General features: G+C 73.8%; 398 protein-coding genes, 3 rRNA genes, 4 pseudogenes and 2 riboswitches (2 of these 407 only partly in view). Of the genes and pseudogenes, 195 read left to right on the top strand and 210 right to left on the bottom strand.

The genetic code is table 11. The features are described from left to right. From CP968_RS27185 to CP968_RS27195, 3 genes are all read left to right on the top strand, one after another. Positions 1 to 189, top strand: partial view of a guanyl-specific ribonuclease gene (locus tag CP968_RS27185; RefSeq protein ID WP_150520500.1) — the 3' end only. 288 nt of this gene lie to the left of the window's left edge; the window shows 189 of its 477 coding nt (coding positions 289-477); the start codon falls outside the window, past its left edge; it ends in the stop codon at positions 187 to 189. Continuing rightward, a complete protein-coding gene (locus tag CP968_RS27190) occupies positions 186 to 602 on the top strand; it encodes a barstar family protein (RefSeq protein WP_150520501.1) in 417 nt (138 codons plus the stop codon). The genes CP968_RS27185 and CP968_RS27190 overlap by 4 nt, the downstream gene beginning before the upstream one ends. Positions 603 to 829: 227 nt before the next feature. Further along, complete coding sequence (locus CP968_RS27195; RefSeq protein WP_189829007.1) at positions 830 to 2272, top strand: GuaB1 family IMP dehydrogenase-related protein; 1443 nt, start codon at positions 830 to 832, stop codon at positions 2270 to 2272. Positions 2273 to 2373: 101 nt separating this feature from the next. Here the strand turns inward: CP968_RS27195 and CP968_RS27200 are convergent, their stop codons facing one another. The 5 genes from CP968_RS27200 to CP968_RS27220 all read right to left on the bottom strand — a co-directional run bounded on the left by CP968_RS27200 (position 2374) and on the right by CP968_RS27220 (position 8035). After that, positions 2374 to 3606 (bottom strand): sensor histidine kinase, encoded by a 1233-nt coding sequence (locus CP968_RS27200; RefSeq protein ID WP_150520503.1) that lies wholly within the window; start codon positions 3604 to 3606, stop codon positions 2374 to 2376. After that, positions 3603 to 5333, bottom strand: coding sequence for a sodium/solute symporter (locus CP968_RS27205; RefSeq protein WP_150520504.1), 1731 nt, complete (start codon positions 5331 to 5333; stop codon positions 3603 to 3605). The genes CP968_RS27200 and CP968_RS27205 overlap by 4 nt, the downstream gene beginning before the upstream one ends. Positions 5334 to 5473: 140 nt before the next feature. Next, the gene (locus CP968_RS27210) at positions 5474 to 5800 is read right to left on the bottom strand and encodes a hypothetical protein (RefSeq protein WP_150520505.1); all 327 of its coding nucleotides are present in this window, start codon (positions 5798 to 5800) and stop codon (positions 5474 to 5476) included. Between the two features lie 229 nt (positions 5801 to 6029). Further along, on the bottom strand, positions 6030 to 6872 hold the full coding sequence (locus tag CP968_RS27215) for a LytR/AlgR family response regulator transcription factor (protein ID WP_150520506.1): 843 nt from the start codon (positions 6870 to 6872) through the stop codon (positions 6030 to 6032). Positions 6873 to 7021: 149 nt separating this feature from the next. Further along, positions 7022 to 8035 (bottom strand): GDSL-type esterase/lipase family protein, encoded by a 1014-nt coding sequence (locus tag CP968_RS27220; RefSeq protein ID WP_150520507.1) that lies wholly within the window; start codon positions 8033 to 8035, stop codon positions 7022 to 7024. 468 nt (positions 8036 to 8503) lie between these two features. Here CP968_RS27220 and CP968_RS27225 point away from each other — a divergent pair, with 468 nt between their 5' ends. Together CP968_RS27225 and CP968_RS27230 are read left to right on the top strand one after the other, a co-directional pair. Next, positions 8504 to 9994 (top strand): amino acid permease, encoded by a 1491-nt coding sequence (locus CP968_RS27225; RefSeq protein ID WP_229886809.1) that lies wholly within the window; start codon positions 8504 to 8506, stop codon positions 9992 to 9994. A gap of 10 nt (positions 9995 to 10004) precedes the next feature. Beyond that, positions 10005 to 10460 (top strand): Lrp/AsnC family transcriptional regulator, encoded by a 456-nt coding sequence (locus CP968_RS27230; protein ID WP_007262967.1) that lies wholly within the window; start codon positions 10005 to 10007, stop codon positions 10458 to 10460. 93 nt (positions 10461 to 10553) lie between these two features. Here the strand turns inward: CP968_RS27230 and CP968_RS27235 are convergent, their stop codons facing one another. Together CP968_RS27235 and CP968_RS27240 are read right to left on the bottom strand one after the other, a co-directional pair. Then, positions 10554 to 10853, bottom strand: a complete 300-nt coding sequence (locus CP968_RS27235; RefSeq protein ID WP_150520509.1) for a WhiB family transcriptional regulator — start codon at positions 10851 to 10853, stop codon at positions 10554 to 10556. An 80-nt stretch (positions 10854 to 10933) separates the two neighbouring features. Further along, positions 10934 to 11638 carry a GNAT family N-acetyltransferase gene (locus tag CP968_RS27240; RefSeq protein ID WP_150520510.1) on the bottom strand — a complete coding sequence of 235 codons (705 nt, stop codon included), beginning with the start codon at positions 11636 to 11638 and terminating at the stop codon, positions 10934 to 10936. A 171-nt stretch (positions 11639 to 11809) separates the two neighbouring features. Between CP968_RS27240 and CP968_RS27245 the strand changes: the two genes are divergently transcribed. The 5 genes from CP968_RS27245 (at position 11810) to CP968_RS27265 (ending at position 16222) form a co-directional block, all read left to right on the top strand. Beyond that, positions 11810 to 12034, top strand: coding sequence for a hypothetical protein (locus CP968_RS27245; RefSeq protein WP_150520511.1), 225 nt, complete (start codon positions 11810 to 11812; stop codon positions 12032 to 12034). Between the two features lie 357 nt (positions 12035 to 12391). Further along, positions 12392 to 12829, top strand: a complete 438-nt coding sequence (locus tag CP968_RS27250) for a glutathione S-transferase family protein (protein WP_150520512.1) — start codon at positions 12392 to 12394, stop codon at positions 12827 to 12829. 188 nt (positions 12830 to 13017) lie between these two features. Beyond that, a complete protein-coding gene (locus tag CP968_RS27255) occupies positions 13018 to 13818 on the top strand; it encodes a carbon-nitrogen hydrolase family protein (protein ID WP_150520513.1) in 801 nt (266 codons plus the stop codon). Positions 13819 to 13867: 49 nt separating this feature from the next. Then, entirely contained in the window at positions 13868 to 15565 is a 1698-nt protein-coding gene (locus CP968_RS27260) for a flavin monoamine oxidase family protein (RefSeq protein ID WP_150520514.1), read from the top strand. 159 nt (positions 15566 to 15724) lie between these two features. Further along, complete coding sequence (locus tag CP968_RS27265; RefSeq protein WP_150522152.1) at positions 15725 to 16222, top strand: VOC family protein; 498 nt, start codon at positions 15725 to 15727, stop codon at positions 16220 to 16222. 28 nt (positions 16223 to 16250) lie between these two features. Here the strand turns inward: CP968_RS27265 and CP968_RS27270 are convergent, their stop codons facing one another. From CP968_RS27270 to CP968_RS27280, 3 genes are all read right to left on the bottom strand, one after another. Further along, the gene (locus CP968_RS27270; protein ID WP_229886810.1) at positions 16251 to 16952 is read right to left on the bottom strand and encodes a DUF5995 family protein; all 702 of its coding nucleotides are present in this window, start codon (positions 16950 to 16952) and stop codon (positions 16251 to 16253) included. 138 nt (positions 16953 to 17090) lie between these two features. Beyond that, positions 17091 to 18503: a uracil-xanthine permease family protein gene (locus tag CP968_RS27275; protein WP_150520515.1), complete on the bottom strand. Its 1413-nt coding sequence runs from the start codon at positions 18501 to 18503 to the stop codon at positions 17091 to 17093. A 62-nt stretch (positions 18504 to 18565) separates the two neighbouring features. Then, the gene (locus CP968_RS27280; protein ID WP_150520516.1) at positions 18566 to 19780 is read right to left on the bottom strand and encodes an MFS transporter; all 1215 of its coding nucleotides are present in this window, start codon (positions 19778 to 19780) and stop codon (positions 18566 to 18568) included. 63 nt (positions 19781 to 19843) lie between these two features. Here CP968_RS27280 and CP968_RS27285 point away from each other — a divergent pair, with 63 nt between their 5' ends. Further along, positions 19844 to 20986 (top strand): ROK family transcriptional regulator, encoded by a 1143-nt coding sequence (locus tag CP968_RS27285; RefSeq protein ID WP_373304118.1) that lies wholly within the window; start codon positions 19844 to 19846, stop codon positions 20984 to 20986. Positions 20987 to 20999: 13 nt separating this feature from the next. Here CP968_RS27285 and CP968_RS27290 read toward each other — a convergent pair whose 3' ends face one another. From CP968_RS27290 to CP968_RS27300, 3 genes are all read right to left on the bottom strand, one after another. Next, a complete protein-coding gene (locus tag CP968_RS27290) occupies positions 21000 to 21740 on the bottom strand; it encodes an SDR family oxidoreductase (RefSeq protein ID WP_150520518.1) in 741 nt (246 codons plus the stop codon). Positions 21741 to 21843: 103 nt separating this feature from the next. Beyond that, positions 21844 to 22755 (bottom strand): RNA polymerase sigma-70 factor, encoded by a 912-nt coding sequence (locus CP968_RS27295; protein ID WP_306419944.1) that lies wholly within the window; start codon positions 22753 to 22755, stop codon positions 21844 to 21846. A gap of 187 nt (positions 22756 to 22942) precedes the next feature. Further along, positions 22943 to 25324 (bottom strand): chitinase C-terminal domain-containing protein, encoded by a 2382-nt coding sequence (locus tag CP968_RS27300; protein ID WP_150520519.1) that lies wholly within the window; start codon positions 25322 to 25324, stop codon positions 22943 to 22945. A 353-nt stretch (positions 25325 to 25677) separates the two neighbouring features. Further along, a riboswitch (FMN riboswitch) is annotated at positions 25678 to 25808 on the top strand. A gap of 150 nt (positions 25809 to 25958) precedes the next feature. On the opposite strand from CP968_RS27300, the gene ribD reads away from it, so the two are divergent. The 10 genes from ribD to CP968_RS27350 all read left to right on the top strand — a co-directional run bounded on the left by ribD (position 25959) and on the right by CP968_RS27350 (position 34748). Continuing rightward, positions 25959 to 27086 carry a bifunctional diaminohydroxyphosphoribosylaminopyrimidine deaminase/5-amino-6-(5-phosphoribosylamino)uracil reductase RibD gene (gene ribD / locus CP968_RS27305; protein ID WP_150520520.1) on the top strand — a complete coding sequence of 376 codons (1128 nt, stop codon included), beginning with the start codon at positions 25959 to 25961 and terminating at the stop codon, positions 27084 to 27086. Continuing rightward, the gene (locus tag CP968_RS27310; protein WP_150520521.1) at positions 27087 to 27710 is read left to right on the top strand and encodes a riboflavin synthase; all 624 of its coding nucleotides are present in this window, start codon (positions 27087 to 27089) and stop codon (positions 27708 to 27710) included. Next, positions 27707 to 28360 carry a nicotinamide mononucleotide transporter family protein gene (locus tag CP968_RS27315; RefSeq protein WP_150520522.1) on the top strand — a complete coding sequence of 218 codons (654 nt, stop codon included), beginning with the start codon at positions 27707 to 27709 and terminating at the stop codon, positions 28358 to 28360. The genes CP968_RS27310 and CP968_RS27315 overlap by 4 nt, the downstream gene beginning before the upstream one ends. Continuing rightward, positions 28357 to 29670, top strand: a complete 1314-nt coding sequence (locus CP968_RS27320; protein WP_229886811.1) for a bifunctional 3,4-dihydroxy-2-butanone-4-phosphate synthase/GTP cyclohydrolase II — start codon at positions 28357 to 28359, stop codon at positions 29668 to 29670. The genes CP968_RS27315 and CP968_RS27320 overlap by 4 nt, the downstream gene beginning before the upstream one ends. A gap of 97 nt (positions 29671 to 29767) precedes the next feature. Next, entirely contained in the window at positions 29768 to 30256 is a 489-nt protein-coding gene (gene ribH / locus CP968_RS27325) for a 6,7-dimethyl-8-ribityllumazine synthase (RefSeq protein ID WP_150520523.1), read from the top strand. A gap of 32 nt (positions 30257 to 30288) precedes the next feature. Further along, on the top strand, positions 30289 to 30570 hold the full coding sequence (locus CP968_RS27330; RefSeq protein WP_150520524.1) for a phosphoribosyl-ATP diphosphatase: 282 nt from the start codon (positions 30289 to 30291) through the stop codon (positions 30568 to 30570). 74 nt (positions 30571 to 30644) lie between these two features. Next, positions 30645 to 31493, top strand: a complete 849-nt coding sequence (gene hisG, locus CP968_RS27335; protein WP_150520525.1) for an ATP phosphoribosyltransferase — start codon at positions 30645 to 30647, stop codon at positions 31491 to 31493. A gap of 59 nt (positions 31494 to 31552) precedes the next feature. Continuing rightward, a complete protein-coding gene (locus CP968_RS27340; protein WP_150520526.1) occupies positions 31553 to 32017 on the top strand; it encodes a PH domain-containing protein in 465 nt (154 codons plus the stop codon). A gap of 200 nt (positions 32018 to 32217) precedes the next feature. Continuing rightward, complete coding sequence (locus CP968_RS27345; RefSeq protein ID WP_167536855.1) at positions 32218 to 33708, top strand: hemolysin family protein; 1491 nt, start codon at positions 32218 to 32220, stop codon at positions 33706 to 33708. After that, complete coding sequence (locus CP968_RS27350; protein ID WP_150520527.1) at positions 33705 to 34748, top strand: hemolysin family protein; 1044 nt, start codon at positions 33705 to 33707, stop codon at positions 34746 to 34748. Before CP968_RS27345 ends, CP968_RS27350 begins: the two co-directional genes overlap by 4 nt. 58 nt (positions 34749 to 34806) lie before the next feature. Here CP968_RS27350 and CP968_RS27355 read toward each other — a convergent pair whose 3' ends face one another. Then, positions 34807 to 36717, bottom strand: coding sequence for an AAA family ATPase (locus CP968_RS27355; protein WP_150520528.1), 1911 nt, complete (start codon positions 36715 to 36717; stop codon positions 34807 to 34809). A 380-nt stretch (positions 36718 to 37097) separates the two neighbouring features. Continuing rightward, the gene (locus tag CP968_RS27360) at positions 37098 to 37733 is read right to left on the bottom strand and encodes a uridine kinase family protein (protein WP_150520529.1); all 636 of its coding nucleotides are present in this window, start codon (positions 37731 to 37733) and stop codon (positions 37098 to 37100) included. A 153-nt stretch (positions 37734 to 37886) separates the two neighbouring features. On the opposite strand from CP968_RS27360, the gene CP968_RS27365 reads away from it, so the two are divergent. From CP968_RS27365 to CP968_RS27395, 7 genes are all read left to right on the top strand, one after another. Further along, positions 37887 to 39248 carry a peptidase C39 family protein gene (locus CP968_RS27365; RefSeq protein ID WP_150520530.1) on the top strand — a complete coding sequence of 454 codons (1362 nt, stop codon included), beginning with the start codon at positions 37887 to 37889 and terminating at the stop codon, positions 39246 to 39248. 92 nt (positions 39249 to 39340) lie between these two features. Continuing rightward, a complete protein-coding gene (locus CP968_RS27370; RefSeq protein WP_150520531.1) occupies positions 39341 to 39784 on the top strand; it encodes an SPW repeat protein in 444 nt (147 codons plus the stop codon). 158 nt (positions 39785 to 39942) lie between these two features. Continuing rightward, a complete protein-coding gene (locus CP968_RS27375; RefSeq protein ID WP_150520532.1) occupies positions 39943 to 40119 on the top strand; it encodes an SCO1431 family membrane protein in 177 nt (58 codons plus the stop codon). Positions 40120 to 40397: 278 nt separating this feature from the next. After that, positions 40398 to 40823, top strand: a complete 426-nt coding sequence (locus CP968_RS27380) for a GntR family transcriptional regulator (protein WP_150520533.1) — start codon at positions 40398 to 40400, stop codon at positions 40821 to 40823. Continuing rightward, on the top strand, positions 40816 to 41733 hold the full coding sequence (locus tag CP968_RS27385; protein WP_150520534.1) for an ABC transporter ATP-binding protein: 918 nt from the start codon (positions 40816 to 40818) through the stop codon (positions 41731 to 41733). The genes CP968_RS27380 and CP968_RS27385 overlap by 8 nt, the downstream gene beginning before the upstream one ends. Further along, positions 41730 to 42752 carry a transporter gene (locus CP968_RS27390; protein ID WP_150520535.1) on the top strand — a complete coding sequence of 341 codons (1023 nt, stop codon included), beginning with the start codon at positions 41730 to 41732 and terminating at the stop codon, positions 42750 to 42752. Before CP968_RS27385 ends, CP968_RS27390 begins: the two co-directional genes overlap by 4 nt. A 111-nt stretch (positions 42753 to 42863) precedes the next feature. Then, positions 42864 to 43640 carry a class I SAM-dependent methyltransferase gene (locus CP968_RS27395; protein WP_150520536.1) on the top strand — a complete coding sequence of 259 codons (777 nt, stop codon included), beginning with the start codon at positions 42864 to 42866 and terminating at the stop codon, positions 43638 to 43640. A 37-nt stretch (positions 43641 to 43677) separates the two neighbouring features. On the opposite strand, the gene CP968_RS27400 is transcribed toward CP968_RS27395, so the two are convergent. Together CP968_RS27400 and CP968_RS27405 are read right to left on the bottom strand one after the other, a co-directional pair. After that, positions 43678 to 44634, bottom strand: coding sequence for a DUF6114 domain-containing protein (locus tag CP968_RS27400; RefSeq protein ID WP_229886812.1), 957 nt, complete (start codon positions 44632 to 44634; stop codon positions 43678 to 43680). Continuing rightward, on the bottom strand, positions 44625 to 45245 hold the full coding sequence (locus tag CP968_RS27405; RefSeq protein ID WP_229886813.1) for a DUF6230 family protein: 621 nt from the start codon (positions 45243 to 45245) through the stop codon (positions 44625 to 44627). Before CP968_RS27405 ends, CP968_RS27400 begins: the two co-directional genes overlap by 10 nt. Before the next feature lie 108 nt (positions 45246 to 45353). Here CP968_RS27405 and CP968_RS27410 point away from each other — a divergent pair, with 108 nt between their 5' ends. Then, the gene (locus tag CP968_RS27410) at positions 45354 to 46049 is read left to right on the top strand and encodes a TetR/AcrR family transcriptional regulator (protein WP_150520537.1); all 696 of its coding nucleotides are present in this window, start codon (positions 45354 to 45356) and stop codon (positions 46047 to 46049) included. Between the two features lie 145 nt (positions 46050 to 46194). Then, positions 46195 to 47367, top strand: a complete 1173-nt coding sequence (locus CP968_RS27415) for an acyl-CoA dehydrogenase family protein (protein ID WP_150520538.1) — start codon at positions 46195 to 46197, stop codon at positions 47365 to 47367. A gap of 41 nt (positions 47368 to 47408) precedes the next feature. On the opposite strand, the gene CP968_RS34215 is transcribed toward CP968_RS27415, so the two are convergent. Then, on the bottom strand, positions 47409 to 47552 hold the full coding sequence (locus tag CP968_RS34215; protein ID WP_167536856.1) for a hypothetical protein: 144 nt from the start codon (positions 47550 to 47552) through the stop codon (positions 47409 to 47411). Between the two features lie 663 nt (positions 47553 to 48215). Between CP968_RS34215 and CP968_RS27420 the strand changes: the two genes are divergently transcribed. Further along, complete coding sequence (locus tag CP968_RS27420) at positions 48216 to 49349, top strand: Rv3169 family protein (protein ID WP_150520539.1); 1134 nt, start codon at positions 48216 to 48218, stop codon at positions 49347 to 49349. A 128-nt stretch (positions 49350 to 49477) separates the two neighbouring features. Next, a complete protein-coding gene (locus tag CP968_RS27425) occupies positions 49478 to 50569 on the top strand; it encodes a phosphotransferase family protein (RefSeq protein WP_150520540.1) in 1092 nt (363 codons plus the stop codon). Positions 50570 to 50624: 55 nt separating this feature from the next. On the opposite strand, the gene CP968_RS27430 is transcribed toward CP968_RS27425, so the two are convergent. Continuing rightward, a complete protein-coding gene (locus CP968_RS27430) occupies positions 50625 to 51080 on the bottom strand; it encodes a hypothetical protein (RefSeq protein ID WP_150520541.1) in 456 nt (151 codons plus the stop codon). Positions 51081 to 51298: 218 nt separating this feature from the next. On the opposite strand from CP968_RS27430, the gene CP968_RS27435 reads away from it, so the two are divergent. The 4 genes and pseudogenes from CP968_RS27435 to fxsA all read left to right on the top strand — a co-directional run bounded on the left by CP968_RS27435 (position 51299) and on the right by fxsA (position 55401). Next, positions 51299 to 51739 carry an Lrp/AsnC family transcriptional regulator gene (locus CP968_RS27435; RefSeq protein WP_030011705.1) on the top strand — a complete coding sequence of 147 codons (441 nt, stop codon included), beginning with the start codon at positions 51299 to 51301 and terminating at the stop codon, positions 51737 to 51739. 92 nt (positions 51740 to 51831) lie between these two features. Then, complete coding sequence (locus CP968_RS27440; protein ID WP_150520542.1) at positions 51832 to 53460, top strand: amidohydrolase; 1629 nt, start codon at positions 51832 to 51834, stop codon at positions 53458 to 53460. A 304-nt stretch (positions 53461 to 53764) separates the two neighbouring features. Then, a pseudogene (locus tag CP968_RS27445) lies at positions 53765 to 54511 on the top strand (polyprenol monophosphomannose synthase); the annotation flags it as partial. Between the two features lie 317 nt (positions 54512 to 54828). Then, positions 54829 to 55401, top strand: coding sequence for an FxsA family membrane protein (fxsA, locus tag CP968_RS27450; protein ID WP_150520543.1), 573 nt, complete (start codon positions 54829 to 54831; stop codon positions 55399 to 55401). Positions 55402 to 55570: 169 nt separating this feature from the next. Here fxsA and CP968_RS27455 read toward each other — a convergent pair whose 3' ends face one another. The 3 genes from CP968_RS27455 to CP968_RS27465 all read right to left on the bottom strand — a co-directional run bounded on the left by CP968_RS27455 (position 55571) and on the right by CP968_RS27465 (position 58473). Further along, on the bottom strand, positions 55571 to 55945 hold the full coding sequence (locus CP968_RS27455; RefSeq protein ID WP_007262928.1) for an RNA polymerase-binding protein RbpA: 375 nt from the start codon (positions 55943 to 55945) through the stop codon (positions 55571 to 55573). A 314-nt stretch (positions 55946 to 56259) separates the two neighbouring features. Further along, entirely contained in the window at positions 56260 to 57636 is a 1377-nt protein-coding gene (locus CP968_RS27460; RefSeq protein ID WP_150520544.1) for an MFS transporter, read from the bottom strand. A 66-nt stretch (positions 57637 to 57702) separates the two neighbouring features. Continuing rightward, a complete protein-coding gene (locus CP968_RS27465; RefSeq protein WP_150520545.1) occupies positions 57703 to 58473 on the bottom strand; it encodes a glycerophosphodiester phosphodiesterase family protein in 771 nt (256 codons plus the stop codon). Between the two features lie 197 nt (positions 58474 to 58670). Here CP968_RS27465 and CP968_RS27470 point away from each other — a divergent pair, with 197 nt between their 5' ends. Continuing rightward, positions 58671 to 60173: an SCO1417 family PLP biosynthesis transcription factor gene (locus CP968_RS27470; protein ID WP_150520546.1), complete on the top strand. Its 1503-nt coding sequence runs from the start codon at positions 58671 to 58673 to the stop codon at positions 60171 to 60173. Positions 60174 to 60209: 36 nt separating this feature from the next. Here CP968_RS27470 and CP968_RS27475 read toward each other — a convergent pair whose 3' ends face one another. Together CP968_RS27475 and CP968_RS27480 are read right to left on the bottom strand one after the other, a co-directional pair. Beyond that, complete coding sequence (locus tag CP968_RS27475) at positions 60210 to 61868, bottom strand: hypothetical protein (RefSeq protein WP_150520547.1); 1659 nt, start codon at positions 61866 to 61868, stop codon at positions 60210 to 60212. Between the two features lie 74 nt (positions 61869 to 61942). Beyond that, positions 61943 to 62137, bottom strand: coding sequence for a hypothetical protein (locus CP968_RS27480; protein ID WP_030706611.1), 195 nt, complete (start codon positions 62135 to 62137; stop codon positions 61943 to 61945). A 318-nt stretch (positions 62138 to 62455) separates the two neighbouring features. Between CP968_RS27480 and CP968_RS27485 the strand changes: the two genes are divergently transcribed. Together CP968_RS27485 and CP968_RS27490 are read left to right on the top strand one after the other, a co-directional pair. After that, on the top strand, positions 62456 to 62878 hold the full coding sequence (locus CP968_RS27485) for an ankyrin repeat domain-containing protein (protein ID WP_150520548.1): 423 nt from the start codon (positions 62456 to 62458) through the stop codon (positions 62876 to 62878). Positions 62879 to 63209: 331 nt separating this feature from the next. Next, positions 63210 to 64607, top strand: a complete 1398-nt coding sequence (locus tag CP968_RS27490; protein ID WP_150520549.1) for a HEAT repeat domain-containing protein — start codon at positions 63210 to 63212, stop codon at positions 64605 to 64607. Between the two features lie 69 nt (positions 64608 to 64676). Here the strand turns inward: CP968_RS27490 and CP968_RS27495 are convergent, their stop codons facing one another. The 3 genes from CP968_RS27495 to CP968_RS27505 are packed head-to-tail and all read right to left on the bottom strand — an operon-like array spanning position 64677 to position 66933. Beyond that, positions 64677 to 65543, bottom strand: a complete 867-nt coding sequence (locus CP968_RS27495; RefSeq protein ID WP_167536857.1) for a 5-oxoprolinase subunit C family protein — start codon at positions 65541 to 65543, stop codon at positions 64677 to 64679. Further along, the gene (locus tag CP968_RS27500) at positions 65540 to 66157 is read right to left on the bottom strand and encodes a 5-oxoprolinase subunit B family protein (protein WP_150520550.1); all 618 of its coding nucleotides are present in this window, start codon (positions 66155 to 66157) and stop codon (positions 65540 to 65542) included. The genes CP968_RS27495 and CP968_RS27500 overlap by 4 nt, the downstream gene beginning before the upstream one ends. Continuing rightward, positions 66154 to 66933, bottom strand: coding sequence for a LamB/YcsF family protein (locus tag CP968_RS27505; protein ID WP_150522158.1), 780 nt, complete (start codon positions 66931 to 66933; stop codon positions 66154 to 66156). Before CP968_RS27505 ends, CP968_RS27500 begins: the two co-directional genes overlap by 4 nt. Before the next feature lie 237 nt (positions 66934 to 67170). Between CP968_RS27505 and CP968_RS27510 the strand changes: the two genes are divergently transcribed. The 3 genes from CP968_RS27510 to CP968_RS27520 all read left to right on the top strand — a co-directional run bounded on the left by CP968_RS27510 (position 67171) and on the right by CP968_RS27520 (position 74713). Next, positions 67171 to 68676, top strand: coding sequence for a hypothetical protein (locus tag CP968_RS27510; protein ID WP_229886815.1), 1506 nt, complete (start codon positions 67171 to 67173; stop codon positions 68674 to 68676). Positions 68677 to 68962: 286 nt separating this feature from the next. Further along, positions 68963 to 69874 carry a hypothetical protein gene (locus CP968_RS27515; RefSeq protein ID WP_150520552.1) on the top strand — a complete coding sequence of 304 codons (912 nt, stop codon included), beginning with the start codon at positions 68963 to 68965 and terminating at the stop codon, positions 69872 to 69874. A 111-nt stretch (positions 69875 to 69985) separates the two neighbouring features. Next, the gene (locus CP968_RS27520) at positions 69986 to 74713 is read left to right on the top strand and encodes a hypothetical protein (RefSeq protein ID WP_150520553.1); all 4728 of its coding nucleotides are present in this window, start codon (positions 69986 to 69988) and stop codon (positions 74711 to 74713) included. Positions 74714 to 74934: 221 nt separating this feature from the next. Here CP968_RS27520 and CP968_RS27525 read toward each other — a convergent pair whose 3' ends face one another. Beyond that, positions 74935 to 75459, bottom strand: coding sequence for a hypothetical protein (locus CP968_RS27525; protein WP_229886816.1), 525 nt, complete (start codon positions 75457 to 75459; stop codon positions 74935 to 74937). Between the two features lie 401 nt (positions 75460 to 75860). Here CP968_RS27525 and CP968_RS27535 point away from each other — a divergent pair, with 401 nt between their 5' ends. From CP968_RS27535 to CP968_RS27550, 4 genes are read left to right on the top strand one after another with little or no spacing between them, the layout of a single operon-like run. Then, on the top strand, positions 75861 to 78737 hold the full coding sequence (locus CP968_RS27535; RefSeq protein ID WP_150520554.1) for a sensor histidine kinase: 2877 nt from the start codon (positions 75861 to 75863) through the stop codon (positions 78735 to 78737). Further along, entirely contained in the window at positions 78734 to 79171 is a 438-nt protein-coding gene (locus CP968_RS27540; protein ID WP_150520555.1) for a roadblock/LC7 domain-containing protein, read from the top strand. The genes CP968_RS27535 and CP968_RS27540 overlap by 4 nt, the downstream gene beginning before the upstream one ends. A 10-nt stretch (positions 79172 to 79181) precedes the next feature. Continuing rightward, entirely contained in the window at positions 79182 to 79622 is a 441-nt protein-coding gene (locus CP968_RS27545) for a DUF742 domain-containing protein (RefSeq protein WP_150520556.1), read from the top strand. Beyond that, positions 79603 to 80229 (top strand): GTP-binding protein, encoded by a 627-nt coding sequence (locus CP968_RS27550; RefSeq protein ID WP_150520557.1) that lies wholly within the window; start codon positions 79603 to 79605, stop codon positions 80227 to 80229. The genes CP968_RS27545 and CP968_RS27550 overlap by 20 nt, the downstream gene beginning before the upstream one ends. Positions 80230 to 80431: 202 nt before the next feature. On the opposite strand, the gene CP968_RS27555 is transcribed toward CP968_RS27550, so the two are convergent. The 4 genes from CP968_RS27555 to CP968_RS27570 all read right to left on the bottom strand — a co-directional run bounded on the left by CP968_RS27555 (position 80432) and on the right by CP968_RS27570 (position 83326). Continuing rightward, positions 80432 to 81634 carry a lipid-transfer protein gene (locus tag CP968_RS27555; protein WP_150520558.1) on the bottom strand — a complete coding sequence of 401 codons (1203 nt, stop codon included), beginning with the start codon at positions 81632 to 81634 and terminating at the stop codon, positions 80432 to 80434. Beyond that, complete coding sequence (locus CP968_RS27560; protein WP_229886817.1) at positions 81631 to 82155, bottom strand: Zn-ribbon domain-containing OB-fold protein; 525 nt, start codon at positions 82153 to 82155, stop codon at positions 81631 to 81633. The genes CP968_RS27555 and CP968_RS27560 overlap by 4 nt, the downstream gene beginning before the upstream one ends. Positions 82156 to 82218: 63 nt before the next feature. Next, the gene (locus CP968_RS27565) at positions 82219 to 82557 is read right to left on the bottom strand and encodes an Mpo1-like protein (protein WP_150520559.1); all 339 of its coding nucleotides are present in this window, start codon (positions 82555 to 82557) and stop codon (positions 82219 to 82221) included. A 13-nt stretch (positions 82558 to 82570) separates the two neighbouring features. Beyond that, entirely contained in the window at positions 82571 to 83326 is a 756-nt protein-coding gene (locus CP968_RS27570) for a M15 family metallopeptidase (RefSeq protein WP_150520560.1), read from the bottom strand. Between the two features lie 29 nt (positions 83327 to 83355). Between CP968_RS27570 and CP968_RS27575 the strand changes: the two genes are divergently transcribed. Further along, the gene (locus tag CP968_RS27575; RefSeq protein WP_150520561.1) at positions 83356 to 83865 is read left to right on the top strand and encodes an NUDIX domain-containing protein; all 510 of its coding nucleotides are present in this window, start codon (positions 83356 to 83358) and stop codon (positions 83863 to 83865) included. Positions 83866 to 83965: 100 nt separating this feature from the next. Here CP968_RS27575 and CP968_RS27580 read toward each other — a convergent pair whose 3' ends face one another. After that, positions 83966 to 86323 carry a glycoside hydrolase family 31 protein gene (locus CP968_RS27580; RefSeq protein WP_150520562.1) on the bottom strand — a complete coding sequence of 786 codons (2358 nt, stop codon included), beginning with the start codon at positions 86321 to 86323 and terminating at the stop codon, positions 83966 to 83968. A 211-nt stretch (positions 86324 to 86534) separates the two neighbouring features. On the opposite strand from CP968_RS27580, the gene CP968_RS27585 reads away from it, so the two are divergent. Then, complete coding sequence (locus tag CP968_RS27585; protein WP_150520563.1) at positions 86535 to 88523, top strand: acetoacetate--CoA ligase; 1989 nt, start codon at positions 86535 to 86537, stop codon at positions 88521 to 88523. A gap of 63 nt (positions 88524 to 88586) precedes the next feature. Next, positions 88587 to 89570, top strand: coding sequence for a hypothetical protein (locus CP968_RS27590; RefSeq protein WP_229886818.1), 984 nt, complete (start codon positions 88587 to 88589; stop codon positions 89568 to 89570). Positions 89571 to 89660: 90 nt separating this feature from the next. On the opposite strand, the gene ptsP is transcribed toward CP968_RS27590, so the two are convergent. Together ptsP and CP968_RS27600 are read right to left on the bottom strand one after the other, a co-directional pair. Then, the gene (gene ptsP / locus CP968_RS27595; protein WP_150520564.1) at positions 89661 to 91331 is read right to left on the bottom strand and encodes a phosphoenolpyruvate--protein phosphotransferase; all 1671 of its coding nucleotides are present in this window, start codon (positions 91329 to 91331) and stop codon (positions 89661 to 89663) included. A gap of 74 nt (positions 91332 to 91405) precedes the next feature. Further along, a complete protein-coding gene (locus tag CP968_RS27600; RefSeq protein WP_150520565.1) occupies positions 91406 to 91855 on the bottom strand; it encodes a PTS sugar transporter subunit IIA in 450 nt (149 codons plus the stop codon). Positions 91856 to 92624: 769 nt separating this feature from the next. Between CP968_RS27600 and CP968_RS27610 the strand changes: the two genes are divergently transcribed. The 13 genes from CP968_RS27610 (at position 92625) to CP968_RS27670 (ending at position 108060) form a co-directional block, all read left to right on the top strand. Next, positions 92625 to 94149 (top strand): 16S ribosomal RNA (locus tag CP968_RS27610). A gap of 282 nt (positions 94150 to 94431) precedes the next feature. Beyond that, positions 94432 to 97556 (top strand): 23S ribosomal RNA (locus CP968_RS27615). Between the two features lie 76 nt (positions 97557 to 97632). Then, positions 97633 to 97749 (top strand): 5S ribosomal RNA (gene rrf, locus CP968_RS27620). Together the 16S, 23S and 5S rRNA genes form the textbook arrangement of a ribosomal RNA operon. Before the next feature lie 127 nt (positions 97750 to 97876). Next, positions 97877 to 98467, top strand: coding sequence for a cardiolipin synthase ClsA (gene clsA, locus CP968_RS27625; protein ID WP_150520566.1), 591 nt, complete (start codon positions 97877 to 97879; stop codon positions 98465 to 98467). 100 nt (positions 98468 to 98567) lie between these two features. Beyond that, positions 98568 to 101063, top strand: coding sequence for a mannose-1-phosphate guanyltransferase (locus CP968_RS27630; protein ID WP_150520567.1), 2496 nt, complete (start codon positions 98568 to 98570; stop codon positions 101061 to 101063). A 122-nt stretch (positions 101064 to 101185) separates the two neighbouring features. After that, complete coding sequence (locus CP968_RS27635) at positions 101186 to 102088, top strand: DUF881 domain-containing protein (RefSeq protein WP_150520568.1); 903 nt, start codon at positions 101186 to 101188, stop codon at positions 102086 to 102088. Beyond that, a complete protein-coding gene (locus CP968_RS27640; protein ID WP_030158423.1) occupies positions 102085 to 102417 on the top strand; it encodes a small basic family protein in 333 nt (110 codons plus the stop codon). Before CP968_RS27635 ends, CP968_RS27640 begins: the two co-directional genes overlap by 4 nt. 5 nt (positions 102418 to 102422) lie before the next feature. Next, positions 102423 to 103250 carry a DUF881 domain-containing protein gene (locus tag CP968_RS27645; protein WP_229886890.1) on the top strand — a complete coding sequence of 276 codons (828 nt, stop codon included), beginning with the start codon at positions 102423 to 102425 and terminating at the stop codon, positions 103248 to 103250. 82 nt (positions 103251 to 103332) lie between these two features. After that, entirely contained in the window at positions 103333 to 104277 is a 945-nt protein-coding gene (locus CP968_RS27650) for an FHA domain-containing protein (RefSeq protein WP_150522161.1), read from the top strand. A gap of 47 nt (positions 104278 to 104324) precedes the next feature. Next, entirely contained in the window at positions 104325 to 105092 is a 768-nt protein-coding gene (ftsR, locus tag CP968_RS27655; protein ID WP_150520569.1) for a transcriptional regulator FtsR, read from the top strand. Between the two features lie 55 nt (positions 105093 to 105147). Then, the gene (locus CP968_RS27660; protein ID WP_150520570.1) at positions 105148 to 105621 is read left to right on the top strand and encodes a bifunctional nuclease family protein; all 474 of its coding nucleotides are present in this window, start codon (positions 105148 to 105150) and stop codon (positions 105619 to 105621) included. A 191-nt stretch (positions 105622 to 105812) separates the two neighbouring features. Next, entirely contained in the window at positions 105813 to 106451 is a 639-nt protein-coding gene (locus tag CP968_RS27665; protein ID WP_150520571.1) for a MerR family transcriptional regulator, read from the top strand. 91 nt (positions 106452 to 106542) lie between these two features. Beyond that, positions 106543 to 108060: a DNA polymerase IV gene (locus tag CP968_RS27670; RefSeq protein ID WP_150520572.1), complete on the top strand. Its 1518-nt coding sequence runs from the start codon at positions 106543 to 106545 to the stop codon at positions 108058 to 108060. Positions 108061 to 108252: 192 nt separating this feature from the next. Here the strand turns inward: CP968_RS27670 and CP968_RS27675 are convergent, their stop codons facing one another. Then, a complete protein-coding gene (locus tag CP968_RS27675; protein WP_150520573.1) occupies positions 108253 to 108639 on the bottom strand; it encodes a PRC-barrel domain-containing protein in 387 nt (128 codons plus the stop codon). 116 nt (positions 108640 to 108755) lie between these two features. Continuing rightward, a riboswitch (glycine riboswitch) is annotated at positions 108756 to 108854 on the top strand. Positions 108855 to 109050: 196 nt separating this feature from the next. On the opposite strand from CP968_RS27675, the gene gcvP reads away from it, so the two are divergent. Beyond that, entirely contained in the window at positions 109051 to 111936 is a 2886-nt protein-coding gene (gene gcvP / locus CP968_RS27680; protein ID WP_150520574.1) for an aminomethyl-transferring glycine dehydrogenase, read from the top strand. A gap of 65 nt (positions 111937 to 112001) precedes the next feature. On the opposite strand, the gene CP968_RS27685 is transcribed toward gcvP, so the two are convergent. Both CP968_RS27685 and CP968_RS27690 read right to left on the bottom strand, forming a co-directional pair. Further along, on the bottom strand, positions 112002 to 112196 hold the full coding sequence (locus CP968_RS27685) for a DUF5999 family protein (protein ID WP_280116701.1): 195 nt from the start codon (positions 112194 to 112196) through the stop codon (positions 112002 to 112004). 262 nt (positions 112197 to 112458) lie between these two features. After that, entirely contained in the window at positions 112459 to 113079 is a 621-nt protein-coding gene (locus tag CP968_RS27690; RefSeq protein ID WP_150520576.1) for a hypothetical protein, read from the bottom strand. Positions 113080 to 113572: 493 nt separating this feature from the next. On the opposite strand from CP968_RS27690, the gene CP968_RS27695 reads away from it, so the two are divergent. Beyond that, positions 113573 to 115108 carry a glutamate-cysteine ligase family protein gene (locus tag CP968_RS27695; protein WP_150520577.1) on the top strand — a complete coding sequence of 512 codons (1536 nt, stop codon included), beginning with the start codon at positions 113573 to 113575 and terminating at the stop codon, positions 115106 to 115108. Positions 115109 to 115196: 88 nt separating this feature from the next. Beyond that, entirely contained in the window at positions 115197 to 116018 is an 822-nt protein-coding gene (locus CP968_RS27700) for a CPBP family intramembrane glutamic endopeptidase (RefSeq protein WP_229886885.1), read from the top strand. A gap of 48 nt (positions 116019 to 116066) precedes the next feature. Here CP968_RS27700 and CP968_RS27705 read toward each other — a convergent pair whose 3' ends face one another. From CP968_RS27705 to CP968_RS27715, 3 genes are all read right to left on the bottom strand, one after another. Then, positions 116067 to 116888 (bottom strand): PhzF family phenazine biosynthesis protein, encoded by an 822-nt coding sequence (locus CP968_RS27705; RefSeq protein ID WP_150520578.1) that lies wholly within the window; start codon positions 116886 to 116888, stop codon positions 116067 to 116069. Between the two features lie 330 nt (positions 116889 to 117218). Continuing rightward, the gene (locus tag CP968_RS27710; RefSeq protein ID WP_150520579.1) at positions 117219 to 117911 is read right to left on the bottom strand and encodes an XRE family transcriptional regulator; all 693 of its coding nucleotides are present in this window, start codon (positions 117909 to 117911) and stop codon (positions 117219 to 117221) included. 157 nt (positions 117912 to 118068) lie between these two features. Beyond that, positions 118069 to 119046 carry a hypothetical protein gene (locus CP968_RS27715; RefSeq protein ID WP_150520580.1) on the bottom strand — a complete coding sequence of 326 codons (978 nt, stop codon included), beginning with the start codon at positions 119044 to 119046 and terminating at the stop codon, positions 118069 to 118071. A 334-nt stretch (positions 119047 to 119380) separates the two neighbouring features. Between CP968_RS27715 and CP968_RS27720 the strand changes: the two genes are divergently transcribed. After that, positions 119381 to 120001, top strand: coding sequence for a PadR family transcriptional regulator (locus tag CP968_RS27720; protein ID WP_150520581.1), 621 nt, complete (start codon positions 119381 to 119383; stop codon positions 119999 to 120001). A gap of 107 nt (positions 120002 to 120108) precedes the next feature. On the opposite strand, the gene CP968_RS27725 is transcribed toward CP968_RS27720, so the two are convergent. Further along, positions 120109 to 120537, bottom strand: a complete 429-nt coding sequence (locus tag CP968_RS27725) for a type II toxin-antitoxin system Rv0910 family toxin (RefSeq protein ID WP_150520582.1) — start codon at positions 120535 to 120537, stop codon at positions 120109 to 120111. A gap of 171 nt (positions 120538 to 120708) precedes the next feature. Here CP968_RS27725 and CP968_RS27730 point away from each other — a divergent pair, with 171 nt between their 5' ends. Together CP968_RS27730 and CP968_RS27735 are read left to right on the top strand one after the other, a co-directional pair. Then, on the top strand, positions 120709 to 121665 hold the full coding sequence (locus tag CP968_RS27730) for an EamA family transporter (RefSeq protein WP_150520583.1): 957 nt from the start codon (positions 120709 to 120711) through the stop codon (positions 121663 to 121665). Positions 121666 to 121827: 162 nt separating this feature from the next. Further along, the gene (locus CP968_RS27735; RefSeq protein WP_229886886.1) at positions 121828 to 122874 is read left to right on the top strand and encodes a DMT family transporter; all 1047 of its coding nucleotides are present in this window, start codon (positions 121828 to 121830) and stop codon (positions 122872 to 122874) included. Here CP968_RS27735 and CP968_RS27740 read toward each other — a convergent pair. Next, positions 122856 to 123545 (bottom strand): pyridoxamine 5'-phosphate oxidase family protein, encoded by a 690-nt coding sequence (locus tag CP968_RS27740; RefSeq protein WP_150520584.1) that lies wholly within the window; start codon positions 123543 to 123545, stop codon positions 122856 to 122858. The two genes, CP968_RS27735 and CP968_RS27740, sit on opposite strands and share 19 nt — an antisense overlap. A 35-nt stretch (positions 123546 to 123580) precedes the next feature. Here CP968_RS27740 and CP968_RS27745 point away from each other — a divergent pair, with 35 nt between their 5' ends. After that, entirely contained in the window at positions 123581 to 124915 is a 1335-nt protein-coding gene (locus CP968_RS27745; RefSeq protein ID WP_150520585.1) for an aminotransferase class I/II-fold pyridoxal phosphate-dependent enzyme, read from the top strand. Between the two features lie 22 nt (positions 124916 to 124937). On the opposite strand, the gene CP968_RS27750 is transcribed toward CP968_RS27745, so the two are convergent. Continuing rightward, positions 124938 to 125999 carry a DMT family transporter gene (locus tag CP968_RS27750; RefSeq protein WP_189829105.1) on the bottom strand — a complete coding sequence of 354 codons (1062 nt, stop codon included), beginning with the start codon at positions 125997 to 125999 and terminating at the stop codon, positions 124938 to 124940. 74 nt (positions 126000 to 126073) lie between these two features. On the opposite strand from CP968_RS27750, the gene CP968_RS27755 reads away from it, so the two are divergent. Continuing rightward, positions 126074 to 126991: a LysR family transcriptional regulator gene (locus CP968_RS27755; protein WP_150520587.1), complete on the top strand. Its 918-nt coding sequence runs from the start codon at positions 126074 to 126076 to the stop codon at positions 126989 to 126991. Positions 126992 to 127270: 279 nt separating this feature from the next. Here CP968_RS27755 and CP968_RS27760 read toward each other — a convergent pair whose 3' ends face one another. Then, complete coding sequence (locus tag CP968_RS27760; protein ID WP_150520588.1) at positions 127271 to 127744, bottom strand: pyridoxamine 5'-phosphate oxidase family protein; 474 nt, start codon at positions 127742 to 127744, stop codon at positions 127271 to 127273. Positions 127745 to 127820: 76 nt separating this feature from the next. Between CP968_RS27760 and CP968_RS27765 the strand changes: the two genes are divergently transcribed. Further along, the gene (locus CP968_RS27765) at positions 127821 to 128435 is read left to right on the top strand and encodes a cysteine hydrolase family protein (RefSeq protein ID WP_150520589.1); all 615 of its coding nucleotides are present in this window, start codon (positions 127821 to 127823) and stop codon (positions 128433 to 128435) included. 76 nt (positions 128436 to 128511) lie between these two features. Here the strand turns inward: CP968_RS27765 and CP968_RS27770 are convergent, their stop codons facing one another. The 3 genes from CP968_RS27770 to CP968_RS27780 form a co-directional block, all read right to left on the bottom strand. Continuing rightward, positions 128512 to 128700, bottom strand: a complete 189-nt coding sequence (locus CP968_RS27770) for a hypothetical protein (protein WP_150520590.1) — start codon at positions 128698 to 128700, stop codon at positions 128512 to 128514. Between the two features lie 241 nt (positions 128701 to 128941). Then, positions 128942 to 129541 carry a hypothetical protein gene (locus CP968_RS27775; RefSeq protein ID WP_150520591.1) on the bottom strand — a complete coding sequence of 200 codons (600 nt, stop codon included), beginning with the start codon at positions 129539 to 129541 and terminating at the stop codon, positions 128942 to 128944. 106 nt (positions 129542 to 129647) lie between these two features. Next, positions 129648 to 130325 carry a hypothetical protein gene (locus CP968_RS27780; RefSeq protein ID WP_150520592.1) on the bottom strand — a complete coding sequence of 226 codons (678 nt, stop codon included), beginning with the start codon at positions 130323 to 130325 and terminating at the stop codon, positions 129648 to 129650. A gap of 168 nt (positions 130326 to 130493) precedes the next feature. On the opposite strand from CP968_RS27780, the gene CP968_RS27785 reads away from it, so the two are divergent. The 7 genes from CP968_RS27785 (at position 130494) to CP968_RS27815 (ending at position 136678) form a co-directional block, all read left to right on the top strand. Continuing rightward, positions 130494 to 131339 carry a HipA family kinase gene (locus tag CP968_RS27785; RefSeq protein ID WP_189829106.1) on the top strand — a complete coding sequence of 282 codons (846 nt, stop codon included), beginning with the start codon at positions 130494 to 130496 and terminating at the stop codon, positions 131337 to 131339. Next, positions 131336 to 131719, top strand: a complete 384-nt coding sequence (locus CP968_RS27790; RefSeq protein ID WP_150520594.1) for a DUF3037 domain-containing protein — start codon at positions 131336 to 131338, stop codon at positions 131717 to 131719. Before CP968_RS27785 ends, CP968_RS27790 begins: the two co-directional genes overlap by 4 nt. A gap of 257 nt (positions 131720 to 131976) precedes the next feature. Then, positions 131977 to 132738, top strand: a complete 762-nt coding sequence (gene fabG, locus CP968_RS27795; RefSeq protein ID WP_150520595.1) for a 3-oxoacyl-ACP reductase FabG — start codon at positions 131977 to 131979, stop codon at positions 132736 to 132738. A 20-nt stretch (positions 132739 to 132758) separates the two neighbouring features. Beyond that, positions 132759 to 133520 carry an SDR family oxidoreductase gene (locus tag CP968_RS27800; RefSeq protein ID WP_150520596.1) on the top strand — a complete coding sequence of 254 codons (762 nt, stop codon included), beginning with the start codon at positions 132759 to 132761 and terminating at the stop codon, positions 133518 to 133520. Positions 133521 to 133672: 152 nt separating this feature from the next. Further along, positions 133673 to 135256, top strand: coding sequence for an ABC transporter substrate-binding protein (locus tag CP968_RS27805; protein WP_150520597.1), 1584 nt, complete (start codon positions 133673 to 133675; stop codon positions 135254 to 135256). A gap of 109 nt (positions 135257 to 135365) precedes the next feature. Then, positions 135366 to 136034: a uracil-DNA glycosylase gene (locus CP968_RS27810; RefSeq protein WP_150522164.1), complete on the top strand. Its 669-nt coding sequence runs from the start codon at positions 135366 to 135368 to the stop codon at positions 136032 to 136034. Between the two features lie 134 nt (positions 136035 to 136168). Beyond that, the gene (locus CP968_RS27815) at positions 136169 to 136678 is read left to right on the top strand and encodes a hypothetical protein (protein ID WP_150522165.1); all 510 of its coding nucleotides are present in this window, start codon (positions 136169 to 136171) and stop codon (positions 136676 to 136678) included. A gap of 30 nt (positions 136679 to 136708) precedes the next feature. Here the strand turns inward: CP968_RS27815 and CP968_RS27820 are convergent, their stop codons facing one another. Next, positions 136709 to 137239: a hypothetical protein gene (locus CP968_RS27820; protein WP_229886887.1), complete on the bottom strand. Its 531-nt coding sequence runs from the start codon at positions 137237 to 137239 to the stop codon at positions 136709 to 136711. A gap of 139 nt (positions 137240 to 137378) precedes the next feature. Continuing rightward, a complete protein-coding gene (locus CP968_RS27825) occupies positions 137379 to 137900 on the bottom strand; it encodes a DinB family protein (protein ID WP_150520599.1) in 522 nt (173 codons plus the stop codon). 84 nt (positions 137901 to 137984) lie between these two features. Here CP968_RS27825 and CP968_RS27830 point away from each other — a divergent pair, with 84 nt between their 5' ends. Then, positions 137985 to 138890, top strand: a complete 906-nt coding sequence (locus CP968_RS27830) for a Gfo/Idh/MocA family protein (RefSeq protein ID WP_150520600.1) — start codon at positions 137985 to 137987, stop codon at positions 138888 to 138890. Here CP968_RS27830 and lnt read toward each other — a convergent pair. The 4 genes from lnt to CP968_RS27845 all read right to left on the bottom strand — a co-directional run bounded on the left by lnt (position 138835) and on the right by CP968_RS27845 (position 142151). Next, positions 138835 to 140523, bottom strand: a complete 1689-nt coding sequence (gene lnt, locus CP968_RS27835; RefSeq protein ID WP_229886888.1) for an apolipoprotein N-acyltransferase — start codon at positions 140521 to 140523, stop codon at positions 138835 to 138837. The genes CP968_RS27830 and lnt overlap by 56 nt on opposite strands. Positions 140524 to 140595: 72 nt before the next feature. Continuing rightward, complete coding sequence (locus CP968_RS27840; RefSeq protein ID WP_150520601.1) at positions 140596 to 141063, bottom strand: nuclear transport factor 2 family protein; 468 nt, start codon at positions 141061 to 141063, stop codon at positions 140596 to 140598. 69 nt (positions 141064 to 141132) lie between these two features. Then, positions 141133 to 141309, bottom strand: coding sequence for a hypothetical protein (locus tag CP968_RS34220; RefSeq protein ID WP_167536858.1), 177 nt, complete (start codon positions 141307 to 141309; stop codon positions 141133 to 141135). Between the two features lie 194 nt (positions 141310 to 141503). Beyond that, positions 141504 to 142151 carry a TetR/AcrR family transcriptional regulator gene (locus CP968_RS27845; RefSeq protein WP_150520602.1) on the bottom strand — a complete coding sequence of 216 codons (648 nt, stop codon included), beginning with the start codon at positions 142149 to 142151 and terminating at the stop codon, positions 141504 to 141506. 92 nt (positions 142152 to 142243) lie between these two features. On the opposite strand from CP968_RS27845, the gene CP968_RS27850 reads away from it, so the two are divergent. Together CP968_RS27850 and CP968_RS27855 are read left to right on the top strand one after the other, a co-directional pair. Next, positions 142244 to 143677, top strand: coding sequence for an aldehyde dehydrogenase family protein (locus tag CP968_RS27850; RefSeq protein WP_150520603.1), 1434 nt, complete (start codon positions 142244 to 142246; stop codon positions 143675 to 143677). 316 nt (positions 143678 to 143993) lie between these two features. Continuing rightward, complete coding sequence (locus CP968_RS27855; RefSeq protein WP_150520604.1) at positions 143994 to 145025, top strand: hypothetical protein; 1032 nt, start codon at positions 143994 to 143996, stop codon at positions 145023 to 145025. 347 nt (positions 145026 to 145372) lie between these two features. Here the strand turns inward: CP968_RS27855 and CP968_RS27860 are convergent, their stop codons facing one another. Both CP968_RS27860 and CP968_RS27865 read right to left on the bottom strand, forming a co-directional pair. Beyond that, positions 145373 to 146863: a carboxylesterase/lipase family protein gene (locus tag CP968_RS27860; RefSeq protein WP_150520605.1), complete on the bottom strand. Its 1491-nt coding sequence runs from the start codon at positions 146861 to 146863 to the stop codon at positions 145373 to 145375. Between the two features lie 46 nt (positions 146864 to 146909). After that, positions 146910 to 147827, bottom strand: coding sequence for an MBL fold metallo-hydrolase (locus CP968_RS27865; RefSeq protein ID WP_150520606.1), 918 nt, complete (start codon positions 147825 to 147827; stop codon positions 146910 to 146912). Between the two features lie 137 nt (positions 147828 to 147964). Here CP968_RS27865 and CP968_RS27870 point away from each other — a divergent pair, with 137 nt between their 5' ends. The 3 genes from CP968_RS27870 to CP968_RS27880 all read left to right on the top strand — a co-directional run bounded on the left by CP968_RS27870 (position 147965) and on the right by CP968_RS27880 (position 151834). Beyond that, positions 147965 to 148900, top strand: a complete 936-nt coding sequence (locus CP968_RS27870) for a helix-turn-helix domain-containing protein (protein WP_150520607.1) — start codon at positions 147965 to 147967, stop codon at positions 148898 to 148900. Positions 148901 to 149612: 712 nt separating this feature from the next. Continuing rightward, positions 149613 to 150743 (top strand): MFS transporter, encoded by a 1131-nt coding sequence (locus CP968_RS27875; protein WP_150520608.1) that lies wholly within the window; start codon positions 149613 to 149615, stop codon positions 150741 to 150743. Next, complete coding sequence (locus CP968_RS27880; RefSeq protein WP_150520609.1) at positions 150740 to 151834, top strand: sugar ABC transporter permease; 1095 nt, start codon at positions 150740 to 150742, stop codon at positions 151832 to 151834. The genes CP968_RS27875 and CP968_RS27880 overlap by 4 nt, the downstream gene beginning before the upstream one ends. On the opposite strand, the gene CP968_RS27885 is transcribed toward CP968_RS27880, so the two are convergent. Then, positions 151821 to 153035, bottom strand: coding sequence for an acyl-CoA dehydrogenase family protein (locus tag CP968_RS27885; RefSeq protein WP_150520610.1), 1215 nt, complete (start codon positions 153033 to 153035; stop codon positions 151821 to 151823). The two genes, CP968_RS27880 and CP968_RS27885, sit on opposite strands and share 14 nt — an antisense overlap. Before the next feature lie 143 nt (positions 153036 to 153178). Between CP968_RS27885 and CP968_RS27890 the strand changes: the two genes are divergently transcribed. Together CP968_RS27890 and CP968_RS27895 are read left to right on the top strand one after the other, a co-directional pair. Beyond that, positions 153179 to 154963: a CoA transferase gene (locus CP968_RS27890; RefSeq protein WP_150520611.1), complete on the top strand. Its 1785-nt coding sequence runs from the start codon at positions 153179 to 153181 to the stop codon at positions 154961 to 154963. After that, entirely contained in the window at positions 154960 to 156648 is a 1689-nt protein-coding gene (locus CP968_RS27895) for a class I adenylate-forming enzyme family protein (protein ID WP_150520612.1), read from the top strand. Before CP968_RS27890 ends, CP968_RS27895 begins: the two co-directional genes overlap by 4 nt. Positions 156649 to 156803: 155 nt before the next feature. Here CP968_RS27895 and CP968_RS27900 read toward each other — a convergent pair whose 3' ends face one another. The 3 genes from CP968_RS27900 to CP968_RS27910 are packed head-to-tail and all read right to left on the bottom strand — an operon-like array spanning position 156804 to position 159093. Then, positions 156804 to 157628 carry a metal ABC transporter solute-binding protein, Zn/Mn family gene (locus tag CP968_RS27900; protein ID WP_150520613.1) on the bottom strand — a complete coding sequence of 275 codons (825 nt, stop codon included), beginning with the start codon at positions 157626 to 157628 and terminating at the stop codon, positions 156804 to 156806. Continuing rightward, the gene (locus tag CP968_RS27905; RefSeq protein ID WP_373304132.1) at positions 157586 to 158461 is read right to left on the bottom strand and encodes a metal ABC transporter permease; all 876 of its coding nucleotides are present in this window, start codon (positions 158459 to 158461) and stop codon (positions 157586 to 157588) included. Before CP968_RS27905 ends, CP968_RS27900 begins: the two co-directional genes overlap by 43 nt. After that, the gene (locus CP968_RS27910) at positions 158458 to 159093 is read right to left on the bottom strand and encodes a metal ABC transporter ATP-binding protein (protein WP_150520614.1); all 636 of its coding nucleotides are present in this window, start codon (positions 159091 to 159093) and stop codon (positions 158458 to 158460) included. The genes CP968_RS27905 and CP968_RS27910 overlap by 4 nt, the downstream gene beginning before the upstream one ends. Before the next feature lie 667 nt (positions 159094 to 159760). Here CP968_RS27910 and CP968_RS27915 point away from each other — a divergent pair. The 5 genes and pseudogenes from CP968_RS27915 to CP968_RS35035 all read left to right on the top strand — a co-directional run. Further along, a complete protein-coding gene (locus CP968_RS27915; RefSeq protein WP_150520615.1) occupies positions 159761 to 160342 on the top strand; it encodes a fasciclin domain-containing protein in 582 nt (193 codons plus the stop codon). 182 nt (positions 160343 to 160524) lie between these two features. Beyond that, on the top strand, positions 160525 to 162117 hold the full coding sequence (locus tag CP968_RS27920) for a molybdopterin-dependent oxidoreductase (RefSeq protein WP_229886889.1): 1593 nt from the start codon (positions 160525 to 160527) through the stop codon (positions 162115 to 162117). 812 nt (positions 162118 to 162929) lie between these two features. Next, positions 162930 to 163268, top strand: coding sequence for a MerR family transcriptional regulator (locus CP968_RS27925; protein ID WP_150516251.1), 339 nt, complete (start codon positions 162930 to 162932; stop codon positions 163266 to 163268). A gap of 223 nt (positions 163269 to 163491) precedes the next feature. Beyond that, positions 163492 to 164922: an MFS transporter gene (locus tag CP968_RS27930; RefSeq protein ID WP_150520616.1), complete on the top strand. Its 1431-nt coding sequence runs from the start codon at positions 163492 to 163494 to the stop codon at positions 164920 to 164922. A gap of 13 nt (positions 164923 to 164935) precedes the next feature. Next, a pseudogene (locus tag CP968_RS35035) lies at positions 164936 to 165210 on the top strand (response regulator transcription factor); the annotation flags it as partial. 92 nt (positions 165211 to 165302) lie between these two features. On the opposite strand, the gene CP968_RS27940 reads toward CP968_RS35035, so the two are convergent. From CP968_RS27940 to CP968_RS27990, 11 genes are all read right to left on the bottom strand, one after another. Beyond that, positions 165303 to 166742, bottom strand: a complete 1440-nt coding sequence (locus CP968_RS27940) for an amino acid permease (RefSeq protein WP_150520617.1) — start codon at positions 166740 to 166742, stop codon at positions 165303 to 165305. Positions 166743 to 166840: 98 nt separating this feature from the next. Further along, positions 166841 to 168610, bottom strand: coding sequence for an LVIVD repeat-containing protein (locus CP968_RS27945; RefSeq protein ID WP_150520618.1), 1770 nt, complete (start codon positions 168608 to 168610; stop codon positions 166841 to 166843). A 113-nt stretch (positions 168611 to 168723) separates the two neighbouring features. Beyond that, the gene (gene kynU, locus CP968_RS27950) at positions 168724 to 169959 is read right to left on the bottom strand and encodes a kynureninase (protein WP_150520619.1); all 1236 of its coding nucleotides are present in this window, start codon (positions 169957 to 169959) and stop codon (positions 168724 to 168726) included. Continuing rightward, entirely contained in the window at positions 169953 to 171008 is a 1056-nt protein-coding gene (gene dmpG, locus CP968_RS27955) for a 4-hydroxy-2-oxovalerate aldolase (RefSeq protein WP_150520620.1), read from the bottom strand. The genes kynU and dmpG overlap by 7 nt, the downstream gene beginning before the upstream one ends. Beyond that, positions 171005 to 171919, bottom strand: a complete 915-nt coding sequence (locus CP968_RS27960) for an acetaldehyde dehydrogenase (acetylating) (RefSeq protein WP_150520621.1) — start codon at positions 171917 to 171919, stop codon at positions 171005 to 171007. Before CP968_RS27960 ends, dmpG begins: the two co-directional genes overlap by 4 nt. After that, on the bottom strand, positions 171916 to 172938 hold the full coding sequence (locus CP968_RS27965) for an amidohydrolase family protein (protein ID WP_150520622.1): 1023 nt from the start codon (positions 172936 to 172938) through the stop codon (positions 171916 to 171918). The genes CP968_RS27960 and CP968_RS27965 overlap by 4 nt, the downstream gene beginning before the upstream one ends. Next, positions 172935 to 173504, bottom strand: a complete 570-nt coding sequence (locus CP968_RS27970) for a 3-hydroxyanthranilate 3,4-dioxygenase (RefSeq protein ID WP_150520623.1) — start codon at positions 173502 to 173504, stop codon at positions 172935 to 172937. Before CP968_RS27970 ends, CP968_RS27965 begins: the two co-directional genes overlap by 4 nt. Further along, on the bottom strand, positions 173501 to 173956 hold the full coding sequence (locus CP968_RS27975) for a RidA family protein (protein ID WP_150520624.1): 456 nt from the start codon (positions 173954 to 173956) through the stop codon (positions 173501 to 173503). The genes CP968_RS27970 and CP968_RS27975 overlap by 4 nt, the downstream gene beginning before the upstream one ends. Then, positions 173953 to 174756, bottom strand: a complete 804-nt coding sequence (locus tag CP968_RS27980) for a 2-keto-4-pentenoate hydratase (protein WP_150520625.1) — start codon at positions 174754 to 174756, stop codon at positions 173953 to 173955. The genes CP968_RS27975 and CP968_RS27980 overlap by 4 nt, the downstream gene beginning before the upstream one ends. Further along, the gene (locus CP968_RS27985) at positions 174753 to 175601 is read right to left on the bottom strand and encodes a 2-keto-4-pentenoate hydratase (RefSeq protein WP_150520626.1); all 849 of its coding nucleotides are present in this window, start codon (positions 175599 to 175601) and stop codon (positions 174753 to 174755) included. The genes CP968_RS27980 and CP968_RS27985 overlap by 4 nt, the downstream gene beginning before the upstream one ends. After that, the gene (locus tag CP968_RS27990) at positions 175586 to 177013 is read right to left on the bottom strand and encodes a 2-hydroxymuconic semialdehyde dehydrogenase (RefSeq protein ID WP_150520627.1); all 1428 of its coding nucleotides are present in this window, start codon (positions 177011 to 177013) and stop codon (positions 175586 to 175588) included. The genes CP968_RS27985 and CP968_RS27990 overlap by 16 nt, the downstream gene beginning before the upstream one ends. A gap of 423 nt (positions 177014 to 177436) precedes the next feature. Here CP968_RS27990 and CP968_RS27995 point away from each other — a divergent pair, with 423 nt between their 5' ends. Then, on the top strand, positions 177437 to 178396 hold the full coding sequence (locus CP968_RS27995) for a LysR substrate-binding domain-containing protein (RefSeq protein ID WP_150520628.1): 960 nt from the start codon (positions 177437 to 177439) through the stop codon (positions 178394 to 178396). Positions 178397 to 178500: 104 nt separating this feature from the next. Here the strand turns inward: CP968_RS27995 and CP968_RS28000 are convergent, their stop codons facing one another. Further along, positions 178501 to 178935, bottom strand: coding sequence for a winged helix-turn-helix transcriptional regulator (locus CP968_RS28000; RefSeq protein ID WP_229886697.1), 435 nt, complete (start codon positions 178933 to 178935; stop codon positions 178501 to 178503). Positions 178936 to 179521: 586 nt separating this feature from the next. Here CP968_RS28000 and CP968_RS28005 point away from each other — a divergent pair. Together CP968_RS28005 and CP968_RS35730 are read left to right on the top strand one after the other, a co-directional pair. Further along, on the top strand, positions 179522 to 183280 hold the full coding sequence (locus CP968_RS28005; protein WP_150520629.1) for a DEAD/DEAH box helicase: 3759 nt from the start codon (positions 179522 to 179524) through the stop codon (positions 183278 to 183280). Between the two features lie 152 nt (positions 183281 to 183432). Then, positions 183433 to 183675 carry a helix-turn-helix domain-containing protein gene (locus CP968_RS35730; RefSeq protein WP_167536859.1) on the top strand — a complete coding sequence of 81 codons (243 nt, stop codon included), beginning with the start codon at positions 183433 to 183435 and terminating at the stop codon, positions 183673 to 183675. 180 nt (positions 183676 to 183855) lie between these two features. Here the strand turns inward: CP968_RS35730 and CP968_RS28015 are convergent, their stop codons facing one another. After that, entirely contained in the window at positions 183856 to 184698 is an 843-nt protein-coding gene (locus CP968_RS28015) for a MerR family transcriptional regulator (RefSeq protein WP_150520631.1), read from the bottom strand. A gap of 200 nt (positions 184699 to 184898) precedes the next feature. Then, a complete protein-coding gene (locus CP968_RS28020) occupies positions 184899 to 185732 on the bottom strand; it encodes an enoyl-CoA hydratase/isomerase family protein (RefSeq protein WP_150520632.1) in 834 nt (277 codons plus the stop codon). 121 nt (positions 185733 to 185853) lie between these two features. Here CP968_RS28020 and CP968_RS28025 point away from each other — a divergent pair, with 121 nt between their 5' ends. Next, a complete protein-coding gene (locus tag CP968_RS28025) occupies positions 185854 to 186237 on the top strand; it encodes a winged helix-turn-helix transcriptional regulator (RefSeq protein WP_150520633.1) in 384 nt (127 codons plus the stop codon). A 525-nt stretch (positions 186238 to 186762) separates the two neighbouring features. Here CP968_RS28025 and CP968_RS28030 read toward each other — a convergent pair. After that, positions 186763 to 187641, bottom strand: coding sequence for an undecaprenyl-diphosphate phosphatase (locus tag CP968_RS28030; protein ID WP_150520634.1), 879 nt, complete (start codon positions 187639 to 187641; stop codon positions 186763 to 186765). 48 nt (positions 187642 to 187689) lie between these two features. Further along, the gene (locus CP968_RS28035; RefSeq protein ID WP_150520635.1) at positions 187690 to 188418 is read right to left on the bottom strand and encodes a TVP38/TMEM64 family protein; all 729 of its coding nucleotides are present in this window, start codon (positions 188416 to 188418) and stop codon (positions 187690 to 187692) included. Positions 188419 to 188731: 313 nt separating this feature from the next. On the opposite strand from CP968_RS28035, the gene CP968_RS28040 reads away from it, so the two are divergent. Both CP968_RS28040 and CP968_RS28045 read left to right on the top strand, forming a co-directional pair. Continuing rightward, positions 188732 to 189577, top strand: coding sequence for a patatin-like phospholipase family protein (locus CP968_RS28040; protein ID WP_150520636.1), 846 nt, complete (start codon positions 188732 to 188734; stop codon positions 189575 to 189577). A 78-nt stretch (positions 189578 to 189655) separates the two neighbouring features. Beyond that, positions 189656 to 190447, top strand: a complete 792-nt coding sequence (locus tag CP968_RS28045) for a spermidine synthase (RefSeq protein WP_150522169.1) — start codon at positions 189656 to 189658, stop codon at positions 190445 to 190447. A gap of 22 nt (positions 190448 to 190469) precedes the next feature. Here CP968_RS28045 and CP968_RS28050 read toward each other — a convergent pair whose 3' ends face one another. Further along, positions 190470 to 191810 carry an MFS transporter gene (locus CP968_RS28050; protein ID WP_150520637.1) on the bottom strand — a complete coding sequence of 447 codons (1341 nt, stop codon included), beginning with the start codon at positions 191808 to 191810 and terminating at the stop codon, positions 190470 to 190472. Between the two features lie 75 nt (positions 191811 to 191885). Further along, positions 191886 to 192908 (bottom strand): DUF8017 domain-containing protein, encoded by a 1023-nt coding sequence (locus CP968_RS28055; RefSeq protein WP_150520638.1) that lies wholly within the window; start codon positions 192906 to 192908, stop codon positions 191886 to 191888. Between the two features lie 96 nt (positions 192909 to 193004). Here CP968_RS28055 and CP968_RS28060 point away from each other — a divergent pair, with 96 nt between their 5' ends. The 3 genes from CP968_RS28060 (at position 193005) to CP968_RS28070 (ending at position 196866) form a co-directional block, all read left to right on the top strand. Then, the gene (locus CP968_RS28060) at positions 193005 to 193463 is read left to right on the top strand and encodes a DUF4442 domain-containing protein (RefSeq protein ID WP_150520639.1); all 459 of its coding nucleotides are present in this window, start codon (positions 193005 to 193007) and stop codon (positions 193461 to 193463) included. A gap of 162 nt (positions 193464 to 193625) precedes the next feature. Further along, a complete protein-coding gene (locus tag CP968_RS28065; RefSeq protein ID WP_150520640.1) occupies positions 193626 to 196142 on the top strand; it encodes a beta-glucosidase family protein in 2517 nt (838 codons plus the stop codon). A gap of 58 nt (positions 196143 to 196200) precedes the next feature. Then, positions 196201 to 196866 (top strand): DedA family protein, encoded by a 666-nt coding sequence (locus CP968_RS28070; protein ID WP_150520641.1) that lies wholly within the window; start codon positions 196201 to 196203, stop codon positions 196864 to 196866. A gap of 27 nt (positions 196867 to 196893) precedes the next feature. Here the strand turns inward: CP968_RS28070 and CP968_RS28075 are convergent, their stop codons facing one another. Further along, a complete protein-coding gene (locus CP968_RS28075; protein ID WP_150520642.1) occupies positions 196894 to 197439 on the bottom strand; it encodes a gamma carbonic anhydrase family protein in 546 nt (181 codons plus the stop codon). A 186-nt stretch (positions 197440 to 197625) separates the two neighbouring features. On the opposite strand from CP968_RS28075, the gene CP968_RS28080 reads away from it, so the two are divergent. Beyond that, positions 197626 to 198396, top strand: coding sequence for an acyltransferase (locus tag CP968_RS28080; RefSeq protein WP_150520643.1), 771 nt, complete (start codon positions 197626 to 197628; stop codon positions 198394 to 198396). Positions 198397 to 198454: 58 nt separating this feature from the next. Here CP968_RS28080 and CP968_RS28085 read toward each other — a convergent pair whose 3' ends face one another. Next, a complete protein-coding gene (locus CP968_RS28085; RefSeq protein WP_150522170.1) occupies positions 198455 to 198859 on the bottom strand; it encodes a CoA-binding protein in 405 nt (134 codons plus the stop codon). Between the two features lie 96 nt (positions 198860 to 198955). On the opposite strand from CP968_RS28085, the gene CP968_RS28090 reads away from it, so the two are divergent. The 3 genes from CP968_RS28090 (at position 198956) to CP968_RS28100 (ending at position 203853) form a co-directional block, all read left to right on the top strand. Continuing rightward, complete coding sequence (locus CP968_RS28090) at positions 198956 to 199582, top strand: YigZ family protein (RefSeq protein ID WP_150520644.1); 627 nt, start codon at positions 198956 to 198958, stop codon at positions 199580 to 199582. 93 nt (positions 199583 to 199675) lie between these two features. After that, a complete protein-coding gene (locus CP968_RS28095; RefSeq protein ID WP_150520645.1) occupies positions 199676 to 200845 on the top strand; it encodes an exonuclease SbcCD subunit D in 1170 nt (389 codons plus the stop codon). Beyond that, positions 200842 to 203853: an AAA family ATPase gene (locus CP968_RS28100; RefSeq protein WP_150520646.1), complete on the top strand. Its 3012-nt coding sequence runs from the start codon at positions 200842 to 200844 to the stop codon at positions 203851 to 203853. Before CP968_RS28095 ends, CP968_RS28100 begins: the two co-directional genes overlap by 4 nt. Here the strand turns inward: CP968_RS28100 and CP968_RS28105 are convergent. Continuing rightward, entirely contained in the window at positions 203843 to 204289 is a 447-nt protein-coding gene (locus CP968_RS28105; protein ID WP_150520647.1) for an Lrp/AsnC family transcriptional regulator, read from the bottom strand. The two genes, CP968_RS28100 and CP968_RS28105, sit on opposite strands and share 11 nt — an antisense overlap. Before the next feature lie 117 nt (positions 204290 to 204406). Between CP968_RS28105 and CP968_RS28110 the strand changes: the two genes are divergently transcribed. Next, the gene (locus CP968_RS28110) at positions 204407 to 204970 is read left to right on the top strand and encodes a rhodanese-like domain-containing protein (protein WP_150522171.1); all 564 of its coding nucleotides are present in this window, start codon (positions 204407 to 204409) and stop codon (positions 204968 to 204970) included. 101 nt (positions 204971 to 205071) lie between these two features. Here the strand turns inward: CP968_RS28110 and CP968_RS28115 are convergent, their stop codons facing one another. The 4 genes from CP968_RS28115 to CP968_RS28130 form a co-directional block, all read right to left on the bottom strand. Then, positions 205072 to 206775: a DUF885 domain-containing protein gene (locus CP968_RS28115; RefSeq protein ID WP_150520648.1), complete on the bottom strand. Its 1704-nt coding sequence runs from the start codon at positions 206773 to 206775 to the stop codon at positions 205072 to 205074. A 92-nt stretch (positions 206776 to 206867) separates the two neighbouring features. After that, positions 206868 to 208379 (bottom strand): GNAT family N-acetyltransferase, encoded by a 1512-nt coding sequence (locus CP968_RS28120; RefSeq protein WP_150520649.1) that lies wholly within the window; start codon positions 208377 to 208379, stop codon positions 206868 to 206870. Positions 208380 to 208561: 182 nt separating this feature from the next. Continuing rightward, positions 208562 to 210145, bottom strand: coding sequence for an alkaline phosphatase D family protein (locus CP968_RS28125; RefSeq protein ID WP_150520650.1), 1584 nt, complete (start codon positions 210143 to 210145; stop codon positions 208562 to 208564). Between the two features lie 253 nt (positions 210146 to 210398). Beyond that, on the bottom strand, positions 210399 to 211250 hold the full coding sequence (locus tag CP968_RS28130; RefSeq protein WP_150520651.1) for an alpha/beta fold hydrolase: 852 nt from the start codon (positions 211248 to 211250) through the stop codon (positions 210399 to 210401). Positions 211251 to 211538: 288 nt separating this feature from the next. Here CP968_RS28130 and CP968_RS28135 point away from each other — a divergent pair, with 288 nt between their 5' ends. Next, complete coding sequence (locus tag CP968_RS28135) at positions 211539 to 212339, top strand: GntR family transcriptional regulator (protein WP_150520652.1); 801 nt, start codon at positions 211539 to 211541, stop codon at positions 212337 to 212339. A 478-nt stretch (positions 212340 to 212817) separates the two neighbouring features. On the opposite strand, the gene CP968_RS28140 is transcribed toward CP968_RS28135, so the two are convergent. From CP968_RS28140 to CP968_RS28150, 3 genes are all read right to left on the bottom strand, one after another. Beyond that, positions 212818 to 213975, bottom strand: a complete 1158-nt coding sequence (locus CP968_RS28140; protein ID WP_150520653.1) for an ROK family transcriptional regulator — start codon at positions 213973 to 213975, stop codon at positions 212818 to 212820. Positions 213976 to 214239: 264 nt separating this feature from the next. Then, the gene (locus CP968_RS28145; protein WP_150520654.1) at positions 214240 to 214890 is read right to left on the bottom strand and encodes a response regulator; all 651 of its coding nucleotides are present in this window, start codon (positions 214888 to 214890) and stop codon (positions 214240 to 214242) included. 4 nt (positions 214891 to 214894) lie between these two features. After that, positions 214895 to 216070, bottom strand: coding sequence for a sensor histidine kinase (locus tag CP968_RS28150; RefSeq protein ID WP_150520655.1), 1176 nt, complete (start codon positions 216068 to 216070; stop codon positions 214895 to 214897). 107 nt (positions 216071 to 216177) lie between these two features. Between CP968_RS28150 and CP968_RS28155 the strand changes: the two genes are divergently transcribed. The 3 genes from CP968_RS28155 to CP968_RS28165 all read left to right on the top strand — a co-directional run bounded on the left by CP968_RS28155 (position 216178) and on the right by CP968_RS28165 (position 218404). After that, positions 216178 to 217092, top strand: a complete 915-nt coding sequence (locus CP968_RS28155) for an ATP-binding cassette domain-containing protein (RefSeq protein ID WP_150520656.1) — start codon at positions 216178 to 216180, stop codon at positions 217090 to 217092. An 84-nt stretch (positions 217093 to 217176) separates the two neighbouring features. Next, entirely contained in the window at positions 217177 to 217929 is a 753-nt protein-coding gene (locus tag CP968_RS28160) for an ABC transporter permease (RefSeq protein WP_150520657.1), read from the top strand. A 40-nt stretch (positions 217930 to 217969) separates the two neighbouring features. Continuing rightward, complete coding sequence (locus CP968_RS28165; protein WP_150520658.1) at positions 217970 to 218404, top strand: hypothetical protein; 435 nt, start codon at positions 217970 to 217972, stop codon at positions 218402 to 218404. Between the two features lie 73 nt (positions 218405 to 218477). Here the strand turns inward: CP968_RS28165 and mug are convergent, their stop codons facing one another. The 5 genes from mug to CP968_RS28190 all read right to left on the bottom strand — a co-directional run bounded on the left by mug (position 218478) and on the right by CP968_RS28190 (position 223796). Next, positions 218478 to 219035 (bottom strand): G/U mismatch-specific DNA glycosylase, encoded by a 558-nt coding sequence (gene mug, locus CP968_RS28170; RefSeq protein WP_150522172.1) that lies wholly within the window; start codon positions 219033 to 219035, stop codon positions 218478 to 218480. Then, on the bottom strand, positions 219032 to 220465 hold the full coding sequence (gene purB / locus CP968_RS28175) for an adenylosuccinate lyase (protein WP_150520659.1): 1434 nt from the start codon (positions 220463 to 220465) through the stop codon (positions 219032 to 219034). Before purB ends, mug begins: the two co-directional genes overlap by 4 nt. Positions 220466 to 220536: 71 nt before the next feature. Continuing rightward, a complete protein-coding gene (locus tag CP968_RS28180; protein WP_150520660.1) occupies positions 220537 to 221319 on the bottom strand; it encodes an SGNH/GDSL hydrolase family protein in 783 nt (260 codons plus the stop codon). 105 nt (positions 221320 to 221424) lie between these two features. Continuing rightward, a complete protein-coding gene (locus CP968_RS28185; RefSeq protein ID WP_150520661.1) occupies positions 221425 to 222453 on the bottom strand; it encodes a hemolysin family protein in 1029 nt (342 codons plus the stop codon). Next, positions 222450 to 223796: a hemolysin family protein gene (locus tag CP968_RS28190; protein WP_150520662.1), complete on the bottom strand. Its 1347-nt coding sequence runs from the start codon at positions 223794 to 223796 to the stop codon at positions 222450 to 222452. Before CP968_RS28190 ends, CP968_RS28185 begins: the two co-directional genes overlap by 4 nt. Positions 223797 to 224145: 349 nt before the next feature. On the opposite strand from CP968_RS28190, the gene CP968_RS28195 reads away from it, so the two are divergent. Further along, on the top strand, positions 224146 to 224586 hold the full coding sequence (locus CP968_RS28195) for a GNAT family N-acetyltransferase (protein ID WP_150520663.1): 441 nt from the start codon (positions 224146 to 224148) through the stop codon (positions 224584 to 224586). Positions 224587 to 224878: 292 nt separating this feature from the next. On the opposite strand, the gene CP968_RS28200 is transcribed toward CP968_RS28195, so the two are convergent. The 4 genes from CP968_RS28200 to bioB form a co-directional block, all read right to left on the bottom strand. Next, the gene (locus tag CP968_RS28200; protein ID WP_150520664.1) at positions 224879 to 225574 is read right to left on the bottom strand and encodes a class I SAM-dependent methyltransferase; all 696 of its coding nucleotides are present in this window, start codon (positions 225572 to 225574) and stop codon (positions 224879 to 224881) included. Positions 225575 to 225950: 376 nt separating this feature from the next. Continuing rightward, positions 225951 to 226679 carry a dethiobiotin synthase gene (gene bioD / locus CP968_RS28205; protein WP_150520665.1) on the bottom strand — a complete coding sequence of 243 codons (729 nt, stop codon included), beginning with the start codon at positions 226677 to 226679 and terminating at the stop codon, positions 225951 to 225953. 1 nt (position 226680) lies between these two features. Continuing rightward, positions 226681 to 228003: an adenosylmethionine--8-amino-7-oxononanoate transaminase gene (locus CP968_RS28210; RefSeq protein WP_150520666.1), complete on the bottom strand. Its 1323-nt coding sequence runs from the start codon at positions 228001 to 228003 to the stop codon at positions 226681 to 226683. Continuing rightward, complete coding sequence (bioB, locus tag CP968_RS28215; protein ID WP_150520667.1) at positions 227996 to 229243, bottom strand: biotin synthase BioB; 1248 nt, start codon at positions 229241 to 229243, stop codon at positions 227996 to 227998. Before bioB ends, CP968_RS28210 begins: the two co-directional genes overlap by 8 nt. Positions 229244 to 229398: 155 nt before the next feature. Here bioB and CP968_RS28220 point away from each other — a divergent pair, with 155 nt between their 5' ends. Then, on the top strand, positions 229399 to 230583 hold the full coding sequence (locus CP968_RS28220; RefSeq protein WP_150520668.1) for an 8-amino-7-oxononanoate synthase: 1185 nt from the start codon (positions 229399 to 229401) through the stop codon (positions 230581 to 230583). A gap of 67 nt (positions 230584 to 230650) precedes the next feature. Here the strand turns inward: CP968_RS28220 and CP968_RS28225 are convergent, their stop codons facing one another. Together CP968_RS28225 and CP968_RS28230 are read right to left on the bottom strand one after the other, a co-directional pair. Next, positions 230651 to 230872 carry a DUF397 domain-containing protein gene (locus tag CP968_RS28225; protein WP_150520669.1) on the bottom strand — a complete coding sequence of 74 codons (222 nt, stop codon included), beginning with the start codon at positions 230870 to 230872 and terminating at the stop codon, positions 230651 to 230653. 12 nt (positions 230873 to 230884) lie between these two features. Next, the gene (locus CP968_RS28230; protein WP_150520670.1) at positions 230885 to 231769 is read right to left on the bottom strand and encodes a helix-turn-helix domain-containing protein; all 885 of its coding nucleotides are present in this window, start codon (positions 231767 to 231769) and stop codon (positions 230885 to 230887) included. Between the two features lie 198 nt (positions 231770 to 231967). Between CP968_RS28230 and CP968_RS28235 the strand changes: the two genes are divergently transcribed. The 8 genes from CP968_RS28235 (at position 231968) to CP968_RS28270 (ending at position 239152) form a co-directional block, all read left to right on the top strand. Beyond that, positions 231968 to 232417: an ATP-binding protein gene (locus tag CP968_RS28235; protein ID WP_150520671.1), complete on the top strand. Its 450-nt coding sequence runs from the start codon at positions 231968 to 231970 to the stop codon at positions 232415 to 232417. A 359-nt stretch (positions 232418 to 232776) separates the two neighbouring features. Further along, the gene (locus CP968_RS28240; RefSeq protein ID WP_150520672.1) at positions 232777 to 233079 is read left to right on the top strand and encodes an urease subunit gamma; all 303 of its coding nucleotides are present in this window, start codon (positions 232777 to 232779) and stop codon (positions 233077 to 233079) included. 11 nt (positions 233080 to 233090) lie between these two features. Beyond that, entirely contained in the window at positions 233091 to 233402 is a 312-nt protein-coding gene (locus CP968_RS28245; RefSeq protein WP_150520673.1) for an urease subunit beta, read from the top strand. Continuing rightward, a complete protein-coding gene (locus CP968_RS28250) occupies positions 233395 to 235116 on the top strand; it encodes an urease subunit alpha (protein WP_150520674.1) in 1722 nt (573 codons plus the stop codon). The genes CP968_RS28245 and CP968_RS28250 overlap by 8 nt, the downstream gene beginning before the upstream one ends. Further along, positions 235116 to 235790, top strand: coding sequence for an urease accessory protein UreF (locus tag CP968_RS28255; RefSeq protein ID WP_150520675.1), 675 nt, complete (start codon positions 235116 to 235118; stop codon positions 235788 to 235790). Before CP968_RS28250 ends, CP968_RS28255 begins: the two co-directional genes overlap by 1 nt. 39 nt (positions 235791 to 235829) lie before the next feature. Further along, positions 235830 to 236522 (top strand): urease accessory protein UreG, encoded by a 693-nt coding sequence (gene ureG, locus CP968_RS28260; protein ID WP_150520676.1) that lies wholly within the window; start codon positions 235830 to 235832, stop codon positions 236520 to 236522. Further along, positions 236519 to 237304, top strand: coding sequence for an urease accessory protein UreD (locus CP968_RS28265; protein ID WP_229886692.1), 786 nt, complete (start codon positions 236519 to 236521; stop codon positions 237302 to 237304). The genes ureG and CP968_RS28265 overlap by 4 nt, the downstream gene beginning before the upstream one ends. A gap of 183 nt (positions 237305 to 237487) precedes the next feature. Then, positions 237488 to 239152: an alpha/beta hydrolase gene (locus CP968_RS28270; protein ID WP_229886690.1), complete on the top strand. Its 1665-nt coding sequence runs from the start codon at positions 237488 to 237490 to the stop codon at positions 239150 to 239152. 28 nt (positions 239153 to 239180) lie between these two features. Here the strand turns inward: CP968_RS28270 and CP968_RS28275 are convergent, their stop codons facing one another. From CP968_RS28275 to CP968_RS28295, 6 genes are all read right to left on the bottom strand, one after another. Continuing rightward, complete coding sequence (locus CP968_RS28275) at positions 239181 to 239891, bottom strand: lysophospholipid acyltransferase family protein (protein ID WP_150520677.1); 711 nt, start codon at positions 239889 to 239891, stop codon at positions 239181 to 239183. Between the two features lie 247 nt (positions 239892 to 240138). Further along, on the bottom strand, positions 240139 to 240297 hold the full coding sequence (locus CP968_RS34230) for a hypothetical protein (RefSeq protein ID WP_167536860.1): 159 nt from the start codon (positions 240295 to 240297) through the stop codon (positions 240139 to 240141). A 32-nt stretch (positions 240298 to 240329) separates the two neighbouring features. Then, positions 240330 to 241286, bottom strand: coding sequence for a cytochrome c oxidase assembly protein (locus CP968_RS28280; protein ID WP_150520678.1), 957 nt, complete (start codon positions 241284 to 241286; stop codon positions 240330 to 240332). A gap of 90 nt (positions 241287 to 241376) precedes the next feature. Further along, positions 241377 to 242402, bottom strand: coding sequence for a 6-phosphofructokinase (locus CP968_RS28285; RefSeq protein WP_150520679.1), 1026 nt, complete (start codon positions 242400 to 242402; stop codon positions 241377 to 241379). A 191-nt stretch (positions 242403 to 242593) separates the two neighbouring features. Continuing rightward, complete coding sequence (locus CP968_RS28290; RefSeq protein ID WP_150520680.1) at positions 242594 to 243322, bottom strand: type 1 glutamine amidotransferase; 729 nt, start codon at positions 243320 to 243322, stop codon at positions 242594 to 242596. Positions 243323 to 243352: 30 nt separating this feature from the next. Beyond that, positions 243353 to 244591, bottom strand: a complete 1239-nt coding sequence (locus tag CP968_RS28295) for a MurT ligase domain-containing protein (protein WP_150520681.1) — start codon at positions 244589 to 244591, stop codon at positions 243353 to 243355. A 123-nt stretch (positions 244592 to 244714) separates the two neighbouring features. Here CP968_RS28295 and def point away from each other — a divergent pair, with 123 nt between their 5' ends. Beyond that, on the top strand, positions 244715 to 245263 hold the full coding sequence (def, locus tag CP968_RS28300; protein ID WP_150520682.1) for a peptide deformylase: 549 nt from the start codon (positions 244715 to 244717) through the stop codon (positions 245261 to 245263). A 74-nt stretch (positions 245264 to 245337) separates the two neighbouring features. On the opposite strand, the gene CP968_RS28305 is transcribed toward def, so the two are convergent. Next, a complete protein-coding gene (locus CP968_RS28305; protein ID WP_150520683.1) occupies positions 245338 to 245982 on the bottom strand; it encodes a TetR/AcrR family transcriptional regulator in 645 nt (214 codons plus the stop codon). 219 nt (positions 245983 to 246201) lie between these two features. Here CP968_RS28305 and CP968_RS28310 point away from each other — a divergent pair, with 219 nt between their 5' ends. Next, positions 246202 to 247431, top strand: a complete 1230-nt coding sequence (locus CP968_RS28310) for an acyl-CoA dehydrogenase family protein (RefSeq protein WP_150520684.1) — start codon at positions 246202 to 246204, stop codon at positions 247429 to 247431. Positions 247432 to 247578: 147 nt separating this feature from the next. On the opposite strand, the gene CP968_RS28315 is transcribed toward CP968_RS28310, so the two are convergent. Beyond that, the gene (locus CP968_RS28315) at positions 247579 to 248016 is read right to left on the bottom strand and encodes an SRPBCC family protein (protein ID WP_150520685.1); all 438 of its coding nucleotides are present in this window, start codon (positions 248014 to 248016) and stop codon (positions 247579 to 247581) included. 155 nt (positions 248017 to 248171) lie between these two features. Between CP968_RS28315 and CP968_RS28320 the strand changes: the two genes are divergently transcribed. Beyond that, the gene (locus CP968_RS28320) at positions 248172 to 248357 is read left to right on the top strand and encodes a DUF5999 family protein (protein ID WP_150520686.1); all 186 of its coding nucleotides are present in this window, start codon (positions 248172 to 248174) and stop codon (positions 248355 to 248357) included. A gap of 143 nt (positions 248358 to 248500) precedes the next feature. On the opposite strand, the gene CP968_RS28325 is transcribed toward CP968_RS28320, so the two are convergent. Continuing rightward, a complete protein-coding gene (locus tag CP968_RS28325) occupies positions 248501 to 250525 on the bottom strand; it encodes an ATP-binding protein (protein WP_150520687.1) in 2025 nt (674 codons plus the stop codon). 136 nt (positions 250526 to 250661) lie between these two features. Further along, on the bottom strand, positions 250662 to 251609 hold the full coding sequence (locus CP968_RS28330) for a fibronectin type III domain-containing protein (RefSeq protein ID WP_229886688.1): 948 nt from the start codon (positions 251607 to 251609) through the stop codon (positions 250662 to 250664). Between the two features lie 206 nt (positions 251610 to 251815). Here CP968_RS28330 and CP968_RS28335 point away from each other — a divergent pair, with 206 nt between their 5' ends. From CP968_RS28335 to CP968_RS28370, 8 genes are all read left to right on the top strand, one after another. Next, positions 251816 to 253591 carry a putative Ig domain-containing protein gene (locus tag CP968_RS28335; protein ID WP_150520689.1) on the top strand — a complete coding sequence of 592 codons (1776 nt, stop codon included), beginning with the start codon at positions 251816 to 251818 and terminating at the stop codon, positions 253589 to 253591. A gap of 65 nt (positions 253592 to 253656) precedes the next feature. Continuing rightward, positions 253657 to 255270: an ABC transporter substrate-binding protein gene (locus CP968_RS28340; RefSeq protein WP_150520690.1), complete on the top strand. Its 1614-nt coding sequence runs from the start codon at positions 253657 to 253659 to the stop codon at positions 255268 to 255270. Positions 255271 to 255316: 46 nt separating this feature from the next. Further along, positions 255317 to 256282 carry an ABC transporter permease gene (locus CP968_RS28345; protein WP_150522176.1) on the top strand — a complete coding sequence of 322 codons (966 nt, stop codon included), beginning with the start codon at positions 255317 to 255319 and terminating at the stop codon, positions 256280 to 256282. Next, positions 256275 to 257141: an ABC transporter permease gene (locus CP968_RS28350; RefSeq protein ID WP_150520691.1), complete on the top strand. Its 867-nt coding sequence runs from the start codon at positions 256275 to 256277 to the stop codon at positions 257139 to 257141. The genes CP968_RS28345 and CP968_RS28350 overlap by 8 nt, the downstream gene beginning before the upstream one ends. Before the next feature lie 98 nt (positions 257142 to 257239). Continuing rightward, complete coding sequence (locus CP968_RS28355) at positions 257240 to 258151, top strand: oligopeptide/dipeptide ABC transporter ATP-binding protein (protein WP_150522175.1); 912 nt, start codon at positions 257240 to 257242, stop codon at positions 258149 to 258151. Next, positions 258144 to 258803, top strand: coding sequence for an ABC transporter ATP-binding protein (locus CP968_RS28360; protein ID WP_150520692.1), 660 nt, complete (start codon positions 258144 to 258146; stop codon positions 258801 to 258803). The genes CP968_RS28355 and CP968_RS28360 overlap by 8 nt, the downstream gene beginning before the upstream one ends. Before the next feature lie 98 nt (positions 258804 to 258901). Then, positions 258902 to 259096, top strand: a complete 195-nt coding sequence (locus CP968_RS28365) for a hypothetical protein (protein ID WP_150520693.1) — start codon at positions 258902 to 258904, stop codon at positions 259094 to 259096. 127 nt (positions 259097 to 259223) lie between these two features. Continuing rightward, positions 259224 to 260792: a hypothetical protein gene (locus CP968_RS28370; protein ID WP_150520694.1), complete on the top strand. Its 1569-nt coding sequence runs from the start codon at positions 259224 to 259226 to the stop codon at positions 260790 to 260792. Positions 260793 to 260845: 53 nt separating this feature from the next. On the opposite strand, the gene CP968_RS28375 is transcribed toward CP968_RS28370, so the two are convergent. The 14 genes and pseudogenes from CP968_RS28375 to CP968_RS28440 all read right to left on the bottom strand — a co-directional run bounded on the left by CP968_RS28375 (position 260846) and on the right by CP968_RS28440 (position 275018). Beyond that, a complete protein-coding gene (locus CP968_RS28375) occupies positions 260846 to 261463 on the bottom strand; it encodes a cytochrome b/b6 domain-containing protein (protein ID WP_150520695.1) in 618 nt (205 codons plus the stop codon). Next, a complete protein-coding gene (locus tag CP968_RS28380) occupies positions 261447 to 262100 on the bottom strand; it encodes a molybdopterin-dependent oxidoreductase (protein ID WP_150522177.1) in 654 nt (217 codons plus the stop codon). Before CP968_RS28380 ends, CP968_RS28375 begins: the two co-directional genes overlap by 17 nt. 170 nt (positions 262101 to 262270) lie before the next feature. After that, positions 262271 to 263398, bottom strand: coding sequence for an LLM class flavin-dependent oxidoreductase (locus CP968_RS28385; protein ID WP_150520696.1), 1128 nt, complete (start codon positions 263396 to 263398; stop codon positions 262271 to 262273). An 11-nt stretch (positions 263399 to 263409) separates the two neighbouring features. After that, positions 263410 to 264492: an LLM class flavin-dependent oxidoreductase gene (locus CP968_RS28390; protein ID WP_150520697.1), complete on the bottom strand. Its 1083-nt coding sequence runs from the start codon at positions 264490 to 264492 to the stop codon at positions 263410 to 263412. Further along, positions 264489 to 265874 (bottom strand): NtaA/DmoA family FMN-dependent monooxygenase, encoded by a 1386-nt coding sequence (locus CP968_RS28395; RefSeq protein ID WP_150520698.1) that lies wholly within the window; start codon positions 265872 to 265874, stop codon positions 264489 to 264491. Before CP968_RS28395 ends, CP968_RS28390 begins: the two co-directional genes overlap by 4 nt. A gap of 25 nt (positions 265875 to 265899) precedes the next feature. Next, the gene (locus CP968_RS28400) at positions 265900 to 267123 is read right to left on the bottom strand and encodes an LLM class flavin-dependent oxidoreductase (RefSeq protein WP_229886685.1); all 1224 of its coding nucleotides are present in this window, start codon (positions 267121 to 267123) and stop codon (positions 265900 to 265902) included. A 129-nt stretch (positions 267124 to 267252) separates the two neighbouring features. After that, positions 267253 to 267992 (bottom strand): annotated as a pseudogene (locus CP968_RS28405) (GNAT family N-acetyltransferase). Positions 267993 to 268062: 70 nt separating this feature from the next. Beyond that, positions 268063 to 269082: an ABC transporter substrate-binding protein gene (locus CP968_RS28410; protein ID WP_150520700.1), complete on the bottom strand. Its 1020-nt coding sequence runs from the start codon at positions 269080 to 269082 to the stop codon at positions 268063 to 268065. A 126-nt stretch (positions 269083 to 269208) separates the two neighbouring features. Continuing rightward, positions 269209 to 270027, bottom strand: a complete 819-nt coding sequence (locus CP968_RS28415) for an amino acid ABC transporter ATP-binding protein (protein WP_150520701.1) — start codon at positions 270025 to 270027, stop codon at positions 269209 to 269211. Continuing rightward, positions 270024 to 270983 (bottom strand): amino acid ABC transporter permease, encoded by a 960-nt coding sequence (locus CP968_RS28420; protein WP_229886699.1) that lies wholly within the window; start codon positions 270981 to 270983, stop codon positions 270024 to 270026. The genes CP968_RS28415 and CP968_RS28420 overlap by 4 nt, the downstream gene beginning before the upstream one ends. 221 nt (positions 270984 to 271204) lie before the next feature. Next, the gene (locus tag CP968_RS28425) at positions 271205 to 272314 is read right to left on the bottom strand and encodes an aryl-sulfate sulfotransferase (RefSeq protein ID WP_150520703.1); all 1110 of its coding nucleotides are present in this window, start codon (positions 272312 to 272314) and stop codon (positions 271205 to 271207) included. Between the two features lie 50 nt (positions 272315 to 272364). Continuing rightward, complete coding sequence (locus CP968_RS28430) at positions 272365 to 273396, bottom strand: ABC transporter substrate-binding protein (RefSeq protein ID WP_150520704.1); 1032 nt, start codon at positions 273394 to 273396, stop codon at positions 272365 to 272367. 129 nt (positions 273397 to 273525) lie between these two features. Further along, positions 273526 to 274242: an ABC transporter ATP-binding protein gene (locus CP968_RS28435; protein WP_150520705.1), complete on the bottom strand. Its 717-nt coding sequence runs from the start codon at positions 274240 to 274242 to the stop codon at positions 273526 to 273528. Next, positions 274239 to 275018 (bottom strand): ABC transporter permease, encoded by a 780-nt coding sequence (locus tag CP968_RS28440; protein ID WP_150520706.1) that lies wholly within the window; start codon positions 275016 to 275018, stop codon positions 274239 to 274241. Before CP968_RS28440 ends, CP968_RS28435 begins: the two co-directional genes overlap by 4 nt. A gap of 127 nt (positions 275019 to 275145) precedes the next feature. Between CP968_RS28440 and CP968_RS28445 the strand changes: the two genes are divergently transcribed. Next, positions 275146 to 275715 carry a helix-turn-helix domain-containing protein gene (locus CP968_RS28445; protein WP_150520707.1) on the top strand — a complete coding sequence of 190 codons (570 nt, stop codon included), beginning with the start codon at positions 275146 to 275148 and terminating at the stop codon, positions 275713 to 275715. A 141-nt stretch (positions 275716 to 275856) separates the two neighbouring features. Here the strand turns inward: CP968_RS28445 and CP968_RS28450 are convergent, their stop codons facing one another. The 3 genes from CP968_RS28450 to CP968_RS28460 all read right to left on the bottom strand — a co-directional run bounded on the left by CP968_RS28450 (position 275857) and on the right by CP968_RS28460 (position 280729). Next, positions 275857 to 279798 (bottom strand): nSTAND1 domain-containing NTPase, encoded by a 3942-nt coding sequence (locus CP968_RS28450; RefSeq protein ID WP_150520708.1) that lies wholly within the window; start codon positions 279796 to 279798, stop codon positions 275857 to 275859. 152 nt (positions 279799 to 279950) lie between these two features. Then, on the bottom strand, positions 279951 to 280313 hold the full coding sequence (locus CP968_RS28455) for a hypothetical protein (protein ID WP_150520709.1): 363 nt from the start codon (positions 280311 to 280313) through the stop codon (positions 279951 to 279953). 158 nt (positions 280314 to 280471) lie between these two features. Continuing rightward, positions 280472 to 280729: an acyl carrier protein gene (locus CP968_RS28460; RefSeq protein ID WP_150520710.1), complete on the bottom strand. Its 258-nt coding sequence runs from the start codon at positions 280727 to 280729 to the stop codon at positions 280472 to 280474. Between the two features lie 327 nt (positions 280730 to 281056). On the opposite strand from CP968_RS28460, the gene CP968_RS28465 reads away from it, so the two are divergent. The 3 genes from CP968_RS28465 (at position 281057) to CP968_RS28475 (ending at position 285909) form a co-directional block, all read left to right on the top strand. Beyond that, positions 281057 to 282610: an aldehyde dehydrogenase family protein gene (locus CP968_RS28465; RefSeq protein ID WP_150520711.1), complete on the top strand. Its 1554-nt coding sequence runs from the start codon at positions 281057 to 281059 to the stop codon at positions 282608 to 282610. An 85-nt stretch (positions 282611 to 282695) separates the two neighbouring features. Next, entirely contained in the window at positions 282696 to 283022 is a 327-nt protein-coding gene (locus tag CP968_RS28470) for a putative quinol monooxygenase (RefSeq protein ID WP_150520712.1), read from the top strand. A 151-nt stretch (positions 283023 to 283173) separates the two neighbouring features. Beyond that, complete coding sequence (locus tag CP968_RS28475; protein ID WP_229886683.1) at positions 283174 to 285909, top strand: AAA family ATPase; 2736 nt, start codon at positions 283174 to 283176, stop codon at positions 285907 to 285909. 164 nt (positions 285910 to 286073) lie between these two features. Here CP968_RS28475 and CP968_RS28480 read toward each other — a convergent pair whose 3' ends face one another. After that, the gene (locus tag CP968_RS28480) at positions 286074 to 287318 is read right to left on the bottom strand and encodes a serine hydrolase domain-containing protein (protein ID WP_150520713.1); all 1245 of its coding nucleotides are present in this window, start codon (positions 287316 to 287318) and stop codon (positions 286074 to 286076) included. 391 nt (positions 287319 to 287709) lie between these two features. Here CP968_RS28480 and CP968_RS28485 point away from each other — a divergent pair, with 391 nt between their 5' ends. Together CP968_RS28485 and CP968_RS28490 are read left to right on the top strand one after the other, a co-directional pair. Then, a complete protein-coding gene (locus CP968_RS28485; RefSeq protein WP_150520714.1) occupies positions 287710 to 289050 on the top strand; it encodes a phytase in 1341 nt (446 codons plus the stop codon). Between the two features lie 309 nt (positions 289051 to 289359). After that, positions 289360 to 290637 carry a glycoside hydrolase family 16 protein gene (locus CP968_RS28490; protein ID WP_150520715.1) on the top strand — a complete coding sequence of 426 codons (1278 nt, stop codon included), beginning with the start codon at positions 289360 to 289362 and terminating at the stop codon, positions 290635 to 290637. Between the two features lie 112 nt (positions 290638 to 290749). Here CP968_RS28490 and CP968_RS35410 read toward each other — a convergent pair whose 3' ends face one another. Next, positions 290750 to 291460 carry a phosphatase PAP2 family protein gene (locus CP968_RS35410; RefSeq protein WP_268253294.1) on the bottom strand — a complete coding sequence of 237 codons (711 nt, stop codon included), beginning with the start codon at positions 291458 to 291460 and terminating at the stop codon, positions 290750 to 290752. Further along, positions 291457 to 292416, bottom strand: coding sequence for an alpha/beta hydrolase (locus CP968_RS28500; protein WP_150520716.1), 960 nt, complete (start codon positions 292414 to 292416; stop codon positions 291457 to 291459). Before CP968_RS28500 ends, CP968_RS35410 begins: the two co-directional genes overlap by 4 nt. Before the next feature lie 297 nt (positions 292417 to 292713). On the opposite strand from CP968_RS28500, the gene CP968_RS28505 reads away from it, so the two are divergent. Together CP968_RS28505 and CP968_RS28510 are read left to right on the top strand one after the other, a co-directional pair. Further along, entirely contained in the window at positions 292714 to 293217 is a 504-nt protein-coding gene (locus CP968_RS28505) for a hypothetical protein (protein WP_150520717.1), read from the top strand. Positions 293218 to 293331: 114 nt separating this feature from the next. Continuing rightward, positions 293332 to 293781 carry a DUF7144 family membrane protein gene (locus CP968_RS28510; protein ID WP_150520718.1) on the top strand — a complete coding sequence of 150 codons (450 nt, stop codon included), beginning with the start codon at positions 293332 to 293334 and terminating at the stop codon, positions 293779 to 293781. Between the two features lie 143 nt (positions 293782 to 293924). Here CP968_RS28510 and katG read toward each other — a convergent pair whose 3' ends face one another. After that, positions 293925 to 296159 (bottom strand): catalase/peroxidase HPI, encoded by a 2235-nt coding sequence (gene katG / locus CP968_RS28515; RefSeq protein WP_150520719.1) that lies wholly within the window; start codon positions 296157 to 296159, stop codon positions 293925 to 293927. Then, positions 296152 to 296325, bottom strand: a complete 174-nt coding sequence (locus CP968_RS34235; RefSeq protein ID WP_167536861.1) for a hypothetical protein — start codon at positions 296323 to 296325, stop codon at positions 296152 to 296154. Before CP968_RS34235 ends, katG begins: the two co-directional genes overlap by 8 nt. A gap of 215 nt (positions 296326 to 296540) precedes the next feature. Between CP968_RS34235 and CP968_RS28520 the strand changes: the two genes are divergently transcribed. Beyond that, positions 296541 to 296951, top strand: coding sequence for a Fur family transcriptional regulator (locus CP968_RS28520; protein WP_150520720.1), 411 nt, complete (start codon positions 296541 to 296543; stop codon positions 296949 to 296951). Here the strand turns inward: CP968_RS28520 and CP968_RS28525 are convergent. After that, the gene (locus CP968_RS28525) at positions 296917 to 297762 is read right to left on the bottom strand and encodes an AraC family transcriptional regulator (protein WP_150520721.1); all 846 of its coding nucleotides are present in this window, start codon (positions 297760 to 297762) and stop codon (positions 296917 to 296919) included. The genes CP968_RS28520 and CP968_RS28525 overlap by 35 nt on opposite strands. Positions 297763 to 297811: 49 nt before the next feature. Between CP968_RS28525 and CP968_RS28530 the strand changes: the two genes are divergently transcribed. Next, positions 297812 to 298303, top strand: coding sequence for a DUF2000 domain-containing protein (locus CP968_RS28530; protein WP_229886682.1), 492 nt, complete (start codon positions 297812 to 297814; stop codon positions 298301 to 298303). A 21-nt stretch (positions 298304 to 298324) separates the two neighbouring features. On the opposite strand, the gene CP968_RS28535 is transcribed toward CP968_RS28530, so the two are convergent. The 4 genes from CP968_RS28535 to CP968_RS28550 form a co-directional block, all read right to left on the bottom strand. Beyond that, the gene (locus tag CP968_RS28535; RefSeq protein WP_150520723.1) at positions 298325 to 298909 is read right to left on the bottom strand and encodes an Asp23/Gls24 family envelope stress response protein; all 585 of its coding nucleotides are present in this window, start codon (positions 298907 to 298909) and stop codon (positions 298325 to 298327) included. Continuing rightward, the gene (locus tag CP968_RS28540) at positions 298893 to 299957 is read right to left on the bottom strand and encodes a DUF6286 domain-containing protein (RefSeq protein WP_150520724.1); all 1065 of its coding nucleotides are present in this window, start codon (positions 299955 to 299957) and stop codon (positions 298893 to 298895) included. Before CP968_RS28540 ends, CP968_RS28535 begins: the two co-directional genes overlap by 17 nt. Continuing rightward, positions 299954 to 300139, bottom strand: coding sequence for a hypothetical protein (locus CP968_RS28545; RefSeq protein WP_150520725.1), 186 nt, complete (start codon positions 300137 to 300139; stop codon positions 299954 to 299956). Before CP968_RS28545 ends, CP968_RS28540 begins: the two co-directional genes overlap by 4 nt. A gap of 63 nt (positions 300140 to 300202) precedes the next feature. Next, entirely contained in the window at positions 300203 to 300715 is a 513-nt protein-coding gene (locus tag CP968_RS28550) for an Asp23/Gls24 family envelope stress response protein (RefSeq protein WP_150520726.1), read from the bottom strand. A gap of 246 nt (positions 300716 to 300961) precedes the next feature. On the opposite strand from CP968_RS28550, the gene CP968_RS28555 reads away from it, so the two are divergent. The 3 genes from CP968_RS28555 to CP968_RS28565 are packed head-to-tail and all read left to right on the top strand — an operon-like array spanning position 300962 to position 302501. Continuing rightward, a complete protein-coding gene (locus CP968_RS28555; RefSeq protein WP_373304095.1) occupies positions 300962 to 301483 on the top strand; it encodes an RNA polymerase sigma factor in 522 nt (173 codons plus the stop codon). Further along, positions 301474 to 302154, top strand: a complete 681-nt coding sequence (locus CP968_RS28560) for an Asp23/Gls24 family envelope stress response protein (RefSeq protein WP_229886680.1) — start codon at positions 301474 to 301476, stop codon at positions 302152 to 302154. The genes CP968_RS28555 and CP968_RS28560 overlap by 10 nt, the downstream gene beginning before the upstream one ends. Continuing rightward, positions 302151 to 302501 (top strand): Asp23/Gls24 family envelope stress response protein, encoded by a 351-nt coding sequence (locus CP968_RS28565; RefSeq protein ID WP_150520728.1) that lies wholly within the window; start codon positions 302151 to 302153, stop codon positions 302499 to 302501. The genes CP968_RS28560 and CP968_RS28565 overlap by 4 nt, the downstream gene beginning before the upstream one ends. Positions 302502 to 302504: 3 nt before the next feature. Here the strand turns inward: CP968_RS28565 and CP968_RS35055 are convergent, their stop codons facing one another. Together CP968_RS35055 and CP968_RS35060 are read right to left on the bottom strand one after the other, a co-directional pair. Continuing rightward, on the bottom strand, positions 302505 to 302741 hold the full coding sequence (locus CP968_RS35055; RefSeq protein WP_244330610.1) for a hypothetical protein: 237 nt from the start codon (positions 302739 to 302741) through the stop codon (positions 302505 to 302507). Positions 302742 to 303044: 303 nt separating this feature from the next. Continuing rightward, positions 303045 to 303263, bottom strand: a pseudogene (locus CP968_RS35060) (helix-turn-helix domain-containing protein); the annotation flags it as partial. A gap of 160 nt (positions 303264 to 303423) precedes the next feature. Here CP968_RS35060 and CP968_RS28575 point away from each other — a divergent pair. Together CP968_RS28575 and CP968_RS28580 are read left to right on the top strand one after the other, a co-directional pair. Further along, positions 303424 to 304413: a GlxA family transcriptional regulator gene (locus CP968_RS28575; protein WP_150520730.1), complete on the top strand. Its 990-nt coding sequence runs from the start codon at positions 303424 to 303426 to the stop codon at positions 304411 to 304413. A 187-nt stretch (positions 304414 to 304600) separates the two neighbouring features. Beyond that, positions 304601 to 305209: an isochorismatase family protein gene (locus CP968_RS28580; RefSeq protein ID WP_150520731.1), complete on the top strand. Its 609-nt coding sequence runs from the start codon at positions 304601 to 304603 to the stop codon at positions 305207 to 305209. 111 nt (positions 305210 to 305320) lie between these two features. Here the strand turns inward: CP968_RS28580 and CP968_RS28585 are convergent, their stop codons facing one another. After that, a complete protein-coding gene (locus CP968_RS28585; RefSeq protein WP_150520732.1) occupies positions 305321 to 310240 on the bottom strand; it encodes an FG-GAP-like repeat-containing protein in 4920 nt (1639 codons plus the stop codon). A gap of 328 nt (positions 310241 to 310568) precedes the next feature. On the opposite strand from CP968_RS28585, the gene CP968_RS28590 reads away from it, so the two are divergent. The 3 genes from CP968_RS28590 (at position 310569) to recQ (ending at position 320195) form a co-directional block, all read left to right on the top strand. After that, a complete protein-coding gene (locus tag CP968_RS28590; RefSeq protein ID WP_150520733.1) occupies positions 310569 to 317735 on the top strand; it encodes an RHS repeat-associated core domain-containing protein in 7167 nt (2388 codons plus the stop codon). After that, on the top strand, positions 317726 to 317998 hold the full coding sequence (locus CP968_RS28595; protein WP_150520734.1) for a hypothetical protein: 273 nt from the start codon (positions 317726 to 317728) through the stop codon (positions 317996 to 317998). Before CP968_RS28590 ends, CP968_RS28595 begins: the two co-directional genes overlap by 10 nt. A 145-nt stretch (positions 317999 to 318143) precedes the next feature. Beyond that, positions 318144 to 320195, top strand: coding sequence for a DNA helicase RecQ (gene recQ / locus CP968_RS28600; RefSeq protein WP_150520735.1), 2052 nt, complete (start codon positions 318144 to 318146; stop codon positions 320193 to 320195). 55 nt (positions 320196 to 320250) lie between these two features. Here recQ and CP968_RS28605 read toward each other — a convergent pair whose 3' ends face one another. Together CP968_RS28605 and CP968_RS28610 are read right to left on the bottom strand one after the other, a co-directional pair. Continuing rightward, positions 320251 to 321219, bottom strand: a complete 969-nt coding sequence (locus tag CP968_RS28605; protein WP_167536862.1) for a methylglyoxal synthase — start codon at positions 321217 to 321219, stop codon at positions 320251 to 320253. Positions 321220 to 321846: 627 nt separating this feature from the next. Beyond that, on the bottom strand, positions 321847 to 322404 hold the full coding sequence (locus tag CP968_RS28610; RefSeq protein WP_229886882.1) for an EF-hand domain-containing protein: 558 nt from the start codon (positions 322402 to 322404) through the stop codon (positions 321847 to 321849). 143 nt (positions 322405 to 322547) lie between these two features. Here CP968_RS28610 and cqsA point away from each other — a divergent pair, with 143 nt between their 5' ends. The 3 genes from cqsA (at position 322548) to CP968_RS28625 (ending at position 325467) form a co-directional block, all read left to right on the top strand. Continuing rightward, on the top strand, positions 322548 to 323735 hold the full coding sequence (cqsA, locus tag CP968_RS28615) for an alpha-hydroxyketone-type quorum-sensing autoinducer synthase (RefSeq protein WP_150520737.1): 1188 nt from the start codon (positions 322548 to 322550) through the stop codon (positions 323733 to 323735). A gap of 71 nt (positions 323736 to 323806) precedes the next feature. Next, complete coding sequence (locus tag CP968_RS28620) at positions 323807 to 324442, top strand: DJ-1/PfpI family protein (RefSeq protein ID WP_150520738.1); 636 nt, start codon at positions 323807 to 323809, stop codon at positions 324440 to 324442. A 173-nt stretch (positions 324443 to 324615) separates the two neighbouring features. Beyond that, positions 324616 to 325467, top strand: a complete 852-nt coding sequence (locus tag CP968_RS28625) for an APH(3'') family aminoglycoside O-phosphotransferase (protein ID WP_229886881.1) — start codon at positions 324616 to 324618, stop codon at positions 325465 to 325467. 112 nt (positions 325468 to 325579) lie between these two features. On the opposite strand, the gene CP968_RS28630 is transcribed toward CP968_RS28625, so the two are convergent. Beyond that, complete coding sequence (locus CP968_RS28630; RefSeq protein WP_150520739.1) at positions 325580 to 326452, bottom strand: metalloregulator ArsR/SmtB family transcription factor; 873 nt, start codon at positions 326450 to 326452, stop codon at positions 325580 to 325582. Positions 326453 to 326531: 79 nt separating this feature from the next. Here CP968_RS28630 and CP968_RS28635 point away from each other — a divergent pair, with 79 nt between their 5' ends. Next, a complete protein-coding gene (locus CP968_RS28635; protein WP_150520740.1) occupies positions 326532 to 327644 on the top strand; it encodes a helix-turn-helix transcriptional regulator in 1113 nt (370 codons plus the stop codon). Here the strand turns inward: CP968_RS28635 and CP968_RS28640 are convergent. The 4 genes from CP968_RS28640 to CP968_RS28655 all read right to left on the bottom strand — a co-directional run bounded on the left by CP968_RS28640 (position 327635) and on the right by CP968_RS28655 (position 330131). Continuing rightward, the gene (locus CP968_RS28640; RefSeq protein ID WP_150520741.1) at positions 327635 to 328630 is read right to left on the bottom strand and encodes an SDR family oxidoreductase; all 996 of its coding nucleotides are present in this window, start codon (positions 328628 to 328630) and stop codon (positions 327635 to 327637) included. The genes CP968_RS28635 and CP968_RS28640 overlap by 10 nt on opposite strands. A gap of 145 nt (positions 328631 to 328775) precedes the next feature. Further along, complete coding sequence (locus CP968_RS28645) at positions 328776 to 329261, bottom strand: DUF4232 domain-containing protein (RefSeq protein WP_167536863.1); 486 nt, start codon at positions 329259 to 329261, stop codon at positions 328776 to 328778. Positions 329262 to 329329: 68 nt separating this feature from the next. Further along, a complete protein-coding gene (locus CP968_RS28650; protein WP_189829103.1) occupies positions 329330 to 329617 on the bottom strand; it encodes a hypothetical protein in 288 nt (95 codons plus the stop codon). A gap of 163 nt (positions 329618 to 329780) precedes the next feature. Next, a complete protein-coding gene (locus CP968_RS28655) occupies positions 329781 to 330131 on the bottom strand; it encodes a beta/gamma crystallin domain-containing protein (RefSeq protein ID WP_189829102.1) in 351 nt (116 codons plus the stop codon). Between the two features lie 541 nt (positions 330132 to 330672). Here CP968_RS28655 and CP968_RS28660 point away from each other — a divergent pair. Beyond that, complete coding sequence (locus CP968_RS28660) at positions 330673 to 331683, top strand: glutathione S-transferase family protein (protein ID WP_150520744.1); 1011 nt, start codon at positions 330673 to 330675, stop codon at positions 331681 to 331683. Between the two features lie 63 nt (positions 331684 to 331746). On the opposite strand, the gene CP968_RS28665 is transcribed toward CP968_RS28660, so the two are convergent. From CP968_RS28665 to CP968_RS28690, 6 genes are all read right to left on the bottom strand, one after another. Beyond that, a complete protein-coding gene (locus CP968_RS28665; protein WP_150520745.1) occupies positions 331747 to 332490 on the bottom strand; it encodes an amino acid ABC transporter ATP-binding protein in 744 nt (247 codons plus the stop codon). Further along, positions 332487 to 333386: an amino acid ABC transporter permease gene (locus CP968_RS28670; RefSeq protein WP_150520746.1), complete on the bottom strand. Its 900-nt coding sequence runs from the start codon at positions 333384 to 333386 to the stop codon at positions 332487 to 332489. Before CP968_RS28670 ends, CP968_RS28665 begins: the two co-directional genes overlap by 4 nt. A gap of 10 nt (positions 333387 to 333396) precedes the next feature. Beyond that, positions 333397 to 334266, bottom strand: a complete 870-nt coding sequence (locus tag CP968_RS28675; RefSeq protein WP_150520747.1) for an ABC transporter substrate-binding protein — start codon at positions 334264 to 334266, stop codon at positions 333397 to 333399. A 205-nt stretch (positions 334267 to 334471) separates the two neighbouring features. Continuing rightward, the gene (locus CP968_RS28680) at positions 334472 to 335308 is read right to left on the bottom strand and encodes an SAM hydroxide adenosyltransferase (RefSeq protein ID WP_150520748.1); all 837 of its coding nucleotides are present in this window, start codon (positions 335306 to 335308) and stop codon (positions 334472 to 334474) included. 282 nt (positions 335309 to 335590) lie between these two features. Continuing rightward, positions 335591 to 336805, bottom strand: a complete 1215-nt coding sequence (locus CP968_RS28685; RefSeq protein WP_150520749.1) for a M20 family metallopeptidase — start codon at positions 336803 to 336805, stop codon at positions 335591 to 335593. Beyond that, the gene (locus tag CP968_RS28690) at positions 336802 to 338274 is read right to left on the bottom strand and encodes an MFS transporter (RefSeq protein ID WP_167536864.1); all 1473 of its coding nucleotides are present in this window, start codon (positions 338272 to 338274) and stop codon (positions 336802 to 336804) included. Before CP968_RS28690 ends, CP968_RS28685 begins: the two co-directional genes overlap by 4 nt. Positions 338275 to 338648: 374 nt before the next feature. Between CP968_RS28690 and CP968_RS28695 the strand changes: the two genes are divergently transcribed. Continuing rightward, positions 338649 to 339689: an Lrp/AsnC family transcriptional regulator gene (locus CP968_RS28695; protein ID WP_150520751.1), complete on the top strand. Its 1041-nt coding sequence runs from the start codon at positions 338649 to 338651 to the stop codon at positions 339687 to 339689. Positions 339690 to 339772: 83 nt separating this feature from the next. On the opposite strand, the gene CP968_RS28700 is transcribed toward CP968_RS28695, so the two are convergent. From CP968_RS28700 to CP968_RS28745, 10 genes are all read right to left on the bottom strand, one after another. Beyond that, positions 339773 to 340438 carry a hypothetical protein gene (locus tag CP968_RS28700; RefSeq protein ID WP_150520752.1) on the bottom strand — a complete coding sequence of 222 codons (666 nt, stop codon included), beginning with the start codon at positions 340436 to 340438 and terminating at the stop codon, positions 339773 to 339775. Between the two features lie 29 nt (positions 340439 to 340467). Continuing rightward, positions 340468 to 341712: a 2-isopropylmalate synthase gene (locus CP968_RS28705; protein ID WP_229886880.1), complete on the bottom strand. Its 1245-nt coding sequence runs from the start codon at positions 341710 to 341712 to the stop codon at positions 340468 to 340470. A gap of 204 nt (positions 341713 to 341916) precedes the next feature. Next, the gene (locus CP968_RS28710; RefSeq protein WP_150520753.1) at positions 341917 to 342285 is read right to left on the bottom strand and encodes a MerR family transcriptional regulator; all 369 of its coding nucleotides are present in this window, start codon (positions 342283 to 342285) and stop codon (positions 341917 to 341919) included. Positions 342286 to 342356: 71 nt separating this feature from the next. After that, positions 342357 to 343382, bottom strand: coding sequence for an MDR family NADP-dependent oxidoreductase (locus CP968_RS28715; RefSeq protein WP_150520754.1), 1026 nt, complete (start codon positions 343380 to 343382; stop codon positions 342357 to 342359). Positions 343383 to 343557: 175 nt separating this feature from the next. Next, positions 343558 to 344553 carry a dihydroxyacetone kinase subunit DhaK gene (dhaK, locus tag CP968_RS28720; RefSeq protein WP_150520755.1) on the bottom strand — a complete coding sequence of 332 codons (996 nt, stop codon included), beginning with the start codon at positions 344551 to 344553 and terminating at the stop codon, positions 343558 to 343560. A 67-nt stretch (positions 344554 to 344620) separates the two neighbouring features. Continuing rightward, the gene (dhaL, locus tag CP968_RS28725; protein ID WP_150520756.1) at positions 344621 to 345277 is read right to left on the bottom strand and encodes a dihydroxyacetone kinase subunit DhaL; all 657 of its coding nucleotides are present in this window, start codon (positions 345275 to 345277) and stop codon (positions 344621 to 344623) included. Positions 345278 to 345294: 17 nt separating this feature from the next. Beyond that, positions 345295 to 346107, bottom strand: coding sequence for an HAD-IA family hydrolase (locus CP968_RS28730; protein WP_150520757.1), 813 nt, complete (start codon positions 346105 to 346107; stop codon positions 345295 to 345297). Between the two features lie 4 nt (positions 346108 to 346111). Beyond that, complete coding sequence (locus CP968_RS28735; protein ID WP_150520758.1) at positions 346112 to 346972, bottom strand: class II fructose-bisphosphate aldolase; 861 nt, start codon at positions 346970 to 346972, stop codon at positions 346112 to 346114. A gap of 165 nt (positions 346973 to 347137) precedes the next feature. After that, on the bottom strand, positions 347138 to 350437 hold the full coding sequence (locus CP968_RS28740; RefSeq protein ID WP_150522184.1) for a S8 family peptidase: 3300 nt from the start codon (positions 350435 to 350437) through the stop codon (positions 347138 to 347140). A gap of 675 nt (positions 350438 to 351112) precedes the next feature. Beyond that, the gene (locus tag CP968_RS28745) at positions 351113 to 351304 is read right to left on the bottom strand and encodes a hypothetical protein (protein ID WP_150520759.1); all 192 of its coding nucleotides are present in this window, start codon (positions 351302 to 351304) and stop codon (positions 351113 to 351115) included. A 327-nt stretch (positions 351305 to 351631) separates the two neighbouring features. Here CP968_RS28745 and CP968_RS28750 point away from each other — a divergent pair, with 327 nt between their 5' ends. The 5 genes from CP968_RS28750 to CP968_RS28770 all read left to right on the top strand — a co-directional run bounded on the left by CP968_RS28750 (position 351632) and on the right by CP968_RS28770 (position 355887). After that, positions 351632 to 352186: an RNA polymerase sigma factor gene (locus CP968_RS28750; RefSeq protein WP_150520760.1), complete on the top strand. Its 555-nt coding sequence runs from the start codon at positions 351632 to 351634 to the stop codon at positions 352184 to 352186. Next, on the top strand, positions 352183 to 353001 hold the full coding sequence (locus tag CP968_RS28755; RefSeq protein ID WP_150520761.1) for a zf-HC2 domain-containing protein: 819 nt from the start codon (positions 352183 to 352185) through the stop codon (positions 352999 to 353001). The genes CP968_RS28750 and CP968_RS28755 overlap by 4 nt, the downstream gene beginning before the upstream one ends. A 110-nt stretch (positions 353002 to 353111) precedes the next feature. Then, the gene (locus CP968_RS28760; RefSeq protein WP_150520762.1) at positions 353112 to 353918 is read left to right on the top strand and encodes an ABC transporter ATP-binding protein; all 807 of its coding nucleotides are present in this window, start codon (positions 353112 to 353114) and stop codon (positions 353916 to 353918) included. Then, a complete protein-coding gene (locus tag CP968_RS28765; RefSeq protein ID WP_150520763.1) occupies positions 353915 to 355306 on the top strand; it encodes a hypothetical protein in 1392 nt (463 codons plus the stop codon). Before CP968_RS28760 ends, CP968_RS28765 begins: the two co-directional genes overlap by 4 nt. Continuing rightward, positions 355303 to 355887, top strand: coding sequence for a hypothetical protein (locus tag CP968_RS28770; RefSeq protein WP_150520764.1), 585 nt, complete (start codon positions 355303 to 355305; stop codon positions 355885 to 355887). The genes CP968_RS28765 and CP968_RS28770 overlap by 4 nt, the downstream gene beginning before the upstream one ends. 47 nt (positions 355888 to 355934) lie before the next feature. Here CP968_RS28770 and CP968_RS28775 read toward each other — a convergent pair whose 3' ends face one another. From CP968_RS28775 to CP968_RS28800, 6 genes are all read right to left on the bottom strand, one after another. Further along, entirely contained in the window at positions 355935 to 357047 is a 1113-nt protein-coding gene (locus CP968_RS28775; protein ID WP_280116703.1) for a type IV pilus twitching motility protein PilT, read from the bottom strand. Further along, positions 357044 to 360868 (bottom strand): hypothetical protein, encoded by a 3825-nt coding sequence (locus CP968_RS28780; RefSeq protein WP_150520765.1) that lies wholly within the window; start codon positions 360866 to 360868, stop codon positions 357044 to 357046. Before CP968_RS28780 ends, CP968_RS28775 begins: the two co-directional genes overlap by 4 nt. Then, positions 360865 to 361389, bottom strand: a complete 525-nt coding sequence (locus tag CP968_RS28785) for a type II secretion system protein (protein WP_150520766.1) — start codon at positions 361387 to 361389, stop codon at positions 360865 to 360867. Before CP968_RS28785 ends, CP968_RS28780 begins: the two co-directional genes overlap by 4 nt. Next, complete coding sequence (locus tag CP968_RS28790) at positions 361386 to 361820, bottom strand: type IV pilus modification PilV family protein (protein ID WP_150520767.1); 435 nt, start codon at positions 361818 to 361820, stop codon at positions 361386 to 361388. Before CP968_RS28790 ends, CP968_RS28785 begins: the two co-directional genes overlap by 4 nt. Continuing rightward, entirely contained in the window at positions 361817 to 363028 is a 1212-nt protein-coding gene (locus CP968_RS28795; RefSeq protein WP_150520768.1) for a type II secretion system F family protein, read from the bottom strand. The genes CP968_RS28790 and CP968_RS28795 overlap by 4 nt, the downstream gene beginning before the upstream one ends. 87 nt (positions 363029 to 363115) lie before the next feature. Then, positions 363116 to 364777: a GspE/PulE family protein gene (locus CP968_RS28800; protein WP_229886878.1), complete on the bottom strand. Its 1662-nt coding sequence runs from the start codon at positions 364775 to 364777 to the stop codon at positions 363116 to 363118. A 458-nt stretch (positions 364778 to 365235) separates the two neighbouring features. On the opposite strand from CP968_RS28800, the gene CP968_RS28805 reads away from it, so the two are divergent. The 3 genes from CP968_RS28805 (at position 365236) to CP968_RS28815 (ending at position 367235) form a co-directional block, all read left to right on the top strand. Further along, positions 365236 to 365586, top strand: coding sequence for a type IV pilin protein (locus CP968_RS28805; RefSeq protein ID WP_229886877.1), 351 nt, complete (start codon positions 365236 to 365238; stop codon positions 365584 to 365586). A gap of 111 nt (positions 365587 to 365697) precedes the next feature. Further along, positions 365698 to 366522: a prepilin peptidase gene (locus CP968_RS28810; protein ID WP_150520770.1), complete on the top strand. Its 825-nt coding sequence runs from the start codon at positions 365698 to 365700 to the stop codon at positions 366520 to 366522. 92 nt (positions 366523 to 366614) lie between these two features. Further along, complete coding sequence (locus CP968_RS28815; RefSeq protein ID WP_229886876.1) at positions 366615 to 367235, top strand: PadR family transcriptional regulator; 621 nt, start codon at positions 366615 to 366617, stop codon at positions 367233 to 367235. A gap of 284 nt (positions 367236 to 367519) precedes the next feature. On the opposite strand, the gene CP968_RS28820 is transcribed toward CP968_RS28815, so the two are convergent. Both CP968_RS28820 and CP968_RS28825 read right to left on the bottom strand, forming a co-directional pair. After that, positions 367520 to 369508, bottom strand: coding sequence for an FG-GAP-like repeat-containing protein (locus tag CP968_RS28820; RefSeq protein ID WP_150520771.1), 1989 nt, complete (start codon positions 369506 to 369508; stop codon positions 367520 to 367522). 256 nt (positions 369509 to 369764) lie between these two features. After that, positions 369765 to 370994, bottom strand: a complete 1230-nt coding sequence (locus CP968_RS28825) for a type 2 periplasmic-binding domain-containing protein (protein ID WP_150520772.1) — start codon at positions 370992 to 370994, stop codon at positions 369765 to 369767. A gap of 267 nt (positions 370995 to 371261) precedes the next feature. On the opposite strand from CP968_RS28825, the gene CP968_RS28830 reads away from it, so the two are divergent. The 3 genes from CP968_RS28830 (at position 371262) to CP968_RS28840 (ending at position 373930) form a co-directional block, all read left to right on the top strand. Next, complete coding sequence (locus CP968_RS28830) at positions 371262 to 371894, top strand: hypothetical protein (RefSeq protein WP_150520773.1); 633 nt, start codon at positions 371262 to 371264, stop codon at positions 371892 to 371894. 68 nt (positions 371895 to 371962) lie between these two features. After that, on the top strand, positions 371963 to 373540 hold the full coding sequence (locus tag CP968_RS28835) for a prepilin-type N-terminal cleavage/methylation domain-containing protein (RefSeq protein WP_150520774.1): 1578 nt from the start codon (positions 371963 to 371965) through the stop codon (positions 373538 to 373540). A gap of 3 nt (positions 373541 to 373543) precedes the next feature. Then, the gene (locus tag CP968_RS28840) at positions 373544 to 373930 is read left to right on the top strand and encodes an excalibur calcium-binding domain-containing protein (protein WP_150520775.1); all 387 of its coding nucleotides are present in this window, start codon (positions 373544 to 373546) and stop codon (positions 373928 to 373930) included. 63 nt (positions 373931 to 373993) lie between these two features. Here CP968_RS28840 and exaC read toward each other — a convergent pair whose 3' ends face one another. The 4 genes from exaC to CP968_RS28860 all read right to left on the bottom strand — a co-directional run bounded on the left by exaC (position 373994) and on the right by CP968_RS28860 (position 381684). Next, positions 373994 to 375517, bottom strand: coding sequence for an acetaldehyde dehydrogenase ExaC (gene exaC, locus CP968_RS28845; RefSeq protein WP_150520776.1), 1524 nt, complete (start codon positions 375515 to 375517; stop codon positions 373994 to 373996). Between the two features lie 51 nt (positions 375518 to 375568). Next, positions 375569 to 376927 carry a GAF domain-containing protein gene (locus CP968_RS28850; RefSeq protein WP_150520777.1) on the bottom strand — a complete coding sequence of 453 codons (1359 nt, stop codon included), beginning with the start codon at positions 376925 to 376927 and terminating at the stop codon, positions 375569 to 375571. Positions 376928 to 377218: 291 nt separating this feature from the next. Continuing rightward, a complete protein-coding gene (locus tag CP968_RS28855; protein ID WP_229886875.1) occupies positions 377219 to 378559 on the bottom strand; it encodes an SWIM zinc finger family protein in 1341 nt (446 codons plus the stop codon). Beyond that, positions 378556 to 381684 (bottom strand): DEAD/DEAH box helicase, encoded by a 3129-nt coding sequence (locus CP968_RS28860; protein ID WP_150520778.1) that lies wholly within the window; start codon positions 381682 to 381684, stop codon positions 378556 to 378558. The genes CP968_RS28855 and CP968_RS28860 overlap by 4 nt, the downstream gene beginning before the upstream one ends. 182 nt (positions 381685 to 381866) lie before the next feature. On the opposite strand from CP968_RS28860, the gene CP968_RS28865 reads away from it, so the two are divergent. Continuing rightward, on the top strand, positions 381867 to 382049 hold the full coding sequence (locus tag CP968_RS28865) for a hypothetical protein (protein WP_150520779.1): 183 nt from the start codon (positions 381867 to 381869) through the stop codon (positions 382047 to 382049). A 107-nt stretch (positions 382050 to 382156) separates the two neighbouring features. Here the strand turns inward: CP968_RS28865 and CP968_RS28870 are convergent, their stop codons facing one another. After that, complete coding sequence (locus tag CP968_RS28870; protein WP_150520780.1) at positions 382157 to 382945, bottom strand: hypothetical protein; 789 nt, start codon at positions 382943 to 382945, stop codon at positions 382157 to 382159. Between the two features lie 135 nt (positions 382946 to 383080). On the opposite strand from CP968_RS28870, the gene CP968_RS28875 reads away from it, so the two are divergent. Beyond that, the gene (locus tag CP968_RS28875; RefSeq protein ID WP_150520781.1) at positions 383081 to 383995 is read left to right on the top strand and encodes an oxygenase MpaB family protein; all 915 of its coding nucleotides are present in this window, start codon (positions 383081 to 383083) and stop codon (positions 383993 to 383995) included. A 150-nt stretch (positions 383996 to 384145) separates the two neighbouring features. Here CP968_RS28875 and CP968_RS28880 read toward each other — a convergent pair whose 3' ends face one another. Next, entirely contained in the window at positions 384146 to 384745 is a 600-nt protein-coding gene (locus tag CP968_RS28880) for a class I SAM-dependent methyltransferase (RefSeq protein WP_150520782.1), read from the bottom strand. Positions 384746 to 385214: 469 nt separating this feature from the next. On the opposite strand from CP968_RS28880, the gene CP968_RS28885 reads away from it, so the two are divergent. Beyond that, positions 385215 to 385787, top strand: a complete 573-nt coding sequence (locus tag CP968_RS28885) for a GTP-binding protein (protein ID WP_229886847.1) — start codon at positions 385215 to 385217, stop codon at positions 385785 to 385787. Positions 385788 to 385853: 66 nt separating this feature from the next. On the opposite strand, the gene CP968_RS28890 is transcribed toward CP968_RS28885, so the two are convergent. Beyond that, positions 385854 to 386291, bottom strand: coding sequence for a PPOX class F420-dependent oxidoreductase (locus CP968_RS28890; RefSeq protein ID WP_150520783.1), 438 nt, complete (start codon positions 386289 to 386291; stop codon positions 385854 to 385856). 106 nt (positions 386292 to 386397) lie between these two features. On the opposite strand from CP968_RS28890, the gene CP968_RS28895 reads away from it, so the two are divergent. Together CP968_RS28895 and CP968_RS28900 are read left to right on the top strand one after the other, a co-directional pair. Further along, on the top strand, positions 386398 to 386796 hold the full coding sequence (locus CP968_RS28895) for a roadblock/LC7 domain-containing protein (protein WP_150520784.1): 399 nt from the start codon (positions 386398 to 386400) through the stop codon (positions 386794 to 386796). Positions 386797 to 386948: 152 nt separating this feature from the next. Further along, complete coding sequence (locus CP968_RS28900; RefSeq protein WP_167536865.1) at positions 386949 to 387923, top strand: DUF6397 family protein; 975 nt, start codon at positions 386949 to 386951, stop codon at positions 387921 to 387923. Here CP968_RS28900 and CP968_RS28905 read toward each other — a convergent pair. The 3 genes from CP968_RS28905 to CP968_RS28915 form a co-directional block, all read right to left on the bottom strand. After that, positions 387887 to 388288 (bottom strand): YchJ family protein, encoded by a 402-nt coding sequence (locus tag CP968_RS28905; protein WP_150520786.1) that lies wholly within the window; start codon positions 388286 to 388288, stop codon positions 387887 to 387889. The genes CP968_RS28900 and CP968_RS28905 overlap by 37 nt on opposite strands. 8 nt (positions 388289 to 388296) lie before the next feature. Continuing rightward, the gene (locus tag CP968_RS28910) at positions 388297 to 389205 is read right to left on the bottom strand and encodes an acyl-CoA thioesterase (RefSeq protein ID WP_150520787.1); all 909 of its coding nucleotides are present in this window, start codon (positions 389203 to 389205) and stop codon (positions 388297 to 388299) included. Between the two features lie 67 nt (positions 389206 to 389272). Then, complete coding sequence (locus CP968_RS28915; protein WP_150520788.1) at positions 389273 to 391795, bottom strand: DEAD/DEAH box helicase; 2523 nt, start codon at positions 391793 to 391795, stop codon at positions 389273 to 389275. Between the two features lie 145 nt (positions 391796 to 391940). Between CP968_RS28915 and CP968_RS28920 the strand changes: the two genes are divergently transcribed. Next, on the top strand, positions 391941 to 392732 hold the full coding sequence (locus CP968_RS28920; protein WP_150520789.1) for a metal-dependent hydrolase: 792 nt from the start codon (positions 391941 to 391943) through the stop codon (positions 392730 to 392732). Positions 392733 to 392845: 113 nt separating this feature from the next. Here CP968_RS28920 and CP968_RS28925 read toward each other — a convergent pair whose 3' ends face one another. The 4 genes from CP968_RS28925 to CP968_RS28940 all read right to left on the bottom strand — a co-directional run bounded on the left by CP968_RS28925 (position 392846) and on the right by CP968_RS28940 (position 400031). Continuing rightward, positions 392846 to 394627 carry an ABC transporter ATP-binding protein gene (locus CP968_RS28925; RefSeq protein ID WP_150520790.1) on the bottom strand — a complete coding sequence of 594 codons (1782 nt, stop codon included), beginning with the start codon at positions 394625 to 394627 and terminating at the stop codon, positions 392846 to 392848. Beyond that, positions 394624 to 396474 carry an ABC transporter transmembrane domain-containing protein gene (locus CP968_RS28930; RefSeq protein ID WP_150520791.1) on the bottom strand — a complete coding sequence of 617 codons (1851 nt, stop codon included), beginning with the start codon at positions 396472 to 396474 and terminating at the stop codon, positions 394624 to 394626. Before CP968_RS28930 ends, CP968_RS28925 begins: the two co-directional genes overlap by 4 nt. 112 nt (positions 396475 to 396586) lie before the next feature. After that, on the bottom strand, positions 396587 to 399529 hold the full coding sequence (locus tag CP968_RS28935) for an FAD-binding and (Fe-S)-binding domain-containing protein (RefSeq protein WP_150520792.1): 2943 nt from the start codon (positions 399527 to 399529) through the stop codon (positions 396587 to 396589). A 40-nt stretch (positions 399530 to 399569) separates the two neighbouring features. Next, a complete protein-coding gene (locus CP968_RS28940) occupies positions 399570 to 400031 on the bottom strand; it encodes a MarR family winged helix-turn-helix transcriptional regulator (RefSeq protein ID WP_150520793.1) in 462 nt (153 codons plus the stop codon). 85 nt (positions 400032 to 400116) lie between these two features. Here CP968_RS28940 and CP968_RS28945 point away from each other — a divergent pair, with 85 nt between their 5' ends. After that, a complete protein-coding gene (locus CP968_RS28945) occupies positions 400117 to 401997 on the top strand; it encodes an ABC transporter ATP-binding protein (protein ID WP_150520794.1) in 1881 nt (626 codons plus the stop codon). Positions 401998 to 402060: 63 nt separating this feature from the next. Continuing rightward, positions 402061 to 402918 carry an endolytic transglycosylase MltG gene (mltG, locus tag CP968_RS28950; protein ID WP_150520795.1) on the top strand — a complete coding sequence of 286 codons (858 nt, stop codon included), beginning with the start codon at positions 402061 to 402063 and terminating at the stop codon, positions 402916 to 402918. Positions 402919 to 402972: 54 nt separating this feature from the next. On the opposite strand, the gene CP968_RS28955 is transcribed toward mltG, so the two are convergent. From CP968_RS28955 to CP968_RS29020, 15 genes are all read right to left on the bottom strand, one after another. Continuing rightward, complete coding sequence (locus CP968_RS28955) at positions 402973 to 404076, bottom strand: FAD-dependent oxidoreductase (protein WP_150520796.1); 1104 nt, start codon at positions 404074 to 404076, stop codon at positions 402973 to 402975. A gap of 47 nt (positions 404077 to 404123) precedes the next feature. Next, positions 404124 to 405218 carry an LLM class flavin-dependent oxidoreductase gene (locus CP968_RS28960; protein WP_150520797.1) on the bottom strand — a complete coding sequence of 365 codons (1095 nt, stop codon included), beginning with the start codon at positions 405216 to 405218 and terminating at the stop codon, positions 404124 to 404126. Beyond that, positions 405218 to 406267 (bottom strand): ABC transporter substrate-binding protein, encoded by a 1050-nt coding sequence (locus tag CP968_RS28965; RefSeq protein WP_150520798.1) that lies wholly within the window; start codon positions 406265 to 406267, stop codon positions 405218 to 405220. Before CP968_RS28965 ends, CP968_RS28960 begins: the two co-directional genes overlap by 1 nt. A gap of 101 nt (positions 406268 to 406368) precedes the next feature. Continuing rightward, entirely contained in the window at positions 406369 to 407124 is a 756-nt protein-coding gene (locus tag CP968_RS28970; protein ID WP_150520799.1) for an ABC transporter ATP-binding protein, read from the bottom strand. Next, positions 407097 to 407963: an ABC transporter permease gene (locus CP968_RS28975; RefSeq protein ID WP_150520800.1), complete on the bottom strand. Its 867-nt coding sequence runs from the start codon at positions 407961 to 407963 to the stop codon at positions 407097 to 407099. The genes CP968_RS28970 and CP968_RS28975 overlap by 28 nt, the downstream gene beginning before the upstream one ends. Positions 407964 to 408171: 208 nt before the next feature. Continuing rightward, a complete protein-coding gene (locus CP968_RS35735) occupies positions 408172 to 408255 on the bottom strand; it encodes a putative leader peptide (RefSeq protein WP_351276907.1) in 84 nt (27 codons plus the stop codon). Between the two features lie 320 nt (positions 408256 to 408575). Further along, a complete protein-coding gene (locus CP968_RS28980; protein ID WP_150520801.1) occupies positions 408576 to 409049 on the bottom strand; it encodes a hypothetical protein in 474 nt (157 codons plus the stop codon). A gap of 16 nt (positions 409050 to 409065) precedes the next feature. Next, entirely contained in the window at positions 409066 to 409317 is a 252-nt protein-coding gene (locus tag CP968_RS28985; RefSeq protein WP_150520802.1) for a hypothetical protein, read from the bottom strand. Between the two features lie 186 nt (positions 409318 to 409503). Then, positions 409504 to 410181, bottom strand: coding sequence for an HAD family hydrolase (locus tag CP968_RS28990; protein ID WP_150520803.1), 678 nt, complete (start codon positions 410179 to 410181; stop codon positions 409504 to 409506). Positions 410182 to 410236: 55 nt separating this feature from the next. After that, positions 410237 to 410716: an Lrp/AsnC family transcriptional regulator gene (locus CP968_RS28995; RefSeq protein WP_150520804.1), complete on the bottom strand. Its 480-nt coding sequence runs from the start codon at positions 410714 to 410716 to the stop codon at positions 410237 to 410239. Positions 410717 to 410794: 78 nt separating this feature from the next. Next, complete coding sequence (locus CP968_RS29000; protein WP_150522189.1) at positions 410795 to 411538, bottom strand: DUF1295 domain-containing protein; 744 nt, start codon at positions 411536 to 411538, stop codon at positions 410795 to 410797. Between the two features lie 56 nt (positions 411539 to 411594). Then, on the bottom strand, positions 411595 to 412812 hold the full coding sequence (locus tag CP968_RS29005; protein WP_373304123.1) for an SAM-dependent methyltransferase: 1218 nt from the start codon (positions 412810 to 412812) through the stop codon (positions 411595 to 411597). Beyond that, positions 412809 to 413543 carry a DUF1365 domain-containing protein gene (locus CP968_RS29010; RefSeq protein ID WP_229886844.1) on the bottom strand — a complete coding sequence of 245 codons (735 nt, stop codon included), beginning with the start codon at positions 413541 to 413543 and terminating at the stop codon, positions 412809 to 412811. Before CP968_RS29010 ends, CP968_RS29005 begins: the two co-directional genes overlap by 4 nt. After that, positions 413540 to 414823 (bottom strand): NAD(P)/FAD-dependent oxidoreductase, encoded by a 1284-nt coding sequence (locus tag CP968_RS29015; RefSeq protein ID WP_150520806.1) that lies wholly within the window; start codon positions 414821 to 414823, stop codon positions 413540 to 413542. Before CP968_RS29015 ends, CP968_RS29010 begins: the two co-directional genes overlap by 4 nt. After that, positions 414820 to 416913 (bottom strand): MMPL family transporter, encoded by a 2094-nt coding sequence (locus CP968_RS29020; RefSeq protein ID WP_150520807.1) that lies wholly within the window; start codon positions 416911 to 416913, stop codon positions 414820 to 414822. Before CP968_RS29020 ends, CP968_RS29015 begins: the two co-directional genes overlap by 4 nt. 310 nt (positions 416914 to 417223) lie before the next feature. Here CP968_RS29020 and CP968_RS29025 point away from each other — a divergent pair, with 310 nt between their 5' ends. From CP968_RS29025 to CP968_RS29035, 3 genes are read left to right on the top strand one after another with little or no spacing between them, the layout of a single operon-like run. Continuing rightward, the gene (locus tag CP968_RS29025) at positions 417224 to 418894 is read left to right on the top strand and encodes an SDR family oxidoreductase (RefSeq protein WP_150520808.1); all 1671 of its coding nucleotides are present in this window, start codon (positions 417224 to 417226) and stop codon (positions 418892 to 418894) included. 16 nt (positions 418895 to 418910) lie between these two features. After that, entirely contained in the window at positions 418911 to 420287 is a 1377-nt protein-coding gene (locus CP968_RS29030; RefSeq protein WP_150520809.1) for a cryptochrome/photolyase family protein, read from the top strand. Between the two features lie 35 nt (positions 420288 to 420322). After that, positions 420323 to 421354 (top strand): MerR family transcriptional regulator, encoded by a 1032-nt coding sequence (locus tag CP968_RS29035; protein ID WP_373304124.1) that lies wholly within the window; start codon positions 420323 to 420325, stop codon positions 421352 to 421354. 173 nt (positions 421355 to 421527) lie between these two features. On the opposite strand, the gene CP968_RS29040 is transcribed toward CP968_RS29035, so the two are convergent. Further along, entirely contained in the window at positions 421528 to 422154 is a 627-nt protein-coding gene (locus CP968_RS29040) for an RNA polymerase sigma factor (protein ID WP_150520810.1), read from the bottom strand. Between the two features lie 188 nt (positions 422155 to 422342). Between CP968_RS29040 and CP968_RS29045 the strand changes: the two genes are divergently transcribed. From CP968_RS29045 to CP968_RS29075, 7 genes are all read left to right on the top strand, one after another. After that, the gene (locus CP968_RS29045) at positions 422343 to 422936 is read left to right on the top strand and encodes a histidine phosphatase family protein (RefSeq protein ID WP_150520811.1); all 594 of its coding nucleotides are present in this window, start codon (positions 422343 to 422345) and stop codon (positions 422934 to 422936) included. Positions 422937 to 423020: 84 nt separating this feature from the next. Continuing rightward, positions 423021 to 424556 carry an APC family permease gene (locus CP968_RS29050; RefSeq protein ID WP_150520812.1) on the top strand — a complete coding sequence of 512 codons (1536 nt, stop codon included), beginning with the start codon at positions 423021 to 423023 and terminating at the stop codon, positions 424554 to 424556. Between the two features lie 36 nt (positions 424557 to 424592). Continuing rightward, the gene (locus CP968_RS29055) at positions 424593 to 425033 is read left to right on the top strand and encodes a universal stress protein (protein WP_150520813.1); all 441 of its coding nucleotides are present in this window, start codon (positions 424593 to 424595) and stop codon (positions 425031 to 425033) included. Positions 425034 to 425175: 142 nt separating this feature from the next. Then, on the top strand, positions 425176 to 427884 hold the full coding sequence (gene lanKC / locus CP968_RS29060) for a class III lanthionine synthetase LanKC (protein ID WP_150520814.1): 2709 nt from the start codon (positions 425176 to 425178) through the stop codon (positions 427882 to 427884). Further along, a complete protein-coding gene (locus tag CP968_RS29065; protein ID WP_150520815.1) occupies positions 427881 to 428018 on the top strand; it encodes a SapB/AmfS family lanthipeptide in 138 nt (45 codons plus the stop codon). The genes lanKC and CP968_RS29065 overlap by 4 nt, the downstream gene beginning before the upstream one ends. A gap of 67 nt (positions 428019 to 428085) precedes the next feature. Next, positions 428086 to 429903, top strand: a complete 1818-nt coding sequence (locus tag CP968_RS29070) for an ABC transporter ATP-binding protein (RefSeq protein ID WP_150520816.1) — start codon at positions 428086 to 428088, stop codon at positions 429901 to 429903. Beyond that, positions 429900 to 431687, top strand: a complete 1788-nt coding sequence (locus tag CP968_RS29075) for an ATP-binding cassette domain-containing protein (protein ID WP_150520817.1) — start codon at positions 429900 to 429902, stop codon at positions 431685 to 431687. Before CP968_RS29070 ends, CP968_RS29075 begins: the two co-directional genes overlap by 4 nt. Positions 431688 to 431742: 55 nt before the next feature. Here CP968_RS29075 and CP968_RS29080 read toward each other — a convergent pair whose 3' ends face one another. Further along, positions 431743 to 432351: a response regulator transcription factor gene (locus CP968_RS29080; protein ID WP_150520818.1), complete on the bottom strand. Its 609-nt coding sequence runs from the start codon at positions 432349 to 432351 to the stop codon at positions 431743 to 431745. A 556-nt stretch (positions 432352 to 432907) separates the two neighbouring features. On the opposite strand from CP968_RS29080, the gene CP968_RS29085 reads away from it, so the two are divergent. Beyond that, the gene (locus CP968_RS29085; RefSeq protein WP_150520819.1) at positions 432908 to 434395 is read left to right on the top strand and encodes an FUSC family protein; all 1488 of its coding nucleotides are present in this window, start codon (positions 432908 to 432910) and stop codon (positions 434393 to 434395) included. Between the two features lie 56 nt (positions 434396 to 434451). Here CP968_RS29085 and CP968_RS29090 read toward each other — a convergent pair whose 3' ends face one another. Beyond that, on the bottom strand, positions 434452 to 436752 hold the full coding sequence (locus tag CP968_RS29090; protein ID WP_150520820.1) for a HelD family protein: 2301 nt from the start codon (positions 436750 to 436752) through the stop codon (positions 434452 to 434454). 154 nt (positions 436753 to 436906) lie between these two features. Between CP968_RS29090 and CP968_RS29095 the strand changes: the two genes are divergently transcribed. From CP968_RS29095 to CP968_RS29105, 3 genes are all read left to right on the top strand, one after another. Continuing rightward, positions 436907 to 437485, top strand: coding sequence for a GNAT family N-acetyltransferase (locus CP968_RS29095; protein ID WP_150520821.1), 579 nt, complete (start codon positions 436907 to 436909; stop codon positions 437483 to 437485). A gap of 223 nt (positions 437486 to 437708) precedes the next feature. Continuing rightward, positions 437709 to 438845 (top strand): nitric oxide synthase oxygenase, encoded by a 1137-nt coding sequence (locus CP968_RS29100; protein ID WP_150520822.1) that lies wholly within the window; start codon positions 437709 to 437711, stop codon positions 438843 to 438845. Between the two features lie 60 nt (positions 438846 to 438905). Next, positions 438906 to 440000: a lactonase family protein gene (locus CP968_RS29105; RefSeq protein ID WP_373304125.1), complete on the top strand. Its 1095-nt coding sequence runs from the start codon at positions 438906 to 438908 to the stop codon at positions 439998 to 440000. Positions 440001 to 440093: 93 nt separating this feature from the next. Here CP968_RS29105 and CP968_RS29110 read toward each other — a convergent pair whose 3' ends face one another. Together CP968_RS29110 and CP968_RS29115 are read right to left on the bottom strand one after the other, a co-directional pair. Further along, on the bottom strand, positions 440094 to 441005 hold the full coding sequence (locus tag CP968_RS29110; protein ID WP_150520823.1) for a sirohydrochlorin chelatase: 912 nt from the start codon (positions 441003 to 441005) through the stop codon (positions 440094 to 440096). Positions 441006 to 441101: 96 nt separating this feature from the next. After that, a complete protein-coding gene (locus CP968_RS29115) occupies positions 441102 to 441788 on the bottom strand; it encodes a uracil-DNA glycosylase (RefSeq protein ID WP_150520824.1) in 687 nt (228 codons plus the stop codon). Positions 441789 to 441941: 153 nt separating this feature from the next. Here CP968_RS29115 and CP968_RS29120 point away from each other — a divergent pair, with 153 nt between their 5' ends. Continuing rightward, positions 441942 to 443042 carry an NADH:flavin oxidoreductase/NADH oxidase gene (locus CP968_RS29120; RefSeq protein WP_150520825.1) on the top strand — a complete coding sequence of 367 codons (1101 nt, stop codon included), beginning with the start codon at positions 441942 to 441944 and terminating at the stop codon, positions 443040 to 443042. A 108-nt stretch (positions 443043 to 443150) separates the two neighbouring features. Continuing rightward, positions 443151 to 443513, top strand: coding sequence for an ArsR/SmtB family transcription factor (locus CP968_RS29125; RefSeq protein WP_150520826.1), 363 nt, complete (start codon positions 443151 to 443153; stop codon positions 443511 to 443513). 352 nt (positions 443514 to 443865) lie between these two features. Here CP968_RS29125 and CP968_RS29130 read toward each other — a convergent pair whose 3' ends face one another. Then, complete coding sequence (locus CP968_RS29130) at positions 443866 to 444522, bottom strand: DUF305 domain-containing protein (protein ID WP_150520827.1); 657 nt, start codon at positions 444520 to 444522, stop codon at positions 443866 to 443868. A gap of 78 nt (positions 444523 to 444600) precedes the next feature. Here CP968_RS29130 and CP968_RS29135 point away from each other — a divergent pair, with 78 nt between their 5' ends. Continuing rightward, entirely contained in the window at positions 444601 to 446085 is a 1485-nt protein-coding gene (locus tag CP968_RS29135) for an LVIVD repeat-containing protein (protein ID WP_150520828.1), read from the top strand. An 11-nt stretch (positions 446086 to 446096) separates the two neighbouring features. Here the strand turns inward: CP968_RS29135 and CP968_RS29140 are convergent, their stop codons facing one another. The 4 genes from CP968_RS29140 to CP968_RS29155 all read right to left on the bottom strand — a co-directional run bounded on the left by CP968_RS29140 (position 446097) and on the right by CP968_RS29155 (position 449212). Beyond that, complete coding sequence (locus CP968_RS29140; RefSeq protein ID WP_150520829.1) at positions 446097 to 446750, bottom strand: TetR/AcrR family transcriptional regulator; 654 nt, start codon at positions 446748 to 446750, stop codon at positions 446097 to 446099. Positions 446751 to 446790: 40 nt separating this feature from the next. Beyond that, a complete protein-coding gene (locus CP968_RS29145) occupies positions 446791 to 447471 on the bottom strand; it encodes a phosphatase PAP2 family protein (protein WP_150520830.1) in 681 nt (226 codons plus the stop codon). Positions 447472 to 447526: 55 nt separating this feature from the next. Next, positions 447527 to 448465, bottom strand: coding sequence for a M56 family metallopeptidase (locus CP968_RS29150; protein ID WP_150520831.1), 939 nt, complete (start codon positions 448463 to 448465; stop codon positions 447527 to 447529). A 126-nt stretch (positions 448466 to 448591) separates the two neighbouring features. Then, a complete protein-coding gene (locus tag CP968_RS29155) occupies positions 448592 to 449212 on the bottom strand; it encodes a DUF5134 domain-containing protein (RefSeq protein WP_150520832.1) in 621 nt (206 codons plus the stop codon). Positions 449213 to 449358: 146 nt separating this feature from the next. Here CP968_RS29155 and CP968_RS29160 point away from each other — a divergent pair, with 146 nt between their 5' ends. After that, positions 449359 to 449898, top strand: a complete 540-nt coding sequence (locus CP968_RS29160) for a GNAT family N-acetyltransferase (RefSeq protein WP_150520833.1) — start codon at positions 449359 to 449361, stop codon at positions 449896 to 449898. A gap of 52 nt (positions 449899 to 449950) precedes the next feature. On the opposite strand, the gene CP968_RS29165 is transcribed toward CP968_RS29160, so the two are convergent. Beyond that, positions 449951 to 450631: a PadR family transcriptional regulator gene (locus CP968_RS29165; protein ID WP_150520834.1), complete on the bottom strand. Its 681-nt coding sequence runs from the start codon at positions 450629 to 450631 to the stop codon at positions 449951 to 449953. A 49-nt stretch (positions 450632 to 450680) separates the two neighbouring features. On the opposite strand from CP968_RS29165, the gene CP968_RS29170 reads away from it, so the two are divergent. From CP968_RS29170 to CP968_RS29185, 4 genes are all read left to right on the top strand, one after another. Then, positions 450681 to 451817 carry an LLM class flavin-dependent oxidoreductase gene (locus tag CP968_RS29170; protein ID WP_150520835.1) on the top strand — a complete coding sequence of 379 codons (1137 nt, stop codon included), beginning with the start codon at positions 450681 to 450683 and terminating at the stop codon, positions 451815 to 451817. 71 nt (positions 451818 to 451888) lie between these two features. Beyond that, positions 451889 to 452926: an alpha/beta hydrolase gene (locus CP968_RS29175; RefSeq protein WP_229886845.1), complete on the top strand. Its 1038-nt coding sequence runs from the start codon at positions 451889 to 451891 to the stop codon at positions 452924 to 452926. Positions 452927 to 453007: 81 nt separating this feature from the next. Further along, entirely contained in the window at positions 453008 to 454414 is a 1407-nt protein-coding gene (locus CP968_RS29180; protein ID WP_150520836.1) for a DUF6421 family protein, read from the top strand. Between the two features lie 26 nt (positions 454415 to 454440). Then, positions 454441 to 454817, top strand: partial view of an SDR family NAD(P)-dependent oxidoreductase gene (locus tag CP968_RS29185; protein WP_150520837.1) — the start only. 391 nt of this gene lie beyond the right edge of the window; 377 of the gene's 768 nt are visible here — the first part of the coding sequence; it begins with the start codon at positions 454441 to 454443; its stop codon lies beyond the right edge, outside the window.

Consider the following 454817-nt stretch of genomic DNA (forward strand, 5'->3'; position numbering starts at 1 on the left):
CAGGACGGCACGGTCTTCGGGAACTTCGAGAAGGTCCTGCCGAAGCAGAAGCGCGGCTATTACCACGAGTTCACCGTGCGCACCCCGGGGGAGCGGGACCGCGGGGCCCGGCGGATCGTGACGGGTGAGGGCGGGGAGTTCTACTACACGGACGACCACTACGACACCTTCAAGGCGGTTCTCCGATGACCCTGGACCCGGGGCCGCTGGCCCCCGCGCTCGCCGCCGCCGAGGAGGCGGGCTGGACGACCGCACGGCTGGACCTGGGCGGCGTACGGACCAGGGCCGGGCTGATGCGGCGGGCCGCGGACGCGCTGGACCTGCCGGAGTGGTTCGGCGGGAACTGGGACGCGCTGGCCGACGTGCTGCGGGACCTGTCCTGGCTGCCGCGGGCGCCGGGACGGCTGGTGGCGGTGGTGTCGTGGCAGGAGTACGCCGCCGCGCGGCCGGACGACTGGGAGACGCTGCGGGAGGTCCTGGAAGAGGCCGTCGACTTCTGGCGGGAGGACCCCGCCGGGCCGCCGCTGACCGTGCTGCTGGCCGGGCCGGCCCCCGACGGCGGCCGCGCGGCACCACCGCACTCCGCCCGCGGACGGGACTGAGCGCGCGGACGGAGCCGGCCCGCGGAGGCTGCGGGTGTGCGGTGTCCGCCGGCGCCGCCGCACGCGGTCCCCCGGGGCGAGGGTCCCGTAGGAAACGACCACGCGGCCCGGCGCGTCCTGGACGATCGGCCGGGGCGGTGTGAACCCCGGGACATGGGAGAATGAAGTACGTGCGTTTCCTCGGCTGCCCTGTCGAGGCACCTCCGATCGACTGGGATGTTCTGCACGTGCGTTTCCTCAATGACCTGAAGCCGCCGTACGACCTGACGTACGACGATGTGTTCATGGTGCCGAGCCGCTCCGCGGTCGGTTCCCGGCAGGCCGTCGACCTGTCCTCTCCCGACGGCACCGGCACCACGATTCCGCTGGTCGTGGCCAACATGACCGCCATCGCGGGCCGCCGGATGGCCGAGACGGTCGCCCGGCGCGGCGGAATCGTCGTCATCCCGCAGGACATCCCGATCGAGATCGTCACCGACGTCATCTCCTGGGTGAAGACCCGCCACCACGTGCTCGACACCCCGATCACGCTGGCGCCCACCCAGACCGTCGCCGACGCGCTGTCCCTGCTCCCCAAGCGCGCCCACGGCGCCGGCGTCGTCGTCGACGCCGAGAACCGCCCGGTCGGCGTCGTCACCGACCACGACCTGACCGGCGTGGACCGCTTCACCCAGCTCTCCGAGGTCATGTCGAAGGAGCTGCTGCTCGTCGACGCCGACATCGATCCCCGCGAGGCCTTCAACAAGCTCGACGCCGGCCACCGCAAGCTGGCCCCGGCCGTCGACCGGGACGGCCGCCTCGTCGGCATCCTCACCCGCAAGGCCGCCCTGCGCGCCACCCTCTACACCCCGGCCACCGACGCCGACGGCAAGCTGCGCATCGCGGCCGCAGTCGGCATCAACGGCGACTTCGCGGCCAAGGCCAAGCAGCTGCTCGACGCGGGCGTCGACACGCTCGTCATCGACACGGCGCACGGCCACCAGGAGTCGATGATCAGCGCGATCAAGGCCGTCCGCGCGCTCGACCCGCAGGTCCCGATCGTGGCGGGCAACATCGTCGCCGCCGAGGGCGTCAAGGACCTCATCGAGGCCGGCGCCGACATCATCAAGGTCGGCGTGGGTCCCGGTGCCATGTGCACCACCCGCATGATGACCGGCGTCGGCCGCCCGCAGTTCTCCGCGGTGCTGGAGTGCGCGGCCGAGGCGAAGAAGTACGGCAAGCACGTGTGGGCCGACGGCGGTGTCCGCCACCCGCGCGACGTCGCGATGGCGCTGGCCGCCGGCGCCTCGAACGTCATGATCGGCTCCTGGTTCGCCGGGACCTACGAGTCCCCGGGCGACCTCCAGCAGTCCGCCGACGGACGCTTCTACAAGGAGTCCTTCGGCATGGCCTCCGCCCGCGCGGTGCGCAACCGCACCTCCGAGGAGTCCGCCTACGACCGCGCCCGCAAGGCGCTCTTCGAGGAGGGCATCTCCACCTCGCGGATGTTCCTCGACCCGGCCCGCCCGGGCGTCGAGGACCTGATCGACTCGATCATCGCGGGCGTCCGCTCCTCCTGCACCTACGCCGGTGCGGGCTCCCTCGCGGAGTTCGAGGAGAACGCGGTCGTCGGCATCCAGTCCGCCGCCGGCTACGCCGAGGGCAAGCCGCTGCACGCCAGCTGGAGCTAGGCGGGCGCGGGCGCGGCTCCGCCGCCGTCCGTCCGCGGCCCCGCCGTCCCCCGTGGACGGCCGGGGCCGCGGACGTCTCCGGACGCGCGCGGTCCGGCCGGTCAGGCCCGGGGCGGGGGGTCGGCGGGCGGCGGGCCGTGCACGCCCGCGCGGTACTTGGGTATCCGCACCGTCACCTTCGTGCCCGCGCCGATCCCCGTCTCGACCACCAGGCCGTACGCGTCCCCGTACACCTGCCGGAGCCGCTCGTCCACGTTCGGCAGCCCGATCCCGCCGGACCCGCCCCGCTCACCGGCCAGGATGCGGCGCAGCAGCCCCGGATCCATCCCGACCCCGTTGTCCTCCACCGTGATCACCGCTTCCGCGCCCGCGTCGCGCGCCGCGATCGTGATCCGGCACTCCGCCGTCGAATCCTCCAGCCCGTGCTTCACCGCGTTCTCCACCAGCGGCTGCAGGCACAGGAACGGCAGCGCCACCGGCAGCACCTCGGGGGCCACCCGCAACGTCACCTTCAGCCGGTCCCCGAACCGGGCCCCGGCCAGCGCCAGGTACTGCTCGACCGAGCGCAACTCGTCGGCCAGCGCGGTGAAGTCCCCGTGCCGGCGGAAGGAGTACCGGGTGAAGTCCGCGAACTCCAGCAGCAGCTCCCGGGCCCGCTCCGGATCGGTCCGTACGAACGAGGCGATCGCCGCAAGGGAGTTGAAGATGAAGTGCGGGGAGATCTGCGCCCGCAGCGCCTTGATCTCCGCCTCCATCAAGCGGGTCCGCGAACGGTCCAGCTCCGACAGCTCCAACTGCACCGACACCCACCGCGCGACCTCCGTCGCCGCCCGCACCAGCACCGCCGACTCCCGCGGCCCGTACGCCACCAACGCCCCCAGCAGCCCGTCCTCCCCGGTCAGCGGCGCCACCACCGCCCACTTCAACGGGCAGTCGGGCCGCGGGCAGTCGGTCCGCACGCTCTGACTGCGCCCCGACTCCAGCACCTCGGCCACCCGGGCCATCGCCCGCCGCTGGTGGTGGTCGGCGCCCGGGCCGTCCCACGCCAGCACCGACTCCCGGTCCGTGAGGGCCAGGGCATCGGTGCCCAGCAGCGACCGCAGCCGGCGCGCCGCCTTGCGGGCCGCGTCGCCGGTCAGCCCCGCCCGCAGCGGGGGAGCCGCCAGCGAGGCCGTGTGCAGGGTGTGGAACGTGGCCCGCTCCACCGGGGTCCCCAGGTCCACCGCCGCCCCGCCCCCGCCGCGCCGGGCGTGCCACCGGCCCGCCGCCCACCCCGCACCCAGCAGCAGCACCGCCGCGGCCGCCGCAGGCACCGCCAGGGCCGCCGCGCTCACGGCGCGCCCCCGACCCGTTCCCCGGCCACGTCCTCCGGCAGGTGCAGCCGGGCCAGGGTGGCCGCCGTACCGGCCGGGACCCGCGCGGGGGTGGCCAGCGACACCAGCGCCATGGTCAGGAACCCCAGCGGCACCGACCACACCGCCGGCCACGCCAGCAGCGTGTGCCCCCAGCCCGCCGGGGCCAGCCCCGCCCGCGTCGCCAGCACCGCGCTCAGCGCCGCCCCGCCCCCCGTCACCAGCCCGGCCACCGCACCCGGCGGGGTCAGCCCGCGCCACCAGATCCCCAGGACCAGCAGCGGGCAGAACGACGACGCCGAGACCGCGAACGCCAGCCCCACCGCGTCCGCCACCGGCACGTCCCGCGCCGCCACGCTCCCCGCCAGCGGCACCAGCATCGCCACGAGCACCGCCCAGCGGAAACTGCGCACCCCGCGCGCCGGCAGCACGTCCTGGTGCAGCACCCCCGCCACCGCCATCGTCAGCCCCGAGGCCGTCGACAGGAACGCCGCGAAGGCCCCGCCGGCCAGCAGCGCCCCCAGCAGCTCCCCGAGCAGCCCGCCCACCAGCCGCTCCGGCAGCACCAGCACCGCCGCGTCCGCGTCACCCGTCAGGGCCAGTTCGGGAGCGTAGATGCGGCCCAGCGCCCCGTACACCGGCGGCAGCAGGTAGAAGACGCCGACCAGCCCGAGCACGACCAGCGTGGTGCGGCGCGCGGCCCGCCCGTTGGGGCTGGTGTAGAACCGCACCGCCACGTGCGGCAGGCCCATCGTGCCGAGGAAGGTGGCCAGGACCAGCCCGTACGTCGCGTAGAGCCGGTCGTGCCCCCGCCCCCCGGACAGCGGCTCCGACCAGCTCGACCCGCCGGGCCCGGCCACCACCCGGGTGTCCGGGACGGGGCTGCCGGGGGTGAACTCCAGCCGGGCGCCGGCCCGTACGTCGTGCCGCCCCGCGGCCAGGGCCACCGGGACCCCCGCGTACGCGTGCCCGTCCACCCGGCCCGTCACGGTCACGGTCAGCGGCGCCGCCACCGACAGGCGCACGTCCTCGGCGACCGTGACCGCGGCGTGCTCGCGGAAGACGGCGGGGGCGTCGAACGTGGCGCGCGGAGCGCCGTCCCCGACCCAGGCGGCGACCAGGAAGAACGCCGGGACCAGCAGCGCGGTGAGCTTGAGCCAGTACTGGAAGGCCTGTACGAAGGTGATGCTGCGCATGCCGCCCGCGGCCACCGCGGCGCTCACCACGACGGCCACGACCACCCCGCCCGCCCAGTGCGGGGCCCCCGTGAGGATCTCCAGGGTCAGCCCGGCGCCCTGCAACTGCGGCAGCAGGTACAGCCAGCCGATCCCGACGACGAAGAGCACCGCGATCCGCCGCACCGCCCGCGACTCCAGCCGGGCCTCGGCGAAGTCGGGCAGCGTGTACGCGCCGGAGCGCCGCAGCGGCGCCGCCACCAGCACGAGCAGCACCAGGTAGCCCGCCGTGTACCCGACCGGGTACCAGAGCATCTCGGGCCCCTGCAGCAGGACCAGCCCGGCGATCCCGAGGAAGGAGGCGGCGGAGAGGTACTCCCCGCTGATGGCCGCCGCGTTGAGGCGGGGCCCGACCGTGCGCGAGGCGACGTAGAAGTCGGAGGTGGTCCGGGAGATCCGCAGGCCCAGCGCGCCGACCAGCACCGTGACCAGGACGACGACGGCGACGGCGGTCAGCGCGTACGTCTGGTTCACCGGTCGGTCCTTCGGCTGGAAGAGGTGCACCGGAGTCTATGCACGGCCCCGCGGCCCACAACAGGCCCGATCCGGCCCGTACCGGGCGCCCCGGTCCGCACGCGCCGGCCCGTCGCCGCGGCCCCCGGGCGGCCGGGCGGTCAGCGCGCCGGGCCGTGGTGGTCCGTGCAGTCGCGCAGCGCGATCTCCAGCTCCACGTACGACTCCTCCGCGCGCCGGAAGGCCAGCGTCAGCGCCGCCTGCGCGCGCGGCGGCAGCTGGCCGCGGGCCCCCTCGCCGGCCTCGTACAGCAGGTCGGCCCAGCGGGCGGCCGCGCTGCGCAGCCCGGCCAGCAGCACCTCGGCCTCGGCGGGGCCGGCCGGCCTGCTGCGCAGCCCGGCCAGCAGCACCTCGGCCTCGGCGGGGCCGGCCGGCCGGGTGCGGGGGAGGCCGGTCAGCGCGTCGAGCAGCGGGTGGACCTCGGACATCGCGCTCCTCCCGCGCCGGGCGGCCCACGCTACGCGCGCCGCCCGCCCCCGCCGTCGGCCGCGCGTGCGCGGTGCGGCCGACGGCGCCGACGGGTCGCCGGACGCGGGCCCGCGCGCGACGAACGGCGTCCCCGGCCGCGCCGGGAGTCCGGGGACGGCCGGTACGCGGGTACCTGGGTACGTGGGCAGGGCGGCCGGGGGTCCGTGGCGGGCCCGGTCGGGCGGCGGGTCAGCCCGTCGCCCGGCGCATCAGCAGGTCGCGCAGTTCCCTCGCGTGCCGGCGGCTGACCTGGAGTTCCGCGGACCCGACCCGGACCGTGGTCGAGCCGGCCTCCAGCCGGAGTTCGTCGATCCGGGACAGGGCCACCAGGTGGCGCCGGTGGATGCGGACGAAGCCGCGGGCCGCCCACCGCTCCTCCAGGGTGGACAGCGGGATGCGGACCAGGTGGCTGCCCCCGCCGGTGTGCAGCCGGACGTAGTCGCCCTGGGCCTCCACGTAGGCGATGTCGGCGACGGGCACGAACCGGGTGACCCCGCCCAGCTCCACCGCGATCTGCTCCGGCGCCCGGTCGCCGGCGCCCTCGGCGGCCGGACCGCGCGCCCCCGGCCCACCGGGCGCGCGGGGCGGGGCGGACGGCGGACCTGCCGCGGGCCGCGTGTCCGGACCGGCCGGGGCCAGCAGGGCGCAGGCCCGGCGGACGGCTTCGGCGAGCCGCTCGGGTCGGACCGGCTTCAGCACGTAGTCCACTGCCTTGAGGTCGAAGGCCTGGACGGCGAAGCCCTCGTGGGCGGTGACGAAGACGATCAGCGGCGGACTGGCGAAGCCGGTCAGCAGCCGGGCGATGTCCAGGCCGGTCAGGCCGGCCATGTGGATGTCGAGGAAGACCACGTCGATGCCGTCGGGGCCGTCCGGGCCGTCCGGACCGGCCTCCAGGGCTCGGGTGATCCGGCGCAGGGCCCCGGTGGCGTCGGAGGCGCCCTCGGCGCTGCGCACGCGCGGGTCGGCGCGCAGCAGGAAGAGGAGCTCCTCCAGGAGCGGCATCTCGTCGTCGACGGCCAGTACGCGCAGCATGCGGCCGAGTGTAGGCAGCGGCCCGCCGGGGCGGAACGTCCCGGAACGGGTGCGTCCTCGGGGGCCGGGGAGGGGCGGCTCCGGGGGGACGGGCGGCGGAGCGGTCCGTTCCGCGGTGCGCGTGTGGGTGCGGGTGAGGGCTCCTTCGCTCACCGGGCGCCGAATCCGGCCCGCCGCAGGGCGGTGGCCACGGCGAGGCCCAGGACCCGGTGCCCCGCGTCGTTGGGGTGCAGCCCGTCCGCGAGGTGCTCGGGCCCGAGGAGCTCCCGCCCCGGCAGCAGGGCCAGGTGGCCGTCCCCGGCGGCGACGCGGTCCCGGGTGGCGCGCTCCATGGCGTCGCGCAGGGCGCCCAGGGTGGCGCCGAGCCGGTTGGGGGTGCGTTCGGCGTCGGGTCGCAGCAGGGGGGAGACCAGCAGCAGCGGGGTCCGCGGGTGGCCCTGGCGGACCAGGTCGAGGAAGGCCCGCGTGGTCTCGTACAGCAGCGGCGCCGAGAACGGCACCGGCGACCAGCAGTTGGTGCCGAAGGCGAGGGTGAGGTAGTCCGCGGGCAGGCGGGCGAGTTGTTCGGCGGTGGCCAGTTCGCCGCGCGCGGCGCCCGCGTAGCCGAGGTTGACGGTGTCCCAGCCCATCGCCCGGCCGGTGACCGCGGGCCAGCCGTGGGCGGGCCGGGTGGACCACCAGCCCTCGGTGATCGAGTCGCCGTGCACCACCCAGCGGGGCGCCGGGGGAGCCGGGGCGAGGGAGCCGCCGATCCCGCGCAGCCCGAGGATCACGGGGGACTGCGTCTCGGGCGGGTGGACGGTGAACGGGCCCTGGCCGCCGCGCAGTTCGATGCGCACGACGGATTGCGCGGCCGGCTCGGTGAACACCTCGCGGACCAGCCCGCGCCGGTCCCAGACGGCGAACCCGTGCGCGAGGTCGCGCAGGGCGTCGGTGGGGCCGGGCACGGAGGCCCGGTAGCGGATCTCCACCGCCCGCGCCCGCGCGGTGGTGAACTCCAGCCGCACCCCGATGGGCAGGGTGGCGCGCTCGCCGGTGTCCCACGACAGCCGCATGGTGTCCGCCGGGTCGGCGCGCACGGGCCGCCCCCGGTCCCGCCACGCGACCCCGCGCAGGAAGGGTTCCGGGTCCTGCCACGGCTGGTCAGGGCTCTGCGGTGTCACTCTGCGCCTCCGATCGTCCGGTACGGGACGGCGCCGCGGCGCCGCCGGCCGCCCCGGCGTCACACCCGTACCCCGGACGGGCGGCTTCCACCGCCGCCGGGCACACCGGCGCCGCAGGTCCGGTCGCCCGGCCGGCCCCGGGGCCCCGGGGCGGCCCGTGTCAGGTCGGCACGCTGCGCCATATCTGACGAGGTGTCAAGAAAGCGGCCCGCGGACGTCCGCGCAGCGATCGAACATCCACGCGCAACAAAGGACCATCCAGGACAGATCCGCGCAACGATCGTGCGCCTATGTGCAAGGATGGTGCATTACGGGCGGTATCACTCTGCTCGTAGGCTCACTCGCTGTACGTGGAGTGGCGTGGACCGCCTGCTCGGCGGTCCCCCATGCCCAGGCTCTGCCTGCTCCTGCTCCGGACCGCTGCGGTCGATGCCTGAAACCCCCACCCGCAGTCAAAGGAGTCCCCTCGTGCTGGACCACGGCCAGGCGCCACCGCTCACGTCCGAGCCCCGCAGGCCCGCCCACCCGCTGCTGCGCCGCAAGCCCGTCGAGCAGCTCGTCGCCGAGGGCGGCCAGGGTGAGGGCGGCGCCCTCAAGCGCTCGCTCACCATGTGGCAGCTGACCACGATCAGCATCGGCGCCACCCTGGGCACCGGCATCTTCGTCGTCCTCGGCGAGGCCACCCCGATCGCCGGGCCGGCCGTCTTCCTCGCGTTCGTCATCGCGGGCCTGACCGCCCTGTTCTCGGCCCTCTCCTATGCCGAGCTCGCGGGCTCCATACCGGTCTCGGGCTCCTCGTACTCCTACGCCTACGCCACCATGGGCGAGCTCGTCGCCTGGGTCTGCGGCTGGTGCCTCGTCCTGGAGTACGGCGTCTCGGTCGCGGCCGTCGCCGTCGGCTGGGGCCAGTACCTCAACGAGCTGCTCGACGGCACCCTCGGCATCACCATCCCCGAGGGCTTCTCCGCCCCGCTCGGCGAGGGCGGCTACGTCAACCTGCCCGCGCTGGTCGTCGTCCTGCTGTGCATGGTCTTCCTGCTCCGCGGGGCCAAGGAGAGCGCCCGGGTCAACTCGATCATGGTCGGCGTCAAGATCGTCACGCTGGTGCTCTTCTGCGTGATCGGCTTCATGGGCGTCAAGGCCGGCAACTACACCCCGCTCGCCCCGCTGGGCGTCACCGCCATCAGCACCGCCGCCTCGATGCTCTTCTTCTCGTACATCGGCTTCGACGCCGCCTCCACCGCGGGCGAGGAGGCCAAGAACCCGAAGAAGGACCTGCCCAGGGCGATCATGCTCTCGCTCGGCATCGTGACCGCCCTGTACTGCCTGGTCGCGCTCGTCGCGGTCGGTGCCATGCCGTGGCAGGAGTTCGAGGGCAGCGAGGCCGCCCTGGCCAAGATCATGGAGAACGTCACCGGACACGCCTTCTGGAGCGTCGTCCTGGCCGCCGGCGCGGTCGTCGCCATCGCCAGCGTCGTCTTCGCCGTCCTCTACGGCCAGACCCGCATCCTCTTCGCGATGTCCCGCGACGGCCTGATGCCCAAGGCGTTCGCCAAGGTCGACCCGAAGACCGGCACCCCGCGCGTCAACACGATCATCGTCTGCCTCTTCTGCGGGATCCTGGCCGCCACGATCCCCCTCGGCGAACTGGCCAACGCCACCAGCATCGGCACCCTCTTCGCCTTCGGCCTCGTCAACATCGCCGTCGTCATCCTGCGCCACACCCGCCCCGAGATGAACCGCACCTTCAAGGTGATGCTCTTCCCCGTCACCCCGATCCTCGGCTTCCTCTGCTGCGCCTACCTGATGACGGAGCTGCCCGGAATCACCTGGGCGGTCTTCGGTGGCTGGATGGCGGTCGGGCTCGTGCTCTACTTCTTCTACGGCATGCGCCGCTCCAGCCTGGCCACCGCTGCCGCCCCGGCCCCCACGGCCGAGGGGGCCGCTGAAAAGAAGTGATCCACCCCCCGTGCGACTGAACGATCTCGACGAACGCATCGTGCACGCCCTCGCCGAGGACGCCCGCCGCTCCTACGCGGACATCGGCTCCGAGGTCGGGCTCTCCGCCCCCGCCGTGAAACGACGCGTGGACCGGCTCCGCGCCGAAGGCGCCATCACCGGCTTCACCGTCCGCGTGGACCCGGCGGCCATGGGCTGGGAGACCGAGGGCTTCATCGAGATCTACTGCCGCCACAACACCTCGCCGGACGACATCCGGCGGGGCCTGGAGCGCTACCCCGAGGTGGTGTCCGCGTCGACCGTCACCGGCGACGCGGACGCCCTGGTCCAGGTCTTCGCCTCCGACATGCGGCACTTCGAACGGGTGCTGGAGCGGATCGCCGGAGAACCCTTCGTCGAGCGCACCAAATCCGTCCTGGTGCTCTCCCCGCTGCTGCGCCGCTTCACCTCGGGCGCGCCGGCCTGACCCGGTCGGCGGCCCGGGCCGGCTCCGGCGGGCTCGCCGCGGGTCTTCTCGCCCCGGCCGGCCGAGCGGGTCCGGCCGGCCGCGCCGATCCCGTCACGAGCGGCCCGCCAGGGCCCGCGCCCGCCGCTTCGGCAGCGCGCGGCGCTCCTCCTCCGTCAGGCCGCCCCAGACCCCGAACGGCTCGCGGGTGCGCAGGGCGTGTTCCAGGCAAGCGGTCCGCACCGGGCAGCCCGCGCAGACCTTCTTGGCGGCCGCGTCCCGCTCCTCGCGGTCCTCGCCCCGCTCCCCGGCGGGGTGGAAGAACCGGCCGGACCCCAGGTTCCGGCAGGCGGCACGGGTCTGCCACTGCCAGGAGTCGTGCGGGGCGGCGGGCAGATGTGCGACGTCGGTCATGGCAGTTCCTTTCCGTGGGTTGCCACGCGTCTGACCGCTGCGCCGCCCGCGAAACCCCGCCGTCGCCAACCGGCTTCGGATCAGCCCTCCTTGACGGGCGTGCGCAGCCCCAGGAAGTCCGGCCGGCGCCGCAGCGCGAACCCCATCGACTCGTACAGCCGCACCGCGCCGGTGTTCTGCGCCGCCGCGTGCAGGAACGGACCCTCCCCGCGCTCGCGCACCTCCGCCGCCACCGCCCGTATCAGCCGGGCGGCCAGGCCCCGGCCGCGGTGGTCCGGGTGCGTGCACACCGCGCTCAGCTCCGACCAGCCCGCCGGGCGCATCCGCTCCCCGGCCATCGCGACGAGCCGGCCCCCCTGCCGTACGCCGAGGTACGTGCCCAGCTCGACGGTCCGGTCCAGGAACGGGCCCGGCCGGGTCAGCGCGACCAGCTCCAGCATCTCCGGCACGTCCGCCGGACCCAGCCGCACCGCGTCCGGCGCCGGCTCGGCCCGGACGGCCCGGCCGTCCAGCTGCACGCCCGGCAGGGCCACGGTCGTCTCCCACCCCGGCGGCGGGGTCAGCAGCCCGGTCACCCAGACGCTCCGGCCGGGCCCCACCAGCTCTGCCAGATCGGCCCAGGCCCGCGGGTCCCGCGGGTCCGCGAGCCCGGCGAAGGGAGTGGTGTCCGTGCTGTAGCGGGCGGCCAGGCCCGCGGGCCCGAACTCGGCGACGTCGCGGTGCGCGCCGTGCAGCGCGGACCAGACCGGGTTGTCGAGCGCGCGGGCGCCGGTCTCCGTGGACATGGGGGCGGACTCCTTCTCTCGGCGCGGCGGTGAAACCGGACGCGACCGCCTTCTTGACGGGCTCCGGGCACCGCCACGAGACTGCGGGGGACGGCCACCATGGCCGGCGGCCCCGCGGGAAGCCTAGCCACCGCCCAACGGCCCGCCGCGGACGGGACGGGGGTACGACCGGTGCGCACCACTTCCACCACCGCCCGCACCCCGCACCCCGTGCCCCACGGTCGGCCGCGCCCCGTCACGGGCGCCCCACCGCCCACGGCCCCCGGCCGGGCAGCGGCCCCCGGCCCGGCCCGCGCCTCCGGGCCCCTCACCGCGCAGACCCTGCGCCGGTGGTGGCTGACCCGGCGGCTCCACATCGACCTCCTGCGCATCTGCAGCGCATTCGGTCCCGCCTAGGCCGTCCCCCACGGATCCGCCCGCACCCGGGCCACCGGGTGCGCCGCCGCGCCGTGCCCGCACCCGCGCGGGCACCCGGGGCCGCCGCGCGCGACGAGCCCGCCGCGCCGCCCGGGCGGCGCGCGATCCCACGGCACGGCACCTCGCGGAACGGCACGCCGCGGCCGGGCCCCGGTCCGAAGCCGTACCCGCCACCCGTACCCGGCCGGGCGTACCCGCCGCCCCACCCGGCAGGCCCGTACCCGCCCCACCCGTACCCGGCACGCCGCGGACACCGGCGCCCCGGCCGCGCGCGCCCGCGCGCCGCCGGTCGCGCCGCGCTGCCCCGGCCGCCCCGCGCCACGTACCTGGAGAGCCATGTCCTCGACCGTCCTGCCCCGTACCGGCCCGGCCCCCGCCCTGCGCGGCCGCCTCGGCGCCGGCTTCTCGCCGGTCCCGCACCGCTACCACCTCTACCTCGCCGCCGGCTGTCCCCGCTCGGAACAGGTCGCCGAGGCCCTGAGCCGCCTGGGCCTGGCGGACTCGGTGGCCACCACCGTCCTCGGCGCGGACCCCGAGGACCCGGACGGCGCCGAGAGCCCCGGCCACAGCGCCCTGCGCCTCGCCTACGAAGCCGCCGGCCACCACTTCGACGGACCCCTGGCCGTCCCCGCCCTCTGCGACACCTGGAGCGGCCGCGTCGTCTCGAACCACACCCCCGGCATCCTCGACGACCTCCGCCTGCTGGCCGCCCACCCGGCCTTCCGCACCGACCGCCCCACGCCCCCGCGGCAGGCACCGGAGCAGACCCCCTAGCCCGGCCCCGGACACCGCCCACCGGCAGTCTCCGGGGGTCGCAAGGGGCTCCGCGCAACGAATCGCCGGACAGGCCGAGCAATGCGCAACGAATCGATGCGCCCAGCGCAACGGTCACGGCTTGTCCGCGTCGAACGCGTGAACGTACCGTTTCATGACCCCCACCCCTCCTGCCCCAGAGGTAGTCCATGCCCCCGCTGCGCACCGCCCTCCTCCAGAGCTCCGGACGGCTCGGCGACACCGCCGAGAACCTGAAGGCGCTCGACGGGGCCGCGGCGCGCGCCGCACAGGGCGGGGCCGGACTCCTCGTGACCTCGGAGATGTTCCTCACCGGCTACGCGCTGGAGACCGAGGACGTCGCCGCGCTCGCCGAACCGGCCGACGGCCCGTCCGCCGCCGCCATCGGCGAGATCGCCCGCCGCCACGGGGTCGCCGTCCTGTACGGCTACCCCGAGCGCGCGGGCGACGCGGTCTTCAACGCGGCTCGGCTCATCGGCCCCGACGGCGCCGCCCTGGCGAACTACCGCAAGACGCACCTCTTCGGCTGCTTCGAGCAGGACGCCTTCACCCCCGGCGACACCCCCGTCGTCCAGGCCGACCTCGCCGGCCTGCGCATCGGCATCATGATCTGCTACGACGTGGAGTTCCCCGAGAACGTCCGGGCCCACGCGCTCGCCGGCACCGACCTCCTCCTGGTGCCCACCGCGCAGATGCACCCCTTCCAGTTCGTCGCCGAACAACTCGTCCCGGTACGGGCCTTCGAGAACCAGATGTACATCGCGTACGTCAACCGCACCGGTCCCGAAGGCGAGTTCGAGTTCGTCGGACTCAGCTGCCTGGCGAGCCCCGACGGGGTCACCCGCACCCGGGCCGGACGCGGCGAGGAGCTGGTCATCGGCGAGGCCGACCCCGAGCTGCTGAGCGCCTCGCGCACGACCAACCCGTACCTGCGCGACCGGCGCCCCGGGCTCTACGCCTCCCTCGTCTGACCCGCCCTCCCCCCAGCCCCGCCCTGCCGCCCGCAAGGAGCCGTACCCCATGACGTCCACGCTGCCCACCACCGCCGTCCCGCACAGCGACGGACAGCCGCCGATCACCATGTTCGGCCCGGACTTCCCCTACGCGTACGACGACTTCCTCGCCCACCCGGCCGGCCTGGGCCAGATACCGGCCACCGAGCACGGCACCGAGGTCGCCGTCATCGGCGGCGGGCTGTCCGGCATCATCTCCGCCTACGAGCTGATGAAGATGGGCCTCAGGCCCGTCGTCTACGAGGCCGACCAGATCGGCGGCCGGCTGCGGACCGTCGGCTTCGAGGGCGCCGGCACCGAGGGCCTGACGGCCGAGATGGGCGCCATGCGCTTCCCGCCGTCCTCCACCGCCCTCCAGCACTACATCGACCTCGTCGGCCTGGTCACCGAGCCCTTCCCGAACCCGCTCGCCGAGGCCACCCCCTCCACGGTCGTCGACCTCAAGGGCGAGACGCACTACGCCGAGACCATCGCCGACCTCCCGCAGGTCTACCGCGACGTCGCCGCCGCGTGGAACGCCTGCCTCGACGAGGGCGCCGACTTCTCCGACATGAACACCGCGATGCGCGAACGCGACGTCCCGCGCATCCGCGAGATCTGGGCGAAGCTCGTCGAGAAGCTCGACGACGAGACCTTCTACGGCTTCCTCTGCAAGTCCGAGTCCTTCCGGTCCTTCCGCAAGCGCGAGATCTTCGGCCAGGTCGGCTTCGGCACCGGCGGCTGGGACACCGACTTCCCCAACTCCATCCTGGAGATCCTGCGCGTCGTCTACACCGAGGCCGACGACCACCACCGCGGCATCGTGGGCGGTTCGCAGCAGCTGCCGCTGCGCCTGTGGGAGCGCGAGCCCGGCAAGACCGTCCACTGGGCCCCGGGCACCTCGCTGTCCTCCCTGCACGACGGCAGCCCGCGCCCGGCGGTCACCCGCCTGCACCGCACGGCCGGCAACCGCATCACCGTCACCGACTCCTCCGGCGACATCCGCACCTACCGGGCCGCGGTCTTCACGGCCCAGTCCTGGATGCTGCTGTCGAAGATCGAGTGCGACGACACGCTGTTCCCGATCGACCACTGGACGGCGATCGAGCGCACCCACTACATGGAGTCCTCGAAGCTCTTCGTTCCCGTGGACCGGCCGTTCTGGCTGGACAAGGACGAGCGGACCGGCCGGGACGCCATGTCGATGACGCTCACCGACCGGATGACCCGCGGCACCTACCTCCTGGACAACGGCCCGGACAAGCCCGCCGTCATCTGCCTCTCCTACACCTGGTGCGACGACAGCCTCAAGTGGCTGCCGCTGTCCGCGAACGAGCGGATGGAGGTCATGCTGAAGTCCCTCGGCGAGATCTACCCGAACGTCGACATCCGCCGCCACGTCATCGGGAACCCCGTCACCGTGTCCTGGGAGAACGAGCCCTACTTCATGGGCGCCTTCAAGGCCAACCTGCCGGGCCACTACCGCTACCAGCGGCGCCTGTTCACCCACTTCATGCAGGACCGCCTCCCCGAGGACAAGCGGGGCATCTTCCTCGCGGGCGACGACATCTCCTGGACGGCCGGCTGGGCCGAGGGCGCGGTCCAGACCGCGCTGAACGCGGTCTGGGGCGTCATGCACCACCTCGGCGGCTCCACGGACGCCACCAACCCCGGCCCCGGCGACCGCTACGACGACATCGCCCCGGTCGAACTCCCCGAGGACTGACCCCTCCCGGAACCCCCCGGCCACGGGCCGCCGTCCGCGCACGAACGCGGACGGCGGCCCGTTCCCGTGCCCGATCCAGGACAGGATCCGACCTATGGGGCCGCTAGCGTCGTCCCCGTGAAGGAGAAGCGCTCCCTCACTCCTACAGGAGGCACGCCGATGTCGGTCGAACCGGTTCCCCAGGGGTACGCCACCGTGACGCCGTGGATCATCTCCCGCGACACCCCGCGGCTCATCGCCTTCCTGAAGGAGGCGTTCGGCGCGCAGGAGATCGCCTGCCTCACCGGGGAGGACGGCGCCGTCGCGCACGCCGAGGTGCGGATCGGCGACTCGGTGGTGATGATGTTCGACGCACGGCCGGACTGGCCGGCGACCCCGGGATTCCTGCGGCTGTACGTCGAGGACGCCGACGCCGTGCACCGGCGGGCCGTGGCGGCGGGCGGGACGTCCGTCACGGAGGTCACCCACCTCGCCTTCGGCGACCGGGTCGGCCGGGTCCGGGATCCGCTGGGCAACCTGTACTGGATCCAGACCCGGGTGGAGGACGTGGACGCGCAGGAGCTGGAACGCCGCTTCGGGGACCCGGGGTTCACCGCGGCGATGGAGTACGTGCAGGGCGCCGACTTCTTCCCCGGCCGGGACCGCGCGCACGGCTGAGCGCGGCCGGCCGGGGCCGGGGGCGTCGTCACAGGAGGTGCAGGCCGCCGGAACGGACCGCGCGGCCGATGCGGCCGGCGTCCCCGGCCGCGGGGAGCGGGGTCAGCAGGCAGCGGCCGATCAGGCCGACGCTCGCGTCCAGGGACTCGCGGAACTCCTCCGCCACCTCGGGGGAGCGGCGCAGGGTCCACAGCAGCCGGGCCGACGCCCAGGCACCCGCGCGGGCGCGGTCCAGGCTCCAGGAGCCGACCAGGTGGGTCAGCGGATCGGCGACCTCCAGCAGGTCCGGCCCCGGCATCAGCTCCTCCCGGATGTGTTCCTCCAGGGCCACCAGGGTGTCGCCTACCCGGTCGAAGTCCGCTTCCAGCGCAGCCGGTTCGCAGTCCAGGGTGCGGCAGGCCGACACCACCGCCAGCGCCAGGTCGTGCCCGATGTGCGCGTTGATCCCGGCCAGGGCGTACTGGAGGGGGCGGACGCCGGGGTGGCGCCGGTACTGCAGCAGCGGCCGCCAGCAGGCCGGCGGCCGCTCCGCCGCCACCGCCGCCAGGTACCGCTCGGCGAACCGGACGCCGAGCGTCTCGGCCCGCCTCGGCGCGGGGAACCCGCCGCGCTCGATGCGCCGGTGCAGGGTCTCCGTGACCGTCAGGTAGACCCGGTTGAAGACGGCGACGCCGTCCCGCGGCGGCAGCCGCTCGTCCAGGGCGCGCATCCGCGCCAGCACCGCTTCCATGGGAGGCAGGTTCGCAGGCGCCGGGCCGCACGGGGGGAACTTGGCCGCAGGCTTCGCCGGTTCGGGCGAAGCGCCGTCACCACGCGTCCGGTGCGCCGTCGACGCGCCGCCAACGCGGACGCCGCCCCCGGCGCGGCGTCACCGCGCCGCCGGCGGTGCGTCCGGCGCGTCCGGGCCGCCCCGGTCGTCGTAGGCGGAGGTGCCCGCGTCGAGCAGCGGCTCCTGCCGCTTGAGGTGCTCGGGCGCGAAGTAGCGCAGCGTGTGGTAGCCCGTGATCACCACGATCGTGCCCAGCGCGATGCCGCCCAGCTCGAAGCTGTCGGTGATCTGCAGCGTGACCCCGCCGATGCCGATGATGATGCCCGCCGCGGCCGGTACCAGGTTCAGCGGATTGCGCAGGTCCACCCGGCCGTTGAGCCAGATCTGCGCGCCGAGCAGGCCGATCATGCCGTACAGGATGACGGTGATGCCGCCGAGCACCCCGCCCGGGATCGCCGCGACGACCGCGCCGAACTTGGGGCACAGGCCGAACAGCAGCGCGAAGCCCGCCGCCGCCCAGTACGCCGCGGTCGAGTAGACGCGGGTGGCGGCCATGACGCCGATGTTCTCGGAGTAGGTGGTGTTCGGCGGCCCGCCGACCGCCGTCGACAGCATGGACGCCGCGCCGTCGGCGGCGATGGCGGTGCCGAGCTCGTCGTCGAGCGGATCGCCGGTCATCTCGCCGACCGCCTTGATGTGCCCGGCGTTCTCGGCGATGAGCGCGATCACCACGGGCAGCGCGATCAGGATGGCCGACCACTCGAACTGCGGGGCGTGGAAGCCCGGCAGGCCGAACCAGTCCGCCTTCGCGACCCCGGACAGGTCCAGCCGCCAATGGTCCACGGCCTCGGTGCCGCCCGCCGGCGAGTGGATCCTGCCGAAGACCAGGTCGAAGATCCAGGAGATCGCGTACCCGAAGAGCAGCCCGAGGAAGATCGCGATCCGCGACCAGAAGCCGCGCAGGCAGACCACGGCCAGACCCGTGAACAGCATCGTCAGCAGGGCCGTCCACTGGTCCTGCGGCCAGTACGTCGAGGCCGTCACCGGCGCCAGGTTGAAGCCGATCAGCATCACGACCGCGCCCGTCACCACGGGCGGCATCGCCGCGTGGATGATCCGCGCGCCGAACCGCCGCACCGCGAGACCGGCCAGGAACAGGGCCGCACCGACCACGAACACCGCGCCCGTGACCACGGCGCTGCTCCCGCCGCCGGCCCGGATCGCCGCGGCGACCCCCACGAAGGAGAGGGAACAGCCCAGGTAGGAGGGGACCCGGCCGCGCGTGGCGAGCAGGAAGACGGCCGTCGCGACACCGGACATCATGATCGCGAGGTTCGGGTCCAGGCCCATCAGGACCGGTGCGACGAAGCTCGCACCGAACATGGCCACCACGTGCTGCGCGCCCAGTCCGGCGGTCCTCGGCCACGACAGCCGCTCGTCCGGCCGGACCACGGCCCCGGGGGCGGGGGTCCGCCCGTCTCCGTGCAGCGTCCAGCGCACGCCGAGGCCCATGTTCCACCACTTCCGTTCGGCCGACGATCAGGCATCCAGGCCGCGAGGCGGCCAGCCATATATTACGGCCGGATACCTGCTGGTTCGTCCCGATTGGGCTCCGCGGCTCCGCCGACGGCAGTCTTCGGCCGCAGGACGGCGGCCCCCGCGATCAGCGCGAAGGCCAGCAGGGTGACCAGACCGAAGGAGACCACGAGGGAGGTCGCGTCCGCCACCGCACCGATGGCGGACGGTGCGATCAGACCCGAGGTGTACGTGATCGTCGCGACGCCGGCGATGGCCTGTGCCGGGGCCGGCCCGCTGCGCGCCGCCGCCGCGAACGCCAGCGGCACCACCACCGCGATGCCCAGCCCGATCAGCCCGAACCCGGCCATGGCCCCCGCCGGATGCCGCACGGTCACCACCAGCAGGCCGCCCACGGTGGCCAGCGCGCCGCCCGCGCGGACCGTGCGCACCGGACCGAACCGGTCCACCACCCGGTCGCCGACCAGCCGCGCCACGGTCATGGTCAGCGCGAAGGCCGTGGTGGAGGCCGCCGCCAGTCCCGCGTCCGTGTGCAGCACGTCCCGCAGGTACACCGCGGACCAGTCCAGGCTCGCGCCCTCCGCGAAGACCGCGCAGAAACCGACGGCGCCGATCAGCAGCGCGGACTTCGGCGGCAGCGCGAAGTGCGGCGGAGCCTCGGCCCCCTGATCGCTCCTCAGGTCCAGCACGCCCCGCACCGCGACCAGCCCGGCCACGGTGAGGGCCAGTGCCGCGATCAGGTGGTGCAGCCGGGCCGAGGCCCCGACGTGCGCGGCGACCGTACCGGCAGCCGAACCGAGCAGGGCGCCCAGGCTCCACATGCCGTGCAACGAGGCCATGATCGAGCGGCCCAGCCGGTTCTCGGTCTCCACGCCCAGGGCGTTCATGGCCACGTCCGACATGCCGGAGGTGGCCCCGTAGACGAAGAGCGCCACGCAGAGGGTCGGCAGGTTCGGGGCGAGGCTCGGCAGGATCAGGGACAGGGTCCACAGCGCCAGCAGCGCCCGCAGCGCGGCGCGCGCGCCGAACCGGTGGTTGATCCGCCCCGCCAGCGGCATCGCGACCGCCGCGCCGAGGGCGGGGAACGCGAGGGCCAGGCCCAGGGTGCCGGCGGTGAGCCCGGCGTGGTCCTGGATCCAGGGGATGCGGGTGGCGAAGGAGCCGGTGACGGCGCCGTGCGCGCAGAACACGGCGGCGATGGCGAAGCGGGCATGGCGCAGTCGCGCCGGGCTGAGGTCGGTTTCCCCGGTCATGCGGGCTAAACTATCAGGGACCCTGCCTGATAGATATCCTCCGGACTCCCTAGGATGAGCGCCGTGACTCCTGCCCTCACCCCGGCCCCGTCCCCCGCCTCACCCAGCACCGCCCGCGCCATCAACGACCGCCTCGCCCTGCAACTCCTCCAGGAGGCGGGACCGCTGACGGCCACCCAGCTCAAGACCAGGACCGGCCTCTCCCGCCCCTCGGTCGCCGACCTCGTCGAACGCCTCACCGAAGCCGGACTCGTCGAGGTCGTCGGAGAATCCGGCGAACAGCGCCGCGGCCCCAACGCCAAGCTGTACGGGATCGTCGCCCACCGCGCCCACCTCGCCGCCCTCGACGTGCGCACCGACAGCGTCACCGCCGTCGTCACCGACCTCCTCGGCCATCCCCTGGCCGAAGCCGCCCTCCCCGTCGGAGCCCCCGAGGACGCGGTGGCCGCCCTGCTGCGCACCGCCCGCGCCGCCGGCGCCGGGGACCTCCACACCGTCGCCGTCGGAGCCCCCGGCCTGGTCGCCCCCGGCAGCCGCGAACTGCGCGGCACCCAGGGCCTGCCCGTCTGGCACCGGGACCTGGTGGACGCCCTCCGGCGCAGCCTGCCCGCCACCGTGCTCGTCGAGAACGAGACCAACCTGGCCGCCCTCGCCGAGCAACGCCTCGGCACCGCCCGCGACCTCGACTCCTTCGTCCTGCTCTGGCTGGGCGGGGGCGTCGGCGCGGCCGTCGTCCTGGACGGCCGGCTGCGCCGCGGTGCCTCCGGCGGGGCGGGCGAGATCGGCTTCCTCCCCGTCCCCGGCACCGGCGCCTTGCCCTCCGCGACCGACTGCGGCGGCGGCTTCCACGCCCTGGCCGGCCGGGAGGCCGTCACCGCCCTGGCCCGCCGACACGGCTTTGACGGCCCGGCCGAGGAAGCGGTGGCCGGAGCGGCCGGCGAGCCCTTCCTCGACGTCCTGGCCGAACGCCTCGCGCTGGGCGCGGCCGCCGTCGCCGCCGTCCTGGACCCCGGCTGCGTGGTCCTGGGCGGCGAACTGGGCCTCGCGGGCGGGCCTCCCCTGGCAACCCGCGTGGCCCGCCGCCTGGCGACCCTGACCCCCCTCCCGACACAGGTCCGCGCCACCTCCCTGGGCGGCACGGCGGTCCTGGCGGGGGCGAGGCTGGCGGCGAGGGAAGCGGCGCAGGAGGTGCTGTTCGGGGGGTAGGGGCGGAGCCTTGCTACCGACCCCGTCCCGCCATGAACTCCGCGAACGTGCCCCGGCCCACCGCGTGGGACGGGGTCAGGTTGGCGCCTTGGCGGAGGGCCGCGTGGATCCTGCCCGTCAGGGGGAGGGGGACGATCCGGCGGGTGCGGGAGGTCGCGGCGAGGTAGGTGCGGGCCAGGTCCGGGAGGGTGCGGATCTCGGGGCCGCCCATGTCCGGGACGCGGCCGGCGGGGGTGGGGACGGCGAGGTCGGCCAGGCGGTCGGCGACCTCTCCGACCGCGATCGGCTGCACCCGTACGTCCTTCGGCAGCGGCATCACGGGCAGCCTGGCCGCGGCCCCCACGATGCGCGCCACCAGGTCGTGGAACTGGGTGGCGCGCAGCACCGTGACGCCCAGCCCGGACTCCTCCAGAAGCCGTTCGACCCGCAGTTTCGTGCGGTAGTAGCCGAGCGGGACCACGTCGACGCCGACGATGGAGACGTAGACGAGGTTGCCGACCGTCCCGGCGCGCCGGGCGGCCGCGACGAGGTGCCGGGCGGCGGTGTCGTCCCCGCCGCGCGGGCTGCTCGCACAGTGCACGACCACCTCCGCGCCGGCCAGCGCCGCGTCGAGCCCGGTGCCGTCGCGCAGGTCGACCGGGTACCGCGGCGCGCGCCGGCTCAGCACCCGGACCTCGTGGCCCCGGTCGCGCAGGCGTGCGGCGACGAGCGCGCCGAGGTTTCCGGTGCCTCCGGTGACGAGGATGGTGCTCATGGTGTCCCTCCGCCCTTCCCGGCCGTACCGGCCGGCTCCCGGCCCTCGCGCGGGTCGTCGAGCGCGCCGCGCCGACCCCGTCTGCCCGGGGACGGTGTCCGTGTCAGCGGGGACCGGACAGGGTGCGGGAATGTGACAGCTGCCGTCGCAGATAGGCCAGCTTCTCCGGGTTGACCACCGCGCCCATGTCGCTGACCCGTCCGTTCCGGAATGCGACGAGCAGCACCGCCACCTCGCCGAACAGCAGCGCCGGCGCGCCGTTGACCTCGGCGACGGTGACGGGGACGCCGGCCACGTACTTCCGCAGCGCGCCGAGCACGAAGCGGGCCACCTTGTCCCGTCCCACGATCGGCCGCCGGGCCGCGCCGACCACGCCGCCGCCGTCCGCCACGTAGCGCACGTCGGCCGTCAGCAGCTCTTCCAGGCGGGCCAGGTCGCCGTCGCGGGCCGCCGTCAGGAAGGTGTCGACCAGACCCTGCCACCGCTCGGGGTCGGGCGCGGGGCGCGGCGCGGGGGAGGCTTCGGCCAGCCGTCCGGCGGCCCGGTGGTAGAGCTGGCGGCAGTGGGGCTCGGTGAGGTCGAGCAGCTGGGCGATCTCGCGGTGGGCGTAGGCGAAGGCCTCGCGCAGGACGTAGACCGCGCGTTCGGCGGGGGTGAGCCGCTCCAGCAGCACCAGCAGGGCCATGGACACGCCCTCGCGCTGCTCGGCCGATTCGAGCGGGCCGAGCGCTCCGGTGGCGGTGAGCACCGGCTCGGGCAGCCACGGCCCGGCGTACTCCTCGCGCCGGACCCGCGCGGAGGCGAGGTGGTTGAGGCACAGACGGGTGACGGTCTTGGCCAGCCAGGCCCCGGGGTGGGCGACGTCGCGGCGGTCGGCGGAGCTCCAGCGCAGGTACGCGTCCTGCACGACGTCCTCGGCCTCGACGGCCGAGCCGAGCATGCGGTAGGCGACGGCGAACATCCGGGGCCGGTGTTCCTGGAAGGCCGCGGCGGCCGCGGCGCCTTGGGTGCTCACGTCCCGAAGCCTACGAGGGCGGGGCACGGGCCGCGGGGACCGGCCGGGCCGGGCGGCCGCACGGCCGGGACGTGCGAGGACCCGGTGGCCGCCGGGCCACCGGGTCCTCACGTGTTCCAGGGGACGTCACGCCCGATCAGGAGAGATCAGGAAGGATCAAGCGTGATCGGGGGGAGGTCGAGGGAGGTCAGCAGGCTCCCTGGTCCTTCCAGACGCCCCACTCACCCGTGGTGCCGGGTGCCTGGTTCTGCGTCCACCACTGGGCCTTCCACGTGCGGCCCTGGTGGGAGACGAGGTTCCCGCTGTTGTAGACCTGGCCGGCCACGTACGCCGGGGCGGTGCAGGTGCCGCCCGGAGGCGTCGTCGGCGGGGTCGTGGGGGGCGTGGTCGGGGGAGTGGTGGGCGGGGTGGTCGGGGGCGTCGTCGGCGGGGTGGTCGGCGGCGCCGTGGTGCCGGGCTGGACCAGGGTGGTGCCGCGGCCCAGGTCGCCGGCGAGGGCGTAGGTGGTGCCGGAGATGTTCACCGTCCAGTTGGAGGGCGTGGTCACCGGGAGGTAGTAGTTGAAGGCGAGGTCGACCGAGGCGCCCGGGGCCAGTGTCTGCCAGGCCGGGAGCTTCAGGGAGACCCGGTGGAAGTCGCCCTTGAGACCGCCGACGTTGCTGCCGGTGTGGTCGCTGCTGATCACCTTGGTGCCGAAGCCGGACTGGTCCGAGGCGTTGCCCGGGGCCGAGGTGCCGTAGTCGAACTGGAACTCCGTGCCGCCCGGCAGGGTGGCCTGGGTGTTGTTGGTGATCTTGACCTTCGGGGTGATCGGGTAGTTGGAGTCGCCCAGCTTGAACTCGGTGAACTCCGTCTTGATGTCCACGGCCTGGGTCGGCAGCGCCTTGTTGGACTTCTTCGCGCCGTACGGGGCGGCCGCCTTGAACTTGTCGTACATCAGCGAGGTGAGCGTGTCGCCCATCTCGTACTGGCCCTTGGCGGCGTTCCAGCCGTAGTCGCCGGCCATTTCCCAGACCATGGTGCCGCCGATGCCGCGGTTGACCACGTAGTCGGCCTTGGCGGCGACGGACTGCTCGTCCTCGGTGGAGAGGAAGACCTTCTTCTGCGCGTTCCACAGCCACGGGGCGACCAGGGTCGCGTCGTACTTGCGGACGTAGGTGCCGGTCAGCGTGGTGTTCGCGGGGAAGCCGTACTTGGTGACGTAGTCGCCGACGATCCCCTTCTCCAGGTTCTTGGCGTGCCACATCGGGTTGGAGCCCGCCGGCGACTCGACGCCGTTGGTGTCCTTGTCGTGCCACAGGTTGTCGATGCCGACCGCGCCGTCACCGCACTTGGTCAGGCCCGCGCCGGCCGGGCAGGTGGCCGCGGAGGCCTTGCCCCACAGGCCGTCGGTGCCGCCCTGGACGTTCTTGTGGCCGCGGGTGTAGTACGGCAGGCCGATGTTGATGCGGCCGGCCGGCATGGAGCCGCGGAAGTAGTGGTAGGCCCAGTCGGTGTTGAGGTAGCCGACACCGCCGTACTGGGAGCTGCCGTAGACGTTGGCGGCGGCCAGCTCGGCGTCCTTGCCGTCGTCGAAGAGCGAGGCGTTCGGGCCGACGTACTCGTTCCAGGCGCCGTGCAGGTCGTAGGACATGATGTTGACGTAGTCCAGATACTTCTGCATCTGGAAGGTCTCCATGCCGCGCAGCAGGTAGCCGGAGGAGGGGGCGGCGACGGTGAGCAGGTAGTGCTTGCCGTCCGCGGCGCCCGCGCGGTCGAGCTTCTCGCGCAGCGACTTCATGAGGGCGTCGTAGCCCTTGACGAGGCCCGCGCGGCGGGCGTTGGCCAGCTGCCAGTCGAGCGGGTTGCCGGCGTCCTTCATCGTGGTCGGGTACTCGTAGTCGATGTCGACGCCGTTGAACCCGTACTTGCGGATGAACTCGACGGAGGAGTTCGCGAAGGTGTCGATGCCGGCCTGGTTCACCGAGCCGTCGGCGTTGGTGGCCATGGAGTAGAAGCCGCCGGAGTTGACCCGGTTGCCGTCGTCGCCGAAGTAGCCGCCGGTCTCGGCCCAGCCGCCCACCGAGATGAGCGTCTTGACGTTCGGGTACTGCTTCTTGAACTTCGTCAGCTGGTTGAAGTGGCCCTTGTAGGGCAGCGAGGGGTCCATTTCGGCGCCGGCGACGCCCGGCCAGGTCATCCCGGTGGCGGCGTTGTTGGCGTTGTCGGTGCCGACGGAGATCTTGTTGTCGGAACCGACGTGCGCGAAGGCGTAGTTGATGTGGGTGATCTTCGACCACGGGATGTTGTTGGCGAGGTAGGCGGGGGTGCCGTCCTTGCCGGTGCGCCAGCCGGTGAAGTAGCCGATGACGCGGCGCTGGTGGTCGGCGCCCATCTTCTCGCGGCCCTCGGAGTCGTAGACCGAGCAGTACGGCACGTCGACGCCGGCGGTCTTGTACAGCCCGTCCGGGCGACAGGTCTCGTTGTCGGCGGCGTGGGAGACGCCGGTCGAGAGCCCGGCGACCAGCAGTCCGGCGATGGTGGCGCCGGATGCCAGGAGCATCGCTCTCGTGCGTGTGGGGGACGGCATGGTGCCTCCTGGGGAGGGGAGGATGGCAGGACACGGATCGACACAACATGCGGAAATGTGAAGCGTGTTGGCCCGTGACGTGCGCACATCTGACGGGCTGTTCCCGGGGAAGATGAAGGGAACGTTAAGAGGACTAGACCAACCCGTCAATAGGTCTGGACCAACCCCGACCCCAGCGGAGGCCCTTCGTCCGCTCACCGGACGCCGTCCGCCCTCCGCGTCCGCCCTCCGCGTCCGCCCCCGCGTCCGCCCTCGCACTCGGGGCCGCCCCCACTCCCTGTGTGACCCAGGCCACACACCGTCACCCGCATGGCCGCCGATCACCCGTGGCAGACTGGCTTCAGTACCAGTAGCAGCGCACTCCGGGGTCGGTGTAATTCCGAACCGGCGGTTATAGTCCGCGACCCGTCCGCAGCCAGCGGCCGGTTGACCAGGTGAGATTCCTGGACCGACGGTTAAAGTCCGGATGGGAGGCAGTGCGCGGCGGGCCAGTCACCGGTACGCCGCCGTCGGCGGTTCGTCGTCGCATCCCCGTGGATGCGTGCGACCGGACCGTTCTTCCGGCCTCGGCGTCCCCGCGTGTGCCGGACCGCTCCATCTGTCGTTTCCCGACAGGCCCCGGAGTCCGTGCCCGATGTGGCAGGAGGACCCGGTGGCGACACACGCCGCGCACACAGCACCCGACGCGGACACCCGCGCCATGCGCCGAGCCGTCGAGCTCGCCGCCCGCGGCCTCGGCTCCACCAGCCCCAACCCCGTCGTCGGCTGCGTCCTCACCGACCCCGCCGGCACCGTCGTCGGCGAAGGCTGGCACGAGCGGGCCGGCGGCCCGCACGCCGAGGTGCACGCCCTGCGCGCCGCGGCCGGCGCCGCCCGCGGCGGCACCGCCTACGTCACCCTCGAACCCTGCGACCACACCGGCCGCACCGGCCCCTGCTCCCGCGCCCTCGTCGACGCCGGCGTCGCCCGGGTCGTCTACGCCGTCCCCGACCCCACCCCGCAGGCCCGCGGCGGCGCCGACACCCTGCGCGAGGCCGGGATCGCCACCGAGTGCGGGCTGCTCGCGGCGGAGGCCGAGGCCGGCAACGCCGCCTGGCTGACCTCCGTACGCCGCGGCCGGCCGTACGTCCTGTGGAAGTACGCCGCCACCCTCGACGGCCGCGTCGCCGCCGCCGACGGCACCAGCCGCTGGATCAGCTCCGCCGAGTCCCGCGCCGACGTCCACCGGCTGCGCGCCGAGGCCGACGCCGTCCTCGTCGGCTCCGGAACCCTGCGCGCCGACGACCCGCACCTCGCGGTCCGCGGCGCCGAGGACGCCCGCCAGCCGCTGCGCGTCGTCCTCGACACCCGTGCCACGGTCCGCCCCGGCGCCCGCGTCCTGGACGGGGCCGCGCCGACCCTCGTCGCCGTCGCCGAGGACGCCGACACCGGCCACCTCGCCGGTGTGGACGTGGTCCGCCTCCCGTACGACGGGGACGGCCTCTCCGTGGCCGCGCTCCTCGGCGAACTGCACCGGCGCGCGATCCGCTCCGTGCTCCTCGAAGGCGGCCCCACCCTGGCCGGCGCCTTCGTCGCCGCGGGCGCCATCGACGAGGTCGTCGGCTACCTCGCCCCCGTCCTCCTCGGCGCGGGCCCCGCCGCCCTCGCCGACGCCGGCATCGGCACCCTCTCCGAGGCGCTCCGGCTGCGGATCACCCGCACCGACCGCATCGGCACCGACCTGCGCATCACCGCCGTCCCCACAGCCCCCAAGGAGCACTGAGTGTTCACCGGAATCGTCGAAGAACTGGGCGAGGTCAGCGCCGTCGAGCAGCTCACGGAGGCCTCCCGCTTCCGCCTGCGCGGCCCCCTCGTCACCGAAGGCGCCCGGCACGGCGACTCCATCGCCGTCAACGGCGTCTGCCTGACCGTCGTGGAGAGCGCCGACGGCGAGTTCACCGCCGACGTCATGCGGGAGACCCTCGACCGCTCCAGCCTCGGCGCCCTCACCGCGGGCTCCAAGGTCAACCTGGAGCGCCCGATGGCCCTCGGCGGACGGCTCGGCGGCCACCTGGTCCAGGGGCACGTGGACGGCACCGGGACGATCCTCTCCCGCACCCCCTCCGAGCACTGGGAGCTCGTCAAGGTCGCCCTCCCCGGCACGCTCTCCCGCTACGTCGTCGAGAAGGGCTCCATCACGGTGGACGGGGTCAGCCTCACCGTGGTCGAGGCGGCCGCCGACTGGTTCACCATCAGCCTCATCCCCACCACCCTCGCCCTCACCACCCTCGGCATCAAGCAGCCCGGAGACCCGGTCAACCTGGAGGTGGACGTCCTGGCGAAGTACGTCGAACGCCTGCTGGCCGCCGGCGTCGACCCGCTGACCGCGAAGGGAGCCGACCGGTGAGCGCCCTGGACTGGCTCAACGCCCAGGCCTTCGAGGTCGTCGGCCAGAAGGTCATCTGGTCCGACATGATCGGCAACCTGATCGGCCTGGCCGCCCTCGCCCTCGGCTGGCGCCGCTCGATCTGGACCTGGCCCGCCCAGCTCCTCTCCGGCCTGATCCTCATCGCCGCCTACGCCTCCGCCCACCTCGCCGGCGGCGTCGGCAAGCAGCTGCTGGTCATCGGCGTCGCGGTGTGGGGCTGGCGCGCCTGGCAGCGCGGCCGCCGGCAGGCCCAGGACGGCTCCATCGCCGTCCGCACCGCCACCTGGAAGGAGCGCGGACTCCTCCTCGCCGGCGCCGTGCTCGGCACCCTCGCCGTCGGCGGCCTCTTCACGCTCTTCCCGGACCTCTCCTGGAGCCCGTGGGCGGACGCGTACATCTTCGTCGGCACCATCGTCGCGATGGTCGCCCAGGCCCGCGGCCTCGTCGAGTTCTGGTTCGCCTGGCTCCTCGTGGACCTGGTCGGCGTCCCCCTCGCCTTCACCAACGGACTCGCCTTCTCCGGGCTCGTCTACGTCGTCTACTTCGCCCTCGTGCTGTGGGGCGCCCACGACTGGTACCAGCGCGCTCGCCACACCCCCGCCCCGGCCATGGAAGGAGTAACGGCATGAACGCCCTCAAGACCCCCGGCAAGACCCCCCTCACGCCCGTGCCCGACGTCCCGGAAGAGCCCTTCCGTCTCGACCCGGTCGAGCAGGCCGTCCGCGACATCGCCGCCGGCCGGCCCGTCGTCGTCGTCGACGACGAGGACCGGGAGAACGAGGGCGACCTCGTCATCGCCGCCGAGAAGGCCACCCCCGAGATCATCGCCTTCATGATGAGCGAGTGCCGCGGCCTGATCTGCGCCCCCATGGAGGGGCCCGAGCTGGACCGCCTCGCCCTGCCCCAGATGGTCCAGCACAACACCGAGTCGATGCAGACCGCCTTCACCGTCTCCGTCGACGCGAGCGGGGCCCACGGCGTCACCACCGGCATCTCCGCCGCCGACCGGGCCACCACCCTGCGGCTGCTCGCCGACGGCGCCGGCGAGGCCTCGGACTTCGTCCGCCCCGGCCACGTCTTCCCGCTGCGCGCCAAGCCCGGCGGCGTCCTGGTCCGCAACGGCCACACCGAGGCCGCCGTCGACCTCGCCCGCCTCGCGGGCCTGCGGCCGGCCGGCGCCATCGTGGAGATCGCCGGCGAGGACGGCGTCATGCTGCGCCTGCCCGAGCTGATCCCCTTCGCCCGCAAGCACGGTCTGACGATCATCTCCATCGAGGACCTCATCGCCTACCGCCGCTCCGCCGAGCCGACCGTCCGCCGCGAGGCCGAGGTCAGCCTGCCGACCGCCTTCGGCGACTTCACCGCGTACGGCTACCGCTCCGCCGTCGACGGCGTCGAGCACATCGCCCTCGTCCACGGCGAGGTCGGCGACGGCGAGGACGTGCTGGTGCGCATGCACTCCGAGTGCCTCACCGGCGACATCTTCCAGTCCCAGCGCTGCGACTGCGGGCCCCAGCTGCACGCCTCGATGGAGCGCATCCAGGCCGCCGGCCGCGGCGTCGTCGTCTACCTGCGCGGCCACGAGGGCCGCGGCATCGGACTGCTGTCCAAGCTGCGCGCGTACGAGCTCCAGGAGCGCGGCCGCGACACCCTCGACGCCAACCTCGAACTGGGCCTGCCCGCCGACGCCCGCGACTACGCGGCCGGCGCGCAGATCCTCGGCGACCTCGGCGTGCGCAGCGTGCGCCTGCTGACCAACAACCCCGAGAAGTCCGCGGCCCTCGTGCGCCACGGCGTCGAGGTCTCCGCGCGGGAACCGATGCCCGCCGAGGCGGGCGAGCACAATCTGCGGTACCTGCGCACCAAGCGCGACCGGATGGGGCACGACCTGCCCTGGCTGGACGGGGCGGCGGCCACCTCCGCCTGCGCCAACCAGTGACCTCCCGCATCCCGTAGACCGCACGACCCGTACACCCCGTATCCCTACCCGTACACCCCGTACACCCGTACCCCACGAACCACCGAGGAGCAGAGCCGTGAGCGGCAAGGGCGCACCCGAACTGAGCGTGAAGAACTGCGGAGACCTGCGCGTCGCCGTGATCGCGGCCCAGTGGCACGAGAAGGTCATGGACGGACTGGTCGACGGCGCCCTGCGCGCCCTGCACGAGCTGGGCATCGACGAGCCCACCCTGCTCCGCGTCCCCGGCAGCTTCGAGCTCCCGGTCGTGGCGAAGGTACTCGCCGGTCGCGGCTACGATGCCATCGTCGCCCTCGGAGTGGTCATCCGCGGCGGCACCCCGCACTTCGACTACGTCTGCCAGGGCGTCACCCAAGGCCTGGTACAGGTGTCGATCGACACCGGAGTCCCCGTCGGCTTCGGCGTCCTGACCTGCGACAACGACGAGCAGGCACTGGACCGTGCCGGGCTTGAGGGGTCGAACGAGGACAAGGGGCACGAAGCGGTCACCGCCGCCGTCTCCACCGCCATGACCCTGCGCACCGTCAGCGAACCCTGGCGCCAGTAGACGGCGCGCCACCCCGTATTCTGAGGACCATCATGGCGAACAAACCCTCCAAGAGCTTCGAAGAGCTCTTCACCGAGCTCCAGCTCAAGGCCGCCAACGGCGACCCCGGCTCCTCCCGTACCGCCGAGCTCGTGGGCAAGGGCGTCCATGCCATCGGCAAGAAGGTCGTCGAGGAGGCCGCCGAGGTCTGGATGGCCGCCGAGTACGAGAGCAAGGACGCCGCCGCCGAGGAGATCTCCCAGCTGCTCTACCACGTCCAGGTGATGATGGTGGCCCGCGGGATCTCCCTCGACGACGTCTACGCGCACCTCTAGGCCGGAGCCCGGCGCGGCCACCGCGCGCACCGCCCCCGCACACCCTTTCGCACCTACGCACCAAAGGAAGCCCCATGCTGCGCATCGCCGTCCCCAACAAGGGTTCACTCTCCGGACCGGCGTCGGCGATGCTCCATGAGGCCGGCTACCGCCAGCGCAAGGAGTCCAAGGAACTCGTCACGGTCGACCCCGACAACGACGTCGAGTTCTTCTACCTCCGCCCGAAGGACATCGCGATCTACGTCGCGTCGGGCAAGCTCGACATCGGCATCACCGGCCGCGACCTGCTGCTCGACTCGGGGGCCAACGCCGAGGAGATCCTGCCGCTGAACTTCGGCCGGTCCACCTTCCGCTACGCCACCAAGCCCGGCACCGCGAACGGCCCCGAGGACTTCGGCGGCATGACGATCGCCACCTCCTACGAGGGGATCGTCGCCAAGCACCTCGCCGAACTCGGCGTCGACGCCTCCGTCGTCCACCTGGACGGCGCGGTCGAGACCGCCATCGAGCTCGGCGTCGCCCAGATCATCGCGGACGTCGTCGAGACCGGCACCAGCCTGCGCAACGCCGGCCTGGAGGTCATCGGCGAGCCGATCCTCCAGTCCGAGGCGGCCGTCATCCGCCGCACCGGAGCGGCCTCCGACGACCCCAAGGTCGCCCAGTTCCTGCGCCGCCTCCAGGGCGTCCTGGTGGCCCGCAGCTACGTGATGATGGACTACGACTGCCGCGCCGAACACCTGGAGCGCGCCGTGGCCCTCACCCCGGGCCTGGAGTCGCCGACCATCTCCCCGCTGCACAACGAGGGCTGGGTCGCGGTCCGCGCGATGGTCCCGGCCAAGGAGGCCCAGCGGATCATGGACGACCTGTACGAGCTCGGCGCGCGCGCGATCCTCACCACCTCGATCCACGCCTGCCGCCTCTGACGGAGCCGTCCCCGGCGCCGCCGTCCCGACCCCTTCTCGCAGAACCGAGCAGCCCCACCATGGCCGAGTCCGCCGCCCCGTCCGCCCCGCCCGCCCTGCCGGTCACCTTCCGGCCGAACCGCACCCGCGCGGTCCTGCTGGGCGTCGGGCTCGCCATGTTCGTCACCATCACGGCCGTCGCCGTCCTCCTGGACAGCCTCAGCCCCGGCGAGCGGGTCAGCTTCGTCTTCATCGCCGTCCTGCTGAGCTCCGTACTGGTCCTGCTCAGCCGGCCCAAGGTCGTCGCCGACGAGGCCGGGGTCACGGTGGTCAACCTCACCAGCACCCGCCGCCTGGCATGGGCGCAGATCCTGCGCGTCAACCTCCGCCCCGGCGACCCGTGGGTGTTCCTGGACCTCTCCGACGGCACCAGCCTGCCGGCCCTCGGCATCCAGCCCGGCGTCGCGAAGGCCCGGGCGATCGGCGACGCACGCGCCCTGCGCGCCCTCGCCGAGGCCCGCGGAACGGGCGCGGCCGACCACTGAGCCGCACCATCCCCCCGGCTGCGTACCGTTGCGGCCGGGGGCTCAATGACTACCCTGGTGGCGGGGCGCGGCAGCGCGCCCTCCCACCGGCCCCGGGACCCCGCGGCCCGTGGGCACCTGCGACTTGAGGAGTGACTCCCTCCAGCAATGGACGGATCGTCCGGTAGTACACGCGCCGCCCTCCCCCCGGAGGCGGCGGCATGACCATCCCGCTACTCCTGCTCGTGGCGGCCTTCGTTCTGATCCTCGCCAACGGTTTCTTCGTGGCGGCCGAGTTCGGCCTCGTCACGGTGGAGCGACCGGAGGCAGAACGCGCCGCGGCCGACGGTGACCGCCGTGCCCGTACGGTGGTCAAGGCCCTGCGGGAGCTGTCCTTCCAGCTCTCCGGCACCCAGCTCGGCATCACCATCACCTCCCTCGTGGTCGGCATGCTCGCCGAGCCCGCCCTCGCCGCACTGCTGGCCGGGCCGCTCGCCGCGACGGGCCTGCCCCGGGGAGCCGTCTCCGGCGTGGCCGTCGTCATCGGCATGCTGCTCGCCTCCGCCGTCCAGATGGTCGTCGGCGAGCTCGTACCGAAGAACTGGGCGGTCTCCCGGCCGCTCCAGGTGGCCCGCTTCGTCGCCGGCCCGCAGCACGCCTTCTCCCGGGTCTTCCGGCCGGTCATCGCCGGCCTCAACGCCGTCGCCAACCGGCTCGTCCGGGCGCTCGGCGTGGAGCCCACCGACGAGATGGCCTCGGCCCGCACCCCCGGCGAACTGGTCTCCCTGGTCCGCCATTCGGCCCGGGCCGGCGCCCTCGAACAGGACACCGCCGACCTCTTCGTGCGGACCCTGTCGCTGGGCGAGCTCACCGCCCAGCACGTCATGACCCCCCGGGTGAAGGTCAGCGCCCTCCAGCACACGGCCACCGCGGCCGACGTGCTCAACCTGACCCGCGCCACCGGCCTGTCCCGCTTCCCGGTGTACCGCGACCGCATCGACGAGATCACCGGCGTGGTCCACCTCAAGGACGCCCTCGCCGTGCCCGAGCCGGAGCGGGGCCGCACCACCGTGAGCCGGATCTGCGTCGCCCCGCTGCTGGTGCCCGGCTCCCTGCCGGTGCAGCCGCTGCTGGAACGGTTGCGCAGCGAACAGCCCATGGCCGTGGTCGTCGACGAGTACGGCGGCACGGCCGGAGTGGTCACCCTGGAGGACATCGTGGAGGAACTCGTCGGCGAGGTCCGCGACGAGCACGACCTCGCCGAGGACGACAGCCCCGAACTGGCCGCCGTGCCCGCCGAGGACGGCCGCCCCTCCTGGGAGGCCGACGGCAGCTGCCGGGTGCAGACCCTGCGCCGCATAGGCCTGGAGGTGCCGGAGGGCCCGTACGAGACCGTCGCCGGGCTCGTCGCGGACCTGCTGGGCCGCATCCCCGCCCCCGGCGACCGGGCCGAGCTGCCCGGCTGGAGGCTGTCCGTGCGCCGGGTGGGCCGCAACCGTGCCGAGCGGGTGCGACTGGTCCGGCTGACGGCCGTCCCCGCGGCCGGCGCTCCCGGGCTGCCGTCCGGGAGCCGCTCCGACGCCCGGTGCCCGGCCGCCGCCGGCTCCGGCCATGACGGCGGTCCCGGTGCCGACACCGGCCGGGGCTCCGCCGGCGGCCGGCACGTCGATCCGGCCGCGCGGCCGGCCGAGCTGGAAGGCGCCACCCGGTGAACGCCCTCCAGCTCCTCTTCGCGCTGCTCCTGGTCCTCGCGAACGGCTTCTTCGTCGGCGCCGAGTTCGCGCTCGTCTCCGTACGCCGCAGCCAGATCGAGCCCCTGGCGGCCGGCTCCAAGCGGGCCCGCCAGGTGCTCCACGGCCTGGAGAACCTGCCGCGCATGATGGCCGCCGCACAGTTCGGCATCACCATGTGCTCGCTGACCCTCGGCGCGGTCGCCGAACCGACCGTGGCCCGGCTGCTGGAGCCCGTCTTCCACGCCGTCCGGGTGCCCGAGGGCCTGATCCATCCGCTCGGCTACGCCCTGGCGCTCGCCGCCGTGGTCTTCCTCCACCTGGTCATCGGCGAGATGGTCCCCAAGAACCTCGCCATGGCCGCCCCCGAGAAGACCGCCCTGTGGTTCAGCCCGGGCCTGGTCGCCTTCGCCCGCCTGTGCGGGCCGGTCACCAGCGCGCTCGGAGCCTGCGCCACGCTGGTCCTGCGGCTCTTCAAGGTCGAGCCCAAGGACGAGGTCGAGGCCGTCTACACCAGCGCCCAGCTCGGCCGGCTCGTCGAGGACTCCCGGCAGGCCGGACTCCTGGACCCCGGCGAGCAGGAGCGGCTGGAGGACGCCCTGGAACTGGGCAGCCGCCCGGTCACCGACGTCCTGCTGCCGCGCGAGGGGATCGTGACGGTCGCCCCCTCGGTCACTCCGCGCCAGATCGAGCAGCTCACCGTCCGCACCGGGTACTCCCGGTTCCCGGTCCGCTCCGACAGCGGCGCCTTCATGGGCTACCTGCACGTCAAGGACGTGCTGGACCTGGAGGACCGGGAGCGGGCCGTGCCCCAGCGGGTGTGGCGGCGGATGACCACCCTGTCCGCGACCCTCCCGCTCGACGACGCGCTCACCGTCATGCGCCGGGACGCCACCCACCTGGCCCAGGTCGCCGACCCGGCCGGCCGGGTCCTGGGCCTGGTCGCCCTGGAGGACGTCCTGGAGATGCTGGTCGGCGAGGTCCGCGACCCGGCGCACCGCGTCTACGCACGCAGCGCCTAGCGCGCCGCGCTCTCCCCCCGCCGCCGTCGCTCCCGGCGGCGGCGGGGGAGACGCGGGGCTACAGCGGCGGGTCCGGCCGCTCCTGGGGGCCCCGGCCCGACAGGACCTCCCCGTAGGCCTGCATCAGGTCCGGCAGCCGCAGCGTCGCCAGGTCGTCCCGCGAGGGGTCGCCCGCGAAGCCCGCGAGCCGCAGATCGCGGTAGGCGCAGCTCTTCTCGTACAGGGTGCGCAGGAACCGTCCGTTGCCGAGCTCGTCGATCCAGCCCTGCTCCACCACGTGTCCGCTGATGCTGCGCAGCTCCTCCAGTGCCTCCGCGTCCCAGCGGTCCCCGTTCGCGTCCGCCAGCACCCCGCCGATCGCGGTCAGTTCCGGCGGCCGGTAGCTCGGGAAGTCCACGCGGGTAGTGAACCGCGACGACAGCCCCGGATTGACCGACAGCAGGCGGTCCATCCCGGCCGGATAGCCGGCCAGGATCACCACCAGGTGGTCGCGGTTGTCCTCGGCCCGCTTCAACAGCACCTGGAGGGCCTCGTCGCCGTACGCGTCGCCCTTGCTGTAGCCCGAGTTGGACAGGCTGTACGCCTCGTCCACGAACAGCACCCCGCCGATCGCCGAATCGATCAGCTCGTTGGCCTTCACGGCGGTCTGCCCGAGGAACTCGCCCACCAGATCGGCCCGCTGGGCCTCCACGAGGTGGTCCCCGCCGAGCAGCCCCAGCGCGTAGAAGACGCGGCCCAGGATGCGCGCCACGGTCGTCTTGCCCGTACCGGACGGGCCGGAGAAGACGAAGTGCCGCTTGGGCGGCTGGACCGGGAGGCCCTGGCCGGCCCGCAGCCGGGCCATGTGCAGCTGCGCGGAGAGCGCCTTCACCTGCCGTTTAACGGGCTCCAGGCCCACCATCCGCTCCAGCTCCGCCAGGGCCTCGGCGAGCGCCGCCGGATCGGCGGGCCCGGCCGGCAGCCCCCCGGACGCGCCCTGCGGCGGGACCGGCGCCTTGCGGCGCACGCCCTCGGCCCGGCCCGGCGGCGGCACCGGCGGCAGCAGCGCCTCCGGTTCCACCTGGCCGTCGGCCGCGATGTCCTGTACGGGCCCGCCGCCGCCCAGCGCCACCGCCGCGAAGTCACCGCCGGCCGGGGAGGGTCCGTGGCCGACCTGGACCCCGTATCCGGAGTACCCGGCGAGGCCCGCCATGTCGTCGGCGTCGTCCCCGTCGGCGATGGCCGTCAACCGGGCCGCCGTGTCCATGAACGAGGGGTCCACCCGGTGCACCGCCCGGTACAGCGGCAGCGCCGCCGCGCTCCGCCCGGTGCCCTCGTGCGCCCGCGCCAGCCAGTAGCGCAGCTCCTTGCGCTGGGGCTGCTCGCTGCGGCAGCGCATCAGGGCCGCCGACAGCATCGGCTCCGCCTGCCCGTACATCTCCAGCCGGACCCGGGCCATCCCGCCGAACAGGCCCGCCTCGATGCCCAGCAGCGGGTCGTCCACCAGCGGTTCGGTGTGCCGCACCAGCTCCTCCCAGTCCTTGACCAGGTAGGCGCGGCAGCCGTGCAGGAAGCGGACCTGGGGGTCGGCGTCGACCGGTGGCAGCGCGGCGAGCGCCTGGTCCAGCTCGGGCACGTGGCGGCCGTCCAGCCAGTGCGAGGCGTGGGCCAGCAGGAGGTCCCGGCGGCTCTCCAGGACCGGTTGCACCCACCAGCCCAGCCAGTACCAGGAGTTCAGCGTCCGCCGGTGCCGGGCCCGCTGCTCGCCGAACCGGTCCCGGTGCGCGTACATGCGCAATAACGCGTTGGTCGTGTCGACCCGGAGCGCGTGCAGGCCCAGCCAGGCGTCGGCCATCGCGGGATCGAGCCGTACGGCCGCCCGGAACTCCTCCTCGGCCTGCGGATACGCGCCCATGGTGCAGGCGTCGACCCCGCGCAGCCAGGCGAGTTCGGCCGGGGCGTGCGAGCTGCCCGGAGTGCCGAAATCCATCACTTCCCCCACAAGCCTGCCCCCGTGGTGCGCGGCAACCCCCGCGTCGAGCACGCGCGTTGCCCCGAGCGCCGATGAAATCAGGGCTGCATCGTACCTGCGGTCCCGCACCTTACCCAGGGCGCGACCAGCCGGGTTCCGGCGGACCTCCAGGGCCTCGATGGTGACCCAGGGTGATGATCGGGGCGGGTACGCCGCGCACGGCGGCGCGGCGCGGGTCCGCGCGGGGCGGAGCGAAGCCCCCGGTCACGGGGGAACGACCGGGGGCTCCGTGTCCGCGGTGGCCGGTGAAGGCCCCGCGCTGAGAACGTAAGGCCGCCGCGGGCCCCGGGTCAAGGTGGCCGCCGGCGCCTCGGCGGGAGCGGGGATCAGGGGGCGCCTCAGGCCCGGGGGAGGTCGTCACCCTCGGTGAGGGAACCCGTCGTTCCTGCGGTCGCACCCGCCCCGGAAGTCCACTCGTATCCCGTACCGCTCTGGTGTACCAGGGTGTCGGCGTAGGGGCGCGAAGGGTCGTGGGAGAAGTGCGCGCGCTCCGCGCGCTCCCACCCGTCCCAGAAGGCGGAGAGTTCACCCCCGTCACGGAGCCTGCCGCGCCCCCAGGACGCGGCACGCGGCGTCTCCATCCACAGCAGCCGCGCCAGACACGGGCGCAGCGCCCGCCGCCCCGCTCCGACCCCCTCCACCAGGACCACCGGTGCGGGCTCCAGCACGCGCGGCGGGCCGAACTCCCGCGCGACCCAGTCGTACGGGGTCCACCGCGCCGCCCGGCCCGCCGCGAGCGGCTCCAGCACCTGCGCGCGCAGCCGGTCCTGCCACGCGAACAGCTCCTCGTGGGTGGCGACATCGTCCAGGTGGAGCACCGGCGCTCCGCCCAGCGCCGCGGCCAGCAGCCCGGCGAAGGTGCTCTTGCCGGAGCCGGCGTGCCCGTCGACCGCCACGAGCCGCACCGGGCCGAGGGAGGGCGGCGCCGCGGCGAGCTCCCGCGCGAGTGACTCAAGTGACCGGTGTGGCTCCACACCGCCAGCCTACGGTCGCCCCCGGCCGGGGCGGTTCCCGGGTGGGGCCGGACCGGTCGTCCTCCCCGACACGGGACGCGGCTTCGCGGCGCCGGCACCGGGAACTGGAAGGGTGGAGCCACCGCAGACCGACCACCCCTGGGGGAACCCGCGATGACCGCACCCACACCGCGCCGGGCCGTACTCGTCGCCGCACTCGCGGTCGCCACCGCGGCCACCACCGCCGGCGCCTACGGCGGCGGGTCCCCGGCCTCCGCCGCTCCGGCCCCCAGGGGGCCGGGCCGCACCGCCGACAACCGGTTCTGGTACGCCCACGAGCACTGGCTGGCCGGCATCCACCAGGGCACCACCGCCGTCCGCGGCGCCCGCCCCGGCCTGGAGATCGCCGTCCCGGCCGGCCGCACCGAGTACGCCGACCCGCACACCGGGCGCACGTCCGTCTGGGAGTACGCCACCTGGACCTCCCCGGTGCACCGCTCGACCGTGCCCGCCACCGAGGCCATCGCCTCCTGGAACGCCCGTACCCCCGCAGGCACCTGGATCAGGATCGAGCTGCGCGGCACCTACACCGACGGCACCTCCACCCCCTGGTACACCATGGGCAACTGGGCCTCCGGCGACCGGGACATCCGCCGCACCTCGGTGGACGGCCAGACCGACGGGCGCTCCACGGTCTGGACCGACACCCTGGCCGTCGACGCCCCCGCCGGCGGGCTGCGCATCGCCGAGTGGCGGCTGCGGCTGACCCTGCACCGCAGGCCCGGCAGCGACGGCGGCCCCACCGTCTGGCTGGCCGGCGCCATGGCCTCCGACGTCCCGGACCGCTTCACCGTGCCCGCCTGCGCGCCCTCGGGCGCGGCGCACGAGCTGAAGGTCCCGCGCTACTCGCAGGAGACCCACTCCGGCCAGTACCCCGAGTACGACAACGGCGGCGAGGCCTGGTGCAGCCCCACCTCCTCCCAGATGACCGTGGAGTTCTGGGGCGGCCGGGCGAGCGCCTCCGCGCTCTCCTGGGTGGACCCGGCCTACGCGGACCCCCAGGTCTGCCACGCCGCCCGCTCCACCTACGACGCCGCGTACAAGGGTTGCGGGAACTGGCCGTTCAACGCGGCCTACGCCGCCACCTACCGCGGGCTCGCGGGCGTGGTCACCCGCCTGGGGTCCCTCGCCGACCTGGAGACCCTGGTCCGGGCCGGCCTCCCGGTGATCACCTCCCAGTCCTTCCTGCCCGGCGAGCTGACCGGGGCGGGGTACGGCACCGCCGGCCACCTGATGACCGTCGTCGGGTTCACGGCGGCCGGGGACGTGGTCGCCAACGACCCGCACTCGCCCGACAACCCGTCCGTGCGCCGCGTGTACCGGCGCCGGGAGTGGGAGAACGTCTGGCTGCGGACCAAGCGTCACAACGCCGCGGGCAAGGTCGTGTCGGGCACCGGGGGCATCGCGTACGTCTACGGTCCGGCCGCGCCCGGTCCGGCGCGGACCGCGGCCCTCCGGGCGGTCGGAATCCTCTGACCCCTCCCTTGACCGGGGGCACGGATAAGCGCAGCATAATGGAGTAAATGGCACATAAAGGCTAAAGGCTTCGCGTAGGAGGCGGACCGGCCATGACCACCCACCCCAACATCGAGCACCACCCCGACCTCGCCGAAATGCGCACGCGCTTCGAGCGGGTGACCAGTACGCCCGCCGCGCAGGCGGTCGAGGCCCTCGCCCTGATCACGGGCCTGTACCTGGCGGCCTCGCCGTGGATCGCCGGGTTCAGCGTCCTCACCCCGCTCGCGGTCAACAACCTGATCACCGGCGTGGCCTTCTGCCTGTGCATGGGCGGCCTGGGCTCCGCGTACGAGCGCACCCACGCGATGGCGTGGACGGCGGTCGTCCTCGGCGCCTGGACGATCGTCGCCCCGTGGGTCATCGCCGGGCCGATGGACTTCCCGCGCACGGTGCTGAACAACGTCATCACCGGAGCCGTCGCCCTGTGCCTCGGCCTCGCGATGGCGATGATGGCCGGCCGCGACAACCGCACCGTCCGCGAGCCGCGCCGCTGACCGCTCCGGCCGCCCGCTCGTCGGCGCCGCTCCGACCCGGCCGGCGGAGCCCCGCCGGACCCCGGCCGCGCAGACCGGGGCCCGGCGGGGCGTGACGCGCTCCACCCGTGACGATCGTCTCTTCCGCAAATACCGCGAACGCTGGCACAGGGGACGGCATGACCGCCACCAGTGCCTCCGCCCCGCCGACCGCCCGGTCCGCGGACCGCGTCCGAGCCGGCGGCGCCGTCGGCACCGACGGCCCCGGTGAGGGTTCGACCTGGCTGGAGCACGTGGCCGGCTGGACACTCGTGGTGGTCGTCGCCATGTTCGTGACCCAGGTCGGCTGGATGTGACCCCGGCCGGCCGACCCTGACGGCCGGCCGACCCGCACCCCCGACCACCCGCCCGTACGTGCGCACCCGCACACTCGACCTGCGTGACCACGCCTCCGCCAGGGGCGGACGCGCTCCCGCACCGTCCCCCGCCAACCCCCTCCCCGCAGCCCGTACCGAACGGCCGGCCGCACTCCCGCGTCCGGCCGTTCCGCATGCCCCGCGACGGGGCCCGTTTGACGTCGGGTGATCGAATCTGCACTATTCCACTAACCAGTTAGTGGAATGAGGTGGAGGACATGGAGTTCCGCGTCGACCGGCGCAGCGGCGTCGCCACCTACCTGCAGCTCGTCACCCAGGTGAAGCAGGCCCTGCGCCTGGGCGTCCTGGAACCGGGAGACCGGCTGCCCACGGCCCGGGAAGTGGTCGCGGCCACCGCGATCAACCCCAACACCGTGCTCAAGGCCTACCGCGAACTGGAGCGGGAGGGGCTCGTCGAACCGCGCCCGGGCGCCGGCACCTTCGTACGCCGCTCCCTCTCCCGGCCCGAGGCCGCCGCCGACTCGCCCCTGGGCCTCGCCCTGGCGGACTGGATGGCACAGGCGCGCGCGGCGGGACTGGAACGCGAGGACGTCACCGCCCTCATCGCCGCCGTCGTGGACGACAGCTTCAACGCGCCCGGACCCCCACCGGGCCCCCCGTCAGAGAGGACCCCACGTGAGTGACCCGACCGCCGCCACGGCACTGCGAGCGACGCGGCTCGGAAGGGAGTTCCGCGGCCGCTGGGCCCTGCGCGGATGCGACGTGGACCTGCCCGCCGGCCGCGTCACCGCACTCGTCGGCCCCAACGGCGCCGGCAAGAGCACCCTGCTCCAGCTCGCCGCCGGACTGCTGCGCCCCACCACCGGCCAGCTGCGCGTCCACGGCCGCGTCCCCGGCACCCGCGAGGCGCGCGAAGCCATCGCCTTCCTCGCGCAGGAGCGGCCCCTGCACCCCCGGTTCACCGTCGCCGACACCCTGCGCCTGGGCCGCAAGCTCAACCGCCGCTGGGACCAGGACCTGGCCGAACGCCTCGTCCGGGCCGGCGGCGTACCCCTCACCGCGCGCATCGGAAGCCTCTCCGGCGGGAACCGCACCCGCGTCGCCCTGGCCCTCGCCCTCGGCAAGCGCGCCGAACTCCTCCTGCTCGACGAGCCGCTGGCCGACCTCGACCCGGTCGCCCGCCACGAGATCACCGGCCTGCTCATGCACGAGGCCGCCGAACGCGGCGTCGGCATCGTCATGTCCTCGCACGTCCTGGCCGAACTGGAAGACGTCTGCGACCACGTCCTCCTCCTCAAGGACGGAGCGGTCCGGCTCGCCGGCGACACCGAGGAGCTCCGCGAGGCCCACACCCTGCTCACCGGACGCGCCGACCCCATCGAGACCGACGGACTGCCGCACGCCTTCGACCGCTCGACCGTCGTCCACGCGGCCACCGCCGGCCGCCAGGTCACCGCCCTGGTCCGCACCACGCCCGGCCCCGCCGCCCCCGCCGCCGACGCGCGCTGGATCAGCGAGACCCCCTCCCTCGAAGCCCTGCTCCTCGCACACCTGCGCGCCCCGCGCCCCGACCGTACGGAGGCAGCCGCATGACCGGCGCCCTCTGGCTGGCCTGGCGCCAGCAGCGCTCCATGATCCTCGTCTGCGCCGTGCTCCTCGCCGCCTGCACGGCCTGGGTCGTGCACATGCGCTCCGAGATGATGACGCTGATCGACACCTACGACTTCGTCCCCTGCAAGGGATGGAACGGCGGCTGCGAGAGCCTCGGAAGCTTCATGGTGCTCGACGGCAGCACCGGCTCCATCCGCGCCCTGGGCCTCGTCGGCTTCGCCCTCCCCGCCCTCGTCGGAGTCTTCTGGGGCGCACCGCTCCTCGGCCGCGAGATCGAGAACGGCACCGACAAGCTGGCCCTCACCCAGGGCATCGGCGCCCGCAGCTGGTTCGCCGCGCGCTTCGGCCTCGCCGCCCTGTCCGCCGTGGCCGTCTCCACGGTCATCGCCGCCCTCGTGGCCTGGTGGTGGGCGCCCGTCTCCAACACGCTCGACGGCCTCTACTGGCACGACGTCGCCATCTACAACGCCACCGGCCCCGCCTCCGTGGCCTGCACCCTGCTCGGCCTCACCATCGGCACCGCCGCCGGCCTGCTCGTGCGCCGGGTCCTGCCCGCCATGGCCGTGACCGTCGCCGCCGTGGGCACCGTCGCCGTCTTCACCACCTACTTCCGGCGGAGCTGGGTCGAACCCGAACGGCGCGTCACGCCCGGCATGGTCCCCAAGACACGGGTCGGCAGCGCCTGGTCGTGGGAGTTCGGCTACCTGACGCCCGACGGGCGGGAGTACCCCATCTCCCAGTACTGCCAGACCTCCGGCGACCCGCTGCGGCAGTGCATGGCCGAGAACGGCTTCGTCGCCCGCTACCACAAGGTCTACCCCAGCAGTGACTTCTGGGTCTTCCAGTGGATCGAGACCGTGCTCTACCTCGGCGTCGCCGCGGCCCTGATCGCACTCGTGCTCTTCGTGCTGCGCGGCCCCGCCAAGAGCCGCGCCACCACCGCCGGCCCCGCCGCCGACGCCACCGCCCCGACCGCCGCGCCCCGGACCGCGGGCGTCTGACCGTACCCGTACGCCCGCCGCGGACGGGCCCGCGGGCCGCGACCCCGCACATCCTCACGCCCCGTACGGCCCGCGAGCCCGTACGCCCACACGCCCACAGGGGGACCTCTCATGGCCACGAAGAAGAACCTGCAAGCCGACCGCACCAGCGTCGCCCACAAGGTCCGCTACGCACTGAGCAACCCGACCCGCATCGCCCCGTACGTCAAGCGCGCCGCCCGCGACACCTGGCTGCGCCACAAGCACCCCGACCACGTCGGCTACTACCGCGCCGTGATGGCCTCCGACACCGGCCGCAACCCCGAGGCGGCCGTCGGCAGCCAGACCCACGACCGGTGGCTGGCCCTCGGCAAGATGCAGTTCGACTACCTCGTCGGGCACGGCCTCACACCCGGCCACCGCATGCTCGACATAGGCTGCGGCAACCTGCGGGCCGGCTGGCGGTTCATCGAACACCTCGACGCCGGCCACTACTACGGCATCGACATCTCGCCCGACATCCTCATCGCCGCGAAGGAGACCCTCACCCGGCAGGGCCTCCAGCCGAAACTGCCGCACCTGACCATCACCCAGGACCTCACCCTGGACTTCCTCCCCGACCACCACTTCGACGTGGTCCACGCGCACAGCGTCTTCTCCCACTCGCCCATCGAGATCATCGACGAGTGCCTCGCCCACGTGGAGCGCGTCCTGACGCCCGGCGGCTGGTTCGACTTCACCTTCGACCGCACCGAGGGCGCGGAGCACCAGGTGCTCCGCGAGGACTTCTACTACCGCACCCAGACCCTCGTGGACCTCGCCGCCCGGCACGGACTCACCGCCCGCTTCATGGACGACTGGGAACTCCTCGGCCACGGCCAGTCCAAGATCCGCGTCAGCGCCTGCTGACGTCCTGCCCCGGACGCCCGCCCCGCCCGCCCCGTCGTCACGAGGCGTCCAGGCGCAGCCCGTCGGTCTCGATCACGTCGGAGGTGACCAGGGCCTGCTCCGCGGTCACCCGGGTCATGAACACGAACGGCGGGATGACCGGGGGAGCGGGCAGCCCGTCGGGGCTGAAGGTGACGCACAGCAGGCCCTCGATGCAGCCGCTGAACCGGGTCAGGTACAGGGTGACGTCGCCCCGCAGTTCGAGCGAGGCGGCGGCCAGCCCGTACTCGCCGGCGCCGTCGCGGGTGCGCAGCCGGTAGTCGCGCAGCGAGGCCGCCCGCATCTTCAGCACCAGCACCTTCACCGGCCCGTCCGCCGTCCGCACCCGGGCGACCCCCGCCAGCGCGAAGCCCTGCGGGGCGAAGAGCGAGGTGGTGACGGTCGGCGGGGTCCGCGCGGCCACCGGCGCCCCCGCCGGCTCCGCCCGGGCCGGCGGCGCGCCCGCCACCAGGGCCGCCAGCAGCACCACCGGCAGCACGGCGGCCGGTGTCCGCGTCCCGCCGTCGGGCCTGCGCACGTACGGGCCCTCCTCGTCCGCGCCCGCCGGCGGGCCGGGCAGCGGGGTCCAGCCGAAGGCCAGCGCGCTCCCCGCGACGCCGAGCAGCATCCCCACCAGGAACCCGCCCAGGTTGGTCGCCACGAACGACAGCACCGACAGCAGCAGGGCGTGCAGCGAGACGTACGCCCGGGCCTGCGGCAGGAACCACAGGAACAGACCGGCCAGGACCAGCGCGACGCCGATGCCGACCGCCGCGATCCCGCCCAGGCCCAGGCTGACCAGCACCGTCAGCGGCGAGAGCGGCACCAGCAGCAGCTCGGCCCCGCCCAGCAGCACCAGCAGCCCGCCCCAGAACGGCCGGGTCCGGCGCCAGGCGCGCAGCCGCCGCCGCTGCTCCGGCAGCGGCAGCCGCCGCTCCAGCCACCCGTGCGGGGCCGACCGGAGCCCTAGAAGCACTTCTCGCCGCCCAGGCCGACGCTCAGCTTCATGCCCTTGAGCCGGAAGTTCCCGCCGGTCGCGGACCAGGCGTGCGACTTCACGCCCGTCACCTCGATGTCCCCGGCCTGGAGCCCGAACCGGCCCGGCTCGCCCCGCACCCCCTCGACCTGGTCCAGCGTCGAGGCGTCCCGGCCGATCTGGGCGGTGCCGAAGACGGCGTCGCCCCGGAGGTCCTCCCCGTCGATCACCAGCCTGCTCGCGGTGACCGGCCCGGCCGGCCCGCCGGCCGTCAGCTTGAAGACCACCGTGCCGAGTGGGGTGCCGACCTCGGCGGACTGGCAGATGTCGGTGAGCGTGGCCTCGCCGATGCCCAGCAGCGCGACCGGATGCCCCGTGCCGTCGACGGAGCGGTCCGTCTGCACGTACGAGGCCAGGCCCTTGCTGCTCAGCTTGGACGAGGAGACCTGGAAAGCGGTGCCCGAGACGGCGAAGGAGGCGGCCAGCGCGCCCTGCGCCACGACCAGGGCCAGCGCCCCGACCGCGAGCAGCGCGGGCACCGCGACGGCGGCGGTCCTCTTCCAGTCGACCCGGCCCTCGGCGGGGCCGGCGGTGTTCCGTGCGGTACCCATGTGTTCCTCCCGTACGTCGTCAGGTGCGCGGGGGAAGTGCGACGGAGCTCGGCACGCAGGACTGCGATACTGCGGGCATCCTGTGGCAGTTCGAGGCTAGGGCTCAATTTGAATAATAGTCAACAGCGCGGAAAGACCGGGCGTTCGCAGGTTCGGCGGGCCGAACTCATAGCGACCGGGCGGAAGTTGTTCGCCGATACCCCCTACGACGCGCTCTCCATGGACGACATCGCCCAGCACGCGGGCGTCGCCAAGGGCCTCATCTACTACTACTTCACGAGCAAGCGCGGCTACTACCTGGCCATCGTCGAGGACTCCGTCGCCGAACTCGTCGCCCGCGCCGGCGGCGACAGCGACCTCCCCGACGCCGAACGCGTCCACCGCACCGTCGAGGGCTACCTCCACTACGCCGAACACCACCGCGCCGCCTACCGCACCATCGTCACCGGCGGCGTCGGCTCCGACGCCGAGGTCCTCGCCATCCGCGACGCCGTCCGCGAGGAACTGGTCGCCACCATCGCCGAGGGCGCCTACGGCCGCCGCACCCTCCCCGTGATCGCCCGGCTCGCCCTCGTCGGCTGGCTCTCCGCGGTCGAGGGGACCACCCTGGAGTGGATCGGCGGCCTCGCCCGCGACCCGGCCGCCCAGCCCGGCCGCACCGAGCTCGCCGCCCTCCTCGTGCGCCAGCTGCGCGCCACCCTGACCGTGATCGGGGAGTTCGTCCCGGAGTGCCCCGCTCCGCCCGCCCCGCCGGAACCGGCCGGACCGCAGGCCGATCTTGTACCGGTGACGGGAAGCCCCTGATCGGGCATACTCAACGCGCCGCGGCCACTGAAGCCGCCTTCCCGTGATCCGGGAGGGCAGCATCGGCCGTGAGCACCGAGACCCGGCGCCGCGTCCCACACCTCGCGCGTCGCCGCCGTGCCCGACGAGGGAGGAGAGCGCCGCCATGACCGACCGCGCCCCGCAGCCGGTGGACCGTCAGCTGCCCACCGAGGAGTCCCGGGACCTCCTCGCGCTCGTACGCGAGATCGCCCAGCGGGAGATCCGCCCGCGGGCCGCCGAGGAGGAGGAAGCCGGCCGCTTCCCCCGCGAGGTCTTCACCCTGCTCTCCGAGGCCGGACTGCTCGGCCTCCCGTACGCGGGGGAGTTCGGCGGCGGCGAGCAGCCGTACGAGGTCTACCTCCAGGTCCTGGAAGAGCTGGCCGCGGCCCGGCTGACCGTCGGCCTCGGCGTCAGCGTCCACTCCCTGGCCTGCCACGGCCTCGCCGGCTACGGCAGCAAGGAACAGCAGGGCTCCCACCTGCCCGCGATGCTCGGCGGCGGCCTCCTCGGCGCCTACTGCCTCTCCGAGCCGGCCGCCGGCTCCGACGCCGCCGCACTGAGCACGAAGGCCGTGCGCGACGGCGACGACTGGACCATCACCGGCACCAAGGCCTGGATCACCCACGGCGGAGTCGCCGACTTCTACACCGTCCTCGCCCGCACCGGCGCCCCGGGCCCCAAGGGCATCACCGCCTTCCTCGTCCCCGGGGACGCCCCGGGCCTGAGCGCGGCCGTGCCGGAGAAGAAGATGGGCATGAAGGGCTCGCCCACCGCCCAGCTCCACTTCGACGGCGTACGGGTGCCGGACACCCGCCGCATCGGCGACGAGGGCCAGGGCTTCACCATCGCCCTCGCCGCCCTGGACGCGGGACGGCTGGGCATCGCGGCCTGCGCCATCGGCGTCGCCCAGGCCGCACTGGACGAGGCGGTCGCGTACGCCCTCGACCGCAAGCAGTTCGGACACCCCATCGCGGACTTCCAGGGGCTGCGGTTCATGCTGGCCGACATGGCCACCAAGATCGAGGCGGGCCGGTCCCTCTACCTCGCGGCCGCACGCCTGCGCGACGCGGGCAAGCCGTTCTCCCGCCAGGCCGCGATGGCCAAGCTGTTCTGCACCGACGCGGCGATGTCCGTCACCACCGACGCCGTCCAGGTCCTCGGCGGATACGGCTACACGGCGGACTTCCCGGTGGAGCGGCTGATGCGCGAGGCGAAGGTGCTCCAGATCGTCGAGGGCACCAACCAGATCCAGCGCATGGTCATCGCCCGCCACCTCGCCGGCCCCGAGACCCGCTGACCCGGCGCCCGAGACCCGCTGACCCGGCGCCCAGAGCCGCGTCAGCCGCCGAAGAGCGGCCCGCTGGGCCAGATCGGCGAGGCGACGATCCGCGCCCACTCGGCGTCCCGCCGCCCCGGCACGGTCCGCCCGTCCTCGGACCAGCGGGCGACCAGCGCAGTGTAGATGGGCGGATCGGCCTGCACCTGCCGAAACCCGTGCCGGGACTGCGCCTGCGTGACCTGCCGGGGGGCCTGGCCGGTCGGCTGGCCGTGGGCCTGGCCGGGTGGGTGTGGGGGTGCCGGTGTGGGTGGGGGCGCTGATGCGGGTGGGGATGTGGGTGCGGGCATGAAGCCTCGCCCGGGGCCTTGCTGAACCGATTCGTCATGGCCGACCACCGCCGGCCGCCGACGCCGTCCCACTCTCGGCGTGGATGTCTCAACCGTGCTCATGCCGACCCAACGCAACGCGCCGGACGCCGGTAACGGCGGCGGGGGGCGGGGATGCGTTCGAGGGGTGGGGCGGGGGTCGTGGGGTCGGTGGTGCGCCGGGCGAGACGGTCGGTCACGGGTGGCCGAAGGCCGTCGCGAGGCGACGCGACCGCAGGGAGCGCTCTTGAGGACCGGCGCAACAGGGGGAGACGACGCGACTGACGGCACCCCTCCCACCCCCGTCCGAGCGCACCGCCGCTCCCGCACTCCCGCCCCGCCACTCCGTGCCGCCCTGTCAGAAAGTGCCACAAGTATGGCCCTGTCCGAGTTCTCTGACGTACCGTCATATAAGCGCCAGCCCCCAGACCCGGACCCAGGAGCCCGCACAACCCGCACCCCGGTCCTGCCCGGTCCCGCCCCACGCCCAGGAGGTCCGCCATGTCCGTCGACCGGCCCGTTGCGCTCGACGAATACCCGATCCATCAGGCGCCGTTGTCGATGAAGCACCTGGTCAGCGGTGACCGCAATGCGTACGACCGCTGCATCTTCCACGTCTTCGACCACGCCGGGAGGTTCGTGCTCATCCTCGGCCTCGGGGTGTATCCCAACGCCGGGGTGATCGACGCCTACGCCACCCTGCGCATCGGTGACGAACTCCTCGCGGTGCGGGCCTCCGACGCGCTCACCGACGACCGGATGAACCTCTCCGTCGGCCCCCTGTCCATCACCGTCGACGCCCCGCTCAGGCAGCTCACCCTGCGCTGCGCCGCCGATCCCGGGGATCCGGACGGGCTGTCGTACGACGTGACCTGGACGGCCGGGTTCCCCGCCGTCTGGGAGCCGCACCACGTCCAGCGGCGCGGTGACCGCCTCATGCTGGAGGGCCGCCGGTTCGTGCAGGCGGGCGGCGTCGGCGGCACCATCCGGGCCAAGGGGGAGGAGTTCAGGCTGGACCCGGGGGAGTGGACCGGCACCCGGGACCGGAGTTGGGGCGTGCGGCCGATCCCGGGGGAGGACGGTGCGCGGGCGGCCGAGGAGTACCGGCCCGAGGGTTTCCACTGGCTCTGGATACCCGTTCGTTTCGAGGACCGGTTCGTCGTGGTCGTCGCGCAGGAGGACGCCGACGGTCACCGCACCCTCAACGAGGCCGTGCAGGTCTTCCCCGAGGACAGCGGCCGCCGCGACGTCCAGCTCGGCTGGCCGCACACCGACATCCGCTACCGGTCCGGCAGCCGGCACCCGGTCAGCGCGGTCGTCCACCTCACGGACCCCGCCCGCAAGCCCCTCGAACTCGGCGTGGAGATCCTCAACTCCTCGCCGCTCGCCGTCGGCGCCGGCTACCCGCCCGCCACCGACTGGCAGCACGGCACCTGGCAGGGCCGCGGCTGGACCGACCGCCGGGTCTACGACCTCTCGGACCCGGCCGCCCATCCCATGGCCGCGTACGGCGTCACCGACCACTCGGCCCGGTTCACCCTCGACGGCCGGGTGGGCCACGGGATCTTCGAGCACGGCAGCTTCGGCCGCCACGACCCGAGCGGCTTCGCCGACTACTCCTCCGTCGCCCCCTAGGCCGTGTCGTCGACGTCCTGTCCGGCCGGCGACACGACGTCGACGACGCTCCCCGGCGGGCGATAGCAGGAGGTCCACCCCGGTCAGCCGGTCCGGCCGGAACCGTCAGAGTCAGAGGAAGGGCACCCATGGCCACCGCACCGCGCCCGCGCACCTCCACCCGAGAGCCCGAGGAGCTGGGCAGGCGCCTGGCCGGCTGGCTGGACGCCCGGCTGCCCGGCGCGCGGGTCACCGGCGTCCGCGTCCCCGGCTCGAACGGCATGTCCAGCGAGACGCTGCTCTTCGACATCGAGCACCCGGACACCCCCCTCCGCGCCTGCGCGCTGCGGCTCGCCGCCGACCCGGCCGCCTACACCGTCTTCCCCACCTACGACATGGCGCGCCAGCACCGCGTGATGAGCCTGGTCGCCCGCCGCACCGACCTGCCCGTCCCCCGGGTGCAGTGGCTGGAGGAGGATCCGGAGCCGCTCGGGGCGCCGTTCTTCGTGATGGCCCGGGCAGAGGGCCGGGTCCCGCCCGACGTGATGCCCTACACCTACGAGGGCAACTGGCTGCACGCCGCCACCGACGCCGAGCGCGCCGGGCTCCAGGAGGCGAGCGTCGCCCTGGTGGCGCGGCTCCACGACCAGGTCCCGGCGGGGGAGGCGGAGTTCCTGCTGCCGCCGGGGGAGGGCACGCCGCTGCGCCGTCACGTCGACGCCCAACGCGCCTACTACGCGTGGGTGGTGGAGGGGCTGGCGCCCTCGCCGCTGATCGAGCGGGCGTTCGCGCGGCTGGAGGAGCTGTGGCCGGCCGACGAGGGGGCGGCCGTCCTCAACTGGGGGGACGCCCGCATCGGCAACGTCGTCTACGACGGGTTCACGCCGGTGGCCGTGCTGGACTGGGAGATGGCGGCGTACGCCCCGCGCGAGGTGGACCTCGGCTGGACCGTCTACCTCCACCGCTTCTTCCAGGACCTCACGGTCGGCTTCGGCCAGGCCGGCCTGCCGGACTTCCTGCGCCGTGCGGACATCGAGCGGCAGTACGCCGCGCTCACCGGCCACACCCCGCGGGACATGGAGTTCCACACCCTCTACGCGGCGCTGCGGCACGGCATCGTGATGCTGCGCATCGCCTACCGGCAGGCGCACTTCGGCGAGGTCGAGGTCCCCGCGGACCCGGACGGCCTGATCCTGCACCACGCCAGCCTGGAGGCCATGGTGCAGGGCGCGTACTGGTAGGGGTCCCGCAGTCGGCCAGTCGGCCAGTCGGCCAGTCGGCCAGTCGGCCAGTCGGTCAGGCGGCCTGCGCGTGCTGCTGGCGGGTCTGCGGCACCGCGGGGCGCACGAACCGGACCGGACGCGAGCCCGGGCCGCCGACGTGCGAGAACGGCTGGGTCCGCCAGTCCAGTCCCTGGGGCAGCGTCAGCAGGACGACCGCCTCCAGCTCCTGCGGCTCCCCGGGCTGCGCGGCGCCGACGGTGGGCAGCGCGTCGGAGGCCGGCCGCCCGGTGCCCGCGCACACCGTGAGCCCAAAGGGGTTCCACGGGGTCAGGCAGAGGGCGTGCTGCGGCAGGTACTCCTCGTCGGCGACGAGGGCGATCGCCTGGCTGCAGTCGGGGCAGATCGCGTGGTGGATGTCGAAGCCCTCGTCTTCGAGGTTCTCGGCCCACTCGGGGTACCCGGGGTCCCCGGATTCGAGCGGTTCCAGGGGCTCCGGTTCGGTGCGACCGGTGCGCTTGGTGTTCTGCATGGATGTACTCCCCCTTGGGTGGGCCGGGCGGGCGAGGTTCTTCGGCCACGGCCACAGCAAGCACTTCCCGTCGCGCGGCACGAGTAACCGCAACGGGCCGCCGTACGCCTCCGTAGCGTTGTGGCCTTCGTCACATGCCCGGCGCAGATGCCTCCAGTGGGCGGACAGCACTGTGCCTGGAGCGCCCTTGGGCCTTAGGTTGAGCGGCTATGAGCGCAATGGAGGAGCTGGACCGCCAGATCGTGGATCTGCTCGTGCGGGACGGGCGGATGAGCTACACGGACCTGGGCAAGGCCACCGGACTGTCCACGTCGGCGGTCCACCAGCGGGTACGCCGACTGGAGCAGCGCGGGGTGATCCGGGGCTACGCCGCCGTGGTCGACCCCGAGGCCGTCGGCCTGCCCCTGACGGCCTTCATCTCGGTCAAGCCGTTCGACCCCAGCGCTCCGGACGACATCGCGGACCGGCTGGCCGGCGTCCCGGAGATCGAGGCGTGCCACAGCGTCGCCGGTGACGAGAACTACATCCTCAAGGTCCGCGTGGCGACCCCGCTGGAGCTGGAGGACCTCCTGGGCCGGCTGCGCGCCCTCGCGCACGTCTCGACGCGTACCACGGTCGTCCTGTCCACCCCCTACGAGGCCCGCCCGCCCCGCGTCTGACCCCCCGCCCCGCAGCCGCCTCCGGCCCCGCGGGCGCGCCGCGGGGCCACCCCGGTCAAGGGCGGCCCGGCGGACCGGCGAGACTGGTCGGCATGACTGACCGCACCGCCACCTCCGCCGACGCCGCCGGAGCACCGACCCGTACCGTCCTGCTGCGCGGCGGCGAGGTCCACAGCCCCGCCGACCCGTTCGCCACCGCCATGGTGGTCGAGCGCGGCCACGTCGCCTGGGTCGGCTCGGAGGGCGCGGCCGACGCCTTCGCGCAGGGCGTGGACGAGGTCGTCGACCTCCGCGGGGCGCTCGTCACGCCCGCCTTCACCGACGCCCACGTCCACGCCACCTCCGCCGGCCTGGCCCTCACCGGCCTGGACCTGGGCGCGGCCGCGTCGCTGCCGGCCGCGCTGGAGCTCGTACGGGCGTACGCCGCGAGCCGCCCGGCCGACCGGGTGCTCCTCGGGCACGGCTGGGACGCCGCCCGCTGGCCCGAGCGGCGGGCGCCCCGCCGCGCGGAGCTCGACGAGGCCGCCGGCGGCCGTCCGCTCTACCTCAGCCGCGTCGACGTGCACTCGGCCGTGGTCACCACCGCCCTCCTCGACATGGTTCCGGCGGTCACGGTCCGCGGCGACGAGCCGCTGACCCGCGACGACCACCACGCCGTCCGCGCGGCCGCGCTGGGGGCCGTCACCCCGGCCCGGCGGGCCGAGGCGCAGCGGGCCGCGCTGGACCGGGCGGCCTCGCTCGGCATCGGCTCCGTGCACGAGTGCGGCGGGCCCGACATCTCCTCCGCCGAGGACTTCGCGGAGCTGCTGGCGCTGGCCGCCGGGCGGCCCGGGCCGCGCGTCTTCGGGTACTGGGCCGACCGGGACCTCGACCGGGCGCGGGAGCTCGGGGCGGTCGGCGCCGCCGGTGACCTCTTCGTCGACGGGGCCCTGGGCTCGCACACCGCCTGCCTGCACGCCCCGTACGCCGACGCCGCCCACACGGGCACCGGCTACCTGGACGCGGGCGCGGTCGCCGAGCACGTGGCCGCCTGCACCGAGGCGGGCCTCCAGGCCGGTTTCCACGCCATCGGGGACGCCGCCCTGACCGCGGTGGTCGAGGGGGTGCGCGCGGCGGCCGGGAAGGTCGGGGCGGCCCGGGTCCGGGCGGCCCGGCACCGCGTCGAGCACGCCGAGATGATGACCCCGGCCACGATCGCCGCGTTCGCGGAGTTCGGCCTGACGGCCTCCGTGCAGCCGGCCTTCGACGCGGCCTGGGGCGGCGAGGACGGCATGTACGCGGACCGGCTGGGGGCCGAGCGGGCCCGCACCCTGAACCCGTACGCGGCCCTGCTCAGGGCCGGTGTCCCGCTGGCCTTCGGGTCGGACGCCCCGGTGACCCCGCTCGACCCGTGGGGCACGGTCCGCGCGGCGGCCTTCCACCGCACCCCCGAGCACCGGATCTCCGTCCGGGCGGCCTTCACGGCCCACACCCGGGGGGGCTGGCGGGCGCTGGGCCGCGACGACGCGGGCGTCCTGGTCCCGGGCGCCCCGGCCGACTACGCGGTGTGGGAGACGGCCGAGCTGATCGTGCAGGCGCCCGACGACCGGGTCGCCCGCTGGTCCACCGATCCCCGCTCCGGCACCCCCGGGCTGCCCGACCTGAGCCCCGGCGCCGAGCTGCCGCGGTGCCTCGCGACGGTCGTCGGCGGGCGGGAGGTATTCGTACGCCCACAGGGGTGATCCGGTCCGCCTCGGTTCGGTACGGGCGGCCGGACCCGGATAGGTTCGGCCGGGTCCACCACCGGACGTCCGCGCCGGACGAATCCGTCTGCGCAGCGCGCCCGCGCCTCGGGGGCGACGGAAGGTTTCACCGCGCGGCGGGTGGCCCCGGCCGGGGCCCGGCGGTCCAGTAGACAACGGTCACGGCGGCCCGCAGCCAGCGGGAGTCCGACCGGCCCGAAGGACCACGGGCCCCGGCCTCTGTTCTAAAGTCATCCTCTGCGAGACGACGTACAGGACGTGCAAGAGCACAAAAGGGGACTCAGTGAGTGACGGCGGACAGCGGACCTACGGACCGCTCGGTACGGCCCTGGTGATCATTCCGACCTACAACGAGGCGGAGAACATCGGGCTGATCGTCGGTCGCGTCCGCGCGGCGGTCCCCGAGGCCCACGTCCTCGTCGCGGACGACAACAGCCCCGACGGCACCGGCAAGCTCGCCGACGAGCTGGCGGCGGGCGACGAGCAGGTGCACGTCCTGCACCGCAAGGGCAAGGAGGGGCTCGGCGCGGCCTACCTGGCGGGCTTCGTCTGGGCCTTGGAGCAGGGCTACGGCGTGATCGTCGAGATGGACGCCGACGGCTCCCACCAGCCGGAGGAGCTGCCGCGCCTGCTGACCGCGCTGTCCGGGGCCGACCTGGTGCTGGGCTCCCGCTGGGTGCCGGGCGGGCGGGTCGTGAACTGGCCCAAGAGCCGCGAGATCCTCTCGCGCGGCGGTTCGACCTACTCCCGGTTGATGCTGAACGTGCCGATCCGCGACGTGACGGGCGGCTACCGGGCGTTCCGCCGCGAGACGCTGGAGGGCCTGGGCCTGGAGGAGGTGGCCTCCGCGGGCTACTGCTTCCAGGTCGACCTGGCCCGCCGGGCGGTGCAGAAGGGCTTCCGCGTGGTGGAGGTCCCCATCACGTTCGTCGAGCGCGAGTTCGGCGACAGCAAGATGAGCAAGGACATCGTGGTGGAGGCCCTGTGGCGGGTCACCCAGTGGGGCCTGAAGGCGCAGGCCGCGAAGCTCCTCCCGGGCCGTCCCGCCGCCGAGCCGGCCGCGGTGCCCGAGAGCGCGGTGCCCGAGAGCGCGGTGCCCGAGACCGCGAAGCCCGAGACCGCGAAGCCCGAGACCGCGAAGCCCGAGGCCGAGGTGTCCGGGGCCGAGGGTGCGCACGACGCCGACGCCGAGGCCGCCGGCGCGTCCGCCGAGGGGTCCTCCGGCCGCCGCCCCGACGGGGCGTGACCGGGCCCGGTCACGGTCGGGCGGGGTCGGGCGTCCCCTAGGGGATGTCCGCTACCTCCGGCTGAGGCCGCTTTTACGCCGGGCCAGGCACACTGGACGGTATGACGACCGGCGTTCCCACTTCGACGGCCCCCCGGCGGCGCTCGCCCGCCCGTACCTTCCTCCCGCTGGCGGTCGCCGCCTGGCTGGTCCTGGAGATCTGGCTGCTCGGCCTGGTCGCGGGCGCGGCCGGCGGCCTGGCCGTCGCCGCGCTGATCGCGGGCGGGATGGTCCTGGGCGCGGTGGTCATCAAGCGCGCCGGACGGCGGGCCTTCAAGAACCTCACGGACACCTTCCAGCAGGCGCAGCAGGGCGCCCGTCCCGCACCGCAGCAGCCCGGGCAGGGCAACGGCCTCACCATGCTGGCCGGCCTGTTCCTGATGATGCCGGGCCTGATCTCCGACGCGGCGGGCCTGGTCCTGCTGCTGCCGCCGGTACGGGCGTGGATCGGCCGGCGCGCGGCCGCCTCGCTGGAGCGCAAGATGGCCGCCGCGTCCGCCGGCACCTTCGGCGACGCCTTCCAGCAGGCCCGCATCCACCGCCCCGACGGCAAGGTCGTCCAGGGCGAGGTCGTGCGCGAGGACCGGCCGCAGCCGGGCCCGGACACCGCCTACCGCCCGCCGCTGGCCCCGTAGGACGGACCCCTCCTCCCGGCCCCGCGGCCCGGAGCGGCGTGGGAAGCGGAGGGGGCAGCCGAAGGAGCACCCGGCCCAGGGCGGCGATGAGTCGAGGGCAGCGCACAGCCGAGGGGCCCCGCCACACTGTGTGGCGGGGCCCCTCGGCCAGTGGTGTTCAGTCCGGCTGTCAGGCGGACTTGCGGCTGTCCCGCGGATGCACGGCAATGTTCATGGCGCCGGAACGGAGGACCGCCAGCCTTTCGGCCAGCACTTCCTCCAACTCCTCGCGGGTGCGTCGCTCCATGAGCATGTCCCAGTGCGTTCGCGCAGGCTTGCCCTTCTTCTCTTCGGGCCCGTCCCCGTCCACCAGGAGTGCCATGGCGCCGCACGCCTTGCACTCCCACTCCGGCGGAATTTCTGCCTCAACCGAGAACGGCATCTCAAACCGATGTCCGTTCTGGCATGCGTACTCCACCGCCTGGCGCGGGGCCAGATCGATGCCGCGGTCCGTCTCGTAGCTGGTAACCACGAGGCGCGTACCGCGGAGAGCTCGCTCACTCATGAATCGTGCCTCCCGGGCTTTGTCGCCCACAGGACAGGTGTCGCTGTCGTCGTCATCCGGTCAACGTCCGGTCGGCGGATTAGATTCCCGCTCCGGGTCATGCGTCGCCCGTCGTGCCGCCCCTTGTTGTACCCACCAGTGCCCGTTTTGTCACATCTGGCAGCAGATGTCACCCAACGTCCACACTTTTCAAGCGCGCAGTAACGGTCCGCCTGGCAGGCCAAAGGCGTACACTACCGGCCCGTTGCTTCAACGTCTAAATTCGTTCGGAATTCGTTCGTGGATGCGGGCCGGAAGTGCTCGGTGTGTCGCCTTCAGATGCGTTCGGGTACAGGATTGCCTGCCGCCTCCACCGCGCGCCGCACCGGCACTCGCGCGAGGAGCACGAAACCCAGTGCGAAGAAGACCACCAACGAGATGATCGCGTCCCGGTAGCTGCCCGTGACCTGGTACGTCAGCCCGAAGACCAGCGGCCCCACCCAGCTCAGGCCGCGGTCGCTCATCTCGTACGCGGAGAAGTACTCGGCCTCCTTCCCCGCCGGCACCAGGTGCGAGAACAGCGAGCGCGACAGCGCCTGGCTGCCGCCCAGCACCAGTCCGATCATCGCGGCGAGCGCGAAGAACCACACCGGGGTGCGGGCCGGCAGGAAGTATCCGGCCCCCAGCGTCACCGCCCAGGCGGCCAGCGAGCCCAGGATCGTCCGCTTGGCGCCGTACGCGCGGGCCAGCCGGCCCATTCCCAGCGCTCCCGCCACCGCCAGCACCTGCACCAGCAGCACCGCCACGATCAGCGTGGACTGCTCCAGCTCCAGTTCCTCCGACCCGTAGACCGAGGCCTGGGAGATGACCGTCTGCACCCCGTCGTTGTAGATCAGGTACGCGAGCAGGAACGACAGCGTCAGCGGATAGCGCCGCATGTCCTTCAGGGTGGCGACGAGCTGCCTCCAGCCGCTGACCGCCGGCCCCACCCCCGCCTCCCGCACCACCGTGCGGTCCCGCAGCCGGCGCAGCGGGATCAGCGCGAACGCTCCCCACCACACGCCCGCCGAGGCCAGGCAGATCCGGACCGCCTCGCCCTCGGAGAGGCCGAAGGAGGCGTGGCCCTGGTAGAGGACGAGGTTCAGTACCAGGACGAACGCGCCCGAGGTGTAGCCGAAGGCCCAGCCGCGCGAGGAGACCGTGTCCCGCTCGTCGGGCGCCGCGATCTGCGGGAGGAAGGCGTTGTACAGCACCATCGAGACCGCCAGCGCGGCGTTCGCGACGATCAGCAGCAGCCCGCCCAGCAGGTAGCGGTCGCCGTCGAGGAAGAACATCCCGGCCGTCGCCGCCGCGCCCGTGTACGCGGCCGCCGCCAGCAGCGGCTTCTTGCGTCCGCTGCGGTCCGCGACCGCACCCACCAGCGGCATGATCAGGACGGCCGCGATCACCGAGGCCGACACCGCGTACGCGAAGAAGGACCCGGCCCGGACCGGGACGCCCAGCGGGTGCACGTACCCCTGGGCGTCGGCCGCGGCCTTGGCCACCGAGGTCAGGTACGGCCCGAGGAACACCGTCAGCACGCTCGTCGAGTAGACCGAGCAGGCGAAGTCGTAGAAGTACCAGCCGTGCTGCTCGCGCCTGCGCGCCGCGGCGGTCGCCGCGGCGCCGTCCTCCGCACCCGGTTCCGTTTCGTCCGTCGTCTGCGCGGTCATCCGGTGCCCCCTCGCTGTCCCCGTACCGCCGCGGCCGCCGCGGCCCGCGCGGCGGCCGGCGGGCGGTCAGGCCCAGGCCCCGCGCCGGTCCAGCACCGTGCGCAAGATGTCGATCCGGTCGGTCATGATGCCATCGACCCCCAGGTCGAGCAGCGCCTCCATGCGTTCCGGTTCGTTCACGGTCCACACGTGCACCTGGAGGCCCCGCGCGTGCGCGGTGCGCACGAAGCGCCGGTCGACCACCCGGATGCCGGCCTGGGTCTCCGGGACCTGCGCCGCCACCGCCCCCACGCGCAGCGCCGCCGGGACGGAGTACGAGCGCAGGCGCAGGCCGAGGACCCCGCGGACGCCGTAGGAGGTGGCCAGCCGGGGCCCGGCGATCTTCGCGGCCCGGGCCACCCGGCCCTCGGAGAAGGAGCCCACGCACACCCGGTCCCAGACGCCCGTCCGGGCGATCAGGTCGACCAGCGGGTGCAGCGCCGACTCCGCTTTGACATCGACGTTCCAGCGGGCGTCGGGGAACTGCTCCAGCAGTTCCTCGAAGAGCGGGAGCGGCTCGGTGCCCGCCACCCTGGCCTCGCGCACGCGCTTCCACGGCAGCTCCGCGATCCGGCCCGTGCCGTCGGTCACCCGGTCCAGCGTGGAGTCGTGGAACGCGACGAGCTTCCCGTCGGCCGTGGCGTGCACGTCGGTCTCGAAGTACCGGTAGCCCGCGTCGGCGGCCCGGCGGAAGGCGGCCGCGGTGTTCTCCAGCCCGTCCGCGGCCCCGCCGCGGTGCGCGAAGGGGATCGGGGCGGGGTGGTCCAGATACGGGTGGCGAAGGCGTCCGTGCGTCACGGCGGCAGTATGCCCGCTGCACGGCGCGGTCAGGGCACGCGCCGCGGGCGCGGCGGCCCGCGGCACGGGGGCCGTGGCGGCGCCCTCGTGGTGGGGGTGGCCTGCCCCGTGACACCCTGGGAGGGCGGCCGGGCGATCCAATCCCGGCCCCGGGCGGCCCCCGACGAGGCCAATGGGACGAAGGTGGACCGCACACCATGGCCGAATGGACCTCGGCGGTCGGCGCCGCTCAGCTCGCCCGACTCGTCGGCTCGCAGCAGGAGCGCGGCGGCGCGGGCGGCGCCCGCAGGCATCCCGCCTACCGGACCCTCGCCGACGGGATCCGCCTGCTCGTCCTGGAGGGCCGGATCCCGGTCGCCGCCAGGCTGCCCGCCGAGCGCGAGCTGGCCGTCGCGCTCTCCCTCAGCCGCACCACCGTCGCGGCCGCCTACGAGGCGCTGCGCGGGGAGGGCTTCCTGGAGTCGCGCCGGGGCGCCGGCAGCTGGACCTCCGTGCCCGCCGGCAACCCGCTGCCCGCGCGCGGCCTGGAACCGCTGCCGCCCGAATCCCTCGGCTCGATGATCGACCTCGGCTGCGCCGCACTGCCCGCCCCCGAGCCCTGGCTCACCAAGGCGGTGCAGGGCGCCCTCGAAGAGCTCCCGCCGTACGCGCACACCCACGGCGACTACCCGGCGGGCCTGCCCGCGCTGCGCCGGATGCTCGCCGACCGCTACACCGAGCAGGGCATCCCGACCATGCCCGAGCAGATCATGGTCACCACCGGTGCGATGGGCGCCATCGACGCCATCTGCAGCCTCTTCGCGGGACGCGGGGAGCGCATCGCCGTCGAGTCCCCTTCCTACGCCAACATCCTCCAGCTGATGCGGGCCGCCGGAGTCCGCCTCGTGCCGGTGGCGATGGACGAGGGGCTGGCCGGCTGGGACATGGACGTGTGGCGGCAGGTGCTGCGCGACTCGGCGCCCCGCCTGGCCTACGTCGTCGCCGACTTCCACAACCCGACCGGCGCCCTGGCCTCCGACGAGCAGCGCCGCGCCATGGTGGAGGCGGCCCGGTCGGCCGGGACGGTGCTGATCGCCGACGAGACCATGGTCGAACTGCAACTGGACCCGGGTCTGGAGATGCCGCGCCCGGTCTGCTCCTTCGACCCGGCCGGCAGCACGGTCGTCACCGTCGGCTCCGCCAGCAAGGCCTTCTGGGCCGGCATGCGGATCGGCTGGGTCCGGGCCGCCCCCGACGTGATCCGCAGCCTGGTGGCCGCGCGCGCCTACGCCGATCTCGGCACGCCGGTGCTGGAGCAGCTCGCGGTGAACTGGCTGATGCGCACCGGCGGCTGGCAGGAGGCCGTCGCGCTGCGCCGCGACCAGGCCCGGGACAACCGCGACGCCCTGGTGGCGGCGGTGCGCCGGGAGCTCCCGGACTGGGAGTTCACGGTCCCCTCGGGCGGTCTGACCCTGTGGGCCCGGGCGGGCGGCCTCTCCGGCTCCCGGCTCGCGGAGGTGGGGGAGCGGGTCGGCGTACGGGTCCCCTCGGGCCCCCGGTTCGGCGTCGACGGGGCCTTCGAGGGCTACGTCCGGCTGCCGTTCACCGTGGGCGGGCCGGTGGCCGAGGAGGCCGCGGCCCGGCTCGCGGCGGCGGCCCGCCTGGTCGGCACGGGCGCGGGCGGCAGCGGCGCGGAGCCGCCCCGGACGTTCGTGGCGTGACCCCGGGGCGCGTGCGGGCCCCGGGTGCGGGCGCGCTCAGGTGGCCTCGGCCGGTACCTCCGGGATCTCGGAGGTACCGGCGGCCGGGCCCTGCGCCTGGGCCGGGGGCTGCGTCTGGAGCGGCTTGGCCAGGGTGAGGCGGTCCCGGCCGGCGTCCCGCGCGCCGGCCTGGGCGCCGGGGGCGGGGCCCCGCTCGGGCAGCAGGTCCAGGACGGCCTGGCGGTGCGCCGGGTGGGTGGCGTCGTCGTAGGGGTCCGGGGTGGCGGGCACCTGGAGCCGGTGCACCGGGCCCGCGCCCAACCGGGCGTACCCGCGCCCGGGCGGCACCTGGCCCGTCGGGGTGGTGTGCGGGGGCAGCCCGAGCACCTCGCCGATCTGCGGGATCGAAGCGGGCCCGAGGACGACCCGGGCCCGGGTGTGCTGCCAGACGGCGTCATGGAGCAGTTCGAGGTGGTCGAACTGCTCCGCCACGACCACCGTGACGTGGGCGGCGCGGCCGTGCCGCAGCGGCACCTGGAGCTGGGCCAGCGGGTCGGGTCGTCCGTCGGCCGCGGCCAGGTGCGCCAGTACGCTCGGCCGGTCCAGCAGGAGCCAGAGCGGGCGGCGGGTGTCGTCGGGCGCGGGGCGGCCGGCCTCGCGGGCCCGGTGCGTGGCGATCAGCCGGCGCTCGGTCTCCTGGGCGGCCCATTCCAGGGTGGCCAGCGCTCCGGTGGGCCCTGACTCCACGGCGAGCACGCCGCGGCGGCCCGACAGGCAGGAGTACTCGCCGCTGCCGCCACCCTCGACGACCAGGACGTCGCCCCCGTGCCGCAGGGCCTGCAGGGCGACGGAGCGCAGCAGGCTGGAGGTGCCCGCGCCGGGCTGCCCCACGGCCAGCAGGTGGGGTTCGGTGGAGCGGGGCCCGGTGCGCCAGACGACGGGCGGCACGTCGCACGGCTCGTCGCCCCCCGCGAGCACGGGCAGGGTGCGCCGCACGCTGCCGGCGTCGGTGAAGCCGAGCACGGTCTCGCCGGGGGAGGTGACGAAGGGCTGGGCGGCGATGGTCGTGGGCAGCGGGGCCAGCACGCTCAGGTCGAGGTGGTTGGCCTCCTCGTCCCAGACGAAGAGGTACTCCCGGCCGCGCCCCGACTTGGCGTGCAGCAGCGCCTCGATGCGGGCCCGCGCGTCGGCCTCGCCGTCGGTGAAGTAGGCCGGGTAGCGGATGCGCAGCCGGGTGACGCGGCCCGCGTCGTCGAACGCGTAGTCGCCGAAGGCCTTGTCCCACGCGCCGCCGTGGGCGAAGAGCGGCGCCGGGTCCTCCGCGATGGAGAAGTAGGGCACGAGGGCCTCGTAGAGGGAGCCGAGGCGTTCGGCCTCGGCCTCGCCGGGCCCGGTCTTCACCGGGGTGCGGTCGCGTCCGTGCCAGGCGGCCGCCGCCATGACGGTGACCAGGGCGCAGAGCGGGCCGTAGGGGACGAGCGCCACCACCAGGACGCAGGCGGCGCCGAGGAACAGCGCGGGGCCCCGCTTGTCCTTGGGGGTGTCGGACCACTTGCGGCGTCCGGTGGACGCCAGCACGCGCAGGCCGCGTCCGATGGTGAGCAGCGGATGGAGGACGTCCGTGGCACTGTCGGCGGCCGTGCGAGCGAGGTCGCGGCCCCGGGCCAGCGACGTGGTGCCGCTGCTGAGGATGCGGGGAAGTGGGCGCCGGGCCACGGGCGTCTCCTGGAGTTGTCGGTGTGACGGGTGATTCGGGTGTGGCTGGGTGTCGTCGTGCCCGGGGCGGCCCCCTAGAGCTTGATCCCGCCGAGCAGGCTGGCGAGGCTCGCGGTGCTCGCCGTGATGCTCGGGGCGATGGCGGAGCCGGCCAGGAAGAAGCCGAAGAGCGAGCAGACGAACGCGTGCGACAGCTTCATCCCGTCCTTCTTGAAGAACAGGAAGCAGATGATGCCGAGGAGGACGACGCCTGAGATGGACAGGACCATGGGGGGATCTCCTGGTGGGTGGGGACAGTCACCATCAGTTCTTCCAGGCTCACAGCAAGTATCAATGCGACAAAAGGTTCATATGGGTGAATGGAGCTTTTTTTCACTTGACCGGCCCACCCCGGCTGGCGCGTCCGCCGTTCAGGGGGACAGGGGTGATCTTCGCCTCGGCCCGGGCCCGTCATGCGCAGGTCCGGGCGCTACCCTGACGATTCACCCGTACGGACGGCGCCGCCGTACCTCCCCCTGCCCGCGAGGCGCCGGGGGCACGGGCCCCGGCGGACACGCGCCGGCCGAGAGCGGAAGGCGGTACGCACGATGAGCGAGCACACCGAGAGCGGTTCCGGTTCCCCGGACGTCCCCGACGAGGACGTCATCGAACTGGCCACCAAGATCTTCGACCTCGCCCGCCAGGGCGAGGCCGAGACCCTCGCCGCGTACCTCGACGCCGGAGTCCCGGCGAACCTCACCAACGACCGCGGCGACACCCTCGTCATGCTCGCCGCCTACCACGGCCACGCGGAGGCCGTCACCGCACTCCTGGCGCGCGGAGCCGAGGCGGACCGCGCCAACGACCGGGGCCAGACCCCGCTCGCCGGAGCCGTCTTCAAGGGCGAGGAGGCCGTCATCCGCGCGCTGCTCGCCGGCGGCGCCGACCCGAACGCCGGAACCCCCTCCGCGGTGGACACGGCGCGCATGTTCGCCAAGGCCGACCTGCTGGAACTCTTCGGAGTCAAGTAGTCCGCTTTTTGCCGTGCCCTGATCCGGCCTGACCGGTTCTCGACCTCACAGGTTGATCACGGCGGCCGTAAATGTGGTCGCGGCGCACAAACCGGCTGGGTCATCATGGCGTCGGATTCGATTCGCGAACACGGGGGACGGGCATGAGCGGGCAGGACACGAGAGGTGTCCGGCCCGACCGGCCACCCCTGGTCACGAAGCACCGACGAGAGTGAGAAGGCAATGGTCTACATCGAGCGGAACCTGACGGCGGACGTCCTCACATGCTGTTACGCGGCCCTGTGAATCCCGATTCCCGGTTGCGTCCCCAGCTTGATTTGAGGCCATTCCCATGTTCGAACCAGTCATAGCGCCAAGCGGCACCCTGCTCGGGCTCCTCCAGCGGGGCCGCGGCGACGGCACGCTGCACGCGCTCGCGGCGCCCAGGGCAGAAGCCCTGGACGCCCTCAACGAGTGCGTGCTCCGCGACCCGCGCCAGGACTGGCAGGTCGAGAACCGCTCCTTGTACTACGCGCGGCTGTACCTGGACCTCGACGGCCCCCTCGGCGCGATCGAAGCCCACCTCTCCGGCGCGGACGACCTCCTCGACGAGGACGACCACCGCACGGGCCTCGCCCTGTCCGTCCTGGGCCACCTGGCCTCGTACGGACGCGACGACGCCCTCATGCTGCTGCGCCGCTACGCCGCCCGCGGAGCCAACTGGGCCTGGGCCCTCGACGAGCTCGCCCTGCGCGACGACGACGAGGGACTGCGCGGCCTCGCCGCGCCCGTCCTCGCCCGGTTCCCCGACACCCCGGAGGGCGGGGCGCGGCTGGCCGCCGCCGTCCGCGACGCCTACGAGCCCCGCCCCTGGTCCCTGTGGGAGGAGAGCCCGCGCTACGGAGAGCGGCTGCGCGCCGCCCGGCAGCAGGGCTCCTTCGACCGATGGCAGCGCCAGCTCACCCCGAACGGGCCCCGGCCCGGCTGGGGCGTCCGGGCCGTCTTCGACTGGGCCGCCGACGGGCTGCGCCGCGGCACCCCGCTGCACGTGCCCGCCGCCCGCTGCCTCGCCGCGGTGGCCGCCCCCGAAGACCGCGCCGACATCCTCGCGGCCGCCGCCGGAGCCCTCGGCGAGGCCGCCCGGGCCACCGCCCTGCACCACCTGGTCCTCGCCGAACCGGACAACCCGGCCGTCCTGGACCTCATCGAGGCCGCCGCCGACGAACCCGCCGTCGCCGCCTACGAGCGCATGTGCGGCCCCGCGGCCGTCGAGCGGGCCCGGCGCTGGATCCACCGGCCCGACGCCCTCGGCGCCGCCGCCGCCGCCACCCTCGCCACCCGGGGCGGGACCGAGGACACCGCCCTGGTCCTGGGCGCGCTGCGCTCGACCGTCCGCGGCGCCGGCCCCGACACCCGGCGGCTCTTCGCCCTCGTGGACGGGGCGGGCCGCCTTGCCATCGGCTGCGCGGCCCCCGTGCTGCGCCACGTCTACCGCGAGACCTCCTCCTCCCACCTGCGCGGCCGGGTGGCCCGCGCCCTGGCCAGCACGGACCCCTCCTTCGCGGCCGGGTTCGCGGTCGAGTGCCTCTGGGACTGCGAGGAGACCACCCGGGAGGTGGCCGCCCACCACGCCGAGACGGCAGACGCCCGCGTCGCCCCCCGCCTGCGCCGCCTCGCGGCGGACCCGGCGGAGGAAGAGGACGTCCAATCGGCGGTCCGCAGCCGGATCACCCCGGAATCGGCCGTGTAAGCGGCCTCCACCACGGAGGCGGGGCCCCGCCTCCCCGGGCCGTTCCGGCCGGGCGGGCAGGGCGCCGCGTCACCGCGCCCGCGCGAACCGCACCGCCGTGCCCGGGCCGGCCTGGGCGGCCGCGTCCAGGGCGGGGCCCGGCGGGACCACGCCGACCACCGGGTAGCCGCCGGTCACCGGGTGGTCGGCCAGGAAGACCACCGGCAGCCCGTCCGGCGGGACCTGCACCGCGCCCAGCACCATCCCCTCGCTCGGCAGCTCGCCCTCCCGGGCGCGCGCCAGCGGGCTCCCGCCCTCCGTGCGCAGCCCGATCCGGTTCGACCGCGCCGACACCCGGAACACCGCCCGCCACAGCCCCGCCAGCGAGGCCTCCGTGAACCAGTCCGCCCGGGGCCCCGGGCGCAACGGCAGCAGGAGGTCCGCGGGCGGGCCGGGCAGCGGGCAGAGGTCGGCCGGGGCCACCGGGGCCGGCCCGGGCGGTCCCACCGGCAGCAGCGTCCCCACCGCCACCACCGGCGGTCCCAGACCCGACAGCAGGTCCGTCGAACGGCTGCCCAGCACCGGCGCCGCCGCGACCCCGCCGCGCACCGCCAGGTAGCTGCGCAGCCCCGACTCGGCCCGGCCCACCGACAGTTCCGCCCCGGCCGGCACCCGGACCGGCGCCCCCCACGCCGCCGGGCGGCCGTCCACCCGTACCGCGCACGGCGCGCCCGTCACCGCGACCGTGACCGCGGCCAGGGCCCGCAGCCCGACCCCGTCCACGGTGGTCTCCAGCACGCCCGCGCCCGGCGGATTGCCCAGCAGCCGGTTGGCCAGCGCGTACGCGGCCGTGTCGAGCGCCCCCGAGCGGGGCACCCCCAGGTGCGCGTGGCCGGGCCGGCCGAGGTCCTGGACCGTGGTCAGCGCCCCCGCCCGCACCACCAGCAGCCCGCTCACGCCGCCACCTCCGCGAAGCGCACCCGCACGCCCGGTGCGAAGAGCGCCGCCGGCTCCCGCGCCGGGTCCCACAGCACCGCGTCCGTGGCCCCGATCAGCTGCCAGCCGCCCGGGGAGGAGCGCGGGTAGACCCCGGCGTACTCCCCGGCCAGGGCGAGCGAGCCCGCCGGGACGGCCGTGCGGGGCGTGGCCCGCCGGGGCAGGCGCAGGCGCTCCGGCAGGCCCGTCAGGTATCCGAAGCCGGGGGCGAAGCCGCAGAACGCCACCCGGAAGACGACGGCCCCGACGAGGCCCGCCACCTCCCCGGGGGCGACCCCCCACAGCCGCGCCACCTCCGCCAGGTCCGGCCCGTCGTAGCGCACCGGAACCGTCACCAGCGGCCCGTCGCCCTCCGCCGGGGGCCGCAGCTCCCAGCGCGCGATCCGCGCACCCAGGGCGGCCGGGTCCCGCACGCCGTCCAGCAGCACCGTCCGCGCCGCGGGCACGATCTCCCGTACGGCGCCCAGCTCGCCCGCCGCCCGCCGCCGCAGCAGCTCGGCGTGGAGCGCCGCCACCTCTGCGGCCGAACCGACCTCGACGAGCAGCGCCTCGCCGCCGACCACCAGGGGCCTCACGCGAACGCCCCCACCGCGACCCCGGCCGCGCACAGCGCCGCCCGGACCCGGCGGGCGAGGTCCGCGGCGCCCGGGGTGTCCCCGTGCAGGCACAGGGACCGGGCGGTGACGCGGACCGTCGACCCGTCGGCCGCGGCCACCGCGCCCCCGGCGGCCATCCGGACCGCCCGCGCCACGACGGCGTCCGGATCGTGCAGCACCGCCCCCGGCTCGGAGCGCGGCACCAGGGTCCCCACCGGCGTGTACGCGCGGTCGGCGAACGCCTCCGGTACGCCCGCCAGCCCGGCCTCCCCGGCGGCCGCGAGCAGCAGCGACCCCGGCAGCCCCAGCACCGGCAGCCCTGCCGGTCCCGCCGCCAGCCGGACCCCCGCGACCACGGCCGCGGCCTGCTCGGCGTCGTGCACGGTGCGGTTGTAGAGCGCACCGTGCGGTTTCACGTACGACACCGCGGAGCCGGCCGCCCGGGCGAACACGTCCAGCGCCCCGATCTGGTAGGCCACTTCGGCCGCCAGCTCGCCGGCCGGCACGTCCATGGCACGCCGCCCGAAGCCGGCCAGATCGCGGTACGCGACCTGCGCGCCGATCCGCACCCCCCGCTCGGCGGCCAGCTCGCAGACCCGGCGCATGATGGACGGGTCCCCGGCGTGGAAGCCGCAGGCGACGTTGGCGCTCGTGACCACCGACAGCAGGGCCTCGTCGTCGGTGAGCGTCCAGCGGCCGAAGCCCTCGCCGAGGTCGGCGTTGAGGTCGATCTCCGCCGCAGCGGGTGTGATCATGGAAGCCATGCGGTGAGCGTAGAACAGTGCGGCGCCCTCCACCCGGGAGCCGCCGACCCGTGACGCGCAGCCGGCGACGGCCCGCCGCACGGGGGCGGGCGATCCGTCCGGGTGGCCGGGCGCGGTGCGTCGCGCGGGCCGACGGGCCGGGGGCAGGTGCGCCGCACCGGGTCGGGGACGATCCGGCCGAACCATGCCGTTTGGGATGTTGTCCGGGTCAGCGCCTAGTCTTTGCCCGTGACTCTCCCCGCCCCGGCGAAGACCCTTCCGTCCCCGGCGCCGGGCCCGGCCGCCGACGAGGGCCTGGCCCGGCGGCTGCGCGCCCTCGCCTGCACCGCGCCGCTCCACGACCTCGACGTGCGCAAGGCCAATCTGGCCGGCGAGTACGGGGTCTACGCGATGGCCGAGGTCGCGCTCGCCGCGATCGACCTGGTCACGCTGAACATGGACTTCGACACCGGCGCCGACCACGAGCAGATAGTGGCCAGGCTGCTGCCCCGCGTCGCCGCACAGGCCCCCGCCCGCCCGGCGGCCGAGCACGAGCGCGTGGCCCGCTGGGTGCTGGAGAACCTGATCAACGTGGGCAGCGTCGACCGCGGCTTCCGCGCGATCTACGGCACCTTCGGCCCGGACGGCGTCTACGTGCGCCGCGACTACGACTTCAAACTGATCGAGGAGGTCCCCGGCCACGGCGGCATCGTCTACCTCCGCACCACCGACGAGGCCGTCAACGTCCTGGTCGGCGCCCTCGACACCGACGTCACCAGCGCGCAGATCGCCGCCGAGGTCAAGCTGGAGGTGCTCATCAGCCGCGGCCGGCTGGCCGACGCCCAGCTCGCCGCCGAACAGGCCCGCTACCGCACCGTCCAGTACGCCGAGACTCTGCGCCGCACCCTGGACGCGACCCGGCGCAACGTGCGGGCGGTGGACTGGCTGCGGGCCGTCCCGGACATGATCGCCGAGGCGCTCGACCACGTCGCCGACCGCTACCGGCACGAGAACGCCATCCTCACCAACATCCGCAAGGCCCGCGACGAGGCGGAGGAGCCCGAGAACAAGCGGCGCGCCGCCGAACTCGTCGACATCGTCAAGGACTGCATCCGCCGCCACACCCAGCTCCAGTCGCGCCTGCTGGACGCCGGCCCGCTCTTCCGCGCCGAACAGGACCGCCAGGCCTTCGCCGCCCCCGCCCCGCGCTCCGGCATCGACCTCTACGGGCAACTGGTGGCGCCGCTGCTGCCGCTGCCGCTGGAGCAGGCGATCCGGGTCAGCGACGCCTTCTTCGCCTCCGGCGCGGGCCTGCGCACGCCGGTCTCCGTCCGGGTGGGCGACCTCGTCGACATCCTGCTGACCCCGCCGGTCGAGCGCGAGCACCTGGGCGCCGAGATGCCCGAGCCGGACCTGATCGCCACCCCCGACGACAGCCGCTTCAGCGAGGAGCAGCTCGCCGCCGCGATGGAGCTGCTCGACCTCCCGCACGACGCCCCGCGCAGACTGTCCGGACTGCTCGCCGACGCCCGCCGCACCGACCCCGACCTGCCCTACCTGGTCGCCCTGCTGGCCGTGCACGCCGCGAGCCCGGCCGTCGGCACCGCCTACCGGCAGGGTGAGGAGCGGCTGCTCTTCGCCGTGGACGACGGCGCTCGGTTGGACGACCCCGGCTTCGGCGGCGCCGACCTGATCGTCGGCACCGCCCTCCTCGACGCCGCGGGCATGGCCGCCGACCGCGCGGAGGCCACATGACCCCCCACCGCGCCCAGGAGCCCCGGCCCGGTCCGGTTCGGCCCACGGTCGGTTCGGCGGCCGTGCGTCCCCACCTCGCTCCGGCTCGGCCCGCTGACGGGCCGCCGGCCCTCCGGCCCCGGCCCGCTCCCGCCGCGCCCGCCGACGGGCCGGGGGCCGTGCGCGGTCCCGCCGTCCGCCGCCCCGGCACCCGCGCCGTCCGTGTCCGCGCCACCCCCGTCCGCGGCTCCGCCGCCCCACCGCACCGGGCCGCCAGGCCCCACCGCACCGCCGAGGAGATCCACCCGTGAGCGACCACCACGCCGAGTACGCCGCGTGGAGCGCGCCCGAGGCGCCCGCCGCCCCGGCGGCGCCGACGGCCCCGGCGCCCGCCCACGCGCTCACCCCGGCCGACGCGGCCGACGCCGCCCGGCTCGTCGCGTTCGGACTCCAGCCCAAGCTGCTGCCCGCCCGCGACGCCGAGTACGCCGAGCTCCTGCGCCGCTACCGGGAGGAGCCCGCCTTCGGCCGCCTGGCCGACGCCGTGGCCACCGGCCTCGGACTCGTCGTACTGGAGGTGTCCCCGCGCGCCGGGATGGCCGTCGCCGCCGGCGAGGACTCCGTCTTCGCCGTCCGCATGGGCGACTACGCCCGCCGGACCACCGCCGACTCCGCCGACCGCTTCCTGCACGGCCTCGCCCACCTCGCCGTCGCCGCCCTCGCCTTCCCCCGCCCCGAGGACCTCGCCGACGACGGCTACATCGGCCGCATCACCGTCAACGGCGTCGACGCCTTCGTCCGGCAGACCTGCCGCCGCCTGGAGGAGCGCGCCGACGAGCTCGGCGAGAACACCGACCCGGCCTCCGACGCCCCCGGCCTGGAGGCCGCCTGGCGCGTCTACTCCCGGCGCAGCGCGACCGGCGCCACCAAGGACGCCCGCCGCCTCGCCGGCTCCACCACCGGCATCGTCGGCAAGGCCGCCGCCTTCCTGACCGAGTCCGGCTTCCTCCAGCGCACCGGTGACGAGGCCGGCGGCACCTACCGCACCACCCCCCGCTACCAGCTCCAGGTCCGCGACATGGCCGGCAGCGCCGCCATGGCCGAACTGCTGGAGCTGGGCGTGGTCCCGGTCGGGGACGGCTCCGCCACCCTGCTGCCGCCGCCCGAGGGCGACGACCTGGTGCTCGCCGCCGACGCCGGACTCCCGTTCCACCCCTGAGCCGGCCGCCCCCGCCCGACCCCGGTCCGCACCCCACCGGGGAACGCCACCGCCGGCCCAGCCCGACCCGCCCTCCGTACGATCCACGAGAGACCACGAGAGTCCGCCGCCATGTACGAGCTGTCCCGTATCCGCCTCTACTCCATCGGGCCCGCCGGCGCGCGCTACGCCGACACCGTGCTCGACCTGCGCGGAGTCGGCGAGCCGGTGCCCCACCCGGCGCCCGCCCAGGCGGAGTTCTTCGAGGACGAGCCCACCGGCCCGCCGCGCCGCCCCGCGCCCGCGGGCGTCCTCTTCCTGGAGAACGGCGGCGGCAAGTCCGTCCTGCTCAAGCTGATCTTCTCGGTGATGCTCCCCGGCCACCGCAACACCCTCGGCGGCGCCAGCTCCGGCGTGCTCCGCAAGTTCCTGCTCGCCGACGACTGCGGCCACGTGGCCCTGGAATGGCAGCACACCCGGACCGGCGAGTGCGTCGTCGTCGGCAAGGTCAGCGAATGGCGCGGCCGCCAGGTCTCCAACGACCCCCGCAAGTTCGCCGAGGCCTGGTACTCCTTCCGCCCCGGCCCGGGCCTGAGCCTCGACAGCCTCCCCGTCGCCGAGGCCAGCGCCGTCCGCCCGTCCGCCGAGGGCGCCTCCGGAGCCCGGGGCCGCCGCCGCACGATGAAGGGCTTCCGCGACGCCCTCACCGAGGCCGGCAAGGCCTACCCGCACCTGGAGGTCTCCTTCGAGGAGATCCACGACCGCTGGAACGAGCACCTCACCGACCTCGGCCTCGACCCCGAACTCTTCCGCTACCAGCGCGAGATGAACGCCGACGAGGGCGAGGCGGCCGGACTCTTCGCGGTCAAGAAGGACTCCGACTTCACCGACCTCCTGCTGCGCGCCGTCACCGACACCCGCGACACCGACGGCCTCGCCGACCTCGTCCACGGCTTCGGCAACAAGCTCGGCCGCCGCGCCGAGCTGATGGCCGAACGGGACTTCACCGCCGGCTCCGTGGAACTGCTCACCAGGATCGTCGAAGCGGCCGCGGCCCGCTCCCGGCTCCGCGACGTCCACGCCGGCGCCGAACGCCGCACGCGCACCCTCGCCCGGCGGCTCTCCGCCCGCGCCGGCGAGGAACGCGGCCGCGCCGCCGACCTCGCCCAGCGCGTCACCGGCGCCGCCCACGAGGTCACCGACGCCGAAGCGGCCCGCGCGCGCAGCGCCGCCGTCTCCGCCGAACTCGCCTACCGCCACGCCTCGCTGGCCCTGACCGTCGCCGACAAGGCCGCCGCCGCACAGCGCCGCGAACTCCTCGAAGCCCGCACCCTGCACTCCGCCTGGCAGGCCGCCGAGAACGTCCTGCGCCACCGCGCCGCCGCCGACCGCTCCGCCCGGGTCGCCGCCGCCATCCTGGAAGCCGAGCGGGACGCCGCCCCCGCCCTCGCGGCCCGGGCCACCGCCGCCGCCCGGCTCGTCCGCGCCCTGCACACCGCCGCCGAGCACGGCGAACGCCAGGCCAACGACGAGGAGGAGCGCTCCGCCGCGCTCCAGGCCACCGGCGAGGCCGCCCACCGCGACGCGACCGCCGCCGCCACCGCCGCCCAGCGGGCGCGCAGCGAGGCCGAACACCTCCGCTCCCGGCTGGGCGAGGTCCAGCAGGAGACCGCCGAGGCTGTCCGCGCCGGCTGGCTCGACGACTCCGCCCCCGACGCCGACCCGGCCCGCGCCGCGCTGGCCGCCGCCGACGCCGAGACGAGCGCGGTGGCCGCCTGGGACGAGTCCCGCGAGGCGGCCCGCACCGCGGCCGAGGCCGCCCGGGACGCCGCCGCGGTGGAATCCCGCGCCGAACTCACCGCCGCCCGCGCCGCCGACGCCGCCGAAGCGGCCGAGGCCGCCCACGGCGCCGAGTACCGCGCCGCCGCCTCCCTCGCCCAGGCCCCCCGCCTCGCCGCCCTGCTCGGCCTGCCCGAGCCCCGCGACCCCGCCGTGCCCGGCCCCCGCGACGGCGACGCCGCCGGCACCGGCGGCGCACCCGGACAGCGCGGCCCGGCCACCGGTTCCGGTACGGACCACCGCGCGCCCGGCACGGCCCCGTCCCCCGCGCGCGGCGCCCTGGCCACCGCCGGCCGGACCGCCGCGGGCCTCACCGCCGAAGACCTCGACCGCAACGCGGACGACCTGCGCACCCTGCTGACCGACGCCGTCGCCTCCGCCGAACGCCAGCTCTTCGACCTGCGCACCGCCGCCGCCGACGACTCCCGCATCCTCGGCGCCCTCGGCGACGGCGGCCTGCTGCCGCCCGGCCCCGACGTCCTCGCCACCGTCGAGTACCTCGGCGAACACGGCATCCCCGCCCTCCCCGGATGGCGCTACCTCGCCCAGTCCGTGGACCCCGCCGACCACGCCGCCGTCCTCGCCGCCCGCCCCGAACTCGTCGACGGCGTCGTCATCACCGACCCCGACACGCACAGCCGCGCCCGCGAGGTCCTCTCCCAGGCCGCCCTGCTGCCCCGCTCCACCGTGGCCGTGGGCACCGCCGCCGCGCTCCTGGCACCCGTACCGCCCGCCGGCGACGGCGACGGCGCCGTCTTCCTCGTACCGCCCAACCCGGCCATGCACGACGAGCACGCCGCCGACGAGGAGCGCCGCGCGCTGCGCACCCGCGCCACCGCCCGCGACACCGACATCCGCGACCTCGCCGCCCGCCTCGCCGCGGACCGCGAACTCGCCGCCCGGCTCGCGTCCTGGCGCACCGCCTGCCCGCCCGGCCGCCTCGCCGAACTCGCCCGGCAGGCCGAGGCCGCCCGCGCCTTCGCCGAGGAGACCGACGCCGAGCTCGCCGAGGCCCGTACCGTACGCGCCGAGGCCGACGAGGCCGCCGCCGACGCCGCCCGCGTCCGCGACGAACGCCAGGACACCGCCCAGCGCGCCCGCCGCGTCGCCGACGCCCTCGCCGGCCTCGCCTTCCGGCTGCGCGAGCGGGCTGGCTGGCAGGCCCGGCTCCGCGAACTCGCCGACGACGCCGCCGAGTCCGAGGCCCGCGCGGAGGTCTGCCTGGACCGCGCCCGCGCCGCCGACGAGGACCGCCGCGCCGCCCAGCGCGCCGCCGACGACGCCCGCCGCACCTCGCGCGCCCTGCGCGCCGAACGCGCCGAGATCGCCGGCGCCCCCGACCCCCTGCCACAGGACGACGGCACGCCCCGGGCGCCCCTGCCCGACCTGCGCGAGGCCTACCGGGCCGCCTCCCAGCTGTACGAGAAGGTGGGCGTCGGCGCCGACCTGCGCGCCGAACAGGCCCGCGCCGAGGGCGACGAGAGCGCCGCCCTCGCCGAACTCGACCGGCTCACCAACAAGGTCCGCACCCGCGCCGCCCAGCTCCTCGAAGGCACCGACGGCGCCGACGGGCCCTCCCGGCAGGCGGCCGCGGCCCGCGCCGAGTCGCTCGTGCAGATGCTGGAGACCCGCGCCTCCACCGCCAGCGAGCAGCTCGGCCGGCTGCGCGGCGAGGCCGAACGGCACGCCCCCGCCGAGGGCGAGGCGCACACCGAACTGCCCGAGGACCTGGTCCCCTCCGACGTCGAGCAGGCCCAGACCCTGCTGCGCACGGCCACCGCCCGGCTCGCCGCGCACACCGCCGCCGTCGAGTCGGCCCGGGCGGCCCACGCCGGCCTGCTGAACTCCCACCGCGCCGCCGAGGACGCCGCCGGCGGCTTCGACGAGACCGCCGCCCTGCTCCGGGACCTCCTGCGGGACCACACGCATCCGGACGACGACCAGGACCCCGCACCGCACCACGGCACCCTGGAGGAGGCCCGCCGCTCGGCCACCGACACCCGCCGCGCCCTGCGCGGCTGCGCGGCCGAGCTCTCGGCCGCCGAGTCGGCGCTGCGGGAGGCCAGCGACATCCTCGTACGGCACGCCAACGCCACCCGCTACGAGCAGGTCCGCACCCCCGCCCGCCAGCAGATCCGCGAACTGCCCGCCTCCGCCCTGCCCGAACACGCGGCGGCGTGGGCCACCGCCTTCGCGCCCCGGCTGCGCGTCCTCACCGACGAGCTCGCGCAACTGGATCGCAACCGCGACAGCATCGTCGACCGCCTGCGCGGCCTCGTCGAATCGGCCCTGGCCACCCTCCGCTCGGCCCAGCGGCTCTCCCAGCTTCCCGAAGGGCTGGGGGAGTGGTCGGGCCAGGAGTTCCTGCGCATCCGCTTCGAGGAGCCCGACCAGGCCACGCTCACCGAGCGGCTCGGCGACGTCATCGACGAGGCCACCCGGGCGGCCGTCAAGAAGAACAGCACCGCCTCCTTCGGCGAGGGCCGGCGCGACGGCATGTCCCTGCTGCTGCGGGGCGTGCAGGCCGCGCTGGAACCCAAGGGGATCTCGGTGGAGATCCTCAAGCCGGACGCGGTGCTGCGCGCCGAGCGGGTGCCGGTGGGCCAGATGGGCGACGTGTTCTCCGGCGGACAGCTGCTCACCGCGGCCATCGCGCTGTACTGCACGATGGCCGCGCTGCGCAGCAACGACCGGGGCCGCGACAAGCACCGCCACGCGGGCACGCTGTTCCTCGACAACCCGATCGGGCGCGCGAACGCCACGTACCTGCTGGAGCTCCAGCGGGCCGTCTCGGACGCGCTCGGCGTGCAGCTCCTCTACACCACGGGCCTGTTCGACACCACCGCGCTCGCCGAGTTCCCGCTGGTCATCCGCCTGCGCAACGACGCCGACCTGCGGGCGGGGCTGAAGTACATCAGCGTGGAGGAGCACCTGCGCCCGGGCCTGCCGCAGCCGCAGTCCCCGGAGGCGGAGACCATCCACGGAGAGATCACGGCGACCCGCATGTTCCGCCGCTCCTGACCCCGCCCGCCGGCCCGGGCCGAAAGGGACGTGCGGCCCGGCCCGCGGGCGGCGGCCTAGGCCGTCTCTTTCGGATCGTGCCGGGCCCGCGACGCCTGGCACCGTGCCTGGCCGCACTGCCGAGGCGACCACGTACGTCCAGTACGCGAGCGCCCCGGCAGCACGCCCAGGCACGGCACCAGACGCCGCGGGCTCGGCCGACAAGATCCGAAAGAGACGACCTAGCGGCGCCCGAACGCCGTCAGGGGGCCGTCGTCGCGCTGTATTCGGCTCGGGCGCGGTTCACGGCCCGCCGCGCGCGCGGCCCGGCGGGCCTCACGGCGCCGCTGCCGGGCCGTGCTGCTCGGCTCCGAGACGACCCCGTACCGCTGCATCCACATCTGCCGGGTGATCCACACGTCCAGCACGCCCCACGTGGCCACGATCGTCCCGGCTATGGCGGCCAGCGCCATCGGCAGGGCCAGCCAGGACGCGGTCAGCGTCAGGAAGAAGCCGATGGTCGCCAGGGTCAGGGTGACCGCGACGATCAGCACCGCCCGCACCGCGGACGTCCGCACCGGATCGGGCATGCGCCGCCGCCGGGCGGGCTCCTCCATCCACAGTCCGCGCACCGCGCGCGCCCGCCCGTCGGGACCGGCTCCGCCCGCACCGCCGGCCCCCGGGCCGGATCCGCCGCCCGCGCCGTATCCGTATCCGCCGCCGGTCCCGGCGCCCGGTCCGGCGGCCTGCTCCTCGTACCTGCTCATGGTCCGTTCACTCCCCACCGCGCCGTCCGCCCTGCCCGCGCGCCCTCACCTGTGCCACCACGTCTACCCCGACGCGTCCCCTCGAACAGAAAGACGTTCGGCGCGGTCGAGAGATTCCCGCATCGCGGACGCGTCCGATGCCCCCGATGATGGCGGAACAAACAATTCCAGCCATCCATCCGATCGCGGCATCTGACACCCCACCAGGTGTCATCTGCCGCATAACGGGCCTCACTTGACCGGAGGTATCGGACAACTCGTGATCTTCGAAGGGGAGTCAGGCCGAAAACCTCTGGACACGCCTTCGAAGGAGTCGTCGGGCAGTAGTAGGCTCACGCCGTTTAAATGACGGAACACCGACCCCCGCCAACGGGGTTGAGCTGGGGGAGGCTGGGGAGGCCATGCGCTTTCGCGGGAAGTCCATCCGCCGGAAGATCGTGGCGTTGCTCCTTGTGCCGCTCATCTCCCTGACCGCCCTCTGGGGCTTCGCCACCGTCCTCACCGGCCGCCAGGCCGTCCAGCTCCTCGACGTCGCGTACGTCATCGACAAGGTCGGCTACCCCATCGAGGACGTCGTCCGCGTCCTGCAGAAGGAACGCCGACAGTCCCTGGTCGTCATCGGCGACCCCCGGGCCGCCACCGCCACCGCCGAACTCGCCAAGCGCCGCTCCGCCACCGACGAGATCGTCGACCGGATCACCGCGAGCGCCCGCGACCCCGAGGTCCTCGACGAGCTCAGCGCCCAGAACACCCAGCGGCTGCGCTCGATCCTCGCCGCCTTCCACGGCATCACCGCCCTGCGCCACTCCGTCGACCAGAACGCCCTCGACCCCGCGCAGGCCCTGGAGCTCTACAACCGGCTCGTCGACCCCTGCTACGACTTCCTGATGAACCTCCACGCCCTGGAGGACGTGGAGATGGACAAGCAGGGCCGCGCCCTCGTCGGCGTCACCGAGGCCCGCGAGGCGCTCTCCCGCGAGGACGCCCTGGTGGCCTCCGCCCTCGCCGCCCGCAACGTCGGTCCGGCCGCCCTGCGCCGCGTCTCCGACCTCGTGGCGAACCGGACCCTGCTCTACGACTTCAACCTCGCGATCCTCCCCTCCGCGGAGCGGGAGCGCTTCGAGCAGTACTGGGGCGGACCCGACACCAAGGCGCTGCGCGCGGCGGAGGACCGCTTCCTCGCCGACGGCGCGGTCAAGAACCCCCGCGGCGTCAGCGCCGCCCAGTGGGACGAGGCCGCCACCAAGGTCCTCGACGACCTCGCCGTCATGGGCACCGAGGCGGGCGACCGCTACCAGAAGCGCGTCGAGCCCGCCGCGATGAAGGTCCTCGTCCAGGCCGCCGTCGCCGGCGTCCTCGGCTTCCTCGCCCTGATCGTGTCGCTGATCCTCTCCGTGCGCGTCGGCCGCGAACTGATCCGCGACCTCTCCCGGCTCCGCAAGGACGCCCACGAGGCCTCCGGCGTCCGCCTGCCCGGCGTCATGCGCCGCCTCGCCGCCGGCGAGCAGCTGGACATCGAGACCGAAGCCCCCCGCCTGGAGTACGAGAAGGACGAGGTCGGCCAGGTCGGCCTGGCCCTCAACACCCTCCAGCGCGCCGCCGTCGAGGCCGCCGTCAAGCAGGCCGAACTCCGTCGCGGCGTCTCCGAGGTCTTCGTCAACCTGGCCCGCCGCAACCAGGTCCTCCTGCACCGCCAGCTGACGCTCCTGGACACCATGGAGCGCCGTACGGAGGACACCGAGGAGCTCGCCGACCTCTTCCGCCTCGACCACATGACCACCCGCATGCGCCGGCACGCCGAGGGCCTGGTGATCCTCTCCGGCGCGGCCCCCTCCCGCCAGTGGCGCAAGCCCGTCCAGCTGATGGACGTCGTACGGGCCGCCGTCGCCGAGGTCGAGGACTACGAGCGCATCGAGGTGCGCCGGCTCACGCGCCTGGGCATCGTCGGACCCGCCGTCGCCGACGTCACCCACCTCGTCGCCGAACTCCTGGAGAACGCCACCGTCTTCTCCCCGCCGCACACCGCCGTCCAAGTCCACGGCGAGCGCGTGGCCAACGGCTTCACCCTGGAGATCCACGACCGCGGCCTCGGCATGACCCAGGAGGCGCAGCTCGACGCGAACCTCCGGCTCGCCGAGACCACCGAGTTCGAGCTGTCCGACACCGACCGCCTCGGCCTGTTCGTCGTCAGCCGCCTGGCGCGGCGCCACGGCGTCAAGGTCGTCCTGCAGCCCAGCCCGTACGGGGGCACCACCGCGGTGGTCTTCCTCCCGGTGGCCCTGCTGACCGAGGCCCCGGAGACCGACGGCACCGGCGTCCGGCTGAACGGCTCCGGCGCGCTCGCCCCCGACCGGACCGTGCCCCCGTCCCTGGAGCGGACGCCGGTCGGCCGGTCCCTGCCCCCCGGCGACCCGCGCGCCCCGGTCGAGCTGGAGGCCCCGCTCGGCGCCGACGGCACCGACCCCCTCGACGAGCTGGGCCCCCTGGACGGTGCGGCCGCACGGGACGGCGCCGCCCCCGCCGCCTCCGGGATCTCCGGCCTCACCGGCCGCCCCGCCATGGCCACCCTCGACGACGAGACCCCGCCCAACGGCACCCCGGGCAGCGCCCTGCTGGGCCTGCGCCCCGGCGACCGGCCGCAGGGCGCGCGCCCGCACGGCGACCGGCTCCCCGGCGCGCGCCCGCTCGGCGGCGGCCGCCACCCGGAGCAGCGGGCCGACGAGCGCCACGCCGTGCGCGCCGCGGTCCGCCCGGCCGACCGCGAGCCGCCCGCCCCCACCGGCCCCGTCCGGCTGGACTCCGCCCGCCAGGAGGCCGCCCGGCAGGACGCCGGCCGCGGCGCCGGGCCCGTCCCGCTGCCGCGCCGCCGGCCCGCGCCGACCCTGGTCGCCGAGCACGGCCGCCGCGTCGAGCCCCGCCCGGTGTCCGCGGTCCGCCAGCCCACCGCCCCCGCCGAGGAGAGCGCCGGCCCGGGACGCGGCGGCTCCGGCGCGGGTCAGGGCTCCGGCCCCGGGCCGGCCGCGAGCGTCGGCGGCCTGCCCCGCCGGGTCCGTCAGGCCAACCTGGCACCGCAGCTGAAGAACGCCGCCGCCCCGCAGCCGGCCCCCGCCGACGCGGTGGACGACCGCGACGCGGAGGACGTACGCACGCGCATGTCCGCACTCCAGCGCGGCTGGACCGCGGGCCGCACCAAGCAGGCACAGAAGCAGTCCGAGACCGGGGCAGGCACCTCCGCCGCCACCGGTCCCGCGCACGAGAACGAAGGGGACGGTCGATGACCGCACCGCAGACCGGCAACGACAGCAGGGGCCGCGGCTCCGGCCCGCTCAACTGGCTCCTCGACGAACTCGTCGACAAGGTCGGCTCGATCCGCAAGGCGGTCGTCCTGTCCGGCGACGGCCTGCCCACCGGCACCTCGCGGGAACTGACCCGCGAGGACAGCGAGCACCTGGCCGCCGTGGCCTCCGGCTTCCACAGCCTGGCCAAGGGCGTCGGCCGGCACTTCGACTCCGGTCGGGTCCGCCAGACCGTCGTCGAGCTCGACGAGGCCTTCCTCTTCGTCATGGCGGCCGGCGACGGCAGCTGCCTGGCCGTGCTCGCCGACGCCGAGTCCGACGTCGGCCAGGTCGCGTACGAGATGACGCTGATGGTCAAGCGCGTAGGCGACCACCTGGCGACCGCGCCGCGGACCGGGCTGCCAGCCGGAGGGTGAGTCGTACGGCATGAGCGAATCAGGCCAGGACCACCCCGCCCCCGCCCCGGCCGGCGACCGGGCAGCCGCCTCCGACCACCCGCACTGGTTCGACGACGACGCGGGTCCCGTCGTACGCCCGTACGCGATGACCCGCGGCCGGACCAGCCACGTGGGCCAGCACCGCCTGGACCTGATCGCGCTCGTCGTCGCCGAGACGGCGGCCGACGACCCGGTCTGGGACGCCACGCTGTCGCCGGAACACGCCCGGATCCTCGGCCTGTGCCGGGGACGGCCCCAGTCGGTCGCGGAGCTCGCCGCCGACCTCGACCTCGCGGTCGGGGTCGTGCGGGTCCTGATCGGTGATCTCGTCCACGACGAACTGGTCCACGTGACCCGGCCGGTACCGCCGGCCGAACTGCCCGACGAATCCATTCTGCGTGAGGTGATCAATGGCCTTCGGGCGCTCTAGCCGCACCGGTGCGATGCATGCCGTGTCGCCGGTCGAACCGCTGACCTTGAAGATCCTGGTCGCGGGCGGCTTCGGGGTGGGCAAGACCACCCTGGTCAGTGCGGTGAGCGAGATCAGACCGCTGCGGACCGAGGAACGGCTCTCCGAGCCGGGCATCGGCATCGACGACACCGAGGGAGTGGAGGCCAAGAGCACCACGACCGTGGCCATGGACTTCGGCCGCATCACGCTCCGCGAGGACCTCGTGCTGTACCTGTTCGGGACCCCGGGACAGGACCGGTTCTGGTTCCTGTGGGACGAACTGGCCCAGGGATCGCTCGGCGCGGTCGTCCTCGTGGACACCCGCCGCCTCGCCGAGTCCTTCGCCGCCGTCGACTACTTCGAACGGCGCGAGATCCCCTTCGTGATCGCCGTCAACTGCTTCGACGGCGCCGACCGGCACCCGGTGGTCACGGTGCGCGAGGCCCTCGACCTCGACCCGTGCGTGCCCGTCCTGCTGTGCGACGCACGGGACCGGGAGTCCGTCAAGGACGTCCTGGTGGGAGTCGTGGAACACGCGATGTCCCTCGCCCGGGCCCGGCGCCAGAGCATGAGCGCGGGGGCCTGAGGGGCGCCGGCCCGGGCGGCGCTGAAGGCCGGAAGGGGGGAGGCGGCCCGTACCCCCGCCGACTGGGGTACGGACCGCAGCTCTCATGGGGGGACCGCCGGCCCCGGTGGCGGCGCGGGACCGTGGAGCGAGTGTGAACCCGTCCTCCGGGACCGTCAAGCACTCCGGCACGACCGTCCTGCGGCGGCCGCCGCCCCCCAGCTCAGCGCACCGCGATCACCGCCGAACCGTGCCCGAACAGACCCTGGTTGGCGGTGATTCCGGCCCGCGCGCCCGGAACCTGCCGTTCCCCGGCCGTCCCGCGCAACTGCCACGTCAGCTCGCAGACCTGGGCGATGGCCTGCGCCGGCACCGCCTCCCCGAAGGAGGCCAGCCCCCCGCTGGTGTTGACCGGAACGCGCCCGCCGAGCGCCGTGGCGCCCTCCCGCACGAGCGAGGCGCCCTCGCCCGGGCCGCAGAGCCCGATGTCCTCGTACCACTCCAGCTCCAGGGCCGTGGAGAGGTCGTACACCTCGGCGAGCGAGAGGTCCCGCGGCCCGAGCCCCGCCTCCTCGTACGCGGCGCGCGCGATCGACGCCCGGAAGGAGGCGGCGGCGGCCGGTCCCGCCGTCGGCACGGCCGTCGTCGCGTCGGTGGCGATGTCCGGCAGGTCCAGCACCGTCCGCGGATAGGTCGGCGTCACCGTCGACACGGCCCGGATGCGCACCGGGTCCGCGACGCCGTGCGCGCGGGCGAAGTCCATGCTGCACAGCACCAGGGCCGCGCCCCCGTCGGAGGTGGCGCAGACGTCCAGCAGCCGCAGCGGATCGGCCACGACCGCCGAGGCCGCGACCTCCTCGGCCGTGACGGCCTTGCGGTAGCGGGCGTTCGGGTTCAGCAGCCCGGCCGCCGCGTTCTTCACCTTCACCAGGGCGAAGTCCTCCGGGGTGTCCCCGTACACGGCCATCCGCCGCCGGGCGTACAGCGCGAAGTACGCCGGATTGGTGGCTCCCAGCACCCGGAACCGCAACCAGTCCGGGTCGTCGGGGCGCTCGCCCCCGGCCGGGGCGAAGAAGCCCTTGGGCGCCGCGTCCGCGCCCACCACCAGCACCACGTCGGCCAGCCCGGCCAGGATCTGCGCCCGGGCCGCCCCGATCGCCTGCGCGCCCGAGGCGCAGGCCGCGTACACGCTGGTCACCCGGGCCCCCTGCCAGCCCAGCGCCCGGGCGAAGGTGGCCCCGGCCACGTAGCCGGGGTAGCCGGAGCGCACGGTGTCCGCGCCGACCACGGACTGCACGTCCGTCCAGTCCAGACCGGCGTCGGCGAGCGCGGCCCGGGCCGCGACCCGCCCGTACTCGACGAAGCTGCGGCCCCATTTGCCCCAGGGGTGCATCCCCGCGCCCAGGACCGCGACGTCGGCGCTCACGACCCCCCTCCCGAGCGCTCCGCGGACCCGGTCGACCCCGCTCGTCCCGCCGGCCCGACCGGCCTGAACTGCCAGGTCAGCCAGGTGGTCTCGGCGTCCTCGTTCAGCACCCCGCCGACCACCTCGACCTCGGCGCCGACCGTCAGGTCGGCGAGCCGGACCCCGGGCGCGCCCTGGCCGAGCACGACCATGCCCTCGGCCTCCAGCTCCACGGCGATCAGGACGTACGGCTCCCACGGCTCGGCGGGGTCGGACACGTACGGGGCCGGGGGGCGGTAGCGGCCGTCCGTGTAGGACCAGACCCGGCCCCGGGGGGACAGCGGGACCTCCGCGAGGTCACCGCCGCCGGCGCAGTGCGGATTGCGGCAGGCGGAGTCCTCGCGGGGGAAGAACACCGCGGCGCAGGCGGTGCACCGGGTGCCCAGGAGCCGGAAGGGGGGCGCCGGGCCCGCCATCGGGGCCGGCGGCGGAACGTCCTGTGTGAACCAGCCGCTGACGACCGGGGTGCGCGTGCGTGCCAAGGTCCCTCCCGTGCCCGATGTCTGACGATGCGTCAGAAGTCTGGCACGGGAACGGCCGGGCGGTCACCGGTTCTCGGCGAGCCACTTCCGGGCGATCTCCCCCAGCTCCGCGTCCCGCCCGGCCAGCATCATCCGGATCATCTGCGCGTCCCCGCGCAGCGACCAGCCCGGATTGCCGAAGGTCGCCGGATTGTTCCCCTCGATCAGGAAGTGCGCCGGCCAGGCCGTCCCGTACCCGATGAGGGGCAGGGCGGCGAGAAGGCGCGGGCGGCCGCGGGCCACGCCGTAGACCGTCAGCGCGAGACCGGTCAGCGTGCCGGTGAGGTGCACCCAGCGGGTCGCGGCGCGGGAATGCATGGCGACGTAGTAGGGCCAGAACTCCTCGTACGAAGCGAATGTCATACGGGCACGGTACTCACGGCCGGACGGCCGCGACAGCCACCGGAAAGTCGAAGGCGGCGCCGGGGAAGACCTCCGGCTCACGGGTGAAGTGCCACCACTCCTCGGGCAGGTTGACGAAACCCTGCGCACCGAGCACCCGCACCAGCGAGCGCCGGCCGGCGCGGGCGGCGGCGGAGACGGCCGGGCTGCCGGTGTGAGAGAGGGGGGAGAAGAAGTCGAAGGGCGTCCCCATGTCGACCTCCCGGCCAGACGGCCACTCCACCAGGGTGACGTCCAGGGTGCTGCCGCGCGCGTGCCCCGACCGCGCGGCGATGTAGCCGTCGGGCACCAGCCGGCCCTTGTCGACCTCCGGGTAGTACTCCGCCTTGGTCGCCTGGTCGCCGAGGTCCCCGGCCCAGCGGACGAACCGGTCCACGGCCCGCTGCGGCCGGTAGCAGTCGCGGACCTCCAGCGAACGGCCGGCGCGCAGCAACTCCCGCTGCGCGCGCCGCAGCGCCAGCGCGACGGGCCGCGCCAGCAGGCACACCGGCTCGTCGTAGCCGTCCACCGGGGCCCCGGTGAAATTGCGGGCGGTCGCGTACCGGACGTCCTGCCGGATCGTCGGATCGACCTCGCGCAGCAGCACGAACCCGGGCGGCGCCGCCCGCGGGCCGTCCGCCCCGGCGGCGCGTGCCCGCGGCGCGCCCGCGCCGTCGCCGGGCCCGCCGGCGGACCCGGCCGGCGCGGCGGCGCCGAGCAGCAGGACCGCACCCACCACAACAGCCGTCATCCTCATACCGCTCGGCTTACCATCGCGGGATGCCCGCACCGTCGAAGGACTCGCACTGCACCGCCTGCGGAACACGCTTCGAGACGGCCGCATGGCCGCGCACCTGCGCCTCCTGCGGCGCCACCGCCTACCGCAACCCGCTGCCGGTGGCCGTCGCCCTCCTCCCCGTCCAGGACGCGGACGGCACCGGCCTGGTGGTCATCACCCGCACCATCGAGCCCGCCCTCGGCGGCGTCGCGCTGCCCGGCGGATTCATCGACTTCGGCGAGGACTGGCGCGCGGCCGTCGTCCGGGAGCTCCGCGAGGAGACCGGCATCGAGGTCCCCGCCGCCGACGTCGCCCTGGCCGACGCCCTCAGCTCCCCGGCCGGCCACCTGCTCCTCTTCGGCCTGCTCCCGCCGCGGGCCGCCTCGGCCCTGCCCGCGTCGGTGGCGACGGACGAGACCGCGGGCTGGCACGTGCTGCGGCAGCCGGCCGAACTCGCCTTCCCCCTCCACACCCGCGCGGCCGCCGCCTGGTTCGCCGGCCGCTACGCGTGAAGCGGCGCGCTACGCGTGAAGCGGGCAGCTACGCGTGAAGCGGCCCGCTACACGTAGAACGGGCCGCCGAGCCCACCCCCCGGTCTGCCCGCCCGCCCCCTCAGCCCCCGGCCCCCCGCACCACGACCCCCGGCACCCGTCCCCCCGCCTCGTCCTCCACCAGCACCTCGTCCCCGGCCCACCGCACGGTGTACCGCTCCGGCTCCGCCGCCTCGAACCCCGGGCCCGCGTCCCGCACCACCACCCCGCCGCCCGTGCGTCCCCGCGCCGGGGCCCACACCTCCAGCGCCACCCCGCCGTCGCCCTCCGGCGAGCGCACCGGAAGCACCGAGCCCGCCCGCGCCAGCACCGGGATCCGCCCCCGCGGCGCGTCCAGCAGGATCTGGCCGGGCCCCTCGTGCGCCGCACCCGTCGCGGTGTCGTACCACCGGCCGCGGGGGAGCCGTACCGCACGCCGGTCCGCCCCGCACTCCAGCACCGGCGCCACCAGCAGGGCGTCGCCCAGCAGGAACGCGTCCTCGCAGTCCCGCAGCGCCCGGTCCTCCGGCGCCCCCCACCACAGCGGCCGCACGTACGGGGCCCCGGTCCGCCGGGCCAGATGGGCCAGGCTCAGGAAGTACGGCCGCAGCCGCTCCCGCTCCGCCAGCACCGCCCGCGCCTGCTCCTCCGCCTCCGCCCCGAACTCCCACGGCTCGCGCCGCCCCGCCCAGATCGCCGAGTGCGTCCGGAACAGCGGCAGGTACGACCCCAGCTGGAGCCAGCGCACGTACAGCTCCGGCGACGGCGAACCGCCGAACCCGCCCACGTCCGGACCCGAGTACGGCACCCCGCACAGCCCCAGCCCCAGGACCAGCGCCAGCGAGGCGCGCAGCCCCTCCCAACTGCTCTCCACGTCCCCCGACCACGACCCCCCGTACCTCTGCATCCCCGCCCACCCGGACCGGGAGAAGAGGAACGGCCGCTCGTCCGGGCGCAGCCGGACCAGACCCTCCCAGGCCGCCCGCGCCATCCCGAGCGCGTACACGTTGTGCCCCGAGCGGTGGTCCCCGCCCGCGCCGTCCATCGCGTGCCGCGCCGAGCGGGGCAGCGTCCGGTCCCCGAACGGCGCGAAGGACACCGGCTCGTTCATGTCGTGCCAGAAGCCGGCGAAGCCCCGCGCCAACCGCTCCTCGTACAGGCCGCCCCACCACTCCCGCACGGCCGGATCGGTGAAGTCCGGATACGCGCACTCACCCGGCCACACCTCCCCGCGCACCTCCGCCCCCCGGGCGTCCCGGACGAACGCGCCGCCCGCCCCCACCGCCAGCCCGGACGCGTGCACCGCGTGGTCGGCCTTCACCGCGGGATCGACGATCGACACCAGCCGCACCCCGCCCCCGCGCAGCTCCGCCGCGAGCCCGGGCAGGTCCGCAAAGCGCTCCCGGTCCACCGTGAACACCCGGTGCCCGTCGTAGTGGTCGATGTCCAGGTGCACGGCCGACAGCGCGAGCCCGCGCCGGGCGTACCCCGCCACCACCCGCCGGACCTCCGCCCCGCTCCCGAACCCCCACCGGGCGTGCTGGTAGCCCAGCGCCCACTCCGGCGGCACCGCCGCGCCGCCGGTCAGCCCCGACCAGCCCTGGAGCACCCGGGCCGGCGTGCCCACCAGGACCCAGCAGCGCAGCGGCCCGCCCTCCATGCGCAGCTCGCTCGCCCCCGGCCGGTCCGCGCCCGACCCCGCCCCCTCCTCGCCCTCGCGCAGCACCACCCGCCCGTCCCACGGATTGTCGTGGAACACCAGGTGCGTCCCCGCGTCCGCCACCACCAGCTGCACCGGCATCGTCACGTACAGCGGATCGTCCCCCGGCCCGAACGCCCCGTTCGGATCCGTGTTCCACAACCGGTACGTCCCGTCGCGCAACCGGGGCCCCGCCGACCGGCCGCCCAGCCCGAAGAACCGGGCGTCCGCCGCCACCTCGCTGCGCTGCGCCCACCGGGCCCCGCCCCGCCCCGCCTCCACCGGTTCCCACCAGCGCGGCGGGAACTCGCGCCGCAGCACCGTCCCGCCGGGCGAGCGCACCTCCACCGCCCCGTGCCGGGACACCGCCACCGTCACCCGCTCCGACACCACCCGCCAGCCGCCCCCGGTGTCCGGCTCCAGCACGGCCCGCGGATCGGGCTCCGGGCCGCTGCCCGCCAGCGCGTACGAAGGCTCCGGCAGGGCCCCGTCCCAGCCCCAGAACACCGCCCCGCCCGCGGTCACCCGCACCAGCAGCTCCGAGCGCGCGAACCGCAGCACGCCACCGCCGGGCCGCGGCTCCGTACCGGTCAGCAGCCCCGGTACGCGCGCCCGTTCCGCGCCCCGCTGCACGAGCCCCACCGCGTCCGCGCGCCGGTGACGCCAGGCCGAGCGCCAGGCGCGCCGACCGCGCTCCGTACCGAGGTCCCGTACCGCACGCACCAGATCACGACCGTCCATGGCGCTCACCCTGTCACCGGCGACCCGCCGCGAGGGCGCCGTTCAGCTGCCGTTCACCCACAAATGGATCATCCGTGATCGCTCGGGACACCTCTGGTGCGGATGTCGATCACATGGCAAGGTCCCAGTGAGCCGCTGCGCGCACACCCCCCGCGCGGTGGCACCGTACGCACACGAAGCGCGAGCCGCAGACCCGACCGGGAGCCGACCCATGACCTCAGCCACGCAGCCGGAACCCCTCTGGGCCCCCGGCCCCGACCGGATCGCCGCGGCCCGGATCACCGCCTTCCAGGCCTGGGCCGCGGAACGCTTCCAGGCCCCCGCCGACGGCGGCTACCCGGCCCTGCACCGGTGGTCGGTCGAGGCCCTGGACACCTTCTGGCAGGCCGTCGCCGAATGGTTCGAGGTCCGCTTCACCACGCCCTACGAGACCGTCCTCGCCGACCGCTCGATGCCCGGCGCCCGCTGGTTCACCGGCGCCACCCTCAACTACGCCGAGCACGCCCTGCGCGCCGCCGAGGACCCGGCGCGCGCCGGAGACGCCGCACTGCTCGCGGTGGACGAGACCCACGAGCCCACCCCCGTCACCTGGGCCGAACTCCGCCGCCAGGTCGGCTCGCTCACCGCCGAGCTGCGCGCCCTCGGCGTGCGCCCCGGCGACCGGGTCAGCGGCTACCTCCCCAACGTGCCCGAGGCCGTCGTCGCCCTGCTCGCCACCGCAGCCGTCGGAGGGGTCTGGACCTCCTGCGCCCCCGACTTCGGCGCCCGCAGCGTCCTCGACCGCTTCCAACAGGTCGAGCCCGTCGTCCTCTTCGCCGTCGACGGCTACCGCTACGGCGGCAAGACGCACGACCGCCGCGGGACCGTCGCCGAACTGCGCGCCGAACTCCCCTCCCTGCGCGCGGTCGTCCACATCCCGCTGCTGGGCACCCAGGCCCCCGAAGGCGCCCTCGACTGGTCCGCCCTGACCTCCGGCGACACGCCGCCCGTCTTCGAGCCGGTCCCCTTCGACCACCCGCTCTGGGTGCTCTACTCCTCCGGCACGACGGGCCTGCCCAAGGCCATCGTCCAGTCCCAGGGCGGCATCCTCCTCGAACACCTCAAGCAGCTCGGCCTGCACTGCGACCTCGGTCCGCGGGACCGGTTCTTCTGGTACACCTCCACCGGCTGGATGATGTGGAACTTCCTCGTCTCCGGCCTGCTCACCGGCACCACCGTCGTGCTGTACGACGGCAGCCCCGGCTTCCCCGACACCGGCGCCCAGTGGCGGATCGCCGAACGCACCGGCGCCACCCTCTACGGCACCTCCGCCGCGTACGTCATGGCCTGCCGCAAGGCCGGGGTCCACCCCGCGCGCGACTTCGACCTCTCCGCCGTGAAGTGCGTGGCGACCACCGGCTCCCCGCTCCCGCCCGACGGGTTCCGCTGGCTGCACGACGAGGTGGCCGAGGACCTCTGGATCGCCTCCGTCAGCGGGGGCACCGACGTCTGCAGCTGCTTCGCCGGCGCCGTCCCCACCCTCCCGGTCCACATCGGCGAACTCCAGGCCGCCTGCCTCGGCACGGACCTCCAGTCCTGGGACCCGTCCGGCAAGCCCGTCGTCGGCGAGGTCGGCGAGCTCGTCGTCACCAACCCCATGCCGTCCATGCCGGTCCGCTTCTGGAACGACCCCGACGGCAGCCGCTACCGCGACAGCTACTTCGAGATGTTCCCGGGCGTCTGGCGCCACGGGGACTGGATCACGCTCACCGACCACGGCTCGGTGGTGATCCACGGACGCTCCGACTCCACCCTCAACCGGCAGGGCGTGCGGATGGGCTCGGCCGACATCTACGAGGCCGTCGAACGCCTCCCCGAGATCAAGGAGTCCCTGGTCATCGGCCTGGAAGAGCCGAACGGCGGCTACTGGATGCCGCTCTTCGTCCACCTGGCCCCCGGAGCCGCGCTCGACGACGGCCTGCGCGCCCGGATCAAGGAGACGATCCGCGCGGAACTCTCCCCGCGCCACGTACCGGACGAGATCATCGAGGTGCGGGCCGTCCCGCACACGCTCACCGGGAAGCGCATCGAGGTCCCGGTCAAGCGCCTCCTCCAGGGCGCCCCCCTGGCCAAGGCGGTCAACCCCGGCTCCGTCGACGACCTGGACCTCCTCCACTTCTACGAGGAGCTGGCCCGTACCCGGTCCCGGAACCGCGACTGAGGTCACTGTCAGTGGCGGTGGTTACGCTGAGTGAGCACGTGATCGCTGCACTCAGGGGGAGCCATGCCACCGAAGAAGGACACCGCGGACAACCGCCCGAACGACCACGAGGACACGCGGGGGAGCGACCCCGGAGGGAGCACAGGGCAGGACCGCACCGCGCGGACCTCCCGGACCATCCGCACCCACCGCCGCCGCGTCCTGCGCCGCGAAGCCCCCAGCACCGTCGGCCTGCTGGCCGACCCGGGGGACTTCGCGGCCATGCGCGGCTACCGCAGCTTCGCCTTCGACGACCACCGGGACTACCTGCGCCACGTGGACGGGCTGCTCCGGTCCCTCGCGGCCCAGGGCGTCCACACCACCGTCGCCCTCTTCGACCCCGAGGAGTACGCGGAGTACTGCGCCGACCACGGCCTGGACGCGGACTCGGCCGAGAGCCGCACCCGCTTCACCGCCGAGCTCGCCGGCGCCGGCCTCCCGTACACCGGGCAACCCGTCGACGAACTGGTCCCGCTGCTCGTGGACGAAGCCGTCCGGCAGGCCACCTGGGAGTACGCGACCACCCTGCTCGCGGGGGCGGGGACCTGCGCGGACTGCGGGGAGGACATCGGCAGCTCCTCCTTCGAGCGCGCCGCCGACGCGCTGGACCGGCTGCTGGCCGGGGCCGGCCCGGGCCACCACCACCTGGTGTGCAGCGTTCCCATGCAGGCCGAACAGCTCGTCGCCGTGCTCCACGCCGACACCTCGGGCCCACCGGCGGCCCCGCCCCGCCTCCAGGGCCGCGAGGGCCTGGACTTCGTGACGGTCCTGGCCGCCGGACTCGCCCTCGGCGGCCCCGGCGGCCTGGTCCTGCGCACCACGGCCGAGGGCGCCGGAGACCGGGTCCACGGCTGGCGGCTGGACCGGGGCCGGCTGACCGCGCTGTCCGCGGCGGCCGTCTTCAACGCCTACTGCACCGACGCCGACACCGGAGAGCCCGTGGCCCCCGAACCGGGGGTCGAGTACTGCCCGGGCTACGAGGTCGACCTCCCCACCCCGCACCCCTAGCCACGGGCAGGCACGAGCGAGGGGCCGCCGCCACCGGCGAAGGCCCCTCGACTCGACGACGACCGCCCGAACCAGCGCCGGGCGGCCCCGCTACTCGCCCGACAGCACCGCCTGGGCGGCCACACGGGCCTCCGCCGCGGTGTCGCACGCACGCGCCGCGGCCGCGGCGCGCTCGCACTGGGCGAGGGTGTGCTTGGCGAGCGTGGCCCGCACGTACGGGATGGACGCGGCGCCCATCGACAGGGAGGTGACACCCAGACCGGTCAGCACGCAGGCCAGCAGCGGATCGGCCGCGGCCTCACCGCAGACACCGCAGCTCTTGCCCTCCGCCCTGGCGGCGTCGGCCGACAGGGCGATCAGGTCGAGCAGCGCCGGCTGCCACGGGTCCTGCAGTCGCGAGACGGCGCCGACCTGGCGGTCGGCGGCGAAGGCGTACTGCGCGAGGTCGTTGGTCCCCAGCGAGAGGAACTCGACCTCCTGCAGGATCGAGCGCGCCCGCAGTGCGGCGGAGGGGATCTCCACCATCGCGCCGAACTTGGCCTTCAGCCCGGCCTCGCGGCACGCGTCCGCGAACGCCTTGGCATCGGTCCGGTCCGCCACCATCGGGGCCATGACCTCAAGGTAGACGGGCAGGCCCTCGGCGGCCTTGGCCAGCGCCGTGAGCTGGGTGCGCAGCACGTCCGGGTGGTCCAGCAGCGACCGCAGGCCGCGCACGCCGAGCGCCGGGTTCGGCTCGTCGGCGGGCGTCAGGAAGTCCAGCGGCTTGTCGGCGCCGGCGTCCAGCACGCGGACGACCACCCGGCCGCCCGGAAAGGCCTCCAGCACCTTGCGGTAGGACTCGACCTGCTTCTCCTCGGACGGCGCCTTCTTGCTGTCGTCCAGGAACAGGAACTCGGTGCGGAACAGGCCCACGCCCTCGGCGCCGGCCTCTACGGCCGCCGGGACGTCGGCGGGACCGCCGACGTTGGCGAGGAGCGGCACCTTGTGGCCGTCGGAGGTCGCGCCCGGACCGGACGACGCGGAGAGAGCGGCCTTGCGCTCGGCCGCGGAGGCCTCCAGCTCGGCCCGCTTCTCCGGGGTCGGGTCCACGAACAGGTCGCCGGTGCTGCCGTCGACGGCGATCAGAGTGCCCTCGGCGATCTCACCGGCACCGGGCAGCGCGACGATCGCCGGGACGCCGAGCGCCCGCGCGAGGATGGCGCTGTGGCTGGTCGGCCCGCCCTCCTCGGTGACGAAGCCCAGCACCAGCGCGGGGTCCAGGAGCGCGGTGTCGGCGGGAGCGAGGTCCCGCGCGATGAGCACGTACGGCTCGTCGCTGTCCGGCACACCGGGCATCGGCACGCCGAGCAGGCGCGCCACGATCCGGTTGCGCACGTCGTCCAGGTCCGCCACCCGGCCGGCCATGTACTCGCCGGCACCCGCGAGCAGCACGCGGTAGGCGGCGAACGCGTCGTAGACACCGCGCTCGGCGGTGCTCCCGACGGCGATCCGCCGGTCGACGTCCGCCATCAGCTCGGGGTCCGTGGCGATCATCGCCTGGGCCTCTAGCACGTGCTGGGCCTCGCCGCCGGCCAGCTGGCCGCGCGCGATGAGGTCGGCCGAGACAGCCTCCACGGCCTTGCGGGCGCGCCCCTGTTCGCGCTCCGCCTCGTCCGCGGTGATCTGCTTGGCCGGCGGTTCGAGAACCGCCGTACCCATGTGCCGAACCTCGCCGATCGCCACACCGTGGCTCACGCCGACGCCTCGCAGCGTTGTCTCCATTTCACCCGTCTCCGATAGAGCGACGATCCGGGCCGTCGCGGTGGTTGTCCGACTCGCCCGTGCGGGCGGACGCGTCACTGCCAGCCGAAGAGAACGTCGTGGGCCTTCACGTCGCCCGACTCGACGACGTCGGACAGCGCGTCGGGCGTCGCCTCCAGTGCCACGACCGGGCAGACGGGGGACTTGCCGGCGGCCTCGACCGCGGCGGGGTTCCAACGGATGACGGCCTGACCGCGGGTCACGGTGTCGCCCTTGTTGACGAGGAGCTCGAAGCCCTCGCCGTTGAGCTGGACGGTGTCGATCCCGAGGTGGGTGAGGACGCCGTGGCCCTCAGCGTCCACGACGACGTACGCGTGCGGGTGCAGGGAGACGACCACACCGTCGACGGGGGACACCGCCTCCGAGGGCTCGCGCACGGGATCGATGGCGGTGCCCGGTCCCACCATCGCGCCGGAGAACACCGGATCGGGCACTGCCGCGAGTCCGATGGCCTGCCCGGCAAGTGGGGACGTCACGCTGGTCATGGGGGGCCTCCCAGGGGTGGGGCTTCTTCGTGTCACCGTCACTACCTGTCGCGAACGGCGTACTCTTCAGAAGGATAAGTCACGAGATGTTCGGGTTCGCCCGATGTTGGTCCCGATCCGGGCTGGCCCTTCGGCACGGAGACTAGTGGACTAGACCGGTGGACTAGACCATACGCCCCTCGTGGATTTGCCTTGACTGTGGCGGACCTGTACTGTCGTGACTCCCGCCGGGACGTGTCGTGTGAACTTCTCGCGAACATCCCATGGACGGGGCGCCTTCTTTTTCATCCGTGACCTCTGTTTCTCTCCCTTGTTCCCGCATGCCTTCCGGCAAAACGGCGAGTGGTGAGAGAGCGGAAAAAACGCTGATAGAGTCGGAATCGCCGAAAAGGAAAACGCGAAAGCGAAAGCCTGGAAAGCGAAAGCGAATCCCGCTTCGACCGGGAATCGGACACGAAAGAGTCTGATAGAGTCGGAAACGCAAGAACAGAACGAACAGAACGAAGCGAAGCCCGGAGGAAAGCCCGAGAGGGTGAGTACGAAGGAAGCGTCCGTTCCTTGAGAACTCAACAGCGTGCCAAAAATCAACGCCAAAAGTTGATACCCCGTCCATTTCGGTGGATGAGGTTCCTTTGAAAAAGTCCTGTGAGGCACCGGTTTCGGTGTGCTTGCAGGCGACAAAACACAGCGAGGACGTTGTGGATGACCGGTCTTATTCCGACCTGGTTGTCCCGCTCTTAGTGTGTGTTGACCCGATTACGGGTAAACATTCATGGAGAGTTTGATCCTGGCTCAGGACGAACGCTGGCGGCGTGCTTAACACATGCAAGTCGAACGATGAAGCCCTTCGGGGTGGATTAGTGGCGAACGGGTGAGTAACACGTGGGCAATCTGCCCTTCACTCTGGGACAAGCCCTGGAAACGGGGTCTAATACCGGATACCACTCCTGTCTGCATGGGCAGGGGTTGAAAGCTCCGGCGGTGAAGGATGAGCCCGCGGCCTATCAGCTTGTTGGTGGGGTAATGGCCCACCAAGGCGACGACGGGTAGCCGGCCTGAGAGGGCGACCGGCCACACTGGGACTGAGACACGGCCCAGACTCCTACGGGAGGCAGCAGTGGGGAATATTGCACAATGGGCGAAAGCCTGATGCAGCGACGCCGCGTGAGGGATGACGGCCTTCGGGTTGTAAACCTCTTTCAGCAGGGAAGAAGCGAAAGTGACGGTACCTGCAGAAGAAGCGCCGGCTAACTACGTGCCAGCAGCCGCGGTAATACGTAGGGCGCAAGCGTTGTCCGGAATTATTGGGCGTAAAGAGCTCGTAGGCGGCTTGTCACGTCGGATGTGAAAGCCCGAGGCTTAACCTCGGGTCTGCATTCGATACGGGCTAGCTAGAGTGTGGTAGGGGAGATCGGAATTCCTGGTGTAGCGGTGAAATGCGCAGATATCAGGAGGAACACCGGTGGCGAAGGCGGATCTCTGGGCCATTACTGACGCTGAGGAGCGAAAGCGTGGGGAGCGAACAGGATTAGATACCCTGGTAGTCCACGCCGTAAACGTTGGGAACTAGGTGTTGGCGACATTCCACGTCGTCGGTGCCGCAGCTAACGCATTAAGTTCCCCGCCTGGGGAGTACGGCCGCAAGGCTAAAACTCAAAGGAATTGACGGGGGCCCGCACAAGCAGCGGAGCATGTGGCTTAATTCGACGCAACGCGAAGAACCTTACCAAGGCTTGACATATACCGGAAAGCATTAGAGATAGTGCCCCCCTTGTGGTCGGTATACAGGTGGTGCATGGCTGTCGTCAGCTCGTGTCGTGAGATGTTGGGTTAAGTCCCGCAACGAGCGCAACCCTTGTCCTGTGTTGCCAGCATGCCCTTCGGGGTGATGGGGACTCACAGGAGACCGCCGGGGTCAACTCGGAGGAAGGTGGGGACGACGTCAAGTCATCATGCCCCTTATGTCTTGGGCTGCACACGTGCTACAATGGCCGGTACAATGAGCTGCGATACCGTGAGGTGGAGCGAATCTCAAAAAGCCGGTCTCAGTTCGGATTGGGGTCTGCAACTCGACCCCATGAAGTCGGAGTTGCTAGTAATCGCAGATCAGCATTGCTGCGGTGAATACGTTCCCGGGCCTTGTACACACCGCCCGTCACGTCACGAAAGTCGGTAACACCCGAAGCCGGTGGCCCAACCCGTAAGGGAGGGAGCTGTCGAAGGTGGGACTGGCGATTGGGACGAAGTCGTAACAAGGTAGCCGTACCGGAAGGTGCGGCTGGATCACCTCCTTTCTAAGGAGCACAGTACCGATTGCAGACAAATGTTCTGCACGGTCAGCTCATGGGTGGAACGTTGATTATTTGGCACGGTTTCCAAAACCTCCTGTAAGTACTGCTTCGGCGTGGAAAACAGGGAGTGTGGAGGGGATCGTGTCTGGCACGTTGTTGGGTCCTGAAGGTACGGCCGTGAGGTTGTGTCTTCTTGCCGGCCCCAGTGAACTCAACGGTTTGTCCGGTGGGGTGGTGGGTGGCTGGTCGTTGTTTGAGAACTACACAGTGGACGCGAGCATCTGTGGCCAAGTTTTTAAGGGCGCACGGTGGATGCCTTGGCACCAGGAACCGATGAAGGACGTGAGAGGCCGCGATAGGCCCCGGGGAGCTGCCAACTGAGCTTTGATCCGGGGGTGTCCGAATGGGGAAACCCGGCAGTCGTCATGGGCTGTCACCCACTGCTGAACACATAGGCAGTGTGGAGGGAACGCGGGGAAGTGAAACATCTCAGTACCCGCAGGAAGAGAAAACAACCGTGATTCCGGGAGTAGTGGCGAGCGAAACCGGATGAGGCCAAACCGTATGCGTGTGATACCCGGCAGGGGTTGCGCATGCGGGGTTGTGGGAATTCTTTTGATCGGTCTGCCGGCCGGTCGGCGAGTCAGAAACCGTTGATGTAGTCGAAGGACATGCGAAAGGTCCGGCGTAGAGGGTAAGACCCCCGTAGACGAAACATCAGCGGCTTGCTTAAGAATCTCCCAAGTAGCACGGGGCCCGAGAAATCCCGTGTGAATCTGGCGGGACCACCCGCTAAGCCTAAATATTCCCTGGTGACCGATAGCGGATAGTACCGTGAGGGAATGGTGAAAAGTACCGCGGGAGCGGAGTGAAATAGTACCTGAAACCGTGTGCCTACAAGCCGTGGGAGCGTCGCTCATTGAGTTTACTCAATGGGTCGTGACTGCGTGCCTTTTGAAGAATGAGCCTGCGAGTTAGCGGTGTGTAGCGAGGTTAACCCGTGTGGGGAAGCCGTAGCGAAAGCGAGTCCGAATAGGGCGATTGAGTTGCACGCTCTAGACCCGAAGCGGAGTGATCTAGCCATGGGCAGGTTGAAGCGGAGGTAAGACTTCGTGGAGGACCGAACCCACCAGGGTTGAAAACCTGGGGGATGACCTGTGGTTAGGGGTGAAAGGCCAATCAAACTCCGTGATAGCTGGTTCTCCCCGAAATGCATTTAGGTGCAGCGTCGTGTGTTTCTTGCCGGAGGTAGAGCACTGGATAGGCGATGGGCCCTACCGGGTTACTGACCTTAGCCAAACTCCGAATGCCGGTAAGTGAGAGCACGGCAGTGAGACTGTGGGGGATAAGCTCCATGGTCGAGAGGGAAACAGCCCAGAGCATCGACTAAGGCCCCTAAGCGTACGCTAAGTGGGAAAGGATGTGGAGTCGCAGAGACAACCAGGAGGTTGGCTTAGAAGCAGCCACCCTTGAAAGAGTGCGTAATAGCTCACTGGTCAAGTGATTCCGCGCCGACAATGTAGCGGGGCTCAAGCGTACCGCCGAAGTCGTGTCATTGCAGCGTATAGCCCCAACGGGTGTTGTGATGGGTAGGGGAGCGTCGTGTGCCGGGTGAAGCAGCAGCGGAAGCTAGTTGTGGACGGTTCACGAGTGAGAATGCAGGCATGAGTAGCGATACACACGTGAGAAACGTGTGCGCCGATTGACTAAGGGTTCCTGGGTCAAGCTGATCTGCCCAGGGTAAGTCGGGACCTAAGGCGAGGCCGACAGGCGTAGTCGATGGACAACCGGTTGATATTCCGGTACCCGCTTTGAAACGCCCAATATCGAATCCTCTGATGCTAAGGCCGTGAAGCCGTTCCGGACCCTTCGGGGAAAGGAAAGTGGTGGAGCCGCCGATCCAAGGTGGTAGTAGGTAAGCGATGGGGTGACGCAGGAAGGTAGTCCAGCCCGGGCGGTGGTAGTCCCGGGGTAAGGGTGTAGGCCGAGGGGTAGGCAAATCCGTCCCTCATATAAGGCTGAGACCTGATGCCGAGCCGATTGTGGTGAAGTGGATGATCCTATGCTGTCGAGAAAAGCCTCTAGCGAGTTTCATGGCGGCCCGTACCCTAAACCGACTCAGGTGGTCAGGTAGAGAATACCGAGGCGTTCGGGTGAACTATGGTTAAGGAACTCGGCAAAATGCCCCCGTAACTTCGGGAGAAGGGGGGCCATCACTGGTGAGAGGACTTGCTCCTTGAGCTGGGGGTGGCCGCAGAGACCAGCGAGAAGCGACTGTTTACTAAAAACACAGGTCCGTGCGAAGCCGTAAGGCGATGTATACGGACTGACGCCTGCCCGGTGCTGGAACGTTAAGGGGACCGGTTAGTACACTTTCGGGTGTGCGAAGCTGAGAACTTAAGCGCCAGTAAACGGCGGTGGTAACTATAACCATCCTAAGGTAGCGAAATTCCTTGTCGGGTAAGTTCCGACCTGCACGAATGGCGTAACGACTTCTCGACTGTCTCAACCATAGGCCCGGTGAAATTGCACTACGAGTAAAGATGCTCGTTTCGCGCAGCAGGACGGAAAGACCCCGGGACCTTTACTATAGTTTGATATTGGTGTTCGGTTCGGCTTGTGTAGGATAGGTGGGAGACTTTGAAGCAGCCACGCCAGTGGTTGTGGAGTCGCCGTTGAAATACCACTCTGGTCGTGCTGGATGTCTAACCTCGGTCCGTGATCCGGATCAGGGACAGTGTCTGATGGGTAGTTTAACTGGGGCGGTTGCCTCCTAAAGAGTAACGGAGGCGCCCAAAGGTTCCCTCAGCCTGGTTGGCAATCAGGTGTTGAGTGTAAGTGCACAAGGGAGCTTGACTGTGAGACCGACGGGTCGAGCAGGGACGAAAGTCGGGACTAGTGATCCGGCGGTGGCTTGTGGAAGCGCCGTCGCTCAACGGATAAAAGGTACCCCGGGGATAACAGGCTGATCTTCCCCAAGAGTCCATATCGACGGGATGGTTTGGCACCTCGATGTCGGCTCGTCGCATCCTGGGGCTGGAGTCGGTCCCAAGGGTTGGGCTGTTCGCCCATTAAAGCGGTACGCGAGCTGGGTTTAGAACGTCGTGAGACAGTTCGGTCCCTATCCGCTGTGCGCGTAGGAATATTGAGAAGGGCTGTCCCTAGTACGAGAGGACCGGGACGGACGAACCTCTGGTGTGCCAGTTGTCCTGCCAAGGGCATGGCTGGTTGGCTACGTTCGGGAGGGATAACCGCTGAAAGCATCTAAGCGGGAAGCCTGCTTCAAGATGAGTATTCCCACCTCCTTGAGAGGGTAAGGCTCCCAGTAGACGACTGGGTTGATAGGCCAGATGTGGAAGCCCGGTAACGGGTGAAGCTGACTGGTACTAATAGGCCGAGGGCTTGTCCTCAGTTGCTCGCGTCCACTGTGTTAGTTCTGAAATAACGAACAGCTGTGAAAACACCAGCGTTCAAATTTCATAGTGTTTCGGTGGTCATAGCGTTAGGGAAACGCCCGGTTACATTCCGAACCCGGAAGCTAAGCCTTTCAGCGCCGATGGTACTGCAGGGGGGACCCTGTGGGAGAGTAGGACGCCGCCGAACAATCATTGTGGGAAAGCCCCGCACCTTATGGTGCGGGGCTTTTCTGCGTTCCGGGCCCGGGTGTGCTCTCCTGTAGGGTCAGGGTGCACCGTTCAACCATTTCTAGCGTCACAGTGGAGGCCCCCGGGTGGAGGTCCAGGAGACTCGGGTTCAGACCGACCGAATTTTCACCATTCCCAACATCCTGAGCATGGCCCGGCTGGCCGGCGTACCCCTGTTCCTGTGGCTGATTCTGGCCAAGCACGACGGGTGGGCCCTGGCCGTCCTCATGCTCAGCGGGATCAGTGACTACCTGGACGGGAAGCTCGCGCGCCGCTGGAATCAGATCAGCAACCTCGGCCGGCTGCTGGACCCGGCCGCGGACAGGCTGTACATCCTGTCCACGCTCTTCGGGCTGACCTACCGGGAGCTTTTGCCGCTGTGGCTCACCGGCGCGCTCCTGGCCCGTGAGCTGATGCTGCTGGTCATGGTGTGGATCCTGCGCCGACACGGCTATCCGCCGCCCCAGGTCAACTTCCTCGGGAAGGCCGCCACCTTCAACCTGATGTACGCCTTCCCCCTGCTGCTGCTCAGTGACGGCACGGGTTGGTTGGCCTGGATGGGCGCAGTTTTCGGATGGGCGTTCGCCGGATGGGGTACAACCCTGTATTGGTGGGCAGGAGTGCTGTACGTGGTACAGGTCCGCCGTCTCGTGAAGGCGGACGCCACGGCCGATTGAGCTCGCTCGGCGCCTGATGACGCGGAGGAGTAGCGGAGTCACCGCCCGGGACGGGTGAGGTCGGCGAGAACGTCGTCTCTCCAAGGAGGACTCTTCCGACATGAAGGCCGTCGTGATGGCCGGTGGCGAGGGCACGCGCCTTCGCCCTATGACCTCGAGCATGCCCAAGCCGCTCCTGCCGGTGGCCAACCGGCCGATCATGGAGCATGTGCTCAGGCTGCTCAAGCGGCATGGGCTCAGCGAGACCGTGGTGACCGTGCAGTTCCTGGCGTCTCTCGTCAAGAACTACTTCGGTGACGGCGAAGAGCTCGGTATGGAGCTCACCTATGCCAACGAGGAGAAGCCACTCGGGACCGCCGGCAGCGTGAAGAATGCCGAGGAGGCCTTGAAGGACGATACGTTCCTCGTGATCTCCGGCGATGCGCTCACCGACTTCGACCTCACCGATCTCATCAGATTCCACAAGGAGAAGGGCGGTCTCGTCACCGTCTGCCTGACCCGGGTCCCCAACCCGCTGGAATTCGGCATCACCATCGTGGACGAGGAGGGCAAGGTCGAACGCTTCCTCGAGAAGCCGACCTGGGGCCAGGTGTTCTCGGACACCATCAACACCGGCATCTACGTGATGGAGCCGGAGATCTTCGACTACGTCGAGGCGGACGTCTCCGTCGACTGGTCCGGAGACGTGTTCCCGCAGCTCATGAAGGAAGGCCGGCCCATCTACGGGTACGTGGCCGAGGGCTACTGGGAAGACGTCGGCACGCACGAGAGCTACGTGAAGGCCCAGGCCGACGTCCTGGAGGGCAAGGTCCAGGTCGACATGGACGGCTTCGAGATCTCGCCCGGGGTGTGGATCGCCGAAGGCGCCGAGGTCAGCCCCGACGCGGTGCTCCGCGGCCCCCTCTACGTCGGGGACTACGCCAAGGTCGAGGCCGGCGTGGAGATCCGTGAGCACACCGTCATCGGGTCGAACGTCGTGGTCAAGAGCGGGGCGTTCCTGCACAAGGCGGTCGTGCACGACAACGTGTACATCGGCCCCCACAGCAACCTCCGCGGCTGCGTCATCGGCAAGAACACCGACATCATGCGGGCCGCGCGCATCGAGGACGGCGCCGTCATCGGCGACGAGTGCCTCGTCGGCGAGGAGTCGATCGTCCAGGGGAACGTGCGCGTCTACCCCTTCAAGACGATCGAGGCCGGTGCGTTCGTCAACACCTCGGTGATCTGGGAGTCCCGCGGACAGGCACATCTGTTCGGTGCCCGTGGCGTCTCCGGCATCCTGAACGTGGAGATCACCCCCGAGCTCGTCGTCCGGCTCGCCGGTGCGTACGCGACGACCCTCAAGAAGGGCGCGATCGTCACCACCGCCCGTGACCACTCGCGCGGCGCCCGAGCGCTCAAGCGGGCCGTGATCTCGGCACTGCAGGCCAGCGCCATCAACGTCCGCGACCTGGAGAACGTGCCCCTGCCCGTGGCCCGGCAGCAGACCGCCCGCGGCAGCGCCGGCGGGATCGTGCTGCGGACCTCGCCGGGCGTGCCGGACTCCGTGGACATCATGTTCCTCGACGAGCGGGGCGCCGACCTCTCCCTCCAGCAGCAGCGCAAGCTGGACCGGGTCTACGCGCGCCAGGAGTACCGGCGCGCCTTCCCCGGTGAGATCGGTGACCTCCAGTTCCCGGGCAGCGTCTTCGACGCCTACACCGGGTCCCTACTCCGCCGGGTGGACACCACCGGCATCGCGGACGCCGGGCTGAAGGTCGTCGTGGACGCGTCCAACGGAAGCGCCGGCCTCGTCCTGCCCAGCCTCCTCGGCCGGCTCGGCGTGGACGCGCTGACGATCAATCCGGGTCTGGACGAGTCCCGGCCGACCGAGACCACCGAGTCCCGGCGCGCCGGACTGGTGCGGCTCGGGGAGATCGTGGCCTCCGCACGGGCTGCCTTCGGCGTCCGCTTCGACCCGGTGGGTGAGCGGATCTCGCTGGTGGACGAGCGCGGACGGATCATCGAGGACGACCGGGCCCTGTTGGTCATGCTCGACCTGGTCGCCGCCGAGAAGCGCAGCGGCAAGGTGGCCCTGCCGGTCACCACGACGCGGGTCGCCGAGCAGGTGGCGGCGTACCACGGCACGCAGGTGGAGTGGACGACGACCTCGCCCGACGACCTGACCCGGGTGGGCCGGGCCGAGAGCACCATCTTCGGCGGCGACGGCCGCGGCGGCTTCATCGTGCCGGAGTTCAGCAGCGTCTTCGACGGCTCCGCGGCCTTCGTCCAGCTGCTCGGCCTGGTGGCGCGGACCCAGCTCACGCTGAGCCAGATCGACGCCCGGATCCCGCGGGCCCACGTCCTCAAGCGGGACGTGCCGACGCCGTGGGCGGTCAAGGGGCTCGTCATGCGGCGGGTCGTGGAGGCGGCCGGGGACCGGCAGGTCGACACCACCGACGGCGTGCGCGTGGTCGAGGCGGACGGGCGCTGGGCGCTGGTCCTGCCCGACCCGGCGGAAGCGGTCACGCACCTGTGGGCCGAAGGCCCCGACGACGCGTCCGCGCAGGCCCTGCTCGACGAGTGGGCCGCCGTGGTGGACGGAGAGGGCTCCTGACGGCGGCGCGGTTGACGCCCGCGCGCTGAGTCACGAGTCCGGCGGGGCTGGGACCGGGGGAGGCTCCGGTCCCAGCCCCGCCGGACGGGTGCATTCGGTGGGTACGGCGCCTGCATGCGACGATGTGCGGCATGTCGCAGCCGACCCCCGACCGGAGCCCGTCCTCCCCACCCGCGCGCCCGGACGCCTCCATGTCGCTGCTGACCCACGTGATGGACCACAGCCTGGACGAGGGCTACGCCGAGGCCTCCGCCCGGCGCCGGGCGGACGGTACGGCCGGGCTGCCGCGGACACTCAAGGCCAAGCTGGCGCTCGCCGGAGGGCTGGTGCTGGCCGCGATGGTCGTGACGCTCGGCGCCGCCCAGGCGCGGGTGGCGGCGCCCGGGCTGGCCAAGGAGCGCCAAGAGCTGATCGACCGGGTGGACCGGGCCGACGACCGCACCCACGGGCTGGAACGGGACATCGAGCGGCTGCGCACCGACGTCGCCGATCGCCAGCGGACCGCGCTCAGGCAGCCGGGCGGGGGACAGGGCGACCTCGTCGCGCTGCTGGCCGGCGCCACCGAGGTGCGCGGCCCCGGGATCAAGCTGGTCGTCGACGATGCGAAGGGCGCCTCGTCGGCCGGCGGCGGACCGCGCGAGAGTGCCGGTTTCTCCGACACCGGCCGGCTCCGTGACCGGGACATGCAGAAGATCGTCAACGGTCTGTGGCAGTCCGGCGCCGAGGCCGTGTCCATCAACGGGCAGCGGCTGACGGCGCTCTCGGCGATCAGGGCCGCGGGTGACGCGATACTGGTCGACAACAGGCCCCTGGTGCCGCCGTACGAAGTGCTGGCGGTCGGCGACAAGAAGCGGCTCGGCACCGCCTTCCAGGACTCCGCGGACGGCCAGTACCTGCACGTCCTGCAGGAGAACTACGGCATCCGCTCCACCCTGTCCCCGATGGACGAGGTGCGGTTGCCCGCCGCGTCGAGCCTGACCGTGCGGACAGCCACAGCAGCAGAGCAGCAGAAGGGTGCATCGTGATCGCGGTACTGGGCCTGGTGGCCGGAGTGGTGGTCGGACTTCTGGTCCGTCCCGAAGTGCCGGCCGTCGTCGAGCCGTATCTGCCGATCGCCGTGGTGGCTGCGCTGGACGCGGTGTTCGGCGGACTGCGCGCGATGCTGGACGGCATCTTCGTGGACAAGGTCTTCGTGGTGTCGTTCCTGTCCAACGTGGTGGTGGCCGCGCTGATCGTCTTCCTCGGCGACAAGCTCGGCGTCGGCTCGCAGCTGTCCACCGGTGTGGTCGTCGTCCTCGGCATCCGCATCTTCTCCAACGCCGCGGCCATCCGCCGGCACGTCTTCCGGGCGTGAGGCCGATGCACGCCGACGGCACCCCGCCCGAGCCTCCCCGCACGCCCGGTGGCCCCGGAGTGCCTCCGCCGGCGCCCGCCGGGCGCCCGGAACCGGAGCCGGGGCCGCCCGCGCCCACCGGCCGGCAGCGGCTGGCCGCCGGGCTGTGGCCGCCCCGGGTGAGCCGGGCCCAACTGATCGTCGCGCTGCTGCTGTTCGTCCTCGGCCTGGGCCTGGCCATCCAGGTCCGGTCCACCAGCGACTCCAGCGCGCTGCGCGGGGCCCGCCAGGAGGACCTCGTGCGCATCCTCGACGAGCTCGACGGGCGGACGAAGCGGCTGGAGGACGAGAAGCAGCGGCTGGAGGACCAGCGCAAGGAGCTGGAGAGCAGCTCCAACCAGGCCGAGGAGGCCCGCAGGCAGACCGTGGAGAAGGAGCGCCAACTCGGCATCCTGGCCGGTACGGTGGCCGCCCAGGGCCCGGGCATCACGTTGAAGATCACCGATCCCACGGGCCAGGTCGAGGCGGACCAGCTGCTGGACACGCTCCAGGAGCTCCGGGCGGCCGGGGCGGAGGCGATCCAGATCAACGGGGTGCGGGTGGTGGCGGGCTCGTACTTCTCGGACGAGAGCGGTGGGGTCGGGATCGACGGTACGAAGATCACGCAACCGTACGAGTTCAAGGTGATCGGCAAGGCCCAGGACCTGGAGCCCGCGCTGAACATCCCGGGCGGTGTCGTCCAGACGCTGGAGAAGGAGCAGGCCGCCGTCGCCGTCACACGGTCGGCGAAGATCGTCGTGGACGCCTTGCGGGCAGCGAAGCAGCCTGACTACGCTCGGTCGTCATCGCCGTGAAGCGGAGCGAGGAGTGGAGCGGCTCACACGGGCCCCTGCCTGCGGGGGGTCGGCGCACCGAAGTCGCGGTGCGTGGTGGAAACTGTCTGGTGGTCACGGACGTTGTGAGGATGTCCGGGTCGGCAGGTGTGCGCATCAGGAGTTCGTCCTGCCCCACGGGCGGGTCTGTTTCGGTCAAGGGGAATCGCCCGTGAAGTTGTTTGAGAAGTTGTTCGGCAAGAAGAACCGCGAGGACGGCGGCGCGGCACGGCACCGCGCCGGGCACGGTGACGCGGAGGGGCAGGGCGACCGGCCGCTCTTCCGCGACGAGGTGGCGGGCGCGGGCGACAATTCGGGCGCGCACGGCGCGTCGGCTGTTGACCCCGCCGGTACCGGACGCATAGGTTTCGGTGAACCATCAACCTCAAGTGCGGGTGGAGGGTTTGCCCCCGACCCGTATGCCACCAACGCCTCCGCGGGGCAGCCGCGGCGCGAGGAGCCGTCCATGTCGGCCGAGCAGATTTGCAGCAGGTGCGGCCACCGCAGCGATGCGGCCAGCCGGTTCTGCTCCAACTGCGGGGCGCCGCTGCGGGCGGGTCTGACGCCGGAGCGTGCCTCGGAGACCACGTCCACCATCTCGATCTCGGGCCTGGAGGCCTACGAGGCCGAGGTGTCGGGCCAACAGCACGTGTCGTCCTCACTGTCCCCCGAGGCCCAGGCCGCGGTGGAAGCGCTGCCGCCCGGTTCCGCCCTGCTCATCGTGCGGCGCGGTCCCAACTCCGGCAGTCGCTTCCTGCTGGACGGCGAGCTCACCACGGCCGGCCGGCACCCGCAGAGCGACATCTTCCTGGACGACGTCACCGTCTCCCGGCGCCATGTCGAGTTCCGCAGGAGCCAGGACGGCGGCTTCACCGTCGCCGACGTCGGCAGCCTGAACGGCACGTACGTGAACCGGGAGCCGATCGAATCCGTCGCCCTGAACAATGGCGACGAGGTGCAGATCGGCAAGTACCGGCTGGTCTTCTACGCGAGCCTGCGGGGCGTCTGACCCGCTCCCCGGACTCCGTCCGGGGAGACCCCCGGAGGGAAGGTCCCATGCTGCGCTCCTCGACGGGCGGTGCCGGAAACGGCACCGCCGGCCCGGCCGGACAGCTGGTGAGCATCGGCACGGTGCTCACCACGCTGCGTGACGAGTTTCCCGACGTCACGATCTCGAAGATCCGGTTCCTGGAGGCGGAGGGGCTCGTGGAGCCCCGGCGCACGCCCTCCGGGTACCGCAAGTTCAGCACCCGGGACGTGGAGCGGCTGGCCCACATCCTGCGGTTGCAGCGGGACCACTACCTTCCGCTGAAGGTGATCCGCGAGCAGCTGGACGCGCTCGCACGCGGAGAGCAGATCCGCATCCCGGCGCCCACCGCCCACCGCGACCCCGCGGACGCCGTGGACCCCACGAGTCCGGCCGCGCTCTACGGGGAAGTGGGCCGCGAACGGCCCACCGTGGCCCGGGTGGGCCGCGCGGAGCTCGTGGCGGCCGCCGGCGTCGACGAGGTGCGGCTGGTCGAGTGGGAGTCGTACGGGCTGATCGCCGAGGCCCCGGGCGGCGGATTCGACGCGGAGGCCGTGACGGTGGCCCGGCTCGTGGCCGACCTGGGGCGCTTCGGCCTGGAGCCCCGGCACCTGCGCGCGATGAAGGCCGCCGCGGACCGTGAGGCGGGGCTGGTGGAGCAGGTCGTGGCACCGCTGCGCCGCCACCGCAACCCGCAGACCAGGGCACACGCCGAGGCGACCATGAAGGAGCTCGCGGGACTGTCCGTACGGCTCCACGAGGCGCTCGTGCAGACCGCTCTCGGAGTCCGGCTGTAGCCATCGAGGGGGGCCCGACTACCCAAACCGGCGGGGCAGGTCCTAGGGTTACTGTGTGAACGAGCTCGACGTTGTGGGTGTCCGGGTGGAAATGCCCTCCAACCAACCGATCGTGCTCCTGCGTGAAGTGGGAGGCGACCGGTACCTCCCCATCTGGATCGGTCCAGGGGAGGCTACCGCCATTGCCTTCGCGCAGCAGGGGATGGCCCCTGCCCGGCCGCTGACGCACGACCTGTTCAAGGACGTGCTGGAAGCGATCGGCGAGGAGCTCACCGAGGTCCGCATCACGGACCTGCGGGAGGGCGTCTTCTACGCGGAGCTCGTCTTCGCCAGCGGGGTCGAGGTGAGCGCGAGGCCTTCCGACGCCATAGCGCTGGCCCTGCGGACGGGGACGCCGATCTACGGCAGTGACGGCGTGCTGGACGACGCCGGAATCGCCATTCCCGACGAGCAGGAGGACGAGGTGGAGAAGTTCCGCGAGTTCCTCGACCAGATCTCACCGGAGGACTTCGAAACGGGCCCCCAGTAGGCGTATGCCCCGGCTTCGTGCCGCGTGGCCCACGGTGACGGACAGCCCATTCGAGTAGCCTTTCCCCGCAAACGGATACGGGAAACCACTCTCAGGGTGATTATCACTCGGCGTGCCGAGTGTGGCGATCGTTGACGCACCCCTGGTGACTGCCTACCTTCAAGGTGGCAGGTCAAGGACGGAGGGTCGGCGTGAGGATCACGGGCGACGGTACGACCGGGGGCACCCCCGTACGGAGTGATGCTGGGCCGTACCCGCTGTACGGCGGCACGGTGGGTTCCGCGCGCCGTCAGCCGGAGTCGACGCCGGTCGCACCGGTGGGCGGCGAGCCGGCGCCCGACCAGGTCGGCTACCGCGGGCCGACGGCCTGCGCCGCGGCCGGCATCACCTACCGGCAGCTCGACTACTGGGCGCGGACCGGGCTCGTGGAGCCCAGCGTGCGGCCCGCGCACGGTTCCGGGACCCAGCGGCTGTACAGCTTCCGGGACGTGGTGGTCCTCAAGATCGTCAAGCGCTTCCTGGACACCGGGGTGGCGCTGCAGAGCATCCGTACGGCCGTACAGCACCTGCGGGACCGGGGTTTCTCGGACCTGGAGCGGATGACGCTGATGAGCGACGGAGCCACCGTCTACGAGTGCACCTCCTCGGACCAGGTCGTCAGCCTGCTCCAGGGCGGCCAGGGGGTCTTCGGCATCGCCGTGGGCGTGGTGTGGCGGGACGTGGAGAACGCGCTGTCGCAACTGCACGGCGAGCGGGTCGACACCGGTGAGACCCTGATCGGCCAGAACCCGGCCGACGAGCTGGCCGCGCGGCGGAACCGGGCCGGCTGAGCCGGTTCGGCCCGGCCCGGGGGCGCCGCGCGACACGGGGCCCGCGGGCCGGTAGGGCCCGTTGTCAGAGGCGTGGGGCAGCATCGGTGCCGTGAGATCCGCGCCGACCATCCTCCATCTCGACATGGACGCCTTCTACGCGTCCGTGGAGCAGGCCTCGAAGCCGAGCCTGCGCGGGAAGGCCGTCATCGTGGGGGGTCTCGGGCCGCGCGGGGTCGTCGCCACCGCCTCGTACGAGGCCCGGCGGTTCGGGGTGCACTCCGCGATGCCGATGGCCCAGGCCCGGCGGCTCTGTCCGAACGGCGCGTACCTGATTCCCCGCTTCCGCCTCTACCAGGCGGTCAGCGAGCTCGTCATGGGCCTGCTGCGGGAGCTGTCCCCACTGGTGGAGCCGCTCAGCCTGGACGAGGCCTTCGTGGACCTGGAGGCGGGCGGGGTCGCCTTCGACTCGGTGACCGCCCGCGCCACGGGGGAGCGGCTGCGGGCCGACATCGCGGCTGCCACGGGCCTCAGCGGGTCGGTGGGGCTGGCGGGGTCCAAGATGCTGGCCAAGGTGGCCTCGGAGGAGGCCAAGCCGGCCGGGCTGCTGCTGATCGAGCCGGGGACCGAGCGGGAGCTGCTCGCACCCATGACCGTACGGACCCTGCCCGGGGTGGGGCCGGTGACGGGGGAGCACCTGAGGCGGGCCGGGATGACCACCGTCGGGGACCTGGCCGAGGCCGGGGAGGACGAGCTGGTGCGGATGCTCGGGCGCTCGCACGGCGTCGGCCTGCACCGGATGGCCCTGGGGCTGGACGACCGGCCCGTCGTCGCGGAGCGGGACGCGAAGTCGGTGTCCGTCGAGGACACCTTCGACGTCGACCTCCACGACCGGGTGCGCATCCGGGGCGAGGTGCAGCGGCTGGCCGACCGCTGCGTGCAGCGGCTGCGGGCGTCCGGGCACTCCGGACGGACGATCGTGCTGAAGGTGCGCCGCTTCGACTTCTCGACCCTGACGCGGTCGGAGACCCTGCGCGGGCCCACCGACGACCCGGGTGTGGTGCGGGAGGCCGCGGCGCGGCTGCTGGAGGGCGTGGACACCACGGGCGGGGTGCGGCTGCTGGGCGTGGGGGTGACGGGGCTGGCGGACTACACGCAGGAGGACCTGTTCGCGCAGGCCTCGGTGACGCTGGGGGCGGAGGACGCGGGGGGCGGGCCGGACGCGGCCGGTGAATCGGATGTGCGGGACGGGTCGGATGCGCCGGATGGGGCGGCGGGGGTGCGCGGAGCCGACGGGGTGAGCGGGGTCGCCGCGCCGGGCGGCGCCGGGGCGGCGGAACCGGAGCGCACTGCTCCAGGGGACCCGGCGGCCCCGCGGCCGGGCCACCACGCGGCCGGGGCGGACGCCGGGGGCGCGTCCGGTCGGCACTGGGCCGCGGGGAGCGACGTCCGGCACGCGGTGTACGGGCCGGGGTGGGTGCAGGGCAGCGGGGTCGGGCGGGTGACCGTACGGTTCGAGCGGCCCGGATCGGCGCCGGGACGGGTGCGCACCTTCCGGGTGGACGACCCGGAGCTGGAGCCGGCCGATCCGCTGCCGTTGGTGGGGGAGGAGGGGACGCAGGCCCCGTAGGGCCGCCCGGGTCCGGCGGATCCGGGCCTAGGTCGTCTCTTTCGGATCTTGTCGGCCGAGCCCGCGGCGTCTGGTGCCGTGCCTGGGCGTGCTGCCGGGGCGCTCGCGTACTGGACGTACGTGGTCGCCTCGGCAGTGCGGCCAGGCACGGTGCCAGGCGTCGCGGGCCCGGCAAGATCCGAAAGAGACGGCCTAGTCGCCCGCGAGGCGGCCGAAGTCGCGGGGTTCGTCCGGGTCGGCCGGGGGGTGGTGGAACTCCGAGGGGAGGGTCACGTCCAGTCCGTAGTGGTGGTAGAGCTGGAGCTCCTGCTCGGGGGAGAGGTGGCGGCCGACGCCGAAGTCCGGGGCGTCCCTGATGAGGGAGCGCTCGAAGGGGACCCGCAGGGCGTCGCCGACCAGCTCGCTCGGCTCCAGCGGGACGAACGCGTCCCGGCTGAAGAGGCCGGTGCGGACGGCGGCCCATTCCGGGACGCCCGTGGCGTCGTCGAGGTAGACCTCGTCGATGGTTCCGATCTTGGTGCCATTGCGGTCGAAGGCCTTGCGGCCGATCAGGCTGCGCGGATCGATGTCGGTCTGCACGGTCCGTCCTTCCAAAAGCTCGCAACTCCGCCGTAATGACTACAGAAGTGCATAACGGGAGACCGGGCCACTCGGGGACGGCCCAGAACCTCGCTGGTAGGCTTGGCAGCGGCTGTCGACCCTGTGCGGGAGAGTCCTCCGAGTGAGCTCGACGGAGGCGCCGAAGGAGCAAATCCTCCCCGGAATCTCTCAGGCATACGTACCGCACGGACGAGGCCACTCTGGAAAGCAGGGGCGGGTACCGGGTGCGCAGTGCCGGTCCCTCCCCTCACCGACGGTGAAAGCCGGAGCTCTCGGGCGATCCCCGCGACTCCGGTGAAACTCTCAGGTTGAGATGACAGAGGGGGAGGCCGTCCGGGTGCCAGCGCCGTGGTGCCCCTCGCAGGTCATACGACCAGGAGGCCTCCGTACATGACCGCCAACCGCATTCCGCTCAGCCAGCTTGAGCGAGGCATCCCCTTCGAGCAGCGCCACATCGGCCCGGATGCCGAGGCGCAGGCGAAGATGCTCGCCCAGGTGGGCTATGGCTCCCTGGACGAACTGACCGCCGCCGCGGTGCCGGATGTGATCAAGACCGCCGAGGCGCTGAACCTGCCGGAGGCGCGCACCGAGGCCGAGGTGCTGGCCGAGCTGCGTTCGCTGGCCGACCGCAACCAGGTCCTCACCTCCATGATCGGCCTCGGCTACCACGGCACCTTCACGCCGCCGGTGATCCTGCGCAACGTCATGGAGAACCCGGCCTGGTACACGGCGTACACCCCGTACCAGCCGGAGATCTCGCAGGGCCGCCTCGAAGCGCTGCTGAACTTCCAGACCGTCGTCGCCGACCTCACGGGCCTGCCGACCTCGGGCGCCTCGCTGCTCGACGAGGGCACCGCGGCCGCCGAGGCGATGTCGCTCTCCCGCCGCGTGGGCAAGGTCAAGGACGGTGTCTTCCTGATCGACGCCGACGCGCTGCCGCAGACCATCGCGGTGATCGAGACCCGCGCCGAGCCGACGGGCGTCGAGGTGGTCGTCGCCGACCTCTCCGACGGCATTCCGGCCGAGATCGCCGAGCGCGGCGTCTTCGGCGTGCTGATCCAGTACCCCGGGGCCTCCGGCGCCGTGCGCGACATCAAGCCGCTGATCGACCGGGCGCACGAGCTGGGCGCCGTCGTCACCGTCTCGGCCGACCTGCTCGCCCTGACGCTGCTGACCTCGCCGGGCGAGCTCGGCGCCGACATCGCGGTGGGCACCACCCAGCGCTTCGGCGTCCCGATGGGCTTCGGCGGACCGCACGCCGGCTACATGGCCGTCCAGGCCAAGCACGCCCGCTCGCTCCCGGGCCGCCTCGTCGGCGTCTCCGTGGACGCGGACGGGAACAAGGCGTACCGGCTGGCCCTCCAGACCCGCGAGCAGCACATCCGCCGGGAGAAGGCCACCAGCAACATCTGTACCGCCCAGGTGCTGCTCGCCGTCATGGCCGCCATGTACGCCGTCTACCACGGCCCGGACGGCCTGCGGACGATCGCCCGCCGGACCCACCGCTACGCCGCCCTGCTCGCCGCGGGCCTGACGGCCGGCGGGGTGGAGGTCGTGCACGGCTCCTACTTCGACACGGTCACGGCCCGGGTGCCCGGCAAGGCCGCCGAGGTCGTCGCCGCCGCCCGCCGGGGCGGGGTCAACCTGCACCAGGTCGACGCCGACCTGGTCTCCGTCTCCTGCGACGAGACCACCCTGCGCGCCGACGTGGACGCCGTCTGGGCGGCCTTCGGGGTCGGTGCCGACATCGAGGCCCTGGACGCCACCACGGCCGACGCCCTGCCCGAGAGCCTGCTGCGCTCGGACGCGTACCTGACGCACCCGGTCTTCCACCAGCACCGTTCCGAGACCGCGATGCTGCGCTACCTGCGCAGGCTCTCGGACAAGGACTACGCGCTGGACCGCGGCATGATCCCGCTGGGCTCCTGCACCATGAAGCTCAACGCGACCACCGAGATGGAATCGGTGACCTGGCCCGAGTTCGGCCAGCTGCACCCGTTCGCCCCGGTGGAGCAGGCCGAGGGGTACCTCACGCTCATCACCGAGCTGGAGGAACGTCTCTGCGAGGTCACCGGCTACGACAAGGTCTCCCTTCAGCCCAACGCCGGCTCGCAGGGCGAGCTGGCCGGTCTGCTGGCCGTACGCGCCTACCACCGCGCCAACGGCGACGAGCAGCGCACCGTCTGCCTCATCCCGTCCTCCGCGCACGGCACCAACGCCGCCAGCGCCGTGATGGCCGGCATGAAGGTCGTCGTCGTCAAGACGGCCGACGACGGCGAGGTGGACGCGGACGACCTGCACGCCAAGATCGACCGGTACCGCGACGAGCTCGCCGTCCTGATGATCACCTACCCGTCCACGCACGGCGTGTTCGAGGAGCACGTCGCGGACATCTGCGCCCGGGTGCACGACGCCGGCGGCCAGGTCTACGTGGACGGCGCCAACCTCAACGCCCTGGTGGGCCTGGCGAAGCCGGGCCACTTCGGCGGCGACGTCTCGCACCTGAACCTGCACAAGACCTTCTGCATCCCGCACGGCGGCGGCGGCCCGGGCGTGGGCCCGGTCGGCGTCCGGGCGCACCTGGCCCCCTTCCTGCCGAACCACCCGCTCCAGCCGACCGCCGGCCCCGAGACGGGCGTGGGCCCGATCTCCGCGGCGCCGTGGGGCTCGGCCGGCATCCTGCCCATCTCCTGGTCGTACGTGCGCCTGATGGGCGGCGAGGGCCTCAAGCGCGCCACCCAGGTGGCGGTGCTCGGCGCCAACTACATCGCCAAGCGCCTGGAGCCGCACTACCCGGTGCTCTACACGGGCCCGGGCAACCTGGTCGCGCACGAGTGCATCATCGACCTGCGCCCGCTGTCGAAGTCGACGGGCGTGAGCGTGGACGACATCGCCAAGCGGCTGATCGACTACGGCTTCCACGCGCCGACCATGTCCTTCCCGGTGGCCGGCACGCTGATGATCGAGCCGACGGAGTCCGAGGACCTCGCCGAGATCGACCGGTTCTGCGACGCGATGATCGCCATCCGCGGCGAGATCGAGCGGGTCGCGGGCGGCGAGTGGCCGGCCGACGACAACCCGCTGGCCAACTCCCCGCACACGGCCGCGGCGCTGGGCGGCGAGTGGAACCACCCGTACACCCGGGAAGAGGCCGTCTTCCCGGCCGGGGTCACGGCCGCCGGGAAGTACTGGCCGCCGGTGCGCCGCATCGACGGTGCGTTCGGCGACCGGAACCTGGTCTGCTCCTGCCCGCCGCTGGACGAGTACGACAACTGAGCACGCCGAGGGGCCGGCCCGGGAGGTTCATCCCGGGCCGGCCCCTCCGTCGTCGCCGCGGACCCTCAGGCCGCCTGCGCCGCCAGCGGGCGGTGCGGGGCGATGATCCGTCCGTCGGGCAGCAGCTCGCCGGTGTCCTCGAAGAGCAGGACGCCGTTGCACAGCAGGCTCCAGCCCTGTTCCGGGTGGTTGGCCACGGGGTGCGCGGCCTCCCTGTCGGCGGAGTGTGCTGACGGGCAGGCTGGCTGGTGCTGGCACATGGATGCGTTCTTTCGCTGCGGTGTGGTCGGCGTGCTACGGCTCGATGCGTGGTTCATGGGCCGTCCCCCTGGGTCATCCCCGCACCCGCGGGGAGCGTGTCCTCAGTCTTCCCCCACGACAGCCGCTTCGCAGGTATTTCCCGGCAGCTGTCCTCACAGATTGATGACGCATCACCCGTGCGGGCGGTTCATGCCAACTCCCCTGTCATTTCGGGTGGTTCGCGAGTGGCCCAAGCGGGCTAGGCCGAATGGGCCGCTCGGGTCAGGCGGCCGGGGCGGCCAGCGTACCGGGCGTCTGCGCCGCCGCGGGGGTGAGCCGCTGGGTGAGTACGGGCAGCAGCTCGGCCACCGGGTGCGGCCGGTACGGGGCGATGCCGGGCGGGGCCGGCGCGAGGGGGACCAGCAGGTCCTCGCCGGCCGGCAGGCCCGCGGCGGCGTCGGCTCCGACCGCGCCGTGCAGCCAGAGGGTCAGCATGTACAGCTCGGGCACCGAGAGCAGGCGGGGCTGGTAGCTCGTGCCGAGCGACTCCGCCTGGCGCAGGGCCCGTTCCGTGGCGGCCACGTACGGGCCCTCGAAGAAGTGCGAGAACGCCCAGCCGTCCGCGGTCAGCCGGGTGTCGGCCGCCGCGACGTAGCGCTCACCGCTGCGGATCAGGAAGCGCCAGCCGGTGAGCCGCGTGCGGGGCGGCCTGCCGCCGGCCGCCAGGTTGGAGGTGTTCAGCCGGTCCAGGACGTGGACCGGAAGGGGGAGTTCGGCGGTCAGCGGGCCGTGGAGGGCGCGCAGGGCCGGGGTGTGCGCCTCGTGGACGGCGCTGGGTGACGCGAGTGCCGCGAGGACGCTGCGCAGGGCGGGCGCGGGAGCCGGAGGGACATGCAGCGGCATGGTGGGTCGCCTCTCACTTGGGAGACCTGTGGAACGGGGGCAGGTGCGGACGGCGCTGTCGCATTCTGGGGCCAGAGGGGGGCTGAGGGGCAATGGCCGCGCGCCAACTCTCTGCCTCGTTTGCGGAGTTTATACGACATGTGTTCACGCAGTGTTTCGGCTAGCTGTCCCGTCTATTGCAGGCAAGTCGCTTACCGGTCCCACTGCCGTGGCATTCCTGCCGGGCCTACGCGCACAAGTCGCGCTGACCTCGGAGTTTACCGGACGGGGGCTCGGCTGAAAAGCGCCTGCCGCACCGAACCGGCAAAGTCAAGCAAGAAAGTGCGTATGTCGACTTGCCAGGTGAATGTGCCGAAGCGCCCGTCGGCCAAACCGGCGCGCGCTCCTCGCCACGCATGCCCCCGCGGCGTTATGGATCACGTTGCCGGGGCATCATCGACCGAGACGCGGCCCCGTGATGCCGGGCAGGGCCCACTTGAGGAGGGACGCTTCGATGGGGGAGAAGGTCGTGGCAGGCGGATTCGACCTGTCCGATCGGCAGCGGTATCGAAGGAAGCTTCACGAGTGCCTGGAGGGGCTGGAGCGACTTCTGGCCGAGAAGAGGTTCGATCGCCCGAAGAACATGATGGGGCTGGAGATCGAGTTGAATCTCGCGGGTGCCGACGGGATGCCGAGAATGGTGAATGCCCAGGTGCTGGAGCGGATTGCGAGCCCGGATTTCCAGACCGAACTGGGAATGTTCAATCTGGAGGTCAACGTCCTTCCGCACCGGCTTGGAGGCCGGGTTTTCGACCAGCTCGCCGAAGAACTCAGCGCGGGGCTCGGTTATGCGCACCGGCAGGCCTCGGCGATCGACGCCGGGGTGGTGATGATCGGAATCCTGCCGACCATCTCCCGGGCCGACCTGGTCACCGCGAACCTCTCGGCGGTCGACCGCTACTCGCTGCTGAACGAGCAGATCCTCTCGATGCGCGGCGAGGACTTCACCCTCGACATCGACGGCGTCGAGCGGCTGACCTGCACCTCCGGGTCGATCGTGGCGGAGGCGGCCTGCACCTCCGTCCAGCTGCACCTCCAGGTCACCCCGGCCCGGTTCGCCGACGTGTGGAACGCCGCGCAGGCGGTGGCCGCCGTGCAGATCGCCGTCGGCGCCAATTCGCCCTTCCTGTTCGGGCGGGAGCTGTGGCGGGAGTCGCGGCCGCCGCTGTTCACGCAGGCCACCGACACCCGGCCGCCCGAGCTCCAGGCCCAGGGGGTGCGGCCGCGGACCTGGTTCGGGGAGCGCTGGGTGGACTCGGCGTACGAGCTCTTCGCCGAGAACGTCCGCTACTTCCCCTCCCTGCTGCCGATCTGCGACGAGGAGGAGCCGCTGCGGGTGCTCGGGGAGGGCGGCGTGCCGAGCCTCCAGGAACTGGTCCTGCACAACGGGACCGTCTACCGCTGGAACCGGCCGGTGTACGGCGTCTCCGACGGGGTGCCGCACCTGCGGGTCGAGAACCGCGTGCTGCCCGCCGGCCCGACCGTGGCCGACGTCGTCGCGAACGCCGCCTTCTACTACGGCCTGGTCCGCACCCTCGCCGACGAACAGCGCCCGGTCTGGACCCGGCTGCCGTTCGCCGAGGCGGAGGCCAACTTCGACGCCGCCTGCCGGTACGGGATCGACGCGCGGCTGCGCTGGCCGCGCCGGGGCCGCGGCGGCGGCCTGGCGAGCGTCCCGGCGGTACGGCTGGTCCTGGACGAGCTGCTGCCGATGGCGGCGGCCGGGCTCGACGCCTGGGGCATCGAGCCCGCCGACCGGGACTACTACCTGGGCATCGTCGAGGAGCGCTGCCGGCGCCGGGCCAACGGGGCCACCTGGCAGGTCGACACCTACCACCGGGCGCTCGCGGCGGGGCTGGAACGGGACGAGGCGCTCGCCGCGACCACCCGGCGCTACAGCGAGCTGATGCACCGGGGCGAGCCGGTCCACACCTGGCCCGTGGGGCTGACCGAAGCGGAGGTGAGCGCCCCGCTGCCGGTGGTCCGCTGAGCCGCCGCTCACCCGGCGGCGTCCGGTGATCCCGACGCGATGATCCCTCCGGCCCGGGGACGGGGCAGTATGGGGGTGTCGTGACGGGATGGCGGGACGGGAGTCGGGCGTGCGGGCGGAGCCGGAGCCGGTGGTCGTGGAGCTGCGCGAGGACGAGCGGCGGGGCGTGCTGCGCACCGAGACGCTGCTCGTCCTCGCCCTGTCGCTGGGGGCGAGCGGGGTCTCGGCGCTGATCAGCTTCATCGGCTCGCTCACCAAGCCGGGAGGGCTGAAGGACCAGGCCGCCACCCTCAACGGCTCGTACGCGCCGGGCCGGCCCTGGCTCGACCTGGCCTGGCAGCTGTTCGGGATCGCCAGTGCCCTCGTCCCGGTCCTGCTGGTGGCGCACCTGCTCACCCGTGAGGGCGTACCCGGGCTGCGGGTCCTGGGCTTCGACCGGACCCGGCCGTGGTGGGACCTGGGCCGGGGCGCCCTGGTCGCGGCGGGGATCGGCAGCGCGGGGCTGGCGTTCTACCTGGCGGCGCGGGCGGGCGGGTTCAACCTCACGGTGGTGCCGGAGGCGCTGCCCGACGTGTGGTGGAAGTTCCCCGTGCTGATCCTCTCCGCGGTGCAGAACTCCGTGGTGGAGGAGGTCATCGTGCTGGCCTACCTGCTGCGCCGGCTCGGCCAGCTCGGCTGGTCTCCGCTGGCCGCGCTGGTGGCGAGCTCGGTGCTGCGCGGCTCGTACCACCTGTACCAGGGCATCGGCGGGTTCATCGGCAACGTGGCGATGGGCGTGGTGTTCGTGCTGGCCTACCGCCGCTGGGGTCGGGTCGGCCCGCTGGTCGTCGCGCACGCGCTGCTGGACATCGTGGCCTTCGGCGGGTACGCGCTGCTCGCGGGCAAGGTGGGTTGGCTGCCGACGCCGTGACGGCGGGCCTGCGGGTGGGGCCCGGCGCGGACGCCGGGCCCGCCGCCCTCAGGGGGCGGTCAGGAGCTCCCCGTCGAGGACGGTCACCGCGTGACCGCCGAGCAGGGTGCGCTCGCCCGCCAGGGTGACCCGTACCAGGCCCTGCCGGGCTCCGCCCTGGAGGCCGGTCAGCTCCGTACGGCCCAGCCGCTCGGCCCAGAACGGGGCGAGCGCGGTGTGGGCGCTGCCGGTGACCGGGTCCTCGTCGATCCCGAAGGCCGGGAAGAAGCCGCGGGAGACGAAGTCGTACCCGCGGGAGGGGTCCTCGGCCGCCGCCGTGACGACGACCCCGCGCCGGGCGAAGGCGCGCAGGGCGGCGTGGTCCGGCTCCAGCTCGCGGACGGTCCTCTCGTCGGCCAGTTCGATCACGAGGTCGCCGATGTGGGCGGCCGTGTCGTGCACCGAGAGGATCGGCGCCCCGCCGAGGGCGTGTCCCACCGACGCCGGCGCCTCCACGGGCGTCAGCGAGGACGTCGGGAAGTCCATGGTCACCGACCCGTCCGCGGCCGTTTCCGCGGTGAGGACCCCGCAGCGGGCGGCGAACCGGATCAGCCCTTCGGCCAGGCCGCCCGACGCCAGTACGTGGGCGGTGGCGAGCGTGGCGTGCCCGCACATGTCGACCTCGGTGGCCGGGGTGAACCAGCGCAGCGCCCAGTCGGCGTCGCCACCGGGCGGCAGGGGGTGGGCGAAGGCCGTCTCGGAGAGGTTCATCTCGGCCGCGACCTGCTGGAGCCAGGTGTCCGGGGGGAACGCCGCGTCGAAGAGCAGCACGGCGGCGGGATTGCCGTGGAACGGGCGGTCGGTGAAGGCGTCGACGATTCGGATGCGCATGTCCCGACCGTAGGACGGCTTCCCGATGACCGGCAAAGGCCAATCCGGGATGTCTGGCCCCCCTGCACACGGGTCCGGGGCGGGCGCCGCCGGGTGCGTCGGGCCGGGTCCTGCCTGGTGGCCGCGGTCGGGGGGAGTGCTCGTGGCGCCCCCTCGGGTGCGGCCTCCCGCCCCGTGGTCGCGGGAGGCGGCGGGTTCCCCCAGGCAGGCGACCTCCCGGTGCGGGCGGGCCCGCCGGGACGGGGTTCGGAAGAGGTGCGGGTGCCGGGTGAGGGGCGAGGGGGTGCGGGTGACGGTGCGGCGGCCGGGCCTCCGGTCGGGGGCGCCCGCCTACCGGGGCTCGGGGGTCTCGGCCCGTGCGCGCAGGGAGCGGACCATCCCGGCGACCTGCTCCGCCTGGCCGGCGCAGAGGCGGCGGGCCTCCCACAGCAGCGCCGCGGCGTCGACCGCCTCCGGAGCCGGGGGTGCAGGTTCCCGGGTCAGGGGGACACCGGTCAGCGCGGCCAGTTCGCGGGCGTCGAGGCCGAGCAGGGCGGCGAAGTCCGTCACCAGGCGGGGCGTCAGTTCCTTGCGGCCGAGCCCGATGACGTGGAAGGTGACCGCCGACAGGTAGGTGGGCGTCACCAGGCCCAGGGACATCGCCAGGCCCAGCGGATCCAGGTTGCGGTGGCGGAACATGAGCATGACCCGGCTGCCCGGGCCGCCGCCGCCGGGCGGGAGGCGCGTCGCGGCGAAGGCGGTGCGCCGCTCCTCCCGCGGCAGGGAGCGGACGCGCCGCAGGAGTGAGCGGCGTTCGGTCGGCGGAAGGCGCGCCGCGTCGACGACGATCTGCCGCACCCAGTGGTGTGCGGTGTGGTCCGGGGGTGCCAGGTCGTCCGGGACCGCCAGCCCCGCGAGGACGAACAGGTCGAGGGCGTGGAAGCCGAGCGCGGCCGCGAGCCGGCGGACCTGCTCCCGCGCGGGCACCGACCCCGCGAGCACGGTGCGGACCTCGTCGGCGCCCAGTCCGGCGCGCTCGGCCAACTCGGTTGGGTGGAGCTCTCGTTGATCCAGAAGGAGGGTCAGTGCGGACCCGAATCCGCGGACTTGGGTCATGCCCGCAGCCTAGGCCGTCCGTCCGGCCGGCGCGGATCGGGCCTGGTTCGGGGGCCCGGCCGTGCGTCTGGCGGTGGGGCCGGGGCTACGGGGCGTTGCCGTTGGCGGCCAGGCGGGCGTTCATCTCCGCGTGGGCGCGCCGGGAGTGGTCGTTGGCCGGGTCGTGTTCGAGCCGGAGGTAGTCGTAGAGGACCTGTACGCACTCGTCACGGGTGGCGTAGTGCGCGTCGGTGGTCAGCTCCAGGCGCTTGGTGATCTCCATCGGCCGTCCGTCCGCCGCGGTGTACACCGGGTGCCAGACGAGCCGGACCGCCGGGTTGAGCGCCATGACCACGCGGAGCTGCGGGATCTCCTGGGCGATCAGGACGCTGTCGGGGTCGTAGCCGCGCAGGAAGATGTGGACGGCTCCCCCGGCGTGGTTCACGAAGGCCTTCGACAGGACGTTCCACATCGGCGTCTTGAGCGACCAGTCCTCGGTCAGGGTCAGCTTGTCGACCACGCCGCCGAAGGCCGTGGACTCCAGGGGGGTGTGGCCCTTGGCGAGGGCGTAGTCGCTCATCTGCCTGCCGCCGGACCAGAGGGCCAGCGTCGGGGTCTTGATCTTCAGGTACGCGCCGATGAGCTTCACCAGGTCCTGGTACCAGGTGTTCGAGGCGCGGTGGTCGCGCTGGTCCTGGCGCTTGACGTGGGCGGCCATGGCCTCGTCGTTGAGCTGCCCCTGCTCGGCGAGGCCGCCGAGGATGAGCTGCCAGGCGGCGTCCGTGACGTCGTCGTCGAAGCCGGCCCTGGCCATGTCGTCGCGGAACGTGCCCCACTCGCCGTGCCCGGTGGGATCGATGGCGTGCCGGCGCGCCTCCTCCCTGGCCCCGGTGTCCTCCTGACGCTGCACCCAGCGCGTCACGGCCGCGTTGCCCGCGGTCCGCTGGAGGGCGGCGAGTGCGGCGGGATGCGGGACCGGCCCGGCCGGCTGCTGCCGGTCCGTGGTCCGTGCGCCGGGCTCGGAGCGTCTGCGCGGCGCCGTCGCGGTGGCCGGCGGAACCGAGGGTGTCCTTGCCTCTCGCACGCGCGCCTGCCCTCCAGGGTCGCTCGTCGGCCCGGGGGCCCGATGGCCCGAGGTTAAGGGCGCCGGTACGGCCCGCGCGAGGGGTGAAAGGGCAGGGAGCGGGCGCGACGGGCCGGCGGTCAGGGCGCCCCCGCGCCGTCGGCGAGGACCGAAAGGGCACGGGCCGTGGCCGTGGCCGGGCACGGGCCTCGGGGGCAGTGGCCGCCGCAGCACGATCCGAGAGACTGTCGGCGACAGGTTCCGATATATCGTTGACGCATCGCGATGGATCAGTGATAGTGGAGACATCGGAACACCGATGACGAGGAAATCGAATGACGGAAGGAGCGCGGTCATGCGTTCACACGGACAGCACGGACACGACCACGGGCACGAGCACGGACGGGGCCACGGCCACTGCGGGCCGGATCGTCGGGAGGAGTTCGCCGGGCGCCGCGCCGCTTTCGGACCGTTCGGGCCGCCCTTCGGCGGGGGCCCCTTCGGCGGGCGCGGCGGCCGCGGCGGGCCGCGGGGCCGGGCGCGGCGCGGCGACGTGCGCGCCTCGATCCTGGCGCTGCTCACCGACCGGCCGATGCACGGCTACGAGATGATCCAGGAGATCGGCGAGCGCAGCGGCGGGGCCTGGAGGCCCAGCCCGGGCTCGGTCTACCCGACCCTCCAGCTCCTGGAGGACGAGGGTCTCATCACCAGCGCGAGCGACGGCGGCAAGAAGCTGTTCACGCTCACCGACGCGGGCCGTACCGAGGCCGAGTCGGGCCCGGACGTCCCTTGGGCGGACGCCGGCCGCGGCTTCGACTTCGAGGCGATGCACGAGGTCCGCCAGGCCGGAGTCGGTCTGATGGAGGCCTTCGGGCAGGTCTTCAAGACCGGCTCGCCCGAACAGCGCGAGAAGGCCGTGGCGGTCATCAACGACGCCCGCAAGAAGCTCTACCTGATCCTGGCCGACGAGCACTGACCGGCCCGCTCCCCGCTGCGGGGGCACCTGACGGCGCGCCCCGCGAGAGACCTCGCGGGGCGCGCCGCCGTCGGTGCGGAGGGGTGCGCGGGCGGGGTCGCGGCGGCTCAGGCCACCAGGCCGGCGAGCTTGCGCAGCGATTCGTTCAGCGCGGCGGTGGCCGAGTCCTTGAGCTTGCCGGCCATCAGGGAGACGGCCGCCCCCGTGAACTCGCCGTCGATGCGCACCGTGGTGGCGGCGCCGTCCGGGATCAGGGTGTAGCGGGTCAGCACGGCGACGCCCATGGGGCCCTTGCCGGTGATCGCGAAGAGTCGTTCGTCCTCCAGCTCCGAGACGGTCCACAGGACCTCGGCGGGGAAGCCCATCATCTTCATGTTCTCGGCGAAGGCGGTCCCGATCGCCAGGGTCTGCGGACCGCCCTTCGGGAAGTCGGTGTGCGTCATGCTCCACTGGCCGTACGCGTCCCAGTCCGTCAGCTGGGCCCAGAGCTTCGCGGCGGGCGCCTCGATCCGTGATTCCGCGGTGACTTCGGCCATGCGACCACCCCTTCTCGTCGGGTACGTGCGGCGGAAGGTAGCCCCGGCGGGCGGAACATTCAATACTGACGACCCGTCAGATTCCGGGAGGGCGACGACCCCGGATATCGGGTGCGTCTCAACAGGCGTCACACCGGTGACGCTCCTGACCGGCCCTGCCATGATGGCCCGATGCAAGCGTCAGGGAGACACGCCGGACTGGGCCTCGCCCTCGTCTCGGCGTTCGCGTTCGGTGGTTCCGGAGTGGCGGCGAAGCCGCTGATCGAGGCGGGTCTGGACCCCCTCCACATGGTCTGGCTCAGGGTGGCCGGGGCGGCCCTCGTGCTGTCGCCGCTCGCCTGGCGTCACCGCGACCTGCTGCGCCGCAAACCCGCACTGCTCGCCGGCTTCGGACTGATCGGCGTGGCCGGCGTCCAGGCCTTCTACTTCGCCTCCCTGTCGCGGATCCCGGTCGGTGTGGCCCTGCTGCTGGAGTATCTGGGCCCGGCCCTGCTGCTCGGCTGGATCCGCTTCGTGCAGCGCAAGCCCGTGACGCGGGCCGCCGCCGCGGGCGCCGCCGTCGCCGTCGTGGGCCTGGCCTGCGTGGTCGAGATCTGGGCGGGGCTGAGCCTGGACCCGCTCGGGGTGCTGCTCGGCCTGGCCGCCGCCTGCTGCCAGGCCTTCTACTTCGTCTTCGCCGACCAGGGGACCGACGGGGACGACGTGCCCGACCCGCTCGGGGTGATCGCGTACGGCATGATCATCGGCACCCTGGTGATGACCGTGATCGCCCGGCCGTGGCAGATGGACTGGCAGGTGCTGGGCGGCGACGCCTCGCTGAACGGCACGCTGCTGCCCGCCGGGCTGCTGCTCGGCTGGGTGGTGCTCATCGCGACCGTCCTCGCCTACCTGACCGGCGTGGTCTCGGTCCGCAGGCTCTCGCCGCAGGTCGCGGGCGTGGTGGCCTGCCTGGAGGCGGTGATCGCCACGGTGCTGGCCTGGATCCTGCTCGGCGAACACCTGTCGACCTGGCAGATCGTCGGCGGCGGCCTGGTGCTGGGCGGCGCCCTCATCGCACAGTCCGCCCGGCCGACCCCGCCGGCGGCGGCCGATCCGTCCGTACTGGACCACCAGACCGCCAGCGCCTAGGGTGACGCCATGCCGATGACCGTGCTTCCGCCTCCCGCCGCCTAGCGCGGGCGGCGCTCCACGACCTTCACGACCCGGCCCGGGTGCTCCCGGGCGGGTGCGCGCTGCCCGCGAAGCGATGAGCTGCCCCTTTTCATCCTTCACGCATGCGCGGAGACACACGTGTCGAACCATTCGCCCGCTGCCGGGCGCAGTCTGCTGTACCTCGTCCTCGCCGGAGCCGCCTGGGGCACCGCGGGAGCCGCCGCCTCGCTCCTCTTCCTCTCCAGCGACCTCGGTCCGCTGTCCCTGTCCTTCTGGCGCTGCGCCGGAGGGCTCGTCGTCCTGCTCGCGGTTCTCGCCGTACGCCGTCCCCGCCCGCTCCCGGGGCGGGTGCGGCCCTCGACCCGGTCCCTGATCGGCACCGGACTGCTCTTCACGCTCTTCCAGGCCGCCTACTTCGCCGCCGTGCGCGAGACCGGCCTCGCCGTGGGGACGGTGGTCACGCTGGGGGCCGGGCCGGTGCTGATCGCGCTCGGCGGCCGCCGCTGGATGGGCGAGCGGCTCGGGCTGGGCGGCGGCGCGGCCGTCGCCGGGGCGCTGAGCGGGCTCGCCGTGCTCGTCCTGGGCAGCGGGGGCGGCGCGGTGCGGCCGCTGGGCGTGTGCTGGGCGCTGCTCTCGGCCGCCGGCTACGCGACGATGACCCTGCGGGCCCGGTGGCTCGGGCAGCGCGGGGCCGGCGGGGACCCGCTGGTGACCACGGCCTGGTCGGTCGGGGTGGGCACGGTGTGCCTGCTGCCGCTCGCCGCGGCCGAGGGGCTGCTGCCGCACACGGCCGAGCCGGGGCGGGTGCTGTGGCTGCTGGTGTACGTGGCCACGGTGCCGACGGCGCTCGCGTACGCGCTCTACTTCACCGGGGCCGCCTCCGTGCGGGCCGCGACCGTGTCCGTGATCATGCTGATCGAGCCGGTGAGCGCGGCCGCCATCGCCGTCCTGGTCCTCGGGGAGCAGCTGACGGGCGCGGTGGTGCTGGGCACGGTACTGCTGCTGACGGCGGTCGGGGCGCTGATCGCGGCGGAGTGGCGGCGGCCGGGCGGCGGGACCGGGGGAGGGCCCGTGGGCGCTCCCTTCGGCGGCCCGGCGGACGCGGCCCGTCCGGCCGGGGGTCCGGCGGGACGAACCGCTGCCGGGCGGGCCGGTGCGGAGGACGCTCAGGGCGCGGTGAGGTAGTCCGGGACGGCGACGCCGGGGGCCAGGTCCGCCGCGGGGACGAGGGTCCCGTAGGTGGGCGCGACCGGGACCACGCCCGCCCAGTGGGGCAGGGCCAGGTCCTCGGCGTCGTCGTTCGGGCCGCCCGTGCGGACCTTCGCGGACACCTCGTCCAGGTCCAGGCGGATCACGGCCGTGGCCGCGAGCTCCCTGGCGTTGGCCGGCCGGGAGTCCGCGGACCGGCCCGGGACGACGTGGTCGACCAGGGCGTCCAGGGCGAGGCGGCGCTCCGCCTCGTCCGTGACCTCGCGGGCGGTGCCGTGGACGACCACCGAGCGGTAGTTGATCGAGTGGTGGAAGGCCGAACGGGCCAGCACCAGGCCGTCGAGGTGGGTGACCGTCACGCACGCGGGCAGGCCGGGGTCCTCCCGGCCGGCCGCACGCAGCGGTCGTGAGCCGGTGGAGCCGTGGAGGTAGAGGGCCTCGCCGACGCGGGCGAAGAGCGTGGGCAGGACCACCGGGGCGCCGTCGCGGACGAACCCGAGGTGGCACAGGTACGCCTCGTCGAGGATCGCGTGCACGGTCTCCCGGTCGTAGTGCGCGCGCTCCCGGGAACGGGTGGGGACCGTGCGGTCGGTGGGTTCGTACGGGGCGGCGGGTCCGGTCGTCTCCGTGGCCGGGGTGGCGGTCATGGCGTTCTCCGTTGTATTAGTGCATAATCAGCTTTGTGCTAGGAGACTATCGGATCGCAGGGCGTCGCGCATCGGAGATCGCGGCCAGCGTCGAAGCGGGCGTGGGGTCGGGCGCGCTCGCGCCCGGCGCGCCGCTGCCGCCGATGCGGGAGCTGGCCGGTGAGCTCGGCGTCAACCCCAACACCGTGGCCGCGGCCTACCGCACGCTGCGCGAACGCGGGATCATCGCGACCGACGGACGGCGCGGCAGCCGCGTGCGGGCCCGCCCGACGACCACACCGCGCGACGCGCTGCGGATCACCGTGCCGGAGGGGGTGCGGGACCTGACCGACGGCAACCCGGACGTCGAGCTGCTGCCGTCGCTGGCGGGGCCGCTCGCCGCGGCCGCCCTGCGGTCCGCGCGCTCGCCCGTCCTCTACGGGCAGGACCCCGTCGCCCCGGAGCTGGCCCGCCTCGCGCGGGCCGGCCTGGACGCGGACGGGGTGCCGGCCGGGCCGGTCGCGCTCGCCTCGGGCGCGCTGGACGGGATCGAGCGGGTGCTGGCCGCCCACCTGCGGCCGGGCGACGCGGTGGCCGTGGAGGACCCGGGCTGGGGGAGCGTGCTGGACCTGGTCCCGGCGCTGGGGCTGCGGGTGCTGCCGGTCGGGGTCGACGACGACGGGCCCGACGCGCGGGCCGTGGCGCGGGCGCTGGAGGCCGGGGCCAGGGCGCTGGTGGTGACCTCGCGGGCGCAGAACCCCACCGGGGCCGCGGTGAGCGCCGGGCGGGCGGCCGAACTGCGGGCGCTGCTGGCCCGGCGGCCCGAGGTGCTGGTGATCGAAGACGACCACGGCAACGGTTTCGTCGACCTGCCGCTGCACACCCTGGGCGGCGCCACCCGGCACTGGGCGCTGGTGCGGTCCACGGCCAAGGCGTACGGCCCGGACCTGCGGCTCGCGGTGCTCACGGGCGACGAGGTGACGCTGGACCGGGTGCGCGGGCGGCAGCGGCTGGGCCCGGGCTGGGTGAGCCGGCTGCTCCAGTACGCGGTGGTCGAGCTGTGGTCCTCCGGGGCGGTGGACCGGGCGGCGGTGGCGCGCGCGTACGGGGAACGGCGGGACGCGCTGGTCGCGGCGCTGGCCGGGCGCGGAGTGCGGGCGCACGGCCGCAGCGGGATGAACGTGTGGGTGCCCGTCGCCGACGAGACCGCGGTGGTGACGCGGCTGCTGGCCGCCGGGTGGGCGGTCGCCCCCGGCGCCCGGTTCCGGGCCGAGGCGGGTCCGGGCGTACGGGTGACGGTCTCGCGGCTGCGGGCGGCGGAGGCGACCGCGCTGGCCGACGCGCTGGCGGCGGCGGTCCGGCCGGGGGCGTCGGAGGGCCGGTCCGGCTGACGGGCCGGGCGGTGGCAGGGGGTCAGGGCGCGGGGCGGGCGGTGGGGCGGGTCTGGGTGAGGGCCGCGCCCGCCAGTACGATCAGGGCGCCGACCGGGGTGTTCCAGTGGAGCTGTTCGCCGAGGACCAGGACGCCCGCGGTGGTGGCGATGACCGGGATGAAGTACGTGACCATCTGGGCGGTCGTCGGGCCGACCTCCTTGACCAGCCCGTACTGCATCTGCAGCGCCATGCCCGTGCCGAGGGCGCCCAGGGCGATCACCGACAGGGTCGGCCACAGCGGGAACGACGTGGGCGCGGAGGTGAAGACCGCGCTCGCCAGGGTGAGCTGGACCGTGGAGAGCAGCAGCTGGCCGCCGGTCATCGCCACCGGCGAGCCCGGGGTCCCGGCGAGGGTGCGGCGGACGTAGATCCAGCCGATCGGGTAGCAGAGCGAGGCGAGCAGGGCGAGGGCGGTGCCCGTGGCGTCGACGCCCGAGAAGCCCTGCCAGGCCCCGAGGACGGTGAGCACGCCGAGGAAGCCCAGCCCGAGACCGGCGAAGCGGCGGCGCGTGGGGCGGTCCTCGGACAGGGCGACCAGGGACAGGGCCATGCCCCACAGGGGCGAGGTGGCGTTGCAGATGCCGGCGAGGCTGGAGGGGATGCGCAGCTCCGCGAAGGCGAAGAGGGAGAACGGCACGGTGTTCAGCAGGAGCGCCGCCACCGACAGGTGGCCCCAGGTGCGCAGGGAGCGGGGGAGCGGCTCACGGCGCACCAGCAGGACGGACAGCAGCGCCAGAGCGCCGAACAGGACCCGGCCCAGGGCGACTTGGAAGGGCGCGTACCCCTCCGTGCCGACCTTGATCAGGAGGAAGCTGAAGCCCCAGACGACGGAGAGCACGGCGAAGCGGACGCGCCAGTCGAGCAGGAGGGTGCCGGGGCGGCGGCGGGCCGGACGGGCGGTCGTCGCGCCCTCGCCGGCTGCGGTGGCGGCGTCCGCCGGGGCCGGGCCCGCGGTGGTCGTGCCCGCGGGGATCGCCGGGAGCGGGTCGGAAGGAGGGGTGGGTGCCGGGTGGCTGGGGCGGTGGGCCGCGGGTGCGCTCATGACGCATACTGTGCGCGCGTCAACTTCGTAGGACAAGCGAGAGTTTCTGCCCCACACCGCGTAGCATCGCTTACATGTTGAACCTGGAGCGCCTGCGCACCCTCGACGCCCTCGCCCGCCACGGTTCCGTCGGCGGTGCGGCCGACGGCCTGCACGTCACCACCTCCGCCGTCTCCCAGCAGATGGCCAAGCTGGAGCGCGAGGTCGGCCAGCCGCTGCTGGCCAAGTACGGGCGCGGGGTGCGGCTCACCGACGCCGGCCGGCTGCTCGCCGACCACGCCGCCCGGATCATCTCCCAGGTGGAGCTCGCCCAGGCCGACGTCGAGGCCCAGCGCGGGTGCGCGGTCGGCGAACTGCGCGTCGGCGCCTTTCCGACCGCCATGCGCGGACTGCTGCCGCAGGCCCTGTCCGCCCTGCGCGCCGACCATCCGGAACTGCGGGCGCTCGTGCGCGAGCAGGAACCCGAGGAGAGCATGGCCGCCGTGGTCCGCGGCGACCTGGACATGGCGCTGGCCATCGACTGGCACAACAAGCGCATGCCGGTGCCCGCGGAGCTCACCCGCACCCACCTGCTCGACGACTCCGTCGACATCGCGGTCCCCGCCGGGCACCGGCTGGCCGGGCGCGCGCGGATCTCGCTCGCCGAGTTCGCCGACGACGACTGGATCTCCTGGAACGAGGGCCAGTTCTGCCACGAGTGGCTGGTGTTCACGCTGCGCGGTACGGGCGTCGAGCCGCGCATCGCCCACATCGCCGAGGAGCACCACACCCAGCTGGCCTTCGTGGAAGCCGGCCTCGGGGTGTGCGTCGCGCCCCGGCTGGGCCGGGGCCCGGTGCCGTCCGGGGTGCGGCTGCTGCCGGTCTGCGACAGCGTGCGCCGTCACGTGTACGCGGTCTGGCGCGCGGATGCCGACCGGCGGCCCTCCATCCGGGCCGCCGTGGACGCCCTTCGGCAGGCGGCGGCGCCGCTGGCGGCGGGGCTGCCCGGCTAGGCCGTCTCTTTCGGATCTTGTCGGCCGAGCCCGCGGCGTCTGGTGCCGTGCCTGGGCGTGCTGCCGGGGCGCTCGCGTACTGGACGTACGTGGTCGCCTCGGCAGTGCGGCCAGGCACGGTGCCGGGCGTCGCGGGCCCGGCAAGATCCGAAAGAGACGGCCTAGGCCGCGCGGCGGTCCGCGGTCGAGCGGTGCCCGGGCCGCGTGGTGTCCGGCCCGGTGTGGCGTCGGCCGCGGCCTGGCGGTGCTCGGAGCGCGGTCCTGCGCGCAGCCGGCCGGCTACAGCTTGCGGAAGTCCCAGGAGACGACCGCGTCGGGGGTGAGGCGCAGCCAGGCGTGCCGTCCGTCGTGCGGCATCTCCTCGATGCCGAAGTTCTTGACCGGGAAGATCCGTTCCGCCTCGGCCAGCTCCGGGCACGGTTCGCCGGTGCGGGGCGCCTCGCCCACGAGGACGACGCTGCCGGACAGCTCCACGCCGCGCAGCTCGTCGTACGCCTCCCCGGCGTCGACGACCACCGAGACCCGCGGATCCTTGCGCAGGTCGGACCAGCGCCGACTGCGCGTGATCGAGTACAGCCACAGCGACGTGCCGTCCCACGCGAACCACAGGGCGCCCACGTGCGGCCGCCCGTCCGGCGAGACCGTGGCCACCCGGCAGGTGCGCTGCTCGCGCAGGAAGGCGTCCACCTCCGCGTCGGTCATCATGATCCGGCGGCCCCGCCGCTGTGCCCGGCCCGGGCGAGTCTCGTCCATCAGGCGCGCTCCCCTTCACATCTGACTATGTGTCAGGAATCATGCGGGCTCTTGCGCCGTCACGCCAGGGGGAGCCATGCCGGATCTCGATCCCGCCACCACCGCTCTGCTCACCGTCGAATGCCAGAACGGCGTCGTCGGCGAGGAGAGCGCCCTGCCCGAGCTCGCCAAGGAAGCCCGCGACTCCGGCATGCTGGCCCGGGTGGCCGCGCTGGTCGACGCCGCGCGCGGGGCCGGCGTGCAGGTGGTGCACGCGGTCGCCGAGCGGCGACCGGACGGGCGCGCGGCCAACACCAACGCACGGCTGTTCCGGGCCGCCGGCAGGCTGCCCGTGCGGCAGCTGACCGGCAGCAGCGCCGTCGAGGTGGCGGCGCCCCTCACCGTCGCCGAACAGGACCTGGTCGTCCGCCGGCTCCACGGGCTCTCCCCGATGGCCGGCACCGACCTGGACGCCCTGCTGCGCAACCTCGGCGTCCGCACGCTCGTCGTCACCGGGGTGTCCTCCAACATCGCGATCCCGAACACCGTCTTCGACGCCGTGAACCTCGGCTACCAGGTCGTCGTCCCGTCCGACGCCATCGCCGGAGTGCCCGCCTCCTGCACCGCCGAGGTGATCCGCAACTCCCTCGCGCTGGTCGCGACCGTCACCACGGCCGAAGCGCTGCTCACACAGTGGGCCCCCGCGCGCTGACCCGCGCCGCCGCCGGGCGCGGCGACGGCAGGGCCGGGCCTGTACATCCGCCCGGCCCCCACCGCCGACTCGTCCGCTACGGCCGGCGCTCCTTCAGCGCCCCCTCCACGCGCTCCGCGTCGGCCGGCGGCGCGCTGGATCCCGTCCCCGTACGGGAGGGCACGCCGGGGGCGCGGCCGTGCTCGTCGACCATCGCCCCGTTGTCGGGCAGTTCGGGACCTTCCTGCTCGACGTCGTGGTGCTTCGTGCGTCCGCTGCTCTTCACGTCCGTCTCCTTCGTGCGTCCAGGGCGCCGGAGCCGGGTGTCGCGCGGGGCCGATGCGGATGTTCGCGGCCGCGGCGAGCCGGTATGCCTCCGGTACCCGGGCGCCTCCCTGGGTCAACCAGTCTGCCAGCCGCTCGCAATCCGGTCATATCGGATGCACGTGCCGGTCCCGCACGTGACCCGGTCCGGTCTGCGGGCGGGCGCTCCGGGACGGCGGGGAGGCCGGCCGCCGCGCGGTCCGTCAGTTCATGCGGACGTCCGGATCCGCGGCGTCGATCCGGTAGCCCAGCCGGATGCCGCGCAGGGCCGCGACGTCGGTGCTCCGCCCGCCGGGGTCCGCCGGGGCGCTCCGGATGCGCAGCGGCACGCCCGGCAGCGCCACCTCGGTGTCGTCGGCGGCGACGCCCCGGATGGACACGGACGGCACGGACGCGCCGGCCTCCACGTCGCCGACGGCGCCCTCCGCGACGGCCCGGCCGGCCGGCCGGCCGTCCTCGCCGAGGCGCGTCGCCAGCTCCGACACGGCCGTCATGAGCCGGGCGCCTTCCTCGGCGGTCGGGTCCTGCGGCAGCGTCCACTCGACGTCGACCCGCGTCAGCGCCTGGCTCCGGTATCCCAGCCGGTAGCGGACGGTGGCCGGGGCGCCGAGGGGCGGGACGTCGGGGCTGCGCACCTCCAGGGTGCGCAGCCCCGACGGCGCGTCGTCGCTGGTGTGGATCTCGGTCTCCGGGACGCCGAAGTCGGCGCTGATCGCCCGCTTCACCGCCTCTTCCGGCGAGCCGAAAGAGGCGCTGCGGAACTGTGTGACGTCGTGGCCCCGGACGTCTGTGGTCTCACCCATGTCGGACACTCCCTCGTTCGTCGATGGGGCGCGGGTACCCGATCGGCGTGATCGAACCCGCGGTCGGCGGCAGTTCGTGTCCACCGGGGCAGGGCCCGCTGCGTCCTCATCGGCCGGGCGGGACCGCGTCGGGCCGTGGGCGGGGCCCGCCCTCGGGGTCGCGGGACGCGGCCTGCTCGGCGGCCCGCCGCCGCAGTTCGCCCTCGACGCGCTCGCGCCAGAGCCGCAGCGGTTCCGGTACCGCGTCGCCCAGGAGGGGCACGTCGAACGGGGCCGAGATCCCTTCGTGGCCGCGCCCGGCCTCCTGGTTGGTCTCGTACCGGGTCACGAGGTCGGCGAGCAGGGGGATCTCCCGGCGCAGCCGCTCGGCCCATTCGGGCGTCAGAAAGCCGTGGTTGGCGACGAACCGGCCGTCGTCGCGGGCCGTCGTCACGTACAGGAGCCGGCCGTCCCGGGACCAGTAGTACCGGATGTGGCGGTCGGGGTGCTCTCCGGGCGGCCACGGGCGCCGGGAAGCCCGGTCCGCGGCCATCCTCTGCTCGTGGATCATCCACGACCGTACGCGCACCGCGTCCTGGTACTCCTCCACGGTGAGCCGGACCCCGAACTCCCAGAGCCTGGGCAGCATCTCCAGCTGGGCGACCTCTTCGAGGTACCGGGAGCGGGCCGCCGCGTCCCCCCGGAGGCCGGCTGCGGTCGCGTCGTGCCTGCGGCCCTCGATCGCACTGCGCTCCTGGTCGAACCTCAACATGGCCGCCCAGTCGAGCTCTTCCTCCCCGCCCATGCCCGCCTCCCTCGTGCCGGAGCCCACCGGGGCCGCCACCGGAGACGCTCCGGACGGGGGCCGCGGTTCCCCGGATTCTCCCCGGGTCCTTGGGATGTCAAGCTGATGGGGCACGCGGGAGGGGGGACCCCTTCGATTGCAAGGTCTGAAGAACGGAAAGCCTGGGAAATGCTTACAGAAGTGACAGCGACCCGCTATGTCACTCCCTTGCGGGAGGGCGGCTCGCTCCCGGGAATCGTCGAGGCCGACGACCTCGGTACCTACGTCATGAAGTTCACCGGGGCCGGCCAGGGCCGCAAGACCCTGGTCGCCGAAGTCATCTGCGGCCGCCTCGCCCAGCGGCTGGGCCTGCGGGTCCCGACGCTGGTGCAGATGCAGCTCGACCCCGTCATCGGGCTCGGCGAGCCCGACCAGGAGGTGCAGGAGCTGCTCAAGGCCAGCGGCGGCCTCAACCTCGGCATGGACTACCTGCCGGGCTCGATCGGCTTCGACCCGCTCGCCTACCGGGTCGACCCGGCCGAGGCGGGGCGCGTGGTGTGGTTCGACGCGCTGATCAACAACGTCGACCGGTCCTGGCGCAACCCGAACATGCTGGTCTGGCACGGTGACCTCTGGCTCATCGACCACGGCGCCACCATGATCTGGCACCACAACTGGCCCACGGCCGCCGCCGCCTCGGCCAAGCCGTACAACGCCTCCGACCACGTCCTGGCCCCCGTCGGGCCCGACATCGCCGCGGCCGCCGCGGCCCTCGCGCCGCTGGTCACCGAGGAGCTCCTCACCGAGGTCGCCGCCGACGTCCCGGACGAATGGCTGGTCGACGAGCCCGGCTTCGACTCCACCGACGCCGTGCGCCGGGCCTATGTGGAGGCGCTGCTGCCGCGCGCCGCCACCATCCACCAGCGGATCACCATGGAGGCGGAGGTGAGGACCCCCGCCGGACCGCCCGGCTGGCTCACCGACCACCTGCCCGAGTGGCCCCACCCGACCAAGAAGAAGAGCGACGGCCAGTGAGCGAGCGGGACGTGTTCGAGTACGCGCTGGTGCGCGTGGTACCGCGGATGGAGCGCGGCGAGTGCTTCAACGCCGGCGTGATCGTCTACTGCCGGGCGCACTCCTTCGTGGCGGCGCGCACCCACCTCGACGAGGCCAAGCTCCTCGCCCTGGACCCCCACGCCGACGTGGCCGGGGTGCGGGCCGCCCTGCGCGGGGTGGAGGGGGTGTGCGGCGGCGGCGCGGCGGCCGGCCAGGCCGCCGGGGACGAACCGGGCCGGCGGTTCCGCTGGCTGATCGCGCCGCGCAGCACCGTGGTCCAGCCGGGCCCGGTGCACACCGGCCTGACGGCCGACCCCGCCGCCGAGCTGGAACGGCTGCTCGGCCTGCTGGTCCGCTAGGCCGCCTCCCGCGGGGCCGCCCCCGTGTGGATCCTGCCGGGTCCGCCGGACCCCGGGCGGCCCGGCAGGGCCCGGCCCGGCCGCCCGCGGCCGGTCTGTGACGCCGTCCCGCGCCCGCGCCGCGCCCCCGCTCCCGCGGGGGCGCGGCGGAGTCCCGTTGACACCGGGTGCCAGGGCTCCTAGCGTCTCCTCAGCTGAAGCTACTAAGCGGTTGCTCACCTTTGGGCGGCCGCCTCTCAAGGGCGAGGAGATCCAGCATGTCCACCACCGAGCAGCGCGTCGCGATCGTGACCGGGGCGGCCCGGGGCATCGGCGCGGCCACCGCCGTGCGCCTGGCCGCCGAGGGCCGGGCCGTCGCCGTACTCGACCTCGACGAGGCTGCCTGCAAGGACACCGTGGAGGCGATCACGGCGGCCGGCGGCAGGGCCCTCGCCGTCGGCTGCGACGTCTCCGACGCCGCGCAGGTGGAGGCGGCCGTCGCGCGGGTCGCGAGCGAGCTCGGCGCTCCGACCGTCCTCGTCAACAACGCGGGCGTGCTCCGCGACAACCTGCTCTTCAAGATGAGCGAGACCGACTGGGACACGGTCATGAACGTGCACCTGCGCGGCGCCTTCCTCATGTCGAAGGCCTGTCAGAAGCACATGGTGGAGGCCACGTTCGGCCGCATCGTGAACCTCTCCAGCAGCTCCGCGCTCGGCAACCGCGGCCAGGCCAACTACTCCGCGGCCAAGGCCGGCCTGCAGGGCTTCACCAAGACCCTGGCCATCGAGCTCGGCAAGTTCGGCGTCACGGCCAACGCCGTCGCCCCCGGATTCATCGCCACCGAGATGACCGCCCAGACGGCCGCCCGGGTCGGCATGGGCTTCGAGGACTTCCAGGCCGCCGCCGCCACCCAGATCCCCGTCCAGCGGGTGGGCCGCCCCGAGGACGTCGCCAACGCCATCGCCTTCTTCACGGGCGAGGCCGCCGGCTTCGTCTCCGGTCAGGTCATGTACGTGGCCGGCGGCCCGCTCAGCTGACGAGAGACAGGATCCACGCCATGACGTACGAAGGCATCGACAGCGGCAGGGTCGCGTTGATCACCGGGGCGAGCCGGGGCATCGGCTACGGCATCGCCGAATCGCTGGTCGCCCGCGGCGACCGGCTGTGCATCACCGGGCGCAACGAGGAGGCCCTCAAGGAGGCCGTGGAGCGGCTCGGTGCGGACCGGGTGATCGGCGTCGCGGGGAAGGCGCACGACGAGGCCCACCAGGCCGTCGCCGTGGAACGCACGATGGAGGCCTTCGGCCGCGTCGACTTCCTCGTGAACAATGCCGGCACGAATCCGGTATTCGGGCCCCTCGCCGACCTCGACCTCGGGGTCGCGCGCAAGGTCTTCGAGACCAATGTGATGTCCGCACTCGGATTCGCCCAGCGCACCTGGCACGCCTGGCAGAAGGACAATGGCGGGGCGATCGTGAACATCTCCTCGATCGCCGGCGTATCGGCCTCGCCCTTCATCGGCGCGTACGGGATGAGCAAGGCCGCCATGGTCAATCTCACCCTCCAGCTCGCCCACGAGATGGCACCCGGCGTACGGGTGAACGCCATCGCCCCCGCCGTGGTCAAGACGCGCTTCGCGCAGGCCCTCTACGAGGGGCGCGAGCAGGAGGCCGCGGCGGCCTATCCGCTCGGCCGGCTCGGGGTCCCGGAGGACATCGGCGGTGCCGCGGCATTCCTCACATCTGCACAAGCGGAATGGATCACGGGACAAACTCTGGTCGTCGACGGGGGAATGTTCCTCAATGCCGGAGTGCACTGACCGATAATCGGACGCATTTGCCCCCCGGGGGGAGTCAAATGCATATCGAATATGCACGGAACCGGTCAAGTGCCCCACGAAACCTGCCCATTGGATTCGTGGGGCACTGCGGTAGGGTCTGCCGCACCCCTGGCTGATCGAGGAGCGTGCACGTGTTCAACCGGACCAGATGCCTGCAGATCACTGCGGCCCTTGCGTCCATATCCCTGCTCGCCGGATGCGGCCTGCTCTCGGACGGCGGCGGCGGCGACAAGAAGAGGATCGTCGTCGGCACGACCAGCGCACCGAGCACCCTCGATCCGGCAGCCGCGTGGGACGGCTCCTGGGAGCTGTACCGGAACGTCTACCAGACGCTCCTGGCCTTTCCCACCGGCTCCACCAAACCCCAGCCGGACGCCGCACAGAGCTGCGAGTTCACGGACACCGTGAACGAGTCGTACCGGTGCACTCTGCGCAAGGGCCTGAAGTTCTCCAACGGCGAGGCCCTCGACGCCAAGGCCGTCAAGCACTCCCTCGACCGCATCCGCACCATCGGCAGCAAGGTCGGCCCGAAGGACCTCTTCGGCACCCTGGACAAGATCGAGACCCCGGACGCGCTGACCGTCGTCTTCCACCTGAAGACCCCGGACGCGACCTTCCCGTACGTGCTCGGCTCCCCGGCCGCCTCGCTCGTCGCGCCGAAGGACTACGCGGCCGACAAGGTCCGCGAGGGCGACCGGATCACCGGCTCCGGACCGTACGTGCTCGACTCGTACAAGGAGGGCGGCGAAGCCGTCCTGAGCCGCAACCCGAACTACACCGGCTTCGCCAACCGCCGCAACGACGCGGTGACCATCCGCTACTACGCCGACTCCGCGAAGATGATCGCCGCCCTCAAGGCCAAGGAGATCGACGCGACCTACCGAGGCCTGTCGGCCGACGAGGTCAAGGACCTGCAGAGCCCCGCCTCGCACGGGCTCGGCGTCCAGGTCGTCGAGAACGTCGGCTCCGAGATCCGCTACCTGGTCTTCAACCCCAAGGACCCGCAGGTCGCCAAGCTCCCCGTGCGCCAGGCCATCGCCCAGGTCATCGACCGCGGCGCGCTCGTCTCGAAGGTCTACCAGGGCACCGCCGAACCGCTGTACTCGATGGTCCCCAAGGGCGTCGTCGGGCACAAGACGCCCTTCTTCGACAAGTACGGCCACGCGAACGTCGACGAGGCCCGCAAGATCCTCAAGGGCGCCGGGATCACCCAGCCGGTCGAGCTGACCTTCTGGTACACCACCGACCGCTACGGCGCCTCCACCGCCGACGAGTTCACCGAGCTCAAGCGGCAGCTCGACGAGAGCGGACTCTTCAAGATCACACTGCGCGGCCAGCCCTGGAAGACCTTCCAGGAGGGCTACAAGAACGGCGAGTACCCGGTCTTCGGCCGCGGCTGGTTCCCCGACTTCCCGGACCCCGACAACTTCATCGCGCCGTTCGTCGGCAAGGAGAACGCGGTCGGCACCCCCTACGAGCCCGCGCAGATCCTGAACGAGCTGCTGCCCAAGTCCCGCCGCGAGGGCGACCGGGCCGCCGGCATCCGCGAGTTCGAGCAGGCCCAGCAGATCTTCGCCGAGGACGTCCGCCTGCTGCCGCTGTGGCAGGGCAAGCTGTACGTGGCCGCCCGCGAGGACATCGCCGGCGCCGAGCGGGCCCTCGACCCGCAGACCGCCATGCAGATGTGGGAGCTCTACCGCAAGACGAGCTGGTAGCCCGCACGGGCCGGCCGCGCGGGCGGCCTGACCGCGGCGTTGTCAGTGGCCCCCGGTAGGTTCTGAGCAGTCGCACGAACTTGTACCGGAGGTTGTCGCCGTGACCCAGATGCTGCCCGAGTCCTGGCTCCCCGTCCTCGGCGGGGAGCTGGACCAGCCCTACTTCAGGGAACTCACCGAGTTCGTCGAGAAGGAGCGGGCGAACGGGCCGGTCTATCCGCCCCGCGACCAGGTGTTCGCGGCCTTGGAGGCCACCCCCTTCGACCAGGTCAAGGTGCTGGTCCTCGGCCAAGACCCCTACCACGGCGCCGGGCAGGGCCACGGCCTGTGCTTCTCCGTCCAGCCCGGGGTCAAGACCCCGCCCTCCCTCCGGAACATCTACAAGGAGATGAAGGAGGAGCTCGGCCTGCCGGTCCCCGACAACGGATACCTGATGCCCTGGGCCCGCCAGGGGGTCCTGCTGCTCAACGCGGTGCTCACCGTCCGCGAGGCCGAGCCCAACTCGCACAAGGGCAAGGGCTGGGAGAAGTTCACCGACGCCGTGATCCGCGCCGTGTCCGACCGGCCGGACCCGGCCGTCTTCGTGCTCTGGGGGGCCTACGCCCAGAAGAAGCTCCCGCTGATCGACGAGGAGCGGCACGTGGTCGTCAAGGGCGCCCACCCGTCGCCGCTGTCGGCCAAGAAGTTCTTCGGCTCCCGGCCCTTCACCCAGATCGACGCGGGCATCGCCGCCCAGGGCCATGAGCCGATCGACTGGCGGATCCCGGACCTCGGCTGACGGCCGACCGCGCCTCGGCGCCATTGCCGGTGCCTCCGGCTAGCTTCGAGACGATCGGACCGGAGCAGGTCCGGCGGGACGAGACGGAGGCCGCGTTGACGGAGCAGCAGCAGGAGGCGTCGGAGGACGCCGTCATGACCAGGATCGGTCAGGCGGTCATCCTGCTGCACGCCGGGGACCGCGAGGAGGCCCGCAACCGGCTCGGCGCGATCTGGTCCGAGATCGGCGAGGAGGGCCACTCCCTCCACCGGTGCACCCTCGCCCACTACATGGCGGACGCCCAGGACGACCCCGCGGACGAGCTGGCGTGGGACCTGCGGGCCCTGGCCGCGGCCGACGCCCCGACGGCGGACCCCGCGCCCGGCGGACCCCGGGGCGAGGAGGCGCCGGGCCCGGGGGCGCACCAGGCGATGCGGGTGTTCTACCCCTCGCTCCACCTCAGCCTCGCCGCCGACTACGTGAAGCTGCGCCGCCCCGACGCCGCCCGCATCCACCTGGCGCGGGCCCGCGCGGCCACCGGAGCGCTGTCCGACGACGGGTACGGCAACGGCGTACGGGCCGCCATCGCCGGGCTGGAGCGGCGCCTCGTCACGGAACGGGACCAGAGCCCGGCGCCGCGGCCGTTCCCGGAGCAGTCCGGCTGACGGCTGCGCCCGTGCGGGGCCCGGGGCCGGTCAGCCGCCCTGCACACCCGCGCAGATCCGGGCCTCCGGGCTGTCCGGATGCCAGCGGCCGTGCCGCCGGCCCAGCGCGCACACGTCGGCCGGGCGCACCGGCAGTTCGCGCAACAGCTTCCGCTCGGCCTCCGCGTCGGGGCGCGCGGGGCGCGCCCCGACGTCCCGGCGCCCCGCACCGGGCTCCCCGGGCACCGGCGGCTCCGGGATGTCGGGCACGGGCGGTGCGGCCTGCGGACGCCCGGCCACGGCCTCGGCTCCGCCGCGACGCGCGGACCGGGCCGCCGGGGCCGTCGACGCCGGGCGGGCGGGCTGCCCGGGGGCCGCCTCCAGCGCCTCCAGAGCCGGGGCCCGGACGGCCACCGGGGCGGCTCCCGGCCCGCCGCGCGGCTCGTGGCGCGGGTGCGCCCCCGCGGAGGGCGGCGCTCCGGGCCGGCCGGGGACGGGGCTGACGTTCACGCAGCCGGAGACGGCCGAGACGGCGCAGGCCACTCCGAGCAGCAGCGTGGTGGTGGTTCGGGTCGGATGCACCCGCGCAACTCTGCTGTGCGAGGACCCCGTTGCGAAAACCGGCGGTCGATATTGCCCCCGCACGGGTGAAGGCGAGGGGGTGTACGGCGGACCCGCCGACGGGGTCCGGGCCCGACCGACACGTTCCGAAAGGGACGGCCTAGTCGCCGGTGGCGCCGTCGATGTGCTCGCGCAGCAGGTCGGCGTGGCCGTTGTGGCGGGCGTACTCCTCGATCATGTGGGTGTAGACCCAGCGCAGGCTGAACACCTCGCCGCGGTGGTGGGAGGCCGCGTCCGACACCAGGTCCAGGGAGCGGCCCGCCGCGGCCTGCCGGGCCAGCTCGACCTCCGTCTGCCACACCCGCTCCGAATCGGCCCAGGCGTCCTCGTCGGTGAAGTGGAAGTCCCCGTCCGGGTCGCCGTCGCTCCAGTACAGCTCGGGAAGGTCCTCGCCCAGCATGACCTCCCGGAACCAGTACCGCTCCACGTCCGCCATGTGCCGTACGAGCCCCATCAGGCTCATGTCCGAGGGTTTCAGGGGCGTCAGGCGCACCTGCTCCTCGCCCAGCCCCTCGCACTTCCAGGCGAGCGTGGCACGGTGGTAGTCCAGCCAGCCGTCCAGCATCTCCCGCTCGCCGGCCGTGGTCGAGGGTTCTGCGCGATGTGATCCTTGGGAAGTCATGACCCTCATCCTCGGTGAACACAGCCCCCGTCACCAGGGATTATGCTGCGGAGATCCCACAAGGCACGAACCAGGAGGCTCCCGGTGAAGGTCGGCTGCATCGGACTCGGCGACATCGCGCAGAAGGCGTACCTGCCCGTCCTCACCACCCGCCCCGGACTGGAGCTGCACCTGCAGACCCGGACCCCGGCCACACTGGAGCGCGTCGGCGGGCTCCACCACGTCCCGGCCGCCCGCCGGCACACCGACCTCGACGCGCTGCTGGCGCAGGGACTCGACGCGGCCTTCGTGCACGCCCCCACCGCCGTCCACCCCGAGATCGTCGCCCGGCTCCTGGACGCGGGCGTGCCGACGTACGTGGACAAGCCCCTCGCCTACGAGTACGCCGACTCCGCGCGGCTCGTGGAACGGGCCGAGGAGCGCGGTGTCCCGCTGGCCGTCGGCTTCAACCGGCGCCACGCGCCCGGCTACGTCCAGTGCGCCGACCATCCGCGCGAGCTGATCGTCATGCAGAAGAACCGGGTCGGGCTGCCCGAGGACCCGCGCACGCTGGTCCTGGACGACTTCATCCACGTCGTCGACACCCTGCGCTTCCTGCTGCCGGGAGAGGCCGACCACATCGACGTGCGGGCGGTGGTGCGCGAGGGACTGATGCACCAGGTGGTGCTCCAGATGTCCGGCGCCGGGTTCACCGCGCTCGGCATCATGAACCGGCTGTCCGGCTCCACCGAGGAGGTCCTGGAAGTGTCCGGGCAGGACACCAAACGCCAGGTCCTCAACCTCGCCGACGTCATCGACCACAAGGGCCAGCCGACCGTGCGCCGCCGCGGGGACTGGGTGCCGGTGGCCCGCCAGCGCGGGATCGAGCAGGTGGTGGACGCCTTCCTGGACGCCGTCGCGGCGGGCAGGACGCTCAGTGCCCGCGACGCGCTGCTCACCCACGAGCTGTGCGAGCGGGTGGTGCGCTCGGCCCTGGAGCAGGCCTCCTGAGCGCACGGGTCCCCTCCGCCGCGCACCAGGCGGCCAGGGCGGCCAGGGCCGCGGCCACCGGCCAGTCCCCGAAGCGGACGTAGGGCGTCGTCCCCCCGGCGAGCGGGACGTCGTACACCGCGGCCGTGCGCGCCCAGGTGGGCAGCGCGGCCCCGACCCGCTCCCCGGAAGGGCCGTGCACCACGCTGATCCCGGTCAACGTGGCGTGCACCACCGGGCGTCCCGTCTCGGCGGCCCGCAGGGCGGCCAGCGAGGCGTGCTGCGCGGGAGCCCAGCCGTCCTGGAAGCTGGAGGTCGCCGACTGGGCCACCAGCAGGGCGGCGCCCTCGCGCGCCAGGTGCCGGCTCATGTCCGGGAAGGCGGACTCGAAACAGACCAGCGGGCCCAGCCGGACGCCCCCGGGCAGCTCCATCACCACCGGCGCGTCCCCGGGCACCCGGTCCTCGCCGGCCGCCCGGCCGACCGAGGTGGCCCAGCCGAGCAGCGCCCGGGCCGGCACGTACTCGCCGAAGGGCACGAGGCGCATCTTGTCGTACCGGGCGCCGGTGGGGCCGTCCGGGCCCACCAGCACCGCGCTCTTGCGTATGCCGGGCCGGTCCGGCGGACGCGCGTCCACGTTCACCAGCAGCGGCGCGCCGACCTCCGCCGACAGCGCCGCGAGGCGCCGGGCCAGGTCCGGGCGTGCCGTCAGGTCCTCGCCGACGCTGCTCTCGCCCCACACCACCAGGCCGACCCGCTGCCCGGCGAGCGTGCGGGTGAGCCGTTCCCCGGCGGCGAAGCGCCGCTCCGTGCTGTCCGGGCCGTCCGGCACCGTGCCCGGCTGCACCACGGCCACCCGCAGCCGCCCCGACGGACCGGGCTGCGGCGCCCACAGCCACACCGCCGCCGTCAGCAGCGCGCAGCCGGCCACCCCGGCCACCGCCGCTGCCCGCGCCGAAGGCACCGCGAGCAGCAGGACCAGCGCGCAGTTCACCGCCACCACCAGGAGCCCGACCAGCCAGACCCCGCCCACCGAGGCCAGGCGCAGGGCGGGCGGCACCTGCCACTGGCTCGCGCCCAGCAGCCCCCACGGCCCGCCCAGCCCCTGCCAGGACCGGGCCAGTTCCGACAGCAGCCAGCCGGCCGGTACGAGGACCAGCGCGGCCGCCGCCCGCCCGGCGGCCGGGGCGCCGCCGAGCAACTCCCGTACCAGCAGCGCCCAGGGAATCCAGAGCAGGCCGAGCAGCGCGGCCAGCGGCACCAGGAACACGTGCAGGCTCGGCAGCAGCCAGTGGTGGACGGCCACGACGAAGCCGGCGCCGCCGAGCCAGCCCTCCAGGGCCGCCCGCCGCCCGGTGGGGGCCGACCGCAGCAGCAGCATCCAGGGCACGAGGGCGCCGTAAGCGAACCACCACAGCGCGGGCGCGGGGAAGGCCAGGGCGGGCAGCGCGCCGGCGAGCACCGCGGCCGGGACCCGCCGGGCGCGCGCGGCCGGTCCGGTCCGGGGCCGGGGCGGCCGGGCGTACCACCGGAGTGGGGCGGGCCACCGCACGCGCTCGGACCACCGCACGCGCTCGGGCCGTCGCGGCCGGCCGGGGCGCGGTGTGCGCCGGGGCCGCAGGGCCGGGGAGCGGTCGCCGGGCATCGGGACCATGGCGTGCCTCCCTTCCAGGGGAACGGGCGGCCGGGGCGGCCCGTCGCGAACGGCCGGGCGGGCGCGGGCGGGTCAGACGGCCAGGTGGCGCCACTTCTCCTGCACGGTGACGCGGGTGAGCCGCCAGCCGTCACGGGTGCGGGCGAGGGCGAAGGCGTAGCGTCCGGCCGCGACGAAGTTGGGGGCGGTGGTGCTCACGTCGGCGCCGGGCCCGGACAGCCGCATGGGATTGAGGAAGTCGGCCCGGACCCGCGCACCGTCGCCCGGGGCCCCGCCCGCGTCGTCCAGACTGATCAGCCGGTTGACGATGAGGTGCTGGCGCACCGGGAAGAGCCGCATGGCCTCCGCGAGCCAGTCCGCGACCTCCCCGGCCGGGCCCTCGATCCCGCCCGCCGAGGTGTAGTCGGCCCGCCCGCCTGCGGCGAACAGGGCACGGTAGGCGGCCCAGTCGCCGTCGTCGACGGCCACCGCGTACCCCGTGACCACCTCGTCGATCGCCAGCCGGTCCATCACCGTCGCGAGGTCCACACGCTGCGTCATCGGGTCAGTGTGGGGCCGCGCGCCCACCAGGCCAAGGGGGATGCGCCCGCCGGACCGGTCCACGGGCGGTCAATGACCGGAACGGGCCTCCCGCTGCCGCACCACGACGAGGAACGCGTCGCTGTCCAGATCCATCACCACCTCGGCCTCCACGCCCTCGCGCAGCCGCTGCGCCGCGTACTCCTCGGCGGGCCAGCTGCCCCACGGACTTCCGGCCGGAAACCGTTCCAACACCACTCGTCCCATGGGACGCCCCCTGTCGCTCGCCTTCGGGTCTCTCAGGCACAACGACGCGGAAGCCGCCCGGGAACGTTCCCGAGCGGCCTCCGGTTCACGCGAAACGGTGAGCGGGCCCTGGGGCGGCACATGACGATCAGAGCACACCGGCCGGCGCGTCGAACACCGCGCGGGCAGCCGGGCCTTCCCGAGCCGGCGGTCCCTCAGGGCGCCGGGGCGGACGCGCCCGTCCGCGTGAGTACGGAGAGGAGCAGCCGGAGTTCGGTCTCGGCGAGATCGAGGGGGTCGGTTGCCGCTGCCCCGTCCGGGGTCGGCGGTGCCAGGAAGGCCGAGCGGGCCAGGGTGGTTCCGATCACGACCAGCGCCAGGACGTCCATCTGGGCGGCGCCGACGGCCTGGCCGAGCTCTCCGCGCCGGACGGCCCGGGCGATGAGGGAGGCGAGTTGTCCGCGGACCGCCAGGTAGACGTCGTCGTGGAGGATCTGCCGCAGCTCGGGATCGTGTGCCGCCTGGCCCATCAACGACAGAAGTGCGGGGCCGGTGGAGGCTTCCAGGATCCGCCGCTTGCGCGTGAGGAGTTCCCGGACGTCGTTTTCGAGGGAGCCGGTGTCGATGCCGCTCAGTTCGTTCAGGGCGATGTGCCGGGCCACGGCCCCGGCGAGCGCCTGTTTGGAGGGCCAGCGCCGGTAGAGGGACGCGGTGGAGGCCCCGGCGCGCCCGGCGACGGCCGTGGTGGTGAACGCGGCCCATCCCGCTTCGTTGAGGACCTCGATCGCCGCTTCGATCAGGGCCGCGTCCACGCGCGGATCCTTGGGCCGTCCCGGCGGCGCGGTGTCGGGCTTCGTCGTCATCGCCGGTTCTCTCGTGTCGCGAACGGGTGCGCCTCCAGTGTAGCCGAATAGAAACGAAAAGGATTCGTTTCGTAATGGGGTACGGTGGTTCCATGACGACGACACCCGACATCTCCTCCGGCATCCCTGCGGCCGTGTCCGACGTGCGCGGACTCTTCGACTCCGGGGCGACCCGCCCCCTGGCCGGCCGGGTGGCCCGCCTCAAGGCGCTGCGCGCCATGCTCACCGAGAACCAGGCGGACTGGGAGAGCGCCCTGTGGGCCGACCTGCACAAGAGCGCGGGCGAGGCGCAGCTCACCGAGATCGGCGTCGTCCTGGCCGAGATCGGCCACACGCTGCGCCACCTGCGGCGCTGGGCACGCCCCCGACGCGGTCCGGTACCGGCGGTCCTGTGGCCGGCGCGGGCCCGCCTGGTGCCCGAGCCGCTGGGCGTGGTGCTGGTGATCGCCCCGTGGAACTATCCGGTGCAGCTGCTGCTCAACCCGCTGGTCGGGGTGCTGGCCGCGGGGAACACGGCCGTCCTCAAGCCGAGCGAGCTCGCGCCCGCGACCTCGGCGCTGATCGCGCGGCTCGTGCCCCGCTACTTTCCCGACGGCGCCGTGCGCGCCGTGGAGGGAGGCGTCCCGGAGACGACGGAACTGCTGGCCCAGCGGTTCGACCACATCGTCTTCACGGGCGGCGGACCGGTCGGCCGCATCGTGATGCGCGCCGCGGCCGAGCACCTGACGCCGGTGACGCTTGAGCTGGGAGGCAAGTCACCGGTCTGGTTCGACGACGATGCCCGTCTGCACCAAGCGGCGCGGCGTCTGGCCTGGGCGAAGTTCACCAACGCCGGCCAGACGTGCGTCGCCCCCGACTACGTGATGACCACCCCCGACCGCGTTCCGGCGCTCGTGGCCGCGCTCGAAACCGCGATCGCGGACCTGTGGGGCGCCGACCCCCGCGCCGCCCGGGACTACGGCCGCATCGTCAACGACCGCCAGTTCGACCGCCTCGTCTCGCTGCTGGACGGCGTCGACGTGGCCGTCGGCGGCGACCACGACCGGACGGAACGCTACCTCGCGCCGACCGTCGTGACCGTCCCCGCGGCCGGTGGCCGGCCGGCGATCGGCCCGGACGCCGCCCACGCCGTGCTGCGGGAGGAGATCTTCGGGCCCGTCCTTCCCGTCGTCACGGTCGAATCGGCCGAGCAGGCGGTCGAGGTCGTCAACGGCTGGGACAAGCCGCTCGCCCTGTACGTCTTCACCTCCTCGACCCGCACGCGCCGCCTGTTCGAGCAGCAGACCTCGTCCGGCGCGGTGGTCCACGACGCCGGGCTGATCCACGTCGCCGCCACCGGCCTCCCCTTCGGCGGCGTGGGCGCCAGCGGCATGGGCGCGTACCACGGCGCCCATTCGTGGCGAACCTTCTCCCACCTCAAGCCCGTCCTGCACAAGCCGCTCGCCCCGGACACGCTGCGCCTGGCGCAGCCGCCCTTCACCGAGCGGCGGCTGCGCTTCGTCAAGGGCCTGATGCGGCGCGGCTGAGACACCGGCCGCCTCCCGGACAGTGACGCGACGGCTGCGAAGAGCCTTCCGACCGCCGACCCGCCCTCGGGCACGGACCCATCGGCCGGCTGGAAGAGGGCCCTGTCGGCGCACGGTCGGTGCGCGGAGCGGCAAGTGGGTCGGCGATCGCCTCCTTAGCGTGTTGCAGGGCCGGTCCGCGGATGCAGGGCCGTCCGGCTCCGGTGGCCCGGGGCGTGGACTCCGGGCGCCCTGAGGCGAATGAGAGGGACACCTGATGAGGGCAACAGGCTTGCGGGGTAGGAGTTCGGGACACGGTCGGCTGCCGCGCGTATGCGTGGCACTGCTGGCCGGTCTCCTGCTGCTGCTGGGCTTCCCGTCCAGTGCGGCCGTGGCGGCCGAGGGATCGTGGATCAACGAGGGCGGTGACGCCAGATCGCCCGACGCGCTGTCGGCCCAGTGGTTCCAGGGTGATCTCTACGAAGTGGTGCGGGGCGAGGACAACCAGATCTGGTGGCGGTACCGCAACGGAGCCTGGCAGGTCATGCCGGGCGGCGCCCGTACCAACCAGCGCCCCGAGGTCATCTCGCTGCTCAACGTCGGCACCGGCGGGCTGCAGAACTCCCGCCTGATCGTCTTCCACGTCGGTACCAACGGCGTCGTCTACTACAGCATCCTTCGCGGCGCGGCGGGCAACCTCTGGTCGGACTGGGAGAACGTGCCGGGCCAATTCCGCACCAACACCGGCATCACCGCGTCCACCGGCGTCAACAACGCGGTGCTCTACACGGTGCGCGACCAGCAGGTGTACGTGCAGAGCATGGAGCTGTGGAACGGCGCCCCTTCGTTCCCGCTCGGTGAATGGGGCACCCAGCACGACCCGCGGGTGCACGGCATGGTGGCCAGCGTCTCCACGTACACCAGTTCAATCAGCACGAACATCATGAGTTTCGAGGTCGCACGGGGTCTGAACAACCACGTCTACATCGCCCGGACCCGCACCGACAGGAACAGCGTTCAGAACGCGTCCTTCGCGGAGCTGCCCGGCGGCGGAGAGTGCGAGTCCGTCGCGGTGGGCCGCGGGGGCCCGGCGTCCCCCACCACCACGACCAACGACCCCGCCTACCAGGCCCAGCAGAACCTGGCCATCGGCTGCGTCAGCCCCAACGACCACGAGCTCTGGGTCAACCGCTCCACCGACGGCGGTCAGAACTTCACCGGCTGGTCCCGCACCACCACCGGAGCCGCCGCCAGCGCCACGCCCGAAATCCACGGTGCACCCGGCGGCGAGGTCTTCGCCGTCCTCTCCTGGGGCGGGAACAACTCTCCCTTCAAACAGCACATGGTCGTCATGAAGCGGATCATCTGACGGCAGAGCGAGGACCGACCACAAGGAGCGCCACCCGCCCCCGGTCGTGGGTTCTCGAACGCGCTGCCGGGAGACCGACGGCGGTGGCGGCCGGGCAGCGGCGCAGGGCAGTGGGGGACGGTCGCACGGATGCCTCCGGGGTGCGGCGGCTCCCGCGCGGGCGGGAACCGGATCGGTCCGCACGGGCCGCACCCGTGCGGCCACGGCACCAGGACACCGGGCCGGGCGCCTCCCGCGCGTCCGGGAAATTCCATACGCCCGCCCTATGCGCCCTGTGCCGTCGGCCGCCGAGCCCGGCCGTCGGCCCGGCGTCCGGACTCCGCGGTTCGTGATCTTCGGCGTGATCGTCAAGTCCGAGGCGGAACCACGGGCATTCCCTCTGCCGTGCCGGCCGCCGTTTCTCCGCCGAGGACCTCCGCTGTGGGACGCTGCGGGTCGTAGGGAGCCCAGCCGGGGTTGCCGGTGCGGGCGAACGCGACCCAGGCGCCGTGGACCTGGGCCGCGAGTCCGGCAGGGGCGGGGGCGGGCCCGAGCAGGTCGGCGTCTCCGTGCAGCCAGGGTTCGTCGGCGAGGTCGAAGACGAAGGGCAGTTCGACGGTGTGGGCGGCCCCGAGTCGCCCGCCCAGGGCCGTTGAGCGGTACCCGAACGAGTAGCGGTGCGTGCGGCCGCCCGAGATCCGCGCGTGGGCCCGCGCCATGCGCGTCGTACCGGCCTCGAACAGGACCTGCCCGAGCACCGCTGAGCGCAACTCGCCCGGCGTCGCGTCGGGCAGTGCCGCGCGGTGTGCGGCGAGGACGGACTGCGGGTCCGCAAGCGTCCGGGTGGCGAAGGCGAGCAACTCGGCCTGCGTGGTGGACTCCAGGACGCCATGCGGTGCGAGGTAGAGGTGCCCCTCCTGGGCATTGGTGCCGATGAGCAGGTCGATCTCTGCGGCCGGGCCGTCAGCGAGGGCGTCGGCGGGCTGGACCGGCAGGACCGGGCCGAACGGGCTGAGCCCGGCCAGCGGGTCGCCGGCGGTACCGGTGCGCAGGTCGAGGCCGGCCAGCGCGGGCAGGACCGCCAGGAAGCGGCTGTCGGGGAGCGCTGCGAACGCCTCGGCGGTCGGTTCGACGCCCAGGGCGGCGGCCGCTACGGCGCTGACCCGTCGCGCCTGCTCCGGAGTGAACGCGCCGGAGCCGTTGCCGCTCTGGACGATCGCTCGCCGGAACAGGCCCTTGGCCCGCGGTGTCGCGAGCAGGACGCCGGTGAGAGTGGCGCCCGCGGACTGGCCGAAGACCGTGACGTTCCCGGGGTCGCCACCGAAGGCCGCGACGGTGTCGCGCACCCAGCCGAGCGCGGCGAGCAGGTCGAGCAGTCCGCGGTTCGGTGGCGCACCCGGTAGATCGAGGAACCCGGGGACGCCGAGCCGGTAGTTCACCGTCACCAGGACCACGCCGTCGCGGGCGAACGCGCCGCCGTCGTAGAGCGCCGCGCGGTTCGAGCCGGTGACGAAGCCGCCGCCGTGCACGAAGACCATGACGGGGCGCCCGCCGTCGTCGGCGGCAGGCGTGTGGATGTCGGCGGTCAGGTATTCCCCGCCGGGCACCCAGCCCGGCCCGAAGTAGGGGGTCATGTCGAGACGGCCGAAGTCCCGGGCCGGCTGGGGAGCGGTGGGCGAGGGCCGCGTGCCGTCCCGCACGCCGGACCAGCCGGGGTGCGGTGCGGGCGGGGCGAAGCGGCCGGCGCCGGTTGGTGCCGCCGCGTAGGGGAGGCCGCGGTAGCGCTCGCCCGAACGGTCGCGCAGGCCGCGTACGGTGCCCGCCGGGGTTTCGACGATCGGATCTGCCTGTCGGGGCACGGGAGGTTCCTCTCCGGAAGGGGTGAGCAGGGAGGGGGAGGGGACGTCAGGAGATGCGGGAGAAGGCCGCCCACTCCTTGATCGCGAACTTCGAGCCGCTGCGCGCGACCTCCGCGGCGCCGTGGCCGCCGAAGTGGGCCGGGAACACGAGCGCGTTGTTCTCGCAGGCGCGGCCGAGCAGTCGGTGCCGGGTGGCGCGGGACTGTGCCGGGTCCTCGCAGAAGCAGGAGTTGGTGTCCGGCTCCGCGATCTGCAGGGCGGTGTGTACGAGATCCCCGACGAACAGGGCCTGATCGGCGCCGGATTCCAAGGTCAGCACGGATGAGCCGGGGGTGTGGCCGGGAGCGGGATCGAGACGCAGGTTCCTGTCGATCCGGTACGACCCCTCCCACAGCTGTGTCAGTCCCGCTCGGTGGACGGGCGTGACGCTGTCCTCGAAGACGTTCTGGTTCCCGCGGCCCAGCACGCTCCTGTTCCCGTTGGCCGGGTCCCAGAAGTCAAAGTCCCGCCGGGCGATCAGGTAGGTGGCGTTGGGGAAGGTCGGCACCCAGTTCCGGCCGTCGAGGCGGGTGTTCCAGCCGACGTGGTCGATGTGCAGGTGGGTGTTGACCACGATGTCCACGTCCTCGGGCCGCACGCCGGCGGCGCCGAGGTTGTCGAGGTAGTCCGTGTCCAGGCGGCTCCACACCGGCGCGTAGGGCCGGTCCTTGTGGTTGCCCACGCCGGTGTCGACAAGGATCGTGCGCCCCTCGCTGCGCAGCAGCCAGGACTGGATCGCCGTGCGGCATTCGTCCGTGCGCGGGTTCCAGAAATCGGGCGCCAGCCAGTCACGGTGCTCGGCCCACGAGCCGTGGGGGCTGTCCGGGAAGAACGTGCCTGGGGACATCTCGGCCGAGCCGTAGAACTCTCCGACGCGGGTGATGGTGACGTCGCCAAGGACGATCTGCTCGGGGTTCTCCGCCATGTGGTCCGTCCTCGGGTGATGGGTACGTCGCCGGATGCGAACGAGCTTGGCCGCGTGCACGGGCGCGAGCCACTCCCGTCCTGTCCCACCCCTCGCGGGGTGTGGCCGGGGCGGGCGGCGCACCGAATACTGGGGCGATGAACGCACCCGGCGCACCCGGCCCCCTCGGCGCCTTCCTCCAAGCCCGACGTGCGCGGCTACGGCCCGAGGACGTCGGCCTGCGCGACCTGGGGCCCCGCAGGCGGGTGGCCGGCCTGCGGCGCGAGGAACTGGCGCAGTCGGCGGGCGTCAGCGTCTCGTACTACGCACGGCTGGAGCAGGGCCAGTCCCGAGGGGCCTCGGCCGAGGTGCTCGACGCGATCGCCCGCGCGCTCCTGCTCGACCACCACGAACGCGAGCACCTCGACCGGCTCGCCGAGGCCGGCCGCCGCCCACGCGGGCCGCGCCGCCCGCGGCCGGAGAGCCTCACCGACGAAACCCGCGACCTCCTGCGCGCCGTCGACGGTGTCCCGGCGATGGTGCTCGGCCGCCGTACGGACGTGCTGGCCTGGAACGCGCTCGGGCACGCCCTGCTGGCCGGTCACGTGGGCCTCCTCGACCCGGACGACCCGCTGCGGCGTCCGAACATGAGCCGGATGCTGTTCCTCGACCCGCACGGTCAGGAGCTGTACGCGGACTGGAAGCGCAAGGCGCGCGCGGTGGTCGGGAACCTGCGCGTCGCCGTCGGCAGACACCCGGACGACCCGCTGCTCGCGGCACTGATCGGCGAGCTGACGATGAAGAGCCCGGAGTTCGTCGCCCTGTGGGCGGACCACCGCGTGGCACCCTGCGATGCCGCGTCCTACGAGCTCCACCATCCCGTAATCGGCAGGGTGACAGTGACCCAGCAGACACTGTCGATCGCCCGCGCGCCGGACCAGGTGCTCATCGTGTGCACCACCTCCGTCGGCTCCCCTTCCGAAGAGGCTCTGGTACTCCTCCGGCAGGCGGGCGGCAGCGGGTTCCGCGTGCGGGCGGCCCCGGGCGAGGACAAGGACACGGCGGTGAGACGGCAGGCTTCGGCCGAGCGGTGAGGCGAACCGACACCCCATCAGGTGCGGGGCGAGGAAGGCACGCGCCGGCCCCTCCGTGCGTGGCCCGGTAGCCTCGTGCGGGTTGTGCGCCCTGGCCGTGCCGCCCTGCCGCCGGTCGGCGGACCCGCCGGAGGATGCCCCCGCTCGGACGGGCGAGGTACGTCGGCTCCTGGACGGCACCGGCGCCCGAGCCGTGTCGGAGGCGGCGGCGCGGGCCGGGCCCGGCCGGTGGCGTCGCAGCGCGTGCGGAACGGCACGCGGACGGGTGATCCGCAGCGTGGACGCCGCATCGCCGCTCGTCCCGCGCAGCGAGGGACGAGGCCGCCGCCGTGCCCACGAACGCGGCGGACAAGGCCCACCAGGGGACCTCCGTGCCCGACACGAGCCCGTGGCCGAGAGCCGCGAGCAGCACGCGGACGGCCGTGAACGGCGCAGCCCGTACGGCTCTGAAACCGTGCGCCCGTGCCGACGGGTTGTCGACCGAGGTGTCGGGGCGCCGTGGAGTTCGTGCGCGCGGTGTGGTGCAGGGCACAGCGGGGAGGGGGAACCCGGGCGCCGTTCCATCCGACTGCCTCACCGGTCGGTCATGGTGTTCCACATCCGGGGAAGGGAGACGTCTGTGGCGGCAGAGGGGACGACGGCATCGAAGCCGCCGGTATCAGGGGCCCCCGGCAGAGGTTCCCGGATTCCGACCGCACTGCTCACCTGCGCCATGGCGTTCTCGATGCTGCAACTGTTCCTGCTCGGCGCACTGGGGCCCCGCCTCGTGGAGGAACTGGGCATCTCGCCGACCGCGTTGGGGCTCACGACCACGGTCGGGTTCGGTACGGCCGCCGTACTGTCCCCGAGCGGCGGCCGGATGGTGGACCGCATCGGGCCCCGGCGCTCGCTGGTGGTGCTGCTCGTCCTGTCCGCCCTCGCACTGGCTCTGATCGGGGCCGCCCCCGGGCCGGGGCTGTTGCTGGGCGCGGTCGCGCTGGGCGGCATACCGCAGGCCGTGGCCAACCCCGCCACCAACAAGGCGATCCTGGCCACGGTCCCGCCCTCCCGGCGGGGCGCGGTCACCGGCCTCAAGCAGTCGGGCGTACAGCTCGGGGCGTTCGCCGCCGGACTGCCGCTCGCCGCACTCGCGGGCGGTCTCGGCTGGCGGGGCGCGGTGTGGACCGCCTCAGGGGCGGCACTGCTCACCGCAGTGTGGGCGCTGCGCGCGCTGCCGGCCGACCCGCCCGCGCCGCCGACGAACCCCGCCCGCACGTCGTTCGTCCCTCGCGGGATGGTGGCCTGGCTGGCCGGCTTCTCCCTGTTCCTGGGAGCGGGCATCGCTTCCGTGAACACCTACCTCGCCCTGTACGGGGTCCAGGGTCTCGGGATGGGCCCCGCCGTGGCCGGTGGCCTGGTCGCCGTCCTCGGAGTCGCGGGCATCCTCGGCCGGGTCGGATGGTCGAAGACGGCACGCCCGGGCCGGGCCGAGTGGCTGCCGACCCTGCTGGCCTGCGGCGCCGTGGGCGCGGCGGCCCTCCTGGCCGGCGGGCAGCTGGCCGTTGCGCTGGTCTGGCTCGGCGCCGTCGCCGTCGGGGTGTTCGCCGTCTCCGGCAACGCCGTCTCGATGGTGCTGGTCATGCAGCGCGCCGCCCCCGGCCGGGCCGGACAGGACTCGGCACTGGTCGCCGCCGGGTTCTTCGCCGGATTCGCGGTGGGTCCGGCCCTGTTCGGCACGTTCGCGCAGAGCGGCCGGTACGGGGCGGGCTGGTTGCTGGTCGCCGCGGAGTTCGCGGCGGCGGCAGCGGTCGCGTTCCTCTGGGCCGTACGGGACCGGCGCGCCGGGACGGGGAGGGCGGCATGACCGGAGACGACTGGGCCGGCCGGGCCCTGGCCTCCGTCATCGACCGGGTGACGGTCACCGAGACCGAGGTCGGCGCCCGATTCCCGCTGTACGCCGAGCCTGCGGACGGGCGGTGGAAGACGACCGGCCGCGGCTCGTGGACCGGTGGCTTCTGGGCCGGACTGCTGTGGCTGCGGGCCCGCCGCACGGGGGACGAGGCACACCGCAGTGCTGCCGTCCGATGCACCGCCCGGCTCGCGCCCTGGGCGGACGCGGACACCGCCACCCGGGGGCTGATCTTCTGGTACGGGACCGCTCCGGCCTTCGGCTCGGCCGAAGCCGCCGCGCTGCGCAACACAGCGGGCCGGGCCTGCCTCGACTCCTACGATCCCGAGATCGGGGTCGTGCCCTGGGGTGCGGCGCTCGGCGGACCCCGGCTCCTGGCCCGTGCGGACGCCGTACCGGGACTGGTGCCCCTCCTGGCCGGAGCCGGCGGCGAGGGGCCGGCCGTGGCGGCGGCCCACCTGCACCGGCACCTCGACCTCTGTCTCGGCGCGGAGGGAGCGGGGAGCGGCCGTCGGCCCCGTCCCGCCTGGCAGTTCGAGGCGGGAACGGGATGGTCTCCGTGCGCGGCTCCCGCACCGGGCTGGAGCCGGGGCGAGGCATGGCTCCTCCTGGCCGTGGCCGACGCACTGCTCCACCCGGAGGTCGCCGGCCACCGTCCGGAGCGGCTCGCCTTCGCCGCCGAGCAGCTGCTGGCGCAGTCGGAGGCACTGACCGGGCGGATCGTCCCGTCCGACGAGGCGTTCCGGCCGCGGGGGCCCGTCGACACCTCGGCCGCGGCGATCACCGCCGTCGCGCTGCTCAAGCTGTCGCGGGTGTGGGCGCCCCGGGCCGCGGTGTGTTCGTACCGGGCCGTCGCGATTCTCAGTCGCCTGACCGAGGCCCACCTCACCGGACCGGGCTCCGGGCGCCCGGCGGGCATGCTGCTGGACGGCTGCTACGACGCCGCCAAGGGCCTGGCGGTGCGCCACGAACTGATCTGGGGCGACTTCTTCCTGGCCCTCGGACTGGCCGCGCTCGACGACCTCGTCGACATCACCCGCGTGTAGCGGCCCCGTCTCCCCGGCTGTGGCCGCGCAGCACCCGGCGAGCCACGGAGGTGATGTGCAGTTCGTCCGGGCCGTCCAGGATGCGGGCCGCGCGCCCGCCGCGGAACAGGGCCGGCAGCGGGGTGTCGGGGCCGAGCCCGGCGGCGCCGTGCACCTGGATGGCGGAGTCCGTGACCTGCTGGAGCATCCGGGCGGCGGCCACCTTGGCCAGCCCCACCTCGGTACGCGCGTCCGCTCCGGCCGCGAGCAGCGCCACCGCCTCGTGGACCAGGGGGCGGGTGGTGCGCAGCGCGAGGAGGGCGTCGAAGACGTGCTGCTGGACGAGCTGGTGGTCGGCGAGGGGGCCGCGCGATCCGCTGCGGGTGGCGGCCCGTTCACACATGAGGTCGAAGGCGCGCTGTGCCTGGCCGAGCCAGCGCAGGCAGCGCAGGGTCCGGCCGAGTGCGAGCCGTTCGCCCGCGATGGACAGGGCGTCGCCGCCCGCACCGAGGAGGTGGTCGGCGGGCACGACCACCCCGTCGAGCTCGATCTCGTACGGGCCCGCGGCCCCGAGTACGGGCAGTTCGCGTACGACGCGGAAGCCGGGCGAGCCGGTCGGTACGAGCAGGAGCGAGAGCCCCTCCCGGTCACCGGGGGTCCCGGCGGTGCGTGCCATGACGGTGACGAGGTCCGCGCCCGCGGCGCCGGAGGTGAACCACTTGCGGCCGCTGACGCACCAGCTGCCGTCAGGCCGGCGCTCGGCGCGGGTTGCGGTGCGGAACGGGGCGGTGCCCGGTACGTCCGGCTCGGTCATGGCGTAGCAGGCACGGATCTCGCCCGCGACCAGCCGCTTCAGGTACTCCTCCCGTACCCGGGCGCTGCCGTGGCGGTTCAGCATGGTGACGTCGAGCAGCGGGGCGGAGCCCAGTGCGGCCGGACCGTGATCACTGGCGCCCTCGGCCTCGGCCAGCGCCGCGTACGCGCGGAAGGCCAGGCCGCCGCCGCCCAGGTCCGCCGGGAGCGGCAGGGCCCACAGCCCGGCGGCACGCCCCTCGGCCCGCAGTACCGTCAGGGCGGCGGCGGCTTCCGCTCCGCCCGAGTCCAGCACCGTCTCGGACGGGATCACCTTCGTACGGACGAAGCGATCGACCCGCTCCCTCAACTCAAGGACTCGCGCGTCGGGTTGGGCCGATCCGTCGTACGCGGTGCCTGAATCCGTCACTGCATTCCTCCTCGTCCCCGGGAACCCGTGGGAACTGCTGTCCGACTCCCTGTCCGAGGAACTGGTCGGGTGCGCACCCCTGCGAGTTCCCGCGTTCCGTTCGACCTGGGCGGCGGCCACCGCCGCGCCGGGAGAGGAGAGGCATGGCGTCCCCCGCAACCACGCAGACGGTCCGGCCGCTCGACAGCCTGCGATTCGACACCTCGGGGCCCCCGGAGATCACCGAGGTCGTCGCCGAACACCTGCGCCTGCTCGGCGCGCGATCCGACGAGCGCGCCGGCGAAGGGCGAACGGGCCGCAGCACGCTCTCCGGAGCCGGCTTCGACCCCGCGCACGCAACGGTCACCTGGGCGCATCCCGCGAGTGGGCTCGTCGACGAGGCGACCGTGCAGGCCGCGGCCGGCGTGATGGCCGTCCACGGCCGGCGCGACGGGAGCCCGCGCGGCCTGGCCGCCGACTACACGGCGACGGCCACCGCCGTCCTCACCGTCCAGGGACTGCTCGCCGGCCTGGTCGGCCAGGCCCGCGGGGCCGAGGCCTCCCACGTCACGGCCGGGGCCGACCGGGCGGGTCTGCTCGCCGTGTCCCAGTACCTCGCCGCGGCCGGGGCCGACGAGGGCGAAGCCGCCGAACTCGCCCCGGGAGGGCCGCCCTTCACCTCGGCCGAGGGCGTGCTGTTCGAGCTGGAGACCCTCGACCCGGGAGCCTGGGCCTCCTTCTGGCGGACGCTGCAGGCACCCGCCGACGCGATACGGGCCGGGTGGCGGCCCTTCCAGTTCCGCTACGCCACCGCCTGCGCCCCCTTCCCCGAGGCCCTGCACACCGTGACCCGGGCCCACCCGCTCCCGCGCATCCGGCAGGCCGCGGCGCGTTCCGGCGCCGAGGTGTGCGTCCTGCGGACCCTCGCCGAACGCGCCCGGGAGACCGACGGCGCAGCGCCCTGGTCGCTGGGGCCGCTGGCCGACGGCCTCGCCCCGGCGAGCGCCCGTACGGCAGCCGCCCCGTCCGCCGCCCGGCCCCTGGCCGGGATGACGGTGCTGGAGGCGGGCCGCCGCATCCAGGCGCCGCTCGCCGCCCACCTGCTCGGCCTGCTGGGGGCGGAGATCATCCGGATCGAACCGCCGGGCGGTGACCCGCTGCGGGGCATGCCGCCGACCTGCTCCGGAATCTCGGCGCGCTGGCTGGCCCTCAACCGGGGCAAGAAGGCCGTAGAGATCGACATCAAGGCGGAGGCCGACCGCCGCAAGCTGCGGGAGATGGCCGCCGGGGCCGACGTCTTCCTGCACAACTGGGCCCCGGGCAAGGCGGCCGAGCTCGGGCTCGACGCCGACGACCTCGCCCGCGTCCATCCCGCTCTGGTCCACGCCTACACGAGCGGCTGGGCCGACCGGCTCCAGGACGCCCCCATGGGAACCGACTTCATGGTGCAGGCCCGTACGGGGGTGGGCGAGGCGGTCCGCCCGGAAGGCGAGCCCCCGGCCCCCTCGCTGATGACCCTGCTCGACGTCCTCGGCGGTCTGCACGGCGCCGAAGCCGTACTCGCGGGCCTGCTGCTGCGGGAACGCACCGGGCGCGGCGTACGGGTCGACTCCTCGCTCCTCGGCGCCGCCGACACCCTGACCGGCCCCGCGCTGCGGCGGGCGGCCCGCGGGGAGCAGGCCAGGCGGCCCGCAGGTTTCCGGCACCCGCTGCCGACCGCCGACGGCTGGATCGCCCCGGCCGACGCGAGCGCCGGCGCCGCGGCCGCGTACGACCTGCGGGAACTCTCCACGACCGACGCCCTGGCGCGGCTGCGCACGCACGGCCTCACCGCCACCGCCGTCACCACCGACCTCTCCGACCTGCACCACGACGCGCGCTTCGCCGGCTCGATCAGCCGTGACGCCCACGGTGCCCCCGCCGTTCCCGACCCCTGGAGCTTCGCGTGACCGTCGCCTTGCACGACCTGCTGCCCGCCGAACTGCGCCGCTCCTGGGTGGTCGACGGGACCTGCCCCGACCTCGACCTCTACAGCCTGTTCCGAGCCCGCCAGATCTCCGACCTGCACCACACGGCCGTCCTCGACGCCAAGGGCAAACTCTGTTACACCGCCCTGGACCGCAAGGTGCGATGTCTGGCCGCCGGCCTCAGAGACCTCGGCATACGCGAGGGCGACGTGGTCGGAGTGCAACTGCCCAACAACCGCAATGCCGTCATCGCCGACCTGGCCCTGGCCGCACTCGGCGCCGTCGCCCTGCCCTTCCCCGTGGGCCGCGGAACCCTTGAGGCCGAGAGCCTGCTGCGCCGGGCCGAAGCCGTCGCCGTCATCGCCGCGGTCGAGCACCGCGACGTCCACCACGCGGCGGACCTCTCCACCCTGTCGAGCGCACTGCCCGCCCTCCGGCACGTCGTCGCGGTCGGCCCCGGCACCGCGCCCGAGGGCACCACCTCGTGGTCGGACCTCATGCGCCGCGACCCCACAGGCTTCGTCCCCGCCCGCCCGGACCCCGACAGCGCGGCCCGGATCCTGGTCTCGTCGGGCTCGGAGGCCGAGCCGAAGATGATCGCCTACTCGCACAACGCGCTGGCCGGCGGCCGGGGCAACTTCCTCGCCTCCCTCATCCCCGACGGGACCCCGCCGCGCTGCCTGTTCCTCGTACCGCTGGCTTCGGCCTTCGGGTCCAACGGCACCGCCGTCACCCTCGCCCGGCACGGCGGCACCCTGGTGCTGCTCGACCACTTCTCTCCCGAAGCCGCCATCGAGGCGATGCGCGAGCACGAGCCGACCCACGTCCTGGGCGTGCCCACCATGGTCCGCATGATGCTCGAACGCCTCGACGGGACGGGCGGGCCGCTGCCGGCTCCCACCGCGCTGGTTCTGGGTGGCGCCCCGCTCGACGAGGCCACCGCGGCCGCCGCCGCGAAGGCCTTCGGCTGCCCGGTCGTCAACCTCTACGGCTCCGCCGACGGGGTCAACTGCCACACGGGGCTGGCCAACACCGTGCCCCCGACCGACGCGGCGGGCGTCGTGGCGGGCCACCCCGACCCCCGGGTCGCCGAGATCCGCATCGCCGACCCCGAGACCCATGCGCCGCTCCCCGACGGCGACATCGGCGAGATCATCTCCCGGGGCCCCATGACACCGCTGTGCTACGTGGGCGCGCCCGATCTGGACGCCCGCTACCGCACCCCCGACGGCTGGGTCCGCACCGGTGACCTCGGCTACCTCGATGCCGACAGCGTGCTGCACGTCGTGGGCCGACTGAAGGACATCGTGATCCGTGGCGGTGCAAACATCAGCCCGGCCGAGGTCGAACGCGAACTCCGCTCGCACCCGCAGGTACGGGACGTGGTGTGCGTGGGCGTTCCCGACCCGCTGATGGGGGAGCGGCTGGCCGCCTGCGTCGTGGTGCGCGGTCCCCAGGATCCGACGCCGGACACCCTCGGCGACCACCTGACGGCACGCGGGCTGGACCGGTGCAAGCACCCCGAGCGTCTCCTCGTGGTGGAGGAGATACCCCTGACGGCGGCCGGCAAGCCGGACCGGGCGGCCCTGCGGGAACGGCTCACCGAGAGCCTGCCGCAGGCTCGGCTCGGCACGCCCGGAACGGCGCCCCTCGCCCAGGCCGGATGACCGGTGGGCCCGGCGGCCGGTGGTCGCCGGGCCCACGGGGGGGCACACACGGGCGCCGTAGAGGACGGTGCACCGGACGGTCGGGACGTGAAGGGCACCCCGGGACGGCTCGGGCATGCCATCCCGGGACGGGGAGGGGAGCCGGGCCACCCGTGTCAGGAGCCGCCCATGGCCTTCTTCAGCTCGGCCGCGGCATTGCGGTAGACCGGCAGCAGGTCGAGGTCCTCGCCCGGATAGTTGACGATCTCGACCTGCTTGGCGCCGGAGTCGGGCAGCACCGTGCCCGTCGACATGTGGGCGTTGTCCAGCACCAGGGCCGGCTTCTTCGCGGAGAGCTCGGCGAGCTGCACCGGGGTGACGGCCTCGGGCCCGAACATGCCCACGGGAGTGGCGCCGGCGAGCTTCGCGGCCCATGCGGTGAAGACCTGCGTGACGACGGAGGGGCTCGTGCCGCCGGGCCACGCGGCCCGGACGTCCTTGTTCAGCTTCGCGTACTCGGCGTCGAAGCCGGTCTTCCACCGCGTGGCGGCGTCCTGCGTGCCGAAGAGCGCGCTCAGCTTGTCGACCTCGGCCTTGACCTTGTCGGGGTCGTTGTCGAGGTTGACCTCGACCAGCTTCGCCTTGGACCCGGCCGCCTCCTTGATCTTCGCCGCGTACGGCTCGAAGGGCGCGTAGAGCACGAAGTCGGCCTTGGCGACGGCGGCGAGGTCGGAGGGCTTGGGGTCGTAGTCGGGGGCGTGATGGACGGACTGCGGCACGATGACCTCGACGTCCTCGGCCCCGGCGGCCTTGGCGAACGCACCCTCCCAGGTGGTGGTCACGACCACCACGGGCTTGTCCTTCCCGGTGGCCGGTGAGCCGGACGCCGCGGGGGTGCCGTCGGCGGCCTTGGGATCGCTGCCGCCTCCGCAACCGGTGACGAGGGCGAGTGCCGCGCTCAGTGCGAGGAGGGAAGCGAGGTGGACGCGGGTGCGCGCCATGAGCTGATTCTCCGTTCGGGTGTGAAGTGGACGGCGAGTACGACTGCCCCCGCCGTCAGGACGAGTACGGGGCCGGGCGGCCAGTCCAGCCACAGGGCCAGCAGGAACCCGGTCGTGTTGACGGCCACGCCGATGCCGACCGCCCAGAGGGTGATCGACTTCAGCGAGCTGCCCAGGCGGCGCGCGGCGAGCGCGGGCAGCAGGGTCAGGGCGTCGACGAGCAGGGCGCCGGTGAGCTTGATCGCCCCGGCGACGGCGATCGCGACGAGCACGAGGAGGGCGGCGGTCAGGGCGCGGACCGGGACACCGGAGCACTGGGCGAGCTCACGGTCGTACAGGAGCAGCCCGACGTCTCGCCGCCGCCACCAGAACAAGCCCGGTACGACGGCTGCCAGTACCCCGAGCACGATGAGATCGGGCGTGCCGACCGAGAGGATCGATCCCCACAGGAGGGCGAACGCGCCGGAGGCGTTGACCCCCGAGACGGCGAGCAGCAGCAGCGCAGCGGCGATGGCCAGGCTCATCAGCAGGCCCATGGCTCCGGAGAGGCCGTCGGGCGTGCGGGCGAGCGGGGCCACTCCGGCTCCGGCCAGGGCGCAGGCGACGAGCGCGCACAGCATCGGGTCGAGGCCGGTCAGCAGGCCGACGGCGATGCCGAGCAGGGCCACGTGCATCATCGCGAAGCGGACCGGCATGATGTCGAGGCCGACGATGACGACCCCGATGACGGGCAGGCCGATCGCCGCGAGCAGCAGGGCGATTCCGGCCCGCTGCACGGGCAGCAGCTGGAGCAGCGCACCGAGGTCGGCGGCGGCGAGGTGCACCGGGGTCACCGGACCTCCCGCAGCCGGCCGGCGGCCATCTCCAGGACCCGGTCGCAGCGGTCGGCCAAGGCTCGGTCGTGCGTCACCACGACCAGGGTGACCGGCAGGGCGGTGAGGACGTCCGCCGCTTCCGCCTGCCCGTCGAAGTCGAGGGCCGCGGTGGGTTCGTCGGCCAGCAGCACCTGGGCTCCGGCGGCGACACAGCCGATCGCCCTCGCCAGGTACATCCGTTGCAACTGGCCGCCCGAGAGGGTGTGCAGGGGGCGGTCGACCAAGGACCCCACCCCGAGCCGGGCGGCGGCTTCGCCGGCGTCCCGGGGTGCGGTGCTGCTGGCGAGCAACTCGGAGCCGAGCAGGGGGAAACGGCCCGCGGCCGGCTTCTGAGGGATCCAGGCACAGGCCCGCCGCCGCCAGGCCCACTCCGCGGGGGAGCCGGTGTCCCGGCCGCCCACCGAGATCGAGCCCGTCACCTGACGGTGCAGGCCGAGCACCGCACGCAGCAGGGTGGTCTTGCCCGAGCCGTTGGTGCCGGTCAGCGCCACGCACTCACCGGCGGCGATCTCCAGATTCACCTCGGAGACCGCCTCCACCCGGCCGTGCCGGCAGGCGACCGCCCTCATGCGCACATCCAGCCCTCCCATTCCACACCTTCCGTCGTTCCGAGCCGCGCGGAGCGACGGGTGTCCGCCGCCCACGTCCCAGTAGGTCGGACGGCAAGGGGTCAGGGTTCCCGAGGACCGATGATTTTCGTGGGCCGATCCGTCCGTCTCTCCCACGTGGTCGTACGGAGGGGCCTCCTGGTGTCCACGACAGGGGGCGGCCGGAAGCAGCCGAGGGACGGGGCCGTTCGCCGTGCTCCCGCAGCGGTTCATCGGCGAGCGTGCAGCTGCGGTCAGCTTCCGGGCCGGGCCGGGCCGGGCCGGCCCGCGATCGCGATCGTCGCGGCGGACTTGCCGTGTCGGAAGTGGAGCACGAAGGGCACGACGTGCCCCGGCGCCCCCGGCCGGGATGCCTGCATGCCGGCTCCGGACTTCCTCTGCCGGAACCCTGGCGGCAACCGTGCCACCGGGGGCATTGCGCACTGCGGCCGCCGTGGGGAACGCGCTCGACGGGCGGATTCCTCGTGGGGTGGGAACATGGGGGTTGTGCGACGTGTGGTGAGTGCAAGCCGCCCCTGAGCGGTGCGGCACACAGGCGGGAGAGCTGGAACAGCCCGTCCGATCACTTCGCCACCAGCCGGTTCGGCCGTCGCACAATGCCTTGGGCCCGTTTCGAGGAGCCCACCCTCCCAGGAGGAGGAACCTCCAGATGTCATCCACCCGCACCCGCCGCTCCGCCCTGCTCGCGGCAGCCGCGTTCGTCCTGCCCCTCACGCTGGGCGTCGCGGCCCCCGCGTTCGCAGACGCCCCGAAGGCCGATCCCTACGGGCCTGCCTGCGCGTCCGTTCCGAAGGACGGCGCCGGCAGTCTCGCCGGGATGGCGAAGGACCCCGTCGCGACAGCCGCCTCCCACAACCCGGCCCTGTCCACCCTGGTCGCGGCGGTGAAGAAGGCCGGCCTCGCCGACACCCTGAACAACGCCCAGAACATCACGGTGTTCGCCCCGAGCAACGACGCCTTCAAGAAGATCCCGAAGGCCGACCTCGCCAAGATCCTCGCGGACAAGGCCCAGCTGACGAAGATCCTCACCTATCACGTCGTGGGTGAGAAGCTGACGCCGAAGCAGATGGAGAACGGCACCTTCAAGACCCTTGAGGGCGGCTCCCTCACCACCGCCGGCTCCGGCACGACCTTCACCGTCAACAAGACCGCGAAGGTCGTCTGCGGTGACGTCCAGACGGCCAACGCGACCGTCAACATCATCGACACCGTCCTGACCCCTCCGAAGTAGCCGACGGCTGGCGGACGGCCCCACAGGCCCCCGTACCCCGTCGCAGCAGGCCGCGCGCCGCGCACTGGCGTGCGGCCTGCACGGCGGTACGCGGCGGCCGAGGGTAGACCGGGCGGGTGGACTCGGCGCCCGGCAGCGGCCGTACCCTCGGCCGCCGCCGAGTCTCGGGTCGAATCGTGTACGTGACAACGTCTCCGAAGTGGTGGGTGCGTCTTCCCCTGGCCGCGCTCAGCGGCCTCCTCGCAGGGTTCGCGGCCCTCGCGGTCGCCGAACTGGTGTCCGCGGCGGTGGGGCCGCAGTCCGGGCCGGTCGTCGCCGTGGGCGGCGCCGCAATCGACCGTACTCCCGCGCCGGTCAAGGAATTCGCGATCCGGCACTTCGGCGAGAACGACAAACTGATCCTGCAACTCGGGATCCTCGCGACCCTCGCCGCTCTCGCGGTGGCCCTCGGAGTCATCGCGTCGCGCTTCCGACGTGCCGGATCGGCGGGCGTCCTGATCTTCGGCGTCGTCGGCGCGGCCGCGGCCGTCAGCCGCCCCGACTCCACCGGCCCTGCCGACGCACTGCCGTCGGTGGCCGGAGCCATCGCCGGCGCCGCACTGCTGTACTGGCTCATCGGCCGCCTCACCACCGGACCGCACACCCGGGCGACAGGTGGTGCGGGGGGTCGGCCGGAGCCGGGCTGGGACCGGCGGGGATTCCTCGTGGCCGCCACCGCGGCCGCGGCGGCCTCCGCGGGCGTCGGAGCGCTCGGCCGCTCCCTCACCGGCATGTACGGTCAGAACGCCGTCGCCTCCCGGGACGCCGTACGCCTCCCCCAACCGGCCTCGCCCGCCGCCGCCATCCCCCGCGGGGCCCAACTGCGCGTCCCGGGGATCAGCCCGTTCATCACCCCGAACAACGCCTTCTACCGCGTCGACACCGCCCTGGTCGTCCCGGCGGTCGACGCCTCGACCTGGCGGCTGACGATCCACGGAATGGGCGTCACCCGCCCCCTCGCCCTGACGTTCCAGGACCTCCTCGACCGGGACCTCATCGAACGCGACATCACCCTGACCTGTGTCTCCAACGAGGTCGGCGGCCCCTACGTCGGCAACGCCCGCTGGATCGGCGCCCGCCTGGCCGACATCCTGCGAGAAGCCGGTGTGAAGCCGCCCTCACAAGGCGGCCCCGCCGACCAGCTCGTGGCCCGTTCCGTGGACGCCATGACCCTGGGCAGCCCCGTCGAGACCGTGATGGACGGCCGTGACGCTATGCTCGCCGTCGGCATGAACGGCCAGCCCCTCCCGTTCGCCCACGGCTTCCCGGTCCGGATGGTCGTCCCCGGCCTCTACGGATACGTCTCCGCCTGCAAATGGATCCAGGACATCGAACTCACCACCTTCGACTCCTACGACGCCTACTGGGTCAGACGCGACTGGGCCCCCAGGGGCCCCGTCAAGACCGAGTCCCGTATCGACACCCCCCAGCCCTTCGCCCGGCCCAAGGCCGGCACCGTCATGATCGCCGGGGTCGCCTGGGCGCAGCACCGGGGCATCGAACGCGTGGAAGTCCGCATCGACGACGGCCCCTGGAACATCGCCGACCTCGCCGCAGAGGACACCACCGACACCTGGCGCCAATGGTCCTACCCCTGGCAGGCGACCCCCGGCGGACACACCCTGACCGTCCGGGCCACCGACCAGACCGGACGGACCCAGACCGAGAACCGCACCGGAACCGTCCCCGACGGCGCCAGCGGCTGGCCCTCCGTCGTCGTCACCGTCGGTCGTTGAACGCGCCGCGGCCACGGTTTCTCCGAGCTGGTTCAGGACGTCCCGGGAGAGCCGCACCGACCCGGTGAACGAGAAGAAGGCGTGCCTGTGCTTCTCGACGGGCGGTTACCTCCTCGCCTGCCGCAGGAAAATCTGTCTCGGCCGGAGTAGAGATTGCGAGGTGGTGTGGTTATGGTTTCTATCGTAGCCCAGTCAAGAAGGGCTCGGCAGAGACGAACTGCCGGGCAGTGGTACGCGTAGGACGGTGCGGTGGTGGAGTCGCGAAGCCAGGCTGGTGCAGGACGGCGACGGGACTGACGACCGGACCGGGCGGCCCGCGGTCATCAGGGGCCGCCGCGGCAGTACCCCAGCAGTGAAGTCAGTGAGCAGCACCTCGGTGAAGGCGTCGGCTGCGGGCGCGCGCACCGGGAGGTTCGGCAGTGGGGTTCCAAGCCAGGGCAGATGCAGGACGGGCAACGGGGCTGGCTGCCGAAAACGTGGCGCTGGATCAGGCCGCGAGCGTTACAAGCAGGTCGCATCACCAGCAGTTCGCAGGAGTAGGCAGTTGATCGTCCGAGGGATGAACGGAGGAGTTGAGGCGCCATCAGGATCGCCCGGATCGAGGTCTGGGTCCGGGTACCGCAGGACATCGACAGTGAGGTGGTCTCCGGTCAAGCAACCGCGATCCCCGCAGCACCCGCCCACGATCGGGCAGGTCAGCGGATACAGAAGGCCGGCGCAGTACCAGGGCCGGCAGATGGTGTAGCAGTTCCTTCGGGGCCCTGGTGCCACAGGCACCAGGGCCCCTCCACGTGTTCCGTGAAAGAGGTGCGATGACCGCAGACGACTCGTACGGCCGACTCGACGACGACGACTTCCCCGCCTACACCACGGGCCGGGCCGCCGACATGCTCGGCACCACACAGGGCTTCCTCCGCGCCATCGGCGAAGCCCGCCTGATCACCCCGCTCCGCTCCGCCGGCGGACACCGCCGCTACTCCCGCTACCAGCTCCGCATCGCCGCCCGCGCCCGCGAACTCGTCGACCGGGGCACCCCCATCGAGGCCGCCTGCCGCATCGTCATCCTCGAAGACCAACTCGAAGAAGCCCAGCGCATCAACACCGAACACCGCCCCACCACCGGACCGGCGGAACCCACCGCCGCAGCCTGAAGCCGCGCACCCCCGTCGGCCGGGAGCGACCCTCACCGCCGCATCCGCCCACGCCTTTCCCGCGGCAAGTCCCGCCGCACCGGCACGTCGCCCCCTCGGCATTTTCCTGCCGCACCTCCAGGGTGCCGACACGTCTGCGGTCGCGACGCTGTGATGGACTCGCCTGGACGAACCGGGATGAACCGGGACGAGGCGCGAGTCGGCGGAGGGGGTGAGGCGGTCCATGCCGAACAGCGTCGGCCGCTCAGTATTCGGACGCCGTGACCGGCTCGCGCTGCTCGCGGCCGCGACCGCGGCCCTGGTGGTCGAACTGGACTGGCTCGCGGTCACCATGGCTCTGCCGGACATTGCCGCCTACCTGCACAGACCGGTGACCGACCTGCAATGGTTGATCTCCGCGTTCACCCTCGCCTTCGGCTCGGTGATGCCGATCGGCGGGTGGGTCGTCGATGCGTTCGGCCGACGACGCACGACCATCTACGGTCTTGAGCTCTTCGTACTGGGTTCCCTGCTGTGCGCGTTCGCCCCCTCGCTTCTCTGGCTCATTGTCGGCCGGGTGGTCCAGGGTGTGGCCGGAGGGTTCATCGTGCCCGGAGCCATCGCGATGACCGCGGGCGGGTTCTCGGGCCGTCGTCGCGAAATCGGTCTCGGCGTCGTGATGGCGACGGCGAGCGGCCTGGCGGCGCTGGCGCCCTTCGTGGGTGGAGTCCTCGTGTCCGGGTTCGGCTGGCGGTCGGTCTTCCTGAGCGTCGTGCCGGTGTGCCTCCTGTCCGGCGCGCTGGTCTACTGGTGTGTCACCCCCTCTTTCAACGCAGAGAGCGCCGCCCGTCGGCCTCCGTTCCTGAACGGGGCGTGCGTGATGCTCGGCGCGGTGGCGCTCACGGTGACGGTGGACCGTGGCTCCAGCTGGGGGTGGACCTCACCGTTGACGGTGCTCTGCGCCGCTGCGGGGCTGGCTCTCCTGACGGGATTCGCTCTGCTGGAGCACCGAGGCACGGGCGCGCTGCTGGACCGGTCCCTCTACCGCGACAAGGCTCTGCGCGTCCTCACTCTCGCGGGTGCCGTCTCGCTGATCGCGTTCGTGGTCGTGTCCATGCTCGTCACGTGGGAGCTGCAGACGGGGCTGGGGCTCTCGCCGTTCCTCGCCGGATGTGTGCTCCTGAGCTTCTCGGCGCCGAACGCGCTCGCCGCCTACGGCGCGGGCCGGCTCGCGGGCCGCAAGAGCGCCTGGTGCTACGTGGCCGGTGGTCTCGCGGCAGCCGGGGCGGGAGCCGCGCTGGTCGCGTGGGCACCGTTCCCCGCCGGATACGCGATCGCCCTCGTGGTCTGCGGTGCCGGCATCGGCTTGAGCGGCACGCTGTCGAACCTGCTGACCCAGCAGCGTGTTCCCGCCTCGCAAGCGGGTGCGGTGGCAAGCATGACGCTGGCGATCAAAACCCTCGGCGCGGCCGTCGCCACATCGCTCGCGGCCACGCTGCTCGACACCCTCCACCACAGCTCCTCCGGCGCCGCGGCGGACCGGTCCGGCATCGACACGGTGCTCCGGCTCGTATCCGCCATGACGGCGGCCGGCATCCTGCTCTGCGTCCCCACCACGCTGCGCCTCCTGCGGAGCGGCAGACGGCGACACGATCACCCCGGGACGTCGCCCTAGGCGTGTCGTCCGGGCCGACGGCGCCGAGGCCGTCGCCCCGGCGCGCGCCCACCACCCCGACATCGTCCTGATGGACATCCGGATGCCGGGCCTCCGCACGGTGGCCGCCGGAGAGGTCCTCCTCACACCGGCCGGCACCCGCGCGCTGATCACGCGCTTCCTGATGACACCCGCCCCGGCACGGCCCCGGCCACCCCGGAACGCCTCGCCGACCTGACCTCCCGGGAACGCGAGGTCATGGCCCTGGCGGCGGAGGGACGCTCCGACACGGAGATCACCGGAACCCTGTTCCGGGAAGGCCGGCGCCGGTGATCTGCGCTGAGCGGATGGGCGCCCTGGGGCGGCCATCCGCTCAGCCGCTCACGGGGCCGGGGGAGGGCTCAGGCCCGCTTGCGGCGCGTCGCGATCAGTGCGTAAGCGGCCAGGAGTACGACCGTGAAGGCGAGTCCCACTCCAGCCGCCTGGCGCATGTCCGGTACTTCGACGGCGGTGGCGGCGACGGTGAGCACGCCCACCGCGGCCACCACGGCGAGCTTGGCTCCGCCGGGGATGCTGAAGCCGGTGAAGTCGGCCGGGTTCGCGTCCCGGTGGCGGCGGAAGGCGACGTACGAGGCGAGGATCAACAGCCAGACGAGCAGCACCGCGAAGAGCGCGATGGACATCAGGATGGTGAAGATGCCGCCCACGTCGTAGAAGGCGAGCAGCGCGGCGACCGCGATGCCCAGGGTGGAGGCGGCCAGGGCCGTGGCCGGTACGCCCCGGCTCGTCAGACGGCCCAGCGGGGCCGGGGCCAGGCCGTCGTCGCCGAGGGAGTGCAGCAGGCGGGAGGCCCCGTAGAGGTGGGCGTTGGCGGCGGAGATGGCTGCGATCAGCACCACGAGGTTGGTCAGGGTCGCGGCTGCGGACACGCCGACGTCGGAGAAGACGCGCACGAACGGGCTCGACTCGACGCTTCCGTCGCCCGCGGCCAGCCGCCGCCACGGGATGAGGGCCATGACCAAGGTGATGGACAGTACGTAGAACACGCTCAGCCGCCAGGCGAGTTGGCGCATCGCGGTGCGGATGGTGCGCTGGGGGTCGGCGGCCTCGGCGGAGGCGATGGCGACGACCTCGAAGCCGGCGTACGCGAACATCACCACGGACATGGCGATCCAGAGGGACTTGACGCCGTGCGGCATGAATCCGCCGTCGTCGGTGAGGTGCGCGAAGCCGGTGGCCTCGCTGTCGGGCAGGCCGAAGAAGACGAGGAAGGCGGCGCACAGGATGAAGGCGCAGAGCGCGGTCACCTTGACGGTGGAGAGCCAGAACTCGGTGGTGCCGAAGGACTTCACGTTGATGATGTTGACCGCGAGCACCACCGCGGCGACGGCGAGGATGGCCCCCGTCATGGGGATGCCGGGCCACCACCAGCGGATGTAGAGCGCGGAGGCGACGACTTCGGTGCCGATGACGACGACGGCGCTGAACCAGTACATCCAGCGGGTGACGAAACCGGCCCATGCGCCGAGGTACTTGTGCGCGATGACGCCGAAGGACCCCTGTACGGGGTGGGCGGCGGACATCTCGCCGAGCAGGACCGCGATGATCGCGACGAGGACGGCCCCGATGGCGTACGAGATGATCGCGGCGGGTCCGGCGGCGGATATCGCGGAACCGGAGCCGAGGAAGAGGCCGGTGCCGAGCGCCGAGCCCAGGCCGATCATGGTCGTCTGGCGGTGGGTGAGCGAGCGGACCAGGCCGCTGCCCGCGGGGGCTCGGCCCGACGCGATGTCGGCGGGGGCGGGCGGGGCGGTGGGGGCGGGTCTTTCCGGAGCAGCCATGGCGGGGGACGTCCTTCTGTGCGGCGGTGCGTGGGAGAGGTGGGTGGGCGCGGGCGGCCGGACCGGCGTGCCCGGGGCCCGCGGCGTGCGTCGTCCGCTCAGAACTCGCTGTTCCGGAAGGGCTTCTCGGGCCGGGTCAGGTGCGGCTTGCCGAGCACCTTCGGCGAGGACAGCGCGTAGATGCCGTGGTTGGTCAGCACCCAGGCGATGTTGCGGTCCCATTCCACGTACACGCCGTGGGTCTGGTTGCCGTACGCGTAGTCCGGGGTCTGGCTGCCGTAGGCCTTGGGGACGAAGTAGGCGTCGATCTCGGGCTTCGCCGGGTCGGACACGTCGAAGAACTGGACGCCCGCGTTGTAGAAGCCGTAGCCGAGGACGCCGGCTTCGTGCTTGCCGGGGTTGGTGTAGTAGCCGGTGCGCTTGGGGCCGAAGCTGCCGCGGCGCTGGCAGAAGTCCTGGAAGCCGGCCGTCCTGGGCGGGGTGGGGCGGGGCAGGGCGCCGACGACGCGAGGGTTCTTCGGGTCCTTGACGTCGATCTGGTAGACGTCCTTGTAGGGCTCGTAGCAGTCCTCGGTGAGCGGGTAGCCGGAGTAGTAGACGAGTCCGGTCTTCTCGTACTGCGAGACGTCGATGTTGTCGCCCTCGGTGCCGGAGACGGACGGCGGCAGGTCGAGGTGGCTGACGGTCTTCATGTCGGCCGGGTCGGAGATGTCGAGGACGGTCAGGCCGTAGCCGCCCATGGCCGCGAAGGCGTAGCGTCCGCCGTCCTCGACGGGCTTGGGGATGAACAGGGGCATCCGCGCCCCCATCCAACTGGTGCGGTTGCCGCAGCGCGGGTTCTTGGCGTAGGCCGCGTCCTCGCCGGTGCGCTGCCCCGGCAGGTGCCAGGTGTCGAGCAGCTTCGGGTGCGCGGGGTCGGACATGTCCCAGGACTGGTAGCCGGCCGAGTGCAGGTTGGTGGGGTACTCGGTGCCGGAGTAGGTGTCGTTGGGTGCGGTGGCGATGAACATGTAGGTGCCGCCGGTCCAGTACGGCACGTCCAGCGAGCCCGAGCCCTGCTGCGCAGTGGCGGGGTCGGACGCCAGCGGATCCTTCTGGGTGGAGTCGGTGGAGACGGTGGCCAGCAGCTTCCAGTCCTTCTTGCGCGGGCCGTCGAGGCGGAAGACCTTGAAGCCCTTCAGACCGGGCTTGGCCCGCAGCTTCTTGACGCCCTCGGGGTTGCTGTACTTGTCGTGCGCGGGGTCGTCGGTGAGTTCGGAGATCTGCCGCTTGTCCTCGAAGCTCTGCACCATGACGTAGGCGCCGAGCTTCTTGTTCCACTGGATGGTGGAGGCGCCCCAGTAGTCGCCGGGCGCCCAGGACCCGTTGCCCTTGCTCTCGTCGCCGCCGACGTCGTCGCGGGTCATCTTCTCGACGACCGTCACCTTCTTGACGTCGGTGATGTCGTAGACGCGGCCCTCGGAGCGGTCGTACTGGAACATGTAGCGGCGGCCGCCGAAGTCGACGATGTTCTGCCAGGTGTGGAAGTAGTCGGGGGTGAAGTCCGGCCCTTCGTAGGCGGCTTCGACCTTCATGTTCTTGATGTACGAGCGGGTGTCGTAGTCCTTGTTGCGGCCCGGGAAGGAGTGCTCGTGCTCCTCGTCGACCGGGGTCAGGGCGGGGTGGCGGAAGCTCCCGTCGAGCTGCATGCCGTACGCGCCGGGGTCGGCGGGGACGGGGCGGCGGTCCTGGCAGACATCGGGGATGTCCGGGTCGGTGATGGCGGTCGAGGCGGTGGCGGTCGTGCCGGTGGCGCCGGGCACGAGCAGGGTCGCGGCGGTGGCGACCACGGCCGTGGCCAGTGCCGCTCTGCTGCGCAGGTTTCGCATGGGGGTCCTCGGGGGTCTCGGCGGTGGGAGGGGTACGTGCGACGGGGGGCGGTCCGGGGCGGCCGGACCGGATCCGGGGATCCCGTCACTCGGTCGTCACGTGCAGCCGGTCGTCACGTGACCGTCGGACGCTCCTGGAGGGCGGGGGCCCGGTGCGCCCCCGAGATCGCGATGTCGCGCAGCTCCTCGACGGCGCGCAGCACGTCCGCGTGCGTGAGGTACAGCGCGTTGAAGCCGAAGCGCAGCAGGTCGGGAGCGCGCATGTCGCCGATGACGCCGCGCGCGACGAGCGCGGCGACCAGCGGGTACGCCTCGGGGTGGCGCAGTGCGACCTGGCTGCCGCGCCGGGCGGGATCGCGCGGGGTGGCCATGGTGAAGCCGAGTCCGTCGAGGAGTTCGTCGGCGCAGTCCTGGAAGAAGCCGGTCAGGGACAGGCTCTTGGCGCGCACGTCTTCCATGTCCACGCCGTCGTAGGCGGTCAGCGCCGCTTCCAGAGCGGCCAGCGAGAGCAGCGGCGGGGTGCCGAGGCGGGCGCGGGTGATGCCGGGCGCCGGGGTGTAGGTCCCCGACATGGCGAAGGGTTCGGCGTGCCCGTGCCAGCCGGTGACCGGGTGGTCGAAGGTCTGCTGGTGGCGTCGGGCGAGGTAGGCGAAGGCGGGTGCGCCGGGGCCGCCGGAGAGGTACTTGTAGCCGCATCCCACCGCGAAGTCGGCCCCGATCGCGTCCAGTCGGACGGGGAGCGCGCCCGCGGCGTGGCACAGGTCCCAGTGCGCCAGGGCTCCGGCGGTGTGCGCGGCGGCGGTGAGGGCGGCCATGTCGTACAGCTCGCCGGTGCGGTAGTCGACGGGGGCGTAGGCGGCGACGGCGATCCGGTCGCCCTCGGCCGCCAGCACTGCGGCGGCCTCGCGGGCGGGGACGCGGCGGACTTCGAGACCGAGCAGGCGGCCGACCGAGTCGGCGATGTACTGGTCGGTCGGGAAGTGGTCGGGGTCGGTGAGCAGCAGGGGGCGGCCGGGGCGCAGGCGGGCGGCGGCGAGCAGGGTGTTGAAGAGCTGGACGCTGGTGGAGTCGCCGGCGACGACCTGTCCGGGGGCGGCGCCGATGAGGCGTCCGATGGCGTCGCCGGTACGGACGGGCGCGTCCCACCAGCCGTTGGTGTTCCAGGAGCGGATCAGGTCGGTGCCCCACTGGCGGTGCACGGCGTCCTCGACGGCGGCCGGGACCGCGGCCGGCAGGGCGCCCAGGGAGTTGCCGTCGAGGTAGACGACGTCCTCGGGGAGGATGAAGCGTCCGCGTACGTGCGCGAGGGGGTCGGCGGAGTCCAGGTCGGCGGCGCGCTGGTTCAGCATGCGGGTACCTCCTCGGTACACGTAGAGGCGGTGCTGTCGGTGGCGCGGGATCGGCGCAGGTCGAGTGCGATGTCGGTCAGCAGGTCCTCCTGGCCGCCGACGAGCCGGCGGCGGCCCGCCTCGACGAGCAGGTCGCGGGTGTCGAGGCCGTGGCGGGCGGCGGCGGTCTCGGCGTGCCGCAGGAAGCTGGAGTACACGCCGGCGTAGCCGAGGGTGAGCGTCTCGCGGTCGACGCGTACGGGCCGGTCCTGGGTGGGGCGTACGAGGGTCTCGGCGGCGTCGGTGAGCGGGAAGAGGTCGCAGCCGTGCTCCCAGCCCATCAGGTCGAAGACGGCGATGACGGGCTCCAGGGGGGCATTGCCGGCGCCGGCGCCCTGCCCGGCGAGGGAGGCGTCCACGCGGTGGGCTCCGGCTTCGACGGCGACGATGCTGTTGGCGACGCCGAGGCCGAGGTTGTGGTGGGCGTGGATGCCGATCTCGGTGTGCTCGTCGAGGGTGTCGCGGTAGGCGCGGACCCGGTCGCGGACGCCGTCCATGGTGAGGCGTCCGCCGGAGTCGGTGACGTAGACGCAGTGCGCGCCGTAGGACTCCATGAGCTTGGCCTGTTCGGCGAGTCGGGCCGGTTCGGCGAGGTGCGACATCATCAGGAAGCCGGCCACGTCCATGCCGAGCTCCCGGGCGAGCCCGATGTGCTGGGCGGAGATGTCGGCTTCGGTGCAGTGGGTGGCCACGCGCACCGAGGTGACGCCGAGGCTGTGGGCGCGGAGCAGGTCGGCGGCGGTGCCGATGCCGGGCAGCAGCAGGGTGGTCAGGCGGGCGTGCTGGAGGGCGTCGGCGGCGGCCTCCAGCCATTCCCAGTCGGTGTGGGCGCCGGGTCCGTAGGTGATGGAGGAGCCGGACAGGCCGTCGCCGTGGGCGACTTCGACGGCGTCGACGCCGGCCGCGTCGAGGGCGGCGGCGATGGCGCGGACCTGGTCGACGGTGTAGCGGTGGGAGACGGCGTGCATGCCGTCGCGCAGGGTGACGTCCTGGACGTAGACGCGGGTCATCGGGCCGGGTTCCGTTCGGCCAGGCGCTCGGCGGTGCGCAGCGCGGCGGAGGTCATGATGTCGAGGTTGCCGGCGTAGGCGGGCAGGTAGTGGGCGGCGCCTTCGACTTCGAGGTAGACCGAGACCAGGAGCCGGCCGCCGCCGGAGAGTTTCACCAGCGGGTCGTCGGCGGCCAGGGCGCGGAACTGGGGTTCCTGCTTGAGCCGGTAGCCGGGGACGTAGGCGGCGACGGATGCGGCCATCTCGCGTACGGAGTCGGCCACGCGTTCGGTGGCGCAGTCGTCGACGACGCAGTGCACGGTGTCGCGCATCAGCAGCGGGGGGTCGGCCGGATTGAGGACGATGATGGCTTTGCCGCGGGCGGCGCCGCCGACCTGTTCGAGGGCGCGGGCGGTGGTCTCGGTGAACTCGTCGATGTTGGCGCGGGTGCCCGGCCCGGCGGAGCGCGAGGCGATGGACGCGACGATCTCGGCGTAGTGGACCGGTGCGACGCGTGAGACGGCCGCGACGACGGGGATGGTGGCCTGGCCGCCGCAGGTGACCATGTTGACGTTCGTCGCGTCGAGGTGTTCGTCGAGGTTGACCGGCGGGACGACGTAGGGGCCCAAGGCGGCCGGGGTCAGGTCGACGAGCGTCTTGCCGTACGGGGCCAGGGCGGCGGCGTTGGCGTGGTGGGCGGCGGCGGAGGTGGCGTCGAAGACGATGCCGATGTCCTCGAAGCCGTCGAGCCCGATGAGGCCCTCGACGCCTTCGGCGGTGGTGGGGACACCGAGGCGGCGGGCGCGGGCCAGTCCCTCGGAGCCGGGGTCGATGCCGGCCATCGCGGCCGCGGTGACCGCGCCGGAACCGCGGATGAGTTTGATCAGCAGATCGGTGCCGATGTTGCCGGAGCCGATGACGGCAGCCCTCATCGGACGGCCTCCTTCACGGGGTGGTTCAGGCCGAAGAAGCGGACGGCGTTGCCGCCCAGCACCGCTTCCTTCTCGGCGGGGGTCAGTCCGCTCTCCCGCACGAGCCGGCCGATCTCCTCCTCGCCCAGCGGGAAGGGGTGGTCGGAGCCGAGCATCACCTGCTCCGCGCCCATGACGTCGACGAGCAGGCGCAGCGCGCCGGGGTCGAAGACGGCCGAGTCGACGGAGAAGCGGCCGGTGTACGAGGACGGGGGGCGGGGGCTGTCGGCGCGCACCAGGTCGCGGCGGTGCCAGGCGTTGTCGGCCCGCCCGAGCAGGTAGGGGAAGCTGCCGCCGCCGTGTGCGAAGAGCAGCCGCAGCGAGGCGGGCAGCTTCTCGAAGGCGCCCGACAGGATCAGGGTGAGGATCGTCAGGTGCGTCTCGGCGGCCATGCCCGCCAGCCAGGCGAGCATGTAGCGGGAGAAGCGCGGCCCGCTGGGCAGGTCCCAGGGGTGGACCAGGACGGCGGCGTCCTGCTCGGCGCAGTGCGCGAGGAATTCCAGGAGCGCGCCGTGGTCCAGGTCCCGGTCGCCGAGGTGGTTGCCGATGTGGACGCCCCGGAAGCCCTGGCGCATGGCCCCGGAGACCGTGGCGCAGGCCGCCTCGGTGTCCTGGAGCGGCACCTGACACAGCGGCGCGAGCCGGTCCGGAGCGTGCGAACTGTAGTCGAGCATGCGGGAGTTGACGGTGTCGCACCAGTCGACGGCCCGCTCGGTCGGCAGGCTGTAGCCGAACATCAGGGGCGTGCTGGACAGCACCTGCACGTCCACCCCGAGCCGGTCGAGGTCCGCGACGCGCTCGGCGGGGTCCCACAGCGTGCGGCGCACCGGCCGGTACTCGCGTGCGCCGGCCATCATCATCCCCGCTCCCGGACCGTCCGAGACGCGCAGCCAGGGGCCCTCTTCGGAGCCGGTGAGCCGGAGCGACTCGGCACGGGTGATCTCCGGGAAGACGTGGGCGTGGGTGTCGACGACGGTCATGCGCCCGCCTCGTTCCGGCGGGTCCGAGGCCGCAGTGCGTCGGGCCATTGCCGGCCTGGGTGAACGGCGCGGCAGTTCCCGCAGGTGCGGGCTTGCTCGTCGGTGTAGAAGGCGTTGAAGACCGGTGGCAGGTCGTCGACGATCGACGTCAGCTGGACCTCGCTGCGGTGCACGAGGTGGTGGCACTCCATGCAGTACCACTCGAAGGCATCGCGGCTGCCCTGCGGGCGGGCGAACTCCACGACCAGGCCGATGCTGCCCTCCTCCGGCCGCTGCGGCGAGTGCCGCACGTGCGGAGGCAGCAGGAAGACGTCGCCCTCCCGGATGTGGATGTCGCGCGGCGGCTTTCCCGGCTCGTCCATGACGCGCAGCACCATGTCGCCCTTGAGCTGGTGGAAGAACTCCTCGATCGGATCGTCGTGGAAGTCGGTGCGCCGGTTGGGGCCGCCCACGACGGTCACCATCAGATCGGCGTCCTGCCAGATCTGGACGTTGCCGACCGGGGGCTTCAGGAGGTGGCGGTGCTCCTCGATCCAGGCGTGGAGGTTGAACGGGGACATGGTCATGCGTGCTGCTCCTGCTCCTGTGCGCGGTGCGGGTCCCGCGGCGGCCGGGGGTCCTGCGGGAGGTGTGCCACGGCGCTGATCTCGATCAGCAGGTGGGGGTGGGGAAGCTGGTGGACGGCGACGGTGGTGCGCGCCGGTCCGTTCTCGTCGAAATATTGGGCGTAGACCTCGTTGTAGCCCCCGAAGTCGTTCATGTTCACGAGGTAGGTGGTGACGGACACCAGGTCGGCCAGGCCGCCGCCGGCCGCGTCGAGCAGGGCCGCGATGTTGTCGAGCACGGCGCGGGTCTGGACGCGGATGTCGAGGTCGGTGACGCCCATCGGGTCGGCCGAGGCCCCGGCGAAGGTGCCGTCGGGCCGGCGCGAGCTGGTGCCGGAGACGTAGACGAGGTCGGCCGCCCGGCGCAGGTGGGGGAAGCGGCCTCGGGGTGTCGCGGCGCCGGGAACGATCATGAGGACCCCTCCGGGGTGCGGTCGGCCCGGCGGGGGCCGGGGTCGCCGGCCGGTTCCTCTTCCGTGCCGAACTGGACGGAGCCGAGGGTGGCGACCGTGGCGCGTACGTGAGTGCCGGGCGGCAGCGGGACGGCGGCCGTGGCCGCGCCCGCCAGGATCACGGTCCCGGCCGGCAGTTCGCCGGCGAGCCGGGCCGCCGCGGCCAGGGCCCGCAGCGGGTGTCCCAGGATCGCGGAGGTGGACCCGGCCTGCGCGAGGCGTCCGTCGAGCTCCAGGAGCACGCCGAGGCCGGCCAGGTCGCCCGGGGCGCTCCAGGGTCCGACGGCGTACCCGGCGGCGGAGGTGTTGTCGGCGATGACCTCGGGCAGGGAGAACACGAAGCCGTCGTAGCGCGAGTCGATGACCTCCAGGGCGGGGGCCACCGCGGCGACCGCGGCGGCCGGGTCGCCGCCCGGCCGCAGCGTGTCGCCGAGGAGGAAGGCGATCTCGGGCTCGACGCGCGGATGGATCAGGCCGCCGAGGTCGTACCGCCCGCCGTCGGCGATCCGCATCCGGTCGGTGATCCGGCCGTGGATCAGGTCGGACACTCCCATCTGCCGCATCTTGGCGAGGCTGGTGAAGCCGAGCTTGAAGCCGGTGATCCGATCGCCGCGTGCCGTCATGCGCGCGACCAGGGCCTCCTGGACGGCGTACGCCTCGCCGGTGTCGGTGAGACCGGTGCTCCCGCCCGCGATCGGACGGGCGTGGCGCGCCGCTTCGTCGAGCCGCGCGGCGACGGCTTCGAGGTCCGTTGCCCTCATCGGATCCCTCCTTCCCGCGGGCCCGCGCCGAAGGCCGCGCGGACCGAGCCGAGGCCGTCGATGCGCGCTTCGAGTACGTCGCCGGGGGCCACGGCCGTCATGGGCCCCAGCGCCCCGGTCAGCACGGTGTCCCCCGCCCGCAGCGGGCGCCCCACGCGTACGAGCGTGTCGGCGAGCCAGAGCGCGGCGTGCAGCGGATGGCCCAGGCAGGCGGCGCCCGCGCCCGTGGAGAGGGGCTCGCCGCGCCGTTCCAGCACCATCCCGGCGGTGCGCAGGTCGAGGTCGCGCAGCCGTACGGGCCGGTTGCCCAGGACGTACGCGCCGCTGGAGGCGTTGTCGGCGATGGTGTCGACGGCGGTGATGTCCCAGTCGCGGATGCGGCTGCCGACGATCTCCATGGCGGGCAGCGCGAACGCGGTCGCCCGGATGATGTCGGCGACGGTGTGCCGCTCGTGCTCCAGGTCGTGCTCCAGGACGAGGGCGACCTCGGCCTCCGCCTTCGGCTGGAGCACCGCCCCCCAGGGCAGGTCGGCGCCGTCGGGCAGCGCCGTGTCGTCGAACAGGGCCCCGAAATCGGGTGATTCCACACCGAGTTGGGCCTGCACCGCAGCGGAGGTCAGGCCGATCTTCCAGCCGGTCACGCGACGGCCCTCGGCGAGCCGGCGGTCGGTGAGGAGGGACTGGACGGCGTAGGCGGTGTCCAGGTCGCCGATCGGGAGGAGGTCGCGGACGGGGTCGCAGGGGACGCCGGTGCGCCGGGCTTCGTCGAGGCGTTCGGCGGCGCGCGTCACGGGGTCGCAGGGGCGCGGGGCCCGGCGGGTCGCGGGGGTCACAGCTTCACGCACACGTTCATCGGTTCGGAGAAGAAGTCGAGGGAGTGGTCGCCGCCCTCGCGCCCGATCCCGGACGCCTTCACGCCGCCGAACGGTGTGCGCAGGTCGCGCAGGTTCCAGGTGTTGACCCAGGCGACGCCCACGTCGAGGGCGGGGGCGACGCGGTGCGCGCGGCCGACGTCACCCGTCCACACGGTCGCGGCCAGTCCGTAGGGGCCGCTGTTGGCGAGCGCGATCGCCTCCTCCTCGGTGTCGAAGGGGGCCAGGTGCACAACGGGCCCGAAGATCTCCTCCCGAACCGCCGGGTGGTCCTCGGCAAGCCCGGTCAGCACGGTGGGCTCGACCCAGAAACCGCCGTCGCGGTCGTCGCCGAAGCGCGGAGCGCCGCCGCCTGCCAGGACTTCGCCGTCGGCGGCGGCCTTGGAGAGGTGGCCGAGGACCTTGTCGCGGTGCGCGGCGGAGATCATCGGCCCGTACCCGCTGAGCCTGCGGGCCTCATCGCCGAGCCGTGCGGCGAACTCGGCGAAGACGGACCGCTCGACGTAGAGCCGCTCGGTGCACAAGCAGACCTGGCCGCTGTGGGTGAAGGCGGAGCGGACCGTGCCCGCGACGGCCTGCTCCAGGTCCGCGTCGGCGAAGACCAGCCCGGCGTTCTTGCCTCCCAGTTCGAACGAGACGGGCGCCAGGCGGGCCGCGGCGGCGCGCATGATCGTGCTGCCGGTGCCGGACTCGCCGGTGAAGGCGATGGCGTCCACGCCGGGGTGCTCCGTGAGCCACTGGCCGGCGGCGTTCGCCCCGGGGCCGTGGACGAGGTTGAAGACGCCGGCGGGGAGCCCGGCCTCGGCGGTCACCTCGGCGAGCAGGCAGGCCGTTGCGGGAGTCAGCTCCGACGGCTTGGCGACGACCGTGTTGCCCATGGCCAGGGCGGGCGCGACCTTCCAGGTCAGAAGCAGCAGGGGCAGGTTCCAGGGCGAGATCACCGCGACCACGCCGAGCGGCTTGCGCACGGTGTAGTTGAGCGCGCCGCGTCCGTCGGCGGTCTCGGTGTGCCAGGCCTGCTCGCTGCGGGCGGCGAGCAGGTCGCCGTAGGCGCGAAAGTTGGCGACGGCGCGCGGGATGTCGACGGTGGAGGCGAGCTCGCGCGGCTTGCCGGTGTCGGCGCACTCGGCGGCGACGAACTCCTCGAAGCGCCGCTCGATGCCGTCGGCGATCCGGTGCAGCGCCCGAGAGCGGTCGGCCGGGCTCCACGAACCCCACGGCCCGCGCAATGCCTCCCGGGCGGCGCGCACCGCGCGGTCGACCAGCTCGGCGGGGGCCGAGGGCACCTGGCCGACGGTACGCCCGTGGACCGGGTCGACGAGTGGGAACGGGTCGCCGGAAGCGTCGAACTCGCCTCCCACGTAATGCCGAACGGGTGAGCTCACCTTGCGGACTCCTTTTCCAGGCCGGGGATTTCGTGTCTGGAACCCCGGAGCGTGCGGACATCATGCGCCGCCTCGGTATGTCGAACCAATGCCGAAATCAGCGGTTCCCATATCGATCCAGGTATGGGATCGTCGGGCTCGGCACACAAGCCGTACACATCCCCGCAACACGCCGGCCCACCGTCCGGACACACTCCGGCAAGCCCGCCACGCGCGGGCCGGGCGCGCTCCGCCCGCACGGCGGCCCACGGGCCGGGCGCACCCGGCATCACGAAAGCCGGGCGAGTCGGGTGAGTCGGGTGAGTCGGACGTGCCGCACGAGTCGGATGCGCTGCACGAGTCGGGCCCGCCGGATGCGCCGGGCGCGCTCCTGCGGCGAACGGGGCGGCCGGGTACCGAACCCTCTGGAAGGAGCTGCTCCCGATGGACCTCTTGGACGGCCGGCTGAAGTTCCGGCACCTGACGCTCCTGGTCGCGATCGTGCAGCACGGGAGCGTGGCGCGGGCCGCGGAGGCGCTGCACCTCACCCAGCCCGCCGCGACCCGCGCCCTGCGGGAGCTGGAGGCCATCGCCGACCTGCCGCTCTTCGTGCGCGAGCCGCGCGGCATGCGCCCCACGGTGTACGGCGAGGCACTGGCCGAACACGCGAGGGCGGTGGTCACGGAAGTCCACCGGGCCGGGGAGCACCTGGACGGCCTGCGCCAAGGCCACGAGGGCACGGTGACGGTGGGAACGCTCCTGGCGGGAGCCAACGTGCTGCTGCCCCGCGCGGTCGCCCGCCTGAAGCGGGAACGCCCACGACTGACGGTGATCGTCCGGGAGGGCACCCCGGACGTACTCCATCCCGCTTTGCTGGGGAACGAGCTGGACGTCATCGTCGGCCGGGTCGGCCCGGCCCCGAAGGACGGCGAACGCCTCTACCAGCGCATGCTGTACAGGGAGCGCATCAAGCTGGCGGTCCGGACGGGCCATCCGCTGCTGGGCACGGGCACCGGGACGGTCACGCTGACGGACGCGCTGGAGTACCCGTGGATCCTTCCGGTGGAGCAGACCGCGCTACGACACGAGCTGGGCGCGCTGTTCGTGGAGCGGGGCCTGTCGCTCCCCACGGACCGGGTCGAGTGCACGTCCATCCTGACGATGCGCGCCCTGCTGCTGCAGACCGACATGGTGGCGCTACTGCCCGAACTGGTACTGCGCGACGACGAGCGCTTGGCGGCCCTCCCCGTCGACCTCCCGTCGGTGGGGCGCACGGTAGGCACGACGGAGGCGGCGCACCGCACCCGCACCCCCGCCCTCCAGGCCCTGCTCCACCACTTGGTCGAGGAAGCGACCCTCCTGAGGCACAGCCTGGGCGTGGCCGGCCCGCCCGGATCCGGCTGAGACTCTCCCCTGCGTGGGCAATTCGAGGTCTGGACCTCTGACGGGCGCCACACGGAGGTCGGAACCTCCGTGGACAGTGCCTCGGCGGCGCGGCCTTCCTGCCGTCACGGTCGGTGTTCGCCGTGGAGACGGTGCAGCTGTCGAGGCGCCGGGGTGGTCGGCTTCTTCGCTTGGCCTGTCGCGCTCGGCCGCTCCGCGGCGGATGTTCCGTCAGGCGACAGCCGCTGTGTGATCCGGTCGAACAGGTCCGTCAGTGGCTTGCCGACGTCCTGGCCGAACTCGGTCAGTCCGTAAGTGACTTGGGGTGGTGTCGTCGGCTCGACCTCCCGCCAGACCAGGCCGTCCCGGACCAGTGCGCGCAGTGTTTGAGCGAGCATCTTCTCGCTGATGCCCTGGATGCTGTCGCGCAGCTCGTAGAACCGAAGGTCGTTGCTCCGCAAGGAGATCAGTACCCAGACACCCCACCCGCTGGTCACGTGGTCGACCACGTCGCGCCGCCGATCGCTGATGATCGCTGCACGGGTCGCTGTCCCCACCACATGTACATGATCAGGATCACGAGCCGGCATCGCACCGCCCACCATGCACGAGCTCGCTGGTGGCGAGGCCACGACTCGCGTCGAGTCCTGCCGGTGTTCGGTGTGGGCAACCCCGCGTCCGGCGACCACACCGAACCCTCCGAGCTGTAGCCGCCAGTCGGGACGGCAGACGTCTCACCACATTCCGGGCACCCTCCCCGCTCCGTGCCCGCGTCGGCCGAACCGGCCCTCTGGGCCCAGGCGTCCAGGCATCGGGTACGAGCTGCTGACGGTCCGGTAGATTCGGCGATACGGCTGATCTTCAAGGGAGCGGCACCATGCCGCGCGTGCGACACGGGGGCAGTGGGTGCGGAGCGGACACGCGCAGGACCGTCGACGGAAGGCCCTGCTGGAGTGCTGGCGCGCGATCGAACTGTTCAGTCCGCCACCCATCCCGGCACTTCCTCGCCGCCGCCCAGCCGCGCGCTCCGGGCCGAGGGACGAGTACGTGGCTGACCTGACTCCGGAGCCGGGCCGGGTACCACCGCTCCTGCCGTGGGCCCCGGACCATCCGGAGACGGGGGCGCGGCGGGCACCGTACGGACGTATGTGGCGGCACGAGGTCTACTGCGGGGTCTTCGATCTGGAGCTGCTCCGCCAGGCAATGATCGCCGTACTGCCCGCGGGGACCGATCCCGACCCGGGAGTGCCGCAGGCCGAGCTGGTGCTGTCGGGCCAGAGCGCGATGCTCGCGCTGGTCCTGGACGACGAGGGCCGACCGCTCGAAGACACGTCCGTGATCTCCGCGTGCGCCTGGGCGACCGGTCGCCTCTTCGATCCGGGGCCGTCCGCGCCGGGGTGGCTGGACGGGTTCGAGGAGCTCGACGACGCGTTCGGCGAGGCGATCGACGCGCTCACGGCCACCGCGATCCCTTACGGCCCCACCGCACCGGCCGCCGCAACGGCGTCCGGGCGCCGGCCCGACCCGGAGGGCGGGCCGGGAACGTCGGTCGGTGGCGGTGGCGGTGGCGGTGGCGGTGGCGGGAGCTGGCAGCGGCTGCTCGCCGAGATCCTGGGCGGCGCGGCAGTCGGCGCGGTCGGTGCGCTGTTCGGCGAGGTCGCGGGCGCCGCCGTGCAGGGTGCGGCGGAACCCCTGGTGCGCCGCGCCGCGGACTGGGCCGCCGCCCGTCGCCCCGCCGAGGAGCAGGTGCGGTCCGGGCGGTCGGACGGCACCCGGGGCGTCCCCGAAGGGTCGTCGGCCGACGGTCCTGACATGGCGACCGAGGCGGACAACGGGGCTGGCGCCGGTGCCCGCGCACTCGGGTTCGCCGATCTGGTCGCCCTGACCGCGCAGGTCGCCGACCTGTGCGGGGTACGGGACCACCTGCGGCCGCAGGTGGTCCGGGTGCGCAGCAGGCTGGTCCACCGGCCGCGGGACCCGCAGGCGAAGGTCGCCGCCGCCGCGCCGTTCCTGAACAGTCTGCTTCCCCCTGATCTGGCCCGGGTGTCCGCGGCCATCGGGAAGGGGATCGGCCCGGCGCTGGAGGCCTACCTGACCGAGCTCGACGCCGTCGCCGTGGGGGCTCGGACGGATGTGCGCCGGGAGCGCGGGGTCGTCCTGGAAGGGGTCGCTCCGGACCTGGTTCCGGCCGGCCGCTGGCCCGCACCGGCGCGGTTCCCGCTCGCGCTGAGCCAGCAGTTCGCGGTCGACCGCATGCTCGCCGACCGGGCCGGAACCGCGGGTGGGATGTTCTCCGTGAACGGCCCGCCGGGCACGGGCAAGACGACGATGCTGCGGGACCTGGTCGCCGCACTGGTCGTCGAGCGAGCAGCCGTGCTGGCCACGTTCGACCGGCCCGAGAAGGCGTTCACCGGTCCGCCCTGGCAGGGCAGGGACCGCCAGGGCACCTACCCCCGCACCGTGTCGCGGATCGACCCGCGGCTGACCGGCTTCGAGATCGTGGTCACCTCCTCCAACAACGGCGCCGTGGAGAACATCACCGCCGAACTGCCCGGCATGGGGGCGCTCGACGAGCTCTGGCACGGCGGCCCCGACCACTTCTCCGACCTCGCCTCCGCGCTCCTCGGCGGGCCGGCCTGGGGTCTGGTCGCGGCGGTGCTCGGCAACAAGGCCAACCGCAAGGAGTTCGGAAACCGGTTCTGGTGGGGCCGGCTGCCGGAGAAGGAGACCGAGGCCCGCTCCGACGCGGGACTGCCGCCGCTGCGCGGCATGCAGGAGGTCCTGCGCGACTGGCTTCCGCCGAAGCCCCCGCCCGGGGGCCGGCGTCCCGTCACCCCGGCGGACCAGGCCGCGGCCGCGGCGGCGGGTCCCGCCCAGCCCGTGCCGTCGTGGACCGACGCCGTCGCCGCGTTCCGTACCGCCCAGGCCGAGGTGGAGCGGCTGCGCGCCGGACGCGCCCGGCTGGCCGGGGCACTGGCGGACGTCGAGTCCCCGTCGGCCGGGCAGCGGATCGCGGACCTGGAAGCCGCCGTGTCCCGGGCCGACCGGCAGGTCGCCGCCGCCACGACGGTCCTGGACCGGGCCGCCACCGCCACCGCCGCCGCCCGGACGGCCACGGCGGTGGCCGAGGCCGGATACGGGACGGCCTCCGAACACGTACCGCGGGCCCGCCAGGAGCTGGCCACCGCCCGCGCGGACCTGTCGGCCGCCCGTGAACTGGCCGCACACCACCGCGAGTACGTGACCGCGCTCACCGCCCGCCACGACGCGCCCCCGGCCGTCGAGCGGGGACTGCGCGGCGGGCTGCGCCGCCTGCTGCGGAGCGCGGCCGAACGGCAGGCCGCCGAACGGCAGCAGGAGCACACCCAAGCCGAGATCGCGTCCCTGCTCGCCCAGCAGCGCACCGCGCTCCAGGACTCCCTGGAGCAGATCGCCGCAGCCGTGCGCGCCGAGTCCCTGGCCGCCGACCGGCACACCCGGTCCGGCACCGTCGTCGACGAGGCCGCCGCCGGCCTCACCGCGGCCCTCGACCACGAACGGGCCGCGAGCGCGCGGGAGGCCGTGGCAGCCGCCGACCTCCGACACGCCCGGCACAGCGCAGACGCGGCCCGCCGAGACCTGCGGGCCGCCGTGGCCGAACTCGACGGCAGCCACCGCGAACTGCGGGAGGCGGCCCGGACGCTGCCGTCCCTGCCGCTCGGCTGGTCGCACCTCGCCGAAGCCGACCAGGAACTCGGCTCGCCCTGGTCCGACGAGGCATGGTCCACCGCGCGCAGCGCCCTGTTCCTGCGCGCCCTCGACCTGCACCGCGCCTTCGTCGCCGGCGCAGCGAAGAAGGTCCGCGGCAACCTCCAGGTCCTCATGGAACTGATGGCCGGCACCAACGGGCACGTACCCGACGAGGAGGTCGAGCACGCGTGGCGGACCCTCTTCTTCCTGGTGCCCGTCGTCTCGACCACGTTCTCCTCCATCGGCAGCATGTTCGCCCGCCTCGGCCGGGAGTCGATCGGCTGGATCCTCGTCGACGAGGCCGGGCAGGCCACCCCGCAGGCCGCCGCCGGCGCGCTGTGGCGCGCCCGCCGCGCCGTCCTGGTCGGCGATCCACTCCAACTCGAACCCGTCGTCACCATGCCCACGGCCCTGCAACGCCGGCTGATGCGCGCCTACGGCGTCGACGAGCACTGGCTGCCCTCGGCCACCTCGGCCCAGGCCGTCGCCGACCGGACCAACCGCTACGGCACCTATCTGCCGGCCCCGGACACCGACGACGAGCACGTCTGGGTGGGCTCCCCGCTGCGCGTGCACCGCCGCTGCGAAGAGCCGATGTTCACGGTCAGCAACGAGGTCGCCTACGGCGGCCTCATGGTCTACGGCACCGCACCCAAGGCGTTCCCCGATGCGGAACGGGACGGCCTGCTGCCCAGCCGCTGGCTCAACACCGACGACCCGAGCCGCCCGTCCGAGGCCCCGTGGGGCGAACGCGACCGCCGGGCCTTCGAGTTCGTCCTCGACCACTTGCACCGGAACGGCGTCACCGTCGACCGCGTGCGCGTCATCGCCCCCTTCCGGGCCCTCGTCGCCGAATGCCAGAAGGTCTGCCGCGGCCGTGACGGCTGGACGTCCGGACTGATCGAGGAGCGCTGCGCCACCGTCCACCGGGCCCAGGGCAAGGAAGCCGACGTCGTCGTCCTCGTGCTCGGCGGCGGTCGGCCCGGCGCCCGCGAGTGGGCGGCCCGCACCCCGCACCTGCTCAACGTCGCCGCGAGCCGCGCCAAACGCCGGCTCTACGTCATCGGCGAGCGCGACCTGTGGGCCCCGCTCCCGCACTTCGACGTCCTCGCCTCCGAGCTGACGGAGTTCCATCACCTCCGCGACCACGCCACCTGGCCGCCGGACGGCGAGTAACCGCCGACGAGACGGCAGAGCAGAGGCCGCACGGGCGTCACGACACGACGCCGCAAGCCCGACCCGAGGCGCAGACCCACGGGCGCCGGACGGTTGCGGACCGGGCAGGCCGACACGTCGGCCGACGGCCGCCTCGCCGCCCGGACGAGGCCGTGCACCAGGAATCGGACGGCACCCACGGGGCCCCGAGGATCATCGCCGAGCTTCGTCAGGACAGCGGTGAGGCCGTCAACCACCAGCGTGTCACCAGGATCAGCCGGCGGCGCGGTGGGGTGGTCCCGGCGTCGATGGAGGACAGCTCGCCTGCCCTGGTCATCTCCAACAGGCCCACGACGTGCGGGCAGGGGGCGTGCAAGCGCAGCAGCCGGCGGCCGTGTCCACGGGCGAGGCGGTAGCCCTGGGTGAGGGCGTTGAGGCCAGTGGAATGGCATGTCAGCGGCCAGCTCAACATGCCCACGTACGGCCGATTGTGATGTCACTCTTGCTTACGGCCCGGGCTCGGCGCCTGATGCGACCCTTCGTATGCGGATGGACGCGACCCGCTGTCGGGCCGCATCGGTGCCGGGAACAGACGGTCAGTGGTCTGCGGAGTGGGCGCCGGCGAGGAGCTGTGCCGTGAGTTCCATACAGCGCATCCGGGCGGGAGAGAAGTCGTAGGGCATTTTGGTGATCGCTTCGAAGGCGCTCATCTGTGTGTCCTCCTCACCTTTCAGATCGCCGTCGTAGCTCTCGAAGAGCTTCTCCTCGGCCGCGTCCAGCCCAGCTGCCTCGATGGCCTGCTCCAGGGCGGTCTGTTGGGCGTATCGCCGTACGGCGAGCTCTTCGACGCGTGGGTCGTGGGGATCGGCGCCGTCGTCGAGGGCGGCCTCGGCGGCGTCGAGACGGTCGTCCTCGGCCCTCAGGTCGGGGTGGGTGGCCAGCACGATGAACACGCTGGCCTGGACGGCGGCGCCCAGCGGGCCGAAGACCCGTTCGGTGACCAGCAGGGTGTCCAGGTCGGAGGGGCGCAGTGCGTCCGGGGGCAGGTGGCTGAGCCGGTCGGTGACCAGTTCGGAGAGCAGCCCCAGAGGGCTGCCCACCGCCCGCAGGCGCTGGACAGCCGCGCGCTGACGTTTGCTTTCCGCCTCCCGCGCCGCCAGGGTCTCCTCCAGCCTGCTCAGGATCTCCTCGATGTCCCGGGCTTCGGTGAAGGCGGCCCGCATGTCGTCCAGGCTGATGCCGGCCGCTGACATCTTGCGGATCCACAGCAGGCGGATCATGTCGTCGTGGCCGTAGCGGCGTCGGCCGTCTCCGCCTCGTTCCGGTTCCGGCAGCAGGCCGATCTGGTGGTAGTGGCGGACGGCACGCGGGGTGGTCCCGGCGAACGCGGCCGCATCACCGATCTTGACCTGGCGGGGAGGCGTGATGGAGGGGTACATCAGACAGGGCCTTTCGTGCTGTGGTGTCCCGACCACATCACATGCCGCTACGACAGGTGCAACAACGACGTGCGCAAAAGCCGCGGTCACGGCCCGATGCGCGCGGCGTACGGGTTCTGGACAATCGCTGGGGACGATCAGGCGGGGTCGGCCGATTGGCCGGTCCACACCGACGCGTACACGGGGTCTTCGTCCGGTTCCTATCCGGGCAGACCCCGGAGCAGGCCCTCCAGATCGCGCTCGCCGTCGAGGGTCTGGGCACCGTGGGCCAATCCGCCGCGGATGAGACGTTCGGCCTCGGGGCGGGCGAACTGGCCCGCCCATGCGTCGTGCTCCCGCAGGAGACCTTCGGACAGGTCCTCGGGGACGATGGCGCGCTTGGCCGCTGCGATCACACCCTCGGGCAGGGCGGCGATGTTGCGGGCGAGGCTGTCGACGAGGTCGTCGAGCTCGTCGGCGGGGACGGCCCGGTTGACCCAGCCGTAGCGCTCCGCGGTTTCGGCGTCGTACAGATCGGCACCCAGCACCGCCTCCAGGGCGCGATTGCGGCCGACCCGGCCGGCGAGATATTGCGTGCCCCCTCCGCCGGGGACGATGCCCATGAGAGCTTCGATCTGGCCGATCGCGGCACGGCCGATCGCCGCGAACGTCATGTCCGCGGCCGTGACGAACTCCGCGCCCCCGCCGCGCGCCATCCCGGCAAGCTTGACGATGGTCACCTGGGGCTGGTGCCGAAGCAGTTCCCCCAGAGCCTGGAAGACGTTGACGCCGTCCGGAAGGTCGGCCGCGAGCTCGTCGAAAGCGTCCGGAGTGTCGACGAGGGACATGTCGACGTGGGCTATGAAGAACTCCGGATTGGCGCTGTCGAACACGATCACCCGGAGCGAGTCGTCGCTTTTCAGCGCGGTCAGCAGGTGCCGGAGGTCGGCCATCAGGGCGACGTTCAGGACGTTGACGGGCGGGTTGTCGAGGGTGACACGGGCGATGCCGTCCTCGCGACTCACCCGCAGGGTCGGGTAGGCGTCGTGGTTCATGGAGCTCTCCGATCGGTACCTGATATGCATCTAGTTCCTGATGCATACTTACGGTGCGATGGTGAGAGACCGGCGTCAATAACGCACTTTCGGCATCGCAAGGATCGCGAAGGATACCGACATGGCCACTTCTGAAAACGGCGCCGACGCCGGCGTCGTCTACCGGGCCGACTGCCCGAGCCGCCCGATCCTCGACCAGATCGCTGACAAGTGGTCGATGATGGTGATGGCAGTACTCGACAAGCCCACTCGGTTCAACGAGATCAAGCGCCGCCTCGAAGGCGTGACCCAGCGGGTCTTGACCCAGACCCTGCGCCGTCTGGAGCGCAACGGGATGATCACGCGCCGCGTCCTGCCTACCTCCCCGGTGGGGGTCGAGTACTCCCTCACCCCGCTCGGCGAATCCCTCCGGGAGCCGTTCGGCCGGTTGTACGCCTGGACGGTCGACAACACGGACGAGATTCGGGCGCACCAAACCGAATACGACCAACGCGTTCAGAGCTGAGAAGCCGTACCCGAGAACCCCGTCGTCCTGAGCCGACTCGCTGTGGCCGCCGTTCAGAGTTCCTGGCAAAGGCGTTGGGGACGAGCCGATCAACGCCCGCTACCGGTCCGGCTTCTTCAGCAGCGCCAGGTGCAGTCGGTCCCACGCCCCGGCGTCGTTCCACGCGGCCAGGCGCCGCCGGCAGGTCACAGCGGGTCCGTGGCCCTGCTCCTGAGGCGGGTATTCCCCGTGGATCCCGGTAGTCACCGCGTTGCTGGCCCACATCCATACATCCACGCGGTGAGCGGGCAGTACCAGCTGTCGACGCAGTCGTCTGCGGGGCTGTCGCCGGAGGTGTGGCCGCGGGTGGTCGGATAGAGCTTGCCCAGTCGGGCCCGCTCTTCACCCGAAAGATCTCCCCGCCCCGTGTCCCGGGCAACAAGCGCCCTACGGGAGCGTCACACGACCGGTCGGACCCGCCCTGGACCGGACGTGAACCTCGGCCGGCCCGCGCCGCCCGCCGCGCGGAAGTGCCCCTGTGCGTCGCTACGAGCCGGACTCGCCCGCGTGCGGGCTCAGGACGTCCGTGCCGATCAGGGCGAAGAGCAGGATGCCCAGGGCGATGCGGTAGATCACGAACGGCATGAAGCTCTTCGTGGTGATGAACTTCATGAACCAGGCGATGACGGCGTAGCCCACGAAGAAGGCGATGACCGTCGCGAAGATCGTCGGACCCCAGGAGATGTGGCCGGGGTTCTCGGCGACGTCCTTGATCTCGAACGCGCCCGAGGCCAGGACGGCCGGGATGGCGAGGAGGAAGGAGTAGCGGGCGGCCGCCTCGCGGGTGAAGCCCAGCAGCAGACCGCCGGAGATCGTGGCGCCGGAGCGGGAGACGCCAGGGATCAGGGCCATCGCCTGGCACAGGCCGAAGACCAGTCCGTCCTTGACCCCGAGCTCCTTGAGCGTCTTGCGCTCGCGGATCGCGCGGTGCCGGCCGCCCTCCTCGTCGCGCGCGGCCATGCGGTCGGCGATGCCGAGCACGATGCCCATCACGATGAGGGTGGTTGCGGTCAGCCGCAGGTCACGGGCGGGACCCACGATCGCGTCCTTGAACACCAGGCCGAGGACACCGATCGGGATCGATCCGACGATCACCAGCCAGCCCATCTTCGCGTCCTGGTCGGACCGCAGGGCCTTGGTGTAGAGGGAGCGGAACCAGGTGGAGACGATCCGCGCGATGTCCTTGCGGAAGTAGATCAGCACGGCGGCCTCGGTGCCGATCTGGGTGATGGCGGTGAAGGCCGCACCCGGGTCGTGCCAGCCGGCGAACGCCGCGGTCAGCCGCAGGTGGGCACTGGAGGAGATCGGGAGGAACTCCGTAAGCCCCTGGACGAGACCGAGGATTAGGGATTCGAACCAGCTCATGTCGGGGTGCGCTCGTCCTTGTGATCGTCGGGAAGTTCGGGTCCGATGCTAGGGCCCGTGCGGAGCGGCGCTGACCACAGGGGGGTGCCTGGGCGTCGGTTCGTACGGGCTTTCGTGCGTGCGCGGGGGAGCCAGCCGGTGCCGCTTGCGCCAGGCGACCGCTCCCGCGGCCACCACGGAGACCACGATGAAGCCGAACGAGGCGAGGAAGGCGGGCGAGCCGGGGGAGGAGGCGCTGGCCCCGGCGATCACGTACGCGGTGGTGTTCGGGACCACGCCGAGCGCCGTGGCGGAGAGGAACGGGACCCAGCCGCAACGCGACACCGCGGCGCAGTAGTTCGCCACCACGAACGGGACCCCGGGGAAGAGCCGGACCGCGATCATCGAGCGGAACCCGTGCCGACTGAGCTGGCCGTCGGCCGCCTTGAGCCAGCGACCGCGCAGGTACGGGCGCAAAGCCTCCTGGCCCATGCAGCGGCCCAGGCCGAAGGCGATGCCGGCGCCGAGCACCGTGCCGCCGACGGCCGCGACGAGGCCGAACTGCGTGCCGAAGACGGCTCCCGCCGCCAGGTTGAGGAGGGGGCGGGGGACGAAGGCCGCGGCGCACACGCCGTACACGCCTGCGAACAGGAGCACCGCCGTGCCCACCGGGAGCCCGGGGGGCCAGCCTTCCGACAGGAGGCGCTGAGGCTCGTACAGCAGCACCCCCACGCCGGCCGCCGCGAGCAGCACGACGAGGAGCGAGAGCCGGAGCCACGGCGCGAGGAGGAGGGACATTCCGGGAGACTAACCGACCTGTACGGACTCGCGCCGTCCGCGGTACCGCACGCTGTTGAACGGACGGCGACGCGCGGAGGTTCCCCCGCTGGCCCGGCGGATGCCCGCCCGCGGAGCCCGCTCGGGCGCAGTGACCAAGGACACGCCCGCGCAACAGTTCCCGAGGGCTGCCCGGACGCCCGGAGCGGCCACGGTGACGTCCGTCGGGGGCGGCCGGCCGCAGCCGGTGCCGGTCCGACCGTGGTGGCGACGGGCGGTCTGCGGCAGACTGCCCGTCGTCACCACGGGCACGCACGGCAGTCGGGAGCGGGCGATGGGCAGCGGTACGGCACTGGTACTGGGCGGCGGGGGACTGACCGGCGTCGGCTGGGAGTGCGGGATCCTCTACGGGCTCGCCCGCGCCGGAGTGGACCTCACCACCGCCGACCTGGTCGTCGGCACCTCCGCCGGATCGGTGGTCGGCGCCCAGCTGACCTCCGGCCGGCTCACGGCGCGGGAGTTGTACGAGCGCCAGCTCGGCGACCCCGTCGGGGAGCTCCCGGCCCGGCTGGGGGCCGGCCTGATCGCCCGCTACGCGCTGGCCGTGCTCCGCTCGCGCGAGGCCACGGCCTACCGCCGCCGCGTCGGCGCCCTCGCCCTGGCCGCGGACACCGGCTCCGAGGCCGAGCGGCGCACGGTGCTGGAGGGCCGGCTGGTCTCCCACGCGTGGCCCGAGCGACGGCTGGTCGTCACCGCCGTCGACGCCCTGACCGGCGACCTGAGGGCCTTCGACAAGGACGGCGGCAGCGGACTGGTCGACGCCGTCTCGGCGAGCTGCGCGGTGCCCGGGGTGTGGCCGCCCGTGACGGTCGGCGGGCGCCGCTTCATCGACGGGGGCGTCCGCTCCGCCACCAACGCCGACCTGGCCGCCGGCCACGACCGGGTGGTCGTCCTCGCCCCGATCGCGCGCGGGACCGCACTGGTCCCGGCGCCGTCCGCGCAGGCGGCCCGGCTGCGGGCGGCGGGCGCGCGCGTCCTGCTGATCACCCCGTCGGCCGCCGCGCGCAAGGCCTTCGGCCGCAACGTCCTGGACCCGGCCCGGCGGGACCCGGCCGCGCGGGCCGGCCTGGCGCAGGCCGCCGAGCTCGCCGAAGCGGCCGAGGCGGTCTGGACCGGCTGACCGGGCCCCGACAATGGTCGGGTGAGCGACGAACAGATCCCGGTGCTCCGGGACGTGGACCAGGGCACCGCCAAGCTGATGCCGGACGTGGACCGGGAGCGGGCCTGGCTGCTCACCGTCGACGGGGCGCCGCAGTCCTACGTGGACCTGGACGACCCGGAGCACCTGGAGTTCGAGTACGTCCGCCGGCTCGGGCACGTCCTGGACTGCGCCGCGCCGCCCGGCCGCCCGCTGGACCTGCTGCACCTGGGCGGCGGGGCCCTCACGCTGCCCCGCTACGCCGCGGCCACCCGGCCCGGATCGCGGCAGGCCGTCGTGGAGTTCGACGCGGGCCTGTCGGACCTGGTCGCCGAGCACCTGCCGCTGCGGGCCGGAGCCGGGGTGACGGTGCACACGGCCGACGCCCGGGCCTGGCTGGAGGCGGCCCCCGCGGCCTGCGCGGACCTGGTGGTGGCGGACGTGTTCGGCGGCTCGCGGGTGCCGGCCCGGCTGACCTCGGTGGAATACGCGCGGGAAGCGGCGCGGGTGCTGCGGCCCGGCGGAACGTACGCGGCGAACCTCGCGGACGGGGCGCCGTTCGGGTTCCTGCGGGGGCAGTTGGCCACCTTCGGGGCGGTGTTCGGACATCTCGCGCTGGTGGCGGAACCGGCCGTGCTGCGCGGGAGGCGGTTCGGCAACGCGGTCCTGCTGGCCTCGGACGCGGAGCTGCCGGTGGCCGCGCTGGCCCGGAGGTGCGCCGGTGACGCGTTCGCGGCCCGGGTGGAGCACGGCGCCGGGCTGGCCCGGTTCACGGGCGCGGCCCGGCCGGTGGGCGACGCGGAGGCGGTGGCGTCGCCGGAGCCGCCGGAGGGCGCGTTCGGCATCGGCTGACCGGCGGACCCGACCCCGCCCGTCAGGCTCCGGCGATCCCGGCGGGGCTGGGCTTCGCCGGGTCGGCCGGGTCGGCGGGGTGTGCGACGGCGGCCGGAGCCGGGTGGGCGGCTCCCGGGCGGCGGGTGATGCGGCGGACGTCGGGCACCAGCAGGACCGCCGCCGTGGGCAGCAGGACGAGGGCCGCGCAGCCCCACAGCGCGGGGGACCGGCCGAACGCGGACTCGGCCGGTCCGGCCAGGGCGGTGGCCAGCGGGGTCATCGAGATCGAGCCGAACCAGTCGTAGGCGGAGACGCGGGAGAACTTCTCCTCCGGGATCTCCTGGTGCATCGTCGTCATCCAGTTGACGCCGAAGACCTCGATGGAGACGCCGCTGACGAACATCACCGCGCACAGCCCCCACGCGGGCAGCGGTACGGCCAGCGCCGCCGAGGGCAGGGCCATCGGGAACACGCAGAGGGTGCCGACCAGCAGCAGCCGCCGGGGCTTCCAGGCCATCATCAGCACCGCGCCGCCGATGGTGCCGACGCCGAAGAAGGCCAGGGCGATGCCCCACGGCGCCGCCCCGCCCAGGTGGTCCCGGGCGACCAGGGGCCCGTACACCGCCTCGGCGGCGCTGATCACGCCGACGACCACCGAGAACTGGAGCACGATGCTCCACAGCCAGGGGCGGGTCCTGAACTCCACCCAGCCCTCGCGCAGGTCGGCCAGCAGACCGCCGCCCGGCTCCCGCTCGGGCACGTGGCTCACGTCGAGGAAGGCCCGCATCGCACCGGCGACGGCGAAGGCGCCGGCGTCGACGGCCAGCACCCAGCCCGGCCCGAAGGCCGCGATCATGGCGCCGCCCAGGGCGGCGCCGCCGATGCCCGCGCCGTTCATGGACATGCGGAAGAGGGCGAAGGCGCGGTTCGCGTGCTCGCCGGAGACGGTGGACAGGAGCATGCCCTCGGCGGCCGGGTTGAAGAAGGCCGTGCCGGTGCCGCACAGGGCGGTCAGCAGCATCATCTGCCACAGCTGTGGATCGCCGGCGAGGACGAGGACGGCGAAGGCGGCCTGCGAGACGCAGTTCAGGGCGTTGGCGGCGACCATCACCCGGTGCCGGGGCAACCGGTCGGCCAGCGCACCGCCGATGAGGAGGAAGAGGACGAGCGGCAGCGTGCGGGCCGCCGTCACCAGGCCGACGTCCCAGCCGGAGCCGCCGGTCTCCAGGACCGCGAACGCGGCCGCGATGAGCGCCCCGTGGCTGCCGAGGTTGGTGACGACCGCGGCGCCCGTCAGGAGGGTGTAGTTCCGGCCCGCCCACTCGGGACGGCGGCGGCGTGCGGGCGTGGGGGACGGGGCGGCGTCGGGGGCAGGACTCACCCCCGGACTATCCCCGCCCCGGGCCGAGAATCCAAACCGATTGTCTGCCGGGGACGGGGGTCGGTGGCGGGTGTGTCAGCCCGCGGTGAGGCGCACCGAGCTGAGGATCTTGTCGAGGGTCGCCTGGGGCACCTCGTCCGGGACGCCCGCGGCGCCGTAGAAGACCCAGGTCGAGAAGTCACCGTTGGCGGTCTTGAAGCTGAAGGCGACGGACTTGCCGTCCGAGGAGCACTTGTTCTCCTTCGGCAGGCCGCTGACGCTCGCCGTCGCCGTGTGGCCCTTGAGCCCCGAGGAGGTGGTGTACTCCTTGGGCTCCGACACCTTGGTGGTGCCCTTGGGCGCCTTCTGCGCGTACGCGGCGAACGCCCAGTTGCCGGCCTCGTTGCGGACGGCTTCGGCGGTGTCCTTGGCGCCCTGGCCGCCCTTGGTGCCGGTGCCCGCCAGCGAGGTGGACTCCTCCCGGCCGTCCTTGTTCGAGTCGACCTTGCACCAGTCCTCCTTGAGGTAGGCGGGTCCACTCATGGTGATCAGCGGGGAGCCGTCGTTCTTGCTCTCGTCCTCGAAGCCGACGGCCATGCCGGCGCCCAGCACGTTCCACTCGGGCGGCACGTCGAAGGCGGTGCCGTACTTCGGGTTCAGGACGACCTTCCAGCCGGGGATCACCGGCTTGACGTCTCCGCCGGCCCGCGGGTTGGGGCTGCTGCCGGCCGGTGCGGGCGCGGAGGCCGGCGGTGCGGAGGGGGAGGCGACCGGCTTGTCGTCGGCCTGCGTCTTCTTGTCGTCCCGGGTCAGGACGAACGCGCCGGTGGCCGCGGCCGCCACGACGACCGCCGAGGCGGCCACGATGGCGACCGTCCTGGTCGCGAACGGGCTGCCGCCGCGCGGGGGCTGCGGGGGCGGCGGCTGGGGCTGGCCCCAGGGCTGGACGGGCGGGGGCGGCTGGTAGCCCTGCTGCGGGTAGCCGTACCCGGGCTGCTGGTCACCGCACCCGGGCTGCTGGTACGGGTTCGGCTGCCCCGGCTGCTGCTGGTACGGGTTCTGTTGCGCGTCCCGGGGATTCTGTTCGCCCCCGGGCGGCTGCTGCTGTCCTGGCCACATGGCCGGTAACCATAGTGGGAGGGGGTGGCGGCGGCCACGGTCGCCCCCGGTCCGGCTCTGGCCAAGCGCATCTACTCGTGGGTAACATCGCGTGTCATGAGCGCAGACCAGATGAACGTGGGCGAACTGCTCGCCGCGACCGTGCCGATGGCCCGGACCTTGAACCTCCAGTTCCTGGAGACCACCCCCGAGCGCGCGGTCGTCCGCCTGCCGGACCAGCCCGAGTACCACAACCACGTCGGCGGCCCGCACGCCGGCGCCATGTTCACCCTCGCCGAGTCCGCGAGCGGCGCGATCGTCCTGGCCGCATTCGGCGAACAGCTCTCGCGGGCCGTACCCCTCGCCGTGAGGGCCGAGATCGGCTACAAGAAGCTCGCCAAGGGCGTCGTCACCGCCACCGCCACCCTCGGCCGCCCCGCCGCCGAGGTCGTCGCCGAACTCGACGCCGGCGGCCGCCCCGAGTTCCCCGTCACCATCGCCATCCAGCGCGAGGACGAGGCCGTGACCGGAGAGATGACCGTGGTCTGGACGCTCAGGCCCAACGCCGCGGGCTGAGCCCCGGCGGGACGCCGACGCCGTACCGCAGCCGCCGCAGGGCTGAACCTGCGGGGCCCGGTGGCGCGTCCGGCCGCCGTGCGGGGGGCCGCGGCGCACAGTGGACGGCGGGAGCGGTCCGGCGCGGGCCGCTCCCGCCGTCCGATGCCGCAGGGAGCGCCCATGAGCGAGGCCGTGTCCAGACGTTCCGCGATCCGGCTGCTCGCGGCGGCCGGGGCCGCGCTCGGGGCGGCCGGCTGCGCGCCCACCGTGCCGGCGGGCGCCGGGCGCGCGGCCACCCCGGCCGCGGCCGCGCCGCCGCCCGCCGCCGGCGGCGCGGGGGCCGACGCCGCCCACCGCGTGGAGTCCCTGCTCGGCCGCCTCACCCCCGCGGAGAAGACCGCGCTCCTGCACGGCGCCCGCGACCCCGCGCCCCTCGGCCAGAGCGGCTACGTACCCGGCGTGCCCCGGCTCGGCATCCCCCCGCTGCGCTTCGCCGACGGGCCCGCCGGCGTACGGGTGGCCAAACCGGCCACCGCGCTGCCGGCGCCGGTGCTGCTCGCCTCCGCCTTCGACCCGTCCCTCGCCCGCGCGTACGGCCGGGTCCTCGGACGGGAGGGCCGGGCCCTGGGTGTGGACGTCCTGCTGGCGCCCACGGCCAACCTCATCCGCACCCCGTACGCCGGCCGGAACGCCGAGGCCTTCGCCGAGGACCCGCGCCTGACCGCCGACCTGGTCGCCGAGGTGGTGCGCGGCATCCAGGACGAGGGGCTCGTCGCGGCGGTCGGGCACTTCGCCCTCTACCACCAGGAGCAGGGCCGCGACACGATCGACGCCGTCGTCTCGGAACAGACCATGCACGAGACCGAACTGCGCGGCTTCGAAGCGGCCGTCGCCGCCGGAGCGGGCGCCGTGACGGCCGCCTACCACAAGGTCAACGGGGTCTACGCCGCCGAGGACCGGGCCCTGCTCGACGGACTGCTGCGCGGTGCCTGGGGGTTCGACGGCTGGGTGCTGTGCGACCGGGACGCGGCCCGCAGCACCGTCGCCGCCATCGGCGCGGGCCTCGACATGGAGCTGCCCGGCGGCACCCGCTTCGGCCGACCGCTCGGCGAGGCCGTGCGCGGCGGCTCCGTCTCGCAGACCACCGTCGACCTGGCCGTGCACCGGATCCTCGCCGCCATGGACCGGTTCGGGCTGCTGGCCGACCACCCCGCCCCCCGGCCCGCGCGCGACGCGCCGGCCGGGGCCCGCACCGCCCGCGACGTCGCCGTCGCCGGGGCCGTGCTGCTGCGCAACGAGCGGGCCACCCTGCCGCTGGCGGGGGTCGCCGCCCGCTCCATCGCGGTGATCGGGCCCACTGGCCTGGCGCCCTTCGTCAGCGGCGGCGGCAGCGCGCACGTGGTGCCCGACGCGGCCGCCGCCCCCCTCGCCGCGATCCGCCGACGGGCCGGCAGCGCAGCCGCCGTCCGCTCGGCCGTCGGCGAGGACCTGTACGGCCGCCCGCTCCCGCCGACCCTGCTGACACCCCCGGCCGACCTCGACGACCGGGCCGTGGACGCCGAGCGCGACTGGAGCCACGAGGGCGTCTTCACCCTCCCCGCCGACGACGAGTGGACCCTCCTCGTCCACTACACCGGGCAGCGCCCCGGCGTGCGCCTCGACGGCGAGGAGCTCTTCCCCGTCCGGCCGGGCGCGGCCGAGCAGTTCGCCGGCGGACTGCTGGGCACCGCGCCCGACGGGCTGGCCGTGCGCCGCCGCACCCTCCCCCTCAAGGCAGGCCCGCACCGCCTCGCCGTGACCGCCCGCGGCGGCCCGCGCGGCCAGCGGCTGCGGCTGCGGCACACCACCCGGGCGACCCGGGCCGCGGACCTCGCCGAGGCGGTGACCGCCGCCAAGGCCGTCCGCAGCGTCGTCCTGTTCGCCTACGAGGACGCCACCGAGGGCGCCGACCGCACCTCGCTCGCCCTGCCCGGCGGCCAGAACGCCCTGATCGAGGCGGTCGCCGCCGCCAACCCGCGCACCACGGTCGTGCTGAACACCTCCTCCGCCACCACGATGCCGTGGCTCGCCCGGACGGGCGCGGTGCTCCAGACCTACTACCCGGGCCAGGAGGGCGCCGCGGCCACGGCCGACGTGCTGTTCGGCGACGCGGACCCGGGCGGCCGGCTCACCCAGACCTTTCCCGCCGACGAACGGGCGACCCCGTTTGCCGGGAACCCGCTGCGCTACCCGGGGGTGGGCGGGCGCCAGGAGTACTCGGAGGGCGTCCACGTCGGCCACCGCTGGTACGACGCGCAGCGGGTGGCCCCCCTGTTCCCGTTCGGGCACGGCCTCTCGTACACCTCCTGGGCCTACGAGAAGCTGCTGGTGCGGCCCGAACACGGCGGCCTGCGCGTCGAGTTCACCGTCCGCAACACGGGCCGGCGCAAGGGCACCGAGGTGGCCCAGGTGTACCTCGGACCGTCCCCGGAGCTGAAGCTCGACCAGCCGGTGCGCGCCCTGGCCGGATACCGGCGGCTCGCCCTCGCGGCGGGCGCGGCGCAGCGGATCTCGGTGCACCTCGACCCGCGGGCGCTGTCGTCCTGGGACCCCGAGCAGCACGCGTGGGTGCTCGGCACCGGCTCCCGGGAGGTGTGGGCGGGCCGTTCCTCGCGCGAACTGCCACTGCGGGCCAAGGCGGTGGTGAGGAGCGGCTAGGCTGCCCGTTCGGCGCGTCACAGGGGGCGCGCCGGTGAGGACTCGGGAGGACGTACCGGTGCACATCCAGGAATGGCTGGAGACGATTCCGGCGGTCAGCATCTATCTCCTGGTCGGGCTGGTCATCGGCCTGGAGAGCCTCGGCATCCCGCTGCCGGGGGAGATCGTCCTGGTCAGCGCGGCGCTGCTCGCCTCGCAGCACGGCGCGGTCGACCCGGTGGTCCTGGGGATCTGCGCGACGGCCGGGGCGATCGTCGGGGACTCGATCGGCTACGCGATCGGGCGCAAGGGCGGCAAGCCTCTGCTGGAGCGGCTGGGCCGGCGCTTCCCCAAGCACTTCGGACCGGACCACGTGGCCCTGGCCGAGCGCTCCTTCGAGCGGTGGGGCATGTGGGCGGTCTTCTTCGGGCGGTTCGTGGCCCTGCTGCGGATCTTCGCCGGGCCGCTGGCCGGCGTGCTGCACATGCCGTACTGGAAGTTCCTGATCGCGAACGTCTTCGGCGGCATCCTGTGGGCCGGCGGCACCACGGCCGTCATCTACTCGGTCGGCATCGTCGCCGAGCCGTGGCTGAAGCGGTTCTCCTGGACGGCGCTGGCGCTGGCCGTCCTGTTCGGGCTCGGGGTGACGCTGGTGCTGCGCAGCCGGATGAAGAAGGCGGCAGCGGCGGCGGGGGCCGCCGGGGCCCACCCCGCCGCGACGGCCCCGGCGGCCGTCACCGACTGACGGCGCACCGGGGTCCCGGCCGCCGGACTACGCCGGCGCCACCGCGGCGCGGTGCTGCGCGGCCAGCTCCCGGTACATCGCCGCGTTGACCTTGATGCCCTCGCGCTCCTCCTCGGTCAGCGGCCGCCGCACCTTGGCGGGGACGCCCGCGACCAGCGAACCGGGCGGCACCACCAGGCCCTGCGGGACGAGCGCCTGGGCGGCCACCAGGGAACCGGCGCCGATCACCGCGCCGTTCAGGACGGTCGCGCCCATCCCGATCAGGCAGTCGTCCTCGACCGTGCAGCCGTGCACGACCGCGTTGTGGCCGATGGAGACGCGCGCGCCGATGGACACCGGGAAGCCGGGGTCCACGTGGACCGTGCAGTTGTCCTGGACGTTGCTGTCCGCGCCGAGCGCGATCGGTCCGCAGTCGGCGCGCAGCACCGCCGAATACCAGATGCTCGCGCCCGCGGCCAGGGTGACGTCACCGACCACGACGGAGGTGGGCGCCGTGAAGGCCGTGGGGTCGAGGGACGGGCTCTTGCCGCCCACGCCCGCCACGAGTGCCTGGGCCGCCGCCTGATGCGTCATGTGCTCTTCCTCTGTCTCTCGTCCGCTGTGTCGTCCGACGTCCCGCGGGTCCGTGCGGGCCCGCCGGACGGCTGCCTGCCGCGCTAACGGCACCGTAGGGCACGCCCCGCGCCCGCTCCCGCGATGGGGTGAACATCACAAGGTCGCCGCCCGGACGGCCGCGATCCCGCGCACTACCGTGGCCGGGTGCCGAAGAACCAGAACACGTTCTCCTCCCTCACGGCCCTGCGCCGCAGGCTGGCGAACCGCGCGGTCCACAGCGGCTGGCGCTGGATGCAGCGGGCCGGGGCCGTCACCGCGCAGACACCCGGACGGCTGCGCTTCGGCGCGATCGGGCACGGCACGCGGCTGGCGTTCCCGCAGGGCACCGTCTTCGGGGAGCCGTGGATCCGGCTAGGGGACCACTGCATCATCGGCGAGCAGGTCACCCTCACCGCCGGGATGATGCCCGACCTGGACCTGGGGGCGGAGCCGATGCTGGTCCTCGGCAACGGGGTGGTGATCGGCCGGGACAGCCACGTCATCGCCGACACCCGGATCACCATCGGCGACGACACCTTCTGCGGGCCCGGGGTGTACATCACCTCCACCAACCACAGTTACGACGACCCGCACCAGCCCGTCGGCAAGCAGTGGCCGCGCAGCGCACCCGTCGAGATCGGCCCCGGATGCTGGCTGGGCACCGGAGCCGTGGTGCTGCCGGGCGCCCGGCTGGGCCGCAACGTGGTGGTGGCCGCGGGCGCCGTCGTGCGCGGCGAGGTGCCCGACCACGCCGTGGTCGCGGGGGCGCCGGCGCGGATCGTGCGCCGCTGGGAGCCGGAGACGGGCTGGCAGCCGCCGCTGCGCACACCGGCCCCGGTTCCGATCCCCGAGGACATGACCCCGGAGCAGCTGCGGGGCCTGGCGGCGCTGGCCGAGGCCGAGGCGGACGCGGCGGCCGGGCAGCCCGCGGGATAGCCCACCGTGGCCCGCGCCGCGCGCCCGTGCCGCGTGCCCGTGGTCCGTGCCGCGCGCCCTACAGCGCCGGGATCTCGATGGCCGGGCACCGGTCCATGACCATCTCCAGACCGGCCTGCCGGGTCCGCGCCCAGGCGGCCTCGTCGACCACGCCCAGCTGGAACCAGACCGCGTCCGCTCCGATCGCGACGGCCCGGTCGGCGACCCCGCCCGCCAGCCCGCTGTTGACGAAGACGTCGACCACGTCCACCGCGAACGGGATCTCCTCCAGCGAGGCGTACCCGCGCTCGCCGTGCACCGTCTCGGCCTTGGGGTGCACCGGGACCACCCGCTTGCCGAACCGCTGCAGCACGCGCGCCACGCCGTACGCCGCGCGGTCCTGGTTGCCGGACAGGCCCACCACGGCCCAGGTGTCTCCGAGCTCGGTGAGGATCTTGCGGATGGTTGCCGGATCGCCGTACACGGGCGCCGCCTCCTGCTGCTCCGGCCCGGCACTGCGCCGGGCGTCCTGCCCGGTCAACGGCGGGGACACCTGTCCGATTCCCCGTAGGGTGGAGCGGTGAAGGCAGACCAGTACGCGACGGTGGCCCGCGAGGGCGTCCACGAGTCGGAGATCAACCGCTCGCGCTTCCTGTGCGCGCTCGCGCCCGCCGCGACCGAGCGGGAGGCGCAGGACTTCGTCGCGCGGATCCGCCGGGAACACCCCACCGCCTCGCACCACTGCTTCGCCTACGTCATCGGCGCCGACGCCTCCGTCCAGCGGGCCAGCGACGACGGGGAGCCCGGAGGCACCGCCGGGGTCCCGATGCTCCAGATGCTGATGCGGCGCGACGTCCGCTACGCCGTCGCCGTCGTCACCCGCTACTACGGCGGCGTGAAGCTCGGCGCCGGCGGCCTGATCCGGGCCTACGGAGGAGTCGTCGGCGAAGCCCTCGACACCCTCGGCACCGTCACCCGCCGCCGCTACCGGCTGGCCACCGTCACCGTCGACCACCAGCGCGCCGGCAAGGTCCAGAACGACCTCCGCTCCACCGGCCGGACCGTCGTCGACCTGCGCTACGGCGCGGCGGTCGAGATCGAGGTCGCCCTCCCCGAGGCCGACCTGCCCGCCTTCGGGGCCTGGCTCGCCGACAGCACGGCGGGCAGCGCCACCCTGACGCTCGGCGGAGAGACGTACGCGCCCTGAGGGACGCGTTAGCGTAGAGGGGTTCCACAACCACCGAGCGGGCGGCCGAGCGCGGCGACCAGGGGGAGACGACATGTGCGGCGGGGCCGGCGAGTGAAGTTCCTGCACACCTCGGACTGGCACCTCGGCCGTGCCTTCCACCGCGTCAACCTGCTCGGAGCCCAGGCGGCCTTCGTCGACCACCTCGTGGACAGCGTCCGCGCGCACGGGGTCGACGCCGTGCTCGTCGCCGGCGACGTCTACGACCGTGCGGTGCCCCCGCTGCCCGCCGTCGAGCTGTACGACCGGGCCCTGCACCGGCTCGCCGAGATCGGCGTGCCCACCGTCATGATCTCCGGCAACCACGACTCCGCCCGCCGCCTCGGTGTCGGCGCGGGCCTCATCGACCGCGCCGGCATCCACCTCAGGACCGACCCGGCCGGGTGCGCCGACCCCGTGGTCCTGGCCGACGAACACGGCGAGGTGGCCCTCTACGGGCTGCCCTACCTGGAACCGGCCCTGGTCAAGGACGAGTTCCGCGCCGAGAAGGTCGGCCACGAGGCGGTCCTGGGCGCGGCCATGGACCGGATCCGGGCCGACCTGGCCGGCCGGCCCGCCGGCACCCGTTCCGTCGTCCTCGCCCACGCGTTCGTCACGGGCGGCCAGGCCAGCGACAGCGAGCGGGACATCGCCGTCGGAGGCGTCGAGGCCGTGCCCGCGTCCGTCTTCGACGGAATCGACTACGCCGCCCTCGGCCACCTCCACGGCTGCCAGACGATCAACGAACGCGTGCGCTACTCCGGTTCCCCGCTCGCCTACTCCTTCTCCGAGGCCGACCAGCGCAAGTCCATGTGGCTCGTCGAGCTCGGCGCCCGCGGGGAGATCGCCTCCGCCCGGCGGATCGACACCCCCGTCCCGCGCCCCCTCGCCCGGATCCGCGGCCGGCTGGGCGACCTGCTGGAGGATCCCGCGCACACCGCGCACGAGGCCTCCTGGGTCGAAGCCGTCCTCACCGACCCGGTCCGCCCCGACGACCCCATGGCCCGGCTCCTGGCCCGCTTCCCGCACGCCCTCACCCTCGGCTTCGACCCCGAGGGCCGCCCGCAGGAGACCGGGGCCTCCTACGCCCAGCGGCTGCGCGGCCGCAGCGACCAGGAGATCGCCGAGGACTTCGTCGCCCACGTGCGCGGCGGCGGCCCGGCCGACGAGGCCGAACGGGCCGTGCTCCAGGGCGCCTTCGACGACGTACGGGCCGACGACACCCGCCGGGAGACCCACCGATGAGGCTGCACCGGCTCAAGATCACCGCCTTCGGCCCCTTCGCCGACCCCCAGGAGATCGACTTCGACGCGCTCTCCGGCGCCGGGATCTTCCTGCTCCACGGACCCACCGGCGCCGGCAAGACCTCCGTCCTCGACGCCGTCTGCTACGCCCTCTACGGATCCGTGCCCGGCCCGCGCCAGGCCCCCGGCACCAGCCTGCGCAGCGACCACGCCGCCGCCGGCACCCCGACCGAGGTCACCCTCGAACTCACCGCGGGCGGCCGCCGCCTGGAGATCACCCGGCGCCCCGAACAGGACCGGCCGAAGAAGCGCGGCACCGGCACCACCAAGGACAAGGCGCAGACCTGGCTGCGCGAGCACACCGGCGACGGCTGGGCCGCGCTCAGCCGCTCCCACCAGGAGGTCGGCGAGGAGGTCGAGCAGCTGCTCGGCATGAGCCGCGAACAGTTCTGCCAGGTCGTCCTGTTGCCACAGGGCGAGTTCGCCCGCTTCCTGCGGGCCGACGAGGCCGCCCGCGGCCGACTGCTCGGCCGGCTCTTCGACACCCGCCGCTTCGCCGCCGTCGAAGCCCTCCTCGGCGAACGCCGCCGCGCCGCCGAGGCCAAGGTCCGGGCCGGCGACGAGCAGGTCCTGCACACCGCCCAGCGGCTCGCCCAGGCCGCCGGCGACAGCGCCGACCTGCGCGACTGGCCGCTGCCCCGCCACCAGCCCGGCGACCCCGGACTCGCCGAGGCCGTCCGCGCCTGGTCGGCGGTGGCCCGCTGCGCCGCCCGCGAACGCCTCACCGTCACCGAGTACGCGCTCGCCGCCGTCGAAGGCCGGCACGCCGCCGCCCGGCGGGCCGCCGAGGACGCGCGCGAGCTCGACCGGCTCCAGCGCCGGCACGCCGAGACCACCCGCCGGGCCGCCCTGCTCGCCGAGGAGGCCCCCGAACGCGAACGCGTCCGCGCCCTGCTCGACCGGGCCCGCCGCGGCGACCTCGTGGCCCCCGCCCTGGAGCTGCGCGGGGCCGCCTGGGCCGCGCACCTGGCCGCCGCCCACGCCGAGGCCGCCGCCCGCGCCGCACTCCCGCCGGCCCTCGCCGAGGCGGGAGCCGAACAGCTCGACACCCTGGAACAGCGGCTGCGCGGCGACCTCGGCGCGCTCGGCGCCGCCCGCCGCGCCGAGCAGCGCAGCGCCGGTATCGGCCGCGAGCGGGCCGACCTGGAGCGGGAGGCCCGGGCCGCCGAGGAGCAGGACCAGGAGTCCGGCGAGTGGCTGGAGCGCTGGGACACCACCCGGGCCGCCCTCGCCGGGCGGGTCGACCGCGCCCAGCAGGCCGCCACCCTGGCCGAGCAGCTCGCGGGCCGCCTCGAACCGGCCCGCATGCAGCTGAACGCGGCCCGGCGGCGCGACGAGCTCGCCGCCGAGGCCGACCGCACCGCCGGCGAACTGCTCTCCGTGCGCGAGGAGTCGGCCGCCGCCCGACAGCGCTGGCTGGAGCTCAAGGAGGCCCGGCTGCGCGGAATCGCGGCCGAGCTCGCCGAAGCGCTGGCCGCGGGGGAGCCCTGCGCCGTCTGCGGGTCCGCCGAACACCCCGCCCCCGCCCGACCCGCCCCCGGTCACGTCGACCGGGCCGCCGAGGACGCCTCCCACGAGGCCTTCGAGCGGGCCGAGGAGGCCCGGGGCGCCGTCGAGCGGCGGCTCGCCGCCCTGGAGGAGGCCCGCGCCGAGGCCGCCGGCGCCGCCGGCGACACCACCACCGCCGCACTCCTCGACCTGACCGCCGATCTCAGCTCCCGGCACGCCGCCGCCCACGCCGACGCCGCCGCCCTGCACTCCGCGCGCGAGCGGCTGGCCCGCGCCGAACGCGAACACGCCACCCGCAGTGCCGACCGGCTCGACGCGGAACGCAGGGCCGCCGCCCGGGCCTCCCGGCGCGAGGCCCTGGAGCGCGAACAGGCCTCCCTGGAGGAGGAGCTCGCGCTCGTCCGGGGCGACGCCCCCACCGTCGCGGCGCGCGCCCGGACCCTGGAGGACCGGGTCCGCATGGTCTCGGCCACGGCGCTCGCGCTGCGCCGGGCCGACACCACCGCGGCCCGGCTCAAGGAGGCCGACGACCAGCTCGCCGACGCCGCCTTCAAAGCCCGGTTCGACACCGTCGAGGCCGCGGCCGACGCGGTGCTCCCCGCCTACGAACGCACCGCGCTGCAACACCGCCTGGACGCCTGGCAGGCGGAGGAGGCCATGCTCGCCGACCGGCTCCGCGAAGCCGGCGCCGCCGAGGCCGCCCGGTTGCCGCCGGCCGCACCGGAGGCCGCCGAGGCCCGCGCGGTGCGGGCCGCGGCGAAGCTCCGTACGGCCGGCTCGGCCTTCGACGCGGCCCGCACGCGCTGCGCCGACCTGGACGCGCTCTCCCGGCAGGCCGAGGCCGAACTGCGCGCCCTGGGACCGCTGCGGGAGGCGTACGAACGGGTGGCCCGGCTGGCCGGGCTCACGGCCGGCACCTCCGCCGACAACGAGCGCAAGATGCGCCTGGAGGCGTACGTCCTGGCCGCGCGCCTGGAACAGGTCGCCGCCGCCGCGACGGTACGGCTGCTGCGGATGTCCGGCGGCCGCTACACCCTGGTCCACTCCGACGCCCGCGCGAGCGGCCGCGGCCGCTCGGGCCTCGGGCTGCACGTGCTGGACTCCTGGACCGGCAGCGAGCGGGACACCGCCACCCTGTCCGGCGGCGAGACCTTCTTCGCCTCGCTCGCACTCGCCCTGGGCCTCGCCGACGTGGTCACGGACGAGGCGGGCGGCATGCGGCTGGACACCCTCTTCATCGACGAGGGCTTCGGCAGCCTCGACGACCAGGCGCTGGACGAGGTGCTCGACGTACTGGACTCGCTGCGCGAACGCGACCGCAGCGTCGGCATCGTCAGCCACGTCGCCGACCTGCGCAGCCGGGTCCAGGCCCAGCTGGAGGTCGTCAAGCAGCGCGGCGGCTCCGTGGTGCGCCACCGCACCGCAGCGCTCACGGACTGAGCGGGCGGCGGGGCAGTGGCGAGGAGTACACGACGCTCGTCGTCACCGAGCCGAGCCCCGAGATCCGGCCGGTGAGCTCTTCCAGGTGGGACATCGAGCGGGCGGCGACCTTCAGGACGAAGCAGTCGTCGCCGGTGACGTGGTGGGCCTCCAGGATCTCCGGAGTGGAGTCGAGAAGGGCGTGGAACGGCTTGTAGTTGCCGTGCGGATAGCGCAGCCGGACCAGTGCCAGGATCGATTTGCCGAGCCTCTCCGCGTCGACCACCGCCGTGTACCCCGTGATCACGCCCACCTCCTCCAACCGGCGGACCCGCTCGGTGACGGCGCTCGCGGACATGGAGACGCTGCGGGCGAGCTCGGTGAAACTGGCGCGGCCGTCGCGCTGGAGGACTTCGAGGATGCGCCAGTCGGTGGCGTCCGGGGAATAATCGGTCATCTGCCAGAAATAGCAGGGAATTCCCTGGTGGAACAGGGGTCGCGCCGGGGAATGCCACTTCTTCGGGTCGGTGTCGGATCATAGATTGGCCGCATGACGACGACACCACCACCACCGATGACGGGGACGCGCACCGCCGCCCGGCCCGCCGACGCGAGGGCGGCGAAGGGGGCGGCCACCGCTCCGGACCCGGACGCGGCCCCCGTCAACCCCGTGCTGCGGATTCCGCCGGCCCCGCCCGCCGTGGCGGCCGCCCACTTCGCGGCCGCCCTCGCCTTCCACGCGGACGTGTCCGACGTCGCGGCCGCCCTCGCCGACCACCGCGAGCGGGGCGCGGAGCCAGGCTTCCAGCTGGTCGACTCCCGCTCCACCGCGGCCTGGGACCAGGCGCACGTGCCCGGCGCCGTCCACCTGCCGACCGCCCTCGTGCCCGAGCGGGCGGGGCGGCTCCTGGACCCCGCCGTGCCCGTGGTCACGTACTGCTGGGGCCCCGGTTGCAACGGAGGGACCCGCTCGGCCCTCGCCCTGGCCGAACTCGGCTACCAGGTCAAGGAGATGCTCGGCGGCATCGAGTACTGGATCCGGGAGGGCTTCGCGGTGGAGACCCGGCGGGGCGGGCGCCGGCGCACCGCGCCCGACCCGCTGACCGCCCCCACCGCTGCGGCCGACTGCGGCTGCTGAGGCCGCCCGCACACGGCAGCGGCCCGGCCGCCCCGTCCGGGGCGGCCGGGCCACCGGCCACCGGCCACCGGACGCACCGGTGGCGGGTGCCGGGCCGGTGCTCAGAGCTTCGACAGCTCGTCCACCAGGTCGTCCAGCCCCAGCGAACCCTGCGACAGGGCCGCCATGTGCCAGGCCTTCAGGTCGAAGGAGTCGCCGCGCGCGGCGCGGGCGTTCTCCCGGCCGAGCAGCCAGGCGCGCTCGCCGAGCTTGTAGCCGATCGCCTGTCCCGGCATCGACAGGTAGCGGGTCAGCTCGCTCTCGATGAAGTCCGCCGGGCGGCCGCTGTGCAGGCCGAAGAACTCCTGCGCCAGCTCCACGGTCCAGGTCTCGCCCGGGTGGAAGGGGGAGTCGGCGGGGATCTCCAGCTCCAGGTGCATGCCGATGTCCACGATGACCCGCGCCGCCCGCATCATCTGGCAGTCCAGGTAGCCCAGGCGCTGCTCGGCGTCCTTGAGGTAGCCCAGCTCGTCCATCAGCCGCTCTGCGTAGAGCGCCCAGCCCTCCGCGTTGGCGCTGACCAGGCCGACGCCCGCCTGGTAGCGGGAGAGCTGGTCCGCCACGTGGGTCCACTGCGCGAGCTGCAGGTGGTGGCCGGGGACGCCCTCGTGGTACCAGGTGGAGACCAGGTCGTACACCGGGAAGCGGGTCTGGCCCATCGTCGGCAGCCAGGTGCGGCCCGGGCGCGAGAAGTCCTCCGAGGGGGACGTGTAGTACGGGGCGGCGGCGCCGCCGGGCGGGGCGATCCGCGACTCCACCCTCCGCACCCGCTCGGCGAGTTCGAAGTGGGTGCCGTCGAGGTTCTCGATGGCCTCGTCCATGATGCCCTGCAGCCAGGCCCGGACCTCGTCCACGCCCTCGATGTGGGTGCCGTGCTCGTCCAGGTGCCGCAGCGCCTCCCAGGGGCCGGCGCCCGGCAGGATCTTGGCCGCTTCGGCCTTCATCTCGGCGAGCAGCCGGTGGTACTCCGCCCAGCCGTAGGCGTACGCCTCGTCCAGGTCGAGGTCCGTGCCGTTGAAGTACCGCGACCAGCGGGCGTACCGCTCGCGGCCCACGGTGTCCGGCCGGCCCTCGACGGCCGGGGCGTACACCGCGACCATCCAGTCGTGGAGCGCGGACAGGGCCGCGGTGGCCCCGGCGGCCGCCTCGTCCAGCTCGGCGCGCAGTGACGCGGGGCCGGCGGCGGCGAAGGAATCGAAGAACGAGGACGCGGCGTCGTCCCGGCCGGCCCAGGAGGCGAGCTGGCCGATCATCGTCGCCGTGGGGCGGGGGCCGCCGTACAGGCCGCGGTCCAGGCCCAGCTGCAGGCTCTCGCGGTAGCCGGCGAGGGCCTGCGGCACGGCGCGCAGCCGCTCGGCGATGGCCGACCAGTCCTCCTCGGTCTCGGCCGGGGTCAGGGTGAAGACCTCGCGGACCGAGTGCACGGGGGAGTGGATGTTGCTGACGGCGCGCAGGTCCTCGTCGGCCTCGTGGACGGCGAGTTCGGCGTTCAGCCGCTCGCGCAGCAGGCGGGCGCAGCGGCGCTCGGCGTCGCTGTCCGCACCCGGCAGCCGCTCGGCGGCGTCCAGGCGGGCGAGGGTCGTGCGCGACAGCTCGGCCGCGGCGGCACGGCCGGCCGGGGAGAGGTCCGGGAGGCTGCCGGAACTCGCGGCGACACCGAGATAGGTGCCGGTGATGGGGTCGAGGGCGACGAGGTCGTCGACGTACGCGTCGGCCACCTGGCGGGGCAGACCAGTGGCGCTGCCGTTGTGGAGGATCTCTGACATGCGGACATCTTCGTACGCGGATGCCGATGCGTCATCATCGCCCGTCTCCGGGGGGCGCGGGCCGGCCACGGGAACCGCGGCCGACCCGGTGCTCAGTGCTGCTGCTCCCGCCCCTCGTACGCGTGCTGCGCCCGCGGGAGGCCGTGCGGCGGGCCCGCGGCGGTGCGGGCCGCGTCCAGCCGGGCGGTGATCACCAGGGTGCCCTCCTCGATCTGGTAGTCGAGGGGGAGGCCGAGGCCGCGCATGGCGGCGACCATGCCGGTGTTGGAGGCCTGGGTGACCGCGTAGACGCTGTCGCAGCGGGCCTCCACGGCCATCGCGATCAGCCGGCGGAGCAGCTCGGATCCGATGCCGCGCCGCTGCCAGTCGTCCTCGATCAGCAGCGCCACCTCGGTCTCGTCGCCGTCCCACAGCAGGTGGCCGAGGGCGACCATCCGGCCGGAGGCGGTGGTCGCGGCCAGGGTGCGGCCGAAGCGGGGGCTCAGCAGGTGGCCGAGGTAGCGGTCGGCGTCGGCGACGGGCCCGTGGTAGCGCAGCGAGAGGGTGCGGTCGGAGCAGCGGTCGTGCATCGCCCGGGCGGCGGGCAGGTCGGCGCCGTCGGCGCGGCGCACCGTGATCTCGTTGCCCTCGGGCAGGGTCAGGACGTCCTGGCTGCGCGGGACGCGGGGGCCGAGGCGCGCGTCCAGCTCGACGAGGGCCCTGGCGCGGGCGAACTCGGTCGGGGTGAAGGGCAGGTAGGGCCGCTCGACGGTGATCGCCCCGCCGGAGGGGTCGCGCAGCCGCATGACCGTGGCCTCCAGGACGCCTTCGACCGGGGCGTCGGCGCCCGCGTTGGGGCGGCCGGAGAGGGTGGTCGCGGGGATGGAGTGGATGGTGCAGCGGCCGAGGAGCTGGCGCAGCGCGAGGGGGAGTTCCGCGGCGTCGAGGGCGGTGCGGGTGGCCAGGCCCAGGACGCGGGTCGGGGTGTCGACGAGGTCGTGCGCGTCGGCGCGCTCGATCCAGGTGCTGTGGCCGCCGGCCCGGGCGATGGAGCGGGTGAGCTCGGCGGAGGGCAGTTCCCGCGGGGCGCGGAGCAGGAACTCGTCGACGGTGCCGCCCTCGGGGAGGGGGTGGGTCTGGAGCGTCAGGATGTCGGCGCCGCTGCGGGCGAGGGCGCCGCACAGCGCCGCGAGCGAGCCCGGCTCGTCCCGTACGGTCGTCCGCATCCGCCACAGGACGGCGTGCGGGGACGCGCCGCCCGTGGCGGCGGCCTGCGCGCCGGGCGCCGCCGGGCCGGTACCGGTACCGGTACCGGCGGCCGGCGCGGAGCCGAGGCCGTGGACCGAGGCCGCCCCCGCTGCCGCTCCGGCGAACGCGGGCTCCGCAGCGTCCGGCGGCGGCGCATGGCTGTGGCGCCTGGCCCACCACGTGTGGAAGGCCGCCGTGACGAGGAGCGCGACGGCCGAGGCGACCAGCAGTACGGGGCCCCTGGGGCCGTGCGCGACGAGATTGGCGATGCCGTCGGCGACCGCGACGGCGCAGAAGAGCGCGGCCAGTTCGACGACGTCGCGGCGCCAGTGGTGGCGGTGGGAACGCTGGGCGGGGACATGAATACGGTCAGTCATGCACACCACTGTGGCGGAGGGGTGTTGCGTGATCACGAACGATCTGTGACCGACTGGTTAAGTATCCATCTGGCCGATTTCCCCCAGTTTTCCGGGGCGTGTCCGCCATCGCGCCGCGGGGCGGGGCCGTGCGCGATGACGGACGGGGAGCCGGGAGCGGGGCGCGGGCGGCGCCGGGCCTCCTACTGGCCCACCTGACCGGGCCGGAGCGTCCGGGTGAAGAGCACGCCGCCGCCCTGCCGGCGCAGCCGGACCGTGAGCTCGCCGCTGCCGCCGTCGATGTCTACCTCGCCGTAGTACGGGGGGTTCTCGGAGGGCGACATGTTGGCCACCGGCGCGGACTGGACGTACGCCGTCTCCGGCCCGAAGGTGGCGTCGAGCCGGCCCGCCGGGAAGGCGCCCGCGCCGATCGGGCCGGAGACGAACTCCCAGAACGGCGCGAAGTCGGTGAAGGCGGCCCGCTCGGGGGCGTAGTGGTTCGCGGCGGTGTAGTGGACGTCGGCGGTGAGCCAGAGCGTGCCGGTGATGCGCTGGTGCTTGATATGGCGCAGCAGTTCGGCGATCTGGAGCTCGCGGCCCAGCGGGGCGCCGGGGTCGCCCTGTGCGACGGCCTCGAAGTTCGCGGCCCCGTCGGGGACGACGATCCCCAGCGGCATGTCGGCGGCGATCACCTTCCAGGTGGCGCGGGAGCGGGACAGCTCACGCTGGAGCCAGGCGAGCTGCTCGGCGCCGAGGATGCCGACGGGGTCCTCGGTCCGGCGGCCGGGGGAGTTCGCGTCGCGGTAGGTGCGCATGTCGAGCACGAACACGTCGAGCAGCGGCCCGTACCGCATCACCCGGTACATGCGCCCCTCTGCGCGACCGCCGCGCAGGTCGGTGACGGGGTAGTACTCGCCGAACGCCTGCCGGGCCCGGACCGCGAGGGTATCGGCGTCCCGGACGGTGTAGCGCGGGTCGTCGATCAGCTGGCCCGGGTACCAGTTGTTGCGCACCTCGTGGTCGTCCCACTGCGCGAGGACGGGGACCTGGGCGTTGAAGCCGCGCAGGTTGCCGTCGAGCAGGTTGTAGCGGAAGTTGCCGCGGAACTCGGCGAGGGTCTCGGCTACCTTCGCCTTCTCCTCGGTGGTCACGTTGCGCCACAGGGTGCCGTCGCGCAGCGGGACGGCGGACTGGAGGGGGCCGTCGGCGTAGATCGTGTCCCCGCTGAAGAGGAAGAAGTCGGGATCGCGCAGCCGCATCTCCTCGAAGACGCGGTAGCCGCCGAGGTCGGGGTTGATGCCCCAACCCTGGCCCGCCAGGTCCCCGGACCACAGGAAGCGCACGTCGTCGCGGCGGGAGACGGGGGTCGTACGGAAGGTGCCGTGGACCGGAGCGGAGGCGCGGCGGGGGTCGTCGGGGTCGGCGAGGACGACCCGGTAGTGGATCTGCCGGCCCGGCGGCAGGTCGCGCAGGACGGTGGTGCCGGTGAAGTCGGTGGCCGGGCCGAGCAGCGGGCCGCGGTGGCGGCGGACCGCGTAGCGGAACGACTCGCTCGGGGAGGTCTCGACGTACATCCGCGCGAGCCGGTCGGACCGGGTCCACACGGTCGCCGCATGGGCGGTGACCTCGCCGGACTGGACGCCCCAGTGGGCGCTCGGCCGGCCCGAGCGGAGCAGCGCGGGGGCGGCGAGGGCGGGCGCGGCCAGGGCGGGCGCGGCGAGCAGCGCCGAGGACAGGGCGAGGGAACCGCCGATGAGGGAACGTCGGGTCTGCGGCGTCGATGCCATCGGTGCTTCTCCAGGGGCCGGCGGGGCGGGGCCGGACCAGCGTGCCGCCGCACACCGGCCCGGCCGCGTCTCCCGCGCGAACCGCGGATGAACAACCGTGAGCGGCTCGGCCGGAGCGCGCGGCCGGTCCCGCCGCGGGGCCTCGCCACAGGGCCTGGCACGGCCTGGAGGAGCCCGCTCCGGCTCCCCGTGGCCCCGGTGGGGGGCACGGCCGGGCGCGGGGCGCGCGCGGAGGCGGGCGCCCCGAGACCCGCTACACGGCCTGGAGGCGGGCGCTCCGGGCCGTGTCCAGGACCACCCGGGCGACGAGGGCCGGGTCGTCGCTCATCGGGACGTGGCCGCAGCCCGGGAGTCTGACCAGCCGGGCACCGGGGAGGGTGTGCTTGGCGCGGATCCCCTGACGGCGCAGCAGCAGCCGGTCGCGCGTGCCCCAGGCGACGGTGACCGGCAGGCCGGGAACGTCGTGGGCGAACCGTACGGAACCGCCCGCGGCCAGGGTCTGCTCGAAGCCGGTCGCGTCGCGCAGCGCGAGGGTCTCGGCGACCACCGCCTGCGGTGAACGGCGCGTCGGGCGCGCGTAGATGGAGCCGGTGAGCGCGGCGCGGCCGACGGCACTGCGCGCGAGCCGCTCCAGCGCCGGGCGGGGCAGCGCCTTGGCCCCGGCGCGCATGGCGAGCAGCGTCCCGAAGGCGTAGCGGCGCTCGGCCTCGGTCCAGAACCCCGCGGGCGAGAGGGCGGTGACCGACCGGACGAGCCCCTTCCGGGCCATTTCGAGCGCGAGCAGCCCGCCGAGGGAGTTGCCCACGACGTGCGGACGTTCGACGCCGAGGGCGGTGCAGAGCGCACCGAGCGCGCCCGCGACGGTGTCCAGGTCGTACGTGACCCCCGCGGGCAGCGGCTCCGAGGCGCCGAAGCCGGGGAGGTCGACGGCGATGACGTCGTACTCGGCCGCCAGGATGTCCGTCACCGGGTGCCAGGCCTGGAGGTGGTGGCCGATGCCGTGCAGCAGGAGCAGCGGTTCGCCGGAGCCCTTGCGCTCGTAGGCGACGGTGGCGGTGCGGGGGCCGAGCGGGGACTCGATCGTGAAGGAGACCGTGGCGGTCATGCTGCTCCTCGTCGGGCGGGCGCGTGTGAGACAGGCTGTCAGTAGTGCTCACCGTCATGACTACCGCCCGGTAGGCCTTGACTACAACCCTTCGGGTCCCACGAGAACATTCCGTGAACGGCTTGATGCGTATGCCCGATCTGCCCGGCATAGGCATGAGCATTGGTCTTGACCAAGGGGGTGCGCCGTCCTATCGTCGCAGGGATAGTGCAGGAACCTTTAATAAACAAGGGCGCGGAACTGCCGCTGGAACACACGGCGAGTGCAGCGATGGCAGGAGGATTCAGGGTGGGGACCACGCAGCTCGAAACGGTGCCGGAGCCGAAGTACTGGCACCTCAAGAACGTCCTCAGTGAAGCGCTCGACCAGGACTTCGCCGTGGGCGAGGTCCTGCCGAACGAGCGCGAGCTCGCCGCCCGCTTCGGCGTCGCGCGCGCGACCCTGCGCCAGGCCCTGGAACAGCTGGAGCTCGAAGGACGCCTACAGCGCCGCCGCGGCGTCGGCACCACGGTCGCCCCGCCGCGCGTCGGCGTCGACGTGGGCGGCAACCGCCACGGCTGGCCCGGCGACAGCGTCGACGGCTGGCAGCCGCTGGACGCGACCGAGGGCCTGGCACCCGCCGCCGTCGCCGCGCTGCTGGGCGCTGCCACCGGTCCCGCGGCGGCCGGCGCGAACGCTCCGGCCTACGCCGCCGACGCACCGGTCCACATCGTGCGCCGCACCCGTGCCACCCAGGGCCAGGCCGTCGCCGCCGAGCTGCTGTACGTCCCGGCCGCCTCGGTGCCGGGTCTGACCGGCATCGAAGCCCCGTCCGGACCGGCCCGCGCCCGCGCCGTCCTGCGCGAACTGCAGCGGCTGGTCCTCGACGGCCAGGACCGCTCGGTGGAGCTCGGCTCCGCCCGGGCCGACGACGCCCGGGAACTGGACCGGCTCCCCGGCGCCCCGGTGCTCCTGGTCACCACCCGGTACCTCACCGAGGCGGGCACGGCCGCCGTGTCGGTGGCCACCTACCGGGCCGACACCTGCCGCCTGACCTTCGGCGACTCCGGCGACGTCCAGATCACCCACGAGCCCCGCGTCGCCTCCTGACGCTTCGCCGGCCCCGCCCCACGGCCCGACGCCACCCGCCCCGCGCGGACGGCGCCGGGCCGTACGCGTCTCCGGCATCGGCACCCGGGGTGGACGGGCGGGGACGGGCGGGGCGGGCAGGGGAGGGGCGGGGCGGGCAGGGGAGGGGCAGCGGAGGGCGGGTGCAGGGGCCGGGCGCGAGGCGGGCTCGTGCCACGAGCCCACCCGGGCACCACACCCGGCAGACGGCTGTCCGGCTCAGGCCCTCTTCAGGCCCTACACGCTCTCCGCCGGCCGGAGGCGGACGGCGCCGGGCGGGCCCACTCCCGCCCCGCCCTGCCCAGCCCTGTCCGGGACGGGGCGGGGGCGGGGCAGCAAGGCCGGACCCCCGTCGCGCGCGTCACGCGGACGCCTCGGGGCCGTCTGACGGTCCCGGCCCCGTCCGGCCCCCGTCCGGCCCGGCCCGAGAGGGCGCCCGACGGCACCGTCACCCTCACCGTCACGGGCGGCGTGCCGTGACCGTCTTCTCCACGGCGAACAGTTCTTCCTCGACGTGGTCCAAGGCCAGCCGGAGCGCCCCCGTGGCTACGGCGGCCTCGCCGAGCATCGACAGCACCACCCGCGGCGGCCGCAGGCAGTAGCGCTCCAGCTCCGCGCGCAACGGGCCGAGGACCCCGTCCAGGCCCGCGGCCCAACCGCCGACCACGACCAGTTCCGGGTCCATGGCGAGGACCAGCGCCGCCACGTCGTGCACGAGCCGCTGGAGGAACCGCTCCACGGCGGCCACCGCCCGCTCGTCACCCCGCTTGGCCATCGCGAATACCTCGGCGACGGCGGGCTCGTCCAGCGGGTTCAACGGTTCGCCCGTGGTCGACAGCAGCTTCTCGGGAGTGACCTCCCGGCCCAGCAGGTGCAGTGCGCCGATCTCGCCGGCCGCGCCGCCGAAGCCCCGGTGCAGCCGTCCGCCGATCAGCGAGCCGGCGCCGGGGCTGAGCCCCGCCATCACGAACACCATGTCGTCCGTGTCCCGCGCGGCCCCCTTCCAGTGCTCTGCGACCGCCGCCGCGTTGGCGTCGTTCTCCACCTGCACCGGACAGCGGAACGAGCGCTGCAGCCGCTCTCCCAGCGGCAGACCCGTCCAGCCCGGCAGCGCCGTGCCGAGGCGGACCGTGCCGTCGGCCTCCACGATCCCGGGGCTGCCGACGCCGACCGCCCGCAGGGAATCCCGCGGTACCCCGGCCCGCCGCAGTAGATCGGCCACCGCGGCCCGCACCCGCTCCAGCCGTTCGTCCGCGGGCGCCGACTCCGCGACGTCCTTGGTGCCGGCACCGATGACCCGCCCGTCCAGACCGGACAGCACGACCGCCACCCGGTGCGAACCGATCTCGATGCCCAGGAGATGGCCCGCCTCGGCCCGGAACCGGAACCGGCGGGCCGGCCGCCCCTGCCGCCGGGCACCCTCCTCGGCATCGGCTTCGACGACGAGCCCCGTCGCCATCAGCCCCTCCACGACCCCCTCGACGGTCGGCCGGGAGAGCCCGGTCACCCGGGTGAGGTCGGTGAGGGTCGGCGATTCGGCCGCGCGCAGTGCCCGCAGTACGACGGCGGAGTTGATCCGCCGGAGCAGTGAGGGGTCACCGCCGGTCAGCTGCCCCAACGTGTGTCCTCCCAGCTAGCGAGCCTGTCAAGCGGATCGTACTGCGCACCGGCCATGGCGGCGAGAAGCAGCCCCCCATAGGCCGGAACCGGCTGCTCCTCCCACGCTTCGCGCCGCGCCCCGGAAGACCTGCGCAGCAGCCGCCGCCCACCCCACCAGGCCACCCCCGGGCCGGTGCGCCCCACGGAGCCCGCGGCCCCGCCCCGCACGAAACCGGACACCGTCCCGCCGGTGCCCTGTCCGGCGGAATCCAATCACGACGGCTTACGCGGGGGCGACGAAGCCCGACTCGTAGGCCATGATCACGGCCTGCGTCCGGTCCCGCGCGCCCAGTTTCGCCAGGATCGCGCTGACATGGGACTTCACCGTCTCCGTACCGACGATCAGCTCGGCGGCGATCTCCACATTGGTGAGCCCCCGCGACATGAGCCGCAGCACCGCCTCCTCGCGCTCGGTCAGCGCGGCCCGCTCCAGCACCGCCCGTGCCTGCCGGTTCCCGTACTCGGCGGCCAAGGCCCGCACCGCGGCCGGGAAGAGCAGGGTCTCGCCCTCCGCGACCAGCCGGACCGCGTGCACGATCTCCGCGGGCCGCGCCCGCTTCAACAGGAAGCCGTCGGCGCCGGCGCGCAGCGCCTGGTAGACGTACTCGTCGTTCTCGAAGGTGGTCACCACGATGATCTTGGGCGGTGAGTCCACGGACCGCAGGACGGCGCGCGTGGCCTCGATCCCGTCGAGCAGGGGCATCCGCACGTCCATGGCCACCACGTCCGGCCGCAGCTGGCGGACGAGGGGGACGACCGAGGCACCGTCGGCCGCCTCACCCACCACCCTGATGTCGGGCTGGGCTTCGAGGACCGCGCGCAGACCCGCGCGCACCAGGGGTTCGTCGTCGACGAGCAGTACGGTAACCGGCATCCGGTCAGCGTATTCGCTCCAGCGGGAGCCGGGCGCGCACTCTCCAACCCCCCTCGTACGGACCGGTTTCGGCCTTCCCGCCGAGCAGGGCGGCGCGCTCGCGCATCCCGCGCAGCCCCGAACCGCCACCGGTCGTGACGACGGGCCGCTCCGGCAGCGCGTTCGTCACCTCCAACAGCAGCCGCTCCGGGGCCACGTCCACGCGGACCCGCACGGCCACCGGCCCGCAGTGCCGCAGCACGTTCGTCAGCGCCTCCTGCAGGATTCGGTACCCCTCACGAGTGACCGCTCCCGGCAACGTGGCGACCGGTCCGGTCAGTTGCGCGTCCACGGCAGAGCCGGAGGCGCGGGCGGACTCCAGCAGCCGGTCCGCCTCGACGAGCGTCGGACGCTGCGAAGGGGGTTGCGCCGACTCCCGCAGGACCAGCAGCACGCGCTCCAGGTCTTCCAGCGCCGCGCGGCCGGTCTCCTCGATCGCGCTCAGCGCCCGGTCGGTGAAGTCGGGATCGCCGGCGGCCCGCGCGGCTCCCGCCTGGACGACGGCCACCGTCAGTGCGTGTCCGATGGAGTCGTGCAGCTCCCGCGCGATGCGGGTCCGCTCCAAGAGCTGCTCGGTGCGGGCTTCGAGCGCGGTGAGCCGCTCGGAGGCCGAAGGCCCGAGCAGCCGCCGGGCGAGCGCGGTGATCATCTCGCCGAGCAGGACCACGACGCCGATCAGGGCGATCAGCGGTACGGGCGCGAGCAGTGCGGCGGCCCAGCGGGGCGGGGACATCGGCACCATCGCGTCGCCGGCCGGCGGGTCTCCGAGCGCGGTCGCGACGAGTTCGACGGTCAGCACCGGAAGCAGCGTGGTCGCGAACATGGCCGCTCCCGCGACGACCAGCCGTATCTCCAGCCACAGCAGCGTCCGCCAGCGGTCGTTCCAGCCGGCTGACGGCGCGGTGCCGATGCCGCTCTCCGGCGCACCCCAGTCGTGCGGGGTCAGCAGGAACTGGGCCTGCAGACCCTCGGCAAGCCGCACCCACGGTACGAACCCGAACGGTATGACGATCAGCAGCGGGGCCCACGGCCACGCCGGTTCGATGAACATCCACACGGCCAGGAGCAGGACGGGTACGCACAGGTGCAGCCAGCGCGAGTAGGTCACCGGTCGCAACGGTGCACGGAGCAGTCGGTACATGGCTTCATGGTGGCAGCGGCCGGGGTGCGGGCGTCTCCCCCACGTGGGGGAGAGAGGACCCTCGCACGGGGGAGGGGCGGGCGCGGGGCGGACGCGAGTCTTGAGTCATGAACAGCGTCGAGATCCGCGAACTGACCAAGGACTACGGCACCCGGCGTGTCGTGGACCACCTCACCTTCGATGTCCTGCCCGGCCGGGTGACCGGTTTCCTGGGGCCCAACGGCGCCGGCAAGTCCACCACGATGCGGCTGCTGCTGGGGCTGGACCGGATCACCGCCGGCTCCGCCACCATCGGAGGGCGCCGCTTCACCGACCTGCGGGCACCGCTGCGGCAGGTGGGCGCCCTGCTCGATCCGCAAGCGGCCCGCGGCGGCCGCACCGCCCGCGACCACCTCCTCGTGCTGGCCGTCAGCAACGGCATCCCGGCGAGCCGCGTGGAGGCCGTACTGGAGCAGTCCGGGATGGCCTCGGCGGCCCGACGGCGGATCAAAACCTTCTCGCTCGGCATGCGCCAGCGGCTGGGCATTGCCGCGGCCCTGCTGGGCGACCCCGGTGTGCTCCTGCTGGACGAGCCCACCAACGGCCTCGATCCCGAGGGCATCATCTGGATCCGCGAACTGATGCGCGGACTCGCCGCCGAGGGCCGCACGGTGCTCGTCTCCAGCCACCTCATGGCCGAGACCGCCTCGTTCGTCGACCACCTGGTGGTGCTCGGCCGGGGCAGGCTGCTCGCCGACACCTCGATGGCGGAGTTCATCGACGCCCGGAGCACCCCCAGGGCTCGGCTGCGGACCTCCGACGCGGCCGGGCTGCGGGACGCCCTGGCCCGCGAGGGATTCCTCCTCGAACCGGCAGGCGACGGGCTGTGGACCGTCGACGGCATACCGGCCGAGGCGGTCGGCATCCTGGCCGCGCGCGCGGGAGTTCCGATGCTGGAGCTCTCCGACGAGCGGGCCTCGTTGGAGCAGGCCTACCTCGACCTCACCTCCGACCGAGCCGAGTTCACCTCGCCAGCCGCCTGAACACCGACCCGGGCCGCGTCTCCACGTCCCGCCCGTTCCCGACCCTCACTCCGCACGCCACCGAGCCTCACCGGAGGTCCCGCCATGACCGCAGCAGCGCTGCCCACCGTTCCCGTCCTGCATTCGGAATGGATCAAGATACGAACCGCCCGTTCGAGCCTCGGATCCCTGATGGCCGTCCTGGTGACCACGGTCGGCATCACGGCCCTCACGGCCGCGGCCATCGGTACGGGCGAGGAGGGGGCGCTGGGAGACGATCCGCTGCTCGCGGCTTTCTACGGGGTCAACTTCGGGCAGATAGCGGCCATCGCCTTCGGTGCGACCGCGCTGGCCGGCGAGTTCAGACACGGCGCCCTGCGCATCTCCCTCACCGCCGTGCCCGACCGGACCCGGCTCTACCTGTCGAAGGTCGCCGTGGTCGCCTGCCTCGCCCTGCTCGTCGGCGAGGTCACCGGCCTCCTCACCTTCGTCGCCGGTCAGGCCCTCATGGGTCCCCACGCCGTGGAGCTCGGCGACCCGGGCACGGTGCGAGCGGTCTTCGGAAGTGGTGTCTACCTGATGCTGATGGCACTGCTCGCGGCCGGCCTGACCGCCCTGGTGCGCAGCGGAACGCTGGTCATGGGCCTGCTCATACCCTTCGTCCTGATCGTTCCCTTCGTGGTCGGCAAGGTCGTCGGCGGGGCCGGGCGGTTCATGCCCGACCGGGCGGGACAGGCAGTGATGCGGTTGAACGCCGAGGGCTCGCTCGGTCCCTGGGAGGGACTGGCGGTGACCGCGCTGTGGTCGGTCGCGGCGCTCGTGGCGGGATGGATCGCGATGCGCCGCAGGGACGCGTGACACAGGGCCAGTTGTCAGTGGAGGCCGGAATACTGACGGCATGACCACGGCAGAGCATCTCGACACGATCGACCGGCTCCGGGCCCGGGAGTTCCCGGCCGAGTCGATCTGGTCCGGTGGGCGGAGCAGCGGCCCGGGTTACCACCTGGTCCAGGTCGGCCGGACCGAGGACCTCCGCGAGGACGGCTCGGGGAGGGACGCGGCGACCGACCAGATCAGCGCCGAGTACGGGGCCCTCGCCCAAGCGCTGACCGACCGGTGGGGGGAGGCGCAGGTCTTCGGCGTCGGGTCGCTCAGGATCAGGGGGTTCGAAGGCGAGGCGATACCGGAGCCGTGGGACGAGGTGAGCGCCAGCACCGACCACGTCCACGTCTGGGAGGTGGAGGGGCGGTGGGTGCTGCTCTACGCGGCGCAGTGGGACGGCGGCGATCCCTACATGCTGATGGCGGGGGTCACCCTCATCGACCCGCCGTAGCCCGGCCCGCGCCCCCGCCACCCGCCACAACCCGGGCGCAGGGGTTGGGGCGCGGCGGGGGCGGGGGAGCGGGTCAGCCTTCTTCGGGGGCTCCGGTCGCTTCGGCGGCGGCGCGGAGGCGGCCGTACTCCTGGGCCATGGACTCCGCGGTCCAGTGGGCGTTGAGGCCGCTGGGGTTGGGGAGGGCCCAGATCCGGGTGGTGCCGATCATGCGTTCCTGAGGGCCGATGCGGGCCTTCTTGTCCCCGAAGGCACTGCGGTACGCGGTCACTCCGACCACCGCCAGCCACTGGGGACGCAACAGCTCCACCTTGGCCGTCAGGAGCCGCCCGCCTTCGCGGAACTCCTCGGGGCTCAGCTCGTCGGCGCGCGCCGTGGCACGGGCCACGACGTTGGTGATGCCGAGCCGGTAGGTCAGCAGCTCGTCCTGCTCGGCGGGGGCCAGACGGCGCGGGGTGAAGCCGGACAGGTGCAGGACGGGCCAGAAGCGGTTGCCGGGGCGGGCGAAGTGGTGGCCCGTCGCGGCGGAGAGGAGGCCAGGGTTGATCCCGCAGAACAGCACGCGAAGACCGCCCGCGACCACGTCCGGGAGGACGCGGTCGCGGGCGGCGTTCAGCTCGTCGGGGGTCAGAGGATCGACCCCGGCGCGTATCCGGCGGCCTCCGGGTGCTGCTTGGCGATCGCCTCGATCCGGGAGACCACCACCGCGACCTGGTCGCCCGCGGCGCCGGTGAAGGACAGCTTGTCGGCCATCAGGGCGTCGAGCTGGGCCCGGTCCAGCGGCATCCGGTCGTCGGCGGCCAGCTTGTCCAGCAGCTCGTTGCGCTCGGCGCCCTGCTCGCGCATGGCGAGGGCGGAGGCCACCGCGTGCTCCTTGATGACCTCGTGGGCGGCCTCGCGGCCCACCCCGGCCCGCACCGCGCCCATCAGGACCTTGGTGGTCGCGAGGAACGGCAGGTAGCGGTCGAGTTCGCGGGCGACGACCGCGGGGAAGGCGCCGAACTCGTCGAGCACCGTCAGGAAGGTCTCCAGCAGGCCGTCGAAGGCGAAGAAGGCGTCCGGCAGTGCGACACGCCGGACCACGGAGCACGAGACGTCGCCCTCGTTCCACTGGTCGCCGGCCAGCTCGCCGGTCATCGAGGCGTAGCCGCGCAGGATGACCATGAGGCCGTTCACGCGCTCGCAGGAGCGGGTGTTCATCTTGTGCGGCATCGCGGAGGAGCCGACCTGGCCGGGCTTGAAGCCCTCGGTGACCAGCTCGTGGCCGGCCATCAGGCGGATGGTCTTCGCGAGGGACGACGGTGCGCCGGCCAGCTGCACGAGGGCGGTGACCACGTCGTAGTCGAGCGAGCGCGGGTAGACCTGGCCCACCGAGATGAACGCCTCGGCGAAGCCGAGGTGGGCGGCGATGCGCTGCTCCAGGTCGGCCAGCTTGGCGGTGTCGCCGCCGAGCAGGTCGAGCATGTCCTGGGCGGTGCCCACCGGGCCCTTGATGCCGCGCAGCGGGTAGCGGCCCAGCAGGTTTTCCAGCCGGGCGTAGGCGACGAGCAGCTCGTCGGCCGCGGTGGCGAAGCGCTTGCCCAGGGTGGTCGCCTGCGCGGCCACGTTGTGGGAGCGGCCGGCCATGACCAGCTCGGCGTGCTCGCCGGCCAGCTTCCCGAGCCGGGCCAGGACGGCCACCGTGCGGTCGCGGGCCAGCTCCAGCGAGAGCCGGATCTGCAGCTGCTCGACGTTCTCGGTGAGGTCGCGGGAGGTCATGCCCTTGTGGACGTGCTCGTGGCCGGCGAGGGCGTTGAACTCCTCGATGCGGGCCTTCACGTCGTGCCGGGTGACCTTCTCGCGCTCGGCGATCGAGGCGAGGTCGACCGTCTCCAGGACGCGCTCGTAGTCGGCGAGGGCCGCGTCCGGGACCTCGATGCCGAGGTCCTTCTGGGCGCGCAGCACGGCGAGCCACAGCCGCCGCTCCAGCGTCACCTTGTACTCGGGGGACCACAGGACGGCGAGCTCCGCAGAGGCGTAGCGGCCGGCCAGGACATTGGGGATGCGGGGCTTGGCAGTCACGTGGAGGAATTCTACTTGGGCCGCCGCTGTGTGTTCACGCAGGTAGGGGGACCAGCGTTGATTGTGGCTTGCTACGAGGGCGTCGAGGTGGGGTAGGGCCCCAGCTCCGGGCGCTTCGCCGGGCGGCCGTCGCCCGAGGAGCGGCCCGTCAGGCGGCGGCCGACCCACGGCAGCAGGTGCTGCCGGGCGAACCTCAGGTCCTGGGCCCGGCGCACCGCCCACCCCGGCGGCATCGCCGCCGGGAGTTCCGTGTGCCAGTCCTCCTCCGGCGGCAGCCCCAGCGCCTGCCAGACGGCCTCGGCCACCCTGCGGTGGCCCTCCGCCGTCAGGTGCAGCCGGTCGACGTCCCACATGCGGGGGTCGCCGAGCGCCGGGGACCCGTACAGGTCCACCACGAGGGCGTCGTGCCGGGCCGCGAGTTCGTCGATGATGCCGAAGAGCTCTTCCATGCGCGGACGGAAACGTTCCATCACCGGCCCGTTGCGTCCAGGCGAGCGCATCAGCACGAGCCGCCCGCAGGACGGGGCGAGCAGCTCCACCGCCGACTCCAGGTGGGCCCGGACCCGGCCCATGTCGACCTTGGGGCGCAGGGTGTCGTTCAGCCCGCCCACCAGGGTCACCACGTCCGCGCGCATCGCCGCGGCGGCCGGAGCCTGTTCCCCGGCGATCTGGCCGATCAGCTTGCCGCGCACCGCGAGGTTGGCGTAGCGGAAGTCCGGCTCGCGCGCGGCGAGGCGGGCGGCGAGCAGGTCGGCCCAGCCCCGGTAGGAGCCGTCCGGGAGCAGGTCGGACATGCCCTCGGTGAAGGAGTCGCCGACCGCGACGAAACTGGTGTAAGACGCATTCATCTCCATGGCGGAGCCGATGCTACCGCGCGGTACCCCGGCACCGCAGGGCCGGGGACGCACGCCGCCGGGTGACGCCCCCCCCGGGTCACGCCCCCGGTGCGGCGCGTCGGGTCAGGGCGCCGGGGCCGGCCTGCCGAACAGCTCGCGCAGCACGTCCTCCATCGTCACCAGCCCGGTCAGGGCGCCGTCGGCCCCCAGCACCGCCGCCAGATGGGTGCGGCTGCGCCGCATCGCCGTGAGCACGTCGTCCATCGGCGTCTGTGCCCGCACCTGGGCGATCTGTCGCAGCGACGCCACCGGGAACGGCTCGTCCCGCTCCTGCCCGTCGGCGTCCAGCGCGTCCTTGACGTGCAGGTAGCCCAGGATCCGCCGCTGCGCGTCGAGCAGCGGGAACCGCGAGAAGCCCGACTCGGCCGACAGCCGCTCCAGCCCGGCCGGTGTGATCCCCTCCCGGGCCGTGACCACCCGGTCCGCCGGCAGCGCCACCTCGCCGACCGGCCGCCGCCCCAGCTCCAGGGCGTCGAACAGCCGCTCGCTGGCCCGGTCGTCGAGGAGCCCGGCGGCGCTGGAGTCCTTGACCATCCGCGCCAGCTCGTCGTCCGTGAACGTCGCCGCGACCTCGTCCTTGACCTCGACCCGCAACAGCCGCAGCAGGGTGTTGGCGAAGGCGTTGACCGCGAAGATCACCGGACGCAGCGCCCGGGCCAGGGTCACCAGCGGCGGCCCGAGCAGCAGCGCCGTGCGCACCGGCTCGGACAGCGCCACGTTCTTCGGCAGCATCTCGCCGAAGAGCATGTGCAGGTAGGTGGCCAGGGCCAGCGCCACCACGAAGGAGATCGCGTGCGTCAGCCCGTCCGGCACCCCGACCAGGTCGAACAACGGGGTCAGCAGATGGGCGATGGCCGGCTCGGCGACCACACCCAGCACCAGCGTGCACAGGGTGATGCCGAGCTGGGCGGCCGCCATCATCGCCGACACGTGCTCCAGGCCCCACAGGACGGCGCGGGCCCGCCGGTCGCCCTGCTCGGCGTACGGATCGATCTGGCTGCGCCGGACCGAGATCAGCGCGAACTCCGCGCCGACGAAGAAGGCGTTGACGACCAGGGTCGCCAGGCCGATCAGCAACTGGACGACGGTCATCGGCCCTCCCCCTCGCGCGCACCCTCGCCACCGGCCGGTTCGGCGGGCGCGTGCAGCAGGACCCGCGCCGCCCGCCGCCCGGCCGCGTCCACCACGTCCAGCTGCCAGCCGTCGAGCTCCATGCTGTCGCCGACGGCCGGGATGCGGCCCAGTTCGGTGGCCATCAGGCCGGCCAGGGTCTCGTACGGACCGTCCGGCACGCGCAGGCCGATCCGCCGCAGCTGGTCGGTGCGCGCCGCGCCGTCGGCGGAATAGAGCGGGCGCCCGGAGCCGTCCGTGCCGGCCGGGGCGAGGTCGGGGGTCTCGTGCGGATCGTGCTCGTCGCGGACCTCGCCCACCACCTCCTCGACGATGTCCTCCAAGGTGGCCACCCCGGCCGTGCCCCCGTACTCGTCGATGACCACGGCCATCGTCTGCCGGCCGGACAGCCGGTCCAGCAGCCGGTCCACCGTCAGCGACTCCGGTACGAGCAGGGGCTCGCGCAGCAGGTGCGCGACCGGGGTCCGGTGCCGTTCGCCGGCGGAGAGGGCCAGGACGTCCTTGATGTGGACGGTGCCGACGACGGAGTCGAGGCCGCCCCGGTAGACGGGGAAGCGGGACAGGCCGGTGGCCAGGGTCGCGTTCGCCACGTCCTCCGCGGTGGTCTGCAGGTCGAGGGCGGTGACCTGGACGCGCGGGGTCATCACGTTCTCCGCCGTCAGGTCGGCCAGGTTCAGGGTCCGCACGAACAGCTCGGCGGTGTCCTTCTCCAGGGCGCCCGCCTTCGCGGAGTGCCGCGCCAGCGCGACCAGCTCCTGCGGGCTGCGCGCCGACGCCAGCTCCTCCGCGGGCTCCATCCCCAGGCGCCGGACCATGTGGTTCGCGGTGGTGTTCAGGTGGCTGATGAAGGGACGGAAGGCCCGGGTGAAGATCCGCTGCGGGGTCGCCACGCGCTTGGCGATGGCCAGCGGCGAGGAGATCGCCCAGTTCTTTGGAACCAGCTCGCCGACCACCATCAGCACCACCGTGGAGAGCGCCGTGCCGAGCACCAGCGCGGTGGAGGAGGCGGCGCCGGGCGACAGCCCCAGCGACTCGAAGGGGCCCCGGAGCAGGGCGGAGATCGACGGCTTGGAGATCATGCCGATGATCAGACCGGTGGCCGTGATGCCGAGCTGGGCGCCGGACAGCTGGAACGTCAGCGTGCGCACGGCGGCCAGGGCGCTCTCGGCGCCGCCTTCGCCGCGCTCCACCGCTCCTTCGAGCTCGCTGCGCTCGACGGTGGTCAGGGAGAACTCGGCCGCGACGAACACGCCGCAGGCCAGGCAGAGCAGCAGGGCCACCACGAGCAGCAGCACTTCGGTCATCGGTCGATCACCTCCGTCCCATGATCGGCCAGGAGGGCGGGTGCCGCGCGACGTCGCGACCGGGTGTGTCGGGGACCGGGAGACTCGCCCATGGGCGGACGCTCACACCTTTCGTACGGGGAGGCAGGGGAGGGAACCGCTCCGCACGGGGCGGGGAGCGGCGTCGGTTTCGGACCGCGGTGCTCGGCGGAGCCCGCGGCCGGTGGTGTCCGCCCGGAGCCGGCCTCCGGACGGAATCGATCCTGCCACCGGCGGGCCCGGGCCGCTGCCGTACGGGTCCGAACCCGCCGCGTTCCGCTCCGTGAAAGCCGGTGGCGGGCGGGACACCGACCGTGTTTGGCTCCCGCACATGAATCAACTCCCGATCACGCACCGGTTCGCGATCCGGGCCGCCACGCCGGACGACGCCGTGGACGTCCTCGCCTTCTGGCGGGAGGCGGCGGAGGGCGCGTCCATCACCGACGACCTCGACGGCGTGACCCGGCTGATCGCCCGCGACCCCGAGGCGCTGATCCTCGCCGAGTCCGACGGGACACTGGTGGGCTCGGTCGTGGCCGGGTACGACGGCTGGCGGTGCTCCCTGTACCGGCTGGCCGTGCTGCCCGCCCACCGCAGACAGGGGATCGCGACCGCGCTCCTCGACGCGGCCGAGCGGCGCTTCCGCGCGCTCGGAGGCCGGCGCGGCGACGCGATGGTGCTGGAGGCGAACGAACGGGGCCGACGGGCCTGGGCGGCCGCCGGCTACCACCGCGAGGACCAGTGGCGCCGCTGGGTGAAGCCGCTCGACTAGGCCGTCTCTTTCGGATCTTGCCGGGCCCGCGACGCCTGGCACCGTGCCTGGCCGCACTGCCGAGGCGACCACGTACGTCCAGTACGCGAGCGCCCCGGCAGCACGCCCAGGCACGGCACCAGACGCCGCGGGCTCGGCCGACAAGATCCGAAAGAGACGGCCTAGGCCGTCCGCCGCGGACCGTGCCGGGGAGGCGGCGCCGGGGCCGGTGCCGCTGCGGGGCAGACCGCCGCGCCCGGCGGACCGCCCCGTCCGGGCGGTCGCGGCGGGCCGGGTCGGCCGGGACGTCGGGTCAGTCGACGCGGCGGGCCGAGCCGAGGACGCAGTACGAGCTGGGCAGGGCGGGCCCGCGCTCGGGAATCCGGAAGGACCGGTGGGAGACGACGCGGAACCCGGCGGCCTCGATCGCGGCGAGCGGGTCGCGGGCGGTGTGGCAGCCGCCGAACAGGCGGGGCCAGACGGTACGGTCCACGGCCCGCTGGACCGCGGCCATGCCGGGGCCGGGCGCCAGGCCGTGCTCGAAGAAACGCAGCTCGGCGTCGGGACGCAGCACGCGGTGCAGTTCGGCGAGGGAGCGCGGCAGGTCCCGTACGGTGCACAGCACCAGCGAGGCGACGGCGGCGTCGAAGGCCTCGCTCTTGACCGGGAGCGCCTCCGCCGCACCCGGTACGACGTCCACCGGGACCTCGCAGCGCTGTGCGGCGGCGGTCGCGAGACGGCGCAGCGAGCGCTCCGGTTCCACGGCGACGACCTCGGAGACGGCGCGGGGGTAGTGCGGGAAGTTCAGGCCGTTGCCGGCGCCGATCTCGACGACCCGGCCGGACACGCCGTGCAGCAGTTCGCGGCGCAGCGCGGCGATGCCGGCGCGGGTGTCGGCGGAGGTGCCGACGCGGGCGTAGAACCGGGCGAAGAGGGGGTGGTGGACCAGGTCGCGCGGTGGGGGCGGGGTGGTGGGGGAGTGGCCGCGGGTGCGGCGGAGCGTGGGCATGCGGGCCTCCGGGGCGGTGGCGGTGCGGTGCCGGTACTTCCAGGCTGCCCCGTTCGCTCGCGCTCATCCCTGACGGGGTGGCGGCGGCGGGGCTCCGCCCCGGACCCCGCGCCTCGATCGCCGGCGGGACTGATTCGGCCCGCGCTGCCCACGGCGGCGGGGAGGGAGGGGGACGGGCGCCGCCGCCAGCCCTGCTCCGGGCTGAAGGATCCCGGGGCTCCGCCCCGGACCCCGCGCCTCAAACGCCGGCGGGGCTGATTCGGCGCGCACCGTCCTGCCGTGCGGCGGGGCAGATTCGGGCCCCATCCCCCTCTCGCGCCGCGGGGCGGGGTTGTTTCGGCTCCCATCGTCCTTCCTCGCGGTGAGGCCGTGTCGGCTACGGGGTCGGGGGGTGCCAGGCGGTGAGGAAGGCGGGGGCCGACCAGGTGCCCGCGAGGGCGGGGGCGAGCCAGGTGGGGGCCTCGGTGCGGAAGCGGGCGGGCGGGAGGGTGCCCGAGGACTCCGGGACCGCGCCCAGGAGCGGGAGGCCGGAGACGGTCGGGAGGTCCGCCAGGTTGCAGCGGGAAGCCAGGTCCGGGGCGGCCGGCCAGCTGCCGACGACGACGCCCAGCGCGGTCAGCTCGCGGGCCCGCAGGGCCTCGGCGGTCAGGGCGGTGGAGTTGAGGGTGCCCAGGCCCGCCGGGGCGACGAGCAGGGTCGGGGCGCCGAGCAGCCGGGCCGCGTCGGCCAGGGTGTGGCCCGCCTCGTCGAAGCGGACCAGCAGCCCGCCCGCGCCCTCCACCAGCACCAGGTCGTGGGTCCGGGCGAGCCGCGCCGCGGCCTCGGCGATGTCCGCGGGGGACAGGGTGGCCAGCCCCGCGCGCCGGGCCGCGGTGCCGGGCGCCAACGGTTCCGGGTAGCGGGCCAGTTCGAGGGCCGTGACCGTCGGGCCGGCCAGCCGCGCCACCTCGGCGGCGTCGCCCGGCTCGTCCGGGCCGACGCCGGTCTGGGCGGGCTTGAGCACGGCGACCGAACGGCCGGCGGCGACCGCGGCGGCCGCGACCGCAGCGGTGACCACGGTCTTGCCGATCTCCGTGCCCGTTCCGGACACGACCAGTACGGACATCTCAGCCTTCCTGCGCCGCCGCGACGACCGCGCGGCAGATCCGGGCCACGTCGTCGTCACCGGTGACGAACGGGGGCATCGTGTAGATCAGATCGCGGAACGGGCGCAGCCAGACGCCCTCCCGGACGGCCGCGCGGGTCGCCGCGGCCATGTCGACGTCGTGGGTCAGCTGGACCACGCCGATCGCCCCGAGGACGCGTACCTCCCGTACGCCGGGGAGCGCGGCGGCCGGGGCCAGGCCCTCGCGCAGGCCGGCCCCGATCCGCTCGACCTCGCCGGCCCAGTCCTGGCCGAGCAGCAGCTCGACCGAGGCCAGGGCCACCGCCGTGGCCAGGGGGTTGCCCATGAAGGTCGGCCCGTGCGCGAGCACCGGTACCTCGCCCCGGGAGATGCCCTCGGCGACGCGCGGGGTGCAGAGGGTCGCGGCCAGGGAGAGGTAGCCGCCGGTCAGGGCCTTGCCGAGGCACATCACGTCGGGGGTGATGCCCGCGTGGCCGGCCGCGAACAGGGCGCCGGTGCGGCCGAAGCCCGTGGCGATCTCGTCCAGGATCAGCAGCACCCCGTACTCGTCGCACAGGTCGCGCAGCACCCGCAGGTAGCCCGGGTGGTGGAAGCGCATCCCGCCCGCGCCCTGGACCACCGGTTCCACGATGACCGCGGCCAGTTCGTCGGCGTGCGCGGCGATCAGGGAGCGCAGGTGTGCGGTGTACGCGGGGTCCATGGGCGTGTCGAAGCCGCCGGGCGGGGCGTCCGCGAAGACCTGCCGGGGCAGGTGGCCCTGCCACAGCTCGTGCATCCCGCCCTCGGGATCGCAGACGGCCATCGGCTGCCAGGTGTCCCCGTGGTAGCCGCCGCGCCAGGTCAGCAGCCGGGTCTTGCCCGTGCGGCCGAGCGAACGCCAGTACTGGAGGCACATCTTGACCGCGACCTCGACGGCCACCGAACCCGAGTCGGAGAGGAAGACGTGCTCCAGCCCGGGCGGGGTGATCTCGACGAGCTTCGCGGCGAGCCGGACGGCGGGTTCGTGGGTGAGCCCGCCGAACATCACGTGGGACATCCGGCCCAACTGGGCCGTGGCGGCCTCGTTGAGCACCGGGTGGTTGTAGCCGTGGACCGCCGACCACCAGGAGGACATGCCGTCGACCAGATCGGCCCGGCCCTCCCCCTGCGACGGGTCGGCCAGCCGCAGCCGGACCCCGGCTGCGGAGGCGATGACCAGCGGTTCCTGTCGGCCCGGCATCGGGCCGTACGGGTGCCAGACGTGCTGCCGGTCCAGCGCGAGCAGTTCCGCGCCGGCCGGCAGCGGGTGGTGCGGATCAGGCATTGGGGGCGAGGTCCGTCCCCGCGCCGCGTCGGCGCACCGCCACCAGGTCCGGGCGCACCGCGCCCGCGTCGGCCCGCGCCGCCACGGGCGCCGCCTCCGCGTGGCCCGAGCAGCCGCCGCAGGCCGAACCGCAGCCGGCCGTACCGGCGGAGTCCGCCGCGCCGGCCGGACCGCAGACCGGGGCGCCGTCGTGCGCACCGCAGCCGCCGGCCGGGGCCGCGGCCGCCGCGACGTCGGAGCGGTGGGCGGGCAGGGTCGACGTACCGGCCCCCTCCACCTCGAAGCCCGCGTCCGCGATCATGTCGAGGTCGGCCTGTCCGGCCTGGCCCTCGCTGGTCAGGTAGTCGCCGAGGAAGATGGAGTTCACCAGGTGCAGGGCCAGCGGCTGCATCGAGCGCAGGTGGACCTCGCGGCCGCCCGCGAGGCGGACCTCGACGTCGGGGCAGACGAAGCGGACCATCGCCAGGATGCGCAGGGCGCGCTGCGGGGTGAGGTTCCACTCCTTGGCGAGCGGGGTGCCCTCGAAGGGGATCAGGAAGTTGACCGGGACCGAGTCCGGGTCGAGGCCGCGCAGCGAGTAGACGACGTCGACGAGGTCCTCGTCGCTCTCGCCCATCCCCGCGATCAGACCGGAGCAGGCGGACAGGCCGGCGGCGTGCGCCTTCTGCACGGTGTCCACGCGGTCGGCGTACGTGTGGGTCCTGGTGATCTGGCCGTACGTGGCCTCGGAGGTGTTCAGGTTGTGGTTGTAGGCGTCGGCGCCGGCGTCCTTCAGCCGCTCCGCCTGGCCGTCCGAGAGCAGGCCGAGGCAGGCGCAGACCTCGACGCCCTCGTTCTGCTCCTTGATCGCGGCGATCGTCTTGCCGACCCGGTCCACGTCCCGGTCCGTCGGTCCGCGCCCGGAGGCGACCAGGCAGACGCGCTTGGCGCCGCCCGCGACCCCGGCCGCCGCGGCCTGGGAGGCCTCCTCCGGCTTCAGCCAGGTGTACTTGAGGATCTCGGCCTTCGAACCGAGCCGCTGCGAGCAGTACGAGCAGTCCTCCGGGCACAGGCCCGACTTCAGGTTGACCAGGTAGTTGAGCTTGACCCGGCGCCCGAACCACTGGCGGCGCACCTTGCCGGCAGCGGCCACCACGTCGAGCAGTTCGTCGTCGGAAGTCGCCAGTACGGCGAGTGCCTCTTCGCGGGTCGGCAGCTCGCGCCGCAGCCCCTTGTCCACCAGGGTGTTCAGCAGGTCCATGACGCCGATCCTGGACCACACGACCACTCCCGGCCAAGGAGAGATCGCACAACATGGCCGGATGGGAGTGTGTGGATCGCCACACCTGGCGCGTGCGTCACGGCGGATAGGGTCGGGCGGGTCTGTGGACTGCCGACAAAAACGAGGACCCGCCGATGCCCGAGCATGCACCCGACCCCGCGGCCGCCCCCGGGGACGTCTTCGCGTGGATCGACGACGCGGAACGGGCGCGCGAGCGGGCCGGACTGGTGCGGACCCTGCGTCCGAGGCCGGCCTCCTCCCCCCTGCTGGACCTCGCGAGCAACGACTACCTCGGCCTGTCCCGGCACCCCGGGACGGTACGGGGCGCACGGGAGGCGGTCGAGCGCTGGGGGGCCGGAGCCACCGGCTCCCGGCTGGTCACCGGCACCACGGAGCTGCACGCGGAACTGGAGCGCGAGCTCGCCGACTTCTGCGGGTTCGAGGCGGCGCTGGTGCTCTCCTCCGGCTACGCGGCGAACCTGGCCGCCGTCACCGCGCTGAGCGACCGCGGCACCCTCGTGGTCTCGGACGCCGGCAACCACGCCTCGATCGTGGACGGCTGCCGCCTCTCGCGCGCCGACACGGCCGTGATCCCGCACTCCGACCCGGACGCGGCCCGCAAGACCCTCGCCGCGCACGCCGGGCGGGCGCTGCTGGTCAGCGACTCGGTGTTCTCGGTGGACGGGGACGCCGCCCCGCTCGCCGGGTACGCCGCCGCCTGCCGCGCGGAGGGCGCCGCCCTGGTCGTCGACGACGCGCACGGGCTGGGCGTCCTGGGGGAGGGCGGCCGCGGCGCCCTGTACGCGGAGGGCCTGGCGGGCGCGCCCGGGGTGGTCGCGACCATGACCCTCTCGAAGTCCCTGGGCAGCCAGGGCGGCGCCGTCCTCGGCCCCGCCCGGGTGATCCGGCACCTGGTCAACACGGCCCGGACGTTCATCTTCGACACCGGGCTCGCCCCGGCCGCCACGGGCGCGGCGCTCGCGAGCCTGCGGCTGCTGCGACGCGAGCCCGAGCGGGCCGGCCGCGCCCGCGAGGTGGCCCGGCTGCTGCACGAGCGGCTCACCGCGTCCGGCCTGACCGCGGCCCGGCCGGACGCGGCCGTGGTGTCGGTACGGGCCCCGTCGGCCGCGGCGGCACTGCGCTGGGCCGCCGACTGCCGCGGGGCGGGACTGTTCGTGGGGTGCTTCCGGCCGCCGTCGGTGCCGGACGGGATCTCCCGGCTCCGGCTCACGGCCCGGGCGGATCTCACGGGGGAGGAGATCACCCGGGCGGTGGAGACGATCCTGTCGACGGCCCCGCCCGGCGCGGCCGACCGGTAGGCCGTCGGTTGCGGATCGCGCCGGGCTCCGGGCCGGTCCGGCGGGGCCGGGGCGCGGAGCGGGCGGTTCAGCGGGACGGGTCCGCCCGTACGTGGGCGAGGAAGCCGCCCCAGGCCGGCCCGGTGAAGAGCACGGCCGGGCCGTCCGCCCGCTTGGAGTCGCGGACGGCCAGCAGGCCGCGGCCGAGGGCGGCCGCTTCCACACAGTTGTTCATTCCGGTGCTGCGGCTGCTCCGCCGCCACCGCGCGCCGATCAGAAGTCCGCCGGTGGACAAGGGGGTTGCGGACACGGGAGTGCCTCCTTACGCGTCGTCAGCGAGGGCGCTGATGAGGTCCGACGAGTCCTGGGGCGGGAGGGCGTGCGCCTGGATGGTGCGGAACGCGGCGCTGTACGCCTCAAGGTCTTCCTTCCGCTCCAGATAGAGGCTACTCGTCAGATGGTCGAGTACGACCACATCCAGATCGGCGATGTTCGGAAATGAGAAGATGACGAACGGTCCGGTGAGGCCGAGATGTCCCCCCACGCTGAACGGCAGGACCTGGAGCCGCACATGGGGCAAACGGGCCACCTCCACCAGGTGCCCCAGCTGTTCCGCCATCACCCCCGGCCCGCCGATCTGCCGGCGCAGCACCGCCTCGTCCAGCACCGCGCTCAGCTCCAGCGGCGGATCGGACCGCAGCACCGACTGGCGTGCCAGCCGCACCTCGACGAGCGCGTCCACCTTCGGCTCGGGCAGCCCGCCGAGTGCGGCCCGGGTCACCGCCCGCGCGTACCCGGGCGTCTGCAGCAGCCCCGGCACCACCGAGAGTTCGACCGTGCGCGCCGACCGTGCCCCGGCCTCCAGGCTGATGAAGTCGCGGTACTCCTGCGGCAGCAGCCCCCGGTAGTCGTGCCACCACTGCCGGGACCGGCCGCTGCCGTCCGCCGGACCGGGAACGGAGGCGGAGGCCGACAGGGCCTCCAGCAGGGCCCGCTGACGGGGACTCACGATCTCCCCGTACACGTCCAGGAGCAGCCGGATGTCGTCGGGCTTGACGCCGCTGCGCCCGGTCTCGATCCGGCTGATCTTCGACTGGTGCCACCCCGCGATCCGGGCCGCCTCACCACTGGTGAGCCCGGACCTGTCGCGCAGGGCGCGCAGTTCCTCGCCCAGCTTGCGCCGGCGCACCGCGGGACCATGCTGCACACCCGACTCCTTCCACCGGCACGGGTCGCACCAGTCTGCCGTCCGCACACGTTCTTCCGTAGCAGGGTTCACCGCATTGAGCGACAGATATATGCATATCTCCGGGGATCGGCGGAATCGGCGGCACCATGGGTGACACTCTGGCGTCCAGCACAGGTCCGGGACGGTTCGCGCCCCGGTGGGAAAGGGACCGTCGCCATGGCAGATCACCAGGAAGCATCCGTCACTCTGCCGAGCGAACCGGCCTCGGTCGCCGTGGCGCGCCGGTTCGTGGCGGAGGTGCTGGGCGCGTGGGGGCTGCCCGACGCCGCCGACGCCGCCGACAGCGTCCGGCTGATGGTCTCCGAGCTCGCCACCAACGCCGTCCAGCACACGTTCGGGCAGTCGCCCACCTTCCGGGTCGACGTCCGCCTGGAGCGGGAGGAGCGGTTGCGCGTGGGCGTGACCGACAGCCACCCGCGCTGGCCCAAGCGGCTGCCGGCCGCCGTCCAGCAGGACAACGGCCGGGGCATGGTCATCATCCGCTGCCTCACCGCCGAGGCGGGCGGGCGGCTCTCCGTCACGCCCACCGAGGACGGGGGCAAGACGGTGTGGATCGCGCTGCCCTGGCCGGCCGGCGCTCCCGCGGGGACCGGGACCGGCCGCTGACCCTCCGCCGGAGGCCGCCGCACCCGGGACGCGGCGGGCGGGCCTTCCCGCGCCGCGGGCCTTCGTACGCAAGGACGCCCGCGCGGCCCCGGACCGGGGCGCCCGCGGCGCGAAACGGGTGCCTGCGCGAAACACGGGTTAACGCGGCGGAAAAGCGCGCGTCCTAGCGTGGCACCTCGGGCCCTTCACCAAAGATCGCCCATGATCCGGTAAAGCAACGGTGGTCGGTGCGGAAAGCCTTTCCCCGCATCGGCCAAGAATGCGCCGGGCGGGCGTTCGTCGAGGTCAACAAAGTGTTGAAGGCCGATAGGGTCGCACCGGCGCGATGTCGATCTTGTCCTGGAAGCTTGGTGATACGTGTGCAACTGACACCACACGAGCAGGAGAGACTGCTCATCCACGTCGCCGCGGACGTGGCCGAGAAGAGACGGGCGCGCGGCGTCCGCCTCAACCACCCCGAGGCGATCGCGTTGATCACCTCCCACATCCTCGAAGGCGCCCGCGACGGCCGCACCGTGGCCGAGCTGATGGCCTCCGGCCGCACCGTCCTGGGCCGCGAGGACGTCATGGAGGGCATCCCCGAGATGATCCACGACGTCCAGGTCGAGGCCACCTTCCCGGACGGCACCAAGCTCGTCACCGTCCACGACCCGATCGTCTGAGGAGCACGCCCATGATCCCCGGCGAAATCGCCTTCGGGGACGGGCCGGTGCTCCTCAACGAGGGCCTCCCCGTCACCCGTCTCACCGTGCTCAACGCCGCCGACCGGCCCGTCCAGGTCGGCTCCCACTACCACTTCGCCGAGGCCAACCCCGGTCTCGACTTCGACCGGACCGCCGCCCGCGGACAGCGCCTCAACATCGCCGCCGGTACGGCCGTCCGCTTCGAGCCCGGGATCCCGGTCGCGGTGGAACTCGTACCCCTCGGCGGACTGCGCACCGTACCGGGACTGCGCGGAGAGACCGGAGGGCCGCTCGATGGCTGAGATCTCCCGACAGGTGTACTCCGACCTCTTCGGGCCGACGACCGGCGACCGGATCAGGCTGGCCGACACCGACCTCTTCGTCGAGATCGAGCAGGACCTCGCGGGCGGCCCCGGCCGGGCCGGCGACGAGGCCGTCTTCGGCGGCGGCAAGGTGATCCGCGAGTCCATGGGCCAGGCCCGCACCACCCGGGCCCAGGGCGCTCCCGACACGGTGATCACCGGGGTCGTGATCCTCGACCACTGGGGCATCGTCAAGGCCGACCTCGGCATCCGCGACGGCCGCATCTGCGGCATCGGCAAGGCCGGCAACCCGGACACCATGGACGGGGTCGACCCCGCCCTCGTCATCGGCCCCGAGACGGAGATCATCGCCGGCAACGGCAAGATCGTCACCGCCGGCGCCATCGACGCCCACGTGCACTTCATCGCGCCCACGGTCATCGAGGAGGCGCTCGCCTCCGGCATCACCACCCTCGTCGGCGGCGGCACCGGTCCGGCCGAGGGCAGCAAGGCCACCACCGTCACCCCCGGACCCTGGCACCTGGCCCGGATGTTCGCGGCACTGGAGGCCTACCCCGTCAACATCGGCCTCCTCGGCAAGGGCAACACCATGTCCCGCGAGGCCATGCACTCCCAGCTGCGCGGCGGAGCCCTCGGATTCAAGATCCACGAGGACTGGGGCGCCACCCCGGCCGTCATCGACGCCTGTCTGAGCGTCTGCGACGAGACCGGAGCCCAGGTCGCCATCCACACCGACACCCTCAACGAGGCCGGCTTCGTCGCCGACACCCTCGCGGCCATCGCCGGACGGACGATCCACTCGTACCACACCGAAGGCGCCGGCGGCGGTCACGCCCCCGACATCATCACCGTGGTGTCCGAGCCCAACATACTGCCGAGCTCCACCAACCCCACCCGGCCGCACACCGTCAACACCATCGAGGAACACCTCGACATGCTCATGGTGTGCCACCACCTCAACCCGGCCGTCCCCGAGGACCTGGCCTTCGCCGAATCGCGCATCCGGCCCTCGACCATCGCCGCCGAGGACGTGCTGCACGACCTCGGCGCCATCTCCATCATCTCCTCCGACTCCCAGGCCATGGGCCGGGTCGGCGAGGTCGTGCTGCGCACCTGGCAGACCGCCCACGTGATGAAGAAGCGCCGCGGGTTCCTGCCCGGCGACGGACCCGCCGACAACCACCGGGCCCGCCGCTACGTCGCCAAGTACACGATCAACCCCGCCGTCGCCCAGGGACTCGCCCGCGAGATCGGCTCCGTGGAGACCGGCAAGCTCGCCGACCTCGTGCTGTGGACCCCGGCGTTCTTCGGCGTCAAGCCCGAGCTCGTCATCAAGGGCGGCCAGATCGCCTACGCGCAGATGGGCGACGCCAACGCCTCCATCCCCACCCCGCAGCCGGTCCTGCCCCGCCCGATGTACGGCAGCTTCGGGCGCGCGCCCGCCCTGAACTCCTTCAACTTCACGGCGCAGGCCGCGCTCGACGACGGGCTGCCCGAACGGCTCGGTCTCGGCAAGGCGTTCGTGGCCATCGAGTCCACCCGCAAGGTGGGCAAGACGGACATGCGCAACAACGACGCCATGCCCCGGGTGGAGGTCGACGCGGACACCTTCACCGTCACCATCGACGGCGAAGCCGTGGAACCGGCGCCCGCCGCCGAACTGCCCATGGCCCAGAGATACTTCCTGTTCTGATGAGTCTCGCCGCACTGCTCGTCCTCGCCGACGGACGCTTCCCCGCCGGGGGGCACGCCCACTCCGGCGGGGCCGAGGCCGCCTGCAAGGCCGGCCGCATCCGCGACGCCGCCACCCTGGAGGAGTTCTGCCGGGGCCGGCTGCACACGGCCGGCCTCACCGCCGCCGGCCTCGCCGCCGGCGCCGCCCTCGGGATCGACCCGGTCGAGCTCGACGGCGCCGCCGACGCGCGCACGCCCTCGCCCGCGCTGCGCACCGCGGCTCGGCGGCTCGGCCGGCAGCTCCTGCGGGCCGCCCGGGCCACCTGGCCCTCGGCCGAACTCGACGCCCTGGCCGCGGCCTTCCCGCGCGGCGCGCACCAGCCTGTCGTCCTCGGGCTCACCGCCCGGGCGGCCGGGCTCGGTCCGCGCGACGCCGCACACGTGGCGGTGTACGAGAGCGTCGGCGGCCCGGCCACCGCGACCGTCCGGCTGCTGGGCCTGGACCCCTTCGAGGCGAGCGGGGTCCTGGCCCGCCTCGCCCCCGAGCTCGACGCCGTCGCGGCCCGGGCCGTCGACGCCGCCCTGCGGGCCCGCACGGAGGGCGCCGGCGCCCTGCCGGCCGCCTCCTCGCCCCTGCTGGAGATCGCGGCGGAGGTCCATGCCGACTGGGCGGTACGCCTCTTCGCCTCCTGAGCGCCCCCACCGGACCCCGAACAGCCCCAAGGAGACCCCATGCACCTCGACCACGGCGTGACCTACCCGCACCGCCACACCCACGCCGACCCCGTCCGATCCGACGGCTCCCGGCGCGCCCTGCGCATCGGCCTCGGCGGGCCCGTCGGCTCCGGCAAGACGGCCACCGTCGCCGCCCTGTGCCGCGCCCTGCGCGCCGAGCTCTCCATGGCGGTGGTCACCAACGACATCTACACCCGCGAGGACGCCGAGTTCCTGCTCCGCGAGGCGGTGCTGCCGCCCGAGCGGATCGCGGCCGTCGAGACCGGGGCCTGTCCGCACACCGCGATCCGCGACGACATCTCCGCCAACCTGGAGGCCGTCGAGGAACTGGAAGAGGCGTTCCTGCACAGCGGGCCGCTCGACCTGATCCTCGTCGAGTCCGGCGGGGACAACCTCACCGCCACCTTCTCCCGCGGCCTCGTCGACGCCCAGATCTTCGTCATCGACGTGGCCGGCGGCGACGACATCCCGCGCAAGGGCGGCCCCGGCGTCACCACCGCCGACCTCCTCGTCGTCAACAAGACCGACCTCGCCCCGCACGTCGGTTCCGACCTCGCCCGGATGGCCCGCGACGCCGCCGACCAGCGCGGCGAACTGCCCGTCGCCTTCCAGTCGCTGCGCGGCTCCGAGGGCGTCGGCCCGGTGGCCGACTGGGTGCGCGAGCGGATCGCCGCCTGGATCGTACGGTGACCTGCCCGCCCCCCGACCTCCCGCCACCGGCGGGACTGCGCGCCACCGCCCGCATCCGCGCCACCGCCGACGGGCGGGGCGGCACCGCGCTGCCCCTCCTGGCCGGGGAGGGGCCCCTCGCCCTGCGCCGCACCCGGGGGCGGGGCGCGGAGGCCGGGGTCGTGCTCGTCGGCGCCATGAGCGCCCCGCTGGGCGGCGACCACCTCACCGTCGAGGCCACCGCCGGGCCCGGGGCGCACCTCGCCCTCGGCTCCGCGGCGGCCACCCTGGCCCTGCCCGGCCGCGGCGGCGAGCCCGCGCACTACGACGTACGGCTCACCCTGGAGGACGGCGCGTCGGTGCGGTGGCTGCCGGAACCGCTGGTCTCCGTACGCGGCAGCGACCTGCGCGTGCGCACCGAGGCCCGGCTGGCCCCCACCGCCCGGCTGCTGCTGCGCGAGGAGCAGGTGCTCGGCCGCGCCGGCGAGGCCCCGGGCCTGCTGCGCAGCAGGCTCGCCGTCACGCGCGGCGGCCGGCCGCTGCTGGACCAGGAACTCGCCTGCGGGCCCGGCGCGCCCGGCGGCTGGGACGGCCCGGCCGGCCTCGCCGGGCACCGGGCGATCGGACAGCTCCTCGTCGTGGACCCCGACTTCGAGGCGGCCCCGCCCGCGGCCGCGGTGCTGGGCGAGTACGCGGCGGTGACGCCGCTGGCCGGACCCGCGGTGCTCGTGACGGCCTTGGCCCCGGACGCCCTGAGGCTGCGCGAACTGCTGGACGGGGCCTGCCGCACGTACGGCTGGTGAACGGGGACGAACCGGTCTCCGCTCAGCGGTACACACCTTTCCGGTTATCGGGTTGGCAAAGAACCGCGCCCCGCTCTGTCGCCGGGTCCCGGTCAGGCACCAGGATCGCCCCTGCACGCGGACGACCGAATCCGATCGAACCCGGCCGCCGAGAGCGGCACTTGACGCAGGGGGAACAACCACGTGATACGCAACGCGGCGCTGGGGAGCGCCGCCACCCTGATCACCGGCACGCTGGCGGCGAGCCTGCTGCTGGCCCCGCCCGCCTCCGCGGCGGCCGCCGGACGCGACAACGGCGCGGCGGAGGCGGTCGGCGTCCAGATCGCCGCCGCCCGCGCGGCCCGCGCCGGGATCGACTGGAAGGACTGTCCGGCCGACTGGGGCTTCGAGAAGCCCATCCAGTGCGGCTGGGTCAAGGTCCCGCTCGACTACACCAAGCCGTTCGGCAAGACCATCGAGCTCGCGGTCGACCGGATCGGCAACACCGGCACCAAGGACGAGCGCCAGGGCGCCCTCCTCTACAACCCCGGCGGCCCCGGCGGTTCCGGCATGCGCTTCCCGCGACGGGTCACCACCAAGAGCCCGCTGTGGGTCAACACCTCCAAGGCGTACGACTTCGTGGGCTTCGACCCGCGCGGCGTCGGCCACTCCGCGCCGATCTCCTGCATCGACCCGCAGGAGTTCGTCAAGGCCCCCAAGGCCGACCCGGTCCCGTCCAGCGAGGCCGACAAGCGCGCCCAGCGCAAGCTCGCCGCCGAGTACGCGGACGGCTGCAAGGAGCGCAGCGGCGAGATGCTGCCGCACATGACCACCCCGAACACCGCGCGCGACCTCGACGTCATCCGTGCCGCGCTCGGCGAGAAGAAGCTGAACTACCTCGGCGTCTCCTACGGCACCTACCTCGGCGGGGTCTACGCGACCCTCTTCCCGAGCCACGTCCGCCGCATGATCGTCGACAGCGTCGTGGACCCGGACCAGGACAACATCTGGTACGAGGCCAACCTCGGCCAGGACGTCGCCTTCCAGACCCGCTGGAACGACTGGCAGGACTGGGTCGCCAAGAACGACGCCGTCTTCCACATCGGCGACACCCGCGCCAAGGTGGAGGCGAAGTACCAGGAGCTGCGCGCCACGGCCAAGGCCGACCCGATCGGCGGGGTCGTCGGCCCGGCCGAGCTGATCGGCTTCTTCCAGGGCGCCCCGTACTACGACTCCTCCTGGGTGCCCGTCGCCCAGACCTGGGCCGCCTACGTCGCCGGCGACACCCAGGCGCTGGTCGACGCCATCGCCCCGGACATGTCCGACACGGCCGGCAACGCCGCCTCCGAGAACGGCAACGCCGTCTACACCGCGGTCGAGTGCGCCGACGCCAAGTGGCCCACCAGCTGGGCCAAGTGGGACCGGGACAACACCAAGCTGCACCAGAAGTACCCGTTCCTGACCTGGTCCAACGCCTGGATGAACCTGCCCTGCGCGACCTGGAAGTCCAAGCAGAGCACCCCGATCGAGGTCGGTGCGGGCGCCCGGCAGGGCCTGCCGCCGGTGCTGATCGTCCAGTCCGAGCGGGACGCGGCCACCCCGTACGAGGGCGCGGTCTCGATGCACCGCCGCCTCGGCGGTTCGCGCCTGATCACCGAGCAGAACGCGGGCTCGCACGGTGTCACCAGCCTGGTGAACCCCTGCATCAACACCCGCGTGGACAGCTACCTGCTGACCGGCAAGGTCGACGCCAAGGACGTGAAGTGCGGCCCGCACGCCACGCCCGTCGCCCCCGCCCCGGCCGCCGCGAAGTCGGCGGCCCCGGGCGCGGACCTTCCGGCGCGTGAGGAGCTCCCGGCCGTCCGGTAGCGGACGGCCCGCGGGACGGGGAGGGGGCTCAGCGCTTCGGGCGCCGGGCCCTCTTCCGTCCTTCCTCCGCCTCGGCCTTGACCTCGGCCGCGTACCGGTCGACGTACTCCTGGCCCGAGAGCGCGAGGATGGCGTACATGATCTCGTCGGTGACGGCGCGCAGCACCGCCCGCTCCGACTCCAGCCCGGCGTAGCGGGAGAAGTCCATCGGCTCGCCGAAGCGGATCGTCACCCGCCGGATCTTCGGGATCTTCTGTCCGGGCGGCTGGATCTCGAAGGTGCCGACCATCGCGCACGGCACCACCGGCACCCCGGCGCCCAGCGCCATCGCGGCCACGCCGACCTTGCCCTTGTACAGCCGCCCGTCGTGCGAGCGGGTGCCCTCCGGGTAGATGCCCAGCAGCTCGTCCTCGGCCAGCACCCCGAGCCCCTCGCGCAGGGCGGCCCGTCCGGCGTCCTTGCCGGAGCGGTCCACGGGGATCTGCCCGGCGCTGCGGAAGAAGGCGGCGGTCAGCCGGCCCTTGACCCCCGGGCCGGTGAAGTACTCGGCCTTCGCGAGGAAGGTGATCCGGCGCTTGAGGATGGCCGGCATCAGGAAGTGGTCGGAGAACGACAGGTGGTTGCCCGCGATGATCGCGGCGCCCTCCGCCGGGATGTTCTCCAGGCCTTCGATCCTCGGCCGGAACAGCAGCCGTAGCAGCGGCCCGAGCAGGACGTGCTTGAGCAAGTGGTAGAACACCCGGCGTTTCCCTTCACCTCACGGTCCGGACCAGTGTGCGGGAAACGGCGGCGGATGGGCACGGTGCCGTCGAAGCCACCTCGGCCGTTCGTCCCGGGATCGGCCGGAATCCACCGGTTCGCGGGCCGGTGGGCCGGACGGGTGGCGCCGTACGGACCTGCGAACATCGGACGCGCGGACGCCTCGGGCGCGGCTCAGGACCGGCCCGGGCGCGGCGGGCCCCGCGGGTGGGCGCGGAGCCGGCGGGTCAGGCCCCGCGGGAGGCGGCCATCCCGGCGGTCAGCAGCCCCAGCACCACCCAGCCGAACCACAGCCACCCGTTGCTGCCCAGGGCCACGGAGTACGCGGCGACGGCCACCAGAGCGGCGAAGGTCGTGACGGCCATCGCCTTAACAGAACCGGTCATGCCCCATGGTGGCGCGCGGAGGCGTCGGCGCGCTACCGGCCACGCGCCTGGAGCGAGGCCAGATACGAGTTGTACGCCTCCAGCTCCTGGTCGCCGTCCCGGTCCGCAGCCCGGTCGGACCGCTTCGCGGCCCGCTGCTCCGAGTGGTACCACTGGTAGACGAGGGCGATCAGAACCAGCACCGAGGGGATCTCGCTGAAGGCCCAGGCGATGCCGCCGCCCCACTGCTGGTCGAGGAGCGGGTCGATGCCCAGGGAGGCGGGCGGATCGGCGTACGTCTTGATCATCGGCTCGCTGGCCATCATCAGGGCGATGCCGAAGAAGGCGTGGAAGGGCATGCCGGCGAAGAGCTCCAGCATCCGCATCACGTAGCCGGGCCGGTGCGGGCCCGGGTCCACGCCCATGATCGGCCAGAAGAAGATCAGGCCGACGGCGAGGAAGTGCACCATCATCGCGATGTGCCCGGCCCGGCTCTCCATCAGGAAGTCGAAGAGCGGCGTGAAGTACAGGCCGTAGAGGCTCGCGATGAACATGGGGATGGTGAAGGCCGGGTGCGTGATCACGCGCATGTAGCGGCTGTGCAGCAGCATCATGAGGAGCTCGCGGGGGCCCTTGCTGCCGCGCGCGGCGGGCGGCAGGGCGCGCAGCGCCAGGGTCATCGGCGCGCCGAGCAGCAGCAGGATCGGGGTGACCATGCTGATCACCATGTGCTGGACCATGTGGACGCTGAACATGACCATGCCGTAGTCGTTCAGCTTCGTGCACATCACCAGGACCACGGTGAGCACGCCCAGCGTGAAGGCCACCGTCCGCCCCACCGGCCAGGCGTCGCCGCGGCCGCGCAGGCGCAGCACGCCCCACAGGTACAGGGCGAGGCCCAGCAGGGAGCCGAAGAGGAAGAAGCCGTCGAAGGAGAACTCCAGCCCCCGCCCGAGGGTGAACGGCGGCAGGTCCATGTTCATGTCCATGCCGTGCCCGCTGTGATCCATCTGTTCACTCCTCTTGACTGTGGCGCCCCACCACAGTAATGCCGCCCCCGTGCGCCACTGCGCGCGGGGGCGGCACTCACGGAAGGAGGGTCACAGGACCGTCTGCGCCTCGTCGTAGCGGGCGGCCGGAACCGTCTTGAGGGTCTGCACGGCCTCGTCCAGCGGCACCATCACGATGTCGGTGCCGCGCAGCGCGGTCAGCATGCCGAACTCGCCGCGGTGCGCCGCCTCCACCGCGTGCCAGCCGAACCGGGTGGCCAGCACCCGGTCGTACGCGGTGGGCGTGCCGCCGCGCTGCACATGGCCCAGGATGACCGGCCGCGCCTCCTTGCCGAGGCGGTGCTCCAGCTCGACGGCGAGCCGGTTGCCGATGCCGGCGAACCGCTCGTGCCCGTACATGTCGGTGCCGCCCTGCTCGAACTCCATGGTGCCGGGGCGCGGCTTGGCACCCTCGGCGACCACGACGATCGCGAACCGCTTGCCGGCCGAGAAGCGCTCGCCGACGATCGCCGTCAGCTCGTCTATGTCGAAGGGGCGCTCCGGGACGACGATCGCGTGCGCTCCGGCCGCCATGCCCGAGTGCAGGGCGATCCACCCGGTGTGCCGACCCATGACCTCCACCACCATGACGCGCTGGTGGGACTCGGCGGTGGTCTTCAGCCGGTCCAGCGCCTCGGTGGCCACGCCGACGGCGGTGTCGAAGCCGAAGGTCACGTCGGTGGACGCGATGTCGTTGTCGATCGTCTTGGGGACCCCCACGATCGGCAGGCCGGCCTGAGCGAGCAGGTTCGCCGCCTTCAGGGTGCCCTCGCCGCCGATCGGGATGATCGCGTCGAGGCCCAGGTCGGCGACGTGACCGCGGGCCCGCTCCACGCCGTCGCGCAGGTGCGCGGGCTGGACCCGGGAGGAGCCGAGGACGGTGCCGCCGCGGGCCAGGATGCCGGCCACCGCGTCGAGGTCGAGCTTGCGGTAGTCCGCCTCCAGCAGGCCCTTCCAGCCGTCGAGGAAGCCGATGACCTCGTCGCCGTGGTCGACGACGGCGCGGTGCACGACGGAGCGGATGACGGCATTCAGGCCGGGGCAGTCGCCACCGGAAGTGAGCACACCAATGCGCATGGCAGGAACGGACCTTTGCAACGTGGGCCGACGACCGGACCACGTCGTCCGGTTGGAACTACGGTCACCCTACAAGCGGAAGCCGCGTGGACTGAACCATCCTCCACATGCTGGTCCGGACCGTGGTGCGAACGCACGGCGGCCCGGCTCCCGCAAGGGGAGCCGGGCCGTAGCCGGGACGGCGCGGGCGGTCAGGCCGGCTGCGTCGCGGCCGAGATGCGCTCCGCGCGCAGCGCCTCGTACCACCGGTCGTCTATGGCCGGCAGCGCGTTCACGTCGAGGGCCAGCTTCAGCAGCAGGTCCGCGATGTGCGGGTTGCGGGCCATGACGGGGCCGTGCATGTAGGTGCCGAAGACCGTGTCGTTGTACGCGCCCTCGGTGCCGTCGCCGGTGCCGTTGCCGCGGCCCATGGTCACCCGGGCGAACGGCCGCGCCGTCGGGCCGAGGTGGGTGATGCCCTGGTGGTTCTCGAAGCCCGTCAGCTGGGGCAGGCCCAGGCGCGGGTCGATGTCCCCGAGGACGTCGCCGACGCACCGCTCGCCCTCGCCGCGGACGGTGACCACGTCCAGCAGGCCGAGGCCCTCCTGGCGCTGGCCCTGGTCGTTGACGAACTCCTTGCCCAGGATCTGGTAGCCGGCGCAGACGGAGAAGACGATCGCCCCGTTCGAGACGGCGCGCTCCAGTCCGCCGTCGCGCACCAGGCGCTCGGCGGCCAGCCGCTGGGGCCGGTCCTCGCCGCCGCCGATCAGGTAGATGTCGCCCGAGGTGGGGATGGGCTGGTCGCTGCGGACGTCCACGCGCTGCACGTCCAGGCCGCGCTGACGCGCCCGGCGCTCCACCACGAGGGCGTTGCCCTGGTCTCCGTACGTGCTCAGCAGGTCGGGGTAGACCCACACCAGACGCAGGCTGTTGTCGCTCATGCTCGTGTCCTCTGCGGTTCTGAAGGGGTGCTAGTTGCCGACGCGGCGGCGGACGTCCTGGAAGGCGGTGTAGTTGGCGATCAGCTCGATCTGCCCCGGCGGCGCGAGCTGCACGGCCTCGTCGAGGGTCTCGCACACCCGGAAGTCCAGCCCCGCGACCTCCAGGCGGACCGCGAGGTCGAGCTTGCGGTCGCCGATGACGAAGATCGGGTGGCCGGCGAGGCGCGGGTAGTCCACGTCCCACAGCCAGGAGGTGTCGGTGCCGTCCGCGCCGCGGGCGTTCACCGAGAGGATCACCGGGGTCGGCGGCGGGTCGATCAGGGAAAACGTTTCGAGCCAGCCGGCCGGGTTCTTGGCGAGCAGCAGCCGCAGCTCGCGGCCCTGGAAGCTGATCACGTCGTAGCGGCCGGCGACGGCCTGGACCTGGTACATCCGCTCCAGCGCGACCTGCGGCGGGACGCCGAAGACCGCGGCGACCGCGGCCGAGGTGGCGGCGTTGGCCTTGTTGGCGCGGCCGGGCAGCTGGAGGTGGATCGGCCAGGCCGAGCCGTGCGGGTCCAGTACGTGGTCGCCCGAGAGCACCCAGCTCGGCATCGGGCGGCGGAAGCCGCACTCGCCGCAGAACCAGTCGTCGCCCGGGCGCTGCATGACACCGCCGCAGGAGGGGCAGGACCAGGCGTCGTCCTTCCACTCCTGGCCGGCGGCGACCCACACCACGTTCTGCGAGGAGGAGGCGGACCACACGATCAGCGGGTCGTCGCAGTTCGCCACGATGACGGCCTTGGAGCCCTGGAGGCCCTCGCGCCACTTCTCCGCGAGCATGCGGGTCTCGGCGGCGCGGTCCAGCTGGTCGCGCGAGAGGTTGAGGAGGGCGATCACCTTCGGGGTGACGTCGCGGGCCACTCCGGACAGGTACTTCTCGTCGACCTCGATGACGCCGTACCGGGCGTCCGAGCCGCCCGCCAGGGCCGAGGTGATGCCGGCCGGCATGTTGGCGCCGAGGGCGTTGGAGACGACCGGGCCGCTGGCCCGCAGGGCCTCCGCGATCAGACGCGTCGTCGTGGTCTTGCCGTTCGTCGCGGAGACGAGGACGACGTCGAGGTGCTGCGCCAGCGCGCCGAGGAGATCGGGGTCGAGCCTGAGTGCGACCTTGCCGCCGATCACCGATCCGCTTCCGCGTCCCGCGGCCCGCGACACCGCCGCCGCGGCCTTGCCCGCCGTCACGGCCAGCTTGGCCCGCGGCGAAAGCGGCTCCGTGTTGCCTGCCATCGTCCCTTGTCCTCCTTGCGTCGGTCGCCCCCAGCCTATCCAGTACCGGCCGGAGCCTTGACCGCGGCGCCCCCGCGCCGCGGCGGATCTCCTCATATATTCGCCCGTCGTACCCTTACGGCCATGCGACAGCGCCCCATCCCCGGCACCACCGGCACCGTCCGCACCATGAGCCTGCTGGGCGATCCGGTGCTCCGCTCGACGTGCGCGGAAGTGACCGCGTTCGGACCCGATCTCGCCCGGCTGGTCGAGGACATGTTCGCGACGATGTACGCCGCGGAGGGGGTCGGGCTGGCCGCCAACCAGATCGGCGTCGCACAGCGGGTGTTCGTCTACGACTGCCCCGACGACGAGGACGTCCGCCACGTCGGCCACATCGTCAACCCCCGTCTGGTGGAGGCCGACGGGGACGAGTACCTCGGTCCCGAGGGCTGCCTCTCGCTGCCCGGACTGGAGGCCGGCACGCCCCGCTTCGACCGGGCGGTCGTCGAAGGGGTGACCGCGGACGGCACCCCGGTGCGCATCGAGGGCACCGGCTTCTTCGCGCGCTGCCTCCAGCACGAGTGCGACCACCTGGCGGGCACGGTCTACGCGGACCGGGTCACGGGGCTGCGGGCCCGGCGGCTGCGCCGCGCCATCCGCAAGGCGCCGTGGTCGGCGCCGCGGGGCTGAGGCCCGCGCGCCGCGGCGCCGGCCCGCGCGACGTACGGCGCCGACCGGCGGACGGCGGACGACACGGGCCGGGGTCAGAAGCCCGGGCCGTCCGCCCGGTTGCCCGCGGTGGCCAGCCGGCCCCACAGCAGGTCGGTGAGGCCGGTGACCAGCTCGGCCCGGTCGCACGGCCGCTCGCCCAGCCACCAGTCGCCGGCCGCGTGCATCATGCCGACGATGCCGTGGCCCCAGATCCGGGCCAGCCGTTCGCCGCCGGGGCCGAGGTCCACGCGCTCGCCGATCACCTGGGCCAGCTCCTCGCCGAGGCGGCGCAGCAGCGGAGCCGAGTGCAGGCCGACGTCGAAGCCGCGCTCGACGGCCTGGGAGTCCTCGGCGGGGTGCATGAGGAAGCGGTACACCTGCGGCCGGGCCTCGATGGCCGCGAGGTAGGTGTCCAGGGTGGCCTCCACCCGGCTGCGGCGCTCGGCCGGGGCGTCGAGCGCGGCCCGCAATGAGTCGAGCAGGCCGTCGGTGTGGCGGACGGCGAGCGCCTGGTAGAGGCCCGCCTTGTCGCCGAAGTGCCGGTACAGGATGGGTTTGGTGATGCCGGCCTCGGCCGCGATGGCGTTCATGGAGGCCTTCGGGCCGTCCCTGAGCACGACCCGGTCGGCGGCTTCGAGCAGCTCGCGCCGGCGGCGCTCCGCCGCCCCGCTCTCGCCTGCCTGCTGCGTGGTCTCCATGGTGTGTTTCTCTCCCCGCCCTTGCGATGTGCCTGACGCCCACGCAACGTAACACCCCGCACACCCTCGCGATCGAATCGGCGGCCGCCCGCGGGGTCGGGCGCCGGGGGTGCGCCCGCGCTGCTTGACAGTGCTTACTGACCGGTAACAGACTGTGGTCATCGTGTGGGTTACCGCTAGTAACCGATGCATGGACGCGAACAGACAGCTGGAGGGGACATGGCGGAGTTCACCATGGAGCTCAACGACGACCAGAAGCAGGTGCGGGACTGGATCCACGGCTTCGCGGCCGATGTCATCCGGCCCGCCGCCGCGGAATGGGACGAGCGCGAAGAGACTCCCTGGCCCGTCATCCAGGAGGCCGCGAAGGTCGGCATCTACTCGCTGGACTTCTACGCCCAGCAGTTCTTCGACCCCACCGGCCTCGGCATCCCGGTGGCCATGGAGGAGCTCTTCTGGGGCGACGCGGGCATCGCCCTGTCCATCGTGGGCACCGGCCTCGCGGCCATCGGCGTCGTCGCCAACGGCACCGAGGAGCAGATCGGCACCTGGATACCGCAGATGTACGGCGACGCGAACGACGTGAAGGTCGCCGCCTTCTGCTCCTCCGAGCCCGACGCCGGCTCCGACGTCGGCTCGATGCGCACGCGCGCCGTGTACGACCAGGCCAAGGACGAGTGGGTGCTCAACGGCACCAAGACCTGGGCGACCAACGGCGGCATCGCCAACGTCCACATCGTCGTGGCCGTCGTCGACCCCGAGCTCGGCACCAAGGGGCACGCCTCATTCATCGTCCCGCCGAACACCCCCGGACTGTCGCAGGGCCAGAAGTTCAAGAAGCACGGCATCCGCGCCTCCCACACGGCCGAGGTCGTCCTGGAGGACGTGCGCGTCCCCGGCTCCTGCCTGCTGGGCGGCAAGGAGAAGCTGGACGAGCGCCTGGCGCGGGCCCACGAGCGGGCGCGCGGCGGCGCGGGCGAGCGGGTGAAGAACGCCGCCATGGCCACCTTCGAGGCCTCCCGGCCCGCGGTCGGCGCCATGGCGGTGGGCACCGCGCGCGCGGCGTACGAGGTGGCGCTGGACTACGCGAAGACCCGGACGCAGTTCGGCCGCCCGATCATCGACAACCAGGGCGTCGCCTTCCAGCTCGCCGACATGCGCACGCAGATCGACGCCGCGCGGCTGCTGGTGTGGCGGGCCTCGTGGATGGCGGTCGCGGGACGGCCGTTCACGGCGGCGGAGGGCTCGATGTCGAAGCTGTTCGCGAGCGAGGTCGCGAAGAAGGTGACCGCCCAGGCGGTGCAGATCCTCGGCGGCAACGGCTTCACGCGGGAGTACCCGGTGGAGCGGATGCACCGGGACAGCGCCATCTACACCATCTTCGAGGGGACCAGCGAGATCCAGCGGCTGGTGATCGCGCGCACGATCTCCGGCATGCCGATCCGCTAGCCGCGGTGTGAGGCGGGGGCGCGGAGCCTCCCGGCCCCGCACCCCACTCGCCCGGGCCGCGCCCTGGCCCGGGCCTGTGGCGGGGCCGGGGCCCGGCGCGAGGGGTGTGCGAACGCCGTATGGGTGGGGACGCCGCGCGGAGGGCTGCTACGGGCGCAGGATGGCGGTCAGGGCTCGGGAGAAGATCAGGCGGCCGGCCGCGTCGACCGTCGGGTCGAGCAGGCGGGGGAGGCCGCGGATCCGGAGGGATTCGTACCAGTGGACCTCCGTGCCGCCGGCCGGGAGCGGGCGGACCTCGATCTCGGCCCGGCCGGTGACGATCCGGCCGCGCTTCTCCAGCCGGACCAGGCCCGCCGCCCCCGCCTCCGGCGGACGCCAGAGGGTCACTTCCATCGGATCGTCGAAGGTGATCCCGCGCACACCGGTACGGGCCGTGAAGCGGGTTCCGACCCCCGTCGGCGGCGCGGTCTCCACGACCGTCCGGGTGAGGGGGACCAGGGCGCCGTGGCGCTCCCAGTCCGTCAGCCTGAGCCACGCCTCGGCGGGCGGGAGGAGCGTGCGGCGAATGATCCGGAAACCGGGCATGAGCGCATCGTAATCGGGCATACACACCGTGAACTGAACGGCTGAAATGGGTTCCGTCCGGGGGTGGCGATCGGCCATACTCACCGCCACCGTGGATCGCGGATTCGACCGGGTGACCACCGGCCCTCCCGCCCCACTCTGCGAGGAGGTGCGCCATGTGCTCCCACCAGCCCCCCTGCCCTGCCGTAGACAGCGCCGACCACGACGCCGCCCGTACCGTGGCCTCCCACCCCGAACAGGGCTGGAGCCTGCTCTGCAACGGCGCCGTGGTCTTCGACGACACCGGTGAACTGCTCCCCGACGGCCGGACGGTGGCACCCCGCCGCCCGGCCCTGGTCTGAGCGAGGAGGCAGCATGCGCCAGCAGCTGATCCGCAAGCCCGTCCCCAAGCCCGCCCCACGAGACCTGGACCTGCGTACCCCGTCGGGCAGACCCCTCCCGTACTGACGGGAGCCCGCGCGGCAGGGCGCCCACCGGCCGGGCCTCAGCCGGTGGGCGCCGTCGTGCCGCCCCGGAAGGCCTTCTCGTACGCCGCGTCGCCGATCGCCGCGCGGGCCCGCCGCTCGCCCTGGTCGCGCAGGGCCGTCAGCGAGGGCGAGCCGCCCATCTGGGGCCGGCCCACCGTGCGCCACCAGGCGTGCCCCGTGCCCAGCAGCCGCGCCGCGAGCTCCCCGTCGCCCAGCCCCGCGACCGCCGCGGCCAGCACGTCCAGGCCCAGCGCCATGCCCAGCCGGTCGCCGAGCAGCCGTTTCCCGGACAGCATCGCCCGCACGTGCCGGGCGGCCTCCCCGTGGTCGCCCAGGCCCAGCGCGGCCACCGCGAGCACGTAGTCCGCGTAGGCCCGCAGCCAGCGTTCGCCCAGCTCCGCGCAGCTCTCGCGCAGGGTCCGGGCCTCCTGTGCGGCCTCCTCGTAGCGCCGCAGGTCGCACAGGGCGTAGCCGGTGGCCAGCTTGCACAGCAGCCAGCCCGGGGCGCTGGCGCTCCCGCCGTGGGCCGCCCGGGCCCGGGGTCCGGCCAGGGCGAGGGCCCGTAGGGGGTCGCCGGGCATCAGCACCGAGACGGCCCGCAGGTACGCGGCGCGCAGTTCCGGTTCCGGATCCGCGAGCCGGTCCGCCCCGCGGGTGCAGCGCTCCCCGAGGTCCTGGGCCGTCTCCATGTCGCCCTGGAGCAGCGCGGTGAGCCCGAGGGCCCACTGCGCCTGCTGGTACGCGGCCCCCTCGGCCGGAGCGGCGCGCAGCGCCCGTTCCAGGAAGCCCCGGCCCTCGTGCACGTGCCCGCACGCGAACCAGTGGAACCACAGGGATCCGGCCATTTCCAGGGCCGCCACCGGATCGGTGCCCAGCAGGTGTTCCAGGGCCGTCCGCAGGTGCGCGTGCTCGGCGGTCGTCCTGCGGTACCAGTCGACCTGCTCCGGGCCCAGCCAGCCGCGGTCGGCGGCCCGGGCGAGCGTCGCGTACCAGCGGGCGTGCCGGTCGGCGGTCAGCCGGACCTCGCCGAGCTCGCCCAGCCAGTCGTGCCCGTACTCGCGGATCGTGTCCAGCATCCGGAAGCGGGCCCCGGCCCCGCGCTCCTCGGTGCGCCGGACCACCGACTTGGCGACCAGTCCCGCGAGCACCTCCTCCACCAGCGGGGCGGGCAGTGGGCCGCCCGCGCACACGGCCCGCGCGGCGGCGGCGTCGAAGTCGCCCGTGAAGACCGACAGCCGGGCCCACAGCAGCCGTTCCACCGGCTCGCACAGTTCGTGGCTCCAGCCGATCGTGGTCCGCATCGTCCGGTGGCGGGGGAGTCCGCCGGTCCCGGTGTCCGCGGCCGCCTCGAAGCCCGCGCCGAGCCGCTCCGCCGTCTGCTCCAGGGTCCACAGGCGTAACCGGGCTCCCGCGAGCTCCAGGGCCAGCGGGATGCCGTCCAGGCGCCGGCAGACCTCGGCGGCGACCTCGGCGCGGGCCGGGTCGGCGAAGGCGGCCGCGGCCTGCGGTGCGGCGGCGAGGGCCCGGGTCCGGAAGAGGGCGAGGGCGTCGCTGTCGGGCCCGTCGCAGGGCAGCGGCCGGACCTCGACGACCCGCTCGCCGGGCGAGCCGAGCGGCTCGCGCGAGGTGACCAGCACCGTCAGCCCGGGCGCGGACTGCAGGAGTTCACCGACGAGGTGGCGGGAGACGGCCACCAGGTGCTCGCAGGTGTCGAGGACGAGGAGGAGGCGCTTGTCCGCCATCCAGGCGCACAGCTCCTCGTCGAGCGGCTGCGCCGAGTGGTCGGCGAGGCCGACGGCGTGCGCGACGGTGGCGGTGAGCAGTCCGGGGTCGCGCAGCGGGGACAGCTCGACCCACCAGACGCCGTCGGGGTGCTCCCGGTGGGCGCGGGCGGCGGCCCGCAGCGCGAGCCGGGACTTCCCGACGCCGCCCACCCCCGTCAGGGTGACCAGCCGGCGTTCGCGCAACCACCCGTCGAGCAGGTCGAGTTCGCGCTCCCGGCCCACGAAGCCCGCCGATTCCGGCGGCAGGTTTCCCGGCACGGCGCCCGAGCCTGGTTCAGGGGGGCCGCCCGAGGAACCTGCCTGATTGTTGTTGACCGAGTACTCACCGAACACGGATGTATTGTGCGTGATCTTCTTGCGCTGCAGGGCCGTTCGGGTCGGATCGCCCGCGCCCTCACCCCGTGAGGGTGACCGCCCGCTCCGCCGAGAAGGAGCCCCAGTTGCCGTCGGGCAGCCTGGCCCGCAGCTTCACCCGCCACACCGTCCCGGCCGGCTCGGTCACCGTGATCCGGTGCTCCACCCGCCCGCTGGGCACCGCGCCGGCGCCGAACTGGACGGTCGTCGTCAGCCGTCCGTCCACCCAGAGCTCGTACTCGCTGGTCTCGCGGCCCGTGTCCGGGGCGGTCCAGGAGAGGGTGACCATCCCGGGGGAGGCGGCCGCGGTGAAGTCCGAAGGGGCCGTGCCGGGGCCGGCGCCGGAGGCGGGCGGGGTCGTCACGTCCACGGCCGGGCCGTCGGGGGAGGAGTTGTCGGCGCCGTCCCGGGCCCGGACGGTGAAGGTGTAGACGGTGTCGGGCTGGAGGCCGGTCACGGTGGTCGAGGTCTCGCCGGGCCCGGCGGTGTGGATGCGGGCGCCGCCCTGGTAGACGTCGTACGCGGTCACGGCGGTGTCGTCGGTCGCCGCGGACCAGGACACGAGGGCGGCCCGGGGTCCGGTGGCGCGGGCCGTCGTGGCGCCCGGGGCGGTGGGTGCGCGGCCGTCCTCGGCCTTGGCCGCGGGGGTGGTCGCGGAGGCGGCCGGACCGGTCGCGGAGAGGTTGCCGGCCGCGTCCTTCGCCCGCACGGTGAAGGCGTACGCGGTCTGCGGGGTCAGGCCCGTGACGTCCATCATGGTCTTCTCGGCGGGGAGTTCGCGGACCAGCCGGCCGGCCTGGAAGACCTGGTAGCCCGTCACCCCGTCCCGGTCCGCCGCGGCGTTCCACATCACGTGCACGGTGGTGGCGCTGCCCGCCTGCGCGGTCAGGCCGGCCGGGGCCGGCGGGGGCTCGGTATCGGACGCGGTGCACGCCGCCAGGCCGCTCAGGGCCAGGCAGAGGGCGAGCGTGGGGGCGCTGCGTCGCACGGGGTGCCTTCCTCGGCTTCCGGTTAATGGTCTAGACATATATGGCACGGGCGGCCGGGGCCGGGCAACCCCCCGGTCGCCTCCGGTTGTGCCAAATGCGGCGGGGCGCAAGGGATTTCCCTCATGCCGACGGGGGCCGCCGCGCGCAGGGTGGGGGGCGGCCCCGGCGCAGAGCCGGGCCTCCCCCCACCTGAGAGGCACCTGCCGTGACACGTCCACGCTTGCGCACCACCGCGACCGCCTGGGGCGCGGCCGCGGCCACCGGGCTGCTCGCCCTCGGCGCCCTGACCGGCCTGGCGCACGCCGCCGTCCCGCGGCCCGCCCCGCCGGCGGTGGCCGCCCCGTCCCCGGAGCCCGCCGCCGGCGCACTGGCGGAGGCGGTACGCCGCGACCTCGGGCTCGACGCCGCCCAGGCCCGGCTGCGGCTGGCGCGGGAGGCCGAAGGGGCCCGTACCGCCGACGAGTTGCGCGCCGGGCTCGGCGACCGGCTCGCCGGGGTCTGGTTCGACGGCGGTACGGGCCTGCTCCAGGCGGCCGTCGCGGACGCGGCGGCGGCCGACCGGGCCGCGGCCGCCGGCGCCGTCCCGCACCGGGTGGCCCGCGGCGCCGGGGCCCTGCGCGAGGCCCGTGCCACCGTCTCGGCCCTGATCGGCGCCGGGGTGCCCGGGGTCGCCGGCTGGGGCGTGGACCAGCGGGCCAACCGCGTCGAGGTGGTCCGTACCGTCCGCACGCCGCAGAACGAGGCGCTGGCCGCCCGGCTCGCCGCCGCCCTGGGCGACGCGGTGCACGTGGCGGACGCGGGAGCGGACGCGGCGCCGCGCCAGCAGGCGGGCGACGTGGTCGGCGGCGAGAAGTGGGTGCCGGGCAGCGAGAGCCCCTGTTCCGTCGGCTTCTCGGTCACCGGCGCGGGCGGCCTGAAGGGCTTCCTCACCGCCGGCCACTGCACCAACGACGTGAGCCAGGCCGCGTACGGCAAGGACGGCACCCGCGTCGGCACCTCGAACAAGGGCGGCGGACGCAGTGTCAACGCCCGCGAGGGCGACATGGGCGTGGTCGACGTGGACCAGGCCGGGTGGAACGTGGCACCCAGGGTCTCCGGCTACGGCCAGGGCGACGTCACGGTGACCGGCTCCGCGGACGGGATCGTCGGGCAGGCCGTGTGCCGTTCGGGCCAGACCAGCAACTGGCGCTGCGGCGAGATCACCAAGGTCGACCAGTCCGTGGACTACGGCAGCGTCGTCGTCGACGGCCTCTCCTACACCGACGCCTGCTCGGCGGGCGGGGACTCGGGCGGCTCGTACGTGAGCGCCACCGGCGGCAGGGCGCTCGGCATCCACTCCGGCGGCGGCAGCAACACCTGCGGCAGCGGCGGGGAGACCTTCACCATCTTCCAGCCGGTGAACGAGGCCCTGGCCAAGTGGGGGCTGACCCTGGCCACCGCCGCACCGCAGCCGGGCGCGGTGACCGTCTCCGCCGTGGCCGACCAGACGAGCGCGGTCGGCGAGGCCGTCACCCTGAGGAACGCCGCGAGCGGCGGCACCGCGCCGTACGCGTGGACGGCCGCGGGACTTCCGGCCGGGCTCTTTGTCGACCGGTCCACCGGCACGGTCGCCGGCACGCCGACGGCGGCCGGCACCTCCACCGTGACGGTCACCGCCACGGACGGCGCCGGGCGGTCCGGCTCGACCACCTTCTCCTGGACCGTGGGCGGGGGCTCCGGAACCCCGCCGGTCCTCCAGAACCCGGGCAGCCAGAACGTCACGGTCGGGCGGCCGGTCAGTCTGCGGATCACCGCCTCGGGCGGTTCGGGCAGCCGCTCCTTCACCGCGACCGGCCTGCCGGCGGGGCTGTCGATCGACCGGGCCAGCGGGCTTGTCTCGGGCACGCCCACGACCTGGGGCAGCCGGGGGAGCCGGATCACGGTGACCGACGGGGCCGGCACGACGGCGTCGGCGGACGTGACCTGGTTCGTCTTCTTCTGATCCCGTCTGGCATTATTGCGATCTCTTTGCAATAACGGATGATCGCGAACAGGGATGTGCACTGCATGACGGCCCGGACAGTAAGGGGAGTGGCCAGGGCGACGCTGGCCGCCGCGCTCATCACGGGCGCGGCGGCCTGCTCCAACCCCGCGGGGGGCGCCGCCGCGGGATCCGCCGGAGCGGACTCCGCGGTGGTGGGCATCGCCAGTGAGCCGGAGAGCCTCAGCCCGCTGCTGGGCTACGGCAAGGACGGCAACTCCAAGATCTTCGACGGACTGCTCACGCACGACGCCGGCATGCGGCTGCGGCCCGCGCTGGCCGAAGCCCTCCCCGAGGTCTCCGCGGACGGGCTGACCTACACGTACAAGCTGCGCCAGGGCGTGAAGTTCAGCGACGGCGCCCCCTTCTCCGCGAAGGACGTCGTCTTCACCTACCGGACGATCCTGGACCCGAAGACCAACAACGCGTCCAAGACCGAACTGGACGCGATATCCGGCGTCGAGGCACGCGGCGAGGACACCGTCGTCTTCACCCTGAAGTACCCCTACGCTCCCTTCGCCGAGCGGACCGTCCTGCCGATCGCCCCGCAGCACATCGCGGGCGCGCAGGACGTCAACAGCGGCGAGTTCACCACCCGCCCCGTCGGGACCGGACCGTACCTGCTCACCGGCTGGTCCAAGGGCGAGAAGATCTCCTTCAAGGCCAACCCCGCCTACTGGGGAGGCGAGCCCGCGGTGAAGAAGTTCACCATGGCCGTCATCAAGGACGACGACGTCCGCGCCACCCGGCTGCGCTCCGGCGAACTGGACGCGGCCATCCTGCCGCCGAACCTGGCCAAGGGCCTGGGCGGCAAGGGCGCCGGGGGCACGGCGCGCACCACCCTCGCGGCCAAGACCTTCGACTACCGCAACGTGACCCTCCCGACCCACCACCCGGTCACCGGCGACCCGGCGGTGCGCCGGGCGCTGGACGTCGCCGTCGACCGCGCGGCCATGGTGGACAAGCTGCTGGAGGGCGCGGGCAAGCCGGCCTACGGGCCGGTCCCCACCGACAGCCCCTGGTTCACGGCCGGCACCGAGCGCGCCCACGACCTGGAGGGGGCGAAGCGGATCCTCGACGACGCGGGCTGGAAGGCCGGCGCCGACGGGGTCCGCGTCAAGGACGGCGTCCGCGCCTCCTTCCCGCTCTGGTACACCTCCGGCGACAAGATCCGCCAGGACCACGCGCTCGCCTTCGCCTCCGACGCGAAGAAGGCCGGCATCGAGGTCAAGACCGAGGCGGGCACCTGGGAGGTCATCGAGCCCCGGATGAAGACCGAAGCCGTCCTCGCCGGCGGCGGCTCCCCGGCCGACCCCGACTTCGACCAGTACCCGCTGCTGACCTCCTCGCTCGCCGGCGACGGCTTCAACAACATGGCCTGGTACGACAATCCGGTGGTGGACCGGGCCCTCGGCGACGCCCGCCGCAGCGGCGACCCGGCCGTGCGCAAGGCCGCGTACGACACCGTGCAGCGCGAGCTCGTGAAAGACCCGGGCTACGTCTTCCTCACCCACATCGACCACCTCTACGTCGTGAACGACACGTGGGAGGGGCTCACCACGCAGGTCGAGCCGCACGACCACGGCCTCGGCGCCGGTCCGTGGTGGAACGTCGAGGCCTGGAAGCCGAAGCAGAAGTGAGCCGGAGCACATGACGCCCCCCTCCGGCCGACTGCCCTGGGGGCCGATGGCGCGCATGGCGGGACGGCGGACCCTGTTCGCCGCCCCCGTCCTGCTCGTCGTCACCTTCGGGGTCTTCGCCATCGCCGCCCTGTCCCCCTTCGACCCGGTCAAGGCCTACGCCGGCACCGCCGGCCTGACCGCCTCGCAGGACCAGCTCGACCAGCTGCGCGCCAACCTCGGCGTGGACCAGCCGCTGGTCGCCCGCTGGTGGGAGTGGCTCACCTCGGCCCTCACCGGCGACCTCGGGACCTCCGCCGTCATGCGGCAGTCGGTCGCCGACGTCATCGGGGAACGGGCCGGCTGGTCCGCGCTGCTCGCGGCCGCCGCCTTCGCCCTGGCCGTCCTGCTCGGCACCGCGCTGGGCGTGCTGGCCGCGCGGCGCCGGGGCGGCTGGCTGGACCGGGCCGTCACCTCCCTCGCGTACACGCTGGAGGCCGCCCCCGCGTTCTGGATGGGGCTGCTGGCCATCTGGTTCTTCTCCGTACGGCTGGGCGTGCTGCCCTCCGGCGGCCTCACCGACGCGGGCAGCGACGTGGTCACCTTCGGCCAGGTCGCCTCGCACCTGGCGCTGCCCGCGCTGGTCCTGGGCACCTCCCAGCTGCCCTGGTTCTACCTGTACGTCCGCCAGGGCGTCGCCGACGCGCTGGAGGAGGACCCCGTGCGCGGTGCCCGCGCACGGGGACTGGCCGAGCGGACCGTCCTGCTCGGGCACGCACTGCGCTCCGGGATGCTGCCCATGCTGACCCTCGTCGGCTCCCGGGTCCCCGAACTGATCACCGGCGCCCTGCTGGTGGAGACCGTCTTCAGCTGGCCCGGCATCGCGGCGGCCACCGTGCAGGCGGCCACCTCCGTGGACTTCCCGCTGCTCGCGGCGCTGACGGTGCTCGCCACGGCCGCGGTGCTCGCCGGGAACCTGCTCTCCGACCTGCTGTACGGGCTGGCCGACCCGAGGGTGGGCTTCGATGGCTGAAACGGTGTGGCGGTCCGCCGGGAAGGCGCGGACCTCGACGCGGAACCTGCGCGTGCGGACCTCGGCGGTGACCGTGGTGCTGATCGTATTGGCCGTGCTGCTGGTGCCACCGTTGGTCCGGCTCGACCAGCAGGCGGTCGACTTGTCGGCAAAGCTCCTGCCGCCGTCGTGGGCACACCCCTTCGGGACCGACGACGTCGGCCGCGACCTGCTGCTGCGCTGCGTCTACGGACTGCGGGTCTCGCTGCTGGTCGGGCTGGTCGCGGCGCTCGTCGCCACCGTCATCGGCACGGCGGTCGGCGCGGCGGCCGGGGCGCTCGGCGGTTGGACGGACCGGCTGGTCATGCGGGTCGTGGACACGCTCTCCTCGATCCCGCACCTGCTGCTGGGCATCTTCATCGTGGCGCTGTTCCGGCCGGGCGTCTGGCCGGTCGTGGTCTCCGTGGCCGTGACCCACTGGCTGTCGACGGCGCGCATCGTCCGAGCCGAGGTCCTCTCCCTGCGCGGGCGGCCCTACGTGGACGCGGCCGTCTCGGGCGGTGCCTCGCGCCTGCGCGTCGCCGTGCGCCACCTCGTCCCCGGCGTGCTGCCGCAGGCCGGACTGGCCGCCGTGCTGATGGTCCCGCACGCCATGTGGCACGAGTCGGCCCTCTCCTTCCTCGGACTCGGCCTGCCGGCCCACCAGGCCAGCCTGGGCAACCTCGTACAGGGCGCCCGCGGTTCGCTGCTGGCCGGGGACTGGTGGCCCACCCTCTTCCCCGGCCTCTTCCTGATCGTCCCGACGCTGGCCATCGCCGGCCTCGCGGGCGCCTGGCGCGACCGCCTCAACCCCCGCCGCCGTTCGGAGCTGACCCTGTGACCCGCCCCGAAGACACCGCCCCGACCGCAGCGGCCGGGGCCGCACCCGGGCCCGAAGCGGCCGTGCTCCGCGTCGACGGGCTCAGCGTGCGGTTCCGGATGCGGGGCGGCCGCCACGTCGAGGCCGTCACCGACGTCTCCTTCCGGCTCGCCCCCGGCGAGTGCCTCGCCCTCGTCGGCGAGAGCGGCTGCGGCAAGTCCGTGCTCGCCTCCGCCCTGCTCGGCCTGCTCCCCGGCAACGCCGAGACCGCCGGGTCGGCCCGGCTCGCCGACGGCCTCGACGTGCTCGCCGCCGACGAGCGCACCCTCGCCCGGACCGTGCGGGGCCGGCGCATCGGTCTCGTCCCGCAGAGCCCCGCCGCCCACCTCACCCCGGTCCGCACCGTCCGGGCGCACCTGGAGGAGACCGTCCGGGTGCCGGGCGCCCCCGCGGGCCTGCGCGGGCGCCGCGGCCGGGCCGCGGTGCGGGCCGCGGCCCACGCCGCCGCCGAGCGGGCCGCCTTCCCCGCCACCCACCTCGACCGGTACCCCCACGAGCTGTCCGGCGGCCTCGCCCAGCGCGCCGCCACCGCCCTCGCCCTCGTCGGGGACGCACCGCTGCTGCTCGCGGACGAGCCGACCACCGGCCTCGACCGGGACCTCGTCCACCGCACCGTCGACGAACTGCGCGCCCACACCCGGCCGGCCGGCCGGGCGCTGCTGATGATCACCCACGACCTCGCCGCCGCCGAGCGCATCGCCGACACCGTCGCCGTGATGTACGCCGGACGGATCGTCGAGACCGCCCCCGCCGCGGCCTTCTTCGGCGCACCCGGCCCCCGCCACCCGTATGCCGCCGGCCTGCTCGACGCCCTGCCCGAACGGGCCTTCGCACCCGTCCCCGGCGCCCCGCCCGAGCTCGGCGACCTCCCGGACGGGTGCGCCTTCGCCGCCCGCTGCGCCCGGGCCGACGCCGTCTGCCGCGCCGAGCGGCCCCCGCTGACCGAAGGGGTGGCCTGCCACCATGCTTGAGCTCGCGGACATCACCGCCGGCTACGACCGCCGCGAGCCCGTCGTCCGCGGCGCGCACCTGGCCCTGCGCCCGGGCGAGGCCGTGGGACTCCTCGGGCCCAGCGGCTGCGGCAAGTCCACCCTGGCCCGCGTCGCCGCCCTGCTGCACCGCCCCGACCGGGGCACCGTGACCCTCGACGGCCACCCCGTCACCGGGTTTCGGCACCGGGCCCCGCGCGCCCTGCGCACCGCCGTGGGCGTCGTCTTCCAGCAGCCCCGGCTCTCCGCCGACCCGCGCCTGCGGCTGCGCGACCTCGTCGCGGAACCGCTGCGCGCCACGGGACGCCGTACGGAGGCCGACGCCGCCGTCGCCGAGCTGGCCGAGCGTGTCGGACTGGGCCGCGACCTGCTGACCCGGCGTGCCCACGAGGTCAGTGACGGGCAGTTGCAGCGGGCCTGCCTGGCCCGCGCCCTGGTACTGCGGCCGCGCTGGCTGGTCTGCGACGAGATGACGGCCATGCTCGACGCCTCGACCACGGCAGCGCTGGTCAACGTGGTCGAGGAGTACCGCGCCGACACCGGCGCCGGCCTCCTCGCCGTGGGCCACGACCCGGTCCTGCTGGGACGCTGGTGCGACCGCACGACCCGCTGGGACGAGATCGTCAAGGACTGACGTCCCGTCACGGTCCGTCAACACCCGTACGGCGGACACGGGTTCCGCCCGGAGCCACCCCCTCCTGCGCCACCATGGCGGCGCACAAGGAGGTTCCTGTGGTGATTTCCCTCTCCGTGGTCGTCCTGCTGCTCGTCTTCGTGTGCCTCTTCCTGCGCGGTGGCGGCCTCAAGCCCTCGCACGCCCTCGTCTGCGTGCTCTTCGGCTTCCTGCTCGCGGGCAGCAGCCTGGCCGCCACCGTCCACGACGGCCTCACGGCCACCGCCGAGGCCGTCTCCGGCCTCGACCCGTGATCGACTGTTGCGCGTTCGTGAATCATGAGGCCCTCCCATGGACTCCTCGGGCCCCGCGATCTAGCGTCTGGCGGCGGCGCGACATCAGACGAACTGTCAACAGAACTGAAGAGAGAGGGGAGTGCGGATGCTCCGAAGAGCGTTGAACTGCGCGGTGTTCCCGATCGTCGTCGCCTTCACGGCGATCTACGGCACCGTGCCGGCCCAGGCCGAGGAGATACCCAAGGCCCCCGGCCACCGCCTGGTCGGCTCCTACGAAGGCGCCCCCGCGGCCGCCGCCCCGCTGCCCGGCGAGGCGCCCCCGCAGCACCCCTTCCTCGCGCCCAACGGCCGCAGCGGCATGCACTCCGACGCCGCCGGCAGCGCCACCTCGCCGTGGTCCGGGCCGCTCGGCAGGAACCCGCAGGTCACCAGCGAGAAGATCGCCGCCCTCGGCGGCGAGTGCGCCACCGCCACCTTCGACGCCGGCGGCCGGCTCGTCACGGTGTGCGGCACCTTCACCGGCTTCAAGGTCAAGCTCCTGGAGCCCCGCACCCTCGCCACGCTCGCGGAGTACCAGCTCCCGCAGCGCTCTTCCACGGTCGAGGCGATCACCTCGCTCGACTTCGCGAAGATCTTCAAGGACACCTCGGGCGGTGCCTACTTCTACCTGGACAACCAGGACCGGGCCGTGCTGGCCGACTCCCGCCAGCACATCCTGCGCCTCTCCCACGCGCAGAGCCCGGACGGCAGTTGGAAGTTCACCGTCGACGACGACTGGGACCTCACCGGCCAGGTCCCGCACGACTGCGTGACCTGGACCAACCTGTGGCCCAGCGGCACCTGCGACCCGGTCACCTCCGTGATGCCGGACTGGGACGGCCGCATCTGGTGGGTCACCCGCCAGGGCCGCGTCGGCACCGTGGACCCGGCCACCTCGCGGATCCGCTCGGTACGACTGGAGGGCGAGGAGATCCAGAACTCCTTCTCGGTCGCCGAGGACGGCGTCTCCATCGTCACCGACCACGCGCTGTACAGCTTCCGGGCCGGCCCGGACGGCATCCCGCAGGCGCAGTGGCGCCAGGTCTACGACCGGGGCACCTCCTCCAAGCCCGGGTCCGTCAACCAGGGTTCGGGAACCACGCCGGACCTCTTCGGCAACGGCTACGTCGCCATCACCGACAACGCCGACGACCGGATGAACGTGCTGGTCTACCGGCGCGGCAACGACGTCCCCGCGGACCGGCGGCTGGTCTGCAAGGTGCCCGTCTTCGGCTCCGGTGCCTCCACCACCGACAACTCCCTGATCACCTGGGGCAACAGCATCGTCGTCGAGAACAACTACGGCTACGAGAACCCCACCACCCTGCTCCTCGGCAAGTCCGTCGTCGGCGGCGCCAGCCGCATCGACGTCCGGGCCGACGGCAGCGGCTGCGACACGGTGTGGCAGAGCGCGATCCGCTCGCCCTCCGTCGTCCCCAAGCTCTCCACCGCGAACGGGCTGCTCTACTTCTACGAGAAGGAGCCCAACCTCTGGGGCATCGACGCCTGGTACCTCACCGCGGTCGACTTCCGCACCGGTGAGCGCCGCTGGCGCCAGCTGACCGGCACCGGCGCGCTGTACGACAACAACTGGGCGCCCCTCACCCTCGGCCCCGACGGCACGGCCTACGTCGGCGTCTTCAACGGCATCGTCGCCGTCCGCGACGGCGGCTGAGACCCCGCGGGGTGCGGACCGGACCGGACCGCGATCCGGCCCGTACCCCGCCGCTACCGCTCCTCGTGCTCCCACAGCGGGTGCTCGCGCGCGGCCCACTCCCGCCCGACCGAGCCCGTCCGCATGCCGCGCCGGGCCTCCGGGTCGGCCAGGGCCTTGCCGATGTGCCCGGCCAGCACCACCACCAGGGCCAGGGCCAACCAGTCGTGGACGAAGGTGGCACCGGTCCGCCAGACCAGCGGCGCGAGACCCGTGAACCACATCAGCAGCCCGGTGCCCAGCATCACCAGGACGGCCCCGGCCAGCCAGCCCGCGTACACCTTCTGCCCCGCGTTGAACTTCCCCGCCGGACGCGCCCCGCGCTCGCGCCGCAGCGCGGCCCGCAGCCACTGCCGGTCGTGGGGACCGAACCGGTTCAGCCGGCGCAGATCGGCCCGGAAGGCGGACGAGGCCAGGCCCAGCAGGAAGGGCACGGGCAGCAGCAGCCCGGACCACTCGTGCACCGTGACCACCAGCCGCCGCCGCCCCACGAGCTCCGCGAGCGGCGGCAGGTACAGGCAGGCGGCGCCGGCGACGCACACCAGGGCGAGCCAGGCCGTCGTGCGGTGGACCAGGCGCTGGGCAGGGCCGAACCGGCGCACGCGCCGCTGCCCGTCAGACCGTGGGAGCATCGTCGCGTCCGTTCGAGCGGCCGACCCAGGCGTCCACGTCGTAGCCCAGGCGCTCCCAATAGCCCGGCTCGACCCGGTCGGTGAGGGTGATGCCGGAAAGCCACTTGGCCGACTTGTAGAAGTACATCGGGGCGACGTACAGCCGGACCGGGCCGCCGTGGTCGTGGCCCAGCGGCCGGTCCTGCATCCGCAGCGCCACCAGGACGTCGTCCCGGCGGGCCTGCGGAAGGGTGAGGCTCTCGGTGTACGTGCCGTCGAAGCACTCGAAGCGCACCGCCCGCGCCTGCGGGCGCACCCCGGCGGCGTCCAGCAGCCGCGGCAGCGACACCCCCTCGAAGGGGGTGCTCGGGACCCGCCAGCCGGTGACGCACTGGACGTCGCGCACCACCCGGGTCTGCGGGAGGGCGCGCAGGGCGTCGAGCGTGTACGTCCCCGGCCGGTCGACCAGGCCGTTGACAGTGAGCCGGTAGTCCTGCGGACCCCGCTCGGGGACGGAGGAGGCCACCGAGTAGTAGCGGAACCCGCCGCCGTTCGGCAGCAGCCCGCTCAGCCCGGTCGGATCGCTCCCGACGACGGCCTCGAAGCCGCGCTGGAGGTAGGGGGCGGTGACCAGCCCGGCCGCGCCCAGGCCGAGCATGCCCAGGACCAGCCGGCGGCCGACCGGGGCGCCCCGGCCGTCGGGGTCGGTGCGTTCTTCTGTGCTCACCCCTCGATTCGACCACCGGCGCCCCCGGGATGCCAGGGGCGGCGGGCCGCCGTCAGACTTCCGTCACACCTGCCCGCCGGCCCCCGCCCGCCCCCGCTGGATCAGCGCCTGGCCCACTCCTCGGCCAGCAGGCGGTACGAGCGGACCCGGGCCGCGTGGTCGTGGGTGATCGTGGTGATCAGCAGCTCGTCGGCGCCGGTCGCCTCCCGGAGCCGCTCCAGGTGGTCGGCCACCGTCGCGGCCGTGCCGACGAACCGGGTGTCCACCCGGTCCGCCACCAGGGCCTGGTCGGCCTCCGTCCAGGGCAGCGCGCGCGCCTCGGCGGGCGAGGGGTACGGGATCGCGCCCTCGGCCGTCCGGATGCTGCGCACCCAGGGCGCGTACCCGGTGGCCAGCTCGCGGGCGGTCTCCTCGTCCTCGGCCACCACCACGTCGGCGGAGACCGTCAGGTAGGGCCGGTCCAGCTCGTCGGAGGGCTTGAACGCCGCCCGGTACCCCTCCGCCGCCTCCAGCACGGACGCGGGGCTGACGTGGTAGTTCGCCGCGAAGCGGAGCCCGTTGCGGCCCGCCGCCTCGGCGCTCACCCCGCCGCTGCTGCCCAGGATCCAGACCTGGACGTCGGCCCCCTCACCGGGGACCGCGTGCGCCTCCACCCCCTCCGGGGAGCGGTACTGGCCCCGCAGCAGCGCGAGGACGTCGTCCACCTGCTCGCCGTACTCCTGCGGCCGGGCCCCCGGCAGGTTGAGCAGCTTCTGCTGGAGCGCCACCCGCGGGTGGCCCAGCAGGTGAGCGAAGGAGAACGGGGCCGGGATGCGCAGCCCGTTCGGGGTGTACCCGTCCACCACGGGGGTGGCCGGCCGTGCGGGCCCGTCCGGGCCCGGCTGCGGCCGGCCCGCGGAGCGGCCCAGGCCCAGGTCGAGGCGGCCCGGGTGCAGGGCGTCGATCAGGCCGAACTCCTCCACCGTCGACAGCGCGGTGCGGTGGCCGAGCTGGACGGCGCCGGAACCGATGCGGATCGTGGTGGTGGCCGAGGCGGTCAGCGCGAGCACGACCGCGGGAGAGGTCCCGGCGACGCCGGGATTGAGGTGGTGCTCGGCGAACCAGTAGCGGGCGTAGCCGAACCGTTCCGTCTGCCGGGCCAGGTCGATGCTGTGGTGCAGGGCGTCGGCGGCCGTCGACCCGGAGGTGACCGGGACGAGATCGAGGACCCCGAGGGGGATGCCGGACATGACGGGGCTCCTTAGAGATCGGGTGAGCGGGGGGCGCGGGGGAGCGCGGGGGCGTCGGCGAAGGACGGATCGGGGATCGAGCGGCGCAGCTCCGGAGCGATCTGCGCCTGGAAGAGCTCCAGGGAGGCGCGGTGCTCCGCGTCGGTCAGTCCGCCGGGCTCGGCCTGCAGGTGCAGGACGGTGTGGCCGAACTCCTCGTGGTAGCGGTGCACCTTCTCGATCACCTGCTGCGGGCTGCCGATCAGTGCCGAACTGCGCTCGACGAAGTCCTCCAGCGTCGCGAAGACGGGGGCGACGCCCTGGAGCCGGTGCGCGGCGAGATAGCGCTCGAACGCCGGCCGGTAGGCGGCCACGGCCCGCTGCGAGCTGGGCGCGGTGTGGAAGCCGGCGGTGCCCGCTCCCACGACCGCGTGCGCCGGGTCGTGCCCGTACGCCTCCCAGCGCTCCCGGTAGTGCCGGATCAGCTCCGCGTACGAGCCGATCGGATGCGTGACGTTCGCCGAGAACAGCGGGTCGCCGTAGCGCGCCGCCAGGTCGACGGACTCCCTGCTCGTCGCGCTGCCGTGCCAGACCCGCAGGGTCCGCTGGTAGGGCCGGGGCAGCACCTCGGCGGCGGTGAGCGCGGGCCGGAAGCGGGGCCGTGCGGTCACCTTGTCCTCGCGCCAGATCTTGCGGAACAGCTCGTAGCCCTCGGCGTTGCGCTCCCACTGGTCCTCGGGCGTCACGTCGAACAGCTCGCGCTGCGCCGAGCCGTTCCCCTTGCCGATCATCAGCTCCAGCCGGCCGTCGCTGAGGTGGTCGAGCGTCGCGTAGTCCTCGTACGCCCGTACCGGGTCCAGCAGGCTCAGCGTGGTGACCGCGGTGTACAGCCGGATGCGGTGGGTCAGCGCCGCGACGTGGGCCAGGACCACCGGCGGCGAGGAGGACAGGAACGGGCGCTCGTGGCGCTCGCCCACCCCGAAGCCGTCGAAGCCGAGCTCCTCCGCCAGCAGCGCGGAGGAGACGACCTGCCGGAACCGCTCGCGGGTCGGCGTCGGGACGCCGGTCAGCGGGTCGGACGAGTCCGTGATGAGGGTGATCGCGAGGAACTTCACGAGGCCGCGACCTGTCGTCCGGTCGGCGGTGCGGCCTCCGGCACGGCGATCCCGAGGTGGTCGCGCAGGGTGCTGCCCTCGTACTCGGAGCGGAAGACGCCGCGTTCCTGGAGCAGCGGGACGACCGTGTCGGCGAAGACGTCCAGGCCGCCGGGGGTGATGTGGGGGACGAGGATGAAGCCGTCGGCCGCGTCCGCCTGCACCAGGGAGTCGATGGACCGCGCGACCGTGTCGGCGGTGCCGACGAACGTCTGGCGGGAGGTGGTCGCGATGACCAGCTCGCGGATCGACAGGCCCTTGGCCTCGGCGAGCTCGCGCCACTGCCGGGCGGTGGCGAGCGGGTCGTTGAACTGCCGCACGCTCGCCCTCCCCAGCGCGATCGTGTTCTCCCCGACCTCGGGGTCCACGTCGGGCAGCGGGCCGTCCGGGTCGTAGCCGGACAGGTCCCGGTTCCAGACGTGTTCGAGGTACTTGATCGCCGTCTGCCCGCTGACCTGGAGGCGGCGCACCTCGTGCGCGGTCTCGTGGGCCTCGGCGTCGGTGTCGCCGAGCACGAAGGTGGCGGCGGGGAGGATCTTCAGCTGGTCGTGGGTGCGGCCGTACGCGGCCAGCCGGCCCTTGACGTCGGCGTAGAACGTGCGCCCCTCGTCGAGCGTCGCGTGCCGGCCGAAGATCGCGTCGGCGCCGGAGGCGGCGAACTCCCGGCCCTCGTCGGAGTCGCCCGCCTGGAAGACCACGGGCCGGCCCTGCGGGCTGCGGGGCACGTTGAACCGGCCCTCGATGTCGAAGTGCTGCCCCCGGTGGGCGAAGGCCCCGGCGCGCGCGTCGCGGAGGAACGCGCCCGATCCGGCGTCCGCGGCCAGCTCGGTGCCGTCCCAGGAGTCGAACAGCTCGATGGCCGTGGACAGGAACTCGCGGGCCCGGGAGTAGCGCTCCTCGCGCGGCAGGAACCCGCCGCGCCGGAAGTTCTCGCCGGTGAAGGCGTCCCAGGAGGTGACGACGTTCCAGGCGGCGCGGCCCTCGGAGAGGTGGTCGAGGGAGGCGAACTGGCGGGCCACCTCGTAGGGCTCGTTGAAGGTCGAGTTGATGGTGCCCGTCAGGCCGAGCCGTTCGGTGACGCCGGCCAGGGCGGCGAGGACGGTGAAGGTGTCCGGCCGTCCCACGACGTCCAGGTCGTATATCCGTCCGCCCTGTTCGCGCAGCCGCAGCCCCTCGGCGAGGAAGAGGAAGTCGAACTTGGCGCGCTCGGCGGTCCGCGCGAAGTGGACGAACGAGTCGAAGTCGATGTGGCTGCCGGCCGCCGGGTCGCTCCAGACGGTGGTGTTGTTGACGCCCGGGAAGTGGGCCGCGAGATGGATCTGCTTGAGCGGCTTGGTGCTCATGGTTCGTCCTTCCGGATCGTCCGGGTCAGGCGGCGGGGCCGGCGGTGGCCGTGAGGGTGGTCCGCGCCGCGTAGCGGCTGGCCGGGCGCTCCAGCCCGAGCAGTCCGCGCAGGGTGTCCGCCTCGTAGGCGCGGCGGAAGGCGCCGCGGCGCTGGAGCTCGGGCACCAGCTTCCGGGTGAGGGCCGGCAGGTCGTGGGCGGTGGCGCCCGGCCGCAGCCGGAAGCCCGTCAGGCCCGCCGCCCGGCGCTCCAGCAGCAGGTCGGCCAGGCCGGCCGGGGTGCCGGTGAAGACCTCGGTGTCGTCCTCGAACGGGGCGCCGGCCAGCGCGTCGAGCCGCTCGCGGCGGGCCGCGGCCGCCTCGGCGTCGTCGTCCAGGAACACCGTGAGCTCGCCGAAGAGGTGCAGCGGCCGGTCTCCGAGCCCGGCCGACTCGCGCGCCTCCCGGACCGCCGCCACGGCCGTGCGCGCGGCGTCGGGGGAGCGGGCGGCCAGGTACCCGACGTCCGCGGAGCGGGCGATGAGCCGGTACGAGGCCCCGCCGTCGCCGAGGGCGGTGACCACGGGCTGCCCCTGCGGCGGGCGCGGGGTGATGGACGGGCCGCGCACGCTGAAATGGGGTCCCTCGAAGTCGATGTAGTGCAGTTTCTCCCGGTCGACGAACCGGCCGGTGGCCACGTCGCGGATCTCCGCGTCGTCCTCCCAGCTGTCCCACAGCCGCCGGACGGCCTCGACGTGGTCGGCGGCCTCCTCGTACAGCTCCGCCTCCGGCAGCGGGCCGGTGCGGCGGCCGAAGTGCCGTGCCTCGTCGGCGCGTCCGGAGACCTGGACGCGCAGGCCGGCGCGGCCGCGGCTGACGTGGTCGAGGGTGGCGACGGCCTTGGAGATGTGGAACGGCTCGGTGTGGGTGGCCGTCACGCTCGGGACCAGCCCGATGTGCCGGGTCAGCGGAGCGACGCGGGCCGCGGTCAGTACGGCGTCCAGCCGGCCGCGGACCCGGTCGGTCCGCTCGTCGGGCCCGTCCGGTGCGGAGGACTGGAGGGCGAGCGCGTCCTCGAAGGTGACGAAGTCGAACAGCCCCGCCTCCGCCTCGGTGACGGCGTCGGCCCAGTAGCGGGCGGTGAACAGGGCCTGCGGCCGGGTCCCGGGCTCGCGCCAGGCGGCGGGGTGCCGGCCGGCGCCGTCGAGGGCCACGGCCAGGTGCAGCGGTGCGGAGGAGGAGGGAGTGGAGGATGACGGGGGAACGGACACGTCGGAATACGCCTTTCCTGATCGGCGTGCGGAAGATGAGCCGGTGCGGGGTCGCGAATTCGTCGTCCCGTCAGGCATTTCTCTCGAAAACGCTACGCCCGCCCCCCGCGCCGGACAATGACCGCAGTATTAAGAGAACTTGGCAATGGTGTTGCCGGGCCCGCCCGGCGCCCGCAGACCCAGGAAGAAGGGGCGGCGCCGGACGGTGAAGCCGATCGACTCGTAGAGCCGGACCGCGCCGGTGTTGTGCGCGGCGGTGTGCAGGAACGGCACCTCGCCCCGGTCCCTGATGCCCGCGGCCACGGCGCGCACCAGCCGCGTCGCCAGCCCCTCGCCCCGGTGCTCGGGGTGGGTGCAGACGGCGCTGATCTCCGTCCAGCCCGGCGGCCGCAGCCGCTCCCCGGCCATCGCCACCAGCCGGCCCTGCCGGCGGATGCCGAGGTACGACCCAGCTCGACGGTGCGGGGCAGGAACGGCCCCGGCTTCGTGAGGCCGACCAGGTCGAGCATCTCGGGCACGTCGCGCGCCCCCAGCCGGACCGCCTCCGGGTCGTGCTCGGCCCGCAGTGCGGTGTCGACCAGCTGGACGCCAGCGATCGAGGCGACCGTCTCCCACCCCTCGGGCGGCGCCGGCACCCCGGCCAGGGACACCGCCCCGCCCGCGCCCACCAGGGAGTGCAGTGCCGCCCACGACCGGGGGTCCGCCGGGTCGGCGAGGGCGTAGAACGGCGCCACGTCCGGGAGGTAGCGGGCGGCGGGGCCGTCCGCGTGCTCGGCGAACACCGCGTGCGGGCCGTTCAGCGAGGCCCAGGCGGGGTTGTCGAGGACGTGGGGGGACACCGGGACCCGGGTGTCGGCGGTCGTGGGCACGGCTCTCCTTCGTGACGCGGCCGGGGCGGGCCCGGGATGGGTGACCGGGGGCGGGCGGCGGCCCCGCGGGTCAGGAGTTGGTCGCGGGCAGGCCCGGAGGGTTGACCTCGGAGGTGGTGACGGCCTCGTTCGACAGGTTCCACGCGGTCAGCAGCTGGCCGTACTGGCCGTTCTGGACCAGGTGGTTGATGGCCTCGGCGATCGGCTTCGCCAGTCCGCTGTCCTTCTTCGCGGTGGCGCCGATCAGCCCCTGGAGGGTCTCGCCGGCGCCGGAGTACGCACCCGCGTTGCGGGTCGGGGCGGTCCCGCTCGCCGTCTGGGTGATGTGGTACGAGAGCGAGGGGTTGGGCCCGAAGTACAGGTCGATCTTCTTGCCGGCCAGCGCCAGGTTGATGCTGGTGTTGTCCGGGAAGTACTTGACGGTCAGGTCCTTGCCCTCCGACTGCAGCTTCTTCTGCCACGCCAGGAGGATCCGCTCCTGGTTGGTGCCCGAGCCGACCGCGACGGTCTTGCCCGCGAGGTTGCGGTAGTCGCCGCCGAAGTTCCAGGGGTTGTCCTTGAGGGCCTCGAAGGCGAGGTTGTCCTGCCGGTAGGACGCGAAGTCGTACTTCTTCTTGCGCTCCTCGGTCACCGTGACGTTGGTGAAGGCCACGTCGACCTTGCCGCTGTCGATGCCGACGAAGAGGTTCTCCCAGGTGGAGTTCTTGATCACGGGCTTGAGCCCCAGGGTCGCGGCGACCAGCCGGGCGAGGTCGGGCTCGGATCCGGTGAAGGTCTTCTGGTCGGAGCCGACGAACGTCAGGGGCGGGTAGCCGGACGGCAGCGCGCCCACGCCGATGACCAGCTCGCCGCGGGAGCGGACGGCCTCGGGCAGTTGGGCGCGCAGGGCCTCGACGACCGGGACCTTCAGCTCGGCCTGCTGGGCGGCGCCGTTGGAGACGGCGCCGATGGTGACCTTGTCCGAGGTGGAGGAGGCGGTGGCCTTCGCGTCCCCGCCGCAGGCGGTGAGGGCGGAGGCGAGGGCCACGGTGGCCGTCGCGGCGCCGAGGCCGCGGACGAGTCTGGTGCGCAGGGAGGACTGGCGGTGCATGGCGTTCCTTTTCGGGTGGGTGCGAAGGGTGCTGTGGGCCGGGGCGGCGCGGAGCCGCGCACGGCGGGGGGACGGGTGGACGCCCGGCGGTGTGCCGGTCGGGGCGCAGGGGCCCCGCGGGACGGCTCAGAGGACCTTGCTGAGGAACTCCCGGGTCCGGGCGTGCTCGGGGTGGTCCAGGACCCGGGCGGGCGGGCCCTGTTCGACGACGCGCCCCTCGTGCAGGAACACGACCTGGTCGGCGACCTCGCGGGCGAAGCCGATCTCGTGGGTGACGATGACGAGGGTGGTGCCGCCGGTGGCCAGGTCCTTGATCACGGAGAGCACCTCGCCGACGAGCTCGGGGTCGAGGGCGGAGGTGGGCTCGTCGAAGAGGATGACCCCGGGCCGCAGTGCGAGGGCGCGGGCGATGGCCACCCGCTGCTGCTGCCCGCCGGACAGCTGGCGCGGGTAGGCGCCGGTCCGCTCGCCCAGCCCGACCCGTTCGAGCAGCTCGCGGGAGAGGGCCTCGGCCTCGGGCCGCGGCAGCCGGCCGGTGGCGACGGGGGCCGCGGCGACGTTGTCCAGCACGGTCAGGTGCGGGAAGAGGTTGAAGTTCTGGAAGACGAAGCCGATCCGGCTGCGCTGGGCGAGGATCGCCCGCTCGCCCAGCTCCTTCAGCCGGTCCCCGTGGCGCTGCACGCCGATCAGTTCGCCGCCGACGCTGACGTACCCGGCCTCCGGCTTCTCCAGGTGGTTGAGGACCCGCAGCAGCGTGGACTTGCCCGAGCCGGACCGGCCCAGGATCACGGTCACGGTGCCCGGTTCGACGGTCAGGCTGACCCCGTCCAGGACCCGGTGGCCGCCGTACCACTTGTGCACGTCGTGCACCTCGATCGCGGCCGGCCGCGCGGTGGCCGGGGCGGTGTCGGAGCCGGGCTCGACGGGGGTGGTGGTCGGGCTCATCGGGCCGTCTCCTTCCGGGCGCGGGCCCGCAGGTCGCGCAGGCCCGCACGGGCCCGCTGCACGGGGGTCGGCGGCAGGGTGCGCAGGGCGCCGCGGGCGTAGTACCGCTCGACGTAGTACTGCACGACCGAGACGACGCTGGTGAGGATCACGTACCAGACGGTGGCCACGAGCAGCAGCGGCACCACGTCGCCCGGGTAGGTGCTGGCCATGCTCTGGACCGAGCCGAACAGGTCGAGCAGGGAGACGTAGAAGACCAGCGAGGTGGCCTTGAGCAGGCCGATCAGCTGGTTCACGTACGAGGGGACGATCGAGCGCAGGGCCTGGGGGAAGACGATCCGGGCGAACTGGTAGCGCCGCGGCAGGCCCAGCGCGGCGGCCGCCTCGTGCTGGCCCTGGTCCACGGAGAGCACGCCGGCCCGGACGATCTCGGCCGCGTAGGCCGCCTCGGCCAGGCTCAGGCCGACCACCGCGACGACGATGTCGGTGGCGAGCCGCGACTCGTCGAAGGTGAAGAAGGCGGGCCCGAACGGGACCCCGATGCTCAGCGTGGGGTAGAGCGCGCTGAGGTTGTACAGGAAGAGCAGGACGACGATCAGCGGCACGGAGCGGAACAGCCAGACGTACGTCCAGCTCACCGACCGCAGCACCGGATTGCCGGAGAGCCGGCCCAGGGCGAGCAGGACACCGCCGGCCAGCCCCAGGGCCGCGCTGTACGCGGCCACCTGGAGGGTGATGAGCAGCCCCTCCAGGATCACCGGCCGCACGAACCAGTAGGCGAAGCGGTCCCATTGGTAGAACGGGTTGGTCAGCAGACCGTTCGCGGCCTGGGAGACCAGCACGAGGACGATCGCGGCGGCCGTCCACCGTCCCGGCCGGCGCAGCGGGAGGACCCGCTGCGCCGGTCCGGGCGGTCCGGAGGAACCGGAAGGGCCGGTAGGCGCGGAGAGGAGCAGGGAATCGGTCACGGACACTCCAGCAGCTTCGACAAAGCGCAGAATCGAAAAGCAGCCGTCATGCCGGACAGGAGAGGCCGCTGATGTCGTTATCTGCGGCGTAAGCTAGGCAGCCCGGAGAAGGGGTGTCAACGGTCTGGATATCGCCGGGCGCAGAAGCCCGCATCCTTTTCATCCGCCGTACACATAACGCCCTCCGATGAAATAAATCGAGCCATCCGTCAGAGCCAGGGAAGCTGCTCGGCGTCGTAGCGGTAGGCGCGGAAGACGGAGTTCTGGGCGCCTCCGGAGGACTCCAGGCCGACGCCCTCCCCGAAGGAGCGGAATTCCGGGACCACGAACTCCCAGACGACGTCCCCGCCGGGGGTCACCTCGAAGAGCCGCCCGAAGGAGCCCTCGGCGATGAAGGTGTTGCCGTTCGGCAGGCGCTGGGCGCTGGACATGTACGGGCTGAAGAAGTTCTGCGGCGGATTGTCCACGTACGACCACACCTGCTCGCCGGTGCGCGGGTCGAGCTCCAGCACCCGCGAGTACGGCACGGAGGTGGTGTCGCGGTAGGTCCCGTTGTCGAAGACCAGGACCGTCCCGCCGGGCAGCTCGTGCGGGTGGTGCTGCTGGGCCAGTACGTCGGGCCCGACGCTCCACAGGACCGACCCGTCGGCGCGGTCGACGGCCACGGTGGTGGAGGCGCTGCGGAAGCCCACCAGGAGGGAGCCGTCGGCCCGTTCGTTGACGGTGTTGGCCATCGGCCAGTGCTCGCGGGCGAAGTGGCGGCCCAGCGGCACCTCTCCGGGGTCGAGGTGCTCGATGGCGGCCCAGCGCCACACCACCTCGCCGTCCCAGGTCAGCTCGTACACCACGTCCCCGTAGATCACGCCGCCCGGGGCCTCGGAGCCGGGGATGCCGCCCCGGACGCGGGCCGCGTCGGCGGGGGAGAGGGGCTCCACCGCGGTGATGATCAGGTTGCCGTTGCGCAGGACGGAGGCGTCGTGGTGGTGGAAGGGGTGGCGGACCTCGCGCAGCACCGTGGAGTCCGGGGCGAGTTCCTGGAAGATGCCGCCGTGGTAGACGTCCCAGATGGGGAAGAGGGTCGGGCCGTCGGTGTCCTTGGCCGCGTAGAAGAGGTTGCCGTTCGGCAGGAGCTGGGCCTGGCGGCCGGGCGGGTGCGGGGAGTTCCAGGTGTGGACGGGCCTGCCCTCGATGTCGACGAGGTGGATCACGCCGGTGCTCGTGATGGGCGTGTAGAGGGTGTAGCCGCCGTGGCTGCGGTCGGGATCGTGGGCGATCAGGCCGGTGCCGCGCCGGCGCAGGGTGTTCTGGTCGACGGTCATGGAGTGCTCCTGGGGTGACGGGTCGGGGGGAGGGGTGCGGGCGGCCGGGGTCAGCCGGCCGCGGGGGCCGTGAGCGTGACGGCGGCCGGGTCGGCGGCCTTCAGGGGCGCCGGGTCGAGGTGGCGGGAGAGCGCGGCCGGGTCGGCGGATCCGGGCAGGCCCTGGGCGGCCTTGGCCCAGGCGGCCTCCTCGGCCAGCTGGGTCAGCAGCTCGGGGGAGAGGGTCGCGCCGTAGCCGTAGCGGGGCTGGAAGGCATCGACGTAGTCCGCCTGGAGGGCGCCCTTGGACTGGGCGAGCACGGCCTTGCGGGCGCCCGCCGGGTCCGCGGCCAGCTCCCGCTGGGCGCGCAGCACGGACCGCAGCACGGCCGCCGTGCCCGCCGCGGTCGCCGAGGGTCCGGCGACCAGCAGGGTCCGGGCCGTGTAGCCGGTGAAGGGGAGCTCGGCGTAGCGCGCGCCGAGGGTGGTGCGGGCGGCTCCGTAGAAGCTCGGGAAGGTGACCCCGGCATCGACGTCCCCGCGGGCCAGTGCCGAAGTGACCTGGTTCGGGGCCAGGTTGACGATCGTGACGTCGGCGGCCGAGAGCCCGGCCGAGCCGAGCATCCGCGACAGGGCGTACTCGACGTTGGTGCCCTGCGGGACCCCGACCTTGCGGCCCTTGAGGGCGGTGAAGGAGCCGATGCCGGAGTCGCTGCGGGTCAGCAGCCGCCAGTCGGAGAACCGGGACAGGTCGGCGACGATCCGCAGGTCGCGTCCGCCGAGCGCGGCGGTGACCGCGGGCAGGTCCCCGACGATGCCGAGCTGGGCCTGGCCGCCGAGGACGGCGTTGAGGGCGTCGCGGCCGGTGGGCTGGGTGGTCAGGGTGACGTCCACGCCCTCGGCGGACCACAGTGCGTGCTCCTGGGCCACGTAGACGGGGGCGCCGCCGAGCTGGTCGCTGCCGGCGACTCCGACGGAGGGGCGGCCGCCGCCCTGGCCGGGCGATCCGGCGCAGGCGGTGGCGAGGACGGAGAGCAGGGCGGCGAGCACGAGGCCCGTGGCGGCGCGGGGGCCGCGGGTTCTGTGACGGGTGGGCAGGGACATGGCGGGGCCTTCCGTGGGGTGGGGAGCGGGCGGTGAGGGCGGTGCACGGTCAGGGGCGGTCAGGGGCGGGCGTGCCGGCCGCGTCGGTGCGGCCGCACCCGGTGGTGGTCCGGGTGCGGCCCGCGTGGGTCATTCGGCGCCCAGGTGGTGGGCGATCAGCGAGCGCAGCGCCGCGTCGGGCGGTCCGGCGGGCACGGTGTGGTCGGCCAGGACCCGCCCGGGGGCGCCGCCGAGGACCACCACCCGCTCGGCGAGGGCCAGTGCCTCGTCGATGTCGTGCGTCACGAACAGGACGGTGGTGCCGCGGCGCCGCCACAGCTCCCGCAGCAGGTCCTGCATCCGGGTCCGGGTCAGGGCGTCCAGGGCTCCGAACGGTTCGTCCATCAGCAGGACTTCGGGCTCTGCGGCCAGCGCCCGCGCCAGGGCCACGCGCTGCTGCATGCCGCCGGACAGCTGGGCCGGGTACTTCTCGGCGCCCTCCGCGAGCCCCACCTCGGCCAGCGCCGCCAGCGCGCGCCGGCGCCGCTCCGGCCGGGGCAGGCCGAGCCGCTTCAGGGCGAACTCCACGTTCCCGCGCGCCGTGCGCCAGGGGAAGAGCGCGTAGTGCTGGAACACCACGCCCCGTTCGGGGCCGGGCGCGCGCACCGGTGCGGAGCCGGCCGTGACCCGCCCGGCGGTGGGCCTCACGAACCCGGCCACCGCGCCCAGCACCGTGGACTTGCCGCATCCGCTGGGGCCCAGCAGCGCGGTGAACGAGCCGGCCGGCAGCTCCAGGTCGGTGGCCTCCAGCACCCGCGCGGCCCCGTACGCGACGGACAGCCCCTCCAGCCGTACGCCCAGGCTCATGACGCGCCCCAGTGGACGAACCGGCGGCCGACCGAGGCCAGCACCAGGTCCACGGCCACGCCGAGCAGGCCGAGCACGAGCAGGCCCGCGAACATCCGGTCGACGCGCAGGAACTGCCCGTCCACCTGGAGCCGGTAGGCGAGCCCGCTGTCCGCGCCGCCCAGCTCCGCCGCCACCAGGGCGAGCAGCGCCACCGAGGCGCCGTAGCGCAGCGCGGCGAGCAGGGCGGGCGCGGCGGCCGGCAGCAGGACCTCGGTGAACCGCCGGTGCAGCGGGGCCCCGAGGGAGCGGGCCGCGCGCAGGTGGGTCACCGGCACCCGGGACACGCCGTCGTGCACGTACAGCCAGACGGCGAGCAGGACGGCGTAGGCGATCAGCAGGCGCTTGGCGGTCTCCCCGATGCCGAACCAGGCGGTCGCCAGGGGCACCAGGGCGATGGCCGGGATGGGGCGCAGGAAGGAGACGACCGGGGTGACGGCCGCGGACACCTTCGGCAGGTAGCCGGTGGTGAACCCGAGCGCGCTGCCGATCAGCGCGCCGAGGGCGAAGCCCTGTCCGGCACGGGTCAGGCTGGCGCCGAGGTCGGCGGCCAGGACCCCGCTGCGGGCGCTGTCGGCCAGGGCGGCCGCGGTCTGGGCGGGGGTGGGCAGCAGCCCCGGGGCCACACCGCCGGACCGGGCGAGCAGGTACCACAGCGCGAGGACGGCGGCTGCCGCGCCCAGGGCCGGGCCGAGCCGGCCGAGGGCCCGGCCGGGCGGTGAGGGGGTGGCGTGCACGGGGCTGCTCCTCGTTGTCGATAAGTGAGGTCAATAATTGACCACGCTTATGACGGGAGTGTTGCAGCGGTGCGAAACCTCTCCGGACCCTCCGGCCGCCCCCGCCCGATGCGGTACGTTCACCAGCGTGTCTCGACCCGAACCCACGCCCGAGGCGATCGAGGTCGGGCAGGTGATCCGCGGTCGCCGCAAGCAGCGCGGCGTCTCCATGGCCGTGCTCGCCGCCCGATCCGGCCTCTCCCAGCCCTTCCTGAGCCAGCTGGAACGCGGACTGGCCACGCCCAGCCTCAGCTCCATCTACCGGATCGCCGAGGCCCTCGACGTCACCCCCGGCACCTTCCTGCGCCCGCCGGCCCGCCCCGGCGCGGTCAGCCACGAGAGCGACCCGCAGGTGATCCGGGTCGACGAGGCGGCCGGTCAGATCGCGCAAGTGCTCATCCCCGGCGGCCGCAGCGCCCTGATGGAGGCGTACGAGCACCACTTCGAGCCCGGCCGGGGCGAACGCGGCTGGTTCGAACACCCCGGCGAGGACTTCCTCTACGTCCTGGAGGGCGAGATCGTCCTGGAGGTCGAGGGCGAGGAGCCGCTGACCCTGCGCGCCGGGCAGAGCGCGCACCACCGGGGCGAGGTCCCGCACCGCTGCCGCCTGACCGGCCCCGACGGCGCCCGCACCCTCCTCGTCATCGCCAACGCCTGAGCGGGACGCGGGGGGTGGCCGGAGCGAGCGCTCCGGCCCCGGTCGGGCAGGGCCCGGCCGAGCGTCCGCGGACGGGCGGCGGGAAACGCCTCGGGAAACCCCGCCGAGCAGGCGCCCCGCGACGGGCGCCCGGACGGTCCCTCAGGTGCCGGGACAGCCCGGGTCGCCGAGGGGCCCGGCGGGCGCCGGCGGCGCGGCGCCGGCCCCCGCGGAGACCGGTCCCGGACGGCACAGCCCCGCCAGTCGCGCCCCCGGGTCCGGGTCCCACAGCCGGACGGTGCCGTCCGTGCTGCTGCTGGCCACCGTCCGCCCGTCCGGGGAGAACAGCACGCCCCAGACCGCGTTCGCGTGCCCGGCCAGCGCGGCCACCGCCCGGCGGCCGGGGACGTCCCAGAGCCGGACCGTGCGGTCGTTGCCGCTGCTCGCGAGCGTGCGCCCGTCCGGGGAGAAGGCGACGGCCCGAACCGAGCCCGTGTGCCCGGCCAGCAGGGCCGCAGCGCGACGGCCGCGCGCGTCCCACAGCCGCACCGTGCCGTCGTTGCCGCTGCTCGCGAGCGTCTGCCCGTCCGGCGAGAACACCACGGCCCGCACCGCGCCCGTGTGACCGGACAGGGCGGCCAGCGGGCCGCGCGCCGCCACGTCCCACAGCCGCACCGCCAGATCGTCCCCGGCGCTCGCCAGCGTGCGCCCGTCCGGACTGAAGGCCACGTCGTTGACGAAGTCCGTGTGCCCGGCGAGGAGGGCCAACGGGCTGCGCGCGGCCACGTCCCACAGCCGTACGGCCCCGTCCGAGCCGGCCGAGGCCAGGGTCCTGCCGTCCGGTGAGAAGGCCACCGAGAACACTGTCCCGCCCTGGCTGGTGAGGGTGCCGGCGGGCCCGCGCGCGGCCACGTCCCACAGCCGTACCGTCCCGTCCGAGCCCGCCGAGGCGAGCAGCCGCCCGTCCGGCGAGAAGGCCACCGAGAACACCGTCTCCCCGTGCCCCGTGAACGCCGCCACCATCCGGCGCCCCGCCACCTCCCACAGCCGCACCGTGTGGTCCGCCTGCGCCGTGGCCAGCAGCCTGCCGTCCGGGCTGAACGCGGCGTGCCAGATCTCCGTGAACGGGTGCGGCGCCAGCACCGGCCCGCGCAGGTCCCACAGCACCACGGACTGGTCGAAGCCGGCGGTGGCCAGCAGCGCCCCGCGCGCGTCCACGGCCACCCCGAGCACGTAGTCGGTGTGGCCGGCCAGCGTCGCCGTCAGTCGCCCGCTGGAGACGTCCCACAGCCGCGTCGTCCCGTCGCCGCCCGCGCCGACGACCGTCGTCCCGTCCGGGGTGTAGGCCACCGCGTTGACGTCGTCGCTGTGCCCGCTCAGCGTCGCCGTGTTCCGCCGCCCGGCCACGTCCCACAGCCGTACCGTCCGGTCGACGCCCCCGCTGGCCACCGTCCGCCCGTCCGGCGCGAACGCCACCCCCAGCACCTCGTCCGTGTGCCCGGCGAGCACCGCCAGCGGCCGCGGGTCCGCCGGATCGGGGTCCCACAGCCGTACGGTCCGGTCGGCGCCCGCCGACACCAGCGTCCGCCCGTCCGGAGCGTACGCCAGGGCGTTGACCCGCCCCGCGTGGCCGGGCAGCGAAGCCACGACCCGGTGCTCCCCGCCCGCCTCGCACAGCAGCACCGCCCCGTCGGCGCCCGCGACGGCCAGCGTCCGCCCGTCGGGTGCGAAGGCCAGGGCCCGCGCGCCCGCCGTACCCGCCGGGAACACGGCCGGCGCGCCCCGCCCGCCGGTGTCCCACATCCGGGCGGGCCCGTCGGTGGAGGCGGCCGCGAGCGTCCGGCCGCCCGGCCCGAAAGCCACCGCGCGCACCCGGCCGGGCAGCGTGAACGTCAGCGTCGTGCGGCGGTCGGACAACCGGCGCAGCGCCACCGTGCCATCGGAACCGGCCGTCGCGAGCAGGGAGCCGTCGGGGGAGAAGGCCACCGCGTTCACCGGCCCGGTGTGTCCGGTCAGGCGGCCCGCGAACGGCTGCGCCTGCGTGCTCAGCAGGGCGCCCCGCGCCTCGGCCGTCGGCGCCGTCAGGTAGGCACGGGCCGCCAGCCGCATCGAGGCCTCCGGCTGGCCGGCGGCGAGCGCGGCGGACTGCAGGGCCAGCGCGCGCGAGCGGGCGACGCGCTCCTGCCCCAGGGCGGCCGTGCGCTCCTGGTACGCGAGCCCGCCCGCGCCCAGCGCGAGGACCAGCAGGCTCACGAGCGTGGCCAGCATCCCCTGGCGCAGCCGGACCTGGCGCCGCGCCTGGCGTGCGCGGTGGTCCGCACCGGCCCGGCCGGCCCGCAGGAACGCCTCCTCCTGCGGACCGAGGCGGCCTCCGCCGTCCCGCTCGTCGGCCCAGGCCCGCGCGGTCTCCAGCCGGGTGCCCCGGTACAGCGCGGACGGGTCGCGGCCCTCGCGCTCCCATTCGGCCGCCGCGTGCGACAACTGCTGGTGGATCAGGAGCCCGGACCGGTCGGCGCGGATCCAGCCGCGCAGCCGGGGCCAGGCGTGCAGCAGGGCCTCGTGGGTGATCTCGACGCCGTCGCGGTCCAGGGTGACCAGCCGGGCTCCGACGAAGGGGGCCAGCGCGGCCGCGGCCCCGCCCGTCCCCTCGTCCTGTCCCAGCAGAGCGGTGCGGCCCATCCTGCGCCGGGTGGCGCCGGCGCCGTCGGCGACGTGGACCAGCCGGACCAGGACGCGGCGGACCGTCCTCTGCTCGGCCGGGCGCAGCCGCGCGAACACCGTCTCGGCGGTGCGCGCCACGGCCCCCTGGATGCCGCCCGCCCGCTCGTACCCCGCGACGGTCAGGGTGTCCCCGTCGCGCCGGCGCCAGACGGCCAGCAGGGTGTGCGACACGAGGGGCAGCACGCCCGGGGGGATGCGGCCGCCGGTGTCGTCGCGCAGTCCGGCGTCGCGCAGCAGCAGCGGGACCAGACCCGGCTCCAGGGCGACGCCGGCCAGCTCCGCGGGCCGGGTGACGGACTCCCGCAGCTCCGCCACCGACATCGGCGGCAGGACGAACAGCCCCTCGGTGAAGGCCGACGCGAGCTCCGGCAGGTCCAGGCAGCTGCCCGAGAAGTCGGCCCGTACGCCGAGCACCACCACGGCCGGATCGTGTCCGGCCGCCGCCGCCCGCGCGCCGCTCGCCACCGCGGCGAGGACCCGTACGAAGGCGCGCCGCTCCTCCTCGTCGGAGCAGAGGGTGAACAGCTCCTCGAACTGGTCGACGAGCAGCACCGGCCTACAGGACGGCGCGGCCAGGGCCCGGGATTCACTCGAAAGAGCGAGATCCGCCATGCTGCTGACGGCATCGAGGAGCACCTCCGGGCGCTCCCGCACCTCCCGTACGGTGATCCCCGGATCGCGGCCCAGGGCCTTCGCCGTACGGTCGAGCAGCTCCTCCAGCGGATGCGCGGTGGGGGTGAGCCGCACCACCGGCCAGGTCTCGGCGCCGGTCATCGGGAAGCCGCCGGGCCGCCGGAGGGCCGGCACCAGACCGGCGTTGAGCAGGGAGGACTTGCCGGCGCCGGAGGGGGCGACCAGCAGCAGCGGTCCGCTGCCGACGCGCTCGAAGACCCGCTCCACCAGGGCGGCCGTCGCGCGCTCCCGGCCGAAGTACCAGGCCGCGTCGCGGGTGGTGAAGGCCGAGAGCCCCCGGTAGGGGCCCTCCCCGGGCGGCCGAGGGCCGGGTGGGCCGGTGCCCGGGCCCGGCCGCCGGACCCGTCGCAGCAGGTCGCCCCCGGCCCCCAGCACTTCGTCGCAGCGGCGGGCCACGTCGGGGGTCGGGCGCTTCGCACCCGTCTCGATCTTGCTCAGGTAGCCCTTGCTGTAGTGCGTCAGCCGGGCCAGATCGGCCAGGGACAGGCCGCGCTCGCCGCGGAGCCGCCTCAGCCGTGCGCGGAAGGCGCCGGGGCCGCCGCCGGACGGTCCCTGCCGCTCACCGGGGGGTCCGAGCCCTCCGTCGGACGGTTCGGGCCCTCCGTCGGACGGTGCGTGTCGGTCGTCGGACGGTGCGTGTCGGTCGTCGGTGTTCCGCGGACGGTCCGGAGCCCCCAAGACATCCCCCATGGCAGAGCGCGCCCAGGTCGTGAGATGGCACGGGCCAGGCTACAGCGGGGGTGTGACGGGGGCTCGGACGTCAGCGCCGGTCGGACGGGAGCGGGGACCCGGCGCGGCCGGGGTCGGACCGGCCGCGGCGCCGCTCCCGTCGAACGGGGGTGCTACGGGTTCAGGCGGATCGAGTTGATCGGCCCGAGGTCGGCGTAGACGCCGGTGCGGGCGGCGATCGGGTTGCCGCAGCCCCCGCCGTTGGAGCCGGTGCAGAGGTTCGCGGTCGCGCCGCCGGTCTGGTTGTTGAGCACCCAGTGGTTGCCGAACTGGTTGCTCAGGTTGTGCGCCCCGTAGCTGTAGTAGATCTGGGACGGCTTGACGGCCGGGTTCTGGTTCTGGGGATAGATACAGACCGCTCCGTCGGGGCAGCCGGCCCAGGCGTCGGCGGGCTTGGCCTCGACCGTCCCGCCGAGCGCGATCACGGCGGCGGCTGCGGTCGCGAGCGCGGCGGCTCCACGGATCAACTTGCGCATGGTGTCCCCTTGTGGGTCGTGCCGGTGCGGACGACTCCACCCTCCTCCCGCACCCCGCGCCGATCGACGGGTTTCCCGTTGCCCGTCCCGGAGCCCGCCGGGAAACCCCCGGCGAGCTGGGCGGGCGCCGCAGCACGGGCAACGGCCCTCCGGGAGGGTCAGCTCCCGGCCGGCAGCGAGCCGTTCACCAGGTCGAGGAACTCCCGCGGCGACCGGCACCGGTCGGCGTCGGCCGGCAGGGGCCTGCCCTGCCGGTTCTCCAGCTCGCCCACGATGCCCAGCAGTCCGAGGGAGTCCAGCCCCCACTCGTCGAAGCCCGCATCGGGGCGGTCCGCCATGGCGGCCGGGTCGACGGTGAGGCCGGCGCCCTTCTTCATCAGCGCGGCCAGTTCTTCGATGGTGAGTCGAGCGGTCATCGTTGCGTCCCCTCAGGAGGCGGCCGGCGTGCGCGGTCCGGTGATCGGGCGCACCACCCGAACCGATCGTGTGCCGCCGGGGCGCCCGCCGCGAGGGGAGGGAACCAAGCGGGTGAACGGGCGTGCCGACGGCGCGGTGCTCCGGCGCGGTGCTCCGGCGCGGTGCGGCGACGCGCCGGACGGGGGTGGCGGCGGCCGTTTCGGGCATCCGCTCCGTACGGTCGGACCGGGCGGTTCCGCCCTGGCCCCGCGGTGCGGATGCCCGCGTGGAGCCGGGCGTGCGCGGGCCACCGGCCGCCCCGCCCACCCCTGAGCGGAGAGCAGCAGATGGCACCCACCCCCACCCCCACCCCCGTCCTCAAGCCCGGTACCGCCTGGTCCGACGCCTGGCGGCGGGCAGTCGCCGCGGCCCCCGAGGCCTTCTGCGAGGACCACGTCCTCAACCTGTGGGCCGGCTCCTGGCAGTCCGGCGGCCACACCCTGCCCGCCACCAGCCCCGTCGACGGCAGCCCCGTCGCGGGACCGCCGCGGCTGGATGCCGAGACCGCCGGCCGGGCGGTACGGGCCGCGCTCGACGAGCACCGCACCTGGAGCCACGTGCCCCTCGCCGAACGGCGCGCCCGCGTCGGCGCCGCCCTCGACGCCCTGGACGAGCACCGCGAACTGCTCGCCCTCCTGCTGGTCTGGGAGATCGGCAAACCGTGGCGGCTCGCCCGGGCCGACGTGGACCGGGCCGTGGACGGCGTCCGCTGGTACCTGGAGCACATCGGTGCGATGACCGAGGGCCGCACCCCGCTCGCCGGGCCCGTCTCCAACATCGCCAGCTGGAACTACCCGATGTCCGTCCTCGTCCACGCCCTGCTCGTGCAGGCCCTCGCCGGCAACGCGGTCATCGCCAAGACCCCCACCGACGGCGGACTCGCCTGCCTGACCCTCGCCGCCGCCCTGATCCGCCGCGAGGGCGTCCCCGTCACCCTGATCAGCGGCAGCGGGGGCGAGCTGTCCGGGGCGCTGGTCCGGTCCCCGGAGATCGGCTGCGTCTCCTTCGTCGGCGGCCGCGACACCGGCGCCCGGATCGCCACCGCCGTCACCGACCTCGGCAAGCGCCACATCCTCGAACAGGAAGGGCTCAACACCTGGGGGGTATGGGACCACACCGACTGGGACGCGCTCACCGCCGTCATCCCCAAGCTCTTCGACTACGGCAAGCAGCGCTGCACCGCCTACCCGCGCTTCGTCGTCCAGCGCACCGCCTTCGACGCCTTCCTCGCCGCCTACCTCCCGGCCGTCGCCGCCGTCCGCACCGGCCACCCCCTGGCCGTCGCCCACCCCGACGACCCGCTGCCCGAGCTGGACTTCGGCCCGCTCATCAACGCGGCCAAGGCCGCCGAGCTCACGGGGCACGCCGCCGACGCGGTCGAGCGGGGCGCCGTGCCGCTCTTCCGCGGCCGGCTCGACCCGGCCCGCTTCCTGCCCGGCCAGGACACCTCCGCGTACGTGGCCCCGCTCACCCTGCTCTCCCCGCCGCCCTCCTCCCCGCTCTACCACGCCGAGCCCTTCGGGCCGGTCGACACGATCGTCCTCGTCGACACCGAGGCCGAGCTCCTCGCGGCGATGAACGCCTCCGGAGGGGCCCTCGTCGCCACCCTGTCCACCGACGACCCGGCCACCTTCGCCCGCCTCGCCCCGCAGATCAGGGCCTTCAAGACCGGTCACGGCAGGCCCCGTTCGCGCGGGGACCGCGACGAGCTCTTCGGCGGCTTCGGCGCCTCCTGGCGCGGTGCGTTCGTCGGCGGCGAGCTCCTGGTCCACGCCGTCACCGACGGCCCGGCGGGGGAGCGGCTGCCGGGCAACTTCCCCGACTACCACCTGATGCCGTAGCCCTGCGGCGCCGGCCGCGGCCCGGTCCGCCGCGGCCGGACACCCGGATGTGCGCGGGCGCGCGCTTGCTGGCAGGCTGGTGCGCATGATCTTCATCGCCGTCAGGTTCGACGTCCGCCCGGAGCACAGCGACACCTGGCTCGCCCGCGTCGACGACTTCACCCGGGCCACCCGCGAGGAGCCCGGGAACCTCTTCTTCGACTGGTCGCGCAGCGTCGACGACCCGAACCAGTACACCCTGCTGGAGGCGTTCGCGGACGCCGAGGCCGGCTCCGCGCACGTGGCGTCGGCGCACTTCGCGGCCGGCATGGAGACTCTCGCCGGAGCCATCGCGGCCACCCCCGAGATCATCAACGTGGAGGTCCCCGGCCAGGGCTGGAGCGCCATGACCGAACTCACCCCCCGCGGCTGAGCGGGGCCGGGCTCGGGGCCGGATGCCGACCGGCGACGGACCGGCGGGGCCCGTCGCCCGGTAGGGGGCCGATATATCCTGACCTGCTCGGAGCCGAGGCCGGATCACATGGGGTGCCGGGGTGGAGCGGCGCCGGGGGACAGGGGCGGCCGTGTTGACCGTGGTCGGCGGCAAGGACGGGGAACTCATCGGGAGGCGGCGCGAAACGGCGCTGCTCGCCCGGGCTCTGGAGCGCGCCCGCACCGGCGCCGGCGGTGCGGCGGTCCTCCTGCGCGGCGAGGCGGGCATCGGCAAGACCGCCCTGCTGGACTGGGCCCGGAACACGGCGCGGGCGGCCGGGTTCTCGGTGCTGCGCGCGGTCGGCGCCGAGGCCGAGGCCGACATCGCCTTCGGGGCGCTGCACCAGGCGATATGGCCGCTGCTGGAACGCTCCCGAGCCCTGCCCGCCCGGCAGCGGGAGGCCCTGGAGTGTGCGCTGGGGCTGCGCGGGGGACTGCCCCCGGGCGGCTTCGCGGTCGGCGCCGCCGCCCTCGCCCTGCTCGCCGAATCCGCCCGCACCCGCCCGCTCCTGCTGCTCGTCGACGACCTGCACTGGGTGGACGCCTCCAGCGCCGCGGTCTTCGCCTTCCTGCACCGGCGGATCGCCGACCTCCCCCTGGTGATCGTCAGCGCCGGGCGTCCCGAGGGGCCCGCCGCCGAGGGCTGGCCCACGGCGCCGGTGGACGTCACGGCGCTCGCCCACGCCGACGCCGGAGCGCTGCTGCGGCAGTGGCATCCGGAACTGGCCGCCACGACGGCCGAACGGGTGCTGGCCGAGGCGGCGGGCAATCCGCTCGCCCTCGTCGAACTGCCCCTGCAACTGGACCCGACCCACCTCAAGGGCCTCGCTCCGCTGCCCGACCGGCTGCCGCTCGGACAGCGCCTGGAGCGGCTCTTCGCGGGCCGGCTGACGGCCCTGTCCGCCGAGTCCGCGCGGCTCCTGCTGCTCACCGCGCTCGGCGGCGGACCGGCGGCCGGGAGCACCGGCGCGTGGCTGCGCGAGGTCGCCGGAGACCGGGCGGAGGAGGTGCTCGCCCGCATCGAGGCGAGCGGGCTGGCGTACCTGGACGCCTCGGGACGGCTGGAGTTCCGCCACCCCCTCGTGTGCAGCGCCGTGATCTCCGCCGCATCCGGGCCCGAACGCCGCGAAGCGCACCGGCTGCTGGCCCGCGGTCTGCCGGCCGACGACCCCCGCCGCCTCGTGCACGAGGCCTCTGCGGCGCTCTTCCCCGACGAGGAGCTCGCGGCCCGACTCCAGGAGGCCGGCGAGCGGATCGCCCGCCGCGGCGGCGACGCCGAGGGGGCGCTGCTCCTGGACCGGGCCGCCGCCCTCAGCTCCGACCCGCACTCCCGGGCCCGCCGGCTCACCTGGGCGGCGGTCATGGCCGCCCGGGGCGGCCGGCTCCCGTACACCACACGGCTGGTCGGCGAACTGCGGCGCGGGCCCGTGCCGCCCGACATCGCGCCGCTGTTCGCGTACGCCGTGGTGTACGCGGACCAGAGCCACCACGTCGACTTCGAGTCCTCCTTCACCCTGCTGCCCGCGGCCCTGGACGCGCTGGCCGCACCCGGAGCCGAGACCTTCGGCGGGCTGGCCGAACAGGCGTACTTCAAGCTGCTGCTCGCCGCCACCTTCACCGAGGACCCCCGCGCCTGGCGGGCCCTGGAGGAGCACCGGGACAACGTGTCCCCGCTGGCCCGGCTCTGCCACCGGGCCTGGTCCGACCCGGCCCGCACCGCCCACGGCGCGTCCGAGGAGTTCCGCGTCGCGGCCGAGCGGATGAGCGAGGAGCAGGAGGCCGGGAGCGCCTGGCTGCTGCTGTGGACCGGCTCGGCGGTGGACGTCGGCGACGCGGAACTGTGGCGGCGCTTCACCGGACAGCACGCCTACGCCACCCAGGGGTCGATCGCCAAGGCCAAGTGCCACCAGGACTTCCTGCACGGGCACTGGGACGCGGCGGAGGACTGCCTGCGCGAGGCGCAGGCGGCCGAGGAGGCGGGCTACCACTGCAACGCCCTCCTCTTCCGGCACTTCCACGCGCACTTCCTCGCCGGCCGCGGCGACGAGGCGGGCCTGCGCGCGGTCGACGCGCTCATCAGGCCCGCGGCCGCACGTGCCCGGATGCGGTTCGTCACCGACCACCTGACGCACCTGCACGGCCTCGCCGCGCTGGCCCACGGCCGGTACGAGGAGGCGTACTGCCACGTCTCCTCGCTCACCCCGCCCGGCGTGCTGCCGCGCGGACTGCCCTGGTTCCACCTGCCGTTCTTCGACTTCGTGGACGTGGCCGTGCACACCGGCCGGCGCGCGGAGGCCCTGGCCCACCTGGCGGCGGGCCGGGAGGCGCGGATGGCGGAGATCTCGCCCCACCACGCCTTCCTGCTCGCCGCGGCCACCGCCCTGGCCGCGCCCGACGAGGAGGCGGACGCGGCCTACCGCGCCGCGTACGCCGTTCCCGGCTCCGGCCAGTGGGCCTTCGAACGGGCCCGGCTGCGCTTCGCGCACGGCTCGTGGCTGCGCCGCCACCGCCGCGCCGGGGCGCGCGACGTGCTGGGCGAGGCCCACCGCTCCTTCACGGCCCTGCGCGCCGGGCCGTGGGCCGAGCGCTGCGCGGAGGAACTGCGCGCGGCCGGGCAGCCGGTGGGCGTCGCCCCGGACGGCCCGGGGCGGCTCACCGGACAGGAGCTGCGCATCGCGCGGCTCGCCGCGACCGGCCTGACCAACAAGGACATCGGCAGGCAGCTGCAACTGTCGCCCCGGACGGTCGGGGCCCACCTCTACAAGATCTTCCCGAAGCTCGGCATCACGTCCCGGGCCGCCCTCGCCCGGGCCCTCCACGGCGACTGAGCCGCGGGCCCGTCGACGGGCGGGCGGGCCGTAGCGCAGCGCAGGGTGGTTTTCGGCCATGTCGTGCCCTTGTGGACCCGCAAGGCTGCCCGGACGTACCGGTGCGGGGCTCCTGCGGGGCACGCGCCGGGGGCCGGCGGGCCGCGGCCCGCCGGCCCGGGGCGTCAGCGGGCGTGCCGCTCCGGGAGGTCCACTTCGGCCGGGGCGGTGGCGGCGAAGCCGCGCGCGGTGGCCTTCGCGGCGGGCGCGCCGCAGAACGCCGCCTCCAGGGTGCCACCGAGGGCGGTGTTGGCCTCGCCCCGGTTCGAGGTGTTGGCCATGGCGGCCAGGCTGCTGCGGCCGTCGCGGGTGGTGAACGCGTAGGTGTAGAAGCCCTGCACGGTGCCGGTGTGGCCGTAGACCGAGGTGCCGCAGGAGAGGTCGTAGCGGCGCAGGCCGAGTCCGTAGAACCGGGTGTTCGTGCCGTCGGTCGGGGTGACGGTGGTCATCGCGTCGAGCTGCTCGGGCGCGAGGAGCCTGCCACCGAGCAGGGCCGACATGAAGGTGTTCAGGTCGGCCGGGTTGGAGATCACCGCTCCGGCGGACTGGGCCCAGGACACGGTCTGTTCGGTGGAGTCGACCAGCGGCGAACCCGCCTCGTCGGGGTGCAGGTAGCCGCGCGCGTGCAGGCCCGAGATGGTGGTGCCGGGGTGCACGTAGGAGGTGTTCTTCAGGCCCAGAGGCTTGAAGATGCGGCGTTCGTACTCCTTGGCGACCTTGTTGCCGGTGGCCTTCTCGATGAGCATGCCGACCACGACGAAGTTGGTGTTCGAGTACTTGTACGCCACGCCCGGCTGGGTGGTGCGCGGTTCGGCGAGGGAGAGGGCCACCAGCTCCTGGTAGGTGAACACCTTGTTGCGCACGGCCTCGAAACCGGGCACGGTCCGGGCGAACATCACGTTCGTGTAGTCGGAGAGTCCGCTGCGGTGCGTCAGCAGGTGGCGCACGGTGATCCGGTCGTCGGGGAGCAGGCCCGGGAGGTAGGTGTTGACGGACGCGTCCAGGTCGATCTTCTTCTCGGCCACCAGCTGGAGCAGGACGACGGAAGAGAAGGTCTTGCTGACGCTGCCGATCCGGAAGCGCGCCTTCGGGTCCATGGCCGCGCCGGTGGCCTTGTCGCGTACGCCCACGGCCGCGGTCGAGACCCCGTCCGGACCGCTGAACCGGGCCGTCGCGCCCGGGGCCCCGGCCGCGAGGGTGTTGCGCAGCGCCTGCTCCAGGGCGCCGAGGTCGGGCGCGGCCGGGGTCGCGGCGGCCGGCGCCACCGGGGCCGCGGGGGCGGCGTGCGCGGCGGCGGCCGGGGTCACCAGCGCCGTCACGGTGAGCAGGGCGGCGCTCAGGGCCAGACGTCGGTTGAAGGACGGAAGCATGGGGGTTCCTCTGGTTCAGCTGGCTCGGACACCGGGGCGGGGCGGTGCGGACGTGTGGTCCGGCATGCCGGACCGGCCGTCCCGGTGATCATGAGCTTACGGAAGCCGGCGCCGGGTCCCGGAGCGGTTTCCGGCCAACTCCGGGCCATCGAACCCCGCCGAACCCCGCGGTTCACCCGAGGGAGTGAGGGGGCGTCACGGACGGCCGCACGACGACGCCGGGCGGTGGGCGGCCCGCGGCCCCCGGGTGTTCACTGCGTGGCCACGCACGCGTCACGGCCCTTCCACGAGGGCTACCGGCGGGTGGATCACGGTGGGGCGGTCCGCCGCGCACGGGCCGCACCCGCCGCCCGGCCGGACGACCGACCCGACACCGCACCCAGGAGGCAGCATGAGCGTGACCCCGAGCAGCAGGACCCCGGTCGTCGTCGCGGCGACGGTCCTGGCCCTGGCGGTGACCTCCCTCCCGGCCCACGCGCACGGGGGGCGCCCCGACCCGGCGCCGCTGGCCCGGGTGGCGGCCGCCGTCGAGACGCCCTCCCTCTTCGACGACGAGGCCGGCGGCAACGCCAACGCGGACGACCCCGCGATCTGGCGCAACACGGCCGATCCCGACCGCAGCCTGGTCATCGCCACCGCCAAGGAGGGCGGCCTGCGCGTCTACGGCCTTGACGGCCGCCAGGTGCAGTCCCTCCCGGCCCCGGCCGCCCCGGCCGAGGGCGCCCCGCCCGGCCGGTTCAACAACGTCGACCTCATCACCGGCCTCCGCTTCCCGGACGGCCGCCACGACGTGGCCGTCGTCTCCGACCGGGGCCGCGACCGGCTGCGGGTCTACCGGATCGACGCGTCCCGGCCCGCCGCGCCGCTGACCGACGTCACCGACGAGACCGCGGCCCCGCTGCTCTTCTCCGCCGACCAGGACGAGGTGGCCGGGCAGCGGACCGCCTACGGCCTGGCCGCCTACACCGACCGCCGCAGCGGCCGGGCGTACGCGGTGGCCAGCCGGCGCGACGCCACGGCCCTGACGCTGGCCGAGCTCACCGCCGACGCGCGGGGCCGGGTCGGCTACCGCACGGTCCGCACGATCTCGCTGCCCGCCTCCTTCCGGCTGCCGGACGGGGGACGCTGGACGCCGTGCGCGGAGCCGGGGGAGCTGCCCCAGGTCGAGGGCATGGTCGTCGATCCCGACACCGGCGACCTGTACGCGGGCCAGGAGGACGTGGGCATCTGGAAGCTCGACGCCGACCTGCGCTCGCCGGCCCGCCTGATCGAGAAGGTCCGCTCCTTCGGCGTGCCCGGCACCTGGAACCCGGCCACCGAGGAGTGCGACGCGGGCGCGGACCCCGGCTTCGGGGGACGGCACATCAGCGCCGACGTGGAGGGGCTGACCATCTGGCGCGACCCCGCACGCCCCGGCCGCGCCGGATACCTGCTCGCGTCGAGCCAGGGTGACGACACCTTCGCCGCCTTCGACCGCGACCGGGGCGACGCGTACGCCGGCGGCTTCCGCGTCGCGGCCGGCGGCGCGCCGGGGACGCCCGACGGCTCGCAGGAGTGCGACGGTGCCGCGGTCACCGGTGAACCGCTGGGCCGGCGGTTCCCGCACGGCCTGCTGGTGGTGCAGGACGGCGCCAACACCCCCGGGTCGGCCGGGTCCGACGGCGGCGCCCGCACCGACACCGACTTCAAGTTCGTGGACCTGGCCGCGGTCAAGCGCGCGGCGCGCCTCTGACCCGAGCCTCCCGGGGCGGGGCCGGCGCGCCGGCCCCGCCCGCGCGATGCCCGCCGCGCGCCGGTCCCGCCCGCGCGATGCCCGCCGCGCGCCGGTCCCGTTCGGGAAGTGAGCCCTGCCGGGGCCCTTGACAGGCAAATTGTTCACTTCTTAAATCACGAAGTGAACTAAGCACCCTCCAGATCCGCTTGCTCGTCCCGGCACCGGTCGGCGCGGCAACCGCACGGTTCCGCTCCGTCCTGCCGAAATGTCATGCACATGGCATCAGCGCCGCCGGGCCTCCCCGTCATGCTCCTGGAAGGCAGAGCCATGCACCCCCCGTACTCACCCCGCCGTCTGCTCCTGTCCCTCGCCTCGGTCCTCGCCCTCGCCGCGCTGACGACCGGACCGGCGCAGGGCGCGCCCCCGCCCCCCGCTCCCGCACCGTCGGCGGCCGCGCCCGCCGCGGCCGCCGTCACCTTCTCCGACGAGTTCGACGGCCCCGCGGGCTCCGCCGTCAACGGCTCGAAATGGCAGATCGAGACCGGCGACAACGTGAACAACCACGAACGGCAGTACTACACGCCGGGCGCGGGCAACGCCGCCCTCGACGGCCGGGGCAACCTGGTCATCACCGCCCGCCGGGAGAACCCGGGCAACTACGCCTGCTGGTACGGGCGGTGCGAGTACACCTCGGCCCGGCTCAACACCTCCGGGAAGTTCGCCACGACGTACGGACGCGTCGAAGCGCGGATGAAGGTGCCGCGCGGCCAGGGCATGTGGCCCGCCTTCTGGATGCTCGGCAACGACATCGGCCAGGTCGGATGGCCCGCCTCGGGCGAGATCGACATCATGGAGAACGTCGGCTTCGAGCCGTCCACCGTCCACGGCACCCTCCACGGGCCCGGATACTCGGGCGCCGGCGGCATCGGGGCCGGCTACACCCTGCCCGGCGGACAGGCGTTCGCGGACGCCTTCCACACCTTCGCCGTCGACTGGAGCCCGAACGCGATCACCTGGTCCGTCGACGGAGCCGTCTACCAGCGCCGCACCCCCGCCGACCTCGGCGGCCGCCAGTGGGTCTTCGACAAGCCCTTCTTCGTCATCCTCAACCTCGCGGTCGGCGGGTACTGGCCCGGCGACCCCGACGGCAGCACCACCTTCCCCGGGCAACTGCTGGTGGACTACGTGCGGGTGAGCTCCGACGCCGGCCAGCCGGGCGGCGGCTCCGGACCCGTCACCGGCCTCGGCGGCAAGTGCGTGGACGTCGCCGGTGCCGCGACCGCCAACGGCACCCCGGTCCAGCTCTACGACTGCAACGGCACCGCGGCCCAGCGCTGGAGCGTGGGCGCGGACGGCACGCTCCGCGCGCTCGGCAAGTGCCTGGACGTGGCCTCGGGCGCGACGGCCGACGGCACCGCGGTGCGCCTGTGGGACTGCAACGGCACGGCCGCCCAGCAGTGGGCCGTGCCGGCGGCGCGCGACATCGTCAATCCGCAGGCGAACAAGTGCCTCGACGTCGCCGGCAGCAGCACGGCCAACGGCGCCCGGCTGCAGATCTGGACCTGCACCGGCGCCGCCAACCAGAAGTGGACGGTCACCCGCTGACCCCCGTGCCCCGGCGCTGAGCACCGGCCCGCCGTCCCGCACCGGCGCCGGCACCCGGCCGGGCGGGCCGGCATCCCCCCGGAGGCCGCCCCGCCCGGACTCCCGGCTCCCGTCAGGGGGCCGGCGCGGCCATCGGCCGGGCCTCCTCGCGCGGGCCCGCCCCGGCCACCGGCCGGCGCCGGGCCTCCCGGGCCAGCAGCGGCAGGAACGCCCACCACAGCAGCAGCGCCGTACCCGCCCCGGCCGCCGCGCCCGCCACCGTGTCGCTGAGCCAGTGCGCGTGCAGCCAGGTGCGGCTCCACATCATGGCCAGCGTGAACAGCGCGCCCGCCCACCACCAGAGCCATCGTCGGGCCGCCGGCACGAGCAGCGCCCCCGCCAGCACCACGAGCAGCGCGGCCGTGGCCGCGTGGCCGGACGGGAAGGATCCGTGGTCCACCCGCACCAGCGGGTCCGCCGGGCGCGGCCGGTCCACCAGGTGCTTGAGGCCCCGGACGACGACCAGGCTCGTCCCGAGGTACGCGACCAGCAGGAAGCACACCGACCACCAGCGCCGGCGCACCAGCAGGAAGACCAGCAGGCCGAGCGGGACCACCACCCCCGGCGGCCCGCCGAACCAGTTCATGAAGGCCGCCGCGGCGGCGGGCGGCCCGTCGTGCGGCCCGCCCATCCAGCGGAGCCAGCGCGCGTCGGCCCCCTGGAAGGGCGGGTTCGCGGGGTCCGCGTCGACCACGACGGCGAACAGGGCCGTGACGGCGGCCAGCAGCAGCCCCAGCGGCAGGGTCGGGGACGTCCTGCGCGGGGAGAGCGGGTTCCCGGTCACGGAACGCGGACGCCGAGGTGTCCGGCGAGGAACTCCACGCTCTCGCGGACGATCGCCGCGACGTCGGGGGAGCCCAGGAAGATGTGGTCCGCGCCCTCCACCGGCCGCAGCACGCAGGTACCGCCGACGGCCCGCAGGGCCGCGTCGAGCGCCTCGCTCTGGCTGTACGGGACGAGCCCGTCCTCCCGCCCGTGCACCAGCAGGAACGGCGGCGGCACGGCGCCCTCCACCGCGTAGGAGACCGGGCTCGCGGCCCGGGCCAGCGCCGGCCGCTGCCCGTCCGAGCCGCCCAGCAGCGCGTCGTACGGATCGGGCAGCTCGAACCCCGGCGGCATCGGCGGCATCGGGGGCATCGGGTGTCCGCGCAGTGCCACCAGGTCGGAGACGCCGTACCAGTCGACGACGGCCAGGACGGAGCTGTCGCCCTCCCCGACGCCCTCGACCCCCTCCAGCGCGGCGCCGCCGGGCCCGTCCGGGCGGACCAGGCCGGCCAGCGCGGCCAGGTGGCCGCCCGCCGACTCGCCCCACACGGCGATGCGGTCCGGATCGATGCCGAACTCTCCGGCGAACCGGCGGACGTAGCGGATGGCGGCCTTCACGTCGTGCAGCTGAGCCGGGAAGGGGGCTTCGAGGCTGTGCCGGTAGTCGATCGAGACCAGCGCGAGCCCGGCTCCCAGGACGGTCCCGTGCAGCAGCTCGGCGGGCACGGTCGGCGGCGGGTAGCGCCGGTCGCCCTCCAGCCAGCCGCCGCCGTGGATCCACACGACGGCCGGAACCGGCCGCGCGGCGGCGGGCACGCGCACGTCCAGCAGCCGGGGCCGGTAACCGGGCCGCGTCGCGTAGGTGAGCGCGTCGAAGCGGCGTACGGAGTCCGCGTCCACCACCGGCGCGTCGGGGCTCCGGAAGGGAGGGGGCGGCCAGCTCAGATCGGGCTCGGCCGGGGGTGATTGCGTCATGGCATCCCTTTCGCGGGGGAACGGGCCGACGGGCGCGGCGCCCGGGGAGAACGCGGCGTCCTCGGCCGGGGCACGCGTCCGGCGCCGTGTGGCGACTCGGTGACGGTGTCGTGGTGACACGTGTAATCACGGACTCTAGCCAGAGAAATCCGGCCACCACAAGGGTCGGGTGCCGGAGCGGCCCGGCGGCGACGGACGCGCCGCCGCACCCTCACCCGGATGCCCGGCCGACTGGGCATCCGGGCCGGTGGGCCCTTGACTGGGTGGGGTTCCGCGAAGACTCACCGGGAGGCGTTGATGACGGGCAACTGGACGCGTGGTCTGGCAGGTCTGCTGCTGTCGGCGGTGGCGGTCGGCACGGCCGGCTGTTCGGACGGCGGCGGCGACGCGTCGAGCGCCGCGTCGAAGGCGGCCTCGGCGGTGAAGTCCGCCGGGGCGGCGGTGTCGTCGGCGGCGTCCGACGCGGCGTCGGCGGCCGAGTCGGCGGCGGCCGTGGCGAAGGACAGGCTCGGCTCGGTCAAGGACGGGGTCGACGCCAAGGGGGACGTGACGCTCGGGGCCCCGACGACCGACGGGGAGGGGTACACCACGGTCCCGGTCGGCGTGCGCAACACCGAGGGCTCGGCGAAGTCCTTCGCGGTGCAGGTCGACTTCGAGGACGAGAGCGGCAACGCGCTCGACACCGTGGTGGTGACGGTCGCCGGGGTGCCGGGGAACGGCACCGGGCAGGGCACCGCGCGCAGCACGCACAAGCTGTCGGGCACCGTGACGGCGCGGACCGGCACGGCCCTGCGCTACTGAGCCCGGGGCGCGGCCCGTCACCCGAACGGACGCGCCCGGATGTCCCGCGGCGGGCACACGCCGGACGCTGGGGGCCTACGGCCGACGCCCGTCGTTCCCGATGAAGGAGTCACTGTGGCCCAGCCCTCGAACCCCACCGCCCCCACCGGAAGGCCCTCCGGCCCCGGACCCTACGACAGCCGTGGCGCCTGGGCGGCCGGCGGCACCGTGTTCGCCGGGGTCCTGCTCCTGGTGAACGGTGTCCTCGGCATCATCAAGGGCATCGCCGGCATCGCGCAGGACGACGTCTACTCGACCCTCGGCCAGTACGTCTTCAAGTTCGACGTGACCGCCTGGGGATGGATCCACCTGATCGTCGGCATCGTGCTCGTCATCGTCGGCGCCGGCATCCTCAAGGGCGCCGCGTGGGCGCGGATGCTCGGTGTGGTCGCCGCCGCGTGCGACCTCGTCCTCAACTTCATGTGGCTGCCGTACACGCCGCTGTGGGCGCTGATCTCGATCGCCATCAACGTGTTCATCATCTGGGCCCTGTGCACGGACCGCACCGGCACCCGGACCGCCTGACCGGCGCGGCGGAAGCGGAACGGACCCGGAACGGAGACGTCCGGGCCGGCCCACGGGGCCGGCCCGGACGTCTCGCGCCGTTCGGGCGCGGATCGGACGGGTCGTGATCGGACCGGGTCCGACCGGGTCCGAACGGGTTCCGGTCAGACGAGGTCGAACCGGTCCAGGTTCATGACCTTGTCCCACGCGGAGACGAAGTCCTTGACGAACTTCTGCTTCGCGTCGTCGCTCGCGTAGACCTCCGCGAGCGCGCGCAGCTCCGAGTTCGAGCCGAAGACGAGGTCGGCCCGCGAGCCGGTCCACCTGACCTCGCCCGTCGCGGCGTCGCGGCCCTCGAAGGCGCTCGCGTCGGCGGACGTCGCCGACCAGGTCGTGCCCAGGTCGAGCAGGTTGACGAAGAAGTCGTTCGTCAGGGTGCCGGGGGCGTCGGTGAGGACACCGACCGACGACTGCTGGTGGTTGGCGCCCAGGACGCGCAGGCCGCCGACGAGGACCGTCAGCTCCGGGGCGCTCAGGTTCAGCAGGTTCGCCCGGTCCAGCAGCAGGTACTCGGCGGGCAGGCGGTTGCCCTTGCCGAGGTAGTTACGGAATCCGTCGGCGGCCGGCTCCAGCGCCGCGAAGGACTCCACGTCGGTCTGCTCCTGCGAGGCGTCGACGCGGCCCGGCGTGAAGGGCACCTCGACGGCGGAGCCGCCGTCCTTGGCGGCCCGCTCGACGGCGGCGGCGCCGGCCAGGACGATCAGGTCGGCGAGGGAGATGCGCTTGCCGCCGCTCTGCGCGGCGTTGAAGGACTCCTGGATGCCGGTCAGGGTCCGCAGGACGGTCGCGAGCCGGTCGGGGTCGTTGACCTCCCACCCGCTCTGCGGCTGGAGGCGGACGCGCGCGCCGTTGGCGCCGCCGCGCTTGTCGCTGCCGCGGAAGGACGAGGCCGAGGCCCACGCGGCCGACACCAGCTCCGACACGGACAGACCGGAGCCGAGGACCTGCTCCTTGAGGGCCGCGACGTCGGCGGCGTCGACGAGCTCGTGGGTCAGCGCGGGCAGCGGGTCCTGCCACAGCAGCACCTCGGACGGGACCTCGGGGCCGAGGTAGCGCACGATCGGGCCCATGTCGCGGTGGGTCAGCTTGAACCAGGCGCGGGCGAAGGCGTCCGCGAAGGCGGAGGGGTCCTGGTGGAAGCGCCGGGAGATCTGCTCGTAGGCCGGGTCGACCCGGAGCGAGAGGTCGGTCGTCAGCATGGTCGGGGCGTGCGTCTTCGACGGGTCGTGGGCGTCGGGCACGGTACCGGCCCCGGCGCCCTCCTTCGGCCGCCACTGGTGGGCGCCGGCGGGGCTCTTGAACAGCTCCCACTCGTAGCCGAACAGGATGTCGAAGAAGCTGTTGTCCCAGGTGATCGGGGTGTTGGTCCAGATGCCTTCGAGGCCGCTGGTGATCGCGTCGCCACCCTTGCCGGTGCCGTACGAGTTCTTCCATCCGAGGCCCTGCTGCTCCAGCGGAGAGGCCTCGGGGTCGTTGCCGACGCTGTCGGCGGGGCCCGCGCCGTGGGTCTTGCCGAAGGTGTGGCCGCCCGCGATCAGCGCGACGGTCTCCTCGTCGTTCATCGCCATCCGGCGGAAGGTCTCACGGATGTCGCGGGCCGCGGCCAGCGGGTCCGGGTTGCCGTTCGGGCCCTCGGGGTTGACGTAGATCAGGCCCATCTGGACGGCGCCGAGGGGGTTCTCCAGCTCGCGGTCGCCGGTGTAGCGCTCGTCGTCGAGCCAGGTGGTCTCGGGGCCCCAGTAGACGTCCTCGTCGGGCTCCCAGACGTCCGCACGGCCGCCGGCGAAGCCGAAGGTCTCGAAGCCCATCTGCTCCAGCGCGACGTTGCCGGTGAGGACCATGAGGTCGGCCCAGGACAGGCTCTGGCCGTACTTCTTCTTGACGGGCCACAGCAGGCGGCGGGCCTTGTCGAGGTTGGCGTTGTCGGGCCAGCTGTTGAGCGGGGCGAAGCGCTGCTGGCCGGCCCCGGCGCCGCCGCGGCCGTCGCTGATCCGGTAGGTGCCGGCGCTGTGCCAGGCCATGCGGATCATGAAGGGGCCGTAGTGGCCGAAGTCCGCGGGCCACCAGTCCTGCGAGGTGGTCAGCACCTCCGCGATGTCGCGCTTCACGGCCGGGAGGTCGAGGGTCTCGAAGGCCGCCGCGTAGTCGAACTCCTCGCCGAGCGGGTTCGCCACGGCGGGGTTCTTCGCGAGGATCTTCAGGTTGAGCCGCTCGGGCCACCACTGGCGGTTCCCACCGCCCTGCGTCGGGTGCGGGGCACGCTCGTGCGCGACGGGGCAGCCACCACCCCCGCCGTCCGTCTTCGCGTCTACGACGATTGCATCATGGTTCTCAGACATGGGAATCCTTCCGGACCAGGCGGATCACGGTGCTCAGGAACTGCATGCGGTGGAACAGCCGGGACACGGGGTCCCGGTCGATGGCTTCGGCCTCGTCGAGCGTCTTCACGCCGAGGTGGTCACCGTCCCGGACGGGTCCGAGCGGCGCCGCGCGTGCGGTCTCCACCTGCGTGCCGACGCCCGTACGGCTCCTCGGCGGTGGCCCGTCACGCTCTGTCTCCTGCCGCTCTGGCGTCTTCCTGCCTCTTGGCTATCTACGAAACCGATCCTACGATGGACCGAATCCAAGTCAAGAAGGACACCAAGCCCATATTGAATCGGATACCGGACGTCCACCGGTAAACTCCGGTCATCCCGCCGGACCTGAAAAGGTGAGCCGACATGAGTGACCTGCTGGAGCGACTGCGTGGACGTGGCTGGCGGATGACCTCCCAGCGGCGCGTCGTCGCGGAGGTCCTCGACGGCGACCACGTGCACCTCACGGCCGACGAGGTGCACGCGCTCGCGGTGCAGCGGCTGCCGGAGATCTCCCGGGCGACCGTCTACAACGCGCTCGGCGAGCTGGTCTCCCTCGGCGAGGTCGCGGAGGTCTCCACCGACGGTCGCGCGAAGCGGTACGACCCCAACGCGCACCACCCGCACGAGCACCTGGTCTGCTCCGGCTGCGGCCTGATCCGCGACGTCCACGTGACCGGCGACCCGTTGGCCCACCTCCCGGAGCGGGAGCGCTTCGGCTTCACCGTGTCCGGGGTCGAGGTCACCTACCGGGGGCTGTGCCCGGACTGCGCGTAGCCGACGGGACCGCGCCCGGGCCACCGCGGGCGAAGCGGCCGGGCGGGGTCCCGACGAGCCGGGTGAAGTGCCGGCTCAGGTGCGACTGGTCGTAGAAGCCCGCCGCGGGCGCCACCTCGCCCGGCGGCTGCCCGCCGAGCAGCAGCCGCCGGGCCCGGTCCACCCTGCGGGCCGTCAGGTACTGGTGCGGGGCGATGCCGAAGGCCCCGCTGAAGGCCCGCACCAGGTGCGCGGGGTGCGCGTGCAGCAGCCGCGCGGCCTCCTCCAGGCCCACTCCCTCGACCAGCCGGGCGTCGAGCAGCTCGCGCAGCTCCTGGGCCACGCCCCGGTCGGGGCGCCGCGGCCGGGCGGGCTGCCGGGGCCGCAGGTGGGAGCGGAGCCGTTCGCCGATCAGGGCCAGCCGGCTCTGCGCCTCCAGCGCGCCGTCCGGCTCCGCGAGCGCGGTGTGCAGCTGCCCGACGCGCCGGCGCAGCAGGGCGTCGACGAGGTCGGGGCCGTCCACCGCCGGGCCGATGAAGCTCTCGTCCAACTGGGTCAGGTCCAGGTACAGCACCCGTTTGCGGAAGCCGAGGGCGGTGGCGGGGGAGCCGTTGTGCGGGACCTGCGGGGGCAGCAGGGACACCGTGTCGTCCGGGGTGCCGCGCCGGTGCCGGTCCAGGTCGTAGCGGACCGCTCCGGAGTCGACGATCAGCAGGGTCCAGGCCTCGTGGACGTGCATCGGGTAGGCGTGCTCGGTGAAGTGGGCGTGGAAGACCTCCACGATGCCCGGTACCTGCGGGCGCCACGCCGAAACCTGCTGCCGGGCCACCATGCAAGGAATGTACAAGACCGAAAGGGCGCCCGGTCGGCAGGCTCGGGGCATGACGACCGACACCGACACCGCACCCGCCGCCGTACCCGCCCTCGCCCCGCACGTCCCCCTCGCACCCGCCCCCGCACCCGTCCGCTTCGACACCAAGATCGCCGTGCTGCTGCGCGAGGACCTGGAGACCTGGCAGCGGCTGAACGTGACCGCGTTCCTGGTCAGCGGCCTCGGCCCCGCGCTGCCCGAGGTGATCGGCGCACCGTACGCCGACGCGGACGGAACCCCCTACCTGCCGATGTTCCGCCAGCCCGTCCTGGTCTTCGAGGGCACGGCGGGGACGCTCGGCGCGGCGCACGGCCGCGCGGTCTCGCGGGCGCTGCCCCTGGCGGTGTTCACCTCGGACCTCTTCGCCACCGGCAACGACCGCGACAACCGGGCGGCCGTGCGCGCCGTGCCCCGGGACGGGCTCGACCTGGTGGGCCTCGCCGTGTACGGGCCGCGCAACGCCGTGGACAAGGTGCTCAAGGGGGCCCGGATGCACCCCTGACCCGGTCCGCCCCGCACCCCGTCACCGCGCCCGCGGCGGGACGCCCCGGCGCACCGTGCACCGCACCTCGGCCCGGACCCTGCGGGGGGCGAGGAAGGCGCGGGCCCCGGCCACGGCGGTGTCCGCGACGCGCGCCGCGACCTCGGCCGGGCGGGCGGTGTCGGCCAGGTCCAGCGCGATCCGCAGGACCGGCTCGGCCGGCCGCCCGGTGATCCGTACGCTGGCCCGCTCCACGCCGGGGACGGCGTCCAGCCCGTCCTCCACGGCCTCCCGCAGAGCCCCCGTCGACAGCTCGGCCCCCGGACGCTCCAGCGGGAGCCGGCGGACGCGCCCCCGCCGGGCCTGGAGCAGGAGCAGGGCCGCCGCCAGCAGGGCGACGACCAGCAGGCCCGCGCCCACACCGGGCGTCCACGCCTCCAGGCGCCGCCAGTCGGCCAGCGCCGCCGGGTCCACCGGACGCGACCCGTCCGCGAAGCGGGGCACCCGGTCCGGGAGGACGCTGGAGAGCGCCGGGTCCGCGGCCAGCACGCCGGCGCCCCCGGCGAGCAGCAGTACGCCCGCCCCGGCCAGCACGATGCGGTTGACGGCGTTACGCGCTCGCGGCACGGTCGGACTCCTCCGGCTCGGTGGGGCGGACGGGCCCGGCGGGGGCTCCGGGCGGGGCCGGTGACGGGTGCGGGAGCGGGGCCGCGGGCCCGGCGGACCGGGGCGCGGGGAGCGGCGGCCGCCGTCCGGCCGCGGTCCGCAGCCGCACGCGCACCCGCGGCGCCCGGTCGAGCCCCAGCCCGGCCAGGGCCCCGGCGACGGCCCGCGCCACGGCCCGTTCGGCGGCGGGGCCTTCGCCGAAGGCGAGCCTGGCCCGTACGGACACCCGGCCGCGGCCCGTACGGACCCGCGCGTCCACCACCCCCGGCACCTCCGCGACCGCCGCCCGCACCAGCCGGGAGGCCCCCGACCGGGTGAGCAGGACCCGTACGTCCGCGTGCGGCGAGGCCGTCGCGAGCAGCCCCCGGCGGCCCGGTGTGAGCGCGGCGAGCAGCAGCAGCGCCCCGGCGGCGACGGCCAGCGCGGCCGCCGCCCGGAGCGGGGCGGAGCCCGTGCCCACCCCGTGCGCGGCGGTCAGCCAGTCGGCGGCCCGCACCCGCCAGGGCGCCGGCGGCCGGTGGATCAGGTGCACGGCCGCGAGGTCCCGCAGCGCCGCCGCGGCGGCCACGAGCACCACGGCCGCGCCCACCGCCACCGGCGCCCGCCGCTGCGACCACGGCCGGGCGCCCGTCCGCCGGGCCGTCCTCGCCGTCTTCTCCGGCGCCGCGTGACCGCCGTCGGGCGCCGGCCGCGGCTGCGGTCCGGACGGCTCCGGCGACAGCAGCCCGCCGACCCGGAGCCGCGGTCGCGACACCGCGAGGCCCGTCAACCGCCCGGTGCGCTCGGCCACGTGGTCCTGGAGGGCGGCGCCCCGGGCGTCGGCGGCGCCCTCGTACGGCAGCGTCACCACGACCGCCACGGCGGCCCGCCCCTCGCGGACGGACGCGGAGCCCGAGACGACCGCGCCGCCACCGGTCGCCGCGAGGGCCTCGCGGGCCGCCTGTTCGGCGATCCGGCGCACGGCGCGGTCGGCCACCGTGGTGGCGCCGCGCCGCGCGGCGGCGGTCACCGGCCCCGCCGCTCACGCGGCGTCAGGAAGTCCCGCACGTCGCCGCCCCGGTCGAGGTGGTGACCCGCGAAGAACCCCAGGGCTCCGAGGGCCGCCACGAGCAGGAAGGCTCCGAAACCGCCGAACCAGCCGGCGAAGGCCAGGGCCATGCCCACGAACAGGCCCAGTACGTCTCTGCTCACCACTCCACCTCACACGTCACGCACGACACGACAGCGGGACCGGTTCCGCGCCGGCACCCGGGCTCACTCGACGCGGACGTCGACCGCGGTGGCGGTGTCCTCGTCCTCGGGCAGGTGGATGTCGTTGACGGTCACGTTGACCTCGACGACCTCCAGGCCGGTGATGCGCTCCACGGCCGCGATCACGTTCTCCCGTACGTCGTGCGCCACTTCGGTGATCGCGACGCCGTACTCCACCACCAGGTCCAGGTCGATGGCCGTCTGGCGCTCGCCCACCTCGACCTTGACGCCCCGCCCGACGTTGGGCCGGCCGCCCGGGACGCGGTCGCGGACCGCACCGAGGGTGCGGGACAGGCCGCCGCCCATGTCGTGCACGCCGGGGATCTCCCGCGCCGCCATGCCGGCGATCTTCACGACCACCACGTCGGCGATCGAGGTCCGGCCGCGGGTGGCGGCCGGCTCGGCGGTGCCGGGCACCCCGTCGCTCAGCGTGGTGGACGCGGGGGCGGGCTTGCGGGGGCCGGTGGTCCGCGCGGTCTCCGGGGCGGTGGGCTGTGCGGTCGTCTGGACGGTCATCGTCGCTCCTCCAGGGATTCGGGGCCGAACGTGTCTTCCGTACGTCCGACACGTTGGGGAGGCAGTTCGTTACGCACCATCCGCGGATTTCGCGGGCAGGAGGGAAAGTCGTGGCGACCGCGTCACAGAAGTGCGTGCCGCGTGTCCAAGCGGAGACGAGAAGGCGAGAGGAGCCGACACGTGCCGGCTGAACCGGACCCAGGCGAGGCGGACGGCCCCGGGGCCGTCCCGGTCGAGGACAGGCTCCTGACCGTACGGGCCGCGGAGGGCGACGAGGAGGCGTTCGAGGCGCTGGTGCACCGGTACGGGCCGCGCCTGCTGCGGCTCGCGACCCGGCTGCTGGGCAACGGCGGGGAGGCGGAGGACGCGGTGCAGGACGCGTTCGTCAGTGCCTGGCGCAAGCTGCCCGAGTTCCGGGGCGAGGCGGGCTTCGGCACCTGGATCCACCGGATCGTCACCAACCGCTGCCTGAACGTGCTGCGCGCCCGTACCTCGGTGGCCGACCTGGACACCGTGCCCGAACCGGCCGCCCCCGACCACGCCGTCTCGCCCGCTCGCGCCGCCGAGTCCCACGCGACGGCTGAGGCCCTGGCCGCGGCGATGGCCGGCCTCTCCTCGGAGCAGCGGGTCTGCTGGGTGCTGCGGGAGGTCGAGGGGGTCCCGTACGAGACCATCGCGGACCTGGTCGGCATCAGCCAGGAGGCGGTACGTGCCAGGGTGTTCCGCGCACGACGCTGTCTGACGGAGGCGATGGCCGCATGGCGATGAGCGTGAACCCGGATCGGGACCGGGACCCGGACGAACCCACCGGCGAACCCGGGGGCGAACGCGCGGGCGGCCTCGCGGACGCCTCACCCGGCGCCTTCCCGGACGACGAGCTGCTGCCCTGCGGCCGGGACCTCGCCGCCCTCTGGGAGGAGCCGCTGTCGGGCGCCGACCGCGCGCACACCTCCGTGTGCCCGCACTGCACGGCCGCCCTCGACGACCTGGCCCGGCTGCGCGACGCCGTACGCCCGGACCCGCGCCCCGGGGACGGGGACGGCGGGGCGGGCACGGACGCCGCCGCACTGGTCGAACGGATCATGGGCGTCGTACGGCTCGAACTGCGCCCGGGCCGCACGCTGCCGCTGGGCGAACCGGACGAGGACGGCTGGATCTACGAGGCGGTCGCCGCCAAGGTCCTGCGCTCCGCGGCCGACTCGGTGCCCGGAGTGCGCTCGGGCAGTTGTCGCATCCGGCCGGAACCGGGCGGGCGGGGACCGGTCCACGTGCACATCGAGGTGACCGTCGGGGCCGCGCGCGCCCTGCGGGAACGCGCGCAGCGGGTGCGTCGGCGGGTCCGCGACGCGGCCGACGCCGAGCTGGGCATGGAGGTCGCCTCGGTGGACGTGGCCGTCACCGACCTGCACGAGGAGCCGGAACAGGAGGACGGGGCATGACTGCGGACCAGGTGGCCCCCGAGGGTCCGGTGACCGCCGGATCGATCGCGGACGCGGTACGGGCGGTGCCCGGCGTGGCGTTCCTGCGCCCGGGGCTGAGCGCGCTGCTGCGGGCGTCCGCCCGGACCGCGCCCGCGCGCACCGACCGCACCGCGCCCGGGGTGCGCCTCGGGCACGGCGCGGCGGGCCGGGTGGTGTCGGCGGAGGTGGAGGTGGTCCTCCACCGGGGCCACCGGGCCGTGGACGTCACCCGAGCCGTCCGGGCGGCCGTGCGCGGAGCCGCGCGGCCGGGGGACACGGGCACGACGGCGATGCCCGTGACCGTGACGGTCACGGGCATCGTCTGACCCTCAGCCCGCCAGGACCGAGGGGAAGGCCTGCGCCAGGACGAGGATCAGCAGCCAGGCGGAGAGCGCCGTGGCCGTCAGGGCCAGGTCGCGGTCACGGACGCGGTCGGCGGCGGGCCGGGACCCGGCCGCGCCGCCGGCCGGGACCCGGGCGGGCGCAGCCGCGGCCGCCGGACGCGACCGCGCCCCCGGCACGGAGCCGGGGTGCGGTGCGCCCCGGCCGGCCGGCCGCTCGCGCACGGCCGCCGATGCCGATGCCGACGCCTTCGCCGGGTGCGGCGACCGCACCAGCCCCGGAGCCGGCCCTCCGACGGGCCCGGCCGGGGCGGGTCCGGCCGGGGCGGGTCCGGCGCTCGGTACGGCCCCGACCGGTGCGACGGCCTGCACGCGGGCCGCGGTGTCCGAGGGGCGGCCGGCCGGGGCGGGGGGCGCGGTGGCGGCCGGCGCGGCCGGTCGGGCCCCGGGGCGGGTCTGCGGGCCGGGCGCCGATGGACGGTGGCGAGGGGGCCGGGGCTCCTGGGCCAGGCCCCGGAGGAAGCGCGCGTAGGCCTCGCGCCGTTCGCCGGTGGGCGAGGTGAGACCGGACTCCCACGAGCGGACCGTCGCCGCGGTCACGCCGAAGGCCGAGGCGACCTGGCGGGGGGTGAGCTTCCACGCCTCGCGGAGCCTGCGGCGCTCGGCGGGCTCGGGGAGCTCGGGGAGCTCCCGGGCACGTCGGGACGGGGTGGACCTGGGGGCCGTTTCTACCGATGTCATGCCCATAGGACAAACGGAGCGGTCCGTTGTGACGGATCGGATCGAACGATCACCCGATCTCCGTAACGCGCCCGTCCCCGGTCACGGCGCCCGCCCCGCCGAGCATGTCCGGATGTGACAGAACGCCGTCATTGCGGCCATCGCGCCGGACGGCGAGGATGGGTCCATGCCCACCACCACCCGCCGCGTCGTCATCGCGGTCTTCCCCGACGTCGACCTCCTCGACGTCACCGGCCCGGCCGAGGTCTTCGCGCTGGCCAACCGGGAGACCGGCGGCCGGGCGGGCTACCAGGTCCGGCTGGCCGGGCCGTCGCGGGGCGAGGTCACCACCTCGGCGGGCGTGCGGATCCTCGCCGACCTCGCGTTCGCCGAGGTCACCGGGGTACTGGACACGCTGCTCGTGCCCGGGGCCGTGGACCTCCACCCGGACGGCCCGGTCGCCCGCATCGACCCCGGGGTCGTGGAGTGGGTGAGGGCGGCCGCACCGCAGGCCCGCAGGGTGGCCTCGGTCTGCGTGGGGGCCCACGTGCTCGCCGCGGCCGGGCTGCTCGACGGGAGGACCGCCACCACGCACTGGTCCACAGCCGCCCAACTGGCCGCCGAGCACCCCTCGGTGACCGTGGATCCGGACCCGATCTTCATCCGCTCGGGGCGGGTGTGGACCGGGGCCGGGATCAGCGCCTGCATGGACCTCACGCTGGCGCTGGTGGCCGAGGACCTGGGCGAGGAGGTCGCCCTGGCGGTCGCCCGGCAGCTCGTGATGTACCTGAAGCGGCAGGGCGGCCAGAGCCAGTTCTCCGTCCCGCTGAGCAGGCCGGCCGCCTCCCGGCGGGACATCGACGAACTGCGGATGTACGTCGCCGAGCACCTGGACGCCGACCTGTCGGCGGCCGCACTGGCCGCCCGGATGTGCCTGAGCGAGCGGCACTTCGCCCGGGTCTTCCGCCAGGAGACCGGCACCAGCCCGGCCTCCTACGTCGAGGCCGCCCGCGTCGAGGCGGCCCGCAGGCTGCTGGAGAGCACCGACCAGCCCCTCGACCGGGTCGCCGAAGGCTGCGGGTTCGGCTCCGTCGAGACCCTGCACCGCGCGCTGCGCAAGCAGCTCGGCACCACCCCCGCGGCCTACCGCCGCCGGTTCCGCACCACCACCGCCTGAGCCCGCGGCCCGAGCCGCGCACCACCGGGGCGCCCCGGACCGTTCGCCTGACCGCGCGGCCCGCCGGTCCCGCACGCCCGCCGACCGGCTCCGCCCTGCTCCGGACCCCCGCGCCCGGCGGCACCGGGCTCACGGCCCTCCGTGCCCAACCACCCCGTACCCGCACCACCGTTGAAAGGACACACCCATGACCACGACCGCTTCCACCACCCTGCGCGACGTGATCGGCCTCGACGGCCGGCTGCCCCGGCTCGCCGACACCACCCTGATCATGATCGATTTCCAGAACACCTACCGCTCCGGCGTCATGGCCCTGGAGGGCGCCGACGAGGCCCTCGCGGCGGGCGCCCGGCTGCTGGCCGCGGCCCGTGCCGCCGGCACCCCGGTGGTCCACGTCGTCAACGACGGCGGCGCGGGGACCCCGTACGACATCCGCGCGGAGATCGGCGCCGTCTGCGACGCGGTCGCCCCCGTCGACGGAGAGCCCGTCGTCGTCAAGGGCTTCCCCAACGCCTTCCACGAGACCGACCTGGAGAAGAGCCTGCGCGGGCTGGACGCCGGCCCGGACCTGGTGCTGGCCGGGTTCATGACCCACATGTGCGTCACCTTCACCGCCCAGGGCGCCTTCAACCTCGGCTACCGGCCCACCGTCGTCGCCGAGGCCACCGCGACCCGCCCGCTGGCCGCGCCGGACGGCGCCGTGCTGTCCGCGGCCACGCTCCAGGCCGCGGCCCTGACCACCATCGGCGACCTGTTCGGCACCGTCGCGCTCACCGTCGACGACCTGACCGCCTGACCGCCTGACCGCCTGCCCGACCTCCCCGGACGCGCCCGGCCCGTCAACCGGGAACGCCGGCCTCCCCGACCAGGACTGGTCGGGGAGGCCGGCGTCGGACGCGGTCGCGGACTACCAGGTGCCGGGCAGGGTCTGCCAGCTCTTGTAGCCGTTCTCGAAGCCGCCGTCCGTGCGGCCCTTGAAGGTGTACGCGGCCGTGGAGCCGATCGCGTAGTTGTACATGACGGCGACGTCCTCGCGGCCGTCCCCGTCCGCGTCGCCCGACACGGGCTGGCCCGTGCTGCCGAGGTACCAGTTGCCCTCCGGGGTCTGCCAGCTCAGGGTCTCGGCACCGAGGGTGCCGTTGGCCTGGCCCAGCAGGGTGTACAGGCCCGCACTGCCCTCGGTGAAGTCGTACATCAGGGCCACGTCCTCGCGGCCGTCCCCGTTGTAGTCACCCACCGTGATCTTGGTGCGGGCGTAGTCCCAGACGGTCGAGGGCTGCGCCCAGACCTTGACCGGGGCCGCGAAGCCGCCGTTCGCCTGTGCGAGGCCGGTGAAGACCGCCGCGCCGTACGTCGAGTACCCGTACATGGCCACCAGGTCGTCGCGGCCGTCGCCGTTGACGTCGCCGGCCCGGAAGGTGGCGTACGCGATCCACCACTTGCCGGTGCCCGTGCGCCAGCTCGCGAGCGGCGCGTTGAAGGTGCCGTCGCCCTTCGAGACGAAGGTGAAGGCGCCGGTGTCGCCGTTGCCGTAGTCGTGGATCATGCCGACGTCAGCGCGCCGGTCTCCGTTGAAGTCGCCCGCGACGAGCCGGGTCTGGTCCCAGTTGAAGGTGCCCTTGGCGACGGTGACGCCCTTGAGCGGAGTGAAGGTGCCGGTGGCGTTGGAGGTGAAGCTCCACACCGAGACGCTGCCGTCGGCGTACCCGTACAGCGCGGCGATGTCGTCGCGGCCGTCGTTGTCGAAGTCGCCGGCCACCCAGCGCGAGCGGGCGTACGAGAAGCCGCCGGCCGCGCTGGTCCAGCGCACGGTGGGAGCGTCGAACCCGCCGCCCGGCAGGCCGTTGAGGACGTACAGGGCCGTGGTGTTGTCCCCGTAGTCGTAGACGGTGGCCAGGTCGTCGCGGCCGTCGCCGTTGAAGTCGCCCGACAGGTCGGTGCGCAGGTGCGCGGTGCGGTCGTTCGGCAGGTGCTCGACGGTGGAGCCGGTCGTGGAGTTGTGCCGGACGTATCCCTTCTGGAAGTCCTCTCGTGGGCCGCCCGCCACGGGGTACTCGTCCGAGGTCGGGTAGCCCAGGGTGCTCTTCTCGGCGCCGAGGGCGATCCACTTGGCGCGGATGCTGCCGCGCACCGACCAGGTGCCGGAGGCGGAGGTCCAGTAGACGGAGGCGCCGTCGCCGCTCGCCCCGCGGACGCGGAAGTGGTTGTAGCGGCCGACGTTGTCGGGGGTGTTGGTCTCGTCGGTGGTCGGGTAGCCCAGGCCGCTCGGACCGCCGAGCGCGAGGTACTTGGCGTAGACGGCGCCGTGGATCGACCAGGAGCTGTACTCCGGCGTCCAGTAGACCGCGCCCTTGCCGCCGGCGGCCGAGTAGAAGGTGTTGGAGCGGCCGGTGCCGTCGAAGGCGACCGCCTCGTCCGAGGTCGGGTAGCCGAGGATGCCCTTCTCGGCGCCCATCGCGATCCACTTGCTGCGGATCGAGCCCCAGACCAGCCAGGCACCGGTGCTCGGGTGCCAGTAGATGGAGCCGGCGTCGGTCGTCTGGCCGGGTGCGCGCAGGTGCACGAAGCGGCCGAGGCCGTCGCTGGTGACCTGGACGTCGGTGCTGGGGTAGTTCGACGCGGTGCCGCCCTTGGCCAGGTACTTGGCCAGGATGGAACCGCACAGGCTGTGCGTGCCGCTGGTGGGCGAGGTGAAGGTCTGGCACTCCGACCACGGGGTGCCGCCCAGGACCAGCTGGCGTCCGGCGTTGAAGACCGAGCCGCCGGACGCGGGGCGTCCCGGGTACTCGGTGATCTGTCCGTTGGCGTCGCGCGCCCACATGTCGGCGTAGCCGTCGGCTTCGAAGTCGCCGTTGCTCGACAGGTTCGGGACGTCGGTGCCCTTGAAGCCGGTGGCGATGGCCGAGGTGCGGGCGGCGGCCTCGCCGAAGACCGTCAGGTCCGCGGAGGTCGCGGAGCCGGCCGCGGTGGCCGCGCGGCTCGTGTACTGGTGGATCTTGCCGGTGACGGTGTCGCGGGCCCAGATCTCGGGCAGTCTGTCGGCGTTGAGGTCGCCCGGCGCCATCAGCGACATGTTCTTCCAGTCGGCGTTGCCGAGCAGGATGGGAGCGCCGAAGGCGTCGAGGTAGCCGACGCTCGAACCGAGGTAGAGCCACAGCTCGTCGCCGGACTTCACCAGCAGGTCGGGCTGGTCGGCCTCGTCGACGGCGCCGTTGCCGTCGTCGTCGTTGAAGCTCGCGACGGACAGGACCTGGTCGGCCTGGGCCCAGTGGTCGTCCTCGGGCGCGGTCACGGCGAGCTCGACGCGGTTGGCGTCGATGGGCTGGAGGCCGCCGTCGCCCTGGCCCGGGTAGACGTACAGGTTCTTGCGGGAGTTGTCCGGACTGGGCCGCAGGACCAGGAGGTCCTCGTAGTAGTCCTCGGTCCAGCTGCCGCGGTGGGTGAGCGAGGCCGCGTCGGCGAAGGAGCCGGCGTCGAGCTGGCGGGAGATGTCGAACTGGCCGTCACCGCGGCCCGGGTGCATCCACAGCAGGCCCGAGCCCGGGTCCACGCTCCAGATGTCCACGGTGCCGTCGCCGTTCAGGTCGCCCGGCCTGTCGCGCTCGGCCTTGCGCTTGGCGTAGTACAGGTACTCCTTGAGGTCGGAGCGGTTGCCCGACGCGTCCAGGCTGCGGACCAGCAGGCGCTGCGGGCCGGCGGTGGCCGGCTTGTGCCGGACGTCCACCGAGGCGCCGGGTTTGGCCGCCTTCACCTTGTTGACCTTCGGGTCGGTGTCGGTCCACCACTCGTAGTCGGTGACGTCTCCCACTCCGTTGGCGCCGAGGGTGAACGTCCCCTCGGTGCGGGCGAAGCCGGTGTTGTCGGGGTCGTTCTCGGGGAACTGGGCCGAGGTGACGGCCGGGGTCCGGTTGGGCCGGGTCCGGTCGATGGAGAACAGGCACTGGCCGGCCCACTCGCTGTACGCCCGGTTGTCGTGGATGCGTACGTCCCACCGGTAGGTGGCGCTGCCCAGCGGGGTCGCGGGGATGCGGAGCTGGGCGATGTTGCCGTTCGTGACCGGGACGTTCACCTTGGTCGGGGTGGAGGTGCCGTCCTTCCAGTAGTGGAACTCGGCGGTGAGGCTGTTGTCCTCGGCGTCCTTGGCCCGGGCGCGCAGCACGACCTCGTCCGTGGTGCCGATGGTGCCGCCGGTGCAGGGCACGGAGGGGTCGGTGGACCGCTCGGCGGGCTTCTGGGGCTTGGTGTTGAAGGTGATCGAGATCCGCGCGCTGTCCGGGTCGAGCTTGCGCCAGGAGACGTCGACGGTGTCCTTCGCGGCCTTGAGGCCGAAGGTCCAGTTCGACCAGTGGCGCTGGGCGGCCTCCTCGACGGCCGACTTCACGTTCAGCTCGACCAGGTCGCCGTCGCCGGGACAGTTGCGGCCGCCGTAGGACTGGCCGGTCGCATCGATCATGTCGATCCACGACGGCTGGTTGTTCCAGGTGGTCGCCTTGGAGATGGTGCCCGTGTCCCAGACCTGGATGTCACCGGACTTGCAGCTCCACGAACCCGCCGACTTCTGCTTGATGCGCAGGGTCGAGTCGATGATCTGCTTGTCCCAGTACTTGCCCATGTCGACCTGGAAGAAGGTCTTCGCGCAGATCACCGCGTTGCCGTTGGCCGCGTCCTTGGCGCAGCCGACGCGGGCGTCCTTGCTGAGCGTGCCGCCGTTCCAGTAGTTGGTGTTCGGCGACGAGGGGAAGGCGTTGTGCTTGTACGCGACCGTCCAGGCCGTCTTCCACGCGTCCCAGGTCGGGTCGATCACCACGGGGTACGTGGTCCCGGGAGCCTTCAGCAGCTCCTGGTCCGGGGTGAGCGTGAGCTTGTCGCCGGCGAGCGCGACCCCGAGGTCGGCCTGCCTGGCGCCGGTGGTGATGCCCTCGACGGGGGCGGCGGGAGCCTCGGCCGCCGGCGCGTCCTGGGCGCCGCGGGCGCCCTGCGCACCCTGGACGGCGCTCCGGGCGAGGCCCTCGCCGGCCGGGTCCGGGACGGAGCCGGTCCGCGGCGCGTCCGGGGCGCGCTCGCCGGAGGCGTCCCACATCTGCGGCTTGACCGAACCGAAGACGGTCTGCCCGGAGGGGTCGACGGCGTGCAGCTGGCCCGTGTCCTCGGCGCGGACGGTCAGGCCCGTGCCCTTGAGGCCGAAGTCCAGCTGGGCGAGTGCCGGGTTGGCGGCGGCCTCGCGGGTCTTGACGACCAGGGCGTGCGAGAAGCTGTCGGCCGTCGCGGTCACCCGCAGGTCCACGCCGGGCAGGACCTCGGGGTAGACCGCGCTGTTGCCCTCGACGGCGGGGCGGGGCAGCGGCTTCGGCCAGGAGAGGCTGATGTCGCGGCCGTTCTCCGACATGACGGCCAGCGGCCCGTCACCACCGCCCGAGAAGGTCAGTCCGATGCGGGTGGCGCGGGGCGCCAAACGCCCGTCCGCGCCCTTCTGGAGCGACGCGTCGACGGGAACGAGCTTTCCGCCCTGCCGGACCCTGACGGGAACCAGCGAGCGATTGGCGGTCAGTGTCCCGTCCGGGTTGGCCCATATCTCGTCGGTTTCGGTACGACGGCCCACGACCTCGACCGGCTTGCCGGTCTTCTTGGCCTCGGCCGTGGCGCGGTCCGACTCGTCGAGGGGCGCCGGCGGCGTCTGGTTCGAGGGGTTCGCGGCCTGTCCGGCGGCGAATGCGGCAGGGGCGGTGCCCACCAGACCTGCCGTCAGGGCAAGGGTGGTGACCAGCACCGATGCCCGCACGGTGCGGGATCTGCCGGTGGCGCGCAGTCGCGCCAGGGGTGGTCTCACTGAGGTTCCTCGGAGTAGTGGCGTAAAGGGCTGGGGCGAGCTTCTCATGCGTTGCGGGAAGGAAATCAGCGAGTGGAATTGAAAGCTCCGCTTTTCCTGTTCTTCTGTCCCTCTTTGCGGCAAGTTGACCTGGAAATTCGATGCCGGAGGTGCGGGGTAAAACATCGAGAACGTCTGGCAACTGTTAGGTTTTTGCCGCAACTTGAATCAGTGTGTATCGTGCATGCACACCTGACTTTTGGTGGAAACCAATTTGAGATCCCGTTATTGGTACGGTAAAGGCGCGCGTCATAGACGTGCGCTCGGCTGGTCGATACCAGCCCTCGCCGTGACCCTTCTCGTCACCACCCTCAACGCACCTCCGGCGCAAGCCGCCGACCCCGCGCTGCCGCACCTGCAGAAGCTGACCAAGGTCGGGGGCAAGCCGGTCGCCGGCAAGCCCGCTCCGCCGTCCGCCGAGTCGCAACTCAACGCGTGGACCGCGCCGCCCAAGGTCGCCTGGCCCGCCGCCGGTTCGGCCGAGATCGACGTACCCGCGGCCTCCGCGCCGGGCACCGCCGGCCGCAGGACCGCCCTGCTGTCGGCTCCCGCGGCGGGTCCCGCCGCCCCCGAAGCCCCCGGCACCAAGGCCGGCACCCTGCCCGTACGCGTGGGCTCCGCGACGCCGCCGAAGTCCGCGGCCGGGGCGCGTTCGACGGCGTCCGCCTCCTCCGTCCCGACCGCCGCCGGCCCCGCACCCGCGGGTGACGGAGTCAAGGTCAGGGTCGGCCTGCACGACCGGGCCGCCGCCGGCCGCGCCGGAGTCACGGGCGGCCTGCTGCTGTCGGTCCAGCGCACCGACGCGCGCACCGGGGACGCCCCGGTCTCGGTCGAGCTGGACTACAACGCCTTCAAGAACGCCTACGGCGGCGGCTGGGGTTCGCGCCTGCGCTTCACCGCCCTGCCCGCCTGCGCCCTGACCACCCCGGACCGGCCCGAATGCCGTACCGGCACCCCCGTCAGCGCCGCCAACGACCCCAGGACGGGCACCCTCACGGCGACCGTCGACGCGCCCGCCCCCGCCCCCGCGGCCGCCCCCGGCTCCTTCGCGAAGGACGCGCCCGCCGCGAGCGCCCGCGGGATGCTCGCCCCGGCCGGCGTCGCGGCCCCGGTCGTCCTGGCCGCCGCACCCACCGCGGACGGCGCGAACGGCACGTTCAAGGCCACCTCTCTGAGCCCCACCGGGTCCTGGCAGGCCGGCGGTTCTGCCGGTGACTTCTCCTGGTCCTACCCGCTGGAGATCCCGGCCTCCCTCGGCGGCCCCAGCCCGTCCCTGGCGCTCGGCTACTCCAGCGCCCAGATCGACGGCCGCACCTCCGCCTCCTCGCAGCAGACGTCGTGGATCGGCGACGGCTGGGACATGGCCTCGAACTTCATCGAGCGCTCCTTCGTCCCCTGCAGCCAGGACAAGAAGGACGGGTCGGGCTTCAACAACCCGAAGGACGACACCGGCGACCTGTGCCACGGCGCGCCGATGCTCACCCTCTCCCTCAACGGCGGCTCCACGGCCCTGATCCTGGACGACCGCACCAAGCAGTGGAAGCCCGCCAACGACGACGGCTCCCGCGTCGAGCTCATGACCGGCGCCGCCAACGGCGACAAGACCGGCGAGCACTGGCGCGTCACCACCGCCCAGGGCGTCCAGTTCTGGTTCGGCCTCAACCGCGTCCCCGGCTGGACCACCGGCAAGCCCGTCACCAACTCGGCGCTGCTCGTGCCCGTCTACGGCAACCAGCCCGGCGAGGACTGCTTCAAGGCCGGCGACTTCGCCAACTCCGCGTGCGACCAGGCGTACCGCTGGAACCTCGACTACGTCGTGGACCCGCGCGGCAACGCGATGACCTACTGGTACGACAAGGAGGTCAACCACTACGGCTCGAACTACAAGATCGCCGGCGGCTCCACCAACCGGTCCTACGACCGCAGCGGCTGGCTCGACCACATCTCGTACGGCCTGCGCAGCGACAACCTGTTCGCCAACGCCCCGGCCCAGGTCGACTTCACCGTCGCCGAGCGCTGCCTGACGACGAAGGACTTCGACTGCGCCGAGGCCAAGCTCAAGCCCGAGGTCGACTGGAACATCGCCAAGATGTGGCCGGACACCCCCGGTGACCAGCTCTGCGCCGCGGGCGAGGAGTGCAAGGCCCGCTTCACGCCGACCTTCTTCTCCCGCAAGCGCCTGACCGAGGTCACCACCAAGGTCTGGAACGGCACCAAGCACACCCCGGTCGACACCTGGAAGCTGACCCAGGACTTCCCGCAGACCGGTGACGGCACCGACTACCCGCTGTGGCTCTCCGCCATCCAGCACACCGGCCGCAACGGCGCGGACCTCTCCCTGCCGCCGGTCACCTTCCGCGGCAAGCAGCTCCCCAACCGCGTCGACGGCATGGGCGACGGCAAGCCGCCCTACCTGCGCTACCGCGTCGAGGCCATCGACACCGAGACCGGCTCGACCGTCAACGTGCGCTACCGCGACCCCGAATGCCGGGCCGCGGCCCCCCGCGCGGTCCCCGCCTCACCCGAGGCGAACACCATGCGCTGCTACCCGGTCGTCAACGAGATCCCCGATCCGAACGACCCCAAGCACGAGAAGAAGCTCTACACCACCGACTGGTTCCACAAGCACATCGTCGACCGCATCTCGGAAGAGGACCGCAACGGCAACTCGCCGACGCGCGTCACCGAGTACGAGTACCTCGGCACGCCCGCCTGGGCGTACGACGACGAGACCGAGATGATGCGGCCGAACACCCGCACCTGGTCGCAGTGGCGCGGCTACGAACGGGTCCGCACCTACATCGGCGCCGCCCCCGACAAGCGCTCCCAGACCGAGACGCTCTTCTTCCGCGGCCTCGACGGCGACCGCGCCACCCCCGCGGGCGGGAAGAGGACGGTCAAGGTCAAGGACTCCGAGGGCAAGGAGCTCACCGACCACCGCCTCTTCGCCGGCCAGACCCGCGAGGTCCTCGCCTACAACGGCGAGGGCGGCGCCCTGGAAGCGGCCACCACGTACGTCCCCTGGCTCTCCGGCCCCGGCGCCTCCCGCGCCCGCGAGGGCGCCGAACCGCTGGAGTCCTACGTCCGCGGCACCACCAACGTGGCCTCCCGCATCCTGCTGTCCGACGGCCGCGGCTGGCGCCGGACCTCGCAGGACACCGCCTTCGACGCACAGGGCATGCCGCAGTCCGTCTCCGACCTCGGCGACGTCGCCGATTCCACGGACGACAGCTGCACCCGGTACGAGTACGAATCGGACCTCACCCTGTCGATCATCGGGCGGGAAAAGCGGATCGAGACGGTCGGCAAGGCCTGTGACGCCAAGAACGTCGCGCGCCCCGACGACGTGATCACCGACGCCCGCATCTCGTACGACGCGCTGGGCAACGTGGTGCGCTCCGAGTCGCTGTCTGGCTACGCCGACGGAAAGCCCGTCTACACCACCGACGGCACTTTGACCTTCGACGCGTACGGACGACCCAAGACCACCACCGACGTGTTCGGCAAGGTCAGCAAGATCGACTACACGCCGTCCGCGGGTCAGATCGTCACCAAGGTGGTCACCACCAACCCGCTGGGCCACACCGACACGACGGAGACCGACCTCGGCCGCGGCTCCATCCTGGCCAAGGAGGACGCCAACGGCCGCCGCAGCGTCATGGCCTACGACGCCCTCGGCCGCCTGACCAAGGCGTGGTCGCCCGACCGGGACCCGGCCGCCAAGTCCCCGGACGCGGAGTTCGCCTACGACGTCCGTCCCGACGGCCCGGTCGTCATCACGACCAAGAGCCTCCTGGACGACGGCACCTACCGCAGCAGCCACGAGATCTTCGACAGCAGCCTGCGCATCCGCCAGACCCAGATGGACGCCCTCGGCGGCGGCCGTGTCATCGCGGACACGTTCTACAACAGCCTCGGCCAGATCTGGAAGTCGAACGCCGCCTACTACACCGGCGGCGCCGCATCGGGCGTCCAGTGGGCCCCGAAGGACAACGAGGTCTCGGCCTCCACGCTGACGGAATACGACGGATCGGGACGCCCGACCGCACAGATCTCCCGCAAGTTCGGCGAGGAGACCTCCCGCACCACCACCGGCTACGGCGGCGACTCCATCACGGTCGACCCGCCCAGCGGAGAGACCCCGACCCGGGCCTTCCTCGACGGCCAGGGCCGCAAGACCGAGCTGCGCTCCTACCGCTCGGACTCGCCGACCGGCGCGTACGACACGACCCGCTACGCCTACGACCGGCGCGGGCAGTTGGAGAGCGTCGTCACCGACACAGGTGACACCTGGTCCTTCGGGTACGACATCCGCGGCCGCCAGACACGGGTCAGCGACCCCGAGAAGGGCGTGACGACCAAGGTCTACGGCAAGGGCGACCGGCTGGAGTCGGTCACGGACGCCCGCGGCAAGACCGCGGCACTCCTCTACGACGGACTCGGCCGCGTCACGGAGACCCACGAGGGGACCCTGACCGGCCCGAAGGCCACCGAGACGGTCTACGACACCCTGCCGGGGGCCGTGGGCCTGCCGGTCTCCTCGACGCGGTACGTCAACGGCAACGCCTACACCCACGCGGTGACGGGCTACGACCAGGAGTACCGGCCCACCGGTTCCACGGTCACCATCCCGGCCTCGGAGGGGGCGCTCGCGGGCACGTACGCCTTCTCCACCGGCTACCGTCCGAACACGGGTCTGACCGCGTGGACGCAGCAGCCCGCCCTCGGCGGCCTGCCCGCCGAGCGCGTGACGATGGCCTACAACCACTTCGAGCTCCCGACGGTCATGGGCGTGGCGGGCAAGACGTTCGTGGGCAAGGTCGACTACTCGCCCATGGGCGACGTCCTGCGCACGGAGACCGGCGCCGCCGGCTCCCAGGTGTTCACGACCAACTTCTACGACGAGCAGACCCGACGCCTGACCCGCACGGTCAACGACCGCGAGAAGGCGCCGGGCCAGATCAACGACACCTCGTACGCCTACGACGCCGTCGGCAACATCCTGAAGATCACCGACAAGGAGGGCGGCGCGGCCTCCGGGACGACCGACACGCAGTGCTTCACCTACGACCACATGCGCCGCATGAGCGAGGCGTGGACGGCGTCGGACGACTGCGCGGCCAAGCCCGACGCGGCCGGCCCCGGCTCCGCACCCAAGGTGGGCGGCCCGGCACCGTACTGGACCTCCTACGACTTCGACGGGTCGGGCAACCGGACCAAGGAGGTCCAGCACTCGGCCACCGGTGACCTCACCAAGGACGTGGTCCGCACCTACGGGTACGGCACCCCGGGCCGGCCCGGCGCCAACCGCCTCCAGCGGGTCGACACCACAGGCCCCGGTGGCACCCGCGCCGACACGTTCGCCTACGACGAGGTCGGCAACACCAAGACCCGCACGGTCCAGGGCAACACCCAGACCATGGACTGGGACTCCGAGGGCCACCTGGCGAAGGTGACCGAGGGGTCGAAGGTCACCGAGTTCCTCTACGACGTCAACGGAAACCGGCTGATCAAGCGCGATCCGTCGGGAACCACCCTCTACCTGCCGGGCACCGAACTGAGGCTCAAGCCGTCCGGAGCGGTCGAGGCCACCCGCTACTACGCCCACTCGGCCGGATCGACCATGGTCCGCACGGCCAAGGACGGCGCGGTCACGACCTCCTACCTGCTGGCCGACAACAACGGCACCGCCACGACCGCCGTGGACGCGTCGACCCAGGCCGTGGTGCGCCGCAAGTTCACCCCGTTCGGCGAGGCGCGCGGCGCCGCACCCGCGGTGTGGCCCGGCAAGAAGGGCTTCGTCGGCGGCGAGACCGACGAGTCCACCGGCCTGGTGCACCTGGGGGCACGGGAGTACGACCCCACCACCGGCCGCTTCCTGTCGGTCGACCCGATCGTCGACTACAGCGACGCCAAGCAGCAGAACCCGTACGCGTACGCCAACAACTCGCCCGTGACGTTCTCGGACCCGACCGGCAAGGCCATCGCGCCTCCGGTGATGCCGATCAAGGACTTCTCGGACGCGGAACTGGCCTGGGCGAACTGGGCGAAGGGCCGCAGCGCGCTCGACGTGGCGCTGGACGTCGCCATCGGCATCCTGAAGGACGTGTCCGGATACAACGACATCCGCGACTGCCTGGGCGGCGACTGGGGCGCCTGCGCGGGGCTCGCGTTCGAGGCGGCGCTGCCCTTCGCGGGCAAGGCCAAGCGCATCATCAAGGCCCTCGACCGCGCCTGGGACGCCTTCAACGGCTGGATGAGCAAACTGGCGCTGGCACGGGACATCATCGCCCGGGCCGAGCGCTACCAGCAGGCGATGGCCAAGTACGCCGAAGACCTGGCCGAGTGGAAACGCCAGATAGAGGAAGCGGCCGAACGGGCCCGGAAACTGGAGGAAGAGGCCGCGGCGGCCCGAAGAGCCGCACAGGAGAGAGCGGCGGCCGCCGCGAGGAAGGCGGAGGAGGCCAAGGCCACCGCCGCCCGGCAGGCCAAGGAAGCCGCGTCCCGGGCGAAGAAGGCGGACAAGGGGGGCAAGTCCTCCAAGGCCGCCGAACCGAAGAAGGCCGCGAAGAAGGAATCCGGCGAGGGAGGGGGCGGATCCTGCAAGGTCCGCAACAGCTTCACGCCCGGCACCGAAGTGGTGATGGCGGACGGTTCCACCAAGCCGATCGAGGACGTCGAGATCGGTGAGGAGGTGCTCGCCACCGACCCCGCGACCGGGACCACCGTTGCCGAACCGGTGGCAGCGAGGATCGTCGGAGACGGCGAGAAGAACCTGGTCCGCATCACCGTCGACACCGACGGGGACAAGGGAAGCGCGTCCGAGGTCATCACCGCGACCGACGGCCACCCCTTCTGGCTGCCGGAACGACGCGCGTGGGTGAACGCCGGCGAACTCCTGGCCGGGCAGTGGCTCCAGACCTCTTCGGGCGCCTGGGTACAGGTGGAGGCCGTCAGGGCTTGGACGCAGACCCAGCGGGTCCACAACCTGACGGTGACGGACACCCACACGTACTACGTCCGCGCGGGCGCGTCCTCCGTCCTGGTCCACAACTGCGGCGGTCTCAAGGACGCCTCGGACGACGATCTGCGCGCGGCCGCGCTGAAGGAGATCGCGCCGAAGAACGGCAAGCCCTTCAACCGCGACTACAACATGACCGAGGCGGGCCGTGCGCTGCAGAAGCACACCGACCCGGTCAAGCGCACCGCCGACCACGTGAAGAAGTACCTGCCGTTCCTCAACGGCGCCAACCGGCTCACCGACAAGAGGGCACTGAACGACGGCGGCGAGGTCCTGCTGGACGAGATCCTGGGAAGCTCCACCACCACGAGGACCATCGAGTCGTCGTCGGCCTTCTACGGAGGGGAGATACTGGACATCATCGAGAAATCCACCGGCCGCGGCGCGAGATGGAGCATGCGCGGTGGGGGACTCCAGTTCGAGGGATGGCTATGAGAGGTTTCACCGTCGGCGGCCGGGAGTACGCCGCCCTCATCGTCCTCGGCAGCGACGATTTCGACGCCATGGAAGTGGTGGAGATGATCGACGGTAGCCGCGGCGGGCTCCTGCTGGAGTTCCGGATGGACGAGGAGAGCGCCCGCCTGACCCACCTCGGCGCCGAGGTGGGCATCCCGCTCCTCCGGGCCTCCCTGGAGATCTTCCGCGAGGAGTTCCTGGAACCGAGGCGAGCGGCCGGCCTCGCGCTCCCGGCCTGGTAGACCCGGGCCGCTCGACCCGTCCGCGGGCCCCGTCGGAACCCTTCCGGCGGGGCCCCCGGCGTTTCCCGGCGACTCCGCCCGCCCGCCGTCCACAGGTTCGGGCGGTCCGGGCCGGGGTGTCGGCGGGTGCCGCTAGGCTTCGTGGATGGGCCTTTCCGACACTTCCCCCGAGACCTCCGACGCCTTGCGGGTGCTGCACCGCGTCTTCGGTTTCAGCTCCTTCCGCGGCGAGCAGCAGGAGATCATCGAGCAGGTCGTCGGCGGCGGTGACGCCCTCGTGCTGATGCCGACCGGCGGCGGCAAGTCGCTCTGCTACCAGATTCCCGCGCTCGTCCGGGACGGCACGGGCGTCGTGATCTCCCCGCTGATCGCGCTGATGCAGGACCAGGTCAACGCGCTGACCGCCCTCGGGGTGCGGGCCGGTTTCCTCAATTCCACACAGGACCCGTACGAGCGGCAGGCCGTCGAGCGGTCCTTCCTCGACGGCGAGCTGGACCTGCTCTACCTGGCCCCGGAGCGGCTGCGCACCGAGAGCGCCCAGCGGCTCCTCGACCGGGGCACGGTGTCGGTCTTCGCGATCGACGAGGCGCACTGCGTCGCCCAGTGGGGCCACGACTTCCGACCCGACTACCTGTCCCTGTCCATGCTGCACGAGCGCTGGCCGAAGGTGCCGCGGATCGCGCTGACGGCCACGGCCACCGAGGCCACGCACGCGGAGATCGTGACCCGGCTCGGCCTGGAGGACGCCCGGCACTTCGTGGCCAGCTTCGACCGGCCGAACATCCAGTACCGCATCGTCCCGAAGAACAACCCGACGAAGCAGCTGCTGGACCTGATCCGCACCGAGCACCCCGGCGACGCCGGAGTCGTCTACTGCCTCTCGCGGGCCTCGGTGGAGAAGACCGCGGCCTTCCTCGTGGAGCAGGGCATCGACGCCGTGGCCTACCACGCCGGGATGGACGCCCGCGCGCGGGCGGCGAACCAGGCGCGCTTCCTGCGCGAGGACGGGGTCGTGGTGGTGGCCACGATCGCCTTCGGGATGGGCATCGACAAGCCGGACGTGCGCTTCGTGGCCCACCTCGACCTGCCGAAGTCCGTCGAGGGCTACTACCAGGAGACCGGCCGCGCGGGCCGCGACGGCGAGCCCGCCACGGCGTGGCTGGCCTACGGGCTGCAGGACGTGGTCCAGCAGCGCAAGCTCATCGACGGCTCCGAGGGCGACGACGCGCACCGCCGGTCACTGGGCATGCACCTGGACGCGATGCTCGCGCTCTGCGAGACGGTCACCTGCCGCCGGGTGCGGCTGCTGGCCTACTTCGGGCAGTCGGGCGAGCCGTGCGGCAACTGCGACACCTGCCTGACCCCGGCCGAGTCCTGGGACGGCACGGTCGCGGCGCAGAAGCTGCTGTCCACCGTGTGGCGGCTGGCGAAGGAGCGGCGCCAGAAGTTCGGCGCCGGCCAGATCATCGACATCCTCCAGGGCAAGAAGACGGCCAAGGTCATCCAGTTCGACCACGACGGGCTCTCGGTGTTCGGCATCGGCGCGGACCTGGGTACCGCGGAGTGGCGGGGGGTCGTGCGCCAGCTGCTGGCGCTGCGGCTGCTGGCCGTGGAGGGCGACTACGGGACGCTGGTGCTGACGGAGGAGAGCGGCGAGGTGCTGGGCGGCCGCCGCAGCGTCTCGATGCGCAAGGAGAAGGCGCCCGCGAGCCCGGCCCGCAAGGAGTCCGGATCGCGCTCGTCGAAGGGCGCCCGGGTCCCGGTCGACCTGCCGGCCGAGGCCGAACCGGTCTTCCTGGCCCTCCGCGCCTGGCGGGCCGAGACGGCGCGCGAGCAGGGCGTACCGGCGTACGTGGTCTTCCACGACGCCACGCTGCGGGAGATCGCCACCCGGCTCCCCGCCACGGATCAGGAGCTGGGCACGATCGGCGGGATCGGCGAGGCGAAGCTCGCCAAGTACGCCGAGGGTGTCCTCGCCACCCTCGCCGCGTCCGGGGCCGGCGAGCCGGCCACGACCACGGCCTCCGCCGCGTCCACGGCCGCTCCGGCGGCCGCCCGTCCCGCGCCCGCCGACGCGCCCGCCCCGGCCGCTGCCGCGCGCCCGGCCCGCTCCGCGCCGCCGGCTGCCGCGGCGCCGTACGACGAGGAGCCGCCCTTCGGCCTGGACGAGGAGGTCCCGCCCGAGGAGGACTGGTAGGAGAGGGCCGAGCCGCACCCGCCGAAGGGCGGGTGCGGCTCGGGAAGCGGGTCGGTCAGGCCGGAACGGACACCGTCGGCGCGTCCGCCGCGGACTGTCCGGGGATCTGCAGGGCCGCGCTGGTGATCAGGGCGTCGGCGGTGGCGGAGTTCAGCGCGATGGGGATGTTGGCGAGGGCGGCGAGCCGGATCAGGGCGCGGACGTCGTCGCCGTGGGGGTGCGCGCTGAGCGGGTCGTAGAAGAAGATCAGCAGGCCGATGTCGCCGCTGGTGACGAGGGCGCCGATCTGCTGGTCGCCGCCGAGCGGGCCGCTGCGCAGCGGGGTGACCGGCAGACCGAGCCGGCGGTTGATGAGGGTGCCGGTGGTGCCGGTGCCGTAGAGGCGGTGCCGGCCGAGTTCGGCGGAGCGGCGCTCGGTCCACGCCAGGAGGTCGGCCTTGCGGGTGTCGTGGGCGACCAGGGCGATGCCCAGCGGTCCGCCGGCGGGGGCCTGGTCCCCGGTGAGCCAGGAGGCGTCCGCGAGGGGGTACAGCTGCACGGCGGCGGCCCGGAACTCGGCCCGGGTGATGCGGCCGTCGCCGTCCGCGTCGACGGTCTCGAAGGCCAGGCCCGAGGTGTCGCCGTCCAGCCCGGTCGCGCCGAAGATCCGCTCGTACTCCGCCGCGTCGATGGTTCCGTCGCCGTCCCGGTCGAGCGCGTCGGCCAGGCAGTCCACGGCGCGCAGGGTGGACTCCCGGAAGTGCGGGTCGGCGTCGAAGGCTCCGCGCGCGGTGGCCGCGATGAACTCCTGCTCGCTGATGCGTCCGCCGCGGTCGGTGTCGGACACGGCGGCGAGCTGGGTCCACAGCTCCGCGTAGGCGTCGTAGAGCGCGGTCCGGCGCCGCGTGTCGTCGGCGACGGTCAGCTTCTCGGCGACCCGGGCGGCGTAGGCGATCAGATCCTCACGGCCGAGCTGGCCGTCGCGGTCCAGGTCGTACGCGCGGAAGATCGCGGTGATGCGGGGCAGCCATGCTTCGGACGACATCGGGACGTACCTCTTTCGGGCGGGGAGGGGGAGCCGGGAGCGGCGCCCGCGGAGCCGGGCCGGAGCCGGGCGGGATCCGATCGGAGCGGCGCCGTCCGCCGTGGCGGCGCGGGCGGTACAGGATCCTCGCATCGCGGCGCCGCCCGTTCCGGCCGGATGCGGGTGCGCAGACCGGTACGACCCGAACGAGGGATGCCCGGTCCGACGGGGACATGGCCGGAAACACACGGATGCCGAAACGATCCCTCGGAGCAGGACCCCGCCCGACCGGCTCGGCACTTGCTTCCCGGCCCCGTGCGGATCACCATCGAACCGGTGCGCAGCCGGGGCGCGGCTTCGCGCGCGCACGGAGGGCGGCGCGGCCACCGGCACGGCATGAGCTGTGCTTCCTCGGCGCACAAGGGAGCTTTCAGCCCCTCGCCCGGTTCACTCGGTGGGGGGACACGGTCTCCCGCGAGGGTGACGACCGACGACGGGTGACCGGCGACGGGTGACCGACGAGCGGCGACGCGCCACGGGCGCCCGGGCGCGCCCGAGGACCGGGCGGGAGGCGTGCCCCGCGTCGCCGCGCCCCGCCCGTCGCGCCGCCCCGCGCCACCCGTCGCGCCGCCCGGTGCCGCGTCTCGCCTACAGGTTCCCGAACAGCCAGTTGCCGGGGGCCTGGGGGTCCTCGCTCGTGTAGAACTCCTCGGTGGCCCGGCGGATCTCGTCGCGGCCGAGGTTGCCGTCCCCGTCCACGTCGAGCCTGGCGAAGGCGACCTTCAGGTCCTGGGGGGAGGTGCCGAGGGACTTGATGTACATGGTCTGGAACTCGTCCTCGTCGATGAGGCCGTTGCCGTCCGTGTCGGCGATGTCCATCCAGGCGTCGACCATGACGCTCAGGCGCTGCAGGATGCCCTCGCGGTCGTTCGCGGCGGCCTTCCTCATCCCCGCGACGAACTCGGCCCGGTCCAGCACGCCGTCCTGGTCGGAGTCCATCGTGGAGAGGTCGTGGATCCACAGCTGGGTGAACGCACCCCGCAGGCGGGCGATCTTCGTGGCGTCACCGCTCAGGTCGAACGCGGCCGCGAGCCGGTTGCCGAGCACCAGCAGGTCCTCCTCGCGCAGGTTGCCGTCTCCGTCGACGTCGAGCATGGCGAAGGCACGGTCGAGCTTCCGGTCCAGCACTCCGGTAGCAGCATTCACAGGTCTTCTCCTCTACATCCGCCCACACGGGCACAAAGATCACCCAATGGTGATCACACGGGAGGAAACGATCGGCCATCTGCTTTGATACGGCTTCCGGAAAACGAAGTTGACCGTCCGTCGGCAAGAGGTCCACGCAGCTCATGACAGCCACCACCACGGCAGCCCCGCGCCTTCCCGCACCCTTCCGCCTCGGGATCGAGCGCCACATGCAGCGCGTCCGCCGGGACTGGGACGGCAGCCACCCGCTGCACGGCAGGCCACCGGGCCCGGACGCGGTCGTGGTCAACAGCAACGACTACCTCGCCCTCGCGCGCCACCCGCGCATCGTCCGGGCCATGACCGAAGCCTTGGACGCCGACGGCGCCGGCGCCCTCATGTCGGGCGTGTTCCTGCACGGCGACCACCCGCAGCTCCGGCTGGAGCGCGAACTCGCCGCCCACGTGGGGGCCCCGGCGGGGATCCTCTGCCAATCCGGCTGGGCGGCCAACACCGGACTGCTCCAGACCCTCACCGAGCCCGGCACCCCGGTCTACATCGACATGATGGCCCACATGTCCCTGTGGGAGGGCGCCCGCATCGCGGGCGCGGCCATCCACCGCTTCCGGCACAACGACACCGACCACCTGCGCCGCCGCATCGGCGACCACGGGCCCGGCGTCATCCTGGTCGACTCGGTCTACAGCACCGACGGCAGCACCTGCCCCCTCCGCGAGACGGCGGACCTGGCGGCGGAGTACGACTGCGTCCTGGTGGTCGACGAATCCCACTCCCTCGGCACCCACGGCGACCTCGGTGACGGCATGACCGCCGGCCTCGGCCTCACCGACCGGGTCCACTTCCGTACCGCCAGCCTCTCCAAGGCCTTCGCGGGCAGGGCCGGCTTCATCGCCTCCTGCGACGCATCGTTCACCGGCCATTTCAAGATGGGCTCCCACCCGGCCGTGTTCAGCTCCACCCTGCTGCCCCACGACCTCGCCGGTCTCGCCGAAACGCTCGCCCTGATCCGCGAGGACACCTGGCGGCGCACCCGCCTGCACGGGATCTCCACCCGTGTGCGCGGGGAACTCTCCGCCGCCGGCCTCGACCTCCACGACTCGCGCAGCCACATCCTGGCCCTGGTGGCGGGCGACGAACGGCAGGTCATGGCCCTGCGTGACACCCTCGAAGACCGTGGTGTCTTCGGCTCCGTCTTCTGCCCGCCCGCCACCCCCCGCACCCGCTCACTGGTCCGGATCTCCCTCCACGCCGGGCTCTCCGACCTCCAGGTGGACCGCCTCATCACCGCCTGCCTGCGCACCCGCTCCGCCGCCCCGGTCCGCCGCCCCTGACCCGACACGGCCGCGGGCGCGGCAGAATCGTTCCCGGACCGACCCCGTGGACGGTGGCTATGCTGCGGCGCATGGACATCGTGATCCCGCTCTTCGACCGCTTCGAGCCGCTCGACGCGATCGGGCCGTACGAGATCCTCGGCAACGTGCCCGGCGCCACCGTGCGGTTCGTCGCCACCGAACCCGGCCTGGTGCGCGACGCGTTGGGCTCCCTGCCGGTGCACGTCGGAACCGGGTACGCCGAGGTGGAGCGCTGCGACGTCCTGCTGATCCCGGGCGGGGGCAGCCACCTGGCCATGGTCGAGGACCCGGCCTTCCTCGACTGGGTGCGTCGGATCCACTCCGGCACCCGCTTCACCACCTCGGTCTGCACGGGCTCCCTGGTGCTCGGCGCGGCAGGCCTGCTGGAGGGCCTGACCGCCACCACCCACTGGGCCGCGGTGGCCGCTCTGGAGTCCCACGGCGCCGTCTACACCCCGGAGCGGGTGGTCCGGCACGACCGGTTGATCACCTCGGCCGGGGTCTCCTCCGGCATCGACATGGCGGTCCGGCTGGCCGCCCTGCTCACCGACGAGGTCACCGCCCAGGCGATCCAGCTCTACACCGAGTACGACCCGCAACCCCCCTTCGACACCGGCTCGGTGGCCAAGGCCCCGGCCGAGGTCCTCGCGCGGGCGCGCACGCTGGGACGGTCCGGTAGGGCGTGAGCGACGGGTCAACCGGCCGGCCGTCCATGGATCCCGTTCACCGGTCCCGTCCATGGAGCCGCACCGCGGGCGGCGTCGCCCGCCGCCGCCCGTTGGGCCGTCGGGCCGTACCCGCCGGTGCGCCGTCCCGGGAACGCCCGGCGTGCCGTCGTGGCCGGCCTACGGTGCATTGCGTGATCGACGGCTCTGAACCCCCGGCCGCACCGCCCGCGCTCCCGGGCGACGGCGCCGCCTGGCTGCCCGTCACCACGGGCGAATCGGGGGCCGCGGTCTTCCGCAGCGCGGACGGGACCCGGTACGCCAAGTGCGTGGCCGCCCGCGACGCCGAGGAGCTGGAGGCCGAGCGGGACCGCGTCGCATGGCTGAGCGGCCACGGGGTGCCGGGGCCGCAGGTGCTCGACTGGCAGACCGGATCCGCGGGCGCCCGCCTGGTGACCAGCGCCGTCCCCGGGGTGCCCGCCGACCAGGTGTCCGCCGCGGACCTGCTGGCCGCCTGGGAACGCATCGCGGCGGCCGTCCGCGGGCTGCACGACGTACCCGTACGGCAGTGCCCGTTCCGCCGGGACGTCGACGGGATGGTGGCCGTGGCGCGCGACGTCGTGGCCCGGGGCGCGGTGAACCCCGCGTTCCTGTCGACCGGGCAGCAGCGCACGCCGCCCGCGGAACTGCTCGCCCGACTGGTCCCGCAACTCCCGCTGCGCCGCGAGCAGGAAGCCGCCGACGCGGTGGTCTGCCACGGAGACCTGTGTCTGCCCAACATCGTCCTCGACCCGCGCACCCTGGACGTGTCGGGCTTCATCGACCTCGGCCGGCTGGGACGGGCCGACCGCCACGCCGACCTGGCGCTGCTGCTGGCCGACGCGCGACACTCCTGGAAGGACGAGGAGCGGGCACGGGCCGCGGACACGGCGTTCGCAGAGAGCTACGGCGTCGTCCTCGACCACGACCGGCTGCGCTTCTACCTGCACCTCGACCCGCTCACCTGGCCCCGGCGCCCGTCCTCGCCCCCGGCCGGCGCCGCGTGACCGCTGCCCGGGTGCCACGGGGGAGCGGTGGCGTCAGGCGTCCACAGGGAGAGACTCATGCTGGTGACGAGGCGGCGGCGCGCGGTCTGCTCGCTCTGCTCGTTGTGCTCGGTCACGGTGTGCTCCTCGGTCCGGTGCCGGCGTCGGTGCCGGTGGCGTCCGTTTGGTGTGCGGCGGCGGCCAGGGCCGTCGCGAGCGTGTCGAGGCTCTGACCGAAGCCGGTCTCGATGCCCGCGACGAAGTCCGCCGATTCGACCGCGCTGTCGGTGATCCGCCAGTGGACGGCGAGGTCCGTGCCCGTGTCGGTGGGCCGGAGGTCCAGCTCGACGCGCGCGGTGAAGGCGGGGGCGCCGTCGGGCAGCAACGGGGAGAGCCGGTAGGCGAGGTGCTCGCCCGGGCGCACCTCCTCGACCACCCCCTCCGCCCGCCCGACGACCGCGTCGGAGCCGTCGGCGTCCTCGGCGTCGCGGTACTCCTGGACGATCCGGCCGCCCGGTCGCGCCTCGAAGGCGAGTTCCGAGACGCGGAGGTCGTCGGGCGTCCACCACCGGGCGAGCAGGGCGGTGTCGGTGAGATGGCTCCAGACGAGCTCCGGCCGGCCCCTCAGTGAGCGGACGAAGCCGAACGAGCGGTCGTCCGCCCACCCCGTCTCCACCGCCGCGAGCCGTTCCGTGTGCCGGGTGAGCACCTGGCGGTCGTAGGCGGCGAGCGGCCCGTCGGGCCGGTCCGCGCCGTCGGCGAGACCGGTGAGCACCGCGGCCAGGTCCCGCAGGGGGGCGGCCCGGAGGGCGTAGACGCGGCGCTGTCCCGCGCGGCGGGAGTCGACGAGACCTGCGCGTTCGAGGGCCTGGAGGTGCTTGCTCGTCTGCGGCTGGCGGGCCTCGGCCAGCTGCGCGAGAACGCCGACCGAGCGGGGCCGCTCGGCCAGGAGGGTCACGAGCCGCCAGCGGGCCGGATCGGCCAGGGCGGCGAGAAGGGCGTCCATGCGGAGAAGTATTCTCCACAGGGAATATTCGTGTCAAGGAATGTTCGGACCGGGGCGTGCCGTCCGCGATCCTTGGGTCATGCGCGCCGCCCGCCTCATCCGCATGGCCCTCCTCGTCCAGTCGAGCCCCGGTCTGACCGCCGCGGTCCTCGCCCGCGAGCTGGGCGTCTCCGAGCGCACCGTGATCCGTGACGCGCAGGCCTTGCAGGAGGCGGGCGTGCCCGTGCGCTCCGAGCGCGGCCGGACCGGCGGCTACCACCTGGCCCCGGGCTACCGGACCCGGCTCACCACGCTGGCCCCGCCCGAGGCGGAGACGCTCTACCTCTCCGGTCTCCCGGCCGCCCTGCGCGACCTCGGGCTCTCGGACGCGGCGGACACGGCCCGGCTGAAGCTGGCGGCCACGCTGCTGCCGTCGCTGCGGGCCGCGGCCGAGTCGTCCGTGCGCCGCTTCCACCTCGATGCCCCGGCCTGGTTCCGCGAGCCGTCGGCGCCGGAACTGCTGCCGCAGCTGGCCCGCGCCGTGTGGTCCGACCGCGCCGTCGAGCTGGCCTACGCGCGTCCCGGCCGGGACGGCGCCCCGGCCCGTGCCGTCACCCGGCTGCTGGAGCCGTACGGGCTCGTCCTGAAAGCGGGGGTCTGGTACGTCGTGGGCCGCGTCCCGGACGGGCGGGAGGAGGGCGGCGGGGCCTGGCGCACCTACCGCGTCGACCGCGTCACCGCGCTCGCCCCGGCCCCCGCGACCGCCGGACCCTTCTCGCGCGACCCGTCCTTCGACCTGGCCGCACACTGGCAGGCGCACGCGGCGGGCTTCGCCCGGGCCCTGCTGCGCACCACCGTCACCGTGCGCCTGACCGAGCGCGGTCTGCGCCGCCTGCCCGCCGTCGCGGACCCCGCCGGAGTGGCCGGGGCGCTGGCCTCCGCCACCGCGCCGGACCCCACCGGGCGCGTCACGCTCGACCTGCCGGTCGAATCCGAGGACGTCGCCTTCGGCCAGCTGACCGGGCTGGGCGCGGACGCCGAAGTGCTGGCACCCGAAGGGCTGCGCGGCCGCTTCCGCGAGCACGCGCAGACCCTCGCCGCCCTGTACGGGACGGACCCGGCGGACGGGGGGCGGCGGCCGCCGGCGCGGCCCGCCGCGAGCGCTGCCGCCGACCCCGTCACGCCGTCCCCGTCACCACGAGGTCAGCGGTAGTCGTCGGCCGGGGCGGCCTTGCCGCCGTACACCACGTCCTCGAAGTAGGCCCACGCGTCCGGCCGGCTCCCGTCCACGTCCCGGACGTCGTAGGTCCTGGCCAGCTCCGCACTGGAGGTCGACTTCCCGTTCCACCGGGCGGCCCGGTCCGGGTCGGCGGCGAGCGCGGCGACCGCGCGGGCGAGGTAGTGCGGCGACTCCGCGATGGCGAAGGAGGGCTCCTGGGCGACGGCGTCGCGCCAGTTCTCCTCGGTCACGCCGAAGGCGCCGAGCATCTGCTCCGAGCGCAGGAACCCGGGTGTGACGGCGACGGCGGCGCCCCCGTACTCCGCCAGCTCCTCGCCCAGCCCGAAGGCGATGCGGATCGGTGCGTTCTTGGCGAGGTCGTAGTAGAGGTTCTCGCGGTAACGGCGGTTGGAGACGGCCGTGCCGTCGGTGACCTCGATGTGCAGCGGGGCGTCCGAGCGGATGAGGAGGGGGAGGGCCAGCGCCGCGGTGATCACGTGCGAGCGCACGCCGAGCTCCAGGATGCGCAGGCCGTCGGCGAGCGGGGTCTCCCAGCTCTTCTTCCCGAAGACGGAGCCGACGAGCAGGTGTTCGCCGCCCCACAGGTCGTTGACGAGGATGTCGAGCCGTCCCTGCTCGCCGTCGATCCGCTCGACGAGGGCGCGCACCCGGTCCTCGTCGAGGTGGTCGGTGGGGACGGCGATGCCGGTGCCGCCGGCCGCCGTGACCAGCTCCGCCGTCTCCTCGATGGTCTCGGTGGAGCGGCCGACCTCACTGGCCCGCGTACGGGTGGTGCGGCCGGTGACGTAGACGGTGGCGCCCGCGCGACCGAGCTCGACGGCCAGGGCCCGGCCGGCGCCGCGGGTCGCCCCGGCGACGAGGGCGATCCGGCCGGCGAGCGGGGCGGTCCGGCCGTCGGTGGCCGGCCGCGGGTCGGTGGGGACGGGGGTGTGCGTCTGCGGGTTCTCGTTCTGGGTCATGCCCCCACGGTGGACGCCAAAGGTGACAGTTCACGTCACCTTTTCCGGAGCGGCCGGAAAAATCCACCCGGCTCCTCCGTCACCGCGCGCCGCGGCCGCCGGACGGCGCCCGCCGTCCGGCCGCGGCGCGGGGAGAGCCCGCGGTTCACCCTGTCGCGCTGACCGTGAAGCGGTCCGAGCAGACCTTGAAGGGCGTCTTGAGCAGGAACGCGTCCGTGGACGCGGGCGGGTAGACCTTCAGGAACGCGCCCTCGGGCAGGCAGGCGCCGCCGAGCGGGCCGTTCGTGGTGCGGAGGGTGGCCGTGGCGCTGCGGCCGGGTGCCAGCGAGACCGCCCCGGGCGCCCCGCCGTCGCGGTCGGCCGGCTCGCCGATCTGCCGCCGGGCGCCGTCCAGGACGCTCACGCCCGGGAATCCGCGCAGCGTGCACGGGCGGTCGCCGGTGTTGGTGAAGTGCAGCGGCAGGTACAGCTGGCCCGCGCCGGCGTCCGGTTCGCCGACGGACACGTCCAGTTCGCCCGACGCGCAGGTGCGTTCGCCCGCGGGCCCGGACGCGACCGCCGGCACCGAAGCCACCAACGCGGCACCCACGGCCAAGGACAGCAGGGCGGGAATCGCCGTTCGCGCGGACATCACCATGACTCACCTCGATCGATCGGCTGACGGGGGCCGCCAGCACACCTGGTTGGCGTCCCTCCCGCCTACCCGCGACGCGCGTCCTGAAGCCGCCCGTGCGCCCACGTCCGGTTCTCGACGGTCGAGGGCTCGGGTCCGGCGCTGTTGCGCGCCTTGATGTACGCGGTGATCTCCCGGGTGGGGAACCTGCCGGCGGATCCCCGTTCGGCGCCGATGCAACCGTTGACGGCCACATGGCCGGTGGCCGTGCCTCCGCCGCACGCGACCGCCGCGGCGTGCGCGTCGTCCGGGAGGGTCGGCAGGGTCGGCGCGGCTGCGCCGAGGATCGTTCGTGCGCGGCGGGCGCCGGCCACGCCCGGGGGCGTGGCCGGCGCGGGAATGCGGTGGGCCGGTCGGTGCGGGGAATCGGTTCACGGACGGTCGGTCATCTCCGGAGAGCGGCTGATTTCCGGATCGGCACATCATATGAATTCATGAACCTGTTCCCCGTTCCCGTTCGGTCATGGCTCCCGTTCGTCACAGGATTTCGATGTCCCCGACCTTCGGGGGGCGGTTCGGGAAGGAGATCTCGTGCCACCGTTCGATTTTCACGGAATCGCCGTTCACGTCGTAGTAGATCAAGTCGTTGTTCCCCGTGGAGATCTTGTCGATCCACCACCCGCCGAAGGAGGTCCTGCCGCGGTTCGCGTAACAGTCCACACTGCTGCGACCAGCGCCGTCGTGCGACCAGATCTTCAGATAGTCCTCCCCGCCGCGGCAGGGGATGTGGTCGATGGCGTAGGCGTTGCCGGGCACGACCATGGTGAACGCCGCCGCCGCGGCGAAGGCCACGGCCACGGAGCGTGCGGCCTTCTTCGTCCTTGACATCACGAGTTTCTCCTCGCTTCGGATGTGGAACCGGAAAGTCGTGTGATGACCCGATCTGATGGCGGCCTGTGGTCAGGCAATTGCACCGCCTTCGACGGGGTTCTGACTTTCTCCCGTGTTTTGCACAAGGACCATCCTGCGAGACTGCTGTACACGGCAATCTTTTATGGAATGACCGGCTGGAATCCACTCCCGAATGTCCGGATCATTACCGTTCAGCCGGTTGGTCGGGCGGGATCCGCCCTCGGCGCGGGACGGCGTGTGAGGTCTCGGCCAGGCGGGGTAGGGGCCGGAGGAGGCGCGGAGCCCCTCCGGCGAGGGGCACCGCGCGGCCGGGAGCGCGGACCCGGCCGCGCCCTGCGTCCCCGAGACGCCGCCACGACCGCGCGGGCCGGGCGGCGACGGCGAAAGGAAGGGCCATGGAAGCGGCCGTGTACGAAGGACCGCGGGCGGCGACCGTCGCGGACGTGCCCGACGCGAGGACCGGACATCCCGGCGACGGACCGGCCGGGCCGCCGGCCGGCCGGTCCGGGGGGACCTCATGAGCTACGTGAGCCCCGGCGGGACGTACGCGCGCGACAGCCGCTACCTCACCACCCGGATCACCGCGGACGGGCGGGACGGCTTCCCCGTCGAACCGGGCCGCTACCGCCTGGTGGTCAGCCGGGCCTGCCCGTGGGCCAGCCGCGCGATCATCGTCCGGCGCCTCCTCGGGCTGGAGGACGCGCTGCCCATGGCCGTGGCCGGCCCGACCCACGACGAACGGAGCTGGACGTTCGACCTGGACCCCGGAGGCCGTGATCCGGTGCTCGGCATCGAACGGCTCCAGGAGGCCTACTTCGCCCGCGACCCCGGATACGACCGCGGCGTCACCGTCCCCGCGATCGTGGACGTGCCGACCGGCCGCGTGGTGACCAACGACTTCCCGCAGATGACGATCGACCTGTCGCTGGAGTGGACCGCCCACCACCGCGCGGGCGCCCCCGCGCTCTACCCGCGGGAGCTGCGGCCGGAGATCGACTCCGTCGACGAGGCCGTCTACCAGGACGTGAACAACGGCGTCTACCGGGCCGGCTTCGCGGGGTCGCAGGAAGCGTACGAAGCGGCCTACGCGCGCCTGTTCGCCCGCCTCGACCGGCTCACCGACCGGCTCGCGGCCTCCCGCTACCTCGTCGGCGACACGATCACCGAGGCGGACGTCCGGCTCTTCACCACGCTCGTCCGCTTCGACGCGGTCTACCACGGCCACTTCAAGTGCAACCGGCGGAAACTGTCCGAGATGCCGGTGCTGTGGTCCTACGCGCGCGACCTGTTCCAGACGCCCGGTTTCGGCGACACGGTCGACTTCGACCACATCAAGCGCCACTACTACCTGGTGCACCGGGACATCAATCCCACCGGCATCGTCCCGGCCGGTCCCGACCTCTCGGGGTGGCTCGCGCCCCACGACCGGGCGTCCCTGGGCGGCCGCCCCTTCGGCCGGGGCACGCCCCCGGGGCCGGTGGCCCCGTCCGAGGCCGTCCCGGCCGGACACGGCCCGCAGCCGGGCTGACCGCGGCCGCCGTGTGCCGTCCGCGCCGCCCCGCCCGGCGCCCCGGCCGGCCGCGGACGCCGGTCAGGAGCGGTCGAGCACCCGCGCCAGGAACCGTTGCGTGGACTGCTCCCGCGGAGCGGTCAGCACCTGCTCCGCGGTGCCCTGCTCCACGATCACGCCGTCCTCCAGGAAGCAGACCCGGTCCGCGACGTGCCGGGCGAAGCCCATCTCGTGCGTGGCCATCAGGATCGTCAGGCCGCGCTGCTTGAGGTCCGCGACCACGTCCAGGACCTCGGCCACCAGTTCGGGGTCGAGGGCCGAGGTGATCTCGTCGAAGAGCAGCAGCTCGGGCTCGGTGGCCAGCGCGCGGGCGATCGCCGCGCGCTGCTGCTGTCCGCCGGACAGCCGGTCGGGATGCTCCCGCGCCTTGTCCGCCAGCCCGAACCGGGCCAGCAGCTCATGGGCCGACTCCTCGGCCTGCCGGCGCGGGACGCCGTGCACCTGGCGCGGCGCGAGCGTGATGTTGTCCAGCACGCTCAGGTGCGGGAAGAGGTTGTAGGCCTGGAAGACGATGCCGATCCGACGGCGGGCCGCGTTGGGATCCAGTCGGGGGTCGGTCAGTTCGGTCTCGCCCAGGTGGACGGTGCCGTCGTCGACGACCTCCAGCAGGTCCACGCAGCGCAGCAGGGTCGACTTGCCGGACCCCGAGCCGCCGATGAGGCAGACGACCTGGTGTTCGGCGACGTCCAGGTCGATCGAGCGCAGCACCAGCCGCGGCCCGTACCGCTTGCGGAGGCCGCGGATGCGCAGCAGCGGCCGGCTCATCGGCCCGTCTCCGCCCAGGTGCGCTGCGCCGCCCGCTTCTGGAGCCGGTCGGCGAAGCGGGTCAACGGAATGGTCACCGCGATGAACAAGAGAGCCGCTCCCAGGTACGGGGTGTAGTTGAAGTCGTAGTCCGCCTTGATCTGCGCGGCCCGCAGCGCCTCCAGCGGACCGAGCACGGCGACCAGCGCGGTGTCCTTCTGCAGCGCGATGAAGTCGTTGAGCAGGGGCGGGAGCACGTTGCGCACCGCCTGCGGCAGCACCACGTGCCGCAGCGTCTGCCGTTCGCCCAGTCCCAGCGCCCGTGCGGCGTTGCGCTGCGCGGGGTGCACCGAGTTGAGCCCGGCGCGCAGCACCTCGCCGACGTAGGCCGCGTAGGAGAGGACCAGCGCGATCACCCCGAGCACCCAGGGATCGGAGGGGGTGCCCTGCAGGCGCAGGGCCGGCAGGCCGAAGCCGACCAGGAAGACCAGCAGCAGGGTCGGCACGCCGCGGAAGACGTCCACGTAGACGGTCGCGGCCAGCCGCAGCGGCTGCAGACCCGGCGCGCGGGTCACGCGCACCAGGGCGATCAGCAGTCCCAGGACGAGGATCAGCACCTCGGCGATCAGGAACATCTGGATGTTGAGCCAGAAGCCCCGCAGGAGTTCCGGGAACGCGGCCCGGAGCTCGGCGCCGTCGAGGAACAGGCTGTCGACGCGCTCCCAGCCCGGCGACGCGACCGCGACGGCTCCCAGCGCCACCACCGCGACGAGGGTGCAGAGGGTGGCGGTCCAGGTGTGGCGCCGCTTGCGGGAGCGGCGGAACCGCTGGCGCTCCTGCTCGCGGTCGCTCGGTCGGTAGGTGTCGTCCGGCGATGTGACCGGCCGCTGCGGCGCGGCCGTCTTCCCGAGGTCCACAGCCGCCCCGCTACGGCTTCAGCTCGGGAACGTTCGCGGAGGCCGACAGCCACTGCGAGGTCAGTTTGGCGAGCGTGCCGTCGGACCTGAGGGCGCCCAGCGCCTGGTTCACGCAGGTGGTGAACTTGCTGTCCTTCGGCAGGAGCAGGCCGAACTCCTCGGGCGTGCCGCCCGCATAGCCGAACTGACCGACGATTTTGGCGTTGTCCAGTTCGGAGCCGGCCAGGTAGAAGACGGTCGGCAGATCGGTGACGATCGCGTCGATCTGACCGTTCTTCAGCGCGTTGACCTCGTCGTTGGTGGTGTTGAAGACGCTCGGCTGGCGCGAGGGCTTCAACTGGTCGAGCACGGCCTGGTAGCTCGTGGTGGCGACCTGCACGCCGATCCTGGCGTCCTTGAGCGCGCCCAGGGACGTGGCCTTCGCGAAGCCGGAGTCGTCCAGTGTCAGGACGGCCTGGTCGGCCGTGTAGTAACTGGCGGAGAAATCCACGGCCTGCGCGCGCTGCGGGGTGACGGAGATCTGGTTGATGTCGAAGTCGAAGTTCTTCGCACCGGGGGCGTAGGAGTGCGCGAAGGGTTCGACGACCCACTTCACCTGGTCCTGGGCGAAGCCGAGTTTGCCGGCCACCGCGTAGGCCACCGCGCTTTCGAAGCCCTTGCCGTTGGACGGGGTGTTGTCCTCGAACCACGGCGCATAGGCCGGGGAGTCGGTCGCGACGGTCAACTGACCGCGCTTGTGGAGACCGGGGCTGTTCGCGGTGCAGTCGGGGCTGCCGGAAGCGGCCGCGCCGGTGTCGCTCTCCGGCTGGGGTGCGCAGGCGGCGGCCGCCAGCACGACGGCGGCGGCGGAAACCGCAAGGGCTATGCGGGTACGGGACATGGGGGGTCCTTCGAAGTCCGAGAAAGAGGTGCGAATACGGGCCGGCGCGGTGCGCTCAGCGACACAGGTCCGCGGCGCAGCGCACGTTGTCCACGTGGCGGCGGCGTACCAGCGGGAGGGTTTCGGACATGCGTTTCAGCATTCCGGGTGACGGAGACCGGTGTCAATCTCGCCGGCTCCGGTGGGGTAACGCGTCGATAACATGTCAGCTGGTGAGATGAAATACCTGGTCACCCTGGCGCAGACCGAACAGGTCCGCCGCCGAACCACCGCGGACCACGAGTTCGGCGAAGCCGATCCCGGAACTCCCGACCGTGATTCCGGGCTCGCCGAACGGAACGTCCGGGAGCCGGTCGTAACAGCGCACCCGCACGGTGCGGCCCTCGCGCCGGCTGTGGACGGACAGCCCCTCGGCGCCGTCGTAGCCGGGCAGGTCGGCGGCCGGCCGGTCCAGCTTGCAGTTGCCGAAGTTGTCCACGACCGCGACCCGCACCTCCTGCGGGGCGGGCTCCCGCACGGCCGTCGGACGCGCCGGAACCGGGCGGCCGTCGGCCAGCCAGCGGGCCAGCAGGGGCACGTACCAGAGGCTGCGGAACTGGGTCCGCACCATCTCCTCGACCTCGGCCGGCGCCAGCTCGGCCCACCCGGCGGCAGCGGCCTCCAGTACCTCGCGGACATCGGTGACCTGGACCTCCGTCAGCCCCAGGTAGGTCACCAGCGGGGCGAGGACGCGGTGGTTGAGCGTGCTGATGACCAGGTGGTCCCCGTGGCGGAAGTAGCAGAACGGCACGCCGTTGGGCCAGTGCCCGTCCCGCGGAGCGATGTTGACCAGGACCACGACCGGCTGCGTCGGGCCGCCGATCAGATCCGTGGAGCGCAGCAGGTCGAGCAGGGTGAGGGCGGCGGCGCCCTCCGGGTCCGGTCCGCCCAGGGGCAGGACGGTCGGCGTGGCGCCGAAGAGGGTGGCGATCCGGGCGGACTGGCGGGCCAGCGCGTTGGGGTCGGCGCAGTCGGTGAGGGCGACGACGGGCAGACGGGTCATGGCGGGTACTTCGCCTTCTGTGGGGTGGCGACGGGGTGGGGTGTCAGCGGGGTGGGGTGGCGAGGGGGCTGGAGGAGGGGCTGGAGAGGGGCGGGGCAACAAAAAACGGACCCTCCGTTTCCGGAGGGTCCGTCGCAGCGTGTGCGCACACGGCTTCGCTAGCGAAGCGCCTCCGGGGTCCGGGGCATCATTCGCATCATGGCGAGTGCGGTCGTGTGCTGCATGGGCGGGACAGTAGCACCAGGTCGGAGCGGTACGGACAACCGTCCAGAGTGTGAACACTCAGGGCCGGCCGGGACGCCCCGCCCCGTCCCGTGCGCCGGTGCGGCGGGCGGCGAGCCGGTCCAGCAGGCGTGCGCGGTGCTCCGCGTCGGAGGCGAGCTCGATCGCCGTCCAGGCCATCGCCAGACCACCGTCCAGGACCGCGCGGTCGGCGCCCGCGCTGACGCCGTAGCGGGTGAACTCCGGGTTGTGCATGATCGCGTCGCCGCAGTCGTAGCCGATCATCGGGTGGATGGTCGGGACCAGGTGTGAGACGTTGCCCATGTCGGTGGAGCCGCCGCGGATGGTGGGGTCGCAGTCCTGCACCCGCCGCCCGAGGTCGCGGGCGGCGCCCAGGTAGCTGCGGCCGATCGCGAAGTCCTGGCGCAGGTCCGCGTAGTCGTTGCCCACGCTCTCCAGCGCGAGTTCGGCGCCCGTGGCCAGCGCACCCGCCTCGAAGCAGGCCCGTACCCGGGCCTGCAGTTCGGCGAGCTCCTCGCTGCTGGCCGCCCGGCAGTCGTAGTCGGCGGTGGTGTGCGCGGGGATGACGTTGGCGGCGTCGCCGCCCCGGGTCACCACCCCGGACACCACCGCGCCCGGGCGCAGTTGCTGGCGGTGGGCGGCGATGGCCACCTGCGCGATCATCATGGCGTCGGCGGCGTTGACGCCCCGCTCGGGCATGGCCGCGGCGTGCGCGGCCCGGCCCGTGTAGGCGACCTGCCAGCTGCTGATGGCCAGGGAGCCCATGCCCACCGAGTCGGAGGGCGCCGCGTGCACCATCATGGCCGCGGCCAGGTCGTCGAACGCCCCCTCCCGCAGCATGTCGACCTTGCCGCCGCCCGACTCCTCGGCCGGCGTGCCGAGCAGCTTCACCGTGATGCCGAGCTCGTCGGCGAGCGGGGCCAGGGCCAGCGCGGCGGCCACGGAGGCCGAACCGTTCACGTTGTGCCCGCAGGCGTGGCCGATGCCGGGCAGCGCGTCGTACTCGGCGCAGATGCCGATCACCAGGTCCCCGCCGCCGGCGGTGGCCCGGAAGGCGGTGGGCAGCCCGTAGGCGCCCCGTTCGACGTCGAACCCGGCGCGCTCCACGAGGTCGGTGATCCGGCGGGCCGACCGGTGCTCCTCGTAGGCCAGTTCGGGATCGGCGTGCAGCGCGTGGCTGAGGCCGAGCACGGCGTCCTCGCGGGAGGCCAGGAGGGCCCTGGCGCGCTCGCGCATCGTGTCGCGGCTGGTCATCGGTCTACCTCCGGAGTGGGGGCGGTGCGCGGTGTCCGGTAGAACAGCGCGATGGCGGCGCCGGCCACCGAGATCACGGCGCACAGCGTCCAGGACGTGGTGTAGGCGCCCAGGGCGGGCAGCGCCTCCCCGGCGGGCGTGCGGGCGGCGAACACGGTCAGCACCGCCGCCGCGCCGATGGAGCCGCCGACGTTGATGAGCAGCTCGTTGATGCCGGACCCCACCGAGGTCCGGTCGTGCGGTACGGACTCCACGGCGAGGGTGCGCGTGGAGTGCTGGAGGAGGCCGCTGCCGAGGCCGGAGACCGCCGTGCCGGCGAGGAACGGCAGCGCGTCGGCGTGGCAGGCCAGCGCGACCAGGTAGCCCGCCGCCATCAGCACCGAGCCGGCCACCAGGGTGAGCCGGTCGGAGACCGCCGCCGCGACGGCCGGGGCCAGCAGGGCGCCGAGGGCCAGGGCGAGCAGGTTGGGCAGCATCGCGAGGGCGATGGCGAACGGGTCCAGGCCCAGGCCGTAGCCCTGCTCCGCGGCGCTGGTGCCCAGGAAGACCGGGTTGGCGACCTGGAGGCCGATCATGCAGAAGGTGAAGGTCAGGGTCACCAGGGAGACGACCACCACGTTGCGGCGCCGGAACATCCGTACGTCGATCATCGGCTCGGCCGTGCGCAGCTCCACCCGCACCCACAGTGCGGTCACCAGCACGCCCCCGACCAGCGCGCCCAGCGTCCGGCCCGAGGTCCACTCCCAGCCGGGCGTGCCGCCGAGGCCCAGGGCCAGCATCAGCGCGGCCAGCCCGACGCAGAGCAGCACGCCGCCGGCCCAGTCGATCCGGCCGCCCGGCTGGTGCGCCGACTCGGGCAGCAGCGGCCAGGTGACGGCCAAGGCGAGGCTGGTGGCCACGGCCGGCACCCACAGGGCCGCGGTCGGGCTGTCCACCGTACGGGCCACGAAGCCGCTGGCGACGAGGCCGAGGGCGAGTCCGCCGACCAGCGCGGCCACCATGTAGCTGATGCCGCGGCGGCCCTCCGCGTCCCCGTCGCCGTGGTGGGCCCGGTTGCGCAGGATGCCGACGAGGAGCGGGAAGAAGCCCGCGAAGGCACCCTGGAGGATCTGACCGGCGAGCAGGGTGCCGAAGGAGCGGCTCAGGCCGACCAGGACGGAGCCGAGGAGCACGATGGCCAGGTTCCAGCGCAGGACGCGCCGGTGGCCGTAGAGGTCGCCCATGCGGGACAGCACGGGGGTGAAGACCACGCTGGCCAGCAGGTTGGCGATGCTGATCCAGTTCAGGTCGGCGGCCGACACCCGCAGGGTCTCGGTCAGCCCCCGCAGCAGCGGGGACAGGAAGCCCTGGGTGATGCCGCTGGAGAGCTCCACGACGGCGACGGCGGCGATCACGGCGGCGGCCGGCGTGGCGCGGACGGCGGCCGGCTTGGCGCGGGGGCCGGAGGATCTGGCGTCCGTGTCCGTCATACGTACCACCTGTTCGGGGGGCGGCCTGGGGGCCGAGGCAGGAAGGAAGGGGCGGGCCGCCGCGCTCCCGTCGTCGGGCCGGGGCGGGCGCCATCCGCACCACAATGTCCGGTGCGGGCCGTGGCGCGGGCAAGAGGGGGCCCCATAATCGGGTGAACACGGCATTCGGTCGCCCGCCGACGGCGGATTCCGGCACCGGCCGGGGCCGGCGGGCGCACCTCGGACACCCCTGCCGTCGCCCACGAGGCGTGCCGTACGGTCGCCGGCCGGGCACCGCGGTCGGCGCGGGCCCCGATCCGGGCCCCGGGCACGGGCGCGTGGCCGGCCCCGGACCAGACCCCGACAGGTCCCGCTCGAACAGGCCCGGAGGCCCGATGACACCCGACGCGCCGCGCCCCGCGGCATCCCCCGCACCCCTGCCGGTGCTCGACGAGGTCGACCACGCCGTGCTCCGCGTGCTGCACCGCGACCCCCGTGCCGGGTTCGCCGAGGTCGCGGCCGCCGCCGGGGTGCACGAGCGGACCGTCGCGCGCCGCCTGGAACGCATGACGGCCACCGGCCACGTCCGCTTCACGGCGGCCCTGGTTCCCGAGTACCTGGGCGAGGGCATCACCGCCGAGCTCGCCGTGCGCTGCGCTCCCGGCCGGGTCCACGAGACCGCGCTGGCCCTCGCCCGCCGCCCCGAGACCCGGTCGGTGGAGGTGGCCACCGGCGCGCTGGAGGTGTTCGCGGAGTTCAACACCCCCGACCACCAGACGCTGCTGACCCTGATCGACTCGGTGGTCGGCCGCATGGACGGGGTCGTGGACATCCACTCCGGCGTGGTGATGCGGCTGCTGCTCACCGCCGCGGACTGGGCCCCGTACGACGACGAGCCGACGCGGACGCGCCGGCTCGTCATGGCCGGGCGCGGCCCGCGGGCGCCGCTGGCCGTGGACGAACTCGACCGCGGCCTGGTCGCCCTGCTCCACCGCGACGCCCGGATGTCGACGACCCGGCTGGCCCGCGAGCTGCGGGTGGGGGAGTCCACGGCGCGCCGTCGGCTGGCCCGGCTGATGACCTCGCACGTCCTCCACCTGAGGCTGCACGCGGACCCGGCGGTCCTCGGCTACCCCGTGGAGGCCCGGTTCCGGATCGGCACGGCCCACAGCCGACTGGGCGCGGCGATCCGGCTGCTGGCGCGGGAGCCGGCCGTCCGGCACCTGGTCGTCACCACGGGCACCACCGCCCTGCTCGGCTACTCCAGCCACCGCGACCTCGCGGACCTGCACGCCTTCACCTCACGGGTCTTCGGCCACCTCGACGGGGTCACGTCGACGGACACGGCCCTGCTGATGCGGACGTACAAGCGCGCGGGCGTCACCGAACCGGCGGCGGCCCCGGAGGGGGGCACGTCCTTCCTCCCGCACGACTGAGCCGCCCGCCGACGCGTCCTGCGCCGACCCGGGCACCGGGGGCGACGCGCGGCAGCGGCCCGGCGGGACGCGAAGGAGACGGTCTACGGGGCCGTCCCGGGGCCGTGGGCGGTGCGCAGGTGCTCCAGGTAGGCGTCGGCGTCGGAGTACGGCCCGTCCTGGGCGCCGGAGCGGTGCAGCTCCATGCGGCCGTCCGGGTGCAGGCGGACCGTGGTGGTCGCCGCGCGGGGCGCGCGGTCCGCGGTGTCCGTGCTGTCCGCACCGGTTCCGGGAAGCGCGGCCGGGTCGAGGACGGGGACGTCGTCGGGGAACATGGCGCGGGCCCGCGCGGCCGTCGGCGCGGGCGGCAGGCCGGTGCGGTTCGCGCTGCTGACGTACAGCACCGGGTGCGGGTCCAGGACCGGCCGCAGGGGGCCCCAGCGGGCGCCGAACAGCAGTGTCCAGCCCTCGTGGGTCGCCGGCGCCAGCCACGGCGGCGGCGCGTGGTCGGCCCGCAGCGGGGCCAGCACCGTGACGCGCTCGTCGGTCAGCAGCCGGCGGGCGATCTCGGCCGTGTCCGCGGCGAGGTCCAGGGCGCGCAGGACGCGTGCGGCGGTGCGGGGGTGGTGGGTCCACAGGGCGACGGGCTGGTCCGCGGGGCGGTTCTTGGCCCGGTTGACCGCTTCCGGGGCGGTGGCGGCGACCACGCAGGTCAGGGGGGCCGGGTTGGGCAGCACCACGGCCAGCCCCCGGAACAGGGCCGTGTGCACGGGGGCGAGGGGACCGGTGTCCGGCGCGCTCACCGTCCGGCCCGCGCGGCCGGGACGGCGCGGCCGGCGAGGTGGTCGGCGAAGTCCGCGTCGGCGACCACGGCGTGCCCCTGGCCGAAGGCGCGCGACTTCACCCAGGCGGCCGCCGCGCGCGCCCCGTCCGGATCGAGCGCGTGCCCGAGCCGCGCGGCGACGGCGGTGACCACGCGGGCGCTGGCCAGGTGGGTGAGGACCACGCGGGGTTCGACGCCGAGCAGTTCCCGCGGATCGTACGGTTCGAACAGTCGGGGGTGGACGAACGGGGTGCCGGTGGAGATGGTGCCGACCCCGTCCCCGACGATCGGGGTGGTCACGCCCAGCGGCGCACCGGTCTCCGCGGCCACCATGCGGGCGATCTCGGGCAGCCGGGTCAGGTCGGGAGCGGTCCACCACGGGTCGCGGTCGTCGCCGAGGAGGGCGCGGGTGCGGTCCGGGCGGTAGGCGAGGAGGAACAGGAGCTGCTCGGTGGCGACCATGCCGCTGCGCTCCGCGATGCCCAGCCAGGACGCCGACAGCACGCGGACGCCCTCCCGCACGGCCCGGAGGGTGTTGGCCAGTGCGAGGCCGAGGTCGTTGTGCAGGTGCGAGGCCAGCACCACCTCCTCGCCCGCGTGGCGGCGCACGGCGGCGAACATGGACCCGGTCTCCTCGGGCAGTTGGTCGCCGACCGTGTCGGCCAGCACCACCACGCCGGCGCCGGCCTCCGTCATCCGCGCGGCGTGCTCGCCGGTCAGGGCGTGGTCGGCACGGGAGGCGTCGGCCAGGCACACGTCGACCGCGACGCCGTCGCCGTCCTCCCGGGCCTGCGCGACCAGCGCGGCACCGGCGCTCAGCGCCCGCTCGGCGCTGCCGTGGGTCATCACCCGCGCCATGGCCTCGGACGCCGGCACGATCACCATGATCCTGGCGTGCGCGCCGCCCCGGACCGAGGCCAGGGCCTGGCGCACGTCGTCGCGGGTGCCCCGGCACACCGCGGACACGCTCACCGCGCCCTCGGCCTCCACCGCCACCCGCCGGACCGCTTCGAACTCCTCGGCGCACACGGCCGGAAAGCCTGCGGCGAACACCACGTGCCGCGGCCCGTCCGCGCCGAACACCCCTCCCTGGGCGCGCGCGAGGCGCACCCGGAAGTCGCCCGTCATCAGCGTCTTGGCCTGGGCACCGTCGCGCGGCGACTCCTCCCACAGCACCACCCGGCCCGCCCGGGCCGACTCGCGCACCACGTCCACGGCCACTGACACACCCTTCGACACGGGCCGTGCACGGCGGGCCCGCCGCGCCCCGCAGAAACGATCACCCGTTCCGCGTGCTCCTGTACGGGTCCGGCCGACGCGTTCACACGATCGGGTGCAGATCGGGCGTCGGGCGTTTGGGTGCCGCACAAACGGGCACTTCCGGGCGGGCCGCCGCGCCCCGAACACGGTCCCGCGGCGTCGGCGTCAGCCGCCGGCAGCCCGCCGCGCGAGGTTCTCGCGGAGTCCGGCCAGCCGGCCGATCTCGGCGTCCAGGGCGGCGAGCCTGCGGCCGACGACCCCGGACCCGGCGGCGCCCGGCTCGACCGCGCCGCACCGCGGCAGCGGGTCCCCGGAGAGCAGATGGAGCCGGTCGGCGCACCCGCGCAGGTCCTCGACGGTGAGCCCGAGGGCCAGCAGGTCGCGGATGACGCGGACGCGCGCGACCTCGTCGGCCCCGTACTCCCGCTGCCCCGAGGCCGTACGGACGGGCGGGGGCAGCAACCCGCGCTGTTCGTAGAACCGCAGTGCCCTGGCCGTGGTGCCGGCCGCCGCCGCCGCTTCGCCGATCCGCATGGTCTCCACTCCCGTCCCCGCCCGTCCCCGTCCGCCGGGGTGCCGGGCCGCCGGTGCCCGCGCCCGCGGGGCTACAACTCCACCACGACGGCCCCGAAGTGCCGGCCCTCGATCAGTTCCTGCAACGCCTGCGGCGCGCGATCGATGCCCGCGATCCGTACGTGGGGGAAGGCGATCTCGCCGGAGCGCAGCCACGCGCCGAACCGGCCGGTCCACTCCTCCTCCACGTCCGGATGGTCCGCACCGCTGTACCCGCGCAGCGAGACGCCCTTGACCACGAGGCGGAAGGCGTCGATCTCCACCGGCGCGCTGCCGCCGGCCCGCCGCGCCGACAATTGTCCGGACAGCGCCCCCACCAGGGCGAACCGAGCACCGTGGCGCGCCGCACCCAGCGCCGCGGTCAGCTGCCCGCCCGCGACCGTGTCGACCAGGACGTCGATGCCCTCGGGGGCCACCGCGGCGAGCTGGTCCGCCACGGACCCGGCTCCGCGCAGGACGACCGCGTCGTAGCCCAGCTCGGCCACCAGCCGTTCCGCCTTCCACGGCGAGCCGGTGCTGCCGATCACCCTCCGGGCACCCAGCAGCCGGGCGATCTGCCCCGCCAGCGAGCCCACCGCTCCCGCCGCTCCGGTGACGAAGACCACGTCGCCCTCCCGGACACCGGCGAGGCGGGTCAACGCACCGTAGGCCGTCGACCCCTGGGCCAGGTGGGCGACCGGATCGGGCAGCGCATCGCCCAGGGGCGCGCACTCGGCGGCGGACACCAGGGCGTACTCCCGCCACCCCTGCAGGTGCGCCACGACGTCACCCGGGCGCAACGGACCGCCGGCCGGGGCCGCGACGACCTCGCCGACGCAGGGGCCGAACAGGGCGTCGCCCGGACGCAGCGCGGGCAGCGGCACCCCGTCGACCTCGCCGCCGATCAGGGTGCGCAGCCCGGGGAAGACCAGGAAGTGACGGTTCCTGACGAGCACCCGGTCCGCTCCCGGTTCGGGCAGCGGGGCCTCGGTGACGACGAAGTGGTCCCGCGTGGGCAGCCCCACGGGTACGGAGGCGAGCCGGACTTCACGGGTGGTGCGGGGCAGGGACGCGCTCATACGGGGCTCCTGGGCCGGGTACCGGACAGCGGCAGGACACGCACCCGCCGCGGGAATGCGGTGACGCTAACCCCTGACCCGCACGTCAGGGTCAAGCCCCCGCACCGCGCCCGCCCGGCCCCGGCGGCCACGGCCGGCCGGCGGCCGACGGCCCGTCCGCCGCCGGCCGCGCGCGTCAGAACACCCGGACGGGGATCTGCGCCGGATCGCCGAGCAGACCCCTGATCTCGTCGTCCAGCCGGACCAGCGTGATGGACGCGCCGGCCATGTCGAGCGAGGTGCAGTACTCGCCCACGTAGCTGCGCCACACGTCGATGCCGCGTGCCACCACCTGCTTGTGGGCCAGCCCGTACACCAGGTACAGCTCGCCGATGGGGGTGCCGCCCAGGCCGTTGGCCATCAGGGCGACCGAGTCGCCGCCGGTGAACGGCAGGTCGTCCACGACCGCGTCGACCAGCTCGCGGACCATGTCCCTCGCCGGCCGGAGCTGCTCCCGTTCGCGGCCCGGCTCGCCGTGGATTCCGACGCCCATCTCGACCGCGTCGTCGGGCAGTTCGAACAGCGGTGATCCCTTGGCCGGGGGCGTGCACGCGGTGAGTGCCATGCCCATGGTGCGGGTGACGGAGTTGACCTTCTCGCCGATCCGGTGGACCTCGTCGAGGTCCGCGCCCCGCTCGGCGGCGGCGCCCACGGCCTTCATCACGAAGAAGTTGCCGGCCACCCCGCGCCGGCCGATGGTGTACGTCGAGTCCTGCACCGCCACGTCGTCGTCGATGAAGAGGGTGCGGACGCTCACCCCGTCGGCCCGGGACAGCTCCTCGGCCATCTCGAACGCCATCCGGTCCCCGGTGTAGTTGTTGACCAGGAGCAGGACGCCCTTGGGGGAGGCGAGCCGTTTGACCGTCTCGTAGACGAAGTCGGCCGGCGGTGCGGCGAAGACGTCGCCGGGGCAGGCGGCGTCGAGCATGCCCGGGCCGACCGTCATCACGTGCGCCGGCTCGTGCCCGGAACCGGAGCCCTGCACGACGGACACCTTGTTCTCCTTCGGGGCGTCGGCCCGCATGACCAGGTTGTACTCGGGGACGTACCGCAGCGTGTCGGGGTTGGCCAGCGCCAGCCCCTCCAGCATCTCGGGGACGTAGTCCTTCGGGTCGTTGACGAACTTCTTCATGCCGTGCTCCTCGTGATCTCGTCGCCCGGCGCCGCGGGGGCGGTCCGGGCGACGGTGCCGCCCGTGGTCAGTCGTGCCCCTCCCACTCGGCCGCGACGCGCTCCGCCATCACCGCGACCGCCACCGCTCCGGGGTCCGGCGAGCCGATGCTGCGCTCACCGGTGTAGCTCTGCCGCCCGCGCCTGGCCTGCATCGGTGTCGTCGCGTCGGCCGCGGTCCGGGCCGTCGCGGCGGCCAGGGCGGCGAGCTCGGCGGCCGAGGCGGGCGGTTCGCCGTCGGCCAGTCGCCGTTCCAGAGCGTCGGTCATCGGGATGAGGGCGTCCAGCAGCGTCTTGTCCCCGAGGTCGGACCTGCCGCGCGCCTTGATCCCTTCGGCGGCGGCCCGCAGCATGGCGACCGCGTCCGACGCGTCCAGCTCCGAGCGGTCCGTCACGACGCCGGCGGCCCGCAGGAAGGCGGTGCCCCACAGCGGTCCCGAGGTGCCGCCGACCCGCTTGGAGATCACCACGGCGACCCGCTTGAGGAACTCGGGCGGGGTGTCCGCGTCGAGGGTGTCCCAGTCGGCCAGGACGATCTCGAAGCCGCGGGCGAGCGAGAAGCCGAAGTCGCCGTCTCCCGCGACGGCGTCGAGGTCACCGAAGTCCTGCTCGTGGTCGACCGCGGTCCGGGCGATGGTCCGGACGACGAAGGCGAGGTCGCCGGCGGATGTCGAGGGCGTTGTCATGACTCTCCTGACTGGCGCTACGTCAGTTCCTGCCAAGGCGGTGGCGGGGGCGGTCCGGCGCTGAGCACGGCGGCCAGGTCCGCCAACTCCACCCAGGGCCCCGGGTGCACGCCGAGGGGATCGTGCAGCACCCGGGTGACGGTCTCCCGGGGCGGCGGGTCGCCGAACGAGGTGACCACGAGGGAGGCGCCGGCGAAGTCCTCCTCGCCGGTGTACGCGCTGGTGGTGACGGCGCAGGCGAGTCCGGCGCCGAGCGCGGCCAGCATGCCGTTGCGGCTGTCCTCGATCGCGACGACGGCCGACGGGTCGAGGCCCAGCGTGCGCACGGCGTACGCGTAGATGTCCGGGGCCGGCTTCTTCCGCCGGACCACGTCTCCGGCGAACACGGCGAACCGGGAGGCCAGTTCGGGGCCCATGGCGAGTTCGAGGACGCTGCGGACGGCCGGTTCGGCGGAGGTGGAGGCGACCGCGAGGGTCCATCCGGCCGCGGCCGCCGCCTCGGCGATCCGCCGCACCCCGGGGCGGGCCGGAATCGCGCCGCCGCGGATGATCCCGGTGTAGATCTCGGTCTTGCGCCGGTGCCAGCGGGCGACCTCCCCGTCCAGTGCCGCGGGATCGGCCGGCAGGCCCGCCGCGGCCACGAAATCCGGCGTCAGCAGCGTCTTCATCCGCTCCTTGCCGCCACCGACCTTCACCTTCCGCGCGTACTCGGCGTCGCTCCAGCGCACCGGCAGCCCGAACTCCTCGAACGTCGCGTTGAACGCGGGCAGGTGTCCGTGGCGCTCGGTGTCGGCGAGGACGCCGTCGCAGTCGTAGACCAGCGCGGACACGGTGTCATCCCGCCCGGCCGGCGCTGCCGAACACGGTCATCAGCGAACCGGTCAGCTCGACGACGTCCCGGCGGACCGCCCGGAAGAGCGAGGGCGGGTCCCACGTGTCCCGCTCCGCCGCCGTCTCCAGGAACGCCAGCCCGGACTTCATGAACGTCTCCTTGAGGGCGGTCGAGATGTTGACCTTCGCGCACCCCCGGGAGATCAGGTCGTGGAACTGCTCGTCGGACAGGCCGCTCCCGCCGTGCAGCGCGATCGGCACGGGGTACGCCGCCACGATGTCCGACACCCGCTGGGCGTCGAGCACCGGAGCCTGCCGGTACGACCCGTGGGCGTTCCCGATCGCCGGGGCGAAGACGTCGACCCGGGTGGTCCGCAGGAACTCCAGGGCCACCTCCAGGGACTGCTGCGCGGCGGCGGTGTCGCTGCCCACGCCGTCCTCCACACCGGTGATCGACTCGATCTCGCCCTCGACGGCCGCCCCGTGGGAGCGGGCCTCGGCGACGACCTCGACGGTCTGCCGCATGTTCTCCTCGACCGGCAGCTTCGACGCGTCGAACAGCACCGAGTTCCAGCCCCGCCGCAGACACTCCGTGATGACGTCGCGCTCCGGACAGTGATCGAGGTGCAGGGCGACGGGCACCTCGATCCCGGCCGTCATGGACGTCCACATCGCGTACAGCACGTCGCTGCCGATGGACTTCACCGTCTTGACGGAGGTCTGCACGATCAGCGGCGACCGCTTCTCGACCGCCGCGGCCAGCACGGCCTCCATCGTCAGATCGTTGAACACGTTGACGGCCGGTACGGCGTACCGGTGCGCGAACGGTCCGGAGAGGATCTCGGTCAGCGGTGCGACACCCACGACGCCTCCTCGCTCACGGCCCCACCCCTCCATTCCACGCCCGGCGGGCTCCCTCCGCCACCCGTCACCGGGCCCACGGCGCACCGAAGGCGCCCGGCACGCGGGAATCCGCGGGCCGGGCGCCCTTGAAGCGCCGAGACGGCGCCGGTGCTAGCCGGTGCTAGCTCACTTGCCGTAGTACGCGTTGTGGATCGTCAGCGTGGAGGCGTTGCCCTGCTTGTCCGCGACGTCGGCCCGCAGCGAGAGCGCCTTGTCCTTCGCCGGGTTCTTCAGCGAGACCTTGCCGTCCTTCACCTTCACGGACTGCCAGGTCTTCCCGTCGTCGTAGCTCACGGACACGGAGAGCGACCCGAGGTTGGCTCCGGCCGCCGAGCCCTGCACGGTCACCGGGACCTGGACGGCCTTGCCCGCCGGGGCGCGCGAGGCCAGGTCGACGGGGGCCGCGAAGCGGACCGTGGACACCGGCAGCGCCGTGGTGGCCGCCACCTGACGGGAGCGGAAGGTGAAGCCGGCGTCGATGCGGGTGGAGGTCGAGCCGACCTTCGCCGACTGCTCGACGGAGGCCGTCAGCCGGTACTCGGCGTCGGCGGCATCGACCGTGAAGGGCGCGTTGCCGGTCAGCGGGTCGGCGTTCTCCCCGACCTTGACCCCGTTGCGGTACAGCGTCGAGGTGGCCGAGGTGTACGTGGAGGCACCCGCGTGGCCCTGGCCGTCGGAGAACAGCGGCAGGGAGCCGACGAGCTGCTGCACGCCCGTGGCCGGATCGGGTGCGGTCCGGAACACGCCCAGGTCCGCGCCCAGGAGCGGGCCGAAGACCCCGGTGTTGAAGTTCTCCCGGTACGTCTTGCCGGCCGCGTAGCGCTTCGGCGCGAGCATCTGGAACGAGCCGTCGTGGGTGGGGTAGCCCCACTCGTCGGGCTCGCCCGCCTGGCTGAACCTGGTCAGCCACTCGACGCCGTCGGCGGTGGAGACGTAGAAGGTGCGCACGCCCGGCGCCGCCTGCGGCGCCGAGAAGCCGTTGCCCTCCGGTGCGCCCGGCAGATGGGCGTACGGGGAGACGTAGGCGCTCTTGCCGGGCACGGAGGCGCCGAGGCCGACGTCGAGGCGCGCCAGCTCGTTCGCCTTCACGTGCTTGGTGTAGCCGGTCGAGACCTTCTGCGTCTTGCCGCCGAAGGCGACCGAGTACTGGGTGGTGGCGTCCTTGACGACGTGCGCGTCCCAGGTCTGCAGGAGCGAGCCGTCGGTGACGGCCGGACCCGCGTGGGCGGTGCGGAAGTTGGTGAAGCCCCTGAGCACCCAGCCGTTGCCGATCCGGCCGGCCTCCGTCGCGACCTCGTAGTACGTCCCGCCGAAGTCGACCTTGTCGATGCCGGGCACGGTGAGGTCCACCGGCTTGGCGGTGCGGGCGTCGGCGACGACCGTGGTGTCAGCGGAGACGTCCAGCTTCGGCTGGGCGATCCAGTCGGTGCCCTTGGTGAAGTCCGACGGGTCCTGGTAGACGGCCGTGTTGAGGGTGTACGAGCCCTTGGGCACCCGGATCGTGTGCGTGCCCGGCTCGTTGCCGATGCGGGTCTGGAAGCCCTTGCCGGGCCCGGCGACGCCGGTCAGGGTGTTGTCGAAGATCCGGGCGTCGCTGCCGTCGCGGTCGACGGTCCGCAGCGTGAGGTCGTACGACTCCGCCTCGCGGACGGCCGCCGCGGCCGTGCGGACGGCCTGGCCCGCGCCGCTGGCGGTGACGTAGCCCGAGTAGGTGCCGTCGGCGTCGCCGATCCTGGTGTCGGCCGTCAGGTCGACCTCGGCCTTCCCGCCGGCGGGCACCGTGACCTTGGGGGCGCCCAGCGCGAAGAACCCGGCCGGGGCCGGCTTGCCCGACGGGTCCAGTCCGGACACCGACAGGTCGAGGGTGACGTCGGTGGTCCCGAGGTTGCGGTAGACGAGCTTCTTGGTGAGCGGCCGGTCGTCCGCGTGCGGCCACTGCGCGAGGCCGAAGTTCAGCGAGACGGGTTCCGCGATCACGCTCGTGGCCAGCGCCTTGTCGACCTGGACGCGTCCCGAGCCCTGCTGGAAGACGGTGTAGTCGCCGCCCTTCGCGGAGGCGGTCAGCGCGCCCTTGAGCTCGGTGGACGTCCAGTCCGGATGCCGCTGCTTCAGGATCGCCGCCGCGCCCGCCACGTGCGGGGTGGCCATGGAGGTGCCGTCGATCTGCAGGTAGCCGGGGGCCGGGTGCGGCGTGCCGGGGTCGGTGTCGATCGCGCTGCCGGCGGCCGCGGCCGCGGCGATGGCGACGCCGGGGGCCGTCACGTCCGGCTTGACGGCGCCGTCACCGGCGCGCGGGCCGATGCTGGAGAAGGGAGCCAGCTTGTCGTCCCGGTCGACGGCGCCGACGGTCAGCGCGGCGTCCGCACTGCCCGGCGAGCCCACCGTCGACGCGCCCCACTCGCCCTCGTTGCCCGCCGCGACGGCGAACAGGATCCCCTTCTCGGCGGACAGCCTGTTGACCGTCGCCTCCATCGGGTCGATGCCGGGGGAGTCCGGGCTCCCCAGGCTGAGGTTGACGACGTCCGCGCCCTCGGCCGCGGCCCACTCCATGCCCGCGATGATGCCGGAGTCGCTGCCGAACCCGTTGTCGTTGAGCACCTTGCCGCTGATGACCTTGGCGCCGGGCGCGACGCCCTTGTACCTGCCGCCCGACAGGGCGCCGGTGCCGGCGGCGATCGAGGCGACGTGGGTGCCGTGTCCGACCCGGTCCGCGGTGTCGGGCGAGGACGAGAAGTTCTTCTCGCCGACGACCTGGGTCCTCAGGTCCTCGTGCGTCGCGTCGACGCCGGTGTCGAGGACGGCGATCTTGACGCCCTTGCCGTCGTACCCGGCCTCCCACGCCTTGTCGGCGCCGATCTGCCGGACGCTGCGGTCCAGGCTGGCCCGGCGCACCCCGTCCAGCCACACCTTGGCGATGCCGGGGGCGGCGGTGCGCATCCCGCTCTTCTGCTCGTCGGTGAGGGCTTCCCACACTTCGGCCACGTCGTCCTGCGGCGTGCGCACCGCGTCCGCGCCGAGGGTGGGGAACGTGCCCTGCACCCGGGTGTCGCCGGCCGCACGCACCTGGTCCCGTGCGGCGGCGGAGTCCCCGTCGTACTGCACGATCAGCTTGAGCCCGTCGCCGTGGCTCTTGCGGAGCAAGGGGTCGGTGAGCGCGCCGACGTCGAAGAGCCGCTGGTCCAGCCGGCCCGCGGCGATCAGGCCCTGGGCGTCGCCGGGCACCACCAGCGTGCGGTCCTTGGTGCGTTGCACCTGTACGGGTATGCGTTCGCGGCCCTTGGCCGGTTCGAAGCCCACCACCCGGCCCGCGGCGCCGACCACCACGCGGTCGCCCGTGATGAGCCGGATCCGCTGGTTGCCGTCGGATCGTGCGGAGTCCGGTGAGGCCGTCACGTTCGCGGTGACGGCCGTCGCCGGGCCGGTCATGCCTGCCACGAGGGCCACCGATGTGGCCGCCGCGATGGTGTAGGCGCGTGCTCTGTGCACTTGTGCGCGCAAGTCTCCCCCAGGAGCTCGGGATGAAGGCGGGGGCCGTCTCGGGCCGTGGCCGGAACGCCACCCGCCGCCGGTGAGCGCAGTATGTGATGTGGGGGATGGGTGATCAACGTCGTGGCGGGTGGGGGAATGGAGGCGCGTTGTTTCAAGACAACTTGGAAACCGTCGAATGCCGGGAGGGATAATCCGCATTCTTGTGCTCGCACCCCTGGGGGCGCGGCATCGCCGGGTGTCGGCGCGTTTTCGGGTATCGGCACATTAGCGGACGGAGCGCACCCTTCCAATTGGCTGTATCCGCACCCTCAAGGGAACCTCCGACCGTCCCGGCCCGAACGCTTCATGTGCTGGTCAGGGCATTGCAGATGTGCGAAGTAAAGGGAAGGGGCGGGAGGGCAGAACAGTGTGCCCTTTTGTTCGTGCCGCCAGGGATTCCGTTCTGCTTTAATTCCTCCGGGTGTCTCTCGAAACGGGTGGGTCGGTTTTCCGGCCCACCCGTATTGCGTGACGAGAAGGGGCGGTCTCGTCGACCGATGCGGACAGCGGGCCGGCCCCTCCGAGCCGCAACCGGTGCGCATTGCCTCGGCGGCGCGATTCCCGCGCCCCGGCTCAGCCCCAGTCGTTGGTGAGCGGGGTGAGCGGGACGGTCTGCGCGGGGTCGCCCGCCGCCGGGTCCGAGGGCGAGACGATCGCGGTCTGCGGCGCCGGACCCGTCTCGTCGGCCCGGGCGGCGCCGGCCCCGGCGAGGACGACGAGACCGCCGATGGCGACTGTGGCGATACGGACGGCGAAGCGGTTCACGGGCAACCCCCTGGTCTGGGAAGGAACGTTCGGACGGTGCGCGTGCGGCGGACCGGAGGCCCCCTACGGAGATCGTCCCGCGGGCCGGCGTCCTGTCCGGATGCTGTCCGGGCGGCCGTCCCCGCACGAACAATCCTGCCCGCGCGCGACCCCGCGCGGGAGAGCGGCCGCGTGCAGCAACCGGCATGGCCGCATGCAGGTTGCTGCACGCGGCCGACGGCGGCTCCCGGCGCCGGGCGAGGGCGGCCCGGCCGCCCGGATGTGTCCCGGATCACTCCCCGGGGAAAACCCGCGGCCCGGGCCGCGCGTCTAGCAGGTGTGAAACGAGTGGGTGCGGCAGCGCCGCAGGAACCGGACGAGGAGCGCCTCCTGCGCCAGGTGGCCCGGGGAGACCGGGCGGCCTTCGAGGAGCTGTACCGGCGCACGTCGCCGTGGCTGGCGGTGCGGCTGAGCCGCCGCTGCGCAGACCAGCAGATCGTCGCCGAGGTCATGCAGGAGACGTTCCTGGCGGTGTGGCGGGCGGCGGGCTCCTTCGCCGGGAGCAGGACCGGAGGATCGGCCGTCGGCTGGCTGTGGACGATCGCGGCCCGCCGCCTCGTCGACGCGTTCCGGCGCAGGGCCCACCACGCCGAGCCGCCACCGGCCGCCGCGCCGCACCCCGTGGCGCCCGCGGCCGAGGAGGAGGCGCTGGTGTCGACCGTCGGCGGTGACGTCGGCGACGCGCTGCGGCGCCTCGCCCCGGAACTCAGAGAGGTGCTGCAGGCCATGGTGCTGGACGGACTGTCCGTCAGGGAGACGGCCGTGCTGCTCGGACTGCCCGAGGGAACGGTCAAGACCCGCGCCCGCCGGGCCCGGATCGTGATGCGGGAGGTGCTGGGATGAACGCGGAACACGCGTCGGCGCGGCTCGTCGTCGGCTACGCGCGCGGCGACGCGGACCTCGTCGCGGACGAGGTGTGGGCCCTGGAGGCCCACCTGGAGGGCTGCCGGCTCTGCCGTGACCGGCTGTCGGACGCCGTCACGGCCGAGGCGCCCGCCGTGGCGGCGCTGACCGAGGCGGTCTGGTCCGACCTCGGGCCCCAACTGGACGCGGCCGTCCCGGCGCCGCCGCGCAGGTACCGGGCGCGGCTGTCGGCCTGGACCACGCCCGCCATGACGCCGTGGCTGGCGATGGTCCTGGCCGTGACGCTGCTCGCGCTGCTGCTGGACCTGGCCGCGGGACCCGGTTCCGACCGGGCGTCCCTGGTGCTGCTGTTCGCCCCCGTCCTGCCCGTGTGCGGCGTGGCGGCCTCGTGGTCGCGCGGCCTGGACCCGGCGTACGAGCTGACGGCCTCCACCCCGAGGGCGGGGCTGCACCTCGTGCTGCGGCGCACCGCCGCCGTGCTCGCCGTGGTGATCCCCGCGCTCCTGGCGGGGGGATGGGCGACGGGGGTGACGGCCGCGCAGTGGCTGCTGCCCTGCCTGGCCCTCACCGCGACGACCCTGGCGCTGGGCGGGGTGATCGGCGTGACCCGCGCGGCCGTCGCCGTGGCGGCCGGGTGGGCCGCGGTGGTGCTGGCGCCGACCCTGGCCACGAGCCGTACGGCCTTCGTCCTGCGGGCGGAGGGCCTGCCGGTGTGGGGGCTGCTCCTCGCGCTCGGCGTCGGCGTCGTGATCGCCCGCAGGGGCGCGTACACCGTGCTGGGAGCCCACCGGTGAGCCGGCCGCCGACCCCGCCGGAGGAACCGGGCCACCCCCCCCAGACGAATCCCCCAGACGAATCCCCGAGACGAATCTCCGAGTACCCCCGAGAGCAGAGGAAGCGCACGATGCCCACAGTGAGCAGGGCCGACATCGCCCCCACGGCCTACGCCTGGGAGATCCGGGCGACCGGTCTGAAGGTCAAGGCGGGCAGGAACCGGATGGCCGTCGACGGGCTCGACCTGTCGCTGGGCACCGGCGTACACGGCCTCCTCGGCCCCAACGGAGCCGGCAAGACCACCCTCATCCGGGCGCTGGCCACCGTCCTGCGGCCCGCCGGGGGCGAGCTGGAACTGCTCGGGGAGTCCGCGGGCGGGCTGGGCGAGCACCGCGCGCTGCGCCGCCGGATCGGCTACCTGCCGCAGGAGTTCGGCTACTACAAGCGCTTCACCGTACGCGAGTTCGTCGAGTACATGGCCTGGCTGAAGGAGGTGCCCGCGGCGGACATCCCCGCGGCCGTGCAGCGCGCCGTGGAGCGGGTCGGCCTGGCCGACCGGGCCGACGAACGGATGAAGGCGCTGTCGGGCGGGATGGTGCGGCGGGCCGGCATCGCCCAGGCCATCGTCAACGACCCGTCGATCCTCCTGCTGGACGAGCCGACGGTCGGCCTGGACCCGGCGCAGCGGCTGCGCTTGCGCGCCCTGCTCCAGGAACTGGGCAGGGACGCCTGCGTGGTCGTCTCCACCCATCTGGTGGAGGACGTGGCAGCGGCCTGCACCGACGTGGTGCTGTTCGCCGAGGGACGGCTGGTCTTCCAGGGCACGCCGGCCCGGCTCGCCGCGGCGGGCGGCCCGGAACACGTGGGCGACAGCCCGCTGGAGCGCGGCTACTCGGCGCTGCTCCTGGACCCGGTGCGGACGAGGGGTGCCTGGTGAACCTCCGCATCCTGCGCATCGAACTGCGGCGGTCGGTCGCCCTCTGGGCCGGCGCCGCCGTCCTGGTGCTCTCGCTCGCGTTCCTGCACCTCGTCTCCGGGCCGTGGTGGAAGGGCACCGCGCTGTGGACGGCCCAGTGGACCTCCATGGCCCTGTGGACCCGCTACCTCCTGATCTTCCTGGGGCCGCTCGCCGTGGGACTCGGAGCGCTCCAAGGGCTGCGCGACCACCGCTCGAAGGTGTCCGAGCTGCTGACCAGCACCCCGCGGCCGGCCCGGCACCGCGCGGCCGCCCTCGCGGGCACGACGGCCTTCGCGCTGGTATCGGCCTTCGGGCTGCTCGTCCTCGTGGGCGCCGTGCAGGTGCTGGCCGGCGACGTCCCGTACACCCACCTCGGCTGGCTGCCGGTCTCCCTGGTGGCGGCGCTCGCGCTGGCCGCGGGAGCCGTGCTGGGCATGGGCGTCGCGCGGGCCCTGCCCTCCGTCCTGACCCCGCCCGCGTTGGCCGTGGCCGCCTTCCTGCTCACCAGCTTCCTCCGGCAGAACCAGACCTCGGAGGGCGCGCTGCCGACCTCCGCCGTGCCCAACCGCCTCTCCCTGCTGGCCCCGGGGGTGGCGAGCGTGCGCGACACGCTGCTCACGCTCTCCCCGGCCGTGCACCTCGGGCAGACGCTCTGGCTGCTCGGCATGGCCGCGACGGGCCTCGCGCTCCTCGCCGCCGCCACCCCGCGCGCCCGCCTGCTCGCCCTCTGCCCCCTCCTGGCGGCCGGGGCCGCGGCCCTGCTCCTGCTCCCGGCGCACCCCCGCGACACCTACGTCGTCGACCGGGCCGCGGCGGCGCAGGTGTGCGACGGCCCGGTGTGCGTGACGGCGGCCCGGGGCGCACGGCTCGCCGGACTCGCGCAACCGGGCAGGGAGGCCCTGCGCCTGCTGCGCGGCGCCCTGGGCGACCAGGCGCCCGGCGGCCTCCACGAGACCACCGTCCCGCGGGCGCTCGCCGGGACGCCGGAGCGGTCGCAGGCGTTCGTGATCCTCGACTTCGACGACGCGGTGATCGGCGACGCCAGGGGCGAGGGTCTGACGCGGGCCGTGGTCGGCCAGGGCATCGCCCCGACGTGCGCCCCCCGCAGCGACACCGAGAGCGGCCGCGTCAACGAGGCCGCCGCACAGAGCATCGGGGCCGCCTGGGTCCTCGGGGACACCCCCCGGCCGCTCGACGGGACCATGCACGGCGCGAAGGAGCAGGGCGACGAGATCCGGCCCGTGTGGGCCGAGTTCACCGCGCTGCCGCGGCCGGAACAGCAGCTGCGGATCCGCGCCATGCACGCCGCCGCCCTCTCCTGCTCGGGCGACCCGCTCGCCGCGCTGGCCGGAGGTGCGGTCCGATGAGATGGCTGACCCTGTACGCGCGCTCGCGGCAGGCACCCGCCTCGCTCTGCGTGGTGCTGGCCGGCGCACTCGTGGTGTGGGCGCTCGCCCGGATCGGCGGCGGAGGACCGCAGGACCCGCGGCTGTCCGCGATCGTCCTCACCGCGGGGGCGACGGCGGTCTCGGTCGGACTCGGCGGGCAGGAACCCGCGTTGGACCGGGCCGCCGCGATCCGCTGGATGCCCCGCCGGGCGGCGCACGTACTGCTCGGCGGCGTGCTCGTCGCGGCGGTGCTGGTGGCGGTGGGGACACTGGACGGGCAGCGGGCCGACGCCGACTTCGCCGCGTTCGTCGTGCGCGACAGCGCGGGGCTGATGGGGCTCGCGGCCTTCGGCGCGGCCGGGTTGGGGGCGCAGTACGCGTGGATCCCGCCCTTCGCGTGGCTGTCGTTCTCCTTCGTCCTTCCGCCCTCGCCGGACGGCGCGACGCAACTGCTGACCTGGCTGCTGCTGCCGCCCGACACGGCGGCCGCCACCTGGACCGCCCTGGCCCTGGCCGTCTCCGGCACGGCGGTCTACGCCGTCGCGGGACCGCGCCGATAGCGGGCCCGGGGCCCTCCCGCCGCCGGATCGCGCCACCCGTCCGACGGTCAGGTGCGGCCGGCCGGGGCGTGGGGCCGCTGGACGTCCTCCGGGTGGGCCGTGTGCAGCACGGCCTCCTCGTACGTGATGACGCCCGCCGCGACGAGAGCGTTGATGCTGGTTTCGAGGGTCTGCATGCCGTCGCGGTGGCCGGTCGAGACCATGTTGCGGATCTGGCGGGTCTTGCCCTCGCGGATCAGGTTGCGGATCGCCGACGTGCCCACCAGCACCTCGAAGGCGGCCACCCGGCCCCCGCCGGTCCGGGGGATGAGCGTCTGGTTGAGGATGCCGACCAGGGTGTGCGCCAATTGCAGCCGGATCTGCGGCTGTTGCCCGGCCGGGAACACGTCGACGATGCGGTCCAGCGTCTGCGACGCGTCGTTGGTGTGCAGGGTGGCGAACACCAGGTGACCGGTCTCGGCGATGGTCAGGGCCGCGGAGATGCTCTCCGGGTCGCGCATCTCGCCGAGCAGCAGGACGTCGGGGTCCTCGCGCAGGGCCGAGCGCAGCGCGGCGGGGAACGAGTCGGTGTCGGTGCCGACTTCGCGCTGGCTGACGGCCGAGCGCTTGTGCCGGTGCAGGTACTCGATCGGGTCCTCGATGGTGAGGATGTGCACCGACCGGTGCGTGTTGACGTAGTCGAGGAGCGCCGCCAGGCTGGTCGACTTCCCCGACCCGGTCGGCCCGGTGACCAGCACGAACCCGCGCGGCAAGGCCGCCCACCCGATGACGACCGGGGGGAGCCCGAGCCGCTCGGACGACGGCACGTCGAACGGGATGATCCGCAGCGCCAGCGCCGACGCGCCGCGCTGCACGAAGGCGTTCCCGCGCAACCTGGCCCGCTCCCCCCAGCTGAACGCGAAATCGATCTGCTTCTCCCGGCGGAAGCGTTCCGCGAGTTCCCGGCCCAGCACCCCGGTCACCAGCCGATCGACCTCCGGCTCGGTCAGCGCGGTCCCCTCGACCGGCCGCAGGGCGCCGTCGACGCGGAGGAACGGCGCCGATCCGGCGGTGAGCAGCAGGTCGCTGCCGCCCCGCTCCCACAGCTCGCCGAGCAGGTGCTCGATGATGGCGGAACTCGGCCCGGACATGGTGGCCTCCAAGGTGGCGTGTGTGCTCATGGCAGGACCGTCCACTGCTTGACGGTGCCGGTGTGGCCGTCGAAGGACACGGCGGCCCGGACGAGCGGGCCGGACAGCAGGTCGATCCGGGTGCCGCCGAGGTGCTCGGTCGCGCCGCCGCTCCCGGCGGTGACGGTGTAGGTCACCGTCAGCCCGGCCAACTGGGCGGCGGTGGTCAGGCCGCACGGCGCCAGGTCGACCCGGTCGGACACCGGGCCGCGCGAGCCGGGACGGACCGGCACGTCCAGTGAGCCTCCGGCGCCGGTGCAGGTGCTGCCGGTGAAGTCCACCGACACCTTCACCGACTCCACGTCGCCCTCCTCGTGGTGCGTCACCTGTAGGACGACGTGGTCGAGCGGTCCGGTCGCGGCCGGCGACTGCGGGGCGTATCCGCCGAGCGTGAGGGACGCCCGGCCACCGCCGGGGACGGCGGCGTCCGTGACGTCGACGGGCGCGCCCGGAGGCGGGGTCGCGAACCCGGTGATCGCGGCGACCGACGCCGGTTTCGCGATCACGGCCGGATAGGTCGTGAACAGCACCGGCTCCGGTGGGATACCGATCACCGGGCGGAGGTACCCGGGGGCCGGGCTGATGCCGAGGGCGATGGTCCGGGCGATGATGCCCCGGGTGACGACCTGCGAGGCGACCCCGGTCATCGACAGGTCGACGGCAGCGGTCGGCGCGTAGACGGTGCCGTTGATCACCAGGCGGCTGCGCTCGGTGGCCGTGTCGGCGTCGTCGGTCGACGTCAGCACCGCGCACCGGCCGCCCTCGGTGAGGCAGCCGGACAGGGCCCTGATGGACGGCGCTCGGAACACGATGTCCAGCTCGACGCCGTCGAGCCGGTCGACGGCGTCGGTACGGCCCGCGCCCAGCCTCGCCGTGTAGTCGACGGCGAGCTCGGACACCTGGGCGCCCTGCGTGACCCCGCAGGCGCCGAGGTCGACCACGTCGAGACCGAGGGCGCCTTCACGGGCGGTCAGGGCGTGGGTCGCGTCGCAGGCGGTACCGGTGCCGGAGACGGTCAGCGCGACCGTGGGCGGCGCCGTCGGCGAGGGCGGCGCCGCGGTGGTGTCGTCGTCCTGGTGGGCAACGCGCAGGACCACCTTGTCGATCACCGAGCCCGCCGGCAGGGGCGGCATCGCGAACGCGCCGAGCCGGATCGACGCCGACGGGGTGGCCGTGGCCAGCGTCGCGGTCGAGGTGGTGGTGTCGATCGCCTGCGCGTGCCTCGGGTCGGGGAACGCCGCGGCGGTGGGCGTCGCGGTGCTGATCGCGCGGGTGGGCCGTACCGAGACCGGGGGCCGGTGGGCCAGGTCCAGGGTGACCCCGTCGAGCTGGGCGGTGGCGGCGGCGCTGCCGGCGCCGAGGGCGGCGGTGTAGGTCACGGCCAGGCCGACCAGTTGGGAGGGGTCGGTCAGTCCGCAGGCGGCGACCAGGTCCAGGGTGTCGGTGGCCAGGGCGCCCTGGTGCACGGCGAGCTTCTGCGAGGCGGTGCAGGAGCGGGGGAGGCCGGGCCCGGTCAGGGTGACCGCGGCCGTCGGCGGCGGTCCTCCGGCCGCCCCGGGATCGTCGCGGTGGGCGATGTGCAGCAGGGCCCCGTCCAGGACCGAGCCGGGTGCCACCGCAGGGGTGTCGTAACCGCCCAGGTCGATGGTGGCGGTCGGCGCGGCGGCCGAGAGCGCGGCACGGGCGGTGCGGGCGCCGTCGATCGCCTGGGCATCGGCCGCGGGGACGAACGCCGTCGACTCCGCGCGCGTCGCCGGCCGGGGCGGCGGCGGGTCGTAGACGATGTCGAGCGCCATGCCGTCCAGGGAATGGGTGCCCGCGGCGCCGCCCGCGTCCAGTCCCGCGGTGTAGGTCGCGGTCAGTCCGGTCAGCTGGGCGGCGTCGGTGATGCCGCACGCCTTCAGGTCGACGCGGTCGTCGCCCGGCCCGGCCCGCGCGGTGAGCGGCAGGCCGGTACAACGGCCGCCGCCGCCCGCGGGGGTGACGTCGATTCCGGGCGCCGCCGCGTCGCCGGTCTCCTGATGGGCCACCCGCAGCACGGCGGAGCGGATCGTCGACCCCGGCGGCAGGGGCGGCCGGCCGAACCCGGCCAGGGTGATCGACGCGGACGGCGCCGCCGCGGTCAGAGCGGCGCCGGCCACCGACGGTGCCGGCTGTTCGCCGATCTCCAGGGCGTTGCGGGGATCGGTGCCGGCAGCGGTGAACCCGGTCGATGCGGTCACGGCGGTCGGCTTGAACGTGGTCGGCGTGCGGTAGGCGACCTCCAGCCAGATGCCGTCCAGGCGTTCCGTGGCGGTGGCGCCGTCGGGGTCCAGCGTCGCGGCGTAGGTCACGGTCAGGCCCGTGAGCCGGCCCGGGTCGGTGAGCCCGCACGCGCCCAGCAGGTCGATCGGGGGATCCGTGGCGAGCGCCGTGTTCCGGGGCAGGTCGTCGGTGCGGCAGGTGTCCCCGCCGACGGCGGTGGTGACCTTCACCGCGCCCGGGGCGGTCAGATCGCCGGCGTCCTCGTGCCTGACGCGCAGCGTCGCGCCGCTGATGACCGAGCCGGGCGGCACGCGCGGGGTGAAGCCGGCGAACTGCATCGAGGCCGACCGGCGCTTCGCCGGGTCGAGGACGGCGTCGGCCGTACAGCTCGCGGTGCCCGTGGGCTGTGCACACCCGGGCAGCGTCGGCCGTTCGCCACCGGTCAGGGCGTGGCCGGGGTCGGCGAAGCCGGTGTTGGCGGCCACCGCTGTCGGCTTCAGCGCGTGGGACGGCTTCGGCGGTTGGACCCCGTACACCGCGACCTGCTGGGCGCCCGGGGTCACCGGGGCGCACAGTTCCACGTGTCCGCGGTCGACCTGCAGCCGGCTGCCGCCGCCCATCATCACCTCGACGCCTTCGCGCCGCGTCGTGTCGCAGCCGCCCGGGACGGGGACGGTCGGGCGGGTGGGGGCCCCGGGATCCCAGCCCGCCCGCGTGCCGCCGACCACGCTGACGGTGGGGTCGTCGACCGTCCAGGCCGCGGCGCCGCCGGTGAAGGTGAAGTCGAGGTAGTACAGGCCCGGTTGCAGCCAAACGACGACGTCGGGGCAAGCGCCGCCGGTGAGGCGGGTGAGGGCTCGGGCGTCGTCGTAGTAGCCGGGCTGCAACCGCACCAGCCAGGAACCGGGACCGGGGCACGCGGGCACCGTCTGCCGGACCGGGACGGCCGTGGCGGGCGGGGTGTAGTCCGGGTCCGCGCCCGCGACCTCGTCGGCGGGAGCCGGCGGGGTGTCGTTGGCGCAGCCGTGCGCGTACGGCTGCGCGGTCGGGGGCAACGGGGTCTGCGACACGGCACCGGAGCAGTCGCCGACGGCGGACACGTCGCCCGAGACCGCCATCGAGGCGCCGGCGCCGGAGGTGATGTTCGCGTGGGAGAAGACGCTGCCCTGCACGCGCAGGCCGGGCGCGGTCACGTTGATCCCGTCCTGCGCCCCCCGGCCCAGGCTGCGCAGCGCGTCCTGCGGTTGGGTCGCGCGCGTGGCCGCGGCGGAGGCGTTGAGAGGGTCGCAGTGGACGATCATCCGCTGGCCGTTGATGGGCGGGGCGGTGTAGTCGGCGCACGGGTTGCCCTGCGAGAAGTTCTTGATCGCGAGCTGTGTGGCACCGTCCGCGCCGTAGTTCCGCTTTCCTTGGGCGACGTACGCGCTCGCGGCCTTCAGCCCCGTGCCGGCGAAGGCCAGGACCGACACGGTGATCACGCTGAAGACGGTGATGAAGGCCAGCGCGAGGATCAGTGACGCGCCCTGCTCGTCGTGGCGCGGGCGGCGCGGAACGGGACGGCCGGTCATGACGCGCTCGATCGCCGGACGGCCGTGAGGTCCGTCCGGGGCGCGCCGGGTTCGCTCTGCACGGTCAGCGTTACCTCCATGGGCGAGGTGCACGAGGTCTCGGCACCGCAGCTCAGAACCACCGGACGGGTCGACGGGGCGTTGCCGAACCGGCCCAGCGTCGTGGTGACGACGCCCGTGTCGGTGCACTTCACCCGGCTGAGGGCGCCGGTCGGCCGGTCGTAGGTGTAGACCACGTCGGTGCCGGGCCGGCTCAGGTGGACGATCACGTCGGCGACGCCGCACGCCGGCTCGGTCGTGACGGTGTCCGCGCTGTGCACGTCGCCGTAGAAGTAGCGGCCCAGCGTCCCCACCGCGCCGGTGGCGGCCACCCGCTTCCCGGTGCCCGCGGTGAACCGCAGTCCGAGGATGATCGCCGTGGGCAGCAGTGCCCCGATGATGCCCATGACGACGATCGTGACCATCAACTCGGTCAGGGTGAACCCCGACTCCGCTCGGCCGTCCGGCCGTTGCGTCGTCATGACAGCATCGCCTCCCGCTTGACCACTTCGAGCGTCACGTCCCTGACGGGGCGTGGGCCGGTCGCGTGCACCGTGAGGGTCACCTTCTGCACTCCGGTATCGGCCGCCGGGCAGGACGGGCCGAACGCACCCACCCCGTCCCAGTACGCGATCGTGACGCTCACGGTGTATCCGGCCGGCGGCGCCGGAGTCTCGTACCCACCGGCGCAGGGCACGTACGGGTCGCCGACGACCTTCTCGGCGGCGTTGCGGACGATCGAGTCGGCGCCGGTCAGCTTCTGCTGCGTGACCGAGCTGATGACGGCGGTGCCCATGCCTCCGAGGATGGCCACGAAGGCGACCCCCATGAGCACCACGGCGACGAGAACCTCGATCAGCGTCTCGCCCTCCTCGCCGCGGCGGCGCCGCGGGCGGCGTGCCGGGCCGGTCATTGGACCTCGACCTGGCTGTAGACGCCGTAGATCGCCGAAAGGAGGGCGACGGCCACGAACCCCACGACGACACCGACCAGGATCACCACAGTCGGCTCGAACAGGCTGGTCAGCCGCTTGAGTTTGTGCTGCAGTTCCTTCTCGTAGAACTCCGAGACGTTTTCGAGCTGGTCGTCGAGGGTGCCGGTCTCCTCCCCCACACGCATCATCTGGGTGACCGCCCCGGGGAAGAGCTTGGTGCGGGCGATCGGCCGGGAGATGCCGCCGCCTTCCAGCATCTCGATCCGGGCCGTCCCGATGGACCGTTCGTACACCAGGTTGTTGGCGCCCGCGCTGGCCAGGCCGAGCGCCTCCGGAATGGGCACGCCGGCCTTGATCATCGAGGTCAGGATGCGGCAGAACCGTTCGATGACCATGAAGCGGACCACGTCGCCGACCACCGGCGTCGCCAGCAGGAAGCGGTCGCGCAGCAGCCGTCCCCGCTCGGTCCGCAAACCGGCGACCAGTGCCGCGACGAGCACGACGAGGACGCCGAGGATGACCGGGTACCAGGCCGTGACGAAGTCGGTGAAGCCCAGCAGCATCCGCGTCGGCAGGGGCAGTTCCGCGTTGAAGGACGCGAAGAACACCTTGAAGCGCGGCAGCACGAAGACGACGAGGACGAGGACGACGGCGACGGCCAGACCCATCACCAGGCTCGGATAGGTCAGGGCGGAGCGGATGCTGCGCCGGCCCTCGACGTCGCGCTCGATGTAGCGGCCCAACTGGGCCATCACCACGTCGAGCTCACCGGTCGCCTCTGCCGAGCGCAGGACGGAGATGTAGAACGGCGGGAGCGCCGCGGTGTGGACGGCCATCGCGCCGGCGAAGCTCTCGCCGAACCGCAGCGAGTCCATGACGTCGACGAGCACCTGGCCCAGCTTCTTGTCCCTGGTCTCGGCGCGGATGATCTCCAGGGCGTCCAGGATGGGCACTCCGGCCTTGATGAAGGCGGCCATCTGGCGCGAGAAGTTGCTCAGCTCGACCGGGTCGACCTTCTTCGCGGTGAGTTCGAGCTGCAGCAGGTTGCGGCCCGCCGCCCTGACCGACTGCACGTCGTAGCCCTGCCGGGTCAGGCTGTCGGTCACGCCGTCGACACTGGAGCCCTTGAGCACGCCGGCGGCCCGCTTCCCGTCCGGGCCGAGCGCGACGTACTTGAAGGTGGCCATGTGCCGATGCCCTCCTGGCTTCCGGTGTCGGGGGTTCGCTTCGTCGGTGTCCGGGTGCGGCGTCCGGCGCGCGGGGCGCCGGGCCGTCTAGACCACGTACACGCTGGACATGATCTCGGCGATGGTCGTGGTGCCCTCCTCGACCAGCCGGACGCCTCCGTCCAGGAGGCTGTCCATGTGCTCCTCGCGCGCGGCCTTGCGCAGGCTGTCGATCGGCGCCTTCTCGACGAGCAGCCGCTTGACCGCGTCGCTCATCACGAGCAGTTCGAAGACGCCGATCCGCTCCTGGTAGCCGGTCCGGGAGCAGAAGTTGCAGCCCCGGCCCTGCCAGAAACCGGCGTCGGTCGAACCGCCGGCCTTGGCGAAGAAGGCCAGTTCGTCCACGCCCGGCCGGTAGGGCTCGCGGCACTGATCGCAGATCCGCCGCACCAGTCGCTGGCTGACCACCCCGGAGACCGTGGAGGTGATCAGGAACGGCTCGATGCCCATGTCGGCGAACCGGTGCAGGGCGGAGCAGGCGTCGCCGGCGTGGATGGACGACAGGACGAAGTGGCCGGTGAGGGCGGATTCGACCGCGATCCGCGCCGTCTCGGCGTCTCGGATCTCGCCCACCAGGATCACGTCGGGGTCCTGCCGGAGGATCGAGCGCAGCCCGGTCGCGAACGAGATGCCCGCCTGGTCGTTGATCTGGATCTGGTTGACCGACGGGAACACGTACTCCACCGGGTCTTCGATGGTGGTGATGTTGCGCTCGCTCTGGTTCAGCTCGCCCAGCGTGGCGTACAGGGTGGTCGTCTTGCCGCTGCCGGTCGGTCCGGCGCAGGCGACCATGCCGTACGGGGAGCGCAGCAGGGACGCGAACCGTTCGTAGGTCGCGGGGGGCATGCCGAGCTCGCCCAGCCGGAACAGGGTGCGGTTGCTGTCGAGCAGTCGCAGCACCGCCTTCTCGCCCCAGATGGTGGGGGTGGTCGCGACCCGGATGTCGACCGGCCTGCCGTCGATCTCGGTGGCGATCTGCCCGTCCTGCGGGCGCCGCCGGTCGACGATGTTCATGTTGGCCATGATCTTGATCCTGCTGACCAGCGACGGACCCATGCTCTCCGGCAGGCTGAGCACGTCGTGCAGCGCACCGTCGATGCGGTACCGGACCCGGACCCGGTCGGCGTGCGGTTCGACGTGGATGTCCGAGGCCCGGTCGCGCAGGCCCTGGGTCAGCATGAGGTTGACCAGGTGCACGACCGGCGCGTCCTCGCTCACCACCCGGGCCCCGGAGCCGGCGTTGCGGCCGGTCTCGGTCGCCTCGAAGGCCTCGACCAGGCTGCCGACGCCGGACAGCGCCCGGTAGGTGCTGTCGATCGAGCGCCGGATGTCCGAGGGAGCCGCGATCGCCAACTGCACCCGGTCCGGCGCGACGGCACGGCCGACCTCGTCGAGCACGCGCGGGTCGGCCGGGTCGCCCGCCGCGACCACCAGCGTGCCCTCGGCCCGCCGCACGCCGACGACGCCCAGCGAACGGGCCAGCGCCTCGGGCACCCGGGCGGCCGCCTCGGGATCGGGTTCGCTCTGGCGCAGGTCGACGACCGGGACGCCGAGTTGGACCGACAGCACCTCGATCAGTGACCGCTCGTCGACCATGCCGATTTCGACCAGCAGGGCGCCGAGCCGCTTGCCCGACGCCGACTGCTGCAGGAGCGCCTCGTCCACCTGCGCAGGGGTGAGCAGCCCGCGCTGCACCAGCAGTTCCCCCATGCGCTGCCGCTTCCGTCCCGCGGGGGAGGACTGCTCCGCGCCGGACGTCGCGTCCCCGACCGGTTCGTCGGCCGGGACCGGAGACGGCGCGGGGCCGCGGACTCCAGCGGGCAGGGTGCCGTCCTCGCCCGCAGGACCGGTCGCCGCCGCGCGGCGCCGGAGAAAACGGCCATTCGCCAAGGAACCCACCCCTTTCGCGCATCCAGAGCAACGGCCGACCGTTCGCCTCGGGTGGATCCGCAGTACTGTCAGCCGCTGATTAGTCAGCTGCACACTACAGCACGCCATCAGGCTCGCATCTGCGCCGCCTTCGGGGCATCGCCCCTTGTAAGTGCACTTTCGGCTCAGTAGTCTACGGCTGATTAATCAAGCTGTTACTAACGCTCGGTCGTGTGTGGGCCGGTCGCCGTAGATGGAGAAAGATGTTCACAAACCTGCAAGGAAAGTTGCGCCGGCGCATGCGTGCGCCGAGCGAGACGGCGGAGGCCGGCTTCACGCTCATCGAGCTTCTCGTGGTCATCGTGATCCTCGGCGTCCTGTCCGCCATCGTCGTCTTCTCCGTCCGCGGCATCAACGACAAGGGCCAGGGCGCGGCGTGCAAGACCGACAAGTCCACGATCGAGACCGCGGAGGAGGCGTACTTCGCCACTGACGGCCGCAACACGTACGGCACGGTGGACGACCTGAAGAATGCGGGGTTCCTGTCCGCCGTTTCCAACTGGTACCAGGTTCTCGACACGAGCCCCACCAAGTACACCGTGACGCGGATCCCCAATGTCGACGGCGAGCCGCCCAACCCCTGCCCCTGACGCGGGAGCCGTCGCCGGTCGTCGCAGGCCGGCGGTCGAGACGGCCGGGTGGCGCCGTACGCGCCACCCGGCGCTGGCGCACGGCGCGCACGCTACGGCAGCATTGCGTCCATGTCATCCATATTCGTCGTAATTGTCGGCCTGTTGGGGCTCGCGGTGGGCTCCTTCCTCAACGTCGCCGTCTCCCGGGTGCCGGCCGGCCGCTCGGTCGTGCGACCCGGCTCCGCCTGCCCGCGATGCGCCACGGCGATCGCGGCCCGGGACAACATCCCCGTCGTGTCCTGGCTCCTGCTGGGCCGCCGCTGCCGCGCCTGCCGGGTTCCGATCCCCGCGCGCTACCCGCTCGTCGAAGCGCTCACCGCGCTCCTCTTCGCCTCCGAGGCACTGCGCTTCGGCCGGTCCGAGATGCTGCCGGCCGCACTCGTCTTCACCGCGGGGCTGGTGGCGCTGGCCGCCTGCGACGCCGAACACCTCCTGCTCCCGAGGCGGCTGATCTACCCGACCCTCGGGCTCACCGCCGCGTGTCTGCTCGCCGCCGCCGCGGCCACCGGCCAGTGGTACCGGCTCGGCGTGACCGCGGCGTGCGGAGCGGGCGGGTTCGCCGTCTTCTTCGCCCTGCACCGGGTGCGGCCGGCCTGGCTCGGATTCGGCGACGTGCGCCTGGCCGGCCTGCTCGGCACCGGGCTGGGCTGGCTCGGTCCGTGGCATCTCGTCTTCGCGCTGGTGGCCGGCAGCTTCGCCGGGCTGCTGGTGGGCATCGCGCTCATGGCGGCGGGGCGGGCCACCCGCCACACCCGCCTCCCCTTCGGCGTGTTCCTCGCCGCCGGCGCCGTCGCCGCCCTCCTCGTCGGCGCTCCGGTCGTCCACTGGTACGAGAGCCTGAGCGATCCGTACGCGACGGGGGCACCCCCCACCACGGTCCGCGACCGCCCCTGACCGCCGGGCCGGACGTCAGCCGCGGGCCGGCTTTCGGCTGCCGACGGCCGCGCGACGTTGCTTCTGGGCATACCTACAGCGTCACGCGCCGCATGCGCACCGAAGACTGGTCCTTCGTACAACCGCGCGCCCGACCGATTGGTAACCTGGTTGCCATGGTGAAACCCGACCGACCTGATCTGCCGCTGGCGGAGTGGATTGTGCTCGCGCTCATGGCTGAACGACCCAGTCACGGCTTCGCCATCGCAGCCCTCACCGCTGAAGGCGCGGAAATCGGTCAGTTCTGGTACATCTCGCGACCCATGGTCTACCGGTCGATCACGCGGCTGGTCGAGCGCGGACTGATCACGGCGGTCGGCGCCGAGGAAAGCGACCGCGGACCGCAGCGCATGATCTACGCCACCACCCGCTCGGCGAAGACGACGGTGAGCCGGTGGCTCAGTGAACCCGTGGTCCACCTGTTCGACGTCCGTGCCGAGCTCACCTGCAAGCTCCTGCTGCTCCAGCGTCGCGACGCCAGCCCGGCCCGCCTGGTCGAGCGCCAACGGGTCGTCATCGACGGGATCGAGGAGTCGCTGCGCGCCAAGGAGCACGCCGGCGACCACCTGGCCCGCGCGATCTACGCCTGGCGGCTGGAACACGTCCGCGCCGCGCGCCGGTTCCTCGACGCGGTCGACGTCGACTCGGCGCGGCCGGCGGTCACGACCGGCTGACGTCACGCGCCTATCGTCCTCCCCCCGGCATCCACGTCACCGCCCCGCGCGTGCGGGCGACTCGATCCGGCAGCCACCGGCGGGCCGCGGCCACCGCGGATGACACCCCGACGGCGGCGTACGAGCCGTCACCCACCCGTCCGGCAGCCGACCCGGTGGCCGTGGACCGTGCTCGACCGTGAGCCCGGGCCAACACGACGGGCCCGGCGATCGCGTCATCACGATCACCGGGCCCGCGAGGCGCGTCAGCGCCTCATGGCCGGTCGCCGGAAGCGGCTCGTCGGCTAGGGCACCTCGACGACGGTCTCGCAGGAGCCGCCGGCCGCGATCGAGTCCGTGCCCGGGAGCGTCGGACCGCCGTTGGCGTCGCCGGCGCAGACGTCCGCGCCGCTACCACCGGAGAGGCTGTCGCTGTCGGCGCCACCGACCACGGTGTCGTTGCCGTTGCCACCGGAGAGCGCGTCGTTGCCGGCCCCGCCACGGACGATGTCGGTGCCGTCACCGCCGCTGATGGCGTCGCTCCCGTCACCGCCGTCGACGTAGTCGTTGCCGCTGCCGGCCGACACGGCGTCGTTGCCACCGAACGCGCAGATCGTGTCGTTGCCGCCGTTGCCGCTGACACTGTCGTTCCCGTTGCCGGTCACGATCACGTCGGCGCCGCCGGTGCCGTTGACGATCCCGTTGCCGGTGATCGTGGCGGCGAGACCCTTGCAGCCGGCCGCGACGTTGATCGTCACGGTCGCGACGTTCGACTCGGCGGTGCCGTCCGTCGCCTTGTACGTGAAGCTGTCGCTTCCGACGTAGGCGCCGGCGGGCTGGTAGTCGAACGAGCCGTTCGGGTTGAGCGTGAGGGTGCCGTGCGCCGGCCCGGTCACCAGCGACGCCGTCAGCGCGCTGCCGTCGGGGTCCGTGTCGTTGCCGAGGACGCCAGGAGCGCCGACGGCGAGCGGGGTGTCCGCCCCGACGTGGCCGTACGACTCGTTCGCGGTCGTCGGAGTCCGGTTCGTCGTGTTGAGCAGCACCGACGCGTCGTTGACGTACGTCGCCGAGCTGTTGCTGTTGGCCGTGGCGACATCGGGACGCCCGTCGCCGTCGATGTCGGCCACCGCGGTGGCCTGCGGGGAGCGACCGCCGCCCAGTCCGAAGACGAGCGGGGTGCCGAAGGCGCCCGTGCCGTCGCCCTCGAGTACGACGACCTCGTGCGATCCGGCGCTGGAGACGACCAGGTCGACGTGTCCGTCGCCGTTCAGGTCGGCCACCGAGGCGGAGCTGAGGTTCGCCCCCGCCGACCGGACGCTCGCGGCGGCGAACCCGCCCGTGCCGTCACCGAGCAGGACCGCGACGCGCCCCGGCGTGCCGGGGGCCACGACGACGGCGTCCGGCTTGCCGTCCCCGTTCACGTCGGCGAGCTTGAGCTTGGTCGGAAGTGCCACACCGGCCGGGACGCTCGACGCGGTGCCGAAGCCGCCGTGTCCGTCGCCCGGCAGCACGGAGAGCGTGCCGGTCGACGAGTTCGAGGTGACGAGATCCAGATGGCCGTCGCCGCCCAGGTCGGCGGCCGCGATGCCCTGCGGGCCGACGCCGCCGCCCAGTCCGAACCGTGTCGCCGCGCCGAACGTGCCGTTCCCGTTGCCGAGCACGACCGCGACGTTGTTCGTGTTCGCGTTGGACGTCGCGAGATCCGGCTTGCCGTCCTCGTCGAAGTCGCCCACGGCTACGCCGGTCGGGAAGCGCACGAGACACGGGTTGTCGCTCGTGGTGTCGCACCCCGGCGTCGGGTTGAGTTCCACCGCCGCGCCGGCGCCGAGCGCGCCCGAGCCGTCACCGAGCCAGACTAGGGCGACGTTGCCGCGCGCGTCCTGGCTGACGACGTCCTGGTGGCCGTCGCCGTTGACGTCCTGGATCACCGCCGAGCCGATGAACGGGCTCGACGCGGTCTGCGGGGCCGCGTACGTCGTCACGGTGCCGAAGCCGCCGCCACCGGAGCCGAGGAACACGCCCAGGCCCTCGGCGCGGATCGCCGTCACGAGGTCCGGCTTCCCGTCGTTGTCGAGATCGCCGATCGCGACGGCGGCGCTGCCGCGGCCGGTGTCGTCGAGGTTGACCGCGGTCCCGAGACCGGTCGTGTTGACGGCGGTCGCCGATACCGGGCTGGCGACCATGACGACGGTCGCCACCGCGAGGACGAGCGTCGGAATGCGGCGTGGCCGACCGCGCGTGACCGCGGCCGAGCCGCCGTCCGGCGTGAGGTGCCGACGTGATGATCTGTTCATGGGGGAGGCCCCTCCTCAGGGCCTGATGCACGAGAGTGGGTGACGCGCTACGACAGGACGTGGACGGACTGCGGTAGTCACCGAGTGACGACGTCTGCGGCGCAGGCGATGCGCGGCACCCGGCCTGCCGCGGACGCGCTTGTCGGCGGTCCCGGCGGCAAGGGGGTGTGGGGCCGGCGACGAGGACCTGCGGGCCGGGGCCGCCGGCGGGCGGGGTGCGTGCCCGCCGACGGCCGTTGCCGGTCCTCGGGATCGCCTAGTAGCCGTAGGCGGCGAGGGTCGCCTGGATGGTGCTGTCCCCGTCCCAGTCGTTGTTGAACAGGTCGGTCCAGGCAGTCGCCGCGCCGGCGTTGCCGCCCTTCAGGGCGACGCCGAACTGCTCGATGTCCCCGTAGCCCGAGTACGCGCTCGGATTGACCTCGGTCCACGTGTTGGGGTCGTTGCCCGTGGTGCCGTTCAGCGAACTCGACGTCCAGCTCACGTTCACGACGTTCGACTTCGCGACGAGACCCAGCTGGGTGTTGCCGCCGGCGTTCGCCGTCACCGCGCCGCGCACCTGGCTGATGCCCGATTCCAGGCGCACCTTGCACGCCGTGCCCGCGCTGTCGCACGCGCTGCCCCGGAACACGTTCTGACCCGCCCCGCTGTCGACCCAGGAGAACCCGTTCTGGGTCAGCGCCTGCTTGGACGCCGCACCGAACGGAGCGGAAGCCGGGTCTGCGACCGCGATCCGGTGACCGCTCGTCGCGAGCCAGGTCACCACCGCCGGGATCGTCGTGGGCGCGCCGCCGGAGACCGCCGAGGCGTCGCACCGGGGCGACTGCGCCTTGCCGTTGCCGCTGCCGTTGGCGTCCGCACCGAACGCGAGCGGCGGACTGCCGGCGTTGGACGGGTCGTCGCCCTTGGTCGAGCCCGCCCAGCTGCCGCTACAGCTGTAGATCGCCAGGCGTCCGACCGCCACGAGGTGCTTGCTGTTGATGTCGCCGTTGCACTCGACGGTTCCGCTCGCCGTGCAGGTCCCGCCGTCCGAGGTCGGGATGACCGCGTCGACGTTGGCCTCGTCCGCCGACAGGAACGCGTCGATGTGCAACGGCCCGTCGGTGCAGTTGTTCGACGAGGAGGGATTGCACGTGGTGTAGGGGCCGGCGCTCTTCAGCTGCTGGCGCAGGCTTCCCGACGTGATGCCCCGCATCGTCGACGTGTCGATCACCGGCTTGTTCCAGAACCCGCCGACCTGCGAGGCGGCGTTCGCCGTGAACGGCGTGAGCGACTGCAGCGACGCGATTCTGCCCTTCATGTCCTTGACGGCCGGATACATGTTGTTCGCTATACCGACCTGCGTGTCCGTCGTGGCGAACGCCGCCGGTGCCGTGACGGCGATCAGCGCCGCGGCGAGGGCACCCGCCGCGAACGCCTTCCGTACCCGGCGCATCGCGGTGGGGCCGGAGTTCGGGGCGTTCCACGTGCGCTTGGACTGTCGTTGCATCTGCTACTCCTGGTCGACCTGGTGGGCGGCGGTTGCCCCATGGGCACCTGCCGGTGGAATCAGGTAGATGCCCAGACTTCCTGGGCATCTGCGAGGTTTCCCGGCATGACGGTGCCGCACATGCCACCTAGTAGTCAATGATTGACAACCATGCTCGGTGTGGATGTAATGCACGTATCCAGCCTGCAAGCGGGCCGGCGGCGCATGCCGTCGGTCCGCTCAGGCATGGACGGGACGGGCTGACGGCACGATGAACAGAGGCGTGGTATGGCACTGTTGGGCAGACTGTCGGGCTCGCGCGCGATCAGGCGGGGTGTGCTGGTCCTCGCGGTGGTCGCGGTGGCCCTGGGCGTCGTCGTCTTCGTGCGCGGTGGGTCGGATTCGGCCGCCCAAGCCAAGAGACCCGAACGGGAGTGGTGTACGCCGGGCACCGCGCGCACCGCGCTCTGCCCGAACGGCAAGGTGTTCGACGCGAAGGAATACGCCAGCCACGGGGCCGCCTTCGGGTGCACCTACTTCGCCCGTCAGGCGGACGCCCAGGCGGTCCTGCGGGCCGACCCGGGCGATCCGAACCACCTCGACGACGGAGGCGGCGTCGCGTGCCGCGGCCTGCCGGCACCGCGCGACACCACACCGGTCCCGCACACCGCCCAGTGCGGTCCCGGCGACACCCGCAGCGCGCTCTGCCCGCAGCCGGACCGGTCCTTCGACGCCCGCTACTTCCTGCGCCACGGCGGTGACGCCTACGACTGCCCGGACTTCGCCAGCCAAGCGGACGCGCAGGCGGTCCTGCGCTTCGACCCGGCCGACCCGAACCACCTCGACGGCGCCCGCAAGGGCGTCGCGTGCCCGAACCTGCCGGGACCCAAGGACGTCAAGCCCGTGCGACGGGCACCGTGACGCGGCAAGGGCCCGCGCGTGCGCCCGGGCTGAACGCGCCCCATCGACCGAAGGAAGCCCCGACTGCCATGACACCGGACCACCGCATGTTCTCCTCGCGCGCCAGACGCCAGGACGGCTTCACCCTCATCGAGTTGCTCGTGGTCATCGTGATCCTGGGCGTCCTCTCCGCCATCGTGGTGTTCTCCGTCAGGGGCATCGGCGACAAGGGCCACAAGAGCGCGGTCGCCGCGGACGCGGCCACCCTGCGCACAGCGGAAGAGTCCTACTGCGCGAAGCACGGACGCTACGGGACGGTCGATGACCTGAAGGCCGACGGGCTGCTGGCCGGAGAGCCGGTCTACAACATGGTGGAGGTCGGCGAGGAGAACAAGTGCGGTCGGGGCGAGAAGTCGTCGTTCACGCTGTACGACACCTCCACACCGACGGAGAGCGCGGCGGACCCGATCCCGGTGGGCGCCAACGCCACCGACCTCGCGGTCGACGAGAAGGCCGACCGCGTGTACGTCGTGTCCACCGCGGAGAAGACCGTGACGGCGATCGACGGCACGACCGACAAGCCGATCGGCTCGCCGATCAACGTCGGCGGCGCCGTGTCGGACCCGACCCGGATCGCGGTCAACCCCCGCACGGGGCAGGTCTACGTCGGAGGTGCGAACGGCGTCGCGATCATCGACACGGTCGACGGCAATCAAGTCACCCGTGTCAGCGGATACGAGACGGCCGTCTCCGGCCTGGCCGTCTCTCCCGAGAACGACGGCGAGGTCTACATCGGCGGTGGTGGTGCGGCCGCCGGAGAGATCGCCTACATCGCGGCCGGCACCTCGTCGGCGACGAAGATCCCCCTGCCCGCCGGAGGACCCGTGGCCGCGGGCAACGGCATGGACTTCTCCTTCGACCCCGCGCGCCACGCGGTGTACTTCGCGAAGCAGGGTACCGGCGGCGGTGCGAGCCCCAAGGCCGGCCTCTTCGCCATCTCGTCGCAGACCCACGCGGCCAGGATCGTGGCGGACTTCCCGGCCGCGTCCAGCTGCGGCAAGAACCTCGGGAGCCTCGCCTCCAACTCCGCTCGCGGCACGGTCGCCGTCGATCCGAACCGCAACCGCGTCTACCTGCTGGCCAGAAGGTGCACGCAGGACGCGGCGAGGCCTGTCGGGACGGTGCTCGCCATCAACCCCGACGACGGAACGTCAACGCAGATCGACGACCCGGCGGGCACGCTCTTCAGCCCCCTTTCCGCGGGCTACAACGCCACGTCCGGATCGGTCTACGTCTACTCCACCGGCGGAACCGCATCGGGATGCAATACCTCGGGCCGGATCAGCCGACTCGTCGGGACGACGGTCACGGGGGAGACGTCGGTCTGCGGCATGTCGAACTCCGGCGGGAACGCGGCGCACAAGGCCGCCGTGCTGAAGAACTACAACAGGCTGTTCGTCGCGCAGTACTACAGCGTCGGCGGGGACGGCAAGCCGCTCGCGCCCGGCGGCATCGGGGCCACCGACGGCACCACGCTGCTGAGGCGGCCCGCGATCGGAACGCCTCGCCACTTCGTCTCGCTGGCCGTGAACAACACGACGGCGAAGATGTACGCGGTCGACGCGCTGAACTCACGGCTCGTGGTGTTCCGGACGGGAACGGCCTAGACCATGACGGACCAGTCACGCACCCTCCACGAGGGCCGGGACCACCGGCCGCGGCCAGGCCGTCGACGCTCCGTCGCGGCGCTCGGCGTGATCGCGGCGATCACACTGACCGCGTGCGCGGGCAACGAACCCCCGGTGCGCGCGTTCGACGTCGCTCCGTACGTGCACCAGGGACACGTGGTCGACTGCGGTGCGTTCAAGGCCCAGGCCGACGCGCAGACGGTGCTGCGGGCGGACCCGCTCGACCCGAACGGTCTCGACCCGGACGGCGACGGCATCGCGTGCCCGAACCTGCCCGCGCCGAAGGACGGGAAGCCGGTCCACCGCGACTTCATGACCGACGTGGACGGCGCGCCGATCATCGAGCCGGTCGAGCCGTCGCCGACGTAGCGGCAGCGCGCCAGTGGTGCCCGACCCGGGGAGCGTCCCGGGGCGGGCACCGTTTTCCTGCCCCTAGAAGAAGCCGAGCTTCTTCGGCGAGTACGAGACGAGGAGGTTCTTCGTCTGCTGGTAGTGCTCCAGCATCATCTTGTGCGTCTCCCGCCCGATGCCCGACTGCTTGTAGCCGCCGAAGGCCGCGTGGGCCGGGTACGCGTGGTAGCAGTTCGTCCAGACGCGACCCGCCTGGATCGCGCGGCCCGCGCGGTACGCGGTGTTGATGTCGCGGGTCCAGACGCCCGCTCCCAGCCCGTACGCCGTGTCGTTGGCGATCCGCACCGCGTCGTCGAAGTCCTCGAACGAGGCCACCGACACCACCGGGCCGAAGATCTCCTCCTGGAAGACCCGCATGCGGTTGTCGCCCTCGAAGACCGTCGGCTGGACGTAGAACCCGCCCGCCAGCTCCCCGCCGTGCTCCACGCGGCCGCCGCCCGTGAGGACCTTCGCACCCTCCTGCCGGCCGATCTCCACGTAGGACAGGATCTTCCGCAGCTGCTCCTCGGACGCCTGCGCCCCGATCATCGTGTCCGTGTCCAGCGGGTGCCCCGGCACGATCAGTTCGGTCCGCGCCACCGCCGCGTCGAGGAAGTCCCCGTACCGGCCGCGTTCGATCAGCGCGCGCGAGGGGCTCGTGCACACCTCGCCCTGGTTGAGGGCGAACATGGTGAAGCCCTCCAGGGCCTTGTCGCGCAGTTCGTCGTCGGCGGACCAGATGTCGTCGAAGAACAGGTTGGGGCTCTTGCCGCCCAGCTCCAGGGTGACCGGCTTCAGGTGCTCCGCCGCGTACTGCATGATCAGCCGGCCGGTGGAGGTCTCCCCGGTGAACGCGATCTTGGCGACGCGCGGGCTGGACGCGAGCGGCTTGCCCGCCTCCTCGCCGAAGCCGTTGACGACGTTCACCACGCCCGGCGGCAGCAGGTCCGCGACCAGGCTCAGCCAGAAGTGCACCGAGGCGGGGGTCTGCTCGGCCGGTTTGAGGACCACCGTGTTGCCGGCCGCGAGCGCCGGGGCCAGCTTCCACACCGCCATCAGGATCGGGAAGTTCCACGGGATGATCTGGCCCACCACGCCCAGCGGTTCGTGGAAGTGGTAGGCCACCGTGTCCTCGTCGAGCTGGCTGAGCGCGCCCTCCTGCGCGCGCAGGGCCCCCGCGAAGTAGCGGAACTGGTCGATGGCCAGCGGCAGGTCCGCCGCCAGGGTCTCGCGCACCGGCTTGCCGTTCTCCCAGGTCTCGGCGACGGCGAGGGCCTCCAGGTTCCGCTCCATCACGTCCGCGATGCGCAGCAGGACCGTCGAGCGCTCCGCCACCGAGGTGCGCCCCCAGGCCGGCGCCGCCGCGTGGGCCGCGTCCAGGGCCCGTTCCACGTCCTCGGCGCTGCCGCGGGCGACCTCGGTGAACGTCTCGCCGGTGACGGGGGAGGGGTTGGCGAAGTACCGGCCCAGGGCCGGTTCGACGTACTCCCCGCCGATGAAGTGCCCGTAGCGGGGCGCGTACGACATCAGCGCCCCCTCGGTCCCGGGTGCCGCGTAACGGGCCATGGAGCCTCCCCTGCCGGGCGCCGGCCACCGTTGGACAGCGCTCCGGGGAGGCTAGGAGCGCGCGGGTTGCGGATACGTTGCACGCCCGCGCCCGGCCGGCTCCGCCCCTACGCCGCCCCGCCGGCGACCGGGGTGCGGGCCGGCGCCGGCATCCGCACCGGCACCGAGTTCGAGGTCCAGGGCGCGCAGCCGGGCCAGTGCGGCCGGCCGCCGGGCGGACGGCAGCGCCGCGGCCAGCGCCCGCCAGGCGTCCCGGTCGTCCGCGCCCCAGGCGCTGCACACCCAGTCCGTCAGCAGCCCGGCGTCCCCCCGGGCGACCACGGCCGCCCGCGCCTGGTCCTCGATCCGCCGGCGCAGCCGCACGATCCCCGGCGCCGTGGACCCGGGCAGCAGCGGTCCGGCGTACCGGCGCAGCGCCGCGCAGACCGCGCCGCCGGCCAGGTGCCGGGACACGGCGGTGAAGTCCGCCTCCAGCGGAGCGGGCGCGCGGTAGGGGCGGGAGAGCGGGGCGCGCGCGCCCAGCAGGCCGCGCAGGCGCGACAGTTCGGCGCGCAGGGTCACGGGGGACACCGACTCGTCCTCGTACAGCTCGACCGCCAGCTCTTCGCCCGACAGCCCTTCCGGGCGGTGCGCCAGCAGCGCCATGATCTCGCTGTGCCGCCTGCCCAACCGCACCGTCCTCCCCCCGGTGACCAGCAGCGCCTCGTCGCGCCCCAGCGCGGTGAGGGTGTCCGCGGCGGCCGCCGGAACGGGGTCGAGCAGCGCCAGCTGCGCCTCCGCCGCCCGGGCCACGGCCTGGACGAACGCCAGCGAGTGCGGGTGCGCGAGCCAGTCCCCGCCGGTGATGTCCACGGCCCCCAGCACCCGGCCCGTGCGCGGGTCCCGAACCGGCGCCGCCGCGCACGTCCACGGGTGCACCCGGCGGCTGAAGTGCTCCGCACCGAAGACCTGTACGGGCCCGCCCGTCGCTACGGCCGTACCGGGGGCGTTGGTGCCCATCGCCGTCTCCGCCCAACGCGCGCCCGGGACGAACCCGAGCCGCTCCGCCCGGCGCAGCGTGCCCGGCTCGCCCTCCACCCAGAGCAGGCTGCCGCGCGCGTCGCACACCGCCAGCAGGTGCGCGCCGTGCGCGGCGAAGGCCCCGACGAGGTCCCGGAACACCGGCATCACCCGGGCCAGCGGGTGCTCCTCGCGGTACGGGCGCAGCTCCGCCTCCCCGAGCTCCACCCCGGGCGCGCACTCCGGACTCACCCGGGCCCGGGCGCACCGCCGCCAGGACTTCGCGATCACCGCCCGGACCGGCGCCTCGACCCGCCCGTCCCGGGCGAACGCCTCGTGTGCCCGGCGCAGTTCGCTCGTGCGCCGGGCGGGATCGGCCCCGCCCGGCAGTGCCACCGACGGATCGCCCACGTCACCCTCCCGTGCTGCCTCGCTACCCGGAGCGCCCCATCGTCGTCCCCCGCCAGGGCCCCGGCAAGCGGTACGGCGCCACGGCGCGGGGACGGGACCGGGAGCCGGGGCCGGGAGCGCTCCGCCCTAGGCCGTCTCTTTCGGATCTTGCCGGGCCCGCGGCGTCTGGTGCCGTGCCTGGCCGCACTGCCGGGGCGACCACGTACGTCCCGTACGCGAGCGCCCCGGCAGCACGCCCAGGCACGGCACCAGACGCCGCGGGCTCGGCCGACAAGATCCGAAAGAGACGGCCTAGCGGCTCTCCCCGGTGCCCCCCGCCGCCCCGACGGAGCCGGGCGCGGCACCCGGCTCCGTCCCGGCGGCCGGCTCCAGTGCCGTCAGCGCCGAGCCCGGGTCCGGGGCCGACGCGCCCGCCGGGAGCCACCGGCCCGCCTCGCGGCGGTAGGGCCACCAGCGCCCCTCCCGGCCCAGTCGGAGCTGGCGTCCGGTGTCCGCCGCGGTCCAGCGGGCCCGCACCCGGCGCAGCACCGGTGCCTCGCCGTCCGCCCAGGCCGCGGCGAGTGCCGCCCGGGCCCGGGCCAGCGTCGCGCGGTCCGGCGTCCAGTCGTCCTCCAGCGCCGCCAGGGAGGGTGCCCCGCCGAAGCCCCAGGCCCGTACGGCCGGTTCCATCGCGGCCCGGTCCCTGTCGAGAGCCGCCGCCAGACGGGAGCGGACCCGAAGGTGCCCGGCCTCGGCCACCAGGCGTACGGTGTCCTCGGCCTGGGTGAGCGGAGCCGACGGGGCCCGCTCCGCGTGGCCCGGAGCCAGGGCCCGCGCCAGCAGCCGGTGGGCCTCGGCCGCGGCCGCCTGCGCGAGGAACTCCACCGCGTCGACGTCGAGTCCGGCCGGCTCGGTGTCCGTGTCCAGCGAGGGCGGCTGCCCCGGCGCCGCGGGCAGCGCCGGGGGCGGGGGCAGCGGCGCCCCGGCCGCGCGCGCCGCGAAGGCCTCCGCCGCCGGCACCCCGGCAGGGGTCCCGCCCTGCGGGGACTGCGCCCCGGCGGCCCCGGATCCGGCCTCCGCTGTGCTGCGCCGCTCCAGCTCCTCCACCAGGTCCGCCTCGGCGCGCCCGCGCAGGAGCAGCAGTACGAAGGGGTCCTGGTCCAGCAGCCGCGCCACCTGGTAGCAGAGCGCCGCCGAGTGCGGGCAGTGGTCCCACTCGCCGCAGTCGCAGCGCGGTTCGAGGTCTCCGATGCCGGGCAGCAGCTCCACCCCGGCGACCGCCGCGTCCTCGGCCAGCTCCGGCGGCACCTCGCGGTCCAGCAGCGCCGCGATGTGCCCCGCCTCCGCGGCCGCGAGCCCCAGCAGCCGGTCCCACTGCGCGTCCGTGAACTCCTGCACGAGGACGTCGGTGCGGTGCGCCGTACCGTCCCGGTCGCGCACCACGGCGGTGAGTCCGCCCGGGCGGACCGAGACGGCCCCCACCGCGCCCGTGCGCGCGTACCGCCGCCCCCGCCGGACCTGTTCTCCGTCGAGCGCGCTGTCCTCCAGGGCGCGCAGCCAGGAGTGCCCCCACCAGGTGTGGGCGAAGCCGCGGCCGGGCGGTGTGGGCGCCAGCGCGGGGAAGGTCTCCTCGTAGGGCTCTCGGGTGCTCATGCGCCACTCCCCGCGGCCGGGCGGTGCAGTGCCACGAGCTCGGCCAGTTCGGCGTCGGTCAGTTCGGTCAGGGCGGCCTCGCCGCCCGCGAGGACGGCGTCGGCGAGGTGGCGCTTGCGCTCCAGGAGTCGTGCGATGCGGTCTTCGACGGTGCCTTCGGCGATGATCCGGTGGACCTGTACGGGCTGGGTCTGGCCGATGCGGTAGGCGCGGTCGGTGGCCTGTTCCTCGACGGCCGGGTTCCACCAGCGGTCGTAGTGGACGACGTGGCCGGCCCGGGTGAGGTTCAGGCCGGTCCCGGCGGCCTTGAGCGACAGCAGGAACACCGGGACCTCGCCGGCCTGGAAGCGGTCCACGAGCTCCTCGCGCCGCGGCACCGGCGTCCCGCCGTGCAGCAGCTGGGCGGCGATGCCCCGGGCGGCGAGGTGCTTCTCCAGGATCCTGGCCATCGCCACGTACTGGGTGAAGACGAGGACCGATCCGCCTTCGGACAGGATCGTGTCGAGGAGCTCGTCGAGGAGTTCGAGCTTGCCGGAGCGGGCGCCGGCCGCGTCGCGCGTGTACTGGGCGGGGTGGTTGCAGACCTGCTTGAGGGAGGTCAGCAGTTTGACCACCAGGCCCCGCCGCTCCATGCCGTCCGCCTCGGAGATCGAGGCCAGCGTCTCGCGCACGACGGCCTCGTAGAGCCCGGCCTGGGCGGGGCTGAGTGTGACGGCGTGGTCGGTCTCGGTCTTGGGCGGCAGCTCGGGTGCGATGCCCGGGTCGGACTTCCGGCGGCGCAGCAGGAACGGCCGGACGAGCGAGGCCAGCCGGGCCGCGGCCTGCGGGTCGCGGCCGCTCTCGACGGGTTCGGCGTAGCGGGTGCGGAAGGCGCCGAGGCGGCCGAGGAGGCCGGGGGTGGTCCAGTCGAGCACGGCCCACAGCTCGGAGAGGTTGTTCTCCACGGGAGTGCCGGTGAGGGCGACGCGGGCCGGGGCGGGGATGGTGCGCAGGGCCTTGGCGGTGGAGGAACGCGGGTTCTTGACGTGCTGGGCCTCGTCGGCGACGACCATGCCCCAGGTGACGGCGGCGAGTTCGGGTGCGTCCACGCGCATCGTGCCGTAGGTGGTGAGGACGAAGCCGTCGAGCGGGCCGGCGGGACGGGCGGTGTCCGTGTGGCTGCTGGGGGCGGTGAGGCTGCGGCCCGGGCCGTGGTAGCGCCGTACGGGTGTCCCGGGGGCGAACTTCTCGATCTCCCGCTGCCAGTTGCCCAGCAGCGAGGCCGGGCACACGACGAGGGTGGGCCCGGCGGTGGCGGGCTGCCCGGGGCCGTTGCGGTGCAGGTGCAGGGCGATGAGGGTGACCGTCTTGCCGAGGCCCATGTCGTCGGCCAGGCAGGCGCCGAGGCCGAGCGAGGTCATCCGGGCCAGCCAGCGCAGGCCGCTCAGCTGGTAGTCGCGCAGGGTGGCGCGCAGCGCGGGCGGGGCCTCGGGGCCCTCGTCCCGCGACGGATCGGCGGTGAGCCGCGCCCGCAGCCCCTCCAGCGCCCCGGTGGCCTCCACGTCCACGCACCGGCCGTCGAGTTCGGCCGTCCCGGTGAGTACGGCGGCCAGCGCGTCCGCGGCGGGGAGCTCGCGGCCCTGCCGGGCACGGGCCCGGCGGGCCTCGGCCGGATCGACCAGCACCCACCGGTCGCGCAGCCGGACGAGGGGCCGGTTCGCCTCGGCGAGCCGGTCGAGCTCGGCGGCGGTGAGGTCGCCGTTCCGGTCGCCGAGGGAGTGGCGCCAGCCGAGGGAGAGCAGGGCGCCGGGGGAGAGCAGTCCGGAGGGGGAGCCGGGGGCGGCCGCGGCGGCCGGGGCGCCGATCACGGCGCGGGCGGTGAGCGTACGGGCGAACCCGCGGGGCCAGTGCACCTGCACCCCCTCGGCGGCGAGCTCGCGGGAGACGGCCCCGAGCAGTTCCGAGACCTCTTCGGGGGCGAGGTCCACGGAGTCCGGGACGGCGGCGCCGAGCAGCGGTGCGAGCGGCGGCCAGAGCCGGGCGGCGCGGCGCAGCGCGCGCAGGGCGTCCATCCGGGCGCGGGGCGGGAAGGCGGCGGCCGTTTCGGCGGCACCGGCCCAGACGTCGGCCGCGTCGGCGACGAGCGCGGTGTCGGCCAGGCCGTGCATCTGCAGGACGGCGCGGAACGACGCGTCGGCGCCGGGGTCGTCGAGGGCGTCTGCGGCAGGGACGGCGTCGGTGTCGGCGGCGTTGTCTGCATCGGTGTCCGCGCCGGTGTCCGCGGCCGTGTGGGGGGCGTCGGGAGGGCCGGCGGCGAGGGAGGGGCCGGGGGAGGCGGGTGCGTGGTCGATCTCGATCCGCAGGGAGATCCGCACGCCCGCGTCGTGGTGGGCGGCGACTTCGGCGGCCCAGTCGGCCAGCGCGGGACGGGGCCGGGGCGCGCGGTCGGCGTAGGCGGGGCCGCCGGCCGCCACGGGAGCGGCGGGCGAGCGGGGAAGGGTGTCGGCCACGGCGTCGAGGAAGGCGTGCAGCAGCGGCTGCGGCGCGGGCAGCCGGGGCGGCCCTTCGCCGGCCAGCGGTACGCAGTGTGCCTCGGGCGGCATGGCGGCCGCCAAGGCCCGGATCTCGTCGAGGTCGGCGGGCTCCAGGGGGCCGGCCCGCCAGGTGTCGTGGCCCGCGGGACTCAGGCCCGGCAGCAGCAGCCCGCGGGCCGTGAACCGCAGCGCGAGAAGGGCGGCGGCGCCCCAGAAGACGGTGGCGGGTCGGGGATCGCCGGGACCTTGGCCCGGGTCGGGCGCGGTGCGTGGGGCGCGCGCGTGGGCGCGGGCCCGCGCACGGGTGAGCACGGGGAGGGCCTCGCCGACGGGCAGCACGAACGCGGTGACGCTGGTGCGGCGCAGGTCGGGGGTGATGAGGGTGAGCTCCTCGAAGGCGCCGCCGGGGAAGAGGACACCGGGGCCGGTGCCGGGCGGCCGCCCACCGCCACCGCCACCGCCACCGGGCGTGGTCCGGATCCCGGCTCCGATCCGCGGAGCTTCACCATCCGGTTGCCAGAACCCGATCCGGCCGGTCCGTGCGGGCTCGCCGGGAAGGAAGACGGCGGAGCAGCGGACGAGGTCCTGGAGACCGGAGGTTTCGGAGAGCACGCATTCCTCAAACTTGACTACCGGGTACGGGGTGGCCGAGAGTATCCCACCCGAACCGCCGCCCGGACCGGTCCGCGCCGTGACCCGGGTCACTTCGCGGGCCGTCCGGGTGTCGGGGAACGCACGCCCGCGACGGCGCGTTGAGGGGGGGAGTGGTCGACGACACAAGGAGGTGTCCGCAGGTGTCAACGAGCGGAAAGGTCGCGGTTGCCGGAGTCGTGGCAGCCATCGTGTTGTTCTGGTCCGTCGGATTCTGGGCGGGCCTGCTGGTCCTCATCGGCGTCCCCGCCGCCGCCTACCTCCTGCTGGACTCCTCCCAGCGCCGTCGGCTGCGGGGTGTGTCCAGGAAGCGGATCGGCCGCTGACGGCGGCCCGGGAAGCCCGCGCGGGGCGAGAGCGGAGGCATCCGGGCCGGACCGTTGCGGGCCTCTCCCCCTGGCGGCCGCTCAGGGCCGCGGGTGCCCGGCCGGGCTCAGGCCGGGCGCACGGCCACGCGGTCCAGTGCCGCCAGCAGGTCCGGCAGTTCGGGCAGCCCGTCCGGCCCGTGCGGGGGAACCACGAGCACCTCGCCCGGCTCCTCGTCCAGCAGGACGAAGGCCGCGCCGCCGGTGCGCGCCACGAGCGACCAGCCGGCCCCGTCCGCCCGCAGCGTCCGCGCCCCCTCGCCCGCGAAGGACGACCGCACCCGGCCGGGTGGAGGCGCCGTACGGGCGTAGCCCGCCGCCTCTTCCAGGGCCCGGGCGAGTCCGGGGTGCGCGGCGGCCGCGGCGCCGCCGTCCCCCGCCACCCGCTCGCTCCAGTCCGCCCATTCCCGGGCGACCTGGTCCGCCCCCATGCGCCGCTGCACCGGCCCCCAGGCCTCCGCGGAGGGCGGTGCCAGCGGCACCCGCCCCGTACCGTCCGCACCCTGCTCCGGGTCGTGCGGCTCCGGGACGCCCGGAGCCGCCACCGACAGCTCCAGCGGCCACCCGGCCAACGAGACCACGATCGACCGCTCGTCGGGCGACAGGTCGTACTCGATCCCGCAGTCCCAGGAGGCGATGGCCGCGGCCACGAGCGAGACGTCGTCCACGACGACCGTCCAGCGCGCGCCCTCCTCGTCCTGTCCCAGCACCAGTCCGTACCCCGCGCCCGACGGCCGCACGCCCAGCAGGGAGCAGGCCTCGGGGAAGTCGTCGCCCAGGACGCCCGGGAACTGCGCGGGAGTCAACAGCACGGCGGTCAGCACGTACAGCGAGCCGCCATCCTCGTCGTCGGACACGTGGCCTCCCGGTAGCTCTCTCGTCGGCGCACCCTAACCAGCGGGTAACCCGCCCGTCGAGAGCCCGCGGGGGGCGATTTCCAAGGGCGCTGCCTGCACGTAGAGTTGGGGACCCGCCACAGAAAGGGACATCCGGTGCAGCGTTACGACCGGCTGAGGGAGATCCTCCGGCTCGACCCCGACCGGGACTTCCTCGCCATCTACCGGCTCACCGCCACCTACGAGTTCCCCTGGGACTTCACCCGCGCCCTGGAGCTCGCCCTCTTCCGTACCTACGCCGTGCCCTCCATCGGCAGCCTGCTGGCCCGGACCGCCGAGTTCACCGACCGTGCGCAGCGCCGCTACGACGACACCGCGCTGCTCCTCGACGCGGTCGTCGAGCACGGCTTCGAGAGCGACACCGCACGCACCGCGATCCGTCGCGTGAACCAGATGCACCGCAGCTACGACATCTCCAACGAGGAGATGCGCTACGTCCTGTCCACGTTCGTCGTCATCCCGGCGCGCTGGCTCGACGCCTACGGCTGGCGCCCGCTGACCCACCACGAGCGCCGGGCCGCCGCCCGCTACTACGCCACCCTCGGCCGCCACATGGGGATCACGGACATCCCCGACACCTTCGAGGAGTTCGAAGCCACCCTGGACGCGTACGAGAAGGCGTGGTTCGGCTGGGACGAGGGCGGCCGCAAGGTCGCCGACTCCACCCTCGACCTGATGGCCTCCTGGTATCCGGCGCCCCTCGCCCCCGCCGTCCGCGGCGCGGGCCGCGCCCTCCTGGACGACCCCCTGCTCGACGCCTTCCGCTACGACCGTCCGGACCCGCGCGTGCGGAGGCTGGTCCGCGGCGCCCTGCGCCTGCGCGGCCGCGCGGTACGGCTGCTCCCGCCGCGCGGGACCCCGCACTACGCGCGGCAGAACCGGGAGGTCAAGAGCTATCCCGGGGGCTACGACGTGGGCGAGCTCGGCACGTTCCCGCTGGCCGCGTCGGGCGGCTGCCCCGTGCCGCACCCCCGACGGCCGAGCGGAGCGGAGGCTCAGCCTCCGGCGTGATCCCGGAGGCGTCCGCGAGTCCGGGGCGCGCGGCCCGCGTACCCGACGCGGCGGCCGGCGCGGCCCGCGCCGCTGCGCCCGGCCCGCGCCGCTGCGCCCGGGCCGGGCCGGCGGCCCGGGCGCCCGCCGGCCGTCTCGCGCCCGCCCGCCTCACGCCCGACGTACGGACAGCACCAGGAAACGGGCGTCCTCGTCGGCGTACGACACCAGGTCCCAGCCCGAACCGGCCAGCAGCGGGCGCAGGTTGTGCTCCGCGCGCAGGTCCTGCGAGGTCAGCTCGCGCCCGTGCCGGGCGGCGAGGGCGGCCCGCCCGATCGGGTGGAACAGTGCGAGCCGGCCGCCGGGGCGGACCACCCGGGCCAGCTCGCGCAGGTTCGCCCCCGGGTCGGGCAGGTGGGCGATCAACCCCGCCGCGAAGACCGCGTCCAACGCCCCGTCGCGCAACGGCAGCCGGGCCACGTCCGCCAGCAGCAGCGCTCCGTCCGCGGCCCGCCCGGCCCGCTGCGCGGCCGCCAGCATCTGCGGGGTCAGATCGGCGCCGAGCACCGCCCCGCCCGGCCCGACGGCCGCCCGCAGCGCGGGCAGGGCCCGTCCCGTGCCGCAGCCCGCGTCGAGCACCCGGTCCCCGGGCCGCAGTCCGGACTCGGCCACGGCGGCTGTGAAGGACGGCCCGTCTCCGGGGAACTTGCGGTCCCAGTCGGCGGCGCGCGGTCCGAAGAACTCCTGCACGTGCGTGTGGTCCTCGTTCATACGCCCATGGTCTCCCACGGGTGCCGCCCCGCACGACGCGGGTGGTGCGCGCCCCGCACGACCCGAGGCTCCGGATCGTGTGCAATCCAGTACGCGGTGTGATCGAACGTGAACGTATCCCTGTCATATTCCAGCACTTCCAGCGGCTTTCGGAACGCACCCCCTGTTCGCGACCTCACCCGGACTAGCGTCCGGTGGCCATGGGACACCTGGGCATCCGGAGCACGCCGCCTTCGTCGCCGCTGCCGTCGGCCGAGCGGATCGTGCGGGGCCTCGTCGAGGGACGGCGAGCGCTGTGACGCGAGAACGCGGGGACGGGCGGCACGGCGGCGTGGCCGGTGACGCGGTCGCCGACGGAGGGGAGGCCGAGCTCGAACCCACCGGAGGGCCCGACGCCGGACCTGGGACCCACCCCTCGGCCGGCTCCGTCGCCGATCCCGGAGACGAGGCGGATGCGGCCTCGCTCGCGTTGAAGATCCTGGTCGCGGGCGGCTTCGGGGTCGGCAAGACCACGCTCGTGGGCGCGGTGAGCGAGATCAGGCCGCTCAGGACGGAAGAGGTGCTCAGCGAGGCCGGCGAACTGGTCGACGACACGGCCGGGGTGGGCCGGAAGACCACCACGACGGTGGCCATGGACTTCGGTCGGATCACCATCCGGTCCGGTCTCGCCCTGTACCTGTTCGGAACGCCGGGGCAGGACCGCTTCTGGTTCCTGTGGGACGAACTGGCGCGCGGGGCGCTCGGCGCGGTGGTCCTCGCCGACACGCGGCGGCTGGCGGACTGCTTCCCGGCGGTGGACTACTTCGAGCACCGGCGCATTCCGTTCGTGGTGGCCGTCAACCGCTTCACCGGGGAACGGAGTTACGGGGTGTGCGACGTGGCGCGGGCGCTGGACCTGGAGCAGGGCACACCGGTGCTGCTGTGCGACGCACGGGACCAGGAATCGGGCAGGGACGTGCTGATCAGGCTGGTCGAGTACGCGGGCAGGGTGTGCGCGGCGCGGCTGCTGGACTCGGTGGAGCCGCGGGCCGACTCGGTGTGAGCCGGCCCGCGGGCGCGGGACGGGGAGGGAGGAGGCGGAAGCCGGGGGCGGCGACGGGGGCGACGCTCAGTCGGCGACGCCGGCGGTGGCGATCACCTTGTCGATCCGGACCCGGACGAGGAGTTCCCCCGGGACGGCGTTGCGGCGGCCGAAGGCCTCGGCGCGCTCCTCGCCCATGTAGCGGGCGCCGATCCGGGTCGCCCAGGCCAGCATCTCGTCCGCGCCGTCCGCGTGCCCGCTGATCTCGGCGCGTCCCTGGAGGACCACGTACGAGAAGGGCGGCCGGTCGTCGTCCACGCAGAGCGCGACCCTGCCGTCCCGGGCGAGGTTGCGGCCCTTGACCGTGTCCTCGCCGGTGTTGAACACGAAGGAGTCGCCGTCCAGCACGAACCAGACGGGAGCGATGTGCGGGCTGCCGTCCGCGCGGACGGTGGACAGCTTTCCGGTACGGGTGGAACGGGAGACGAATGCCCGCCATTCCTCTTCAGTCATCTTCTTCGCCATGGGGACATCCTCCTTGCCGGAAAGGCACTGGTGGGGAAGGCTTGCGGCACGACTACGCGGGGTGGGGCGCGGCCACGTCGGCAGCGTCTACGGGGAGGGACTCGAAATGGCACTGGACAAGCAGCTCGACTGGCTGCTGGACGACCTGACGCGCAGGGTCCAGCAGGTGAGGCACGCGGTGGTGCTGTCCAACGACGGCCTGGTGACGGGCGCCAGCGCGGGCTTGGCGCGCGAGGACGCGGAGCACCTGGCGGCGGTCGCGGCCGGTCTGCAGAGCCTGGCCAAGGGGTCGGGCCGGCACTTCCGGGCCGGTGAGGTCCGCCAGACCATGGTCGAGTACGACGAGGGGGTGCTGTTCGTCATGGCGGCGGGAGCGGGCAGTTGTCTGTGCGTGCTGAGCGCTTCCGAAGCGGACATCGGCCAGGTCGCGTACGAGATGACGCTGCTGGTCAACCGGGTCGGCGAACATCTGGGTGTCGCGGAGCGGCGGACGACGGGCGGGTGACGCGGCTGACGGCGCGGCTGGCGCGGCTGGCGCGGGTCCGGGCGGCTGACCGGGGGCCGGCGGCGGGAGTTGTCCACAGGCCTCGCCGGGTTTCGTGGCACTGAGTTACGTTCTTCACGGAGAGTGATTGTCGCTCGTGGGGGAGGAACGTGATGACGCACAGGGAGACGGCGCCGCGAGAGGGCACGGCGGCGCGGATGAGGACGCGGTCCGGTCGGAGCGCGCGGGGGGACGCGGCCCTGACCGGGGCCGTCTTCAAGGCCGTGGCCGCGGGTGCGCACATGACCGCGGACGCTCCGGGGGCGGTACGGACGGACGCGTCGGCCCCGGCACGGGCGGACGCGTCGGCCGAGGGGCCGGTGGAACCGTGGTGGGGCGGCGTGCGGGCCGCGGCCGCGCTGGGCCTGAGCCGGACCGAGTTCGCCCGGGCCGTTCAGCTGGGGATCGTACGGGTCGGCCCGCCGGCGCCCGCGGGCGGCGGGGCGCGCTACGCCCGCGCCGAGCTGGACCGGGTCAGAGCGGCCGAAGGCCCGCCGGAGGCGCTGCGCGAGCGGCTGGCGACCGTCGCCGGGGCGGAGGCCGCGGCCGCGGTGCTGAAGGTGGGACCCAGCCGCTTCACGCGGCTCGCCCGCTGCGGGCACGTGGTGCCGGTCGGCTACCGGATCAACCGCTACCGGGCCGTGGTCTGGCTCTACCTGGCCGCGGAGCTGAGGGAGTTCGCCGCCCGGGAGCCGGAACTGCTGCGCGGGGTCGCGCCCGCGGCGGACCGGGAGCTGATGGCGGCCCGGGGGGACCTGCGGCCCCGCACGTGGCGCGGTCGGCACGTCGGGCTGCTGCTGAGACGGACCGCGGACCCGTGGGAGCGGGCGGCGGTGCTGGCGTCCGTACTGCCGGAGGACGAGGTGCGCGAGGCCGCGCCCGACCCGGCGGAGCGGATCGTCCTGGCCGCGCTCGCCCCGCCCCCGCCCTACGGACACCCTCAGGTCCCCGTGGCCGCCGCCGTGGCGCAGGGCCTGCTCAAGGCCCTGCCGCCGGAGGAGGTCCGCCGGTACCGCGGCGACCTCGACCTCGCCCTGCGCGGGGCGCGCGGTCAGTCGAAGTCGACGGGGGACAGGGGGCCGACGTAGACCCAGGCCCCGTCCTCGCGGGAGAAGGCGCTGTGCTCGTGCAGCGAACCGGTGTGCCCGCCCTCGCGGTAGTGCGCCCGGAACTCGACCGCCCCCTCCGTCTCGAACATCCCGCCGCGCTCGGTGGCCAGGATCTCCAGCCGCTCCCAACGCTGCCCGGGCTCCAGGTCGAGCCGGTCCGGCCGGGTCGAGGAGTGCCAGGACCGCATCAGGTAGGCGGCATCGCCGACGGCGAAGGCGCTGAACCGCGAACGCATCAGGCGCTCGGCGGTGGGGGCCCGGCCGGCCCCGGAGTGGAAGCGGCCGCAGCACTCCGGATAGGCGGCGGGCAGCCCGCAGGGGCAGGGGAGGGCGGGGGTGGGCATGGGCGTGCTCAGTTCTCGGAGGAGGGCTCGGACGGTGCGGCGGGCCGGGCCGGGTACGGACGGAAGAGGCCCTCCTGGACCACGGAGACCAGCAGCCTGCCCTCCAGGTCGTAGATGCGGCCGCGGGCCAGGCCCCGGCCACCGTGCGCGATGGGCGACTCCTGGTCGTACAGGAACCACTCGTCCGCGCGGAAGGGCCGGTGGAACCACATGGCGTGGTCGAGGCTCGCCATGTCGAAACCGCGCATGCCCCAGAGGGGCTCCACCGGGATGCGCACGGCGTCGAGGAGGGTCATGTCGCTGGCGTAGGTGAGGGCGCAGGTGTGCACGAGCGGGTCGTCGCCCAGCGGGCCGACCGCTCGCATCCACACCGCGCTGCGCGGGTCGGCGTCCTTGAGCTCCTCGGGGCTCCAGCGGAGCCGGTCCACGTACCGGATGTCGAACGGCTGGCGGCGGGCCATCCGCTCCAGCGCCTCGGGCAGCGCGCCCAGGTGCTCGCGGATCTCGTCCGCCACCTTCGGGAGCGTGTCCGGGTGCGGGAACTCGACGCGGGGAGGGAGCTGGTGCTCGATGCCGCCCTCCTCGGGATGGTGGAAGGAGGCGGTGAGATTGAAGATCGTCTTGCCCTGCTGGACCGCGGTGACCCGGCGCGTGGTGAAGGACCGCCCGTCGCGCACCCGCTCCACCTGGTACACGATCGGCACCCCGGGGATGCCGGGGCGCAGGAAGTACGCGTGCAGCGAATGGACCGGCCGGTCGCTCTCGGTGGTACGGCCGGCGGCCACCAGCGCCTGGCCGGCGACCTGGCCGCCGAACACGCGCTGGAGCGACTCCTGGGGGCTGACGCCCCGGAAGATGTTGACCTCGATCTGCTCCAGGTCGAGCAGATCGACCAGTCTCTCTGCGGGGTTCGTCATCGGAGGGTCTCCACGTTCGGGTGCGGCGGGGCGGTGGCTGCGGGGGAGGGCGGTCGGTCGGGTGAGGTCAGAGCTGGCCGAGTTCGCCGACGGACGTGACCCGGACGACCGCCCGGCCCTCCTCGTCGGAGGCCGCGAGGTCCACCTCGGCGCTGATGCCCCAGCCGTGGTCCCCGTTGGGGTCGGCGAAGGTCTGGCGGACGCGCCACAGCCCGTGGGCCGGGTCCTCCTCGATCTGGAGGAGCTTGGGTCCGCGCGCGTCCGGACCGGTGCCCAGGTCGTCGTACTCGTCCCAGTACCCGTCCATGGCCTCGCCCCAGGCGTCGGCGTCCCAGCCGGACTCGCCGTCCAGCTCGCCCAGCACGTTCACGTGGTCGAGGGCGGCCAGCTCCACCCGGCGGAACATGGCGTTGCGGACCAGGACGCGGAAGGCGCGCGGGTTGGCGGTGACCGGCTTGACCTGGTCCGCCTTCTCCTGGGCCTGCTCCGCCGTCTCCACCTCCGGGTTCGCCAACTGCTCCCACTCGTCCAGCAGGCTGGAGTCGACCTGGCGGACCAGCTCACCGAGCCACTCGATCAGGTCGTAGAGGTCCTCGGACTTGAGGTCGTCGGGGATGGTGTGGTCCAGCGCCTTGAACGCGCCGGCGAGGTACCGCAGCACGATGCCCTCGGTGCGGGCGAGCTCGTAGTAGGACGTGAACTCGGTGAACGTCATCGCGCGTTCGTACATGTCGCGGATGATCGACTTCGGCGACACGGGGTGGTCGCGGACCCACGGATGGCTCTTGGCGTACACGTCGTAGGCGTGGAAGAGGAGCTCGGCCAGGGGCTTGGGATAGGTGACGTCCTGGAGCCGCTCCATCCGCTCCTCGTACTCGATCCCGTCGGCCTTCATCGCACCCACGGCGATGCCGCGTTCCTTGTTCTGCTGGGCGGCCAGGATCTGGCGCGGGTCGTCCAGCGTGGACTCGACGACGGAGACCATGTCCAGCGCGTAGGAGGGGGACTCGGGGTCCAGCAGGTCGAAGGAGGCCAGCGCGAAGGTGGACAGCGGCTGGTTCAGCGCGAAGTCCTGCTGGAGGTCGACGGTGAGCCGGATGGTGCGGCCCTCCGCGTCCGGGGTGTCGAGCTTCTCGACCACACCGCCGTCCAGGAGCGAGCGGTAGATCGCGATGGCGCGGCGGATGTGTCGCAGCTGCGCCTTGCGCGGCTCGTGGTTGTCCTCCAGCAGGTGGCGCATCGCCTGGAAGGCGTCGCCGGGCCGGGCGATGACCGACAGCAGCATGATGTTGGTGACCTTGAAGCGGGAAGTCAGCGGCTCCGGGTCGGCCGCGATGAGCTTCTCGAACGTGGTGTCCGACCAGGCGACGAACCCCTCGGGCGCCTTCTTGCGCACCACCTTGCGCCGCTTCTTCGGGTCGTCGCCCGCCTTCGCGAGGGCCTTCTCGTTCTCGATCACGTGCTCGGGGGCCTGTGCGACCACGTAACCGGCGGTGTCGAAGCCGGCCCGGCCCGCGCGGCCGGCGATCTGGTGGAACTCGCGGGCGCGCAGCGTCCGGACCCGGTTGCCGTCGTACTTGGTGAGCGCGGTGAACAGCACCGTGCGGATCGGGACGTTGACCCCGACGCCCAGGGTGTCGGTACCGCAGATCACCTTCAGCAGACCGGCCTGGGCGAGCTTCTCCACCAGCCGCCGGTACTTCGGCAGCATGCCGGCGTGGTGTACGCCGATCCCGTGCCGCACGTAGCGGGAGAGGTTCTGGCCGAACTTGGTCGTGAAGCGGAAATTGCCGATGAGATCGGCGATCCGGTCCTTCTCCTCGCGCGTGCACATGTTGATGCTCATGAGCGACTGTGCCCGTTCGACGGCCTGGGCCTGGGTGAAGTGCACGATGTACACCGGGGCCTGCCGGGTCTCCAGCAGCTCGGTGATCGTGTCGGTGATCGGCGTGGTGACGTACTCGTAGGAGAGCGGGACCGGCCGGGTCGCGGACCGGACCACCGTGGTCGGCCGCCCCGTGCGGCGCGTCAGGTCCTCCTCGAACCGCTTCATGTCGCCGAGCGTCGCCGACATCAGCACGAACTGCGCCTGGGGCAGCTCCAGCAGCGGGATCTGCCAGGCCCAGCCGCGGTCCGGCTCCGCGTAGAAGTGGAACTCGTCCATCACGACCTGGCCGATGTCGGCGTGCCTGCCGTCGCGCAGGGCGATCGAGGCCAGGACCTCGGCGGTGCAGCAGATCACCGGGGCGTCCGCGTTCACGGAGGCGTCGCCGGTCAGCATGCCCACGTTCTCGGTGCCGAAGAGCTTGCACAGGTCGAAGAACTTCTCCGACACCAGCGCCTTGATGGGCGCGGTGTAGAAGGTGACCTTGTCCTGGGCCAGCGCGGTGAAGTGGGCGCCCGCCGCCACCAGGCTCTTGCCGGAGCCGGTCGGGGTCGAAAGGATCACGTTCGCGCCGGAGACGACCTCGATCAGTGCCTCCTCCTGCGCCGGGTACAGGGTGATGCCCTGCCCCTCGGCCCACGAGGAGAAGGCCTCGAAGAGGGCGTCGGGGTCGGCGTTCGGCGGGAGCTGATCAATGAGGGTCACACCCCCCATCTTGCCTGGCTTCCCCCCGGATCAGGGAACCGGCGGACGTCGCGAAGATCATCGGCGGTACGCTGTGCCGTCGATGAGGCCCGGATGAAACGGTCAACCGGGTCCGACCAGCACACCACCGGGGCGGGGAACGACCATGATGGGTCCGGCGCACTCACTGTCCGGCGCGGCAGCCTGGCTGGGCGTGGGGGCGGCGACGGCGGCCACCGGGTACGCGATGCCGTGGCCCGTTCTCGTCGTCGGCGCCCTGATCTGCGCCGGAGCGGCACTCGCCCCCGACCTCGACCACAAGTCGGCGACGATCTCCCGCGCCTTCGGACCGCTCTCCCGCGGCCTGTGCGAGGTGGTCGACAAGATCTCCTACGCCGTCTACAAGGCCACCCGCTCCCCGCGCGACGCCCGCCGCACCGGCGGCCACCGCACCCTGACGCACACCTGGCTGTGGGCCGTCCTGATCGGCTCCGGCGCCTCCGCCCTGGCCGTCACCGCCGACCGGTGGGGCGTGCTGGCCCTGCTCTTCGTCCACCTCGTGCTCGCCGTCGAGGGCCTGCTCTGGCGGGCGGCCCGGATGTCCAGCGACATCCTCGTCTGGCTGCTCGGCGCCACCAGTGCCTGGATCCTGGCCGGCGTCCTCGATCAGCCGGGCAACGGCGCCGGCTGGCTCTTCGACGCCCCGGGCCAGGAGTACCTCTGGCTCGGCCTGCCGATCATGCTCGGCGCGCTGGTCCACGACATCGGCGACGCGCTGACGGTCTCCGGCTGCCCCGTGCTCTGGCCCCTCCCGATCGCCGGCAAGCGCTGGTACCCGATAGGCCCGCCGAAGATGATGCGCTTCCGCGCCGGCAGCTGGGTGGAGCTCAAGGTCCTGATGCCGGTCTTCCTGCTCCTCGGCGGCTTCGGCGGGGCCTCCGCCCTCGGATTCATCTAGGCCGTCCCATCCGGATCGCGCCGCCCGTCCCGGGCCGGCCGCGCCGCCCGGATCGAGCCGTGGCCCGGCCCCCACCAGCGGGGAACGGGCCACGGGCGTCGCGGACGGCCGGGTCAGCCGTGCCAGGAGCGCCACAGCGACGCGTACGCCCCGTCGGCCGCAACCAGTTCCGCGTGCGACCCCAGCTCGCTGATCCTGCCGCCCTCGACCACCGCGATCACGTCCGCGTCGTGCGCGGTGTGCAGCCGGTGGGCGATCGCGATCACCGTCCGGCCGTCCAGCACGCGGGCCAGCGAACGCTCCAGGTGCCGCGCCGCTCGCGGGTCCAGCAGCGAGGTCGCCTCGTCGAGCACCAGCGTGTGCGGATCGGCCAGCACCAGCCGGGCCAGCGCGACCTGCTGCGCCTGCGCCGGGGTCAGCGCCGTCCCGCCGGAACCGACCTCGGTGTCCAGCCCGGCCGCCAGGGCGCGCGCCCAGCCGTCGGCGTCCACCGAGTCCAGCGCCGCCCACAGCTCGGCGTCCCCGGCGCCCGCACGCGCCAGCCTCAGGTTGTCCCGCAGCGAGCCCACGAACACGTGGTGCTCCTGGTTGACCAGGGCCACGTGCTCGCGCACCCGTTCCGCGGGCATGCGCGACAGCCGGGCCCCGCCGAGCGTGACCTCGCCCGTCCGGGGCGCGTAGATGCCCGCCAGCAGCCGGCCCAGCGTGGACTTGCCCGCGCCCGAGGGCCCGACCAGTGCCATCCGGGTCCCCGGCGGCACCGACATCGACACCCGGTGCAGGACGTCCACGCCCTCGCGGTAGCCGAAGTGCACCTCGTCCGCACGGACCGCCCGGCCCTCCGGCGAGACGGCGGCGTCCCCCGCGTCCGGCTCGATCTCCCGCACGCCCACCAGCCGGGCCAGCGACACCTGCGCGATCTGCAGCTCGTCGTACCAGCGCAGGATCAGACCGATCGGATCGACCATCATCTGGGCCAGCAGCGCGCCCGTGGTCATCTGCCCCACCGACATCCAGCCCCGCAGCACGCAGTAGCCGCCGATGAGCAGCACCGAGCCGAGGATCGTCACGTAGGTGACGTTGATGACGGGGAAGAGGACCGTCCGCAGGTACAGCGTGTAGCGCTCCCAGGCGGTCCACTCCTTGATCCGCCGCTCCGACAGGGCGATCCGGTCCGCTCCGAGGCGGTGCGCCTCGACCGTGCGGCCCGCGTCCACCGTCTCGGTCAGCGCGGCCGCCACCGCCGCGTAACCGGCCGCCTCCGAGCGGTACGCCGACGGCGCCCGGCGGAAGTACCAGCGGCAGCCGATCACCAGCACCGGCAGCGCGACCAGCGCGGCCAGCGCCAGCGGCGGCGCCGTCACCGCGAGCGCCCCGAAGAGCAGCCCCGCCCAGACCACGCCGATGGCCAGCTGCGGCACGGCCTCGCGCATGGCGTTCGCCAGCCGGTCGATGTCGGTGGTGATGCGCGAGAGCAGGTCGCCGGTGCCCGCGCGTTCCAGCACGCCCGGCGGCAGTCCGACCGACCGCACGAGGAAGTCCTCGCGCAGGTCCGCCAGCATCTCTTCGCCCAGCATCGCTCCGCGCAACCGGACCAATCGGACGAAACAGGTCTGCACGCCCAGCGCCAGTGCGAACAGCAGTGCCATCTGCCCCAGGTGCAGCTCACGGGCGCCCGTCGCGAGCTGGTCCACGACCCGGCCCAGCAGGTACGGGCCGACCATGGAGGCGATCACCGCCACCGCGTTGACCGTCACCAGCAGCACGAAGGCCCGCCGGTGGCGCAGGAACAGTCCGCGCACATAGCCCCGGACGGTCGCCGACGTGCCCACGGGCAGGGTCGCGGCCGACTCGGGGGCCGCCGGGTCGTACTCCGGCGGTGCCAGGCCGATCATGCGGATTCCTCGATCTCTGTGAGTACCTCGTCCAGTTCGGTCGGTTCGGGCCGCGCGGCCCGCTGCTCCTCCTCGGTTTCGCGCGTCACCACCGCTCGGTAGAGCGGTTCGCCGTGCAGCAGCTCGCGGTGCGTGCCGATGGCGGCCACCGCGCCCTCGTGGATCAGGACGACCCGGTCGGCGCGGTCCAGCAGCAGCGGCGAGGAGGCCAGCACCACCGTGGTACGGCCTGCGCGCAGCGCCGCCACGCCGTCCGCGATCCGCGCCTCGGTGTGCGAGTCGACCGCCGAGGTCGGCTCGTCGAGCACCAACACCTCCGGGTCGGTGACCAGCGACCGGGCCAGGGCGAGCCGCTGGCGCTGGCCGCCCGAGAGCGACCGGCCGCGCTCGGTGATCCGCGCGTCCATCGGGTCGTCCACCCCGTCCGGAGCCGCCTGCAGCAGCGCGTCCAGCACGTCGCCGCACTGGGCCGCGCCCAGCGCGGCGTCCGGCTCGACCGCCCCGGAAGCCGGTACGTCGAACAGGTCGCGCAGGGTCCCCGACAGCAGCACCGGCTCCTTGTCCTGGACGAGGACCAGCGTGCGCGCGGTGTCCAGCGCGAGCTCGTCCAGCGCGACCCCGCCCAGCAGTACGGACGGCTCCGCTGGCCCGCCCGCCTCCGCGTCCATCGGATGGCCGCCCAGCCGCTCCGCCAGCCGCCCCGCCAGGTCCGGGTCCCCGCACACCACGGCGGTGAACCGGCCCGCCGCAACCAGCAGCCCGGTCGCCGGGTCGTACAGGTCCCCACCGGGAGCGGGGACGGAAGCGGGAACGGGCACTCCGGCGGCCGCGGGCCGCTCGGCGGCGGCGTCCGTACGGGTCAGGGACAGCACCCGGGCGGCACGCTGCGCGGAGGGGCGCGAGAAGGAGTAGGCCATCGCGATCTCCTCGAAGTGCCTCAGCGGGTACAGCAGCGTGGCCACCGCGCTGAAGACCGCGACGAGCTGGCCCACCGCGATGCGGCCGTCCAGGACCAGCGCCGCGCCGTACCAGACGACCGTGATCAGCAGCGCACCCGGCAGGAGCACCTGGATCGCGGAGATCAGCGCCCACATCCGGGCGCTGCGCACCGCGGCCTCGCGGACCTCCTGGGAGGCCTCGCGGTAACGGCCGAGGAACAGCTCCTCGCCGCCGATGCCGCGCAGGACCCGCAGACCCGCGACCGTGTCGGAGGCCAGCTCGGTGGCCTTGCCCGCCTTCTCCCGCTGGAAGTCGGCGCGTCTGGTGGCCCGGGGCAGCAACGGCAGCGCCGCCAGGGCGACCAGGGGCACGCCGATCGCCACGACCACGCCGAGTTCGGGGGCGTAGAAGAGCAGTCCGACGCAGACGAGCACGACGGTGACGGCGGCGGCGAGGAAGCGGGAGACCGCCTCGACGAACCAGCCGATCTTCTCCACGTCACCGGTGGACACGGCCACCACCTCGCCCGCGGCGACCCGCCGGGTCAGGGCCGAACCCAGCTCGGCGGTCTTGCGCGCGAGCAGTTGCTGCACGCGCGCCGCCGCGGTGATCCAGTTGGTGACGGCGGTGCGGTGGAGCATGGCGTCGCCGAGGGAGATGGCCGCGCCGAGCAGGACGACCAGGCCGCCCACGAGCAGCAGCCGGGTGGCATCGCGGTCGACGGCCGCGTCGATGCCCGTGCCCACCGCGTACGGCAGCCCCGCGATGCCGGAGAAGTGCAGCATGCCCCAGCACAGGCTCTTCGCCTGTCCGCCGAGTTGGCCGCGACCCAGCCACACGAGGAAGCGGGGTCCTGAGCGGGCGTCGGGTACCCCAGGGTCCGGATACGGTAGGTCGCTGATCTGCATGACGCCCCATGACTGGTCGAGTGGTTCAAACCGTGCAAGGTTCGCCTTCCGGACCGGCCGCGGGCAATCGATTTTCCGTCCTCGCCCGGACGGTCGGGCGACGATCTCCTGGTCAGGGGCGGGTCGCGTGCTCCAGTTCGAGCAGAGCCGAGTAGTAACTCCGCCCGGTGGCCCGGTCCATGCCCACCTCGCACATGCGGTTGGCCGAGAGGTGCGCGTCGAAGGGCCTCGCCGTGACCTCCGCCGCCTCCCGCGCCGCCGCCGAGTCGGTCAGCTCCGGATGCAGCATGCCCCGGTCGCCCGCGAACGCGCAGCAGCCCGCGTCGTCCGGGACGACCACCTCCTCGGCGCACGCCCCGGCCACCGCGAGCAGGTGCGCCTCGTCGCCCAAGTGCCGCATCGAGCAGGTCGGATGGAGCACCGCCGAGCCGGTGGTGCGCCTGACCTCCAGGTGCGGGAGCAGCTCGTCCGCCGCCCAGACGATCGAGTCGACGACGGTCAGTTCGCGGTGCAGCGCCCGGTTGTCGTCGGTCAGGTACGGGACCACCTCCCGCGCGATGCCCAGCGTGCAGGAGGAGGCGTCGACGACCAGCGGCAGCCGGCCGCCCGCCGTCCAGCCCCAGGCGGCCTCGACGATCCGGTTGGCCATGACCCGGTTGCCGTCGTCGTACCCCTTGGAGTGCCAGATCGTCGCGCAGCAGGTGCCGTGCACGTCACCGGGGATCCACACCGGCTTCCCGGCCCGCTCCGACACGGCCACCACGGCCTCGGGCAGCGAAGGCCCGGGGCGCCCGGCCGGGCCGCCGAAGATCCGGTTGACGCAGGCGGGGTAGTACACGGCCGCGGCGCCCACCCGCCGCGTGGCGGGCATCGCCCGCGCCGCGGGCCCGGGGACCTGCGGCAGCCACCGCGGCACCAGGTCCCGGCCCGCGGCCGTGCGGGCGGACGCCGTCACCGCCTCCAGGAGCCGGTCCCCGAGCCGAGCGCCGAGCAGGTCGGTGATGCGGTCGGCGGCGGCCACGGCCAATCGCGCCGCCGTCTCCACGGCCCCGAACTTACGCGCGGCCAGCGCGGCGGCCCGCTCCTGACGGGGCCCGTGTGCGCGGTGGCGGAAGTCCTTCATCAGCGCACCGGTGTCGATCCCCACCGGGCAGGCGAGCTTGCAGGTGGAGTCGCCGGCACAGGTCTCCACCGCGTCGTAGCCGTACGAGGCCAGCAGCTCGTCCAGCACCGGGGAGCCCGGCTGCTGGCGGTTCATCTCGCGGCGCAGCACGATCCGCTGGCGCGGGGTGGTCGTCAGATCGCCGCTCGGGCAGGTCGGTTCGCAGAAGCCGCACTCGATGCACGGGTCCGCCGGCGCCTCCACCTCCGGGATGGTCTTGAGGCCGCGCAGATGCGCCCGCGGGTCGCGGTCCAGCAGGATGCGCGGGGCCAGCACCCCGTCGGGGTCCACGATCCGCTTGGTGCGCCACATCAGTTCGGTGGCCCGGGGGCCCCACTCCAGCTCCAGGAAGGGCGCGATGTTGCGCCCGGTGGAGTGCTCGGCCTTCAGCGAGCCGTCGAAACGCTCCACGGTGAGCCTGCAGAAGGCGTCCATGAAGGCCGCGTACCGCTCCACGTCGGCGGGGTCGGCCGCGTCGAACGCCAGCAGGAAGTGCAGGTTGCCGTGGGCCGCGTGACCGGCGACCGCCGCGTCGAAGCCGTGCCGCGCCTGGAGCGCGAGCAGGGCCTCGCAGGCCTCGGCCAGCCGGGACGGCGGGACGGCGAAGTCCTCGGTGATCAACGTGGTGCCGGAGGCGCGGGCTCCGCCGACTGCGGTCACGAAGGCCTTGCGGGCCTTCCAGTAGCCGGCGATGGTCCCCGGGTCCCGGGTGAACGCGTTGGTGACGGAGGCGACGGGCGCCACCAGGTCGAGCCCCTCCCGTACCCGCGCCGCGCGCCGCTCGTGGGCCAGGCGGCCGGCTTCGTCCGGAGCGCGGAACTCCACCAGCAGCGCAGCCGTCTCCCGGGGCAGCTCCGCCCAGTCGGCGGGGACGCCCGCGACGCTGACCGAGGCGCGCAGGGTGTTGCCGTCCATCAGCTCGACGGCGAGGGCGCCCGCGTCGTTGAACAGGGGGACCGCGGCGGCCGCCGCCGGCAGCGAGGGGAAGAAGAGCAGGGCGGAGCAGAGCGAGCGGTCCAGCGGCAGGGTGTCGAAGACGACCTCGGAGATGAAGCCGAGGGTGCCCTCCGAACCGACGGCCAGCCCGCGCAGGAGCTCGACGGGCGTGGCGCCGTCGAGGTACGCGTCGAGCCGGTAGCCGGTGGTGTTCTTGATCTCGTACTTGGCGCGGATGCGCGCGACCAGGGCCGGGTCGGCCAGGATCTCCTCCCTGATCTCCATCAGCCCCCGGCACAGGGCCGGTTCGGCGCGGGCGAGCTCCTCGTCGGCGAGCGGGTCGGCCGTGTCCACGACGGTCCCGGACGGCAGTACGAGGGTCAGCGAGGAGAGCGTCCGGTAGGAGTTCCTGGTGGTCCCCGCGGTCATGCCGGACGCGTTGTTGGCGACGACCCCGCCGAGGGTGCAGGCGATGGCGCTGGCCGGGTCGGGGCCGAGGATCCTGCCGTAGCGGGCGAGGGCGGCATTGGCCCGCACCACGGTGGTGCCGGGGCGGATGCGGGCCCGTCGGCCCTCCTCCAGCACCTCGATGCCGGACCAGTGGCGGCGCACGTCCACGAGGATGTCCTCGCCCTGGGCCTGGCCGTTGAGCGAGGTGCCCGCGGCCCGGAAGACCACCTCGCGCTGCCGGCCGTGGGCGTAGGAGAGGACTGCGGAGACGTCGTCGATGTCCTCGGCGACCACGACGACCTGGGGCACGAACCGGTACGGAGAGGCGTCCGAGGCGTAGCGCACCAGGTCCGAGACCTGCCACAGCACCTTCTCCGCGCCGAGCAGGGCGATCAGCTCGGTGCGCAGCGGCTCCGGGGTGCCGCCGGCCCGGTGTCCGGGCAGCCGGTCGGGCGAGGGTCCGGTGACGGCGTGCGGGCGCGGGGCCCCCGGTTTCGGTTGCGGCATGGTCGACCCCTCGCCTCGGCGCGGCCCGCGGACGGGCCGCTCAGCAGTTCCGGTCCGGCGGGACGTCCGCCAGGGTGTTCAGCAGGCCGCCGAGCATCTCGCGCTGGGCGGCGGTCAACGGAGCCAGGATCTCCTCCGCGGCGTCCGTGCGCGCGTTGCGCAGCCGGCGCAGCGTGGCGCGGCCGGTGTCCGTGAGCTCGATCCTTATCACCCGACGGTTGTCGGGGTCCGGCGCGCGGCGCACGCAGGCGGCGGCCTCCAGGCCGTCCACGAGGGTGGTGACGGCGCGGGGGACGACCTCCAGACGGGCGGCGAGGTCCGCCATCCGGGGCGGCTGGGCACCCTCGTAGGACGAGACCAGGCGCAGCAGACGGCCCTGGGCCGGGGTGATCCCGAGGGGCTCCATGTACCGCTTCTGGATGCGGTGGAGCCGTCGGGTCAGGCGCAGCAGCTGCTCGGCGAGAACGCCGTCTGTGGTGTCGGTCTCGGAAGGTGTCCTCATACTGGGAACAGTACCAGGACCGGATTCATTGTGAGTATAGGTAACAATGAGCTATGCTCATCGGAGTCTCGTCAGAAGGAGGCCCATGCGCCCCGAAGAGCCGAAGTGGACCCCATCGAAAGAATCCCTCGATCCCGATCGCCCCGCCCCGGCCGACCAGCCGCGCGAGCTCCGGCGCATCGTCGCCCTGTTCCGTCCGTACCGCGGCCGGCTGGCCGTCGTCGGCCTGCTGGTCGGCGCCTCCTCGCTGGTCGGCGTCGCCTCGCCGTTCCTGCTCAAGGAGATCCTCGACGTCGCGATCCCGCAGGGCCGCACGGGCCTGCTCAGCCTGCTCGCGCTCGGGATGATCGCCACCGCCGTCGTCACCGGCGTCTTCGGCGTGCTGCAGACCCTGATATCCACCACGGTCGGCCAGCGGGTCATGCACGACCTGCGCACCGCCGTCTACGGACAGCTCCAGCGGATGCCGCTGTCCTTCTTCACCCGGACCCGCACCGGCGAGGTCCAGTCCCGCATCGCCAACGACATCGGCGGCATGCAGGCCACCGTGACCTCGACGGCGACCTCGCTCGTCTCCAACCTGACGGCCGTCATCGCCTCCGTCGTCGCCATGCTCGCGCTCGACTGGCGGCTCACCCTCGTCTCGTTGCTGCTGCTCCCCGTCTTCGTGTGGATCAGCCGGCGCGTCGGCCGTGAGCGCAAGAAGATCACGATGCAACGCCAGAAGCAGATGGCCGCGATGGCCGCGACCGTCACCGAGTCGCTGTCCGTCAGCGGCATCCTGCTCGGCCGGACCATGGGCCGCTCCGACTCGCTCACCGACTCCTTCTCCGCGGAGTCCGAGAAGCTGGTGGGCCTCGAAGTGCGCTCCAGCATGGCCGGTCGCTGGCGGATGTCGGTCATCGGCATCGTCATGGCCGCCATGCCGGCCCTCATCTACTGGGCCGCGGGCATAGCCCTCCAATCGGGCGCCCCCTCGCTCTCGGTCGGTACGCTCGTCGCCTTCGTCACACTCCAGCAGGGGCTTTTCCGGCCCGCCGTGAGCCTGCTGTCCACCGGTGTCCAGATCCAGACCTCGCTGGCCCTGTTCACCCGCATCTTCGAGTACCTCGACCTGCCCGTGGACATCACAGAGCGCGAGGACCCGGTGCGCCTGGAGCGCGCCCGGGGAGAGGTCCGGCTGGAAGGCGTGGACTTCGCCTACGACGCCAAGAGCGGGCCGGCCCTGAGCGACATCGACATCACCGTTCCGGCCGGCGGCTCCCTCGCCGTGGTCGGCGCCACCGGCTCGGGGAAGAGCACGCTCAGCTACCTGGTGCCGCGCCTCTACGACGTGACCGGGGGACGGGTGGTGCTCGACGGGGTCGACGTCCGCGACCTGGACTTCGACTCGCTGGCCCGTTCCATAGGCGTGGTCTCCCAGGAGACCTACCTCTTCCACGCCTCGGTCGGGGACAACCTGCGCTTCGCCAAGCCGGACGCCACCGACGAGGAGATCACCGCAGCGGCCCGCGCCGCCCAGATCCACGATCACATCGCCTCCCTGCCCGACGGGTACGACACCCTGGTGGGCGAGCGCGGCTACCGGTTCTCCGGCGGCGAGAAGCAGCGCCTGGCCATCGCGCGCACCATCCTGCGCGACCCGCCGGTGCTGATCCTGGACGAGGCCACCAGTGCCCTGGACACCCGCACCGAGCACGCCGTGCAGCAGGCCATCGACAACCTCTCCGCAGGTCGGACCACCATCACCATCGCGCACCGCCTCTCCACCGTCCGCGACGCCGACCAGATCGTGGTCCTGGACGCCGGACGCATAGCCGAGCGCGGTACGCACGAGGAACTGCTGCAGGCCGACGGCCGGTACGCGACCCTGGTCCGCCGTGACCGGGACGCCGCCGTGACGCCCGAGGTGCCGCACAAGAGCACGGTGGAGCAGGGTGTCCAGTTCGCTCCGGTAAAAGTGTGATCGTATGACTGGCGCGCGGGGCGGGTGCCGGGACGAGGGCGCTCAGAGGGTTAGCGTTCCCGCATGCGTCATGAGTACCGGCCGCCACAGAACCGCTCCCGGCTCACCCGTCGGGGCCGCCTGGCGCTCTTCTTCGGCACGCTGCTCGCGATCGGGGTCGCAACCCTGATCCCGGTGCTGCGGGGTGGAGAAGAGCCGGAGAAGCCGCGCCAGCTGGTGATCCCCGAGGGCTGGCGGGCCTCGCGGGTGTACGCGGCGATCGACACCGCGTTGAAGCTGCCGCCCGGCTCGGCCAAGGCCGCCGCGGCCGCGGGCGGGTCGGCCCTGCCGGAGGAGGCCAAGGGCAACCCCGAGGGCTACCTCTTCCCGGCGACGTACCCCGTGACCTCGAAGTCCACCGCGGCCGGGCTGCTCGCGTACATGGTGGAGACCGCCAACCGGAAGCTCGCCACCCCGGCCGTCGCCGCCGGTGGCAAGGCGCTCGGGATGACCCCGTACCAGACCGCCACGATGGCCAGCGTCATCGAGGCCGAGGCGGACACTCCGGCCGACATGGGCAAGGTCGCCCGCGTGGTGCACAACCGGCTGGCGAAATCGATGCCGCTGCAGATGGACTCGACCATCAACTACGCGCTGAACCGGAGCACCGTCGACACCAAGCTGAGCGACACCCGCATCGACAGCCCGTTCAACTCCTACGAGCGCCAGGGCCTGCCGCCGACGCCGATCGACAGTCCGGGGATGGCGGCCATGGCGGCGGCCGTCGCCCCGACGCCCGGGAACTGGCTGTACTTCGTCACCGTCAAGCCGGGGGACACCCGCTTCTCGGCGACGTACGAGGAGCACAAGAAGCACGTCGCGGAGTTCAACCGCCTGCGTGCCGCCGCCGGGCGGGCCGCTCCGGCCCCGACGGCGCACTGAGACGGCGCACTGAGGCGACCGGGCCCCCGCAGGTGCGGGGCTGGCCGCCGGGGCTCAGACGACCGCGGCCACCGGGGCCGGCGCGGTCGGCTCGCGGGTGAGGAGACGGCGGATCTCGCGGACCGCCGCGCCGCCCGCACGGTTCGCGCCGATGGTGGACGCCGACGGGCCGTAGCCCACGAGGTGCACCCGTTCGTCGCGGACCGCCCTGGTTCCCTCGACGCGGATGCCGCCGCCCGGTTCCCGCAGGTGCAGCGGGGCCAGGTGGTCGACGGCGGCCCGGAAGCCGGTGGCCCACAGGATCACGTCCACTTCGACCCGGCTGCCGTCCGCCCAGACGGCCCCCGTGGGGGTGATGCGCTCGAAGGCCGGCCTGGGGGCCAGCACCCCCGACGCCCGCCCGGCCCGGACCGCCTCGTTCAGCGGGAGCCCGGTCACGCTCACCACGCTCTGCGGGGGCAGTCCCCGGCGCACCCGCTCGTCGACCAGGGCGACGGCCGCCCGGCCCTCGGCCTCGCCGAAGCTCCCGTCACGGAAGACCGGCGGCCGCCGGGTCACCCAGACGGTCTCCTCCGCCACCTCGGATATCTCCAGCAGGTGCTGGACCGCCGAGGTTCCGCCGCCGACCACCAGCACGCGGGCCCCGGCGAACGCCTGCGGCCCCGGGTAGCCCGCGGTGTGCAGTTGCCTGCCGCGGAAGGTCTCCTGGCCCGGATAGCGCGGCCAGAACGGCCGGTCCCAGGTGCCGGTGGCGTTGACCAGCGCCCGCGCCGACCAGGTGCCGGCCGAGGATTCGACCCGCAGTCGCCCGTCCGCGCCCCCGCGCACCGCCGAGACGTCGACGGGACGCCGTACGCGCAGGGCGAACCGGTCCTCGTACGCCGCGAAGTACGCGCCGATCACCTCGGACGAGGGCCGCTCCGGGTCGGCGCCGGTCAGCTCCATGCCGGGCAGGGCGTGCATGCCGTGCACCTTGCCGTAGGTGAGCGAGGGCCAGCGGAACTGCCAGGCCCCGCCCGGCCGGGGTGCGTGGTCCAGGACCACGTGCTCCAGGCCCGCCCGGGCCAGGTGGTAGGCGCTGGACAGGCCGGCCTGCCCGGCGCCCACGACCACGACGTCGACGTCCACGTCCGTCTGCGGGCCCGCGTCCCGCGTCACCTCGTTCACGGTTCTGCCAACCGGCGCGGGCCCGGGGATCTTCCCGGCTACGGAGCCAGCAGGCCGCGGGCGGCGAGTTCGGGGGTCACGCCCTCCCCGAACCAGTACGCCTCCTCCAGGTGCGGGTAGCCCGACAGGACGAAGTTGTCGATCCCGAGCGCGTGGTACTCCTCGATCCGGTCGGCCACGTCGCCGTGGCTGCCGACCAGGGCCGTCCCGGCGCCGCCGCGGACCAGGCCGACGCCCGCCCACAGGTTCGGCGAGATCTCCAGCCCCTCCCGCGAGCCGCCGTGCAGGGCCAGCATCCGCTGCTGGCCCACCGACTCGCTCACCCCGAGCAGCGACTGCGCCTGCGCGATGTCGGCGTCGGACAGGTCGCCCAGCAGGCGGTCGGCCGCGCCCCAGGCCTCCTTCGCCGAATCGCGCGAGATGGTGTGCAGCCTGATGCCGAACCGGACCGTCCGGCCGCGCTCCTCGGCGAGCGAGCGGATCCAGTCGATCTTCTCCTTCACCTGCTGCGGGGGTTCGCCCCAGGTCAGGTACACGTCGGCGTGCTCCGCGGCCACCGGCCCGGCCGCCGCCGATGACCCGCCGAAGAAGATCTCCGGCAGCGGGTCGGGCGGCAGCGCCGTCAGCCCGCCGTCGACCCGGAAGTGCTCCCCGTGGAAGTCGTACGGCTCCCCGCGCCAGACACCGCGCACGACCGACAGGAACTCGGCGGTCCGCTCGTACCGGCGGTCGTGGTCGAGGTGGTCGCCGAAGCGGCGCTGCTCCGCGGAGTCCCCGCCCGTCACCACGTTCAGCAGCAGACGTCCGCGGGTGATGCGCTGGTAGGTCGCGGCCATCTGGGCGGCCAGGACCGGCGAGATCACCCCGGGCCGGAAGGCGACGAGGAACTTGAGCCGCTCGGTGTGCTGGGAGAGCGCCACCGTCGTCAGCCAGGCGTCCTCGCACCAGGTGCCGGTGGGCGTCAGCACCGCTTCGAAGCCGAGGCGTTCGGCGGCCTTGGAGATCTGGGCGAGGTACTCGATGTCGGGCTGGCGGACTCCCGGCGCGGCCGTGTTGTGGGCGTAGGCGTGCCGGTCGACCAGGGTGCGGCCGTCGCCGCCGGTGGGCAGGAACCAGTGCAGGCGGACGGTCATCAGGAGTCTTTCCCGTAGGTGCGCGGGGCGGTGGTGGAGGGCGGGAGGGTGCCGTTGAAGCGGGTGTCGACGAAGTCCTTGAAGACGACCTTGCCGGGGATCAGCTTGAGCTCGGTGAAGGTGTCGGCGATCTTCTGCTCGGAGGCGACGGCGGCGTCGTCCACGGCGACCGTCACGCGGGTGCCGTTGCTGCGCTTGACCGCGTCGAAGGCGACCTCGTACGGCAGGCCGGTCTCCTTCGCCCACACCTTCGCCCACTCCTCCGGGTGCTTGAACACCCATTCCTGGGCGCGCTGGAGCCGTGTCAGGTAGTCGCCGATGGCCTTGCTCTTGCCGGCGTCCCGCAGGGCCGCGGGCGAGGCGACCTGGAAGCCGAGGCCGTTGACGACGCCCTCGCCCGAGGTGAGCACGCGGGCACCGGTGCGCAGCACCTGGGAGGTGTACGGGTCCCAGACCGCCCAGGCGTCGACCGCGCCGCTGTTGAAGGCGGCCAGTGCGTCGGCGGGCTGGAGGAAGTTGACCGTGACGTCGGTGGGCTTCAGGCCCGCCTGCTCCAGGGAGGCGATGAGCTGGAAGTGCGCCGAACTGCCCTGGGCCACGGCGATCTTCTTGCCGCGCAGCTCCGAGGGGGACTGCAGGGCGGAGCCCTTCGGAACGAGGATGGCCTCGCCCGCGGCGGAGCCGTGGGTGGCGGCCACCACGGTGATCTTCGACTTGGCGCCGGCGGCGAAGACCGGCGGGGTGTTGCCGACGCCGCCGATGTCCACGGCCTTGGCGTTGACGGCTTCCAGGAGCGGCGGGCCGGAGGTGAAGGTGGACCACTTGACGGAGTAGTCGAGGCCGTCCAGTTCACCGGCGGCGCGCAGCAGCGACTCGTTGCCGCCCTTCTGGTCCCCGATGTTGAGGGTGACCTTGGCGCCGCCCTTGCCGCCGTCCGCGGCGGCCGGTGCACCGGCGGCGGCGGCGCCGTCCCCGCCGCACGCCGTCAGGGCCAGGGACAGCGGTACCAGGGTGGCCAGCAGGGTCAGGGGCAGGGAATGACGTCTCATGTCGCTTCTCTTCGATCTCGTGAACGTGAACGGGCGGGGGGAGGGGGGAAGGGGGGAAGGGGTAGCGGGGAACGGGGGAACGGACAGGGGCCGACGGGTGTTCAGAGGACGCCGAGCTCGGCGAGGAGCCGGTTGCGCAGCGCGGCGAAGCCGGGGTCGCCGACCTCGCGGGGGCGCTCCAGCGGGACCTGCGTGTCGTAGGCGATCCGCCCGCCGTCCATGACCAGGACGCGGTCGGCCAGCAGCACGGCTTCGTCCACGTCGTGCGTGACCAGCAGCACCGCGCAGCCGCGCCGCTGCCACAGCCGGGCCACCAGCTGCTGGGCCTTGATCCGCGTCAGCGCGTCCAGTGCGCCGAACGGCTCGTCGAGCAGCAGCAGGTCCGGCTCCCGCACCAGGGCGCGGGCGAGGGACGCGCGCTGGGCCTCGCCGCCGGAGAGCGTCTTGGGCCAGGCGTCCGTCCGGTGCTCCAGCCCGACCTCCGCCAGGGCCCGCTCGGCGTGTTCGCGTGCGGGGCGTCCGGGCAGGCCGAGCAGGACGTTGCGCCAGACCCGCTTCCACGGCATCAGGCGCGGCGCCTGGAAAGCGACCGCCCGCCGCTGCGGGACCAGGACCTCGCCCTCGATCTCCCGGTCCAGTCCCGCGAGGACGCGCAGCAGCGTGGACTTGCCGCAGCCACTGCGGCCCAGCAGGACGGTGAACTCGCCGGCCCGCAGCGTCAGGTCGAGCCGGTCGATGACCGCCCGGCCGTCGAAGGACCGGGTCAGCCCGGTGACCCGTACGGCGGCGGAGGCGGCGGAGGCGGGGGCGGCGGTGGCCGCCCCGGGGGCTACTGGCCCGTGAACGTCGGTCGCCATTGCAGCAGCAGCCTTTCGAGAGCGCGGACGACGAGGTCGGCGGTGAGGCCGAGGAAGGCGTAGACGACGAGGCAGACGACGATCACGTCGGTACGGAAGAACTCGCGCGCCTGGTTCATCAGGAAGCCGATACCGGCGTCGGCGTTGATGGACTCCCCGAACACCAGGGCCAGCCAGGCGGTGGCGAGCGAGTACCGCAGGCCGGTCATGAAGCCGGGCAGCGCCCCCGGCAGCACCACGTGCCGCACCAGTCCCCACCGGCCGAGCCCCAACGCCCCGCCCGCCTCGATGAGCTGCTCGTCGACCCCGCGGATCCCGGCGTACACGTTGAGGTACATGTGGAAGGCGGTGCCGAGCGCGATGAGGGCGACCTTGGGCGCCTCGCCGATGCCCATCCAGATGATGAACAGCGGAATGAGACCGACCCACGGCACCGTGCGCAGCATCTGCACGCTGGCGTCGATCAGGTCCTCGCCGAGCCGCGAGAGCCCCGACAGCAGGGCGAGGGCGGTGCCGGCGGTCCCGCCGATCAGCAGTCCGACCGCCACGCGCTGCAGGGACACCGCCATCGCCCCGGGGAGCGTGCCGTCCGCGATCAGGTCCGCTCCGGCGGCCGCGATGGTCGACGGCGGAGCCAGGGTGTCGGCGGCCAGCCAGCCCAGCGTGCTGGCCAGCTGCCACAGGCCCAGCAGCAGCAGCGGTCCGGCGGTCCGGCGGATCCACCGGGGGGCGGAGCGCCTCCGTGCCGACGTCGGCACGACGGCCACCAGGGCGGGGGAGACGGGCGGCTCCAGTCGCACTTTGGGGGATATGTCGGGCGGTGCGTGGTCGATGCTCATGGAGGCTCCACGGAGGGGTGCGGGGGGAGGTGCCGGAGACGGCAGGGAGGAGCGCGCGCCGCGGAGGAGCCCCGTACCGGTGCGGCGGAACGGGGCCCGGGCTCTCGGGACCGGTGGGTACGGGTGCCCCGGACCCGGCGGACCGGCGGATCAGGGCGCGCGGAAGCGGAGCGCGGGGCGCTCGTGGTGCGTCAGGGGGAAGAGGGCGTCAGCAGCCGCGGCGACACGCGGCGGAGGCCACCCGCAGCAGGTCGATGTGACCGCGCGTGGTGAGCATGGCTGAACGCAACATGCGGCGAAACCTAGCCACATGGTGAGGGGCGGGTCAATGGCGTCTCGCCCACTGGACCCGGCGTCTCCGATATTGGGACGCGCCGGCCCACCCCGCCCCCGTCCGGTCCGGCGCGCGGTCCGGCTCGCGGGCACGCCGGACGGCCCGGCAGCGCCCGCCCTCGTGGGGCGTGGGCTGCCGGGCCGGAATCCCGTGCACGGCCGTGTCGTACGTCCCGTGCGCGGCCGTGTCGTACGTGTCGTACGTGGCGCACCTGTCGTACGCGCCCTGCGCGCCGGGGCGCCCACGGGCCGGCGCCGGGCCGTGGTCGACGGTGCGGGTCAGCCGGACGCGCTGATCCAGGACGCGAGTTGCTCCGGGGTGGTGGAGGGGTCGGCGACGAGGGTGGCCAGCTCGTCCTCCCGGAAGGTCGCCGTGGTGACGGCGGGGCAGCGGTGGCAGGCGTCGACGCCCGTCTGCTGCCACCACTGGCACCGGGAGCGGAGGTGGCACCGTGGGACCGCCCGGGCGTCGAGCACCGGCGGCAGGGCCACCACCCGTTCCACCAGGGTGCAGTCGTTGCCCCGCCGATTGGCGCAACCGGTGACGCAGTGCGAGGCGAAGCGCAGGACGCGGGTCGGCTCGATCCCCTCGGGGACGGCGCCCAGCACCTCGGACGCCGGGACCGGGTCGGCCAGGTAGGCCACCCGGCCGTCGGCGCCCGAGCGGACGCCCAGGACGACGGACTCGGGGGCCCTGGCCTCGCCGCTCGGGCACCAGGTCGCCGGGGCGGCTGCTGACGGGTCGGTTCCCACGGTGCTCACCCTCCCGTCAGCCGTCGATCGCGTCGTGCGAGGCGTCCACCGCGCGCCCGACGGGCCCGCCGAGGGTGCCCTGGAGGCCGAGTGCCTGTTCCTGCTCCACGGCCTGCGCGAGGTTCGCGTGCAGTTGCTGCACCGAGGTGATGCGGGCGGCGGAGTCCGGCGCGGCCTCGGCGGCGTTGGCCGCACCCACCGCCGTGATGGCGATGCCGGCGGCGATCACGGCCGCGGCGCCGCCGGCGACCAGCTTGTTCTTCTTCATGGGGCCTCTTCCGATGCGGGCGGCGGAGGCTCCGCCGCTGTCCTGTACCGGGACGACCGTAGGGGTGGAAAGCGGCTCGGAGCGGCAGTGCCGGGGGCAGTTGGGCTCCCCGGTACCGGGCGGTTGGGCCGCCCGGTACCGCGCGGTGGGCTCCGGCCTGGCGGCCTGCCCGGCCCGCGGGCCGGGTCAGCCGGTGCGGCGGTCCGTCAGCCAGCCGTGGGCCGCGGCCGCGCTGAACTCCCGCTGTCCGCCCGCGAAGAGCAGCCCGGCACCGGCGAACGCCGCGTCGTCCGCCGTCGTCGCCACGTAGGGGATCGCCACGCAGTCCATGCCCGCCGCCCGGGCGGCCAGCGCGCCCGGCGCCGCGTCCTCGAAGACCACGCAGGCGGCGGGCTCGGCGCCGAGGCGGCGCGCGGCCTCCAGGAAGACGTCCGGGGCCGGCTTGCCGCGCGGGACCTCCTCGGCGGAGACCACGGTGGACAGGCGGGCGTCCAGGCCGGTGCCGGCCAGGACCGCGTCGATGGCCTCCCGGGACGAGCCCGAGGCCACGGCCATCGGCACGCCCCCGGCGTGCAGCCGCTCCACCAGCGCCCGCATCTCGGGGAAGACCTCGGTCCCGGCCCGGGCCAGCTCCAGGTAGGCGGCGTTCTGCTCGGCCAGCAGCTGTTCCACCGGGGCCGCGATCCCGTGGCGGTCCCTGAGGACCTCCAGCGTCTCCAGGGTGCCGATCCCGATGAAGCGGGCGTGCTGCTCCCAGGTGAATCCGGGAACCCCGTGCCGCTCCAGGGTGCGCCGCCCCGACTCGTAGTAGTTCGGCTCGCTGTCCACGAGGGTGCCGTCGAGATCGAATATGACGGAAATCATCCGCTGTACCCGCCTTGCCCGTCCTGTCCGTGCATGTCCTGTCCACACCATCGTGTCAGCTTGTGCGGACGGACCGTCCCACGGACTCGACCAGCGGCAGCAGCCGGTGCGCCACCCGCTCGCGCAGGGCCACCTCCGTGCGGGTGCGGACCACGCCCGGGAGCCGGATGAGCCGCTGGATCACGTCCTCCAGATGGGCGTTGTCCCGGGCCGCCACACGTGTCAGCAGGTCGCCGGCCCCGGTGATCGAGAACGCCTCGATGATCTCGGGCACCGCCGCCAGCGCGTCCCCCACGTCGTCCAGGTGCCCCTGGGTCACCTCGATGTGCACGAAGGCCAGCACCGGGTGACCGAGCGCCGCGGGGGACAGCACCGGGCCCGTCCCGGTGATGACCCCGGTCCGCTCCAGCCGGTCCAGCCGGGCCTGGAGGGTGCCCCGCGCCACGCCGAGGAGTCGGGCGTGCTCGCGCACACTGGTGCGCGGCTGCTCGATCAGCAGGCGCAGGATTCGGGTGTCGAGCTCGTCCACGGCCACGGCGCGACTGTACCAATGGCACACCGGCCCGGGGCGGGAGCGGGCCCGTGGCCGGCCGCGCGGCCCGGGCCCGCCCCGTCAGTCCGACGCTCCCGCGCCGCGCCGGGGCGGCCGGGGGAAGAAGCCGCTCGTGCGCGCCCGGTACTCCGCGTACCCCGGGCGGCCCTCCATGTGCCGCTCCAGCAGCCGCTTCCCGCTTCCCGCCGTCAGCAGGTACGACATGAACAGCGGCGAGACGACCGAGACCGCGGCCGCCTCCCACGAACCGGCGGCGACCAGGAAGATCCCCCACCAGACGCAGAAGTCCCCGAAGTAGTTCGGGTGCCGGGTCCAGGACCACAGGCCGCGGTCCATGATCCGGCCGCGCCGGGAGGGATCGGCCTTGAACCGGGCGAGCTGGTGGTCGCCCACCGCCTCGAAGGTGAGACCCGTCAGCCACAGCACCGTGCCCGCCACCGCGAGCGGGCCCAGCCCGTCCGGCGCGTACGCCCCCGCCTGCACGGGCAGCGACACCAGCCACACCAGCGCCCCCTGCAACAGGTACACCTTGCGCAGCGCGTACGCATTCCGGTTGCCGGGCGCCCGGTTCAGCATCCGGTCGTAGCGGGGGTCCTCGCCGTGGCCCCGGCCGCGCCACGCGATGTGCCCGCCCAGCCGCACCCCCCACACCACCGTGAGCACCGTGAGCAGCAGGGCGCGCCCACCGCCCGCACCCGACATCCCGTACGTGGCCAGTGCGACCGCGGCGAAGGCCAGGCCCCAGGCGACGTCGACCCCCCGGTGCCTGCCCGTACGCACCCCGACCGCGAAGGCCGCGAGCATGACGCCGAGGGCGGCCGCCGCCGCGACCGCCAGATTGAGCCCGAAGCCGTCCCAGTTCACGGGCGGCCACCCCCGTCGGCCGTCAGCAGTATCTGGTGGACGTCCAGGTAGCCCGAGGCGAACCCGGCCTCGCAGTACGCCAGGTAGAAGGTCCACATCCGCCGGAAGGTCTCGTCGAAGCCGAGCTCCGCGATCCGGTCGGCCCGCTCGGAGAAGCGTTCCCGCCACAGCCGCAGCGTCTGCGCGTAGTGCGCCCCGTACCCCTCGCAGCGGGCCACCCGCAGCCCGGTGTGGCGGCGGGCCATGTCCTCGACCACCTGGACCGACGGCAGCATCCCGCCCGGGAAGATGTACTTCTGGATCCAGGTGTACGTGTCCTTGGTGGCCAGCATCCGCTCGTGCGGCATGGTGATCGCCTGCAGCGCCACCCGCCCGCCCGGGGCGACCAGCCGGTCCAGCGCGGCGAAATACACCGGCCAGTACTCGGCGCCCACCGCCTCGATCATCTCCACGCTGACCACCGCGTCGTACCGGCCCCGCGCCTCGCGGTAGTCGCAGAGCCGGACCTCCACGCGGTCCTCCAGACCGGCCGACTTGATCCGGCGCTCCGCCAGGTCCTGCTGCTCCCGCGAGAGGGTCAGCGTCACCACCCGCGCCCCGCGCCGCGCGGCCCGGACGGCGAGCTCGCCCCACCCGGTGCCGATCTCCAGCAGCCGGGTGTCCGGGCCCACGGCGGCCAGGTCCAGCAGCATGTCGATCTTGCGGTGCTGCGCCTGCGGCAGCTCCGCCCAGCTCGCGGGCAGGGAACGGAACACCGCCGAGGAGTAGGTCATCGTCGGGTCGAGGAACTCGCCGAACAGCTCGTTCGACAGGTCGTAGTGCCGCTCGATGTTGGTCCGCGAGCCGTCCGGGGTGTTGCGGTCGGTCGCCGGGTGCCGGGCGGCCCACAGCCCGCGCAGCTTCTGCAGCGGCGCCGGCACCAGGGCCGCGACGTGGCCGGCCAGCACCGTCAGCACCGCCACCGGGTCGCGGGCGTCCCACTCGCCGGCCACGTAGGACTCGCCGAAGCCGATCAGGCCCTCCGCCGTGATCCGCCGCTCGAAGGCGGCCGGATCGTGCACCGCCATGGCCGGGCCGCCCCGGCCGAGCGTGCCGTCCGGCCCCATCCGGACCTGCAGCGGCAGCCGGTCCAGGGCCCGGCGGATGATCAGCCGGCCCACCGCCGCACGGGTGCGGGAGCAGGGCGGCACCGAAGGAAGAGTCGTCGCGGTCACTTCACACCCTCCTGGGGTACGTGTCGGGGGCGCGGGCGCACCGGGACGCCGCGCAGCCACAGCCGGATGCCGTGGAAGCGGATGCCCACCGCCACGGCGGCGGTGGACCAGGGGTGCCGGACGGCGGCGCGCAGCACGCCGCGCACGCCGGCGGGCCGGCGCACGCCGCGCACGGTCGCGGTCAGCCGCGCGCCGTCCGCCCCGCCGGCCAACTGCACCATCAGCGAGAGCCGGCCGTCGGGTGCGGGCAGCCGCATCCGGTAGGCGCCGTCCACGTCCAGGAACGGGGAGACGTAGAACTCCTTGGGCACGCCGCCCGTGCCCTCGACGGCCTCCGGGCCGAGCAGGTAGCAGTGCCGCTCGCCGTACGTGTTGTGCACCTCGGCCACCACCTGGTGCAGGGCGCCGTCCGGGCCGTGGCACCAGTACACGCTGAGCGGGTTGAAGACGTACCCGAAGACCCGGGCGTGGGCCAGCATCCGCACCGTGGAGCCGGGCGGCAGCGAGACGCCCCGGGCGGCCAGGAAGGAGTCCAGGCCGGCCCGGATCGAGTCCCGGCCGCCGCCGAAGTGGTCCCGCGCGTCGAACCGGGCCAGGACCCGCAGCGGCCGCGGCAGCACCGGCAGTTCGTCGAGGTCCACGAGCCACAGGTAGGTGCGGTGCCGCAGCCCGTACGACGGACCGCCGGAGCGGACGTGGCGGATGTCGGCCTCGTACAGGGACGGCGTCACCACACCACCCCCAGCGCCGCGGCCGCCTCCACTCCCGAACGGCAGCCGTCCTCGTGGAAGCCCCAGCCGTGATAGGCCCCGGCGAAGGCGGTGACCGGGCCCGACAGAGCCGGCAGCAGCCGCTGGGCGGCCACCGACTCCGGTGTGTAGACGGGGTGTTCGTAGTCCATCTCGGCCACCACCCGGTCCGGGCGCACCCCGGCGTCGCCGGCGTTCAGCGTGACCACGTACGGCTCGGGCGAGTCCAGCCCCTGGAGCCGGTTCATGTCGTAGCTGACGCGGACCCGCGCGCCGTCCGGACGGCAGTCCGACAAGCGGTAGTTCCAGCAGGCGCGGGCCCCCGACGCCCGGGGCAGCACCGAGTCGTCGGTGTGCAGCAGCGTCCGGTTGCGGGAGTAGCGGAACGCGCCGAGCGCCGTGCGCTCGGCCTCCGTCGGGTCGGCCAGCAGCCGCAGCGCCTGGTCGGCGTGGACCGCGACGACCACCGAGTCGTACGAGGCCTCCGCCCCGCCGGCGGTGGTGACCCGCACGCCGTCGGGGGTACGGGCCACGGCCCGGACCGGGGTCGCCGCGTACACGGTGTCCAGCCGCTCCCGCAGCAGCTCCACGTAGCGCCGCGAACCGCCCGTCACGGTGCGCCAGCTGGGCGAGCCGCCCACCGTCAGCATCCCGTGGTGGTCGAGGAAGCGGAACAGGTACCGGGCCGGGTAGCGCAGCGCGGTGTCCGCCGGGCAGGACCACACCGAGGCCACCAGCGGCACCGCGAAGTGCGCGGTGAAGTACGGGCCGAAGCCGCAGCGGTCCAGGAACTCGCCGAGGGTGATCTCGCGGAGGGTCGCCGGCGCCGCCAGCAGCCGCCGGGCCTGCCGGTGGAAGACCGGGATCTGCCCCAGCATCCGCAGGTAGGCCGGGCGCAGGGCGCAGCGCGGGCTGGCGAACAGACCGCGCGGTCCGCGCGCCCCCGCGTACTCCAGCCCGCACCCCTCGCACCGCACCGACAGGCTCATCGTGGTCGGCCGGGTGGCGACGCCCAGTTCGCCGAAGAGCCGCAGCAACCGCGGGTAGGTGCGGTCGTTGTGGACGATGAACCCGGAGTCCACCGCCCGTATCCTGCCGTCCGGGCCCTTCACGTCGTGCGTGTGCGCGTGCCCCCCCAGCCGGTCCTCGGCCTCGTACAGGGTCACCTCGTGGCTCCCGGACAGCACGTACGCCGCCGTCAGCCCCGAAACACCCCCGCCGATCACGGCCGTACGCGGTCGGGATCGTCCTCGCTCGGTCATCGTGCTCCCTCCTTCACGGGTACTTCGGAGCCGGAGGGTGCTTCGGATGTGTCCCGGGGCGAACCGGGCCACCAGGATTTCGGGCCGAGGTCCCGCACCAGCGCCGGGACCAGCAGGGAGCGCACCACCAGGGTGTCCAGCAGCACGCCGAAGGCCACGATGAAGGCGATCTGCACGAGGAAGGCCAGCGGGATCACGCCGAGCGCGGCGAACGTCGCGGCCAGCACCACCCCGGCCGAGGTGATCACCCCGCCGGTGGACGTCAGCCCGCGCCGGATGCCCTCGCGGTGGCCGTGGGCCGCGGTCTCCTCCCGGACCCGGGACATGAGGAAGATGTTGTAGTCCACGCCGAGGGCCACCAGGAACACGAAGCCGTACAGCGGCACGGAGGCGTCCGTGCCCGTGAAGCCGAACACCCCGCGGAAGACGAGGGCGGAAACGCCCAGCGTGGCCAGGAAGTTCAGCGCCACCGTCGCCACCAGCAGCAGCGGCATCACCAGCGAGCGCAGCAGGCCCGCCAGGATCACCAGGATGATGGCGAGCACCACCGGCACGATCAGCGTGCGGTCGCGGGCGGCGGTCCGCTGGGTGTCGTACTGCTGGGCCGTGTAGCCGCCCACCAGCGCGTCGGCCCCGGGCACCGCGTGCACGGCGGTCCGCAGGCGCACCACCGTCTCCTTCGCCGCGTCGCTGTCGGCGGCCGCGGCCAGGGTGGCGTCGATCCGCACCCGGCCGCCCGCACCCGGGCCGCCCACGGGAGCCGCGCCCGCCACGCCCTCGGTGGCCCGCGCCGCGGCCAGCACCTCGGCGGAGCGGTCCGCGTCGGCGATCACCACGGCCGGGTTTCCGGAGCCGCCCGGGAAGTGGGCGCCGAGCGCGGCCTGGGCGGAGACGGAGGGGGCGTCGTTCACGAAGATCTCGTCGAGCGGCACGCCCCGGGAGTGCAGGGCCGGGGCGAACGCGGCGCAGGCCAGCAGCCCGGCCAGGGTCAGCGCCCAGACCCGGCGCGGAGCCCGGTCCACCAGCGCCGCCACCCGCGCCCACACCCGGTGGCCGCCGTCGGCCGAGGACTTGGGCCGGGCCGGCCAGTACGCGGCGCGGCCCAGCAGGACCAGGGCGGCGGGCAGGAAGGTCAGGGCGGCGAGCACCGCGCAGCCGATCCCGATCGCCCCGACCGGCCCGAGGGCGCGGTTGTTGGTCAGGTCGCTCAGCAGCAGGGCCAGCAGCCCCAGGGCCACGGTGGCGGCGCTGGCGACGACCGGGCCGAGGGTGCGGCGCCAGGCGGCCCGCATCGCCTCGAACCGGTCGGTCCGCTCGGCGAGTTCCTCGCGGAACCTGGCCGTCAGCAGCAGGGCGTAGTCCGTCGCGGCGCCGATCACCAGGATCGACAGGATGCCCTGCACCTGCCCGTCGACGCGCACCAGTCCGCGGTCGGCCAGGGCGTAGACGATCGCGCAGGCCAGCCCGAGCGCGAGGACCGCCCCGAAGACGACCACCAGGGGCAGCAGCACGCTGCGGTACACCCCGAGCAGGATCACCAGGACGGTGGCCAGCGCCACCCCCAGCAGCAGCCCGTCGATCCCGGCGAAGGCGTCGCCCAGGTCGGCCTGGGTGGCTGCGGGACCCGCCACCCGCACGGTGGTCCCTGGCACGGCGCCGGCGGCCTCCCGCACCCGGTCCAGCACGTCGGGCAGCGCGTCCCCCAGGTCGGGCCGCAGCGGCACCACCCCCTGGAGGGCCCGGCCGTCGCCCGAGGCCAGGGCCGGGGACGCCGGCCCCGCGGCGCCCTCCCCGCCGCCCAGCGAGGCCAGGGCCGCGGTCGCCGCCCGCTCCTGGGCGGGGGTCACCCGCTGCCCCTGCGGCACGGTCCACACGACGACGGCCGGCAGGGCCTCGGCCTGCCGCAGGGCCCGCTGGGCGTCCACCACCCGGGTGGATTCGGCGCTGCGCGGCAGGAAGGCCGCCTGGTCGTTGGTGGCGACCTCGCCGAGCTTGCCGGCGTACGGGCCGAGCAGCCCGCCGACGGCCAGCCAGCCGAGCAGGAGGACGAACGGAATCACCAGGCGGGTGATCCGCGGGGACGGGTGCATGGCACTCCCGGGTGCGAGGGGTGTCGGTGGCGTCGGTGGTGTCTGTGGTGTCTGTGGAGTCGAAGGGCGTTCGCGTGCTGCGGTGCGGTGCGGTGGTTCTCGTGGTGCTGTTGTCCTGGTGGTGCCGTGGTGCCGAGCGCGGGTTCCCGTGGTGCCGTGGTGTGCGCGCGGCGGCGGGCGTGCCGGGCACCTGCCCCGGCTTTCGGCCGGGACACGTCATTCGGATGCGCCGAACGGGCGACGGGCGCCGCATCCGTTCGCCGCACCCCGACGGAATGCCGTACGGGACCACAACCGAGCGGAGACAACCATGACGGGCCTGAACTGCCTGGTCACCGGGGCCACCGGCTACATCGGCGGCCGGCTGGTGCCCGAACTCCTCGACGCCGGACACCGGGTGCGCTGCATGGCCCGCACCCCGGGCAAGCTGCGCGACCACCCGTGGGCCGGGCGGGCCGAGGTGGTGGCGGGCGACGTGAGCGACCGGGGGTCGGTCGCCGAGGCCCTGCGCGGCATCGACGTCGCCTACTACCTCGTGCACGCCCTCGGCGGCGGCTCCGGGTTCGAGGACCGCGACCGCACCGCCGCCCGGACCTTCGCCGAAGAGGCCCGGATCGCCGGCGTCCGGCGCATCGTCTACCTCGGCGGCCTCACCCCCACCGGCATCCCGGTCGAGGAGCTCTCCCCGCACCTGCGCTCCCGCGCCGAGGTGGGCGACATCCTGCTCGCCGGGGCCGTCCCGGCCACCGTCCTGCGGGCCGCCGTCATCATCGGCTCCGGGTCGGCCTCCTTCGAGATGCTGCGCTACCTCACCGAGCGGCTGCCCGTCATGGTCACCCCCAGTTGGGTCAACACCCGCTGCCAGCCCATCGGCGTCCGCGACGTCCTGCGCTACCTGGTGGCCGGTGCGACCATGCCGCCCGAGGTCGACCGGACCTTCGACATCGGCGGCCCGGACGTCCTCACCTACGAGGAGATGATGCGCCGCTACGCCGAGGTGGCTCAGCTGCCCCGGCGGCTCATCCTGCGCGTGCCGATGCTGACGCCCCGGCTGTCCAGCCACTGGATCGGCCTGGTCACCCCGGTCCCGCGGGCCCTCGCCAGGCCCCTCGCCGAATCCCTGCGCCACGAGGTGGTCTGCTCGGAGCACGACATCGCGCGGTACGCGCCCGACCCGCCCGGCTCGCCCATCGGCTTCGACCAGGCCCTCGAACTGGCCCTGCGCAAGGTGCGCGAGGCCGAGGTGGACACCCGGTGGTCCTCCGCCTCGCTGCCCGGCGCCCCGAGCGACCCGCTGCCCACCGACCCCGACTGGGCGGGCGGCAGCCTCTACACCGACCTGCGGGGCCGGGACGTGGGCGCCTCGCCCGAGGCGCTGTGGCGGGTGGTGGAGGGCATCGGCGGCGAGAACGGCTGGTACTCCTTCCCCCTGGCCTGGTCGGTGCGCGGCTGGCTCGACCGGCTCGCCGGCGGGGTCGGCATCCGGCGCGGCCGGCGCGACGCGGCCCGGCTGCGGGTGGGCGACTCCCTCGACTTCTGGCGGGTGGAGGAGATCGAACCGGGCCGGCTGCTGCGGCTGCGCGCGGAGATGCGGCTGCCGGGCCTGGCCTGGCTGGAGATGTACGCGGAACCGTCCCCGGACGACACCGGCGACGCGCGGGCGGCCCGGTACCGGCAGCGGGCGCTGTTCCACCCGCACGGGCTGCTCGGCCACCTGTACTGGTGGAGCGTGTCCCCGTTCCACGCCGTGGTCTTCGGGGGCATGGCCCGCAACATCGCCCGCGCCGCCGAACGGCTCGACGCGGAGACCGGATCCGCGCCCGGCGCCGCTCCCGCGCCCGCCGCCACCGCACCGGCGGGCAGCGCCCCACCGGCGGGCAGCGCCGCAGCCGCCCGCGGGCCCGCATCCGGTGGCGGCGCTGCATCCGGTCGGGCGCCCGCCGCCGAAGCATCCGACGACAGCCGTCCCCCACAGACTTGACGCGGAGCGAGTGCCCATGAACGTCGCGGTGGTCCTGTACACCTCCGACCTGCGCCTGCACGACCACCCGCCGCTGCGCGCGGCCCTCTCCTCCTGCGACCGGGTGGTACCGCTCTTCGTCCGCGACCGGGCCGTCGAGGCCGCCCCCGGTTTCGACGCCCCCAACCGGCGCGCCTTCCTCGCCGACTGCCTCGCCGACCTCGACTCCGGCCTGCGCGAGCGCGGCGGCCGGCTCGTCGTGCGCTCCGGCGACGCCGTCGCCGAGGTCGCCGCCCTCGTCCGGGAGACCGACGCCGACGAGGTCCACATGTCCGCCGGCGTCAGCGCCTACGCGCACGCCCGCGAGGAGCGGCTGCGCCGGGCCCTGGAGGCGGAGGGGCGACGGCTGTACGTGCACGACGCGGTGATCACCGCCGTCGCCCCCGGAGCCGTGCGCCCCGCCGGCTCCGACCACTTCTCCGTCTTCACCCCCTACTTCCGCCGGTGGACCGACCTGCCCCTGCGCCCCGTCACCGCCGCCCCCCGCGCGCTGCACGTGCCCGATGCCATCGGCTCCGAGCCGCTGCCCGCGCGCACCGCCGTCAGCGGCGTCTCCCCGGGCCTGGCCGCCGGCGGCGAGGTCGAGGCCCGCCGCCTCCTGGCGAACTGGCTGCGCTCCGGCATCACCCGCTACGAGGACGTCCACGACGACCTGGCCGGCGACGCCACCTCCCGTCTCTCCCCGCACCTCCACTTCGGCACCCTCTCGCCCACCGAGGCCGTCCACCGCGCCCGCGCCGCCGGCGGCCCCGGCGCCGAGGCGTTCGTCCGGCAACTGTGCTGGCGCGACTTCCACCACCAGGTGCTCGCCGCCCGTCCCGGAGCCGCCGCCGAGGACTACCGGACCCGGCAGGACCACTGGCGCACCGGGCCCGCCGCCGAGGAGGAGACCGCGGCCTGGAAGGAGGGGCGCACCGGCTATCCGGTGGTCGACGCGGCCATGCGCCAGCTGCGCCACGAGGGCTGGATGCACAACCGCGGCCGCCTGATCGCGGCCAGCTTCCTCGCCAAGACCCTGTACGTCGACTGGCGCACCGGCGCCCGCCACTTCCTCGACCTGCTCGTGGACGGCGACCTCGCCAACAACCAGCTCAACTGGCAGTGGGTCGCCGGCACCGGCACCGACACCCGGCCGAACCGCGTCCTGAACCCCGTCCGCCAGGCCTTGCGCTACGACCCCGAGGGCCGGTACGTCCACCGGTGGGTGCCGGAACTCGCCGGGCTCGCCGCACCGCGCGTCCACGAGCCGTGGCGGCTGGAGGGAGCCGAACGCGCGCGGTACGACTACCCCGGCCCCGTGGTGGAGCTCGCCGACGGCCGCGACCGCTTCCGGCAGGGCCGGGAGGGTTCCTGAACGCCCCCGTTTCGCCCCCGGCGTATCGTGGCCGGGTGCAGCCCGTACCGCCGCCCGTGACCCCCGCGCCGCCGCCCCCGCCCCCGCCCGCGGCGCCCGCCGGACCGCCGCCGGACCTGCCCGCCGCCGCGCTGAGCACCGGCGCCGTCGCCCGGCGGCTGGGGGTCTCGCCCACCACGCTGCGTTCCTGGGAGCGCCGGTACGCCATCGGGCCGGCCCGCCGCGAGGACGGCCGCCACCGCCGCTGGACCCCCCAGGACATCGCCCGGCTGGAGCTGATGTGCCGGCTGACGGCGCAGGGCGTGCCCCCGGCCGAGGCCGCCCGGGCCGCACGCGACGACGTGCCCGCCGCCGCCGCCGGGCCGGCCGCCGAGGGACGCTCCCCGGGCGGGCCCAACGCGCTGCCGCTCGGAGAGGTGCGCCCCGAGTGCCGCGGGCTGGCCCGGGCCGCCGTACGGCTGGACGCGCCGGCCGTCGAGGAACTGCTCGACGCCGCCCTCGCCGAGCACGGCCTCGTCACCGCCTGGGAAGAGGTCATCGCACCGACCCTGCACGCGGTGGGGCGCAAATGGGCTTCGGCGGGCGAGCGCTACGTGGAGGTGGAACACCTGCTGTCCTGGTACGTCTCCTCCGCGTTGCGCCGGATCAGGCCCGCCCCCGCGTCCGGGCAGCCGCGCACCCCGCCCGTGCTCCTCGCCTGCGTCCCCGGCGAACAGCACAGCCTGCCGATGGAGGCACTGGCCGCGGCGCTCGGCGAACGCGGCCTGGCGGTGCGGATGTTCGGGCCCGCGCTGCCGGCCGACGCGCTGCACGAGGCCGTGCGGCGCACGGGCCCGCGCGCCGTGGTGCTGTGGGCGCAGTCCCGTACGACCGCCGACCGGACCCTGGTCCGGTCCGTCGCCGGCATCGAATGGGGACTGCGCGGCGCCCGCGGGCACTCGGCCCTGTTCCTCGCCGGCCCCGGCTGGGCCGGGGCCGCCCCGGACGCGCGCGCCGGACGGCTCTTCGGCCTCCGCTCGGCCGTGGACACCCTCGACGCCCTCCCCCCGGGCGGGTCCGCGCCCTAGGCCGTCTCTTTCGGATCTTGCCGGGCCCGCGACGCCTGGCACCGTGCCTGGGCGTGCTGCCGAGGCGACCACGTACGTCCCGTACGCGAGCGCCCCGGCAGCACGCCCAGGCACGGCACCAGACGCCGCGGGCTCGGCCGACAAGATCCGAAAGAGACGACCTAGGCCGCCGCTCAGCCGACGGGGGCGCCCAGGCTCCGCGCACGGGCCGGTCCCGGCGCCACCCGGACGGCTCCGGGCCCGTTCAGGGACTGGCGCAGGCAGTGCAGTGCCCGCCGCATGTGGCTCTTGACGGTGCCCAGCGGCAGCCCGGTGCGGGCCGCGATCTGGGACTGGGTGAGGTCCCCGTAGAAGGCCAGCCGCACCACCCGCTGCTGCGCCGAGGGCAGCCGGGCCAGTTCGCCCAGCACGAGCACCCGGTCCACCACGCGCTCCGGTTCGGGCTCCGGCCACGCGGGGGTGCCGGGGTGCGGAACGAGCCCGGGGAAGGCGCGCGCCGCCGCGGCGGCCGCCCTGGCCCGCCGGGTCCGCGCCTCCAGGGCGTCGGCCACCTTGTGGCGGGTGATGCCGGTGAGCCAGGCCCCGAGGCCGCCGGGGCCGGGCCGGTAGCCGCCCCGGCCGCGCCAGGCGGCGAGGAACACCTGCTGGGTCACGTCCTCGGCCTCCCGCTCGTCCCCGAGGGAACGCCGCGCCATGGAGTGCACCAGCGGCCGCCAGCGACGGTAGACCGCCTCGGTGCACCCCTCGTCGCCCGCCGCGAAACCGGCCGCGATCCGTTCCTCACGCTCCTCGTCGTTCATGCCCCGAGCCTCGCCAGCACGGACCCGGCGTCAAAGTCGCAGCGTTTGCGCATCGAATTCCACCCCTGTGCGCGCGATCCGCCGCAGCCCTCCCGCGGCGCCCCCCGGCCCTCGCCGCTCCGCGCCCGACATGCCGCCGCCGCCCCCGGGACGCGGCCGGGTCGAACCCAGGGCGTAGGGTCCGGAGGATGAGCGACCTGCTGCTGGTGAGGCACGGTGAGACGGCGTGGAGCGCCGACGGGCGGCACACGGGGCGCACCGACGTCCCGTTGACCGCGCGCGGCGTCGAGGAGGCCATCTCCCTGGCCCCGTTCTTCCGCGACCGCCATCCGGCGCTGGTGCTGACGAGCCCGCTGCGCCGGGCCGTCGCCACCGCCGAGCTCGCCGGACTCACCGGGGGAGTGCCCGACCCCGACCTGTACGAGTGGGACTACGGCGGCTACGAGGGGATCACCACCGCGGAGATCCGGCGGACCGCCCCCGACTGGTCCCTGTGGACGGACGGGGTCCCGCCCGGCGACGCCGACCACCCGGGAGAGAGCGCGGCCGAGGTGGGCGCCCGCGCGGACCGGGTGCTGGCCCGCGTGGCCCCCGTGCTCGCCGCGGACAAGGGGAACGCCGTCCTCGTCGCCCACGGCCACTTCCTGCGCGTCCTCACCGCCCGCTACCTGGAACTGGCCCCGGCGGAGGGCCGGCTGTTCCTGCTCCGGACCGGGACGGTCAGCGTGCTCTCGACGGAACACGGCCTGCCGGTGATCGCGGGCTGGAACACGCGCCCCTGACCGCCGTACCCCGGACGCGCCACCGCCCGCCCCCCGTGCCGCTCCCGCCTCGCGCGGACGCGGGAGCCGGGCGACGATGCGTACATGGCCCACGACGACGGTGCGGGCGCCGGCGGCGCCGGCCCGGAGAGCGCACCTCCCGAAGCGGGGCTGAAGGCCAACGCGATCGGCTTCCTCGACGCGCTCGTCATCGGCCTGAACTCCACGTCGCCCGCGTACTCCCTGGCGGCCGTCATCGGCCCGATCGTGGCCCTGGCCGGTATCTACGCACCGGGCGTCATGCTGGCCTCCTTCGTGCCGATGCTGCTGATCGCCGCGGCCTTCTACTACCTCAACAAGGTGGACCAGGACTGCGGCACCACCTTCTCCTGGGTCACCCGCGCCATGGGCCCCTGGGCGGGCTGGCTCGGCGGCTGGGCCATCGCGATGACCGGCGTCCTCGTCATCGGCTCCCTCGCCGACGTCGCCGTCCACTTCGGGCTGCTGGCCGCGGGGCTCGACGGCTGGGCCACCGACGACGTGATCCGGCAGGGCCTCACCGTGCTGGTCATCCTGGCCATGACCGCCGTCTGCGTCATCGGCACCGAGATGTCCGCCCGGCTGCAGGACGTCCTCATCCTCGCCCAGGTCTTCTTCCTCCTCGTCTTCGCCGTGGTGGCCCTCTACCGCGTCTACGCGGGCACCAGCTCCCTCGACGCGATCGAGCCCTCCCCGACCTGGCTCAACCCCTTCGGCGCCGGCGGCTCCGCCCTCACCGGCGGACTGCTGCTCGGCGTGTTCATCTACTGGGGCTGGGAATCGGCGGTCAACCTCACCGAAGAGGTCGAGAACTCCGCCACCGCCCCCGGCAAGGCGGGCATCTGGTCGACGGTGGTGCTGCTCGTGACCTACCTTTCCGTGGGCTTCGCCGTCGTCGCCTACGCCGGCACCGCGTTCCTCGCCGACAACGCGACCGAGGAGGAGGCGGTCTTCGCCGTCCTCGCCCACGAGGTCATGGGCGGCTGGGACTGGATGGTGCTCCTCGCGGTGTGCACCTCCGCGCTCGCCTCCACCCAGACCACGATCATCCCGGCCTCCCGCACGGCCCTGTCCATGGCCCGCCGCCACGCGCTCCCGCCGCCGCTCGCCCACATCCACCCGCGGTTCCGGACCCCCGACGTGAGCACCTGGTGGGTGGCCGGCATCGCGATCGGCTGGTACCTCGTCGTCAACCAGATCAGCGAGAACGCCCTGCTGGACTCGCTGACCGCGCTGTCCCTGCTGATCGCCTTCTACTACGCGCTCACCGGCCTGGCCTGCGCGGTCTACTACCGGCGCCACCTCTTCGAGAACCTCCACAACCTCCTGCTCATCGGCCTCGGCCCGCTGGTCGGCGCCGGGCTGCTGACCTGGCTCCTGGTGAAGTCCGTCCAGGACATGTCCGACCCGGCGAACTCGGCCGACGGCGCCGCCTGGTTCGGACTCGGGCCCCCGCTGGTCATCGGCATCGCGATCGCCGTCGCCGGCGTGCTCGTCATGTGCTTCTGGCGGCTGCGCGACGGCCGGTTCTGGCAGGAGCGGCGCAGCGTGGCCGACCCGGACCTCGTCCACGGCAGGACGCCCGCCCCACCCGGGCCCTGACCGCACCCCCGACCACCCGAGTCCCGAGGAGGCCCGATGTCCGTCGTCCTGGGATACGACGAATCGCCCGGCGCGGAACGGGCGCTGCACGTGGCGCTGGAGGTGGCCGCCGCCTTCGGCGAACCGCTCGTCCTCGTCTACGGAGCGGCCGCCCCCGGCCCCACCGGCGAGGAGTACCGCGCGCACCGCGAGGCCGTCCGGCAGGCCGGCCGCAGCGCCCTCGCGCAGGCCGTCCGGGCCGCCGACGGGGCCGGCGTGCCGTCGACGGTGGAGGTGGCCGACGAGAAGCCCGCCCAGGCCCTCCTCGACGCCGCCGCCCGCCACCACGCCCGCGTCATCATCGTCGGCAGCTGGGGGGACAGCCCGATCCGAGGCGCCCTGCTCGGATCCACCCCGCACAAGCTCCTGCACCTCTCGCCCGTGCCCGTGCTGTGCGTGCCCACCGAGCCCGCCCCGGCGGACCGGCACCCGTCCTGAGCCGGCCTGCCCGGCCTCCGCCTGCCCCGAGCCGGCCCAAGTGACTCGTGCGTACTGCACACCCCGTCGGTGACAGCGGTGACTGTCGCGGTGCTCGCCGCCCGTGACAACGTCGTTCACGTCACCGACCGAGGGAGCAGGTGTGAACAAGGGCTACGCCGCCTTCTGCGACGCAGACCGCTGGTTCTACGACGCGCCGTACCGGCGGACCGAGGAGAGCTACCCGGCTGCCCTCGCCCCCGTACCGGAGGGCTGGCAGACGCACCGCAGCGGCGACTGGCTCGCCCTGCGCCCCCTCGACACCGAACTGCCCTCCCAGGGGTGGAAGATCCACGTCTCGGCCTGTCTCGACAACGCCGAGTCGGTCCTCGACCGGGTGCACGCCTACTGCGTGGAACGCCGGATCGCCTTCAAGTTCGTCCCCAGCCGCTACCTGCTGCACATCCGCAACGCCAAGTACGCGGACCGCGCGGCGAGCGGCAAGTTCCTCACCGTCTACCCGGCGGACGAGGAGCAGTGCCGCCGCATCGCCGAGGACCTGGACAGCCTGCTGGCCGGCGAGCCCGGCCCGTACATCCTCAGCGACCTCCGCTGGAACGACGGCCCCGTCCACCTGCGCTACGGCAGCTTCACCCTGCGGCACTGCTACGACGAGCACGGCGACCTGGTCCCGGCGGTCGAGACACCGGACGGCGAGCTCGTACCGGACGTGCGCGGGCCGGTGTTCCAGCCGCCCGCCTGGCTCGAACTCCCCGCGTTCCTGCGCCCGCACCTGGACCGGCGCTCGGCCGTCACCCTCCAGGACATCCCCTACACGGTCGAGAAGGCGCTGCACTTCTCCAACGGCGGCGGCGTCTACGCCGGCCGCGACACCCGCACCGGCGAGGCCGTGGTGCTCAAGGAGGCCCGCCCGTTCGCCGGGCTCGCCGCCGACGGCGCCGACGCGGTGACCCGCCTGCACCGGGAGCGGCGCGCCCTCGAAGCGCTGGCCGGACTCGACTGCGTCCCCTCCGTGCACGGCACGTTCACGGTCGGGGACCACCACTTCCTGGTCCTGCAGTACCTGGAGGGCCACCCCCTCAACACCTACTTCGCCCGCCGGCACCCGCTCATCGAGGCCGACCCCGACCCGGCGGAACTCGCCGCCTACACCGAGTGGGCGCTGACGATCCACCAACGGGTGACGGAAGCCGTGGACGCCGTGCACGCCCGCGGCATCGTCTTCAACGACCTGCACCTCTTCAACATCATGGTCGCGGAGGACGAGGAGAGCGGCGAGCCCCGGGTGGCGCTGCTCGACTTCGAGGCCGCCGCACACGTCGACGAGGGACTGCGCCAGACCGTCGCCAACCCGGCCTTCGTCGCCCCGGCCGACCGGCGCGGGCCCTCCGTCGACCGGTACGCCCTGGCCTGCCTGCGCCTCGCCCTGTTCCTGCCGCTGACCAGCCTGCTGGTCATGGACCGGGCCAAGGCGGCGCACCTGGCCGACATCGCAGCCGCCCAGTTCCCCGTACCGCGCGCGTTCCTCGACGAAGCCGTCGCGGAGATCATGGCCGCACCCGAACCCGAACCCGAATCCGGGCCTGAATCCGGGCCCGCGTACGAGGCCGGGACCGGGCCCCGTGCGGTCCGCTCCGGCGGCGCCCGGCGGCCCGCCCGGTCCACCGCTCCCTACCTCCCGGTCGAACCGGGCGACTGGGAGGCGGCCCGCGCCTCCATGACCGCCGCCCTGCACGCCTCCGCGACACCCGACCGCGAGGACCGGCTCTTCCCCGGCGACATCGCCCAGTTCACCTCCGCGGGCGGCGGGACCGCCTTCGGGTACGGAGCCGCCGGCGTCCTGTACGCCCTCGCCGAGACCGGCGCCGCACCCTGGCCCGAAGCCGAGGAATGGCTGCTCGCCCGGACCAAGCAACCGGACTCCGGCACCCCGCTCGGTTTCTACGACGGCCTCGCCGGGCTCGCCTGGACCCTCGACCGGCTCGGCCACCGCGACCGCGCCCTCGCCCTCGCCGAACAACTCCTGCGCCAGCCCTGGCAGTCCGTCGGCACCGACCTGCACGGCGGCCTCGCCGGCATCGGCCTCGCCCTGGACTCCCTCGGCTCGGCCACCGGCGAGAGCGCGCTGCACACCGCGGCCCTGCGCTGCGCCGAACTGGTCGCCCGGCGGCCCCCCGAACCGAAACGGGCCGGACTGCTCCACGGCCAGAGCGGCCCCGCGCTGCTCTTCCTGCGACTGTACGAGCGCACCGGCGACCCGGAGCTGCTGAGCCGGGCCGCCCGCGCCCTGCACCGCGACCTCGACCACTGCGTGACCAGCGCCTTCGGCACCCTCCAGGTCGACGAGGGCTGGCGCACCATGCCCTACCTCGGCGCCGGCAGCGTCGGCATCGGGATGGTCCTCGACGACTGGCTGGAGCACGCCGCCGACGACCGCTTCGAACAGGCCCGCACCGAGATCGTCCGAGCGGCCCAGGCGACCTTCTACGCGCAGCCCGGCCTGTTCCGGGGCGCCGCCGGAATGGTCCTGCACCTGGCCCGCACCACGACGCCCGGCCCCGGCACCCGGGCCGAGGACGTCGCGCGGCAGATCGAGGCGCTGGCCCGCCACGCCGTCCCCTACCAAGGCCACCTGGCCTTCCCCGGCGAGCAGTTGATGCGCCTGTCCATGGACCTGTCCACGGGCACGGCCGGCGCACTCCTCGCCCTCGGCAGCGCCGCGCCCGGCGGGCGCGCCCAGCTGCCGTTCCTCCCGCCGCCGCGGTCCACCGCGCCGGCCCCAGAGCCGGCTCCCCACCCGGGAGCCGTGTCCCATCGGAACACACCAGTGAAGAAGAGGAATCAGACATGACGCTTCTCGACCTGCAGTCGATGGAAACCCCCAAGGCCGAGATCACCGAGGCCGGGCAGCTCACCGGCGGCGGCAGCCGCGCCAGCCTGCTCCTCTGCGGAGACAGCAGCCTGAGCATCACGACCTGTAACTGATCAGGTCCCAGCCGGGCCCGGGCGGTTCGCCGCCCGGGCCCGCACCACACCCCTGGAGCCGCCGCCGATGACCCCGCCCGATCCCGCCGGCGAGGCGTCGGCCGCCCGTGGCGCCGACCGGGCGCTGAAGGCGGCCGCGCGGCACAGCGCCGGCCGCACCACCGCCGTGTTCGGCTGCTCGGTCGCCGCCTCCTGCGCGGCCCTCGCCGAACCCGCCGTCCTCGGCCACACCCTCGACCTGCTGCTCCGCCGTGACCCCGCCGGCGGCCCCTGGACCCTGTGGTGCGCGCTGGTGATCACCGCCGAAGTCCTCCTGGACGCCGCCACCGTCCGCCTCGGCGGCGGCGTCGACGCCCGCTCCACCGCCTGGCTGCGCCGGTTCGCGCTCGGCCGGCTGCTGCGCACCGCGCCGCACCACGCCGCCCGCCACGCACCCGGCGAGGTCTCCGCCCGGCTCACCGCCCACGCCACCGAGGCCGGGATCGTCCCGGCGGCCGTCGCGACGGGCGCCGCCTCCCTGCTCCCGCCGCTCGGCGGCCTCGTCGCCCTGTTCCTGATCGACGTGTGGACCGCCCTCGCCTTCCTCGCCGGACTGCCGCTGCTGGCCCTGCTGCTGCGCGCGTTCGCCCGCGACTCCGGTGCCAGCGTCGGCCGCTACCAGCAGGTGCAGCTCGCCATGGCCGGCCGACTGGTCGAGGCCCTCGCCGGCGCCCGCACCATCGCCGCCGCCGGGACCGCGGCGCGCGAGCGGGACCGCATCCTCGCCCCGCTGCCCGAACTGGGCCGCGAGGGACGGCAGATGTGGCGGATCTACGGCGCGACCACCGCCCGCACCGCCGCCCTGATGCCGCTGCTCCTCTACGTCGTCATCGGCGTCGGCGGCATCCGCCTGTCGGCCGGAGCCCTGACCGTCGGCGGCCTGCTCGCCGCCCTGCGCTACGCGGGCCTCGCCGCCGGGGTCGGCGCCGTGACCGGCAAACTGGCCACCGTCGTCCGCGGCCGGACCGCGGCCCGCCGCACGGCCGCCCTCTTCGATCTGCCCGAACTCGTCCAGGGTGAAGCCGAGTTGCCGCCCGGCGGCCCCGGCACGCTGGAACTGCGCGGGGTGCGCGTGGTGCGCGGCGGATCGGTCGTGCTGCACGACGTCGACCTGCTCGTCCCCGGCGGCGCCACCGCCGCCCTCGTCGGCCGTTCCGGCTCCGGCAAATCGGTGCTCGCCGCGGTCGCCGGCCGCCTCACCGCCTGCGACGGGGGCCTGGTCCTGCTCGACGGCGTACCGCTGGACGCACTGTCGCCCGCGGCGCTGCGCCGCGAGGTCGGCCACGCCTTCGACCGGCCCGCCCTCTTCGGGGACAGCGTCGGCGCCGCCATCGCCTTCGGAGCCGGCCCCGAACCGCAGCCCGCGGCCGTCCGCGCGGCGGCCCGGCAGGCCGCGGCCGACCCGTTCGTACGGCGCCTGCCCGACGGGTACGACACCCCCGTCGCCGACGCGCCCCTGTCCGGCGGAGAGCGGCAGCGCCTCGGCCTGGCCCGCGCGTTCTGCCACGCGGGACGGCTGCTGGTGCTGGACGACGCCACCTCCGCCCTGGACACCCTCACCGCGGGCGAGGTCGAGCGGGCCCTCGCCCACGAGGTGCGGCCCGGCACCCGTCTCGTCGTCGCCCACCGCCTCTCCGCCGCCGCCCGCGCCGACCTCGTCGTATGGCTCGACGCCGGCCGCGTCCGGGCCACCGGCACGCACGCCGCGCTGTGGCACGACCCCGACTACCGGGCGGTGTTCGCCGCCGCGGGCACCCCCGCCGCCGCGCCCGGCCGCGCCTCGGCCCCGCCCGCGCCCCCGGCCGACCCGGCGGGTGAGCCGGCCGGCGTGGAGGCGGTCCGGTGAGCGAGTACGGCACCTGGCGGCGGGTGGGCCGCGAAGGCCGCCGCTTCCTGCGCGCACACCTCGCCGTGCTGGGCCGGCTCGCCCTCTGGTCCCTGCTGGAGTCCGCGCACACCTTCCTCGGCGGCTACGCGGTGGCCCGCGCCCTCGACGACGGCTTCCTGGCCGGTCGCACCGGGACCGGCCTGGGCTGGCTCGCCGCGGCCGGCGCCGGCGCCCTGCTCGGCGCCCTCGCCCTGCGCGGCGTGTTCGGCGGCCTCGCCGACCTGGTCGAGCCGCTGCGCGACGGCCTGGTCCGGCGCGCCGTGCGGCAGGCCCTGGACCGCGCGGTCGCCGACCCGCCGCGCGCCGCGGGCTCCGGCGCCGTCTCCCGCCTCACCCAGCAGAGCGAGATGGCCCGGGACTCCTTCGCCGGCCTGGTCCTGACCGCCCGCTCCTTCGTCTTCACCGCCCTGGGAGCGCTGGCCGGGCTGGCCGCGCTGGCTCCGGCGCTGCTGCTGTTCGTGCTGCCCGCGCTCCTGCTGGGCGCGGTCTGCTTCGCGGCCACCCTGCACCCCATGGCCCTCGTGCAGCGCGCGGCCCTCGACACCGACGAGGCGCTGTCCGCGCGCACCGGCGAACTCGCCGCCGGGCTGCGCGACGTGGTGGCCTGCGGGGGCGCGGCCGAGGCCGGGGCCGGGGTGGAACGGCTCGTCGCCGCCCAGCAGCGGCTGACCCGGCGGCTCGCCCGGTGGGCCGCGCTGCGCACGCTGGCCCTCGGGGTGGCCGGCCGGCTGCCGGTCGTCGCCCTGCTGGCGGGCGCGCCCTGGCTGCTCGGCCGCGGGGTGAGCGCGGGGGCCCTGGCCGGCGCGTTCACCTACCTGGTGCAGTCGCTGCTGCCCGCCCTCGACGCCCTGATGACGGCACTGGGCTCGGCGGGCACCCGGCTGCTGGTCGTGCTGGACCGCTTCTGCGACCCGCAACCCGTCCCGGGGGACGCCCGGGCCGCGCGTCCGGCGCCCGGCGGTGCGGCGGCCGTCCCGGCACCTGCGCTCCCGTCCCCCGGCCACGGCGGCCCCGCCCGGCCCGTGCCCGCCGCCGAACTGCGGCGGCTGCGCTTCGCGTACGGGCCGCACGCGCAGCCGGTGATCGACGGCCTCGACCTCGTGCTCCGCGACGGGGAGCACCTCGCCGTGGTGGGGCCGAGCGGGATCGGCAAGTCCACGCTCACCGCCCTGCTCGCCGGACTGCTGGCGCCCGGCGCCGGTTCGGTGCTGCTGGCCGGTGCCCCGGCCGCGGCCGCCCCCGACCGGAGCCCCGACCCGCGCCGCACCCTGCTCCCGCAGGAGGCGTACGTCTTCACCGGCACCGTCCGGGAGAACCTGGCCCACCTGTGCCCCGGACCGGTCCCCGACGCGCGCGCGGCCCGCGCCCTGGCCGCCCTCGGCGCGGACCGGCTCGTGGACCGGCTCGGGGGGCTGGACGCGACCGTCGACCCCGGCCGGCTGTCCCCGGGCGAGCGGCAACTGCTCGCGCTGACCGCCGCCTACCTCTCTCCGGCACCGCTGCTGCTGCTGGACGAGGCCACCTGCCACCTCGACGCGCGCACCGAGGAACGCGCCGAGCGGGCCCTCGCCGCCCGCCCCGGCACCCTGGTCGTGGTCGCCCACCGGATCTCCTCGGCCGCACGGGCCGACCGGGTCCTCGTCCTCGACGGGACCCGCGCGGTGTGCGGCACGCATGCGGAACTCCCGGCCAGGTCGCCCCTGTACCGGGATCTCGTGGGGATGTGGAACGCGGACCGCTGAGGGCGGCCGTCACGCGGCCGGCCCCGGTGCAGGGCCGGCGCGGGCGCGGGCCGGCTCAGACCCAGCCGGCCCGCCGGGATATGCGGATGGCGTCTATCCGGTTGCGGGCCCCGGTCTTCCGGGTGACGGCCGCCATGTAGTTGCGGACGGTGCCGCTGGCCAGGTGGAGGGCCCGGGCTATCTCCGCCACCGAGTCGCCCTCCGCCGCCCGGGCCAGCACGCTCAGTTCGCGCGGGCTCAGCGGTACGGGATCGGCCTCCATGAACGCCGAGGCCAGCGAGGCATCGATGAAGCGCTCGCCCGCCGCGACCTTGCGTACGGCCCGGACCAGGCGGCGCGGCGAACCGTTCTTGTCCACGTAGCCGAGCGCCTCGGCCTGGAACGCCCGGCGCAGCGAGCCCGGCGCCCCCGAGGCGGCGAGCACGAGCAGCGGGGTGGAGGGGTCGAAGACGACCCGTGCGGCCCGGCCGCCGTCCGCGAGGGCGGCCGCGGCCCCCGGACAGTCCAGGTCGACCACGGCCACGTCCGGCCGTAAGAACTCCGCCCGGCGCGGCGTGGTCCGCCAGCCGGTGGTGGTGACCTCGAAGTTGCCCTCGGATCTGAGAAGGGCGGCCAGCGCCGACCTCACGAGACTGACGCTGTGCAGGACCAGGACCTTCGTCATGGGGGTGCTCTCCTCGGGTGGCGATCGATCGGCACCATGCGGGTGCCCCGCTACCGGGGCACCGGAACTTCCCTTGCGGGGGCGTGCGGGGGCGCATGGCCGAACTACGCACGCCGTCCCCGCACCTGGAGGCGCCGTAGCCCCGCGTCGACCTCCGGCGAAGCACCGGACCGGCGGCAAACCCCCTCCCACCCCACCATGGGGAGGGGCTGATTCCGGGCGGATGGGCGGGCCGGAGCGCGACTCCGGGCCCGCCCGTGCGCCCCCGGCTCCGCACCAGCGGCCCGGACGGGTCCGTTGGCCCTCCCCGGCCGCCCACCCCCCGGTTCCACTGGGCCAATGGCCCACCCACAGCGGCCGGAGTTGAGCCAAAGGGCCCCCGGATGGTTATCTGTGGCCTATCCATGTACTGACGGCGCCGCGCGGTGCCGGGCGGCAACGAGGCCGGTCCGGAGCGCGGCGCCTTCGCCGTGCCCGTACGCCGCCCACCACCCCCGGGCGGATACCGGCCCGGCGCGCACCATCGCGAGGGGGGCGGCACACCGCCGTGAAGAGGATGTTCGTGGCTCCTGATCCGGGGCGCCTGAGACTGAGGAACTCGTCCCGCGCCGTCGTGGGCATCGCCCTCGCCGTCGCGGCCGCCGAATGCGCCGGGCTCTCCCTGACCGCCTCCATCACCGGGGGACTGGCGGCCCTGCTCGCCCTGTTCACCGTCCTCGACCCGACCGTGCGCGACCAGCGGATCACCACCGCCCTGCTGCCGGCCGCCGGCTTCCCGGTCCTGGCCCTGGCGACCACCTTGCACGGGGTGCCGCTCGCCCGGGACCTCTCCTTCCTCGCCGTCGTGTTCGCCGGGGTCTACGCCCGCCGTTGGGGCCCGCGCGGCCACGCCCTCGGGGTCTTCGGCTTCATGATGTTCTTCACCACCCAGTTCCTGCACGCCGTCCCCGGCCAGCTGCCCGAGCTGTACGCCGCCGTCGGCCTCGCCCTGCTCGCCTGCGCCGCCGTCCGCTTCGTGCTCTGGCCCGTCGAGCGCCGCACCCCGCCCGCCGCCGCACCGCCCGGGCTGCCGGGCGCGGGCCTGTCCCGGCCCACCACCCGCCAGGCCTTCCAGGCCACCCTCGCCTGCGGCTTCGCCCTCGCCCTCGGCCAGGCGCTCTCCGAGGACCGCTGGTACTGGGCCGTCGGCACCGCCTGGTGGATCTTCGTGAACACCGCCTCCCGGGGCGAGACGCTGGTCCGCGGCTTCCGCCGGGTCCTCGGCACCGTTTTCGGCATCGCCGCCGGGCTGCTGGTCGCCGTACCGCTGCACGGGGCGCCGGCGCCCACCGCGGCCCTCGTCGCCGTGTGCGTCTTCGGGATCTTCTACACCGCGGCCCCCTCGTACTCCTGGATGACGTTCTTCGTCACCGTCATGGCCGGACTGCTCTACGGCCTCCTCGGCGTCCTGCACCCCGGCCTGCTGCTCCTGCGCTTCCAGGAGACCGCCGTCGGCGCCGTCGGCGCCGCCCTCGCCGTGGTCCTCGTCCTGCCCGTCACCACCCACGCCACCAACCACGCCTGGATCCAGCGCGCACTGCGCTGCGTGCACGCCGCCACCGGCGAGGCGGCCGCCCGGCTGGCCGGCTCCGCCACCGCCGACCCCGCACCGCACGCGGCCGAACTGGAACTGCTGCTCGCCCGGGTGCGGCTGGCCCTCGCGCCCCTGGTGCACCCGCTCAGCCCGTTCCGGGCCCGCAAGGCTCGGGCCCGTCAGGTCGTCGCGCTGCTCGACGCGTGCGCGCGCGAGGTGCGCGGCCTGGCCGCGGTGGCCGCCGACCCGGCGGCCTCCCACGACGCCCGGCTGGCCGCCGCCTGCTGGCGCGTCGAAGCCGCGGTCGAGGCGCTCACCGCCGGGGAACGCGCGCTGGAGCGGCCGACGGCCGACCGGCCCGCCGCCACCGAACCGGCGGCCCTGCTGCACCTGCACGGCCTGGAGCGGGCCCTCGCCGAGCTCGCCGCGCCCCTGCGCAGCGACCCGCGCAGCCCGCTGGTCCGCGCCTGAGCAGCCCGCCCCGCACACCCCCGCACGGGCCGTCGGCGGCCCGTGCGGGGCGGTCGTCAGCGCCGGACCAGCACCCCGGTCGGGGCCCCGGCCAGCGCCGCCGGCAGCGCGCCGGGGGAGTGCAGCACCCCCAGGGCCTGGGTGGCCCGGGTCAGCGCCACGTAGAGGTCGCTCGGCGCGAACGCGCCGGGCTCCACCACGAGCACCGTGTCGAACTCCAGCCCCTTCGCCTGCCGCGGATCGAGCAGCACCACCTCGCGCGTCAGGTCCGGCCCGGCGCCCTCGCCCGCCCCGGGCAGTACGGCGGCCAGCGCGGCGTGCAGGGGGCGCGGCGCGATCACCGCGAGCCGCCCCTCGGCCGGACGCTCCCGCTCCACCGCCCGCGCGACCGCGCCCGCCAGGTCCCCGCTCTCCCCGACCCACGGCCGCACGCCCGTGGACCGCACCGAGCGCGGCGGTTCGTACGCGGGGTCGCGGCGCCGCGGCACCTCGGCCGCCACCTCCATCACCTCGGCCGGCGTCCGGTAGTTGACCCCCAGCCGGACCAGCTCCCACCGGTCGCCCACGTACGGGTCGAGGACCCGCTCCCAGGACCCGCTGCCGGCCTCCTCCGCCGTCTGCGCCAGATCGCCGACCAGCGTCATCGACCGGGTCGGGCAGCGCCGCATCAGCAGCCGCCACTGCATCGGCGACAGCTCCTGCGCCTCGTCCACGATGACGTGGCCGAACGCCCAGGTGCGGTCGGCGGCGGCCCGCTCCGCGGCGCTGCGGTGGTCGGCCTCCTCGTACCGCTCGGCCATCCGCTCGGCGTCGATGATGTCGTGGGCCGCGAGGTATTCGTTCTCCTCGTCCTCGAACTCGTACGACTCCGAGCCCTGCGAGAGGTCCAGCACCCCCTGCGCGTACGCGATGCGCCGCGACCGCTCCCGCTCCTCGGCGGCGCGCCGGGCCGCGTCGTCCTCCCCGAGCAGCTCGGCCGCCTCGTCCAGGAGCGCCACGTCGGCCGGGGTCCACTTCCCGCGGTCCGCCGCCGCCCGCCGGATCAGCGCGGCGTCCGAGTCGTCCAGGTGGGTGGGCCCGGCCAGGAAGTCGGCCACCAGCCCCTCGGGGGTGAGCGGGGGCCACAGGGCGTCGATCGCGGCGTGTACGGCGGGGCTCGTCGCGATCTCCTTGCCGAGCTGCGCGACGTCGTCCGGACCCAGCAGGTTCGGGCCGCCGTACGGGTCCGCGCCCAGCCGGTCCGCCAGCTGGCCGGTGAGGGCGTCGACGATCCGGAACGCGAACGCGGGCCGCGCCAGGTTGTGCGGCAGCCCGGTGGCCCGGGCCCGGTCCCGGGCCCCGTACGCCATCGTGCGGTCCAGCAGCAGCGTCCCGTAGTCGTCGTGGTCGATCTCCAGCGCGGGCTCCGGGACGGTGTCGTACTCCTCGCCGCTGGCCGCCGGCAGGGTCTCCGGGAGCCGCTGCCGGTCCGCCACCACCCGCGCCAGGACCTCCGCCATCGCGGCCCGGCCCTTGACGGCGGCGGCGCCGGGCCGGTCCGCCGAGGTCGCGTGTACGCCGGGGAAGAGCTCGCCCGGGGTGGCGAGCAGCACGCCGGTCTCGCCGAGCGCCGGCAGCACCTCGCCGATGTAGCCCAGGAAGGCCGGGCCCGGTCCCACGATCAGGACCCCGCGCCGGGCGAGCAGCTCCCGGTGGGCGTACAGCAGGTACGCGGCCCGGTGCAGGGCGACGGCGGTCTTGCCGGTGCCGGGACCGCCCTCGACGACCAGCACGCCGCGGTGCGGGGAGCGGATCACCCGGTCCTGTTCGGCCTGGATGGTGCGCACGATGTCGTGCATGCGCCCGGTGCGGGCCGCGTCGAGCGCGGCGAGCAGCACGGCGTCCGCGTCGGCGCCCTCGTGCCCGGTCCGCTCCGCGTCCGCCAGGTCGAGGATCTCGTCGTGCAGGGCGGTGACCGTACGGCCCCGGCTGGCGATGTGGCGGCGCCGGCGCAGCCCCATCGGCGTGTGGCAGGTCGCCAGGTAGAAGGGGCGGGCGGTCTCGGCGCGCCAGTCGAGGACGAGCGGGGTGCGTTCGGTGTCGTCGGCGCGGATTCCGATCCGTCCGATGTGGTGGTCGCGGCCGTCGGAGAACCCCAGCCGGCCGAAGCAGAGGCCGTTCTCGCCGGCATTCAGAGCGGAGAGCAGCCCCGACTGTTCGGCGACCAGGACGTCCCGCTCCAGCCGGGCCTGGAATCCGCTCCCGACCTCGCGCAATGACCCCCGAACCGCCCGTTCGGCCTGGTCACGCAGTTGGTCGAGACGCAGATACAGATCCGTGACGAATTTCTGCTCTTTCCGGAATTCCTCGGTTGACAATTGCACTCCCGGCGCGATACAGTGACCTCGTAATGTTGGCACCTCTTCATTCGAGCGAAGTGGTGAACCAATCAATATACGCCCTTTCCGCTCCCCCGTCCGTCCATTGGCCCAGCCAATTCGACCGGGGGATTTTTTGCGTACCGTGGATCTCATGACCACCGCACCCGGCTCCGCCGACGGCATCGTCTACCGCCCGGCCCGCCCCGAGGACGCCGGCGCCATCGAGGCCCTGGACAGCTCCTTCACCACCGCCACCGTCTTCGAGGTGACCGTCCACGCCACGGGCTTCACCGTGCGCGAGGTCCCGGTGGACCCGCCCCTGCGCAAGGTGTTCCCGCCCGAGGAGCACGACGAGCAGGCGCTCGGCGGCGGCGCCCCGGACTCGGACGGCGACGCGCGCACGTACGTGGCCCTCGACGGCGGCCGGGTCTGCGGCTTCGCCGCCGTCGGCTACACCCCCTGGAACCGCCGGCTGACCGTCGAGGACATCGAGGTCGCGCCCGGCCACCGCGGGCGCGGCATCGGCCGCGCGCTGATGGAGCACGCCGCCGACTTCGCCCGCGAGCGCGGCGCCCGGCACCTGTGGCTGGAGGTCAGCACGGTCAACGCCCCGGCCGTGCACGCCTACCGGCGGATGGGGTTCACCCTCTGCGGGCTCGACACCACGCTGTACGACGCCACCCCGGCCGCGGGGGAGCGCGCGCTGTACATGAGCCGGCCCTGCGGCTGACGCGGCCCGGAATCTGCCGTTCCGTCACCTCTCCGCCGGAGGCGGATGATACGCGGGCCGAGCGCCCGTGGCAGCCGGTTCCCGGAAGATCACTCGGAAGTGTGTTCGGGGCCCGGTCGGCCCGTGGTGCTGACCTGCGGCAGGTAGAACGGGTGGGTGTTCATTGCACATGCATCCGGCACGTACAGGGTCGATCCGGCCGGACAGGGGGTAACCGCCCGCAATGGAAATACGTCAACAGCGCTCCACCGCCGCCCAGGTGCGGGAGGCGGCCGAGGAGTTCATCCGGCTCTTCCACCGGGAGAATCCGGAGGCGGGTGATCCGCGCCCCCGGCTCGCCGCCGTGCGCGAGGAGCTCGCGACGAGCGGTACCTACCGCCACACTCCGGAGGAACTGGTCCACGGAGCGCGCGTGGCCTGGCGCAACAGCAACCGCTGCATCGGCAGGCTCTACTGGAACTCGCTGCGCGTGCGCGACCGCCGGGAGCTCTTCGCGGCGGACGAGGTGGCCGAGGAGTGCTTCGCGCACCTGAGGGAGGCGACCAACGGCGGCCGCGTGCGGCCCACGATCACCGTCTTCGCCCCCGACACCCCCGACCGCCCGGGTCCGTTGATCTGGAGCGAGCAGCTGGTCCGGTACGCCGGTTACGGCGACCACCACTCCGTCACCGTCGGCGACGCCCGCAACGCCCCTCTCACCGAGGCCCTGTTGCGGCTCGGCTGGGCCGGCGGGCCCGGCACCCCCTTCGACCTCCTCCCGCTCGTGGTGCAGGGCGCCGACGACAAGCCCCGCTGGTTCGACACCCCCGCGGACGCCGTCCTGGAGGTCCCCATCCTGCATCCCGAGGACGCCGGCTGGGCGGACTGGGGGCTGCGCTGGCACGCCGTACCCGCCATCTCCAACATGTGTCTGGAGATCGGCGGCATCCACTACCCGGCCGCCCCGTTCAACGGCTGGTACATGGGGACCGAGATCGGCGCCCGCAACCTCGCCGACACCGACCGCTACAACCTCCTGCCCGCCGTCGCCCGCCGCCTGGGCCTCGACACCTCCACCGACCGCACGCTCTGGAAGGACCGCGCGCTGGTCGAGCTCAACCGCGCGGTGCTGGACTCCTTCGACCGCGCCGGCGTGACCATCGCCGACCACCACACCGAGTCCCGGCGCTTCCTGACGCACCTGGAACGGGAGGAGCACAAGGGCCGCGCGGTGGGCGCGGACTGGGCCTGGATCGTGCCGCCGATCTCCGGCTCGGCCACCCCCGTCTTCCACCGCACCTACGACGACCGGCAGAGCGCCACCGCGTACGTCCACCATTCCGGCGCCCGGGAGCGGGCCGAGGGACGGGATTTGGTCTAGACCTTCTGTTACCGTCGGCTCGGAACGGATCGGGACGGCGGAGGGACACCCGTGGACGGTGTGGGCGACGTGAACGGCGCGGACGGCGCGGAGGGCGCGGGGCGCGCGGACGGGGGCGGCGGACGACTGGTCCACATCGGCTCGTTCACCTCGGGGGGCGGACGCGGGGTCACCACCGCCTCCGTCGACCCGCGGACCGGGGCGCTGACCGTGCTCTCGGCCACCGCCGCGGTCGCGGACCCCTCGTACCTCGCGGTCGCCCCCGACACCGGCGTGGTCTACGCGGTGAGCGAGACCGAGGAGGGCGCGGTGGCCGCCTTCCGACCCACCGGCGGAGGCCTGACCGCCCTGGGGCCGGCCGTGGCCGTCGGCGGCGCCGGCCCCACCCACCTCAGCGTGGCCGCGGGGCGGCTGTTCACCGCCAACTACACCTCCGGCGGCGTCAGCAGCCTGCCGCTGGCCGCGGACGGCACGCCGCTCGGGCCCCCCGCCGTCCACGCGCACCGCGGCTCCGGGCCCGACCCCGAGCGCCAGGAGCGCCCGCACGCCCACCAGGTGCTGCCCGACCCCACCGGCCGCTGGATCCTCAGCGTCGACCTCGGTACCGATTCGGTCCGGGTGTGCCTCGCCGACCCGGAGACCGGCGCCCTGCGACCGCACGCCGAGACCGCGCTGCGCGCGGGCACCGGACCGCGCCACCTGGCCTTCCACCCCGACGGCTCGGTCCTCTACGTGCTGCACGAGCTGGAGCCGCAGCTGACCGTATGCCGCTGGGACGCCGGCTCCGGACGGCTGGAGCCGGTCGCGGAGGTCCCGGTGGCCGCCGCCGCGGCCCCGGGGGGCGCACGGGTCTACCCGTCGGCGGTCGTCGTCTCCCCGGACGGGCGGTTCGTGTGGGCGGCCCTGCGCGGCGCCGACGCCATCGCCACCCTCGCGCTCGCGGCGGGGGCCGAGGAGCCGCGGCTCACGGGCACGGTGGACTGCGGGGGGAGCTGGCCGCGGGACCTCGCGGCAGACCCCTCGGGGCGCCGGCTGTACGCGGCGAACGAGCACTCCGGGGACGTCACCTGGTTCGACGTGGACCCGCTCACGGGACTGCCGCGCCGGGCCGGATCGGTGGCCGTGCCCGCCGCCACCTGCGTGGTCTTCGGCTGACCCCGGCCCGACCGCCACCCGGCGCACGCGCCCGGCACGCCGAAGGGCCCCTCACCCGGACGACCGGGTAGGGGCCCTTCCGTTCGGGGCACGTCAGTGCGCGGCGCCCTGCGCGATCCCCAGGGCGGCGGAGTACTGCGCGACGGCCAGCTTGCCCAGCGCCGAGTAGGCGCCCAGCACCTCGGCCGTGGCGCAGTCGGCCTCCTTGCAGGCGGTGTCGAGCAGGCCCTCGGCGGCCTCCGGCCCGATCAGGTACGGCGCGAGCGCGAGCTGGGTCGAGCCCTCGCGGCGCAGCTGCTCGGCGACCGCGGCCACGGAGCCCTCCTGGTCGAGCGCGGCGGCCATGACCGGGACGGCCAGGCGGGCGGCGAGCAGCATGCCGGTGATCCCGGCGGCCTGGACGGCCTCCTCGCCGCCGGTGGTCGCCAGGACGATGCCGTCGGCGGCCGTGGTCACGGTGAAGAGCCGGGCGCGGTCGGCGCGGGCAAGGCCGGCCTCGGAGAGCCGGACGTGCAGCCCCTCGGCCAGCAGCGGGTGCGGGCCGAGCACGTCGGCCAGCTCGGCGGCGGCCGAGGACTCCATCAGGGCCTGGCGGACCCGGCGCAGCAGACCGCCGTCGGGGCCGGCCAGCAGGGGGACGACCACGGCGTCCGGGCCGGTCGCCGCGGGTACCTCATGGCCGGCGGAGCGCGCGAACTCCGCGCGCGCGGCGCGGTCGGCAGCGACGGCGGTCAGCACGCCGGACAGGGACGGGAAGCCGGACGCCTCGTCACCCTCCAGGAAGCCGATCCGGGCGTCGAGGCCCGGCAGCTCGGAGCGGCCGATGCTGATGATCTCTTCCGCCAGTCCTCGTGAGGCGGCCGAGGGGACACCGGGCACGGCGAGCACCAGCGCGGGCGCGCCCTCGGGCGCCGCCGCGGGCTCGGGCCGGCGGTGCCGTCCGGTCTGGCGGGGTCGCGGCATTCGTACGGGCAGGCCATTTGCGGGCCCAGTGGGGGAGCTCATGGCGCCGCATGCTACTGGCTTATCGGAACGGGGTGTTCGGGCAGGGCCTTCTCGGGCGGCATCTGTCCGTATTTATACGGTGAATGTCAGATACGATCAACTGACGGACGGCAAGCGCCAGTCCACAGGCTGTGAACCCTGGCCCACGAGCAGGTCGTTCGTCCGGCTGAACGGACGGGACCCGAAGAAGCCGTAGTCGGCCGACTTGGGGGACGGGTGGGAGGACTCCACGACCGGCAGCTCGCCGAGCAGCGGCCGCAGGTTGCGCGCCGCCCGCCCCCACAGGATGGAGACCAGCGGCTTGCCGCGTGCGGCGAGCGCCCGGATGGCCTGGTCGGTGACGGCCTCCCAGCCCTTGCCCTGATGGGCGTTGGAGCGGCGGGGCGCGGTCGTCAGCGAGCGGTTGAGCAGCAGGACGCCCTGCCGGGTCCACGGGGTGAGGTCGCCGTTGGCGGGCCGTCCGGTGCCCAGGTCCCGGTGCAGCTCCAGGAAGATGTTGTCGAGGCTGGGCGGCACCGGCCGCACCTCGGGCGCCACCGAGAAGGACAGGCCCACGGCGTGCCCCGGCGTGGGGTAGGGGTCCTGGCCGACGATGAGGACCCTGACCTCGTCGAAGGGCTGTTGGAAGGCGCGCAGCACATGGGCCCCGGCCGGGAGGTAGGTTCTCCCCGCCGCAACCTCGGCGCGCAGGAAGTCGCCCATGGCGGCGATCTGCCCCGCCACCGGCTCCAGAGCCCGGGCCCAGCCCGGCTCGACGATCTCGTTCAACGGTCGTGCTGCCACGGTGGATCACTCTACTGGCCCAGCGCCGCCGCCGGGCGCGGAGCTCGACACGTTTGTACGAGAGGTCTCGTAGTACGAGAGAATTCGTAGTACGGTGTATCTCGTACTTAGTCGCCGGTCCCCGGTGCCCCCGGTCACCCCTGGAGAGCCCTCATGAGCGCTGCCCCCGCCCCCTTCGCCGCCCTCTTCGCGCCGTACGCCCTGCGCTCGGTCACCGTCCCGAACCGGGTGTGGATGGCCGCGATGTGCCAGTACAGCGCCGAGCCCTCCGGTCCGAACGCGGGCGTGGCCGGGGAATGGCACTTCGCGCACTACGCCGCACGGGCCGTCGGAGGCGCCGGCCTGATCGTCCAGGAGGCCACCGCGGTCTCCCCGGAGGGCCGCATCTCCCCGTACGACCTCGGGATCTGGAACGACACCCAGGTCGAGGCGCTGCGCCGGATCACCGCCTTCCTCAAGAGCCAGGGCACGGTGCCGGGCATCCAGATCGCCCACGCGGGGCGCAAGGCGAGCACCGACCGGACCTGGAAGGGCGGCGCGCCCCTCGGCGCCGACGCCCACGGCTGGCAGCCGGTCGCCCCGAGCGCCGTCCCGTTCGCCGAGGGCCACCCGGTGCCGCACGAGCTGACGGTCGACGAGATCCACGAGATCACCGGCCAGTTCGCGGCCGCGGCCGAGCGGGCGCTCGCCGCCGGGTACGAGGTCGTCGAGATCCACGGCGCCCACGGCTACCTCCTCGGCGAGTTCCTCTCCCCGCACAGCAACCGGCGCACCGACGCCTACGGCGGCTCCTTCGAGAACCGCACCCGCCTCGCGCTCGAAGTCGTCGACGCCGTACGGGCGGTGTGGCCCGCCGAGCTCCCGCTCCTCTTCCGCATCTCCGCCACCGACTGGCTGGAAGAGGACGGCTGGACCGCCGACGAGACGGTCCGGCTGGCCGGCCTCCTCCAGGACCACGGAGTCGACCTGCTCGACGTCTCCACCGGCGGCCTCGCCCCCGGGGTGTCGATCCCGGTCGGCCCGGGCTACCAGGTGCCCTTCGCGGCCCGGGTGAAGACCGAGACCACCCTCGCCGTGGCGGCCGTCGGCCTGATCACCGAGCCCGAGCAGGCCGAGAAGATCCTGGCCAACGGCGAGGCCGACGCGGTGCTGCTGGGCCGCGAACTGCTGCGCGACCCCTACTGGGCCCGCCGCGCCGCAGCCGAACTCGGCGCCGAGCCGCGCACCCCGGCCCCCTACCACCGCTCCTGGTGAACCAGGCCGCGGCACGGACGCCCTCCCCGCCCGTGCCGCGCCCCGCGAGGCCCGCGGCGCTTCTCGTACGATGACCCCCGGACAAACCGAACGAGCGGGAGCAGGGACATGACGGAACGTGACGCGGCCCGCACCCTCGCCCACCCCGAGGTCGGCGCGATCCGCCTGGAGGGCGTGCTGCACGCGCTCTCCGACCCGGTGCGGCTCTCCATCACCCGGGACCTCGCCGTCTCGGCCGCCGAGCTGTCCTGCTCCCACTTCGACCTGCCGGTCACCAAGTCCACGACCACCCACCACTTCCGCGTGCTGCGGGAGAGCGGGGTCGTGCGCCAGACCTACCGCGGGACCACCAAGCTCAACGCCCTGCGCCGGGCCGAGCTCGACGCCCTCTTCCCGGGCCTCCTCGACAGCGTCCTGGCGGCCGCGGCCGCGGAGGAGGCGCGGCTCGGCCGGGACGGGGCCGCACGCTAGGCCGTCTCTTTCGGATCTTGCCGGGCCCGCGACGCCTGGCACCGTGCCTGGCCGCACTGCCGAGGCGACCACGTACGTCCCGTACGCGAGCGCCCCGGCAGCACGCCCGGGCACGGCACCAGACGCCGCGGGCTCGGCCGACAAGATCCGAAAGAGACGACCTCGCGCCGGCAGGCCCGCGGCGCCCGGTGCCGTGCGGGACGAGGCGCTGGCGCGCCCCGTGTACGCGACGCGGCCGGGCCCGGGACCCCGACACCGCGGGCCGGACCGGAACGCTCCGGACGACGGCGATGCGCAGCACGCCGGTCTCCTCCCGCGGATGGTCCCGGCATGGCACCGGGCCGGCGGGACGTCAGCCCATGGCGCGCATCCGGTGGATCTCCGCGCTCTGCGTGGCGACCACCTCGTTGGCCATCTCCTCCACCGCCGCGTTGTTGCCTCCGGCCAGTGCCTCGCCCGCCATCTTCAGCGCGCCCTCGTGGTGGGCGGTCATCAGCTCCAGGAAGAGCCGGTCGAAGTCGGCCCCCTGCGCGGCCGTCAGCTCCTTCAGCTGCTGCTCCGTCGCCATGCCCGGCATCGTGCCGTGGTCGTGGCCGCCGGAGCCGGCCGCGGGCGGCGCGGGGTGGCGGGCCGCCCAGCCCTCCATCGCGCCGATCTCGGGCTGCTGGGCGGCGCTGATCCGGCCGGCCAGCCGTTTGACCCCGTCCGCCGCGGCCCGGTCCGGGGCCAGCGCGCTCATGGTCAGCGCCTGCCGGTGGTGCTCGATCATGTTCCGCACGTAGGCGTGGTCGGCCGCGTTCGGGCTGTCGTCGGGCTTCTCCTTCGCGGCCTGCTCCGGGGTGAGCCTGCGTGCCTCCTCGCCCGGCCGGCCGGGGGCGACGACCACCGCGCTGCCGTCCGCCGGCCGCTGCGCCCCGTCGTCCCCCAGGCACGCGGTGAGCGTCAGCAGGAGGCCGGCGGTCACCAGGGCCCCGGAGAATCGGCCGAGTAAACCTTTCGCCATGTCCATGGAAAGGAAGATACTGCCGGGGTCCGGGTTCCGTGCCCACTCCGCGCGGAACCGAACGGACTCCCATGGGAGGGAACCGTGACCTCGTTGCACATCCGCAGAGTGCGGAAGAGGAGCCTGGGGGCCGCCGCGCTGGCGGCCGGGCTGCTCGCCACGTTCCTGGCGGCCGGCCCGGCCGTCGCGACACCGGACCCGGGCGAATTGACCCCGGGCGGCTCCGGCCGGGCCGGCCTGTCCTCCGGCGAGGGCCGGGAATCGGCCCCCGGCGAGATCCCGGGCCAGGACGAGATCGTGCACAGCGCCAACATCAAGCCGCTGGCCAACATCCCCAGTGCCGACCCCGGCGTGATCAACACCGACCTGGCCTTCCAGGGCAAGTACGCCTACGCGGGCAACTACAACGGCTTCACGATCTACGACATCGGCAACCCGAAGGCGCCCAAGACCGTCACCCAGGTGCTCTGCCCCGGCGGGCAGAACGACATCTCGGTCTACGGCGACCTGCTCTTCCTCTCCACCGACTCCTCGCGCAGCGACGACTCCTGCAACAGCGTCTCGCAGCCCGCGACGGAGAAGTCCTCGTGGGAGGGCATCAAGATCTTCGACATCAAGGACAAGAAGAACCCCAAGTACATCAAGTCCGTCGAGACCGCCTGCGGTTCCCACACCCACACCCTGGTGCCGGGCAGCCGCGACCTCTACCTCTACGTCGCCTCCTACTCCCCGAACGAGGCCTTCCCCGACTGCAAGCCGCCGCACGACGGCATCTCCGTGGTGAAGGTCCCGAAGAAGTCGCCCACGAAGGCCGCGGTCGTCGCCTTCCCGGTCCTCTTCCCGGACGGCGGCAACCCGGGCGGTCCGGTCAACCCGGGCGTCACCAAGACCACCGGCTGCCACGACATCACCGTGCTGCCCTCGAAGAACCTGGCCGCCGGAGCCTGCATGGGCGACGGCATCCTCTTCGACATCAGCAAACCGGAACAGCCGCGGGTCATCGACCGCGTGCAGGACAACGTCAACTTCTCGTTCTGGCACTCGGCGACCTTCAACGAGCGCGCGAACAAGGTGGTGTTCACCGACGAGCTCGGCGGTGGCGGCGGCGCCACCTGCAACGAGGCCACCGGTCCGAACCGGGGCGCCGACGGCATCTACGACATCACGGGCCGCGGCGACCAGCGCAAGCTGGTCTTCAAGAGCTACTTCAAGATCCCGCGCCTCCAGGCCGACACCGAGAACTGCGTCGCCCACAACGGCTCGCTGATCCCGGTCGGCGGGGGCCGCGACATCATGGTCCAGGCCTGGTACCAGGGCGGCATCTCGGTCTGGGACTTCACCGACTCCACCCGTCCCAAGGAGATCGGCTACTTCGAACGCGGCCCGCTCACCACGGACGCGCTCGGCCTCGGCGGCTCCTGGTCTGCGTACTACTACAACGGGCACATCTACTCGAACGACATCGCCAAGGGCTTCGACGTGCTGCGGCTCGACGACTGGCGGACCGTGAGCGCCCGGTGGGTGCAGCTGGACCGGCTCAACGTCCAGACACAGCCCGAGTACCACTGACACCCCTGAGGCTAGAGGTGTGCCGGAAACGGTGAAGGAAACGTTCCGCCGGGCGGTCCTCCGTCCGGCGGGACGCCCAGCTCCCAGTCCAGCCCGTACCGCTGGAACAGCTCGGCCCGCAGTCGCGACGCCGGCATCGGCGCCCCCGGCAGCAGCACCGCCACCACCGCGCCCATCAGCAGCGCCCGCAGCAGCGGATAGTCCGTGTCCACGTCGGCCGAGCCGTACCGCTCCACCGTGTCCCGCAGCAGCTCGGCCAGCCGCTGCTGCTCCGGGCACTGGATGAAGCCCTCCGCCTGGAGGATGCCCGCCATGTGCGTGCGCATCAGCCGCGGGTGGTCCCGGGCCAGCCCGAGCACGGCGTCGATCGCCCGGGCCATCCGCTCGCGGCCCCCGGCGGGCCCGTCGGCGGGGCGCGGCTCGCGCTCCAGCCCGGCTTCCAGGGTCAGGTGCATCAGCCGGTGCACGGCCGACTGGAGCAGCTGCCGTTTCCCCGGGAAGTAGTACGAGACCAGCCCGCGGGCGGCGCCCGCCCGGTCGGCGATGTCGCCGAGCTTGGTCGCCTCGAAGCCGCGCTCGGCGACCAGTTCGACCGTCGCCTGCAGCAGCCGCTCCCGGGAACGTCTGCGCAATTCTTCATTGACCGATGCGCTGCGCGGGACCATGCTTACTCCTGCTGCGTTGACTGGCTCTGAGCCAATATACTCAGCGCGCGGGATCGCCTGCTCTGGGTGACACGGGGGATCGCCCAGAGCAGGCACGCCCGCGGCGGCCGGAGACCGAGGCGACGAGGGCCACCAGGGCCACGCCCAGCAGCCACCCCGCGAGCACGTCCGAGGTCCAGTGGACCCCGAGGTACAGCCGCGAGAAGCCCACCCCGAGCACCGACACGACGGCCACCACCCATGCCGTCCACACCGCCCAGTGGGGCGCGGACCGGGGCACCAGCCACAGCAGCATCCCGCACACCACCGTGGCCGTCATGCCGTGGCCCGAGGGATAGGCCGCGTAGTGCGCGGAGTCGACCGGGTCGGTCCACACCGGACGCTCCCGCCCCACCAGCGCCTTCATCCCCTGCTGCACCGCCGATGCCACGAGCGCGGCCACGGCCACGCGCAGCGCCCGCGCCCGGTCCCCCCGCCACCACAGCGTGACGCAGGCGAGGGCGGCCAGCGCCCGCATGGTCCAGGGGTCCCACACCCAGTCGGTCAGCACCCGCATGGTTCCGGTGACCCCGGAATGGGTGACGGCATGGGCGTGCAGGTCCCGGGCGAGCCGTTCGTCGACGGCGAGGAGCGGCCTCCACTCCAGCACCACGAGCACGGTCAGGACGGCCGCGAACAGGGCACACAGGGTGCCGGCCCGGCGCAAGGGGTCATTCCGCATGCGGTCGATCCTCGCACCCGTCGCGGCGGTGCGGCGACGGCCGGCCCCCGACCGGCTACGTCAGGGCGCTCAGTCCGGGTCCGAAAGCCACCAGCAGCGGGACCGCCGGCACCAGCGTCGCCAGTGCCGTCAGCCGCAGCCGGCGCACCGCCGACAGCCGCGGCTTCGCCGACAGCAGCCGCCGCACGCGCTGCGGGACGTGCGCCTGCGCGGCCGCCGGCGGCCCGAACACCCCGCGGTCCTCGTTCAGTCCGACCAGGGCCAGGGCGATGGTCAGCCGGCCGAACCGGCGCGAGGCCACGTCGTCGGCGGCCAGCTCCACCAGCCGGTGCATCTCCGCCTCGAACGCGGCGAAGACCGGCACCTGCGGGAACCCGCCGGACAGCGCCCGCGAGCAGTGCAGCAGCCAGTCGTGCCGGGCCGCCGCGTGCCCCTGCTCGTGCGCCAGTACGGCGTCCAGCTGGCTCCCCTTCAACCGGGCCAGGGCCGCCGTAGTGACCACCAGCTGCGGGGTCGCGCCCGGCAGCCACCAGGCGTCCGGCCGCGGGGCCTCCAGTACGACCAGCCGCCCGCCCGCCGGGTCCTCTCCGGGCAACAGCGGCGCGCGCAGCCGCAGTTCGACGCCCCGGGCCCGCCGCCCGGACCGCGCCCGCAGCACCTCGCGGCCCAGCATGGCCCCGGTCCACAGCGCACCGCCCGCCAGGGCGAGAGCCGTGCCGGTGGCCCAGGGACCGCCGGAGGCGCCCAGGCCGTAGGCGTCGACCACCCCGTGCGGAGCGGAGGCGAAGAGCCGGCCGCGGACCTCGTGCCAGGCGGCCGCCGCGCTCAGCAGCATCGACAGTCCGAAGCACAGGAGCACCGCGGCGACCGCGCACTGCCACACCCACAGGGCCACGACGGGTTCGCGCTCGGGCCACCGGGCCCGGGCCAGCAGACGGGGAGCGAGCACCGCGATCAGGGCGCCGAGCAGCAGGAGTGCGGCGGGGACCATCATGCGCGCCAGCCTATGAGCGCGGGCGGACCCGCGGGTACGGCCCGGCGGCTTTGGTGACGCAGGACACGTCCGGGAGAGGTGTGCCGCGGGCGCCCGGGCCCGCGGCGCACCTCGGCCGGAGCGTCCTCACAGGGCGAGCAGCATCGCCAACGTCCCGATCGCCATGGCCAGTCGGCAGGCCCGGGTCAGCTCGGCCGACCGCAGCGGGGTCCCGGCGTGGAGCGCGGGGTCCGGCGGCCCCGTCGCGAGGCCCGCCGCCGTGCCCCCCGGCCCGCCCGCGGCCACGGCGGCGCCCCCGCCGGACACCACCAGCCGGGCCCCGGCGAGCAGGACGTACCCGGCGAAGTAGAGCAGGAGCGCCCCGGTCAGAACCGGCGGCCCCGCGCCGTGCCCGGCCCCGTGCCCGCCGCCGTGTCCGGCCGCCGGGCCGCCGCCCGTCATGGTCAGCGCCATGTAGGCCATGGCCAGCGAACCCACCAGGTGGTGCGCGTGGTGCGCGCCCTCCCGCAGCAGCCACAGGGCGTGCAGCGCGGTCCCGCAGAAGACGGCCAGCAGCACCGGCGGCCCCCAGGGGCCGGTGCCCGGGGGCACGGCCATCAGCGCCATGCCCAGCCCCATGACCGCCTCACCGGCCGCCGCCCCGCGCGCGGCCCGGCCCGCTCTGCCCGCCCGGACCAGGCAGTACGCGCCGCTCGCCGCGCACAGCAGTACGAGCAGCCAGGAGGAGACGGAGGCGGGAAGGGACATGGCGGGACCGTGCACGGCGGAACCTCCCGGTTCGTCGGCGTCACGGGAAGAGATGCCCTCCCCGGACGGCCCGCACGCCGCCCCGGGATAGGCTCTCGGTGCCGTACCGGGCATGTCATATGCCACCGCGCAGAACGGAGCCGCCGATGTCGACCGCCAACCCCGCAGCCCTGAGTTTCCGCAGCGCCCGAGAGGCGGACGTGGACGAGCTGGTGGCACTGGTCGAGTCGGCCTACCGCGGCGACGCCAGCCGGGACGGATGGACCACGGAGGCCGACTACCTGGAGGGGCAGCGCACCGACCCGGACGGGATCCGCCAGATCATCGCCGCCCCCGCAGCCACCCTGGTGGTCGTCGAGCGCGCGGGCGCGATCGTCGCCTGCTGCCACCTCGAACACCGGGGCGACCACGTCTACTTCGGGATGTTCGCGGTCCGCCCCGGACTCCAGGGCGCGGGGCTCGGCAAGGAGATCCTGGCCGAGGCCGAGCGCCGGGCGCGCGAGACGTGGGCCGCCCGCGAGATGCGGATGACGGTGGTGAGCGTACGGGAGGAGCTCATCGCCTACTACGTGCGCCGCGGCTACCGGCGCACCGGCGAGCTGAGCCCGTTCCCGTACGGCGACGAGCGCTTCGGTGTCCCGCTCCGCGACGACCTGGCCTTCGAACTGCTGGTCAAGTCCCTCTGACCCGACCCGAGCTGTACCGGACGGCGGGCCGGGGCCGGGGGCGGCCGGTGGCCTACGGGCGGCGGGCGCCGGGTCGGCCGGCCGGCGGCGCCTCCCCGACGGCCCCGCGGGCCGGGGCGGCGGCCTCCGGCGCACCGGGCGCATCGACCCCGGGAAGCCCGGCCAGGTCGTCCAGGTCGGCCAGGAGGGCCCGGGCGAGGTCCAGTTCCGCCAGGTGCTGCCGCTCGCTCCAGCGCAGCGCGAGGGCGGGGAAGCCCCACTCCGGCACCTCCGCGGCGTGCTCCATCGCCTCCCGCACGGCCGCCAGCTCGGCCAAGGTGCGCTCGACGTGCTCGCCGACCAGCGCGCGCAGCCGTTCGGGCTCGGACAGGTGCCCCATCCAGACCCGCAGCAGCAGTCCGTGCTTGAGCACCGGGGGACCGGCCTCGGCGGTGTCGCCGGCCCAGCCGGCCAGCGCCTCGCGCCCGGCGGCGGTGATCGCGTAGCGCCGCTTGGCCCGCGCCTCCTCCGGTCCCGAGCGCGCGGAGGTGGCGTACCCGAGCTCTTCCAGGCGGCGCAGCTCGGCGTAGATCTGGCTGATGGCCGGGGACCAGTAGAAGAAGCGCAGTGAGGAGTCCGCCCACTTCTTCAGCTCGTAGCCGGTGCGCTCCCCGGGGAAGGAGAGCAGGCCCAGGACCGCCCACGCGGTGGGCGGCAGGTCTTGCTTCTTCGACTGCTTATGACTACTAGTCATATTGCGAAATGAAGTAGAACCGGGCACGGGACCCTCTCCTGGAGGCACAGTGAAATTCTCCGTGATCTTCGAAGCTCAGCTTGCCGACCCGACGGCCGAACGGGAGCACCAGGTCATCCGCGACTGCGTCGAGCAGGCCGTGCTCGCCGAGGCCGTGGGCTTCGACCGGGTTTGGGCCGTGGAGCACCACTCGCTGAAGTGGTACGCCCACATGAGTGCCCCCGAGATCTTCCTGACCTGGGTCGCGGCCAGGACGAACACCATACGCATCGGCCACGGCGTGGTGTGCATGCCCTTCAACTTCAACCATCCCGTCCGGGTGGCGGAGCGGGCCGCCATGCTCGACCTGCTCTCCGGCGGCCGCCTCGACCTGGGGGCCGGGCGCGGGGGCACCGCGCAGGAGACCTCGCTGTGCGGGGTGGACCGGGAGCGCACCACGGCCGAGGTCGAGGAGGCGCTGCGGATCATCGGGAAGGCCTGGCAGGAGGAGGAGCTGGAGTACCACGGCGAGCTGATCGACATCGACCCGCACCCGATCCTGCCGCGGCCGGCGCAGCGCCCGCACCCGCCGCTGTTCCTCGCGTGCAGCCGGGACGAGACGCTGGTGCAGGCCGCCGAGCTGGGGATCGGGGCGCTGGTGATGGGCTTCGCGGGACCGGAGTCGATCGCCCGGCTGCGGTCCGTCTACGACGCCGCGCGGGCGGCGCGCGACGGCGCGCGCTTCGTCTCGACCGCGGTCAACGACCACTTCTCCGTGCTCTGCCCGACCATCGTGCTCGACGACCGGGAGGAGGCGCGGCGGATCGGCATCCGCGGGCAGCGGTTCTTCGCGCAGTCCATCGGCCACTGGTACGGCGGCGCGGGCATCCCGGACGAGGCGGTGGTGCCGGGCGCCGACGAGGCCGCGCGGATGCGGGCCGCGGCCGAGCAGGTGGTGGCCCGGCTGCACGAGCAGGACATCCCGGTGCGGCCCACGTCGACGGCCACCTTCAACGCCGACCACGCGTACGGGACGGCGGACGACGCCATCGCCTACGTCGAGCGGCTGGCCGCGGCCGGGGCCGACGAGGTGATGTGCCTGATCCAGATGGGCACGGTGGAGCAGGCGGCCTGCCTGGAGACCCTGCGTCAGTGGGGCGAGAAGGTCATCCCCCGCTTCGCCGACCGGCGCGGCGGCGCGGCATGACGGCCGCGGGCGGCCCGTCCGGCGCCGCGGGGCGGTCCGGGGCCCCCGGGCCGGTAGAGCGCCCCGGCCCGGTGGCGGCCCCCCGGCCCGCCGGGGCCCGCAAGCCCGTCGAGGCCCCCGGCGCGGAGCGGCTCGACCCCGGGGTGCGGCCGTACGTGGCCGCGATGGCCGCCGCCTTTCCCGATCTCGGGGGCGCGGTCACCGAAGCCGCCGAGGCGCGGCGGATGCTCGACGCGGCCGCGCCGGTGCGCGCCCATCCGGCCGCCGCGGGCTCCGTCCGGGACCGGTGCGTGCCGGGCCCGCCGGGGGCCCCGCCGGTCCCGGTCCGCGTCTACCGCCCGGACCCGGCGCGGTGGCCCGGCCCCCGGCCGACCGTGGTGTTCTGCCACGGCGGCGGCTGGGTGCTGTGCGGCCTCGACAGCCACGACGCCACCGTCCGCGCGCTCTGCCGGGCCTCCGGGGCCGTCTTCGTCTCCGTCGACTACCGGCGCGCCCCCGAGGCCCGCTTCCCCGCCGCCGTCCTCGACGTCCACGCCGCGCTGTGCTGGGCCGGTGCGCACCTCGGGGAGCTGGGCGGCGACCCCGCCGCGCTGGTGGTGGCGGGGGACAGCTCCGGCGGCAACCTGGCCGCGGCCTCGCTGCTGCTGGCCCGTGAGCGCGGGGGACCGGCCGTGGCGCTCCAGGTCCTGATCTACCCGGTGCTGGACGCGGGCCGGGACAGTGACTCGTACCACTCGAACGCAGAGGGCTGCTTCCTGACCGCCGCCCACATGCGCTGGTTCTGGGAGCAGTACCTCGGTCCGGACGGCGACGGCCGCGACCCCCTCGCCTCGCCCCTGGCCGCCGACCCGGCGGGGCTGCCGCCCGCCCGCGTGCTCGTCGCCGGGTGCGATCCGCTGCGGGACGAAGGACGGGCCCACCACCGCCGGTTGGCGGCCGGTGGGGTCCCTTCGGCCCTGGACGAGTACCCCGGGATGTTCCACGGCTTCCTGGCGCTGGCCGATGTGCTCCCGCAGGCGCGCAGGGCCGTGGAAGAACTGGGCGAAGCCATCGCCTCCACCGTTGAACACCGGAAGAATTCCGGTGGGACTGGGGGTTCTGCGGGATAATTTCCGGAGATACCTCTTGAGTGGGAGAACGTCACGCGCTTACGCTGTGCCGACGTGAGGTTCTCCTGTGGAGGAAGTGACATGACGGAAACTCTTGTGCCGGGTGCCGGCGGCGCCGCGATAACCGCCGTGGCACGTGTGGTCGACCACCCCGCGTGGCCCGAGCTCAAGGCCGCCGTGGAGGAGATCCGCCCCTGGCAGGGCAAGGACGGCTCCATCGACTTCGAGGCCGAGGGCGCCCACGCCCGCTCCACCGTCCTCGCCGCCGTCGAGCGCGCGATCGGCGCCGTCGAGGCACTGTCGCCGCTGCTCCCGCACGCCGCCGACTACCACCGCGCCCTCGTCGCCGACCTGCGCAAGTGGGCCTCGGCGGACTTCGGGGTCCCGGACTTCCTGGACTCCCTGCTGGCCTTCCACCCGGCCGCAGGCCGCGCCGACGGCCTCCAGCACCTCGTCGTCTTCCCCATGTACACCCAGAACGGCAACCCGGACCGCAACCTGGAGGCCGTCGCGCTCAAGATGGTGTGGCCCGAGTGGCTCGCCGAGCTGGAGCGCACCCGGTACGACAACCCGCTCTTCCTCGGCATCACCTTCGAGGACTTCACCCCGGGCTACGACACCAACTCCGCCGTGCTCTTCCCGGAGACCATCGCGGTGCGCGAGGCCCCCGAGCGCTTCACCTGGGGCGGGATCTTCTGCGACCGCGAGGCCGCCCGCTACCGCAAGGTCACCGAGGCCGCCGTGGACATACTGGGCATCGAGCTGCCCGAGGACATCGCCGCGATGGTGCAGGACCAGGAGCGCTGCGAGAAGGCGTTCGTGCTGTGGGACATGGTCCACGACCGCACCCACAGCCACGGCGACCTGCCGTTCGACCCCTTCATGATCAAGCAGCGCCAGCCGTTCTGGATGTACGGCCTGGAGGAGCTGCGCTGCGACCTCACCGCCTTCAAGGAGGCCGTGAAGCTGGAGTCCGAGGGCAACGAACACGGCCGCGACGTCCAGTACGCCGTCCTGTTCGACCGGATGTTCCGCTTCCCCGTCTCCGGCGACCGCAACCGCAACTACGACGGCCTCGGCGGCCAGCTGCTCTTCGCGTACCTCCACAAGCACGACGTGGTGCGCTGGACGGACAACAAGCTGAAGATCGACTGGATGCGCGCCCCGCAGGTCACCAACCAGCTGTGCGCCGAGATCGAGAACCTCTACCGGGCGGGCATCGACCGCCCGAAGCTGGTCCACTGGTTCAAGGCGTACGACCTCGTCGCCGAGTACCTCGCCCCGCACCCCGGCTCCACGTGGGCCAAGGGCCCCGACGCCCTCGACCTCACCCAGCCGCCGCGCAAGCTGGTCGACGACGTGCTGCCGGACGAGTTTCCGCTCAGCATGTTCTACGAGGCCCTCGCCAAGAAGCTCAAGGGCGTCATCGCCTCGACCAAGGGCATCACCGCCCTCAACGCCGACCAGGCCGAGCGGGTCGCCGCGTGAGCGACCGTCCACAGGAGGCTGCACAGATGAACGGCTCCGCGAACGCCAACGGCAACGGACTCCTGAACGGCGCGGTCGTGGCCGTGGCCGGGGCCGGCGGGCCCGCGGGCCGCGCCGCCCTGCTCCGGCTGGCCGAGGCGGGCGCCGTGGTCGTGGCGTCCGACGCGGACGCGGGACGGCTCGCCGAGGCCGTGGACGCGGCCCGCTACGCCCACGGCGGCGCCACCATCACCGGTGACACCGTCGACCTGCTCGACCTGGCCGCCACCCGGGCCTGGGCCGAGCAGATCGAGAAGGACTTCGGCCGGATCGACGGCGTCGTCCACCTCGTCGGCGGCTGGCGCGGCAGTGCCTCCTTCACCGAGACCGACCTCGCGGACTGGGCCTTCCTGGAGAAGCTCCT

It is taken from the genome of Streptomyces subrutilus (assembly GCF_008704535.1).
Lineage (GTDB): Bacteria > Actinomycetota > Actinomycetes > Streptomycetales > Streptomycetaceae > Streptomyces > Streptomyces subrutilus.

What these genes read in the sequence shown, in the direction of transcription:
- CP968_RS27190 (WP_150520501.1), top strand. Translation starts at nt 186, where the DNA reads ATGACCCTGGACCCGGGGCCGCTGGCCCCCGCGCTCGCCGCCGCCGAG.
- CP968_RS27210 (WP_150520505.1), bottom strand. Translation starts at nt 5,800, where the DNA reads ATGTCCGAGGTCCACCCGCTGCTCGACGCGCTGACCGGCCTCCCCCGC.
- CP968_RS27215 (WP_150520506.1), bottom strand. Translation starts at nt 6,872, where the DNA reads ATGCTGCGCGTACTGGCCGTCGACGACGAGATGCCGCTCCTGGAGGAG.
- CP968_RS27235 (WP_150520509.1), bottom strand. Translation starts at nt 10,853, where the DNA reads ATGACCGACGTCGCACATCTGCCCGCCGCCCCGCACGACTCCTGGCAG.
- CP968_RS27240 (WP_150520510.1), bottom strand. Translation starts at nt 11,638, where the DNA reads ATGTCCACGGAGACCGGCGCCCGCGCGCTCGACAACCCGGTCTGGTCC.
- CP968_RS27250 (WP_150520512.1), top strand. Translation starts at nt 12,392, where the DNA reads ATGTCCTCGACCGTCCTGCCCCGTACCGGCCCGGCCCCCGCCCTGCGC.
- CP968_RS27255 (WP_150520513.1), top strand. Translation starts at nt 13,018, where the DNA reads ATGCCCCCGCTGCGCACCGCCCTCCTCCAGAGCTCCGGACGGCTCGGC.
- CP968_RS27260 (WP_150520514.1), top strand. Translation starts at nt 13,868, where the DNA reads ATGACGTCCACGCTGCCCACCACCGCCGTCCCGCACAGCGACGGACAG.
- CP968_RS27265 (WP_150522152.1), top strand. Translation starts at nt 15,725, where the DNA reads ATGTCGGTCGAACCGGTTCCCCAGGGGTACGCCACCGTGACGCCGTGG.
- CP968_RS27270 (WP_229886810.1), bottom strand. Translation starts at nt 16,952, where the DNA reads ATGGAAGCGGTGCTGGCGCGGATGCGCGCCCTGGACGAGCGGCTGCCG.
- CP968_RS27275 (WP_150520515.1), bottom strand. Translation starts at nt 18,503, where the DNA reads ATGGGCCTCGGCGTGCGCTGGACGCTGCACGGAGACGGGCGGACCCCC.
- CP968_RS27280 (WP_150520516.1), bottom strand. Translation starts at nt 19,780, where the DNA reads ATGACCGGGGAAACCGACCTCAGCCCGGCGCGACTGCGCCATGCCCGC.
- CP968_RS27290 (WP_150520518.1), bottom strand. Translation starts at nt 21,740, where the DNA reads ATGAGCACCATCCTCGTCACCGGAGGCACCGGAAACCTCGGCGCGCTC.
- CP968_RS27300 (WP_150520519.1), bottom strand. Translation starts at nt 25,324, where the DNA reads ATGCCGTCCCCCACACGCACGAGAGCGATGCTCCTGGCATCCGGCGCC.
- ribD (WP_150520520.1), top strand. Translation starts at nt 25,959, where the DNA reads ATGTGGCAGGAGGACCCGGTGGCGACACACGCCGCGCACACAGCACCC.
- CP968_RS27320 (WP_229886811.1), top strand. Translation starts at nt 28,357, where the DNA reads ATGAACGCCCTCAAGACCCCCGGCAAGACCCCCCTCACGCCCGTGCCC.
- CP968_RS27330 (WP_150520524.1), top strand. Translation starts at nt 30,289, where the DNA reads ATGGCGAACAAACCCTCCAAGAGCTTCGAAGAGCTCTTCACCGAGCTC.
- hisG (WP_150520525.1), top strand. Translation starts at nt 30,645, where the DNA reads ATGCTGCGCATCGCCGTCCCCAACAAGGGTTCACTCTCCGGACCGGCG.
- CP968_RS27340 (WP_150520526.1), top strand. Translation starts at nt 31,553, where the DNA reads ATGGCCGAGTCCGCCGCCCCGTCCGCCCCGCCCGCCCTGCCGGTCACC.
- CP968_RS27345 (WP_167536855.1), top strand. Translation starts at nt 32,218, where the DNA reads ATGACCATCCCGCTACTCCTGCTCGTGGCGGCCTTCGTTCTGATCCTC.
- CP968_RS27355 (WP_150520528.1), bottom strand. Translation starts at nt 36,717, where the DNA reads ATGGATTTCGGCACTCCGGGCAGCTCGCACGCCCCGGCCGAACTCGCC.
- CP968_RS27365 (WP_150520530.1), top strand. Translation starts at nt 37,887, where the DNA reads ATGACCGCACCCACACCGCGCCGGGCCGTACTCGTCGCCGCACTCGCG.
- CP968_RS27370 (WP_150520531.1), top strand. Translation starts at nt 39,341, where the DNA reads ATGACCACCCACCCCAACATCGAGCACCACCCCGACCTCGCCGAAATG.
- CP968_RS27375 (WP_150520532.1), top strand. Translation starts at nt 39,943, where the DNA reads ATGACCGCCACCAGTGCCTCCGCCCCGCCGACCGCCCGGTCCGCGGAC.
- CP968_RS27380 (WP_150520533.1), top strand. Translation starts at nt 40,398, where the DNA reads ATGGAGTTCCGCGTCGACCGGCGCAGCGGCGTCGCCACCTACCTGCAG.
- CP968_RS27390 (WP_150520535.1), top strand. Translation starts at nt 41,730, where the DNA reads ATGACCGGCGCCCTCTGGCTGGCCTGGCGCCAGCAGCGCTCCATGATC.
- CP968_RS27395 (WP_150520536.1), top strand. Translation starts at nt 42,864, where the DNA reads ATGGCCACGAAGAAGAACCTGCAAGCCGACCGCACCAGCGTCGCCCAC.
- CP968_RS27405 (WP_229886813.1), bottom strand. Translation starts at nt 45,245, where the DNA reads ATGGGTACCGCACGGAACACCGCCGGCCCCGCCGAGGGCCGGGTCGAC.
- CP968_RS27415 (WP_150520538.1), top strand. Translation starts at nt 46,195, where the DNA reads ATGACCGACCGCGCCCCGCAGCCGGTGGACCGTCAGCTGCCCACCGAG.
- CP968_RS27420 (WP_150520539.1), top strand. Translation starts at nt 48,216, where the DNA reads ATGTCCGTCGACCGGCCCGTTGCGCTCGACGAATACCCGATCCATCAG.
- CP968_RS27425 (WP_150520540.1), top strand. Translation starts at nt 49,478, where the DNA reads ATGGCCACCGCACCGCGCCCGCGCACCTCCACCCGAGAGCCCGAGGAG.
- CP968_RS27430 (WP_150520541.1), bottom strand. Translation starts at nt 51,080, where the DNA reads ATGCAGAACACCAAGCGCACCGGTCGCACCGAACCGGAGCCCCTGGAA.
- CP968_RS27435 (WP_030011705.1), top strand. Translation starts at nt 51,299, where the DNA reads ATGGAGGAGCTGGACCGCCAGATCGTGGATCTGCTCGTGCGGGACGGG.
- CP968_RS27440 (WP_150520542.1), top strand. Translation starts at nt 51,832, where the DNA reads ATGACTGACCGCACCGCCACCTCCGCCGACGCCGCCGGAGCACCGACC.
- fxsA (WP_150520543.1), top strand. Translation starts at nt 54,829, where the DNA reads ATGACGACCGGCGTTCCCACTTCGACGGCCCCCCGGCGGCGCTCGCCC.
- CP968_RS27455 (WP_007262928.1), bottom strand. Translation starts at nt 55,945, where the DNA reads ATGAGTGAGCGAGCTCTCCGCGGTACGCGCCTCGTGGTTACCAGCTAC.
- CP968_RS27460 (WP_150520544.1), bottom strand. Translation starts at nt 57,636, where the DNA reads ATGACCGCGCAGACGACGGACGAAACGGAACCGGGTGCGGAGGACGGC.
- CP968_RS27470 (WP_150520546.1), top strand. Translation starts at nt 58,671, where the DNA reads ATGGCCGAATGGACCTCGGCGGTCGGCGCCGCTCAGCTCGCCCGACTC.
- CP968_RS27480 (WP_030706611.1), bottom strand. Translation starts at nt 62,137, where the DNA reads ATGGTCCTGTCCATCTCAGGCGTCGTCCTCCTCGGCATCATCTGCTTC.
- CP968_RS27485 (WP_150520548.1), top strand. Translation starts at nt 62,456, where the DNA reads ATGAGCGAGCACACCGAGAGCGGTTCCGGTTCCCCGGACGTCCCCGAC.
- CP968_RS27490 (WP_150520549.1), top strand. Translation starts at nt 63,210, where the DNA reads ATGTTCGAACCAGTCATAGCGCCAAGCGGCACCCTGCTCGGGCTCCTC.
- CP968_RS27505 (WP_150522158.1), bottom strand. Translation starts at nt 66,933, where the DNA reads ATGATCACACCCGCTGCGGCGGAGATCGACCTCAACGCCGACCTCGGC.
- CP968_RS27520 (WP_150520553.1), top strand. Translation starts at nt 69,986, where the DNA reads ATGTACGAGCTGTCCCGTATCCGCCTCTACTCCATCGGGCCCGCCGGC.
- CP968_RS27525 (WP_229886816.1), bottom strand. Translation starts at nt 75,459, where the DNA reads ATGAGCAGGTACGAGGAGCAGGCCGCCGGACCGGGCGCCGGGACCGGC.
- CP968_RS27535 (WP_150520554.1), top strand. Translation starts at nt 75,861, where the DNA reads ATGCGCTTTCGCGGGAAGTCCATCCGCCGGAAGATCGTGGCGTTGCTC.
- CP968_RS27540 (WP_150520555.1), top strand. Translation starts at nt 78,734, where the DNA reads ATGACCGCACCGCAGACCGGCAACGACAGCAGGGGCCGCGGCTCCGGC.
- CP968_RS27545 (WP_150520556.1), top strand. Translation starts at nt 79,182, where the DNA reads ATGAGCGAATCAGGCCAGGACCACCCCGCCCCCGCCCCGGCCGGCGAC.
- CP968_RS27550 (WP_150520557.1), top strand. Translation starts at nt 79,603, where the DNA reads ATGGCCTTCGGGCGCTCTAGCCGCACCGGTGCGATGCATGCCGTGTCG.
- CP968_RS27565 (WP_150520559.1), bottom strand. Translation starts at nt 82,557, where the DNA reads ATGACATTCGCTTCGTACGAGGAGTTCTGGCCCTACTACGTCGCCATG.
- CP968_RS27570 (WP_150520560.1), bottom strand. Translation starts at nt 83,326, where the DNA reads ATGACGGCTGTTGTGGTGGGTGCGGTCCTGCTGCTCGGCGCCGCCGCG.
- CP968_RS27575 (WP_150520561.1), top strand. Translation starts at nt 83,356, where the DNA reads ATGCCCGCACCGTCGAAGGACTCGCACTGCACCGCCTGCGGAACACGC.
- CP968_RS27580 (WP_150520562.1), bottom strand. Translation starts at nt 86,323, where the DNA reads ATGGACGGTCGTGATCTGGTGCGTGCGGTACGGGACCTCGGTACGGAG.
- CP968_RS27585 (WP_150520563.1), top strand. Translation starts at nt 86,535, where the DNA reads ATGACCTCAGCCACGCAGCCGGAACCCCTCTGGGCCCCCGGCCCCGAC.
- CP968_RS27590 (WP_229886818.1), top strand. Translation starts at nt 88,587, where the DNA reads ATGCCACCGAAGAAGGACACCGCGGACAACCGCCCGAACGACCACGAG.
- ptsP (WP_150520564.1), bottom strand. Translation starts at nt 91,331, where the DNA reads ATGGAGACAACGCTGCGAGGCGTCGGCGTGAGCCACGGTGTGGCGATC.
- CP968_RS27600 (WP_150520565.1), bottom strand. Translation starts at nt 91,855, where the DNA reads ATGACCAGCGTGACGTCCCCACTTGCCGGGCAGGCCATCGGACTCGCG.
- CP968_RS27630 (WP_150520567.1), top strand. Translation starts at nt 98,568, where the DNA reads ATGAAGGCCGTCGTGATGGCCGGTGGCGAGGGCACGCGCCTTCGCCCT.
- CP968_RS27635 (WP_150520568.1), top strand. Translation starts at nt 101,186, where the DNA reads ATGTGCGGCATGTCGCAGCCGACCCCCGACCGGAGCCCGTCCTCCCCA.
- CP968_RS27645 (WP_229886890.1), top strand. Translation starts at nt 102,423, where the DNA reads ATGCACGCCGACGGCACCCCGCCCGAGCCTCCCCGCACGCCCGGTGGC.
- ftsR (WP_150520569.1), top strand. Translation starts at nt 104,325, where the DNA reads ATGCTGCGCTCCTCGACGGGCGGTGCCGGAAACGGCACCGCCGGCCCG.
- gcvP (WP_150520574.1), top strand. Translation starts at nt 109,051, where the DNA reads ATGACCGCCAACCGCATTCCGCTCAGCCAGCTTGAGCGAGGCATCCCC.
- CP968_RS27685 (WP_280116701.1), bottom strand. Translation starts at nt 112,196, where the DNA reads ATGTGCCAGCACCAGCCAGCCTGCCCGTCAGCACACTCCGCCGACAGG.
- CP968_RS27690 (WP_150520576.1), bottom strand. Translation starts at nt 113,079, where the DNA reads ATGCCGCTGCATGTCCCTCCGGCTCCCGCGCCCGCCCTGCGCAGCGTC.
- CP968_RS27695 (WP_150520577.1), top strand. Translation starts at nt 113,573, where the DNA reads ATGGGGGAGAAGGTCGTGGCAGGCGGATTCGACCTGTCCGATCGGCAG.
- CP968_RS27700 (WP_229886885.1), top strand. Translation starts at nt 115,197, where the DNA reads ATGGCGGGACGGGAGTCGGGCGTGCGGGCGGAGCCGGAGCCGGTGGTC.
- CP968_RS27705 (WP_150520578.1), bottom strand. Translation starts at nt 116,888, where the DNA reads ATGCGCATCCGAATCGTCGACGCCTTCACCGACCGCCCGTTCCACGGC.
- CP968_RS27720 (WP_150520581.1), top strand. Translation starts at nt 119,381, where the DNA reads ATGCGTTCACACGGACAGCACGGACACGACCACGGGCACGAGCACGGA.
- CP968_RS27725 (WP_150520582.1), bottom strand. Translation starts at nt 120,537, where the DNA reads ATGGCCGAAGTCACCGCGGAATCACGGATCGAGGCGCCCGCCGCGAAG.
- CP968_RS27730 (WP_150520583.1), top strand. Translation starts at nt 120,709, where the DNA reads ATGCAAGCGTCAGGGAGACACGCCGGACTGGGCCTCGCCCTCGTCTCG.
- CP968_RS27740 (WP_150520584.1), bottom strand. Translation starts at nt 123,545, where the DNA reads ATGACCGCCACCCCGGCCACGGAGACGACCGGACCCGCCGCCCCGTAC.
- CP968_RS27750 (WP_189829105.1), bottom strand. Translation starts at nt 125,999, where the DNA reads ATGAGCGCACCCGCGGCCCACCGCCCCAGCCACCCGGCACCCACCCCT.
- CP968_RS27755 (WP_150520587.1), top strand. Translation starts at nt 126,074, where the DNA reads ATGTTGAACCTGGAGCGCCTGCGCACCCTCGACGCCCTCGCCCGCCAC.
- CP968_RS27760 (WP_150520588.1), bottom strand. Translation starts at nt 127,744, where the DNA reads ATGGACGAGACTCGCCCGGGCCGGGCACAGCGGCGGGGCCGCCGGATC.
- CP968_RS27765 (WP_150520589.1), top strand. Translation starts at nt 127,821, where the DNA reads ATGCCGGATCTCGATCCCGCCACCACCGCTCTGCTCACCGTCGAATGC.
- CP968_RS27775 (WP_150520591.1), bottom strand. Translation starts at nt 129,541, where the DNA reads ATGGGTGAGACCACAGACGTCCGGGGCCACGACGTCACACAGTTCCGC.
- CP968_RS27780 (WP_150520592.1), bottom strand. Translation starts at nt 130,325, where the DNA reads ATGGGCGGGGAGGAAGAGCTCGACTGGGCGGCCATGTTGAGGTTCGAC.
- CP968_RS27785 (WP_189829106.1), top strand. Translation starts at nt 130,494, where the DNA reads ATGCTTACAGAAGTGACAGCGACCCGCTATGTCACTCCCTTGCGGGAG.
- fabG (WP_150520595.1), top strand. Translation starts at nt 131,977, where the DNA reads ATGTCCACCACCGAGCAGCGCGTCGCGATCGTGACCGGGGCGGCCCGG.
- CP968_RS27800 (WP_150520596.1), top strand. Translation starts at nt 132,759, where the DNA reads ATGACGTACGAAGGCATCGACAGCGGCAGGGTCGCGTTGATCACCGGG.
- CP968_RS27810 (WP_150522164.1), top strand. Translation starts at nt 135,366, where the DNA reads ATGCTGCCCGAGTCCTGGCTCCCCGTCCTCGGCGGGGAGCTGGACCAG.
- CP968_RS27815 (WP_150522165.1), top strand. Translation starts at nt 136,169, where the DNA reads ATGACCAGGATCGGTCAGGCGGTCATCCTGCTGCACGCCGGGGACCGC.
- CP968_RS27825 (WP_150520599.1), bottom strand. Translation starts at nt 137,900, where the DNA reads ATGACTTCCCAAGGATCACATCGCGCAGAACCCTCGACCACGGCCGGC.
- lnt (WP_229886888.1), bottom strand. Translation starts at nt 140,523, where the DNA reads ATGGTCCCGATGCCCGGCGACCGCTCCCCGGCCCTGCGGCCCCGGCGC.
- CP968_RS27840 (WP_150520601.1), bottom strand. Translation starts at nt 141,063, where the DNA reads ATGACGCAGCGTGTGGACCTCGCGACGGTGATGGACCGGCTGGCGATC.
- CP968_RS34220 (WP_167536858.1), bottom strand. Translation starts at nt 141,309, where the DNA reads ATGGGACGAGTGGTGTTGGAACGGTTTCCGGCCGGAAGTCCGTGGGGC.
- CP968_RS27845 (WP_150520602.1), bottom strand. Translation starts at nt 142,151, where the DNA reads ATGACGACGAAGCCCGACACCGCGCCGCCGGGACGGCCCAAGGATCCG.
- CP968_RS27850 (WP_150520603.1), top strand. Translation starts at nt 142,244, where the DNA reads ATGACGACGACACCCGACATCTCCTCCGGCATCCCTGCGGCCGTGTCC.
- CP968_RS27865 (WP_150520606.1), bottom strand. Translation starts at nt 147,827, where the DNA reads ATGGCGGAGAACCCCGAGCAGATCGTCCTTGGCGACGTCACCATCACC.
- CP968_RS27870 (WP_150520607.1), top strand. Translation starts at nt 147,965, where the DNA reads ATGAACGCACCCGGCGCACCCGGCCCCCTCGGCGCCTTCCTCCAAGCC.
- CP968_RS27875 (WP_150520608.1), top strand. Translation starts at nt 149,613, where the DNA reads ATGGCGTTCTCGATGCTGCAACTGTTCCTGCTCGGCGCACTGGGGCCC.
- CP968_RS27880 (WP_150520609.1), top strand. Translation starts at nt 150,740, where the DNA reads ATGACCGGAGACGACTGGGCCGGCCGGGCCCTGGCCTCCGTCATCGAC.
- CP968_RS27890 (WP_150520611.1), top strand. Translation starts at nt 153,179, where the DNA reads ATGGCGTCCCCCGCAACCACGCAGACGGTCCGGCCGCTCGACAGCCTG.
- CP968_RS27900 (WP_150520613.1), bottom strand. Translation starts at nt 157,628, where the DNA reads ATGGCGCGCACCCGCGTCCACCTCGCTTCCCTCCTCGCACTGAGCGCG.
- CP968_RS27910 (WP_150520614.1), bottom strand. Translation starts at nt 159,093, where the DNA reads ATGGGAGGGCTGGATGTGCGCATGAGGGCGGTCGCCTGCCGGCACGGC.
- CP968_RS27915 (WP_150520615.1), top strand. Translation starts at nt 159,761, where the DNA reads ATGTCATCCACCCGCACCCGCCGCTCCGCCCTGCTCGCGGCAGCCGCG.
- CP968_RS27925 (WP_150516251.1), top strand. Translation starts at nt 162,930, where the DNA reads ATGACCGCAGACGACTCGTACGGCCGACTCGACGACGACGACTTCCCC.
- CP968_RS27930 (WP_150520616.1), top strand. Translation starts at nt 163,492, where the DNA reads ATGCCGAACAGCGTCGGCCGCTCAGTATTCGGACGCCGTGACCGGCTC.
- CP968_RS27940 (WP_150520617.1), bottom strand. Translation starts at nt 166,742, where the DNA reads ATGGCTGCTCCGGAAAGACCCGCCCCCACCGCCCCGCCCGCCCCCGCC.
- CP968_RS27945 (WP_150520618.1), bottom strand. Translation starts at nt 168,610, where the DNA reads ATGCGAAACCTGCGCAGCAGAGCGGCACTGGCCACGGCCGTGGTCGCC.
- kynU (WP_150520619.1), bottom strand. Translation starts at nt 169,959, where the DNA reads ATGCTGAACCAGCGCGCCGCCGACCTGGACTCCGCCGACCCCCTCGCG.
- dmpG (WP_150520620.1), bottom strand. Translation starts at nt 171,008, where the DNA reads ATGACCCGCGTCTACGTCCAGGACGTCACCCTGCGCGACGGCATGCAC.
- CP968_RS27960 (WP_150520621.1), bottom strand. Translation starts at nt 171,919, where the DNA reads ATGAGGGCTGCCGTCATCGGCTCCGGCAACATCGGCACCGATCTGCTG.
- CP968_RS27965 (WP_150520622.1), bottom strand. Translation starts at nt 172,938, where the DNA reads ATGACCGTCGTCGACACCCACGCCCACGTCTTCCCGGAGATCACCCGT.
- CP968_RS27970 (WP_150520623.1), bottom strand. Translation starts at nt 173,504, where the DNA reads ATGACCATGTCCCCGTTCAACCTCCACGCCTGGATCGAGGAGCACCGC.
- CP968_RS27975 (WP_150520624.1), bottom strand. Translation starts at nt 173,956, where the DNA reads ATGATCGTTCCCGGCGCCGCGACACCCCGAGGCCGCTTCCCCCACCTG.
- CP968_RS27980 (WP_150520625.1), bottom strand. Translation starts at nt 174,756, where the DNA reads ATGAGGGCAACGGACCTCGAAGCCGTCGCCGCGCGGCTCGACGAAGCG.
- CP968_RS27995 (WP_150520628.1), top strand. Translation starts at nt 177,437, where the DNA reads ATGGACCTCTTGGACGGCCGGCTGAAGTTCCGGCACCTGACGCTCCTG.
- CP968_RS28005 (WP_150520629.1), top strand. Translation starts at nt 179,522, where the DNA reads ATGTGGCGGCACGAGGTCTACTGCGGGGTCTTCGATCTGGAGCTGCTC.
- CP968_RS28015 (WP_150520631.1), bottom strand. Translation starts at nt 184,698, where the DNA reads ATGTACCCCTCCATCACGCCTCCCCGCCAGGTCAAGATCGGTGATGCG.
- CP968_RS28020 (WP_150520632.1), bottom strand. Translation starts at nt 185,732, where the DNA reads ATGAACCACGACGCCTACCCGACCCTGCGGGTGAGTCGCGAGGACGGC.
- CP968_RS28025 (WP_150520633.1), top strand. Translation starts at nt 185,854, where the DNA reads ATGGCCACTTCTGAAAACGGCGCCGACGCCGGCGTCGTCTACCGGGCC.
- CP968_RS28030 (WP_150520634.1), bottom strand. Translation starts at nt 187,641, where the DNA reads ATGAGCTGGTTCGAATCCCTAATCCTCGGTCTCGTCCAGGGGCTTACG.
- CP968_RS28035 (WP_150520635.1), bottom strand. Translation starts at nt 188,418, where the DNA reads ATGTCCCTCCTCCTCGCGCCGTGGCTCCGGCTCTCGCTCCTCGTCGTG.
- CP968_RS28040 (WP_150520636.1), top strand. Translation starts at nt 188,732, where the DNA reads ATGGGCAGCGGTACGGCACTGGTACTGGGCGGCGGGGGACTGACCGGC.
- CP968_RS28045 (WP_150522169.1), top strand. Translation starts at nt 189,656, where the DNA reads ATGCCGGACGTGGACCGGGAGCGGGCCTGGCTGCTCACCGTCGACGGG.
- CP968_RS28055 (WP_150520638.1), bottom strand. Translation starts at nt 192,908, where the DNA reads ATGTGGCCAGGACAGCAGCAGCCGCCCGGGGGCGAACAGAATCCCCGG.
- CP968_RS28060 (WP_150520639.1), top strand. Translation starts at nt 193,005, where the DNA reads ATGAGCGCAGACCAGATGAACGTGGGCGAACTGCTCGCCGCGACCGTG.
- CP968_RS28065 (WP_150520640.1), top strand. Translation starts at nt 193,626, where the DNA reads ATGAGCGAGGCCGTGTCCAGACGTTCCGCGATCCGGCTGCTCGCGGCG.
- CP968_RS28075 (WP_150520642.1), bottom strand. Translation starts at nt 197,439, where the DNA reads ATGACGCATCAGGCGGCGGCCCAGGCACTCGTGGCGGGCGTGGGCGGC.
- CP968_RS28100 (WP_150520646.1), top strand. Translation starts at nt 200,842, where the DNA reads ATGAGGCTGCACCGGCTCAAGATCACCGCCTTCGGCCCCTTCGCCGAC.
- CP968_RS28105 (WP_150520647.1), bottom strand. Translation starts at nt 204,289, where the DNA reads ATGACCGATTATTCCCCGGACGCCACCGACTGGCGCATCCTCGAAGTC.
- CP968_RS28110 (WP_150522171.1), top strand. Translation starts at nt 204,407, where the DNA reads ATGACGGGGACGCGCACCGCCGCCCGGCCCGCCGACGCGAGGGCGGCG.
- CP968_RS28115 (WP_150520648.1), bottom strand. Translation starts at nt 206,775, where the DNA reads ATGTCAGAGATCCTCCACAACGGCAGCGCCACTGGTCTGCCCCGCCAG.
- CP968_RS28120 (WP_150520649.1), bottom strand. Translation starts at nt 208,379, where the DNA reads ATGACTGACCGTATTCATGTCCCCGCCCAGCGTTCCCACCGCCACCAC.
- CP968_RS28125 (WP_150520650.1), bottom strand. Translation starts at nt 210,145, where the DNA reads ATGGCATCGACGCCGCAGACCCGACGTTCCCTCATCGGCGGTTCCCTC.
- CP968_RS28130 (WP_150520651.1), bottom strand. Translation starts at nt 211,250, where the DNA reads ATGACCGCCACGGTCTCCTTCACGATCGAGTCCCCGCTCGGCCCCCGC.
- CP968_RS28145 (WP_150520654.1), bottom strand. Translation starts at nt 214,890, where the DNA reads ATGCCGGTTACCGTACTGCTCGTCGACGACGAACCCCTGGTGCGCGCG.
- CP968_RS28150 (WP_150520655.1), bottom strand. Translation starts at nt 216,070, where the DNA reads ATGTACCGACTGCTCCGTGCACCGTTGCGACCGGTGACCTACTCGCGC.
- CP968_RS28155 (WP_150520656.1), top strand. Translation starts at nt 216,178, where the DNA reads ATGAACAGCGTCGAGATCCGCGAACTGACCAAGGACTACGGCACCCGG.
- CP968_RS28160 (WP_150520657.1), top strand. Translation starts at nt 217,177, where the DNA reads ATGACCGCAGCAGCGCTGCCCACCGTTCCCGTCCTGCATTCGGAATGG.
- CP968_RS28165 (WP_150520658.1), top strand. Translation starts at nt 217,970, where the DNA reads ATGACCACGGCAGAGCATCTCGACACGATCGACCGGCTCCGGGCCCGG.
- CP968_RS28180 (WP_150520660.1), bottom strand. Translation starts at nt 221,319, where the DNA reads ATGGAGATGAATGCGTCTTACACCAGTTTCGTCGCGGTCGGCGACTCC.
- CP968_RS28185 (WP_150520661.1), bottom strand. Translation starts at nt 222,453, where the DNA reads ATGACCGTCGTCCAGTTGCTGATCGGCCTGGCGACCCTGGTCGTCAAC.
- CP968_RS28190 (WP_150520662.1), bottom strand. Translation starts at nt 223,796, where the DNA reads ATGACCGAAGTGCTGCTGCTCGTGGTGGCCCTGCTGCTCTGCCTGGCC.
- CP968_RS28195 (WP_150520663.1), top strand. Translation starts at nt 224,146, where the DNA reads ATGAATCAACTCCCGATCACGCACCGGTTCGCGATCCGGGCCGCCACG.
- CP968_RS28200 (WP_150520664.1), bottom strand. Translation starts at nt 225,574, where the DNA reads ATGCCCACGCTCCGCCGCACCCGCGGCCACTCCCCCACCACCCCGCCC.
- bioD (WP_150520665.1), bottom strand. Translation starts at nt 226,679, where the DNA reads ATGTCCGTACTGGTCGTGTCCGGAACGGGCACGGAGATCGGCAAGACC.
- CP968_RS28210 (WP_150520666.1), bottom strand. Translation starts at nt 228,003, where the DNA reads ATGCCTGATCCGCACCACCCGCTGCCGGCCGGCGCGGAACTGCTCGCG.
- bioB (WP_150520667.1), bottom strand. Translation starts at nt 229,243, where the DNA reads ATGGACCTGCTGAACACCCTGGTGGACAAGGGGCTGCGGCGCGAGCTG.
- CP968_RS28220 (WP_150520668.1), top strand. Translation starts at nt 229,399, where the DNA reads ATGCCCGAGCATGCACCCGACCCCGCGGCCGCCCCCGGGGACGTCTTC.
- CP968_RS28235 (WP_150520671.1), top strand. Translation starts at nt 231,968, where the DNA reads ATGGCAGATCACCAGGAAGCATCCGTCACTCTGCCGAGCGAACCGGCC.
- CP968_RS28245 (WP_150520673.1), top strand. Translation starts at nt 233,091, where the DNA reads ATGATCCCCGGCGAAATCGCCTTCGGGGACGGGCCGGTGCTCCTCAAC.
- CP968_RS28250 (WP_150520674.1), top strand. Translation starts at nt 233,395, where the DNA reads ATGGCTGAGATCTCCCGACAGGTGTACTCCGACCTCTTCGGGCCGACG.
- CP968_RS28255 (WP_150520675.1), top strand. Translation starts at nt 235,116, where the DNA reads ATGAGTCTCGCCGCACTGCTCGTCCTCGCCGACGGACGCTTCCCCGCC.
- ureG (WP_150520676.1), top strand. Translation starts at nt 235,830, where the DNA reads ATGCACCTCGACCACGGCGTGACCTACCCGCACCGCCACACCCACGCC.
- CP968_RS34230 (WP_167536860.1), bottom strand. Translation starts at nt 240,297, where the DNA reads ATGACCGGTTCTGTTAAGGCGATGGCCGTCACGACCTTCGCCGCTCTG.
- CP968_RS28280 (WP_150520678.1), bottom strand. Translation starts at nt 241,286, where the DNA reads ATGGATCACAGCGGGCACGGCATGGACATGAACATGGACCTGCCGCCG.
- CP968_RS28285 (WP_150520679.1), bottom strand. Translation starts at nt 242,402, where the DNA reads ATGCGCATTGGTGTGCTCACTTCCGGTGGCGACTGCCCCGGCCTGAAT.
- CP968_RS28290 (WP_150520680.1), bottom strand. Translation starts at nt 243,322, where the DNA reads ATGAGCGACAACAGCCTGCGTCTGGTGTGGGTCTACCCCGACCTGCTG.
- CP968_RS28295 (WP_150520681.1), bottom strand. Translation starts at nt 244,591, where the DNA reads ATGGCAGGCAACACGGAGCCGCTTTCGCCGCGGGCCAAGCTGGCCGTG.
- def (WP_150520682.1), top strand. Translation starts at nt 244,715, where the DNA reads ATGCGACAGCGCCCCATCCCCGGCACCACCGGCACCGTCCGCACCATG.
- CP968_RS28305 (WP_150520683.1), bottom strand. Translation starts at nt 245,982, where the DNA reads ATGGAGACCACGCAGCAGGCAGGCGAGAGCGGGGCGGCGGAGCGCCGC.
- CP968_RS28310 (WP_150520684.1), top strand. Translation starts at nt 246,202, where the DNA reads ATGGCGGAGTTCACCATGGAGCTCAACGACGACCAGAAGCAGGTGCGG.
- CP968_RS28315 (WP_150520685.1), bottom strand. Translation starts at nt 248,016, where the DNA reads ATGCCCGGTTTCCGGATCATTCGCCGCACGCTCCTCCCGCCCGCCGAG.
- CP968_RS28320 (WP_150520686.1), top strand. Translation starts at nt 248,172, where the DNA reads ATGTGCTCCCACCAGCCCCCCTGCCCTGCCGTAGACAGCGCCGACCAC.
- CP968_RS28340 (WP_150520690.1), top strand. Translation starts at nt 253,657, where the DNA reads ATGACGGCCCGGACAGTAAGGGGAGTGGCCAGGGCGACGCTGGCCGCC.
- CP968_RS28345 (WP_150522176.1), top strand. Translation starts at nt 255,317, where the DNA reads ATGGCGCGCATGGCGGGACGGCGGACCCTGTTCGCCGCCCCCGTCCTG.
- CP968_RS28350 (WP_150520691.1), top strand. Translation starts at nt 256,275, where the DNA reads ATGGCTGAAACGGTGTGGCGGTCCGCCGGGAAGGCGCGGACCTCGACG.
- CP968_RS28355 (WP_150522175.1), top strand. Translation starts at nt 257,240, where the DNA reads ATGCGGGGCGGCCGCCACGTCGAGGCCGTCACCGACGTCTCCTTCCGG.
- CP968_RS28360 (WP_150520692.1), top strand. Translation starts at nt 258,144, where the DNA reads ATGCTTGAGCTCGCGGACATCACCGCCGGCTACGACCGCCGCGAGCCC.
- CP968_RS28370 (WP_150520694.1), top strand. Translation starts at nt 259,224, where the DNA reads ATGCTCCGAAGAGCGTTGAACTGCGCGGTGTTCCCGATCGTCGTCGCC.
- CP968_RS28375 (WP_150520695.1), bottom strand. Translation starts at nt 261,463, where the DNA reads ATGCTCCCACGGTCTGACGGGCAGCGGCGCGTGCGCCGGTTCGGCCCT.
- CP968_RS28380 (WP_150522177.1), bottom strand. Translation starts at nt 262,100, where the DNA reads ATGCTCGGCCTGGGCGCGGCCGGGCTGGTCACCGCCCCCTACCTCCAG.
- CP968_RS28385 (WP_150520696.1), bottom strand. Translation starts at nt 263,398, where the DNA reads ATGTCCGGCATCCCCCTCGGGGTCCTCGATCTCGTCCCGGTCACCTCC.
- CP968_RS28395 (WP_150520698.1), bottom strand. Translation starts at nt 265,874, where the DNA reads ATGAGCACCAAGCCGCTCAAGCAGATCCATCTCGCGGCCCACTTCCCG.
- CP968_RS28410 (WP_150520700.1), bottom strand. Translation starts at nt 269,082, where the DNA reads ATGCACCGCCAGTCCTCCCTGCGCACCAGACTCGTCCGCGGCCTCGGC.
- CP968_RS28415 (WP_150520701.1), bottom strand. Translation starts at nt 270,027, where the DNA reads ATGAGCCCGACCACCACCCCCGTCGAGCCCGGCTCCGACACCGCCCCG.
- CP968_RS28425 (WP_150520703.1), bottom strand. Translation starts at nt 272,314, where the DNA reads ATGACCGTCGACCAGAACACCCTGCGCCGGCGCGGCACCGGCCTGATC.
- CP968_RS28430 (WP_150520704.1), bottom strand. Translation starts at nt 273,396, where the DNA reads ATGTCCCTGCCCACCCGTCACAGAACCCGCGGCCCCCGCGCCGCCACG.
- CP968_RS28435 (WP_150520705.1), bottom strand. Translation starts at nt 274,242, where the DNA reads ATGAGCCTGGGCGTACGGCTGGAGGGGCTGTCCGTCGCGTACGGGGCC.
- CP968_RS28450 (WP_150520708.1), bottom strand. Translation starts at nt 279,798, where the DNA reads ATGGGGGATGTCTTGGGGGCTCCGGACCGTCCGCGGAACACCGACGAC.
- CP968_RS28455 (WP_150520709.1), bottom strand. Translation starts at nt 280,313, where the DNA reads ATGCGCAAGTTGATCCGTGGAGCCGCCGCGCTCGCGACCGCAGCCGCC.
- CP968_RS28460 (WP_150520710.1), bottom strand. Translation starts at nt 280,729, where the DNA reads ATGACCGCTCGACTCACCATCGAAGAACTGGCCGCGCTGATGAAGAAG.
- CP968_RS28465 (WP_150520711.1), top strand. Translation starts at nt 281,057, where the DNA reads ATGGCACCCACCCCCACCCCCACCCCCGTCCTCAAGCCCGGTACCGCC.
- CP968_RS28470 (WP_150520712.1), top strand. Translation starts at nt 282,696, where the DNA reads ATGATCTTCATCGCCGTCAGGTTCGACGTCCGCCCGGAGCACAGCGAC.
- CP968_RS28480 (WP_150520713.1), bottom strand. Translation starts at nt 287,318, where the DNA reads ATGCTTCCGTCCTTCAACCGACGTCTGGCCCTGAGCGCCGCCCTGCTC.
- CP968_RS28485 (WP_150520714.1), top strand. Translation starts at nt 287,710, where the DNA reads ATGAGCGTGACCCCGAGCAGCAGGACCCCGGTCGTCGTCGCGGCGACG.
- CP968_RS28490 (WP_150520715.1), top strand. Translation starts at nt 289,360, where the DNA reads ATGCACCCCCCGTACTCACCCCGCCGTCTGCTCCTGTCCCTCGCCTCG.
- CP968_RS28500 (WP_150520716.1), bottom strand. Translation starts at nt 292,416, where the DNA reads ATGACGCAATCACCCCCGGCCGAGCCCGATCTGAGCTGGCCGCCCCCT.
- CP968_RS28505 (WP_150520717.1), top strand. Translation starts at nt 292,714, where the DNA reads ATGACGGGCAACTGGACGCGTGGTCTGGCAGGTCTGCTGCTGTCGGCG.
- katG (WP_150520719.1), bottom strand. Translation starts at nt 296,159, where the DNA reads ATGTCTGAGAACCATGATGCAATCGTCGTAGACGCGAAGACGGACGGC.
- CP968_RS28520 (WP_150520720.1), top strand. Translation starts at nt 296,541, where the DNA reads ATGAGTGACCTGCTGGAGCGACTGCGTGGACGTGGCTGGCGGATGACC.
- CP968_RS28525 (WP_150520721.1), bottom strand. Translation starts at nt 297,762, where the DNA reads ATGGTGGCCCGGCAGCAGGTTTCGGCGTGGCGCCCGCAGGTACCGGGC.
- CP968_RS28530 (WP_229886682.1), top strand. Translation starts at nt 297,812, where the DNA reads ATGACGACCGACACCGACACCGCACCCGCCGCCGTACCCGCCCTCGCC.
- CP968_RS28550 (WP_150520726.1), bottom strand. Translation starts at nt 300,715, where the DNA reads ATGACCGTCCAGACGACCGCACAGCCCACCGCCCCGGAGACCGCGCGG.
- CP968_RS28560 (WP_229886680.1), top strand. Translation starts at nt 301,474, where the DNA reads ATGGCGATGAGCGTGAACCCGGATCGGGACCGGGACCCGGACGAACCC.
- CP968_RS28565 (WP_150520728.1), top strand. Translation starts at nt 302,151, where the DNA reads ATGACTGCGGACCAGGTGGCCCCCGAGGGTCCGGTGACCGCCGGATCG.
- CP968_RS28575 (WP_150520730.1), top strand. Translation starts at nt 303,424, where the DNA reads ATGCCCACCACCACCCGCCGCGTCGTCATCGCGGTCTTCCCCGACGTC.
- CP968_RS28580 (WP_150520731.1), top strand. Translation starts at nt 304,601, where the DNA reads ATGACCACGACCGCTTCCACCACCCTGCGCGACGTGATCGGCCTCGAC.
- CP968_RS28595 (WP_150520734.1), top strand. Translation starts at nt 317,726, where the DNA reads ATGGCTATGAGAGGTTTCACCGTCGGCGGCCGGGAGTACGCCGCCCTC.
- recQ (WP_150520735.1), top strand. Translation starts at nt 318,144, where the DNA reads ATGGGCCTTTCCGACACTTCCCCCGAGACCTCCGACGCCTTGCGGGTG.
- CP968_RS28605 (WP_167536862.1), bottom strand. Translation starts at nt 321,219, where the DNA reads ATGTCGTCCGAAGCATGGCTGCCCCGCATCACCGCGATCTTCCGCGCG.
- cqsA (WP_150520737.1), top strand. Translation starts at nt 322,548, where the DNA reads ATGACAGCCACCACCACGGCAGCCCCGCGCCTTCCCGCACCCTTCCGC.
- CP968_RS28620 (WP_150520738.1), top strand. Translation starts at nt 323,807, where the DNA reads ATGGACATCGTGATCCCGCTCTTCGACCGCTTCGAGCCGCTCGACGCG.
- CP968_RS28630 (WP_150520739.1), bottom strand. Translation starts at nt 326,452, where the DNA reads ATGGACGCCCTTCTCGCCGCCCTGGCCGATCCGGCCCGCTGGCGGCTC.
- CP968_RS28635 (WP_150520740.1), top strand. Translation starts at nt 326,532, where the DNA reads ATGCGCGCCGCCCGCCTCATCCGCATGGCCCTCCTCGTCCAGTCGAGC.
- CP968_RS28640 (WP_150520741.1), bottom strand. Translation starts at nt 328,630, where the DNA reads ATGACCCAGAACGAGAACCCGCAGACGCACACCCCCGTCCCCACCGAC.
- CP968_RS28645 (WP_167536863.1), bottom strand. Translation starts at nt 329,261, where the DNA reads ATGTCCGCGCGAACGGCGATTCCCGCCCTGCTGTCCTTGGCCGTGGGT.
- CP968_RS28655 (WP_189829102.1), bottom strand. Translation starts at nt 330,131, where the DNA reads ATGTCAAGGACGAAGAAGGCCGCACGCTCCGTGGCCGTGGCCTTCGCC.
- CP968_RS28660 (WP_150520744.1), top strand. Translation starts at nt 330,673, where the DNA reads ATGAGCTACGTGAGCCCCGGCGGGACGTACGCGCGCGACAGCCGCTAC.
- CP968_RS28665 (WP_150520745.1), bottom strand. Translation starts at nt 332,490, where the DNA reads ATGAGCCGGCCGCTGCTGCGCATCCGCGGCCTCCGCAAGCGGTACGGG.
- CP968_RS28675 (WP_150520747.1), bottom strand. Translation starts at nt 334,266, where the DNA reads ATGTCCCGTACCCGCATAGCCCTTGCGGTTTCCGCCGCCGCCGTCGTG.
- CP968_RS28680 (WP_150520748.1), bottom strand. Translation starts at nt 335,308, where the DNA reads ATGACCCGTCTGCCCGTCGTCGCCCTCACCGACTGCGCCGACCCCAAC.
- CP968_RS28685 (WP_150520749.1), bottom strand. Translation starts at nt 336,805, where the DNA reads ATGACCAGCCGCGACACGATGCGCGAGCGCGCCAGGGCCCTCCTGGCC.
- CP968_RS28690 (WP_167536864.1), bottom strand. Translation starts at nt 338,274, where the DNA reads ATGACGGACACGGACGCCAGATCCTCCGGCCCCCGCGCCAAGCCGGCC.
- CP968_RS28695 (WP_150520751.1), top strand. Translation starts at nt 338,649, where the DNA reads ATGACACCCGACGCGCCGCGCCCCGCGGCATCCCCCGCACCCCTGCCG.
- CP968_RS28710 (WP_150520753.1), bottom strand. Translation starts at nt 342,285, where the DNA reads ATGCGGATCGGCGAAGCGGCGGCGGCGGCCGGCACCACGGCCAGGGCA.
- CP968_RS28715 (WP_150520754.1), bottom strand. Translation starts at nt 343,382, where the DNA reads ATGAGCGCGTCCCTGCCCCGCACCACCCGTGAAGTCCGGCTCGCCTCC.
- dhaK (WP_150520755.1), bottom strand. Translation starts at nt 344,553, where the DNA reads ATGAAGAAGTTCGTCAACGACCCGAAGGACTACGTCCCCGAGATGCTG.
- dhaL (WP_150520756.1), bottom strand. Translation starts at nt 345,277, where the DNA reads ATGACAACGCCCTCGACATCCGCCGGCGACCTCGCCTTCGTCGTCCGG.
- CP968_RS28740 (WP_150522184.1), bottom strand. Translation starts at nt 350,437, where the DNA reads ATGACCGGCCCGGCGACGGCCGTCACCGCGAACGTGACGGCCTCACCG.
- CP968_RS28755 (WP_150520761.1), top strand. Translation starts at nt 352,183, where the DNA reads ATGAACGCGGAACACGCGTCGGCGCGGCTCGTCGTCGGCTACGCGCGC.
- CP968_RS28760 (WP_150520762.1), top strand. Translation starts at nt 353,112, where the DNA reads ATGCCCACAGTGAGCAGGGCCGACATCGCCCCCACGGCCTACGCCTGG.
- CP968_RS28770 (WP_150520764.1), top strand. Translation starts at nt 355,303, where the DNA reads ATGAGATGGCTGACCCTGTACGCGCGCTCGCGGCAGGCACCCGCCTCG.
- CP968_RS28775 (WP_280116703.1), bottom strand. Translation starts at nt 357,047, where the DNA reads ATGAGCACACACGCCACCTTGGAGGCCACCATGTCCGGGCCGAGTTCC.
- CP968_RS28780 (WP_150520765.1), bottom strand. Translation starts at nt 360,868, where the DNA reads ATGACCGGCCGTCCCGTTCCGCGCCGCCCGCGCCACGACGAGCAGGGC.
- CP968_RS28785 (WP_150520766.1), bottom strand. Translation starts at nt 361,389, where the DNA reads ATGACGACGCAACGGCCGGACGGCCGAGCGGAGTCGGGGTTCACCCTG.
- CP968_RS28790 (WP_150520767.1), bottom strand. Translation starts at nt 361,820, where the DNA reads ATGACCGGCCCGGCACGCCGCCCGCGGCGCCGCCGCGGCGAGGAGGGC.
- CP968_RS28795 (WP_150520768.1), bottom strand. Translation starts at nt 363,028, where the DNA reads ATGGCCACCTTCAAGTACGTCGCGCTCGGCCCGGACGGGAAGCGGGCC.
- CP968_RS28800 (WP_229886878.1), bottom strand. Translation starts at nt 364,777, where the DNA reads ATGGGGGAACTGCTGGTGCAGCGCGGGCTGCTCACCCCTGCGCAGGTG.
- CP968_RS28805 (WP_229886877.1), top strand. Translation starts at nt 365,236, where the DNA reads ATGCGTGCGCCGAGCGAGACGGCGGAGGCCGGCTTCACGCTCATCGAG.
- CP968_RS28810 (WP_150520770.1), top strand. Translation starts at nt 365,698, where the DNA reads ATGTCATCCATATTCGTCGTAATTGTCGGCCTGTTGGGGCTCGCGGTG.
- CP968_RS28815 (WP_229886876.1), top strand. Translation starts at nt 366,615, where the DNA reads ATGCGCACCGAAGACTGGTCCTTCGTACAACCGCGCGCCCGACCGATT.
- CP968_RS28820 (WP_150520771.1), bottom strand. Translation starts at nt 369,508, where the DNA reads ATGAACAGATCATCACGTCGGCACCTCACGCCGGACGGCGGCTCGGCC.
- CP968_RS28825 (WP_150520772.1), bottom strand. Translation starts at nt 370,994, where the DNA reads ATGCAACGACAGTCCAAGCGCACGTGGAACGCCCCGAACTCCGGCCCC.
- CP968_RS28830 (WP_150520773.1), top strand. Translation starts at nt 371,262, where the DNA reads ATGGCACTGTTGGGCAGACTGTCGGGCTCGCGCGCGATCAGGCGGGGT.
- CP968_RS28835 (WP_150520774.1), top strand. Translation starts at nt 371,963, where the DNA reads ATGACACCGGACCACCGCATGTTCTCCTCGCGCGCCAGACGCCAGGAC.
- CP968_RS28840 (WP_150520775.1), top strand. Translation starts at nt 373,544, where the DNA reads ATGACGGACCAGTCACGCACCCTCCACGAGGGCCGGGACCACCGGCCG.
- exaC (WP_150520776.1), bottom strand. Translation starts at nt 375,517, where the DNA reads ATGGCCCGTTACGCGGCACCCGGGACCGAGGGGGCGCTGATGTCGTAC.
- CP968_RS28855 (WP_229886875.1), bottom strand. Translation starts at nt 378,559, where the DNA reads ATGAGCACCCGAGAGCCCTACGAGGAGACCTTCCCCGCGCTGGCGCCC.
- CP968_RS28880 (WP_150520782.1), bottom strand. Translation starts at nt 384,745, where the DNA reads ATGAACGAGGACCACACGCACGTGCAGGAGTTCTTCGGACCGCGCGCC.
- CP968_RS28890 (WP_150520783.1), bottom strand. Translation starts at nt 386,291, where the DNA reads ATGGCGAAGAAGATGACTGAAGAGGAATGGCGGGCATTCGTCTCCCGT.
- CP968_RS28895 (WP_150520784.1), top strand. Translation starts at nt 386,398, where the DNA reads ATGGCACTGGACAAGCAGCTCGACTGGCTGCTGGACGACCTGACGCGC.
- CP968_RS28900 (WP_167536865.1), top strand. Translation starts at nt 386,949, where the DNA reads ATGACGCACAGGGAGACGGCGCCGCGAGAGGGCACGGCGGCGCGGATG.
- CP968_RS28905 (WP_150520786.1), bottom strand. Translation starts at nt 388,288, where the DNA reads ATGCCCACCCCCGCCCTCCCCTGCCCCTGCGGGCTGCCCGCCGCCTAT.
- CP968_RS28910 (WP_150520787.1), bottom strand. Translation starts at nt 389,205, where the DNA reads ATGACGAACCCCGCAGAGAGACTGGTCGATCTGCTCGACCTGGAGCAG.
- CP968_RS28920 (WP_150520789.1), top strand. Translation starts at nt 391,941, where the DNA reads ATGATGGGTCCGGCGCACTCACTGTCCGGCGCGGCAGCCTGGCTGGGC.
- CP968_RS28925 (WP_150520790.1), bottom strand. Translation starts at nt 394,627, where the DNA reads ATGATCGGCCTGGCACCGCCGGAGTACGACCCGGCGGCCCCCGAGTCG.
- CP968_RS28930 (WP_150520791.1), bottom strand. Translation starts at nt 396,474, where the DNA reads ATGCAGATCAGCGACCTACCGTATCCGGACCCTGGGGTACCCGACGCC.
- CP968_RS28935 (WP_150520792.1), bottom strand. Translation starts at nt 399,529, where the DNA reads ATGCCGCAACCGAAACCGGGGGCCCCGCGCCCGCACGCCGTCACCGGA.
- CP968_RS28940 (WP_150520793.1), bottom strand. Translation starts at nt 400,031, where the DNA reads ATGAGGACACCTTCCGAGACCGACACCACAGACGGCGTTCTCGCCGAG.
- CP968_RS28945 (WP_150520794.1), top strand. Translation starts at nt 400,117, where the DNA reads ATGCGCCCCGAAGAGCCGAAGTGGACCCCATCGAAAGAATCCCTCGAT.
- mltG (WP_150520795.1), top strand. Translation starts at nt 402,061, where the DNA reads ATGCGTCATGAGTACCGGCCGCCACAGAACCGCTCCCGGCTCACCCGT.
- CP968_RS28960 (WP_150520797.1), bottom strand. Translation starts at nt 405,218, where the DNA reads ATGACCGTCCGCCTGCACTGGTTCCTGCCCACCGGCGGCGACGGCCGC.
- CP968_RS28965 (WP_150520798.1), bottom strand. Translation starts at nt 406,267, where the DNA reads ATGAGACGTCATTCCCTGCCCCTGACCCTGCTGGCCACCCTGGTACCG.
- CP968_RS28970 (WP_150520799.1), bottom strand. Translation starts at nt 407,124, where the DNA reads ATGGCGACCGACGTTCACGGGCCAGTAGCCCCCGGGGCGGCCACCGCC.
- CP968_RS28975 (WP_150520800.1), bottom strand. Translation starts at nt 407,963, where the DNA reads ATGAGCATCGACCACGCACCGCCCGACATATCCCCCAAAGTGCGACTG.
- CP968_RS35735 (WP_351276907.1), bottom strand. Translation starts at nt 408,255, where the DNA reads ATGTTGCGTTCAGCCATGCTCACCACGCGCGGTCACATCGACCTGCTG.
- CP968_RS28985 (WP_150520802.1), bottom strand. Translation starts at nt 409,317, where the DNA reads ATGAAGAAGAACAAGCTGGTCGCCGGCGGCGCCGCGGCCGTGATCGCC.
- CP968_RS28990 (WP_150520803.1), bottom strand. Translation starts at nt 410,181, where the DNA reads ATGATTTCCGTCATATTCGATCTCGACGGCACCCTCGTGGACAGCGAG.
- CP968_RS29000 (WP_150522189.1), bottom strand. Translation starts at nt 411,538, where the DNA reads ATGCTCGCGGCCTTCGCGGTCGGGGTGCGTACGGGCAGGCACCGGGGG.
- CP968_RS29015 (WP_150520806.1), bottom strand. Translation starts at nt 414,823, where the DNA reads ATGACCGAGCGAGGACGATCCCGACCGCGTACGGCCGTGATCGGCGGG.
- CP968_RS29020 (WP_150520807.1), bottom strand. Translation starts at nt 416,913, where the DNA reads ATGCACCCGTCCCCGCGGATCACCCGCCTGGTGATTCCGTTCGTCCTC.
- CP968_RS29025 (WP_150520808.1), top strand. Translation starts at nt 417,224, where the DNA reads ATGACGGGCCTGAACTGCCTGGTCACCGGGGCCACCGGCTACATCGGC.
- CP968_RS29030 (WP_150520809.1), top strand. Translation starts at nt 418,911, where the DNA reads ATGAACGTCGCGGTGGTCCTGTACACCTCCGACCTGCGCCTGCACGAC.
- CP968_RS29040 (WP_150520810.1), bottom strand. Translation starts at nt 422,154, where the DNA reads ATGAACGACGAGGAGCGTGAGGAACGGATCGCGGCCGGTTTCGCGGCG.
- CP968_RS29045 (WP_150520811.1), top strand. Translation starts at nt 422,343, where the DNA reads ATGAGCGACCTGCTGCTGGTGAGGCACGGTGAGACGGCGTGGAGCGCC.
- CP968_RS29050 (WP_150520812.1), top strand. Translation starts at nt 423,021, where the DNA reads ATGGCCCACGACGACGGTGCGGGCGCCGGCGGCGCCGGCCCGGAGAGC.
- CP968_RS29055 (WP_150520813.1), top strand. Translation starts at nt 424,593, where the DNA reads ATGTCCGTCGTCCTGGGATACGACGAATCGCCCGGCGCGGAACGGGCG.
- CP968_RS29065 (WP_150520815.1), top strand. Translation starts at nt 427,881, where the DNA reads ATGACGCTTCTCGACCTGCAGTCGATGGAAACCCCCAAGGCCGAGATC.
- CP968_RS29070 (WP_150520816.1), top strand. Translation starts at nt 428,086, where the DNA reads ATGACCCCGCCCGATCCCGCCGGCGAGGCGTCGGCCGCCCGTGGCGCC.
- CP968_RS29080 (WP_150520818.1), bottom strand. Translation starts at nt 432,351, where the DNA reads ATGACGAAGGTCCTGGTCCTGCACAGCGTCAGTCTCGTGAGGTCGGCG.
- CP968_RS29085 (WP_150520819.1), top strand. Translation starts at nt 432,908, where the DNA reads ATGTTCGTGGCTCCTGATCCGGGGCGCCTGAGACTGAGGAACTCGTCC.
- CP968_RS29095 (WP_150520821.1), top strand. Translation starts at nt 436,907, where the DNA reads ATGACCACCGCACCCGGCTCCGCCGACGGCATCGTCTACCGCCCGGCC.
- CP968_RS29100 (WP_150520822.1), top strand. Translation starts at nt 437,709, where the DNA reads ATGGAAATACGTCAACAGCGCTCCACCGCCGCCCAGGTGCGGGAGGCG.
- CP968_RS29110 (WP_150520823.1), bottom strand. Translation starts at nt 441,005, where the DNA reads ATGAGCTCCCCCACTGGGCCCGCAAATGGCCTGCCCGTACGAATGCCG.
- CP968_RS29120 (WP_150520825.1), top strand. Translation starts at nt 441,942, where the DNA reads ATGAGCGCTGCCCCCGCCCCCTTCGCCGCCCTCTTCGCGCCGTACGCC.
- CP968_RS29125 (WP_150520826.1), top strand. Translation starts at nt 443,151, where the DNA reads ATGACGGAACGTGACGCGGCCCGCACCCTCGCCCACCCCGAGGTCGGC.
- CP968_RS29130 (WP_150520827.1), bottom strand. Translation starts at nt 444,522, where the DNA reads ATGGACATGGCGAAAGGTTTACTCGGCCGATTCTCCGGGGCCCTGGTG.
- CP968_RS29140 (WP_150520829.1), bottom strand. Translation starts at nt 446,750, where the DNA reads ATGGTCCCGCGCAGCGCATCGGTCAATGAAGAATTGCGCAGACGTTCC.
- CP968_RS29145 (WP_150520830.1), bottom strand. Translation starts at nt 447,471, where the DNA reads ATGCGGAATGACCCCTTGCGCCGGGCCGGCACCCTGTGTGCCCTGTTC.
- CP968_RS29150 (WP_150520831.1), bottom strand. Translation starts at nt 448,465, where the DNA reads ATGATGGTCCCCGCCGCACTCCTGCTGCTCGGCGCCCTGATCGCGGTG.
- CP968_RS29155 (WP_150520832.1), bottom strand. Translation starts at nt 449,212, where the DNA reads ATGTCCCTTCCCGCCTCCGTCTCCTCCTGGCTGCTCGTACTGCTGTGC.
- CP968_RS29160 (WP_150520833.1), top strand. Translation starts at nt 449,359, where the DNA reads ATGTCGACCGCCAACCCCGCAGCCCTGAGTTTCCGCAGCGCCCGAGAG.
- CP968_RS29165 (WP_150520834.1), bottom strand. Translation starts at nt 450,631, where the DNA reads ATGACTAGTAGTCATAAGCAGTCGAAGAAGCAAGACCTGCCGCCCACC.
- CP968_RS29180 (WP_150520836.1), top strand. Translation starts at nt 453,008, where the DNA reads ATGACGGAAACTCTTGTGCCGGGTGCCGGCGGCGCCGCGATAACCGCC.